Genomic DNA, 461,373 nt, shown 5'->3' with positions numbered 1-461,373 from the left:
TCTTCGTCGTGGCATTCATTGATGTATAATAACAAGTTTAACAACTCTGTTCCACGCTCAATGGTTTCATCTTCAATTTTTTCCCATTCCTTCGATTCCAGATAATCTTCTTCTAGTTTATTTACATCACTGGTAAAGAAATTAATCATCAATAAATCGAAGAATACTTCTCTCAATTCATCAAATTTTGGATGCTCATCAAAAACCTCATCAAACTCAGCAACTTTCTCCAAGAAGTTCATGTCCTTACCAAAAACCTCAACCAATCTTTGCTCAATGGCAACTGAATCTATACTATTAACTGCTGCATATTGGTCTAATGCCGCAACCAGCGCTTGTTCTACACTACTGTTCATATTTTTGAAATTGATTGTTGTTATACACTAATTCAACTTTTCCTGTTAAGGTTTTACCTAACAAAGGTGAATTTTTAGATTTTGAGGCGTTGTTAGCCACATTGTATTCCCATCTCTTAGCAGGATGATAAATCACAAAGTTTGCTACTTCTCCTTTTTTGATAGTTGGAATTGCTAAGTTTAATATCGCTCTAGGATTGATGGACAGTTTTTCTGCTATTAAATTAGCATCTAAACCAGCTTGTAAAAGTAAAGGTAAAACAGTTTGCAGAGCGATGATGCCATAAGCTGCAATTTCAAATTCTACATCTTTAAACTCTATTTCATGAGGACGATGTTGTGAAGAAATTGCATCTATTGTACCGTCTTTTAAACCGGCAATTAATGCTTTTTGGTCAGTTTTGCCACGCAATGGCGGTTTAACTTTATAATTGCTATCAAAATCGTTTAACAAATCTTCAGTAAACACCAATTGATGAGCCGCAACATCACAGGTTATTTTAACGCCATCTTTTTTCGCCTTTTTAATTAAAGCAACTGAGCCTGCAGTAGAAATATTGCTGATGTGAATAGGCGCATCATGATAAGTTGCCAAGAATATGTCTCTAGAAATCTGCATTTCTTCGGCCAGTGTCGGAACACCTTTCATTCCAAGTAATACATTGTTTTTGCTCTCGTTAACTTGCGCCTTGCCAGCGATAGATTTATTTTCTGGATAAAGCATTAACAAACCACCAAAACCTAAGCAATATTGTAATGCTCTGCTCACAAATCCATCATCGCTAATCGCTTTACTCCCGTCAGAAAAAGCAACGGCTCCAGCATTTTTCATATCAAAAAGCTCTGCTAATTCTTTTCCCTCTAAATCGTGACTAATTGCACCTATTGGAAAAACATCAACTAAGTTATTTTTTGCCCTGTTAAGGATATATTCTACTTCACCTTTTGATTGAACAACTGGTTTTGTGTTTGGTAGAACTGCCAATCCCGTAAATCCGCCTGCTTTTGCGGCAGCAGTTCCAGTCTGTATGTCTTCTTTTGTTTCCAAACCTGGGTCGCCTATCATACAGTTTAAATCGAAAAATCCTGGAGAAAGTACCCCACCCTCAATTGCAAAAACTTGTTCGCTTTTTAATGGAGATAAGCTTTTTTCAATAGCTGTAATTTTTCCGTGTTCAACTCGTACATCAGCAGTTTGATTGTTAAACTCGCTGTTAGGGTCGGCAATTGTAATTCCCTTGATTAAGAGGTTCATTGATTTGTATGGGTTTGAATATGATAAAATCGGACCAATAATATTTCAATCGCTATAAAAACTAAGGCCAAAATTAGGCAAAGTTTCCATAACTCTGTTCCATTATTTTTTGCAGAAACAGCAGAAGCAATGCTGTCAGATTTTGGGTCTAAAAACGCAACCTGCTGTTTACCAAACAACTTTTGTAAATCTGATTGAGCAGTATAATGCATATCAGATTCTGTTCTATTATCATTAAAAGCGACAACCGCTAAAGTAGAATCTCCTTTTTTAACATCGTAAAAACCAGCTCTTTTAACTTGGTCGGCAATGTATAACAAGGTTTTTCCATTGCTTTGTCGCATTTCTGGTATCACTTCAAAATTATCAGCCACCAATTTTAAAGATTGATTAGCGCCCAGTTCTATTTTTTCGCTTTCTAGCACATTATCTTTTGTCGCCGTATAATAAACTGGCTGCTCTTTTGCACTAGCAAAAGCTATTTTATACATCAAAGGCACAAATACTGGATGTTTGGCAAAGTTGCTGTCTTCGTTTTCTAAATCGGTAGCCGATAAATAAACTTGTCCATTTCCTATTGGATATCTGGCAAAAAACAATTGATTTGCTGGCAATTGAAGCAGATTTTCTTTATTGCTGTTATTATTTTCTGCAAAACTAAAATAGCGATTAACCTGAGGCAAATCTAAATTTTGTGGCAATGTTTCAAATACATCCTTAAATAATGGATGTTTTAATTCTATGCTGCTCACTTTACTAGGTGTTGTTTTTAATTCGGCAACCGCCGGAAGATTTATTGCTCCTAAAAATGCTGAATAAACTTGTTTGTCTGCATCTAAATCTGGAAAAACTACTACTGAACCGCCGTTCGATATATAAGACTTTAACTCTTGCGCTAAACCACTTGATGGATTTTTTAAACCATTTAAAACAATAAGACTGTAATTTTGCAAAGCAGAATAATTGATATTCGCCTCTGGCATTTCAGTTAATTTGAAATAAGCATCAGCTCCAAACAAAGCTTTAATGTATTTTCCACCCTGTTGCCCATTAATGCTCAATATTTTTTGGTCGGCACTTACCTTAAAACTAAAGTTGAGGTCATCATCAAAAGTTAAAGGAAAATCTTTAATGCTCATTGTTCCTTTTTGCCAGCCTAAAACTAAGCCACTATAAGAAAGTGTATCGCTTGCAGTTTTACCTGCTGGGATATTTAAACTGCTAATTGCCTTTTGTTGTTTGTTGATGTTCAGCTTTACTGATATGTTTTTTGCATCTTCATCGCCATAATTCCGCAACTGAACAACCAATTTCTCTGTAGCATTAGCTTGATGAACAGGCGACAATAACCAAACACTATCTACTGCTACGTTTGGTAAATCATTAGCATTTAACTTAACTAAGGAAACATTCGTATTTGCGTCAGTTTTGATAGGTTCTTCTCCAGCAAATCCCTTTTGGAAATCAGAAATCACATAAGCAAATCGATTACTTGCACCTGTAAACACACTTTGTTGCCGGTTAATTACCTGCTGTAATTTTCTACTGGCGGATGAAATTTTAACTTCATCAACAGCCTGCAATAATTCATCAGCATTTAACAATCGTTGATGTTTGCCTTCAAAATCGTTGGTAAGTAATTGAAATCTATCATTAATCTGGAAGGCCTTTACTACTTCTTTCGCCTTGCGTTTGGCTTCATCTAACAAACTTCCCTCTTTATTTACTGCTTCCATACTGTAAGAGTTATCAATATAAATGCTTACAATATTGCCTTTGCTTTGGTCTATTTTACTCCCAGAAGGTAAAAAAGGACGTGCAAAAGCCAAAACCAAAAATGTTATTGCTAAAATGCGACTGATTAAAATGAGAAGATTCTTAAGCTTTTCTTGAGACGATGTTTGCTCTTTAATCTCTTTTAGGAAGGCAACATTGCTGAAATAGACTTTTTTAAATTTCCGGAAATTGAATAAATGGATAATGACCGGTATAACGACCGCAAAAAGCGCAAAAAGAAAGCCCGGATAAAGGAAATTCATTAAAAATCAAAGATAGAAAAATTATACAGTTTAGCGAATTGGTAAACGAAAACTTACCAAAGTTGATTAAAGATAGGGATAATCTTATTGTACTAAGTTATCGTTGTTAAAACACTCATAAAACATACTCCTTCTAAGAATAAATATATCTTTAAAACATAATCGACTAATAATCAATAAAATATAAAAGTCACAGAACGGTAAGCAAACATCTATTATACTTTATCATCATAACAATTTAGTATATTTGATTATTAATTACACTTAAACTAAAAGCTTATAAAAAGAAACTCATACTAGATTATTGTGAACGAGATACCGAAAAACTATGAGAAAATACATTTTAGGAATAACTGGATTATTATCCATCGCATTTTGCTTAACCATTAGCAGTTTTAAATCAACAGACAAAAGCGAAAAACCAAAACAAGTAATTACAACAGACAGTATTTATATGAATTACATAAATACGTTGTATGCTGCTGTGCATTTGAAAGAAGCAGGGCTAAGTTTACCTGTATTTGAAAAAGCCATTACTGGATTTTACAATTTGAAAAAATCTGGTCAGCTGTCAAACAAGGCTATTTTAACTATTGCAGATTTTGATCAATCGAGCACTAAAAAGAGATTGTACATTATCGATTTAGATAAAAAAGAAATCTTATTAAACACTTGGGTGGCTCACGGGCAAAAAAGTGGAAACGATGAGGCTATTAATTTCTCTAATAAAAACGATTCCTTTACAAGTAGTTTAGGCTTTTATGTAACTGGAGAAGTTTACAGAGGAATTCACGGCAGGTCGCTTAAACTTGATGGAATGGATTTAGGCTTCAACGACAATGCTAGAAGCCGTTCTATCGTAGTGCATGGCGCTCCTTATGTAAGCGAAGGAACGATTAATGCTTTAGGTAGGTTAGGTCGTAGCCAAGGTTGCCCTGCGGTTGCGCCAGAAGTTGCTGATAAAGTAATTAATACCATTGGTGATAAAACTGTCTTATTCATCAACAAAAGCGTTAATAATTATTCGTCTAAATATTTAGATGAAACGTTAGCTGCAAACTTTGCTTTAGACACTACAACACATTTGATGGATTAGAGTATAGTATCAAAAAAATAACCACATAGGCACATAGATTTATTTCTATGTGCCTATGTGGTTTTAAATACTGTTTGATTTATGCTAACCTTTGCAAATAGGTGAAAAGTACTATATCCAATCCGTAAATATCTTTTCTAAATTGAAGTTTTCCGGTTTCATCTGCCCAACAAGTAAAATAAGTTAGGTAAACAGGAACTTGTTTTGGCAAACCGATATCAGTTGCGACTGGGTTTTCACTTTCCATACCAGTTTTAATTTTATCATATTTAGCTCCCTTACCAAACAAAACTTCAGCTAATTCTAGTGGTTTTTCCAATCTCACACAACCGTGACTAACCGCCCTCATCGATAAAGCAAATGCCGCTTTTGCAGGGGTATCATGCAAGTAAACGCTACTTTCATTTTGAAACAAGAATTTTATTTTCCCCAAGGAATTATCATCGCCAGGACGTTGCTTAAAAGCATATCTCTTGCCAGCATCAGCAGCAGACCAATCAATTGTTTCTGGGTCTTCTACAAGCTTTCCATCCTCAAAAACATCAATATTATTGTTAGCTAAATAATAAGGGTCCTTAGCTGCATATTTGGTAATTTCATTAGTAGCTATGCTTTCAGGAATATTCCAAACAGGATTAACCTGCACACTATGAATCATACTTTTGAGCTGTGGTGTTTCTCTATTAAATGGCCTATCTTTTTTTAAGTCATTTTCATCGTACTCCACTAATTTATCCTTACTACCTAATTCCCTTCCCTCGCCCACACAAACTTTCATATTTAGTACAGATTTTCCGTCTTCCATGACATCTAACTTAAAATCAGGAATATTTACCCAAACATACTTATCTTCAGTTGGTAAATTTTTCCACCTTAAACGTTCTAAATTAACCTTTAAAACTCTTTCGGTTTCTTCCTGACTAATGCCCGGAAAAACAATTTTATCCTGCAATGCTTTTTGCAAAGCCACATATTGTTTTTCTTTCGGTTGGATGCTATCTAAGAAGTTCTTAATATCCGAAGTCTGAAAAACTTGTAAAAAACTTACACTATCTGGTCTTTTTGTTGCTGTATAGTATTGGGCATATATTTTTCTAGGGCTAATTATTCCGAACTGCAGCGCATTGCTATAATTACTCAAAGAATTTGCTGCAGAAAGCTCTAAATCAATTAAAACTTGATAAGCTTCATCAAGCGTTTTGATCTCCTTTTTGTTGTAGGTTTTTTCCATCAGCTCATTTAAGTCGCTGGTTTTAAATATAGCTGGGTCTAAACCGTGAGCAGTGGAATTATTAAGAACTGCAATTGCTTCTTTTAATTTGTCTTTACGCAAATTCTTCATTAACAGAACTGGCTCGAAATCATTAGATTCGTAAAATGCTCTTAGAAACTTTGGGTTTCTGTACTGCTTTTCTTGTTTTTCAAATGTAGTCTTGAATTTCTCTACAAAAGTTTCAGTTTCTATGTCTTTAAAGATTTTATTTCTAGTTTCTTTAAAAACTACAGCGCCAATGTCTGAGTGGCTTTTTTTACAAGATTGCAAAAGAAATAAAAACAAAGCTCCAAGCAAAATGAATTGTGGAGCATATAATTTAGGGTAGGTTGTAAACTTCATATAGACCTAATGAAATTAAGTCCATTTTGTTTGAAAAATGAAGAATTATTTTTTCATTATGAATACTCAATAAATGATATTAAGAAAAAAAAGTCTCTCATTAAAATTCATCGACATTTATCCAGCGTTGTTATAGGCTAATTTTATCCATCCCATCACTTCTTCATTAATTTCACTTATATCCGTCAAGTTTATTTTGTGCGAGCACATTGCATTGGGTTTTTCAGCTTCTAATATCCCTGATGGTTCTTGTCCTTTTAGATTTATACCTATTTCAAAACGTGTTTTTGTTGCAGGGTTTAATGTAGCGAATTGCTTTTTTCTCCTTAAACTTACATAAGTATTTTTAGGTGCAATTTCTATGTCTTTACCAAATTCTGCTATTGTGCTCATTAACTTGTCGTAAAAAGGCTTCAGACTTTCTTTTCCCTGATATTGTTTTGTAATCAGTTCGTCTGGATTTTCAGCTGAACCTGCATCAGAACCTTTTGCTTTATGAGCAATTAAATTAGCAAAACCGTGGGTTAAACCGTGTGTCTCTTTTAAAAACTTAATAATTTCTCCGTGTTTTGCGAAATTCTCTTTGGTCACAATAGCTATCCATTGTTCCAAAGTTTTACCTGTATTCTTAGCCAGGTTATCAATCATTGTTTGTGTTGCTTTGTCCATAATCTTCAATATTAAGGTCTATTTTTTCAGTTTAGATTCGTAAAGATCTATCCATTCTTGCGCAGTCATTTTCGTCATTAATTCTCCGATGAGCTGATACGGAATTTCATCCAACTTTTTAAAGCGAACACAACTTTTTCCCATATCTAACTTTTGCTTACTATGTTTTGGATATTCGCTTACAAACCAATCAAATAATTTAGGCTCCGAATAAATTCCCATATGGTAAAAATTTATAGAGTTTTTTTGAGAAGCAATTCCTGCAAACGGAAGCGGTTCGATTGGCTTACAATGGTAACCAGCAGGATAAAGTGAATGCGGTATAATATAACCTAATCCACCGTAACTAATACCTGCCTCAAAACCTTTGGGAAGGTTTTTTACAATGATATCGTGTAGTTTATTAAATGGTTCAGCCCTGTCTTTAGGAAGGCTAGTTAGAATTTCTTCTACAGTTTTTCCAGTTGCTTGCATGGTTTTTTATTCAATTTAATACATTATTCTTAATTTATAAAAAGAGTTTACGATGTTTTATAAATTGGCTACTTAATTGATAAAATATGATGTTTTGAACTTTTTAGTTTGTTCTGTTCTTATCATCAATAAGTTTCAATAAAAAATCCATCTGCGTGTCTTTGTGATTTAAAAAATCCGTTAAGGTTTGTTCAACCTTATAGTCAGGAATTATGCCTCTGCCAAAGGGTTGGTTTTTCTTAATAGGAACATCTTGATTTAGATTTACAATAGAGAATTGATACTTAATCTTGCTATTAGGCAAAATATACCCTATAGGTATGTGACCATTATGTCCATAGTAACCACCACCACTTTCTTGTCCAATTATAATGGCATTTGTGTTCCCTGCAACCATAGCGGCAAACATACTAGCGGCAGAAGCTACTTTTGGGTTTATGAGTAAATAAATCTGTCCCTTGAATGCATTTTCATTTGGATATCTTAACTTATTATCATCATTACCTTGATAAAAAACACCATTTTTAGCTACGGGAAATGCCTTTTTTAATTTTTTCTGATATATCCATTTAGCTAAAATTCTCTTCAAGAAGAAAGCCTTATAATCTACATTATTCCAACTCGGTATTTTTATAAAATTTGAAAAAGCGATAATATTTTCACGAAAAGGTTTGTTGGCTAAATAGGAAAATGCCACCATATCGTTGGGGTCAGTTCCACCTCTGTTATTTCTAACATCAACTATTAAGTTTTTCATATCAGCATTTTTTTTAATAGCGATGAAACAACTATCCAAAAAATTCACAAACTTTAAATGTTTGGGGTCTTTTGCATTTTCACCAATTTCAAAAGAACGAATGTTAAGTTTCGCCGTGCTTTTATTTACAATTTCAAAATTGTAAGGCATTTGAGTTAAACTTTTATAAATACTATCCAAAGTAATTGAATGCTTTTTTTGAGAAATTATGGCGAATACATTACGAGTTACAGGCGTAAGTATAACTTCTCTCACTATGTTATCTCCATTTATTTTAAAGTTTACTTTAAAAGAATCTTTTTTCCCATTTGAATAAAATAAAGAACTTGAGAATACTCCATCTTGTGCAAATGTTTTAGCATCGGTGCTAAAGCCATCAGTTGTATAATAAATGGAATTTCGCTTTAGTATTTCTGTTGAATTTATTCCGTTTATTGAAAGAATTTCTGCACCAAGCGGTATTTTTGCATTATTGCTATTAACACGAATTTTCCCATCAATAACCTTTATTGGAATAGGAAAATAAACAGAATCGGTAATGATCTCATTAGCAATTTTCGCCGAAAAAGCGACATCGTTATGTACACTGCCTTCAAAGTCTGCCAATTCGTTTATGATATTAAAAAATTCTCTTAATGTTGTTTGATCAGAAAGATTTTTGTAGGCTGCTTTTTCTGCGCTATCTATCTGAGCGACAGTTCTGTATTTATATAGACCGGAATTTGCCTTTTTCCGAATGCTGCAAAAGAAATCTAAATCTGATTTTAGTCTTGTGTATCCGATTTTAGCCTCATAAGATTTTTGAGCGAACATGCTATTTGTTAATAATAAAAAGGAGATAAGCGCTATTATGTTTTTCATTAATATTGTTAAGTTGGGGTAATAGTATTATGATGCAAAAATCCATTTAAAAACAGGAAATCAATCCCTTAAAAAATGGATAGAAAAATAAATAGCTTTTATAATTCTGAATTATTGTTTGTTTAATATATATGTTAATAAATATTAAACGTTTGTAATTAAAAATCTTGGGATGATTTTATTTATTACAATTTCGCTTTTTAGCTAATTCCAATTTACATAATCTGAAAAGACTAGCAAACAATTACTGCATATATTTTTTAATGGCATCCCAAAGAATTCCATCATAATCATATACATCTGGCCTAAATTGAACTTTGCCATTTTCTGCCCAACAAGTGTAATAACTAATAACAACAGCTACGTTTTTTCTTGTAGCAAACCAAGATGGTTTTAGTTGAAAAGCCTTGGTTGTATCTGCTTTTTTAGCTAATATTTTTTGATACTGCTTATTTCTATTGGTATCAATTGGGGGCAAATTAACCTCCATTCGTAATTGGTCATATTGATATTTATCTTTAACCATCAGTTCTGCAAACTTTAATGGATCTTCTATTCGTACACACCCATGGCTAATTGCTCGATTTGCTAGCTTGAAACCATATTTGTTGTTTGTATCGTGCAGGTATATACTTGAGCTATTGTCAAAAATAAATTTAAACTTCCCTAAAGCGTTCCCTTCCCCAGAGCCTTGCTTAAATGTAAATGGCAACTTTTCTCTCGAATATTTATTCCATTGTATAGTATCAGGTTCATAAATTTGTTTGCCTTTGTAATAAACCTTGATGTTGCTGTTTGACAAATAATAAGGGTCTTTTCTTGCCATCCAATAAATTTCACTTTGTGCAATACTTACTGGAATATTCCAAATTGGATTTACTTGTATTGCGTTAAAAACACTTACCAATTGAGGTGTTTCGTGGTTTTTTGGTTTGTCGTCTAAACTTCCAGATTTCAAAAAGAGCTTCATTCTTTCTGCATAGGTCGACTCTCTTTTACCACCAACACATACATTCATGTGCGCCAAAGTATCTTGTTTATTAAACCAAGTTAAGGAGAAATCAGGAATGTTAACTGCAACTACCTCATCAGTTTTAATAGGTAATTGCCAACGCAAACGCTCCATATTCAATTTTATGGTTTTAATGGCCTGGTCATTTTCGTTTCCAATGCTATCGCGATAAAAAGCTAGCATTGCTTTTAAGTCTAAATAGCTTTTTGAGCTTGGTTGTGCATTTTTTAAGGATAAAACAATATCAGTTGTATTCAAAAGTGAATCCATTCTTAAACTATCCGGACGATGAACATTGATGTAATAACGGTTGTATATTTTGCGTGGATTTATTATCCCGTATTTAGTGAAACTAGCATATCTTAAAAAAGCATCTGCCGTTTTAATCTCTAATTCTGCTATAAGCGGATAAACTTCATCAATGCTCTTAAATTTGTTCGCATCTAATGTTGCTATAAGTTCTGTAAGTTCTTTTACTTTAAATACTTCTGGATTAAAACCATCAGCTGTACTCCTTTCAATATAGCTTTTTAAACTATCTAAACCACCATTGGTATAAAACCTAGTTATTAATACTGGATTATTTTCGTGAGCCGAATAAAATGCCTTTGTGGTTTTAGGGTTGGATAAAGAAATACTCAATTCGTCCAGTTTTTTACTGAAAATTGGATTGTAAAATGCAGTATCGAATTTATTATAGAGTTTGTCATCAAAATGTTTTGCCAATAATGTAGCTATTTCTGGCTTTTCTTTAAACCATCCACAAGAACTCAAAAACAAACATAACAAGGCAAAAAGGAGCGTTTTCTTCAATTTATTATTGGTATTTAACATGCTAATCACATTGATTAGCAATGAATATACTTCAAATTAAATGCCATATTGTTTTGATTTTAAATTTACAAAGCTATATTTGCATTATCTTCTCAACAAAATTACGGAAAGATAAGCAATATAATGATCCAAGTTTTAAACCATCACGTACATTTACACCATCGCCATTGTGGCGATAGATAGTAGTATGTTTTGTACGCAAAACGGTTTTTAGACAGATTCAATATTTCTTATTCCTAATTTTATAACAAGTGAAAACACTTAAAATCGCTATCCAAAAGTCGGGTAGGTTAAACGAAAAATCAGTAGAAATTCTTAAAAATTGTGGGCTTTCTTTCGAAAACTACAAAAGTTCGTTAATAGCAACTGTTGCTAATTTCCCTCTAGAAATTCTTTTTTTAAGAGATGATGACATTCCAGAATATGTTCAAGATGGCATTGCCGATTTAGGTATTGTTGGTGAAAATGTAATCATCGAAGCAGGTGCAGATGTATCCTATTTGCAACCTTTAGGTTTTGGAAAATGCACCCTAAAAATTGCTGTTCAAAGCACTAGTGATATCACAGAATTATCGCAATTAAATGGCAAAGCAATTGCCACTTCTTACCCTGTAATTTTACAAAAATATCTTACAGAAAACAATGTCGATGCGCAGATTAGAATGATATCTGGCTCGGTAGAAATTGGCCCAGGTTTAGGCTTAAGTGATGCGATTTTCGACATCGTTTCTACAGGCGGAACATTAAAAAATAATGGACTAAAACCTTTCGCAGATGTGATGCAATCTGAGGCTGTTTTAATCGGAAATAAATCGATAATCGATAATCCAGAAGTTGCAGAATTGATGCAAAGAATTCAATCTGTACTAAGAGCAAAAGCAACAAAATATGTGGTACTAAACGTTGCTAAAGAAAACCTACAAGCTGTTGTTGATTTATTACCTGGCGTAAAAAGTCCTACTGTTGTTCCATTGTTCGAAGAAGGTTGGGTTGCCGTACATTCTGTAATTGCCGAGGAAGATTTCTGGGAAAAAATTAATGGCCTAAAATTAGCAGGCGCCGAAGGAATTGTAGTGATGCCAATTGAGAAAATCATTACATAAATCAGCAAAAAATAGATTTAAACGCCATATTTTATATTAACTAATAGTTAAATTTAAAACATAAGACATTGAAACTCTATAGTTATAAAGAATTAACTCAACAAAAAATTGAAGAACTGTGTTCACGCACCGTTGAAGACGATAATTTAGTGATTTCTAGAGTTGAAAACATCATTGCAACAGTAAAATCTGATGGCGATGCAGCACTCCTCTCCTACGCAGAACAATTTGATAAAGTTAAATTATCTTCACTTTTTATTGGCAAAGAAGAACTAGTTGAGTTAGCTAGTCAAATCCCTTCAACGGTAAAAAGTGCCATTGACATAGCCTATCAAAACATCTATAAATTTCACGAAGCTCAGTTAAAAACCGAGGCTAAAATTGAAACAATGCCAGGTGTAAATTGCTGGAGAGAAGCCAGAGCAATTGAAAAAGTTGGGCTTTATATTCCAGGCGGAACAGCAGTTTTACCGAGTACTTTTTTGATGCTTGGCATACCTGCAAAAATTGCTGGATGCAAAGAAATAGTAGTGTGTTCTCCACCACAAAGTGATGGCAAAATTAACACCTATATCGCTTACGTTTCAACCTTGTTAAACATAGAAAAAGTTTACTTAGTTGGAGGTGCTCAAGCAGTCGGCGCTATGGCTTTTGGAACTGAAACAATTCCTAAAGTTGACAAGATTTTTGGGCCAGGAAATCGCTATGTAACCGAGGCAAAAAAGCTAGTTCAAAACACAGTTGCAATTGACATGCCAGCGGGTCCATCTGAGGTTTTAGTCGTGGCTGACGAAACTGCAAATCCTGCTTTTGTTGCAGCTGATTTATTAGCGCAAGCAGAACACGGAACTGATAGTCAAGCGATATTAGTTGCCACCTCTAAACAGCTAATTGCTGATGTACTTTTTGCCATTGAAACACAGTTAGCTGAGTTACCAAGAAAAAACATTGCTGCTAAAGCAATTGCAAATTCTTATGCAATATTTGCTGAAACAATAAATGAAGCTATGGACTTTAGTAACACTTATGCACCTGAACATTTAATTCTAGCAACTGAAAATTTTGAGCCACTTATTCCATTAATCATTAATGCAGGTTCTGTATTTCTAGGTAACCTTACACCAGAAAGTGCAGGAGATTATGCTTCAGGAACAAACCATACTTTACCAACCAGTGGTTTTGCAAGAGCCTTTTCTGGTGTTTCAGTTGATACTTTCCTCAAAAAAATCACTTTTCAGCATCTAACAGCTAAAGGTTTACAAAATATAGGCAACACAGTTGAAGTTTTGGCAGAAGCAGAAGGACTACAAGCACATAAAAATGCGATAAGTATAAGATTAAAAGAGATATGAGAAGTTAGATATGAGATTTGAGAAAATAGAACGGATCAGGTCTCATATCTCAATTCTCACATCTCAAATCCCCCCAAAAAAATGGATATTAAAGATTTACAACGAGAAAATATAAAAACCCTTAAACCCTACTCTACCGCTAGAGATGAGTTTAAAGGACAAGCAAGTGTCTTTTTAGATGCAAATGAGAATAGTTTCGGTTCTCCACTGCCAGCAAACTACAACCGTTATCCAGACCCATTACAGCTAGATTTAAAGGATGCGATTAGCAAAATTAAAGGTGTACCTATCGAAAATACCTTTTTAGGAAATGGTAGCGATGAAGCAATTGATTTATTGTACCGAGCTTTTTGCAATCCCGGAAAGGATAATGTCATCATTCTTCCGCCTACTTACGGAATGTATGAGGTTTCAGCAAACATTAACGATGTCGAAATTAGGAAAGTAGATTTATTACCAAACTTTCAACTGGACTTAGAGAAAATCGCAGAAGCTATTGATGCGAATACCAAAATGATTTTCATTTGTTCACCAAATAATCCTACTGGAAACTCTATCAACAGAACAGATATCGAGACAATTTTGGCCAATTTTAAAGGATTGGTAGTAATTGATGAAGCTTATATTAATTTCGCTAAGCAGAAAACATTTATACAGGAATTAACTGAATACTCGAATTTGGTAATCCTACAAACGTTTTCTAAAGCTTGGGGATTAGCAGCTTTACGTTTAGGAATGGCTTTTTCATCACGACCAGTTATTGATATTTTAAACAAAGTAAAACCACCATACAATATCAACCAAGCTACACAAGACTTGGCTTTGGCTGCTTTAGAAAATATTCAACAAGTAAATGATTGGATTAAAATTACCGTTTCAGAAAGAGATAGATTGAGTAATTTACTAACAAAACTTCCATTGGTTAAAAAAGTCTATCCCTCAGATGCTAATTTTATATTGGCACAAGTTGATGATGCTTTAGGAACTTATAATTTATTGGTAGATAAAGGCATAATTGTTCGCGACCGTTCAAAAGTATCGCTTTGCGAAGGTTGCTTAAGAATTACAGTGGGAACAGTTGAAGAAAATAATCAGTTAATTAGCATTTTAGAAAAGATATAATGAAAAAAGTATTGTTTATAGACCGTGATGGCACATTAAACATTGAACCAGATGATGAACAAGTAGATAGTTTTGCAAAGCTGAAGTTTTATCCAAGGTCATTGTATTATCTTTCTAAAATTGCAACAGAGTTAGATTTTGATTTGGTAATGGTAACCAATCAAGATGGTTTGGGAACTCCTTCAAACCCAGAAGAAAACTTTTGGCCAATACACAACTTTATGCTAGATACCTTCGCTGGCGAAGGTGTTGTTTTTAGTGAAATTGTAATTGATAGAACTTTTGCGAGAGATAATGCACCAACTCGCAAACCTCACACTGGTTTATTAACCCATTATTTTGGAGAAGGTTACAATTTGAAAAATTCTTTCGTAATTGGCGACCGATTAAACGATGTGATTTTAGCAAAGAACTTAGGTGCAAAAGCAATTTTCTTACGTCAAAATGATGCTTTAGGAAGTACAGAAGCATTGGACAAATACGAAACGTTAGCTGATGTAATAGCTCTAGAAACTCAAAAATGGGAAGATATTTATACTTTTTTAAGAGCTGGTGCTAGGAAAGTAAATCACGTTCGTAAAACGAATGAAACAGATATAACCATTGGTTTAGATTTAGATGGAACTGGAAAAGCAACCATTAAAACTGGTTTAAATTTCTTCGACCATATGTTAGACCAAATTGCCAGACACGGTAGTATGAATTTAGATGTAATTGCCAATGGCGATTTGCATATTGATGAACACCATACCATTGAAGATACTGGAATTGCTTTGGGTGAAGCTTTTGCACAAGCTTTAGGTAATAAATTAGGCATTGAGCGATATGGTTTTTGTTTACCAATGGATGATTGTTTAGCGCAAGTTGCGATAGATTTTGGTGGCAGAAACTGGATTGTTTGGGATGCAGAATTTAAACGTGAGAAAGTTGGTGATATGCCTACCGAGATGTTTTTCCACTTTTTTAAATCTTTCAGCGATGCTTCAAAATGTAATTTAAATATTAAAGCAGAAGGCGAAAACGAACATCACAAAATAGAAGCTATCTTTAAGGCTTTTGCAAAGGCAATTAAAATGGCGGTTAAACGTGATGCAGAAAAGATGGTTTTACCGAGCACAAAGGGAGTGTTGTAAGGTAGAGGGCTGAGAGGTGGAAGGTTGAAGGTTTTAATGCACAAACTTTAAATTCTAAACCTGATAGTAGCGAACACGGATCCCGATTTTTCATCGGGAGGAGTAAAGCGAATAGCAGGACTACAGCACCAATGAAAAACTGACATTCATTTTCCAAAAATTATTAAAATGGAAGAAAAAAAGATAAATACAATTGGCATAGTAAACTACGGAGCGGGAAATATTTTTTCCTTAACCGCAGCTTTAGAAAGGCAAAATATTACTTACGGAATGGTAAATACAGAGGCTGATTTAGAAAAATATAGTCACATTATTATTCCTGGTGTTGGTCATGCTGGTGCTGCGATGAAAAAACTAGAACAAACTGGTTTAGTGAATGCTATTAAAGCTTTAACAAAACCTGTCTTAGGCATTTGTGTAGGTATGCAACTCATCACTCAACATTCTGAAGAAGGTGATGCTAATCTTTTGAATATCATTCCGTTAAACACCAAACTTTTTAACAAAGATTTAGGCATCAAAATTCCTCATATGGGATGGAATAATGTTGATTTTAAAAACAATTCACTGTTTGAAGATGTTCCTGTGGATACACAGTTTTATTTTGTGCATTCTTATTTTATTGAATATAACCCTACATTTGATATCGCAGCTGTTAATTATGGAAACAAATTTTCGGCAGCAATACAAAAAGATAACTTTTATGGCGTTCAATTTCATCCAGAAAAATCTGGTGAAGCAGGTGAACGCTTATTGAAAAACTTTTCAAACCTTAGTATATAATAATGTACATTATACCAGCAATTGATATTTTAGACGGAAAAGTTGTCCGCTTACGTGAAGGCGATTATAGCCAGAAAACAGAATACGATGTTTCTATCGAAGAAATGATTGAGCGTTACCGTTCTAATGGCACAGATTTCATTCATATTATCGATTTAAACGGCGCCAAAGGCGATTTTAGCAATCAAAAGACCTTATTCGAGATCATTAAAAAAACTGAGATGCGGGTGCAATATGGTGGCGGAATAAGAACCATTGAACAGGTAAATAATTTATTAGATGCTGGTATTCATCGTGTTATTGTCGGCACACAGGCCATCAGTAATCCTGATTTCTTACCTGATTTAAGCAAAGCTTTTGCTAAAAAAGATGATTACGCGAATAGAATTGTAATTGCAATTGATGTTTTGGATGAAGTAATCAAATACTCGGGCTGGATGGAAAGTTCTCCAATAAAATTGATGGATTATGTTGACAAGTGCCTTGCCTTGGGCTTTTTCCGCTTTTTATGTACTGATATTAGCAAGGATGGAAAGTTGGGTGGAGCAGCGGTTGATTTGTATAAAAAATTGTTAGACCATTCGCCATTTATTAAACTTATTGCATCTGGTGGAGTTAGCTCAATGGAAGATATTTATGAATTGGCTAAATACGACATTAGAAGTGTAGTTGTTGGTAAAGCAATTTATGAGAACCGAATTTCTATTGAGGAGATTAAAGAGTGGAATTTGAAAGCTTTGAGTTCGATATAAATGGAATTAAATAAAAAACTTACAATTGGTGGTTTTTCTCTTATTATTCTTGCTGTTCTTATGGGAATATGGGGTGTTTTTATGTTTTCATTCACAGGAAACACAAGCCATCTAATGAGTATTACTGGTAAGTATTGCTTTATCCTTTGGTGCCCTACTTGCGTATTAGGCATTATTTTAACCATTATTGGATATTCGAGAAAATAAATTAAACCCCCTAATTATTTTTGTCATTCTGACGAAGGAAGAATCTCTAAATGAGATGCTTCGTAAACTCAGCATGACAAACGCAAAAATATGCTGAGTAAAAGAATTATCCCTTGTCTTGATGTAAAAGATGGCCGTACGGTTAAAGGCATCAACTTTGTTGATTTACGTGATGCTGGCGACCCAGTTGAATTAGCTGCACAATATGCCAAGCAAGGAGCAGATGAATTAGTATTTTTAGACATTACAGCTACTCACGAACGTCGTAAAACGATGATTGAGATGGTGAAATCAGTTGCTAGACAATTGAACATTCCCTTTACTATTGGAGGTGGAATAAGCGAAATTGCTGATGCAGAAGCATTATTAAATGCTGGTGCTGATAAAATTAGTATTAATTCTGCAGCGGTTAAAAACCCACAATTAATTGAAGATTTAGCCAAGACATTTGGTGTTCAGTTTGTGGTTTTAGCAGTTGATACTAAACATATTGATGGCAAAAATATAGTCCACCTAAATGGGGGAAGATTAATTACCGAACTAGAAACTGAAACTTGGATTAAAAAGGCTGAAGATTTAGGTGCTGGAGAAATTTTGCTAACTTCTATGGACCATGACGGTACTAAACAGGGTTTTGATTGCAATTTGTTAGGCAAAATAAATAAGATGATTAATATTCCAATCATCGCCTCTGGCGGAGCTGGAAAAACTGAACATTTTACAGAAGTTTTTCAAAAAGCAGGTGTTGATGCTGCGTTAGCAGCTTCGGTGTTTCATTATGGTGAAATATTAATCCCAGATTTAAAACAAGAATTGAGAAGGAACGGAATTCCTGTAAGAATATAAAAAAATAACTCGTCATTGCGACGTTTTTGTCATTCTGAGTGCAACGAAGAATCTCAATGTAGATAATACAAATTCTGAGATTCCTCCTATGGTCGGAATGACAAAAGAAGTTTGCTTCGTGCCTCGCAATGACGAAACTTGATAGAAACAATGAATATAGATTTTGAGAAAAGTGATGGCTTGGTGCCTGTAGTGATACAAGACGAACAAACTTTAGAAGTTTTAATGTTAGGTTATATGAATGCCGAAGCATTTGAAAAAACACAAGTCGAAGGTAAAGTAACTTTCTATTCTCGCTCTAAAAACCGTTTATGGACCAAGGGTGAGGAAAGTGGCAATTTCCTTTTCGTAAAATCTATTCATATCGATTGTGACAATGACACGATATTAATTAAGGCAAATCCGGTTGGCCCAACTTGCCACACGGGTAGCAGAAGTTGTTTCAAAACAGATTACAATCAAAACTTTATTTTTGAATTAGAAAATATTATTAATGATAGGTATGAAAATCCTGTAGAAGGCTCATACATTAATAAAATGCGCAATAAAGGTTTGAATAAAATAGCGCAGAAAGTTGGAGAAGAAGGTGTAGAAACTGTGATTGCAGCCTTAGCGGAAACTGAAGAAGATTTGATTGGAGAAGCCTCTGACCTTCTTTTTCACTTAATGTTTTTGTTAAAAGAAAAAGGTTTATCTATTCAAGATATTGCCAAGAAATTAGAAAGTAGACACAAATAGATATGAGTATTGAGATGTGAGATTTGAGACACATCCAATCGCAATTCGCAATTCGCAATACTCATTACGCAATACGAAAACAATGCTCAAACACTTACATACCTTTCCTGGTCACCAAAACCCAGTATATGCTCTAGCAAATGCTGGTGAGGATGGTATTTTCTATAGCGCTGGAAATGACAAAGGTATTGTAGAATGGTCACTAGAAAAGTTAGCTTTTGTGAAGGTTAAAATACCTGTACAAAGTTCTGTTTATAGTTTATTTAGCTATAATAATTTGCTGTTTATTGCCGAAAGAAGTGGAGCATTTAGTGTTTACGACTTGACAAAACAGGAAATTATCACTAGAATAAATGCACATCCAAAACCAATATTTGATATTCAAATAGCCAAAGGCAAAAATGAATTATTAACCACAGGTGAAGATGGCTCTGTTGCTGTTTGGTCTTTATCGGATTTTTCAGAAATCTATCGTTTTCAAGTAGCTTATGATACGGTTAGGTGCATTGCAATTTCTCCAGATGAAGCTGAAATCGCTTTCGGTTGCAAAGACCACTTAATTCGGATTTATAATTTAGCTGATTACAGTTTAAAACAAACATTAGAAAGTCATTCCTTACCTGTTACTTCTCTAGCTTATCATCCTACTGGCAAATACTTAATTTCTGGAAGCCGGGATGCGCAATTGAAAATATGGAGTTTGCCAAACTATGAATTGGTTCAAACTATCCCTGCACACATGTTTACCATTTACAACATTATCCTTCATCCAACCCTACCCTATTTTGCAACAAGTAGTCAGGATAAAAGCATCAAACTATGGGATGCAGAAAACTTTAAACTTTATAAAATTCTAAGTTTAGATAAAGGTGAATTTGGGCACACGCATTCCATCAATAAAATAATTTGGAGTAAGGATGGAAAGTATTTAATTTCTACAGGAGATGATAGAAAAGTAATGGTTTGGGAGATGATGCTGTAATATCATTTTTTATCCATAGCTTTAATACACAATACAAAAGCAAATGAAATTTAGATCTATATTCATTATTTTGATGCTCTGTATCACAGCTATAGCTTCAAAGGGGCAAGTTCCAGAAACCAAAGTTATATTGGAGAAGGTTAGTGAAGCAGTTAAAAACATCCAATCTGGAGAATACCTTTTCCATAGCCGCAATTCTACAATGACATCAGGTGAAGATACGAGCGTTAGCTACAGAAAATTTCAATACGGTTTTGAAGCCAACCCTCAAGATGCACTAATAGGGTACAAAATAGTTTCGAATCCCACAGAGAAGAACTCTGTCCACACCATATTTGATGGAAATCATTTATATAGCAACAGCACCTGGAATGGGAATCTCGAGGTGGCCGATGCGGTCAAAGATAGCTTGATGATCAAGAATAGAAAAGGTACTGCAGGATGGTCTCCCCTTTTTTTCTATCTAGAAAGCCAACTTCGTGCTTACCTAAAGCCAGCTTTGGCTAGCAAGCTGAAAATGCTTGGTACCGAATCGGTAGAAGGAAAAGACTGTTATAAATTCAAGTTTGAAGCAAACAATCCTTCAGGAAGCAGCACAGAACTCGTTTACTATGTTCAGACCGATTCCTTCTTACCAGTAAAGATGACCGCTAGTTTCAAAAAACCACTTGGAAAGGTTGAACAGGTACAACTATTTGAATACTGGTTAACAAATATCGTCCTCAATAACAAGATCGACCCTAAGCGTTTTGAGAAGTCATCCATGTCTTATGTTCTTGAAAAAAAGTATATAGAAGAAATAGATAACCCCGAAAGTTTATTGAAAATCGGTAGCAAGGCACCCGCTTGGCAATTGAAATCAATTGAAGGAAAGCCAGTGAATTCGACTGACTTTGCCGGGAAGATCGTCATCATGGATTTTTGGTTCAAGTCTTGCATTCCTTGCGTTGAGCAGATGATGGCGTTGCAAGAATTGCATTCCAAATTCAAGGATGATCAGGTGGTTATCATTGGTGTTAATACCCTGGACGACCCTATCAAGGATAAGCTTGCTGCATTCTTAAAAAACAGGAACATTAAGTCGTTAAATGTAATAGGTGGAAAAGCTATAGAGAAGCGATTCAATGTTGTAGCAGCCCCAACTCTGTATGTTATTGGTAAGGATGGGAAAGTGCTTTATGGTCTAGAAGGGTATTCAACTTCGCTAGTGAAAGATATTACCGACCTAATAATATCGCAAAGCAGATAAAATTCCATTATATTTATCGCATGGACACAAACAAACCTCTACCGATACTTGATGCAGCGCAGATAAGAGTTTTAGGCGCTTTGATGGAAAAAAGCAAAACCACGCCAGATTATTACCCAATGACTTTGAATGGTTTAGCTGCTGCTTGTAACCAGAAAACGTCTCGTAAACCTGTCGTTCAATATGATGAGTCTACAATTACTACAGCTTTAAATTCTTTAAAAATTGCTGGTCTAATTTCTACAGCCACAGGTGGTTCTATCAGAAACATAAAGTATAAGCATAACTTTGCCATCGTATTTCCTGTTTTACCATCAGAAGTTGCTGTAATGTGTTTGTTATTTTTACGTGGCCCACAAACGCCAGGAGAGATTAATACCAACTCTGGCAGATTATATGAATTTGAAACTTTAGAAGAAGTTCAACAAGTTTTAGAAAAGTTAGCTAGCGATGAACCAGCTTACATTAAGCAATTACCTCGCAAACCAGGACAAAAAGAGCAACGTTACATGCATCTTTTTGCTGGAGACATTGAAACTTTTGAGGAAGAATATATTGTTGAAGAAAGTCCTAAAAACAACAACGAATTAGAAGAACGTTTAACAAAAGTTGAAGAAGAATTAGCAGAACTGAAAACCAATTTTGATAAACTGATGAAGGAATTGATGGGTTAATATTGTTGTTTGTCAATTTTAAATGGAAAGCAATAACGGCATTTCATAGGAATAGATAGTCCTGCTTTTTGTTGCTGCCAATGAAAAATTGGCATTCACTCCAATCAGGTTTATAAAACTTAGCTTTTGCTACTATGAGGGGTATTACTTGCACAAGCCTAACATTATAGCCCTGATATAAGCGAACACGATACGCCGAAGGCGGAGAGTAAAGCGTTTAGCAGGACTAACTCAAATTTCAGTACTACAACTGCGCTCCAAATTTTAGAGCATCAGTTATATCATTAACAATTATACAAACCTCTTAATTATCCTCAACTTATGAGTGTACTTACCTAATTCTGCATTGTAAATCCCTTGGTCGTCTATTGGGTCTATGCGAACTTTACCAGCAGAGTGGATAATTTTGTCGTTGCTTAACATTAAACCAACGTGGGTAATTTTTCCATCTTCGTTATCAAAAAAAGCTAAATCTCCTAATAAAGCCGATGCTAAAAAGTCAACTATTTCTCCTTGTTCTGCTTGTTGTGAAGCATCTCGTTTAATTTGAATCCCATTTAATTTATAAACTATTTGTACAAATCCAGAGCAATCAATTCCAAAAAAAGTTCTTCCACCCCATAAATAAGGAGTATTCTCGAAAAACTTAGCTGATTGCTCTACATTCAATTTAAAATCGTTTTTGCTCGGAATAAAAGGCTTTGATGTAACTTCAAATCTTTCATCGCCTACATAACAAAATCCATTTTCGAAATAAGGCAACGTACTACCCGGACTTAAATAATATTTAGTTCCGTTGCTTGCAATTAAAGTATTATCTAATTGAAATGGGGTTAAATTTGAAAAAGCTTTTTCATCGTGAAACTGCAAATCAGAAATTTTTTGGAGTTGTTTGTAATCCATCCAACCCTCATAATTATCGTGATGAGTTTTAATTAGGCACCATTTCTCTGTCTTTTCTAAAACTTCGACCCTATCACCTAATAATAATTGAGAAACAATTTCACTCTTGTCTGATGGTTCTTTTCTAATTGGCGCAACTGCAAGCCTACAAACGTGGTAGTTATCCATATATAAAATGTATATCCAAAAATAGTGATTAACATCACAACATAAACATTTACGCCTTTAATTTGTTAATTTTAATATCGTAAACCTAAATGCTTATATCATGGACTTTAAAAAAATATTAATTGCTGTAGATAACAGTACGTGTTCTGAAAAAGCAGCAAAAACAGGCTACGAAATGGCATTCAAATTTGAGGCTGAAGTCGCATTATTAAATATAATTGAACCAGCACCCGCTACTGTTAATCCTGATTTTACATTAGCCCCAGTGTTTATGGAGATGTATGATAATAGTGAGGAAAATAGTCATACTTTATTGCAAGAAATTTCAAATAAATATGGAAACGGCATTCCTACAACTTATCTAACAAGTTTAGATACGGCAACTCACGGCATTATTCAACAAGCTGAGGAATGGGGAGCACAATTAATCGTAATTGGAACTCATGGCCGAGGTGGTCTTTATCATTTTTTAATGGGAAGTGTTGCTGAACATGTAGCTAGAAAATCTGCTTGTCCAGTTTTGATAGTACCTAATAAAGACTAAGGCCCCTCCCAACCTCCCCAAAGGGAAGGAGTAGCAAGACGCAAAAAAGCGAATAAATAAAATGGCTATAATTACAATTTACCGTATTCTAAAAGTTGCTCATTAAAAAATTAAACAAAAAAAGAGATGCTTAAAAGCATCTCTTATATAAATTATTCGACTCAAGACTGATTACTCAGAACTCAAGACTAATTTTCCTGGTGTAACCAAGCTTTTTTAGCCAATAATTCTTCTTCTGTTTCGCGAACATCCTCATCATCAACACAACAATCTACCGGGCATACCGCAGCACATTGTGGTTCATCATGAAACCCTTTACATTCTGTACATTTATCAGAAACAATGTAATAAACTTCATCAGAAACTGCTTCTTGAGAAGCTCCTGCATCCATTTGTTCTCCGCCAAAATCAATGATACCATCTAAATTTGTACCATCAGAAAATCTCCAGGCTGTACCTGCATCATATATTGCATTATTTGGGCATTCTGGCTCACATGCTCCACAATTAATACATTCGTCTGTTATTTTAATCGCCATGTCTTCGTGTATATCTATTGCTAAGTTTAACTTTGCACTGCAAATATAACAATAATCGATTTATAATAGTTCTAAATATGTCATCACTTACCAAAGGAAGTTTAATTATTGCATTACAAAAACTAAGTGAGTTCATGGCTAATCCTAGCGATGAGTTCAAATATGTGATGGAATCTGCAAGTCATCATAACGCTTGGTTTACTTTTGATGAAGTTCAAAAAGCTATGATTTCCTTAAGTAACATGCTTAATAGCGATGATTTAATTAAATGGTTTGATGAAATTGAGCTTAATGAAAACCCGAAAAAAGTAGGATTAATATTAGCAGGAAATATTCCTTTGGTTGGTTTTCACGATGTACTTTGTGTATTGGCAACTGGGAATATTGCATTAATTAAAATGTCCTCAGCAGATGATAAATTGCTACCTGCGCTTTTAAAACAGTTGGTTGTTTTTGAACCAGGATTAGCAAATCGAATTGAATATGTAGAGCGATTAAAGGATTTTGATGCGATTATTGCCACTGGCAGCAATAATAGCTCAAGGTACTTTGATTATTATTTTTCTAAAGTGCCTAACATTATCCGTAAAAATAGAAACAGTGTTGCCGTTTTAAGTGGAGATGAAACTGCAACAGAACTTGAAAATTTAGGTCACGATATATTTGATTATTTTGGCTTGGGATGCAGAAATGTCTCTAAAATTTATGTTCCAACCAATTATGATTTAAAGAACTTTTTTGAACCAGTTGAAAAGTACCAAGCCATTGTTAATCATTTTAAATACAACAACAATTACGATTACAACAAATCTATCTATTTGGTAAATGGCGTAAAACACTTCGATAATGGTTTTCTATTGGTTAAGGAAGATGAGAATTTTGTATCGCCGCTGGCTGTTCTTTTTTATGAAGAATATACATCCATCAACAATGTTGAAGAAAAGTTAAATGCGCAAGATGAGCAAATTCAGTGTGTGGTTTCAAAATTATCGCTGAACATTAACAAAGAAAAAATAGGTTTTGGCGACAGTCAAAACCCAAAGCTTTGGGATTATGCTGATAATGTGAATACTCTAGAATTTCTGAATAAGCTCTAGATTTTAACAACAGTTGGATATTTGGTGAATAGCAAACAACCACAACATTAACACAACATCGCTATTTTAGCAAGCCTAGCTCATAAAAAATTGCTACTTTGTTAAAAATTTACCAAATAGCTATTGAAACAAACATTACGCAGGTATATCCTTGCGCTCATTTTAATTTTTTCCATTTCAGAAATTAATGCTCAGGTATGTACTGGAACATTAGGAGATCCTGTAATTAATATAGATTTCGGTAGAGGGTCTAGTAATATTGGTCCTCAAATAGCCGAAACAAATTATTTCTATGTAGCTGGCAATCCAAATGATGGTCAATACACAGTTGTACAAAGTAGTGCTGGTTTAAATCCTGGTTGGCACCAATCCATAGTTAATCATACTCCAAACGACCCTACTGGTTTTATGATGTTGGTGAATGCAGATTATAACAAAGGGATTTTTTATCAAACAACAATAAATAATCTTTGTCCAAATACCACTTACGAATTTGCAGCTTGGGTTATAAATATATTACGTGGAAGCGGCATCAAACCCAATATTAAATTTACAATTGAAAATAATGGCACTCCAATTAAAGAATTTTCTACTGGAGATATTATTGAAGGTAGCCCTACTAGTTGGATTAAATATGGAACCATTTTTACTACTCCTTCAAACGTGGGAGTAATCACATTAAAAATGACCAATGAAAATCCAGGAGGTTCTGGAAATGACCTTGCGTTAGACGACATCACTTTTAGAGCTTGCGGACCAACAATTGCAACTTCAATTAATAGTAATAGTGTTAACGCAGATTTATGTGTTGGGCAAAGTGCTAACTATAACCTAGCGGCAAGTGTCTCTTCGGGCTACAATGATCCTGTTTATCAATGGCAAAAATTAAATGGTACAATTTGGACAGATATTAGTGGAGCAAATGCAACCCAAACCACAATAAGTTTCACAAATGCCATTGTTGGCACTTATAAATATCGTTTATCAGTAGCCGAGCGACCAAACATCAACTCTCCAAATTGCAGAACATCTTCAGCTATTTTAACCATTAATGTAAATGATAAACCAAGCCCTGTTGCCAGTAATAGTGGAGCAGCTTGTGTTGGAAAAAACATTCAGTTAAACGTAAACCAAGGAGTTTCTTTTAGCTGGACTGGACCAAATGGTTTTACTTCTACAGCACAAAACCCAATCATACCTAATGTTAGCCTAAATTCTGCCGGAATTTATACCGTTACTGTTCTTAACGCTTCTGGCTGTTCAAATACAAGTCAAACTCAGGTACAGGTTTTGCCATTGGTTATTGCCAATACAAATATTACTGCTGCTACGATTTGCGAGAACGAAACTGTTGACTTAGAAGCAAGTGGAGGCTCTTCTTATACTTGGCTACCTATTGATGGATTATCAAATCCAAATATTGCCAACCCAATCGCCTCTCCTAAACAGACTACCACCTACAAAGTATCGGTTTCAAATGGGACTTGCTCAGTTACTAAGGATATTACAATCACAGTTTTAAAAAGTGCATCAGCCAATGCTGGAGAAGATAAAAAAATGTTGTTCGGCCAATCGGTTACTTTAAATGGAAATGCAATGGGAGATAACGTGACTTATTTGTGGTCGCCAGCTACTTATTTAGATGACCCAACCAAATTAAATCCAATAGCAACGCCTCCAAATGACATCACCTACACGCTAACCGTACAATCAAACTGCAATGTAAGTACTGATGAAGTTTTTGTTAAGGTATATCCAAAAATAGAGATACCTTCTGCATTTACTCCGAACGGGGATGGCATTAACGACAGCTGGAATATACCTTCAATAGCTTCTTTCCCCAATCCAAAGCTAAAAGTGGTAAACAGAAACGGGCAACTGGTTTTCCAAAGTACAAATACACAACCGTGGGATGGAAAATCTAATGGCAAAAACTTGCCAACTGGAGTTTATTATTATACTCTCTATTTAAATGAAGATTTTAAAACCTATTCGGGATGGGTTTTATTAACTAGATAAAATCGATTTTTTCAATTCAATTATCGGCTAGAAATGCTATTTTTGAACAATGTATATCATTAAAGTAAAAGGCATTGCCAAAATACCAGATTACGTACAACTTAGAGATGAGAAGTTTACCTTACTCGCTTATTTTAGAGTTGATAGACCTGATAAATCTTTAGATAAATTAGGCTTGGGTGATAAACAAGACCAAATCATGAACATTATTAATGACTTGCCTTTTGGACAGGTTACTAAATTAGATATTTAATTATGGCAGAAAATATAGTTATCAACTTGCAAAAAGTTGATGTTTTTCAACAAAAACACTTGGTTCTATCAAACGTAAACCTAGATATTGCCAAAGGCGAATTTGTATTTTTAATCGGTCAAACTGGTTCTGGAAAAAGTAGTTTATTAAAAATTATTTACGGCGATTTACATATAGGTAATGGAGCTGGCGCTGTTGCTGGTTTCGACCTTAAAAACTTAGCTGATAAAGATGTGCCCTATTTGCGCAGAAAGCTTGGAATCGTGTTTCAAGATTTTCAATTATTAAGCGATAGAACTGTTGAACAAAATTTAGAGTTCGTTTTAAAAGCAACTGGCTGGAATGATAAAAACTTAATTAACGAACGCATTAAAGACGTTTTGGAGAAAGTAGGTTTACGTTCTAAAATTAAAAAAATGCCTCATGAAATTTCTGGTGGCGAACAACAACGAGTAGTTATTGCAAGAGCTTTATTAAATAATCCAGAAATTATTTTAGCTGATGAGCCTACTGGTAACTTAGACCCAGATACATCTGAAGAAATCGTTTTATTATTGAAACAAATCAGTCAAAGTGGAACTGCCGTTTTAATGGCAACACATGATTACCACATCATCCGTACCTTCCCTTCTCGTATCATTAAATGCGAAAGTGGTGTGGTACACGAGGATGCACAAATTGCTTAGTCAATTCTGACAAAATATTAAATTTCAGCCATTCTGTTCAGTTATTATTCATTTAAACTGACAGCATGGCTGATTTTAGTTATTGGCAAAACTTTTGAGTTTGAACACAAAAAACACGCATACAAAACATGTTTAATAAGAAGAAAAAGGAAGAAGAACCGATTATAGAAAATAATCAGGCTGAGCAAGAAGTAGAAACTGCGCAAAGCGAAACAACTACTGATACAGAAAGTGCAATTGCAGAACCTGTTATAGAACTTTCAGTTGAAGAAAAATTGCAACTTGAAAACACTGCATTAAACGATAAATACTTACGCTTATTTGCTGAATTTGATAACTACAAACGCAGAACGCAAAAAGAACGCGTAGAATTATTGCAAACAGCTGGTAAAGATGTAGTAGTTTCTATGTTACCTGTTTTAGATGATTTTGAACGTGCTTTAAAAGCAACTGAAAATGCAACTGAAGTGAGTGCAATTCGTGAAGGTGTAATGTTGGTTCAAACTAAATTGAAAAGCATCTTGAGCCAAAAAGGTTTAAAAGAAATGGAAAGCATTAACACTGTTTTCGATACTGATATTCACGAAGCAATTACGAAAATACCTGCTCCATCTGATGATTTGAAAGGTAAAGTAGTTGATGAATTAGAAAAAGGATACACATTAAATGACAAAGTAATTCGCTTTGCCAAAGTAGTGGTTGGTGCATAAATAAAATTTTGAATGAGAAAAGGTTTGAATTATTAATAATTTTAAATGAGAGAAGAATTGAATTATAGAGTGGCATCTAATATTCACTCATTCTATAATTCTTTCATTTAATAATTCAATTATTCAAAACTCAATCATTCAATCATTAATTAGAAATGAGCAAGAGAGATTTTTACGATATACTTGGCGTAACCAAAAGCGCATCGGCGGAAGAAATTAAAAAAGCTTACCGTAAACTGGCTATTAAATATCACCCAGATAAAAACCCTGACGATAAAGCTGCAGAAGATAAATTCAAAGAAGCTGCAGAAGCCTATGAGGTATTAAGTAGCCCTGAGAAGAAACAGCGTTACGACCAATATGGTCACGCTGGTGTTGGTGGTGCTGCAGGTGGCGGTGGTTATGGCGGTGGCGGTATGAATATGGATGACATTTTCAGCCAGTTTGGTGATATTTTTGGTGGTGGCGGAAGTCCTTTTGACAGTTTCTTTGGCGGTGGCCAACAATCTCGTGGTGGCGGTGGCCGTAGAGTAGCTAAAGGAAGTAATTTACGTATTAAGGTTAAATTAACTTTAGAGGAAATTGCAAACGGCGCTGAGAAAAAAATCAAAGTAAATAAACAAATCACTTGTAAAACTTGTGATGGCTCTGGCGCAAAAGATAAAGGTTCTGTAAGTACTTGTAAAACTTGTGGTGGTAGTGGTGCAGTTCGTAGAGTTACCAATACCATTTTAGGACAGATGCAAACCACAGCAACCTGCCCTACTTGTCATGGTAGCGGACAACAAATTACCGCAAAATGTGGTGCTTGTCATGGCGAAGGAACTGTACGTGGTGAAGAAACCATTACAATAAACATTCCTGCTGGTGTAAGCGAAGGTATGCAGTTAAGTATGGCTGGCAAAGGTAATGCGGCTCCAAATGGCGGCGTTCCTGGAGATTTAATCATCTTGATTGAAGAATTACCTCACGAAACCTTAAAACGCGAAGGCAATAACATCGTTTACGATTTACACGTAAGCATTGTTGATGCAGCTTTAGGTTACAGTGCAGAAGTGCCAACTATTGATGGAAAGGCAAAAATTAAAATTGAGCCAGGTACACAAAGTGGAAAATTATTACGCTTAAAAGGAAAAGGTATTCCAGAAATAAATTCTTACCACAGAGGTGATGAGATTATTCACGTAAATATCTGGACTCCAAAAGCGCTAAGTAGCGAAGAAAGAGCAATTTTAGAAAAACTAAGAGAATCTCCTAACTTCAAACCACAGCCTAATAAGAATGACAAAAGCTTCTTCGATAAAATGAAAGAGTATTTTGAATAAGATAAATTAGATTAAACAAAGAAACCGATGCCAAAAGCATCGGTTTTTCTGTTAGCAGTTAACCCGTCATTGCGAGGCACGAAGTGCTCAGCGAAACTAATCCTGAAGCGTTATTATATCTACTAAGCCTACCATAGCATTACGATTGCCAGTCGAGCTGGCAATGACGCTGAGAAAAGTTTTAATTAAGATTTGGGCTATTTGCTTTTCTTGAACTTTTCTTGGTTACCAGCTTCATTTTTTAATGCCAATAAAATACGGTCTTCAAAAGGCTTTAAATCAACATCAAATGATTTTGAAGACAACGGGATTTCATTTGCAGTTTTTATAGTTGGTGTATAACCACCAGATGCCATATAAAACCTATCTGCAAATTTTGGTGAAACTCCCTGCTCAAAATCTATACGCTGACCAACTTTACCATCTGTATTAGAAAATCTAACTTTATTAAAATTAACCCATTTCCCAGTAGTTGCTTCTTTTCCCCAAGCATTGTAATAGTAAGCTTCTCTACGCAACTGCCCATTGGTATGTCCATAGTTTTCTATAAAAGAGTAAAAGCCATCAAACATTCTGTGCTCTTTAGGCGCTCTCCAAGTTGCAACATATTTCCAATCTTGTCCTTCTAATTTGTACCAAGCAGATAACAGCACTGAATTGTTATCTTCTGCTTTTACATTCATTATAAATTTAACCGGTTCGTTAGTTTTCCAATCGGCTGTTTTCACGTATGATTGTCCACCTGTACCCTCACCACCGAAGCTATTTATAGTTGTTGCTTCATCCTTATCTACAAACGAAACGAAATCTTGCTTAGTAATAGACTTATCATTTTCAGCATCCTTACTATCCCAAACAGAAAACAATACCCTTCTTTCTGTTGGAGAATTAGTTTGTATACCCATATAACCGCGATAAAAACCCAAACTCATGTAATAAGTTGCTAAAGGGTCTGCACCTTTTGGCACTAAAATCTCTTGATAAATCCAGTTGTAGGCTTTCGTTGTTGGTGCGGTTGTACTGAAACTTAAGTGTACTGATGGCGATGACTGGTAATCAGTTTGGTTTACTTGCCCATTAGGTTGAAGTGATTTAAACACTAATGAGTTAATTTTAATAGCAGATGCTGGATTTGAAATAGGCTTTAGTTCATATTTGAAATATCCAATATTTGGAATCACGATTTTAGCAACAAATAAACTATCAACTTTACCAGTCCCTTTAAAAGTTATTTTTTTCTTTAAGTTTTTAAAACCTGCTACTGGGTATGTTGGTGTAACAGTCAACTCAAATTCTAAAGTCTTACCTTCATCTACAATGTTGTTAAAGGAAAAATCATAACTACCAGTTTTTTGGTATAGATACCAAACCACATTTTTATTTTGGTCTCGCCAATTAGAAACTATTCCTTTATTTTCAGGATAACCTACCGGGATGGAAACTCCTGGTCGACCAGTTGTAAAAGGTTCTACATACCCCTTATTTGCTGGGATTACAAATACTTGATTTTGTTGTGCTACGCTCACATTAGAGAAAATAAGCAGAGCGATAAATAAACTTAAAATAGGTTTCATTTTTGTTGATTTTGTGTTTAACAAATTAACCGATTATTAAATTTAAAAACTATGCTTTTGACCCTCACAAACAAACGTTTGCGTGAAGATAATTGCAGAAAAATATTGCCGAAGTAACCTTACAACGGTTCAAAAGAACCACTGCCTTTCAAATCTAAACCTGATTGTAGTGGAAATACTTTTTGTATTGCTTACACTTCGACTACGCTCAGCGTGACAGCAAAAAGATTGTAACGAAAAGCAGGGCTAAAAAACCCGATGAAACACTGCCATTCATTTTCAAAAAAATAAATTCATCAGCTTTCCTTTAAATAGTAACATTTTAATCAGCCTTGCATCTTATATTTACTAAACTAAAACAACATCGTAAATGCTAAGCGTAAAAAATATTGTTAAACAATATGCCACGCACCGTGCTTTAGACCAAGTTAGCTTGGAGGTAGAAAGCGGAAAAATATTTGGATTATTGGGCCCAAATGGTGCAGGCAAAACTTCTTTAATTAGAATTATTACTCAAATTACTGCACCAGATAGCGGCGAAGTGCTTTTTAACGGCGAACGTTTAAATGCAAATCACATTTCGCAGATTGGTTATTTACCTGAAGAACGTGGCTTGTACAAAAAAATGGAAATCGGCGAGCAAGTTTTATATCTGTCTAAATTAAAGGGATTAAGCACTGCTGAAGCTACTAAACGTATCAAATTTTGGTTCGAGAAGTTAGAAATGGGCAGTTGGTGGAATAAAAAAGTAGAAGATTTAAGTAAGGGAATGCAGCAGAAAGTGCAATTTGTGGCCACGGTTTTACATCAACCTGAGCTAATCATTTTAGATGAGCCTTTCTCTGGTTTCGACCCTGTAAATGCAGATATCATTAAGAATGAAATCTTAGAATTAAACAGACAAGGAGCAACTTTTATTTTCTCTACCCATAGAATGGAAAGTGTTGAAGAACTTTGCGACCATATTGCTTTAATTGACCGCTCTAAAAAGATTTTGGATGGCAGTGTTGATGAAATTAAAGGGACTTATCGTAACAATACTTACTGGATAGAGTATGAAGGAGATTACAATACAGCAAATGCAAAAGGCATTTTTGATGTATTGCAAACCGAAAACATAAAAGGCAAAACTCTACTAAAAATTCAATTACAGAAAGACAAAACGGCTAATGAGGTTTTAGCAACGTTATTGCCTTATGTAGCCATTCATCGTTTAGATGAAGTGATACCAACAATGAACGATATTTTTATTGACAAAGTTAAAAGACAAGATTATGAATAAGGTTTTACTCATTATACGTAGGGAATATTTATCGAGAGTGAAGAAAAAATCGTTCATTATTATGACGTTTTTAACGCCGCTTTTAATAGCAGGTATTTATGGTTTGATTGGTTATTTCACTTACAAAGGCATAAAAGACACACACGATAAAATAGCTGTAGTTAGCACAAATAAAACGTTAACTGAAAAACTAGCTTCTGATAAAAACACAGAATATGAGTATGTAAATCAGTCGTTAGAAGAGGTGAAAAAATCACTCAAAAATTCTGATTTCGACTATGTTTTATATTTACCCGAATTCAGTTTAGCTGAACCGAAAGGTGTTGAGTTATTTGGAGAGAAACAAGCTGGTTTATCTTTAAACAACAGGATTTCTGGAGATATCGAGGAGTTAATTCGCAATCAGAAATTGAAGGAATCTGGTATAGCACAGGCAGATTTAGACCAATTGAAAACATCGGTTGATATTGAAACCAAAAAGATTGCTGATACCGGCAAGGAAGAATCTAGCAGTGCCGGAGCCAGTACAATAATTGCCTTTATTGCCGGAATTTTGATGTTTATGTTCATCATGCTTTACGGCATACAAGTGATGCGTGGTGTAATTGAAGAAAAAACAAGCAGAATTATAGAGGTAATGATTTCTTCGGTTAAGCCTTTTCAATTGATGATGGGTAAAATCATTGGTATTGCCTTGGTAGGTTTAACTCAGTTTATTTTGTGGATTGTGTTAACATTAACCATTAGTACAATTGCAGCTACTGTACTTATAGACAAGGCAGATGTGAAAAAGATTGCTGCTTCGGCACAAAGTGGAAGTCAGGTTTCTACCGGAACTACAGTTGTACAAGCACCACAAGGCCCTATGGTTGATATTCAGAAAAGCTTGGCTGGATTGGATTTCGGTAAAATTGTATCGGTATTTATTTTCTTCTTTATTGGCGGGTATTTGTTCTATAGTGCATTATATGCTGCTATCGGTTCTGCCGTAGATAGTGAAACAGAAACTCAGCAATTCATGATGCCTGTCATGATGCCTTTGTTATTAGGCTATGCATTATCCTTAAGTGTGGTTACAAACGATCCTTATGGCAATGTAGCATTTTGGCTTTCGATGATACCATTTACCTCTCCTATTGCAATGGTGGTTCGTCTACCTTATGGCGTTCCAGGATGGGAATTGGCATTATCTATGGCAATTTTAGTTGTCGGTTTTATTGGCACCGTATGGGTTGCTAGTAGAATTTACCGTGTTGGTATTTTAATGTACGGCAAGAAAACTACTTTCAAGGAAATGTTTAAGTGGTTTACTTATAAAAATTAGCTTGTCAGTCTGAGCGTAGTCGAAGACTTTTAGGACATGCTTATACTAAGCTCAGCATTACAGCTATAAATATGAACTTGGTGTATTAGTGGTTAAAAATTTTGAAAACGATTGTAAGTGCTTATCGGCAATGAAAGCCCTGCTCTCGCTTCTGCCGTTGATCCGGATAATTATCGGGACGGCATCTCGCTAAATCAGGTTTATTTAATAAAGTTATTGGTTCTTAGGATCAGCTTTGTCAAAGTCCTTGCATACTGTTTAAGAACTTTGACAAAGTTTAACTCTAAAATATGAAAAAAGCAATCGTAATTGGTGCAACATCAGGTATTGGAAAAGCTTTGGCTTTACTACTTGCAGATAATGGCTATAAAGTTGGCATTACTGGTCGCAGGGAAAATTTATTGGCGAAATTAGACAATGAAAAACCTGATAGCTTTTACTATTTGCCTTTTGATGTTACTGCAGATAATTTAGAAGAAAACCTTAATATCATTATCGAACAATTAGGTGGTTTAGACTTATTGATTTACAGCTCTGGAGTTGGAGAATTAAACTCAGACTTAAAAATAGATATAGAACTACCAACAATTGATGTTAATGTAGTAGGATTTAATAAAGCTATGGTTTGGGCATATCAATATTTCGAAAAGCAAAAAAGCGGACAAATTGCTGTAATTAGTTCCATAGCAGGATTAAGAGGTAGCGCTTTCGCTCCGGCTTACAATGCAAGTAAAGCTTATCAGATTAATTACCTAGAAGGATTAAGACAAAAGGCAAAAAAACAAAAATTAGCCATTTCAATTACTGATATAAGAGCAGGTTTTGTAGATACCAAAATGGCTAAGGGACCAGGTAAATTTTGGGTGGCGAGTCCAAAAAAAGCAGCGTTACAAATATTTAATGCAATTAAAGTTAAAAAAAGCGTTATTTATGTAACCAAGCGTTGGCGAATCATTGCCTGGTTATTAAAACTGATGCCACGCTTTTTATACGAAAGAATGTAACATGAGATTAGCCGTTATCGATTTAGGAACAAATACTTTTCATTTAATAATTGCCGAACAAAACGTTGGCGAACTTCAAATTATTTATAAAACTAATCAGCCTGTTAAGTTAGGTGAAGACATCACCAAAAATAATTTAATTATCCCAACAGCATTTGAGCGTGGTATAACTTGCCTGCAAGAGTTTAAGGCAGAGATAGATAAATATGAGATTGATGTAGTTAAAGCAACGGCAACATCTGGTGTTCGCAGTGCGATGAATGGATTAGAATTTGTTGAAGCAGCTAAAGAAAGGGCAGGAATTGAAATTGATATAATTGATGGTGATGAAGAAGCGCAATACATTTACGAAGGTGTAAAATGGAGCGGAGCAATTATGGGGAAATCACTCATTATGGATATTGGTGGTGGAAGTACTGAATTTATACTTTGCGACGAAGAAAATTTGGTTTGGAAAAAAAGCTATAATATTGGTGCCGCAAGGCTGATGCAAGCATTTTTCAAATCAGACCCAATAAATGAGGCAGATACCAACTCAATCATCAATCATTTAGAGGAGGAATTAAAAGCTTTAAAAATTATCTGCAAGGAATATGAACCAGAAACTTTAATTGGTTCTGCTGGCGCTTTTGAAACCTTTGTTGGAATGATTAATCCTGCTATTGACATTAAAACTACAGCCACAGCTGACATTCCATTATTGGATTACAGAAACCTAGCCACCAAGCTCATCAACTCAACTCATCAAGAAAGAGCAAATATGGAAGGCTTAATTCCTTTACGTGTTGATATGATTGTGATGGCAAGTATTTTAACAAACTATATTTTAGATGAGCTCGATATCAAAACCATCAAATTATCTACGTACGATTTGAAAATGGGCGTTTTGCAGAGTTTGAAGAGTTAGAAATATTGCCACTCTTGATGAACTAAGCTCCACCTTTTACAAAGTAGTCCCCACTATTTATAGAATAAGCTCCACCCTTTATAAAGCAAACTCCACTGTTTATAAAGTAGCCTCCACCATTTATTGAGTAAGCCCCACCTTTTATAAAGTAAGCTCCACTGTTATAAATTAGCCCCCACCATTCATAGATTAAGCGCCACTATTTATAAAGTAGCCTCCACCATTCATAGACTAGGCTCCACCTTTTATAAAGCAAGCTCCACCATTATGCTTTACTAAATCCTTAAAGAAACTCCTTATTTCAAATCACTCAATGCCTGATACAATTTTTCAGTTGGCAAGCCCATTACATTGGTATAAGATCCATTAATCCTTTCAACTACAACCAATCCCCACCAATCTTGCACACCATAAGAGCCAGCTTTATCAAAAGGTTTAAAATTGTCAATGTAATATTCAATTTCTACTTCGCTAACTTCTCTACAAAATACTTCGCTTAAATCATAAAATGAAGTCAGTTGATTATCTTTGATAAGGGTAACGCCAGTATAAACTTCGTGTTTGCGACCAGATAATTTTCTCAACATTTCTTGTGCGTGAGCCTTATCAATGGGTTTCCCTAAAATTTCCCCATCTAGGGCTACAATTGTATCAGCAGTAATGGTAATTTGATTTGTAGATGAGCCAAAAGCTTTTGCTTTTTTCTCCGATATGTAAACAGCAACTGCTGAAGGTTGTAAACCATCAGGAAAACTTTCATCAACTTCTTTTAGTTCGATGGTAAAATCAAGGCCTAATGCTTTCATTAATTCTTGTCGACGAGGAGATTTAGAAGCTAAAACGATTGGGTGTTGCTGTTTGTACATGTGCTAAATTTGTGCTAAAATAACAAAAGCGACCATAAGTCGCTTTTGTTATTGAAAATATTGTTAGTGATTATTTACCACCACCGCCAGCTTGGCGTTCTTTCATTGCTTTTTCTCTAGCAGCTTTAACTTCATCTTGCCAAGTTTTGTAAGCTGTTTTTTGCTCAGCTGTAAAAATTGCATTTAATTTAGTGTCAGTTTCAGCTGTCATTTTGGTCATTTTTTCCATCATTGCAGCTCTGTCTGGAGTACCACCACCAGCCATCATTTCTTCACGCATTTTTTTCTGAGCTTCTGCTGCTTCAGCATAAACAGCTGTAACTTTAGTTTTTTGCTCGTCAGTTAATTTAACTTTTTCATCTAACTGTTTTACTCTTTCTTCTGGAGTCATTTGTGGACGACGTTGACCTCCACCACCTTGTTGCGCATTTGCTGCAAAAGCTAAGCCTACAACAAGTACTAATGATAATACTAATTTTTTCATGTTTTTGTTTTTTAAGTGTTTTTGGAACTTCTAGACGAACTAAAAATCTCTGGTTGTTTTGTTTTAACGAATCTTAGAGCATGAAATTATTAGAAAGTTTAATGGATTAATATAAATAATTGTAACATTTTTAAACGGCTGATTATTAAGGAGAATGTATTAAATTTAATTCAATAATATCAACTTGAAGGTCCAATCGCATTACGATGCCCAGTCACTTGTCCCGATTTACTTCCTCTCGTGCGGACACAAATATTGAGATTTATGCTAGCCTCTATGCCGGCGGGCATCAAACTTTTGAAGCATCAAAAGTATGCAAAAATGCTCGTCAATACCGCTATGTGCCTTTTCACAGGCTCTCGCTCATCAAAAAAACAGTGGCACTTCGTTTTGCTTGCTACTGCAAAACCAATGTCTATGCAATTAATTACGCAAAACCACTGCGTTTAAGGTTTGGAAGTGCCAATTGTTCTTTTGTGCTCCTGTTTTTTTGATTGGGCTGGCACTGGGGATTGACTGTCGTACTCGGCTAAAGACAGTAATAATAGGAATGGACCTTGCAAAAGTTCTAAAGGGCAATGAGCAAAAAGATGTGTCCACACGAAAGGATTTATTTCGGAAAGCTGAGGATGACGACTACGTTAATTATTTGCTCGCTTCACATGCAGAAGGATTAAGGTCGAACCAATTTTGTTGAACCTTCAATACTTTTTCAATCACATCTCTAACAGCAGAGTCGCCGCCTTTTTTAGGAGAAATGTAGTGAGATATTTGTTTAATTTCATCAACGGCATCAATTGGGCAAGTAGCGAGACCTACCAATTGCATGACATAATAATCGGGCATATCATCTCCCATGTATAAAACCTGTGCTGGAGAAATATTTTTTTCTTTTAAATAAGCTTCAAAAACTTCAACCTTGTCTCCTACTTTTAAAAAGACATCGGGTAATCCTAAGTTTTCGAAACGTTTTGTAGTAGCAGGGCCACCACTACCAGATATAATGCAGATGTTATAACCTTTTTTTAAGGCCAGTTGCAAAGCATAACCATCTTTAATATTAAAACTACGTAAAAGGTCCCCAGATTCTGAAGCAATAACAGTCCCATCGGTTAACACACCGTCAACGTCAAAAACAAAAGTTGTTATATTTTTTAGATTTTCTAGGAACATAGAGTTAAAGGTTTAAAGTTGAAAGTTAAGGTTTCACTTTATACTTTCCACTTTTAACTTAATCTTGGTTATCTCTCCATTCATAAACCCAAGCAGATTGGATTTGCTCTAAATGGCCTTCATTACTTTCTTCACGAGTGCCTTTAAAGTTAGGTAATGAAAGTACCCAATCTAACAATTCAGTAAATCTGATGCGATAAATTTTCGCTTCGTTAAATTCATCACCAAATTTCTCATAAAGTTCTTGAGCTATATCTTCGTGGTCGTTCCAGTAAATTGGTAATGCAAATTTATCGTTGTTCATAGTTTTTGTTGTAATGTTTTGTTATGTCTGACTCAGGACTAATGACTCCCAACTCAAAACTTAATTTAGTGTCCTAAAAATTCTGATTGGTCTGGAATTGTAACTTCAATATCTCCATCCATAACCACACACTGACAAGCCAAACGTGAAGTAATTCTCGGTCTCACCGCTCTATCAATAAAATCCTCTTCCTTGTCAGATATTTCTTGGATATTATCCATACCCTTATTTACATAGATATGGCAAGTACTGCAGCCACACACACCACCGCAGTTATGTTGCAATTCAATTCCATTATCTAAGCAGATATCTAAAACATCCTCACCGGCAGCAATTGGCAATTCAACAGGTGTTTTACCCGCTTCTTCAAAATTTATCTTTAATTTAAAAATACTCATAATTATTTGCAAAGGTATTAGCTAAAACCGCAATTTTCTAATTATTTGGTTTTTTTAATGCTATCACTTAATGTTTTATATATATCTAACAACTGTGGCTGTTGTAGCAACAATTCTTGGTGCTTAATTAATGTTAGTTCATCGTTTCTAATTGCTGGTCCAGTTTGCACATCTAGTGGAAATGCATTTTGAACCTTAACAGCCGTTTCAGCAATTAGAGGTCTTAAAATATCAAATTCCAGTTGATTAGCTTTTAAAATTTCTTCCGCCAAAGCATATAAATGATTGGTGAAATTACAAGCAAAAACAGCTGCCAAATGTAAAATCTTACGTTTTTCGCTATTTATCTCTACTATGTTTTTACTCAATTTATCAGCTAACTCTTTAAGCTTATTTAAGGAGTTTTTATTATTTGCTTCTAAACAAAGTGGAATAACTTTGAAATCTACTTCCTTACTTTTTGAAAATGTTTGTAAAGGATAAAACACCCCGTAATTTTCAAAATCACCTTCAAAAACATTCAAGTTAACAGCACCAGAAGTATGTGCAATTAAACCTTTAAATTTTTTTAATTGATTGGCAATCTCAGCAATTGCATCATCCTTGATAGCAATAAGGCAAATATCAGCATCTAAGTCTATCTCGCTTAAATTAACTATTGCCTTTGCATTAAGCTCGGCAGCTAAAGTTTCCGCATTTTCATTGTGATAAGACCATACTTGCGTTACTTGCACATTTGCAGCGGATATTGCTGTAGCAAGATGTGTAGCAACGTTTCCAGCTCCTATAACAACAACCTTCATTAGCTCGTTTTGAGTTCTTTTTTTCTTCTGAAAATAGAGATTAAGAAACCCACAACCATTATAATCGTACCAACCCAATACAAATTGATGAGTGGAAACTCGATAGATTTAAATACAACCCAATCTTTAGCTTGTTGTGGTTTTTCATATACCTGTACTTCAAATTTATTTTGGTCAGGAAGTACTTTTGTAAACCTTAATCTTAAGCCCAGTTCTTCAATATTTCTGGCAAAGTCAAATGTGTTATTTCCTTTTACCAAAAATAATGGTTCGGCTTTATAGATTTTACCACTCACATCAACCACTAATGGCAGGCCTATAGCTAAGTCGCTTGGTGCTAATTTTAAATGTTTTACTACCGGATTTCTATTTATCGGGTTAACCGTTAAAACACCACTGCTTGTATGAATTGTATCACCAACAGCTAGCGTAACTATTCTTGGTGCTTTAAAATTTTCTTCCTCCGCATGCCCTTCATGGTCGCCATGTTCTTCTTCATTAGCCTTAACACTGGTCATGTGTGTGTAGATATCAGAAGTTAAATAATGCTTAGTGTCTGGAGAAGATATTAAACCCATTTTTTCATTTTGCTGAACATTTGGATTTACCTCAAATTCTTCCTTCACCTTGCCAGCTGCATCAATAACTTTAAAATTAAGCGTATAAATTGTATTTGGAGCTATCGTAGTATCACTGATGTAAGTTACTGTATACTTGCCCATCTTTTTAGGCTCGTTTTTAAATAGCATGATATTTTCGCCAGGCTTTTGATTTTTTTCGAAATCCCTAACATCTATTTGATTTGTGGCATTAATTGAAACAACCTTACTCGTAGCCGCGGCAACCAATGCACCTAACAATAAAATGGCAAAGCCGATGTGTGCAATTGCCGAACCAGCCAACTTACTTCCTTTTGAGCTAAAAATTCCCGTTAACAATCTTGCATTAGATAATACGGCAAACAGACAGCTAAACGTCAAGAGAATAAACATTAAATTGGTATACACTTTTGTAAAGTATACGAACAATGCTGTTAAAACTAAGCTGAATACAATTGATGAGATTAAACTGCTGTAAAAACGACGAGGGTCTGTTCTTTTATATTTTAAGTATTGAGAAAACCCAGAAATTAACGTGACTAAAAATGCAAAACCAGATTGCCATTTGTTATAATATTCAATTGGATTACTTATCAGTTTGGAGGTGCCAAAAATCTTATTAAATACAGGATAAGATGTTGTGACAATTACTTGCAAACAAGCAACCGTTACAACCAAAGCACCAATAAACATCCAAAATTCACGAGAATAAGTTTCTTCATCCTTATGGGTTATTGGTAATTCATTCCACCTTGTGGCAATAAAATAGACACTAATGATAACAAATGCTAAGATGTATGCTATTAGGTGGCCAAACATTCCTAAATCTGTAAACGAGTGCACAGAAGTATCGCCCAAAATACCACTTCTTGTTAAAAAGGAAGCATAAAGCACCAAAATGAAACTCATTAACATTAAAGCCATCGCGGTAAAAAATGCGTGACCAGTGTTTTTGTAAGCTATTAAAACGTGTACACCTGCAATTAAAGTTAACCAAGGAATAATAGAAGCATTTTCTACAGGGTCCCAAGCCCAAAAACCACCAAAGTTAAGCGCCTCATAAGCCCAAAACGAGCCCATAATAATACCCGTTCCTAAAATCATTACGGCAAATAATGTCCAAGGTAATACAGGTTTAACCCAATCTTTATAACGTCTGGTCCATAAAGCCGTAATACCATAAGCAAAAGGCACTACCATACTTGCAAAACCTAAAAACAAGGTTGGTGGATGTATAACCATCCAATAGTTTTGTAACAATGGATTTAAACCTTTACCATCTACAATAAACTTCAAATAGTTTTTAAAATTTTCTGGGTCTGCAAAAACCACTGGCGCCATTGATTTTAAATCAACAGCATCTCTTAACAGGATAAATGGCGAACTACCAATTCTTTGCCCAAAAATTTCAACACCCAACAACATAGAGGTTAAAAACACTTGCGAAAAAGCGATAACAGTCATTACGCCATTCTCCCAAGTTTTCCCTTTCCAAATTAGAATTGTCCCTAAAATAGATTGCCAAAATGCCCAAAGCCAAAAACTTCCTTCTTGTCCTTCCCAAAAAGCAGAAACGATGTAATAAACTGGCAATTCTTTAGAAGAGTGAGCATAAACGTAATTGTATTCGTTATAATGATTTAAGATTAGATAAAACAGCGTTGAACCAATACCAATAATCGAAACCAAGTTTACCAAAAAACTTATGCGACCTAGTTTAGTCCAAGATTTATCTTGTTCGTCTTTATTTTTAACAGCGAAGAAATAAGCGATAGTAGATAATAGCGATGCTGCAAAAGAGAGCACTATAAAAAATTGCCCTATTTTACCAGGAAGGAGGTTTTCTCCTATAAATTGAATATCCATTAAGATTTTTTGTATTGTTTAACCTGACCGTCTTGGCTTACTTCAACCATTTCATCATTGTATTTAGAAGGGCATTTCATTAATATTTTAGAGGCACGAAAGGTTTCATTTTCCATTTTGCCAATAACAACCAATTTCTCAGAACGCTCAAAATCTTGAGGTTTTGTACCATTTAAAACTACTTTCTTTACATCGCCCTTTTCATCTTTCATATAAAAAGCAAAATGATTTGGATCCTTTATCGCATCGTAATGTGTGCCTTTGGTTTTCTCCCAATGTCCAATTACGTGTTCTTCTTTATTTGAAGATGATGCCTCGTTAAAATTAGAATAGGTATCTGTCTCTGCGTTTAAGCTTACCAAAAAGCCAATACAAATGGCAATTGTAATTAAACCGATAATAGCACTTTTTCTCATGTAGGTTTTAAATTAAAAATCTAGACCACAAAGATAAAAAATTAGGCTTAGCTAAGGCATTTTGGGGCTTCTCTAATGCGCATCTTGACAATTAATTGATAGTTCTCTATTAAAGGTTCAATGGTTCATTAGTTCATTGGGACGTATGACTACTAATGAACGAATGAACCACTGAACAAATGAACACTTTTACTTATATTCATCTTGAAGAAGTTGCGGCAATGCTGCACGAAGTTTTTGAACTTTTGGTCCGCAAACATTAGTAATATAGCCTTCATCTGGGTGTAGGCGATAATAATTTTGATGATATTCTTCTGCGGGGTAAAACTTTTCGAGAGGCTTTACTTCAGTAACCACTGCATCGCTATGCAATTTTGCCCTATTGTATTTAAGAATGGCTGCCTCAATCTGTTTCTTTTCTGATTCATTGCTGTAAAAAGCAACAGAGCGATAACTGGTGCCAAAATCTGGACCTTGCCTGTTTAATTGGGTTGGGTCATGCATGACAAAAAATGCTTCCAACAACTGACTAAAGCTAATTATACTTGGATTATAAATGATTTGAACCGACTCTGCGTGACCAGTTCTATCTGCGCTAACTTCTTCGTAAGTCGGATTATCTTTTGTTCCACCTGCATAACCGCTAGTTGCCTTCGAAACTCCTTTTAGTTCTGAAAAGCCTTCTTGAAGCCCCCAGAAACAGCCACCTGCAAAAACAGCAACTTGTTCCTTAGCATTAGGTTTTGGCAATGCTGCTTTTTTTTGCTCGCCCCCACTGCTACAAGATGAAAACGCCAATGCTGCAATTAAAATTCCAAATATATATTTCATAAAAATCCTTTTGTACAATATACGCAATGCAATGATTCTTTGTTTTTAAAGATTGTCATTACTAAATAACAATTACTTTGACAGGGTTTAAAATACCCAGTACAAGGTATATAAGTTATGCGATTGTCAAACTATTTTTGATGAACAAGCAGTTTAAATGCAAAACACAGAAAAAGACATCAGCTTAACGTTTCTTTATTTTTTAATATCAACGTTAATTACAGGTTGGTTTATTGGCCAAAAGTATGTTCTTTATGAAAATATGCAGCAAATGTTATTATCTGGCAGTATTGCTGGCGCCAAATGGGGAATTCAGATTTTAGCAGCTTTACTTTTTCTAGGCAAAAAGAAATTCGAATTTATTAGACGGATAAGTTTTGTCTGTTTTATAGGTTCTGCCCTATTGCTTTCTTATTATCTAATGGCTTACTTACCCATTTCAAATGCAAATCAGTTTTTGTTTGCGCTTGTTTTATGCGTTGTTGTAATGTTGTTTTTATATTTCAAAGCAGTTATTAAAACCCGCATTAGTTTAAAATGGTATTTCGGTTGGGTTTTATGTCTTTGCATTGCTATTACTTTGCAATTAAATGTTGTTTTTCATATCATTTAATTATTCATCTCATGAAGAAAATTTTATTAACACTCTTATTTACATCAAGTATCACTTTAGCAAAAGCACAAGTGGGGATTACCGCAGGGGGTAATATGGCCAAGTACAGTTACACTTCTAATGCCGACAGAAAATCTATGTTTGGGTTTAATGGTGGATTATTTTACAACCATAATTTTGGAGAAAACTTTGCTATCCAGCCTGAATTATCGTACACCATAAAAGGTGCAACTTTGTATACCGAAATATTTATAGGTAGTAATAATCCAGTAATGAAGTATCAGAACCGTTTAAAGTATGTTCAATTTTCATTACCAGTTATGCGCAGCTTCGAAGTTTCTGATGAATTTGATTTTGACTTGGGTTTAGGCGTATTTGTTGGTTATTTAACAAGCGCAAATTACACTGCTAAAAACTTTGATGGCACCAGTTCTAAAGGAGATTTTAAAATTGGCAATGCTGCTACAGACAGCTTTAAAGCATTAGATTATGGAGCAAGCGCAAAAATTGGATTTACCATGTCTAAAACTTTAGGTTTCCATTTTAGATATGAAGCTGGAATTGCAGATTTAAGCCCTACACCAAATGACCCAAAATTGAAAACTGGGAATACAACTTTTAACATCAGTTATATTTTTGGTTCGAAAGATTAGTTTTTGAAGCGCAATTGCAATGATACTGTTAACATAGTCCAAATTCCGCTGTATCTTTTTTGTACTTCGAAAAGCTCAGAATGAAAAAAAAGGATGTCGCTTATCCCGATAAATATCGGGATTGGGCTATTTAAATAAGCCTGTACAAAGGAAACCGGTCATAGCTGCAAGAACCTGCGTTTTCTAAACCCGATTGCAGTGTAAAGCCCGAAATTAAGGAACGAGATGAGGACTTGCAACGCAAAGCGGGACTGCTTTAACCAATGAAATACTGTATTTGCTTTTCAAACAAAAAATCCCTGCAATTAAAAACTGCAGGGATTTTATTTATTATTCCTTCGACAAGCTCAGGATGACAAAAACAATTTATGGCCAAACACCTAAATTCATATAAGAAACAGCAATTTTATCAATTGAATTTACAAAAGCTGCAGTTCTTAAAGTTTTAACCTCTGGTTTGTTAAGCCAAGTCTCCCTGATTTCACGATAAGAGTGAATCATTGTGTCCTCTAAACCAGAGTTTACCAATTCCATTTCAGATGCACCTTTAACAATCATTAAACGGTTTTCGGCAGGAATGGTTTTCCCTGTTAAGCTTTCCAGAGTGTTAATCAAATTAGCGTTAGAGTTTTCAGCATAACGACTTTCCATACGACCAAAAGCTACGTGAGAAAGGTTTTTTAACCATTCGAAATAAGAAACAGTTACCCCACCAGCGTTACAATACATATCGGGAATAATCATTCCGCCCATTTCTGTAAAAATCTCTTCAGCTTCTGGAGTTGTTGGTCCGTTTGCACCTTCAGCAATGATTTTCGCTTTAATATTACGGATGTTTTCTTTTGTAATTTGGTTCTCTAATGCCGCTGGAACTAAGATATCGCAATCTTGCTCTAAACCTTCCATAGAGTTTTTAAAGCTTGTTGCTCCTTCAAAATCTAAAATAGAACCAGTATTTTTACGATGTGCAAAAACTTCATCGATATTTAATCCATTTGCATTGTAGATAGCACCTTCGAATTCGCAGATACCAACAATGGTAGCACCGAATTCTGCCAAGAATTTAGCCGAGTGATAACCTACATTACCTAAACCTTGTACAATTACTCTTTTACCTTCTAAACCAGCTGTTAAACCAACTTTTGCCATATCTTCTGCAAATGAAACACATTCACGTACAGCGTAAGCTACACCACGACCAGTTGCTTCTTTTCTACCACGAATACCGTGTAAGGCAATTGGTTTACCAGTTACACAACCTAATGCATCTAATTGACCAGGATTCATAGTCATATAAGTATCTGCAATCCAACTCATTTCACGTTCACCAGACCCATAATCAGGAGCAGGAACATCGATACCAGGACCAATGAAGTTCTTTTTAATTAATTCTGTTGTATAACGACGAGTAATTGTTTCTAACTCGGCAACAGTATAGTTTTTTGGATTGATGCAAATTCCGCCTTTGGCACCACCAAAAGGAACATTTACGATGGCACACTTGTAAGTCATTAATGCTGCAAGTGCCATTACTTCGTCTTCGTTAACCATTTCGCTGTAGCGAATACCACCTTTTGTTGGGCTCATGTGATGCGAGTGTTCTACACGCCATGCATCAATTACTTCGAAACCGTTTCCTCTGCGGATAGGAAATTGAAAACGGTATACACTGTTACATGCTTTTATTTGAGCCAATAAACCTTCTGGATGGTTGGTAAATTGTGCGGCACTATCAAAGTTCTTACAAACATCTTGAAAGAAACTTGTTTCGTTTGCTGTATTAGCCATTATTTGTAGTTTTATAAATTGTAGTTAGTATTTACGGCTGCAAAATTGCAACTAAATAAACCATTAATGCAAGTGTAAATTTGCTTAGTGTACTAAAAACACAGTTGTAAAAACATTAAAAGAGTAGCGCTATGACGTTTAAAATTAGTTTTTGTCAGAAGATTTTTTTTCTAACATTTTTAATCTTTTGTCTAGAGTGAAGAGATAGACTAGCAAACCAACCAAAATTATGACGATAACAGCTACCACAACATATATTTTTCCGTTACTTCTAAAAGCATCGGCCATTTCTACCTCGTTATTTTGAGCGAACAAATTAAGGGTGGTCATTAACATCATTAAAGTAAAAGCAATTTTTCTCATCATTATAAATTTGATTTGTTTTCTAAAACACGGATTCTGAAACGAATGGTATAAATCCAGTAGCCAATAATTATCCAACCTAAACAAGCAGGATAAAACACCATTCGCATTCTGCTATCTAAATCGTAACTGTTAAAACCTGGATTACCCCCATTACCTGGATGCAAAGACGATTGCAAACGTGGCAATACGAATAATAAAACAACCATCATTGGAAAGGCGAAAATATTATAGATGGCAGATATTTTAGCACGTTTTTGTTCTTCGTCTATCGCATTGCGAAGGACTAAATAAGCAAAATATAGCAAGATGGAAATGGCTGCAAAGTTTTGCTTTGGGTCGAAACTCCAAAATTGTCCCCAAGTAAATTTAGCCCAAACAGCACCAGTTATCAATCCTAAAACACCAAAAATTATTCCTGCATTTACAGCTTCAACAGCTCTAATGTCATCGATTTCTTTTTTAGAACTAAGTGAGATTATACTATAAACTACCGAGATTGTGAAAAGTACAATCATGGCGAACCACATAGGCACGTGGAAGTATAAATTTCTTATGGTTTCATTTAAAATATTAAGGTGCGGAACGCCAAGTAATAAACCAGCAATTGTTGTGTAAATCACTAAAACAGCACCTAAAATTTTCCACCAATTTTTTCGCATTTTTATATTTTGATTTGGTTATTTAATCTCGCCACAAATATGGGAATAATATTAAAGAAACGCCCATTACCATTGCATTAATCAACAATAAGAGGCCAACATCGTCTAAACTTACACTTCTATCTAAACCGTCGATTGCATTTTTAGCTAGTTTAATCAACACAATTAATACAGGAATTATGATAGGAAAACTTAAAATTGCCATTAACATTCCGCCATTACCAGCCTTAGATGCTATTGCAGAAACCATTGTAAAAATGGTGGCAAAACTTAAACTACCTACAACTGCAGCGACTAAGTACATTAATAAATCTATTTCTTTTGGCGGTTCGAAAACCATACTATAAAACAGCAATGCAATGATGGTTAACACAATCATCAATAGCGAGTTGTAAACTGTTTTAGCTATGATTAATGAAATTGGACTTACTAAAGTATAGATGTATAAATGCCTGCCTTTGCTTTCTTGCAAGAAACTTTTAGCTACCGCATTGATAGAAGCAAAAAGCATAATAATCCAGAACAAAGCATTCCAGGTTAATTTCTCAACAGTAACAAAAGATAAATAGCATACAAAAACCGTGGAAACCACATAAAGCAAAACCCCATTAAGTGCGTATTTATTACGCCACTCTAATAACATTTCTTTTTTAATAAGATGTTTAATCTGGTTTGCAATTTGCATAGCGACAAAGATAGTTTTTTGAGCCTAAAGGCGAAAGGAGAAAGCTTAAAGTGACAAAAGGTTGAAAGTTGATTGTTTAATGATTTGCGATTTCTCTCAATACGCCATACTCAATTCTCAATACTATTTGTAATATTGTATAAATGGAAAAATATAGCAGTGTAGTAAAATCGCCCATTGGGGATATTATCATATTAGCTGATGATAATGCTGTGAATGTGATTACGTTCGGCGCTAGAGATGTAGAAGGTCTTCAAGAAAATTCCATCAGCCAGTTGGCGGCAAATGAATTGACACAATATTTTGAGGGCAATTTGCAAGCATTCTCCTTCCCTATGGCTCAAGAAGGAACTGAATTTCAAAAAGAGATTTGGCAAAATCTATTAAAAATCCCTTATGGCGAAACTACTTCTTATGCTAAATTCTCTGCACATAAACCTTTAGCTATTAGAGCTATTGCGGCTGCAAATGGCAGAAACAATATTGCCATCGTTGTTCCCTGCCATAGAGTTATTGGTAGCGATGGAAAATTGGTTGGCTATGCTGGCGAGTTGTGGCGCAAGAAATGGCTTTTACAACACGAAAGAGAAGTTGCTCAAAAAGGGCAAACAGAATTGAAGTTTTGAGAAGTCGGAAAGTTATTAGTCGGAAAGTCCGAAAGTTTAGCGTACTTAACTGTAATTTGATGGATAGTTAAGATGCAGTTTTCAATTCTGCCAATCGTAACTTGTAAATCTAAAATCATAAATTAAATGAACCCATACTTAGATATCGCATTGCGAAGTTTAGCTGTTTATGCATTTATGCTGATTGCTATTCGTTTAACAGGCAAAAAAGAATTTTCTCAGCTCAATACAATTGATGTGGTGTTGATTTTATTAATCAGCAATGCAGTACAAAATGCAATGGTTGGCAATAATACCAGTTTACTTGGTGGATTAGCCGCAGCGGCCGTGCTTTTTATGCTCAATTACATCCTTAAAAAAGTAGCTTTTAAAAACAAAAAGATAAGAGAGCTGATTTTTGAACATCCTGAAATTTTAATACATAACGGCAAGTTAAACTTTGATAAGCTAAGTCATCTTGGCATTAGCGACGAAGAATTAAAAGAGGCAATGAGAGAACATGGCGTTGAGCATTACAAAGATGTAAAACTAGCCATCTTTGAAGTGGATGGAAACATTAGCATAATCTCTGGAGATAAAACACTAAAGCAAACTCATTTTAAGCGTAAAAAGGCTCACAAAACTTTGGGCCTGAATAATTAACATTCAAAACCTGAAAGAAAAAGTTTTCGTAAATAAGATTAAATCGTCTTGTTATGAAAATTTTGTTTGTAATCCTTTTCTTCACTTCAAGTTTACTTCCTGTCGAAAAAAATGTACCAGTTGCTAAGGTTGATATGAAAAAGTATGCCGGTACATGGTATTCGTTATATTCAATCCCGACAATATTCGATAAAGGAAGCAGAGAAACAACAACTAAATACACCTTAAATAAAGATGGGTATTTCAATGTGCTAACTTCTTATAAAAAACCTAATGATGAAGCAATTTATTCTAGAACTTCAAAAATGTTCCCTCCAGAAGAAGGAAGTAATGGAGAGTTAAAGGCACAATTTATTTGGCCAATCAAAGTAGATTATTGGATAATAGAGTTAGCCGATGACTATTCTTATGTGGTTGTTGGCCACCCAGAACATAAATTTTTGTTTATCATGAGCCGAGTTAAAAAAATGCCAAAGAAAACCTACGATGAAATTGTAGTTAGATGTAAAGCAAAGGGTTATGAAGTAACCAAATTAACATCGCAACAGCACTAAACCGTTGGTGTTTTTAATTGCTCTTTTTTAACGCTAGTTAGCAATAATAAAACCGCTACCAATAAAACTATCCATCCCCATTGGTAATGAACAACTTTGCCAATAAATTTATTTGCAAATGCAGATTTAGTATAGTTATTAGATTGAAAATATACCGCACCAGCCATTAACACGCTCCAAATAAAAAACACAACCGAGAACAACTTGAATCCTCTTAATTGTCTAATTAACAAACAGAATGTAGCTATTGCTAGAATTGCAAAAGAAATAAAAAACAATCTGGTATCAGTTTGATATAAATTCCAATTCCCTTTAATTGGCACCCTTAACATTGGCGCAACGCTGATGGCGATGATGGCTAAAATTAAGCCGATGTATGCATTTGTTTTTCTTACGATTAACATATTGAGATATTGTTATATTGTGAGATTGTTAACCGTCCTTCGACTACGCTCAGGATGACAAACAACTGAACTGAATTATTTTCTAGGGTCTATACCCATTTTATCGGCAAAGTGAGCGCAGTAATCACGTAAATCTTCTACGATGTTTTCTTCGCCGGTTGCTTTCAAAAAGCTATCACCCATGGTTTGTAAAGTTTCATAGAAAAAACGTTTCATCTCATCAACAGGCATATCCTTGGTCCATAAATCTATGCGCATAGAGTTTTTGTAATTATGGTCCCACAAAGCTAAAATCATTGATTTTACAGGCACTTGGTCTTTAGTTTCAGCATCTGTACTTTCCCAAAGAATATTCTCTGGCATATTTTGGTCATCTAACTCTACGGTAATTTTTATTTCTGCTTGTCTCATTGTATTCAATTTTTTCGGTTGCAAATATGCTGATTTTACAAAGCATATTTAAACCAGCATCGTTTTACTTTTGTAATATTAAAAAAAGAACTATTGTTAGCGCAATAAAAAACAACTCCACAAACCAAATGCGTTTTAATTCTTTAAAGATGAATCTGAAAATCATATCAGTTATAAAAGAAACAACCACTAAAGCACCCAAAACCATTTTGTAAAGACTGCTTACATCAACGTGTCCCTTAGCAATTGGTTTAGGTTGTAGAAAAGAAACAATTAAAAATGCAAGTGCGAGTGCAGCTACAATATTCAATGGCGTTATCCTAAGCTTCTTCATTACTTCTTTTTATCAAAGCGTTTTTTGTTCTTAAATACTTTTGTTTTGTGGGCTTTATTTCTAGCCTTCTCTCTTTCACGGTCCTCAATCTGTTTTGCATTTTTCTTTTCGTGGAAAGCACCTTTAAAATCAGGGTCTTCCTTACGTTTTTGCAAATCTATTTCTTTAGCTATTTGCTGTCTTTCTTCGTAAGGCGTTTCTTCTATAAAAACTCCTTCAGGAATTGGTTCAACTGGAATAAACTGACGAGTTAATTTTTCAATTTTACGGATGTAATATTTCTCAGCTTCTGTGCAAAAAGTAATTGCATCACCTTTAGAAAACGCTCTTCCAGTTCTACCAATTCTGTGCACATAATCTTCAATAATAATTGGCACATCGAAGTTAATTACGTGACTAACCTCAGTTACATCTATTCCACGAGATGCTACATCGGTAGCCACCAAAACTCTAATATTTCCTTCTTTAAAGCTATTTATGGAGTTAATCCTAGTGTTCTGACCTTTATTAGCATGAATAACACGAACAGATTCTTCCCCAAATTTACGAACCACGTAACTGAAAATATTATCAGCCACTGCTTTCGTTTTACAGAAAATAATCAACCTATTAAAAACTTCAACATCCTTCAGCAGATGTTGCAAAAGATTAATCTTCGTTTTAAAGTTTGGAACTTCATACAAAACCTGCGTAACTGTTTGTGCAGGTGTTGCTTGTTCAGATGCCTCAATTATAGTTGGATGTTTCAAGAAATCTCCGGCAATCTTTTGAACCAAATCGCTCATCGTGGCTGAGAAAAGTAGATTCTGACGTTTACGTGGAACAACTTCCAAAATCCTATGGATTGAGCCAATAAAGCCCATATCCATCATTTTATCAGCTTCATCTAAAACTAAAAACTGTAAATATTTTGTGTTGATTTCTCCCGAAAGGTAAATATCCAAGAAACGACCAGGTGTTGCAATGATAATATCAACTCCAGCTTTTATTTGTTCCTTTTGCGCTTTCGGACCAATTCCACCGAAAATAACCACCGAACGTAAATCCGTATAAGTAGAAAAACGTTTCACTTCTTCGGCAATTTGCATGGCCAATTCGCGGGTTGGCGCTAAAATTAAAGCTCTCGCAGCATCGCCCTGCGCATATTTTAACTTCATCAACATAGGCAAAACGTAGGCGGCTGTTTTACCAGTTCCAGTTTCGGCTATGCCACAAATATCCTGACCAGATAAAACTGGTGCAATTGCTTTTTCTTGTATTGGCGTGGCAACAGTATAACCAGCATCGGCAACTGCGTTTAATATTTGCCTATTTAAATTAAATTCTTCGAACGATTTTGCCATAGCGCACAAAGATAGCTTTTTTAAGCTGAAAGCTTAAAAGACTAAAGACCAAAGCTTAAAGGCAAAATCTAAAAGAGTTAGTTCAAAATAATTTGAAAAGCAGTTTCAGTGCTCATCGGTTGCGATAGTCCTGCTATCCGTTTTACTTCTCCCGATGAAGAATCGGGATCGTGCCCACTCCTATCAGGTTTAGACAACAAAGGTTTGTGCTCAACACTTTCTTGCTTCCCTACATTCGGACCTTCTAAACTCCCAATCTCAATACGCAATACGAACATCTCAATACTAATTATTAACTTTACCATCATGAATACTTACCTCATAAAAGGCGCTACTTTAGTAAACGAAGGACAGCAATTTATAGCTGATGTTTTGGTTAAAAATGGTTTAATTGAGAAAATCGGACAATCATTAGCTGCTCCAGAAGCACAAGAAATTAATGCCGATGGACTTTATCTTTTACCTGGAATGATAGATGACCAAGTTCATTTTCGTGAGCCAGGCTTAACGCATAAAGCAGATATTTTTACAGAAAGTATGGCAGCTGTTGCAGGTGGTATTACCTCTTTTATGGAAATGCCAAATACTGTCCCTAATACCTTAACGCAAGATTTATTAGCAGATAAGTATCAAATCGCTGCAGAAACATCATTGGCAAACTACTCATTTTATATGGGTGCTAGTAATGATAACATTGAGGAGGTTTTAAAAACTGACCCGAAAAACGTTTGTGGCATTAAGGTTTTTATGGGTTCATCAACTGGTAATATGTTGGTTGATAACGAAAAAACATTAGAGAACATTTTTAGCAAAGCACCGATATTAGTGGCAACACATTGCGAAGATGAAGCAACTATTCGCGAAAACTTAGCCAAGTTTAAGGAGCAATACGGAGAAGATTTAACTATAGAAATGCATCCATTAATTCGCAGTGCAGAGGCTTGTTATAAATCATCTTCATTAGCGGTAGAATTAGCTAAACGCTACAAAACCAGATTACACATTTTACACATATCTACTGCAAGAGAAATTGCTTTATTCGATAATTCAATTGCATTAAAAGACAAAAAAATAACTGCTGAAGCTTGTGTTCATCACCTTTGGTTTAACGACCAAGATTATGCAACTAAAGGTAATTTCATTAAATGGAACCCTGCTGTTAAAACTGCTGCCGACCAAGCCGGAATTTTAGCTGGCGTTTTAGCAGACAATATAGATGTTATTGCAACAGATCACGCACCACATACTTTAGCAGAAAAGCAACAATCTTATTCGCAAGCTCCTTCTGGCGGACCATTAGTGCAACACGCTTTACCAGCTTTGTTAGAAATGCATTTGCAAGGCAAAATTTCTTTAGAAAAGATTGTCGAAAAAACTGCTCATAACTTGGCAATCTGTTTTGATATTGAGAAACGTGGCTTTATTAGAGAAGGTTATTGGGCAGACTTGGTTTTGGTAAACTTAAACGACCCTTTTAAAGTGACTCCAGTAAATATTTTTTACAAGTGCGGCTGGTCGCCATTTGATGGAGAAACTTTTCAAGCGAGCATTACCCATACTTTTGTATCTGGAAATTTAGCTTACCAGAATGGAAAATTTGTAACGAGTGAGCTAGGAAAGAGATTGAGTTTTACTAGATAATTGATTATATTTGTTTAGTTAGCAACAATTTAAGATGACAGATTTACAATTATATTCAGAAATCTCTTCACTTCCTTCTGATTTAAAACAGGAGGTTTCTGACTTTGTTGCCTTTTTAAAACAGAAATCTAAAAGGAAAGAAAAATCTTCTGATACTTTCAACAATGTTGAAGAACCTTCAGTGCTTTATAATTCTAAATTTTCAGATATTTTATTAAATGGCCCTGTTTTTTCTGAAGAGCAAGTTCAAAAGATTGAGCAAACTAGAAAATCTATAAATGAATGGCGGACCAAATAGTAATAGTTGATACCTCTGTATTGATTGATTACTTTCGAAAAAAGGATAAATCAAAAACAAGGTTGTATGCTTTATCTCAAAAATTTCAAAACTTATGCGTTTCTAGTATAACGGAGTTTGAAATTTATACAGGAGCAAATAGTGAACAATTAGAATTTTGGAAAGCAATATTATCCAATTTCATAGTTTTTCCTTTTGATAGTGATGCTGCTCTAGCTGCTGTCGAGATTAAAAACAAACTAAAAAAATTAAGGAAAACAATCGACACTGCCGACTTATTTATTGCTTCAATAGCTATAGCACATAATTTATCTTTTGATACACTGAATCAAAAACATTTCAAAAATATTGAGGGTTTAAAGCTATTAGATTCTGTTTAGCAAGATGTATTCGAAACCTATATTTAAGCGATTCATTATATTTTTTAGCATTGCAATAATTATCTTTCTATTTGGCTTATTTCCTGAATTAGTTTTAAGCATTTATGTTAAAGGGTTTTACCCAATCATATCCACTTGTTTAAGATGGGTTTCTTCTTTATTTCCTTTTGCTTTAGGCGATATTTTATATGTGATATTAATCCTATATCTTCTTCGCTTAATTGCTAAGTTCTTTTGGAGAGTTAAAAAGAAAGGCTGGCAAAAGGCTGACAAACTTGCCATCCCTATTTATATTGTTAATGCATTTCTGATTTTCTATATCTGCTTTAAATTACTGTGGGGTTTAAATTACTCTAGGCCAAGCATAACCAAGCAACTGAATATTAGCGACAAAAAATATGATGTTAAGGAGCTAGTACTTTTAGCTGATTATTTCATTGATAAGTTAAACATCCTTCAACCGCAAATCTCCCCTAAACTTAATTATGACATCAAGCAGCTTAGAGAAAAGGCAGTTGCTGATTATCAGGACTTAGCGCTAAAAAATCCGTTTTTTAAATATAATGTCCCATCAGTTAAACCCGTAATTAACGGCTGGTTAATAAGTAAAATAGGAATTGAGGGTTACTACAACCCTTTAAGTGGCGAAGCCAATGTAAACATGAAATTACCAGCTTGGGTTTTGCCATTTGTAACCTGTCACGAGATTTCGCACCAAATGGGTGTAGCAAGGGAAGATGAAGCTAACTTAGTCGCTTATTTAGTGGGTATTAATAGCAAGGATGTAAACTTCCAATATTCTGTGAATTACAATATGTTGAGATACATATTATTTGAAATCAGGTTTAAATCTCCTGAAGATTACTTGAAACTAAAAGACAAAATCAGTCCAGGTGTTTTAGCAAATTTTAAAGCTGAGAATGAATTTTGGGCTAAATACAATGGCCAAATGTCGAGTTATATGGGTGTTGCTTTTGATAAATTCTTAAAGCTAAACAACCAGAAGAAAGGGATTAAGAGTTACCAGAACATTGTGGTTTGGTTGTGGAACATTCATGGAAAGGAATTAAAAAAGTCGGAAAGTCAGAGGTCCGCAAGTCCGAAAGATTAAGTTGCCAGTCTAGTCCCCATTTTCCATCTTACATTTTACCTATTACCCGTGTATCGCTTCTTTATTACCAAAACTCATGATTAATTCGCCTTCAAATTCCAACCATTCTTTCCAACGTTTATCTACGTCAACATCGATGGTGTATTTACGGGCAAAGTTTAAAAAAGTGGTATAATGACCTGCTTCTGATACCATTAAATCGTGGTAAAATTTAGCTAGTTCTTTGTCTTGAATATTTTGCGACAATACCCTAAAACGTTCGCAACTTCTGGCTTCTATCATTGCTGCAAACAACAATCTTTCTATAAAGCTATTGTTCCTTGAACCATCTCTTTTGCAGAATTTCATTAACTGCCCAACATAATCATCTTTTCTACCACGACCTAAAGTATAGCCTCTTTTTTTAATGATATCTACCACTTGCTGAAAATGTTGCATTTCTTCTAAAGCGATAATGGTTAATTCGGATACCAAATCGATGTGTTCGCAGTTATCTGCAATCAAATTAATAGCATTTGTAGCTGCTTTTTGCTCACACCAAGCGTGATCGGTTAAAATCTCTTCTAAATTAGATTCTGCAATATTCGCCCAACGTGGGTCAGTCAATAATTTAAGTCCTAGCATAAGTCAAAATTACGAAATTAGTCGGAAAGTCGGGATTCCGAAAGACCGGAAAGTTCATTCCCAAGAACTACTGGCTTTGTTCAATAAACCTGATAGCAGCGGAAATACTTTTTTTGTCATGCTGAGCCTGTCGAAGCAGAAAAAAATATTGTAGCGAATAGCAGGATTGCAATTCCCGATAAGCACTAACAATCGTTTTCAAATTTAAACCATCTAAGAAATTCCTGACTGCGGCAGGCAGGTAATTTGCATCCTAGCATTACTGCAACATCTTCCATTTTACATCTTACCTCTTCCATCAAATTACTTTTTACATCTTTTGGACTTTAACCTTACAACATTATTGTAAATTTGCGCTGTTATGGCAAAAATATCCATCAACCTAGCAACAGGTTCGTTTCAAAAAGAAGAAATTATAGTTGGCATTGATTTAGGAACCACGAATAGTTTGGTTGCTTTTATCAATCCAGATAAAAACCCACAGGTAATTAACGACACGGGAAAAGGTCTGTTAGTTCCTTCTGTGGTGCATTTTAACGAACATGGCGATGCAGAAGTTGGTAATGAAGCCAAAGCCTATTTAACAACAGACCCTGCAAACACCATCTTTTCGGTAAAACGTTTATTGGGTCGTTCTTACAAGGATGTTGCTAGTCACCAAGATATTTTTAGCTATAAAATTATTGATGATGACAGCGATGCTTTAGTGAAAATTAAAGCTGGAAATAAATTTTACACACCGATTGAGCTTTCAGCAGAGATATTAAAAGAGTTAAAAGCAAGAGCCGAACACGCTTTGAAAACGCCGGTTAACAGAGCGGTTATCACAGTTCCTGCTTATTTTAACGATAGTCAGCGACAAGCAACTCGTGATGCTGGAAAATTAGCTGGATTGGATGTTTTGCGTATCGTTAACGAACCAACCGCAGCGAGTTTGGCTTATGGTTTAGGTTTAGACCCTACCCAGCAAAAGACAATTGCAGTTTACGATTTAGGTGGAGGAACATTTGATGTTTCTATCCTTCAAATACAAAACGGAATTTTCGAAGTTTTATCTACTAATGGGAACACATTTTTAGGTGGTGATGATTTTGATAGAGCCATTTTAAATTACTGGATTGAACAAAATAAATTAGATTTTGCAACAGTTGCTCAGGACAACATTTTGATGCAAACCTTACGCCTACAAGCGGAAGCTGCGAAAAAAGCATTGTCGACCCAAAACTTATACAACGAGAAATTGGGAGAAATCTGGTGCACTTTAGACAAGCAGACTTTCGAAAAACTGATTGCAGATAAAGTTGCTGAGACTTTAACTTGCTGTAAACAAGCATTGGCTGATGCAAATTTAACTGTTGCCGATATTGATGAAGTGGTTTTGGTAGGCGGTTCTACACGTACACCTTATGTAAAACAAGCAGTAAGCACTTTCTTTAATCGCCAACCACACGACCAAATTAACCCTGATGAAGTTGTGGCTTTAGGTGCAGCGATACAAGCTGATATTTTAGCTGGTAATCGTTCTGATATTTTATTGTTAGATGTTACACCACTTTCTTTGGGCATTGAAACGATGGGTGGATTGATGGACGTTATCATCGCTCGTAACAGCAAGGTTCCAACAAAAGCTGGTCGCCAATACACTACCTCTATTGATGGACAGGTAAATATGAAAATCTCTGTTTATCAAGGTGAACGTGATTTAGTGAAAGAAAACAGAAAATTAGCTGAGTTTGATTTAAAAGGAATTCCGGCTATGCCTGCAGGTTTACCAAAAGTTGACATTAACTTTTTGTTGAATGCCGATGGAATTTTGACTGTTCAGGCTATTGAGCTACGTTCTGGCGTAAAACAAGAAATAGATGTTGTACCAAGTTATGGTTTGAGTGATGATACCGTTGAGAAAATGTTAATCGACAGTATTGAAAATGCCAAAAGCGATGTGGAGCAACGAATGTTAATTGAAGCTAGAAGTGAAGGCGAGCAATTGGCTTACACGGCAGAGCGATTTATTACCAAAAACAGCGAAATATTAACCGAAGAAGAAATTAATTCTACAAACGCCCATATTGCAGCTCTAAAAGAAGCCTTAGCTAAGGGTGACAAGGATATTATCCTTAAAAAAGCTGATGAGTTGAATGAGTTTACTCGTCCATTTGCAGAGCGATTAATGGATATGGCAGTTGGGCAAGCGATGAAGGGGAAAAGTATTGATAAGCCTTAATCAGTTGGCAGTTTTCAGTTAACAGTTATTTTCTAAACCTACTCCTATTACCTCTTCGAGATAGATTGCCAAAAACTGTAAACATAACAACCTACACAAATGGCAAATACGCTTTCTAATATGGCAAATAAAAGCAATACAATAGTTAAGCCAAGGGCGATGTATATTTGGCTAAACAAATAAAACACTCCAATAACTAAGCAGAAAACAAAACCTAATGTTGCTGCAAATTTCTTCGGTGCTAGATCAGTTAGTTTTGTGGGCAAGGAGAATAATTTAAAAAGTTTTAAGGCTATAAACTTTAATGGGCTTAATTTCCCTGAGGTAAAAGCTCTTGTTGCAAAATCTATCATCAAGAAAATAATGGCATAAAAATTCACAAACAGGAGGCTGACGACGCCAATAATTGCCACCATCAACGCTATTAAGCGAACTACATTTTCATTAATTCTTTCTGAAGATACTGGACAAGATATTTCCATTTTATTGATTTTAAACAAAGGTATGGAATATCAGGACTAGCTGCATCCTGAAGATATGAAATTTACAAAACTCGTATTATTTTCGGTTGCACTTAACTTTGTAATTATAGGTTTTGCAAGTGCCTATTATTTCGTTATTCCACAGGTTTTTTTTTCCCTGCCCGAAGAAATAGCGATGGTTTATTATAAATGTACAAGCTGCTCAGCTGCAACTGACCATGCGGTTTCAGATTTTAAAGCGGGAAATTATAAAATTATTAATTGGGGTTTATTTAGCGGAAATTCGGAAAAACTGATAACTGTAAGTTCCATTTTAGAACGTGATTATAATATTAAAATGTTCGGTGGTGGATGTATGCCGATTTCAGAAATAGACTGTTATAATAACAGAATGCGTCAGCTTTTAATTAAAAAATATGGCAATCATTTTATTGGAGATGCATTTCGAAAAGCTGTAAAATTGAATAACGGAAACATCCCACCCTATTAAATATTATCCGCTCTTCTAATTCATTCATATATTATTAAAGCATTAGTCATCCGATGAATTGAGCAAAATGCTTATATTCATCAAATAACTAGGAAAATTTAACTGAATGGATAATAAGGACGAAAAATTAAACTTACTGTTAATAAAGCTGGAAAATCTTTCCATCAGGCAACAAGATTTTGGAACAGAAATAAATATTTTAAGGGAAGAAATAAGGCAATTACAAGGTGGCTCATCACTAGCAATTCCTCAAAGCGAATATCAACCTAAGCCTGTTGAAGAAATTAAACCTATTCCTGTAATTTCTGCACCTATAACCACTCCTCCTCCTTTTCAGGCTAAGCCACAGCCTCAATTTAAACAGCCAAGTTTTACCGATAAATTTAAAAGAGAAAACATCGGTAAATCTGATTTCGAGAAATTCATTGGTGAAAATCTAATCAGCAAAATCGGGATTTTAATATTAGTCATCGGTGTTGCCATTGGTGCAAAACTAGCTATAGATAAAGGATTGATTAGTCCGCTAACTCGAATTATTTTAGGCTATTTAGTTGGTGTTGGATTGATGGGTTTTGCGATAAAGCTAAAAGCAAAATACGAAAGTTTTAGTGCGGTTTTATTGAGCGGTTCCATAGCCATTATGTATTTCATTACCTATGCTGCTTATGGCTATTACCAGCTCATTCCGCAAACAATGGCTTTTGTATTAATGGTGATTTTCACCTCATTTACGATCGTGGCTGCCATTAAATACAACCAACAAGTTATTGCCCATATCGGGATGGTGGGCGCTTATGCCGTTCCATTTTTGCTAAGCGATGGTTCTGGCAAAGTGATTATTCTCTTTTCTTATATGGCCATCATCAACCTTGGCATTTTGGTTTTAGCCTTTAAAAAACATTGGAAGCCTTTATTTTATCTATCGTTCGGCATTACCTGGCTCATCTTTTTGGCTTGGCGAATTCCGTTGAGCGATGGTTTAAGTTATGCCAAAGTAACCCTCCTATTTTCGGGTATTTTCTTTATCACATTTTACGTAACCAACCTGGCTTACAAAGTGGTTAGAAAAGAGCAGTTTAACATTACCGATGTAATTATTCTATTATTGAACTCTTTCATTTTCTATGGCATCGGCTATTATGCCTTAAATGAATCTCCAAATGGTAGCGAGTTATTAGGCTTATTTACTTTAGGCAATGCCATCATCCACTTTGTGGTAAGTTTAATTATTTACAAGAGAAAACTTGCCGACAAAAATCTGTTCTATTTTATATTGGCAATGGTAATTACGTTTATCACGATGGCCGTTCCTGTACAATTGAGTGGTAATTGGGTAACTATTTTCTGGGTTGTTGAGGCTTCAATATTGTTCTACTTAGGCAGGATGAAAAACATCGCTATCTATGAAAAACTTTCTTTCCCCTTGATATTTTTAGCGTTTATAAGTTTACTACAAGATTGGTCGCTAACCTCAAGTGAGTTTGATTATATCTATGATTACGTACCGACTAAGCCATTTTTTAACGTTGGTTTTTTAAGTGCTTGCATATTTATAGCAGCGTTTTCGGCTATGTTCTTCGTTAACAGAAAACCAAAGGCCGAAGATGGAAAAAGCAACGGGTTAAGGGAGATACTGAGTTATATTATTCCCAGTATTTTAATTGTAGTTGTTTACTATACCTTCAGAAAAGAGATTGCCAACTATTTCGAGAATTTATATCAGTACACTAAAGTTGATTTAAAACTAAATTCAAAAGAAGACTACGACTTCGCCTATAATTACAACTATCCTTTGTTTAAAACAGCTTGTGTTTACATCTACACACTACTATTCGCCAGTATTTTAACTTACCTAAACATTAGCAAAATAAAAAGCAAAGAATTAGCGGTTACCAATGCCGTATTAAACGTATTAACCATTTTAGCTTTCCTTACCCAAGGATTATATGTTTTAAGCGAATTGAGGGAAGCATATATTTTACAAGACAATAAATACTTTGTAAGTGGTACAATGAATATTAGCATCAGGTATATTTCATTGGTATTTTTCGCATTGCTGATTACCAGTTGTTACCAATTAAGTAAATCTGAAATATTCAAGGTCAAGTTTAAAACGGCGTTCGATTATCTGTTGTACATCGCCATACTTTGGGTACTAAGCAGTGAGCTTTTACATATTTTAGAATTGAACGGTTTAAGCACTGGCTACAAGTTAGGCTTAAGTATTTTATGGGGAGTTTATGCTTTGTTCCTAATTGGGATGGGTTTATGGAAAAACAAAAAGTATTTGCGAATTGGAGCTATCGCCTTATTTGCCATTACGTTAATCAAGCTATTCTTCTACGACATTTCATCTTTAGACACCATTTCTAAAACCATTGTTTTTGTATCGCTTGGCATACTCCTACTCATCATTTCATTCCTTTATAACAAATACAAACTTAAAATTAACGATGATGTTAAAGCAGAAAATTAAACTGACGGCAATATTTATACTTGGTGCTTTAGGTTTAAAAGCGCAAACAAATCAGTACCAATACCAAAGGGATTTAAAAGGTATAACAACCAATTGGCATAGTTTGCAAGTCCCCAACCAGGTTTTCAAAAAGGCTAATGCTGGATTGGAAGATTTAAGGATTTATGGCATAAAAGGTAAAGACACCATCGAAGTGCCTTACATTTTAGAACAAAGCGCCAATCAGGTTACTGAACGAGAAACATCTTTTAATATCATCAATCAAACGCATAACCAAAATGGCTATTATTACACCTTTCAGGCATCAGCTGCTGCTACTTTAAACCAAATTAGGCTTTCGTTTAAGCAGGCAAATTTCGATTGGAAAGTGACTTTAGAAGGTAGTAACAACAATACTGAATGGTTTACAGTTTTAAAGGATTATCGTATTCTATCTATCAAAAATAACAACACCGATTACCAATTTACACAATTGAATTTCGCTGATGCAAAGTACACCTATTTTAGAATTTGCATAAAAGCCAATGAACAGCCAGAGCTAAATGCAGCTAAAATTCTAAAAACTGACACGCTAAAAGGAATTGACAAAGACATTCCGTTTTTAGGATATCAATTACAAAATGATGCCAAAAACAAGCAAACTATAGTTGATGTTAACTTGGGTGATATTGTTCCATTATCTTATTTAAAGTTAAATGTACAGAGCGATTTCGATTTTTACAGAACGTTTAAAATTGAGTTCGCCACAGATAGCTTTAAGACCGATAAAGGCATTCAATATAATTACGCTCCTTTATATGAAGGCACCTTAAGTTCTTTAGAAATTCCAGAATTTCGTTTCAAAAGCACATTGGTCTCTAGGTTAAGAATTACCATAGAAAACAACGATAATAAACCTTTACGCTTAAATTCAATTGCAGTAAAAGGCCCTGTTTATGAATTAATGGCTCGTTTCGAAAAAACAGATTATAATTATGCGCTTTATTATGACAAAAAAGATGCAGTTGCACCAAGTTATGAGTTAAAGAATTTCGAGAATAAAATCCCAATGGGGATGACTGTTATAACTGTTGGAGAAGAGAAAATCAATCCAGCATTTGCAGCTCCTAAAGTTGAAAAACCTTTATTTGAAAACAAGTTATGGCTCTGGTGTTTAATGGGGTTAATTATCAGCTTATTGGGTTTCTTTGCTTATAAAATGTTGAAGAATTAGGGTTCTTAATCTTTAAGCGAAATCTTAAAATGCGTCATTGCAAGGAACAAAGCAATCACATTTTTAATTTTTTAGAAAAACAATGTCAGTAATTCTTAGCAATAGAAGCCCTGCTTTTCGTTACAACCAAATAGAAGGATTTGGTTTTCACTGCAATCAGGTTTAATTAACTTAGGTCAAATTACAAAAGCAAATACAGTTCTGGTAAAACGCCAATAAATCAAAATTTTACCACTATACATTACAATTCAATGAGCTTCCTAAAAAAAATATTCAACACAAAAGAAGAACCAATAAACAATTACAACGATTTCTGGAACTGGTTCCAGAAAAATGAAAAAGCCTTTTTCAAAGTATTAAAAGGAAATGGAGATGTTGAAAAAGATTTTTTCAATAAGCTCTCGCCAAAATTAAATGAACTAAGAGATGGTTATTTCTTTTTAACTGGAATGATGAATGATAGCACTGCAGAATTAGTTTTAACAGCAGATGGCGCCATAAAAAACATTGTTTTTGTTGAAGAATTAGTTGGTGCTGCACCTCTTATTGAGGGTTGGAAATTTACTGCTTTAAAACCTGCTTTAGGCATTGAAGATGTAGTCATAAAAATGGCAGATTATAAATTCTCAAAGGATGAGTTAAGTTTTTATTATACTGAAGACAGCAATTTTCCAGATGAAATAGATATTACGGTTATTCATAAAGATTTGAATGAAAAAAATAAAGATGTAGTTACAAATGGAACTTATATCTTTTTAGATAATTTTCTTGGTGAATTAAATTTTGCAACCACTATCGATCACATCAATGTTATTGGTAAAGACAAAGTAGAAAAGGAACTTATCCCAATAGAAAAGTTAAAAGATTTTCTAATTTGGAGAGAAAAGGAATTTGTAGAAAAATACAATGGAACTAGGCACAACACTGAAAATGATAACTATTCCATGTTAGAAGCCCAAATTGAAGGTGGTAAACCTCTTGTAGCCGTAATTAATACCGATTTACTAAACTGGGATACCAAAGCCTCACATCCTTGGATTTTGGCAATTGAAGTTAAATTTTTAGGGGACGAAAATGGATTACCTAATGATGTTTATTTAGGAAAACTAAATGAACTAGAAGAAGATTTATTAAATCAACTTAAAGATTCGGATGGCTATTTGAATATCGGTAGAGAAACTGCTAACAGCCTTCGAATTATTTACTTTGCTTGCAAAGATTTTAGAAAGCCATCTAAAATAGCAGAAGAAATAATGTTCAATTACGAGGATAGATTTGTCATCACCTTTGATATCTACAAAGACAAATACTGGCAATCATTTAATCGATTTGTAGGTAATTAAATGAATAATCAAATTTCCACCCAAGGCTTCTCCATCATTCCAAACATCTATAATGATGATGAAATTGAACAGATTTTAAAAGCGATTAATCAAGTAGATACTTCGAAAGACACATTCAGAAAATCTGCAGATTTATTTGCCATTAGGCAATTTCTAAAAGAAGTTCCAGCTGTTCATGATTTAATCTTTAATGAAAAATTAAAAGCTATAATTCAGTCTACATTTGGCGATAACTATTTCGTGGTTAAATCTATTTATTTCGATAAACCAGAACAGTCTAACTGGTTTGTGGCTTATCATCAAGATTTAACCATTTCTGTCGACAAAAAAGTTGAGTTAGAGAATTTTGGACCGTGGACAGTTAAACAAAATCAATTTGCCGTTCAACCACCAATCGAAATTTTGCATGATAACTTTACCATCCGTATCCATTTGGATGATACTGATGAAAATAACGGTGCATTGAAAATTATTCCAAAATCTCATTTAAAAGGAATTTACAGAGCAGCAACCATTGATTGGACAATTGAAAGAGAGACCATTTGTAAAGTAGAAAAAGGTGGTATAATGATAATGAAACCCTTATTGTTACATAGCTCATCCAAAACCACAAACAACAATAAAAGAAGGGTAATTCATATTGAATTTTCTAATATAGAATTGCCTAATGAATTGCACTGGGCAGAAAGGATTTAATTTCCAACACTTATCAATTATATTTCTATCTATTACTTTCCCTTCGCTCATAAAAAATTGGGGAGACCTAGGGTAAAATTCGCAATAGAAAAGAATAATCATCAGAGAGATTTTAATCTTTTCCCTATATTCATTTTTTTAAAACAGCAATATGAATGATAATACAATTGATAGTTTAAGAGACGCCCTAAAACATTCACCTGAAAATACGCCTTTAAGACTTTTACTTGCTGAGACTTTACTAGATTTAAATAGACTTGAAGAGGCAGAAGCTGAATATACTATGCTTTTAAAAACCTCTAACAATAACAAGGTTAAGTTTGGCTTGGCTACTACCTTCTTTAGAAAAGGCAGTTATTCTGCGTGTAACGTAATCTTAGAAGAAGTAATTGAAAAAGGAACCACCGATGTAAATATCTTAACATTATATGCTAAAGCGCTGCTAAAAGAAAATGCTGTTAGTAAAGCAATTGAAACTTACAAAAAGGCTTTAGCTATTAACCCAAATCATTTTGACGAAGAATTGGATAGCCAGTTAAGGATAAAAGGTCACAACGAGGCAGAAGTAGTTGATGAAGAAATAGACAATCGGTTTTTACAAAAGCCAACCATTAATTTTAGTGATGTTGGTGGAATGGAAACTGTTAAAAAAGAAATCGAATTAAAAATAATCAAACCCCTATTACATCCAGAACTTTATAAAGCGTATGGCAAGAAAACAGGCGGAGGTATTTTATTATATGGTCCTCCAGGCTGTGGCAAAACATTTATAGCAAAGGCGACGGCTGGTCAGGTAAATGCAAAATTCATAAGCGTAGGTTTAAATGATATTTTGGATATGTGGATTGGAAACAGTGAAAAAAATCTTCATGAAGTTTTTGAATTAGCTAGGCAAAACACACCTTGTGTTTTATTTATCGATGAAATTGATGCCCTTGGTGCAAGCAGAAGTGACATGAAACAATCAAGTGGAAGACATTTGATTAATCAATTTTTACAGGAGCTAGACGGAATTGACAACAACAATGATGGCGTATTAATTCTTGGCGCCACAAATACGCCTTGGAATTTAGACCCAGCATTTAGAAGGCCTGGAAGATTTGATAGGATAGTTTTTGTTCCACCACCTGATGAGGCTTCGAGGGAATCTATATTAAGGCTAAAACTCCAAAATAAACCAACAACAAATATCGATTATGCTAGTCTTTCAAGGAAAATAGAAAATTTCTCAGGAGCTGATATTGATGCCATTATCGACATTGCAATAGAACTTAAGCTAGAGGCCTCTTTCATTGATGGCATCCCTAAGCCAATAGACACAAGCGATTTACAAAATGCAATAAAGAAACATAAAGCAAGTACACAAGAATGGTTCATGACTGCTAAGAATTTTGCCATGTTCGCAAATGATGCAGGTTTATATGATGACATTTTAACCTATCTAAAGATTAAAAAATAATGAATGATAACTTGCTACTAAAAGTAGAAATTCTAATTCAACAAAATAAATTTGCAGAAGCAGAAAAGATATTAAAGAATTTACTCTCTGAAGACTCTAATAATGTTCATTTTTTGGCATTATTGGCGGAGGTAAATTTGCAACAAGACAAATTTGATATCGCCAACAAGCTAATTGAAAACGCCATTGGCTTAGCTCCTGATCATCCTCATTTGTTCTATATCAAAGCAAGAATTGCAATTCAACAAGATGATTATGATAAGGCAGAAGAAAACATTAAACAATCCATCGAATTAGATCCCTATGATGCTGATTATTTTGCACTATTAGCCAATCTCAAGTTATCTCGCAAACAATACAAGGAAGCTTTAGACTTTGCCAATAAAGCTTTAGAAATTGATGCTGAAAACATATTAGGACTAAATACTAGAAGTTCGGCCTTATTAAAGCTAGATAAAGCTGAAGAATCTTTCGAAACGATTGAAGGTGCTTTAAGGGAAGATCCTAACAATGCGTATACTCATGCAAATTATGGTTGGGGTTTATTAGAAAAGGGGAATCACAAAAAAGCATTAGTTCATTTTAAGGAATCATTAAAAAACGACCCAAATTTTCATTATGCTCAAGCAGGCATGTTGGAGGCTCTAAAAGCCAGCAATCCAATTTACAAGCTTTTTCTCCAGTATTCATTTTGGATGAGTAACATGACGGCAAAATACCAGTGGGTTTTCATCATAGGGTTTTATGCCGGCATAAAGTTATTAAGGGCATTGGCAAACAGCAATGAAGCATTGCAACCATATCTCACCCCAATCATCATTGCACTATCATTGGTGGCATTTTCTACTTGGATAATGAACCCGATTGGCAATTTGTTCTTAAGATTTAATACTTATGGCAATTTATTACTTGATAAGAATGAAAAAGCTAGTTCAAATTTTGTAGCTGCTAGTGCGGGTATTTTTCTTGTAGGGGTTTTGCTTTATTTCCTTTTCAAAGAAGATAAATTTTTAAGCCTCACTTTTTTTGGCTTTGCAATGATGCTACCTTTTAGCTTAATGTTTTCTCCATCAAAATACAAAAACGCATTCCTCATTTACGCCATTGTAATGGCAATTTTAGGGGTTTTAGCTATAGTAGTTGCTTTCTTAACGGGTGTACTATTTAACTTATTGAGTGTGATTTTCGCAGTTGGCTTTATTGGCTTTCAATGGGTTGCTAATTTTTTAATGATTAAGGAAAATAATAAATAATTGATTTAAAAATGGTAAGGATTGGATAATGCTTCCTAATTCTTATCATTTTTCTCTATCTTCATTTTATGAAAAGATTAACAATTTTAACCTTGTTAATCATCCCTTTTCTATTGTGTACTTCTTGGGGCTTTTTTGCGCATCGGCGGATTAATCAACTCGCCATATTCACTTTGCCTGCAGAAATGATTAATTTCTACAAAACAGGCCATAAATACATTACCGAACACGCTGTAGACCCAGATAAACGTCGATACATCGATACGCTCGAAGCACCAAGGCATTATTTAGATGTAGAAAATTACGAAGAAAACATAGATAGCATTCCCGAAAAATTCAATGACGCCTTAGCTAAATACGGACAAAAGAAATTGAACGAAAGTGGCATTGTACCTTGGCAAATTCAACGCACTTATTATAGCTTAGTAAAGGCTTTTAAAACCCACGATTCACTTAAAATATTAAAGTATTCTGCAGAGCTTGGGCATTATATTGGTGATGCCCATGTTCCTTTACACACCACAAATAACCATAACGGTCAGCTAACCAATCAAGTTGGCATTCACGCTTTTTGGGAAAGCAGAATTCCAGAGCTATTTGCTGGCAATTATAATTTTTTGGTAGGTAAAGCAACTTATATTGAAAATCCTTTAAAAGCAGCCTGGGCGGTTGTTAAACATTCTCACAGTTTATTAGATAGTGTTTTGTTATTCGAGGCAGAGCTTAATAAATCTTTTCCTTCCGACCAAAAATATAGTTTCTCTGAACGAAGCAATGTGGTAATGAAACAATATTCAGTGGCTTATACCAAGGCTTATCAAGATAAAATGAATGGAATGGTAGAAAAACAAATGCGGTCTGCAATTATCACCATTGGTTCTTTTTGGTTTTCTGCTTGGGTTGATGCTGGTCAACCAGAATTAAAAAATCTGATTAAACTAGAACCCGATCCTGAAGAAAAGAAATGGTCAGAACAACAGGAGAAAAAGTATCAAGAAGGAAAGATTATTGGAAGGGAGAATTGATTTAGGGTTTCGTAGGGGCAATCCCTTGCGGTTGCCCTAATTTGGTATAAGTTTCGGTCGGTGAGACACCAACCGATAAAAAATTAAAAAGATTCGTCATTTCGAAATGAGCCTTTCGCGATTGAGAAATCTGTTAGTTAAAAACCAAAATGAGCATACAATAACAGATATCTCCCAGCGGTCGATGACGACTCTATTTCTACTTCTCTTCCGTTAACTCTTCTTCAATCTGCTTTTCAACTGGTTTTTTTGAGAATAATGATTTTAATGCACCATAAACCACGGGAACAAAGGTTCCTACTGCTATGATTAACACTAAAATCTCAAAGTTGTCCTCAACAAACGGAATTTTACCTAATAAAAAACCTGCAAATAACAAGCTAGTTATCCAAGCAACACCGCCCACAACGTTGTAATAGGTAAACTTACCAAATGACATTCTAGCAGCTCCGGCAACAAAAGGGGCAATTGTTCTTACTATTGGCAAAAAGCGACTAAATACGATTGCTTTTGCGCCATGTTTCTCAAAATATTCGTGAGATTGATGATAATATTTCAGCTTAAGAATTTTATTGTTTTCCTTAAAAACCCGAATTCCAAAATACTTGCCTAAATGATAATTTACTGAATTTCCTAAAATGGCAGCAGCGATTAAGATAACCAGCATGAACCAGATATTTAAGCCAGTTCCATTTCCAGCAACTAAGGCTCCAACTGCAAATAGCATTGAATCTCCAGGTAAAAATGGAGTAACCACAAATCCAGTTTCTGCGAAAATAATGATGAATAAGATAAGATACGTCCAGGTTTTATAGTCCTGCATTATTTGCTCTAATGTATCTTTTGTGTTAGTTATTAAATGTACTAGTAAGTCGAAGAATTCCAAGTTTTATAATTTTGCCTCAAAAATAGGAATATGGATTGACAACCACAGCAATTTTAAAAATATGATGTTAATTGTAAGTAATTTTATTGATAGTGAGGTTGGCATTAGAACTTCCACTAAACCAAAAAGTATAAATTTTGCCAGCTTCAATTTGAGCTGTCGGCACCACTTTAACTGTCCCAGTTCCTAAAACAGAAATCCTTAAATCTGCATCTGGATCTACTGAAAAGTAGCCAGAAGCCTCTGCAAATGGTAAAGAGTTAACCAATAATATGGCTCCTGTTAAATTTACATTAATAGCATTGGTAAAATATGGGCTTGTGTTTATAAATCTTATTCTCGCTTTCCCAGATTCTGTTGTTCCAAGATTATCTTCTAATGTTAATACCGAGCCTTTGTTTGTTCTATCCTCTAAATAAAATGAGGTATAAGAAATAGTTGGCACAAAAATCACTTCTGACTCCGCCTCATCCACACCATTATTTTGAACTTTTGAAGCCTTGGTACCAGATTCTACCTTAACGTATTCACTCCCTTCTCCAAAAGCCAATGCTGTTGAGTTAACTTTTGTATTGTCTAAATAAAAATCAACTGATGTAGAAGTATGTGAAGCATTTACCATTCTAACTTTCGCCTCCCCTTTCACTTCTTTCTTGCTGATGGTTTCGTCCTTTTTACAAGAAACTAGACACATCATTACTACAAAAAAAGCTAAGAATAAATAAGAATTTCTTTGATTTGAAGAAAGTAGCGCTGTTTTCATAAGAAGAGGGTTAGTAATGGCTTATAGCAAGAATGGCTTGGTCAAAAACCAAGCCATTCTTGTTAAATTAAGTTTAATTTTTTTGAGTTAATGTCAGTCTGAGCGTAGTTGAAGACTCATTGACAAAAACCAAAAAGATTCCTTCGACTAAGCTCAGGATGACATCTTTTTGATTTCCAAACTCATTAGTAGCTATTATTCAACATAACCGGCATTACCAACATTAAAACATCCTCGTTCTCATCATTGGTTTGTGGAATTAACAAACCTGCACGGTTTGGAGTTGATAATTCTAAGGTAACTTCTTCGCCACTTAAGTTGCTCAACATTTCAATTAAGAAACGAGCGTTAAATCCAATTTCTAAATCTTCACCTTCATATTGGCAACTTAAACGTTCGTGAGCTTCGTTAGCAAAATCTAAATCTTCAGAAGAGATATTTAATTCGCTTCCGTTAATTTTCAATCGCACTTGATGTGTAGTTTTATTAGCGAAAATTACAACCCTACGTAAAGTATTTAAGAATAAGGCTCTATCAATTACCAATTTATTAGGATTGTTAGCAGGAATTACTGCTTCGTAATCTGGATAACGTTCATCAATTAAACGACAAACTAAGTTGATATTTTCAAATTTAAAGAAAGCACTTGTTGCGTTATAATCAACAGAAACATTAACATCTGTACTTGGTAAAGCAGCTTTTAATAATGTTAATGCTTTTTTAGGCAAAATAAACGAAGAAGCTTTATCAGCTTTGCTGTCCATTCTGCGATAACGCACCAATTTATGAGCATCAGTAGCTACAAAAGTGATATGCTGAGGAGAAAGCTGGCAATAAACACCTGTCATTGCTGGTCTTAACTCATCGTTACTAACTGCAAAAATGGTTTTTGTAATGGCTTCTGTTAATACCGAAGCAGGTAAATTTACAGATGATGCATTTTCTACAACAGGAATTTTTGGAAAATCATCTCCATTTTCTCCGCTTAATTTATATTTTCCATCACCAGCACTAATTTCAATTGAAAAGGTACTATCATCAATATTAAATGATATTGGCTGATCTGGTAATGTTTTTAAGGTATCTAATAATATTCTAGATGGAACGGCAACTTTACCCTCTTCTTTAGACTCTACAGCCAAGGAGGTTGTCATACTAGTTTGTAAGTCGGTAGCCGAAATAGTTAAGTTCCCTTCTTTAATTTCGAACAAGAAATTTTCTAAAATTGGCAAAACTGTACTGCTGCTAGATGCACCATTAACGGTTTGTAAATGTTTTAATAACGTTGAAGTTGATACTATAAATCTCATAGTTGTATTTTAGTCTTGCTCAAAAATATAAAAATTACTTTGCATACTTATGCTTACGGTAATAATGTTGAAAAATTGCGAAACATATTAACAATAACAAAGGTGCAACTGAATTTATCAGCTGCCATTTCGTTTTTTCAGCACGTAAACGTGTCCTATCCAGTAATCTAACCTTAATTTCTTTATTACGCAGGGCGATTAAATTATCATCATCCGTAAAATAATCTGCGATATTTAATAACAACGCCTTATTTCCATAATTCTGTTGCGTATATCTGTCAAATCCCAACGGAAAAGGCGTCTTATCTGTCTTACTTACTTGATTTAAGAATACATCGCCATCACCAATCACAATCATTTTTGTGGGTTTACTTTTGGCAGGAACATTATAATTTTCAGTTATACCTTCTGGCACTGGCCGATTTAAAAACACAGATTTAAAACTTCCCTCTAATAAAACCGCAGCAGGTTTTGGCACACTTGTATATTCTGCCTGAGAAGGTTGAACTGCCAACATTTGCAACGAAAGCATTTTAGGTGTTTCGAAAATCTTGTTAAAAGGTGATGTTTGAAGAATAATTTTCTTTCTCACATTTGGCACACCAATCGTATCAACAGTACTTGCAAACTGACTTTTAATACCATCTATATTTTTAACAACATTGCTGGTTGTATCTGGCATAAAAACTGGATAATATAACCAAGGTGCTGTGTCAATTTGTGCTTGCTGACCAGCATTACCTGTTGCAAACGGAATCATGGCACAGTTTACATCAGTTATTAAATTGTAATTGATGCGAGCGCCATACTCAAAAAGCATATCATCAAGATTGAGTTGCCTGTTAAAAGCCATTTCTTGCGGTCTTTTTTCTAAGCTATCTAATTCTGCATTAACTTGGTCAATTGCCCAAACAACTTTGCCACCCTTCATGACAAAGTAGTTAATTTTATATTTCTCCACTTCAGTTAAAGCTTGTTGTGGCTTTTCGATAATGAGCACATTTAAATCGTCTAATCCTTGTTTGGTCATCAATTTTAAATCTACCCTACCCACATAATATTGTTGTGATAAAGAGGTAATGGCATCGTACAGATAAACATTTGATGGTTCACCATGGCCTTCTGTAAATCCAATTTTCGGACTAACACCAGTCATTAATCTTTTAAGGGCTGACGTAAATGCGTATTCTAAATTCTGAATAGAGCTGGTTATGTTTTCTTCATAATCTGTTGCTGCACCACCCGTTTTTTGCAATAAGTTAACTGGAATTTGAACATCTCCACTTTCTATCAAAGCCATTGGAAAGATTAATTTCTGCGTTATTCCAGCGTCATTTTTAAGATTAATGGCGATAGGTTTTATTCCAATACCTAAGTATTTATTGATGACGGTATCTTGTTCATTTGCCGGCACATCTTTCAAAGGATCTTCAAAAATAATTTTCACATTGGCGTTTGAATAGGCCTTATAATCACTTAGCAAATCTTTCGTGGCATTTTGCAATCGTTTAAAAGCTGCAGGAATTTCGCCATCTAAAAACACAGTGATGACAATGTCTTTCTGTGTCTTCCCTAAAACATCTTTGGTTTTCTGATTTAAGGTGTAGCGCTTTTCTTTGGTAAAATCGAAACGAGTATGGAAATGTTGGGCAATTACATTTATTAAAATCAATATGATTAAAAAACCCAGCAACCTCATAAAACTAACCTTCCTTGATCTTTGGTTTTTAGACTTTGGTCTTTCAGCTTTATTTACCATTTCCTACCTCCTATCACGAGCTTAGTTAATCCAAAAAACACAGAAACAAAAGTGATAAAATAGATTAAATCCCTAGTATCTAAAACACCTCTACTAATAGATTGATAGTGTTCATTAATCCCTAAATTAACTAGAATAGTTTCTAACGAACTTAACTCAAACACCTTGCTTAAAGAAGCAAATCCGCTATAAGCAAAAAAGCACAAAAAAACGGCTACGGCAAAAGCAATAACTTGATTTTTGGTAATTGACGAAGCAAAAATTCCAATTGAGATAAAAGCATTTCCTAACAGAAATAAGCCTAAATAAGAACCAATAACAGCTCCAGCATCTACATTTCCCTTCGGTAGTCCTAATTGATAGATGCTGTAATAATAAATTAATGTTGGTATTAAGGCAAAAAGCAATAGCACTACACACGCAAAGTATTTAGCTAAAATTATTTGTAAATCGCTTAATGGCCTAGTAGCTAAAAGCACATAAGTTCCTTCCCTTCTTTCTTCTGCAAAAGAGCGCATGGTAATTGCCGGAATTAGGAATATGAACAAAAATGGAACAAGATTAAAGAAACCGTTCATTTCTGCATAACCATAATCTAAAATAGAGGTGTCTGGAAAAAACCAAAGTAATAATGCGCAAGCCAACAAAAAAACACCAATGGTGATATAAGCCATTAGTGAATTTAAAAAGCTAAATAATTCTCGTTTAAATACTGCGTACATGCAAGACGGTTAATGATGCCGAAGTTATGCAATATCTCCTAAAACAAAAAAGTCTCAACAATTATGTTGAGACTTTTAATTAAAAGGTTTTATAGTTAAAAAGTAAAGCCTAAACCTACAGTAAAAACTTTATTTTTGAATTTAACATCAACTTCTTCTTGATCATCAATAACACTGCTAATTCCTAAACCGTAACCAGCGTGTACATTTAAACCTTTGTAAAATTGGAAGCCACCTAAAAAATTAACGCCAAAATCTCCACGTTTAAATCCATCCTCATCAAAATCTACATCTTCTTTAACGCCTCCAGATTTTCCGTAAGCATCAACTGCAAAAGCATAATAAGGACCTCCTCCAAAGAAAACCTTACCAGCACCTACTTTAAAATTTGCTAATAAATTAACTGGGATTTCAACATAAGAGAAATTCAAGGTCGCAGAAGTTGAACCTGTTGATATATCTCCAAAATCGAAATCATCTCCACTAAACTTGGTTCCTTTGCTTATAAAGGTTAAACCTGGCTGAACCGAAAGTGTATTAGAAATAGAAAAATCTGCTGTACCGCCTACATAAAATGATGTTCTTGAATCGAATGCTACAGAGATGCCACCTGCAGAGATAGACATGTTAGGCAATGCTAAACCTGCCTTTACTCCAAATTTTACTGGTGATTGTGCTAAAGCTGCAGCACCTAGGCCTACAACTAATGTTAATGATAATAATAATTTCTTCATGTTTTTTTGTTTGATTACCTTATTACAAAACTATCAATTTAGTTTAAATAAAAAAGTCTCGACAAATTAAATTATCGAGACTTTTTTGGTTGTTGATTTATTTCTACAATCCGAATGCATAAGCAGCACGTAAGCCAATAAAGCCAGAAGAAGCTTTTGACCAGTTCTCATAACGTACACCAAAATCTAAGCTAGATTTGTCAGCAACTGAAAAAGATGCGCCTAGTGTTGGAGCATATGCAAATGAAGTACCAATACCATCAACTGTACTTATTGCAGCACCTACTTCACCAGCTGCATAAAAGTTGCCACCAAAATAATATTTAGCACCAGCTTTTAATGGAATAAATCCGTAGCTAGTTTTGGCTCCCAATGCTTTCAAAACATCTTTTGCATCGCCAGTAATCATATCAGCAATGTATCCAGCTGATAGTGTGAAATTTAATGATTTTGCGATTGGTTGTTCAAACTGTAAAGAACCACCAACTAGTAATTCGTTAGATCCTTCAGTTGGAATACCAAACTCTGCACCGATACTTAATTTTTTAACTGCACCTTCTGTTTGTGCGTTAGCTGCAAGGCCTAAACCTGCAACAAGAGCTAATGATAATAATAATTTTTTCATCGTGTTTTTTTGTAATTTATATTTGTTAATTAATTTCAATAAGACGCAACAACTAAGCCAATAGTTACCATCGTTAGTCATGAATTTGACAACTTTTAAGAATAAAAATACAATTATTTGTTTATCAATTAGTTAATTTTCTAAAAATTTCTTCTAACGAAATTTCTTTATGCTGATGTTTAAGTCCTGATATAGTGTCATTTGCTACAATCTTTCCTTTATTAATGATTATTACTTCATCGCAGATTGCTTCTACCTCTTGCATGATGTGGGTAGAAATAATGACAGTTTTGTCTTTACCTAAATTCTTTATTAAAGCCCTTATGTCAGTTAATTGATTGGGATCTAATCCAGAAGTTGGCTCATCTAAAATTAAAACTTTTGGATCATGTATTATTGCCTGTGCTAAACCAACACGTTGTTTGTAACCTTTTGAGAGCATTCCGATTTTTTTATGCTGTTCTGGCGTTAAGCCAACTTGTTTAATCACATCTTCTACTCGATGCGACAAATTGTCGATACCATAAGTTTCTCCGACAAAACTTAAAAACTCACGAATGTACATGTCATTATAAAGTGGCGTGTTTTCTGGCAAATAGCCTATAGATCTTTTAACTTCAATTTCATCCGTTAAAATACTTTTGCCACATATTTCGGCATCACCGGATGTTGGCAACATATAAGCTGTAAGCATTTTCATGGTAGTAGACTTACCTGCTCCGTTTGGACCTAAAAACCCTAATATTTTACCTGGCTTAGCTTCAAAACTAATAGAATCAACTGCTTTTTGTAGACCGAAATGTTTGGAAAGGTTTTTTACTTTAATGCTCATTGTGTTCAAAAATAGGAAAAAGATGGAAGATGTAAGAGGTAAAATGGAAGATGGGGTTTGGATTGCTAAATTGCTGGATTGTTAAATTGTTGGCTAAGTACTTAGACCTAGCTAGTAGCAGAGGTTTCTGTTCTCTAAACCCCTGCCTGTCCGGCAGGCAGGCGACTTAGCGGAAATCCTTTTGTCATCCTGAGCGAAATCGAAGGACAAAAGATTGAAGCGAGGGCGGGACTGATTTCGGTTTCTTTCACTGGTTTTGCTTTTCAACTAAAAATCACCATATAAGGCATTTAAGAAAATATAAGCTGTTTTGCATAAGAATTAAGCTTTAGTCTTTTAGCTTTAGTCTTTCATCTTTAAATATTATCTTTGCGCCACTATGGCTAAAACAAACGACGAACAATTTAAAAATGTAATATCACACGCTAAGGAATATGGTTTTGTATTTCAAAGCAGCGAAATATATGACGGTTTAAGTGCCGTTTACGATTACGGACAACTAGGTGCCGAACTAAAAAACAACATTAAAACTTACTGGTGGAAAGCAATGGTGCAGATGCACGAAAACATTGTGGGAATTGATTCTGCAATTTTCATGCACCCGAAAGTATGGAAAGCGAGTGGTCACGTTGATGGTTTTAACGACCCAATGATTGACAATAAAGATTCTAAAAAACGTTACCGTGCTGATCAGTTGTTAGAAGACAAAATTGCTCGTTACGAGAAAGATGGCAAAACTGAAAAAGCTGCAAAATTGCAAGCTGACATGGATGCTGCGCTAACAGCCGAAGATTTGCCTCGTTTAAAGGTTTTAATTGAAGAACACGAAATTGCTTGTCCGGTTAGTGGGACAAAAAATTGGACTGATGTTCGTCAGTTTAACTTGATGTTTAGCACACAATTTGGTGCAATGGCAGAAGGAAGTGATGAAGTTTATCTTCGTCCGGAGACTGCGCAAGGCATTTTTGTTAACTTTTTAAATGTGCAAAAATCTGGAAGAATGAAAATTCCTTTCGGGATTGCACAAATTGGTAAGGCTTTTAGAAACGAAGTAATAGCTCGTCAGTTTATCATGCGTATGCGTGAGTTTGAGCAAATGGAAATGCAATTTTTCGTTCGCCCAGGTGAAGACAAAAAATGGTTTGCTTATTGGAAAGAAGCTCGTTTAAAATGGCACCAAGCTTTGGGTACTGCCCCAGAAAAATATCGTTTTCATGACCATGTTAAATTAGCGCATTACGCTAATGCAGCAACTGATATTGAATTCGAATTCCCATTCGGCTTTAAAGAAGTTGAAGGTATACACAGTAGAACTGATTTCGATTTAACGCAACATCAAGAGTTTTCTGGCAAGAAAATGCAATATTTTGATAATGACTTAAATGAAGAAGGTAAACCTTACGGTAATTACGTTCCTTATGTTATCGAAACATCAATCGGTTTAGATAGAATGTTCTTGTTAACGATGATTAATGCATTTGAAGAAGAAGATTTAAGTACACCAGAAAGACAAGACAGCAGAACGTTATTGCGTTTACATCCTGCCTTAGCACCAATAAAAGTGGCAATTTTCCCATTAACAAAAAAAGATGGCTTACCAGAAAAAGCTCGTGAAATAATGGATCATTTGAAATTTGATTTCAACTGTGTTTATGAAGAGAAAGATGCCATTGGTAAACGTTATCGCCGTATGGATGCAATTGGAACACCTTTCTGTGTAACAGTTGATCACCAAACTTTAGAAGACAATACGGTTACTATTCGTCATCGCGATACAATGGAGCAACAACGAATTGAGATTAAAGAATTACATACAATTATTGAAGGCAAAGTGAGCTGGAGAAATTTATTAGCTTAGTACAAATTTACACCCCATGAAAAACATTAAATCGCTTTTATTGCTTTTAATATTGATGACTGTTGGCTTAAATGCTTGCCAAAAAGACATTGTATTTGTTGAAGGCTCTGGTCCTGGTGGAACTAAGCCCACCTCGAACACTACTAAAATGAGTGCAAAAGTTGACGGGGTTTTGGTAGTGTGTGATTTGGTGAATGCGCAAAAATGGACTGGACAAAAAACACTACAAATTACCGGTTTTAAAAATTCTCAGGCATTTGGTTTTATATGGGAAGATATAAAAGGTGTAGGCACTTACAATGCTGCTGATATGTCATCGAGTGCTGCTTATAATGATGAATCGGATAACAGCTATTTTGCCGAATCGGGAACTATTAAAATAACAACATATAACAGTAAAGTCATCATTGGCACTTTTGCTTTCAAGGCGGTTAATATTGATGGCGCAGTTAAAAATATTACTGAAGGACAATTTGTTATTAACCTAGAGACTGATTTGGTTTTGGATCAGGATAATGACGATTCGACCATAAGTGTTAAAATGGATGGCGTTAATACAACATTTTTAGAGTGTCAGATTGTTAGTGGTGGCTTAGCAACAATTAACATTATTGGTATAACAGGAAACAAAACATTTACCTTAGGAATATCTGACTTTAAAGGGCCAGGAACTTATGATGTTACAGCTCCTCTAACCGCGGGTGCTCATATATATTACAACCCAGATGCTAATACTCCTTATGATTCAATAAGTGGAAAAATTATTGTTACTGATATCACGGCTGACGGTATAATTGGTACTTTTGAAGGCGTTGTAAAGCTCCAAAATTCTAACACAACTACCTTAATAAGATTAACAGAGGGTAAGTTTGACGTAAAATATTAAGCTAATTGAAGTTTTGAAAGTTTTTAGTACAGTATTTTAACATAAAATTTTTAAGCCATCTATTAAAAATAGATGGCTTTTTTTACATCTCATATTTTTATTTTCTATTATCAAGTTTTAGAGCATTAGGTATATCTAATTCATTATGATCTAAAAATTATTCGCAAAGGCCTATATTTGAGAATCACAACTCCTATTTATGCATAAAAAATTAACTATCCTATTGCTCATTTTGTGTAGCTCTTTTAATATAATTGCACAAACCAACTCACCAGTAAAAAAGATGGAATGGTTTGCAGATGCAAAACTTGGCATTTTTATACATTGGGGAGTTTATTCGGTAAACGGAATTTCTGAATCATGGTCGTTTTACAATAACTACCTTAACCATGATGCCTATATGAAACAATTGAAAGGTTTTAATGCCTCAAAATATAACCCCGACCAGTGGGTACAATTGATTAAAGAAAGTGGAGCCAAATATGCAGTTATCACAACAAAACACCATGATGGTATTTCATTATGGGATTCGAAAGCACCAAATGCTACTACCACATTAAATAGTAGCGCCGCTAAACGAGATTTAGTTGCACCTTTTGTTAGCTCCTTAAAAAAATATGGATTAAAAACTGGCTTGTATTATTCGTTACCAGATTGGAGTTACCGTGATTATGATGGTTTTACAAGAGATAAAAAGCGTTATAAATTAAATGAAGAACCAAAGCGTTGGGCTATTTTCCAGAATTATTTCCAAACCCAATTAGCTGAATTATCAACCAAATTTAAACCAGATTTAATGTGGTTTGATGGGGATTGGGAGCATTCATCTGCCGAGTGGCAAAGTGATAAAGTACGCCAACTACTACAAAGCCATAATCCAAATGTAATTATCAATGCCAGATTAGATGCACATGGAGATTATGAAACACCTGAGCAAGGCGTACCAATTGTAAAGCCTGCCAGTCCTTATTGGGAATTGTGTTATACAATGAATGATTCCTGGGGTTACCAACCTTACGACAAAAAATATAAATCGGCCAACATGATTATTAGAACTTTGGTAGATTGTATAAGTATGGGCGGTAATTTATTGTTAGATATTGGTCCAAAAGCCGATGGCACAATTCCGATTGAACAACAAAATATCCTAAAAGGTTTAGGTAGGTGGACAAACAAACATGCAGAAGCTATTTACAACACAAAAGCAGGTTTACCAAATGGCTTTTTTAATGGGAAAACAACTTTGTCTAAAGATGAAAAAATACTTTACCTCTATTTAGATTATAAGGACAATAATGGCATTTTATTGAAAAATATTGAAACACCAATTGAGCAGGTTTCAGTAATGGGTTATACTGGCAAAATAAGTTATATCGCAGTAAATAATACTAGTTATTTAATCCAAATTCCTGAGCTGGCTTATGATAAGGATGTTACGGTAATTCGTATTAAACTTAAAAGCCCAGTAAAACTCGCAAATCTAGATGTACCTGTTCTTAGTTTTAGTGACGCACTTACCAAAACTAATGAACCCGCTAATTTTAAGATTAAAAAAATAGCTTCAGCTGTTAACTATGGCTTAAACCCTTTTAAAGATAGCAATTTAGAAAGCGATGGCTTAAACTTTAAACCAAACGTTAACCCAATTGACCAACAAGTTAAAAACTGGGTAGTTAAAAATGCGGAAGCCTTATATCAAACAGAAAAAGGTATCCCCGAAGGTCATTTTGATGGAAGAACAGCGCTATCTAAAGATTTGCAAACTTTATATCTTTTTGTAGAAGGTAAACCAAATGGCCAAATTGCCATTAAAGGATTAAAAAATCAAATCAATAGAATTAGGATTATTGGAGAAGGTACAATGCTAGAACACGCAGTTTATAACAAATTGTATTGGAGTAAAGTACCTGGAATTATTTACATAGACATTCCAAAGGATAGATTAGATAAAGATGTAACTGTTATTGCTGTTTTACTAGATGGACCCATTGAACTATATAGAGAAAAAGTTTCGGCTATAGAAAGCAATTAGATCATGGAAAAATTACATGTTTTTCATCAGTATTAAAAACAACAATTTCTCCACCTAAATTAACATCATGAAAAAGGTTCTACTTACACTCTTATCTATAATTTTATTAAATACTTCTTATGCCCAAAATGCAAAATCATATTACGATGATGGAATGAAACAGGCGTATGCCGGAAAGTTAGAAGAAGCGATTATATTGTTGAATAAATCTTTAGACCTAGACAAGTCGGATTTTGTGGTATGGTATAATAGAGGTATCATGAAATCATTCCTTTATAACTACGAAGGCGCAATTAAGGATTACGAAGAATCCTTAATACTTAATTCGAATAACAAACAAGCTTATTTAAGCAGAGGAACCGCTAAGAAAAATTTAACCGATTATTTAGGCGCTATAGCAGATTATGATTTAGCCTTAAAGATAGACTCTAATTATGCCGAGGCTTATTACAATAGAGGATTAGTTAATGAAATGCTTGATAAGACAGATTTAGCATCGGCCGATTACAGAAAAGCTTTAATAAAAGGCGCTAAAGATGCACAACGTAAAGTTGATGACATTGGCAAACCTAAGCCTAGCAATTATTTTTCTATTCTTACCTTAAACAAAACTGCCGAAGACAAAAAATATGGGTACTCTGAAAAAGATCCAATTAAGGTTGGAAATGGGCCTAGTGGCGGTCCAGGTAACCAAAGAGCCTATTTAAATCTATTGAGAGATGCGCAAGGCAAACCTGTAACCTATAATAGAGTAGGAAGTTGTTGTGCTTATAAATCTAAGTACGGACTTATGGGCACGGCTTTATTAGATAAATATGAAATCACCTTTAGAAATGACAAAAATGTTGAAGAAAAGGTAATCGTATTTATTTCGATGTATGATTATGAAGACCTGAAAATTATCAATGGGTTTAAGACTATTGCAAAGTGAGAAAGCATTTACTAATTATAGTTTTATTCTTTTCTCTAGGTTTTGTTAAGGCTCAAATCCCTATAATTAAATCAAATGTTGCTGATGAATTTAAAAACAGCTCATTGGTTTATAAAACTTTCCATAACAAATATGATTTATTGATTGCCTTTAGGACTTTTAGTGGGTGGAGGATTGGGAACACGAATTATATCGAAATATTAGCTTACAAAAACAATTCTTGGAAGAAGATATTACTAACTTATCCTGATAATAATCCTTCAAAACAAACAATAAAAAAATCTTCTTTGAATAAAATAAAGGCAAAGAAATTAATGGGAGAATTAGAAAGCCAAAACTTTTGGACTTTGAGTAATGATTCAATTAATATGCAATATTTAAAGCCACAAACTGTTGTAGCGAATTATGCTAAAAATGATACTGTTTTTATTGTTGCAAATTTTCCACATAACAGAATCTCTGTTTTAGATGGTTCATCCTATTATTTTGAAATTTTACAGGGTAATAATTTGAGAAGTTATCATACTGCTGACCCAGAAGAAATTGCTAAACATTTCCCAGAAGTTAAATCAAGAATTAAATTTATAAAATCAAAAGCCGCGTTTGAGAATGCTCTAAAATAAATCTACATAATCTCATCAAGCGCATTTTCAGATCTACCAATTACCGCCCTATCACCTTTCACTAAAATTGGCCTTTGAATAAGGATAGGGTTTTCGTGCATCGCGTTTATCCATTCCTCATCCGTTAAGTCTTTGCCCTTGTACTTTTCTAGGTAAACCTTTTCAGTCGTTCTCACAATGTCTTTTGGTTTGCAATTAAGCTTTGCAATAATGGCTCTTAGTTCCTCAACATTTAGTACATTTTCTAAATAATTAACCACTTCAAAAGGCTCATCATTTTTTGTTACAGCAGCTAAGGCAATGCGACTTTTAGTGCAACTGTTATTATGGTAAATTGTAATCATATTTTAATTCTTTCCGTACCAATCGTGTTGTTCAACCCTGGTAATTTCTGGTTTTCCTATTTCGGTTAAAATCCTTCTAGCGCCTACTAAAGTTCCACTTTGTACGCCATCGTAATTCGGTGCAGTAGGCACAATGCTATTAATCTTTACCATACCAGCACTCTGAATAAATTCTCCATTACCCATATAAATTGCGGTATGCGAAACACGACCGCCATTTATCCCTCTACGTTTAGCGGCAGAGAAAAAAAGCAAATCGCCAGGCTGTAAGTTTTTTAAACATTTAGCAATGCTGATGCTGTCATTTTCCAATACGTCAACAAAATCACCTACCAACGCTTGTTGAGAAGCATCACGAGGAATCACAATCCCATTTAAAAAGTAAGCTGTTTTTGTAAAACCACTACAATCAACTCCTTTTATAGAAGTGCCACCCCATAAATATGGAACGCCTAATAATGTTTGCGCCGTAGCTAAAATTGCCGTTGCATTTGGATTTGGCCTTTTAATCCATTGTTTGTAAAGCTTGGCGTTAGTTTTTGGCAAATAAGCCACTCTCCCATCAGGATAAGCAACTTTATAAAAATCCTTTTCCGTTCCTAGTAATTGCAAAATATTGCCACTTACCAAATCAGAAACTCTCTGAGAATTAACATCAGCTTTGCTAAACCCGTGACCATAATCTGCTGTAAAAACTACTTTATCTGCTTTTTGCCAAGTCTCATATTGCTGTTTATCCATTAGTTTAATTGCCCCACCATCTGTCCATGACAAATAACCATCTGGGGTTTTCACTAAATAAAATCCGCCTTGTTTTTTCATCACCCTAATCGGCGTACCCAATAACATCTGTGTCATCAACTCTGCTGCATTTTGCGGATTTGCCCTATTGTTGCAAACCGAAAGGTTAGCTACACCATATTCCAAGCCATTTAACGATTTTGCAGGCAACAAAGTTGAGGTAAATTTAATGCTCGCCATAGTCGGCTTAACCTTTTCAAATTCGTTCAAAGCTTCTTGAGAAGTGCTTTCCAAATCCACAGAATCTCCTTTTATTTTCAGGTTGAAAAAGATAGCACGTTTATCTGGCGCAAATTTCTTCTGTATGGTTGCAGCCTGATATCTATATGCCGAAGTATCAGATTGTGCTTTTACAACAAAAGTACAAACCGTTAAAATAAGAGTTAAATAAAAATTTCTCATCGCAGAACTAAGTTACAAGAAATAGAAACAACCAGTCATTTTCCAACTTACATTTTACACTACCATATTTCTAGCGTATAAATATTTTAGTTGAAAGGCAATTGCAGTGCAAGGGAAAAAATTCAGTCCCGCCCTCGCTACAAACCCCGATGAAGAATCGGAGGGATTTCTGATAAGTAGGGTTTAGTTAACAGGAACAGGTGCTTCTATCTAGGTCTAGGCGTTTTACATAACAATTTAACAATCTTGCAATCAAACAATTCATCTTCCACCTTACCTCTTACATTTTACATTTTATTGTGTTCCATCTTTTTCCGTAAATTGCCAACTTTTTACACCATCAATGAACCAACCAACCAAAAGAGAACAATCAATTTATACAGTATTAGCTTATCGCTTTTTTCTTTTATTGGTGTTGTACTTATTATGTCGACTTGGTTTTTATTTCACTAACCTTTCTCTTTTTAAACACATTGCCTTTGCCGATTTACTATACATCCTTTTAGGTGGCATAAAATTCGACATAGTAGCTTTATTGTATATCAACTCATTATACATCGTTTTACAAGCCATTCCTTTTCCATTCAGGTATAGAACAGGTTATCAGCAATTTTGCAAATGGCTGTTCATCATCACCAACAGCATAGGTTTTTTTGCCAATTTTATCGATTTCGCTTACTACAAATACACGCTCAAAAGAACAACAGCAAGTGTTTTTTCTCAATTTAGTAATGAAAAAAACAAACTTAAGCTAACGTTCGATTTCCTATTAGATTATTGGTATTTAGTTATTCTATTTGCAATTTTCATATATGCCTTTATTAAACTTTACAAACTCATAAAGCTAAAAAAAGTACCCAAATTTACTTGGCAAATTTATCTGACACATACCTTAATTCTGGTTTTAATAGCTGGTTTAGCAGTTATTGGTATGCGTGGCGGTTGGCGCCATAGCACCCGACCAATTACTATGAGCAATGCTGGCGATTTCGTGAAATCTCCTGGAGACATGAGCTTAGTTTTAAATACGCCTTTTACCATCATGAAAACCTTAAAGGCATCAAATTTAAAACCAGTTAATTATTACGATGAACAAACCTTAAATAACCTTTACAACCCAATCCATCAACCAGAAAATAAAGGAGAATTTAAAAAACTGAACGTTGTATTTTTAATCATAGAGAGTTTAGGCAAGGAACACGTTGGCGCACTAAACAAAGATGTATTAAACGGAACATACAAAGGTTACACACCGTTTATAGATAGCTTAGTGGCTAACAGTTTTACTTCTTCCTACACTTATGCCAACGGGCGAAAATCGATTGATGCCTTGCCTTCTATCATTTCAGGCATTCCATCCATTCGCGAACCTTTTGTGCTATCTAAATATTCGGGCAATAGAACAACCAGTATTGCCAAATTATTAGGGGATGAAGGTTATGAAACTGCATTTTTTCACGGTGCACCAAATGGCTCAATGGGTTTTTCGGCTTATACAAATTTGGCTGGAATTAAAAACTATTTCGGAAAAAACGAGTACAATAACGATGCAGATTTCGATGGCATTTGGGGTATTTGGGACGAGCCTTTTATGCAATACATGGCAAAAACCATCAATACATTTAAGCAGCCTTTTTTCTCTGCTTTCTTCTCGGTTTCTTCGCACCATCCATTTAAAGTGCCCGAAAAATATATTGGCAAGTTTCCAAAAGGTCCGTTGCCCGTACAAGAACCAATGGGTTATACTGATATGGCGATAAGGAAATTTTTCGCTACTGCTTCAAAAATGCCTTGGTATAAAAACACCTTGTTTGTATTAGTTGCCGACCATGCTACCGTTTCTTACTTGCCAGAATATCAAACATTAGCAGGTTCATTCTCCATCCCTATTTTATTTTACTATCCTGGTGGAGATCTAAAAGGCAAAACCGATAAGCTAATTGAGCAAACCGATATTATGCCAACAGTTTTAAACTACCTAAATTACAATAAACCATATTTTGCATTCGGTTTTGATGCCTTAAGCAATAAAAAAGACAATTTTGTAGTTAATAACAACGATGGTAGCTTTAGCTTTTTCAAAGGAGATTATTTATTAATTTACGACGGTTTAAAATCTACCGCACTATTTAATTTAAAAACCGACAGATTAAACAAAAACAACTTAGTTGATAAAGAACCAGCTATACAAACCGAGATGGAAAAATACCTGAAAGCATTTATCCAGCAATACAACAATAGAATGATTAAAGACCAGTTAACAGGTGGCAGATAATCGATTGTCATCCTGAGCTTGTCGAAGGACAATTAACCAATTTTCAACAATTAACCGATTAACCAAGCAAAACATTTCAACTTTACAACATTCTAACATCAAACAATGCGCATCGCCATATTAGCCATCATAGATTTTTTCCATCCTCCCTTTAAAAAATACATCTCGCTGCACAACTTCAGGTATTTAGCAACTGGGGGTAGCACTTTTGTATTGGGCTATGTAGTTTATTACCTTTCGTTCTATCATCTTTTTACAACGGAAGAAGTAGATGTTTTCTACTTCACCTTAAAACGAGGTACAGCAGCAATGGCAGTTGATTTTGCAGTTGCAATCCCATACAGTTTTGTGATGAACCGTTATGTTGTTTTTACTCATAGCGAAGTTAGAGGAAGAGTACAATTATTCAGGTTCATGAACCTCCAGTTCATCAATATTTTACTGAACATATCTTTATACAAATTCTTGGCCGATGTACTTTTAATTTACCCAACAGTAGCTAGGTTCGCTGTACAAATTTTACTTGCAGGCTTTAGTTATATCTACCAACACTACTTTACATTCAGCGTAAAAAAACTAGGAAAGAAATAATAGATTCTCTGTCATCCGATGAATATAGGCAACTGCTAAAGTTTCATCGGATGACTAATCGAAAAAATCTTTTTTTGAAAAGCAATTACAGTAAAAATATTGAGGGATAGTCCTGCTGTTCGCTCCAATTTTTTGTTGCTTTTATCAAAAGTTATACTGTGAATATAACCGAAAATGCAATATTCATCGGATGACTATTATGGCTACACAAAAAGATTTTCGCTACCATCAAGTTTAGATAACTAAGGTTTCTGCTACTATTTATGGTTTCCTTGCAAATGCAAAAATATTGAGTAGTCGGATAATTCGTTATTAAGTAACTAACTGCTAACACAATGCTATTCCATCTTTGCAATCTAAAATTCGTACCTAAGTATTTACAATCCTTACTTTATCATCAATAATCAGTTTTAGGACTAAATCCTACAAGTAGGCAATTACAACTAGGAACCTAACACCTTCCAAAAGATAACTAGCTCCTCCCAAAAGAAACTTTTATATTCGTTTATAAATGTTTAAAAAACGAATAACTTACACATTGTAAATTATGGACAACTATAAGGAAACATTTGAAACTTGGAATAAAGTTGCTTCACTATATCAAGAAAAGTTCATGGAACTCGACTTGTATAACGATACTTATGATTTAATTTGTAGTACTCTCCATCAATCCAATCCAAAAATTCTAGAAATAGGTTGTGGACCAGGAAACATTACAAAATATCTTTTATCAAAGCGCCCAGACTTCAACATATTAGGAATAGACATTGCACCAAATATGATAGCGCTTGCAAAGAAAAATAACCCAACAGCAAATTTCGAAGTTATGGACAGCAGGAAAATTAGCACGCTTAACACAATGTATGATGGAATAGTTTGCGGGTTCATTTTGCCTTACTTGTCTCCTATTGACAGTAAAAATATGATTGCCAATTGTTCAAAATTATTAAATGAAAAAGGATTAATCTATTTAAGTTTTGTTGAAGGAGATCCTAACAAATCTGGCTATCAAGTTGGCAGTAGTGGCGACAGAACCTATTTTTATTTTCACACAGTTGATGAAATAACGGAACAACTTTATGAAAATAGCTTTACAGAAATAAAGGTTTTAAAAGTCTTGTATAAAAAAACAGAAAACAATAATGATATTCATACAATAGTTCTAGCTACAAAAAATTAAAACGATTATTATACAAGCAAACAAAACTTAAAAAGGTGATTAGCATTGATTAAAATGAAAAAAATACCTACACTTTTCGAATGGGCAGGAGATATGGAAACCTTCGAAACCCTGTTTACTAAATTTTATAACAAAGTTTTAAAAGATGATTTATTAGGCGAAGTGTTTAAAAATATGTCACCCGACCATATCAAGCAAGTATCTCACTTTGTTGCAGAAGTTTTTGGTGGAGAAAAACTATATACGACTGAAGATAAAGGCAGCCATTCCATAATGATTGGAAAACACATCGGTAAAATGCTTACCGAAGAAAAACGACAGCGTTGGGTTCATCTTTTACTTCAAACTGCAGACGAGGTAGGTTTAAAAAGTGACCCAGAATTTCGCTCAGCTTTTGTTGGATACATTGAATGGGGAACAAGACTTGCCGTCATTAACTCTCAACTTACAGAAAATCCAATAACCGAAAGCGAACCAATGCCAAAATGGGGTTGGGGAGAAACTGGTGGGCCCTACAATCCAGATTAAAAATGATTTAAAATATTAAATAGATATTTTTAAATTACATCCATCACTTTGTATTGATACCAAAAACTAAATCATATGGCTACAAAAAATAAAACAGCAGAAACAGAAGTCAGCGTAACTGAATTTATAAACTCATTTGTAGACAAAGAAGAAAAGAAACAAGACAGCTTTCGTCTCATTGAATTGATGCAAGAATGGTCGGGTTTTGAACCCAAAATGTGGGGACCTACAATTATAGGTTTTGGAACTTATCATTATAAATATGCAAGTGGCCATGAAGGAGATGCACCGCTAATTGGCTTTTCTCCTCGCAAGGCTGAGTTTTCTCTTTATGTTTCGGCCCAAAGAAATGATGAAGAAAACATCCTTGATCATTTAGGTAAATATAAAATGGCAAAAGCCTGTATTTATTTCAAAAAATTGGACGACCTTAATCTTGATGTTTTAGAGAAGCTCTGTAAATCTACTATCAAATATATCAATGAAAATCAAGAATGTCCTTGTAGAAATTAATAATATTCATTGAACCTTTAAACAGGGAAACTTATATCAACATTTAAAATAGTACATGAAAAAATTAATCGCTCTTACTTTCCTTTTTTTAAGCACCCTCGCTGCTCAAAGCCAAACCTTAAAAAATACTTCGTACCAAAATCAATCTGGCGAAAAAGTCTTACGTTTTGAATGTACGCTTCCAATTAGCGTAGCAGAAGCTTGGAAACTTTTCACAACTGATGAAAAACTAAAAAAGTGGATAGCTCCCTTGGCTCATATTGAATTAAAATCAGGGGGTTACATTTTAACTAACTACGATAAATCAAAAAGCCTTTCAGATAGTAGTTCTATCAAGTTACCCATTACCAGTTTTATCGACAATGAGCTATTGGTATTAAAAGTTATATTGAATGGTAATTTTGTAAAAGCGGTAAGAGATAACGACAAGAATCTTCAAGAGGTTATCCAATTTATAAAGATTGGTGATAAACAGACCAAGATAGTTTCGTCTATGATAGGTTGGGGAACTGGACCCGATTGGGATAAAACCTATACCTTCTTTGTAAAAGGTAACGAGTGGACTTACAAAGAACTCATCAAAAATTATAAATAAAGATTCTTGAACTTAAGATAAGCTAGCATGAAAAAAACAATATTATTAACCTTGGCACTAGCTACAACTTTTTGTCTGGGTTTCGCTTTTAAAACAATCATAACAACCAACAATCCTAATAAAATGAAAAAAGTAACAGGTATTGGGGGCATTTTTTTCAAATGCAAGGACCCAAAAGCAATGACAGAGTGGTATCAAAAACACCTTGGTTTAGAAACAAACCCTTATGGAGCAACTTTTGAGTGGTACGAAGGTCCAGATAGCACCAAAAAGGCACAAACTCAGTGGACACCATTTAAGGAAACTACAAAATACTTTGAGCCATCAACTAGGGAATTCATGATTAATTATCGAGTTGAAAACCTAGAAGCATTGGTAGAAGAATTAAAAAAGGAAGGCGTAACCATTGTAGACAAAATTGAAACTTACGATTACGGAAAGTTTGTGCACATACTTGATGCAGAAGGCAACAAAGTTGAATTGTGGGAGCCGAAAGATTAAAAATGAATATTGAAACCCATACAATAAAAGATACGATAATTGCTGAAGTGACATCAGAAGATATCATTATAAATTCTGTAGAAGACGGATTAGACTTATTGGGAAATCTTTACTATCAGGGTTTTGATAAAATAGTTATTTACGAAAAAAACATTACGCCTAACTTTTTCGATTTAAAAACAGGTATTGCAGGAGAAATTCTTCAGAAATTCTCTAATTATCGTATGCCACTTGCCATTATTGGCGATTTTGAAAAGTATGAAAGCAAGAGCATTAAAGATTTTATTTTTGAAAGCAATAAGTCAAAGCATATTAACTTTGTTGGTACATTATCAGATGCTTTAAAAAGTCTTAGAACATAGACCAAAAACAAAATATTAAATGAATATTTTACAAAAAATGGCAAGGCAAATTATTGAAAGTTCATTTAACTTTTCTGTTTATGTAATTCAACGTTTTTACGTTATGGACACGTATGCGAATAAAATCGAAAACTTAAGACAATATCCAATAGGAACTTTAGGAAATGACATTGCCAAATGTTTAGATGATAATGAACTTACCCTAGTGCCAAATTTTGAAAGCCATGATTTAAAACACGTGTTGCTTGATTATAAAATGACACCAGTACACGAAATTAGGATGCAGGCATTTATGTTAGGTAATGGTAACTATACAATTCCTTGTTTTGCAATTTTAATATTTGGTGCAATATTACTTCCAGAAGAATGGAATACTTTTTATAAAGACTTTAAAAGAGGCAGACAATCCAAACCAATTTCATCTTGGACAATTGAAGATTTTGCCAATCTCGAAACACTAAATTTAAGAATACGGATATTTACAGTAAATCATAAAACAAAACCCATTTTTAATATGGAAAAACTAACAAAATATGCAGCAGTCATTTCTATTGTTGCTGGAATTTTTGGGATGATATTTTGCTTGCCATTTTTATTCTCCCAAAATCTTGCAGATTTAGTTGGAGCTGGCTTCCCATTTATTGGTGGAGCAATTTTAACCACGGGTGGTCTTTTAGCCTTATCTAATTTAGCCATTCGAAATACAAGGAAAGCAGAATTTTAATCTTAAAAACAAATCACTATGTGTCGCTATGGAATGTTAGCTTACAAACCTCACTACGCTTGTTTTAATTGTCGAAAGACTTTTAAAAGGAAATTAATGGCTGATATACAAAGAGGCGAAGGCACAAAAAATGAAGCCAAATGCCCCGAGTGTGGTGGTTTAACAGCAAGTATGGGATTAGATTTTGAATCACCAAAAAAGAATGATGTAAAAAAATGGGAGCACATTAAAAGCCTATATTCAGTTGGCATTACCTTTCATTCTTGCGGCTGTACAGGCCCTGGTTATATCCCTAACACTACAGAAAAACTAATAGCCCACTTCGAAGAATTAAAAACCGAATATTTCAAAAATATGGAGTTCTGGAGAAACAGAATTGAACCCACTACAAAAGCCGAATTAGATAGAGATGAAAGCAAAAATGGTCAACATCGTTGGCAAATCCCTAAAAGTTATAGGGCAGATAAAAAAGATGTCAAAAATGAAGAGGCTATTAAATATTGGCTGGAAAGAGTAAAAGAGGTTGAGGAGAAATTGGTAATAATTAAATAAATTTCTCATTCATTGTGGCGTCATTGCGAGAGCCTGCTCCGATACTTCGGAGGTCGATTTTTCATCGCCCGAAGCAATCTGCTTTGCGTGTCGGGTTTTTGACACCACTTAAACGAATTGGAGGGAGATTGCTTTCCCAAAAAATCGGAACAAGCCGTGCCTAGTAATGACGTAATGGTTACTGTTGACATAAATTCAATTGCGTAAGCTATCATGATTTTTTTTTTGCAATATGCAACCTACCCCAAGAACCACTACCCTTTCTTAAATAAACCCGACATAAGTGGCAATACTTTTACCATTCCTCTTTAGGGGATTAAGGGGTAAAAGATTGAAACGTTTGGAGGGACTGAACAAGCCAAAAGTTCTGGAACATTCATTTTCAAAATATGATACTCATCATTTTAGCGTAAAAGGCTGTGCTTTTTTTGGATTACTAGTTCGAACAAGCTATTTTAGCCATAATCAATACCAGGATATACCATGAGTGATTTTAATGATTTTAATAATCAGCAAGTAGCCAAACTCCCTAAGCATTTAAGGCAGTTTATTGTTGAGCAAAATTACGAGAAATACACACCGATAGACCAAGCGGTTTGGAGGTACGTAATGCGCCAAAATTATAGCTATTTAAAACACGTGGCCTATTATCCTTACATCAAAGGCTTAAACAGGGCTGGTTTGAGTATTGAGCACATTCCAGATTTGCAAACCATGAACGATAACCTCGGCAAAATTGGCTGGGGTGCGGTTACAGTTGATGGATTTATTCCTCCTGCTGCTTTTATGGAATACCAAGCTTGTAGGGTTTTGGTCATTGCAGCAGATATTCGCCAAATTAATCATATCGAATACACACCTTCGCCAGATATTATTCACGAAAGTGCTGGTCACGCACCAATTATTGCAGATACTGATTACAATAGTTACCTAAGCTATTTTGGTTCTATTGGCACAAAAGCGATGTTCTCTAGCAAGGATTATGAATTGTATGAAGCCATTCGCAAGCTGTCTATTTTAAAGGAAGCCGTTGGTGCCGATGAAGAAGAAATTGCTGCAGCTGAGAAAAAACTGCATTACATTGCCGATAACATGGGCGAATCTTCTGAGATGGCTTTATTAGGTCGTTTACACTGGTGGACAGTTGAGTATGGCTTGATTGGAACTTTAGAAAACCCGAAAATTTATGGTGCGGCACTACTTTCATCTATTGGAGAAAGTGCAACTTGCATGAACCCAGATATTAAAAAACTGTGGTACAACTTAGATACGATTAATTACCAATACGATATTACCCAACAACAACCTCAGCTTTTTGTAACGGAAACCTTCCAAAACTTAATAGATGTTTTAGAAGCATTTGCTGATACAATGGCATTTAGAAGAGGTGGTGCAGAAAGCATTTTGAAGGCAATTGAATGTAAAAATCCAAGTACTGCAGTTTATAGTTCGGGCTTGCAATTAACTGGTATTTTTACTGATTTGGGGATGAACAAGAGTGATGAATTAACTTTCATTAAAACTACTGGTCCGTCTGCATTGGCTTTTGATGGCAAGCAATTAACTGGACATGGAAAAGATTACCATAAGGATGGATTTTCATCGCCAGTTGGCAAATTAAAAGGAATTGAAAAACCTTTTGAAGAACATAATTTAATTGAGTTAGAGTTATTAGGTATTTTAGAAGGAAACAAAGCTGAAATTACCTTTGAAAGTGGCATTTTGGTTAAAGGTTTGGTAAAAGAAATAGTGATTAAAGATGGCAAATTAATTTTAATTGCTTTTGAAGACTGTACGGTTACTGAAGAAAATGGAAACATTTTATTTAAACCAGAATGGGGAACTTATGATATGGCCATAGGCGAAAAAATAGTGTCAGTATTTAATGGCGCTGCTGATAAAGATGCTTATGAGGAACTTGTTTTTGTAAGCAAAGAGCAAACTCACAAAGTTGAATATGATGAAGCAACGCAGAAATTGCACGAGTTATACCAAAAAGTGCGTTGTATAAGGGAGACCTTATCTGGATATGAAGAACTAAAATCTATTTTTGATACGCTAAAAACTTCGCACAGAACAGATTGGTTATGTGGTTTAGAAATTCTCGAAATTGTTTATCACAAAGAATTGGATACAGAGTTTGAAAAAGAACTACGAATATACCTAGAAATGAAAGCTGCCACAGAACCAGATTACACCAAATTGATTAATGATGGTCTGCATGTAATTGCAAATCCGGTAACACAGTTGATTAACGAGGAAGACTAGAAGATTGTTGGATTGCTGTATTGTTTAATTGTTATGCAAACAATCTAGCAATGGTTCAATTGAACAATATAATTTAACATTTTAAAAGCCCCTTTAGGGGTTTGGGGTATGAACATCATAATAACAGGCGCTAGTAGCGGAATAGGTTTTGAAACTGCATTAGAATTCTCTTTAGATAGTAAAAACAAGGTTTTGTGTATTGCTCGCAGTGCGGATAAACTGAAAAAACTTTTTGATATTGCTAAACAAATTAATCCAGATTGTACATTATTGCCAGTGGCATTTGATTTGGTAAATGATGATTATGCAGCATTATCACCATTTATTGAAGAGCGTTTGGGTTCGGTTGATATTTTAATTAACAATGCTGGAAGTTTAATTAACAAACCTTTTGCAGAAACCACCGCAGCAGATTTAGCTGAGATGTTAGAGCATAATGTAATGAGTCATTTTAAGATGACCCAAGCAACTGTCCCTTTTATGCAAAGCGGAGGTCATATTGTAAATATTGGTAGCATGGGAGGTTTTCAAGGTAGTGTAAAATTCCCTGGATTGGCTGCTTATTCTAGCAGTAAGGCTGCCCTACATACTTTAAGTGAATGTTTGGCTTTCGAGTTAGCAGAAACTGGAATTAAAGTAAACTGCCTTGCATTAGGTTCTGCCCAAACAGAAATGTTAGAAGCTGCTTTTCCAGGATACGAAAGTCCGGTAATGGCTTTTGAAATGGGAAAATATGTTGCTGATTTTGCACGTACTGGGCATAAGTTTTTCAACGGAAAGGTTTTACCCGTTGCTGTAACTACTCCATAAAGCTTTTTTGAATTTGGCAGGTAGTTTGTAATGCTGTTGAATAACAAACTATATATGGAAAACAACATTACTACAACAGACAACGGCAAAACTGCCGCAATTATTAGCTATTTCGGAATTATTGGATGGTTAATAGCTTATTTCGCTTTGCATAAAGACAAAAGAACCGAACTTGGTTCTTATCAACTAAGACAAACTTTGCTTTATGCTATAATCTCAACAGTTCTTTACATTCTACTATCAATTGTCTTAACAATTGTAATAGTAGCAACTGGAATTACTGCATTGGTTTACTTGGCCTATGTACTTTATCTGATACTTTTTGTTATTTGGATATTAGGTTTATTGGGGGCAATTAATGGAGAAAAAAAACCCATGATGTTTATAGGCGAAAAAGCTCAAACCATGTTTCCTTCAATCTAGTCAATTAAAAAATAATGAAAAGCCTCGATTATTTATCGGGGTTTTTCAGTTTAAAACCCACAACCAACAAGTTTTCAACACTTTACCTCGTTAAGTTTTTTTTGTTATCTTTGAAATCCTAATATGAAGAAAACACTAACTATTTTCTGTTTAATGTTATTGTTTGCTGTTAAAGGCAAAGCGCAAGATAACACCTCTCTTCCTGCTCAATACCAGGAAATGATGACAAAGATACTTAGCAACGTTCCTAAAACTGCTTCTTCCACCGCATCTCAATTACTAGATTTTGCAAAAACAATGATTGGTGTTCCTTACAGATACGCCACAAGTAATCCTGAAAAAGGTTTTGATTGTTCTGGATTTGTAAATTATGTGTTTAGTAGTTTTGGATTTAAAGTACCTCGCTCCTCTCCAGAATTTGCAAGCGCAGGAGTACCTGTTAAATTAGCTGACGCCAAAGTTGGTGATGTTTTAATTTTTACAGGCACTAATCCTAAAGTGAGAAGAATTGGCCATGTAGGCATTATTTATTCCATTGAAGATGGAGAAATCAAATTTATCCATTCTACTTCAGGAAAAGCGCATGGTGTTACCATCACAGATTTTGATGCTTATTACAAAAGCCGATTCATGAAGGCTGTAAGTATTGTAGAATAGTTCAGTCTACAGCTGGCAATTAGCAGTTCCTAGTTTTGCCAACTGCCAATTGAAAACTGCTAACTTATTATTATCTTCATTTACAAATTCTAATCAAATGGCCGAATTAAAAACTAAGGTTACTACGCAATCCGTTGAAGAATATTTGTTGCAAATTCCTAATGAAACAACGCGTAAGGATTGTCAGACACTCTGTAAATTAATGGAGGACAAAACTCAGGCAAAAGCAAAAATGTGGGGCAGTGCCATTGTTGGTGTTGGCGATTATACCTATTCCTATTCAACAGGCAGAACTGGAGATTGGTTCATGATGGGCTTTTCACCTCGCAAAGCTAATATCAGTTTATACATCATGGGCTGCAATGCTGATGAAAGGCAAAACATTTTACCTCGATTAGGGAAACATACCACTGGTAAAGGTTGTGTTTACGTAAAAAAATTGAGTGATATTAATATGGATGTTTTGAAGGAGATGTGTGAGATTTCTTATAGAAATTTGAAGAAGTAAAACTACGCGTCATTGCGAGGTGTTGCTTTTCGCAAACCGAAGCAATCTTATTCGGCAAATAAGCTAACACAAAATTCTAAGTCTCATTTTACAGAATTATTCTTAACCGCAAAGAGTAGATTGCTTCGTCGTTCCTCCTCGCAATGACGGATTAACTTACAACAAAACCACTTTCAACGCATCCACAACATTACCTAAAGCCAATAACTGATGCGCCAATTCATGTAATTCTCTTTCTCTGTTGGTTTCATCGCCAATGGTAGCATCTAAAATATCTTTCACAGCGGTATTCCAGCGCATCGCATCAATGTCAGTTTCAGTTGGCAATTGCTCAATGTTTCCTAACATCCCTAAATCATTCCCTGTCAACACATGAGAGTTCCTAACAGAGACCGGTAAGGCACTCACTCCTACCCCCAATGTAGTTAATGGTTTGGCTACTTTGAATAAATTTTCGGGCGTAACCCTGCAATACCAATCTCCACCTAATCTGGCAACTAAATCTATTTTAGCCTGGTCAATTTTACCCTCCTCATCTAAAATATCTTCTTTAATATGAATCAACTTAATTTCTGCCAAAACTAAATTTCCCGCACCGTGTTGGTCCCCCAATGGAATAACCTCCTTAACCAAACACTCTAACTGAACTGGGGCTTCTGCAACCCTGGGTGGTTTTACTAAATGAGATTCTTGCATAGTAAAACCAGCCTTTTCAAACTCATTAACTCCTTTTGCATATTCTGTACTGGCTAAACTAGTTTGCTGTACCATCGCATAGTTAACAATGTTGATGACACATTCCTTTACCTGTAAAACATTTTCTAATGTGTGTTTAGTTGTATTATCTCTTACTCTTCTGGCAGGAGAAAAAATACACATCGGTGGATTTGTGCTAAACAAGTTAAAAAAACTGAACGGACTTAAATTTACATTTCCTTCCGTATCAATTGTAGATGCAAAACAAATTGGACGTGGTGCAATAGCATACTGCAGATAGTTTTGCAATTGCATTGGAGACAAATCTGAGGTTTTAATGGATAGCATTTTGAAGAGGATTTAGCCTAAAATTAAAGGGTCTTGCCTATTATCAAAAAAGAACAATAAGTTAACTTGTTTATTAGTCACTTGATAAAATAACGAGGTGTTTTTTGTGAAATTTGCAACCCGAATATCTTCATCGATAGCAGATGACTTATACATATAAGGTTGTTCTGATATTAGTCGAATCGTTTTTTCAGCCTTACTTAAAAATTCATTAGCGATTTTAACACTAAATTTTTCAGCAATAAGATTATATACTAAAACAAAGGTCTCCTTCGCTTTTGGTGTATAAAAAACAGCTAATGCCACCTACTTAAGCAAATCTTTTAACCCAGCATAAGGTGTTAAATTATTATCATTAGCTTGTGTTAAAGACTCTTTAACTCCTTTAATTACAAACTGAGGGTAAACTTCGCTCTGCTGTTCGAAAGCAATTTTCATAGCCTGCATAATTGCTTTTAATGCAGTTAATTGCTCTTTATTTTCTGGATAAACTATTAATGCTTCCATATAGACAAATTTAATATTTAAAATTGATTATTCAATAATTCTGTTTTACCAATTACCTTTCAATTTTAAAACATTACAACGTTAGGATTTCTTCAATCCTAAAATTGAAAAATCTGTATCAACCTTAGTAATTATATTCGTCAAACTTCCTAAACCCGTAATTTCCATTTCAACATCATCGCCAGGTTGTAACCACTGTACTTTATAGTTGGGGTCGTTTAGTAAACCAGTTCCATTTAACTCTAAAAAGCAACCGGTTCCCACTGTTCCAGAACCAATTACATCGCCTGGCAAAATATCTACACCATAAGCGCAACGTTCAATAATTTCTGCAAATGTCCAGTCCATATCTGCCATGTTACCTGCCGATAATTCAACACCGTTAACTCTACAAGTCATTTTTAAATTATAGGCATTGCCGGTGTGATTTGGTTTTGCAGCAACTTTATACTGTTCCAATTCATCTGGTGTTACCAACCAAGGACCAATTACGGTCGAAAAATCTTTTCCTTTTGCTGGGCCTAAATTCAATATCATCTCCTCCATTTGTAAGGTACGAGCACTCATGTCATTCATGATCATGAAACCAGCAATGTAATCATCAGCCTCTGCTGCCTTAATATTTCTACCTTTTTTACCAATTACAACAGCAACTTCTAATTCAAAATCCAGTTTCTGAAAATGGTCTGGCATACACTCTATTTCTCCTGGACCTTGAATGGCATTATGATTCGTAAAGTAGAATATCGGATATTGGTCAAATTCTGCAATCATATCTACTTTCCTATTCCTTCTCGCCGCTGCAACATGCTGACGGAAAGCATATCCATCTCTACAAGAAGTTGGATGAGGAACTGGAGCCAATATTTGATAAAAAACTTCTTCCTTAGGCTTAATTGCACCTGAAAGGATATCCTCATTGATTTGCTTTGCCCTTTCCATTAAAGGTTCTCCACCTTCTAAAAAAGACTTCATGTCATCAGGAATTAACTTGTGACATGAGTTTAAATTGTAAATATGTCCGTTTACATAAACACCTAAATGTTCAATATCTTCAGTTTTATAGGATACTAGTTTCATATGATATCTGGTTAAGAATATGGGTTAAATGTACTATTTTACATGAATTGTTTCAGGCTTAATATTTATAAAATAAAGGAATAGATTGATACTTATTTATTTAATCTTTTGAAAACGTATATAGCTGCCCATCTTTTGCCATAATTACTTTTGAGGTAAGGTTAACAAATAAGCCATGGGCCAATAGTCCATCAATTTGATTTAAACTTTCAGCAAGTTTTTGCGGTTCATCAATTAATCCAAAAGCTACATCAACAATATAATTATGGTTATCGGTGATGAAAATCTTTCCTTCTTTATATCTTAACTTTACAATACCATTCAGCTTTTCGAGTTGATTAACAACATATTGATAAGCTATTGGCACAACTTCAATTGGAACTTTAAAAGAACCTAATTTTTCTACTTTCTTAGAGGAATCAGTAACAATTATTCGATTGTTGCTTAAGGAGGCAACTATTTTCTCTCTAAAGAGTGCACCTCCCCCTCCTTTTATCAAATCTAAGGTTTCGGTAAATTCATCTGCTCCATCAATGCTGATATCGATGTGTGAAGTTTTACCAAGTTCTTGCATTGGTATCCCTAATGAAATAGCTAACTCTTCAGTATGTACAGAACTAGCAACACCCTTAATTTTTAATCCGCCTTTAACTAATTTGGCTAATTCTTCAATAGCAAATTTGGCTGTAGAGCCTGTACCTAAGCCAACAATATCATTATCTTTTACAAAGGAAACGGCCATTTTAGCAGCTGCTTCTTTTTCTATTTCACTTTGGTTTTGCTTTTTTTCTGACATCAATTAAAAATAGCCAAAGAAATTTGAAATTGCTATTTAAAACCATAATTTAGCCCCAAGAAAATGAGTAGTCATTCAACATATCAAAATCACAATGCTAATGAAGTTCTTTCAGCATTTAGATATGCCATGCTATCTAAAATCATTTTTGCGCAATATTCTTTTTAGACTTTCCAATACTTCGTCTACCTTAAAACGTTTCTAACTATTTAAACGTTATATATTTACATTCTAACCAAATTACCTAACGCTATGCCTATTTACCATACATTAGGAACAATTCCACCAAAAAGACATACGGTTTTTCGTAAACCAAATGGCGATTTATACGCAGAGGAATTAGTTTCTACAGAAGGTTTTTCTAGTTTATATTCATTGGTTTACCATTGTCATCCACCAACAATTGTTAAATCTTTAGGCGAACCCTATAACGTAGAACCTAAAATAGCTCGTGAGAAACATCTTCGCCACACTAGTTTAATTGGCTTTAACATTAAGCCAGAAGATGATTACCTAAAAAGCAGAAAACCTGTTTTGGTCAATAGTGACTTGCATATTTCGTTGGCTGCACCAAGAAAATCAATGATTGATTATTTTTACAAAAACAGTCAAGCAGATGAGGTGATTTTTATCCATGAAGGCTCAGGAACATTAAAAACGGGCTTTGGGAAAATCAAGTTTGAGTATGGAGATTATCTAGTTATCCCTCGTGGCACAATTTATCAATTGGACTTTAATGATGAGAATAACAGACTTTTTATTGTAGAAAGTTTTAGTCCAATTCGTACACCGAAAAGATACAGAAACCAATTTGGGCAACTAGAAGAGCATTCTCCATACTGCGAAAGAGATATTAAACGTCCGCAAGATTTAGAAACAATTGATGAAGCTGGAGATTTTAAGGTATTGATTAAAAAACAGGGAATAATGTATCCTTATACCTATGGCACACACCCTTTTGACTTTGTGGGCTGGGACGGTTTTCATTACCCTTGGGCATTTTCTATTCACGATTTTGAGCCAATAACTGGGCGCTTGCATCAACCTCCTCCAGTTCATCAAACCTTTGAAGGACATAATTTTGTGATTTGTTCTTTCGTTCCACGCAAGTACGATTATCATCCATTGTCAATTCCTGCACCTTATAACCACAGCAATGTTGATAGCGATGAAGTTTTATATTATGTAGATGGAGATTTTATGAGTCGTAAAAGTGTGGTAAAAGGTCAAATTACACTGCACCCAGGAGGGATACCTCACGGACCACATCCAGGAACGGTAGAAAAATCAATTGGACAAGAAAAAACAGAAGAACTAGCCGTTATGATAGACCCTTTTAGACCTTTAATGTTAACACAAGATGCTGTTGATATTGAGGATGAAAGTTACCACACCAGCTGGCAAATAAACGTAGAATAAAAAGTTGATAGATAATAGTCAATAGTTAATGGCTTGGGTGCAATAACATATAACATACAAAGAAATAAGAGTTTAAAACGTTAGCTGATAGTTTAAGCTAGGTTGTATGCATCACAGCAATTAACCATCAACCATAGCCCATCAGCCCTAATAAATAATAAAATGTCAACACAAACATTCGCAGAAAAAATAGCAAAAGCACAAGATTTCCTTCCAATAAACGGTACGGATTATATAGAATTTTATGTGGGCAATGCCAAACAGGCTGCCCATTATTATAAAACAGCATTCGGATTTCAATCCTTAGCTTACGCCGGCCCAGAAACTGGAGTTCGCGACAGAGCATCTTACGTTTTACAACAGGGCAAAATAAGATTGATTTTAACAACGGCTTTAAAATCTGATAGCGTAATTGCCGAGCATGTTAAAACCCATGGTGATGGCGTAAAGGTTTTAGCGCTTTGGGTTGATGATGCCTACAGTGCTTTCGAAGAAACAACCAAACGTGGAGCAAAGCCATACTTGGAGCCGCAAACTTTAAGTGATGAAAACGGAGAAGTAAGAATGTCTGGGATTTATACATACGGCGAAACCGTTCACATGTTCGTTGAACGCAAAAATTACAATGGCGTATTTATGCCAGGTTACCGTGAATGGAAAAGTGAATACAACCCAAGCGATGCAGGTTTACTTTACATAGACCATTGCGTGGGCAACGTGGGCTGGAACCGAATGAATGAAACCGTAAAGTGGTATGAAGATGTAATGGGTTTTGTAAACATCCTTTCATTTGATGATAAACAGATTAATACCGAGTATTCTGCATTGATGAGTAAGGTGATGAGCAATGGAAATGGTTTTTCGAAGTTTCCAATCAATGAACCTGCTGAAGGAAAGAAAAAATCTCAAATTGAAGAATACTTAGAATTTTATGAAGGTGAAGGCGTTCAACATATTGCGGTTGCTACCAAGAATATTGTAAGAACCGTAACCGAATTAAAGGCAAGGGGTGTTGAGTTCTTAAGTCCGCCACCTGAAGCTTATTACGAAATGATGCCAACACGTGTTGGAGAAATTGACGAGGAAATAGCATTGTTAAAAAGTCTTGGCATTTTGGTCGACTGTGATGAGGAAGGTTATTTGTTGCAGATTTTCACCAAACCAGTTGAAGACCGTCCTACACTTTTCTTTGAGATTATACAACGTAAAGGGGCGCAATCTTTTGGTGCAGGAAACTTTAAAGCTTTGTTTGAATCTTTGGAACGCGAACAGGAATTGAGAGGGAACTTGTAATTAGATGTGAGAATTGAGATATGAGAATTGAGACCAGTCTAACTCCAAATTTCAAAATCTTACCATCAGCCAGTTCCTTACTAACGAAACAAAATTAATTCATTTGATGTTAAAAGATAATGATAGCTACAAAACTTAAATTCTTATTTATTGGCTTTGTATTATTGCAAACGCAAACTTGCAAAAAAGAAGATTTCAAAGACGTTCCTATTTGCATCCTTGAGAAGATTGAAAAAATAAAAGCAGAGAATGTAGCAAATCCACCAGCAAGTGTTTGGCAATACGAATACAACGGTCAAGTTGTTTACTTCATTCCGCAAAAATGCTGTGATATTCCAAGTTCGCTTTACGATAGCAATTGTAATCTAATTTGCAGTCCGGATGGTGGCTTTACAGGAAAAGGCGATGGCAAATGCAAAGACTTTTTTGAAAAGCGAAGCAAGGAAAAGTTAATTTGGCAAGACGATAGAAAATAAGAAAAGCTGTTCAGGAAACTGAGCAGCTTTTTTAACAATGTCCCAAAGCGTAATAAATAACTACAAAAATAATGATGGTTGATAAACAGCCACCTCCTAGTTTTTTAGCACCGTAGCCAGCAATGATAGTTCTGAAGAAATTATTCATAGGTTAAGTTTTGTAGAATAACCCTTAAATGATGTAAAAAGTTTTTTGAAAAGCAATTTAGCAGTACGTGGCAAAATCAATCCCGCCATTTGCTTCAATTCCCGATGAAGAATCGGGAGATTTTCGCGTCTGTCGGGTTTAATGTTAAAGGTTGTGGTTTTTGGCAAGGTTGCAAGGTTGCCCAACCTAGTTGTACAAGCCCATGTTATCTAAACGGGTTCCGATAGCTATCGGAAGAAGCGGAAATACTTTTTGTCATGCTGAGCTTGTCGAAGCACAAAAAGATTGTAGCAAAAAGCCCGACTAACCTAAATCGGGCTTCTGCATTTGCTTTTCTAATGAATAAAATTTTCGGTCTTTCCGACTTTCGGACTAGTTTTTCTCTTTAATCACAATCAACAATCCCTTTCCCTTTGGAATAGTTATTTCAGTTGGGCTTCCGATGCTAGCTCCTATTTGGAAATTTTGCACTTCAGGAACTGTTAATACTGCCTTAGCCGGATTAATACCTAATTTATTCCAGTCAATATTTAATGTGATTGTTTCATCTTTTTCAGACCAACTTGCAATAGAAACCAATGCTGCACCTTGTTTCTTGTAAACTGTAGCTAATACTTCCGCATTGCTAGTTTTAACCGGACAATTTGGAGACCAGTAACCAATCATTTTTGTGCCTTTCATACCAAAGTTATCCCAAACTTTCCAAAGTGGTCTTGGATCGTTATTGCCCGACCAAGGTAAACGATTAGTCATTCCGTAAATCATTCCACGCCAAGGATTCCCACCATCTTGCAGCATTTCGCCCATTAAACCAAATGGAATTCCACTTACTTCGGTTAGGTAGAAATCTGGCTTGTTCTTTTCGTAATCAAAGTATTCACCAAACCACAAACGATTTAAATATGGAAAATGCTCCATGTACAAATTGGCGCTATTGTTAAAGCCATCTGCCTTATTGTATTGGTTTGCTGAGTGTAAATCTATAATTCCAGGATGCCCGTTCTGCGTTAAAACACGTTTAACACGTTTCATAGTTATCCTATCGAATGCCACATCATCTAAGTAAATACCATCAATGCCCACATTTTTCGTTAACCAGTTCATTCCCTCCACATAATAGTTATGCCACCTACTCATTCCGCTATTTACAATGGCTGCATCTTTAATTTCTGGCACAAACCACGCTGCGATATAATCATCTTTAACATGTTCTTGCAACCAAGAAAAGCCGCCACCCTTACCTGTAGAATAGATTTCATAACCTAAACTTCTCATCGGGAATGTTTCATAAGCTCTATTTGATAACTCACGAACAGTGTTGTAAATCTTAACTTTTAAACCTTTAGCATGCGCTTCGTCAATGTATTTTTTCATTTTAGCATGCTCAATAAATGGATAATTTATCCAAGGATTTATTGCATTAGCATGATGAATATTAACAACACTAGCACCAGTTGCCTTAATGCTATCAATGGTACTGTACTTATGATAAAATCTAGTTTCCCATTGAAAATCTGTATTAATGGTATGAAAAGGTGTGATTAATAAATTGAAATTATAGTAAAGTACATCGCCCTTTTTCATTTGATGTTCCCCTGTATAATTATTGGCCAACATCGAACTTCCTTTAATTCCTACACTTATTCCGCCTTTATTTTCATTACCCCAAGATTTAGGCAATAACAATGGCTTTTGTAAATAGAAGTTGGTATTTAATGGCCGTACATAGTTCTCGTCTCTTAATGAATATTGCAAGCCAGCATTAACATTTCCTAGCCAAGTACCATCCTGATTTTTTGTGGCAACCTCCCATTTCCAATCAACCTGTTCTGGTCGTAAACCGCCTTTCTGACCTAAGCCCATCATATAAGTTGCGGCAGTTTTGTTGAAAGGAATATGCATCGTAACATCTTTCAACGCCACATCTTTTAATGCGGTTACTTTTACTGTGTAAGCTAAAAAACCATCAAACTCTAAACTTCCAGTAACATCAACTTGCAAACTATCGTTACCACTTTTCGCTTTCCATTGCACTGTTCCTGCTTCTTTTTTAGTGAATTCAACTCCACCATCGGCCATTTTTATGTTCTTTCCATCAGCTTTGCGCACAAAGTGGAAGTGAATGTTTTCGTATAATAAATTATTCGGCGTTGGGGTAATCTCAGTCATTTCTGGACTAAAGAAAGTTTGAATTTGTTTTGGAAAACCATTTTTATCCAATTCTACTTTCCTACCTAAAAAACTAATGCTGTTTCCAGAAATTTGCAAAGGAATGTAAGGCGCAATAACTGTATTTTTTTGAGCTAAGGTAGAATTTAACCAGGTTAAACGAGTTTGTTTCCTAGGTTCATTTATTCCATTTTCCTTTGCTATTTGCGCATCAACAGTAATATTTAATTGAATAGTTTGCGAAGGCGCATTGGTTGCAGAAACAATTACAGTTCCGGTGTATTTTCCTGCTTTTGCTGTAGTTGGAATGGTTAATAAATTCCATAATGCTTGCACTTGATTTTGAGGAACATTAACTTCTTTGCTCAATACATTTCCATCATAAGCTGTTCCATCGGTATTTAGGCAAGAAATTAATTTAGCAGAGATTTTATTGCCAGCTTTATCTTTTAAATCACTGAACTTCAGTTTTACATTTTGTAAATCCTTTAAGGCGTAAATCCCCAATTGAAAAGAGAAATTCTCTCCTCTTAAAGCTTTATCGGTAAAAGTTTTTTGTGCGCCTTTTAATATCCACCGTTGCGGAATATCATTCCTCATGATGATTGGATAATTCCTACTTTCTGGAAAAACCAGATAGGCTGGTTCTAAATTTTTGGCTTTTAGGTTAGTTACTTCATCCGCAGTTGCGATAACTTCCATGGGATAAACGCTATTGAAAGCATTAATTGATTGGATTTCTAAAACCTCTGTAACTGGCGCTATTTTGCTAGCTTCTTTTACCGAAATCCAATCGGATGTTTGTTCTTGCTTAGGATAAATGCCTTTTGGATAATTTGACCTGCCCTCGTTGTTATATGGTTGATAATAAATATAATAATTTCCTTGCCCGCTTTCTGGCTTAAAACAAATTATTCCATATTCCTTTTTTAAGGTTACTGGCAAAATATTCTTAATTCGCTTACCAGTTTGAGCATCAAAAACTATAATTGCCTTCTGTTCTGGATTTGGGTCGCTTCTTCTCCACCTAATTAAAACCTTCGCTATATCTCCATTATGAGTAACCTTTACCAAAGCTCTTTGATTTCCTAAAGAATCAGCATTCCAAGCATTTTTACCATTTGTATATTTAATTTCTTGTGCATTGGTATAAAACGAAATAGTGCTAAAAAATAGCAAAGCCGAAAGTAGTTTTTTCATCAGAAAAAGAGTTTATTGGGTTAGAACTGGTAAATTTAATTTATTTCTTTATTGTTTAACTAGGAAGTAAAAAATTTAAGGCATAAACCTGCAAGATTACTTAACAAAATGATTTATTAGCTTATTTTTATTAATTTTGAGTAACACTAAATGCCAAGATGTACGCAATCACTGTAAAAAGGTCTAAACTATTCTTCTCAGATTTAAAAATAGCATTTAAGTTATTTAGAAAAAACGACCCTTTACGTTTAGCAGGTGCAACTGCCTTTTTTGCAAACTTTGCCTTACCACCAATCTTACTTATTCTGATTAGATTATTTGGTTTTTTTGTTGATAGAAGGACCTTAGCAACGAGAATATTCGAACGATTGTCGAGCATTTTAGACGAAAGTGGAACAGCTCAAATTAGACAAACATTAAGAAATATTAGAGGTGTTGATTACAATTGGTGGGGAACTATTTTGAGTTTTGTATTTTTCATTTTTGTAGCTACTACTTTGTTCAATGTCATTAAAAATTCAATGGAGCAAATATGGAAGATTGGTGTAAAAGAAAAATTGGGGATTTTATTTACCCTTAAAATTCGAGGTCGCTCGATGACCATTATTTTATTAGCAGGGATTTTGTTTTTTGTGGGCATAGTAACTGATGGCATACAAGCCATAATCGGAGGCTATATCAATAGCGCTGCACCTACCTTTGGAAAAGTGTTTCTCTCTATCTTAAACCAAGTTTTATTTATTTTAATTGTTACCACTTGGTTTACTGTATTATTTAGATTTTTAACTAGTGGTAGACCAAGCTGGAAAACGGCCATTAGGGGCGGATTATTAACAGGAATCCTATTTACGCTTGGAAAATTTATTTTACGTATTGCATTACCATTGAGCAACATAGGAAACATTTACGGTGCTTCTGGCTCAATAATATTAATCATGTTATTTGTATTTTACTCTTCCTTTATTTTCTATTATGGGGCCTGTTTCGTAAAGGTGCTTAGCGATAACATTGCACACGGAATCCGTCCTATTAAAGGTGCTTTCCTGTATGAATTGAAAGAAATAGTAAAAGAAAAAGATTAGTTAGTTGGTAAACCAACACGCTCAAAACCTTGCATCTCGAAAACTGCTAATTTATTCAAAAGATTGCAGTGCAATGTTCCAAAAAAATTGAAGATACCACTTTCATTTTTTCCTTCGATACAAATACTCTGCTTTAAGATTTCTCTTTGTGCTAAATTTTGGTCGGTAAGCAATACGTTTTCGTCCTGAATAATTACATCTTTAGCCTCAATTGCGAACTCTTTTAATAGTGCCAGGAAGCTTTGTCCGTTTAGTAGTAGTTCTTTGATATTCATAGCGATAGGTTTATGGTTAGGTAGAAAAACTACATCAATTTTAAAGCCAAAAAAAAATGGATAAACTAACAAAAGTTTATCCATCAATTTATAAGACAAAGGGATGATATTTAGAATAGTTTATAAGCTAAGCCTAATGTATATAGATTAAGTTTTGTTGATTGATAACCTGCCTCATTTATTTTAGATAAGCCCAACTCGTAGCGCAAATCAATACCTAATTTACCAAGGTCTACTCCCGCACCAAATTGCCATGCAAAAGATTGGTCTTTAAATTTACCACTAAAGGCGGCAGAAGCAGCTTGAGAAAAATTTTGGTCTTCATTTAACAGAAACGAAACTACCGGACCAGTATTTAAACGCAAACCAACACCAGCGGCACCTAATTTTGTTCCTACTAAAACAGGTACATCAAGACTAGTAAATTTTACCTCATTTTCTTGACCAGTGCTATTTACCAAAGTTGTATTTTTTCCTGACAAATAAAGTTCTGGCTGTAAATGTAGTCCTGCAGCACCAATACGAGCCCAAACACCACCATAATAACCTGCTTGATTATCACTGCTGAAAGTATTTGTAGTATTAAATTTAGAAAGATTCATTCCTCCCTTTAAACCAAATTGAAAAGAAGGAACCACTTGGCTAAATGCTAAATAAGCAAAGCAAGTAAGCATAAGGGTTAAACTGATTTTTTTCATAACGAGATAACAATAATTTAAACGAAAATGTTTTAACGTAAAACTAATAATATTTTTAATTGAAAGCTAAAATGTGTAGTTTTATTCACTCCTATAGAAATTCAATATTACTTATAGCCACAATTCGTTACTTATTGAATGGATTTTACATTTAACGCTTACGCAATATTTCTCATAGCCTGCGGTTGCACAACAATCCTTTTAGCGTACTATATATTTCGTAGAGGTGGAGATACGGTGAAGTGGTTTTCAATGATGATGTTGTCAAATGCCATTTGGTCAATCGCCTATGGTTTTGAGCTCGCAAGTGGAACACTTTATCAAATGAAATTTTTCATCAACATTGAATATGTTGGTATTGCCACCTTGCCTTTAAATTGGTTCATTTTTTCTTTAAATTTTTGCGGCAAGGAATGTTGGTATAAAAAGCCGGTTAATCTAATATCAATTTTAATCTTCCCAATTCTTACTATTTTAATGGTTTGGACAAATGCTTTTCATCATCTTCATTATAAACAATTATCAATATCAAAGGAAGGCCCTTTCCCTGTATTGGCTATTGATACTGGGCCTTGGTATTTGATTTTTACTATTTACTTTTATCTCTTACTTGCGGCTGGGTGTTATCTTATCTTAATAAAATTCAAATCTTCTGACCCAATATACAGAAAGCAAAACTACAGCATAATCATAGCTGCATTTATTCCTTGGGTAGCCAATGTGTCTTATTTATTGGGTTTTAGACCATTTGGACATGTTGATGTCACGCCTTTTGCATTTATCATGACAACCTTTTTAACGCTAATTGGGATTTACCGTTTTAAGCTTTTTGATATTATTCCGATTGCAAGAGAAAAGGTGCTTGAATTGATGCAAGATGGCTTTTTCATTTTAGACCAAAAAAATAGAATTATCGATTATAATAAGTCGACAAAACAATATATCAATGTAAACAAAGAATTTGATCTAATTGGCACTTCACTTGAAGATGTATTACCAGATCAACCTGAATTATTTGAAAGGATAAAGACACGGAATCCAGGTAAAGTTGAGTTAACGTTACTAAAAGACGGACACAAGCTTAATTTAGAAGCTGAAACCTTGTTTTTAAATGATTCTAAAATCAATAGTGATTTTAGTATTATTAAACTGCAAGATTTAACTAATGTTAAAAAAGAAGCTAACAGGGTAAGAGATCAAGCTAGTGAGTTAGAAAAATTAAACCAATTGAAAGATAGAATATTCTCTATCATAGCTCATGATTTAAGGGGGCCATTGGTAAACTTATCTGAAGTTTTAAAAATGATTGCTAACGATCAGATTACCATAGATGAATTTAAAGACATCTCGCCAACGCTTAGCAAGGACATTATCTACAACCACAGACTTATTAGAAAACATTCTACATTGGTCTAGAAGCCAACTAAAAGGTTTTGGAATTAAAAAGGAGTTTTTTGATTTACGCAATTTGATTATCAATGAAATTAACTATCATCTGCCTGCCGCAAGCCTCAAGGATATAGAGATTATCCACGATGTTTTTCCTGGTGAAATGGTGTATGCAGATATCTTAATGATTCAGATTGTTATGCGAAATATGATAAATAACGCGATTAAATTTTGTAACAAAAATTCTCAAATACACATTACCGCTGTTTATCAAAAGGAAGGAAATATGCTTATCTGTATAAAAGATAACGGGATTGGCATACCGAAAGATATAATGGATAAATTGTTTTCTGAAGAGAATATATCCACTAGAGGAACACTAAATGAAAAAGGAACAGGCCTAGGATTAGTAGTCTGTAAAGATTTCGTGAGCCGAAATGATGGCGAAATTACTGTTACCAGTATTGAGGGTGAAGGAGCCAAATTCTGTATTACCTTACCTACTTCAAAAAAGCAGGAGCTTAATTAAATTAAGCTCCCGTTTAAATCTAATGACCAGTAACCCCATCAATAGCTTGTTGCTCTTTTAAAGCATCAACATTGTTTTTGTTTCCAAAATTAGATGTTTTGTCAGCAAAATATTCCAAAATCCCAACAATGGCGTCTAAGTTATCCGCAACTCGCTGATGCATGTCTGGCAAATCAGTATCCAACTTTTTATCTCCAAGTTCAATATTATCGACTTCAATTTTTCCAATTTTTTGGATGATGGCTTGCTGTGAGTGTTGTAAATCTTCTAACTCTCTCACTATCTTTTCCATTAATTCAAACTTCTTTAGCGTATCCATAATTTATATTATTAACGTTAATATTCCATTTTATTCTTGTAGAACGCATTTTTCATTAAAAAGTTTGAAATTTCTTACGGAGGTATTGCAAATTCAAATAATAACTAATAAATTAGTTTAAAAATACATCGATATGAAAAAGTTCATTTATACATTCGCTTTTGCATTTGCTTTCCAATTTTCATTTGCACAATCTGTAATTTTAGACAAAGAGAAATTACTTGAATTTTATCAAACTCAACGATATGCAGATGCCGCTCTATATCTCCAAAGCATATACCCATCGGACACTAAAGATGTAAAGGCATTAAGCCAAATGGCCTATTGTAACATGATGGCAGGTAAGTTACCAGAGGCCGAAAAAAGCTATTTAACGATTAATGAAATTCAGCCAAATACGCTACCTGTTCTTTTTAATTTAGCCAATATAAATACCAGAAGAGGTAATGATTTAAAAGCAAAAGGCTATTTAGAAAGTATTGTTAAAATTGACAGCACGAATTTTAATGCTTTTAAGCAGCTAGCTGGACTAATAAAGGATAGTTTACAGCTAAAAATTGCATACTTAAAAAAGGCTAATACTTTAAATTCAGCAGACGCTGATGTAGCTACAGACTTGGCTCAAGGTTATAGAGATTTGCAAAAATGGGCATTAGGCTATCAGGTTTTAAAAGTTGCAATTGCTGCAGATACGAGTAATCTATTTTTATTACAAGCGCAGCTACCTTTTGCAAATGAATTAAAAAAATACAAGGAAGTAATTTATGTTGGCGAGAAATTGCTAAAAGATGGTACCGATGCGAATGTAGTTAAGGATGTGGGCAAGGCTTATTATTTTTTAAAAAACTATGAGAAGTGCATAAATTACTATCAAATGCTTGAAAAGGTTGATAAACAAACAGAGATGACACTTTACATGATGACTTTGAGTTATCGCGAATTAAAGAACCTAGAAATGGCAACAACTTATGCGAAGAAAACCATTGAAGAAGGAATTTCACCAAACACGAGCACATACTACAGTTTGTTGGCAGCATTACAAGAAAGCAATGGCAAGTTAACCACGGCTGCTGCATCTTATAAAAGGGGCTTAACTTTTAGCGAAAATGGAAACACTTATTACAGACTGGGTTTATTGTACGATTTAAAATTAAAGCAGTTAAAAAACGCTTCGACTTACTATAATCTTTATCTAGCAAGTAAACCTGATGCGAAAGCAGAAAAAGAGCAAATTGATTATGTAACGGGTAGATTAGCTGATTTAAAAGCCGTTACGAAATAGATTCGAAAATTGGCTTAACATCTGTCCAGAATTGGTCTAAGGCAATTATTCTTGGTTTTAAGAAGGATATTAAGGCTTGCCAATCATTTTGGTTGAAAATGCTTACGCCGTTTAAAGTGGTTGAGATTCTGGCTAAAGGTGCTCCAAAATCGTTTACAATTTCGTCTTGCCAAATCCAATCTTCGGCTAAAGCATCTTTAAATAAGGTTTTAAAAGCTAAAAATTGTTCGAAGTATAGTGTTCTAGTTTCCTTATCGGGATGGGTGATGTCTATAGAAATAATTGCAGATTTTTGTTCGGCATTCATCCTAAAAAAGATGTGTTTCACTCCCGTTTTATAGTTTACCCAATTAATTTCTAAACCTTCGGCAGATGGGATGGGTTTCATGTATTTCCCAAAAGTAATCCAGAATTGCTGGCGTAGTTTAGAAGCTTCTTCTTTACTGTACATTGTTTTTGTTATAGAACTTTGACAAAATTCTAGACAGCTTGAAAGAATTTTGCCAAAGTTTAAGTTTTTGGAATGATGGTGGTTTTTATAACCGAACCTGAGTTAATTAAACCTGATTGAACGAAAATACTTTTTTGTCACACCGCCCTTCGACTACGCTCAGGGTGACAGTGCAAAAAAGATTGTAGTGAAAGCAGGACTGAATTTTCAAAAGAACCACTGTCTTTGTTTTTCAAAAAACCTTCTCAACTCTTTTCTCTAAACTCCCAACTCATTTATTTCCCATTAACCTAGCCACATATTTACCGATAATATCAAATTCCAAATTAACAACATCTCCAACTTTAACTTCGTGCAAGTTTGTATGTTCAAACGTGTAAGGAATAATAAAAACCGAGAACTCATCTTTTTGAGAATTAACTACAGTTAGGCTAATTCCGTTAACACAAATCGAACCCTTTTCTACGGTTACATTTCCTAAAGTGGCATCATATTTAAATCGATATTCCCAACTTCCATCTAACTCATTAACCAAAATACATTTGGCAGTTTGGTCAACATGACCTTGTACAATGTGGCCATCTAAACGAGCATTCATCTGCATACAACGCTCTAAATTTACCTTGCTACCTACTTTTAAATTACCAAGACTAGTTTTATTAAGCGTTTCTTCAATTGCTGTAACGGTATGAGCGTTATCACTTAACGAAACAACGGTTAAACAAACGCCATTATGTGCAACACTTTGGTCTATTTTTAATTCTGCACAAATAGCAGAATTAACCGTAAAATGGATGTTAGTCCCTTCTTTTACAATGTTTTTTACTTCGCCAAGCGTTTCTATTATTCCTGTAAACATTACTATATTTCTATTTAAACTGTGGTTAGTTTATGTTTAATTATTTGGGCGTTTTAACACGCTTTCCGCTAAATCTTTTTGGCTATCCTTCGACTACGCTACCGATATAAAATCGGCACACGTCAGGATGACCGCCAAAAAGGATACCGCTTCAATCGTTAACGCATTCCTAGCAAGTCCTAAATATATTTCTTTCTATTTTTTTTCCAATTACTAACCGCCTCTGTATTTTGGACAACATTAGTAATTTTTGTTTTCTCTTTTTGCAACAATAAAACTGCCGTTATTGCAGCTAACATTGCTTCCTCTTCATTGTCATTTTTTAAACTATCGGCATTAAAATATTTGCCTACAAAATGAGTATCAAACTTGCCTGAAGTAAAGGCTTCATGTTGCATTACAAATTTACCAAAGCTTAATGTGGTTTGTATGCCCGTAATGTCATATTCATCAATTGCCCTAATCATTCGTTCGATTGCCTCTTCCCTATTTGCACCAAAGGTGATGAGTTTTGCAATCATCGGGTCGTAATAAATTGGAATATCCATTCCTTCTTCAAAGCCATCATCAACCCTTACGCCGTTACCTTTTGGAGTACGATAAGTTTGTAAAGTGCCTATATCTGGCAAGAAGTTATTTAATGGGTCTTCTGCATAAACCCTCAATTCCATAGCGTGACCACTGATTTTCAAATCTTCTTGTTTAAAACTTAAGGCTTCGCCCCTTGCTATTTTGATTTGTTCCTTTACTAAATCTAGTCCTGTTATCATTTCTGTAACCGGATGTTCTACTTGTAAGCGAGTGTTCATTTCTAAGAAGAAAAAATCTAGGTTTTCATCTAAAATAAACTCCACTGTACCAGCGCCAACATAATTTACTGAGCGAGCAACATCAACAGCGCATTTGCCCATTGCTTGTCTAATTTCTTCAGTTAAAACGGATGATGGAGCTTCTTCTACTACTTTTTGGTGTCTTCTTTGAATAGAACATTCACGTTCAAACAAATGCACAATGTTACCGTGAGTATCGCCTAAAACTTGTATTTCTATATGCCTTGGTGAAGTAACATATCTTTCTATAAAAACAGAACCATCGCCAAATGCTGAAGTGGCTTCGCTAACTGCCAAATGCATTTGCTCTTCAAAATCGGTTGCTTTTTCTACAATTCGCATACCCTTACCACCCCCACCTGCTGCAGCTTTTATTAAAATTGGAAAACCGACTTCTACTGCCCTTTCTTTTGCTTCATTGATATCGGTAATGGCTTCTTCAGTTCCAGGAACCATAGGGATATTATATTTTAGAGCCGCAGCTTTAGCAGATAATTTATTGCCCATTATTTCCATCGCTTCTGGCGTTGGACCAATTAAAATAAGTCCTGCCGCTGCGACCTCTCTTGCAAAACCAGCATTTTCAGATAAAAACCCATAGCCAGGGTGTATTGCTTCCGCTCCAGTTAGTTTACAAGCTTTAATAATTTTTGAACCAACTAAATAAGATTGATTTGATGGCGCTGGACCAATGCAAATTGCTTCATCCGCATAACGCACATGCAACGAGTTTCTATCAGCCTCTGAAAAAACAGCTACTGTTTTAATGCCCATTTCTTTTGCAGAACGCATGATACGCAAGGCGATTTCTCCCCGATTGGCAATTAATATTTTTGAGATTTGAGATGTGAGATTTGAGATGTGAGACATATTAGAAGGCAAGATTTTTAATTACTTGAATAGTTTGGTCAATCATTTCTTCGCTAACATCTAAATGCGTTACAAATCTTATGGTTTTATTAGAAGTGGAATTACATAAAACTCCTTTTTCTTCAAATGCTTTAACAACTTGATCGACATTTAAGCTAGGTTTGACATCAAAAAGAACAATGTTGGTTTCTACAGGCATCACATAACTTACAAATTCAGCTTTTTCTAATTCATTCGCTAAAGCTTTTGCATTTTTATGGTCATCTGCTAAGCGATTAACATGATTGTCTAAAGCATAAATTCCTGCAGCAGCCAAAAAACCTGCTTGTCTCATTCCGCCGCCTAAAACTTTTCTAATCTTGGTTGCTTTTTTTATAGTTGCTTTATCACTTAAAAATACCGAGCCAACTGGCGCACCTAATCCTTTAGAAAGGCAAACTGAAATGCCGTCAAACTGTTTTCCATAATCAAAAGCTTTATCGCCCGTGGCAACCAATGCATTAAAAATTCTTGCACCATCTAGGTGAAGTTTGATTCCTTTTGTTGCACACAATTTGGCAATGGGTTCTATTTGAGAAAGTTGATAGCATTTACCACCACCTTTGTTAACCGTGTTCTCCAAAACAACCAAGCTAGAATTCGGATAGTGGATATTATCAGCATTAATTTCTGGTTCAATCATCTCTGGCGTTAAAATCCCTCTCTCTCCATTTAACAAACGAACAGATGCCATTGAATTATAGGCAATCCCACCACCTTCATAACGGTAAACGTGGGCAGTTTGGTCGCAAATAACTTCATCCATTGGTTGCGTAAAGCACTTTATTGCTATTTGATTACTCATTGTACCAGAGGGACAAAACAAAGCAGCCTCCATATCAAACATCTTGGCAAGCTTTTCTTCCAAAGCATTTACCGTTGGGTCTTCTCCGAAAACATCGTCTCCAACTTTTGCACTCATCATTGCATCAAGCATTCCCGCTGTTGGCTTGGTAACTGTATCGCTCCTAAAATCTATTTTCATTATATGTTGTATTTCTCAATTCTATACTAAGGAAAAATAGCTAAACTATTTTTATGAGTTCTTTGTGTTTATCTTTTTCAAAGTGTTTCCTTCTGATAAAGTTTCTTTTGCGTTTAATGCTGTTACAACTTTTTTACCAGTTTTTGCTTCTAACTCTTTCATCGCGACTTTTGCCACATTACCACCTTGAGGCAACATCAGTAGTCCGCATTTTACCATCCTTAGCAACCATTTTTAACTGTCCGATTTTTTCGGACAGTTCGCTACCTTCTTTTTGCAATTTAGCTTTAAGGTCGCTCCAGTACTTTCTTGGTCTTTCACTATTTGTCAACACTTCAATAACATCTACAATAGATATAAACCATTTCTCCTCCTCAGCATTCCAAAGAGTTCTTACCTTTTTATCTTCAAATAATTGAATAGCAATTTGCTGTTTCATTTTATGTTTAGGTTGGAATATATATCTTGAATCAATCGCTATACGCAAGACTCGTTACGCTATACTAATTAGCAATAAATTTATAAAAATCTGTGAACTCTCTATTCCAAAACCATTCTTTATGTTCGCCGTCTGCTTTTTCTATCAATTTAATGTTTTTGTTTTCCCCATTGGGATTTAAGATTTGATAAACTGCATTCATATCCCTTATCATCGCCTTGCCTTCTAAAGTTCCGGCTACAAAATATATCTTACTGTCTTTTAAGTTTGGCAAAGCATTTTTCAAATCTTCCTCAATCGGCTCTGCCAACCAAAATGCTGGGGAAAACACACCCGCTTTTCCAAAAACTTTTGGATAAGTAGCTAAGGCATACATTGAAATCAATCCACCCATTGAACTCCCAGCGATTGATGTATTATTTACATCTTTTAATGTTTTGTAATTTTTATCTATAAAGGGTTTCAAATTATTCACTAAAAAATTAACATAAGCTTTGCCCTTCCCTTTCCCATATTGACTATCATAAGGATTATATTCTTTTAATCTTTCTGGACCTCCATGGTCAATTCCAACCACAATAAATTCCTTTCCACGGTCTGCGCTTATTTTATCCATTATTTCATCAATATGCCATTCTCCATATCCGCCAGTAAATTCATCAAACAAATTCTGACCGTCATGCATATATATTACTGGATATTTTTTCTTCGATTGAGCATAAGATGGAGGTAAATAAACCCATACTCTCCTGGTGGTGCCTAGTTGTGGCATTGGGAAAACGCTATCCAATAATTTTACATTAACGGATGAAGTATGATTAGGAAGTTGTTTTTTAAATTCATCAGACCAGTTTAGTACCGTTACTTTTACAGTTGTATCATTTTGGAGTTTCAGAGACCTGTTTCCAACCGCATTTCCCTTTGCTGCAGATTCTACCTTGGTCCAATTGCCTCTCGTAATCTTGTATTCATATCGCCCTGCTGGGAATTGTTTTTCAAGAAAGTAATTTCCTTCAGCTTTCTTTAAAAATTTAAAGTCTGCATCATTAGGCTTCCAATTATTAAAACTACCTGCCAAAAAATACTCTGGAATGGAATCTTTACTTTTTGGAATATTCTGCAATTCAAATTTGATTTTGACCTGAGCAACCGAGGCCACAAACGCAAACAGAAGTACTAAAAATAGGCTGAAACGTTTCATTAATTTTTAAGAATTATAGATTTTGAGGTAATTTTCAAATCATTTAACAAATAAATAGAAATATTTACTTTTTTTATCATTTATATTTACAAACGAAATCAGAAGCCAAAAACTTGCGTCTCTAGAATGGATAATGTGAACATCAAAAAATTAGCTCAAGCCTTAAACCTATCTACATCTACAGTTTCTAGAGCATTTAGAGATAACAGCGATATTAGTAAAGAAACAAAGGAAAGAATTTTGGCAATGGCTAAGGAGATGAATTATCAGCCTAATCATTATGCCAGCAATTTAAGAGAGCAGAAAAGTAAAACTATCGCTGTTATTGTACCTGAGTTAGGCAACAATTATTTTTCACTAGCCATTCAGGGAATAGAAAAAGTGGCAAGCGCAAAAGGTTATCATATTTTGGTTTACGCCACCAATGACCAGTTTGAAAAAGAGGTATCATTTATAAAACACTTACACAATGGCAGGGCCGATGGAATTATCATGTCGGTATCTGGTGAGGCTAACGACCATAATTATTTGAATGAGCTGTCAAAAAGAAGATTACCTTTGGTATTTTTTGATAGGGTTTATGAAGATATTGTAACGCCCAGAGTAATTACAAATGATTATGACAGTAGCTTTTCGGCCACCAAACATCTCATACAACAAGGATGTAAACGAATTGCCTACTTGGCAGTTAATAAAACCCTTTCTATTGGTAAAACCCGTATGCAAGGTTATATAGATGCATTAAAGAAATTTAAAATTCCTTTTAAGGATGAATTAATTATAGATTGTACCAACAATTACAAAGAAAATATAGAGTTACTGAAACAGGCATTTACCAATTTAAAACCTGATGGAGTTTTCACTTCAGTAGAACGATTGGCTTTTGCAACTTATTATGCTTGTTATGATATTAAACTCTCTATTCCAGATGATTTAAAAGTAATTGGTTTTTCTAGTTTGGCAATTGCACCTTTATTAAATCCTGCTTTAAGTACCATTACTCAACCTGCAGCAGAACTGGGAAAAACAGCTGCAGAATTGCTCTTCAAAATGCTCGAAAATCCAAATGAGGTAAGCTTAAAAAGTGAAGTGATTTTGAACTCAAAATTATACCCAAGGGAGTCTACTTCTAAGGTCTAAAATCGCCAATTATTTAACTCATTTTTTTGATCTAAAAACAGGCTCATTTTTTTCAAAAATTTTCTACATTTCTCCAAAATACGCCGAATTTCGACTCAAGTGTTTAAACAACTTTTCAATTTACCTCCGTTTTTTCGGGAACGTTCCCGAAAACGTTCCCGAAAAACACCATAAAAATAGCTTAGTGTAAAAAATACACCTTTTTATTGAAAATTTATTCATAACTATTTAATTATCAATTATTTAATTCTTAATTAATTAAAATATGGATTTTAAAAATCCGCTTAATATTTCGGATTTCAAGTGTTTTTCTGACCTAAAATATGGTGTTCAAAAAAAAATTGATATAAAATTTTGATTTTTAATATGCTATCATAAATTTACAATAGTGTATAATACACTTATTTATAACCAAATATTTCACCTTTAAAACGGGCTTTTTCTATGAAAGTATTTTACCCAATTAAGCTTTGTATGTTGATGATTTTTGCACTCTGCACATTGACAACTTATGCGCAAACCGGAAGCATTTCTGGTAAGATTATCGACGAAACAAATTTGCCAATTCCTGGTGCTTCTGTTCAAGTTGTCGGAACTCAAAAAATAACATCAACAGACAATGATGGTAACTACAGAATCACTGGCTTAACTAGTGGAACCTATACTTTAACGGTTAAGTATATTGGCTATGCAACCCAAACATTAACTGCTACAGTTGGCAATGGCAATTCAGTCTTAAACTTCAACATGAAGACCGATTCTCAAAACCTAAATGAAGTTGTAGTTATTGGTTATGGTACAGCAGAAAAGAAAAGTTTAACAGGTTCTATTACAACCGTTAATTCAAAAGATTTTCAAAAAGGAACCATTACTACTCCAGAGCAATTAATTCAAGGTAAAGTTGCTGGTGTAAACATTGTTAACAACGGTGGTAGACCAGGAGGCGGTAGTGTAATCCGTATTCGTGGTGGTGCTTCGTTAAACGCAAGCAACGATCCTTTAATTGTGGTAGATGGTATTCCTTTTAGTGGTAATAGCATTGGAAACGCTCCAAGCCCACTTTCTTTAATCAATCCTAATGACATTGAGACCTTTACAGTATTAAAAGATGCTAATGCTACAGCGATTTATGGATCTAGGGCCTCAAATGGTGTTATTTTAATTACTACTAAAAAAGGTGGTTCTGGCGCCCCAGTATTCAATTTTAGCACAAATAACTCTATAGCTACTGTTATAAAAAACGTAGAGGTACTTTCGGCACCTCAAATTAGAGCTTATGTAAATGCTAACGGAACAACTGCACAAAAAGCACTACTAGGTGGAGCAAATACAAACTGGCAAGATGAAATTTTCCAAAAAGCATTTTCTACTGATAACGCATTGAGTATGTCAGGTTCATTTAAAAATGTTCCTTATCGTGTTTCTGGTGGTTACTTAGAACAACAAGGTCTTTTAATTACGGATAAATTAGAACGTGCTACTGGAGCTTTAACTCTTGCACCAACTTTCTTCTCTAATCATTTAAAGGTTAATTTAAACTTAAAAGGCTCATTATCTGAATCGCACTTCGCAAATGATGGAGCAATAGCAAGTGCAATACAATTTGATCCAACTCAGCCTGTTTATGCAAATAATGCTTTTGGTGGATACTACGAATGGATCCAAGGTTCAGTACCAAATCCAAATGCACCAAGAAACCCAGTTGCTTTAATTAGACAGCAAGATAATAATGGTAAAGCTGCAAGAAGCTTCGGAAATCTTCAATTGGATTATTCATTCCACTTCCTACCAGAATTACACGCTAACTTAAATTTAGCTTATGATGTAAACAAGGGATACGGCTACACAAGAGTTGCTAGCATAGCGGCCCAAAGTGCTTCAACTAGTGGTTTTTATGGCAATAGACTAAACACCGAAAGAAATAAAATTTCTGAATTTTATTTAAATTATGCTCATACTGCAACTAGTATTAAAAGCAGATTCGATGCAACCGTAGGTTATGGTTATTATGATAATTCAACTACAGATTATAATTTCCAGACGTTTAAAGGAACTGGAGAGGTTTTAAATACACCAGTTTTCCCATTCTCAATTAACCAGAACAAATTACTTTCTTACTATGGAAGGTTTGTTTACACGTTAGCCGATAAATATATTTTATCTGCAACAATGAGAGCTGATGCTTCTTCTAAATTCGCAGAAGAAAATCGTTGGGGTTATTTCCCTTCTGCTGGTTTTACTTGGAGAATAATTTCTGAAGACTTTATGAAAGACAGCAAAACTTTCTCTGATTTAAAATTAAGATTAAGTTATGGTGAAACAGGTAATAAAGATGGAATTGGCAATTATGAATACTTATCTAAATACTATGCAAATAGTAATACAGGACAATATCAAATTGGTAATACGTTTTATAACTACTACAGCCCTGCCGCATATGATCCAGATTTGAAATGGGAAAGTACGACTACCTATAACGCTGGTTTAGATTATGGTTTTGCAAAAGGCAGAATATACGGAAGTATTGATGCTTACTATAAAAAAACCAAGGACCTATTAAGTACAATTAACATCCCAGTAGGAACAAACTTTAGCAACTTGTTAACTACAAACGTAGGAAACATGGAAGTTAGAGGTATTGAAGGAAGCATTAATTTTACAGCTATAAAAAGTGAAAACACGAATTGGGATTTTGGATTTAACGTTGCATACAACAAAAGAAAAGTAACGAACTTAACTTTAAACCCAGATCCAGGTTCGAAAGTTGGTGCAGGTGACATAACAGGCGGTACAGGAACTACACTTAAATATAATTCTGTAAACCAAATTCCAGGTTCATTCTTTGTTTACAAACAGGTTTACAATGCAAGTGGTGCTCCTTTAGAGGGAGTTTACGCAGACTTAAATGCTGATGGAGTGATCAATACCAGTGATCAATATTTCTACAAATCACCTGATCCAAACTTCACTTTTGGTTTTAACACTGCCTTCAGCTACAAAAAATGGACAATTAGCACTGTTTTAAGAGCTAACTTAGGAAACTACATCTACGATAACGTATCTTCTAACTTTGGTATCAAAACAAATGTTCTAAGTCCGAGTGGAATAGTTAACAATACTAACAGTGATTTCTTAAATACCAATTTCCAGTCTAATCAGTTTTTGAGCGATTATTACGTTAAAAACGCTTCTTTTTTGAAAATGGATAATCTAGGTGTTGCTTATAATGTTGGCCGACTATCTAAAACCGGTAAAACTAATATGCGTATTTCGGCAAACTGTCAGAACGTATTTGTCGTAACTAACTATGACGGCTTAGATCCAGAATTATCTTCTGGTATTGACTATAACTTATACCCAAGACCAAGAACATATACTTTAGGTTTAAATGTTGGTTTTTAATAAAAATATAAAAATGAAAAATTCATTTAAAACATTATTGGCAACTAGCATATTGCTAGTGTCATTAAATTCATGTAAAAAGGGCGATTTAAATCTAACCCCAACCAACGATGTAACGTCAGAAACGGTTTATGCTACGCCTGCTGGTTACAAACAAGGATTGGTAAAACTGTATGCTACTTATGCACTAACTAGTTCTCAAGGATCCGATGCAAGTGATATTGGAGGTATTAATTCAGGTTTTGCAGATTTTTTAAGATTATTTTGGACATCTCAAGAGTTAACTACTGATGAGGCAATTTGTGCTTGGGGCGACATAGGTATTCCTGAGTTAGATTATTCTACTTGGGCTGCAGATAACGTTTTCTTAAGAGGGCTTTACTCTAGAAGCATTCTTCAAATCACTGTTTGTAATGAGTTTTTAAGAGAAAGTACACCAGAAAAGCTAGCTGCAAGAGGCATTGCTGGTACTGATGCTACTGATATTCAAAAATATCGTGCTGAAGCTCGTTTCTTACGTGCTTATCAATATTGGGTATTATTAGATGGCTTTGGCAACCCTCCTTTCGTTACAGAGGCTGATGAAATTGGAAAAGTATCTCCAAAACAAATTACAAGAGCTGCATTATTCGCTTATGTAGAATCGGAGTTAAAAGCAATTGAAGCTTCACTACCTGCGCCTCGTACAAATGAATATGGTCGTGCTGACCAAGGTGCTGACTGGGCTCTATTAGCTAGACTATATTTAAATGCTCAAGTTTATACTGGAACAGCGAAATATACAGAAGCTATTACTTATGCTAGCAAAGTTATTGGTGCTGGTTATCAATTAAAAGCCAATTACAAAGATTTATTCTTGGCAGATAACAATGTAAACAATTTAGAAACCATCTTAAGCATCAACTACGATGGTTCAAGAGGAACAAATTATGGAGGTACAACTTTCTTAATAAACGCTGCTATCAATGGCGATATGAATCCTTCTTCTTACGGTGTGCCAAATGGTGGATGGGGAGGAAATAGAACTCGTCAGAATTTGCCTGCCTTATTCCCCGATCCAAATGGTACAGCAGATAAACGTGGTATTTTCTTCGGTACCAAAAACAATGTAGAAGATATCGGCGTATTTACTGATGGCTTACGAGTTACTAAATTCAAAAACATAACTTCAACTGGCGCAACACCGAGTTCTTTAAATGGAACTTTCAGCTCACTTGACTTTCCACTATTTCGTTTAGCTGAGCAGTATTTAATATATGGAGAAGCAGTAATGCGTGGTGGCTCTGGTGGCACAACTGCACAAGCACTTATCTATGTAAACAATTTACGCCAACGTGCTTATGGTAACGCAACCGGAAATGTTGCTTCCTTAACTACTGATTTCTTTTTAGATGAACGCGGAAGAGAGTTGTACTGGGAAGGTCATCGTCGTACAGATTTAGTTCGTTTTAACAAATTTACTGAAGCTAGTTATTTATGGCCTTTTAAAGGCGGAGTTAAAGCAGGTACAGGTTTACCAGCTTTCAGAAACCTTTACCCTATTCCAACTGCAGATTTAATTGCGAATCCGAATCTGAAACAAAACACAGGTTATTAATCTTTATTATTTAAGATATGAAATCAATAATTTTAAAATCTTTAGCATTTAGCTTTATCGCTTTATCGCTATGGTCTTGTAAAAAAGACGAAACTCAATCTGTTGCGAATGCTGGTACTGGTGGCTCACTGAAGTCATCTGCAACATCGGTTGTTTTAGATAAAACCATGTTGGCTAATACTGTTATCACTTTTAGTTTAACAAACGCAAATTTCGGCTATCAAGCTGCAGTTACTAACGTGCTACAATTAGCGGTAAAGGGCAGTAACTTTGCTAACGCTAAAGAAGCAATTTTACCTGCAAATGCGACTACAAAAGCATACAATGGTTTAGACTTTAACAACTTACTTTTGTCGCTTAATTTACCTACAACCGCTAATTCAGATGTTGAAATCAGAATTAAATCTACTATTTCAAATAACCTTGCCCCTGTTTACAGTAATGTAGTTAGTTTAAGCGCTAAACCTTTTCCTCTTACTGCTTGGATTTATGTACCAGGAAATTACCAAGGTTGGAACCCTGCAACTGCAGATAGTTTGGTTTCACTGAGTGGAAACGGTGTTTATACAGGCGTGATAGCATTTGACGGTAGCAATTTTAAAATCACTCCAGCAAAGAAATGGGACATCGCCTATGGTGTTGCTGGTGCTGGTAAAATTAGCACATCTGGTGGAGATATTAGTTCATTAACACCTGGTGCAAAACAACTTGATGTAGATTTAAATAACTTGACATATACTTTAACCCCCTTAGTTTGGGGCATAATTGGTAATGCAATACCAGGTAGCAATTGGTCTGTTGATACAGATATGAAATACATCAATGATGGCAAAGGAACTTGGAAAGTAACTGTAGCCCTTACAGCTGGTGAATTCAAATTTAGAAAAAACCATGATTGGGGAACTAACTATGGTGGTAATGCTGCAGGAGCTTTAACTGGTGATAACATCGCAGTAACTACAGCCGGAAATTATACCATTACTTTAGATATCCCTAACAATAAATACACGTTAGTTAAGAACTAAATTTCTGAAAAATTCGAAAAGCCCCTAAAAAATTTTTAGGGGCTTTCTATTTTATTGAAAATTTTACACTAATGAAAAAACCAATCAAATTTTTAGTCTAATTCTTAGGCTAATAGTGTATAAAGTACACTTTATGTTAAAACCGTTATTTCAACGCTTAATCAAAACATATACATAAACTTAACATTAAGAAAATAAAAACTATATTTTAATTTTTTATTTGAAAAAAGCCACATATATTGGTAGACTTTTTACTTATTACATAACTTAACAAACCAAAAATGATAGTTATTGCAGATGGTGGATCAACAAAAACAAACTGGTGCTTGATCAACGAAGCAGGGAGAAAAATCCATTTTAATACTGAAGGGTATAACCCCTATTTTGTAGACAGCGATTACATTGAGAGCTCATTAAAAACAGCCTTACCAGATCACCTTGAGCCGGAAAAATTAACTGAAGTTTATTATTATGGTGCTGGTTGCTCTACCGATGCCAAAAGAAAAATTGTAGAAGATGGAATGCAAAAGATTTTTGTGAATGCAGAAATCAAGATTGGCCATGACTTATTAGCTTCATGCAGAGCTTTACTGGGAGATAATGAAGGTTTTGCCGCTATTTTAGGAACAGGCACAAACTCTTGTTTGTATGACGGCAAAGACATTTCTTTAAACATCGATTCATTAGGTTATTTCCTTGGTGATGAAGGTAGCGGAAGTTATATCGGAAAAAGAATTTTAGCCGATTACATGAAGGGTTACATGCCAAAGGGATTAAGAGAGAGTTTCTATGATAATTATGCATTAACTAACGAAGATATTTTCGATCATATTTATAACAAACCCTTACCTAATCGTTTTTGTGCCAGTTTCAGTAAGTTCATTTACGATTTTAAGGAAAATTACGAAGATTATACACACTCAGTTGTAGATTATGCATTTACAGCATTTTTCGAAAACTTGGTAATTCATTATCCTAATTATAAAAACTACGAATTAAACTGTGTGGGTTCCGTTGGTTATAGCTTCAGAGACATATTAAGTTTGGTTGCCGATAGATATGAAATGGGGGTTGGTAAAATCATCCGCTCACCTATAGATGATTTAGTTGACTACCATTTGAGCAAGAGATAAATATTACAATCTTTTCGAAGCCTCAATCATCATTTGATTGGGGCTTTTGTTTATTACCTTGACGTAGCTAAGTTTTTAACACTGGTCGAACTCCAGACCTGTTTTGAAATCTGTATGCAACCCCAAATAGCAGCACTGGCTATTAATTCTAAACTGGATTGAAGTGATATCCTTTTGAGTTCTTCACGAAAAAGATTCCTGCCTGCCGGTAGGCAAGTAACGGAAAGCCAGACTAACATTGATAGATACAGTCTCATTGCTTTACCCTAAAAGATAAGATAGGTTTATTATTGAACAATAATTTTTCTGCTGTAAGTTTTATTATCAACCTGCAACAATAGAATATACATACCAGAGGTGATGTTATTTTTAGCAAGTACCCAATAAAACTCTTGCTTACCAGCAGCTTGTTCTTGTTTTACCAAAATAGCTAATTGTTTACCTGTTAAATCAATAACTTTTAGTGTAACATTCGCTTTTGCAGTTAAAGTATAAGCAATTGTAGTTTCGGTAAGAGCTGGATTTGGATAGTTAAAGAAATTAGTAGCTTGTTTAGCATTTAAACCTGCCCAATCTTTACCAGAAGAGATTAAATTAGCTTTACTAGATTTAGCAGAATTTAACAAAGAAATATCACCCCAATGTGCCTGAACAGATATGTTCATCACAATTAGCCCGACAAAAATCAATGTTAATTTGTAGAGTTTCTGCATATATAAGGTTGATAGTGTAAATATAACACTCCAAACCAAAATCCAATAAAGAATTTTAAATTATTTTTATCCTTATATATTTTTTACTAAAAAATTACGTTGCTAAAGCAATTGAATTGCTACAAGACACCACGCTTAAAAGGAAATCTCCTTACCAAATAGTTTAGCATATTTTCTTCTGTCGAACTTATATAAAGTTGCAGCCCTAAACGAAACACCTTTTTGTTTTTCATTCAGTTCTTTAAGCACACCGAAACTCAATATTTTCTTTCTGAAATTTCTTTTATCTAATTTTTTACCTAAGATAAGCTCATAAACATTTTGCACCTGAGTTAAAGTAAATTTCTCCGGTAAAAGCTCAAATGCTATTGGCAAATGCTTAATTCTACGTTTGATTTTCTCTAAGCCTTTATCAAAGATATGCTGATGATCAAAACCTAACTTAGGAAGTTCCTTCACATTGATCCATTGTGCTTTTTTAGCATATGATGTAAGTGGTTTTAAGGCTTTATCGCCACCCAACCTTAGCATCGCATAATAAGCAACAGTAATTACCCTACCTTGTGGATGTCGATTTACCTCACCAAAAGTGTAATATTGCTCCATATAAATATCACTCAAGCCAGTAAGTTCATGCAGAATCCGAGAGGCTGATTGTTCAACGCTTTCATCCTCCCCTATCAGGTTACCAGGCAAAGCCCACCAATCTTTAAAGGGTTCTTCGTTTCTTTCTATGAGTAGAATTTTGAGTTCTCCACCATCAAAACCAAATAATACGCAATCAATTGAAACCGCGGAATTAAACACAGGTAATACTTCTTTCAAGACAAAATCGTTTTTATATTTTATAATATTAGAACAAAATAAATACACTTGTTCATTTAATCCATAAAAATAATGAAAAAAAATTACTTAGTGTAAAAAATACACACTATATTCGTATAATATAAATAATGGAACCAAATATTAGAAATATTGCAGTACTAACATCTGGTGGCGATGCCCCTGGTATGAATGCCTGCATAAGAGCTGTAATTCGCACAGGCATTTATCACGGAAGGAATATGTTCGGGGTAATGCAAGGTTATCAAGGCCTAATTGACAATAACATCCAAGCCATGGATTCTCGCTCAGTGAGCAATATCTTACACATGGGTGGTACCATCTTAAAAACCGCAAGGTGTTTAGCTTTTAAAGAAGAAGCAGGTATGGAAATTGCCTATAAGAACTTAAAAGATAAAGAGATAGATGCTTTAATAGTAATTGGAGGCGACGGGACCTTTACCGGTGCAAAACGTTTTGGTGAAAAATTTGGCATTAACGTAATTGGCATACCAGGAACCATAGATAACGATCTGTATGGTTCGGATTTTACCTTAGGTTACGATACTGCCGTTAATACAATTATAGAAGCAATAGATAAAATTAGAGATACTGCCGATTCTCATGACAGGTTATTCTTCATTGAAGTAATGGGTAGAGACTCTGGTTGCTTGGCATTAAGAACAGCAATTGCAAGTGGAGCTGAAGCTGTGCTTTTGCCAGAAAAAGAAACTTCTTTAAAGGAACTGATTACAAAACTAAGATCTGGAGCAGACGGCAAAAAATCTTCGAGTATTGTAATTGTTTCTGAAGGAAATAAGTATGGTGGAGCTTACGATATTGCCAAGAGTGTAAAAAGGAAATTTACACATTACGACACCAAAGTTACGATATTAGGTCACCTGCAAAGGGGTGGTAGCCCAAGTGGATTTGACAGGATATTAGGAAGTAGATTAGGTTATGCTGCCGTAAATGAAATAATTAAAGGCGAAACCATGCAAATGGTAGGGCTTCGTGGTAACGACATTAGATCAACAAGTCTTGAAGAAGCATTGCATGCGCATAACTATAAGTTAGAAGACGATTTATTGGAAATGACACATGTTTTATCAATATAAATAAGGATGATAGCAGTTGTATATAGCGGATCAAAAAGTGCTTTCTGGAAAATTTCCAATGAAGGAAAGACGATTGCTGAATGTACAATTCCAGGAATAAATCCTCGTTTTAATGACCAAAAGCACATTCTTTATTTATTAAACAAAAATATTGTTTTAATTAACCATGCTGAAAAAATAAAGAAAATATTTGTCTTTGCGGCCGGAGCTTCTTCTAACGTTGCCCAAGCATCTTTAGCCGAAACTTTAGGCAAGTTTTTCAAAAATGCTAAAATCAAAGTTGAGGATGATATTTATGGCGCCTCAATAGCAGCATGCTATAACCAGAAAGGCATAGTAGGCATATTAGGAAGCGGAGCTAACTGTGCTTATTTTGATGGAAAAAAACCTGAAAAGAATAATTTTGGATTAGGCTACATACTAGGCGATGAAGGCTCTGCCAATTATTTGGGTAAAATCTTATTGAAAAGCTACCTCGAAGAAAAAGTTCCTCAAGATCTGAGAAAACAATTTGAAGAAAAGTATAACGTAGACAGGGCTATTATACTCGAAAAAATCTACAGGAAACCTAATGCTCAAAATTACCTTTGTTCCTTTTTAGATTTTTATATAGAAAATAGAACAAACAAATACATAGAACAACTGATAGACCTGGCTTTTGAAAAATACTTTAACACCTATCTAATACCAACAACACATGAGCATCCAAATGAAGAAGTTCATTTTGTGGGTTTAGTTGCGGGAACATTTCAAGACAGGTTGCGATTAGTTGCAAAAAAACACGACATCAACATTATTACAATAACAAAAGAACCAATATACAATTTACTTAATTATTACTCAAATTAATAAAAATGACTAAAGTAGGAATAAATGGATTTGGCCGTATCGGCAGATTAGTTTTTAGAGCTGCCTTAAAGAGAGGCTTAGACATTGTTGCAATCAATGATTTAATTGAGCCAGATTACATGGCTTATATGTTAAAATACGATACAACTCATGGTGGTTTTGACGGAACAATTGAAGTTAAAGACGGACAATTAGTTGTGAATGGGAAAACCATTCGCATTACTGCAGAGAGAGATCCTGCAAACTTAAAATGGAATGAAGTTGGTGTAGATATCGTTATCGAATCTACAGGCTTATTCTTAACTCGTGCAGATGCAGAAAAACACATCGCTGCTGGTGCTAAAAAAGTAGTATTCTCTGCTCCTGCTAAGGATGCTGATATCCCTACTTATGTAATGGGTGTTAATCATGATAAATTAACTGCCGACCAAACTATTGTATCTAACGCATCTTGTACTACAAATTGCTTGGCTCCGATTGCTAAGGTTTTAAATGACAACTTTGGTATAGTTGAAGGATTAATGAGTACTATTCACGCTGTAACTGCAACTCAAAAAACTGTTGATAGCCCATCTGCAAAAGATTGGAGAGGTGGGCGTGGTGGCTTTTCAAACATCATCCCTTCATCAACTGGCGCTGCTAAAGCTGTAGGTATGGTTTTACCTGAATTAAAAGGTAAATTAACAGGTATGTCATTCCGTGTTCCAGTGGCCGATGTTTCTGTAGTTGACTTAACTGCACGTTTAGAAAAACCTGCTACTTATCAACAAATTAAAGATGCAATGAAAGCTGCATCTGAAGGTTATTTAAAAGGTGTTCTTGGTTACACAGAAGATGAAGTTGTTTCATCTGACTTTATTGGTAATGACCATGCTTCTATTTTTGATGCAGGCGCAGGAATTTCATTAAATGATAATTTCGTTAAAGTTGTTTCTTGGTACGACAATGAGTGGGGCTATTCTTCGGCTCTTGCTAAATTTGTTGAGTACTACGGAACTTTATAAGATAAAATTCCTTTACGTAGATTAATACGAATGGTAACACCGAAAAAGGTGTTGCCATTTTTTTTTAAATAACCAATCTAAAACTGCAATTTTTTATACCTAAACATCCCAAAACACAAAGAGTTGCCTTACCTAAACCACGTATTTACAAATTTTGCATAAATAACACACAATTAACACCACTATTTTAGCTTTTCATGATAAATAATATAAAATGATTAACATTAAGTCTAATAAGACTTATAATTTCTATTTTTTATGGTTTTTTAGCACCTCTCATAAGGCCATTTTCAAGGCTACAAAACATTGATTTAACATAAATTTAACGTTCACTAATAAATAATTAAAAAAAATAAAACTACTTTTGCATTCAAAATGTTAGTAAAATGATGTTTTTAGGCACTTTTGTCATCTGAATAACACAAACAAAAAATAAATAAAATTTTTCTTAGTGTACTTTGTACACTATAATAAAATTATTTCTATATTTGTATCATCATTAGTTGTTAAAGCAAAAACACTAAAGATTTGAAAAGAAAAAAGTCCGATTATATCGGAATAAAAAATAACCCGTTCATACAGGTTTATATTTGGTTAGAAAAGGAGATTAGTCTGGATGGATAATCTCCTTTCTTTTTTATAGGCCATCTACAAGCTGTCTTTCCCTCTGATAATTATTAAAATTGATGAAGAAAAAAGAAAACAGGGAAAAGTGAACATAGATCAACAGATCATTTAGAAAACCTTAACAAATCAACTTATAGCCAAAGCCCCTTTGATTAATGATCTGAATTGATGGGTCATGCTTTAAATATCGTCTTAGTTTAGTGATAAACACATCTAAGCTTCTTGAACTAAAAAAATCATCATCTCCCCAAACTTGTAGTAGGAATTCTTTCCTTGCCAGCAATCTATTTCTATTTTGATAAAGTGTTTTTAAGACCTCGCTTTCTCTACCTGTTAATTGCTTTATTATACCATGATATACTAAAACCCCTCTCATTATGTCGTAAGTATATTTCCCAATATCAACCACACCTAAGTTTTTATCACTTTGCACGTTCTCTAACAGGCGGTTTTGGTTGAGTAATACTTTTATACGAATGATTAGCTCTTCCATATCAAAGGGCTTTTTAAGATAGTCATTACCACCCGCCATGTAACCATTTAACACATCTTGAGGCATTGTTCTTGCGGTTAAAAACAGGATAGGCGTATGCTTATTCTCCAACCTAATCTTCTCTGCAATCATTAAACCATTAATAGATGGCAGCATTACATCAAGCACCAGAAAATCTGGCTTTTCAGAGATATAAGTGGCATACGCCAAGCTCCCATCTGTAATGTATATTACCTCGAAACCCCTAAATTCCAGACCGTCCTTAATTATTAGCCCTAACGCTACTTCATCTTCTATCAATAGTATTTTGGGTGCTCGTTTCATTGTGGTAAATCAATTGAAAAGATTGAACCATTATCATCTGACTTTATAAGTTTAATTTCACCCTTATGTTTTTCTAGTATATTCCTTACATAGCTTAACCCTAGCCCATGACCTTTTACACTATGATCGTTTATACTAGGCACTCTAAAAAATTTTTCAAAAATATTTACCTGATAAATTTCAGGTATACCTTTTCCATTATCGCTAATATTAATTTTAAGACTATTTATACCTCCAACACATTCGATTTTGACCTTTACATCCTCCCTTCCATATTTAATAGCATTGTCTAATAAATTAATAAAAACGTTATAAAGATGCGTTTTATCAGCTAAAATTTCTTCTCTAGCTTGATAATTCAATTCAATATTAACTTTCTTTTTTGAGTGTAATTCCTGAATATTTATCACCTCAGTTAACATTTCTCTTAGATTAAATTTAACAACATGAAGACTAAAGTCACTTTGTTCGTAAATTGAAATATTTAAAATGTTATCAATCATCGCAGACAAACGCTGCATCTCCTTGGCGGCAGTATTTAAATACAAATCTGTTTTTTCTTTACTTTTCAGCACATCGAAATGTTGCATGCCTTGAATTGCTGCCAATGCAGTAGTAACTGGTGTCTTTAACTCGTGAGAAACATTACCTATAAAATCGTCTTTAATTTCTGAGAGTTTCTTCTGTTTTAAGATGGTGTAAAACATATAAGCTAGACATATTCCTATTAATAATAACAACAAAAAAGAACCAATTACACTAACCAACATTTGGCTAATTATATCAGATGGGCTTACTTCAACTGCAAGAATGATAAATGGTACTCCAAAATGTAATGTATTGGCAATATCATTGAGTATTGGCTTTACAACATACATCTTGTGGTTAGCTAAAGTTAATTTTTGAGCATATACGTTCAAGGAATCGAGTTGTTCGTTAAGCCGATGATAACGATTATCGCTTACCATCTCTACCACATCAGTCGCTTCTCCTTGAAGAACCTTATTAACCGTCGACTTTTTATTATAAATTTCATTAATTCCCTTTTGATAAACGAGCTGTGTAGAAATGTGATAATTCAACCTTTCAAATCTCTTTTTAACTATTTTACTTAAGACGGCGGTATCTTCATGTAAATAAAAACAACGCATCAAACTATCCTGAAGTTTATATTCCCAACTATCTGTCTCGTAATTAACTATACCAACAAAAGTCGAATAAACACCATCTAATACGTCCAAATTACCTTTATCGATCCGATCTAACAGTAGTGGATAAGGATTTCTTTGAACTTTATTCAATTCTTTTCTTGAAACCTTAAAAGTTGTCCAAGAAGCATTGGGAAATCTTTTGGTCCTATAACCTAATTGTACATACTGACTATCAGGCATCTTCCAATGAACCTGAGTTTCGATGTCATTTGGATTAATCGCCTTTATCAATAAGCCTCTCACTTGTTCAGCAACTAGTTCACGATGTTCGATTATAGCTTCATCTAATACCGTTTTTGCATCATTTGTTATTTTTTCCTTACTCAATTGATAACTATTCTTTAGCCAGATTATCTGGAAAATAATTACCGCTAAAGTTGCCAAAACACTTAGTGCAATGAGAAATCTTAATCTGAGTTTCATCTATTTATTTAATAATGCGGCAATTTCTTTAGCTTTTTGACTTACGGTACTCAAGGTTGTTTGCGACATCTTACTTATTACAACACCTTTATTATTCACCAAGAAATGAGATGGATAACTATGAAATTCAAATACATTGTTTACGATATTAACTTCGTCCTTAGACAAATTAATAAAATCGCCATTAATCTTAAATTTTTTCTTAATCGCCAACATACTCTCCTCAGTAGTGAAAGCAGAAAGGAATAAGAACTTGATCGGATTCTCTGCTAAGGCATTAATTAGATTCGGATAAATTGGCAGTTCACTCATACAAGGCCCACACCAATCACCCCAAAAATCGATGTATAAACTAACGCCTTTGTATTGCGAAAATATATTAATCAACCTTTCCTTTAAAATTGGCTTAACCTTCTGTGCTTTTAAACGAGCCACAATATCAAACTCATTAGAAGCTTTGTGCAAAGGAGCTTGCGTTGCTTTTATGTATTGCTTTAGGAATGGGTTATTTATAACCTCATTAAAACGAGCCAAATAAGGCATTGGATCTGACCCTGACCCCGCCTTATTCAAAAAAGACCCTAAATATTGCAGCTCTCTAGCAATTCCTGTTGCAAATTTGTCAATTTCATCAAGGCAAATGCTTACTGTATTCTTTCCGCTCTTGCTTTTAATTACATCATACATTGGGTTAATATTTATCATTATCTGTTGCGCCCCAACTAAGCTATTTAAAAACGCATAATAGGATGAACTATTTAGCGCATTCTCATTGTTAATTGGTATCGTACTAATCAATTTCATCAACTGCTTTTGTGTAATTTCTTTATTATACTTCCCTGCAAATGGAAAGAACAAAATACTTTGACCTGCTTCATATTGGAATCGACTACGTTGCCAATTGATAAATTTTTGATCCATAATTTGATTGTTCTTCACAAAAAGACTTAAAAATGCTAATTGTTCATCTAGCATTACAACCACGCTTGCTGCAAAAGCGCTATCCGTCTGCAACTTATTGCCCATATCAATTTTGGACTTAAAAGAATGCTTATTATATGCTGTTTGAAATTTAAAATTAAGATTATTTAGACCTGCCAATTCTCCTTTAGCTACAAAGGCATTTTCGTTATCTGTTTGTTCTTTTACTTTCGAATCATAAATTTCTAATTGTAAAATGCTGTTTGCTTTGGCATAAACATTAATAAACGCATCCTTATAATTTAATTGAACATCCCCTTCATAAGGTTGATAAAGTTTGATCCAAAAATCTCCATTATCTTCAATCTGAATGGCTTGACTAGTTGATTTGCCAAACAAATTATAAGTAGAAAAACTAAGGAAATGATCTTTCTGACCAGGGTTATAGCCAATTACTTTTCCTTTAATTTCAATACTATCCTTTTCATTAAAAAAGGGAGTTTGCGCATTTGCAGAGTGAAATGCAATAAACACAGTGACAAACCATACGATTTTCTTCATATTTTTTAGTTTTATTTCAACGAAACTAGTCATCAAAATTAAACGAGAAAAACGCATTAAGAAACGTTAACATTGCCCTCTGTATAAAAGGCCACAGAGTTGCTTGAAGCGCATATTTAAGTTAAAACATAAAAATTTTCTTGAAATAATAAATATTCCATTCATAGGAATAAATCCAAACTGCCTCAGTTTATCAAATCAGCTATTTAAAATAAATCTTAAATGTCGTTCCCTTATTTAAAGCACTTTCTACTTCTATTTTCCCGCCCATTGCCTCTACTTGGTTCTTTGAAATGAACAATCCAAAGCCTCTTGCATCAGCATTGCCATTAAAGGTTTGATAGATCCCAAATAACTTATCACCATACTTTTCTAAATCGATGCCAATTCCATTGTCTGAAACCCTTAAAACATCTTGTCCATCTTCTTTAAAACAAGCGATAGAAATAACAGGTTTTCTATCTGGGTGACTATAACGCAAGGCGTTAGATAGCAAATTGAGTAAAATACTCTCCAAGTATGCACGGTTGTAATTGACAACGATATCACCATCTACCTTGTTTAAAATGGTAGCTTTTTTTGATAAAATCTGTGTTTTTTGAACAGCTAAAGTTCCTTGTACATAGTCACTTAAATATAATGGTTCAATATCAATATCTATACTGGTTTGAATATTTACGATATTGTTTAAGTTAAAAAGGGTTTCGTTCAAATTACCCGCAACCTTTTTCAACAACTGTATCATTTCATTCCTATCATCTTCTGTTTGGGCACTTTCTATTAATGTTGAAATACCTTGTATATTACCAGCATGTGAGCGCAAATTATGAGAAACAATATAAGAGAAGTTCAACAGCCTTTTATTTTGCTCAGTTACCAAATTAAAAGACTTATTTAATGCTTCTTCAGCCTCTTTTTTATTGGTAATATCTATCATGATGCCCCTTAACTTATAAGATTGTCCTTCCTCTCTTATAACAGTAACAATATCCCTAATCCAAACTATAGAACCATCCTTGGCAAACATCCTATACTCTGCATCATGTTGACTATCGTTTGGCAACATCATTTCTAGATAGGAAACCATACCTTCTTTATCTTCTGGGTATAAATGGTCCAACCAAAAATTAGGGCTACTCATCCATTGTTTAACCGAATAACCCAGTATATCTTTTACCTTTTCGCTTACAAAAGTACATTGGTGCGTGCTAAAATTACCTTCCCAAACAATCCCATCAATCGTATTAATCAAAGACTCAATTCTTCTTTGAGAATCTATCAATATCTGTTCCTCTAACTTTCGTTTAGTTACATCCTCAATAATAACAATATGATTGGTAGGCACTTCACCTTCATCCCACAAAGGAGTAATGGTTACACTCCCCCAAATTACAGTTCCGTCTTTACCCAAATATCTACTTTCCTTATTAAACTGCCTTAATTCGCCTTTTAACAATTTCTTAAATGAAATTCGCTCTTCACCCAAGTCATCTAAATAGATCAATGATTTTATTTTTTTACTCAACAACTCATTTTCCTTATAACCCAAAAAATCACACAGATATTGGTTTACCTCCAAAATTTCACCTGTTGTAGAATTTACCCTAGCTATACCAATAGCCGCATGATCAAAAATATTCTTAAACTTACTCTCCGTATCTATTAATTGCGATGCTTGAGCATGAACTACTGTTTGCAACTGAACCTGCTTCCTTAAAAGTCGAGTTAGTAAATAACTTGACAAACCTGTTAAACTTAAGCCAAATAAGATGGCGCTAATAATTTGCCATAATGTACCATAAGGATCTATATTAATCACATAGATCTTCCAATCTCCTTCAGGAAAAACAATGGCTTTTGATTGCTGGTGTTTAAGGTCATATTTCATTGGAAGAAAAAATTCTTCCTTATTTGTTATGGGATTAACCTTTGAAAGCTGAAAACGGTAGTTCTCATATTTGTTATTATCTAACCCAGCTTGTTTCAACAGTGTATCTAACTTTACTACAATAGCAGAAAAACCCCAAAACTTATTATTTATAAACAATGGCAATCTACCAATTACACCTACACCACCTTGCGTAAGTTTAACCGGCCCTTGGTAGTACATCTTTTTGGTAATGATTGCCTTCTTGGCTTCATAAATGGTTCTTGGAGGACTTTTATACAAGTTTAAGTTTAATGCAGGTTCGTTCCCTTTTAGTGGATAAATGTATTTGATTATTCCATCGGGTACTAATTGTACCGCTTGTAAGTCTGGATTTGATTTAATTAACTGACTGGCTACTTGCTCAAAGTTATTTGGCTTACCATCATTATCTAACGTAAGTGCTAACGTTAAAGCAATATTGTAACCATTTTTTAAAGATTGTTCTATGTTACCTTCAACAGATGCCAAGATATTTGAAATCTCTCGTTCTTTGTTCTCTTGAAATATTTGGTATCGCTGACTAACAATTAAAGAAATAAGACTTAACAAAAACCAGAAGAAAATAAACCCTGTTGTTTTGGGCCTAGACAAAAACCAGACAGATAACCTATTGGACTTTTTTGCCATGGCTAATTAAACTGATTGATTAAAATGACCCCCATTGACTTAGATTGAGATTGTTATGTGATAAATATAGTAAAATTGATTAATAAGATGTCGCAACATAAATGTTTTAAAATAATAGCATCACTTATTTCAAAATAAAGCCCTAAGCACTAATCTATTTGGTTATTAGCTTATTTGTATTAATTTTGATAGCTACATCATAACTTTTGCTTTACCTATATTAAAAGTTTGACTTTTTTGCTTTTCAAATAAAATTTGTGATTGTAGCATGTTGCTAGACACCTCTCCTTCTGATACCGAATTGATTGAATTGCTAAAGAGTGATGATGCCTTAGCTTACACCATCATTTACAATAAATATTTTGATGTATTATACTTACACGCTTATCAAAAACTACGCGACAAGGAGGAAGCCCAAGATCTACTGCATGAACTTTTTGCACAACTGTGGAACAAAAGAAATTCATTAGTTATTAATTCTAGCCTATCCGGATATCTATACACTGCAGTTAGAAACAAGGTTTTAGATGTAATCTCACATCAAGAAGTAGAATCGAAATACATTAAATCTTTACAGGGTTACATAGAACAAGGTTACTGTATTACAGACCATAGCATAAGAGAGAAACAGCTTTCTGCCCTGATCGAAAGTGGTATTGCCAGTTTACCAACAAAAATGAGGGAAGTATTTGATTTAAGCCGGAAAGAAAAGTTAAGCCATAAAGAAATAGCCGCCCAATTAAATATCTCTGAGCAAACCGTAAAGAAACAAATAAACAATGCGCTTAAAATATTGCGCAGTAAGCTCGGAATGATGCTTTTTGTGAGTCTTTAAATTAATTTTAACTTTTTGTTAAATTTATATACCACCTACCTACCCCCTTTGCCGTCTATATTCTAAAGAGGAAATAACTTCTTTAAGGATATGAAAAACATAGCGGCAAAAGAACTACTCAAAAAATATAAGGAAGGCAATTGCACTGAAACAGAATTAGCGCTATTAGAGAGCTGGTACCTAACATCAGACAACGAAAAAATCGACCTTTCTATCGAACAACTAAATGCGGCAAAAAGCCAAGTTTGGACAATATTACCTATCCACCAACGCGAAAAGAAAAATGTTAAACTCTGGCCAAAACTGGCTAGCATCGCCAGTGCTGCAGTGGTATTAATTTGCCTATCTTTTAGTTTGTATTTCTACCTCAATAAGCATAACAATCCCGCCAAAACAACTCAAGCTGTTGCCAAAATTTTACCAGGAGGTAAAAAAGCAACATTAACCCTGGCAAATGGAGTATCCATTTCATTAAATGAAGCGAACATTGGAAAAATAGGCGACCAGGGTGGCTCGAGTATTTTTAAAACCGAAGATGGGCAATTGACTTATAATACTAGTAAAGCAGCAGCTACATCACAAATAAACTTATTGACCATACCTAATGGAGGTTATTATAATTTAACATTAGAAGACGGCACTAAGGTTTGGCTTAACTCGGCTTCCAGCTTAAAATACCCTACAATATTTAATGGAAATGAAAGGATAGTGGAATTAACAGGCGAAGGATACTTTGAAGTAGCCCATAACGCCAGCAAACCTTTTAAGGTGATAGCCAACAACCAAACTGTACAAGTATTGGGTACCCATTTCAACATCAATGCTTACCATGACGAAAATAGTATAGCGACCACACTAGTCGAAGGTAGTGTGAGGGTAAGCACCAAAAATGCAGCTAATGTGTTAATACCTGGCCAACAAGCCAATGTAATAGGGGATTTAATAAAGGTTAAAGCTGTTAATGTAGATGATGAAACGGCTTGGATACACAATGAATTTGTATTTAACAATGAAGACATGGGGAGTATCATGAGAAAAATATCAAGATGGTATGATGTTGAAGTACAATGCCCAAGTGATTTATCAAGAATGGTATTTACCGGTTCTGTTTCTAGATCAAAAAACATCAAACAAGTATTAAGAATAATGGAATTAACAGAGAGTGCTCACTTTAACTTTCAAGGAAGGAGGATTACTGTTATGCCGTAAATTTTACCTAAACCAACAGTAATCTGAAAATAAGTTAGAGGCGGTTGCAACGCCCCTAACTTAAACTCTAAAAGAGTTCATATTCAGGTTAGCTGTTAAATAAATCGACTCTATTAACATTTGACACTAAACCCAAACAAACAAATGTATGAATTTTTACATGACATTTAATAGCGGTAAAACAAGCCGTATTTATGCCAAAATATTATTGAAATTGAAACTGACGTTCATCATCTTATTTTCGTTTATAGTACAAGCCAGCGCAACCACTAGTTTTGCACAAATTACACTTAACGAGAAGGCCGTTCCACTAGAACAAATCATACAAAAAATCAGTAAACAAACTGGTTATGATTTCTTTTTCAACGCAAACATGTTAAGCTTAACCAAACCAGTTACGCTTAAAGTAAAAAATGCATCAATAGAAGATGTACTAAGACTTTGTTTCGCCAACCAACCACTAACTTATAAACTAGAAGAAAAAACTATTATTTTACAATACGCAGCCAACCCTCCAAAAGAAAATAGGGAGAAAGATATTGTAGTTACCGGTAAAGTAATTGATGAAAATGGAAAACCGATTGTAGGCGCTTCCATTAGAGTAAATGGCATTAAAGATAAAGTTGCCATAACAGATAGCAAGGGCGAATTTAAAATAACCGCAGCTTCAGAAGCTGATGTTTTATTCATCACCTACATTGGTTACAAAACTAAAGAGGTTAAAGCTAGTACCCAACCCCTAACTGTAAAAATGGAGGTTTCAGAAACCGAGATGAAAGACATCGTCGTTACAGGAACTGGAATTAATCGATCTAAAGATAGTTTTACAGGAACTACGGCCAAATTTACAGGTGATGAGCTAAAAGCAATTGGCAACAATAACATCATACAAAGTTTAAGGTCGCTAGACCCATCATTTCTACAATTGGAAAATAACTTGGCGGGTTCTAATCCAAACGTGATGCCAATAATTGAAGTTAGAGGTAAAAGTAGCATCCCAAGCACCACTTTACGAGATCAATTTGGTGCCGACCCTAATCAACCACTCTTCATCTTAGATGGATTTCCCACTACCCTCCAAACCATTGTAGATTTAGACATGAATAGGGTTGGATCGGTAACCATTCTAAAAGATGCAGCCTCTACAGCTTTATATGGTTCTCAAGCCTCTAACGGTGTAGTGGTAATCGAAACCGTTAAGCCAAAGCCAGGCGAACTCAGGTTTTCTTATAGTCAGGATTTTAGGTTCGAAATGCCAGACCTTTCTGCCTACAACATGATGAATGCCGCTGAGAAATTAGAATTTGAACGCTTATCTGGTCGTTACATCCCAAGTACGGGAGGACAACCTGAGCAAGAAATTTACTTAGATCAGCTCTATAACGCCCACCTTGCTAATGTGAGAAAAGGCATAAATAGCTATTGGTTAAGTGATCCCGTTCAAAATGGTTATTCTACCAACTCTTCAATTAGTGCATCTGGTGGAGATAATGCTTTTACCTATGGTGTTGGCGTCAACTATAGAATTGGTGAAGGCACGATGAAAGGTGTAGGAACAGATATTGGAGGAGGTTCGACAACAGCTTCAGGAAGAGATACCTATAGTGGTAGCATTAATTTAACCTATCGAAAAAACAATCTCAACTTAAACAACATTACTTACATCAGAGGTTATTCAAGTACAGAATCTCCTTATGGCAATTTTTCAACATGGGTAAATACTAATCCATATTATGAAAAATCAATGAATAGGTATCTTGAGGAATCGAGAACCAGTAATGGACTTACCTTACAGGTGAGTAATCCATTATTTGATGCCATGCAACCACAGTATAACAGGACAAAAAACTTAGAAGTTCAGAACAACCTCAACCTCAATTACGACATTAATAATGCGTTGAAGTTAACTGGTGGCTTACAAATTACAAAAGGAAATACAAGTACCGAAGTTTATAAATCGCCAGACATGAGCGCATTTATCAACACTCCTACGCTAAGGAAGGGAAAATACACTGATACCAGGGCTAGTAACTTTTCTTATCAGGCCAATTTAATGTTAACCTATCATACGGTATTAGCAGAAGACCATATCATCAATGCCAACTTCAGAAATACCATATCAGAAAGCGAAAACAGGAGTTATAGTAGCGTAGCTGAAGGTTTTCCAGCAGGAAATTTAGGTAACCCTAGATTTGCCTATAGCTATATGGAAGGTGGAGCCCCAACCGCCTCAAGTAATGTTTTCAGAACATTGAACAGTACGGTTTCCGTTAACTATTCTTATCGAAACAAATACTTATTTGATGCACTTTATCGCCTCGATGGCTCTACGTCTTATGGTAGCAACAAACAATTCTCTCCATATTATTCATTCGGCTTGGGATGGAACCTCCATAACGAAGAGTTTATCAAAAGCACAAGCTGGATCAATACATTAAGGTTAACAGCTAACATTGGAGTTACAGGCAATCAGAATTTTGCTAATATCAGCTCTCTTTCTGTGTATAACTACAACAGTAACACAAACTATAATGTATTTGGTCAAGGGGTAAGCTTAACTACTTTGGGCAATCCAAACTTGGAGCCACAAAAAACGCGTCAAATAAGCAGTTCATTAGAATTTACCTTATTCAAAAACAGATTTACAGGTTATGTTAATGCGTACGACAAAAGTACCAACCCACTTATTGTCCCTGTAGATTTACCATCATCTACAGGGGTGTTTAATTACCCATATAATGTTGGTAGTTTAACTTATAGAGGTATCGAAGCTAAGTTTACTTATTTCCCTGTTTACAATTTGGCCGAGCGCATTACTTGGAGCGTTGGCATATTTGGCTCTATGTTTAAGAGCAAATATGGAGATATCGGGAACTCGTTAACCTCCCTAAACAAACAACAAGAAAACAACAAAACCACTGTTAGGTATCAAGATGGTTATAGCGCCGAGGCCATTTGGGCTATCAAATCAATGGGTATTGACCCTGCTACCGGAAGAGAGGTTTTCTTAACAAAAGACGGACAGTATACTTTTGATTACGCTACAGCAAATATTGTTAACGTGGGCAATACGACGCCAGTGGTTGAAGGAGTAGTTTCTAACAATTTTAGGTATAAAAGCTTTTCATTGGGTTTTAGCTTACGTTATAAATTAGGTGGCGATGTATTCAATTCTGCATTGTTTGACAAAGTAGAAAACATCAGCTTTGTTAGCGTTACCAATAACCAAGATAAACGTGCGCTTTACGATAGATGGAAAAAACCTGGCGACTTAGCACAGTTTAAAGGTATTTCTCAAACCGCAACCACGCCAATTTCTTCACGCTTTGTGCAAAAAGAAAATGCCTTAACCATTGAGTCTGTAAATATCGGTTACCTTTTAGACAATTCTAAATGGGTAAAAAGCTTAGGACTTAGAAGCCTACAACTTAACGCATTTACAAACGACTTCTACACCCTATCCAATGTAAGAAGGGAACGTGGTATAAATTATCCTTATGCTCAAACAATTGCTTTTTCTTTAAAAGCCTCATTTTAAAAACTATCAAAATGAAAAAGAATTTTATCAAAATAGTAGCATTTGTAGCATTAACAATTACTGTGTTTACTTCATGTAAAAAGTTTTTGGATGTACAACCAGAAGACAAGGTTTTAGAAACTCAGCTGTTCAGCACTAAACTAGGCGTGCAATCTGTACTGAATGGTTTATACATCAACTTGGCTAAAAATGAATTGTATGGCGATCAAATGTCGCTTTCGACCATAGAAATTTTAGCACAGCGTTATAACATTCCAAGCACACACAGTTTAACCAAGGTGGCTACCTACGTGTATAACGAATCACCAACAAATACTAGGTTAGAGAGCATCTGGACAGCAGCGTACGCTAACATTCTAAACATTAATGCCTTTTTAGAGAACATCGAAAAATATAAGGGAGCAGTAGACCCAAGCACAGAAGCCATCTTTAAGGGAGAAGCTTTAGCCATGCGTGCCTACCTCCATTTCGATTTATTGCGTCTTTATGGCCCTAGATATAGTACTGTTGATTCTACCAAACAAAGCTTGCCATATTACGAGGGAAGTAAATCGAGCATCAATCCGCTATTGCCTGCCAATGAGTACATGGTTAAGGTATTAAAAGACCTTTCAGATGCAGAAAATTTATTACAGGCAGATCCAATTATTACTGGTGGGGTTAATACAGCTGGTGCAACGGAGACAGCCGATTTCTTAAAGAGCAACAGGAACTTTAGGTTTAACTATTATGCCGTAAAAGGCCTTCAAGCTAGGGCTTATTTGTATAGAGGCAATAAGGTTGGGGCTTCGCAAGCAGCAAAAGTGGTAATCGCTGTAGCAGATAAGTTTAAATGGACAACCACAGCTAATGCCTTAAACGAAAAAGTAAATCCGGACAGAACATTTAGTACCGAAATGATTTTTGGTGTCATGAATACGCAGCTATATACAAGGTATACAGCACTATTTGATCCGAATGTAGCCGATGCAGGCATCCTTGCACCTTTACCGGCAAGATTAGCAACTGTATATGAATCAAACGATAATGATTTCCGCTATAACCTCAATTGGCAAATTCCTTCAACAGGGGTAAAAAGCTACCGTACATTTTACAAATATGCTGATGTAGTAGATAAGACAAAAACCTTCAGGTTTACCATTCCATTGCTTAAAATTAGCGAAATGTATTACATCGCAGCAGAAACTGAACCCCTTGCGGCCGATGGAATTAATTACCTAAATGTGGTAAGATTAAACCGCAACTTAATTAACCTCCTACCTACCGCTGTATTAAACACCGAATTGCAAAAAGAATACCAAAAGGAGTTTTTTGGAGAAGGACAACTTTTCTTTTACTATAAAAGAAGAAATATTACTTCTGTAGGTAACGGATCAAGTACGGCTAATATCACCATTAACTATACGGTACCTCTTCCTCTTTCTGAAAGTCAATATCGTTAACCTTAAACTAAACGCAATGAAAAAAAATATAGCTTATATAATTGCTTTGGTAATTATATCGTTAAGCATCTCTTGTAAAAAGCCACTCGATACTTATTCGGGAGAAAATTCTATCTATTTTTACGATTCAGGCAGACTTCCTGTTTATACTGGAGAGCCTATAAAAGATTCAACAAATGTATCTTTTAGTCTTGCTAAAAGTCAAGACTCAATCATGAATATGGTGATAGCGGCGATTGGCCCCGTTTCTGACAAGGATAGGCCCTATACATTAGAACTTAATCCAAAATCTACTGCTATTGCAGGGGTTCACTATACCATCTTGAATACCTCCTTTCAGATTAAAAAGAACAAAACCTTAGACACGGTTAAAATTAAGTTTTTTAGAAAGGCAGATATGCAAGCGAATACTTTTCTATTAAGTTTTGACCTAAAGGCTAACGAGAATTTTGCAACCCCTTTAAATTACAAAATAGCGAACACTACCACAGGCAGAATACATTCCTTTGTAACTTACAGGTGGTTTGTTAATGACATCATCAAAAAACCTTCCAGATGGCTAGACGTCTACCTAGGTGTTTTTACGCGTAAAAAATTAACCTTAATGGTAACTGTTTTAGGGATAGACCCTGCTTATCTAGACACAAATGTATCTATCGCCGAAACAGCGGCTTATGGCAAGTTCATGCAACGTTACCTAAATGAACAAAGGGCATTGGGTAACAACATTTTAGAAGATGATGGAAGTGTAATGATCATGGGCGCATCTGCACAATAATTAAAACAAACGTTATGAAATTAAACACATATTATAAAGTATTCGTTGTTTTAATGGCAATGGTACTCATGGGGGCTTGTAAGAAAGACCTTGGAAATTATAACTATAATGAAATTAATCAGCTTGCTGAGGTTAATGATTTACCAAAAGAGGTAACAGCAATTTTCGGGAAAAACATCTTATTAAAACCCGATTTTAAGTTTACACAAGATGCTGGAACAGATGATTCTAAATACAGTTATGAATGGATTTATATTGGACCAAATGGTTTAGGTGGAACTAAGCAATTTACTTTAGCTACCACACGCAACCTAGATATGAAAATAAGTATTGTTGCAGGTACTTATACCGCCTATTACAATGTTACAGATAAAGCTTCTGGCGTAAAATATCCTTATAAATTCACACTAAAGGTGGTAAACGAAATTAATGAAGGCTGGATCTTGATGTGCGATGTAAATGGTAGTGCAAGGGTAGATATGCTATCGTTAAATACCACAGGAGGTTTTGATTTAGTTACGGACCTATTAGCTACCACCGGTTCGCAACTCAAATTGGAAGGGAAACCAGTAATGACATACACTTATCCTACAGGACTTTTAATCGGTCCAGATGCCATTAGCTATGGTTTGTATTTTGGTACCGATAGCTATACCACCAAGGTAGATCCCAACTCTTTTAAATGGACCGCCACCATGGGGTTATCTTATGAAATGTTTGGCATTATCCCTCCCGGCTTTTATGCCGATGTAATAAAAATGGCTAATGGAAGTTCAGCTTTCATGATTGGAAAAGAAAATGCATATTATTATGATCGTACGCAGAATATCTATTACTCAGCACCAATTAATTATATCAATGCCGAGCAAAAAGAATTTAAGGTAGCACCATTTATTGCAAGCAATCATAGCAGTTTCCAATTCGCCAACTTCTACGATAAAACCAATCAAAGGTTTGTAAAATATACCAACGGGCAAGCTACCTGTACTACTATACCAGATCCTTCATTAGCTAACAAAAAATTCAGCTTTAGTACAGGGATGGATCTAGCTTATATGCAATGGGTTCCCTTTAATGGCGGCGAGATATTCGGCATCCTAAAAGGCCCCGGAACAAAAAGGTTCCTGGCAAGATTTAATCCCGCGAACAATGTACAATCTTATTACGATGAGATAACGGGTACCGATATTGGCCTTGCCGATTTTTATGCAGTTAGTCCAAACTTAGGCTATATCTTTTATGCAGTGGGTAGCAAGGTGTACGAGTATGACATGATTCTTAAATCCTCAAAACTGATGTTAGACCTAGGAACAAAGAAAATTTCTTACTTCGGGTTTTATGACATCAAAAACACCACTAAATATCCTTTACAAAACAGCTTATTTGTGGGTAGCTATGACACTAACTTACCCGCTGGAGCAGATGGTAGCTTAAACATTTATACCGTACCAACTGTAAACGGCGACTTGGTTTTAGACAAAAGCTATTCAGGTTTCGGAAGGATAAAAAGCTTAACCTACAGAGAGAGATAATCAACCACAAAATTACGTTGCACGATGCAAAAACATCGTGCAACATTTAAACACACCACAATGAACATCAAAAAATTAGGTGCAGTACTATGCTTTGCATTTTCTGCATTAGTAGCTACAGCCCAACAAGGCGTTGAAGTAACCGGAAAACTAAAGTTTTCTAAACCACGTACCGTAAAACTATTTGCAGTTAATGAAGGTAAAACCACAGAAATTGCTACCATCATCCCTTCTAAAACTGGAGATTTTGGCTTTCACTTTTTCCCAGATTATGAGGGGCTATATGTAATTGGTACAGGTACCACTATCAATGGAGCAGATAATTACAAGTTCTATTTCAAAGGAGGCGATAAATTGGCATTAACCATTAACGATTCTACCTACGTATTAAATGGCAAATTAAATACCAAAGAAAATGTAGTTTTATCGCAATGGCATGACCTTACCTATACCATCGAACGCAAGTCAGTTAACTTTATGAAAGTGGGAAATAGTACCTTTTTAGATTTCTTCCCTGAATTTGAAGAGGTCTACGCTAAATCTAAAACTTTCTTAAACGGTAAAGCGACTGGCAACATCAAGTTTGATGCACAGGTAAAAGACATCCTTAAATTAGATTTAGCCACTTATGCCACTACTTTTTTAAATACACCACGTAGTGCACATCCTTCTGTTGAAGAATATATCGATTACTATAGCACCTTAAAAGCCGAAGATTTCAGTAAAAATGCCAGTTTAACTTATAATTATCCTTGGGGCTCACGTTTAATCTCTTCCATTATCTTGGTCAATATGCGCCAGAGGGATATTAAATTTTTACCTGGTTTACCCGGCTTAAAAAATCAATTGGACATGGTAGTAAGTGATACCTTAAAAGGAGATTTGGTTTTAGATAGAGCAGCGAGTTATAAAAATTACGATGATTACATCACGCTTAAAAATGAATACGGCAAGTATGTAATCACCAAAAGCCAAAAACAAAGGGATATGGATATCTTAACGCCATTAGCAACTTTAAAGCCCGGGGATGCAGCACTTAATTTCTCTTATGCTGATAAGGATGGCAAAACAGTAACCTTAGCCAGCTTAAAAGGCAAGGTTGTTTTGGTTGATGTTTGGGCAACATGGTGTGGTCCGTGTATTGCAGAAATCCCAAGCCTTAAAAAGTTAGAAGAAGAAATGAAAGGGAAAGATGTACAAATCATCAGCCTTTCTACAGACGACCCGAAAGACAAGGAAAAATGGCAAAAAATGATCAAGGATAAAGAATTGGGTGGTATGCAATTATGGGCTGGTGGACCAGGCAATGATTTCTCTAAATACTACAAGGTAAACACCATCCCTCGTTTCTTGGTATTTGATAAAAATGGAAAAATTGTATCTGTTGATTCGCCAAGACCATCAGATCCTCGATTAAAAACTTTACTAGAAAAAGAATTAGCGAAGTAATCATTTCGGTTTGCCGCAGATTCGCAGGTTAGGAATAGTGATTCTTAAATCTGCGAATCTGCGGCTCCTTAACCATACTCAAAATTATGTTAAAAATTAAAAAAACAATGCTTTTTTGCATTGTCATGCTATTCCTTTTGCCTAAAACTTACGGGCAAACACCCGTTGCCATTATTCCTTTCGAGCCTTATAACGAGTCTATCGTTTTACATGTTAAACTAAACAATAATCCAAGGATATTGCGCCTATTGTTTGATACTGGTGCCGATGGCATGGCAGTTACCCAGGCATTGGCCGATACCTTGGGCTTAAAGGTAAGCAGACAACAAAACACGTCTGTGGTGGGTGGCAGCATGCAAATCTCCATCTCTGCTGGCAATGAAGTACACCTCGATGGCTTCACTTTAAAAAACCAAAGCATTGCCTTGTTTAAAGATATGGGTAAGGAATTAGATGGTATCATCGGCAATACCATGACCAGGCAATATATCACCAAAATAGATTTCGACAAGAAAGAATTGAGCTTGTACAATTTCGATAATTATAATTACGAAAAAGGCGGTACTATCGTACCCATTACCATAACAGGGGTATTTATCATTCCCGGTCAAGTAGCCATTAATGTAGACAAACCTTATATTGGTAATTTTGTGTTTGATACTGGCGCAGCTTACAACCTGATCTGTTTCAGGCCTTTTGTAAAACAAAATCGTTTGTTGGTGAGTGGCTTTAAACAAGAATACCAAGCCAGCACCACCAGCATGGGCATCTCCTCACCTACCTTTAATGGCAAGGCCGCAAGCTTTTCTTTTGCAAATGCCAAACCCATTATAAACATGCCGGTAACCCTAATGGCTGGTGGCGGACAAAACGAAAACTGGAAACCAGGCTTTGATGGCTCCATAGGGATGCGTTTAATTTATCGTTATAATTTCACCATTAACCTTCAAAAAAAGGAAATCTACCTTACACCAAATAAAAACGCCACACATCCCTTAGATTTTATATTGGGCGGTTATGTTTTTGGCTTTAACCTCAAAGGAGAATTGGCCATGCAAAACTCAACTACGCATCATCCAGATCAAAAAATAAAAACAAATGCCATCATTAAAAGCATCAATGGCGTAACAGATCAAAGCATGCTTAAAAATCCAGATGGCTTAAAACGTTTATTGGCTGCTCCTGCCGGGACAAAAATGACCATCGAATATCAAGAAGACGGCAAGTTATTAAAAGAAAACATTGTCATCCGATGAGTATAAAACAACCTGCAAATCTCATCGGTTTCAAAAAACTTACTTTACCAAAAAATATTTGTTGCCATTCATCGCAACATAAAGATACTTCAACAATGGATGTTGTTGATTAGTTAGAAACAGTTAATTAACAAAAATGGGTCTGATATTTATCAGCCCATTTTTTATCATATACGTCATTGAGTGCCTCTGTTTTTCACAAAGTGTTACCTATTTTACAGGATGCATTCCCTGCAAGCAAATGGAAAAGGTTTTTTTAGTGTGGAGTTATTGAGAGACTCGTTCGTTGATCATTGTTCGGACTTCCTACCTATTTCTTATTTCCTTCACCCCCCTCTATTAACCCACAGTTAAATATCAATTCCTGATTTTGGTTTCAACCATACCCTATGCACTAATGAAGTATAGTTCAAGTATAGATGAAGTATAGCTATAGTATAGTTGATAAAATTTCAGTAGGTGTTTAATTTGGTTTAAAGCGGCATTGTATTTTAAAAAAGCAATTGAAAAACGATAAGCAAAGGCGCTAATTTGTAGCTTACAATTTTCTTTAGAGTTAATTGTTTGCGTTGTCCCTTGTTCTTCTTTCGGACTTTCTGACCTCTGCATTACTCTTCGTTCTTTCTCCTTTATCTTTCCTCGACTTTCGGACTCCCGACAACTATTTTTCTTCCCAAACTCAATGGCTTTTCTCCCACATTCCTCCCAGATTCGTTCGGAGAATCGGCCTTTAAAGCAACGTTTCTCGAACAACACTGGGAGAAGTCTCGAACAAGCCTACCCTGAGACCAGTCAATTGCCGTCAAATCCAGTCAAATCCGGTCACGCTTTCCCCAAATGCTACCAGCTATGGTTTTTCGTCTTAAATTCGTTTCAACGTTATAGTTCTTTGATTTGTTTTAGTTCCCTCTCGAGCTTCCGGACTTCTCTACTTTCAAACTTCTTTAATTGTTGAAAACAAGTTCCGAAGCCAAAAGGCAATTGCCTTAATTTAGCACCACATTTCATCTACCTATAATGACACTGGATCCCCTTCATAAATTAATCATCGACTTTATAGAAAAAACGAATAAGCCGATATTCATGACAGGTAAGGCAGGTACAGGCAAGACTACCTTTTTGCGTTACATTAGATCGAATACCAAAAAGAATTTAGTGGTAGTGGCACCTACAGCAGTAGCAGCCATTAACGCAGGAGGTGTAACTATTCACTCCTTTTTTCAGGTTCCTTTTGGCCCTATTTTACCAACGCCATTTGCAAATGCATTTAATGAATTCTCAGGCAAAAGTTTTGGTCCTGAAAAATCAAAAATCATCAAATGTTTGGATCTACTTATCATAGATGAAATCAGTATGGTAAGGGCAGATACAATAGATTATATTGATAGAGTATTGAGATTTGTAAAAGGGGACAGTAGACCTTTTGGTGGTGTACAATTGTTAATGATTGGCGACTTGTATCAGTTGCCTCCGGTTTTTCAAAAAGACTGGCATCTATTGGGCAAATTCTATAAAGGCCCCTATTTCTTCGATAGCCTGATTTTTAAGGAATTTCCATTATTAACTTTTGAACTAACGAAGGTGCATAGGCAAAGTGACCCTGTATTTATCGAGATATTAAACGAAATACGGAATGGTGCTATCAGCGAAGACTTGTTGCAAAAGCTAAACGAACATTACAACAATAACCCAGCTAACCATGATTTGGCAGACCATGTTACTTTAACTACACACAACCCCTTAGTTAAACAGCTAAACGAGCAAAGGTTAGCAGAGCTAGTGGGCACTACACACAGGTTCCAAGCTAAAATTACTGGCGATTTCCCAAAAGAAGCCTACCCAACAGAAGAGGAACTTGTGCTTAAGGAAGGCGCAATGGTCATGTTCATTAAAAATGACAGTTCTGGAAAGAAACAATTTTACAATGGCAGGACTGCTAAAGTACAAAGCATTAATGGAGAGCGAATTAATCTAACTTTTTTAGATGATGGCTCGAGCTTTGAGGCCAATCAAGAAGTTTGGGAAAACAACAAATATACCCTTTCAGAAAGTGATCAAAAAGTAAAACAAAACAGTGCGGGTTCTTTTACCCAATTCCCTTTAAGGTTGGCTTGGGCAATCACTATTCATAAAAGTCAGGGATTAACATTTGACAAAGCAGTTATTGACGTGGGTGCCGCCTTTGCTCACGGACAAACTTATGTAGCGCTTAGTCGTTGCAGAAACCTTGAAGGTTTGATCTTGAAAGAAAAAGTGCAGCTTAAAAACATCATTACCGATGCTTCGGTTAAAGCTTTCATGCAAAAGGCACAAACATCATTGCCTAGTCAACAAACACTAGATAATGCCTTATTTGTTTTAGATATTGAAACCTTACAGCAAAGTTTCGACTTCGCCCCGACAATGACCGCTTTGCATCATTTGAAGGGAGTGATCATTGAGTTAATGCCAAATGACCCATTGATAACAGAAAGACTAAGTCATATCCAGCAAATGCTAGAAAAGAAAATCTATAGTATTGCGGTTCGTTTTATCCAGAAAGAATTGAGTGTTAAACACGTTGTGCTCCTTGAAATTAAGGCTAGATTAGAAAAAGCAGCTGGTTATTTCCTGCCCAACCTAATTAGCCTACATTCAGACATCACTGATTTGCACCTAACGTTAAATGGAGTAGCATTTCATCCAGACTATTTTTCTACGTTAAACCAATTACTAGAACAATTAGAAGCAAAAAGCGAAGTGTTTGAGCTGTTGCCCACCATTACTAATTTTGTTGAAATAGATAAAGTAATGAGCAGTAAGGCCACAAAGTATAAACCCATCGACGACTGGAAACAAAGTCAGGCAAATACAGCAGCAGTAATTGAAAACCCTGCGCTTTATGCTCAACTATTGGAATGGCGAAAACAAACAGCAGAAATAAAAAAATTGATTGGTTACCACATTATTTCTGATCAGGCGATGGTCGATATCTCTGCAAAGCTACCCAAAACACTCACACAGCTTTCTAAAATTAAAAATGTAGGCGAGGGAAAAACCGCAGCCTATGGCGATCAAATCTTAAGGCTCATCCGCCAGTATTTGGGTGAGAGTGAGCTTTTGTTTTGATGTGGTTCATTGGTGTCATTGGTTCATTTGTTGAATAGTTCCCCGAAGATTCGGGATTTTGCTGCGCTCAACATTGCCGTTTGCTTTAGCTGAGGGAAGATTGGAGTAATTGGTTAATTGGTATTATGGTCATCTTCCAGACTTTCCGACTTTCGAGCTTACATCTTCCATTTTACCTCTTCCAACTACTCAACTTACATCTTACATAATTATTAACGCAAGGGATGTTTTTTAGAATGAGGCTGGAATTGGTGTGCCTTAATGGCAACCAATAAAACCAATACATCTAAAATGATGAGGACGAGGATGGCACTGTTCACGGTATTCATACATTTTCAATTAATAAGGAATTTTTTGCAGTCATTCCCAACAACAATAAGGTTCTTTTTTTTTTATATGGTTTAGCTAACGATTATCTTGCTCTTAGCATACAACTAAGTTAATGGAAAGTTAATTCACTATTAAATTATCATTACGTTAAGGATGAAGCAAGATGCAATAATTGCTTAACGTTATTTTCTTCGATATATATATATCGCTTTAATAATAAATTAGTTACTACGTAGTTCATTGGTTCAATTGGTGTCACTGGTTCATTAGTATAATTAGTCATCTTCCTAACTTTCCGACTTCTGGATCTTCTTACACTTTCCATCTCACCTCTTCCATCTTCCCGACTTTCGGAATAAGTAGTATACCTTAGCCAAATTTCTTAATTTAGTATTTGTGAACGGAGATACCAATATATAACCACCTAAAATGATGAGACTTACATCTATACTTTTTTTAACCTTTCTGGCTATCAGCAACATTAATTGTACTGCACAAATGGCGTCGTCAAAACAAAGTACAGCTAATAAGTCAAGAATTATTACGGGTGCCGACCAGACCGAAAAATACCTGCCTTACCTAAAAGGAAAACGAATTGGTATGGTTGCCAATCAGAGTTCGTTAATTGGCAAAAAAAGCAGCATAGACAGTTTAATAAGCCTTGGCGTTAAAATTGTAAAAGTCTTTGGCCCTGAGCATGGATTTAGAGGCAATGCCAGTAATGGAGCTGTAGTGAACAATGAGGTAGATGCAAAGACTGGCATTCCGATTATCTCATTATATGGCAAAAACGAGAAACCAACAAAAGAACAGTTGGCAGATATAGATTTGATGGTGTTTGACATTCAGGATGTGGGTTGCCGCTACTATACCAATATCAATACGCTTGAATATGTGATGGAAGCCTGTGCAGAAAACAGTAAAGAATTACTAATTCTTGATAGGCCAAATCCTAATGCCTATGTAGTAGATGGACCAGTAATGACAGATGATAAGTTTAAATCGGCCATAGGGATTCATTATACACCGATGACGCATGGAATGACTATTGGCGAATTTGCGCAATACCTTAACGGCGAGGGCTACTTAAAGGAAAAATGCAAAATTAAGATCATCAAAGTGGCCAATTGGGACCATGATACGCCTTATGTTTTACCAATCAATCCATCACCAAATTTAAATACGCAACAAGCAGTTGAGCTTTTCCCTAGTTTATGTATGTTTGAAGGAACAGCAATTAATGAAGGCAGGGGAACTTATATGCCGTTTACCATATTAGGTGCACCTGCACTAAAAGGCAAATATTCTTTCTCTTACAAACCAGTAAGTATCCCTGGTATGAGCGAAAGACCAAATCAAAAGGACTCAGTTTGTTACGGTCTCGATCTTCGTAATTATGATATCAACAATTTACGCAAGAGCCGTCAGCTTAATTTAACATGGGTAATTGAACTCTACAAAGCTTATCCTGATAAGACAAACTTTTTTGGCAAGGAAAGAGCGAATACAGGTGTATCTCCCTTTGATTTGCGTATAGGCACTGATCAATTAAGGAAACAAATTATAGCTGGGGTATCTGAAGCAGATATTAGAAAAAGTTGGGAACCTGGACTGCAAAAATTTAAAGCTATACGAGCGAAGTATCTGATTTATCCTTAGTTGAGTCGTTCGGCGTTGATCGTCTTTCGTTTAGCGTTGGGTCTTTGATTGTTTTCAGCCTATTCCCTATTTTATATTTCCCATCTTCCCACTTCCCTCTTCCATCTTACATCTTCCATTTTACATTTTACATCTTCCCTAACAACTCTTGCGCCTGCTCATATCTTGTAGTTTCTGCAGGGATTTTTTGCAACCAAGTTTTAGCATCAACCTTGTTATCTTCTTTTAAATAGCTTAAGGCAATACTATAGGCTGCTTCGTATTTAAATACCGATTCGCCATTAAAAATTGGTGTTAATATTTTTCTCGCATTTTCTACTGCATTGGTTTTAATTAATGACATACCATAATAGTAGGCAATCATTGCGTTAGCCGGTTGTTGGCTATAAAGTTTTTTGAGACTTGTTTTAGCTCCATCATAATCCTTTTCATTATACAAGGCTGCGGCTTTATCTAAATCGGTTAAAGTTGCGGCTCCCCTTTCTGTTACCAGCATTTGGCTATCATCGGAGTAGGTTTCATATAAATTGGCATTCCATGGTGCCCAAATAAATAAACCTATCACTAATATAGCAGCAACACCACTTAACCATTTTAAAACTGGCTTAAAGGAAACAACTTTTGGCTCTGCGGCAAAATATTGTTTATTAAAGCCTTGTAAGGTATTTTTTAATTCATCGTTGTTAGCCAATTTCATTTTTAGGCTTTGATGAATATGGTGATAATCCTTTAAATTTTGTTGTAGTTCAGCATCGCTCTTTAACTGAGTTTCAAATTCGGCAATTTCAGCTTCATCCATATCTCCCTCAACATAGCGAGCAACCCACAAGATTTTATCTTCCGTCATCATTTCTATTTATTTATTTGAACCAATTTAACTAGGCTCGCCATACATTCAGACTTCTTTTTCCTTAAGTAGCCATAGGTAACACCTAATGCTTCGGCCACTTTTTCCTGTGCATCGCCCTGCATGCTCCATTTTATAATTTCCTTGCAGCGCTCGCCCAGTTTTTCAAAGGCCTTTAAGAATATTTCAGATTGAGCCGCTTGATCTGCCAGCTGCTCTGCCTGTTCAAATGTATCCTCGCCAATTAGTAATAAATCATCTTCACTATTTGTTACCTGTAAAACTGATTTTTTCTTTAGGGCATTTAACCATTTGCGTTTACACACCAATAAAAGAAAAGGTTCGAAAGGACAAGTGAGTTGCAAATCTTTATATTTTGCTTGGTTGTAGATATCTACCAAGGCTTCCTGAAAAATATCTTCGGCATCATTTGCGGTACCGTTATTAAAAATAACAAAAGATTTTACCTTACCCGCACATTTTTTATAAATCTCATTGATAAGACCTGCATCATTATTAATTAGGGCCACTAAATAGCGTTGGTCTAGATGAACTGGTTTTGCCATTGGCGATAGTTTAGGACGATTTGGTTAGTCTAATTTACTCTTTCTTCCGCATTGCGAAAATAATTTTAAAAATAAGGGGTAACAATTTTTTGGTTTGGCTGATATATCATCAAAACCTATGAAATGGCGCACGCTGAAAAGCCTTTAAAAGAGTAAGCATCAAAAATTTAAAATTAAAGATCATGAAAAAGTTAAACCTAACCTACGCATTAGTTGCAATTATAATCTTATTTTCTGCAGCTTGTAAAAAAGACAAAAACAACGGAAACACTGCAAACTCGGCTAAAGAATTTGCTGCCATTTTTGGTCCGCAAGTTCAAAGTTTAAAAATTAACGGAAGTACGTCAAACACCTTTACCTTAAAAGGCGGAACAAAAATTATTATTCCGGCAGGTGCCATTAAACTAGGTGGCGTTGCTGTAACTGGGGAGATCACCATTGATGCCATGGAAGTTTTAAAAAGAAGCGACGTTTTATTTAGTGGCACCAACACCAATCACATTAGCGGTGCACCTTTAGCATCAGATGGTTTCATTTACTTAAATGCAAGTGTAAATGGCACAAAAGTAGACCAAGCTTTAAGTGCAGCCATTAAAATTTCTATTCCAACAAACAGAACGGGCGTTACGCAGATTTGGGAAGGCGTAGAAAAAGTGGGTGCAGATAACCAAATGGCTTGGCAAGCACCTGTACAAAACCCTGCTGGTGGTGGTTTACAAATCAAACGTGAGGCAGATGCCGCAGCCGGTTCATTTACTTTTGACATGGGCAATTTAGGTTGGATCAATTGTGATGTGTTTTACAGTTATGCCAATCCGAAAACAACTACACGTGTAACCTTGGTAAACAATCCTGGTTCGATGGCTTCTTTTAGAGCATTTAGCGGAGAGACATTTGTATTCTTCTGTGCAAAAGGAAGCAATGTAGCAGCACAGCTATATACTCCAGATGGACCAAACAAAGTGAAAAGTTATGATGATGTAATGCCAATTGGCGTTCAGGGTAAATATTTATCGTTCTCTATTAAAGATGGAAAATATTACTATGCAGAGCTAGAAACAACAATTGTGGCTAGTCAGAGTATTACATTAACCTTAGTAGAAACTACTGAAGCACAAGTACAAGCTGCCATTAACAGTTTGAATAACTACTAATATTCCCAAATATTAATAATAAAGATGGGACCATTCATTTGGTCTCATCTTTTCTTTATATCAAATAAAAATCTATAAATTTAATAATGATGAAGCTTGTATGTTTAAACATCAAAAGGCTTCATCAATAAAAAACCAAATAACAGATGAAAACGCTATTCTCAATTTTGCTTTTTGTAGGTATTAGTACTGCTTATGCGCAGGTTTTACCCAGTGATACTGTACCTGCAATTATCAATTACACGACAGAAAATGGCGTTACCAAATTTACTTCTGAGTTAAGGCCTTTAAGGCAAATTGCAGGTGCTCCCGCTCCATTTTACACTTATTTCTGGGAGTTTGGTGATGGAGGTTTTAGTTTTGAGAAAGATCCTATCCATATTTATAAAGGCAAAGACCCAATTCTAGCCAGACTATATGCCACCAACAATTACGATGATGGCAAACGTCCGCCAACCAAACCAAAACCAATCATTAAACCTAATACGACCAGCAGACCGATGATGGCTTCTAATTCTATCGAGCCATCACTATTTAAAATGGGTGGTAGCATAGAACTGAAAAGCAATTGTATGCCCAAGCCTGGTGATGACATGATGATTGTTTTTGGCTATAGAAACAAAGCAGAAAACGGTCAACAGAATTTAAACGGAACAGTTGCCATTTTATTTAATGATAAAGAGTTTGCTAATAACAATTTTGTTTTGGCAGAAACGAGAGCTTATAATGAAGAAAAGAAAGCTGATTTAAAACCATTATTGTCAACTGCCTATTTACCCATTAAAAAAAATAATTCTGCTGTTTATTATGCTTCGTTAAATGAAATGCAATTTAATGCTGATGAAAAGGTATTACTCAGCGATAAAGCAAAGGATTTTAAAAGCAGTGAAACTTGGCGTTTCGAAAACCTGAAACAAAATGAAGAACGTTTTCTGTTCATGCATTTTAAAACAACACCAGAAATGTTAAAGGATACCAATGCAGTGGTAAGAATCACAGCTGTTTTTATCCCAGATAATCCTTTAGTAGAAAAAGAGTTTTTTAACATGGAGTTACAAATTGTGGCTTCCCATGACCCTAATAAGATGGTATTGCGTAAAACCAGGATGAATTATCGTTTTACAGGAAAAAACAGAGAGTTAACTTATAAAATACGTTTCCAAAACACAGGTAAAGGTCCTGCAAAAAAAGTTGATGTTGCCGTAAATATCTCTGAGGTATTTAATCAGGAAACGATAAAAATTACCAAGACCAAACCTGAGGTAATTAATTGCGATTCTGCCTATACTAACCAAAGCTGTATCAAAACCATCAAAGGAACCGATAGTGTCCATTTTGTGTTTAGCAATATTTACCTGCCAGGTTTACAGCAAAAAGGGGTAAATGATGCCGACTCGACTATGGGTTTTGTAGAATATAAGATCAAGTTTAAGGAGAAACCTAAAAAGCTGCCCATTAAAAGTGGGGCGGCAATTGTATTTGATAAAAATGAGCCGATTTATACCAATAGAGCAGTCGGCCGATTTAAAATGGGCTTGTCACCAGGTTTAATTATTGGTTATGGTTTCCCTTTTGAAACCGACAATAAAAATTACCTAAACAGCAAAAATGTAGTTATTGGTGGAAGTTTAGCACCTTATGCACCACATCGATATTATTGGCAAGCTGAGCTATACCTTAGTTCGTTTAAAGAAAGTTCCGAATTGGTTAGCTCGAGCGGACCAGGAAAAGACACACTCATTAATCGTATCCCATATCGAATATTGAATAAGGACTATACAAAGTTTAGAAAAGTAACGACCATCAATTTAGTGCCTGCCCAAATGAGGTACAACATTAGCAAATATATTGGTGCGGGTGCAGGCGCTTTAGTTGCTTTAGACATTTATAACAAAAACACTGATGTACTTGATTATAAGTTAAGCACTCAAAGTGCCAATGGCACAAGTACAACATCTGATTTAAAGTTAATTGCCAACGAACTAAAAGAGAATTTTGCTAATGCAAGGGTTTCCTTTTTTGCCGATGTACAGTTAGGGCTGGTAAGGGTTGGCCCATCAATTGGATTTAGGTATCTATATGACCCAAAAACAAACAACAACAGAATGGCTACTTATGTTACTTGGAAGTTTTAACTCACTACATTTCTTCATATCGAACGCCGTGCCTGCCTGTCCGGCAGGCAGGCAACGAGGAGATATCTACTAATAAGTTTCAACTAATAGATCTCTCCTATCGTCGAGATGACGATCTAATTTACTAAATTAGCTGAACTGCAATCTCTCTTATGCGTTCGGTATTATTACGTTTTACATTTTTAACGTTATTCATTTGCTCAAATGTTTTCTTGTTTGCGCAGGGCGTTGCCATTCAGAAAAGGCTAGATTTATTTAAACAAAAGGATAACCTTAGCGATTGGATTTATGAACGGATTAAGTACGTAAGCGAAAATCCGCAGTTGCGATTAGCTTATTTGATGGAAACGCAAAATAAGGCTTGGCGCAAGGCAAAAACAGCTAGCGAACATTATGTTTGGCTAAATCTATTAAGCACACAAGGTTATTATCAATTGTTAGATGGAAATATTTTAGGTTCTACAAATAGCTATGAAGATGCTTATGCCTACTATCTCAAAAACAAAGTAGCTGATTATGATATTGTAGAATATACCGCCAAGCCATTAAGTAATAATTATACTAGGCTCGGCGATTATGAAAGAGCCTTGTATCTACAACTTCTCGCTGTAAAGTTCCTTAATCAGATTAAGGAAAAGCCAGCAAATATTGCCGCTGTATATAGCAACATCGCTATTTCTTACCGCTCTATGGGTAACCTCAGTGAAGCTGAAAAAAGTGTAAATGCAGGCTTGAAATTAACCCATCAGAAAGACCAAGTAAACATCATCTTAAACAACATTTTAGCAGATATTTTATTCGATAAAAGAGAATATGCAACCGCAGCAAAGCTGATAGAAAATAACATCGCCAAGCAAAAAATCATCGACCGAGATAATGCTTATTGGTTAATGGGTTCTTATACGTCTGCCGGAAATATCTTTAAAGAGCTGAATAAAATACAGCAAGCTGAAAGCTATTTTAATAACGCTTTAAACATCCTTAACAAATATTATATCGGTACTAGGCTAAGGGAAAAGGCCAATATCTTAACCCAACTAGGCACTATTAAATTATTAGAAAACGAGCCACAATTAGCGATTAATTATTTTAATCAGACAATATCTACTTTAAAAATCAGCAGCCAAAACAAAGTTGATGTTACTAAAATATATGGCGACAACATGGTTGTTGATGTTTTTAGGGAATTGGCAAATGCTAATTTAAAGTTAAACAAGCCCAAAGAAGCTTATCAATATATCAAGTGGGCATTGCTTTCTGCAGATAAAATTAGAAATGAATTTGCTGATGACAAGACAAAGGAACGTTTACAGGTTAGTCTCAAACTGATAGCCGAAAAAGGCATTGAAATCACTTTTAACCTTTATCAGCAAACCAAGGATAAATCGCTTTTAAATGAAATTTTAAACCTTGCTGAGCAGAGTAAAAGTAGAACTCTATTAGATCAGATCAATAGAAATCAATTGCTTGCGGCAGCCAACCAGAAGGATTCTCTTTTCATTAAAAAACAAGCTTATGAAAGGGCAATCATTTATAATGAAAAACAGGAAATTGAAGGCAAGAGTAATAAAAGCTCAACAGAAACCGCAAAGCTGAAATACTATTTGGCGCTGGTAAACAAACAAATCAAACAAACACATAAACAATTTAACGACGAGAGTTTTAACATCCCAATCACTACGGTTTTATCTGCATTGCCAAATCAAAAAATAATTGAATATTTTTTTGGGAAAGATGCTATTTATATCATTGATATTGAGAATCGAAAAGTCAACAATGTAATTAAGTTAGACCATTCAAGCGAAATAAAAAAAGCCATTCAAACCTATGCAAATACTTATTTTCAGCATGGTGCTGATGCAATGATTAATGATCCCAAGGCATTTTATTTAACTTCCCATCAAATTTACCAAACCATTCTCCGTGGAATTAAACTGCAAAAAAACGAATCTGTTATTATTATTCCTGATGATGTTTTGGGTTTTATTTCTTTTGATGGTTTGATAACAGACAACAATTATAAGCCTAGCATTTCAAGCTGGCCATTTCTGATTAAAAGCAATAGTTTAACTTATGCTTTTTCCTTAAAAACGTTAAGTGCTCATAAGAATGCATCAAGAGCCAAGAACTTTACAGGTCTGTTTATTGCCCATCAAAAAAATGGATTAAAACCTTTACAAGCAGTTAAGGATGAAGCTGCGGCAATAAAGAAAATAATAAACGGAGATTTTCTTTTTGATGAAAAAGTAAACAGTGCTACGCTCAATAATGCATTTGAAAATAGTCAGGTTTTACACATTGGCACCCACGCTTACTTATCTGGTAAAAATCAGGAGCCAACATTAGATCTCGATAAAGAGAAATTATTCTTGTTTGAGCTCTCCGCAAAAAAACAAGCTCCATCTTTAGTGGTACTAAGTGCTTGTAGAACCGCAGATGGTTTATTGGCCAATGGCGAAGGAATAATTAGTCTCTCAAGGGGTTTTAATGCGATTGGAACTCCAGCAACTATAGCTGGTTTATGGAATGTAAATGATGTGGCAGCTTCCGTTATAATCGGTGATTTCTATAAACATTTGGTTAACCATAAAAGTAATGGCGAAGCCTTACATCAAGCAAAAATCGATTGGCTAAATAAAGCTCAAAACAACAATGCTTTTTATTTACCTTATTATTGGGATAACCTAATCTATATGGGTACAGATCAGCACATAGAATTAGCTAGCGCTACAAATTGGATTTTAATTATAGGTAGTGGGGTTGGATTTGTTCTGGTGTTTGTGATGATATTAGTTTTAAGGAAGAGATTTGGCAGAGGAAAAAAAGCTGAAGACCATAAGCCTATGCTGGTTTAATACCTTCAAGAAAGATTGCTTCGCCCTGTGAAAAACAGAGGCTCGCAATGACGTATTCTCTAAAAACTACCTCACCTTAAAAAACAATTTCTGCGGAATGCAATCAAATACAAAACTGGTTACTTCACAAAGCCACAGTTTTAGATCTTGTTTCTCACCTTGGTAGGTTTCTAAATAATAAATCCCACCACCGCCATGATTCTGCTCTTTAATATGTAATAACGTTAAGGTTTCTGCATTTTCAAAAGATTGGTCAGACATTTCAATCTCAACGTTTTCAGCATCATCACCAACTAAATCCAACCATTGATCTGCACCTTCTATCATTTGTAAATCTTCTGGGTCGCCTTTCCATTCTGGCAAGGTTAACCACCATTCTGCTTTATCATTTTTATGAAATTTGAAGGTTCTTTTTAGCATCTTATTTAAAAAATAATCCGTCATTCCGACTTTGGAGGGATCTATACGTAAAATTCACTAAATAGATTCTTCGCTGCGCTCTGAATGACAAACAAATTGAATGAATATCAAACTCCCTTCTTAAAAATACAGACCGCTAAAGGTGGAACATTAATTGAAATGGACTGTGGATGGTTATTGTAATCAATATTTTCGGTATCGAACAATCCTTCATTTAGTTTACCGCTGCCATAAAACTCAACCGCATCGGTATTAAAAATTTCTTTCCATTTCCCTTTCATCGGCATACCTACCCTAAAGTTTTCTCGGTAAACTGGCGTGAAATTCAATACAATTACCAAAGTATCTTTTGCCTTTTCTGCCTTTCGGGCATATACATAAATAGAGCTATCGGCGTTATCAGCATCTACCCACTCAAAACCTTCATAAGAGAAATTGTACCTATATAAGGCTGGTTCTTTGCGATAAAGGAAGTTTAGCGCTTTAACCAATTGCTGCATTCCTGCGTGTGGTGGATATTGCAATAAATCCCAACTTAATGACTCGGTAAAATTCCACTCATTGGTTTGGGCAAATTCGTTACCCATGAACAGCAATTTGGTTCCTGGATGTGTAAACATATAAGCGTACAACACACGTAGGTTAGCGAACTTTTGCCACTCATCTCCAGGCATTTTATAAATCATAGACGATTTACCATGCACTACTTCATCATGTGAAAAAGGCAGCATGAAGTTTTCGGTAAACGCATAAGTCATACTAAACGTCAATTGGTGGTGTTGATGTTTTCTGGCAATTGGATCATTCTTGAAATACTTTAAAGTATCATTCATCCAACCCATCATCCATTTCATCCCGAAGCCTAAGCCACCTGCATACACTGGTCTAGTTACGCCGTCAAAGGTGCTGCTTTCTTCTGCAATGGTATGTACGCCTTTGTAATTGCCATAGATTGCTTCATTTAAATCTTTCAGAAACTGGATGGCACCCAAATTTTCACTTCCACCATATTCATTTGTTCCTGCTTCATCAGCTGTTCTCGAAAAGTCAAAATACAACATGGAAGCTACGGCATCAACTCTTAAACCATCTGCATGAAATTGATCTATCCAGAACATTGCATTGCTAATTAAGAAAGAGCGGACTTCATTTCTATCATAGTTGAAGATGTAAGATTTCCAATCGGGATGAAATCCTTTACGCATATCAGCATGTTCAAATAAATGTGTGCCATCAAAATTGAACAAGCCATTTGCATCTCCTGGAAAATGTGAAGGCACCCAATCTAAAATTACCGCAATATTGTTTTTGTGTAATTCCTCTATCAGATACATTAAATCTTGTGGAGAACCGTGTCTAGAACTAGCGGCAAAATATCCAGTGATTTGATATCCCCATGATGGGTAATATGGATACTCCATAATTGGCATTAACTCCACATGCGTAAAGCCCATTTCTAAAATATATGGAACTAAGGTATTGGCAATTTCGCCATAACTTAAAACACGCTCTGGATTGCTTGGGTCGCGTTGCCAAGAACCTAAATGCAGCTCATAAACAGATATGGGTTGATCTAAAGCATTTAGTTTAGGTCTTTTGGTAAGCCAAGCTTTATCTTTCCAAGTATAATCAGTATCCCAAACTATGGAAGCTTTTTGAGGCGGATGTTCCCATCTCAACGCATAAGGATCTCCTTTTTCTAAATCACTCCCATCAAAACCCTTGATATAATATTTATAAACTTCGCCCTTTCCTACAAAAGGGATAAAACCTTCCCAAATACCAGAAGCATCCCAGCGTTTATATAAAGAATGACTTTCCCTATTCCACCCATTAAAACCGCCCATTACGGCAACCTCTTGTGCATTTGGAGCCCAAACTGCAAAATAAGTACCCGCAGTTTTATTTACGGTGAGTAAGTGTGCACCCATCTTTTCGTATAAACGGAAATGTTTTCCAGATACGAAAAGGGCAATATCAAAGTCGCTTAACAGGCTATGAACCCAAACGCGTTTACTATAATCTATAAATGGACTCTCTTTTTTTGTTGTCTTTACCTCTTTAACTGCCACTTTTGTTTTAACTGTGGATTTCTTTTTTGTAATGGCCATATTTGGTTCTGGTTAAAGTTTTTTTGGCAACAACTAACTTAGTATTAATTTATACAGTCCTAATTTACTTTTTTAAACAGAGTAAATCAGAATTATTTTTTACATCTGGTGTTGGTGTTACCGCCAACATTTTTTAACATTTTCAATTTGGCAAATAACCATACAATCTTAAATCATCTTCATTATTTATATTATAATTACAGCCATTATTTATCAGCATTACGCGAGACGAAACTTCTAGTATTTTACTGTAATGGTGATCAGTAACAATATAGCCTTTGTCAGTTTTCAATTTTTGAATATGCATTTTAATTTGATCAGTAACTAATGGATCTAGTTGCGAAAAAGGTTCATCTAACAACACATATTTTGCATCACTATAAATAATGAGCAATGCTTCTACCAACCTTCTATTTCCACCAGATAAATTACCAATAGACTCGTTTAGGTTTAACTTAAAAACATCAATATCAAGGATTTGTTCTTTATAGTTATTAATATACAAATCAATCAAATCTTTAACCTTTAAATAATGAGGAATAAAATATCCTTGTGGCAAGTAAGAAATTTGATTGGTTAAATATCCTTTTTGAATTAGTTCGCCATCCAATTTAAGATGCTTAAAATGTGGCTTGATAGCACCAAATATAATCTTCAACAGCGTTGATTTCCCTGAACCATTACGTCCTAGAACTCCAACAACCTCTCCTATTTTGCAATTGAGATATACACTACTGAGCACATCCAGTTTTCCAAAACTATGTTTTACACTGTCTATATAAAGCTCCTGCATACAAAGACAATCAATAAAAGTGTTATAAAAATTAAAAAATCAACACAAAAAATAACGCTAAATATCTTTCTGTAACCAAAGCCTAAATTACGGTAATAGTAAATTCGCTGGGCAAACATCAATTTCTCTATACCAAATGTAATGGCATACGCGATTGCTTTAAAAACTATGGCTAGGTTATATAAAGGAATTTTATCAAATCCTTTTAAAAGAAAGAGATAAGCGAAAAACAGGCTGAGGCAGAAATTAAGAAATAGAACTAGTTTAAAATGATGACTGTAAATGAATATCAATCTCTTAAACATAGTTCTATTTCTTTAAACTTAAGCGCCTATAATTTTAATATGGATGAAGTTTTTATTCGATTTAAACCTTAAACGTTGGCGTTCATCAATGCTGAAATCTGTTTCTTTATCATCAACAAAAACCTTACTGATTTTAAATGGCACGCCAATTATATTAAAATCGTATAATTCGTAATTTGGTGTATAAAGACCTTCAATGGCTTGTTGGATAAATAAGTTTTTACCATCTCCTCTTACACTAAATTTCTTTTCTAAGTAAATATCTTGCTCGTAGGCAAAAGTATCTCCATGATCTTCAAACAAGAAAGAGTTTACCTCATAATCCGCATAGTAAACATTTAGCCAAACCTCATCAATCGGTTTTTCGCCAACATATTGCATTACTGGATATTCTGGAATAACAGAACCTGCCCTTACAAATAATGGCATATCCTCTAATGGTGCATCGATATTGTATTCTTTCCCTCCATCTAATAATTGATGCGTCCAGAAATTATACCATTGCCCTTTTGGCAAATAAACAATTCTAGAAACTGCACCTTGTTCTAGAACAGGACAAACTAGAATTTTATCACCAAAAGTAAATTCATCCTGACGGTAATGATTACCAATATTTTCTTGCTCTAACATAGCTAATGGTCTTAAGATAGGGAAACCATAACGATGATGTTCCCAGAAAACCGAATAAATGTATGGCATTAAGCGGTAACGTAATTCTATAAACTTGCGGTTAATAGCTGTAAAAGGTTCGCCAAAACTCCAAGGTTCACGTTCAGAAGTATCTCCAGCAGAGTGTGCTCTCATGAAAGGAGAAAAAGTACCTAACTGAATCCATCTGGTAAATAATTCACCATCTGGCTCTCCGCTAAATCCGCCTATATCTGTTCCACAAAAAGGAACACCTGAAATAGACATGCGCTGACACTGGATATTACCCAATTTTAAATGCTCCCAAGTAGCTACATTATCGCCAGTCCAAACACTTGCATAACGTTGCATACCTGAATAGCCAGCTCTAGTAATGGTAAAAGGACGTTTGTTACGCATTAGTTTTTTCAAACCATCATACGTAGAACGTACCATTTGCATGCCATAAACATTATGTGCTTTACGATGAGAGCCTCTGTAACCATCGTAATTATGTCTAACATCATTTGGAAAAGTTCCTGCACCAAAAACTGCAGGTTCATTCATGTCATTCCAAACTCCTGCTACTTCTAGATCTACTAACTCCTTATATAACCCCCCCCACCATTCTCTAACTGTTGGATTGGTAAAATCTGGGAATTGGCATCTTCCTGGCCAAACGTGACCTTCCATGAAATAATCATCACTACGGCGACAAAAGAAATTGTTTTCTTTTCCTTCTTTAAATACCCAATAATTATCGTCTACTTTAATTCCTGGATCAATCATCACAACGGTTTTCATACCAATGTTCAATAAATCCTTGATCATCTTTTTAGGATCTGGAAAGTATTTTTTATTCCATGTAAAACAACGGTAGCCATCCATGTAATCGATATCTAGGTATATCGCATCACAAGGAATTTGGCGTGACCTAAAACCTTCAGCCACTTCTCTCACCTTACTTTCTGGGTAATAGCTCCATCTACACTGATGATAACCTAATGCCCATTTTGGTGGTAATTGATGTGTTCCAGTTAAAGTTTGATATCGTTTAACCACATCCATCATGTGCGGCCCATGGATGTAATAATATTGAAGTTCGCCACCATCAGCCCAAAAGCTGGTTTTCTCGTTATTCTCTCTTCCAAAATCGAAATAAGAGCGGAAGGTATTATCAAAGAAAATTCCATATCCAGCACCTTCATGAATGCCAATATAAAAAGGAATGGTACGATATAATGGGTCTTGATCCCAGCCAAAAGAGTAAGCGTCAGTATTCCAATTCTGGAACTTTCTGCCACGTAAGTTCATGTTACCAGACTTATCGCCTAAACCGAAGAAATTTTCTTCTTTTAAACATTCCTTGGTCGCGTAAACGTAATAACCACCAAACTCAACGTTTTCTTCCCAGTGCATTGGAGAAGCGTCCTGGCTCATAACCATTGCAGTAGCATTATCTACAAACGAAACTAGAAAATCTTCTTTTCTAACTTTACAGGTAACTGTATTGGTTGAAATTGAATAATATTCATCGTTTTCCTCTAACCTAAAGGTTGTTACTTTCTGATCTACAACAGGAACAGCGTAAGAGAAATCATCAAGAAAAACACCATGAGGTGCTAATCTAACCCTAATAATTTCATCACTAACAACCCTAACTTCTACCTTTGCATTACCATCAGAAAAGTAGAATTTATTCCCTTCTTTTTTAACCTTTGTAACTGTAGTTAAATATTGTTTAACAATAGGTTTTAAATCGGTAACAGGATTGTTAAGGTGTTGAATTATCTCTTCTGTATTTTCTCCGCCAATTGTTTCTGCTAAAATTTGTTTCTCGTCGCTATTCGTATCTTCTGCCATAAGTATTTTATCAAAGGTATTACTCCATTATTCCAAAACTTCCGTATCCTCTGCCTGATGAGTAATTACTTTTTTGTCTGTAATCAAAAAATTCGCCAGTCCGCCAATAATTAAAGCAGAGCCAGCCAATAACATAGAATTGATTACTTCCTCGCCAAAAATAACGTGATATAAATAATTTAAACCACCTGTTGCAGCAATGATTTGCGGAATTACAATAAACATATTAAAAATCCCCATATAAATCCCCATTTTTTTTGGATTTATAGCGCTAGACAACATGGCGTATGGCATAGATAGGATACTTCCCCATGAAATTCCGACCAAAATAAAAGAATATATAAGTTGCTGTGGGTCTTGAATATAATACATTGATATAAAACCTAATCCACCAAGTATTAAACTAAACATGTGGATATATTTCCTATTGATACTTCTTTTTGCTGCATAGAAAGTTAATAACAAAGCAAAAGCCATTGATGATAAGCCATACATTCCCATATATGAACCCACCAAATCAGCAGCATCATTATATGCCTTACTAGCTGTCATAAACAATGCTTTTGAGCCTTCATCAGCCATGTTAAAAGCCGATTCTACTGGTGCTGGTGCATGGAAAACGTGTGTGGTTAATGCAGGTGTTGCCAAGCTCCACATGGCAAAAAATGCAAACCAACTAAAAAACTGAATTACACCCAGTAGCTTCATTGTTTTTGGCATCTTGCCGATGCTAGAAAAGATTTCATTAAAGCCATTCAGGAAACCCTTACTCTGCTCGTTTTCTTTTTTAAACTCTTCTAAGTCATCTGGCGGATACTCTGTTGTGGTAAAAATTGTATACAAAACGGAAATTAGAAATACTGCTCCACCTATTGCAAAAGCAATTTTAACAGAAAGAGGAACTAAACCAGGCAATGCTTCGTTAGAAACGCCCATTTTATTTACTAACCAAGGCAGGTTACTTGCAATCCAAGTTCCTACTCCAATAATCAACGTCTGCATGACAAAACCATAAGAACGTTGAGAATCAGGTAATTTATCAGCCACTAAAGCTCTAAAAGGTTCCATTGTAATGTTGATGGATGCATCTAAAACCCAAAGACAACCTGCAGCAACCCATAATACTGGCGAATTTGGCAAGAAGAACAAAACGATGGTACTTAATACTGCTCCAATCAAAAAGAATGGTTTTCTCCTTCCCCATCTTTGACTCCAAGTTCTATCGCTCAAATAACCAATTACTGGCTGTACCAATAAGCCAGTTAAAGGCGCTGCAACCCACAAAGCAGGAATACTATCTTGACTAGCACCTAAGGTTTGAAAGATACGAGACATGAAACCACCTTGCAGCGCAAAGCCGAATTGGATGCCTAAAAAGCCAAAGCTCATGTTAAAAATGCTCCAAAAAGAAAGTTTTGGCTTGCGTGAAAAATTGGTCATAGTTTATTTGGTTAGTCTTCGACTACGCTCAGACTGACATTCATCCTGAGCGTAGTCGACGGATTAAAATTCTAATAATACAGCACTTGTTGCAGGCATATCTATATTTAGCCCAATATTGATGTTTTCGGTTTTAAACTTGCTTTCGGTTAATAAATCTGTGAATGTAATAGCCTTACTTTCTAAATTAAAGGCAGCTAAAACGTCCTTCGAAAGATTTACGTTCAGATTTGTTTCTTTTCTATTAAAATTAGCTAGTATTAAAACACGTTTATTTTCTGTGTACCTTAAGTAAGCATAAACTCTATCATTGAAACCTTTTGATGATTTATTGGCTTGTAAGAGTTCGTAGAAATTTCCGCTTGATATAGCTTCATTTGTAGTAACTAGATTTAATAACTTACTATAAAACAGGCGAAGTTTTTTTTCATCTTCACTCAATTTACCACCATCAAAAGCTCCGTTATTCATCCATTTCTGGTGATTTGGTACCCCCCAATAATCGAATATCGTTGAGCGACCATCATCACCTCCAAATCCTTCTGCCCCATTTGCTGGTTCGCCAACTTCCTGTCCGTTATAAATCATAACCGGACCAGATGATAAAGTAGCCGTGACAACCATTCCTGGAATACCATACCAAGCATTACCTGCAAAATCCTTTGAAGCGATTCTAGTTTCATCATGATTTTCTAAGAAACGCAACATGTGCTGAGAAAAACCGTTGCTTTCTTTTTGCCAAACGAAGCTAATGTCTTTAACAGTCGCTTTACTATCGTTCATCATTAATCGTTTCAAACCGTCGTATAAACCAACCTTATCATACAAGTAATCGAACTTTCCGTTAACTAAAAAGTTCTTGTATTCATTTCTATCGTAAGCTTCGCCAATAAAAACCAAGTCGGGATATTTCTTTTTTAAATCGCTGATTACCCAACTCCAAAATTCAACTGGCACCATTTCCGCAACATCACACCTAAAACCATCCACACCTTTTGATGCCCAATAAGCCAGAATATCTCTCATTTTTTTCCAAACTGGAGGTTGGGGCAAAAAGTTCTTCGCATTGTTATGCTGTACATCTAAGCCATAATTTAGCTTGATGGTCTCAAACCAATCATCCAATTTCGGTGCGTGATTAAATACATTGTTTCCAGTAGCTTTTGCTGGATTTTCATCGAATTTCCCATCTTTTAATGGGCTTTGATATTCATTGCCTCCTGGATTGTAACCTGCTGGAACAATAAATTTTTGATCAGGAATATAATAGAAATCATTTTGAGGATCGAAGCTTCTTGTAGTATCATCTTGAGCACCCAAATCTATAACATGGCTAGGTTTCGAATCAGAATGATAGGTTCTGGCTACGTGATTCGGAATAAAATCCATCAACACTTTTAAACCATTATCATGTGTACGTTTAATTAAAGCTTCGTATTCTGCCATCCTATTTTTCACATCAACCGCTAAATCTGGGTCAACATCATAATAATCTTTAATAGCATAAGGCGAGCCTGCCCTTCCTTTTACAATATCAGGGTCATCAGCTTTTATTCCGTCTTTTGTATAATCAGTCATAGTGGCGTGCTCAATTACGCCAGTGAACCAAATGTAATTAGCACCTAACTTTTTTATCTCTTGAAGTGCTTTTTCATCAATGTCATTAAATTTTCCACTACCATTTTCTTCAATTGATCCGTAGAATTTATTGGTTGTATTTTTGTTTCCAAAATAACGAACAAGAGCTTGATAAATAACTAATTTCCTATTCTCAATTTTCTCTGTGGTTGTTTGATTTTGATCTAACATTTGTAAATTATTTTTTTGCACACACGCAAATAAACCGCAAGCTACGGCTATCAATAGTGCTATTTTTATGATGCTTTTCAATTCTATTGAGCGTTTAATTCTAAAGTTGCATTAGCTGGCAAATGTTCTTCTTTACCGAAAATAGTTAAGCTTAAAGCCTTTTCACTTTCATTATTTAAAGTCACTTTTTGCTTATCCACTTTAACTGTAATTATAGCTTGTCTAAATCCGATTTTAAAAGCATAAGATCGCCACTTTTCTGGTAATACAGGATGCAAATGCAATTGATTATTTTTAATACGCATACCACCAAAACCTTCAACCACACTTAACCAAGTTCCTGCCATCGACGTGATGTGCAATCCGTCTTCAGTATCATTATTGTAATCGTCTAGATCTAATCGAGAAGTGCGCAAATAAAACTCATAAGCCCTATCTAAATCGCCTAATTTAGCAGCAATAATTGCATGTACGCAGGGCGATAAAGAGCTCTCATGCACCGTACGTGGCTCGTAGAAATCATAATTTCGTTGGATGGTTTCTAAATCGTAATCTTCCTCAAAGAAATAAATTCCCTGTAATACGTCAGCCTGTTTAATAAAACACGACCTTAAAATTCTATCCCAACTCCATTTCTGATTCAATGGTCTATCAACCGCTGGTAAATCTTTAACTAAAACTTGTTCTTTATCCAAATAACCATCTTGCTGTAAGAAAATGCCTAGTTCTTTGTCTTCGGGATAAAACATTTTATTAACGATGTCTTGCCAGTGATTGGTCTCTTTCTCCAAATCGAAATTAGTTTTAGCCAAAATTTCGTTCAGCCTACTAGCGTTATCAGTTCTAACTAAATCAATAGCTTCAATGGTGTACTTTAAGCACCAAGTTGCTATAGTACTAGTGTACCAATTGTTGTTCACATTGTTTTCGTATTCATTAGGACCAGTTATACCCAACATAACATATTTTTCCTTTTCTATACTCCAGTTAACACGTTGAGCCCAGAAACGAGCAATGCCAATTAACACTTCTAAGCCATATTCTGCTAAGTATTTTTGCTCTCCAGTATAACGGATATAATTAAAAATGGCAAAAGCTATAGCTCCATTTCTATGGATTTCTTCAAAGGTAATTTCCCACTCGTTATGGCACTCTTCTCCGTTTATCGTTACCATTGGATATAGAGCCGCTCCATTTTTGAAACCTAATTTTTCGGCATTTTCAATGGCTTTTTCTAAATGGCTGTAACGATAGATTAACAAATTTTCTGCAACTTGTTGTGGTGCAGTCGCTAAGTAAAAAGGTAAACAGTAAGCTTCTGTATCCCAATAAGTAGAGCCACCATATTTCTCACCAGTAAATCCTTTCGGACCGATATTCAAACGAGCATCCTCCCCAGTATAAGTTTGATGCAACTGAAAAATATTAAACCTAATCGCTTGTTGGGCTGCCACATCTCCTTCAATGATCACATCTCCATTTTGCCATTTTGTTGCCCAAGCATTTGCCTGCTCAGCATGCATTTGATCAAATCCTTTGGCAACAATTTCCTTTAATCTTTCAACGGTAGTTTTTTCTAATTCTTCCTTTTTATAATTTTCTGAAGATAGATTTACAGCATATTTATAGATGGTGGTAGCTTGTTTTTTTTTAACTGCAACTTCAAACTGATGTGCCGCATACTTCTCTTTCTTAATAAAAGCTGGCTTTAAATCCAAGTTGTTTCCTTCTTGCTCAATTAAAGTATGAATGGCAGAACTTACCCAAAACGCAGTTTTTTTAGTCTCCAGATTAAGTAATACAAAATCTCCGTCTTCTTTTGCACTTATTTCATTCCAAAATTTCTCATCATAGTTCGAGTCTTGATTTTTAACATCTCCATCCAAGCTAGATTCGATTGAGATCTTTCCATCAAAATTTCGTGGAGTAATTGTATATTTTATTACACCGGCTTCATCATCGACTATACTGCAGAAACGAATCGCTTCAACTTCGAGAACGTTCCCGTTTGTTTGTTTGGCAACAAATTTTCTGGTTAATGTCCCCTTTTGCATATCCAATACACGACTAAACTCTTGTACTTCACAAGTATTTAAATCTAGCACCTCATCATTAACCTTAATATTTAAGCCAATCCAATTGGTGGCGTTTAATACTTTTGCAAAATATTCAGGATATCCGTTTTTCCACCAGCCTACTCTAGTTTTGTCAGGATAGTAAACTCCAGCAATATAATTCCCTTGCAAAGTTTCGCCAGTATAAACTTCTTCAAAATTGGCACGTTGTCCCATCCTTCCATTTCCAATGCTAAAGATACTTTCCGAAATTTTATTCAAATGTGGATCAAATCCTTCTTCAATAATTTGCCACTCGTTATGTATAATATAGTTCTTCATTCTCGCTTATAAATTCTCCAATTTTTCTATGGTCATTTCAAATAACCCTTTTACCACCAAATCTGCTTGGTTTAAAATATCAGCCTCACCAATGCCCACGGCTATCATATTTCCAGCCTTTGCAGCTTCAACCCCAGCAATTGCATCTTCAAACACAACGCATTCTTCTGGCTTTACGTCTAGTTCTTTTGCCCCAACCAGAAATACCTCTGGATTTGGTTTAGATTTGGTGACTTTATTCCCATCCACTAAGGCATCAAATAGATGCATTAAGCCAATCTGTTTTAATATCATTTCCGAATTTTTACTGGCAGAACCTAAGGCTGTTAAATACTTTTTGGCTCTAACTTCTTCTAAAAATTCTTTTGCACCTGGCAAGATATCGCTCGGCGTCATTTTTGTAATCATCTCCACATACCAGGTATTTTTCAAGGTGGCAAGTTCTTGCATTTCTTCTTCAGACTTACTAACAGTTCCCCAATTTAATATTATTTTAAGGGACTCTATTCTACTGATACCTTTTAGTTGCTCGTTTTGCTCTTCGGTAAAATCAAATCCCAATTGATTTGCCAACCTGCGCCAAGCTTTATAGTGATAAACCGCCGTATCAACGATAACGCCATCAAGATCGAAAATGCATGCTTTTATTTTAGACATATTATTGTAATTCAAATATATAAGTTGTTTTGGATGGTAACGTTAATTTATTGATAACAAATTTTTGGTCTGTTATTATATTTAACAAAGTTTGATGTTTACCAATTCGCTCTGCAAAACGTGAAGTTTCTAACTCCTTTGCTTCGTCATTTGTATTCATTACCACCATTACTGTTTTTTTAGCATCATACCTAAAATAAACGTAAATACCTTTTTCTGGGACAAATTGCATCATTTTCCCCGTTTGTAAAACAGGATTGTTTTTACGGTAGTTAGCTAACTTTTTAACAAAGTTGAAAGCTTCATTTTCTTTTTCATTTCTGCCTGAAGAAATAAATTTATCTACTTTATCAGTCGCCCAACCTCCAGGAAAATCATCTCTTACCTTTCCATCAGGATTTGCAAAGTTTTTCATCAGAATTTCAGTGCCATAATACATCTGTGGTATCCCACGAAGTGAAAGCAATAAAATAATACCAGATTTGAATTTATTAAAATCTTCCCCAACCTTAGACAAGAACCTGTCTGTATCGTGGTTATCCAAAAACAAAACATTTCGAGTAGGATCTTTATATTGATAATCACTAGCTAATACAGTATATAACCTGTTCACACCATCTGTCCAGCCGAATTTCCCATTTAAAGTTTCATTAATGGCAAAGTAGGTTTGAAAATCTGTTACACCTTGTAATTTAGTGTCAAAATGCTGATTGGCAGTATTCCCCTCCGTGAAGAAAACCTGATTAGCTGTCCCGTTCACCCAAGTTTCGCCAAAGTAAGTAAACTTCGGAAATTCTCTGGTGATTGCCTGCGCCCATTCTGCCATAAAATCTCTATCGTTGTAGGCATAGGTATCTAATCTAAATCCATCCAAACCTGCATATTCAATCCACCAGATGTGGCTTTGCGTAATATATTTTTTTACTAATGGATTTTGCTGATTAACATCTGGCATGTGTTTGTCAAACCAACCATCCGTCATTAATTTTTTATCAGCTGTTGCGGCATAAGGATCAAATAGAGTTTGGTCTTTATAAGTTGTACCTATATACTTTGTCCATTGATGAAACCAATTTTTTGCAGGCGGGTCTAAAAACAAAAAATGCTGATCTCCAATATGGTTATGCACCAAATCTTTAATCATTTTCATCCCACGTTTGTGGCACTCCTCTACCAGTTTTTTATAAAGAGGATTGTCACCGAAACGTCGATCTATCCTATAGTTTTCTGTATTGGCGTAACCATGGTATGAGGTAACAAATTCATCATTTTCTAATAAAGGATTTAGCCAAAGCGTTGTAACGCCTAAGTCTTGTAAATAATGCAATTTATTGATGATGCCTTGTAGGTCTCCCCCGTGTCGGTAGTACATCGAATCGCGACTGAAGTGTTTGTCCTTCATCCCTTCAATCTTGTCGTTACTTAAATCACCATTGGAAAAACGATCTGGCATAATTAAATAAATAAAATCTTTATTAGATACACCTTCTGTATGATTTGTTCTAGATTTTAACTCGTAATTATAGCTAACTGCCTTCTCGCCTTTTTTAGAAAAAATAATCGGGAACGTTCCCGACTTTGCGGTTAAAGAAATTTGCAGGTTAACAAATAGATAATTAGGGTTTTCTACTTTTTGAACACTTACAAGCTTTACACCAGGGTAATTTAGCGCAACAGTTTTATCTGCAATTTGGTTTCCTCTTACCAGTAGCTGTAGCGATTGATCTTTAAAACCAACCCACCAATTTGCTGGCTCCACCCTATCTATGGCTAGTAACTGAGCAAAGACTTGAACTTGCACAGATAGCACCAAGGTCAATAAGAATAATTTCTTTATCATTTTATATTTGGTTGATATTAAGCGAAAGTGATAATTTTTATGTTAATAGCCAAAGGTTTAAAAAAAAATCTTTAATTATAAAAAAAAATCCTCTCCACTTCCGTAGAGAGGATCTTTTAAAATATTGAGAACTATGGGTTAAATGTATATGATAAATAATACAACGCTCCAACAGATGGATTACCAAATGATGTTTGATAGTATTTATTTAAAATGTTAGAACCACCTAATTTAATGATCGATTTAACCGAAGGCACTTTCAAGTTAACCTGCGCATCAAATGTAGAATATGATGGAACTTGACCTGTTGCGAATGTAGAACTCCACATGAAAGTATCTTGCCATCTGTACTGTACATTAAAGCCAAAGTTTTTAATGATCTCTCTGCTTCCAACACCAGCATTAAATCTCCATTCTGGCGTATTAAAGTTATTATCAAAGGTTGGAGATACATCGCTTAACTTGTTGTATGATGTATTACCGTTAAAGTTAAATTTACCTACTTGGTAGTCTAAACCAAATGCAGCACCGTAAGATTTAACTTCTTCGCTGATATTAACTGGTACATTGAACTTTACAGCAGTTGTTGTAGGATTTTGATATAATTCTACACCACCAATAAAATCTTTGTAGATGTTATAATAAACATAACCATCGATTAATAATTTACTTGTTGCTAGTCCTTTATAACCTATTTCAAAAGATTTAACACTTTCAGGACGTAAGCCTTCTGCATCAAAAGTATAGGCTTGCAATAAAGCTGGGTTAGGAGCGCCAGCTGCTGCAGATGCAACAAATGCCCTATAACTTGCTGATGTTACACCTTTATTGGTATTTAAGGCATATTTGTTAATTGATTCAGGTAAACCACCAATTAAACGAGTTGAACCTCCACCCACTGCCAAATCAATATATTGATCTTGAGTTGTTGGATTACGATAACCAGTTTGGAATGATGCTCTAATGTTGTTGTTAGGCGCAACGGTCCATACACCAGTTACACGAGGAGTAATTCTACCTTCAAAGTTTTTGCTTTTATCATAGCGACCAGCAACTGTCAATTTAAATTTCTCTCCAAACTTTTTACCCATTTGAACAAATGCACCATACTCATTAATGGTTATGTCACGAGTTGCATCATCAAATATAGTTCCGTCAGAATGCAAGAAGTAATCGCGATAAGATGCACCAACTTGTAACTCTACAACATTATTTAATGCGTTAGAGAAGTTGTACATACCTTCATAATGGAACAAATTGGTTTTATCATTAAACTTAGCACCATTTGCTGGGCCAATAGTTTTTTTGGTTATGGCATCTTTCGCAGTTTCATATCCAGCAGTACCAGGAATTAAACGACCAACATCTGCTTGAGATCTTGCAAAAGTTTGCGCAGCCGCATCTGTTTGACCAGCTTGTTTAGCAGCCGAATAATTTCCAATATATTGTGCATACCAACCTGTTAAGCCTCCAGATGGTTTCCAGGCTTCATTAATAAAAGTTCCAAGAATAGTAGCATTATAAGCTTCTCCCGAACGTTCTTGAGTAGTGTAACCTCTTAAGAAGAAATCTTGGCCTTTTAATTCTAATTTATATTGTCCTATGCTGAAGTTTCTTAGAGAATAACGATCAGTACCTGTGTAAACAGATGTTCCTGTTCCCCAATTAGCTTGTGCAATCGCTTCAATAGTATTACTGAATTTATAATGTAATGAAGTTGATGTTTTTAACGATTTAGTATCATAATCTACTAGATCACTTTCAGCATAACCTGTTCTAGATACAAATTGATTAGGCAACAATCCTGGAACTCTTAAACCAACATAAAAAGGCAAATAACTTTGGATGGTTGGTCTTAAAGCTGCTGGGAAAAAACCAAGTACCGCAGCCTGTTGTGCTGCAGATGGAGCAGCACCTGCGGCAACGCCTAATGCTGTAAAAGCTCCATTTAACGAAGTTTGAATATTTGGAATTGCACCTCCACTCGCTGCATTAACGCCTGCGATAATTCCAGAATTTAGTGATTGAGTTACATTCAGCATATTTTGGCTGATTTCATCACCATATACGTTTATACCATCATAATTTGGATCGCTACTTCTATCGCCACCTTTTAACTGACGAGCTGTTCTATCAAAATTACGTGTATCAGTAGCAGCCCAATCTTTTGCTTGTAAAAAACCAAATGAAGTTTTGAAACCGAATTTGTTATTCCAAGATTTTGCTAAACGAACATCTAATTGTTTAAATTCTTGAACGCCTTGGTTAGTATTGTTATCATCAACATGATTAATACCTGCTTTGTACATAAAACTTGCACCTTGATATTGATAAGGATTTTTTGAGGTCATTAGTAATGTACCATTAATACCACCAGCACCATATAATGCTGAAGCAGCACCAGGTAATAACTCAACATTATCTACATCCAACTCTGATAAACCTACAATATTACCTACTGAGAAATTTAAGCCTGGAGCTTGGTTATCCATTCCATCGATATACTGATTAAAACGTACGTTACCATTTGCGTTGAAACCACGAGTATTAACCGACTTGAAGGTTAAACTTTGAGTACTCATCTCCACTCCTTTTAAATTGTTCAATGCATCATAAAATGATGGAGCTGGCAACTCTTTTAATTGAGAAGAACTGATACGCTCTACAGAAACAGGAGATTCCAAAATACGTTCTGGTGTTCTAGATGCAGAAACAACTACTTCTTGGCCTAAAATCGCTCCACTTTCTAACTCAAAAGTTAAATTTGCAGTATTACTTGAAACCTCTCTTTCAACAGTAGTAAAGCCTATATAAGAAACTAATAAAGTAAATGGTGGCTTTTCTGTCGTGCTAAAAGAAAACTGTCCTTTTGAATCTGTAGATGACCCGATTGTCTTTCCTTTAACAGTTACGCTTACACCTGGTATCGGCTCTTTGGTCAGTTTATCCGTAACGGTACCACTAACCACTATGCTTTGCGCATGTACCGCAAGCCCAGTTGCAAGTAACATAAAAAGCATAAAAATGACTTTTGTAAAGATTTTGTTCATACTCAAAGTAGTTTATATTTGTTTATATAGTATAAACTTAGTACAAATTTTGAAACTAACAAATACTATGCTGTATAATTTCTTTATAATTTTTTAGACAAAATCTAATTTCATTGCATTTAAAATCAATTTTATAGTAAATTGCAGTCTATGCTTCTTTTAACAAGAACAAAATTCGATAACCAAATAAACTCATCTATAACTAATGAATAGAGTAAAAGCCCTCATCTGCATCATTATACCTATTTTATTGGCCTATGCATTAAACACTAAATTTGGTGATTTACCACCCATTTTAAAATTCCTAAATCCATTTACAGGTTTTTGGCAGAATGCCGAGAGTGATATGGTAAACACAAGCAAAAAAATGAAGCTAAAAGGAGCTCATGACAAAATAGATATCCTTTTTGATGACAAAATGATACCTCACGTTTTTGCCCAAAACGACCATGATGTTTATTATGCCCAAGGTTATGTTACTGCAATGCATCGCCTATGGCAAATGGATTTTCAAACTAGATTTGCCGCTGGAAGAATTTCTGAAGTTGTTGGAAAAAAAGCCATAGAAGTTGATCGCTACCAACGCAGAATGGGAATGGTTTATGGTGCCGAAAATTCGTTAAAAGGAATGATGGAAGATCCAAAAGCTAAGGAAATGATTTTGGCTTATACGGAAGGAATAAATGCTTACATCCATTCTTTATCAAGGGCAAATTTACCAGTAGAATATAAGTTGTTGGATTTTAAACCAGAAGATTGGACACCCATTAAATGTGCTTTACTACTTAAACAAATGTCAGCCGTTTTGGCAATGGGTTCTGATGAATTCTACATGACCAACATCCTTAAAAAATTTGGTCCCGAAATCACTAAAGATCTTTTCCCAGATTATCCTTTCAAAGAAAGTCCAATTATACCAGTAGGTACAAAATGGGATTTTACACCTCTACCAATTCCGCCAACTCCTGTAGGTTATACAGAAATGATGACTGGTGATATTAAAACAAAACAGAAAATAGAAGGAATTGGAAGTAATAACTGGGCGGTTTCAGGAGCAAAAACTAAATCTGGTTATCCAATTTTAGCAAACGATCCGCATTTAGATTTAACATTACCTTCAATTTGGTATCAGATTCAATTAAACGCACCAGGCTTAAATACTTATGGTGTTTCCCTTCCTGGTGCTCCTGGTGTTATTATCGGCTTTAATAAAGACATTGCTTGGGGCGTAACTAACGTGGCGGCTGATGTACTTGATTTTTATCAAATTAAATTCAAAGACAATTCGCATAAAAGTTATTGGTACAACAACAGCTGGAAAAATACCGTTCAACGTTTAGAAACCATAAAAATTAAAGGTAGCCCTGATGAAATTGATACTGTTTATTATACACATCAAGGACCAGTTGTTTATTTTCAGAAACCTAATTATGGTAAGGCAAATAATATTCCCATGGGAAATGCTTTAAGATGGATTGCTCATGATAAATCTAATGAATTACTGACTTTCTATTTGCTTAACAGAGGAAAAAATTATGCTGATTATAGAAAAGCTTTAACCTATTATACTGCTCCTGCCCAGAATTTTATATTTGCCAGTGCAGAGAATGATATCGCCATTACACCCAACGGTAAATTCCCTTTAAAATGGAAAGAACAAGGTAAATTCATTTTAGATGGCTCAGACCCAGCTAACGATTGGCAGGGTTGGATTCCTGCAAACCAAAATCCGACGGTTAAAAACCCGCCTAGAAACTTTGTGAGCTCGGCAAATCAATCATCAACCGATCCAACATATCCTTATTACATCAATTGGGAATTTGCTCCTTACGAGCGTGGTCAACGAATTAATGACAGGTTAACGGTTATGAAAGACGCTACAGCAGATAGCATGAGGGTTTTGCAAAGTGATTCTTACAGTATTACCGCACAAGATTTATTACCTCATATCTTGCCACTTATAGATGCAAGCAAACTAAATGCCACGCAAAAAGAGGCATTAAATATCACCACAAAGTGGAATAAATTTTTCGAATCAAAAGAAGTCGCTCCGAGTATCTTCGATTTATGGACTAAAAGGTTAAGCTTCGATATTTGGGATGATGAATTTACCATTTCAGACATCCCGATGCGTTATCCTTCTAGGGATAGAACAATTGAATTAATTAGAAATGACCCTAGCTCAAAGTGGTTCGATAACATTAAAACATCTAAAAATGAAATGCTAGCCGACTTGGTAAACGAATCATTTAAATTTGCTTGCGATAGTTTAGAACGAAAATATGGTTCTATTGGTAAAAATTGGTATTGGGGAAAAGTTAAAGGCACAAACGTTCCACACTTAGCTAAAATACCTGGCTTCGGTTCCAAAAAACTATTAATTGGTGGAGCCAAAAGCACAGTTAATGCCATAAGCGAAACTAATGGTCCATCATGGAGGATGGTAGTTGAGCTTGGGAAAAACGTAAAAGGTCATGGCGTTTATCCTGGCGGTCAATCTGGTAATCCAGGTAGTCCATATTACGATAACATGGTTGATACTTGGGCACAAGGAAAGCTATACGATTTGTTCTTCATGCAATCTCCAGATGATAGTGCTGGCAAAATAATTTCTCGTTATAAAATCTCAAAAAAATAAAAATGGTATTCATCGTCATCATTATAGCTTCTTTCTTATTGCAAATGGTTTTACCATGGTGGATTGTAATTGTTATCGCATTTGCAACCTGTGGTATAATTGGCAAAACAGGTAAAATATCCTTTTGGCAACCCTTCTTGGCTATTTTCACCTTGTGGATAGCGATGGCTTTGTTTAAAAGCTTACCAAATCATAATGTTTTAGCTACTCGTGTTGCAGAAATGTTGAGTGTGAAATTGTGGCCAATAGTTTTAGTAGTTACCGGTTTATTAGGCGGATTGGCAGCTGGCATAAGTGGCTATTGTGGTTATCATTTCAGAAAAGCAATGATTAGCATGAAAACTCCTGCCTAAATCATAATTGTTTGTACTTTTGTCCAGTGCATTTAACTCCTGAACAAATTTTTTCTATCGATACTGAAACAACTTTTAATGAAGTTGCTTTAACTGTTTTTGAGCATCAAGCTAAAAATTGTCAGGTTTATCATGATTATATTTCCCATTTGAAGGTTAATCCTTCATCAATAAAAAACTACAAGGAAATCCCTTTTTTACCGATTAGCTTTTTTAAAAGTCACCAAGTTTTAAGTACGAACCAAGAACCTCAAATTGTTTTCAGCAGCTCTGGTACAACGGGTCAAATAACTAGTAAACATTTAGTTAGTGATGTAAGTATTTACGAACAAAGTTTCAATAAGGCCTTCGAGCAATTTTACGGCAATCCCAAGGATATTTGCACCTTAGCATTGCTTCCATCCTATTTAGAACGAGAAGGTTCTTCTTTAATTTACATGGTTGATGATTTACTGAAACAAAGCCTACATCCAAAAAGTGGATATTTTCTTGATGATTTAACGAAGCTCTTCAACACCCTAACAGATTTAAAAAAAGCTAATCAAAAAACCATTCTAATAGGCGTTACTTATGCTTTATTAGATTTTGTAGAACAGTTTCAAATTGATTTTCCAGCGTTAATTGTAATGGAAACAGGCGGAATGAAAGGCAAAAGAAAAGAAATGGTACGGGAAGAATTACATGGTATTTTAACTTCAGGTTTTGGTGTAAAACATATTCACAGCGAATACGGGATGACCGAATTACTTTCTCAAGGTTATTCTTATGGAGAAGGTATTTTCAATTGCCCACCTTGGATGAAAATCTTGTTAAGAGACACCTCAGACCCATTAAGTTTATTACAAAACAGGCAAAGCGGAGGAATTAATGTAATTGATTTGGCTAACATCAACTCTTGCTCTTTTATCGCTACCCAAGACTTAGGAAAAATTTATGCAGACGGCAGCTTTGAAGTACTGGGCAGGTTTGACAATGCTGATATCAGAGGATGTAATTTGTTGGTGCAATAAAAAATCCCAATCTTTTCAGAATGGGATTTGATTTATAATATTTAAAGGTTACTATTCCGCTATCAATAAGAAATAGTTTTTCTTACCTTTTTGCACAACAATAAACTGATTGTTAATCAAATCACTTGTTCCAAAAGTTGATGTAATTTCTGGAACCTTAACTTTATTCACGCTCAATCCACCACCTTGAACAGTTTTTTTAACTTCTCCTTTTGATGGAAATACAGTGGTTTTTTCTGCTAGCAATGTAGCCACATCAATTCCATCAGCTAATTCAGCTTTTGATATGGTGAATTGAGGGACACCTTCAAAAATCTCTAAAACACTTTTAGAATTTAATGTTTGCAAAAACTCAACAGCACCGTTTCCAAATAAAAACTCTGATGTTTTTATCGCAGTTTCTAACGCTTCCTTTGAGTGAGTTCTGATGGTAATATCTTCAGCCAAAGCTTTTTGTAAAATACGCAAGTGTGGAGCAGTATCATGCTCTTGTTCTAACGCCTCTATCTCTTCTTGTGTTTTTAATGTGAAAATTCTAATCCATTTTTTCACATCGTCATCAGAAGAGTTTAACCAAAACTGGTAATATTTATAAGGCGAAGTTTTTTCTGCGTTTAACCAAACAGCACCACTTTCCGTTTTACCAAATTTAGTACCGTCTGCTTTTTTAATCAATTGCGTAGTAATGGCATAAGCTGTGCCTTGGTCTTTTCTTCTAATCAACTCTGTTCCAGTAACAATGTTACCCCATTGGTCAGAACCACCCATTTGCAGCACACAGTTATGGTGTTTCCACAAGTAGTAAAAATCATAACCTTGTACCAATTGATAACTAAATTCTGTAAAAGACATTCCAGTTTCACCTTCCAAACGTTTTTTAACGCTGTCTTTTGCCATCATGTAGTTTACCGTGATGTGTTTACCAACATCACGTATAAAGTCTAAGAAGTTCATGTTTTTGAACCAATCAGCATTATTAACCATAATAGCGCCATTACCAGCATCTTCAAACTTCAAAAACTTTGCAAGTTGGGTTTTCATTCCTGCTAAGTTGTGAGCTACCATTTCTTCAGTCTGCAGGTTTCTCTCATCAGATTTACCTGAAGGGTCGCCAACCATACCTGTAGCACCACCTACCAAAGCAACTGGTTTGTGTCCAGCATTTTGAAAATGGATTAAGGTCATGATTTGAGTGAGGTGACCAATATGCAATGAATCGGCAGTTGGGTCAAAACCAATATAACCTGCACACATTGCCTCATTCAGCTTTTCTTCTGTATTTGGCATAATGTCATGCAACATCCCTCTCCAACGCAATTCATCAACAAAGTTTTTCATAAGTATAGTTTATTTTCAATGGTATTCAAGCGATCATCATCGAGCCAATAATATTGCTGAGATGATGATGGATCTCATTTCTTCCTATTTTAGGTCGCAAAGATACTTTTTTAAGGAGAAAGACCAAAGTCCAAAGCGTAAAGCAAATAACGATACTGCTTAATTTAAATAAGCCTTGGTCTTTTAGCATTATTCTTTTAGCTTCACGATATGAATTTCCTTTCGCATTTTTATTTTGAAAGAGAAAACCAAGATGCAAATATGGTTATTGGAACCGTATTGCCAGATTTGGTTAAAAATGCACACAAGGACTGGAATTTATATCCTCAAAAAACAGAAGAACTTTTTATTGATGATATGCAACTAAATTCTCTCTTAACAGGATGGAAACGACACCTGAAAGTAGATTTACTTTTCCACTCCTCCAACTTCTTCAATACAGAGACAGCAAAACTAAAACAACTCCTGCTGCCTATTCTAAATGACAGTCCAGTTCGTCCATCATTTTTAGCACATATCGGGGTGGAATTAGTTCTAGACCATCTATTAGTTATAAACAGGAAAATAGATATAGCATCATTCTATGACCATTTAAACAAAGTTGATGATATTGTGCTTAACGATTTCCTTAAAAAAAGTGGAAGCGACGATACGGAAACCTTCTTTAAATTTTTAAACAGTTTTAGGTCGAGCAGGTATTTATTGAGCTATCAAAAGTTAGAGAATATCAGCTATGCATTACAAAGAATCTGTATGCGTTTATGGGTGCATCCTTTTGATGAAACAACTGTTAACTTACTCACAGAACAAATTGCCCTTTACAAAACAATGCTTGAGAAAAACTACTTAGATATTTTTGAAGAGATTGAAAACAAACTCGAAATCTAGTTCATTAATTAACAAGACTTTAAAAAGTAGCCATTTCAAATCCATCTATATAATCTTAGGTTTTTATATATTCATCAATTAATAAATTAAACCCTCGATGAAATTTAAATTAACCTACTCGATCCTATTACTACTTTCCTCATTTTCAGCGCTAGCTCAATCCCAATTAAAAGTTTTTAAAAAGCCTGAATGGAATATCATCAGTTCAACTGATAGTCGTTACGGCTCTACTCTACAATTGTCTAATAACAATGTTGCAATGATTGTTAACGCACCTAAAGTAGATTTTGCAGTTGTTACAATAGATGGAAATTTGAATCAAAAATGGATAACATCTTTTGAAGGATTTCCGATGGCAATAGGGAAGTTTAAAGATAAAATTTTAGTTGTTGCAGCAACAGACCACTCTTATTTCAAAAGTTTTACTAACACCTTTGTTGGTTATTTATTAGATGAAACCACTGGAAAACTAGTTTCCAAAAAAATAATTTACGATGGTAGTGTAGATTTTATCGAAGAACCTAGATTCTATTTTGCAGAAGATGGTTCTTATTTCAAAATGTCAGTTAGATTAACTGCAATGAAAAAGAAGGTTCGTATTGGTTTACCAATAATCGGCGCATATACAGCATTAAAAGTAGAAAAGGATTATTCAACAACTGTTGATTTTAATTTTATTGATTTCGACAATCAATTAAATGCTTCTCAAAAGACAAATCCATTTATGCCTGATGGGCAAACTTGGAACTCCATGTGCGGAGATGACGGGAGTTTCATAATCATGACTAAAGACAGCAAGTTGGGTAAAATTAATGTAGCAACATACATTTCGGGAAAAAGAGAACCTCTTAAAACTGTAAGTGTCCCTGTAGATTTTTACAAAAATACTAATGGTGGAGAAATCAAATTTGCTGGGAGTAAAGCACCTTTGGTTAACTATTTTTCAATGATGTATAAAAATCTTGAAAAGGATATCTGTTTACTTGTTGCCAAAATAGATTTTAAAACAGGAACATATCTTATACAAAAAGAAGTCATGGATAAGGACCACATCAGGGATTTACAAAAGTCTTTTGTACCTGTTAATAAAAAATTTAACGACCTAGATTTTAGGGATGCCAACTTTTTAGATGTTACAAGTATTAAAGAATATAATAATCAATTATTAGTCAGTGTAGTACCTTTCACTCAATATACGCAAAATGGCGCCCCTGTTTTTGCTCTAGCTGAATCTGTTTTGTTGAATATGTACGATTTACAATTAAAATCGCAATATCATCAATTTTTACCACGCACCTATAAAAGCAAAACTGGAGAAGGCTCAGAAATTGCATTTAACCAAAAAAATGATGTCTTAAGAATGATTGCCAATAAAACTGGTATTGATGTTATTTATGCAGAAATGGATATGAAAACTGGTAAAATGATTCGACTTAACGAAGTTCCTAAAGATGGAATTAAAGGCAGTTATTATGCAAATACCGAAACATTATGGTGGCAAGACCTATCTTTCACTATTCCCTTTGCCGAAAGGAGAGGATTATTTAGTGATAAAATTGATGTCCAATTTTTACAATTGAGCTATTAGTAGGTTTCAATTAAAAGAAAAATAACATCCATTCATTATATTTGTCTATGTCTATTTTTGCGGTAAAAGAACAAATGGATGCCTTGGTTGCAGAGTTAAACCAGCATACTTACAATTATTATGTTTTGGCAATGCCTACCATTGCCGATTATGAGTTTGACAAAAAACTAGAAGAGCTTTCGAAATTAGAAAAAGAGCATCCAGAATTAGCCGACCCAAACTCTCCTACCCAAAAAGTTGGTGGCGATATCACTAAAAATTTCATCACGGTAAAACACAAATGGCCAATGTTATCATTGGGCAATACTTATAACGAACAAGATTTAAGAGATTTTGATGAACGTGTTAGAAAAGCCATTGGAGATGATTTTGAATATGTGTGTGAGTTAAAATTTGATGGCTTATCAATAAGTTTAACTTACGAAAATGGAGTTTTAGTTAGGGCTGTAACTCGTGGAGATGGCACACAAGGTGATGATGTAACCAATAATATTAAAACTATCCATACCATTCCTCATCGTTCAAAAGGAAATGAAATTCCTGATATTTTTGAAATTAGAGGCGAGGTATTTATGCATCGTGCTGCTTTTGAAAAACTGAATAAGGAAAGAGAAGAATTAGGTGAAGTTGCTTATGCAAACCCAAGAAATTTTGCTGCAGGAACAGTAAAGATGCAAGACTCCAAGGAAGTAAGCAAACGCCCGTTAGATTGTTTTCTATACGCTTTAAATAGTGAGAAACAATTATTTAAAACACATTGGGAAAGTTTACAAACCGTAAAAAACTGGGGCTTTCACGTTTCTGAACATAGCAAATTAGTAAACAATATTGATGCTGTTTTAGAATTTATCTCTCAATGGGAAAACCAACGATTTAAATTGAGTTATGATATTGATGGCATTGTAATTAAAGTTAATAGTTATGCGCAACAACAGGAGTTAGGCTTTACTGCAAAATCTCCCCGTTGGGCAATTTCTTATAAATATAAAGCTGCCGAAGTTCAAACTGTTTTAGAAAAAGTAACTTATCAAGTTGGAAGAACTGGGGCTGTTACGCCTGTTGCCAATCTGAAACCAGTTTTATTGGCCGGAACAACGGTAAAACGTGCTACTTTGCACAATGCAGATGAGATTATACGTTTAGACTTACACGAAAACGATACTGTTTTTGTTGAAAAAGGTGGAGAGATTATTCCTAAAATCATTAAGGTTAACTTAGATTTAAGGAGGCCAGGTTCATTACCAGTTGTTTATACTACTCATTGCCCTGAATGCGGAACCAAACTGATTAGAAAAGAAGGTGAAGTAGCTTTTTATTGCCCGAATGATGAAGGTTGCCCGCCTCAAATAGTGGGAAAAATTCAACATTTCATTGGTCGCAAAGCGATGAATATAGACGGTTTGGGAGATGAAACAATTGAGGCTTTTTACCAAAGAGGATTAGTTTCACATATCAGTGATTTATATACTTTAAAGGAAAAAGCTGATGAGCTAAAAACGATAGAACGTTTTGGCGAGAAATCGATAGAGAATATGCTAAAAGGTATTGAAGACTCTAAACAAATGCCTTTTGAAAAACTACTGTTCGGATTAGGAATTAGATATGTGGGCGAAACTGTGGCTAAGAAACTGGCAAGAGGCTTAAAAAACATAGATAACTTAGCAAAAGCGTCTATTGAAGATTTAATAGCAGTTGATGAAATTGGTGGAAGAATAGCTGAAAGCATTCAAGATTATTTCAGCAAACCAGAACATTTACAACAAATAGTGCTTTTAAAAGCTGCTGGATTACAATTTGAGGTAGTAGAAAATGAAGTATTATTGCAAAGCGATAAACTTATTGGAAAAACATTCGTAATTTCGGGAGTTTTCGAAAAGCATAGTAGAGAAGAACTTAAGGCGATAATTGAAGAAAACGGTGGGAAGATTTTAAGCGGAATTTCTGCTAAACTCGATTATTTAGTAGCTGGAGATAATATGGGACCATCCAAATTAGAAAAAGCAACAAAGCTAAACATCCCGTTAATAAGTGAAGAACAGCTTATTGAAATGATTGAATCATAGTTTGTCATTCAGAGCGATGCGAAGAATCTATTTTTGAGATTCCTTCCCGATAATCGGGACAAGCTATTCTTCGGAATGATAAGACTATAATAAATAATATATACTACTAAAAAAATGAACAAATTTCACGGAACTGGTGTAGCCTTAGTTACACCTTTTAACACAGACGGATCGGTAGATTATCAGGGATTAAAAAAACTGATCAATCACTTGGTTGATGGAGGTATAGATTACCTTGTATCATTAGGTACAACAGGCGAAACAGCCACATTGAACAAGGACGAGAAGAAGAAGGTGTGGGATTTTACCGCTGAAATTAATGATGGTCGTTTACCTTTAGTAGCAGGTATTGGCGGCAATGATACTTATGTTATTGGCGATGCCATTAAAACATTCGAGAACAACAACTACAGTGCTGTGCTTTCTGTAAGTCCATATTATAGTAAACCTACTCAAGAAGGAATTTACCAGCATTATAAATATTTAAGTGAGTTAAGTGAGTTGCCAATTATCTTGTACAATGTTCCAGGCAGAACAGGAAGTAACATGAGTGCAGAAACAACTTGTCGCTTAGCTCACGATTTTAAGAATGTAATTGCAACAAAAGAAGCTTCAGGCAGTTTTGAGCAGTTCAATCAAATCATGAGGGATAAACCAGAAGATTTTCTACTAATCTCTGGAGATGACCCTATTGCTTTGCCGATGATTTCAATTGGTGCTGTTGGTGTAATTTCTGTTGTTGGAAATGCATTGCCTCAGCAATTATCTGATATGATTAGGTTATGCTTAAAAGGCGATTTTGCAAAAGCCCTACCTGCTCATTTAAGCTTATTGGAGATAACAAGGCTGATGTTTGCAGAAGGAAATCCTGCAGGCGTTAAAGCAGTTTTAAAGCAATTAAACATTTGCGATGATATAGTTAGGTTACCGTTGGTAAAGGCTTCTTCGACATTGAATAAAAGCCTTGCTGAGCAATTAGAAAGTTTATCAGCTTTAGTTTAAAATCTTATCATCTTCGTATCTTAAATATCCTAATTAAGATTAAGAGTAATAAAAAAAAGCGCCTCGGTTAAGGGCGCTTTTCTTTTTTCAAACAAAAAATGCTAATTAAGCTTTGTTTTTAGTCTCTTGAACTTCTAAGCGGATTGCTTGAGCTAAGTTTTTTAAATCTTGCATACCTTTACGTACACGAGTTCCAGCTGCGCTGTTAGCTTTGTTGTAGAATTTGTCTGCATCAGCTTCTAAAGCTGCAACAAGTGCTTTAACTTCTTCGAATTTTTTCATTTTTTAATTACTCCTTTTAGTTTTTTTTAAGGTTTTGATTAATACTCTAATACTAAAGTAAGATGTTTATTTTAATAAAAAAATTTTTGTGAAAATAAAAAAAACCTCAAATAGCTGTTTTTTTCCACATTTAAGTGGGTTATAAACAAGTACATAACAAAAAAACCAGCTTTATAGGCTGATTTTCAATGTTTTGACTTATTCACAAAATAAAAGCGCCCTTTAATGTACATTAAGGGCGCTTTTTATATTTTTTAAGTTACTGGCACTTTAGCACTTGCATAAACACCATTTTTTAACTTTTCAGAGACTTCACTAAATGCATCAAGTGTTCTTTGTACATCTTCCATTGTGTGTACTGCAGTTGGGATAAGTCTTAACTCAATCATTCCCTTTGGTATAACCGGATAAACTACAATAGAACAGAAAATACCATAGTTTTCACGTAAATCCATTGTTAATGCCGTAGCTTCTAATAATTCTCCTTTTAAGAAAACTGGTGTAACAACAGTGTCGGTAACACCAATATCAAAACCTCTTTCTTTTAAACCGTTTTGTAAAGTTGTAGCAACCTTCCAAAGTTTCTCTCTTAATTCCGGATTGTTTTTTAACAACTCTAAACGTTTCAACAAACCAATAACCATTGGCATCGGCAATGCCTTTGCATAAGTTTGAGAACGTAAGTTATATCTAAAATAGTTAGTCAAATCTTTAGTTGAGGCTACGAAACCTCCAATACCTGCCATAGATTTAGCAAATGTTCCAAAATACACATCTATCCCTTCTATACAGTTTTGTGCTTCGTGCGTACCTGCGCCTGTCGGCCCCATTGTACCGAAACCATGTGCATCATCAATTAACAAACGGAAATTAAAATCCTTTTTAAGGTCTATAATTTCTTTTAGTTTACCTTGAGCGCCCGACATACCGAAAACTCCTTCAGTAATTACTAAAATTCCACCACCGTTAGCTGCTGCCAATTTTGTAGCTCTTTCTAACTGTTTGCGGCAATCATCAATATCATTGTGTTTGTAAACAAAACGTTTACCCATATGTAGGCGTAATCCGTCTATAATACAAGCGTGAGATTCTCCATCATAAACAACCACATCTTTTCTATCTACCAAGGCATCAATAATAGATACCATACCTTGATAACCGTAGTTCAATACAAAAGCATCTTCCTTACCAACAAAATCAGCTAATTCTTGCTCTAATTGTTCGTGATATTTAGAGTTTCCAGACATCATACGAGCACCCATCGGGTAAGCCATACCAAAATCTTCCGCTCCTTGCGCATCAGCTTTTCTAACTTCAGGGTGATTAGCTAAGCCTAGGTAGTTATTTAAACTCCAAACCAAATGCTCCTTACCTCTAAAGTTCATGTGTGGTGCAATCTCTCCCTCTAATTTCGGAAAAGAAAAATATCCATGAGACCATTCAAAATGTTCCCCAATTGGGCCCATGCGCTTCGTTAGTTTTTCGAAAATATCCAATGTAGTTATATTTAGTGTTATCTATTATTATTAGTTTGGCAAATTTAAGGTTAAAATCCCTATTTAACAAGGTGTAAAACGCTCTCCAAACCGAAAATTGGAAATGCTTGTTGAATTTGGGCATATCCCAAGCTGCGCAAGGGTCGGGCTATCCGTTACAATCTTTTGGCACCTTCGCATTCGCTCAGGTTGATGCCAAAAGGATTTTCACTTCTATCCCTTATGCAGACCGACAAACCTCAATCATAGAACAAAAAAGCCTTAACAATTTTCATCGTTAAGGCTTTAAATTATTTGTTTGATTTGTTAGTCCACATTATCATGTAAGAATGAATTGTTTGGTCTAATCTCAGTAGAGCCATCCTCATCATTACTTAAAGTAAACCTAGAAACTTGAGATTCAGAAGAATGTTGAACTTGTTGCAATTGCATTTGTTTGCGTTTGTAAGCTGGTTCGTTTTCTAGTTCTTGTAAACCATTGGTAGTACGTAATTTTAAGCTCAAATCTTTTAATCTTAAAATACGTTCTCTAGATTTTTTCAATTGGTCTTCAACTGAATCATCATTTTTATCATCATCCAAACCAACCTCTTCAACTTGCGCAACTGGCTCAGGAACTGTTTCAATTTCTTCTTCTAAATCAAATTGAGCAATTGGTGTTTCAAAAACAAAATCAGTTTCTGATACCTTAACCTCAAATTCAAAACCTGATTCTTGAACCTCTGCAGCAGGAGTTTCTTCTACTAATTGATGTACGATAGTAGCATTATTTTGAGTTTCCTCTTCAACTTTTGGAGCTCTATTTAAGTTAAATAAATCGCCAAATAAGTCAGATTGTTTTTGGTCTTCTTGTATTTTTAAAACTGGTTCAGCACTTACTGGCTCTGGTTTAGCTTCAATAAAAGAATTAACTGGTTCAACTGGTCTTACTAGAGGAGCTTCTTCAGGAGTTAGTAAAGAAATTTTCTTTACATTCTGTCTGTCTTTAGCTCTTTGTTCTGTAGTTTGGAAACCAGTAGCAATAATAGTTACTGATAACCTGTCTTCTAAAGCTTCATCGATACAGTTACCCCAAATTAAATCAGCAGAAAGACCAGCTTTATCTTGAATATAATCTGTAATGATAGTTACCTCATCCATGGTTACTTCACGTACACCAGAACTAATATTTAATAAGATGTATCTAGCACCTTCAATTTCGTTATCTTTTAATAATGGAGATGCCAACGCACCTTCCACAGCAGCTAAAGCTCTATTTTCGCCTTCTGCAGAAAAACTTCCCATGATAGAAACACCACTATCTTTCATTACAGTGCTCACATCCTTAAAATCAACGTTGATGTAACCAGGAACAGTAATAATTTCAGCAATGCCTTTAGCAGCGGTTGTTAAAATATCATCCGCTTGTGCGAAAGCTGAACCTAGTGTTAAGTTGCCAAAAATTTCACGCAACCTATCGTTAGAAATAACCAGGTAAGAATCTACATATTTCTTCAACTCTTCCATTCCATCATCAGCTTGCATTTTACGTCTTTTACCTTCAAAGGCAAATGGCGTTGTAATGATTGCTACTGTTAAAATCCCAAGTTCTTTTGCTGCTTTTGCAATAATCGGACTAGCACCTGTACCAGTACCACCACCCATACCTGCCGTAATAAAAAGCATTTTGGTTGTGCTACCTAACATCGCTTTGATGTCGTCGATATTTTCAATTGCAGAGTTTTTACCAACTTCTGGCTGAGCACCTGCACCCATACCTTCAGTTAAGCTAGCGCCTAATTGTACCTTGTTAGGAATTGGGCTAAACTCCAATGCTTGCGCATCAGTATTACAAATAATAAAGTCTACACCAGTAATTCCTTGACGGTACATATGGTTTACCGCATTACCTCCACCGCCACCAACACCAATTACTTTGATGATTGACGACTTATCTTTTAACATTTCGAACTTCATATCGTTATGAATCAGTTGTTTAAAAATTGAAATTTCTGTTCATCTCCTTTTGTAATATTAACACTTTTTTAACAGGCGTTTTCCACAAGTGTTAATAATGTGGAAAAATCCCAAATTGTGGAAAAATATTACGGCTTGATGTAATCCTCATCACTCACATTCATATCATCCTTGATGAAATCTGTGGTTTTTTTAAGTAGCTTATCAAACAAACCTGCACGTTTTACTTTTTCTTTCGCCACTGTTGGCTGCTCAACAAATACGCCTGGTTGTTTCATTTCTTCCAATAACTCTTCAGCTTTTTGAATTCCTTTAATTAACAATCCAACAGATGTTGCATACATTGGGCTCTTTAAATCATCGTAAACATTTTTGGCCATGTCTTCGTACTTAGACAAATGTTCGTTTGGATAACCAACACGACAATCTAATCCGGTTACGTACTCTACCAATTGGTTTAGATGTTTTAATAACGCTCCACCACCAGTAATTACTACACCACCAATCAATTTTTTCTCATAGCCTGAAGATTTAATTTCATAGTAAACATGCTCAACTATCTCTTCCATACGGGCTTGGATTACATAAGCTAAGTTTTTTACAGAAATTTCTTTTGGCTCTCTACCACGTAAACCAGGTACGCAAATAATTTCATTCTCTTTATTTTCTTCAGCCAATGCCGAACCGAAACGAGTTTTTAACAACTCTGCTTGGTTACGCATTACCGAACAACCTTCTCTAATATCTTCAGTTACACTGTTACCACCAAATGGGATAACCGCTGTATGGCGAATAATACCTTCGTGGAAAATGGCAATATCAGTAGTACCGCCGCCTATATCAACTAAACAAACACCTGCTTCTTTTTCTTCGTCGCTCAACACCGATTCTGAAGATGCAAGAGGTTCTAAAATTAACTCTTGAGTTTGTAAACCTGCATTGGTTACACAACGCATGATATTTTTTACTGCCGTAACTTGACCAGAGATAATGTGGAAGTTCGCTTCTAAACGAACGCCTGCCATACCAATTGGGTCTTTGATGCCTGGCTCATTATCAATAGTAAATTCTTGAGGCAATACATGAATAATTTCTTCGCCTGGAGGCATCACTAATTTAAACATGTCATCCACCAATTTATCGATGTCTTTCTTGCTAATTTCGTTCTGCAGCTCTCTACGAGTTAAAATTCCACGATGTTGTAAACTTTTGATATGCTGACCGGCAATACCAACATTTACCACACGAATTTCTACGTTAGATTGGCTACTTGCCAATTCTACTGCAGCGGCAATTCCTTGAACTGTTTTTTGGATATTTGAAACCACTCCGCGAGTTACCCCAGCAGATTCGGCCTTACCTATTCCTAAAACTTCAATTTTGTCGTGTTGTGTTCTGCGCCCCACGATAACACAAATCTTCGTTGTACCAATATCTAATCCTACTACGATTGGAGATTGAATGGTAGATTTTTCTTTGCCCATAACTTTAATTTTTGTCGAGTTTATTTATTTGTTCTTCTTGGTATCTGTTTTATCTTTTGTTTGCAACAACAGGTTTTGTCTTATCCTTAGTTGTTGTATTTGTTTTTGCAGGCGTTGTAACCGATGTTTTGCTTGGTGTTTTCTCTGCAGTTTTTTCTTTAGTAATAATCGGTTTAATATCCGTTGCAGTTGCAGTCTTTGGTTTTACAACTTCCTTTTTAACTGTCGTTGAGCTTTTAACTGCAGGCACAGTTTTAACTTCATTGGCCTCTGCTGCTGCTTTTTTTATTTCATCATTTATGGCAGATTGAACAACTGAATCAACAGAGCTTTTAACAACTGCATTGGAATCTATCAGTACTGGTGTTACTTTTTTAATTCCAGTGGTGTCATTCTTCTCACAAACAATCTGATTAATGTATTTTAAGTTGATTGTTTTATAAGCACCCCAACCTACCAATGGCATTGCCTGTTTGTAAAAGGCCAACAAATTATTCATTTTGGTTGCTATCGAATCCGCGTTACCTAAAATTATTCTTTGATTGCCCACTCTAGGAATCAACTCAATATCACTTTTATCGTTTACAAAAATTTGCTCAATTTGTGCGTTCCACAATGTATCCTTTTTAATAAACAAGGCTGTTTTATACAAATCTCCAGCCATAGGTGTAAATAATGTATCAACCTTACCACCAAAACCTTCTAAAATATTTCCCGTTGCCACTAAAACATCAGCAGTAAAATTTGGCGACATTGGCATTTTTAGGCCATCGCTATCTATGTAATAATCTTGTCCGCCAGCATTTAAAATCCTTAAAACTGGCTCACGTTGTTTAACCTCAATTTTAATTAGTCCATCCATGTCTACATACACTTTAGCAAAAGCGATGTAAGGATTAGATTTTAATGCTTTTTCAATCTGATGAATATTTATCTCTTCTAAACTCCGACCAACCAATTCACCTTGGCTTTGTTTTAAAATAGCATCAATTTCTTCTCTTTCTATAAAATTATCTGCCCCAGGAATTAGTATTTCTACTTTAGTGCATTTAACTGTTTGTTTCTTAATTTCAATGAAACTCATCAATACCACCATTCCTGCCAAGCAAGTAAGCCAAGCAAAACCTTTAAAAATCGCTTTCCAATTAATTCTTTTAAGCATGATTTAAAGCATTTTTTAGTGGTGCAATTAAAGTATCTATGTCTCCAGCTCCAACCGTCAAAAGTAGTTCAGGATTTTTGTTCTTTATGTTCTCTACAGCTAAATCTTTTCCACATAATTCTTTATGAGTTAAAGTAATTTTATCTAACAACATTTGCGAATTAACACCTTCAATAGACAATTCTCTAGCTGGATATATTTCTAACAAAACAAGCTCATCAGCCGTGCTTAAAACCTTTGCAAAATCATCAGCAAAATCACGAGTTCTTGTAAATAAGTGCGGCTGGAAAATCACTGTTAATTTCTTATCAGGATGTAATTGTCTAACCGCATCAAAACAAGCTCTTAACTCTTCAGGATGATGTGCATAATCATCTATATAAATATGTTCTGGTGTGTTAACCAAAGTTTCGAACCTGCGCTTTACACCTTTAAAAGATGCTACAGCCTTTTTTATACTTTTAGGATGAATACCTAAACTTAATGCTACACCAATGGCTGCAACTGCATTTTCTACATTATGCTTACCAGGCATTGCCAGGCTTAAATCTTTTATAGATGTATATCCATCACTAAAATCGAAAACAAAATTTCCATTTTCTACGTGGATATTACTAGCAACTAAAGCAGAATTTGAGTCGGCACTGTAAGTTATTCCCTGTAAAGGCAAACCATCTTTAACGAATAACTTCCCATCGGCTTTTAACTGGTTGGCAAACAAATGAAACGATTCATGTAAGTGACTTTCATCGCCATAAATATCTAAATGGTCTGCATCCATAGAGGTTACTACAGCAACATCTGGATGAAGGGTTAAAAACGAACGGTCGTATTCATCGGCTTCTACAACCACCACATTGTTCTTTCCGAAAAGCACATTGCTATTGTAGTTACTGGTTATTCCACCTAAAAATGCGGTGCAACCAAAACCAGTATCCGTTAAGATATGAGCAATCATAGATGAAGTTGTTGTTTTGCCATGGGTTCCGGCCACAGCGATACAAAACATACCCTCACTTATAATTCCTAAAACCTCAGAGCGTTTTTTTAGGCTAAAACCATTGTTAATAAAATGATTTAAAATCTTAGAATTTTTAGGAATAGCTGGCGTATAAACAACTAAAGTATCATCATGATTTTTCTGAAAACAAATAGATACAGCTGCTTCTTCATCTAAATAGGTAACCAAAATTCCTTCGTGTTCTAACTCGATAGTTAAATTAGTTCTGGTTTTATCATAGCCACAAACAACAACCCCACGTTTCGCAAAATAACGAGCAAGCGCACTCATACCGATGCCACCGATACCTACGAAATAAACTCTATTTATATTTGCTAACTCCATTTTTTTGAGCTGAAAGCGAAAAGACTAAAGCTAAAAACTGCCTTCCCGATGTTTACATTTATCTTATTTTTGCTTTGGTCTTTATGCTTTAGACTTTCAGCTTTTTACCAATTTTAAAACTTCTTCTGCTATAACCCTATCTGCATCTTGCAATGCCATTTTACCTATATTTTCACTTAATATTTTACAACGTTCCTTGTTCTGCAATAACTTTAAAGCTTCAAAAACCAAAGTATCTTCAGCAGAACGGTCGTTAATTAAAATAGCCGCATCGTTTTTAACCAAAGCCATTGCATTTTTAGTTTGATGGTCTTCTGCTACGTTTGGCGAAGGCACTAAAATCACAGGTTTTTTAATTAAACAAAGCTCTGCAATGGTTCCTGCTCCAGCTCTTGAAATAATTACATCTGCTGCTGCATAAGCGAGATCCATTTTATTTAAAAATTCTAAAATCACCACGTTAGGATGATAAGCACCTAACCTTTCTATGATTTCTTTATAATAGAATTTTCCAGTTTGCCATACTACCTGCACATCTTGTGAGATGATTTCTGGCAAATGTTTCTCTATACTTTTATTTAAGGTTCTTGCACCTAAACTACCCCCAGTAACTAAGATTATTTTCTTTAAGGGGTCTAGTTTTAACAACTCTGCTCCTGCGAAATGTTTATCCTTAATATCAACTATGTTTGTTCTTACTGGGTTTCCAGTTTTTAATATTCTATCTGCTGGAAAAAATTGTTCCATTCCATCAAAAGCCACACAAATTTTAGCCGCTCCCTTGCCCAACAGTTTATTTGTTACGCCAGCATAAGAATTTTGTTCTTGTATCAAATAAGGTACCTTTTTTAATGAGGCAGCATATAATAAAGGTCCAGAAGCGAAACCGCCAACACCAACTACTGCATCTGGCTTGAAATCTGAAATCAATTTCATCGCCTTGCGTACACTTACTATAACTTTAAAGGGTAAGCCTAAATTTTTTAAAATAGAACCTCTTTGTATGCCACTAATATTTAAACCCACAATCTTATATCCAGCGGCAGGAACTTTTTCCATTTCCATTCTTCCCACTGCACCCACAAAAAGAATCTCGCAATTAGGCGAAATGCTTTTTAAGGCATTGGCTATGGCAACGGCGGGAAATATATGCCCGCCTGTGCCACCTCCAGATATGATAATTTTTGGGAAATTATTCATTGTTAAATTTTTCTTAGCCTTTTCAAAGCCTCTCTAAATAGAGAAGCTTTTGAAGACTGGGTGTTTATTTGTTTGTTTCTTTAATTCTATTTTTTACCGCAAAGAGTAAAAGTTTTCGCAAAGTACGCGAAGAACTTTCCCCCTTCTGCCGTCAACCCTACATCCCTCTACCTTCACTAGGCCATCGCGGGAATTTCCCCTACAACAACCTTATCTTTTTTTGTATTGTATTCTTCAACATCTCGGCTTACACTTAAAATAATTCCAAATGCTATACTTGTAAATATCATTGATGTACCTCCCATACTAACTAGCGGCAATGGCACACCCGTTACTGGACCTAAACCAACTGCAACTGCCATGTTAGCAAATGCCTGTATAGTTAAGCTAAAACTCAAACCTGCCGCCAGCAGTGCGCCAAATGCCTTAGGACTTCGCGTTACAATCCGTACACATCGATAAAGTAAAACCAGGTATAACACCACAATCGCTAATCCGCCAACCGTACCATATTCTTCGATAATAATGGCAAAAATAAAATCAGAATAAGGGTGTGGTAAGAAGTTACGCTCGGTGCTATTCCCTGGGCCTTTACCAAATAATCCGCCAGTTGCCAAAGCTATTTTTGAATGGTCTGACTGGTATGTTTTATCAGAATGTTGCAATTCTGGGTGCATAAACGCATTGATACGAGATTTATAGGTTTCTTTTCTTGGCCCTAAAAAAACAACAAACATTAACAATACAATGCCACCAGCACAAACCATTGCAATTTGTTTAATACTGATACGACCAATGATTAATAACAGAATACTTACGCCAAATAACATCAACGCTGTTGACAAATTTGCCAATGCAATTAATATAAATACCACACAAACTGAGCCCATGATGGGAATGAATGAGTTTTTTACATCCTTAATGTTCTCTTGTTTTTTAGTTAACATCCTAGCTAAAAATGTAATCAAGGCTAGTTTTGCTAAATCGGAAGTTTGAAATGTTAATCCAATAACTGGAATTTTTACCCACCTTGATGCTTCATTGATGCTACTACCAAACATTAAAGTATAAAACAACAACGGAATAGTGATAATCATTAATATTTTAGAGATACCTGAATAGTATTTATAATCTAATAAATGCGCTATATAAATCATGGCAATACCTAAAAGCACAAAAATAATATGTTTATAAAGCAAATACTTTTCTACTGTAATCCCTTTTTTATAGGCAATTGCACCAGTTGCGCTATAAACCGCCATGATAGAAACTAGAGATAGCATGATAATAATCAGCCAAATCCATCTGTCTCCCTTGGTTCTTTCTAGAAGTGCGTTGATATTAAACATTTTATAATTCTTTTACTGCTGCTTTAAATTGATTGCCTCTATCCTCGTAATTTTTAAATAAATCGAAACTTGCACAAGCTGGAGATAACAATACCGTATTCCCTTTTTTCGCCAAATGATAAGCAACTTGCACTGCTTCATTCGCAGAAAATGTATTTACAATAATCTCTACATCATCCTCAAAAGCCTCATGGATACGTTTGTTGTCTTTGCCCATACACACAATGGCTTTAACTTTACTACGCACCAAATCCTTTAACATACTATAATCATTTCCCTTATCTACACCACCCAATATTAAAACTACTTCTGGTCCTACACTTTCTAATGCGTACCATGTAGAGTTAACATTTGTTGCCTTAGAATCGTTGATGTAAGTCACATCAGAGATTTTGGCTACAAACTCTAACCTATGCTCAATATTCTTAAAGTTACCCATGCTTTCGCGGATGGTCTCATTACGTAACTCTAATACTTTAGCTACTATGCCCGAAGCCATAGAGTTGTAAATGTTGTGCTTGCCTTGCAAGGCTAACTCTGAAATTGACATGGTTAATTGTTCTTTAGGGTGTGCGTTGATGTGTATGGTAGTATCTTCTAAATAAGCACCTTCCTCTATTTTCTTACGGATAGAAAAAGGATATTGTTTAGCGGCAATTTTCGTTTTAGCTAATAATTTGGTTGTTTCTTCATCATCTGCGCAGTAAATGAAAAAGTCATTAGCGGTTTGGTTCTGTACGATGCGCATTTTTGATGCAGCATAATTTTCTAATTTGTAATCGTAACGGTCTAAATGGTCTGGTGTAATGTTTAAAAGCACAGCTATATCTGCCTTAAAATCAAACATATCATCTAGCATAAAGCTTGATATTTCTAACACGTACCATTCAAATTCCTCGGTAGCTACTTGAGCGGCAAAACTCTGACCTATATTTCCGCCTAGACCAACATTAACACCTGCATTTTTTAAGATGTGATAAGTTAACATTGTAGTAGTCGATTTACCATTTGAACCTGTAATGCAAATAGTTTTGGCCTTAGTATATCTTTTAGCAAACTCAATTTCAGAGATTACTGGAATGTTCTTTTTTGCTAGTGCTTTAACAATTGGTGCTGTAGAAGGAATACCTGGACTTTTAATGACCTCATTAGCATTTAGTATTAACTCATCTGTATGTTGTTTTTCTTCAAAAGAGATGTTTAACTCTTGCAAAGCAGATTTATAACGGTCGGCAATGCCACCAAAATCTGATACAAAAACATCAAAACCTTGTTTTTGTGCCAGCATTGCTGCACCCACTCCGCTTTCGCCTGCTCCAAGAATTACTACTCTTTTTGCTTCCATTTAGCGTAGTTTTAAGGTTACAAATGTGATGATTGCCAGCATAATGCCTATAATCCAGAAACGAGTTACAATTTTTGCTTCGTGGTAACCTTTTTTCTGATAATGGTGGTGCAATGGCGACATTAGGAAAATTCTTCTGCCTTCGCCAAAACGTTTTTTAGTGTATTTAAAATAACTTACCTGAAGTGTTACTGATAAAACTTCAATCAAGAAAACACCGCATAAAATTGGTATCAACAACTCTTTGCGAATCATGATGGCAAACACGGCGATGATACCACCAATTGTTAAACTTCCAGTATCGCCCATAAAAATTTGAGCTGGATAGGAATTATACCAAAGAAAACCAACGCAAGCACCTACAAATGCACCCGCAAAAATGATTAACTCACCAGAATTAGGGATATACATGATATTCAGGTAATCGGCAATGACTGTGTTACCAGAAACATATGCCAAAATACCAAGTGTTATACCAATAATAGCCGATGTGCCTGTTGCCAAACCATCGATACCATCTGTTAAGTTTGCACCATTTGAAACTGCCGTAACGATAGTTATTACGAAAAACAAGAAAACAATGAATGCATATTTTTCATAGCCAGGCCCTAAAAACTTAAGTACTTTGGCATAATCAAACTCATTGTTCTTGTAAAAAGGAACATTGGTTTTAGTAGATTTTACATCTTGAGTATAGTAAAACTTACTTTCTTTCTGCCTTAATACCATTGGTGCTTTATTTGCAGAAACCACTGTATCATCAACTGTTTGTCTTACTACAATATTAGGGTGGAAATACATAGTTAAGCCAACAATAATCGCTAAACCAACTTGACCAACAACTTTAAAACGGCCAGCCAAACCTTCCTTGTTTTTTTTGAAAACCTTGATATAATCATCTAAAAAGCCTACAGCTCCCATCCACACTGTGGTAATAATCATCAGGATTACGTATACATTTGTAATGTTTGCGAATAATAAAGTTGGAATTAGAATACCTAACAAGATGATGATACCACCCATTGTAGGTGTACCCTGTTTTTGCATTTGTCCTTCTAATCCTAGATTTCTAACTGGCTCTCCAACTTGTTTGCTGTGCAAATAATCAATTAATCTACGACCATAAACCGTAGTAATTATTAGAGAAAGTACAATAGAAAGTGATGACCTAAAAGTTAAGTATTGGAACAACCTTAATCCAGGAAAATCATAGTGCTTATGCAGATATTCGAATAATAAATATAACATTAGTTGATTAGGTTTAGTTGTTCGGTTAATACTTCTTTATCATCAAAATGATGCCTAACACCATTAATTTCTTGATATTTCTCATGTCCTTTGCCAGCAACCAGGATAATATCTCCAGGTTTAGCAATATGACAAGCTGTTTTAATTGCTTCTTTTCTATCTAAAATGCTCAAGGTTTTTCTTTGGTTAGTTGGAGAAACTCCTTTTTCCATTTCGGCAATTATTTCTTGCGGATTTTCAGTTCTAGGATTATCAGAGGTAAGGATTACTTTATCGCTCCAATCGCTAGCAACTTGCGCCATTATCGGGCGTTTAGTTTTATCTCTATCACCACCGCAACCTAAAACCGTAATTACCTGCTCTGTTCCTTTTCTGATGTTGGCAATGGTGCTCAATACATTTTGAACTGCATCTGGTGTATGCGCATAATCAACTATCCCGATAATGCCTTGTTTTGAAACCGTATAATCAAATCTTCCTTCAGCTCCTGCTAAAGTGCTTAAGATGGTCAATACATTTAATTTATCTTCGCCCAATAAAATGGCAGTACCGTAAGCGGCTAATAAATTATAAGCATTAAAAGAGCCAACCATTTTAAAGAAAACATCAATATCATCAACGTTTAAGTTTAAACCGCTGAATTTATTCTCGATGATTTTTGCCTTAAAATCTGCCATTTGTTTTAAAGCATAAGTCTTTTTACTTGCCTTGGTATTTTGCAACATCACCATTCCATTTTTATCATCGGCATTTGTTAAGGCGAATGAAGATTTTGGCAGATTATCAAAAAACTCTTTTTTAGCTTTTAAATAGCTATCGAATGTTTTATGGAAATCTAAATGGTCGTGTGTAATATTAGAGAATACCCCTCCAGCAAATGTTAATCCCGCAATGCGATGTTGAACCACTGCATGAGAGCTTACCTCCATGAAACCATACTCACATTTCGCTTTTACCATATCTTGCAATAAAGAATTTAAGGCAATTGGATTTGGCGTAGTATGAGTTGCAGGAATTATTTCATCGTTTATGTGATTTTGGACCGTTGAAATTAAGCCAACATTGTAACCTAATTCACGAAACAATTGAAATAAAAGCGTAGCAATGGTAGTTTTTCCGTTAGTGCCTGTAATTCCAATTAACTTCAATTTTGAAGAAGGATTGCCATAAAAATTACTAGCTACAATTCCTAAAGCAACAGAAGAGTTTTGAACTTCTACATAAGTAACATCTTCAACTAAAGTAGCTGGCAAAGTCTCGCAAATGATTACAGTTGCACCTGCATCAATAGTTTGGTCAATATATTGATGACCATCAACCACTGTTCCCTTAACAGCAAAAAATAACGTATCTGGTTTTACCTGACGCGAATCAAAAGCCAAAACAGCAACCTCTTGATTAGGCTTGCCCGTTAAGCTTTTAATTGATACACCGTAAAGTAAATCTTGTAATTGCATTTTTATTTAATTTTGAATGAATGAATTTTGAATAATTGAATATTTGCAACATTCCTTCATTCCATAAATCCTTTATTCTATTATTAATTCAACTCTATTTCTACTAATAATCCTTTACCAATTCTACTTCCTGGCAAAATCGATTGGTTGATTACTTTGCCACTTCCTTTAACTCTCGCTTTTAAACCAGCATTACCCACTAAATACATGGCATCTTTTAAACCCATGCCTTTAATATTTGGCATTACTCCTTTGGTAGGCGTACTTTCTTCGTACGCTATGCCATTACTGGTATCGGCAGAGTTAAAATATTCTGATTTTGCTGCATAAAGTGCCTTAATGCCAAAAGCATTATACACTTGTTTGGTGGCCTTGCTTTGTCCAGCTTTAGCTTCTGGTGCAGTTGTATTGCCAACCATATTTTGTTTTACGCTGTTATACATAGTCACATCACTAGCATAAATACGGTCTGCGATTTTTCTAAACACTGGCCCAGAAACCAACGCCCCATAATACTCGCCGATAGGGTCGTTAATTACCACAATCATAGAATATTTAGGCTTCTCTGCTGGGAAATAACCTACAAAAGATGCTTGATATTGCTTTTTGGCTTTATAACCTAAATTATCATCAGCAACCTGAGCAGTACCTGTCTTGCCCGCAATGTTATACAAAGGATTATATACAATCAGTTTACCACTACCATTTAAAACTACACCCTCTAGCATGCTTTTAATTTTGCTTAAGGTTTCATCAGAGCATATTTTATCGTTAATAACACGTGCTTTAAATTGTTCTATTGGATTGCCTAGTCTTCTAATTTCCTTTACAAAAATTGGTGCTAAATATTTCCCATTGTTAGCCACTGCATTATAAAACGATAGCAATTTTAATGGCGTTAATTGCATTTCATAACCATAAGCCATTTGTGGCAGGGTCATATTTTTATTCCAACTTTTATTGGTTTTAGGATTTTTAACAACTGGTTGCGCCTCTCCACTAATCTGCAATTTCATTTTTTCATTCAGGTGCCAATCATATAAGTGATTTGTAAACCTTATTGGGTCGTTACCATAATGTTTATTAATAAGTTGAGCAACTGCTGAATTTGAAGACTGTTCAAAAGCTTTTTTTACCGTTACAGTACCAACACTTCCGTGAGAATCTTTTATCGTATGACCACCTGGCAACCTGTAATTCTCAGTTCCAATTAATGTATTGGTATCAACCATTTTATCCTCCAACAAAGCCATATAAGACGCTAACTTGAAAGTAGAACCAGGATCTTGATTACCTGCAATAGCATAGTTAAAGTTCTCTTTATAAACTCCTTCTTCAACCCTGGTATAATTAGCAACGGCTCTCACTTCGCCTGTGGCAACTTCCATTACAATTACAGCTCCGTGATGCGCTTTACTTCTAATTAAACCCTCTTTCAGCGCACTCTGGGCTAAATCTTGCATGTTGATATCAATTGTTGAGATGATATCAGCCCCATCCTTAGGTGCAACTTCAGCTTCATTATTTACCGGAATCCAAACCCCACCGCTAATTCTTTGCATGATTTGTTTACCGCTCTCTCCGTTAATGTAATTTCCGTAAGCACCTTCTAAACCAACTGGATTTTTTACATTCTCATTTAAATAACCTATCGTCCTTTGAGCTAGATCCTTAAATGGCAAAATGCGTTTATTTTGTTGAATGGCCATTAAACCACCAGTATATTTGCCGATATTAAATAGGGGGAATTTTCTAATGATTTTTAAATCCTGATAAGTAACCTTGCGTTTAATTAACACGTATCGAGAACTATCTTGTCTCGCCTTGCGTAAAAATCTTGAGTAATCCTTCGCACTTTTATCTCCAAAAAATTGAGATAATTTCATTGCTAAAGAATCTACCTTCGTATCAAAAACTTCTTTTTTCTGAATTCCACCCGCCAACATATCCATTCTCAGCTCATACTCAGGAACAGAAGTAGCCAACAAACTGCCATCAACAGAATAAATATTTCCTCTGGCTGCTTCAATGTCAAATTCTTTGGTAGAAAGGCTATCAGCCATTGCCTTCCATTTATGACCTTGGATAAACTGAACATCGCCTAAGCGTAACAAAACAGCAAAGGCGAATAGCACAATTAACCCGAAGGCTAAGTACACACGCAGTAATATATTTGCTCTAATGTTCATTGTTACTTACAATTATTTTTTTTGGTGGTTCTACTAACGCTTTTAAACCTAAAGTATCAACCTTTGCCTCTACTTCAGTTTGTTTGCTTTTGAACATCAAATCGGCTTTCAACGATTTGTATTCCCAGCTTAATTCTTTTACTTCTTTATTTAATCTATCTATATCTCGTATATTTTTAACCGCCATGTGGCTATTGGCGATGTAAATCATCCCCAACACACATAAGAAAATTAAATAAGGCAACACTCCTGTCGCCGATTCTTTGCTTACTACGCCTTCCGTAAACAACTTTCTGAAAAAAGCAGTTGCAGCTCCATCTTCTTTAGGCACTTTCGGTTCTTCAGGCGTTTCTAATTCCCTTTGAGCCTGCAATTCTTCTTCTTGCTCCTCTAATCTTTTTCTGAATTGGTTGTTCATATCCTCTCTCCAACTCTTAATTTTGCGCTTCTAGCACGGCTATTTCTAGCCAACTCCTCTTCATCAGCAATAACAGCTTTTCTTGTTATTGATTTAAAGGGTTTTTGCTCATTTCCAAAAAAGTCTTTCTCTACCTCGCCTCTAAATTTTCCTTTGGCGATAAAATTTTTAACTGGCCTATCTTCTAATGAATGATAAGACATCACCACTAAACGACCACCTGGCTTTAAAACCGCAGCTGTTTGTTCTAAAAAACTCTCTAAAACCTCTATTTCTGCATTCACCTCTATACGCAAAGCCTGAAAAACCTGCGCCATGTATTTATTCTCTTTTCCTTTCGGGATGTGAGCCGCAATCATTGCTTTAAAATCAGCCAGCGTCACTATTGGCTTATTTATACGCGAAGCCACAATAGTTGCCGCTAAAGATTTGGCATTTTTTACCTCACCATAAATACCAAAGATTTTATGTAATTTATCTTCAGCATAAGTATTTAAAACAATTGAAGCAGTCAAAGGACGATGTTTATCCATCCTCATGTCTAAATCTGCATCAAAACGAATAGAAAACCCACGACTAGGCTCGTTAAATTGATGAGAAGAAACGCCTAAATCTGCTAAAATTCCATCTACTGCTTTATAACCCAGCAAACGCAAGTTATTTTTTAGGAAGCCGAAATTTTGGTCGACAAAAACAAAACGAGGGTCATCAATTTTATTTCTTTGCGCATCAGGGTCTTGGTCGAAGGCAATTAATACGCCATCCTTACCCAAATTTTTTAATATCTCTTTTGAATGACCGCCGCCGCCAAAAGTAACATCAACATATACGCCGGAAGGATTGATATTTAGTCCATCAATACATTCTTGCAACAGGACAGGAACATGATAATTATCTTCCATCTTCTTCTCTCCTATTTTTATTCCCCATCACTTCTTCCGCTAGATTTGCGAAATTATCTGGCTCATTATCTAACAAATCATCATAAGCAGCCTTATCCCAAACTTCTATTTTATCAAATTGACAAGCTAAAACCACATCTCCATTGATGCCCGCAAACTCTAACAAAGACTTTGGCAAAAGCACCCTGCCAGAAGCATCTAAGCTCAACTCTGTTGCGCCTCGAGTAAAAAAGCGAATAAATTCCCTCGTTTTTTTCTCGTATTGATTAAGCTTACTTAACTCAGCGACAATATCTTGGTAAACTTTTTTAGGATAAATAACCAAGTGTTTTTCGAAACCACGATTCACGACTAAGCCGTCTTGCTCTACACTAGGCAATTGTTTTTTTAGATTCGAAGGCACCATCAAGCGTCCCTTCGCATCTAACTTACAATCAAATTCTCCTATTAGCTGAATCATTTTACCACCAACACTTTTTATGTAGTGTAAAAATAAATACTTCTACCACAAATCCCCACATTCTACCACAAAAAGTTTTCAACATATTATAAATCTCCATTTTGTCCCACTTTTACTCTTTTTTTGATGAAATTTTGGTGGGAGGAGAAAGCGGGACTGTCATCCGATGAATATGATAGACTGTTAAAGGTTTCATCGGATGACTACTTTGAAATCACCTTTAGTTATCTAGTTAGTCATCCGATGAGATTTGCAGGGACCTTATACTCATCGGATGACTGAGCAAATTTTGTCATCCGACGAATATGATAGACTATGAACGGTTTCATCGGATGACTACTTTGAAATCACCTTTAGTTATCTAGTTAGTCGTCCGATGAGATTTGCAGGGAGCAGATACTCATCGGACGACGGAGTAAACTATGTCATCCGATGAATATAATAGACTATGAACGGTTTCATCGGATGACTACTTTGAAATCACCTTTAGTTATCTAGTTAGTCGTCCGATGAGATTTGCAGGAAGCAGATACTCATCGGATGATATATTTTGATTTAGAGAGATTTATCCTTATCATTATTTACCTATGGAATTTATTGAAGACAGCATCTATCATATTTATAATAGAGGCAACAACAAGCAGCAAATATTTTTTACTGATGAAAATTACTTATTCTTCCTAAAAAAGGTAAGAAGTGAACTCATTCAACACTGTGAAATCTTATCTTACTGCCTAATGCCGAATCATTTCCATTTTATTGTTTTGGCTAAAAGCAAGGAAGATGGAAGAATAAGAGATTTAAATAGTGCGATTGGCATACTCCTCCGCTCTTATACAAGGGCAATGCAAAAACAAGAGAATTTTAAGGGCTCTCTTTTTCAACAAAAGACAAAAGCAAAAAAATTGGCTGGGAATGCAAATGAAACGGTAAGCTATTTATCAATTTGCGCTCATTATATACATCAAAACCCACAAAATGCAGGGCTTGTAAACAGCTTGAAAGATTGGGCATACTCTTCTTACCTTGATTATGCAGGAATAAGAAATGGGACCCTGTGTAATCAGGAATTATTTTATGCTTTCGCAGGTGTAGACAAAGAGCAATTTTTAATCGAGAGCGAGAATTTTGTATCTGAAAAACTTGAAAAGGATTTATTTTAACAGTCGTCCGATGAGATTTGCAGGGAGTATATACTCATCGGATGACAGAGCAAATTTTGTCATCCGATGAATATGACAGACTATGAACAGTTCATCGGACGACTACTTTGAAATCACCTTTAGTTATCTAGTTAGTCGTCCGATGAGATTTGCAGGGAGCATATACTCATCGGATGACTAAGTCTTTTCTAACTCATAATCGCCTTTACACCAGGCAATTCTTTACCTTCCATGTATTCTAATAATGCTCCACCACCGGTAGAAACATAGCTTACTTCATCTTCTAAACCAAATTTTGCAATAGCCGCAGCAGAATCACCACCGCCAATTAAAGAAAAAGCACCGTCTTTTGTGGCCGCAACAACAGCATCTGCAACCGCTCTTGTTCCTTGCTCAAAGTTTGCCATTTCAAAAACACCCATCGGACCGTTCCATAAAAGGGTTTTAGAGTTTTTGATGGTTTCAGCAAATAATTCAGCTGTTTTTGAACCAATATCCAAGCCCATCCAATCAGCAGGGATTTTTCCAGTATCTACTTGGTCTTTTGATGCTTCATTATCAAATTTATCAGCTATTACCGTATCTAACGGAAGGATTAAATTAACTCCTTTTGCTTTTGCTTTATCTAACAACTCTAAACAAAGCGCCATTCTATCTTCTTCTAAAAGTGATGTTCCTATTTCTCCACCTTGTGCTTTAGCAAAAGTGTAAGCCATTCCGCCTCCAATAATTAAATTATCAACCTTATCTAATAGACTTTCGATTAATAAAATTTTATCTGACACCTTTGCGCCACCCATAATTGCAGTAAAAGGTTTTGCTGCACCGTGATTTACTTTTTCTGCATTTTTCAATTCCTCAGCCATCAAATAACCGAAATATTTAGCATCAGGGAAAAATTGCGCCACGATGGTTGTAGAAGCGTGAGCACGATGAGCGGTGCCAAATGCATCATTCACATAAACATTTCCCAATTTCGATAATGCTTCAGCAAATTTCACATCGCCTTTTTCTTCTTCTGGATGAAAACGAAGATTCTCCAATAAAAGCACTTCTCCAGCTAAAAGATTGTTTGCTTTACTTTCTGCATCTTCTCCAATGCAATCTTCTGCAAATTTCACCGTTAAATCTAACATTTTAGATAAATCAGCTAAGATGTGTTTTAAAGAATATTTTTCTTCTGGACCACCTTTTGGTCTACCTAAATGCGACATTAAAACCACCGAGCCACCATCATTTAATATTTTATTAATTGTTGGCAATGCAGCACGCATTCTTTTATCATCTGTAATATTGAAATCCTTATCTAAGGGTACATTAAAATCTACCCTTATTAATGCTTTTTTATCCTTAAAATTTAATTGGTCTATTGTGTTCATATTTTAGTATAAGTTTAAAATCATTTCATAATGTGGTCCTACGCCTGCTATTTCAAATTCTTCAGAAACTAAATCAAAACCAAGTTTTTCATAAAATTTAACGGCCGAAGTCCTAGCGTTACACCATATATATTGTGCGTTTGTTTTTTTAATGTATTCTACAGCAAATTGCACCAATTGTTTACCATAACCTTTGCCTAAAAAAGGAGTATCAGTTGCCATTCCACGTAATTGATAACCCAATTCTGCCTTATCTTTATAATTCTTAGGAAAAAAAGAAGCTATCGTGGCAATCTCATCACCTACATAAAAAGCCAAATGAAATGCTCCTTCCACATTATCTGTCGGAAAAACACATTCTTCCAACGGCATCCCATTCCTTAAAATTTTACTTCGAAGGCCTAGTGTTAGTTCTGTAGGGATAAATTTAATCATTTTCGTAGTATTAAGTAGCGAGTATCAAGTATCGAGTATCGAGAGATGTTTCAAATCAAATTTTCGCATCTAATTTCTCTATTTTTTCTACTAAATCTACTAATCTATTAGAATAACCAGATTCATTATCATACCAACCCACTACTTTTACCAAATCGCCTACAATAGAGGTGAGTTGCGCATCAAATATACAAGAATGTGTGTTATTGATGATATCAACTGATACAATTGGGTCTTCTGTATATTCAATTATTGAACCATAAGCTCCATCAGCAGCTTTTTTAAAGGCTTTATTGATCTCTTCGATGGTGGTTTTACTTTTTAATAGGCAAGTAAAATCGGTCAACGAACCATTTAAAACGGGAACACGAATACCTGCACCTCCTAGTCGCCCTTCTAAATGAGGGAAAATATTGGTAATCGCCTTAGCGGCTCCTGTAGTGGTAGGAATAATTGAAGAGGATGCCGCTCTTGCCCTACGCAAATCGTTGTGTGGTGAATCATGCAGGTTTTGATCGCCCGTCATGGAGTGAATTGTGGTGATATAACCTTCTTCTACCCCCCAATTATCATCTAAAATTTTCACCATTGGCGCTACATTATTTGTAGTACAAGATGCGTTTGATAAAATTGGAGCAGTTAAATCTATTTCATTATCATTTACGCCTATTACTACCATTGGTGTTTCTTTATCAGTAGCTGGGGCAGATATTAATACTTGTTTTGCACCAGCAGATAAATGCAATGATGCTTTTTCAGAATTGGCAAATTTTCCAGTAGATTCTATGACTAAATCTATCTCCAATGCTTTCCAAGGTAGCTGACTAGGGTCTTTATGAGATACCACTTTGATTCTTTTCCCATCGACTATTAAAAAATCATCTTCGTGTGTGACTGTACCTTGGTAAACACCATGAACCGAATCATATTTAAAAAGATGAGCGAGTGTTGCTGGAGCGGTCAAATCGTTTATAGCGATTACATTTATTTGGCGGTTCATTGCTGTACGTAAGAAAGTACGACCAATTCTACCAAAACCATTTATAGCGATGTTCATTTGGCAAAACTAGCTATATTCTTTTAAAATATGTTAGGGAGTTAAATAAGTTGATAGTTAATGGACAATAGTTAATAGCCAAGTTTAGTAGAATCAGATAGAATTTTTTACTGAAAAAAAAACGATTCACGTCTAATCATTAGTAGGCCTAAAAGTATCTTTAAAAACCACATCAATTAATCTGTAGTTTGAATTATCCTTTTTTCCAATCGAATAGGTGATTACTGCATTAAACAATACACAGATGGTTATTAAGAGAGAAATTAAGGAGAAGTTACCAATATCTTGCAATGCCACTGCCAAGAAAATCATACAAATACCAAAAAATGTCAGACAAAAAACAATCTTGTTTGAACTGAAGCCTAATCGTTGTAAGCGATGGTGAACATGGTTACGGTCACCTTTAAAAGGAGGTTTTCTGTGGAGTATTCTAATAAAAAATATCCTTAGTGAATCAAAAATGGGCACCATTAAAACAGCAACGGCGATAGATGGCGCAGAGTAAAAATAAGGACTGGGTTTTGAACCGATCTTATTAAGCTCAATAAATTTGATGGCTAAAACAACAGCAACCAAACCAATAATTAAGGCTCCAGTATCACCCATGAAAATTTTAGCTGGCGAATAATTAAACATTAAAAAACCAAATACCGAACCAAACATCGCAAATGCTATAAATGCATAGGCATAGGCGCCAGCTATAGCGAAAAATACACCAAAACTTAATGTAGCCAAAGCACCGAGTGTTCCTGCTAGCCCATCTACTCCGTCTATTAGGTTAAATGCATTATTTACAAAGATGATTACAGCGATAGAAAATAGGCTTGCTCCTATAATATTTACATCCCACATAAAAAAAACGCCATAAAAGCTGGTTAATCTGAAATCTCCAGCAACAACCAATATAATGGCTACAACGATCTGCAATAGAAATTTTGTACCAGGATTAACCCCATACAAATCGTCTTTTAAGCCTAATGCAAAAAGAATTATACAAGATGTGAGCAAAAAATTAGCTTGTTTATAATCAACCATTGCAGCAAACAATAAGGTGGTTATTGTAAAGCTGCAAAAAATTGCTACCCCACCCAATCTAGAAATATGTAATCGATGGGATTTTCTATAACCATCTGCCCTATCAAATAAACGATACTTGATTGCAGTAAAAATAACAGATGGGATACCAGCTATAGATAAAAGAAAAGATAAGCCGACAATGGCGATATAATAAATTAAATGTCCTTTTAATAAATCCACGTTAATTATTAACTGTTACGAATGGGTACAATAGCTATTGGCAGTTAAATTAGTTAATTTTTATGTAAATATTGAGGTATTTTACTTAATTTTTTAAATAATAGTGTTATTAATGGATGGGGAATTGCATTTCTTCTCATTGCCCTATAATCATTCTTTAAAGCTAAGTATCTTTGCTTTGAAGAACTATTACTTACCCCGCCAGCTCGCATATTCACAAAAAGATAATCTAGGAATACAGCCTTTATCTTAAAGCGATAAAGAAATCTGATCATCAACTCATAATCTGCAGCAGTACCAAAATCAAGAGAGTAATTTCCATACTTTTCAAAAAGTTCTTTTTTGGCATAAAATGTTGGGTGAGCAGGCATCCATCCCGTTTCAATATCCCTCCTAACAAACTGTTTTGACTGCCAAATTCTACTGATTTTATCAGTGTTTTCAGCAGCTACATAATTTAGATTTCCGTAAACAGCATCCGCCTGTTGACTATCGAAACATTTCACAATCTCAGCTATTACCTCAACTGAGGCCAGCATGTCATCAGCATTTAACAACCCTACTATTTCGCCAGTGGCAATTTTAAGGCCTTTATTTAGGGCATCGTAAATACCCTTGTCTTTTTCTGAAACGAAATGCGTGATTTTACTACTGTATTTATCTATTTTCGATAAAGTACCATCCGTAGAAGCCCCATCGATAACAATATACTCTATGTCTTGGTAAGTTTGGTTGATTACCGATTCGATACAATCCTGTATATATTTTTCGGCATTATAAACTACTGTGATTATACTTACTTTCATTAACAAGGCGTAGATTTTTATTCCAGTAGAGGAATATTGCAATTGTAAAGATAAATAATGCAGGGATATAATCATCAATAGGACAATTATTATACAAATGACCATAAACCCCAGTTTTATAAATCGTTGTTGTGGTTCCACCTGCTCCATCTCCATAATAAACTGTACAAGGCGGCCCTAGGTCATCTAAACATTCAGACCCACTTTGATCGGTGTAGCCAGCCAAACCACTTACACCCAAACCAGTAAATTTAGTATGATTATTAGGGCTTATTTCTGTTAAATAAACTCTTTGAGTACTCCCTGCCAATACGTGGCAACCAAAAAAGTCAACTGCATAAACTTTAGCAGAATTTAGAACTGCAAAAAACAGTACAACAGATAGAAATGTGCGTAAAAAACTGTCAATAGGAATGATAAATAAAAACTTTTTCATGAGCTTAGATTTATCAGGATTACTGAACTTATGAAAAAAGAATTGAAGAATGCAATATTTATTTCGATTAATAATCAGGAGTTAATTTATTGTTGCTGAAGGAAAAAAAATGTTTGGAGAGTTAAAGCGTTGAGCAGTTGGCGAGCAATCGTTGAGCTTTTCGTTGCTCGTTGTTAGTTTAACGGCAGACGAAAAACGATGGATGTTTATAGTTGTGAAGAGGGTTAGGGTTTAGAGGTTAGAGTTAAAGTGTAATTCGAAAACGATGATCGAAAAACGATTAGTTGCGGAGGCGTTGTTCGTTGCTCGTTGTTCGCTTAAGGGCTGACGAAGGACGATAGACGAAAAACGTTTTGCTTTGAGCGTTGATCACTATGCGCTGCTCGTGTTATCTTCGAGAGACGGTCTGTTTTTTGCTATTTATAAGCAGAATGGACGAGTGAATGTAGAGCAAGGCACGAATGATTAAGGTAGGAACCTAAAAGCAAAGGTGCACAAAAGGTGGACTTGACGTGGACTTGAGGTGGACTTGATGTGGAGTTGATTTTTTGATTTTGGGATTTTCGGTAACTTTTATTACTTTTAAGTAATCAATCCCTTGATTACGCTAATATAATAAATTATGGCCATACAAAAAGGGATTATTCAGTTAAGTGGGAAATTAGTAGATCTGATTTTTTATCAAAGAAAAAACAAAACGGTAGTTCGGAGAGTTAAAAAAGACGGAACTTTATACAAACGCTCTGAAGGCAGCATACAAAGTGGAAAAGACTTTGGTGAAGCCAGCAAAAACGCAAGGTACATTCGTAAAGCATTTGCTCCATTAGTTGAAAAATATGCTGATGACGACATTGTTAATCGATTAAACATAAAATTGATTGATGTATTCAAAACAATTCCAATTGAAAACAGAGGCAGCAAAAAACTTGTTGACGGGAATATATCCTTACTAAAGGGTTTTGAGTTTAATAGACATACTTGTTTAGACAGACTTTATTACTCCCCTCCTATGGTTACGATAAAGCCAAACGGCAAATTAAGCTTAATATTAACCGAAGGAGAAATGGATTCTCTATTTGCTAAAAACAAGAAATTCCCAAATGTTTGTTTAAACTTAATGGTTTTTGGCTTTGACTTAAATGGAGATGACTATGAAATATTTAGGGTTAATGAATTACGATTACCTTTAGATGAAGTCTTTGCTGGCGGAAATATCACTGATCTTCAAACTAATCAAACGGGAGAAAGGGTTTTGCTCATTGCCCTTGGCGCCCATTACTCGAATGGCTCTTCCAGAAGCTACGACAGGAAAAAATATGCTTGTCAAATTATCAATGCCTATCATTTAAAAGATGGTGTAATTATTCCATTTAATACCACTCCTGCTGAGGTAAAATCTATAGATGAAGAGGAAGATACTGGGTTGGATTGGGAGATAGGATAAGCGGTGAGTTGTGAAGTTGTGGAGTTGGTGAGTTGTTCGCTAAACGGCAGACGAAAGACGATTAGTGTGGAGAGGTTTAGGGTTTAGGGGTTAGATTGAAAGACGACAGACGAAGGACGATGGACGTTTAGAGTTGTGAAGAGGGTTAGGGTTTAGAGGTTAGGTTGAAGTGTAATTCGAAACGATGAACGAAAGAAGAAAAACGAAAAACGGTAGGTTGCGGAAAGGTTTAGAGGTTAGAGTTGAGGGGTTAGATTGAAAGACAGACGATGGACGAAAAACCACAAACAATTAGGTTTTAACATATATTTTCTTTCTGGCAATGTAATAAGCTCCAGTACCAGCAGCTATTAGCGTTAATATGGGTAGGTAATCGTCTAATGGGCAAGCGACCATAGTAAAAGTTCCAGAAATTCCCCCCGTCATATAATTACCACTTAGGCAAAGACCGGTAAGTCCACTTAAAAAACCAATACATACTTGACATGGCGAACCACTAGTAGGAGTCCAACTACAATAGTTAGACGAAAGCCCAGTAGACACATTTGAAGAATATCCGCCAAGCAGACCTGTAGGTGTATAGACCCTATTATCTGGCAACAGGCACCCCGTTGCAGACCCCTGCGAAAATGTTGATGTTGTAAGCAAAGAAAAATACATCATTAGCCCAAGCTTTAGGCATTTTACAAATTTGCTGTCTAATCCTTCAATTTTAACAAAAAATGTAAGATGAAAGAATCTATAGTAGCCAAATATGAATTTTGAGAGCTTCATACAAATGGGGATTTGTATGAAGTTACTATCAACTGTTACAAGAATGGTCGTTCTTTTTGTTCAAGTATGCTTGGACTGACGGTTAGTGGGTTAGCTGGTTTATGGTTTAGGGTTTAGAATGGTTAGTTGGCGAGGCGCTTAGTTTGTAAAATAACCCTTGTTTAGGTTTATGGCTGTTAGGATTTAAGATACTAAGAGTTATAGATTATTTGATGGAAGAATATTTGTTTTTCTTTTATTGATTTGATAAAAGGCCAGACATGTCATTGCGAGAATTAGCACAGGAATATAATCATCTAAGGGTGTTAAACAGGGTTTGTAACCGCTAGTGGTGTAAGCATACGAGCCATTGCCCAAGAAGGTATTGCCATCGGCACTGTATAAATAACAAGCAGTTGAAGTTTTCACTAAGTCAGACTTTGCGATAACACCACAAGGCTGACTGTTTCCATTGTTATTTACGTAAGTAATTGGAACTCCATTATAGCCGCGAGTTTGAGGGTTGCCTTGATTATACGGGTTTTTTATCCCTAAATCATTTGGGTAGAGTTGCGTATCGTTATTAACCAAACAGCCAGTTTCTGCTTTAACTATTGAAAAGTTTAATAATAATAGAATTATAGGGTATAATTTTTTTCTCATTAGCGCTAATTGCTTTTTGCAAATAGCTTACGTAAAAAAGAATGGTGTGGTTTTGATATCGAGGCCAATATTAAGATAACTTACATCATCCGATTAGTAATAAATCGACCTGAAATTCTCATAGAACGAAAGATGCAACGATCAGTCAATCATTGAAAACTAATTTTAGGCGGGTGGCACACCATCCGATAGGCGAAATGAGATAAGCACCACTAATCCCAATGGATGACTGAGATAATGGAATTGCTTAGTTAAATCTGTCGAAAAATTACGTTTCTGCATTAAAACATCGGTCGATGGAGAAAAGGATTTAAAGCTAAGCTTTACTTAAAAGGCTAGGTTTTCTTAAACTTATATAATAAAATCCGAATAAGCTAACCACTAGACTTAAAATAGGAGTATAATCATCTAGAGGTACGTTGCAATATGTGGGATTATTATAGTTGAAGGTAGCGTATTTACCATTTCCGTTAACATTACCATTTCCAGCGGCAGCTAATGACGGTCCTAAAACACAACTATTATCAGCTCCTTGTGATGTAATTTCATTTTGAGCAGGAATAGTTACGTTCGCTCCATACGGAGGGATGCTACTATCGTAATAGGAACCTGCAGGATATACATTGACCTTTCCGCATTGATACCTATTTGAGTTATTAGTATTTAAATCAATAGAAGCGCCATTCGTTTTATATACTCTTACCATATTGTTTACGTCCCCGTAATAAGGCGCCATACCTAAATAATCAGTATAAATTGCACTACCAATATTACACCCACTTCCAGAAGTTTGTGCAAATAGAGAACTAGAGATGAAAGCTAAAAAAACTAAAAATTTAAATTTCATAGGGATTAATACTTCACTTAACTCAATTTTAACACCATTTAGCTAAGGCATCTGTCATAGAAATATCATTAGAAGTTTAAACATCTTTTATTTGCCGTAGAAGAAATAAAAAGACATTAAACAATTGAACAAAATGAACAAGCTTTTTTTACTAAAGAAATAGCAGTGAGCAATATTGAGGAATAATATTCACGCTTCTCCTATTATATTCCCCAATATTCCCCAAACTTTATATGGATTGATTATTGTTGAATTTGTTATGGTGTAGTATGAGAAAAAAGGTGGTTGATGGACGCTTGTTAAGTAGGCTAATTAGGCTAGGTTAAAAGCTGAGCAATTAAATTAGATTAAATTTATTTTTGCCCCGTAAATAGAACAGGCCTAATCCAGAAATTGAAAGGATTAATAAAGGAATGTAATCATCTAAGGGGCAAGGAACAGTTGTAAAGCTATATACTTCATAAGGGAAACCACCACCAGTACCTATCCTACATCTATCCCCTGTATTAGATAAATTGGTGGCATGATTAATGGACCCATCTTCGCTCGGGCAAGCTATAATCATCGCATCTGGATTCGTATATCTCCTATTATTTGTACCACTGTAAGTACCATAATATAACGTTCCGGTTGTAGGACTACCTACAAGGCAACCTTCTGTTTGCGCTATTAAATTTACTGAAAAGAACAAACAACACAAAAGCAATAATCCTTTTTTCATATTGGGGAGTAATACGAGCTTGTTGGCAAGATTAATGCCATATTCTAAAAAGCTCTAATATACAATATTGTGTTAAAACACTGTAGGGCTTGATCTTTTTTTGTAATAAAAAATGACAAATGGCTTATTATTGGAGAGGGTTGAGTTGGGGAGGCGGCTTGGGGGTTAGTTGTTGAGTTGTAGAGGCGGTGAGTTGGTGAGTTGTGAAGATGGTTAGGGTTGAGAGGGTTAGAGGTTAGGTGTTTTAGTCGTTGAGTTGCAAAAGTGGTTAGCGTTGACTTATTTAGCTGTTGCAGCAACACTTCCCTCCCCTGTCCTATCGAACGAGCTTTTCGCGAGGAGATATCTTCGAGTTAGAGTCAGCGTATCAAATCTAGATAATTTTTGTGGAGCTGGTAAGGTGAGTTGTGAAGTTGATGAGGGGGTTAGGTTGAGAGGGGTTAGAGCTTAGGAGATTTATTGATCGCTTAATAGTCGTCCGATGAAAATGTTAGGTAGGCCATTCATCGGATGACAATAAAACCACTCCTGTCATCCGATGAGTATAAAGCACCCTGCAAGTCTCATCGGACGACTAAATGAGGGGAATATGTGGGTGAGTTGTGGAGGTGGTGAGCTGTGAGACGGTTAGAGTTGAGAGGGTTAGGGGGTAGTTTGTTTTAGTCTTTGAGTTTCAAATGTGGTTAGCGTTGACTTATTGAGCTGTTGCAGCAACACTTCCCTACCCCGTCCTATCGAACGAGCTTTTCGCGAGGAGATATCTTCGAGCTAGATTCTGCGTAGTAAATCTAGATAGTTTTTGTGGTTTTGGTGAGTTGTGAAGATGGTTAGGGTTGAGAGGGTTAGAGGTTAGGTGTTTTAGTCGTTGAGTTGCAAAAGTGGTTAGCGTTGACTTATTGAGCTTTTGCAGCACACTTCCCTCCCCCGTCCTATCGAACGAGCTTTTCGCGAGGAGATATCTTCGAGCTAGATTCTGCGTAGTAAATTAGATAGTTTTTGTGGTTTTGGTGAGTTGATGAGGCGGTTAGGGTTGAGAGGGTTAGAGCTTAGGAGATTTTATTGATCGCTTAATAGTCGTCCGATGAAAATGTTAGGTAGGCTATATTCATCGGATGACAATAATACCTCTCCTGTCATCCGATGAGCATAAAGCACCCTGCTAGAAAGTAGCCCCTTTGGGGCAAGGTTAATCGAATGACTAAATAAGGGAATATATGGTGAGTTGTGGAGGTGGTGAGCTGTGAGGCGATTAGGGTTGAGAGGGTTAGAGGTTAGGTTGTTTTAGTCTTTATTTGCAAAGGTGTTTAGCGTTGACTTATTGAGCTGTTGCAGCAACTCTTCCCTCCCCCGTCCTATCGAACGAGCTTTTCGCGAGGAGATATCTTCGAGCTAGATTCTGCGTAGTAAATTAGATAGTTTTTGTGGAGTTAGTGAGGGGGTGAGGTGTGGAGTTGATGAGACGGTTAGGGTTGAGAGGGTTAGAGGTTAGGTTGTTTTAGTCTTTGATTTGCAAAGGTGTTCAGCGTTGACTTATTGAGCTATTGCAGCAACACTTCCCTCCCCCGTCCTATCGAACGAGCTTTTCGCGAGGAGATATCTTCGAGCTAGATTCTGCGTAGTAAATCTAGGTAGTTTTTGTAGTTTTGCTGAGCTGTGAGACGGTTAGGGTTTAGATGGTTAGGGTTAGGGCAAGATCTAGTTGACTGGGTCGTTCTATAGCATTACAATGTGATTTCTACCGAGTTTACTTCGAGAAGCTACCATTGATGCTTTTAGTTAGTATATTATAAAACAATTTAATAAAAAGCTTTGTCATTCCGAGGAACGAGGAATCTCATTTGAGAGATCCTTCACTGCGTTCTGGATGACAAATTCCGTTAAATTTAACGTCATTTATAGTACTTTTTTAAAATAAACCCTTAGGTAAGATGTAACGCAATAATCGCGTAGCCTACATTCATCGGTTCAAAGGAAATAACTTATTCTTTTTCCGCAGATAGAAAAATCCGAAGCCACCTGCAGCAAGAATTAAAAACGGAATGTAATCATCGATTGGGCAAAGCGCAATTCTATAGCTAACAATTCTACCTGTTCCACCTGCGCCGAAAGCACCAATATAGCAGATTGTATTTGTGCTGGAAATAACTTGAGCATATTGTGTGCTCGTGGTAGATCCTTGTGGGCAGTTACTTTGGATGGGGGTAAACCAAGTTACTATATTAAGTTGAAAGACTTGATTCCCTTGCTGACAACCATTTTGTTGAGCATAACTAAGTATTGGCAACAATAAAATAGAAATGATTAATGATAAACAAACTCTTCCATTGTTCAAATACCCAATTCTTCTTTCGATTGAAATAAAAGAAGATAAAATTAAATTAATACGTAACATACCTAATCTAATTAAAGAGAGCGGTTGTTTGTATTTTAATTCGTTGGTAGAACGTTAATTAAGATGCTTGCTATTATAAGGACAAATAAATGATTATAATGTTTAACTTTTTTTAAGCATTTTTAAACTGTATTTTTGATACAAGATTAGCACACCTTCACAGCTTTGCTTTAATTATGCACAGAAACTCTATCTTAAATTATTTTTTTGCCGGTCTATTTATCTTATTGCTTTCTGCTTGTGGGGCTCGCAAAGAGCGTACACTCTTTAATGCAGCTACCGATGTAGTAACAGACACCATTAAACAGGTGTATGTAGTAAATGACCAAGGTCCTGGAGAGATGTATTATAAGATCAAGGTAAATGACTTATTAGCGGTCCGTAATTTACAAGACCGAGAGTTTGGTGCTAAAAGCTCAACTGCATCAGCTACAACAGCAACAGTTGGTACAAATGTTACTTCTTATCAAGTAGATGCAGAAGGGAACGTAAATTTGCCAGCTATTGGCAAAGTGGCTGTACTTGCTTTAACGAGAAAAGAAATTGCTAACAAGTTGCAACTACTCTATGGCGAAAAATTGTTGGTTGATCCGATTATCGAAGTTACCGTGGTTAATGTTAAAGTAACTTTATTGGGCGAATTTAACAAACAAGGCAATTTTCTCTTAGAAAGAGACAATACCACCTTAATAGATATTTTAGGAGAAGCTGGAGGAATTAATACTAAAACAGCAGATCCTAAGACCTTAAAAATCATTAGGGGCGATCGCAGTAATCCTGAAATTATATATGTAAATTTAAACGACATCAATAGTTTATCTAGTAAAAAATTGATTTTGCAAAACAACGATCTTATTTTGTTACAACCAACCAAAAGCAGTGCATTGAGTGAAAAACTGCAAGGCATTAACAATATGATACAGCCCGTTCTTGTTTTACTAAATGTTGCCTTGTTAATCTTTACCATTTCTAAGTAATGAGCGCTCCAGAAAATATGCCCAGCCCAAAATCTATTAGACAGGATATAGATTTTTACAAGATATTTAAGGTTTTTTTTAGTCGCTGGTACTGGATAGTTGGCTGTGTGCTTATCGCATTGATCATTGCTAAAATTAACTTGGCTTATACCGTGCCCACCTATCAAAGTTTTGGTCAGCTAAAGTTACAAGAGAGTAACCCTACGGTTAACACTGCTGCGGCAGCTTCTTCACAAGTATACAATTATACCGACAAAATACAAGCGGAAGGTTTTGTGATCAGGAGTAATAGTGTTATTCTGAAAGCAATAGAGAGTTTAGATTATAAAATTTCCTACTACTTACAAGGCACCATTAGGAAAAGTGAATTGTATCCAAATAAGCCATTTGAAATTGAAATCCTCAAACAAGATTCTATCAATTTTGCCCGAAATGAATATTTTGTTGAACCGATCAACGCTACAAAATTCACAATAGCCAATAGCGAAAAAGGTACTAAAACCACTTACAATTACGGTAGTGAGATTCATTTGGGAGAGATGATTTTCAAAATCAACACAACGATTCCAGACGCTGGAAACTTCAGCTTTAAGTTTAATAGTAAGGAAGATTTCTTAGGCCGTGCCAATGTAAGCACCAATGAAGCAGCGAAATACACCAATGTGATGTCCTTAACTTTTACCGACAATAACCCTGGCTTTGCTACGGATATGTTAAATGCGGTGATGAAATCGTACATCGCCCATGATATTACAGAAAAAAGGCGCTCTGCTCGACAAACTGTGGCATTTATTGATCAACAGTTAGGATTTTCTAATAAAAAAGCGGATACAGCTGGTGCAAATTTTGCTGATTATAAGGTTAGGAATAAGATTGTTGATTTAAGCGCTAGCAGTCAGACGAATTTTGGCAAATTAAGTACGTTTGAAACTCAAAAAACGGAATTAAACTTAGCAATGATTGGCATTAAACAATTAGAGGAACAACTGAACGCCAATCGTGATAAAATAACCATCAACCTTAATTTAGAGGGAGAGATGAGCGGCACTTTAAATGCACTCATCGGACAACTTAATACGTTAATTGCCGAACGCCAAAAGAAGCTGATTGATTTTAAAGCAAATTCGCAACCCATACAAGATATAGATCAACAAATTTCTGGTTTAAAGAACTCTATTAGAACCAATATCAGTTCTTTAAAGGAGAGAAACCAAAAAAACATCAAATTTATTGATAGCCAAATTGCGTTGATTAATCAAAATCAGAGTACCTTACCAGGAAAGGAAAAGGACTTTGTGCGTTACCAAAGTAATTTTGAGGTGAGCAATAAGGTGTTGACCTATTTATCTGAAAGAAAATTAGAATCTGAATTAAATGAGGCTGCCATTGTTCCAGGTGCAGCTATTGTTAACCTAGCCTCTTATGCTAGTCCAATTACTTCAAACCCTAATAGTGTTTATTCTTTTGCGGCCATGATGGGGCTTTCAGTAGGCATTGGCTTGATCTTATTGGTTCGTTTCCTTAACCCATACATTTACGACAAGGAAACTGTAGAATCATTAACTAATACCCCTATTATTGGCGTGATCAGGAAGTTCCCAGATTTTATCGATAAAGATAGCAGACAAGCACTTTCTTTAACGAAACCAAAATCTGTATTTGCAGAATCGGTGCGTTCTGTGCGGACTAACTTGAGCTTTTTGGCCGCCAACAAAAAAAGCAAGACCATTTGTATAACCTCAGAAGTATCTGGAGAAGGGAAATCTTTCGTAACGGTTAATTTAGCCAGTACTTTGGCGCTCATCGACAAAAAAGTTATTTTAATAGCGGCCGATTTGCGTAAATCAAAATTACATAGGGCTTTTGGTAACGATAATAAAAAAGGTTTGAGCAATTACTTGTCAGGACAATCTACTTTAGAAGATATCATCTCTCATGACGAAATGCATGGCTTAGATTTTATTCCATCGGGTCCGGTTCCTCCAAATCCTTCAGAATTATTGCATACTGAGTCGATGAAAAAATTATTAGAGATCTTGGCACCACAATATGACTATGTGTTGGTGGATACTGCTCCGGTAGGTTTGGTTTCTGACGCTATCCCATTGATCCGTCAGTCTGATGTGAACTTATTTGTAATCAGGTCTGGTAAATCTCAATTTAGGGCCGCAGCAATTCCAGAGCGGTTATCTAGGGAATATGGACTCAGTAACCTTGCAATTGTATTAAATGCATTCGGCGATGATGCACTTCACTCTAATTATTATACAACCGATTACTCAAGAGGTGGTGGTAACAGTACCTATTATTATTCAGATTATTCTGGCTATTCTGGCGCTGGGTACTATGATAATGATCCAAAGAAGTGGTGGGAGTTTTGGAAGAAGAAGTAGTGTATTGGGTTAGAGGTTAGGGTTGAGATGGTTAGAGGGGTAAGTTGTTAATAGTTTACTTTCATTATCATCCAAAGCGTAATCTACTTGAGCGTCATATCGAACGCAGCGCAGCGAGGAGATATCTGATAATATTAAACTCATAGATCTCTCCTATCGTCGAGATGACGGCCGACTTGAGATGACGACAACTCTGAGATGACGGCCGCCTTGTGCGTCATATCGAACGCAGCACTTACTTGTGCGTCTTATCGAACGCAGCGCCTGCCTGTCCGGCAGGCAGGCAGCGAGAGCTTGTCCCGATCCGATAGCTATCGGATTTATATCGGGGAGATATCTGATAGTTAACTCATGGATCTCTTACCGATGAATCGGTACTGGCTCTATCGTCGAGATGACGGCCAAGCCGAGATGACGGCTACTCGAGATGACGACTATTCTGTTGATGAAATACTTATTTATGTACGATATTTATTATTTTTAGCTAATTTCAACTCCAAACAAAATAAAACTCCAACCCTCACTAATGATCGATAATACATACAAGTGGTACCCTATCTACACTAGATCAAGGGCGGAGAAAAAGACAGCTGAAGCTTTAGCCAAAAAGAACATCACTACTTATTTGCCTTTAAAGAAAGTTTTAAAACAATGGAGTGATCGGAAGAAGATTATTGAAGAGCCATTGTTAAAATCTTATCTATTTATCTATATCTCTTCCAAAGAGTACAACGAAGTATTAATGACTTATGGCGTTACTCGTTTTATCTATTTCTCTGGTAAAATTGCTTCAATTCCTAATAAACAACTGGAAGATTTACAGTTACTGCTCGCTAACGACACTGACCTTGAACTGATTGACTATAATATTTCTCTTGGAGAAAAAGTTTTAATTAAAGCTGGCCCTTTTAAGGGAATTATCGCAGAATTAGTATCTTTAAAGAACAAAAAGAGTATAGTTTTACGATTAGAAAACATCGGCTATTCTATTCTCATTAATACTTCTATGGCTTTCATTGAGCCGATGAAGTAACCGTCAAAAAACTAAGCAGTTACAAAAAACATAATGTGACTGAGCGGGCGAAGCTGTATTTAAGCAGTTAGATGTTAGACAACCAAGCGTGATAAAGAAAGGGTTGTATTTGATGATTAGGGTTGAGAGGTTTAGGGGTTAGTGTTAAGGATTTTGTTTAGTTTGTCATCCAGAGCGCAGCGAAGCCTGCCTGCCGGACAGGCAGGTATCTAATTTGTAAACTCATTCATTAAATCCTTGATATACCTTTCCACAAAAATCTAAGAAGATTTAAAAATCGTATATCAGCAATGACTTCTTCTATAATAGCGTTGGAGAATATCCTCAGGAAAAACTAAATGTGTAGAATAGCAGGCATTATAGATATCAAACAAGAGTTAACACTTATTAGCAAGAAGGTGCAAAAGATGTGCGCTGTAATGGCACATGGCGGGCCAGATGGCGAGGGTGTTTATGAGAGTAAAAAAAACAACCTTGCTTTTGGGCATCGCCGATTGGCATTGATAGATCTTTCTGCTACCGGCCATCAGCCTATGCTTTATAATGACGAATACGTTATTACTTTTAATGGTGAAATTTATAATTACCTCATCCTTAAAAAGGAATTACAAGATTTAGGCTTTCATTTTAATACGCAAAGTGATACAGAAGTAATTTTAATTGGTTTTGCTTGTTGGGGTATAGCAGTATTCGAAAAGCTATCAGGTATGTTTGCTTTTGCGCTTTATGACAAAAAAGCCGAGCTTACGTATTTGGTAAGGGATCAATCAGGGATTAAACCACTCTACTACTCAGCCATTAACCAACAATTGATTTTTGCCTCAGAAGTTAAAGCTTTTAAAATATTAACAATAGCCGAAGATCCAAATTGGAAGATCTACTTTTTAGCATTTGGCCACATACCAGAGCCTTATACCACGCTAAAAGATGTATTCATGCTACCTAAAGCTCACTACCTAAAGTGGGATCATCAAAACAACAGCTTGGAAACCTTTAGCTTTCATCAAGAAAATTATGAAACTGTAATTGATGAGCGTGAATATGCAGAAAAGGAGATTAAAAAAACCTTGGCCGATGCGGTGGCCCGTCACCTCATTGCCGATGAACCCATTGGAATTTTTTTAAGTGGAGGTATAGATAGTAGTTTACTTACATTATTAGCCAATCAGCTACAACAGAAAAATTCGCAAGCCTTACATACCCTTTCCATTAATTTTAAGGACGAGCAATTCTCTGAGAAAAGTTACCAAGACTTGGTTCTAAAGGAAGTGAACAGCGACCATTATGAATATACATTAGACGAAAAAACCTTCGGCAAACATTTCCCAGCCGCTTTGGCAGCAATGGACCAGCCCACCGCAGACGGAATCAACTCATGGTTTGTTAATCATTATGCTAAACAAAATGGTTTAAAAGCTTTTTTATCAGGCGTTGGTGCCGACGAATTATTTGGTGGTTATCCTTCCTTTAGCAGAATGGGTACCGTTAATTTTTTAAGTAGCTTACCTACTTCTCTTTTAAAAATGGGGATAAAGATTAAGGCAAACAGCTTAAAAAGAACATATTACCTTCATTATAAAAATACAATTGGTAAATACTTGTTTTTGAGGGGTTTTTTTACGCCCGATGAGATTAGCAAATTACTTACCATACCTATCTCCACTGTTGATTCGATTTTAAAAAACTTACCTGTTTCAAATATACCAAGTTCTTTAGGCGCCGAAGAGCAAGCGAGTTGGTTAGAAACCAATTTATACATGCAAAATCAGCTACTAAAAGATACTGATTTCATGAGCATGCAACATGGTATTGAAATAAGAGTTCCGTTTTTAGATAAGGAACTGGTGAAATTAATAAATACCCTATCTAATGCCGTTAAATATAAAACCAGCAAGAAAAAAGGCTTATTAATAGATAGTTTCATTAACCTGTTGCCTCGCAAAATTTGGGACAGGCCTAAAATGGGTTTCACTTTTCCTTTTCAGGATTGGTTAAACAGTAACAGCTATTTTCAGCAACAATTGGCTACTTGCACAAACGAAAGGGCTAAAGAGCTCATTTCTAATTTTAAAACTGGCAATCTGCATTGGTCTAAAGCAATGGCCATCTATCAGGTTTTTAAGAAGGTTGATGAATAAACCTAAAATCTTGTTGCTCACCTTGCACACTTTTAGCTTAACAGGTGGAATAGAAAAAGTGAGCAAGATTTTAGCTAAAGTATTACACGATGGCATTAAAAGCAAGGAGCTAAATACTGAAAGCATGAAAGTGTTATCGCTATGTGATCTCCATAAAGATGTAGATGTAAGGTATTGTAATAAAGGGAACTTTAGAGGTTACGGCTACAATAGAGCTAGATTTAGTTTAATGGCTATTGCAAATGGATTAAATAGCGACATCATCATCCTAAGTCATATTAATTTACTAACCATTGCCTATTTCGTCAAATTAGTCAAAAAAAAAACAAGGATCATTATCCTAGCCCATGGCATTGAGGTATGGCGTAATATTAGTCCCTGGAAAAGATTTTTTTTAAACAAACACATAGAAATTTGGGCAGTTAGTGAATTTACCTCGAATGTTTTACAAGAAAAACACCATATAAAGAAAAGTAAGATACAGGTGTTGAATAATTGTTTGGATCCTTACTTGGAAGTTCCTTCAGTTTTTAAGAAGCCTCAGTATTTAACTGATAGATACCAATTAAAAGAAAATCAACCAGCCTTACTGACCATTAGCCGTTTATCGTCTTCAGAGCTTTATAAAGGTTACGACTTGATTATTACCGCAATGCCAAAGCTTTTAGAAAAATACCCAAACTTGGTTTATGTCTTGGGTGGCAAAGCCGATGCAAGTGAAAAAATAAGATTAACAAAACTTATTGCAAAAAATAACCTTCAACAGCATGTATGTTTAGCAGATTATATTCCTGATAAAGAATTAATAGATCATTTTTTGTTGGCAGATGTTTTTGTTATGCCTAGCAAAAAAGAAGGCTTTGGTATTGTATTTATTGAGGCTGTTGCTTGCGGTTGCCCAGTAATTGCAGGTAATTTAGACGGCAGTAAAGATGCTTTGCTAAACGGTGAGTTAGGTATATTAATTAATCCAGAATCTACTGGAGAGTTGATTACCGCAATTGATAAGGTGATTACTCGAGGTAAAAGTGAGGCACATAGTTTATCGCTGCAACAAAAATGTTTATCGCATTTTAGTTATGAGCTGTATATGGAGAAAGTTATAGGGCTTTTGAATCCTAACCAACGAGCGTGACGGATTCGGCTTGTCATCCGATGAGTATAAAGCTCTCTGCAAATCTCATCGGACGACTATAAGATAAGACCACGTGTTAGTCATCCGATGAAACCGAGCATTTGCAGATAATCATCGGATGACAGAAATTACACAAGCATTAAGACGTCCTGCTGATAGCTATCAGAACAAACTGAAGATGACAAATCTAAAAATATGAGCACTGAAAGTCACGAATGGACTATTGACCTCACCCCCCGCCCTCTCCTTGAAGAGAGGGAGCTATTTAACTTTAGAAATGAGCGCTGAAAATCAAAGTTGGACTATAGAGTCTAAATCTTCCTTATTAGACCTGAAGCTTAATGAGGTTTGGGCCTATCGGGATTTACTTTTATTATTAGTTAGGCGAGATTTTGTTTCGTTCTATAAACAGACCATATTGGGACCTTTGTGGTTTTTTATTCAGCCTTTATTTACTACCATTATCTTTACCTTCATCTTTGGGAATTTAGCAGGTATATCTACAGATGGTCTACCAAAACCTTTATTTTATATGGCGGGCATTACCGCTTGGAATTATTTCGCCGATTGTTTAACTAAAACATCAACCGTATTTAAAGATAACGCCAATATATTTGGAAAGGTTTATTTCCCTCGACTAATTATGCCACTGAGCATTGTGGTTAGTAATTTGGTTCGCTTTGGGGTACAGATGATCTTATTTTTATTGATGATGGCTTATTATCATTTTGTAATTGGCGCTCCATTTAACATCACTTGGGCAATCGCTTTGTTCCCTGTTATCGTAGTTTTAATGGCCTTATTAGGCTTGGGTGCAGGAATGATCATCTCTGCCATGACCACTAAATATAGAGATTTAGCATTTCTGGTGACTTTTGGCGTGCAACTTTTGATGTATGCTACGACCGTAATTTATCCCCTATCCACTGCTCTCGAAAAATACCCAGCTTATGCTTGGATCATTGAATATAACCCCATGACCCCTATCATTGAAACTTTTAGGTACGGCTTTTTGGGCGAAGGAGCATTTAGTTGGGGCGGCTTAGGGTACGCAAGTGGGATTACTTTGGTTCTGCTTTTAGTGGGCATTGTGGTATTTAATAAGGTGGAGAGGAATTTTGTTGATACTGTTTAAAAAGCCAAGGGCTTTTTAAATTGGGTTAGAGGTTGAAGGGGTTAGAGGTTAGGGAGTAGAAGTTTAGGGGTTAGGATTTAGGGCTAGATTTTAGGAGTTACAGAATTTTTTATATATTCATATCAATCATCCTTTATTTATTTCAACACTTAAATAAAGAATATGCATACCTACTCATTTGAAAAATTAGAAGTTTGGCAACTTTCAAGGTCTTTTAGAAAAGACATCTATCGTTTGACAATTAAATTTCCAAAAGAAGAAACTTTTGGCTTAATAAGTCAAATTAAAAGATCCGTTAGCAGTATTGGCGCCTGTTTAGCTGAAGGCTCTGGCAAAATGACCTCAAAAGATAAAGCGCATTATACAAACATGGCTTACACAACCTCGCTCGAAACCTTAAATCATCTAATCGGGGCTATGGATTTGGATTATATAACAGAAGAAGAATATTTATTACATAGATTAAAAATAGAAACTATAACAACTAAATTGACGGGATTAAGAAAAGCACAATTGGGTTAAATATTGGTTAGAGGTTAGGGTGTAGAGGGTTAGAGAGTGGGTCTGAGAGTGGAGGGTTTAGAAGGTTTAGAGAGACACGTAAGTAGATCTAAATTATTAATTTAATCCTTTATCGCCACTAATATCTTAAATTTTATACCTATCTAACGCCCTTCTAACCCCTAAACCCTTCTCAACCCTAACCTTTTAATTATGCTAATCCCTAACCTCTTTCTAAACCCTAACCCCTAAATCCTTGTCAAACATCGCCATCAAAGTAGAAAACCTCTCTAAAGCTTACCAACTAGGTCAAATAGGCACTGGAACTATCAGTCGTGATTTAGAGCGCTGGTACTCAAGGATACGAGGGAAGGAAGATCCATTTTTAAGAATTGGAGAAACCAATGATCGTAGCAGCAAAGGCACTAGTGATGTAGTTTGGAGTCTAAAAGACATCAATTTCGAAATTGAACAGGGTGATGCCGTAGGTATTATTGGTAGAAATGGCGCTGGAAAAAGTACACTACTGAAAATACTAAGTAAGGTAACCGCTCCTACTACTGGTAAAATTTCTGGTAAAGGTAGAATTGCCAGTTTGTTAGAAGTAGGTACCGGCTTTCATCCAGAATTAAGTGGTAGAGAAAACATTTTCTTGAATGGAGCCATTTTAGGAATGCGCAAAAAGGAAATCCAACGTAAACTAGATGAAATTGTAGATTTTGCTGGGATAGAGCGTTATTTAGATACGCCTGTTAAACGATACAGCTCTGGGATGTATGTCCGTCTGGCTTTTGCAGTAGCAGCCCATTTAGAATCTGAAATCTTAATTGTAGATGAAGTTTTAGCGGTTGGTGATGCAGAATTTCAAAAGAAGTGTTTAGGTAAAATGGGCGAAGTGAGCAAAGGAGAAGGTAGAACAGTGCTTTTTGTGAGCCATAATATGGCTAGTGTTGAATCTCTTTGTAATCAAGGGATTGTATTGGATAATGGTTTTGTTCTATTCGAAGGTGGGATGAAACAATCAATTAGTTCTTATAACAATCTTTTAGCAAAAGAAAACGACAGCGATATTTCAACTTATTTAGACAAAAACAAAAACAATAAGCTATTAATCAAGGAGATTCTAATTAACAAACAGTCTGCCGCATTTATTGATATTGATGATAGGCATATTGAAATTGAGTTATTAGCAGAATCTTTTGTTCATGAGCTTTTTGACATCGAATTATATATAATGAATCCTGTCAAAAACATCCCAATATTTTTCTGCAGCTTGTACTATACCCATGGAGAAAAAATAATGATGTCAAAGGGGCGTATGTCAATTAAGTTCAATGTCTTACTACCAGACAATATATTTTCTGGTGTTTACAGCCTAAATATGATTGTTACTATTCCAGGGAAAGTATTTTTATATAAAATAGAAGATAGGTATCGATTAAATATTAAGGGAGCAGATTGTGAGAGTGGTAAAAACTATAATTTGGAAGATAATTTTGGATATGGCTATTTAAAAATTCAAGACATAGATTATAAAATTTAATGAAAATCTATCATTCAATAAAAAAGATTAGTAAATCTACCATCAATGAAATATCCGCTTTAACAATTAATTTCTCGTTATTTAAAGTAAAAAACTCGGTTTTATTGCCTCATCTAAATAAAAAAATAATCTCTTTTTCTTTATTTGGCAATGATAAAAAATATTTTTCCAACATTGATTCATGTATTAAAAGCTACCGAATATGGTTTCCTGAATGGATATTTAGGGTATATGTGAGTGATGATTTACCAAATGAGGTATTAAAAAAATTTGAAGACCAAAATTGTGAATTAATCATAATGACAGGTAGGCAGACTGATTTCAGATATACTTTTTGGCGATTTTTAGCTTTAGATGACAAGACAGTTTCTTGTGTACTCATTAGAGATATCGATAGCATTGCATCTGAAAGAGAAAAAATAATGGTAGATCAATGGTTAAATTCGAATCAAACACTACATATAATTAGGGATCATCCAGATCACTCTGATCTAATTATGGGTGGAATGTTTGATAGGCATTTTGATTCTTCCTTTAATATGAAAAAAGCAATGCTGAAATTCAAAAAACTAAACATATTAGGCGTTGATCAGCAATTCCTAAAGTTAATATATGAACATTATTTTCCAAACATCTTAGTCCATGATATTTTTAAGCGTTACGATCAAGAAGAACCAATCATTATCCCCCATACGGACAAAAACAGTTTTATTGGGGAAATCAATATTAATCATCAACATAAACAAAGAGACCTTATAGCATTAAAAAGGTTTTATGATGATAAGACTTAAATAGCATTTTTAGCTTTTCGCTTTTATGAATAATTGGCCAAAAATCTCAGTTGTTACAACCAACCTCAATCAAGATGCATTTCTTGAAGAAACAATCTGTTCAATTACCAACCAAAACTATCCAAATCTCGAATATATCCTTATTGACGGGCAGAGTACCGATAATAGTATGGATATTGTTAAAAGACATAAAGATAAATTTACTTACTGGTGCTCAGAAAAAGATGAAGGTCTTTATTATGCTTTAAACAAAGGTTTTGATAGGGCTACTGGAGAAATCTTTATGTGGGTAAATTCCGATGATTTACTTCATCCTGGTTCTCTCTTCATTGTGGCAGAAATATTTAATACTTTTCATTCCGTTGATTGGATTACAGGCCTAAATATATCTTTCGATGAAAAAGGAAGAGTAATTGGTGCAGATCGAGCAAAAGGCTTTACTAAATACGATTTTTATACCCATAAATACCAATGGTTGCAGCAGGAATCTACTGCATGGAGAAAAAGTCTCTGGCAAAAAGCAGGAAACTGTCTCAATCCCAATTATAAATATGCAGCTGATTTTGACCTTTGGATTCGCTTTTTCAGATTTACTAACCTTTATCCATGTGACGTGCTTATCGGTGGATTTAGGATGCGTTCAAAAGACCAGTTGTCTCTAAATTTTTTAGACAAATACGAGGCTGAAGTAAATAAAATAATCAATGCTGAGAAGAGAAATCTTGCAAAACCAACATTGAAGGTATTACATCTTTTAAGTACCATCAAAATCCTACGAACCGTATTAAAATATACTTATATTTTAGATTTAAAAATCTTTGCAAGAATACTAGACAAGATTGAAAGAAACTTATTAAAAAAACCAACTGCCAGAATTCACATTAACCGATTAACTTGCCAATTTGAAATCATTTAACGAATTTGAAGTAACTAGCAGTCATAACAAAAAAAAATGGCCGTGGGTAAACATACTTAATTCTAATTGCTATTTGACAAGAGCAGAATGGCCAAAAATTTCTATTGTAACACCAAGCTATAATCAGGCTGAGTATATAGAAGAAACCATATTATCTATCATATACCAAAATTATCCAAATTTAGAATTTATAATTATAGATGGGGGAAGTAAGGACGAAACCTTAGCAATTATAAAAAAATATGAGTCTTACATAAAATATTGGGTAAGCGAACCAGATAATGGCCAAGTAGAAGCTATCTTAAAAGGATTTAAACATTGTACAGGAGAAATATTTAATTGGATAAATAGTGATGACTTATTAGCCCAAAATGCATTATTTAATATTGCTGAAGCTTATCTCAATGATAGTAGCTGTAGCTTAAAGGTTATTACAGGTGGGTGTACTCATTTTACTAATGATAGAACTAACTGTGAAAGCACATTTGTTAGAGACTTAACATTCGATGGGTTGATTAGCGAACAATCCTATTTCCAACAACCTTCTCAATGGATTGCTCTTAAAACAATAAAAGACTTAAATATAGATAGTAATTTACATTATTCTTTCGATTGGGGAATGATTCTAAACCTGAATCTAAAATCAAAAGAGATTAAATACCTATCCATAAACATATCTTTTTTTAGAGAACACGAAGAAGCAAAGACATTTAAAGATGGCCTGCTCTTTAAATACGAAAAACTGATAATAGTAAAAGAATACTTCAAAAAAACTAAAAATTTACGCCGTAGGGTAGTTCTCTTTCATTATATTTTTAAACTGAGCCGTTATTTAAAAATAGTTACTGAAATAGAAAAAAAAGGTAAAAATAACCTAATCACTTTCCTTGTTTTTGGTCTTCAATCTCCCTCACTATTTTTAATGAGATTTTATCTTGGACGTTTAAAATCCCTATTCCTTGAAAAAAAAAATTAAAATCAAAGTCCAAAACGGATTATCATTTGAAGGATTCAAAGAAGAAGTTTTTGATAAGAATGGAATATCCACAGCTTTCAACTTGATAAAATCAGAGCATCCTGATATTATTATTTTTGGACCGTATGGAAGTGATATACCCTCTAAAGGCAATTATACTCGCATTGGATATTATTGTGAATGTATTACACCAGATTTAACCAATTGTGAATGGGCATTTGGTGTTCCAACAACACAAGAGATTAAAGATAATCGTTATAGGAGAATACAATGGCATGGTTTAGATCCTCACTCACTTATCAAGAACATTGATCCAGAGAAGGAATTTGCTAAAAAAATTAAATTCTGCAACTTTCTATATTCTAATCACATTCCGTATCGAGAAGAATTTTTTAGACAGCTTTCTAAATATAAAAAAATAGATGCGCCTGGCAGGTCAATGAATAATATGGCATCTATTGATTCTCAATATTATGGAAGCAAATGGGATATTAAAAGACAATTCTTAACCCCATATAAATTCACAATTGCTTTTGAAAGTTATTCATATCCTGGATATCAGACTGAAAAATTATATGATGCAATGCAAATGAATAGTATTCCACTATATTGTGGTGACCCATTCATAAATGAGGTATTCAACCCAAAAAGCTTAGTTGATGCATCATCTTATTTAATGAGTAAAAACCCTGCTATGGTAAATTTTTTAGAATCTAATTGTCAATATAATTTTAAAGATTACCAACCAGCAACATACAATAATCTATATTACAAGGTTAGACGCAAGCTTAAAACAATAGGTAAGACTCAGAAAATGAAATTTAAACTAAATAACCTAGATTTTAGTCCACTTATTGATCGAATAATTGAACTTGACCGCAACCCTGCTCTATATATAAATATGCTAGCTGAACCGTTTTTAAATGGAAACAGAGTTGAAGAAGATGCAAGTAAATCAAGGTGGATAGAAATTTTTAATGCAGTCTAATAAGCATTCTGATTTTAACTTAGGTGTTCAACAATTGAGAGGGCTCGCCGCATTAGCTGTGGTACTGTGTCATTATGGGTCAGACCTAAAAAACTATCCTTTACTTTCTAAAATCTTTAATAAAGGACAATTAGGTGTACATGTTTTCTTTTTAATTAGTGGATATATTATTCTCTACGCACTTCTAAAAAACAATTACTATCCACGAAATTTTTTCGCCTTTTTATTCAAAAGAATGATAAGGATAGATCCGCCCTATATTTGCGTCATTATACTTACATTATTAACTTTTTGGTTATTAACTTTTATCCCATCTTATGGAGGGAAAGAAATTCCTTTTATTCCAGGGCAATTTATTTCGCATCTTTTATATATTATTCCATTTACCAAATGGGAATTTTACAATCACATTTTTTGGACTTTATGTGTTGAATTTCAATTTTACATCTTGGTTGGAACATTATATTTTATTAGTGATTCAAAATTTTATAGATCATTTTTTTTATTATCATTTTCTTTAAGTTGTTTTCTTAATTTTCAGAATTCCTATTATTTAATCACCAACTATGCTCCTATTTTCGCTATGGGAATGGCGCAAATACACTATACAAAAACAAAGGAAAGTATCTATTTAGTTCTCATATTAACCAGCATATTAATTGTATACTGTAAATTTGATGCATTAATAACTTCTATACTTATTATTTCTGCAATCACGATTTATTACTGCAATCAATCATTAAAAATACTGTCTTTTTTAGGTAAGATTTCATATTCTCTTTATTTAATCCACCCAATAGTATTAATTTACATTCTTGGAATTGGAAAGAATTTTTTTGGCATTCCAGAAAACGAGCTATTATATTTATTGATCAAGCTAGTAATTTTAATCCCAAGTACTTATATTTTCTATTTTTTTATAGAAAAAAAATCCATCGAACTAGCCAAACGTTTTAAATATAATACTAATGAAACTACATAAAGTTTCTATAATTATACCACTTTATAATGCAGAAAAGTATTTGATGGAAGCAATTAATTCTGCACTTAATCAAACTTATCCAAACATTGAGATTATAATTATTGACGATGGTTCTAAAGATGAGTCATATTCAATTGCAAAAAAAATTCAAGCAGGTAATATAATTGTCGTTCAACAAACAAATAAGGGAGCCAGTGCTGCCAGAAATCACGGGCTAAGTTTAGCAACAGGTGATTACATACAATTTCTGGATGCAGATGACTTGTTAAGTCCAAATAAAATCGAAAATCAATTAAAAGCCATTGGGCATTTACCTAATTATATTTCCGTTTGCAGCACAATTCATTTTTGGAATGGTGACAATTTGGACAATTTAGTACCAAGTAGTTATGAGGACTCGTTCTTGAAATACAAAGGAACTCCCGCTGAATTTCTTATTAATTTATGGGGTGGAAATACTGCATATGGTTCAATGATAAGTATACATTCTTGGTTAACCCCCAAGCATATTATTGAAAAAAGTGGAATATGGAACGAAGAATTGACTTATGATGATGATGGTGATTTTTTTGCTAGAGTTGTGTTAAACTCGCAAGGAATAGTTTATAGTGAGCATGCTTACTGTTATTATAGAAAGCAAAAAACAAAATCCTTATCTGACCTTGATTCTTTAGAAAGATTTAAAAGTATGCTCCATTCAGTTTTGCTAAAAAAGGAAGCTTTATTCAGAAAAACTAATACTTACCCAGCCAAGTTGGCAATTTATAAAATGTTAACGGGGGTAGCTCTAAAATGTCTGCCTAAATATCATAACTTATATAAAATTGCAATTAGCGCCCTACCAAAAATAGACCCTAAAAACTATCAGCCGTCTATTGGGGGCCCGATTACCCAAAAATTAGTAAGTTTATTTGGATGGAAAACCATAAGGCTTGTTCAATATTATTTAAGATTAAAGGAATGATTGCTGTTGTTACGTCTTGTATTAATCCAAAAACAATGTCTTCGATTACGCGAAGTTTCTTTTCATTGGAGGAAAGAGAACTACAGACCATTCAAACGCTTAAGCGCCTTAAAGCAGTTGGGTTTAAACAGATTATCCTAGCGGATAATTCTTACGACTATGACTATTCAAAATTGAATGATGCAATAGAAAATGTAAATATTATTCACCTGAAACAATATCAGTTTGCTAATAAGAGTATTAATGAGGTTTTAATTTTATTATCTGTGCTGGATTATATACCACCAGACACCAAAATATTTAAAATTTCCGGAAGATATTTTCCAACGGATAACTTTAAACTTGAATTGAATGAAACAATAGATTTTAAGATTAAAGGATTCGACTTTAGTAGTAGAAGATCCGTAGTTTCTACAAGAGGATATTTTGTAAAAGACAAAACTGTTTATGAAGAATTTTTATTGTCCTGTTTAAATGAAATTTATAGTTACCCTTATCGAATAGTGGGCTTAAGAAGTTTATGGATTTTTATCAAAGAATTTTTCAAACCTAGCTTAAAAACAACCTCTTTTATTTCCATAGAGTTTGCTGCCGCTAGAGTGTTAAAAAAAGGCCATTTTAAATATGAATTAACTGACTATTTAAATATAGAAGGTCAAATTGCTGGATTACAATCAAAAGAATTTATACAAGAATGAACCAAATCTTAAATATCTTTTATGAAGAACCTAATCCAGATAGGTGGTTTAAATATGATCGTTATCCTAGACAAATTATTAGAAGAATAATTAGAGGGAAAGCAAGACCTGGGGGCGTAATGATGGTAGCTTTGGAATTAATGCGAGGACTAGACATTTTGAATATAGCCTACCGTTTTAATGATTATAGCTATGCCAAAAGACACCCTAATGAGTTGATTTGTGTAATTGGAAAACCACATTTGATTTTCGAAGAACGGTTTAAAAATCCGATTATCTTTGGAGCTGGTGTGTTTTCTCACCCAATTGAATGTTTAGATTTTTTTCAAAAATATACTAATGTAAAAAAAATGTTGGTCCCTGGACCTTGGATGGAAAAGATGTGTAAGCCATATTATGGCGATAAAGTAATGGCTTGGCCAGTAGGAATAGACACAAAAAAATGGTCGCCAGAAATAAAGAATGACAAACCGACTGTAGATTTCTTAATTTATAACAAAATTCGTTGGGAGAATCCATTATTCGAAGCAGTTATAAATGAGCTAACGAATCAAGGGCTTACTTATACTGTTATAAGTTATGGGCATTATAAGCATATTGATTTAATGAATGAATTAAGTTCAACTAAGGCTGTAATATTTCTTTGTGAGCATGAGACGCAAGGAATTGCCTATCAACAAATCTTAGCAACAGATACACCTATTTTAGCCTGGGATGAAGGTGGTTATTGGTCTGATCCTTCATTTTATCCTCATTTGGTAAAATTCAAGCCAGTTAGTTCAGTACCATATTGGAATGATGCTTGCGGAATAAAATTTAAAGATATTGATGATTTTACAGAACGCTTAAAAGAGTTCGTACCTAAACTACAGACCTTCTCCCCTCGTTCATATATTATGAAAAACCTTACTCTAGAATTGTGTGCGGAAAAATATTTAAGCATCGTAAAATCTGTAAATGAAGATCTTACAAATAGTTAATCCCGTTATCCCTTTTCCACCAACTACCATAGGTGGCACAGAGCGTATTGTTTATTATCTTATCAATGAATTGTTAAGAAATGGACATGAGATTACATTGATGGCACATAATGATTCTATTGTCCCAGAAGGTGTAAGGTTTATTCCAATAGGTACGTATTTAGATCAGAAAAATACTATCCAAATAATTTGGAAGCACCTACTTTTTAATAAATACGATGTGATACATAACCATGGCAGACTTATTTATTTTTTACCAAAGTTATGGAGCAAAATTAGAAAAATTCATACATTCCATATGGCAGATTTAGATACTATTTCGTTTAGACGATTTTTAGCATTAAATCCTCTTAATTTAACATTAAGCCCTTGTGGTAAATGGATACAAGACAAATCCATTAATTTAAAAGGTAACTGGAGTTATGTTAATAATGGCTTACCAAAGTATCTATATTCTTATAATCAAAACCCATTACATAGTGATGCTCCCTTAATCATCATTTGCAGAATAGGAAAAACAAAAGGTGTAATGGACGCTATTGAATTAGCTAAAGCCACAAATAAGAGTTTAATTATTGCAGGAAAGATCGGAGATTATCCACATGAAATTGCATGGTTTGAGCGCTTTGTACTTTCGGAATGTGATGGAAAGAGTATACGTTTTATTGGAGAAGTAAATGACAAACAAAAAAACATTTTATTAAATGAAGCTGCAGCATTACTGATCCCGACTAGCGATAGTGAAGCTTTTAACACAACTATGCTTGAAGCGAATGCTTGTGGATGTCCGGTAATTAGCTATAATAGATTTTGTTTTAAGGAATATATTATAAATGGTGTCAATGGCTTTACGGGTGAAGCATTTGAAGACCTTATTAATGCCATAAATAAATTGCCAGAAATCGATCGGCAAACTTGCAGAAATGTGTTCGATGAAAATTATACTGCAACGCATATGGCTAATCACTATATTAAATTATATCAGAATTCGGTATGAAAATAGCCATTATAGCAGATCCATTTATTCCAATTCCACCACAAAACTATGGTGGAATTGAGCGAATAATCGATTTTTTATCTCATGGGCTAACTGCAAAAGGCCATGATGTCCTTTTAGTTGCCAATAAGGATTCTTCAACAAGCATTGAGCTACTTAAATTTCCGGCACAAAGTGGTAGCTTAATTAGTCATTTAGAAAATGTTAAAGTAATTTCAAAACTGTACAGGTTTAAGCCAGATATAATACACAGTTTTGGTAGGTTGGCATATTTGCTGCCATTTTTCAATTCAAAAATACCAAAGTTGATGTCTTATCAACGCGAACCAACAATTAAACAAATTGTAAATGCAAAAAAAATATTCAAAAAAAACACTTTGTCATTTACTGGATGTAGTAGTTATATTAGTAATCAGATTTCACCTTATGCGCCATCCTATCCTATCTTTAATGGAGTAGATTTAGGCATATATCATTTTAACGCCATTGTATCTGATCATGCTCCTTTGGTCTTTTTAGGAAGAATAGAACCTATTAAAGGCACTCATATAGCAATAGAGGTTGCTCAAAGGACGGGCAAAAAATTGGTTATTGCAGGAAATATCCCTTCAGTTTATCAAGATTATTTTCACCAAGACATTAAACCGCATCTAAACGAACAAATTAGTTATATCGGACCTGTAGACGATGTGCAAAAAAACATTCTATTAAGGAATGCGTCTGGATTTCTAATGCCAATTGAATGGAATGAACCCTTTGGTATTGTAATGGCAGAAGCTATGGCTTGTGGAACTCCTATCATTGGCTTTAATAGAGGTTCTGTTTCAGAAGTGATTATAAATGGACTAAATGGATACAGTTGCAATACTATTGATGAAATGGTTGATTTGATAGATAAAATACCTCAATTAGATAGAAAAAAGGTAAGGCAAGACTGCGAAAAAAGGTTTTCTTCCATAGTAATTATTGATCAATACTTGGATCTATACCAAAAGATGATTAATAGTCATAAATGATCAAAATTGTAATCGTCACTTCTGGTCAACCTAGTTTAAATCCCCGATTGGTTAAGGAAGCTGATGCTTTATCTGATCAAGGCTTTATCGTAACAGTAATTTACCAATATTGGAATGATTGGGGGACAGTTATTGACTTAAAGTTATTAAAAAGCAAGAAATGGACAGCTGTCCATACTGGTGGTAACCCTGATAATAAAAAATTTCAATATTTAATAAGTAGAATTAAGCATCGTATTGGCAACTTACTTGCAAGGTATATTGGTATGAAATATGGGATTGCAGAATTTGCTATTAAAAGAAATGTTAATGGCTTATTAGATAAAGCAAAATCCATAAAAGCAGATTTATATATTGCACACAATTTGGGAGCTTTACCAGTGGCTGTATTAGCAAGCAAAAAGCATTATTCAAAATGTGGTTTCGATGCAGAAGATTTTCATCGACAAGAACAAACGGACAATGAAAACAGTTTAGCATTCAGATTAGCCCAATTTATCGAAGACAAGTATCTACCAAGCGTAGATTATCTCACTGTTGCTAGCCCTTTAATCGGCAAAGAGTACAAGAAATTCTACCCTAAATTAAATCCAATTATTATCAACAATGTCTTTCCTGCCTTCTGTATTCAAGAAAAAAAGTTAAGAGCTGAAGGAGAAAAACTCAAATTATTTTGGTTCTCTCAAACCATTGGTAAAGAAAGAGGTATAGAAGATGTAATAAAAGCAGTAGCATTACTCAAAAGAAAACATATTAGTTTAACCCTTTTAGGGAATATCGATGAGGCTAATAAAACTTACTTTTTAAGCTTAGCTGATGATTTTAGATTAGAACAAGAACAACTAAAATTTATCTCCCCCATATCTCCTGACAAAATTTTCGAATTGGCAAACAAACATGATATAGGTCTAGCGATAGAGTCAGGCTTTTGCTTAAATAACGATATAGCTTTATCTAATAAAATTTTTACCTATTTAACCAGTGGATTGGCAGTAATTGCTTCAGAAACTTCAGCCCAGAAAGAATTTCTCAATAAATATACCACAATTGGATTTTCATATAGTATTGGAAATGTGGAAGCATTAGCAACCCTAATTAATAATTTTGATATCAATAGAGAATTACTCCAACAAACCAAATTTGCATCTTATTCCCTAGCAAGGGAAAGTATGAATTGGGAATTGGAAAGTAAAAAATTTATAAGCCTTATAGAAAAAACATTAAAAGATTGAAAAGAATATTAATTATATGCCCCTACTTCCCTCCTTCCAATACTGCCGATATGCAACGTGTTAGAATGAGTTTGCCTTATTTTAAAGATCTAGACTGGAATGTAGAGGTAGTTATAGTGGATGAAAAGTATAGTGATGTTGTTAAGGATCCTTTATTGTTGGAATCAATTCCTTCTGATATAGTAATTCATAAGGTTAGTGCTTTATCAAAAAAATGGACTAGTAAATTTGGTCTTGGGAGTTTAGGTTTACGTTCTATGTGGTTTTATAAACAAAAGGTTAATCGATTGCTAAAATCAAAAAAGTTTGATTTGATTTATTTTTCAACTACTGAGTTTCCAATTTGTGTTTTAGGTAACCACTGGAGTAGAAAATTCGGCATACCTTATGTAATTGATATGCAAGATCCTTGGCACTCTGATTATTATAAAAACAAGCCAAAAGCAGAGCGCCCTAAAAAATATTGGTTTTCTTATCGTTTACATAAATACCTTGAGCCGATTGCGATGAGAAAAGTAAACGGATTGATTAGTGTTTCAACAAAATACATTCAAGTATTACATACAAGATATCCTTTATTAAAAAAGAAGCCTTCAGCAACTATCACTTTTGGTGCTTTTGATTTAGATTTTGAAATAGCAGATAAGCACAAGGAAAATCTAAAGCTGGCTTACCCTCAACAAGAAGGATATGTTAATTTAGTTTATGTTGGAAGAGGAGGATATGATATGCAAGATGCAATCAATATTTTATTCGAAAGTTTTAAAAAGGGAATTAAGGAAAGACCTGAATTATTTAATAATGTACATCTGCATTTTATTGGTACAAGTTATGCACCAAAAGGAAAAGGAAAGGAAACCATTTCAACTCTAGCGCATAACTTTGACATTTCGAATTATGTTACAGAATATACTGATAGAATTGGTTTTTATGAGAGTATTAAAAACTTAAAACAAGCAGATGGTTTAATCATAATAGGCTCTAATGATGTTGGCTATACTGCTTCCAAACTTTATCCCTATATTTTAACCAATAAACCTTTATTAGCTTTATTTCATAAGGAAAGTAGTGCCGCTAAAATTATTAAGGAATGTAATGCTGGTGATTTAATTACTTTAGATCAGTCCATTCAAATCGCATATCCTATTTTATCTCAATATATAGAGAAAGTAAATAGAAAAACTGCTCCTCTGACTAATTGGCAAGCTTTTGAACCTTATACAGCTGCCCATTTAACTAAACAACAAATAAACTTATTTAACCAGGTTATAGATGCTAGCTCAAAAGCTATATAGATTTTTATTAAGAAGACCTTTCTATAGAGGCCAAGATCGAATTTTCAATTATTTGTTTAAGAGCAACCGACTTGGCAAAAAACCGCAAATTGTAAGTCCAATAACAGGTGATTTTAAGGTTAACTGTAATCCTTTAACATGGATCGGTGCTAAAATCATTTTCACGGGTGAATATGAAAGTGAACTTAAAAAGATCTTTAAGTCCAACATTAATAAAGGAGATTATATTCTAGATGTGGGTGCCAATATTGGTTTTCATACGTTGTATTTTGCAGAACTTACTGGTAAAAATGGCAATGTCAGTGCATTTGAACCTGTTCCACATAATTTTGAAGCATTAAATTTTAATGTGAATTTAAATGACTTTAAAAATATAATAACTAAACAAATCGCATTAGGCAACAAAAATGAACAATTAAATATAGCTGCTGATGTAAACCATATTAATCCGGGATCATACAATTTATTTGACAAAAAGGGAGATACTTTAATTAACTGTGCTATTGGAGATGAAATAATTGGAGAAGATAGAGTTGACTTCATTAAAATAGATGTTGAAGGATATGAAAGTTTTGTAATAGAGGGGCTATTTCAAACAATTAAAAAGAATAGACCTAAAATCATATTTGAATATGACAAATATTATCATCATAAGACCGGCCTTCCTGAAAATCACATTCTACTGCTGCTTCATTCTTTAAATTACCATTTCTTTCACATTAATCAAAAAGGCACAAAAGTTTTAGATGACTTTCAAAATATTAAGTCAGGTAATATCTTAGCAACCCCAAATGACTAAAAGATTAGCTATAATTTGTACTCATCCCATACAATATTATGCTCCTGTATTTCAATTACTAGCTAACCAAGTTCAATTAAAAGTGTTTTACACTTCTGGGGAACAATCATCCTATAATTATGATAAAGGATTTGATAGAACTATTGAATGGGATCTTCCGCTGTTAAATGGATATGATCATATCTTCCTAAAAAACAATGCAAAATCACCTGGGACGCATCATTTTACAGGCATTGTTAACCCAGATCTAATTAAGCAGGTTAGCAATTTTGAACCTAATGGGATCTTAATTTATGGATGGGCTTGGCGTGGTCACCTAGAAGCAATGAGATTTTTTAAAGGTAAGGTTCCCATTTATTTTAGGGGCGACTCTACCCTATTGAACGAAAAAGGTCTTATTAAAACACTTTTAAGAAAAATATTTTTAAAATGGGTCTATAAAAATGTAGATACAGCATTTTATGTTGGCACAAACAATAAGGCTTATTATAAAGCTTTTGGCTTAGTAGAGGAACAACTGATTTTTGCGCCACACGCTATTGATAATTGTCGATTTGGAGCAGATGAAACTGAAGAAGCAAGAAAAATAAGAACAAATTTAAAAGTTGGGGAAAATGATATAATCATTCTTTTTGCAGGAAAGTTAGTACCAGTTAAAAATCCTTTTTTATTGTTAGAGGCTTTTATTGAACTTGATTTAACTAATGTTCATTTGTTATTTGTAGGGAATGGAGAGCTTGAAGAGAGTTTGAAGTCTAGAGTTCAAGGTTTAAAGAATACTCAAATCCTTCGACAAGCTCAGGATGACAACGTAAAAAACAGTATTCATTTCATGGATTTTCAGAATCAAACGCAAATGCCTGCAGTTTATCAGGCTTGTGATTTATTTTGTTTACCTTCTCAAAGTGAAACTTGGGGTTTATCTGTTAATGAAGCTATGGCCTGTGGAAAAGCGATTCTGACCTCTGATAAGGTTGGCTGTAGCATAGATTTAGTAGATCATCAAAATGGCTTTATTTTTAAAAGTGAAGACAAAGAAGACTTAAAGCAAAAAATTATAGCGTTGACTCTTGATAAAACTAAACTTAAAAAAATGGGAGAAAATAGCTTAGAAAAAATAAAAAAATGGAGCTTTGAAGTTCAATCTCACATAATAAGCCAATATGTCAACAGATAAGTTTCAAAATTATTCTCGTCAAAAAGTTTTAATCTTAATTTATTTACCATGGCTTGTGTCTTTAATGGTACAGATTAATCCTATTGCTTCTTATTTTGTGGCTTGGCTAGGTTCATTTTTCATATTTTATTTAACCCTGTTCTCTAGCATAAAGTTTATTCCCTTAGATATGCCATTAGTTAAGCAGGTAATGAGACCAATCGTGATTATCCAATTGATTTTTGCAGGTTTCATGTGCTGTACTTCGATTTTTTATTTCATGAACCATTTGGGTTATGAGTATTTTACTAAAGTAAACCCTTTCCCTTTTCAGGTAAATGAGCAGACCTATGCCATTGCCAAATGTCAGCGATTATCTTTATTAGCTCATGCTGCCTTAGTTACGGGTATTATTGTAAAAATCAAACAATTCCCAGTCATCAAACATAAATTGAATCTCAACTTAGATTTTTTCTTGATTTGGCTTTGCGTGATTACCTACGTTATAGGGGGTGCAACTTCTAAAATTGGCAGTATAGCTCAGTTTTCTTATGGTTTTATTAATGTTTCCATCACTTGTAGTGCTTTGGTTTTGGTGCGAGGAATGGTACAAAGAAAAAGAGGTTATATGATTTTTGGCGGTGGTTTATTTGCTTTTAACTTTTTAGCCTCTACTTTAACTGGGTATAAAGAGAGTATTATTATTAATGTGATCATCATTAGCTTTTTGATGTATCCTTATTATAAAAAAGTAATCTTGACCTTGGCCATTCCTACTATCTATATTTTGATATACATTTTACCTACTTTCGCAGGTATAGTTAGAGGGCAATCATGGTCAGGGGAGAAATCTGCTGCTGAAGCCCGTAGAAATGCATTGGATGCCGTATTGAATAGTGAGGCGCCAGTACTTGAAGAAACGAATTGGACATTTTTAACCGACCGAATCAGCGAAATTAACATGTTTACCACCTTTGTAAAACATGTGCCTGCAGAAAGAGATTTTTATGGCTTAGAAATTGTAAACAATTCTATTTTGGCAGTGATACCAAGGGCCTTTTGGCCAGGAAAATTTGTGACAGAAACCGTATCTATGGAACGGGTATATGATGCTGGCATATCTTATCAGGGATCAAATCTTTCCGCCAAAACAAGACCAGTTGTAGATGGCTACGTAAGTGCAGGTTTTATTGGAGTCTTTATTTCCATTTTCTTATATGGTCTGGCTACACAATGGATTTGTAATAAAGCCGAAGAATGGTTTGGCGGTTATGAATTGGGTTGTGTGGTTATGTTCAATGCTATTTTCCAACAGTTGTGGCGTGGTAATAACTTTGAGTTTTTATTGAATAATATTGTTTATGGGTATATTGCCATGTACGCTATTTTCTGGATATTGAAGAGATCTAATACGATTACGGAGTTGGGGGGTTATGAAGTGAGCAGTGAAGGTGGGGAGTTGGAAAGGCGGGTTTAGTTGGGGAGATGGTGAGTTGGGAAGGCGGTGAGTTGGGAAGATGGTTAGTTGGGAAGTTGGTGAGATGGTTAGAGGTTAGGGTTTAGAGGTTAGTTGGGAAGATGATTAGTTGGGAAGGCGGTGAGTTGGGAAGATGGTTAGTTGGGAAGTTGTTAAGGATGAGACAGCAAAGAACAAAGAGACAGAAGAAAGAAAGATACTTATGGGCCTGCAAACGCATTAAGATGCCCTCCCGATAGCTATCGGGACGAGCTAAGAATTTCGCACATAAAAAACAAATTGAGAATTATACACATTACTGCGGCATATAAACCTGCCTATATATACGGTGGGCCAACCATGTCTGTGGCGAAGTTGTGTGAAGCGCTTGGGGGGTTAGGGGGTAGCAGTTTAGAGGTTAGAGAGGTTGGCGATGAGCCCTTCGACTCCCTGCCTACCGGACAGGCAGGCGCTGAGGGTGACAGTTTAACTGTTGAAGTTTTTACCACCACTGCAAATGGCAAAACGGAGTTAGCTGTTGTTCCTGGGGTTAGTCAGTTGGTGGATGGCGTTGGGGTTACTTATTTTAAAAGGTTAACTAAGGATCATACTCATTTTTCTCCGGGGTTGTTGTGGGGATTGAGGAGAGAGATTCTTCGGCAACAACTTTCGTCTATCGTCCATCGTCCATCGTCTATCGACAAGTTAAAGACACCCAGTGAGCAATCAAAACCACCCCGTCAGCGAAAAGCTGCCACCCCTCCAGAGGAGGGGAATTTAATTGTACATATCCACGCTTGGTGGAATTTAGTTTCGATATTGAGTTGTTGGATAGCGAAATGGTATAATGTGCCAGTTGTTTTATCACCAAGAGGTATGCTTACTGAATATACCTTAGGCAATAGAAATGTTGGGTTTAAATCAATTATCCATTGGCTAATAGGTAAAAGATTATTAAGGTATTGCCATATCCACGCTACGAGTGAAAAGGAAAAAGAAGATATTTTAAAATTTATTAGGCCTAAGAGTATTACTGTAATTGCGAATTTGGTGGAGTTAGAATCAAGTAGCGAGTATCAAGTATCAAGTAGTGAGTATCAAGAGGCAAGTAGCGAGTATCAAGAAGCAAGTAGTGAGTATCAAGAGGCTAGTAGCGAGTATCAAGAGGAGAAAAAGCAAACAACTCAACAACTATCCAACTCAACAACTCAAGCAACTTTCAAGCTTATCTTTCTATCTCGTATTGAGGAAAAAAAAGGCTTAGAATTATTATTCGATGCTTTAGCAAAGTTTGATGCGGATTGGACTTTGACGATTGCGGGAAGTGGAGCACCGGCGTATATAGAAGGGTTAGTGGTTAGGGTTGAGAGGTTAGGGATTAGTGATCGAATCAATTGGATTGGGCAGGTTAAAAATGAGAACAAATTTAAGCTTTTGGCTGAACATGATTTAATGGTGCTAACTTCATATAATGAGAATTTTGCCAACGTGGTGATTGAAAGTTTAAGTGTAGGCACAGCAGTTTTGTTATCGAATGAAGTAGGTTTAGCAGATTATGTAATAGAAAAAGATTTAGGTTGGATTACTACTTTAGCAGCCGAAAGCATTAAAGAAAACTTGACTAAAGCTTATTTAGCTTTAGATGTTAGAAAAAAAATAAGGATGGAAGCGCCACAATTCATTAAAGAAGATTTTAATGATGGGGCTTTAGTGAAAAAGTATGTTAATCTTTATGATGACGTTATCTTAGCGTTTTGTAATCGTAACGATACCAGAGAGTATGCGACTTATGTTTCCGAATAACGCAAACTCTAGATTAAACGAAAACAACATCCCCCACACAGCCTTGCCTCGGCTCTTGACAGCCGAAGAGTCAAGTCCTTTTGTGGAAACAAAAGGACCAAAAATTTAAGGCTGCACCAAATTCCCTAAAAATCAAAGCTTTGGACCGGAAATAAAAGAACTCGCTTCGCTCAAACAGCTTTTATTTCTTTCGGTCTGCGACATTGATTTTTTACGAGAATTTGCTGAGGCCTTAGCTGGATGCATAATCCCTCAGCGGTATAAAAAGGTGTCGCTTTAATCTTACTCATTGTTATAATATATTTGTCTTCGCTAGCGATCCACCTATTTAGTTGAATGATGAAAAAAATAAATAGCTAATATTACTTTATAAATGAGAATCCTTAGACAAGATCAGAGGCTTAACTCAGGATGACAATTATGCAATGATAGATTTTAGTTTCATTATTTTAACTTATAACGAGGAGGTTCATTTACCTAGATTGTTAAATTCAATTGCTGGTTTAAATGCGCCTGTTTACATTTTAGATTCGGGTAGTGCTGATGGCACTTTAGCTATTGCTGAAAAGTTTAAGGCTGAGGTTAAGGTTAATCCTTTTATCAATCACCCTAAACAATGGGATTTTGCGTTAAAGAACTTTGATATCCAAACACCTTGGATTATTGGTCTGGATGCAGATCAGACTGTAACACCTGAGCTTTTTTTGCAATTACAAAATTTTAGGAATGCTGATTATCAAAACGTAAATGGCATTTACTTTAATCGAAAAAATTTCTTTAAGGGTAAGTGGATTAAATATGGAGGATTTTATCCCAAGTACTTATTGAAGATGTTTAGGACAGAGATAGGCTACTCTGATTTAAATGAAAACATGGATCATCGCTTTATTGTAACGGGTGAAACCATTATTTGGAAAAATGGTCATATCCTAGAAGAAAACTTAAAGGAAAATAATATCAGCTTTTGGATTGAGAAACACAATCGATATAGCGACTTAATTGCCCAGGAAGAAATAGAAAGGTTAAATAATTTACGTCAACAAAGCAACAAAGCCAATTTTTGGGGGAACCCTGATGAACGCAATGCTTGGTTAAAGCGTTTATGGTGGAAACTTCCATTGGGATTGAGACCTTTTCTTTATTTCAGCTATAGACTAATATTTAAATTGGGTATTTTAGACGGCTCTACAGGGATTTTATTCCATTTTTTACAAGGGTTTTGGTTTAGGTTAATTGTAGATGTAAAAATTAAAGAAATTTTAAAATCAAAGCAGTAGTTTTATCAGCATTAACTAACTCTCCAAATGGATCAAACTGAAGAAAATAAAAAAAAGGCAAATAAGGCAGCAATTCTTTTTGTTGTTAAACTCTTATTCTTTTACTTCTTATTTAGTCAAGGTAATATTTTTATGAATAGTGTGGTAAGTGAAGGTGGAAGGTTTTACAATGCATTTATTGCTAACAACCTAGATTACATACAAGGATTAAAAACTGCATTGATAGTTCCTGCCGTTTGGATCATTAAATTATTTGGTTTTTATGCCATACACAATGAAATGGATGTAATGGTGGTGGATGGCCCTTTCTTGAGGGTCAATTACGATTGTCTAGGTATTGGCGTGATGTCTTTTTTGGTGGCTTTTGTCATCGCTTTTCCAGCGAAATTGAGGGCTAAATATAAGTTATTGATCACGGGCATACTGATGATTTACATCCTTAACGTATTACGTATCGCTGGTTTGGGTGTGCTCTTGGGCTTCTTTAAATCTCAACGCAATAACTTCACTTACCACCATGAGGTATTTAATATCATTGTTTACATCTGTATTTTTATCATGCTTTATGTGTGGATAAAGAGGAATACTGGCGAGAAAGCGGTTAGAGGTTAGGGGTTAGTCGTTAAGATGTGGAGTTGGTTAGTTGGAGAGTTGGAGAGTTGGAGAGTTGGTTAGTTGGTTAGTTGGTAAGATGTATAGAAATTTGATAAATAAAATTGAATAAGGAAACTCAACTTCAAAAGGATTTCGATAAAAAAGGATTTAAAAGTGGTGCATCTACTTTTAAGATGATATGTTGGTATTTTACCAGCATCATTTTTTTTCGTTCTGGGTTAATTCCTTTTAGTTCGGTTTTGGTTTTCATCTTAAAACTATACGGTGCCAAAATTGGCAAGGGCGTTAGGATAAAACCTTTTATTTATATTTATTACCCTTGGAGATTGACCATAGGTGCGCACTCATGGATAGCGGAATGTAGGATTGAGAACCTAGATGATGTTATTATTGGAGAAAATGTTTGTATTTCTCAGCAAGCCATGTTGCTGACCGGTAACCATGATTATAAAAAGGTAAGTTTTGATTTGATTACTAAAGCTATCACCATACAAAACGGCGCATGGATTGGTGCTAAAGCTATTGTTTGTCCAGGAGTAACGGTTGCCTCCCATGCAGTATTAACAGTTGGTTCTGTAGCAACAAAGGATCTAGAAGCTTATGGTATTTATCAGGGGAATCCGGCGGTGAGGGTGAAGGATAGGGTTGTTGGTTAGTTGGGGAGAGTTGGTTGATGGGGTTAGTTGGTTAGGGTTTCGGAGTTACCAGTAGTCGTCCGATGAAACTTGCAGGATGGCGATATTCATCGGATGACAAGTTCTATTGCGTTAGGGTGTACTCCATATAGCTATTAATTACGCTAAAAGCTGAGCACAAATACTGTATATCGCATTACGATGCCCAGTCAAGCTGAGCATGACGATCTCTATTATATTTCATCGTTTATAGCCTTCCACAACATATCCTTCAACTCTGTTATCCCTTGTTGGGCTACTGAAGAAATAAATATAAATGGAACTTTAGGCAAGTCGGCCTTCATTTCTTCTTTCAATTCCTCATCTAACATATCAGACTTCGTAATCGCTAATAAATGAGGCTTCTGCATTAATTCTGGATTGAATTCTTGCAATTCATTTTTTAAGATTTCGTATTCTTCTTTTATCGATCTGCTTGTGTCTGCAGGCACCATGAAAAGTAGAACTGAGTTACGTTCAATGTGACGTAAAAATCTAAAACCTAACCCCTTTCCTTTTGAAGCTCCCTCTATAATTCCTGGAATATCCGCCATTACAAAAGATTTTCCGTTACGGTAAGAAACGATACCCAAGTTCGGAACTAAGGTTGTAAATGGATAATCGGCAATTTCTGGTTTGGCAGCAGATAAAACAGATAACAAAGTTGATTTACCTGCATTCGGGAAACCTACCAGGCCTACATCTGCCAATACTTTTAACTCTAAAACCATCCACTCTTCTTTACCCTGTTCGCCTGGTTGTGCAAAACGAGGGGTTTGTAAAGTTGGGGTCTTAAAATGCCAGTTTCCTAGTCCACCCCTACCGCCTGGCGTTAAGATTTTAGTTTCTCCATCTTCAGTGATTTCGAAAATGATATCTCCTGTTTCGGCATCTCGGGCAATGGTACCCAATGGAACTTCTAAAATTTCGTCTTTACCAGTTTTTCCAGTTTTCTGACTGCTGCCGCCACTTAAACCATCTTCAGCAATAATGTGCTTACGGTATTTTAAGTGAAGCAAAGTCCAGAATTGAGAATTTCCCTTCAATATAATATGTCCACCTCTACCACCATCGCCACCATCTGGTCCGCCAGTAGAAGTTAATTTGTCGCGGTGTAAATGCGCAGAACCTGCGCCACCTTTACCTGAACGGCAACATATTTTTACGTAATCTACAAAATTTGATCCCTGTGACATTTTGAAAGTTGAAATGTTTTTAACTGGTTAATTGTTTAACTGTTTAAAACGGTTAATTGTTTTTTTGTACAGGTGTAGGTAAATTCAACTAAATAGAGTGGTTCTTCGTTGAATTGGTAAGTTGTCTAGATGTTTAGTCGTTAAGTCGACTCAACAACTAAACAACTCAACTCATTAGTATTTATCTATAACAGCACATAGGTTACCGAAGATTTCTTCGATATTACCGATACCGTTTATTTTTGTTAATTTCTTTTGCTCATCGTAATAAGGCAATACCAAAATTATTTTATTGAAATACTCATCAATTCTTTTTTGAGATTTCTCTGCTTGGTCATCTAGCCTGCCTGTTTCTTTTTGGCGTAGTGCTACACGTTTAACCAACTCATCCTTATCAACATCTAAAGCAATTACACCTGCAATATTGCTTCCTTTACCTTCTAAAAACTTATCTAGTTCTATTGCTTGTGGAATTGTTCTCGGAAAACCATCAAATACAAACCCTTTTGCATCAGGATTTTTATCAATTTCTTCCTCTAACATGTCAATCGTAATCTTATCAGGAACCAACTCTCCTTCAGCGATAAGTTTGCTTACTTTTTTTCCTAAAGCAGTCTGGTTTTTAATGTGTGCTCTAAAAAGATCTCCTGTAGAAATGTGTACCAACTGATATTTACTAATCAGTTTTTCAGATTGGGTGCCTTTGCCTGCACCTGGAGGGCCAAAGAGAACTAAATTCAGCATTTGTCTTTTTTTATGGTTTAATCGTCTTCAATTATTGAAAACATTTAGTTGATAATAAAAAGCAGCAATTTATTGTGTAAAAGTCTAGTGCTTTAAAAGTTGCAAATATATAATTATTTAGCTTAATGGGCTAATTTTTGTTAAACTGCTATTGTTTTTTAGGCTCTATAGCAGATAATGCAGATTTTAACCTCAGAAAAGGCACTGAGTTTAATTTTTCTTAGAAACTTACTAGCATTTCCCAAAGGAAGACAAAACCGATAGAAATTAAAAACATAAAAAAACCAGACTTAAAACTAAGTCTGGCTTGGTGCACTTGTAGGGATTCGAACCCCAAACCTTCTCATCCGTAGTGAGATGCTCTATCCAATTGAGCTACAAATGCAAACTATCTAAAACAAATTAGATCCGTTTCGTTAACGGACTGCAAAAGTAACGTTTCAAAATTAATTCCGCAATTTTTTATTGTAATTATTTATAAAAGATAAATTAATAGTGCCTATCTATTTGAAAAGCAATAACAATGCTCCTATCAATGTTAGTACTGCCAAACACTTTACTTCTCCCGATAAATCGGGATTCGTGTTCGCTAATGTCGCCTGCCAGCAGGCAGGGGTTTAGAATGCAAGTTTTGTGCAAAAGCCAATGCTTTTAAACCAGATTACAGTGATTGCCGATTCCAATGGCAATTTTAGTAAAATAGGCACAATGGCTGTCAGTCTGAGCGTAGTCGAAGACCTTTTCACGGTTAAAACAAAAATAATCTGTCCTTCGACTACGCTCAGGATGACAAATTATTTTTGTTTTCTTATTAGCCTATGACATCGCTCAAGGTAGTGCCTTTAGCACGGGACTTATTGATAATCATAGCTTTGATTTCGCCTTCAAAATATTGCAGCAAAATCTTTACCCTGCAACAACCGCTTTGATTTTCTCAAAATCTGGCAAATCTCCAGCATTTTCTAAAACCTCTGCATAGGTAATTACACCTTCCTCATCAATAACAAAAGCCGCTCTTTTTGATACTCCTTTTAATCCGAATACAAATTCTTCGTAAATTGATTGGTAACTAACGGAAGCTTCTTTGTTAAAATCTGATAATAACGGAAATTGATAAGCTTGATCTTCTTTAAATTTTGCCAAGGTGAATGGAGAATCAACTGAAATACCAACCACTGCCGCATTCATACCTTCGTAATAGCCAAAGCTATCTCTCATGGTACATAGTTGAGTGGTACAAGTTCCTGTAAATGCCATCGGAAAAAAGTGAACCACTAATTTCTTGCCTTTGTAATCTGCTAATGAAACTTCCTTTAGTTCTGAACTGAATAATTTAAAATCTGGGGCTTTATCGCCTATTTGTAGTGACATATTTTTTGGGTTAATTGTTGAAATACCATATGTTCATTGGTTCAATTGTTCATTAGTAAACTTTGCCGAATGAACTAATGGCTAATGAACTAATTATTTTTCATTTGTCTATCCATCATCTCTAATCCTTCTTCAAAGCTATGTGGATGATAATTTAATTCGGTCATTGCTTTGTCTAAAATAAAACCAGTTTTTAAAGGGCGCTTTGCGTCTTGATTTAAAGTGGCCGCACTCACCTCTTTGATTAAGCTTTTATCTAGTTTGTAAAAATCTGCCACTTTATAAACCAGCTCAACAACACTCATCATATCCTTGCCTGAAACATGGAATATACCTTGCGCTTCCTTTCCAACTGCTAATAAACAAGCATCTGCTAAATCTTCGGCTAAAGTTGGCATTCGGTATTGGTCGTTAACTATATTTAATGGATTTCCTTTTTCTAATGCGCCTTTTGCCCAAAGCACAATATTACTTCTGCTCATGTCACTTACTATTCCGTACACCAATATTGTTCTTAAGATTGCCCATTTAGCATTAGATTTTTTTACTAATTCTTCTGCTTGTAATTTAGTTTCCCCATAATAACTTACCGGATTAGGTTTTGCCTCTTCGCTGTAAGGACCAGCAGCACCATCAAAAACAAAATCTGTAGATAAATGAATAAACTGGATGTTAAATTCTTCGCAAAGTGATACTAAAGTTTGTGTAGCCACTACATTCAGTTGGTAAGCCGCTTCTCGTTGTATATGGCAAGTGTCTACATTAGTCATAGCCGCAGTATGAATAATGACATCAGGTTGATATTGCTCGATTACTGCTCTTACTTGGTCTGGATTTAAGATATCCATCTCTGCATAAATATAACCATCCTTAAAAGGAAAACGGTCTGCTCCTTTCGAAGTGGCAATCAGATTTGCACTTTTCTCTGCTCTAATTTTCTCAGTTATTTTCTGACCTAAAAGCCCATTAGAGCCTGTAACTAATATGGTTTTCATTTTTTATATTCTCTCAGGTTGTAAATGAATTATATATATTTGTGGCAATCCTCCTTATTGTTAAACCTCAAAATTATTTAACAATACTTATGAAAACAAACCTACAGAAAAACCAATTTCATTTAAGCATAAAACGAATATTAGCTAGTTTAAGCTTTATCATATTTTGCATTAATTTATCGGTCGCCCAAGAAATTAAAAAAAATTCCATTTACGTAGAACTTGGAGGTAACACCGTACTTTATTCAGTAAATTACGATAGAATTATACCTCTTTCAACTCGATTTAAACTAGCACCCAGAGTCGGTTTTGAATATATACCAAGAAGTTTAAAGAATTTCCCTACCTACGGCAACTGGTCTTTCCCGTTAGAGTTAAATGTTTTATATGGCAAAAACAAAGAAAGCAAAAGTTTTTTAGAAGCCGGCTTTGGTTTATCCATGTTTAATATCGTTTCAAAATATAAGCAAAAAGACAATGGAGAACTTATAGACACAGAAGTAAAAGCAGCCAAAATAACCATGCTTAGATTTGGCTTTCGTCATCAAAAACCAACTGGTGGTTTCATGTACCGTGCAGGGTTATTGGTTAGATTATCTCAAGATGAGTTTTCTAAACAACGTGTTGGAGATGACCTGTTTTTTGTAATATGGCCAGGAGCTAGTTTAGGCTATAGCTTTTAATATTATAACCAAATGTAAGAGCGGCATAAAATGATGGATTTTATGCCGCTCTTATCGTTAAAAAGACGTATCAATTAAACTGTGGAAAAACTTTTAATTTATATATAAAATTTTACCGAAAAACTCTTAGCTTTGCAGACCGAAATAGAAGGGTGTAAAAACACTTATAACATTTCAACTTTACAACATTTCAACAAAATAGATATGCCTAACATTGGAAAAATAGCGCAGATTATAGGACCGGTAGTTGACGTAAGTTTTGCTAACGATGCCCATTTACCTAAAATTTTCTCTGCATTAGAGATTACTAAAGAAAACGGACAGAAGATCGTTTTAGAAGTTCAACAACACCTTGGTGAAGACCGTGTACGTGCCATTTCAATGGACTCTACAGATGGTTTGGTACGTGGTATGGATGCAGTAGATACTGGCGCACCTATCAAAATGCCTGTTGGAGATCAAATTAAAGGTCGTTTATTTAACGTAGTTGGTGATGCTATTGATGGTATTACTGCTGTTGATAAAACTGGTGGTCGCCCAATTCACAATGCTCCTCCTAAATTTGAAGATCTATCTACTGAAACTGAAGTACTTTTTACAGGTATTAAAGTAATCGATTTATTAGAGCCTTATGCAAAAGGTGGTAAAATTGGTTTGTTCGGTGGTGCTGGTGTTGGTAAAACTGTTTTGATCATGGAGTTGGTAAACAACATCGCAAAGGCTTATGCTGGTTTATCAGTATTTGCTGGTGTGGGTGAGCGTACTCGTGAGGGTAACGATTTACTACGTGAGTTTATCGAATCTGGTGTAATTAACTATGGTGATGAATTCTTACACTCAATGGAAAAAGGTGGATGGGATTTGAACGCAGTAGACACTGAAAAATTAAAAGAATCAAAAGCAACATTGGTATTCGGTCAAATGAACGAGCCTCCTGGTGCACGTGCTCGTGTAGCGTTATCAGGATTAACAGTTGCAGAATATTTCCGTGATGGTGATGGCGAAGGCGCTGGAAAAGATATCCTTTTCTTCGTTGACAACATCTTCCGTTTCACTCAAGCAGGTTCTGAGGTTTCGGCGCTATTAGGTCGTATGCCATCTGCGGTAGGTTACCAACCAACATTGGCAACTGAGATGGGTTTAATGCAAGAGCGTATTACTTCAACTAAACGTGGTTCAATTACATCTGTACAAGCGGTTTACGTACCTGCGGATGATTTAACTGACCCTGCACCGGCTACAACGTTTGCCCACTTAGATGCAACTACTGTACTTTCACGTAAGATTGCTGAGTTAGGTATTTATCCAGCGGTAGACCCATTAGATTCTACTTCTCGTATCCTTTCTCCTGCTGTTTTAGGCGATGAGCATTACAATACAGCTCAACGTGTGAAAGAAACTCTACAACGTTATAAAGAATTACAAGATATCATCGCGATTTTAGGTATGGACGAATTATCTGAGGAAGATAAATTGACAGTATCTAGAGCTCGTCGTGTTCAACGTTTCTTATCTCAACCTTTCCACGTAGCTGAGCAATTTACAGGCTTAAAAGGCGTATTGGTTGACATTAAAGATACCATCAAAGGATTTAACATGATCATGGATGGTGAAGTTGACGAATATCCTGAAGCTGCATTTAACTTAGTAGGTAGCATCGAAGAAGCTATCGAAAAAGGTAAAAAATTATTAGCAGAATCTAATTAGAATTGAGATAAGCGTATTGCGTAGTGAGAAATAATCTCTATACGCAATACTCAATACGCTATACTAAAATTATGACTTTAGAAATATTAACTCCAGATAAAAAAGTTTTCGAAGGCGATGTAACTGCGGTTACCGTTCCAGGAACTTTAGGTTCTTTTCAGATTTTGAAAGACCACGCTCCTATTATCTCTACTTTAGAAGATGGTCCGGTAATTATTAAAGGAAGCACAGGCGAAGAAATCTTTAACATTAAAGGTGGCGTTGTTGAAGTTCTGGATAATAAAATAATCGTATTAGCAGAAGCAGTAGTAGCTTAAGCTTTTATAAAACATCTCAAAGCCTTCTCGAAATATCGGGAAGGCTTTTTTGTTACTTAACTTCCTCGTCATTGCTAGGAGAGCAGCGACATGGCAATCTCACTTACAATATTATTAAACCATATAAGAAATATAAGTTCATTTAAGATTAGACCCAGACAAACATCATTCTCTTATATTTCTTAAAATACCTTATATGGTAAAGAGTTTTCAATTGAAAAGAATAACCAATATTCTTCCAACATTAAGGAATTAAGGTAATGAAGCCTTAATGTTTTTTAATTTCTTAATGTTTATTATTTTGAAAAGCAAATCCAGCATTTCATTTGAAAGTTGGTCCTGCTTTCGCCTTTAGCCCTCATAAAAATTCGGGGCTGCCGGCTTAATCAGGTTTAGTTTACGCAGGTCTTTGCAACTATGAGGGGTTTCCTTGCACAGTCTTTACCAAACTAGCCCTGACAGTAACGAACACAAAGCGAAAGACTAAAAGCAGAAAGCAGGACTAACAATAATCTTTGCAGAAATTTGCGCTTCAAAAAGAGAAAAAATTGAGCAGTTTTTTTAACCTCTTCTCTATTTTACGCCGAAAATAGTCAATTTATAATGCAAGCATAATAAACAGACCGAATACCGATTTCATATTTAGTCTACACCTTACCAATGTCTTGCCTGCTTATTCATATAATATCAGTACTATGTTCTGATTTATAGAAAAATTCGGAATTAAATTTTTTTTAATTTATTTTACAATAAGCCTTGCTAGTTTATGAACTAAAAACTAAATTGGTTTTTATAAAACAATGACAATGTACAACCCAAGAATTTTAACTTTAAGTATCACAAATAGAGCAGACTACGAGTCTACTTTATATGTCATTCTTATTATTATTATTCTGCTACTAAGTAAGCAGCCAGGGACGTTATAGCATGATTATTTAATACTCACAATATACCTAAAGCGTCCCAATCAAAAGGGACGCTTTTTTTAAATAAGGAAAAATGGAATATTACAACTCCAAAACGGTGATTTACTTGGACGGTAAGTTTGTTAAGGCACAAGATGCTAAAACAGATTTATACGGACAATCGTTACATTATGGTTACGCAGCATTTGAAGGCATTAGAGCTTACAAAACGCATAATGCAACTAGGGTTTTTAAAATCAAAGAACATTATGACAGGCTGCAACGCTCATGTGAGTTAATGCATATTCCTTTTCCTTGGGATAAAAATGAGTTAATTAAACAAACTTATAGATTGTTAGAGGTTAACAATTTTAAAGATGCTTATATCCGTCCGCTAGTTTATTGTCCACCAAGCATGTCGCTAGTTGCACCAACAGAATCATCAATAATGATTTGTGCTTGGGACTGGGCTTCTTATTTTGGGGATAAAAAATTAAAGGTTTGCATTTCTAGCTATCAAAGACCTAATCCTAAATCAACTTATGTTGAAGCAAAGGCAAGTGGACATTATGTGAATTCTATTTTGGCTACTACGGAAGCAAAAGGTAAAGGCTTTGATGAAGCTTTACTTTTAGACATGAACGAAAATGTTGCTGAAGCGCCAGGTGCAAACATCTTCTTTGAAAAAGACGGAAAGTTATATACACCAGCCTTAGGCCACATCTTAGCAGGAATTACTCGTGCAACCGTAATAGAACTTTGCAAAGTATTAGATATAGAGGTGATTGAAAAAGCAATTAGTGTAGACGAATTAAAAGCGGCAGATAGTGTTTTCTTTTGTGGTACAGCAGCAGAAATTGTAGGTGTACATACCATAGATGATGTAGTTTTCAGACAAAGATGGAATGATAGCATCGGATGCACCATCCAAAGAGCTTATAAAAACCTAGTGCTCGAGAAAGTAAATTATGAAGTAATAATATAGATGTGAGTATTGAGAAGTGAGATATGAGACAGGTTGCTTAGCAACATTACAACTTTTAAACATTACAACCTTACAACAACCAAATGAACGAAATCAACAAATACAGTAAAACATTTACACAAGACCCAACCCAACCTGCAGCTCAAGCGATGTTATACGGAATCGGATTAACCGATGCTGATATGGCGAAAGCCCAAGTTGGTATTGGAAGCATGGGTTATGACGGCAACACTTGTAACATGCACCTTAACGATTTAGCGGCAGATGTTAAAAAAGGTGTCTGGAAAAATGATTTAGTGGGTTTGGTTTTTAATACCATTGGTGTAAGTGATGGAATGAGCAATGGTACTGATGGTATGCGTTATTCATTAGTAAGCCGAGATGTAATTGCAGACAGCATTGAAACTATTTGCGGTGGTCAATATTATGATGGTATCATCACCATTCCTGGTTGCGATAAAAATATGCCGGGTGCTATTATGGCCATGTCTCGTTTAGATCGTCCATCAATTATGGTATATGGTGGCACAATTGCTCCTGGTCATTATAAAGGCGAAGAATTAAATATCGTTTCTGCTTTTGAAGCTTTAGGTCAAAAAATATGTGGTAATCTCTCTGAAGAAGATTATCAAGGAATTATTAAACATACTTGTCCAGGTGCTGGTGCTTGTGGTGGTATGTATACAGCTAATACAATGGCATCTGCAATTGAAGCTTTGGGTATGAGTTTGCCTTATTCTTCTTCGAATCCTGCAATCAGCGATGAGAAAAAACAAGAGTGTTTAGATGCTGGAAAGTACATTAAAATATTATTAGAAAAGGATATCAAACCAAGTGATATCATGACAAGAAAAGCATTTGAGAATGCGATTCGTTCTATTATCATATTGGGTGGAAGTACAAATGCAGTATTACATTTTATTGCCATGGGTAAAGCTATCGGTGTAGAAATTACACAAGATGACTTCCAAAAAATGAGCGATGTAACGCCTGTACTTGCTGATTTTAAACCAAGTGGAAAATATTTGATGCAAGATTTACATCAATATGGTGGTATTCCTGCAGTATTGAAATATTTATTAAACGAAGGTTTATTACATGGTGATTGTTTAACTGTAACTGGAAAAACTGTAGCTGAAAATTTAGCTGACGTTAAATCGATCATGGATTACGACCAAAAAATTATTCAGAAACTTGATAATCCAATTAAAGCGACTGGTCACTTACAAATTTTATACGGGAACTTAGCTGAAAAAGGTTCAGTTGCTAAAATCTCTGGTAAAGAAGGAGAGAAATTTGAAGGTCCAGCACGTGTATTTGATGGTGAGCATGATTTAATTGCAGGTATTTCTAGTGGTCGCGTTCAGCCTGGTGATGTTATCGTTATTAAGAATTCTGGTCCTGTTGGTGCTCCAGGCATGCCTGAAATGTTAAAGCCAACCTCAGCAATTATTGGTGCAGGTTTAGGGAAATCCGTTGCCTTAATTACTGACGGCCGTTTTTCTGGAGGAACACACGGCTTTGTGGTTGGTCACATTACCCCAGAATCTTATAAAGGAGGCCTAATTGGTTTGGTTGAAGATGAGGATAGAGTTTTAATCGACGCCGTAAATAACATCATCAGCTTACAAGTTAGCGAAGAAGTTATTGCAGAGCGAAGAAAAAAATATGTTCAACCTGCATTGAAAGTTACAAAAGGAGTTTTATATAAATATGCTAAAACGGTTTCAGACGCAGCCAGTGGTTGTGTAACTGATGAATACTAGCTCCTAGGCCCTTTAAAGGGGGAATATTAAATTGAAGTCATCCCGACAATAAATTAATATTTAAACGAAAACTATATGCAGATTATTAAAAGCATTGAAAGTAGAATTTACGTAATTCGGGGTGAAAGAGTAATGTTAGATTTTGATTTAGCATCACTTTATGAAGTTGAAACAAGAGTATTAAATCAAGCAGTAAAGCGTAACATACAACGTTTTCCAGAAGATTTTATGTTTCAATTAACTAAAGAAGAGTTTGAAAACAATAACCAAAACTTGTCATCACAAATTGTGACGACAAACGAGTCAAACTTGATATCACAAATTGTGACATCAAGTTATGGAGGCACCAGAAAACTGCCATACGCTTTTACTGAACAAGGTATAGCTATGTTAAGTGGGGTTTTGAAAAGTGAAAAGGCAATTAATATGAACATTGCCATTATGAGAGCTTTTGTAGTCGTTCGAAAAATTTTGCTTAAGCAAAGCAATATTAATGAACAGTTACTAGAAATTAAAGAGCGTCTTGGAGAACATGATGTTCAACTAAATGAGCTTTATGATGCAATGGACAATATGCTAGATGAAAAAATTGCTCAATTGAAGTGGAAAGACAGAGAGAGAATTGGGTTTAAAATAAAAGAATAGTACAACGAGTAAAGATATAATTATGGATACTGCACAAGAAACAATACAAAAACCAGAGGCAAAACCAGACACTAAAACGTTTGTAGAAGTTACAGGCTCTGTAGCCTTATTAGAAGGATTAATTGCAGAAGGAACTGATGTCATTTTTGGATATCCAGGTGGTGCAATTATGCCAATTTATGATGCACTTTACGATTATAAAGAAAAGCTTAACCATATTTTAGTACGTCATGAGCAAGGTGGTATTCATGCTGGTCAAGGTTATGCTCGTAGTTCGGGTAAAGTTGGTGTGGTGTTCGCAACCAGCGGCCCAGGTGCAACCAATTTAGTAACAGGTTTAGCAGATGCCCAAATAGATAGCACTCCCCTAGTTTGTATTACCGGACAAGTTTTCGCACACCTTTTAGGAACTGATGCTTTTCAAGAAACTGATGTAATTAACATTACCACTCCTGTTACCAAATGGAATTATCAAGTTACTGATGCAAAAGAAATCCCTAGTGTTTTAGCTAAAGCATTTTATATAGCACGTACTGGCAGACCAGGCCCTGTGTTAATAGACATTACCAAAAACGCCCAAATGCAATTGTTTAACTACGAAGGTTATGTTCCTTGTGACCATATTCGTAGCTATAGACCAAAACCAATCATTCGTAATGAATATATTGTAGAAGCTGCCAAATTAATTAATTCTGCCAAAAAACCATTTATCTTATTTGGTCAAGGTATTTTATTAGGCAAGGCCGAACAAGAATTTAAAGCATTTGTAGAAAAAAGTGGTATTCCGGCAGCTTGGACGATTTTGGGTGCAGGTGCAATTGCTACCGACCATGAATTAAATGTGGGTATGTTGGGTATGCATGGTAACTACGGACCAAATGTATTAACAAACGAGTGTGATGTATTAATTGCTATCGGAATGCGTTTTGATGACCGTGTAACTGGTCGTTTAGATAAATACGCCAAACAAGCAAAGTTGGTTCATTTGGATATCGACCCAGCAGAAATTGATAAAAACGTAAAATCAACCGTACCAGTTTGGGGAGATTGTAAAGACACTTTACCTCTTTTAACTGAGTTAGTTGATGAGAAAAAACATACAGATTGGTTAGCTAAATTTAGAGAATATACTAAAGCTGAAGTTGAGGCTGTTATTGAAGCTGAACTTAACCCAACTGGCGATGAATTAACCATGGGTGAAGTAATTAACCAGTTAAACATCTTAACCAAAGGTGAAGCGATAATTGTGACTGATGTTGGTCAGCACCAAATGGTGGCTTGCCGTTATGCCAAGTTTAACAATACACGTAGTAATGTTACCAGTGGTGGTTTAGGCACCATGGGCTTTGGTTTACCAGCTGCCATTGGTGCAAAATATGGCGCTCCAGATAAAACAGTTGTAGCTGTTATTGGCGATGGTGGTTTCCAAATGACCTTACAAGAATTAGGTACTATTATGCAATTTGGTGCTGATGTTAAAATCCTGATTTTAAATAACCGTTTCCTAGGAATGGTTCGCCAGTGGCAAGAATTATTTAATGAGAAACGCTACTCTTTTGTAGATATCACTAGTCCTGATTTTGTAAAACTGGCGGATTCTTATTACATCGCTGGTAAAAGAGTTTCAGAGCGTGAGAGCTTAGTAAGCTCGTTAGAAGAAATGCTTAACCATAAAGGTTCTTACTTATTAGAAGTAATGGTAACAAAAGAAAACAATGTTTTCCCGATGGTACCACAAGGATGTAGTGTAAGTGAAATTAGATTAAAATAACCCCCCCGACCCCCTAAAGGGGGAGTTTATAAAAATAAAAGTTGTTACTATGAGCACAGAAAACAATAAACAAGAATTTACAATAACCGTTTATACCGAAAATCAAATTGGCTTATTAAACAGGATTGCGATTATTTTTTCGCGTAGGAAAATAAATATAGAGAGCTTAAATGTTTCTCCTTCTGAGATTGAGCATATCCATCGTTTTAATATTGTGATACACGAAGCTGAAGACGTAGTTAGAAAACTAGGTCGCCAGATTGAAAAGCAAATTGAAGTTTTAAAAGTATACTACAATACTAATGAGGATATCATTTGGCAAGAGATGGCTCTTTACAAAGTGCCTACCGAAGAGATCGCAGAGAAAGTATTGGTAGAGCGTTTACTTCGTGAACACGGTGCTCGTGTAGTAGTAATTAGAAAAGATTATACAGTATTTGAGACCACTGGACACAGAGAAGAAACTGATAAGTTAATTGAAGTTTTGCAACCTCACGGCTTAATCGAATTTGTGCGTAGCGCCAGAGTTGCGATTATTAAAGATAGCGAAGGCTTTAATGCTAAACTGAGAGAATTTGAACGTGAAGAACCTGGTCAGGATGTGATTGAAAATGAGTATTTAGATAAGGGACAGAAGGTTTTTACGATGTAAATTCTTGAGCTGAAAGACTAAAGCAGAAAGACCAAAGTGAAAGACTGAAAGGCTAAAGCGAAATGCAAAGTTTGAAACACAGACCGCTGTTAGCTGAAAAGACTAAAGACCAAAGACTAAAGCAGAAAGACTAAAGCTAAAAGAACGAAAGACGAGTCCCTCTACAGGCTACCGATGTAAAATCGGCACACGTCAGGATGACAAACAATATTAAAACTAGAAATCAACCAAAAAATAAACAATAAAAAACAATGGCAAATTATTTTAACACACTACCTCTAAGAGAAAAATTAAACCAATTGGGCGTATGCGACTTTATGGACAGTTCTGAATTTTTGGACGGCGTAAATGCATTAAAAGGCAAAAAAATGGTAATTGTAGGTTGTGGCGCACAAGGCCTAAATCAGGGTTTAAACTTAAGAGATAGTGGTTTAGATGTTTCTTACACCTTACGTAAGGAAGCAATTGAAGGTAAAAGAGATTCGTGGAAAAATGCTACCGAGAACAACTTCAAAGTAGGCACTTACGAAGAATTAATTCCTACAGCTGATGTGGTGATTAACTTAACGCCTGATAAACAACATACTGCTGTAGTTGGTGCAATTATGCCTTTAATGAAAGAAGGTGCTACTTTGTCTTATTCTCACGGTTTTAATATTGTTGAAGAAGGAACACAAATCCGTAAAGATTTAACGGTAATTATGGTTGCACCAAAGTGCCCAGGTAGTGAAGTTAGAGCTGAATATGTAAGAGGTTTTGGTGTACCAACGCTAATTGCTGTTCACCCAGAGAATGACCCACAAGGAAAAGGATTAGCACAAGCAAAAGCTTATTGTGTTGGTACTGGTGGTCATAAAGCAGGTGTTTTAAAATCTTCTTTTGTTGCCGAAGTAAAATCTGATTTAATGGGTGAGCAAACCATTCTTTGTGGTTTATTGCAAACTGGTTCTATCTTATCTTTTGATAAAATGGTAGAAAAAGGAATTGATGCTGGTTATGCTTCTAAATTGGTTCAGTATGGTGTAGAAGTTATTACAGAAGCTTTAAAACAAGGTGGAATTACTGCTATGATGGACAGGTTAAGTAATGTTGCAAAAATTAAGGCATTCGAAATTTCTGAAGAGCTTAAAGATATCATGCGTCCGTTGTTCCAAAAACACCAAGATGATATCATGAGCGGCGAATTTAGTCGCATCATGATGGAAGATTGGGCTAATGGCGATAAAAACCTATTAGCTTGGAGAGCTGAAACTGGTGAAACTGCCTTTGAAAAAACACCTGCTGGTGATGTTAAAATCGGCGAACAAGAATATTTTGACAATTACACTTTAATGGTTGCTTTTGTAAGAGCGGGTGTTGAATTAGCATTTGAAACTATGGTTGATGCTGGTATTAAACCTGAGTCTGCTTATTACGAATCATTACATGAAACACCATTAATCGCCAATACCATTGCTCGTAAAAAATTGTTCGAAATGAACCGCGTTATTTCTGATACGGCTGAATACGGTTGTTATTTATTTGACCAAGCTTGTAAACCTTTATTAGCTGACTTCATGAAAAAAGTGGATACTGATTTAGTGGGTAAAAACTTTAATGAAGGCAAAGATGGCGCTGTTGATAACAGAGCACTAATTGAAGTTAACGAAGCTATTCGTTCTCATCAAGTAGAACAAATTGGTGCTACTTTGCGTAAAGCAATGACTGCAATGAAAGCGATAAAAACTGCCTAATAAAACACAAACCTTATAGGCTTTAAAAGCGCCTATAAGGTTTACAAAAATATAAATATGCCAGAAATAGTTTGGGATAGTAATTTATACGAGAAACAGCATCACTTTGTATCTGATTATGGTGCAGATGCCTTGCAATGGCTTGCTCCTAAACCAGGCGAAGATATTTTGGATTTAGGATGTGGGACTGGACAATTAGCTGCGCAAATTGAAGCAAGTGGTGCTGAGGTTTTTGCCATTGATGCTTCTCCAGATATGATTGCTGTAGCGAAAGCAAATTATAGTGAAATTGGTTTCGAAGTAATGGATGCTACCAAATTACCATACAACGAAATTTTTGACGCCGTTTTTAGCAATGCTACTTTCCATTGGATTGAAGACCAAGATGCATTAACAAAAGGGATTTATAACAGTTTAAGACCTAATGGTAGATTAGTTGCAGAATTTGGCGGCAAGGGAAATGTAAAAAGCATAACTGATGCCATTGCAAATGCTGCAAAAAATTTAGGATTGAGTGAAAAATTAAACAACAATTTTTGGTTTTTCCCCTCAATTTCCCAGTACGCTACTCTTTTAGAAAAACACGGCTTTGAAGTTGAGCAAGTTTGGTTATTTGATAGGCCAACAAATTTATATGGCGAAAATGGAATGTATGATTGGATTAATCAATTTGCGCCACACGCTTTTAAAAATTTAACTGCTGATGAAGCAGAAGCTATCAAGGACTTAGCTGTACAGATATTAAAACCAACACATTATAAAAACGGTCAGTGGGTAGCAGATTATAAACGTTTGAGAGTTAAAGCTTATAAAAATTAGGAACCAAATTGATGAAAAAACCCGTCGTCCATATCACCAATTTTAATTTAAAATATCAGGATAAGTCTGTTTTTACGGATTTGTGCTGGACAATTAATATTGGTGAAAACTGGTTACTTTCGGGTGAAAGCGGCAACGGAAAAACCTCATTAGTTAAAGCCATTGCTAATTTAATTCCACATTACGGCACTGTTGAGATAAACTTCAATCCAGAAAGTCAGTTAGCTGCTGTGGTTCATTATGTAGCTAATTGGTATCAATTTAAAGATTTAGAAGGACAGTCTAATTTCTATTATCAACAACGTTATAATAAACAAGTTGCTTCTACAACCAATTCGGTGGGTAGCGAATTAAGACACTTTGGACAACAACATCAACTTAACTCTGCTGCATTAAATCCAATAATGGCTGCTTTAGGCTTTGAAAACTTGTTAGCAGCTACTTTAATTGAATTATCAAGCGGAGAACATAAAAAGCTACAATTAATTAAAGCCATTTGGTTAAAACCACAATTGCTAATTTTAGACCTTCCTTATAATGGGCTTGATGTAGCTTCTCGAGCAAATTTGAATGCATTATTAGATGATTTAGTTGAGGATGGAACTCAATTAATTTTGATTTCTAATGAATCGGAAATGCCAGCAAGCATTAATCGTTTTGCAAAAATAGAAGACGGAAAATTGGTTGAAACTGCAGAAATGCAGTATTTGGTTAATACATCTGATGAAGCTCTAAAACCTTTACCCTCATTTTTTGAGGAAAAACAATGGTCTGCCTCAAAATCACATCTCATTAAAATGATTGATGTAAATGTGAGCTATGGCGATAAAAAAGTATTAAAGAACATCAATTGGGAAGTTAAGGCTGGAGAAAAATGGGCTCTACAAGGACCAAATGGCTCTGGCAAGTCTACCCTATTGAGTTTAATCTGTGCGGATCATCCTCAGGCATTTGCCAATAACTTATATTTATTTGGCAACTTACGTGGCAGTGGTGAAAGCATTTGGGAAATCAAGGAACGCATTGGATTAATTTCTCCAGAATTACATTGGTATTTCGACCCTAAAGCAACCGTTTGGGAAACCATCGTTTCTGGGTTTTACGATAGCTCTGGTTTATTCTGCGACCCTGGTTATACCAAAAAACTACAAGCCGACGAATTGATTCATTTTTTCGGTTTGGATGATTATAAAAGCACCTTAGTAAGCAAACTTCCTTTAGGAAAACAACGCCTCGCTTTATTGGGGAGAACCATTATAAAAAATCCTGAATTATTAATTCTGGATGAGCCTTGCCAAGGCTTAGACCAACAACAAACCTTTCACTTTAATAAACTGATAGATGAGTTATGTAAAAATGGAACTACATTAATTTATGTAGGCCATTTCGAATCTCAACTTCCAGCTTGTATAGAAAAAAGAATTGTATTGGAAAATGGCGAAGTACAAGTGATAGAAAATATTTTAGAAGCGGTTAGCGAAATTTAACCGCTCAGATAATTATTAACATTAAAAAATTATGTTACACGATCCGAACAAAGTTTACGTATTTGACACCACCTTGCGTGATGGAGAACAAGTACCTGGTTGTCAATTAACAACACCTGAGAAAATTGAAATTGCCAAGGAGCTTGAAGCACTGGGTGTGGATATTATCGAGGCAGGTTTTCCGATATCGAGTCCAGGTGATTTTCAAAGCGTAGTGGAACTGTCTAAAGCAGTTTCTCAACCCATCATCTGTGCCTTAACTCGTGCGAACAAGGGTGATATAGATTCGGCGGTAGCAGCACTACAATATGCAAAAAGGCCAAGAATCCATACTGGAATTGGTTCTTCGGATATGCACATTAAACATAAATTTAATAGCACTCGCGAAGAAATTTTAGCGAGAGCAGTTGATGCTGTAAAATATGCTAAACAATTTGTAGAAGATATTGAGTTTTATGCTGAAGATGCGGGTAGAGCAGACATCAACTTCTTAGCGCAAATGGTTGAAGCAGTAATTGCTGCAGGTGCTACTGTAGTGAATATACCTGATACCAATGGTTATTGTTTACCAGATCAATACGGACAAAAAATCAAATTTTTGAAAGATAACGTTCAAAACATTGATCAAGCCATTATCTCTGTGCATTGTCATAACGACCTTGGTTTGGCTACTGCTAATTCGGTTGCTGGTTTACAAAATGGCGCTCGCCAAATTGAAGGTACAATTAATGGAATAGGCGAACGTGCTGGTAATACTTCTATTGAAGAGGTAGTAATGATTTTAAAAACGCACCAAAACCTTGGATTGCACACCAACATCAATACCAAAAACTTTTACGAAATAAGCCGTATGGTAAGTTCTCAAATGCGGATGCCTGTACAGCCAAACAAAGCGATTGTAGGAAGTAATGCTTTTGCACATAGCTCAGGTATTCACCAAGATGGATTTTTGAAAAATCGTGAAAACTATGAAATCATTCGCCCAGAAGATGTTGGTTTTCCTGATGCAACCATTGTACTTACGGCTAGAAGTGGTAGACATGCCTTAAAATTCCATTTGGAAAGGTTAGGCCATAATTTAAGCAAAGATGATTTAGCCACTGCTTATCATCAATTTTTAACCATTGCCGATCGTAAATTAGATATTAATGATGAAGATCTCACCTTAATGATGAGAGAATTATTGAGTGTAGAACGTTAAGCTAAATAAAATAAACTATATAAAATGAGCAAGACATTATTTGATAAAGTGTGGGATGCACATGTGGTGCGTCAAATTGAAGGAGGACCAGATGTACTTTTTATTGATCGTCATCTTATTCACGAAGTAACCAGTCCAGTTGCGTTTCTAGGCTTAAAAAGCAGAGGGATAAAAGTATTATATCCAGAACGTACATTTGCTACAGCAGATCATAATACACCAACAATTAATCAACATTTACCTGTTGCTGATCCGCTTTCTGCAAATCAGTTAGCAGCACTTGAATCAAATTCAAACGAGTATGGCATTAGTCATTGGGGATTAGGACACCAAAAAAATGGCATTGTACACGTTGTAGGTCCAGAATATGGCATTACGCAACCAGGTTCAACCATCGTTTGCGGCGATTCGCACACCTCAACCCATGGTGCTTTTGGTGCTATTGCCTTTGGTATTGGGACTTCTGAAGTTGAAATGGTTTTGGCCACTCAATGCATTATGCAGCAAAAAGCAAAGAAGATGCGCATCAATGTGAATGGGAAATTAGGCCTTGGCGTTACACCTAAGGATGTAGCCTTGTTCATTATCTCTAAACTAACTACTTCTGGTGCTACTGGATATTTTGTAGAATATGCTGGTGATGTTTTTGAAAACATGACGATGGAAGGAAGAATGACCGTTTGTAACCTAAGTATCGAAATGGGTGCTCGTGGTGGTATGATTGCTCCAGATGAAACAACTTTCAACTATGTTAAAGGACGTGAGTTTTCTCCAAAAGGTGAAGCATGGGAAAAAGCATTGGCTTATTATAAAACCTTAAAAACAGATGAAGGTGCAGTATTCGATAAAGAATTAACCTTCGATGGTTCTTCAATTGAACCGATGATTACTTACGGAACCAATCCTGGTATGGGAATTGGCATTTCACAAGATATTCCTGATGCAGAAAATGTAGAAGGCGGTGTAGCTACTTATGCCAAATCTTTGGGATATATGGGTTTTTCTGAAGGAGAATCAATGATCGGCAAAAAGGTTGACTATGTGTTTGTTGGAAGTTGTACAAATGGCCGTATTGAAGATTTTAGGGCATTTGCATCTATTGTGAAAGGAAAGCATAAAGCTGATGATGTAACCGTATGGTTAGTTCCAGGATCACATATCGTAGAAAGTCAAATTAAAGAAGAAGGCTTATTGGATATTTTTACTGAGGCGGGCTTTACTTTACGCCAACCAGGTTGTTCTGCATGTTTAGCCATGAATGATGACAAAATCCCAGCAGGAAAATATGCGGTAAGTACTTCAAACAGAAATTTTGAAGGCAGACAAGGCCCTGGATCTAGAACATTATTGGCTAGTCCGCTTGTTGCCGCAGCAGCTGCTGTAACTGGAGTTGTTACCGATCCAAGAACACTTATAATGTAGTTATGAGTTAGGAGTTGTGAGTTGAAAGTCTGGATGCAGATTGCCAGTGACTAATATTCTCAACCATTGAACTAATGAACTATTGAACAATGAACTATTAAATCATAAAAATGGCTTACGATAAATTTAACGTCTTAAGAAGTACAGCAGTACCTCTTCCGATAGAAAACATAGATACCGATCAGTTAATTCCGGCTCGCTTTTTAAAAGCAACAGAAAGAGTTGGCTTTGGCGATAACTTATTCCGCGACTGGAGATACAATCCAGATAATACACCTAAAAAAGACTTCGTATTAAATAATCCTATTTACAGTGGGAAAATTTTAGTTGGAGGTAAAAACTTTGGTTCTGGTTCATCTAGAGAACATGCTGCTTGGGCAGTATACGATTATGGTTTTAGGTGTGTAGTATCTAGTTTTTTTGCAGATATCTTCAAAAATAACTGTTTAAACATTGGTGTTTTACCAGTACAAGTGAGTGCTGAATTTGCTGACAAAATCTTTACTGCAGTTTTAGCAAATCCTAACACAGAACTAGAAGTGGATTTAGATGCACAAACTATCTCTATTTTAGGAACTGATGAAAAAGAATCATTTGATATTAGTCCGTACAAAAAACATAACATGTTAAACGGATTTGATGACATCGATTATTTGCAAAGCATCAAAACAGAAATTGAAGACTTTGCTACTAAACTTCCATTTTAGGAAAGAGAATTGACCAATTAAACCATCCTAAACAACCTATTTCAGGAACCAGCCCTCAATGGAAAAAAGAAAAATAGAAATCATGGATACTACACTTCGAGATGGAGAACAAACATCTGGAGTATCGTTTTCCATTTCCGAAAAGTTAACGATTAGTCAACTACTCATCGAGGAATTACTTGTAGATCGCGTAGAAGTTGCCTCTGCTCGTGTATCTGATGGCGAGTTTCAAGCGGTTAAAGCAATTACAAATTGGGCAGAAGCAAATGGACATATCAATCGCATTGAAGTTCTTTCTTTTGTTGATAATGGCGTGTCTATCGATTGGATGATCAATGCTGGTGTAAAGGTTCAAAATTTACTCACTAAAGGTTCATTAAATCACCTCACCTATCAACTTAAAAAAACGCCTGAGCAACACTTTACCGAAATTAAATATGTAATTGAATTAGCAGCCGCTAACGGCATCGCAACCAATGTATATTTGGAAGATTGGAGTAATGGAATGCGTAATTCTCCTGAATATGTTATTCAGTTTCTAGATTTTTTAGTTACCCAAAAAATTGAGCGTATTCTATTACCTGATACACTGGGGATTTTAACTCCTGCAGAAACTACTCAATTTATTAGTGGCCTGTTAAAAAAATATCCAACCATTCATTTTGATTTTCATGCGCACAACGATTACGATTTAGGTACAGCAAATGTACTAGAAGCAGTGAAAGTTGGCATACATGGTTTACACCTTACCGTAAATGGGATGGGTGAAAGAGCTGGAAATGCAGCTTTAGCAAGTGTAATTGCAGTAATTAAGGATTTTGCACCAGAGGTTGATGTGAGTGTAAATGAATCATCAATTTACAAGGTAAGCAAATTGGTAGAAACATTCTCTGGTGTTAGAATTCCAACTAACAAACCTGTGGTAGGCGACAATGTATTTACCCAAACAGCAGGCATTCATGCTGATGGTGACAATAAAAACAACCTTTATTTTAACGATTTGCTTCCAGAGCGTTTTGGGAGAAAAAGGCAATATGCTTTAGGCAAAACATCGGGAAAGGCAAACATAGAAAAGAATCTTTTAGAGCTGGGCTTAAGACTGAACGATGAAGATTTGAAAAAAGTTACGCAAAGAGTAATTGAACTTGGCGATAGAAAAGAAACTGTAACCAAAGAAGATTTGCCTTATATTATTTCAGATGTACTCGATAGTAGTTTATACGAAGAAAAAGTAAAAGTTGACTCTTATGTATTGACAAATTCGATGGGTTTAAGACCTTCGGCAACAATTGCAGTAACAATTGAAGGTGAGCAATTTGAAGAAAATGCACAAGGTGATGGGCAATATGATGCTTTTATGATTGCCTTAACAAAGGTGTATGGCAAAAAACAGCTAAGTTTACCTAAATTAATTGACTATGCCGTAAGGATAGCACCAGGCAGTAATTCAGATGCTTTATGCGAAACAATTATCACATGGGAAATACCAACTAAAATATTTATTACAAGAGGATTAGACTCAGATCAAACTGTTTCAGCGATCAAGGCTACCCAGAAAATGCTGAACATCATTTAATAATCAAAAAAACTATATATGAAACTTAATATTGCGCTTTTAGCAGGAGATGGAATCGGACCAGAAGTTATAGATCAGGCCGTAAAAGTATCAAATGCAATTGCAAAGAAATTTAATCACGAAATTGTGTGGACTGCAGGTATTACTGGAGCAGCAGCTATAGATGAAGTTGGAGAACCTTATCCAGATGCTACCCACGAAATCTGTATGGCAGCGGATGCTGTACTTTTTGGAGCAATTGGCCATCCTCGTTTTGATAATGACCCAAAAGCAACCGTTCGCCCTGAACAAGGTTTGTTAAAAATGCGCCAGAAATTAGGCTTATTTGCTAATGTTCGTCCAACTTTTACTTTTCCATCCTTAATTGATAACTCTCCGTTAAAAAGAGAGCGAATTGAGGGAACAGATTTAATTATTTTAAGAGAATTGACTGGTGGAATTTACTTTGGTGAAAGAGGTAGAAAAGATAACGGAAATACCGCTTTTGATACTTGTACCTATACACGTGCAGAGATTCAGCGTTTAGCGAAGTTAGGCTTTGAAATGGCGATGACCAGAAGCAAAAAACTTTGTTGTGTAGATAAAGCTAATGTGCTTGAATCGTCACGCTTATGGAGAGAAACTGTTCAGGATATGGAAAAAGACTATCCAGAAGTTACGGTAAGCTACGAATTTGTTGATGCTGTTGCGATGCGTTTGGTACAATGGCCAAGCTCGTATGATGTATTGATTACTGAAAATCTTTTTGGTGATATTTTAACTGATGAAGCTTCTGTAATTTCAGGTTCGATGGGCCTAATGCCATCTTCATCAATTGGTGTGCATACTTCACTTTTTGAACCTATTCACGGTTCATACCCACAAGCTGCAGGAAAAGACATCGCCAATCCATTGGCTACAGTTTTATCGGCAGCAATGATGTTTGAAGATGCTTTCGGATTAAAGGAAGAAGCAGAATTGATTAGGGCTGTTGTAAACAAATCTTTAGCAGAAGGTATTGTTACAGAGGATTTATCTGGAACAAATAAAGCTTACAAAACCTCTGAAGTTGGTGATTGGTTAGCTAAAAATATATAATTTACAAGGTTCAGAATTGTAACTTTGTAATGTTAGAGGCTGTTCGTTAGGTTAATTGCTTTTTAGCAGGAAACTTATCGAACAGCCTTTTTAATTTTAAAGCAATGTCTAACAAGTATAACTTTGATTTTTTAGCAGCCGTAGAGCGCATTAAAAATGTAGTTAATCGCACACCGCTACAATATAACGCCCGACTTTCTGAAAAATACGATTGTCAGGTTTATTTGAAACGTGAAGACCTGCAGACGGTAAGGTCTTACAAACTACGTGGCGCTTATAATATGATGAGCCAAATTCCTGCTGAGCACATTCAGAATGGAGTGGTTTGTGCAAGTGCAGGAAACCATGCGCAAGGCGTGGCTTATTCTTGTAAAGAACTCAAAATCAAGGGCACTATTTTTATGCCCGAAATCACCCCGAAACAAAAGGTTAATCAGACTACGTTATTTGGCGATGGCTGGATAAACATTGTTTTAGTTGGCGATACTTTTGATGATTGTTTGGCTGAGGCTTTAAAATTTACCGAAGAAAACAAGATGACCTTCGTTCCTCCGTTTGATCATTACCACGTAATTGAAGGACAAGGGACAGTTGGTGTAGAAATCTTAGAAGATTTACCAGATACTGAAGTTGTAATTATGCCAATTGGTGGTGGTGGCTTAGCTTCTGGAACAGGAACTTATTTAAAAGAGACCAATCCTAATATTTTATTAATTGGTGTTGAACCTGAAGGTGCTCCATCTATGGAAGCCGCTTTTAAAGCTGGCAGACCAATTAAGCTAGACCAAATCAATCGTTTTATTGATGGTGCGGCCGTTAAGTCGGTAGGCTTGTTAACCTATCCTATCTGCAAAGAAATGTTAGATGAGATTTTATTAATCCCAGAGGGAAAAGTTTGTACTAGCATTTTAAGACTCTACAATGAAGATGCGATTGTTGCGGAACCAGCAGGTGCATTGGCGGTGGCTTCTTTAGATTTATGTGCTTCACAAATTAAAGGCAAAAAAGTAGTTTGCATTGTTAGTGGAGGTAATAATGACATCGAGCGAATGCAGGAAATTAAGGAAAAATCGCTACTTTTTGAAGGATTGAAACATTACTTCATTGTTCGTTTCCCACAACGACCAGGTGCTTTAAAAGTTTTTGTTAATGATGTTTTAGGTCCTCACGATGATATTACACGTTTTGAATTCATTAAAAAGACAGAACGAGAAAGCGGCCCAGCTCTAGTTGGCATTGAATTAAAAGACCGTGAGGATTACGCAGGTTTAGTTGAAAGAATGAAAGCTTTCAAATTTGAAATAATTGAGTTAAACCAAGACCAGACTTTATTTGAGTATTTGGTGTAGAACTAAGGATTAATGAGCAAGGAACAAAGACCATTACTTTAAAAATATGATGCGGAAATTTAAATGGACTGTAATCCTAAGTATTCTCACCCCTATACTTTTAATCATTACGGCTATTTTTATGGGTGGTGGCCATGGAAATTATCAACAATATAGTTTTATTCCCTACAGGATTACTTAGTATTTTAATATTTAATAGAATAGATATTGGATTTATTATAATTGCGATTATTCAATATCCATTATATGGTCTTTTGATAGACAAAGCGACTGCTAAAAAAAGAACGATTTTGATTTTATTCTTATTCCATATATCATTGGCTTTATCAATATTCCTTTTCAAAAGTGAAACGTGGAGTTGATTAGAATTAATATTCTAACCACCCCGTCAGTGAAAAACTGACACCCCTCCAGAGGAGGGGAATTAAAAAAGTAAGTAACGTTTTTCATCTGTGTTCATGCCTTTTATCCGTGGTTAAAATCCACTAAAAACTGGCAATAGTTTTGCATTATAAATTGCAAAACACACACACAACATGAAAAAGCTAACAATCCTATTCTTTTGCATCGCCACACTAGGTCTGGCGTCTTGCAAAAAAGACACTATTGTCAATCAGACTACACCAAACATTACAGTAATTAGGGATGTACCATCAAGTGCTTGGACCTTAAGCTCTGACAAATTAACGTATTACACCACGTTAAATGTCCAGCAAATCAATAAGTATTCGTTAGATAACGATGCGATTTTGGTTTACATATCGTATGATAGTGGAGCTACTTATTTACAAATGCCTTTTGTTTACAACGTAGATGCTTTCAGTACAGTTATTAGTGAAAAACAAGTAGAAATCGACATTCAAAGCTCAGACAACCAAGATGTCACCCCAATAAAACCAACAGGTACAACTAGAGTTAAAATCGTTATTGTTGCTTCAGATATTCAATAGAAAACTCAAAACTCTAAAAAACGACCAATGTTTGCTTGAACGTGGTCGTTTTTTTTATGCTCACCACTATTCAATTGTAGTGCTCTAATTTTTACGCCATTTCGTTCTAATAACAGTTCATCGTAAAAACCTTTGTAATAAACTTCTTTTACTTCAAATCGTCTACTATTCCAATTGCTTTTTAACTCTACCCATTCTGGATAAAAAACCACATTTTGTTTTTCAGTTTTAAGCCCTAATTGTGTGGCTTGTTCAGCATCTAAAATAACTGCATTACCTAATATTTTGGCAGTATATAAATGAGATGGATTTTGATAAATAGTTTCTGGGTTATCGTTTTGTAAAAGCTGCCCTTGTTTTAGGATTAATAACTGGTCGGCCAAAAATAAACCATCGGTTGGGTCGTGAGAAACCAAGATAATGGTTAGTCCGGTTTCTTTTGCCAAACGTTTAATATCTGCACGTAACTGGTTTTTTAATAACGAATCTACCTGACTAAATGGCTCATCTAACAATAAAACCTTGGTATCACTAATTAAAGCTTTTGCAATTGCAACTCGTTGTTGTTCTCCCCCACTTAATTCAGTAATCTTTTTATCTTTTAACTTGGTGATGTGCAAACGCTCCATCATCTCTAAAGTTTTAGCCTGTTTGGCAGCAACATCTGTGTTAGATAACATCGAAGCTATGTTATCATAAACCTTAGCATAAATATTTAAAGAGAAATCTTGGGTAACCATTTTCATTTCGGCATTGCCTGGAATCAATTGTTCATCTGGTCCTAAAACCCTTTTACCGTTTAATAGAATTTCGCCTTCATCTGGTTTAAGCAAACCATAAATACATTTTAACAAAGTTGATTTACCACTGCCACTTTCGCCAATAATGGCAACAATATCTCCTCTTTTGATAGAAAAACTGATGTTTGAGATACCAGACACTTGTGTTTCTTGGTATTGTTTTGTTAAATTACTAACGGTGATTATTTGCTCGTTCACGTTGTAAATATAATTAATTAGCTTGAAGGCTGAAGATTTAAAGGTAGATGAAAAGCAAAAAATAAACACGTGTAAATATTTATAAATTTGCACGTGCAAATATTATTTCTTAATTTTATTTTATGAACACGAAACTCACCTTAACAATTGATAAATCTGTAATAGAAAGGGCAAAGGCTTATGCTGGCAAACAAGGCAGAAGTTTATCATCAATGGTAGAAAATTATTTAAAGGCTGTAACTAATAAAGAAGAAAATATTGCAATAGAAGGCGAATTAAGTCCTATTGTAAAATCATTAGTTGGATCTTTTAAAATGCCAAAGGATTTTGACTACAAAAAGGAAATTACAAAAATGAGAGATGAAAAATATCAAAAATATTTAGATTCAGGCAATGAGTAATATCTTAATTGATTCAGATATCATCTTAGATTCATTATTAAATAGGCAACCTTTTTCTGCTGCTTCTTCCAAAGTCTTAGCCCTTTGTGAAAGCAAAAATATTAATGGTTTTGTAACTGGAATTATGATTTCTAACATCCATTATCTTTTAAAAAAAGAACATAGTTCACAGCTTATTTTAGAAGCCATTAAACAACTACTGGTATTTTTAGATGTGCTAGTAATTGATAAAGGTATAATCTTGAGAGCAATAGATTCCAAATTTTCAGATTTTGAAGATGCATTACAAAACTATTCGGCTGAAAGCTACGGTTCAATTACTACAGTAATAACAAGAAATATAAAGGATTACAGGAAAAGTAATTTAAGTATTCTAACTCCAGAGATGTTTCTTAAAACATTGTAAACAAAAAATCCTGCAAATTCGCATCTGCAGGATTGGGTTTTATTTGTGTGTGTGTGTGTTTGGTTCAATAGTTCATTAGTTCATCGGTTCAATTGTTCATTTGCAAGGTGTCAACTGAAAACTGTCAACTGATAACTGCTAACTAGTTAATTCCAAAAGTTAAGCCGAATGCCATATTTTTGACTCCTTTTTGTGGTGCACTATCAAACATATCGCTTGCATAGTATTTAGCAAAAATAGCTAATCCATTAGTACCCATTCTAACTGTACCTCCATAACGGAATGGAGCGAAGTTATAATCATCTTTAATTTTCACTTTTCCATGCTCATCGCTAATTTGTTTTACTTTACCATTTAACAAGAAGGCAATTTCTGGACCTACAACGAAATACCAGCGTCTACCTTTATGACTTTCTTTGGTTCTCAATTCGAAGTTCAAAGGAACGTGAACATAGCTGCTAGAGAAACGGTTTTTGCTGAATTGAATTGGCTCTGTAACGTAGGTTAGTTCAGGCATATTTTTTTGCATGGTAATGTTGTCTTTCAAACGGATATGAGTCCAGTCGAAACCACCAGCTACATAGATTTTAAAGTTGGTGTTAAATCTATATCCCATTTGGATTACATCAAATGAAAGGTGACTAGTTTTTCCAGCTTTGTAATCTAAGAAATCGTTTTGTGGTGATAAAGAAAAACTTCCGTTGTCAATTAATTTAGAGAAACCGATATCTAAACGAGTAAAGGTAATTCCTCCAACAAAACGGCCTTTACTTTGGTCTATTCTACCAGTACTGTCTTTCTTTTCTCCAATTGTAATACCAACACCATAGTTGATATCAAATTTTTTACGTTTTACACTATCTTGTTGTGCGCTTGCACCTAATGCTGCCAGAACGGTAAGTCCGCTTACCAAAACTGCTGTTAATATTGAACGTCTCATTTGTGTGTGTTTTATGCCTGCAAGCCGCAGGCTTGTTTGTTTGGTTTATTAATTATGTTAAAATGTTGTAAGGTTGTCCTTCGACAAGCTCAGGATGACACCCTTTAATTATCTCCTTAAATCCTGCTTTATCCTGCTCCTATTTATTATGTTTTTTAGAGTTCAATTTTAAAAAGCCAATGTTTATTCCAATTATCGATGAGTTATCGTCATCATCTGTATTAAACCTTACCAACTTTTTATCTCTTTTATCTACTTTTTCTACTACAAAGTTTACCAAGTCGCCAACGTTTCTAATTCCTTTTCTTTCTGTAACAACTTCTTCATTTGCTGTTGTTTCTATTCCTGTTGACTGACCATCTACTTTTGCTGTTACAACTTGGTTATCTCCATAAACAACATCTTTAACAGTTGCAACATCTAGCGGTAAAACATCTTGTTGTTTAATAGGTAGACGATTGTTAGCATACATCGGTTGCACGGGATCTTGAATATTTTTTATATTATTTTCAGGAGTATTATTTTCTTGTGCTTTTACTGCTGGAGCTTTAACATTAGAACTTGAATTGTCACTTTCTTTAGTAGCTTGTTTTGTAACTGGCAATGTAGCGCTTGCAGTTACAGTTGTAGCTATTGGGTCTTGCTCAACAACAGGTTTTACGACTACAGCCGTTGCTTCACCACCACGTAACCTAATTTTCTCTGTTTTTTGAAAAACCAACATCGCGGTTATCGCAATGGCCACACTTGCAGCCGCCATCCAATAAATTGGAATAATACGTTTACGTTTAGGCTCTAACTGTTGTTCTATGTTAGTCCATAAATTTACAGATGGTTCAATTTCCGCATCTGCGAATTTATCTTTAAATAATTTATCGAATTCTTTATCCGGCATGTGTTGCATAACCAAAGCCCTCCATTTTAATAATTTCTTGTTGCAATATTGCCCTCGCTCTACTTAATTGAGATTTGCTAGCACCTTCCGAGATGCCCAATGTTTCTGCAATTTCTTTGTGCGAGTAACCTTCTATAATGTACATGTTAAATACCATGCGATATCCATCAGCCAGTTTTTGTATCACTTTCATTAAATCCTGCATACCTAAGCTGCTGAAATCGAATCCTTGCGATGGCTGCTCGTAAGCATCTTCAATTGGCACAATACTTAAAGAGCGTAAATTCTTTCTGTAACTTTCAATTGCGGTATTTACCATTATTCTCCTAATCCAACCTTCAAAAGAGCCATCGCCACGGTATTCCTTAACTTTCTGGAAAATTTTAACGTATCCCATTTGTAATACATCTTCGGCTTCCATACGGTCTTTGGCGTAGCGCATACAAACGGCCAACATTTTTGATGCAGTTAGCTTATAAAGCATTTCTTGCATCTTCCTGTCGCCAGCTTTGCAGCCTTCCAGTAGGTCATCAATCGTATATGTTCTAGTCACCTTCATTTGTTGTTTGTATAGGGTAGATGAACCCTAGAGGTAAAAGGTTGCACGAGGTTGCAAATAAATTCAAAAATAATTTAAATTGTTCAACTGTTATATGGCTGAATTGTTTTTTAATAGGAAATGAATGTAAGCATTTCATAGGTGCTGTAGCCCTGCTATTCGTTACAAATTTGTCCTTCGACAAGCTCAGGATGACAAATTTTCCACTACTATCAGGTTTATTTAAGATAGGCCTGCTTTTCATACGATGGGTTGCTGGTCGGAAAATTTACGACGTTCTCCCTAACAAATCCCTTTGAAACTTCGTATTTTGCTTCCTCAACTTTCTGACTTTCCGACTTCCGGACTTTCTGACTTATTTCCTCTTAAAAAGTCTAAAATCTTCCTTATAAGTCAAGAATAAAGAATGGTTAAACTGAAAATCGGCATCTGGCGTCCCTAAATCCCAATGAGGTTCTACACGAACATCTAAATATAAATTAGGAATTAACTGCTTTTGATAAACATACCTAACTGCTAAAATACTTCTGCTACTTTGCTTAAAACCAGCATCATATAAAGTTTCAGAAACTGATTGATACAAAGGCATTCCCTTTATCGTTAAGAAATTATTTCCTTTCCAATAAGACGCTATCAAACTCCCCCATTTAGTCTCTACACCTGCATTTAACCATAAACCGAAACCAGCTTGATAAGCTCTTGATTTGGTTGGTGAAAAATCTTTATAAACTGCGATATAGTTATCCGTAAAAACTTCTTTTACTTTGTAGCCGACTGTTTTATGTAATTTAAACCCTGTAGCGCCATTAAATAAAGTGCTAATAGGAATGTTTTTTAATACGTCGATTTGTCCACCTTGATGGTAAGCTAAAAATTGAGTAGGGATGCTCAGTTTCCAGTTATTATTTTTCAGTAGATAGGTTTCAGTAATTAATCCCCCAACAATTTCTTCCTTAGCAGCCTCACCTTTATAAATCATCTTTTGCCAAGAAATCCAGCTATCTAATTTGAATTTTTCTCTGTCGACTAATAGTTGTGTCCCATATTCAATTGGTGAGGTAATTTTTCTCTCGAAATTATAAATGGGTTCAATGTAATTATGCTGAATATTTCCTTCTAGGCTACCAAAAACTAGCGTGAGATTTCTTTTATGATATTTTAAGCTAAACAGCGGTTTTGCATCATAAATTCCTTCATTCCCAAAATCCTTACGCAAATAAGCACCAGCCACAATGGCCAAATTCGGATTGGCATAATACACCAGTTGTGGTTCTATTTGTGTACCGTATAAAGTATAACCATCGTGAAATTTATTGGAGTATTCGTAATTTCTAACGAAATTGAAATTGTAGAAATTGAAATGTAATTCTTTGTCTAAACTATCTGTTGGGCGAATACGATTGAATAAGGATTCGTTGTTAAATTGAGCTTTTGCTGAAAGAACAAGCAAAAAGATGAAAGCTAAAAGTAGATGTTTTTTCATTTAATAAATTTTAAGACTTGTCAGTCTGAGCATCGCGAAAAATGTCAATCATTAAATTCGTCCAAAGAGGTCCTTCGACTACGCTCAGGATGACATTTTTTGACTTACTCTCCCTTTTTCTCTCTATATCTTTTGTAAATCTTTACAGCCATCATGATAATTGCAGAAAAAATAATTAGTCCTACGAGACCATAAACCCAATCCACTGCGCTTTTCAGCATCACCGTAAATACAATGGCAACCAATAAAATCGTGGCCACTTCATTCCATAAACGCAATTGATTAGAAGAATACTTAAATATTCCATTTCTCAACTGTTTCATGATATTTTGGCAAATAAAATGGTATAAAAGTAGCAAAGCAACAAAGCCAAGTTTAACATGCATCCAAGGCAACTCTAATAAGACAGGACGAGTATAAAGCATCGTTGCTCCTGCCAAAACCGTTAGGCACATTGCTGGAATGGTAATGATATTCCACAAACGACCTTCAATTTTTGTGAATTCTTTCTGAAGGATGTTCTTTTCTAATTCTGGCCTGTCGTTAGCTTCGGTATGATAAATGAATAAACGAACACCATAAAACAATCCAGCCATCCAACTTACTACAAAGATGATGTGAACCGCTAAAAAGTATTGATAGTAATCGTTCATTAAAATAAATCAGAATGAGAGCCTAGTCTAAGCAAAGTAATTTCTTTTTCTTCGGTTATTTCAAACCAAATAATTAACATATCGGGCTTTATATGTGCTTCCCAATTCCCAACGTAATTACCTTTTAGTTTATGTGGTTTATTCTTTTCAGGGATACCTTTAGCTCCATTGGCCTGAAGCAACTTTAAAAAAGACTTTATTAGTAAATCATTCTTTGCAGAACGCTTTTTCATTAAAGCAATATCTCTATCGAATTGCCTGGTGGCCTTTAGAATAAACATTACAAAGAATCGATGTATTTATCTATATCTGTAATTGGTTCACTTATACCTATACCATTTCTTGCGTCTTCAATCGCTTTAATTGTGGTTGCATTTGGTTTCTTAGTTCTTGAGTTCTTTTTATGAATAACAACACCAAGTTCTTTTAGTAAACTTTTAACCAGAGTACTCTTGTTTTCAGGAATGTCGATAATTAAAGTTTCCATATACAAATATAATAAATTTAGAACTATATAAATCAAGTCCCCTTTAGATGATTTAGGGGTCTAATATTTAAATTCTTTAACTACCTCAATCGCATATTTCACGTTATCAAAAGGAATATCGGGCATAATGCCATGACCTAAGTTAAAGATAAACCCTTCGGTACCACGCATTCTTTCAAATAATTGATGAATGTGTTTTTTGATAACTGGTTGGTCAGCGTATAAAATATGCGGGTCTAAATTACCTTGAACCGCAATTCCCGCTGGTAAAGCATTTTTAATGTTCAATAAATCTGCATTCCAATCAACCGAAATTACATCTGGTTTTGCTTCTGCCATAATTGGCGCAAAAACAGAGCTTCCTTTACAGAAAGAAATCACTGGAACATTTGTTCTGTTTAAACCAGCAATGATTTGTTGGTTATATTGGTGAGAAAATTCTTGATAATCATTCCATGATAAAGCTAAAGCCCAGCTATCAAATAACTGCACAGCATTAACACCCGCCGCAATTTGTAGGTTCAAATAATCGGTTGTTACCTTGGCTATTTTAGCTAATAAACGGTGCGCTAATTCTGGGTGATTGTGCATTAACAACTTGGTTAACTTAAAATCTTTTGAAGAACCGCCTTCAACCAAATAACTCATTACTGTAAAAGGAGCACCAGCAAAACCTATCAAAGGAATACTGTCATCCAAACGTTGTTGAATTACTTTAATCGCATCAGCAACATATTCTAATCTATCTACAACATCAACTTCTAATTTATCAATATCAGCAGCTGTACGAACTGGATTAGCGAATTTTGGACCAACACCTTGAGTAAAACTTAAATCGCCACCCATTGCTTCGCCAGTTACCAAAATATCGCAAAATAAAATCGCCGCATCAATACCCAACAAATCAACTGGCAACATGGTCACATCAGCGGCAATTTCTGGGTTTTTGCACATTTCTAAAAACGAATATTTGTTTTTAATTTCCCAATATTGTGGCATAAAACGACCAGCTTGGCGCATCATCCATACTGGTGGGCGTTCTGTAGCTTTTGAATTTGCAGCGTCTAAAAATAAGTTGTTCTTCATGTTGTATTAGGCCAAACTATTGGCTTCTTTCTCTATAATTTTTATAATTTCTTTTGCTCTTGATGTTGTTGCCAACTCCTTTGCTTTTTCTATGTATGCTTTTGCTCTTTCGCCATCTTTTTTACGCAGTGCGAGATTAGCCAAATGTATCATCACAAAAGCTTTATCGTTTTTACCTCCCAATGGAAAACGACTAGCAATTTGAAAGTGAAACTCTGCAGTTTCAAAATCTTCTCTCTGCAGGGCGATGTTTGCTTTCATGAACTCATAATATCCTCTACGATTTTTAGCTAACCTATCTGGATTTGCTACTTCATTTAATATCTGCTCAGCCTTATCATAGTTTGCATTCTTAAAATGTTTCGATGCCAATAATACTGAACTATGTTTAAAATGACTCCATAAAATAAAGGCAAAGAGAAAGCCGGCTATTGCAGCCAGCTGGTATTGATTGTAATATAAACTTACTAATGCCGAAAGGGCAAAAGTTGCCATTAAAGCATATCTACTCCAAGTATTATACATTAATGTGTGCTATCTGTAAATTTATAACCTACACCTCTAATCGAGTGAAAATAAACTGGATTTTTTTGGTCTGGCTCGAAATACTTACGGAACGTTAAAATAAAGTTATCTATAGTTCTTGTTGAAGGGTATACGTCGTAATTCCAAACTGTTTCTAAGATTTGTTCACGAGAAACAGCTTCGTTTTTACGCTCAATTAACAACTTCAATAGCATAGTTTCCTTTTTAGTTAAAGGCACAACAACACCATCATCTTGTTTTAATTCAAAAGAGTTAAAATAGATAGTTTTATCGCCGATTTTATAAGAGTTTAATTCTTTTAAATCGTCTGCTTTTAAGCTACGTTTTACTAAAATTCCAACACGTAGAATTAATTCTTCTAAGTTGAAAGGTTTTACCAAATAATCGTCAGCTCCTTTTTTAAGACCCATTACACGGTCTTCGCTAGTATTCTTAGCCGTTAAAAACAAAATAGGAACTTCAGTATTTTCTAAACGAATAGTTTCACAAACCTGGAAACCATCCATTTCAGGTAACATTACATCTAAAATGATTAAGTTAAATCTTTCTTCCTTAAAAACTTTTAATGCAGTTTTACCGTCTTTAACAGCGTGAACTTTGTAACCCTCTAGTTCGAGGTTTAATTTGATGGCATCTAATAAGTGATCCTCATCTTCTACCAATAGTATTCTTAATTTCTGTGGCATATCAGTTAAATGTTACTTCAAAAATTGCACCTTGCGGTGTGTTATCTTTAACGCTAATATCAGCGTCGTGGTTTTGTAATACCTCTTTAACAATAAACAAGCCAAGTCCAGTGCCTTTAGATTTACGCACATTTTCATCTCCTACACGATAAAATTTATCGAAAATAAGCATTTTTTCATCATCCGGAATGCCCGGACCTTTATCAGAAACCGTTAAAAACGGCTTACCGTCATTTTGACAGAGACTTACTGCTATTTCGGCACAAGGACCAGAATATTTAACAGCATTTTCTACCAAATTGGTAACTACCGATGATAAAGCAAATTTATCACCCATTACCTTTATATTATTATCAATTTTAGTATTAATCATTTGCTGGTTACCACAAGAGTGAACCTGCAATCTATCCGTAATTCTTGTTACCAATTCAGATAAATCAAACTCTTCCTTAGGGAACGAATAAGTACGACTTTCAATCTTTGTTGCCAATAACATATTTTCTACTAAATCATCTAAACGCTCAATATCTTTTAGCGAGTTTCGCAATAATTTAGATTGTTGTTCCTTGTCTAAATCTCGTTTTACGATGGTTTCTATAGAAAGTTTAATAGCAGCCAAAGGCGATTTCAATTCGTGAGTTACAGACAATAAGAAATTTTGCTGTCTTTCATGTAATTTATCTTCCTTTTTAATGGATGCATGAATAAAATAAGCGCCTACGCAAAGTAAAAACAAGAAAACAGAACCCTCTCCCATCACCATTGCCATACGGTCTGGTTGTAATTTTATCACAACTGTTCCCCACCAAAACATTTCTAGCATGGCATAGAACAAAAGGAAATAAAATATGAGCAGTGATTTCTTCATTATGATTTTCTAAACACTAAATCTAACGCATCAAAAATAGCTCTTTTTGCTTTCTCTAGTTCAATTTTTGTGTGTGCGGCTGAAACAAAACCTACCTCATAACCAGATGGCCCTAAGTAAATCCCTCTATTTAACAATTCACGGTGCATTACTTTAAATTTCTCCATACTCGTTGGGTCAATATCTTCTGCTGTTTTAATGTCTTTATCGGTAAATGCAAACCAGAAAATAGAACCAACTGTAAACACTTTGAATTTATAATTTCTTGCAGTTGCAAAACGCTGAATACTATCTACAAACTCCTTTGTTTTTTGGTTTAAATCTTTATAAAAACTTGATTTTAAAAGTTCAGTTAAAGTTGCAATTCCCGCAGCCATCGCTACTGGGTTTCCAGATAAAGTTCCTGCTTGGTAAACTCCGCCATCAGGAGAAATATGACCCATAATTTCTGCAGAAGCTCCATACATCCCAACAGGTAAACCACCACCGATAATTTTACCATAAGTTACAATATCAGGCTTGATGCCATAATAAGCAGCCGCACCTTCAAACCCAACTCTAAATCCTGTGATAACCTCATCAAAAATCAATAAAGCTTTATTGTCTGTACAAGCTTGTCTCAAAAATTCGATATAAGCTTGGTCTTGCATTAACAAACCGTTATTTGCTGGTATCCCTTCTATAATTACCGCAGCAACTTGGTCTTTAAATTGTTCGAAAGCCTTTGTAATTGCTTCCTTATCATTTAAAGGAATAACAATTGTTTCTTCTGCAAAAGATTTAGGCACACCAGCCGAAGAAGTTTCTCCAAAAGTTACCAATCCAGAACCTGCTTTCACTAAAAGCGAATCGCTATGGCCGTGGTAACAGCCTTCAAATTTGATGATTTTGTCATTTCCAGTATAACCACGAGCTAAACGAATTGCCGACATTACTGCTTCAGTGCCAGAACTCGTAAAACGGATTTTTTCCACAAAGCTGTTATTTTTTATAATCAGCTCTGCTAATTCATTTTCTAATGCAGTTGGTGCGCCAAAGCTCATTCCGCTTTGCATTACATCAATTACTTTTTCTCTGATTTTTGCATTGTTATGGCCTAAAATTAACGGGCCCCAACTTGCGCAAAAATCTATAAATTGATTACCATCTGCATCCCAAATGTAACAACCATCGCCTTTTTGAATAAATAAAGGCGTTCCGTAAACCGATTTAAAAGCCCTTACTGGAGAATTTACTCCACCCGGAAAATAGGTTTTCGATTTTGCATACAATTCTGCCGATTTCTCACGACTAATATCAGGTTTGCTCCCTGTATTTACCGGCATCTCCTCTTCGTTTCCCGAGAATATCTTTTTTAACTGTTCTAACATTTTTATTAAGGTAAAAGCCGAAAGGCCAAAGGTAAAAGCGAAAAACTATACGCCTATTTCGATGCTTTAGTCTTTCTGCTTTAAGCTTTCAGCTTAAATTACATCCAATTATTCTCTACTATATCTCTAATGTGGTAAGTGGTTATAATGCTTGCTCCTGCTCTTGCAAAGGCGTGCATCGTTTCCATTACTACTTTTTGTTCATCTATCCAACCTCTTTGTGCCGCAGCTTTAATCATCGAGTATTCTCCCGATACGTTGTAACAAGCAATTGGCAAATCGCTGTTTTGTTTTAATTTACTAATGATATCTAAATAAGCCAAAGCTGGTTTAACCATCAATACATCTGCACCTTCACTTTCATCTAACAATGCCTCTCTAACTGCTTCGGTTCCATTTCTGAAATCCATTTGATAAGCTTTCCGGTCGCCTTTATTTGGTGCGCAATCTGCAGCTTCTCTAAACGGACCATAATATGCTGATGCAAATTTGGTAGCATGACTCATGATGGCCGTGTTTACAAAACCGCTCCCGTCTAATTTATGTCTAATTGCTGCTACTCTACCATCCATCATATCAGACGGTGCTAACATATCGGCGCCTGCTTCTGCGTGATTTAAAGCCATCTTCGCAATCAAATCAACCGACAAATCATTTTGGATATAATCATCTTTCATGATGCCGCAATGACCGTGAGTGGTGTAAGAACAAACACAAACATCTGTTACTACATATAAATCATCACCAAAGTTTTTCTTTAATTCCCTAACTGAAACAGGGACCAATGAGTGTGGGTCGTAAGCAGATTTTGCATCTTCACTTTTCTCATCCCCAACACCAAAAAGCATAATTTTATTTACACCCAGTTTTAATCCTTTTTCAACGTCTTTAAGTAAAGTATCTGTAGAAAAATGGTTAACGCCTGGCATCGCATCAATTGCTTTTGTAACACCAGTTCCAGGAACTACAAAATAAGGATAGATAAACATATCCTTTGACAATCGCGTTTCGGCAATTAACTCTCTAACAACTGGATTTTTTCTTAACCTACGTGGTCTGTGCATAAATTTGGTATTGAAACTGCAAACCTATTTATTTTAAAATTTAGTATGATAACCTAAATATCATTTTTTAGAAAAGCAGTGACAGTGGTTCTTTTGTTTAGGCAGTCCTGCTTTCCCTCCAAGTCCCGATGAAAAATCGGGAGCTTTCCGTACAATCAGGTTTAACTAAGAAATTTCTGTGCTGAAAATCTAAAAAACACCCCACCTTTCAGGCACCCCTCTAAGAGAGTGGAATTCCCCTCACAGTTGGAAAACCACCCGCCTTCAACCGTCCTACCTTTTACCTTTCTTTATATTCCAAAAACAGCTTCTGCCAAACCAATTTCATCTGGAGAATATGGCAAGGTATATTTTACGCCCATTTCTTCAAACTTCTTACCTGTTGAGTTACCAATTGCAATTACCTTTTGTTCTGGGTCTAATAAATTATCTGCAAAATAGGCATCAACGTTACTTGGACTGGTAAAAATTAAAACTTCGGCAGTTGTGCCATCAATATCATCAGCTACCACAGTTTCGTAAATTGGCAAGTCAACAATTTTTGTATCTGTACCTAAAGATTTTTGAATAGTTAAAAGTGAGTCTTGAGCTCTTGGAAATAATACCGTCTGACCAGCAACTAATTTTGCAAATTCTTCTGCAACTTCTACAATGTCTCCACTTTCGCCTACAAAATCTGCCAAGTGACCGAATTTCCTCAAAGTATCTTCAGAACCACGACCAACCACACCAAACTGTACTTTTTTAGCTAAAACAGGATTCAATTTAAAGAAATATTCGACTCCATTTCTACTGCTAAAGAATATCCAGTCGATGTTTTTTAAGTAAAATGGGTCTAGGGTATTTACAATTGGGAATGTTCTAATTAACGAACGTCCATCTATTTCTATATCGTGTTTTGCTAAAGCTTTTCTGAAATAGCTATGTTCTCCAATTTCTCTAGATATGAAAACCTTAGCAGGCAATTTTCTTTCTTTATTAAACTTAGCTACAATTTTTTCTGCTAAACCTTCTGTCGTTTCAGACCTTAAGAATAAACGGTCAGGGAAATCCTCATCAGTTTCTGCTTTAGAAGTCCATACTTCAAATAAGCCATTTTCCTTTTTACAATAACACCCTAAAGGCATGTGGCAACCACCTTCAAACAAGTTTAAAACCTTACGTTCGACGGCAATTTCTTCGGCTGTTGCCGAATCATGTATTTGTTGTAAGGCAGTAAAAAGTTCAGTATCATTTTCGCGAATTTGAATCGCTAAAGCACCTTGTGCCGGTGCTGGAACTAATTCCGTTGTATCCACAACTTCTACGTGAAATTCACTTAAATCTATATTTAATCTATTTACACCAGCTTTTGCTAACATAATAGCATCATAATTTTCATCACGTAATTTTTGAATGCGTGTTGGTACGTTACCACGTAAATCTTCAATGTTTAAATCTGGGCGTAAAGCTAATAACTGAGCTTTACGGCGATTGGATGATGTACCAACCATTGCTCCTTTTTTTAAAGAAAGTTTGTTGCTAACTTCAACCGTATCCTTCAAAATCAACAATAATTCTGCTGGGTCTTCACGTTCAGTAACCGCAGCAATGATTAATCCAGCTGGGTTGGTTGTTGGTAAATCTTTATGAGAGTGAACAGCAATATCAATCATTCCGCCCAATAATTCCTCTTCTAATTCTTTGGTAAAGAAACCTTTACCTTCTAATTTGTCAAGTCTAAGGTTTAATATTTTATCGCCCTGCGTTTTAATGATTTTTAATTCTGCCTCTATTCCGATGCTCGCCAACCTATCTTTTGTATTGTTAGCTTGCCATAATGCCAAATCGCTTCCGCGTGTACCGATTATTAGTTTCTTCACCTTATGCTTAGTTTTCTGCTAAATTAATAAAATTTTGAAAGGGTTATATGCTTTGAGTTGTTTTAACCGCAAAGACGCTAAGAGCGCAAAGAAGATAAGAAAATTGATTTGATTATTGTCTCAAATCTCATATCTCAATACGCATATCTATTTAACTGTTTTTAACCAGAATTTCTTTTGCCATCACCATTGGGATAGTGATACATTTTTTCTCCATGTAATCCATTACCCGCTCTAAAACTGCCCTAGAATTATCATCCATCATATTGATCTCGTCTGCAAAAACAGCATTGATAGCTTTATGTTTGATATCCTTAATTTTTTGCGGCACATCGCTCATGGCAATTTCAATTTTACGCTGACGTAAAACGGATTCGAAATCCTTAATGTTTTCATCTATAATGTGTTCGGCGTTTACCAACTCATCATAACGTTCTTGAATATTTTTACGAGCAACTTCTTTTAGCGTTTCTACCTCGATATAGTGTAGAGGGAAATTTTTTACTACTGATGGAGCAGTATCATTTGGAATTGCTAAATCAACGATTACTTTTTTGCAAGTATCACCTTTTAACAATTTGGCATAAATTTCTTCTGTAATGATTGGTTCTGTAGCGCCTGTACAAGTAATAATCACATCAAAACCTTGATCGTAATCTGCCAAAGCAGACAATGGATAGGCAGTTCCGTTTAAATCCTTTGCCAGAACTTCTGCCTTTTCAATAGTTCTATTAAAAATAGAGAAATTAGAATATTTATGCTTTTTAAGGTATTGAGCAATGTTTTTATTGGTTTCGCCAGCACCGATAATTAGCAATCGAGAATTACCGCACATGTTTAATTCACGCAATTTGCGATAAGCCAGAGAAACGATTGAAACGGGATTTTTTGAGATATTGGTATTGGTATAAACCTCTTTTGCAGTTTTAACTACACGATTCATGATCATGCGCATGTAATCGCCAGTAAAACCAGCAACTCGGCAAGCTTCATAAGCTTTACGAATTTGGGCAAGAATTTCTTTTTCTCCAACTACTAAACTTTCTAAAGAACAAGAAATACGCAACAAATGATTAAAAGCCTCCACTTTTTCAAATACAGAAACATTTTCGATGAATTGTTCCATGTATTCTTCGGGCAAGCCCATATCTAAAACATGTAAAAAGCGATTGATGAAAGCTTTGTTAACTTCATCAGCAGAAGTAAAAATAAATTCTACGCGGTTACAGGTACCAACGTAAAATATCTCTTTGATATTTAACTCTGATTGGATATTCCTCAACCTATCATCCAGCGTTTGCTCACATATAACTAATTTACCTAAAGCTTTTAGGTCTATCTGCTGATGTGTAAATGCAATAATCTTTAAATATTCCAAAATGGGTACAGCGTATTATTTTTAGCGAAACAAAAGTAAAAACGTAAACCCGTATATCTGTCATTAGGCTGTAATTTAGCCTAATTTAGAAAGGTTTTAAATTAATATAGAATTAACAAATCAATACATTTTTAAAATTGTTATATTGCTAAATAACAATTGAGAGGCATATTATGATACATCAAGAAAACTTTTCACTGGCTGGCGCTAATCAGAAAATCATTTTAGGCGACCTAACTTATGACGATAAAAACACAAAAGCACCATTGGTAATTTTTGTACACGGCTTTAAGGGTTTTAAAGATTGGGGAGCTCATCATTTAACTGCTCGCTATTTTGCTCAAAATGGTTTTCGCTATTTAAAATTTAATTTATCACACTGTGGAGTAACGCTAGATAAACCGAATGATGTGAGCGATATGGAAACATTTGCAACCAACACTTTTTCTAAGGAAATGCTTGATATTGATTTAGTGATTAACTATGCGGTAGAAAATTTAGGCGTAAAAGAAGTGTTTTTAATTGGCCATAGTCGTGGTGGTGGATTAAGCATTTTACAAGCAGCAAACAACCCGCATGTTAAAGGATTAATTACTTGGAGCTCGATTGCAGATTTCAGCAGTCTATGGAAAAAAGAACAGGAATTAGAATGGAAAAAAGAAGGAAAAATCCACGTAGTAAATGCTAGAACTAAAGAGAAATGCCTTTAAATTTAACCTTACTCGAAGATTTTGAAGCCAACAAGGAAAAGTTAGCTATCTTAACCGCAGCCAAACAAATTACTATTCCTTGGTTAATTGTGCAGGGCGATGATGATGTAAACGTTCCTTTTGAGACTGCACAAAAATTAGCTAATGCAAACCCAAATAGTAGGCTAGCAAAAATTGAGGGAGCAAACCATGTTTATGGTGCATCTCATCCGTATGAAAAAGAAACTTTGCCCGCTCAACTTTTACAGGTTTGTGAAAAGAGCTTGATGTTTTTGAACGAGGCTTTAGTAAAATAATAACTAATTAAACTTAGGTAAGGTGATGGTAAATTTACTTCCTACTCCCAGAATCGAATCTAAAGCAATGGTTCCGCCTAGCTTGTCAACAGATTGTTTAATGATATATAGACCCAAACCTGTCCCTCTTTTACGGGAATCGAGTATATAAAACATATCAAAAACCTTTTGATGGTATTCTTCAGAGATACCGATACCATTATCTTCTATTTTTATCACTAAATTATTGTCATCGCTTTTTACCCTTACTTTAATAAATTGATATTCTTTTGTAGCGTCGCTATACTTAAATGCATTAGAGATAAGATTATTAATAATGATTTTAATAAAGACGATATCGCTATTAATTTCTTCTAAATTATTTGGCATCTGAAGTTCAGTTCTCACTTGTTTGTTGTCCGCATTATGTCTATTCAAGGAGAAGGCATCTTCAATTAATTCCTTTAAATTCATCTTTTTTGGTTGCGGAGAAAGATTTCTTCGCTGCAGGAGAGAAATAACATCTTTAATAAAAACATCCTGTTTATCTAATAACTTATCCATCAAACCCATATTCTCTTTAATGGATTTTATATCGGTTTCTAGGGATGAAAATTTAACTAAACCTTGTAATGAAGTTAAAGGTGCCCTTAAATCATGAGACAAACTATAAACAAAAGTATCCAGCTCTAAATTTAAGTCGAAAACCTTATCGTAACTTTCTTTAAGTTCTCCTTTAGATTTATACAATTTAGCTATTACTAACATTAAATAAGCTGATAAACTTCCAATCATTATGATTGTAACTAATGCATTTACCCAGTTTAGTAGTTTTTCAATTTTTCTAGCCAAGTTACTCAGGTTTTTAGAAAAATTTGTCTCTAACTCTGTGAGTTTGGTATTGGATATAGATATTTTTAAAGAAAGTTGTTCTTTAAGTTTTATGTCAATACTTTGTTTAAATCGTTCTGCATCTCTATTTATATCAATTAAAACAATCTCTGATTTTGCCCATAAATCAACCGCTTCTTTAAATTCTTTTACGTTTTTAAAATTTTTAAACATCCACATGATATTATCTATGTCTGATGGGTGAACTTTTCCATTAATAAAATGATTAAAAGCTACTGAATCTGGCTCATTATTAACCATTGCATGACGAGCTAAATTATCACTCATTGGCACTTTTAAAGATTCTTTGTACCTGTTCCAATAAGAGATATCTTGTGTATTTAAGTAATAGCTTAAATTTAGGAGTGCATCTTTTTGACCTTTAGAATAGGCCGACTCGCCATTAATATAAGACCTAACACCTGATTTAATTCTAGATGAATAAATATTAAACAATATAAGAATTAAGGAAGTTAGAGACACCAAAAATACTACTAGCCTACTTTGCGCTTTAAAAGTCATTCGTAAAATTTATTGAAACTAAACAATTTCTTATAATTTTTATCATTGCTAACTACTTTTAATTAAAAAGGTTAAGTAAAAATGATGAAGATTAATTAATCCATATCTTAATTCACTTAAATATTAATACAAACCAATTTCTTAATAAGAAATTCAAAAATGAATACCTTTGTTTTCTATTTAAAGATCATGAACGAAGAAATTTTTCGCCAATTTGCAGATATTGAAGTTAAGGAGATGAGCCCAGGCTTCTTTTCTAAGCTTATTCATACAGAAAACAACACCATCAATTTTATTGAGATTGAAGCTGGCAGCGACTCTCCAATCCACAGGCATCCTCACCATCAATGTGCTTTTGTTTTAAAGGGACAATTCGAGATGACTGTTGGGGAAGTAACCCAAATTTTAGACACTGGAAAGTTTGTTCTAATTCCTGGTAATGTGCCACATGGCGGAAGAGCGGTTACGGATTGTACTTTATTAGATATTTTTAGTCCGGGAAGAGAAGATTTTAAATATTAAAATAGCTCGTCATGCTGAATTCATTTCAGCATCTGTCTTGCAGGAAAGACCCTGAAATAAATTCAGGGTGACGTATTTCTATTATTTCACATAGCAAATGTTTCAAAAAACAATTAGTTTAAAAGCAAGAAGTAGAGGATTTCATCTGATAACTGATGAAATTCTTCAAGCTATTCCTGAAATTAAGGATTTGAAAATTGGAATGATGCAAGTTTTCATATTGCATACCTCAGCTTCATTAACCATTAATGAAAATGCCGACCCAACTGTACGCAAGGATTTTGAAATGTGGTTTAACAAGGCAGTTCCAGAAAAAGATCCAGATTATAAACATGATTACGAAGGTTCTGATGATATGCCAGCACACATCAAATCAGCGTTGCTAGATACTTCAGTTCTAATTCCTTTAAGAAATGGAAGACCTGCCTTAGGAACTTGGCAAGGGATTTACTTATGCGAACATAGAAATTATGGTGGCAATAGAAATGTGGTGATTACGGCTTGGGGGGTTTAAGGTTTGTCATTCAGAAGGCAGTGAACAGTTTTAACAAACAACTGTTAATTGGCAACCGTCTCCACCCAGTTCCCGTCTTCCCTAATAATTTCGATAAGTTCATTAATAGCATTTGCGGTTTTTACATTTTTCTTAACCACTTCTTGTCCACGATAAAGCGTAATTCGATCAACACCAGCCCCAACATAGCCATAATCAGCATCAGCCATTTCGCCTGGACCATTTACAATACAACCCATAATCCCGATCTTGATACCTTTTAAATGAGATGTTCTTGCCCGTATAGCTTGCGTGGTTTCTTGTAAATCGAACAAAGTACGGCCGCAACTTGGACAAGAAATGTACTCTGTTTTAGAAATACGAGTTCTTGTAGCTTGTAAAATGCCAAAACTTGTAGAGTTTACCAACGATAATTCGATTGCTTCGGGTGCATCTATCCAAACACCATCACCAAAACCATCAGTTAATAATGCGCCTAAATCACTTGCGGCATATAACATCAATTGGTCAGCATCAACATTGTTATAAGTTCTTTTTATAATTACTGGTACTTGAATATTTTGCTGTTGCAAAGCGACAAAAAACTCCCTTTGCTTTTGCATACCTAGATCTTGTGAAGTTTCTAAGATGACTATGGTGGAATTATTAAATTGTTGAATTGTTGAATTGTTGAATTGTTCAGCATTTACCATAACAAAACACAAACCTTCTACCTTCCATCCTTCTACCTCTAAAAATTCCTTTTCAGTTAATAACGGATAACAATTGTGTTTATCTTTTAAATTAAGCCAAGTTTGATAATTGTAAACCTGTTTTAAATTGCCAGGAAACGAAAATGAAGGTAGCTTATCGCCTAAATAAACTAAATCGCAGGCTTGGTCTGATAGGTTATATTTATCCAAGCCAGCACTGTAATTATAACCCAAAGGACTTAAAAAATAAGGATCTTTTAAATTTTGTTTCGTTACATCAATCATCACCACTGGGTGAAAGTGCCCGCCTATTTGTTGAACGGGGGTTGTAATGCGACGACTGTATTGGTAAGGAGAATATGTGGAAGAAGGAAGATGTAAAATGGAAGATGTGCTTTCTGCTTTCTGCTTTCCGCTTTCAGCTTTCCTTTCAAATCTATCTGCCAAAGCTCTTGCAACTGGCGCTTCAAATTCTGGGTCTTCGGTTAAAGAAACACGAATGGTATCTCCTAATCCGTCGGCTAGTAAAGTTCCAATACCAACTGCAGATTTAATTCTCCCATCTTCTCCATCACCTGCCTCAGTAACGCCTAAATGCAAAGGATAATTCATCCCTTCCTTAACCATGGTTTCTACCAATAAACGATAGGCTTGCACCATTACTTGCGTATTACTAGCCTTCATAGAAATACACAAATTGTAATAATTTAAGCTTTCGCACATGCGGATGAATTCCATTGCAGATTCAACCATTCCTCTTGGTGTATCGCCATAATGGCTCATTATTCTGTCTGAAAGAGAACCATGATTGGTACCAATTCTCATTGCAGTGCCGTATTCTTTACAAATTTTTACAAGCGGCGTAAATTTTTTATAAATTCTTTCAAGCTCTGCTTGATAAGCATCAGTAGTATATTCTAGATTTTCAAACTTCTTTTTATCAGCATAGTTACCAGGGTTAACACGAACTTTTTCTACAATTCGAGCGGCAGATTCAGCAGCGTTTGGCGTAAAATGGATGTCGGCAATTAACGGCACATCGTAACCACGAGCTCTTAATTCTTTTTTGATATTGGCTAAATTTTCTGCCTCTTTAATGCTTGGCGCAGTAATACGAACATATTCGCAACCAGACTCTACCATTCTGATGGTTTGCTCAACTGTACCCAAAGTATCCATTGTGTCTGTGGTTGTCATAGACTGGATACGAATTGGATTTAAACCTCCCATTGGGACATTTCCTATCTTAACTTCGCGGGTTAAAAATCTAGCATATTGGGTTAAACTGTTACAATAACCGCCTTCTAATTGATTTGGTTTAATTAGTTCTTGCATACGTTGCAAAGATAGGTTGAATTGTTGAATTGTTATATTGTTGGATTGTTAAATTGTTGCAGAGGTTGTTAGGTGACTGGACACTCTCTAGCTATTTCATTTTCAAAAAATTTAAAACTACTTCATTGAATTCTTTAGCACTTTCAAATGGGACATCATGGCTGGCATTTTTAAAGATGTATGATTTGGAATTCGAGATATTATCAGCGATAAATTTCGTCTGGGTTTCCAAAATCATATCCTTTTCTCCTGCCATTACTAAAACTTTGGCTTTTATATTTTTTAAATCAGACGATGTAATATTCGGTTCAGTTAGCAACATCGTAAATAGCTTAACTTGGTATTTGGATTTTTCATCTTTATTTGTTCTTAAAGCCTCAATCGCTTTCCTTACCTCGTTTAGTGTATTTTCTGATACTGCCGTCTTAGGATTTGTACACGCCCCTGTAACAGCTAATTTGTTAACATAACTTTGATATTTGGATGCCATAATTAATCCTGTATTTCCACCATCACTCCATCCCACAATATTTGCCTTTTTAATTTTCAGCGAATCAAGTAGCGTTTTCATATCATCAGCATATAAATTATAAGATAAATTTCCTTTCCTTAAATCTGTACTATTACCTTGTCCACGAGTATCTACTGCAACGACTTGGTAAAACTTAGCAAATTCTTTTATTTGCTTTTTGAAAGCCTTAATTGATTGGCTATTGCCATGAAGCAATAAGAGTGGTTCGCCTTCTCCATATATCTCATAATAAATTTCTGCATCCGTAACTTTAACTTTTTTCCCTGTTGATGAATTTTGTCCATAATTAACTGGTTTGACATTCGGATTATAGTTTTCCTTAACTTTAGCTAAACTGATATCCTTTCCATCGATAATTATTTTTACATTATCGATCCATAACTTACCCGAACCATAAAGAGTGGGCCAAAACCAAATATTTCTGGTTTCTGGTTGCAACGGTAATTTGATAATGTATTCCTTCCAATCGCTGCTTCCAAATATTCTCTTTTTTAAAGAATTTGTGAACTGTAGTAAATCATTATCTTCATCATTGGTTCGCATGATAAAATCGACGTGATTAACTACATCTTTAAATTTTGCATGAAACCTAATTTCTATTTCCTTGCCTTCATATTTTGAAGGGATAAAAATTCCAGATTGTAGATAGATGAGCGGTTTATCGTTAGCGTTTTCAATCAATAAAGACCGTTTTCCAGTATATCTTTGAACCGTATCTGTTTCAATAGAAATTTCATTGGTTTTGTTTTTGGTAAACCAAACCTGAGCTTTATTTGTGTTCGGTATTAAATTCTCAAAATCTAAATTGTAATCATCAATTTTTGGATTTAAAAGATTATTTGTGGATTGTGCAGAGACTACAGAAATACAAAATAGAAATGATGAAATTAGCAACAGTTGTTTCATAAAGCCAATTTATTCAATAATCAATTTACAGAAAGATATTTAACTAATTTTAACGGTTATATCAATCTTTGTTTAGTTACCAAAGTTTCTGCCATTATATCATGTAAACATTGTTGCTTTTTATTGAGGAAACAAAAAAGATAGCCAATGCCGAGCGTTGCATTAGAAATAAGCTTGCCTAAATTCCTACCAATGGAATTTCCCAAGGTCAATCGGCTACCATTTAAATCTGTAACTTTTATATCCATCATACGCTTACCAATTGTTGCTTGTTTTACGGAAGCTTCAGCTATGCTAGCATAAATAATTTTTGCTACTGGAACTAAAATCAATAAGAATAATGCCGTTCCGATTCTGAACATTTTTTGGTCGACAAATATATAAGCAATAAGAACGATGGCCACATAACAAATCAATAGCAAGAAATAATCTATAACCGAGGCCATTAAACGTTGGTCGAACGATGCAAAATATTGTGGTGCAGTTTGTTGAAAGCTAAAACCTAAAAGTTCACGTAACTCTTCAAATTCGTGAGCTTCCTTATAATCGTCCATTCCAGGTTTACGAATGAAAGTGCCTGGTTTTATATTTAGCCTTTGCAGCTCTTGTAAAGCATACGGGCCTTCGGGTTTCCCATTAATAACGACTGTGTATTCTTGCATAATCCCCTCCCAACCCTCCCCGCAGGAGAGGGCCTAGCATTTATAATTTTAAATGGCTACTAGATTTGTGATAACAAACAAATAGCGTAAAAACAAAACTACTAAACATTTTGTCTTTACGCTATTTATATAACCTTAAACCCTCTACCTTTTAACCTTCGACCTTTTAATATCTATCTACTTCGAAGCTACTCAAGCCACCATCTAGGTTGATGAATATCTTATTGGTTGAGGTTTTATAGTTAGGTGTTTCGTAAACGCCATCACTAAGCTTAGTAAAACCATTAAAATCTTTGGTTGATAAGCCAGTTTTTGTTTTAATTCTGCAACCTGAACCTTCTGGAATTTTAATTTTCACATCCGCTAAACCAGATTTAACATTCACATCTGCAATTGGCAATAAACTACCTATTTTGATATCTAATTCTGCCGCACCACCATCAAAATTTAAGGTTCTAACTTTATAGTCGGTTAAATCTAAATCCATACTACCAGCGCCCATATTTAATTGCAATTCCCAATTAGGCGCTGTGTTCATGTATAGTTTAACATCGTTTCCATTTCCAATATTCCATGATTTATGACGGCCTTTATCTTGCATTTTAAAAGCAACCGTATTTACACTGTCGGAAGTTGTTTTTGTAATACCAAAATGATGGTTTTTTCCACTAACTTGAGCGGTAAATAAACTATCTGTCTGTCCTTCTAATTTGAATGAAGTCCCACCGCCAGAAAGATTTAAAACAGTTCTTCTCGCTTCATCCCCTGCATCAAAAGCAGCAGAGTAGTTTTCTTTTACATCACTGTCGTTATCGTTATCTTCATCATCATTGTTGTCATAATGCTCGTATCTATCCACTCTATCTCTATGATTTCCCCACCAAAAACGATGTGAAGCTCTTTCTTGTCCTCTGAAGAATAAAAATCCAAGTGCTACAACCAAAATACCTAATGACATGATACTTCCAGTTTGCGATTCGCCTCTATTAAATAGGATATTAACACCCATGATGATGATAAATACTGGCCAGAAATCCCATACATTTCCCCAATAAAAATCAATTACATTAAAATTTTCTAACAATAGCACGCCACCAATAAACAATAGTAGCACACCCCATATTACTTTATCAAATTTCATATCTTAAATATTTAAACTCACTTTTAACAAAATCTGTTAATTAATTAAGGATTTGGCGTAGCCGAATCTTTATCTTCTACAATTACTGCGTCTTCAACTGGCTTTTGCTCGCCTGCTTTTTGAGCTTCTTCTGTGGTTTTCTTGAAATTATCCCACTCTGTTTTTCTTTGGTTTCTAAAGATTAAACTGATACCTACTGCTACGATTGCCAAAGGCCACAATTTGTATATCTTGAAAATGTTAAACCATTCTGGCAGAATTTCGAATTGACGAAGCAAGAAATAAAAACCTACAATTAATAAGATTAAACCACCAATTGTACGACTGGTATCGTCTTTCTTTTTAAAACTATTCGGATTAGTTGGGTCTGTAAAATCAGGGCCAGCATTTGGCGTATTCCACTTGGTTTGTTCTGTGGTGTTGGTAGCATCGCCAAAAGCGTTAGGTGAATTAAACGGATTATTATTTGGCTGATTCTTTTGAAAGTAGTCGTTAAACTTATTAAAACGTGCTACTGGGTCGTTATGAACTGGCAGTATAATCCACATGATAATATAGACCAACAGCCCTGTTCCTGCTAAAAATATGGTAGCCAACACAAAAAGTAACCTTACGATAGTCACATCAACCTGCATGTAATCTGCCAAGCCAGATGCAACACCTGCAACTTTTTTATCGTGTTCGTTTCTATATAATCTCTTTTCCATGATTCATCTCCTCCTTTTATTTATGTGTTAAAATTTTAAAGGCGTGAGAGTTATTTCATCAACGTTTACACCACTGCTTAAATTTAAAATGGAGTATAAAGAATTGGCAATGTCTTCTGGTTGTACAAACTTATCAGGATTTATTGTTGTGCCCTCCCAAGAAGCTGTTAATGTAGAACCTGGCAAAATTGCCGTTACCTTAACGTTGTAATCGGCTAACTCTTTCCGCAATACATTATTAAGACTTAGCATCGCTGTTTTTGTTACACTATAACTGCCAGCATTTTCGATTGTTTGCACACTTGCAATGGAGCAGATGTTAAAAATATGCCCATAGCGCTGAGAACGCATTATTTTACCAAAATATTTAGAAAAGTAATAGGTAGAATTTAGGTTTAATTGTTGTTGCAATTCGAATGTGTTATCATCTTCGTCTAAGATGTTTCCAGTTAAAAAAACACCAGCATTATTAACCAAAACATCAATTGTAGTAAAGGCTGCTTTTGCTTTTTCGAAGAAGTTCATTACATCCGCTTTGCGGCTACAATCTGCTACAACTGTAAGTATTTGTACACCAGTTGGTTCTAATTCTTTTTGCAGGGCGATTAAATCTTTTTCTGTCCTTGCGCAAACAGCTATGTTATATCCACTAACAGCCAATTTAATTGCGATTGCCTTTCCTATTCCTTTGGTTGCGCCAGTAATTACTGCATTCTTCATTTTTGAATTGTTTGTTTTAACACAAAAAAGGATATTAAAATTCACAATCAGTAATATTTTTTAATAAATACACAAAGCCAGAACAATTTTTGTTGTTTCTTTGTATATTATTCCGTTTACTCTGTAGCTAATATTTATTAAATGAACTTTACCAATTTTGGCAAGTATATTCTGCTATTAAAAGCAGCATTCAGAAGACCCGAAAAGACAAAAATTTATTTGAAAGCCATTTTTCAGCAGATGGATTTTATTGGGATTGGTTCGTTAGGGCTAATCAGCATCATATCCACATTTATTGGAGCGGTAATGACTTTGCAAATTGCCTTCCAATTGGTAAGCGATTTAATTCCAAAAACCATTATTGGTTCTGTAAATAGAGATTCGAGTATTTTGGAGTTAAGTCCAACCATTAGCGCTATTGTTTTGGCTGGTAAAATCGGATCTGCAATTTCATCTGAAATAGGCACGATGAGAGTAACCGAACAAATTGATGCGCTAGAAATTATGGGTATCAATGCGCCAGGTTATTTAATTCTACCTAAAATATTGGCTGGTATTACAATGGTTCCTATTTTGGTTATCATTTCTATGGTTTTAAGTATTGGTGGTGGTTATTTAGGCGGCACACTATCTGGAGCCGTTTCTGCTGCAGAATATATCCAAGGTATTACTACAGATTTTAACCCATATACCATTACAGTTGCCTTAGTTAAGGCATTTGTATTTGGTTTTATCATTACATCGGTACCTGCTTACGAAGGTTTTTATGTTAAAGGTGGCGCATTAGAAGTTGCACAGGCAAGTACAAGGGCAGTTGTTGTAAGCTGTATTAGCATTTTAGCTTGTGATTACATTGTAACCCAATTATTATTATGATCGAGATTAAAGACATTCATAAATCGTTTGGTGACAATGAAGTTCTAAAAGGTATCTCTGGAACATTTAAAGAAGGGGTAACCAATTTAATTATTGGTGGCTCTGGTTCAGGGAAAACTACGCTTTTAAAGTGTATGATAGGTTTGCATCAGCCTGAGGAAGGAAGTGTGCTATATGATGATAGAGAGTTTACCCAGCTTAACTTTGAAGAACGTATTGAGATAAGGAAAGAAATCGGAATGCTTTTCCAAGGTTCTGCCTTATTTGACTCGATGACTGTTGAAGAGAATATCATGTTCCCTTTGAATATGTTTACCGACCAAAGCAGAAGCGAAAAGCTTGACCGCGTTAACTTCTGTTTGAACCGTGTTAACCTAGAAGGTAAGAACAAGCTATATCCAGCTGAACTTTCTGGAGGGATGAAAAAACGTGTGGGTATTGCTCGTGCTATCGCGATGAACCCAAAATACCTTTTCTGTGATGAGCCAAACTCTGGCCTAGACCCAAAAACTTCAATCGTAATTGATGAGTTGATTAAAGAATTAACGGAAGAATATAATACAACAACCATTGTGGTAACACACGATATGAACTCGGTAATGGGCATTGGAGATTATATCATCTTTTTACACGAAGGAAAAAAATTCTGGGAAGGTTCTAACAAGGAAATTTCTAAAACAGATATTGAAGAATTGAATGATTTTGTTTTTGCCAGTCGCTTTATGAAAGCTGCTAAAGGCAAACTTTAATATAATACCACACCATTTATGATAAGCCTCTTAACACCAACACACTGGAAAGATTACGAATTAATAGATTGTGGAGATTTCGAAAAACTAGAACGTTTTGGCAATTTGGTGCTTTCTCGTCCGGAGCCACAGGCTGTTTGGAAAAAGATACTATCTCCACAAGAGTGGAAGAAAAAAACACATATTAATTTTAAAGGTCGCTCTGCAACGAGTGGAGAATGGACTAAAGCTGATAAAAATGTTCCAGACCGCTGGAATGTCAATTATAAAAATGATGACATCAGCATTAATTTACGTTTAGGCTTAACTTCATTTAAACACGTTGGAGTTTTTCCTGAGCAAGCCGTAAACTGGGATTATATTTCTTCATCAATTAAAAAATTTAAAACGCCTAGCCCCAAAGTACTTAACCTTTTTGCCTACACTGGTGCAGCTTCTTTAGTTGCAAAAGCTGCAGGTGCTGATACCACACACGTTGATTCGATTAAACAAGTGGTAAACTGGGCAAACGAAAACCAAGAGTTATCTAACTTAAAAGATGTACGTTGGGTAGTTGAAGATGCCTTGAAATTTGTTAAAAGAGAATTGAAACGAGGCAAAAAATACAATGGCATTATCTTAGATCCACCTGCTTTTGGTCACGGGCCAAATGGTGAGAAGTGGAAACTGGAAGACCATATTCAGGAAATGATGCAAGACGTTGTTCAGTTGTTGGATGAAGAAGAGCATTTCTTGATTCTGAATACTTACTCATTAGGTTTCTCTTCTGTAATTGTAGAAAATCTGATTAAAACTTCTTTTCCGCAAGTTAAAAACCTAGAAACTGGAGAACTTTATTTACAAGCAACATCTGGCATTAAATTGCCTCTGGGTGTTTTTGGTAAGTTTAATAAATTTAAGTAGGGATCAGGATTTATAAGATTTAAGGATTAACAGGATTTAAGAAAACGAGATATTAGCCGGCGATGTATTCGTTGGCTTTTTTTATGCGTATGGCAACTTGAGATAGCAGCACTAGCTTTTTTTAATTAAACCTGATGGAAATGGAAATCCTTTTGTCATCCTGAGCCTGTAGAAGGACAAAAGATTGGAATGAACAGCAGGACTGATTTTGCCATGAAATACTGACACTGTTTTTCTATTAATTATAAGTTTACAATCTTGTTTAAATAGGAAAGGCTTCCGAATCCTCGAAAGCCTAGCTCCTAAACAAAACATAACCAAATGTATTATCCTTTTTTAACCAGTTTATATTCGATAACTGGTTTGCCACGAGTACCAGCATCACTTCCAACACCCATACTAACAAATTTTAACTTGTAAACATTACCGCTTCCGTCTTTTACTAAGTAAAAAATATCGGTTCTTACTCCAGTAGCTGGCTGTGTAATTCTCCAATTTGAGCCAATTATATCTCTAGTAGTTAAAAATGTTGTTGTAGCAATATCTGCTTCTGCAAAGGTTGCATAAGTTTTTGTAGCAGTTACTGTAACTTGAGCAGCAGTAACACCATTTAAAACATTTAAGAAAACTAAATCAGAGAAGTTATATGGAACCAATGCACCGCCAAAAGCTGTTTGATAAACAGAGTAACCCCAAACGATATCCCAATCTGCTTTAACTGGCTCTACATTTACTGAAGCTCCAGTTGTTAAAGAAATAAAGTTGAAATTGAAGTTCGCATCTTTAGCAATTTCTACAGTTTTAAAGTTTGTAGTTTCTTTAAGTTCAGCATATTGTAAAGTATAACCACCAGTTGCATTTCTAGTAACTCTTAATTTTATCCAAGGTCTTGCAGCAATGCCACCACCTGTACCACGGTTTAAAATAATTACCTTATTTTCTGTAGCAACGCTAGATACAGCAGGAATAACAGTTCCAGCAACACTTCCATTTAAATTATCAAAATAGGCAAAATCTGATGGCGCAGGAGTAGCTTGACTAACTGCCAATGTTAATCCGGTAGCATCTGCCTCTGTTATAGCAGCCAAACTTGTTGCTGTTGTAACTTTTGCTCCAGCACTTGTAGTATTGTTTAATACAACTCTAAAATCTGCTCCCGAATAAAATCCAAGATCCCAGCTATCTCTAGCAACAGCTGTACTTTTATCTTTACTAAAATCCACATAAACGCTGTTTCCTGCAGCAGACCCTGCCTCAGCTCCGATTAAACCATTTAATGTTAATGTGCTACCATCAGATGGTGGAACAACTAGAATAGGTTCTTCCTTACTTTTTTTACAAGCTGTAAATGTTATTGCCAATAATGCAATTGCGACGAATGAGTTAAGTTTATTCATTATTTCTGTTTTTAATTTTTATGATTGAGATTAGTTTTTATTCCAGTTAAAAGTTAGGCCTAACACATACGAACGACCATAGCTGTAAGGCACGCTTGCGCCACCTGTGCTATGTGCGCCACCACTTGCGGTAGATGTATTGGTGAGTTGCATTACATCAAACAAATTTTTAACACCAGCATTTAGTGTGATGTATTTATAAATGATTTTATTGAGCATTAAATCTGCCCAACTAAAATCTCCAATTTTAACAACTCTTGCAGTTTGTACACCAGCAACTGTTGTTAATTGATAGCCTGGTCTTTTTCCTGTGTATTTGTGGAATAAACTTACGCTACCGTTAATTTTCGGAAAATTATAAATTACGTTTCCGTTTAATTCCGGTGCCCACATGAACTCTGGCACATCTAACGCTACCTCATTTACCAATAGATTATTATATCTACCGATGTAAGAAACACCAAGATTTACTTGTAAATTTTTAAGAATAAAAGTATTGTCTAGTGTACCACCGATGGTTTTATATCTTGAAACATTGATTAATGTGGTAATAGATGAATTTGATGGATCCATACCATAATCAATTCTATTGGTAAATAGGTTATAAAAGCCTGTTGCTGTACTTCTAAACTGCATATCGTCTTTTTGTATGCCTGCCCAAACTAACGATGCATTAAAACTATGAGATTGTTCTGCTTTTAGATTTTCGTTACCCCTAATCGAGTGACTGGCATCAAAGAAATCATAATATAATTCTCTTAAAGCTGGTGCTCTAAAACCACTAGCATAAGATAAACGCAAGTCGAAATTTTTTGTTAACCCGAACTTAGTATTTAGGGAAGGAATTACAGCTGGAGCATCGTAAACAGAGTTTTTAATCAACCTAACTCCTGGGCGAATATTAATTCTTTCAGTAGGTCTAACTTCCGCCGATGCGAAAAATGCATAATCGTTAATAACTGGCGTGCCTTTAATTCTTTGTCCACTTGCAGCATCTCTATTATACTCAAAACCAGGCTGAATAGAAATCATTTTATTAGCAAAGTATTGTGCAGTTATCCTAACACTTGTACCATTAAATTTTGCCACGTCTTGTTCGCCAACATCTGTAGAAAGTTGTTCGGTATTATTGGTGTAATCGTGGATAACAGAACGTGTTGCTCTCTGTAAATCTGTGTAACCAACAATTGCGTTTAATTCTAATTCTTTAGAGAACCTATATTCTGATTGGATCTGTTGGGTATATCTGTTTGTAGTGTAGGTTTGTAATTTGCCCTTAAAGTTATTTGGGTTAATGCCCATTCTAGTATCTATCGTTTCTTTTAAACCATCTACGCGATACCAAATATTAAAGCTATCGTTTCTGTAACCGATTTTGGTATTTCCTAAAAACTGTTCTTTCGGTTTCCACCTGTTAGTTACCGCATTTACCTCTGCAGTTGTGGCCGTTTTTGGAGCTAAATTCCAACCACCAAATTCATTGTGACTAACCCCTGCCAGAGCACTCCAGCCTTTATTTTGCCAACTTGCGCTTAAATTTTGATTATGAACTCCTTTACCGCTTAATGCTTCGTATTCATTACCAGCAGTTTCCTCCTGCACCCTTGCCGACATATTTAATAATGATTTACCAGCATTTTTTGTGATGATGTTAATTACACCTGCCAATGCATCAGTTCCATAAACTACAGAAACAGGACCCTCAACAATTTCTATTCTTTCAACAGTGTTGACATCTATCTGATTTAAACTTTCTCTGCTATCGGAACGGTCAACCATTGGAACACCATCTAAAAGAATTTTGATATTCCTACCACTCATTCCCATTAGCTCAACATCAGTTGTACCTAATGTTAAATCGTTATTGAAACGGAAACCTAGCTCAGTATTTAAAACTTGCTGAACGTTTGTTGCTGCCCTTAATCTAATTTTTTCTGCGCTTATGGTTTTAACATTGTAAACAGAGTTTTTCATAGATTGTGGCCCATACTGAGCCGTTACCACCACTTCTCTTAATTCGTAAGCCTTTTCTTTTAAAGTAATAGTTGGGATAGCTGATTGATTATCGTTAACCTCAATATTTTGTTCTAATGAAGAAATACCAGATTTTACAATTAATAATTTTTTGCCAACAGGCGATGTTATTTTAAATGAACCATCATTTTGCGTAAAAGCAATGCTCTTCGATTCTTTAATCGATATCTGTAAACCAGCAGCTGGCAAACCGTCAGCAGTTAATACCTTACCGGTAATAATTAAGCTTTTATTCTGTTGTGCAATGGCACAGTTAATAGAAATTAGAAATAGAATAGAGAGTAAATATATTTTCACGTTTTATTATTTAGAATGATTTCAAATAATGATGCAATGATAAATCTTATTTAGACTAATTACAAATAATATTTAAAAATAATCTCCAAATACCTAAAAACGAGGATTTTTAATATTGATAACTATATGTATTATTGCAAAAGATTTTAAAACTTACGTTGTTTTTAACAGAATGTTAATGTGTTGATAATTATCGCCCAAGCCTCAAATGAAATGATGTATTTTTGAAATTGGACAAGAAAAACTATAAAACAAACCATTTATCTATGAAAATTACTAAAATTGCTGGTGCAGTGCTAATAGGAATAGCTACAATTAGCACATTTGCTTATTGCACTTCTGATGCTAAAAAAGCTGGGGATAAAAAAGCAGGAAACGACACTACAAAGGTTGAAGAAGAAAATCTACGTGCACCTGTTGATACTGCAAAGTACGACCAAATCCTTAAAAAATTAGCCAATGGCGATACAACAGGTAAATGGCCAGTGAAAAATCAGCCTTATCCGTTAGATGGAGCAATTTTACCATTTAAACGTATTGTTGTTTATTACGGAAACTTACACTCTAAAAAAATGGGTGCTTTAGGAGAGTATGCACCTAAAGAAATGTGGTCTCGTTTAAATAAAGAAATTAAGCATTGGGAAAAGGTAGACCCTTCTACCCCAGTACAAGCCGGTTTGCATTACATTGCAGCAGTTGCTAGTGGAACGCCAGGAAAAGATGGAAAATACATTAACAGAATGGGTAACAAGCAAATCGACTCTGTATTAAAAATTGCTAAAATGCGTCCAAATACCATTGTGTTTTTAGATTTGCAAGTTGCATTAAGCAATATCAAAGCAGAACTTCCTCACATCCAAAAATACCTAGAAATGCCTAATGTACATTTGGGCATCGACCCAGAATTTTCCATGAAGGATGGTTCTTTACCAGGCAAAAAAATAGGAACTTATGATGCTGCTGATTTAAACTATGTTACTGGTTATTTAGCAGACCTAGTTAAAAAACATAACTTAACTCCAAAGGTTTTTGTTGTTCACCGTTTTACTAAAAAAATGGTTACAAATTACAAAAGCATTAAATTAAGACCAGAAGTACAAATTGTTATGCACATGGATGGTTGGGGCGAGCCAGACTTGAAATTAGGCACTTATCGTCACTTTATTTATGGAGAGCCTGTTCAGTTTACTGGATTTAAATTGTTTTATAAAAATGATTTGAAAAAAGCACCAAACCGCTTAATGACACCAGAAGAATTGATGAAACTAAAACCAATTCCTAGTTATATACAGTATCAGTAACTGACAATGATATATTAAAAAGGCTTCGAGAATTTTCGAAGCCTTTTTTTATTATAAACTAATCCTCAAAAGTTAAAAGCGAATGCTGACTAGCCGTATGTATATCCCTCCAAACCCTATTAATTTCTGATTCTTTTTTTGCAGCTTCCAATCCGCAATAGGGATAAAGTGTATCCGTAATTCTTCTACTGGTATGAGCTAGTTTTCTACTTGCTAGGCTCACATTTTTTAGCAAATTTTCGTCAATAGATTTTTTATTCATCAAGCTTATCCAAGATAAATCGAAAGCTTCATAAAATTCATTTCGAGTTTGCTCAAATTCAGTTTTGCAGCGTTTAAATTCTGAATCAAAATAAAGGAGTTGACTTTCCTTGTAACGCTTTATACCAGTTCTGCCATAAAATAATTCTTCCGTTAGTTGCAAAAAATGTTTAGCCATACCTGCGCTATTTACAGTTAAAGTTGTTTCTGCCAATTGCAAAAATGGATAATCGAACCCAGGGATATCAACCTTTATATCCTTGTTAATTTGAAAGGTTCTGTTTAATGGCACTTGTAAATCCTTAGCTTCAAATGCGTGACTGCCTGTAGCGATTAAACCAAAATAAGACCAGCCTGGTAAAATGGTTATTTCATCCTTAAATAAAATGAAAGATTTTATGACTTGTTCTCCCTCCTCTGATAAAATAGGAGAACCATCTTCATTTTGCAAATTACAGTTTGCCGTAAATATAGTGGCATGTAATGCTCCACTAGCATAGTTCCAATGACCATTTACTACATAACCATTTTCAGTTTTAAATGCTGTTCCTCCTACTGCTCCACTGCCAGCAAAACAAACTTCCCTGTTTGCAAAAACTTCTTTGGCCAATGCTGGATCTAAAAAACCTGCAAACCAACCAGCACCGCTACAAAGTGTTACTGTCCATCCTAAACTGCCATCTAGATAGGCTAGTTCTTCTAATAACCTTAATATTTCTGGGAGTATTCTTGCTGGTCCGCCATAAACTTTTGGCACATATAATTTGAACCATTCTTGTTGATAAGCCAATTCTAATATTTCTGGATGTAATTTTCCATATTGTTCTGAAATCGGTGCAAATTCAGACACGATTTTATGCCAAGCATTTTCTTTATTGATTTCCATAATTAGATGGTTTGCATAGTTTGTTGTTGACGATAAATCTTTCTCCAATCCAAGAAACCGAAAATGGCAACAATGAATAAAAACAAGGTTAATAAAGAAAAGAGTTCTAATCCTTTATGCCATAAGAGTGGAATAGCCACTATATTTGATACGTTGAAAAAAATCCAATTTTCTATTTTTCGCCTAGCTAATAACCACATCCCTGCCCAAGCTGTTGACGATACAAATGCATCCAAAATAGGCACATCAGAATTGGTAAAGTTGATAAGTACAAAATACAGCACAAAATAACCACCTATGGCAATGGCAAAAGCTATTTTAAACTCCTGTTTATTCATCCAACTTACAGGTAAAATTTCGTTTTTGTCTTTGCGTTTGGTCCAAATCATCCAACCGTAAAAACTCATCACTAAATAGTACATACTTAATAAACTTTCGGCATACAAGCGTGCTTCTATTTTTAAATAAAGAGATAATAAGATGCCAATAATACCAGCTGGATAAAGTAATATATTATTACGTTTAGCTAATAACACTTCCGTTACACCAAAACCTACTGCAAACCACTCTAAAAAAGAGGTGGCTAAAATTTGGTCGTACAATAGTTCAAACCATTCTTTAAAATTCATCATTTACAATGTTTTTTGCCTGCAAAGACAGTTTAAAAAATAAAATATTAAAAACTGTTGCAGGGGCGAAACAGCATTGTAAAACAACCTCCTTCCTACGCTGGCATTATCCAGATCAGGTACATTTAAGGCAGAGGGCTGGAGGGCTTTTAGGCTAAGGGGTTTAACCTTCTACCTATTTACCTTCTACCTTTTGCCTCAAAATGGGTATAATCTCAGCTAGCTTTTACAATTTGAGTTTGTGCAAAGCCAGCACCCCTTTGAGTGATGCAAATATAGATTTAAAAAGATTAAAACAAAGGGTTATGGTAATTGATAAAATTTTCCCCGCTGATTTTGGGGATTTCGCAGATGAGAAAAATTAATCACATAGACACATAGCTATATTTTCTATGTAACTATATATGGTTTAATTATCTTTTGGATTGGTGAGGACACCAACTAAGGAGCTGAAACTAATTTGCCATTTTAGGTGGATCACCTGTTCCGCCTATCCTATCAAATTTTAGATAACCTAACTGATAATCTTTACTAACTACTATGGATACATCGCCTTCGATGTGGTTAGTTTTTGCATAAAAGACATACTTATACACATAGTCTTTATAAGAGATAAACCTGATAGACTTTAACTTTCCCATCATACCGTAAGCCCTTTTCATTTGCTCCGTAACATCTTCTAAGGTAACCCGTTGTTTATATCCCAAAGTATATAAATCATATGCAGATTTATAGTCTTGCTTATTGAAGCTGTCTTTCCACTTATTTAGTACTTCATCAACTTTTTTATCTTGTCCAAAAGATAGAAAACTGACGAAAGACATTAACCATATAATAAATACTTTTTTCATTTCAACTTAAAAAAATCCTAACTGCCCTTTATCATCAATTTTAATATCATCAGGATTGGTGATTTCAAAATCTACTTTTTTAACTGGTTTTGCTTCTTCAGTTGGTTTCTCAACTTTTGGTTCAGTTTTAGTTTCAGGTTTTACTTCCTCCTTAACAGCTGGTTTTGCTTCAACCTTTGGTGACTCTTGCCTTGGTGTTTCCTTAACAACTGGAGTTATTGGCTCAGCTTTGAAAACAGGCTTCCCGATTTTCGGGATTTTGGAAGGCTCAATCTTTTTTGGAGTTTCTTCAACTGGTTTCTCGTGTACAATTTCCGGCAGTTCTACATCCTCAACAATCTCTGGTACAACTTCATCAACAGTAATTTCATTTACCATTTCTACTGCTTCATCTGAAACATCAGTTTGAGTAGAAGTTTCTATAGTATCATCATCTCCTTCAACTGCAATTGGTTCCACATCATCTACAACCATCGGTTCTACCAATTCCATTCCAATTTCTGGTGTGGCATCAACCAAAGTAACTTGTTTAACATCGTGTTGCGAAAGTCTGTTACCATTTGCTTTTAGACCTTTCACATCAATTAAGCCTGCTAAATCCACCACTAAAGTTTCTGGTGTTTTCGATTTACCTTTTTCTACATCAATTTGAACTTTTGCATCTGGTTTACCTGTAATGAAAATCATTTTAGAACCAGGTTCCTCGCTTATAATGCTTACCTCTTTCCCAGCAGGCTGCATTTCAAATACAAATCGTTTTACGAAATAGTTTTTAGCCTTGGTATCAAAATGCACCAATCCGTAAACCTTTTCAGGGTCGTATTTTTGCATCAATACAATTCCTGGGTCAAAGTGATTGCTCAACTCAAATCCAGTTAACTCATACCAACCCGCAGCATTTACTTGCAAAATCTTATCATCGCCATCAAACTCACCAAGGTATTTTCCTCTACCATCAACATTTAAGCGTTTCAGTAATTCATCATACCAAATCTTTAATCCTGATAAGGTAGAAACTCCTTTGCTCTTTAACAGCACTTTTTTAACAGGATATTTCGAAACAATATTACCTTGAGAAGCACGACCTTTTATCGCAGTTTCCGCAAAGTCTAAATCGAATTGTAGCTTCTTTAACTTAGAATGAGGTTTTAATTGTATTGTAATGATCTCTGCTTCACCATTCGGATTAGCCGTAAAATATAAAATCTTAGAACCCTTAGTACCTTTGGTTAAATCGTATTCTTTATCTCGGGTAACCCCTAAAACAGAAAAACGTTTAATGTAATTCGTTCCACTTGCACCATCTCTATAAATCAGGTTATAAACGGTACGCTCATCTCCTTTTTTAAATACCTGAGCGTGGATAATTCCCTTGCCTACAAAAGTTTTATCTGCAACCTTTGTTACAATACATTTTCCATCTTCACGGAAAACAATGATTTCATCAATATCAGAACAATCGGCAACAAATTCATCCTTACGTAAGCCCGTTCCAATAAAACCATCCTCACGATTTACATATAACTTAACATTTGCCAATGCCACTTTACTTGCCTCCACTTTATCAAAAAAGCGGATTTCCGTTTTACGTTCCCTACCCTTGCCGTATTTATCTTTCAGTTTCTGATACCAAGCAATAGCGTAATCAGTTAAGTGACGCAAATGACCTTTAACCACCTTAATTTCATCTTCTAAAGCTTTCATTTGCTCATCAGCCTTTTTCACATCAAAACGGGTGATGCTACTCATCGGCTTATCGATCAGCTTCTTGAAATCTTCTGGTAAAATCTCTCTGTACAAAGACGGTTTAAATGGGTCGAACAATAAATTCAACACCGTTACCACACCTTCAAAATCAGCTGAATTTTCATATTCAGGGTTTTTGTACATCCCTTCCTGAATAAAAATCTTTAACAACGAACTAAAGAAAATCTTCTCCTGTAACTCGTGCAAACGGATTTCCAATTCTCGCTTTAAGAGAAACTTAGTGTGTTTTGTATTTTGCTCAAGAATATCATTAACCGTTAAAAAATGCGGTTTATCATCCTTAATGATACAAGTATTCGGCGAAATTGAAACCTCGCAAGAAGTAAAGGCATATAAGGCATCGATCGTAACATCTGGAGAAATTCCAGGTGCCAATTGAATAACAATCTCCACATTAGCAGCGGTATTATCTTCAATCTTCTTGATTTTGATTTTACCCTTATCATTCGCCGCTAGAATACTATCGATAACCGAACCCGTTGTCGTGCTATATGGAACTTCGGTTATTACCAAAGTCTTTTTATCTTTCTCTGTAATTTTTGCCCTTACCCTAATTCTACCACCACGCATTCCCTCGTTGTAGTTAGAAAAATCGGCCATTCCTCCTGTAAAGAAATCTGGCAAAATATTACTTCTATTTCCTCTTAAAATTTCTATAGAAGCATCTAAAAGCTCCACAAAATTGTGAGGCATTACTTTAGTTGCTAAACCTACTGCAATTCCCTCCGCTCCCTGCGCCAATAACAATGGAAACTTAACAGGCAAAGTTACTGGTTCGCTATTTCTACCATCGTAACTTAACTGCCAAATGGTTGTATCTGCGTTAAAAACAACATCATTGGCAAATTTCGATAAACGAGCTTCAATGTAACGAGGTGCCGCAGCGCTATCTCCAGTAATCGGGTCGCCCCAGTTACCCTGACAATCGATTAGTAAATCTTTCTGACCAATTTGAACCATCGCATCGCCAATGGAGGCATCGCCATGCGGATGGTATTTCATCGTATTCCCAATTACGTTCGCCGCTTTGTTAAAACGTCCATCGTCCATTTCCTTAAGCGAGTGCATGATACGGCGCTGCACGGGTTTTAAACCATCGTGAATGTGCGGTACTGCCCTATCCAGAATTACATAAGAAGCATAATCGAGAAACCAGTTTTCATAAAGTCCGTTAATGGGTATAACTGAATGTTTAATCTCCGGATTATCCGGCAAGGCATCTTCGTTTAAATTTTGGTCTAATTCTTCACTCATTCGCTATAAAAGTATTTGGGATGCGTAAATATAACGCTTGCAATTATAATTTTCGAGAGAAGTTTTTAACAGACTGTGAAGAGCGTATTGAGTAGAGCGTATTGCGTATTGAGAATAACAACAAAGAACAATAATCATCTTAAAAACTTAGGTCTCCTTAGGTTTCTTAGGTGGTAAAAAACAAGGCTTATATTGTCTTATATTCCTTAAATGGTTAAAAATTAGAAAAGCGAAAACAGTAGTGCTTAGCAATGTTAGTCCCGCTATTCGTTTCAATTTTTGTGTTTCGACTACGCTCAACATGACAAAAATTTACACTGCTATCGGGTTTATTTAACAAAAGATGGTGCAACTATTTGAGGTTGCAAAGTTTTCCAGTAAATTGCTTGCTTTGTAGGAAAACCAAGAAGACAATGTCTGTTAAAAGAACTAAATACCTAAAAAAATATAAGGAAATTGATGCGCCAGGTTTAGATGCCATTAACGAACGTGAGTTAGAAATTTATGGCAATCAGGAAGCTACACACATTGCTACAGCCATACCTTATGAGATGGGTGGAAAAGACCCACTTTGGGCAGTTGAATATTTCAAAAGCGAAGAGCAAGCTACTCACTTACATTATGTTACCTTAGGTTATACCAATTTATTTTACGATGCAGAATGTGCAGATGATAAGGTAAATGGTTTTGGTTTTGAAATTACTTTTAGACATTTACCAATTGCAGGCGACCCAGAAAAACCGCTTTGGGCTGCTGCTTTTTTACAAAATATTGCAAAGTATGTTTGGAAATACCAAAACGGTTTTGATGAATACCATTACATGTCGGCTGGCGGTCCGTTTAGACCAAAGACAGCATCAACTATTACCGCTTTTGTGTTCTCCATCGACTCAGAATTTGAAGAATTAGACACACCACATGGTCATTTAAAATTCTTGCAATTATTCGGTATCACCACTCAAGAATATCAAGACATCGAAGACAAAAAATACACCGCAAAAGTATTGGTAGAGAAACATAAAAAAACTAATCCGCTGTTGATTACAGATTTGTTTAGGAAGGGGTAAAGTGAAGAACGTTTTTGTAAACGTTTTTACACGATATTGGCGTAATTGCAAATATCCCTTACAACTATCAAATAGCATCTTTATTAAAATAAGTTGCATCCTACAAGGAGTTGGGAGTAATTTATAAGTGCAATATTGGTTCAAATTTTAGAAAACAAATGGTATTAAATTCAAATTCTTATTTAGGCACAATATTATTTTCATTTTTTGGATGTATTTTAGCCATCTCTTGGATAATAATCTTTACTATTTTTGTAATCATTGGAAATAATTTTAATATTTTAAGCCTTGGTTTACTTCCAATTCTAATTATACCTTTTTGGATATTCTTTATTATTCAAAATTCTTTAAACAAACTAAAATTCACAAAGAATGGAGTTACAGTCTACAAAATACTAATATTTAAATACAAAAATATTGATTGGACAGGATTAGATTATTGTTTTAATACAATTGAAAGTGGAAAAAATGGGAGTTGTAAAGTAATATATTTAGTAAAAAATAAAATCCTAGTTTTAAGAATATCCGAAAGTAATTATAAAAATTTTAATGACATCAATGATTATATTTCCTCTAATATTGAAAACAGGGGTTTTACAGAACTTAATTTTTTTGAATCTTTTAAATATTTTACAAAAGGAAAAATTTACAAACTGCCTTAAAAAAATAAGTTTAAAAGCGGCGCTATTCAGATTTGCGCTCTGAAATTCTCATAGGATTTTTAATCCTTCGCTATTCCAGATTTGCAATCTGGAATCCCTATCAACGGATTTATAATCCGTATTAATACATTTGATAAATCAGTTTACTCTTTCTCAATTTCAAATTACATTTCACTTAAAGCTATTCCAGATTACTACCTAGGATTTGCAATCCCTATTAAATATATTTGATAATGGGATTTGCCTACAACATAAAAGACCAAAGCGCTGTTCACTTTGTGACCTTTACTGTGCATCAATGGGCAGATGTATTCACTCGTGCAACCTATGTTAACATTTTAATAGAGAGCCTACAATTTTGTCAGCAAGAAAAAGGATTAGAAATATACGCCTGGGTAATTATGAATAATCATTGCCACTTAATTATTAGCGCAAAAAATAATAACCTAAGTGATATAATAAGAGATTTTAAAAAATTTACTTCGAAATCAATATATAGGGCAATTGAAGAAAACCCTAAGGAAAGCCGAAAACAATGGTTGTTAAAAGTATTAAAATACGATGATAAGATTTGGTTTTGGGAAGAGGGTTATCATGGTGAAGAAATATTTACTCAAGAATTTTTCGATTCCAAGTTGTCCTATATTCACTTGAACCCTGTTAGAGCAGAAATCATTGAAAAAGAAGAAGAATACCTAAACAGTAGTGCTGGAGATTTTTACGGAATAAGAAAAGGGAAGTTGATTTTAAGTGAGTTTTAAGAACGGATTAAAAATCCTATGATACGGCTTCGTGATTGCAAATCACGAAGAGCTTTAAAACTAAGAGGTATAAGAGTTTAAACTTTTATTTAGGAATTGCAATATATCTGCAACCTTAATTGATACACAGAGAGATGAATAATAGTTTTTATAAAAAAATACTACTAATTGTGTTTTGGACTGCTGTCTTGATGGTTTCGTTTTATTTTTATTTCTATAGTGTATTGCCATACTTTAAAGGAACGCTCGGTCCTAGGCAAGAAGGTGAAAAATGGTGGCTTATTGTACATTTTTCTGGAGCCATTTGTACGCTGGTTTTAGGACCCCTTCAATTTTGGTCATATTTTAGAAACCATTTCAAGCATTGGCACCGATTAGCTGGAAAATTCTATATTGGAGGTTCCTTTGTCTCAGCTTTGATGGTTTTTTATTTGCTTTCAAATTATCCTTTACCTGGTTCAGTACCTTCCCTTGGTCTACTTGCTATTATTTGGCTTTTTACTACCATTATAGCATTTTGATTTGCCGTGAAGAAAAATTTTAAGCTTCATAAGCAGTTTATGATACGTTCTTATGTTTGTGGACTAGCCTTTGTATTTATTAGACTTCTTCCTATTATCAATGATTATACAGGCTTGTTCAATTTTATTAAAAATGAAGAAGTTCAATTTACCGTGTATGAGTGGATATGTTGGGTTTATCCGCTTATGCTAACAGAATTCATTTTAATATGGTGGCCCTCAGTTTTAAAGATTAAGGCTTTAAAGTAAATTTGTTTTAATCTCGCTATACCAAATTTGCTCGCTATTCCAGATTTGCAATCTGGAATTCCTATCCTAGGATTTGCAATCCCTATTAAATATATTTGATAAAGGGATTTAAATTCTAAACCTATGAAAATTCAATGCACCGACAAAAAGACCTTTGAGCTTACTGATGGCTCAGAAAAACTAGGCCATATCACTTACGATGGTTTGTTTTCTTACAGCGCTAATGCTGTAATAGGTAAGGATAATTATAAAATCACTCCGAAAGGAATTTTTAGCTCCACAATTTCTGTAACGAAAGATGAGATAGAGGTTGCCAATTTGCAAATGAATTGGAAAGGGCACATCATCATCACATTTCCAAATGGAAAAAATTTCATATTAAAAACAACCGGTACATTCCAAAGCAAATACGTTCTTGAAGACGAAAATCAACAGAAATTAATGCTACTAAACCCAGATTTTAATTGGTCGAAATTCAGTTATAACTACGACATTTCTTTCGACCATAAGCCAAAAGACATATTATTGATTTTACTCACAACTTATGCTGCTAATTACTTTATAGCTGCAATGTCAGGAGAAATGTAGTTGGTGCTATTCCAGATTTGCAATCTGGAATTCCTATCAAAGGATTTATAATCCTTCTTCGTTACTACTCGTGCTATTCCAGATTTGCAATCTGGAATTACTATCAAAGGATTTATAATCCTTCTTCGTTACTACTTTTACGAACACAAATCACTAATGACATCATAGGATTTGCAATCTCTATTAAATATATTTGATAATGGGTTTTGCCTACAATATTAAAGACCAAAGCACTGTTTTAAGAACGGTTTAAAAATCCTATGATATGGCTTCGTGATTACAAATCACGAAGAGCGCATCTGGAGAAATATAGTTCTTGGAAAGATTAATAAAGAAGCATACTATCAAGACATCATAACTAGACTATGAATACAGAACTTTGGGATAAAATTGTACAGTTTGACTTTGATAATCCGCCAAGTGAATATGGCTTTTCTACTAGACTCGCTAATGAAAACTACTGGACAAAAGACTTTACCGAAAAAGCCATTTTAGAATATAAGAAGTTCATGTATTTAGCTGCTACTTCTGAATTTATGGTTTCTCCTTCAGAGACAATTGACATCGTTTGGCATCAGCATTTAATTTTCACTCAATCTTATCAAGAATTTTGTGATTTAATAGGCAAGCAAATTCAACATATCCCCTCTACTCACAACAAAGAAGATTTTTCAAAATTTAAACAAGCAAAAGAAAGAACAATCAAGTTTTATGAAAATACTTTCGGAACTCAACCCAGTGACATTTGGGAGTTTGAAGGGATGTATGAAAGTTTAAATCTCAATAAAGCCAAACTTAAACTAAGAACATTTATTATAATTGGTATTTTATCTGTTATCATTTTGATAGCGCCCTTCTATCTTTTACTAAAACCAATTTATATCACAATAGACAATCCTGATTTTCTTCTATATTTCATTGGCTTGGTGGTTATATCTGTGATAATTCTTGAAATATACAATAAAGATAAACTTAAAATTATTACAAGGTCGTTTGATAAAAATTCATTTATCTATTCCCTTCAACCTTTTGAATTGGTTTATCTTCAAACTCAACAACTTTCTAAAGTTATCAATGGAGCGGTAAATGAATTGATTGATGACGAAACCATAAAAGTAAATACAGACAACACAGTTAAACTTGTTATTAGAGGCGAAACTAAATCTTCAGAACAACTTCAAGTAGCCACAACTTTAAGTGAAATTGGAAAAACTGCTTACCCAATACTTTTAACACATTTACTTAGAAAACCAATTTTTTGGAACATTGTTAATGCTATGGAAGCATTCAAGAAATACTTTATTAAATCTAAAAAGTTTAGTCAGCTATTTTATTTAAACTTTGGCATACTTTCCACTCTTTTAATGTTAGGTTCTATAAGACTGATAACTGGAATTTTAAGAGAAAAACCTATAATCCATATTGGAATCGTTGTTATCATCTTAACAATTATTATCATTTACTATCTCAATAGACTAACAAACATGATTTGCATGCATACAATTCCTAACTTGTATAAAACCCATATTTTACCAGCAAAAGATATTGAAAATGATTGGCAGTGGAATTACTTCCTATTTGGGTCGGCTGTTTTAACAACCACTTTTATCCCTCTTGTTAATTATGCAGATCGAAACAATAATGATGGAGGAAGTAGTTGTGGAAGCTCATCTAGTTCATCTTGTGGAAGTTCATGCAGTAGTTGTGGTGGCTGTGGGGGCGATTAAAAAATTTAATCATTTCTTATCATACATCAAATCTTTGTTAATCTTTGAAAGCTACTTTTGTAATGTAAACAAGGGAATCATCGTTGTTTGCTAAAATAAAAAACATCAATCATCACTTAAACTTAAAACCATGAGCTCATTAAAATTAAAAGACGGAACAGAAATTTATTACAAAGATTGGGGAACAGGACAACCAATAGTTTTTCATCATGGTTGGCCATTAAGTGGCGATGATTGGGATGCCCAAATGATGTTTTTCTTAAAGGAAGGTTACAGGGTAATAGCTCACGACCGCAGAGGACACGGCAGGTCTACACAAACTGCAACAGGAAATGATATGGATACTTATGCAGCAGACGTTGCCGAATTAGTAGCATTTCTAGATTTAAAAGATGCCATTCATATTGGTCACTCTACTGGCGGTGGCGAAGTAATTCGTTATGTTGCTAAACACGGAAAAGGCAGAGTTGCTAAAGCAGTATTGGTAAGTGCTGTTACACCAATTATGGTACAAAATGATGAAAATCCTGATGGTGTGCCGATGTCTGTCTTTGATGAAATTCGTGAAGGTACAGCAACCAAGCGCCCACAGTTTTTTGCAGATTTTACAGATGCATTTTATGGCTTCAATCGCGAAGGTGCAAAAACTTCTCAAGGCATAAAAGACAACTGGTGGAGACAAGGAATGATGGGCGGAATAAAAGCACATTACGACTGTATTAAAGCTTTCTCTGAAACAGATTTCACTGAAGATTTAAAAAGTGTAGATATTCCAGTTTTAGTATTGCATGGCGAAGACGACCAAATCGTTCCTTTCGAATTAACTGGTGTAAAAGCAGCAAAACTATTGCAAAATGGAAAATTGATTTCTTACCCAGGTTTCCCTCACGGAATGCCAACCACAGAAGCTGAGACTATTAACAAAGACCTTTTAGCTTTTATTAAAGGATAATAGCGTATTGCGTAGAGCGTATTGCGTTAAGCGTATTGAGATCATATAACAAATAAGGAATTAAGAAGAATGAAGTCTTAATTCCTTAATGTTTTTTTATTGGGGTTTTGTCATTCTGAGCCTGCAAAGAATCTATTTAGTTTAATTATTAGATTCCTCCGAAGCCGGCATGACAAAACTATTTTTTTTAGTGTTTTCATCCAGAGCGCAGCGAACCCTTCCTGCTGGACAGGCAGGGTTCTATTTTTGAAGTGATACCCTGACTATCACATTCCTCCAAAGTCGGAAATGATAAATTATTTTTAGTGTTTTGTCCAGAGCGCAGCGAAGGATCTATTTTTAGACTGTTATTCTGACTATTAGATTCCTCCGAAGTCGGAATGACAATATTGATTAATTTCTTATCATACATCAAATATTATAAACCTGCTACACCATAACTTTGTTAAAAATATTTACAGTTATGGAATTAGGTATCGGAATGTTTGGGGATTTGCAAGTAAATGCAAAAGGCGAAGTACAGCCTGCCCAACAAAGATTGCAAGAAATTATCGAAGAAATTAAACTGATGGATGAAGTTGGTTTAGATTTTTATGGCATCGGCGAACACCATCGTCCGGATTATGCAGTTTCTACTCCGGAAATAATTTTAGCAGCAGCTTCTACAGTAACCAAAAATATAAAATTAGGCAGCGCTGTTTCTGTTTTGAGCTCTTCAGACCCTGTTAAGCTATATCAAAGTTTTGCGACCATAGATTTAATTTCAAATGGCAGAGCCGAATTAATGGCTGGTCGTGGTAGTTTTATTGAGTCATTCCCCTTATTTGGTTACAATTTGCAAGATTATGATGAACTCTACGAGGAAAAACTAGAGCTACTTTTAAAAATAAACAAAGAACAAAAGATAAGCTGGAAAGGCAAATTCAGACCAGAGTTAGCCAATCAAGAAATATTGCCTCGTGCGGTAGACAATAACTTAAAGATTTGGGTGGCTATTGGTGGCACGCCAGAATCTGTAGAAAGAGCAGGCAGATTAGGTTTACCTGTAATTTTCGCCATTATTGGTGGTAATCCAGCTAGTTTTAAGCCTTTGTTTGATTATTATAAAAAAGTTTATCAAGCTTATGGTCACGATATGGCTAAGTTTGAAGTAGGCGTTCACATGCATTCTTTCTTTGGAGAAAACAGTGCAGAAACTGCTGAATATTATTACCCATTATACTCTTCACAAATGGATAGGGTTGGTCGCTCTCGTGGATGGCCTCCATATCAAAAAAATCAATTCGATTTTGGGAGAAGTAAAGATGGTGCATTAATCATCGGCGATGCAAACGAAGCAATTGATAAAATCTTAGCAATGGAAGCTATGTTTGGCTTAACTCGTTTCTCTGCACATATGGATGTCGGCGGACCATCACACTCAGCAATGATGAAATCTATTGAGCTATTCGGAACTAAAATTGCACCGAAAGTAAGGGAAGCGTTGAACCCCTAAATCCCCTGAAGGAGACTTTCCTAAACAGTTTAAACATTAAGGAATTAAGAAGATTTAAGGCTTAATTTCTTAATGTTTTTGCGTTTTGTCATCCTGAGCTTGTCGAAGGACTAATATACATTTGTTGATTATCAAGGTCTTCGACAGGCTCAGACTGACAACAAAATTTTACCATCCCAACCTATCCTCCACAAAAGCAAAAGGCAATAAATTTTTAACGCTTTTTACTTTTAAAATCTGTCCATCTATGCAATAGAATAGAACTTCAATAGGCGATTTTTGTCTTTTCTCTACTTCAATCATCACTTGCAAACAGCCACCACAAGAAGTAACTGGATTTACAATTTTAAAAACATCGGTCTGTGCAGTTATGGCCATTGTTTTGATAACAGCATTTGGATAGTTAGACCCAATATTAAATAAAGCAACTCGTTCCGCACAAAGTCCTGATGGATAAGCTACATTTTCTTGATTACTTCCTAAAACAACCTGCTCATCGGCTAACAAAATTGCTGTTCCTACTTTAAATTTAGAATATGGAGAAAACGATGAAGCTAATGCATCTTTCGCTTTTAAACATAGTATTTTATCGGTTGCTGAAAGGTCTTCTATACCGTCGAAAGTTTCGTAGCTAATTGTAAAATTCTGTGCGCTCATAGATTATGTTCCACAAATTATTTGCGGGATATAAACCTAAGCTATTTTTTCTTTAAATTCTAAAGAACTTTTCTATTCGCAATTTGTTTAAAATACATAGTGTTAATGGCACAGTATTAGTATTAAACATTTTATCATCTCAAATTTATCTCGCTTGAAGAAGTATTTACGCAAAGGCTTAAAAATTTTCCTATGGGTTATTGCTAGCATTATTTTGCTTGTGGTGCTTATTGCGCTTTCTTTAAATATTCCTGCGGTACAGAATTTTGTAAAGGATAAAGCCATCACCTACATCAAAAACAAGACTAAAACCGAAGTTAGGTTAGAAAGTATAAAAATTGCCTTACCAAAAGATGTAGTGCTTAACAAGTTTTATATAGAAGACCGCAAAGGCGATACGTTATTATATGCTGAGAAATTGCAGGTCGATATTAGCTTATTCAAGCTTCTAAAAAACACTGTTGAAATTAACAACATTGAACTAAAAAACATACGGGCTAACGTAAAACGAATAAATCCAGATACTACCTTTAATTTTTCTTTTTTGGTTGATGCTTTTATGATCGAGGAGAAAAAAGACCCCGCAAAAGACACTACCTCTGCCCCACTTAAATTTAGAATTGATAAAGTTTTATTTACAGACATAGGCATTACCTATCGAGATGATGTAGCAGGAAATGATGTAAAATTATATCTGGGCGAGTTTAAAACCAAGATTAAAGACTTCGACTTAGCGAAACAGAATTACGTTATAAAATCGTTAAGCCTAAAAAATACCACGCTAAATTATTTACAGCAAAAGCCTTTAACACAATTGGTGCAACATTTAACCAACAGTGTTGATAGCGCCCAAAAAGAAACAGGAAAATTACCGACCATAACTGTCGAAGATTTTGCTTTTAATAATGTGAACATCAATTACGATGACCAATTATCTACCACTAAAGCCATAGCCAACATTAACGATTTGGGGTTGGTAAATTTGAAGGTAGATTTAACAAATGGGAAATATAATGCTGATGAAGCAAGGCTAAACAAATCTAAAATCTTATTCGCTTTTAAACCTGCACCAAGTAATAATTTAAACAAGGTAAAAGATACAGTTTTAGTAGAACAATCGCCATTGGCTTTATTTTTAAAAAAGGTAGATTTTAACGATAACAGTTTACAGTTTGATAATTTAGGTGCAAAACCAACCAAGGGTTTAGACTTTAACCACCTAAATATTACCAATTTAAACTTAGGGGCCGGCGATTTAAACTTCGCCAATGGAGGCATTACTGTTAAAGTAAATAATGGTTCGTTAAAAGATAAAAGTGGATTTGTTTTAAATGAACTACGAGGTGATGCAACTTATACAGACAAGCAAATCAAACTAGCTAATTTCATTTTAAGAACACCAAATACAAGCATTAATAATGCAACAGAGTTGAATTTTACTTCGTTGGAGGATTTGACCAAACATCCCGAAAGAGTTCAAATGATCTTGAACTTTAAAAACACCATCATCGGTTTAAAAGATGCTGCCTTTTTTAGCAATGCGATACCTGCAAATTACAGGAATGAAAAAATTAAGGTAAACGCTAATGTAAATGGCTATTTAAACAATTTAAATATTACTCAATTACAGATTTCTGGATTGAAGAATACACAAATTGATATTAGCGGAAGAGCAAAAGGATTGCCTGATATCAACAAAACCTATCTAGATTTAAACATCAAAAAACTACATCTTAGCAAAGCTGATATATTGGTAGTTGTACCTAAAAAATCACTTCCTCCCACTATTGAGTTACCAAATATGGTAGATGCGAGAGGAAATTTTAAAGGTTCGATGACTGATTTCAATACCAATCTAAATATTCAGACAGATATGGGTGGCGCTGTAATTGTTGCGAATATGAAAGGTCCGAAAGGGAAGGAACGTTACCAAGCTAATATCATTTTAAACAATTTCAATGTTGGCAGATTATTAAAGCAACAAGCTACTTTAGGTAGAATTACCGCAAAAGCTAATGTTTCGGGAACAGGTTTAGACCCAAAAACAATCAATGCGAAATTTAATGCTACCGTTTTAAGCGCAACTTATAACAAATACAATTACCGCAATTTGAAGCTAAACGGAACTTATGCTAACCAGTTGGTAAATGTTAAGGGAAGTATGCCAGATAGTAATGCGAACTTCAATTTAGATGCACAAATTAACTTAGCAGGAAAATACCCATCCATTAAGGGTGATGTTAACCTAAAACAAGTTGACTTACAAAAATTAAACTTTAGTACAACAGAATTTAAGGTTGCAGGTAATATCAAAGCAAATATCAGCACTGCTGATGTAGATTATTTAAACGGTGATGTTTTTGCAACTGGTTTACAAATTGTAAAAGAAGGAAGAAGATTTAATGTTGATACAGTTGAAATCAATGCAGTTTCTACAGCAACGTCCAATAGCTTGATTTTAAAATCTGAATTATTAAGTGCAAAAATTGATGGAAAATATCAGTTAAGTAAAATTGGAAATGCAGTCATTAACCAAATCAATAAATACTATCAGTTTGGTGAAGTGGTTGCTATCCCAGACCAGCGTTTCAGATTCGATATCAATATTTATAATCCTAAGTTCTTAAAAGATTTTGTGCCTGAGTTAACCACTTTTGTCCCATCAAGAATTAATGGATTAATTGATACACAGAAAGATAGTCTGTTAATGAATGCCTCTTTCCCGAAAGTAGTTTATGGAGATTATAATGTGGATAGTCTCCGCCTTGCGGTAAATAATAGCAACCAAAAGTTAAACTATAATTTAACTATCAAAAGTATTCTAAGTCCATCGATTGTATTATTCAACTCCGAAATTTCTGGAAATGCAGCGAATAATCAGTTAGACTTAAACATCTTCCTTCGAGATAGGCAAAGAAAAGATAAGTACGTAATTGGAGGGATTTTCAAATCGTTCAACAAGGATTTCAGGTTTAACCTCGACCCAAATAAGCTATTGTTAGATTATCAAAAATGGACCATCTCTCCAGAAAACTATATTCAGTTTGGTCAATCAGGTATATTGGCCAATCAGTTTAATTTAAGTCAAGGCTCACAATTATTGAGCATTAATAGCATTAGCAATGTTCCAAATTCTCCACTACGTGCAGAGTTTAAAAATTTTGAAATAGAAACGATTACCAAGTTTGCAGAAACTGACACAGCTATGGTTGGTGGAACAATTAACGGTATGGTTGATGTGAAAGACTTGGTTTCTAATCCTAAGTTCGAGGCTAATTTGAACGTAAGCAAATTACGCTATCAAAAGGATGAACTTGGTGATTTAAGCTTACTGGTAAATAACAATACCGCCAATGCTTTTCAAGTAGATGCCAAATTAAAAGGAGTACACGAATTACGAGCAAGTGGTTTCTATTATACAGCCCCTCAAAGTGCATTAGATTTAGCCGTTAACATTGATAAGATAGATTTAAAAGAAATAGAAAGTGTAAGTCTTGGACAAATTAGGCAAGGAAAAGGAACCGTAACTGGTCAGTTCTCTGTAAAAGGAGAGTTAACAGCTCCTAAAATCTTAGGTTCGTTGAAATTTAACGATGCTGGATTTAATGTTGCCTACATTAATTCATATTTCACAATGCCTACACAAGAAATAGCATTTACGAATGAAGGTATTAGATTTGATGATTTTACACTGGTTGATTCATTAGGCAAAAAAGCAATTATAGATGGCAATATCTACACTACAGATTTTAAAAATGTAAGGTTTGGTCTAGATATTAGAACGGATAATTTTAGGGCAATTAATTCTACTGCAGCGGATAACGACATGATTTACGGCACGGTTTATTTAACCAGTACCATTAAAGTTCGTGGAGATTTAAATCAGCCTGATGTAAACATGAACATCAGGGTAAATAAGGGCACTAAATTCTTTTATGCTTTGCCAATCAACGACCCATCTGTTATAGAACAGGAAGGAATTGTAGAGTTTATTGATGCTGATGCACCACCGTTTAATGGACAGAAACCTCTAAAAGCCGACAGCATTAGTAAATCGCCATTAAAAGGGATGAATTTAGTTGCCACCATAACAATTGACCCAGAAGCAGAACTAAATGTAGTTGTAGACCCACAAAATGGCGATAATTTAAGTATAAAAGGTAATGCCAACTTAAATGCAACAATTGACCCGAGCGGAAAAATAAGCTTAACAGGAAGGTATGAAGTTGAAGAAGGCTCTTATAGTTTAACGGTTGCACCTTTGGGCAAAAGACCATTTAAAATCGTTAAAGGAAGTACTATAATCTGGACAGGAGAACCTACCGCAGCTACCGTTGATTTAACTGCTTTATATGAAGTTAATGCCGCCCCAATTGATTTAATTAATGAACCAGATAATATTCAGGCCAAAACGAAATTACCGTTTCAAGTTTATTTATATATGAAAGAGGAATTATTGAAACCAAAAATTTCTTTTAAAATAGATTTGCCTGAAAATGAGCGAGGTGCTTTATCTGGAACTGTTTATACCAAGTTGCAAAACGTAAATAGAGATGAAAGCGAGTTGAACAAACAAGTTTTCGCCTTGCTGGCCTTAAATAGATTTATAGCGAATAACCCTTTCCAAAGTCTAGCTGGCGGTGGTGGTGGCGCTTCTACATGGGCACGTTCTAGCGTGAGTAAATTATTAACTGAGCAATTGAACAACCTAGCATCTGATTTAATACAAGGTGTAGATTTAAACTTTAATGTAAACTCTTCAGAAGATTATTCTACCGGTTCGTTAGAACAAAAAACTGATTTAGAAGTTGGTCTTTCTAAAAAATTATTAAATGAACGTTTAACAATTACCGTTGGAAGCTCATTCGGTTTAGAAGGCCCTAAAGTTCCTGGACAAAGCTCTTCTAACATAGCGGGAAATTTGAATGTAGAATATGCTTTATCAGCTGATGGAAAATATAGGTTACGTTTTTACAGAAGAAACCAGAATGAAGCTGTAATTGATGGTCAGATAATTGAAACTGGCCTCGGTTTTACCTTGGTAGTAGATTACAATAAGTTTAGAGAAGTTTTCCAATCACGTAAGAAGAAATTAAGAAACCAAATAGAACAGAAACCTAAAGATGAAACAACTAATTAAACCCATAGTATTTTTATTGGCTTGTTTGGTTGTAGCTAGCTGTAGTACAACAAGGCGATTAAAACCTGGACAGTACTTGTACACAGGTGCTGAGATAAACATTAACCCAGATTCAAGTAAAAGAATCGATGACCAAAAAGAGGTTAAAAAGACTCTAGAAAACAAAACCAGACCTCGACCTAACAAATCGCTTTTAGGGATAAAATATAAATTGCTCATTCATAATTTAGCCCCAGACACTGTAAAACCTAAAGGAATTGGCAACTGGCTAAAAAATAAAATTGGCGAACCTCCAGTTTTATTAAGTGAAGTAAAGATTAAATACAATAACGATGTGTTAAAAAGCTATTTAATTAGTCAGGGTTATTTACAAGCCGAGGTTACTGGTGATACCGTAATAAAAGGCAAAAAAGGAAAAGCGATTTATACTACAAATACTGGAATTAGGTATAAAATAAATAGCATTACTTTCCCAAAAGACACTGGGGTTTTAACACATATCATTGACCAAAACAAGGGTAATACATTATTGAAAGTTGGCAATTTTTATGACTTAGATACTTATAAAAATGAGCGAATTAGAATAGATAATGACTTAAAGGAAAATGGATATTTCTATTTCAGTCCTGATTATTTGATTTTACAAGTTGACAGTACAATAGGTAAAAACTTAGTCAACATTAATGTTAATGTTAAAAGAAGTGCACCAGATGCAGGGATAAAACCATATACCATTAACTCAATAAACATTTATCCAAATTACAGCCTTAGAAGAGATAGTCTGTTAAAAACTTTAACTCCTTTAAAGTATAACGATTTTAACATTTACGATAACAGAAATACATTTAAGCCTAAACTATTCGACAGGTTGGTTTTCTTTAAAAAGGGTGAAAATTACAACCGAAAAGACCATAACCAATCTTTAAACAGGATGGTTAATATTGGGGCGTTTAGAGATGTTAGGGCAGAATTTTTACCTATTGATAGTTTTAAAAACAATCAGCTTGATCTAAATATTTACCTCACTCCGCTAAAGAAAAATTCCTTAACATTCTCGGTTAATGGAACAAACAAGTCGAACAATTTTGTAGGTTCTGAAGTAAAACTAACACAAACAACTAGGAATTTATTTAGAGGTGCAGAACAGTTAGATGTAAGTGTGAGTGGCGGATTCGAAACACAGGTAAGCGGGCCTGCAAGAGGACTTGATTCCTACTCATTTACAGCGGAAGGGAAATTAACTTTTCCTCAATTTATCGTTCCTTTCTACAAGCCAAGAGTTACCAATTCTTTCATTCCTAGAACCGTAGCTTCTTTATCTTATCAACTATTAAACAGAGGTTCATTATACAAATTGAATTCTTTTAAAGGAGAATTTGGTTACAACTGGAAAGAGAACTTACATAAAGAGCACAGCTTTAATCCAATATCCATCACTTTAGTTAAACCAACAGAGGGTGATTCCTTAAAATTAGATAGTTTATATAAGGCAACTCCAGGCCTAGAAAATACCTTGCAAGAGCAGTTTATTATAGGAAGCAACTATAGTTTTACGTTCACCAATCAAATGGAAAACCAACGTAGAAACACAACCTATTTTAGAGGAAGTATTGAGACTGGTGGTAATTTATGGGGTCTATTTGTTTCTAAAAATGGAGTTGGCGAAAGAACTTTATTCGGCATTCCGTTAACTCAATTTATTAGGTTTGAAGCTGATTTGCGTAACTATCATAAAGTAAATAGAAACGTAACTTGGGCAAATAGGTTTAATGCAGGTTATGGCTATGCTTATGGAAATAGCACCTCTTTACCATTTGTTAAACAATTTTTTGCTGGCGGAAGTAATGACATTAGGGCTTTTAGAGCAAGATCTTTAGGTCCTGGAACTTATCAAGTAAATTTAAATGACCAATTTGCAGACCAAGGTGGTGATATTAAATTAATGCTGAATACTGAATTGAGGTTTAAAATTGCAGGACCTTTACAAGGTGCACTATTTGTTGATGCAGGAAACATCTGGTTAAGAAAAGAAGATTTAGGTAAACCAACCATTCCAAATAGCGGCAGACCAGGTTCTGGCTTTAAATTAAGTAATGCGTTAAATGAATTAGCCGTAGGTACCGGTGCAGGGTTAAGAATAGATGCCCAGATTTTTGTAATTAGGTTAGACGGTGCATTTCCAATCAGAAAACCTTATCTTCCTAGTGGTCAACGTTGGGTATTAAACGATGTAGATTTTGGCAGCAAGACTTGGCGTAAAGAGAATTTTATTTTAAACATCGGCATCGGTTATCCGTTTTAACAGTATGATTGGTTTATTAAAAAAAGCGAAAAACTTAGTAGTTATTACTTATCACTTATTTATAGCTGCAGGTAAAGGTTTCATGGAAGATAGGGTGATGAAGTTAAGCGCATCATTGGCTTATTATACCATATTTTCACTTACTCCCTTAATCATCATCATTATTTCTGCAGCTAGTCTCTTTTTAGGTGACAATATGGACCCAAACACCAAGTTGTTTGGAGAAATTAGCAAAATGATTGGAACTGAAGCAGCCAATCAATTAAGGGGATTTGTAGAAAACGCTAATCTTTCTGGCAAAAGCACAATGGGTTTAATTGTAGGTATCATAACTTTAATTATTGGTTCTACCGCAATTTTTATAGAAATTCAAGATAGCATCAACATCATTTGGAAAGTAAAAGCGGTTCCTAAAAAGGGTTGGAAAAAATTAATTACCAATAGGCTTTTATCTTTTTCTCTAATTGCATCATTAGGATTTTTATTATTGGTTTCCCTGGTGCTTAACAGTGTAGTAGTTGGAATAGGTAATAAACTTGGGATTTATGCAGCTAAAATTGGCATAGAAGGCATTTCTGGTTTCGTAATGCTAATTATCACTAATATGTTGACACTCGCGGTTGTAACTTCAATTTTCGCCATCATTTTTAAGGTACTACCAGATGTTGATTTAAAATGGAAACCAGCTTTGATAGGTGCGCTATTTACCGCATTGATGTTTAGCTTAGGTAAATATGTTATTGGCATTTATATCGAAAAGGGTAACCCAGGTTCTGCATTTGGTGCTGCAAGCTCCATTATTGTAATCTTGGTTTGGATATATTACACCTCTATTATATTATACTTTGGTGCTGAATTTACACAAGCTTATGCCGAAAAATATACTGAAGGTATATCTCCAAGCAAATATGCAGTACATTTAAAAACCATAATTGTAGAAAAGAAAGTAGCTGTGTTACCACCACAACACCCAGAAGATACAGTTGATTTACCCGAAAAAGCTTAGCCTTTTTTCAAATATTTAGCCATCTTATCAATCAATTCTCTTTCGGAGAAAGGTTTGAGTACTAAGTCGTCAATTCCAGATTCGATATATTTTTTACGGTCTTCTTCTAACACATTTGCTGTTACCCCTAAAATTGGGATGTTGGCTTTTGATGGGTTAGGGTATGACCTTATGACCCTTGTTAACTCTATCCCACCCATTTCTGGCATCTGTATATCGGTTAAAATCAAATCATAATCGTTCTTTTTAAATAATTCAAATGCTTCCTTCCCATCATAAGCCACGTTAGTTATCATTTTATATTTTTTAATAACCGTTTCAGCCAAAAGGATGTTCATTTTATTATCGTCCGCTAATAAAATATGCTTTCCCGCTAAGCCATTAGTATCTATACTCGTATCAACTACATTTTTTAACGCGTCACCAGCAGCACAAATCTCGTAAGGAATTTCAAAACTAAATATCGAGCCCTTCCCTAACTCACTTGTTACTCCAATTTGCCCACCTTGAAACTCTACTATCCGCTTACAAATTGCTAAGCCTAAACCTGTTCCCTTTTGTTTAATCTTGGTGGATGAATAATAGACTTGAGCAAACTCATCAAAAATCATGTCAATATCTTCAGCTCCAATACCAATTCCCGTATCTATAATTTGAACTGTTAATATTCCTTTTTTAGCATTTAAAACAACATCGGCTTTTAACGTAACCGAGCCTTTTTCGGTAAACTTAATCGCATTGCTTAACAGATTCATCACTACTTGTTTTAAACGCAATGAATCTCCAGAAAAACAAAAATTCCTTTTAAATGAAACTTCATTTCTTAATTCTACTCCCTTGTTTGTAGCTTGTATGGCTATGCTATTAAACACCTCCGTTATCGCATCAAGTGGGATGAAAGAGATTTTATCGAAGTTTACTTTTCCAGTTTCATATTTAGAAAAATCAAGAATATCATTCACAACGTCTAACAACATTACCGAAGAACTTCTAATGGCACTAACTTGCTCCATCTGCTGTGAATCGAGTTTTCCCTGACTTAATTGCTCAGAAAAACCAATTACAGAATTTAGTGGCGTTCTTATCTCATGGCTCATGTTTGCCAAAAACCTACTCTTAGAATTAGCATACTGAGAAGCTTTTTGACTATAATTAATGAGCTCACTTTCATTTTTATAAATTTTCCAAAGGTTATATAAAATAGCACTCACCAACAAAACGAGTAAAACAATACTAAAGATAAAAATTTTGTCTATGCTCTTAAAAGTACCATCTATATGACCTTTAATCTCTTCTCTATTTTGCTTGGCAAAGACAATTTCCTTTCTTTTATAATTTTGTAATAGCGAAACTATTTCTGTGATGATCTTAGTGTTGAGCTTTAAGATTACGACCTCATTACTCTTTAACATATTATTTGCCGCATATAAATTGCGGAAATAATTATTCATATTCTTTAGTTGCAGCTTATTAAAAGCCATCGCTCTTTTAGAAGTATCTAATTTGGTTTCTATTCTAACTACTCTACTTACGGCATCCTCTTGTTTAGTTGGTGCCTTACGCTTAATCGCATCTCCCAAACGGCCAATTAAGTTTTTTTCTTTTTGAGCTTTTGGCGATATTTTAATGGTGTCGATAGTTACCATTGTCTTAAACTGCTTATATGTTAGCTCATTACCATCAGAATCTACCTGTATCTTATTACCAGAAGTATCTACTCCAGTTGATAAATTAATTAAGCTATCGGTTAATTGTCTTAATCTTAGGTAAAGCTGTGTTCTTACTCGCTTTTGGTCTACCAAACCTTTTAAATCTTGAGGTCCTTTTTTATCATTAAGGTCAGTAGATAGCCTAATGTTATCCAAAATATGAGAAACAAAGTTGATATCACTTGCGAATTTATTGATATAAGCTTTTTGACCAGTAACTGCATATAACCTACAATTGTTATCTGCATTATAAAGCACAACAACACAAGAATCTATTAAAGCATAATCTTCTTTTAGTTCAGAAAGATGATTGATATCACGAGCTAGGTCGTTTCCTTTACTATTACGAACATAAAAGAAAGTGGCGCATAAAAAGAGCGATAAGATTAAAAACACAACAAGTCCGTATCGAGTTGAAGAGTTTTTAGCAGATGAAAAAGGCATAAGGGCTTCGTTAATTAAAATTAATTATTCCCGTAATTATCCATTACAGGTATTTTTTAATAACAAATAGGGATGTGCAATATTACGTAAAAAAATATTGTTTTAGTTAAGTAGAAAATTATGCAACTTCTAAATTCGTATTAGCTGCATTTCTTTCCTCTTCGCCCTCTTTTACCTCGTCTTTTTCAATACGTAAATTTTTAATGATGTGCTGTTGTCTTTCTGGCGTATTTTTACCCATATAGTATTCCAAGAGCTTTTTAATGGTTTGCTCCTTTAAAATAACTGGGTCTAGGCGAATATCCTTTCCAATAAATAAACCAAATTCGTCAGGAGAAATCTCTCCCAATCCTTTAAATCGAGTAATTTCTGGCTTACCTCCCAGTTTTTCAATCGCATCTCTTCGCTCATCTTCACTGTAGCAGTAAATGGTTTCTTTTTTATTACGAACCCTAAACAATGGGGTTTGCAAAATGTAAACGTGCCCAGCTTTTACTAAGTCTGGGAAAAACTGCAAAAAGAAAGTCATCATTAACAAACGAATGTGCATTCCATCAACATCTGCATCAGTAGCAATTACAATGTTGTTGTAATGCAAACCTTCTAAACCATCTTCAATATTTAAGGCGTGTTGCAGAAGGTTAAACTCTTCATTTTCATAAACCACCTTTTTGGTTAATTCGTAGCAGTTTAATGGTTTTCCCTTTAAGCTAAAAACAGCTTGACAATCAACATCACGAGATTTAGTTATAGAACCAGACGCAGAATCTCCCTCGGTAATAAACAAGGTCGTTTCATACCTTTTCTCATGTGTACTGTTAAAATGAACTTTGCAATCTCTTAGTTTTTTATTGTGTAAGGATGCTTTTTTCGCTCTATCATTAGCTAGTTTTTTAATGCCAGCAATGTCTTTTCGCTCCCTTTCAGATTGGATAATTCTTTTTAAAAGTGCATCAGCAACATCTGAATGTTTATGTAAATAATCATCTAGTTCCTTCTTTACAAAATCATTTACAAAACCTCTAACCGATTGCCCCTCTGGCGCTATTTTCTCTGAACCTAGCTTCGTTTTAGTTTGTGATTCAAAAACTGGTTCTTGCACACGTATGGCTACTGCCGCAATGATAGATGCCCTAACATCATTGGCATCGAATTCCTTTTTATAAAACTCACGAATTGTTTTTACTACTGCTTCTCTAAATGCGGCTTGGTGGGTTCCACCTTGTGTAGTGTATTGACCATTTACAAACGAGTGGTAATCTTCTCCGTACTGTTGTCCATGTGTCATTGCCACCTCAATATCATGGCCTTTTAAATGGATAATCGGATAACGGATTTCTTCTGGTTTATTTTGTTTTGATAATAAATCGTATAAACCACGCTCCGAGAAATATTTTTGGTTATTGAAATTGATAACCAAACCTGTATTTAAGAACACGTAGTTCCAGATCATGCTTTCTACAAAGTCTGGTATGTAATGGTAATTTCTAAAAATAGTTTCATCAGGATAAAAAGTTATCGCTGTACCATTACGCTGTGTTGTCTCAATTTCTGGATGTTCTAAAGTGATGAGACCTTTACTAAACTCTACCTTTTTAGTTTTACCATCTCTATAACTTTGCACTACAAACGAAGTTGATAGGGCATTAACTGCTTTTGTACCTACACCATTCATCCCTACAGATTTTTGGAAGGCATTGCTATCATATTTACCACCGGTATTCATTTTAGAAACACAATCAATTACTTTACCCAAAGGGATACCGCGGCCATAATCACGAATGTTTACTTTTTGGTCGCTCAAAGTAATGTCGATAGTTTTTCCTGCACCCATCATGAACTCATCAATAGAGTTATCCATGATTTCTTTCAGCAGTACATAAATACCATCATCTTGCGCAGAACCATCTCCAAGCTTACCAATATACATCCCTGGTCGGCGACGAATGTGTTCCTGCCAATCAAGTGACTTAATACTATCTTCGTTATAAATCGGTTCTGCCATAATAAAGGTTTTGTCATTAAGCGTGTAACTTGTCATTCAGAGCGAAGCGAAGAATCTATTTGAGAACTCTTTTAAGGAGATCCTTCGTTCCTCAGGATGACAAAATTAAATTTAAAGATTGCTATAGTTCCTCCATCGAAAAGACGTGGAAATAACTCAGCATTACAAATTTAATCTAATCTCTCTGCAAATCAATTACAAAGTTTCCACAAATGAACATTTTTGGTAAAGAGTTAGGTGCATCATGAAAAAGAAGTACACATTTTAATAACTTACTCCAAAAACTGAAAAACTTGCCCAATACATTGGGTTGGGATATTTCTTTTTAGTATCTAAAATTGCTAAGCGAAGTTGCTCAGAAGGAAGATAAAAATTTGGTGCTTGTAAATGAATGATAAATCTCTCCATTAAAAAAGCGGTGGCTTCATCATCTACATTCCATAAACTCATGATTACTTGTTTTGTTCCACCTAAAATAAACGACCTAGCTAATCCAGTTACACCAACATCAACAGATTTGCCCAAACCAGTTTGGCAAGCAGAAAGTATAACCATCTCTGGAAAAGATTTACCTTTAACGGCAAGATTCATTACATCCCTCGCTGTTAATTTGGCATCATCACCACTCAACACCAAGTAACTATTCTCTATCGGATTAGTCTCGTCAGCTATACCGTGTGTTGCAAAATAAATTAAATCTGCCTCTTCCCAATATTTAAAGACACTATCTTTTGTAGCATTTTTTCCTGAAAGCAAATAATAGTTTTTGGCATAGCTTATAGCGCCAGCTATTTCTTTCGCGGCACCTGGTAAATTTGGAAATTCATATTCTAAATTTTTAGGGTAAGCTGGGTTACTAATAAATAATGGATTATCTAATGTAAATCGCCTCTTTTCTGGCAAATGCCTATTCCGATCCGTGTAGCCGTCTTGATCTAAATATTTTCCATTTTGCCATTCCCCACCTATGGTTTCTCTCAAAGTTACGGTTTTAGAGACTATTAAATCAACTATCCCTGGACTAATTGTAAAACTACATTTATCGATCAGATAAGAATTGTCATTGTAGGGTTTCAAAATATGAAAAGGGAAAGTGCCAATATTTAGTGCTGGAATAACTATTAACTGTTTTACAGTTTCATCAAAACCAGTAGGCAATAAAATATTACCAATTTCTTTTGTTAATACTTCGAGATTAACTTTCTTGACATTTGAACCTATATTCTTAACAACTACTCCTCTTTTAATTGGAGACCTATTGGCAGATTTGGCTTGTATTTTAAATGCCATTAATAAATCGCTATGCAGTTCTGCTAGTTTTTGTGGACTAATTTTAATTTTCTTTTCTTCTAAAACTTTTCCAGGTTTAAAAAAGGTACGATGTAAAATCCCTTCATTATAAAAAAAGAATACAACACCTATTTTCTCCTTGTCGCCATACAGGTTCTTTAACACATTGGCAAAATCTTTATTTGATTTTAATCCAGCTGTGTTAAAACCCCCTATAACCTGTGTAAACCCAAATGAATCTGGCATGCCCCTACTCTTTATCATTCCATTGTATTGCCGCTCATAAATTTCAAAAACATCCTTTTCTGCTGTTTGCGCAAAAACTAAATGGCTTGAAATTAAAATCAGGAACAACAAAATGTATTTCATAGTACTATAATACAAAAAAAGCCTGTCGTTTAAGAATTTTCGAGAGGCTTAAAAACCCCAAATTTTTAACTCCAAACTAAAATTCATATCTTCCAAACTTAAACTTATGCTCATGCAAGCTAAAAAGCAACTCTCTCTTTTCGACCTTTCTATGATTGTGGTTAGTCTAGTAATTGGAATGGGAATCTTTCGAAATCCAGCATCAGTTGCGGCTACATCTGGAGACGACACCATCTTTTTTGCAGTATGGATTGTAGGTGGAATCATCGCACTTTGTGGCGCTTTAACTTATGCGGAAATTGGTTTGAGGTTACCAGCAATGGGTGGTTATTATAAGGTTTTTGCACATTGTTATCATCCCGCTATCGGTTTTTCAGTTAACGCCATCATTTTAATTAGTAATGCGGCATCGCTAGCAGTTGTTGCCTTAATTGGTTCAGATTATGTGAGTGATTTGCTATTTGGCAAACCCAGCGGTACATTTTTTAATACCACAATGGCAATTGTGGCCGTTGCTATATTTTTCTGCGTTAATTTATTTGGATTAAAAACCAGCAGTAAAACTCAGAATGTACTCATCGTTATTAAAGTTGGATTGGTTTTATTACTTATTGCTAGTGTTTTTAAAGGTGTTGTTGTAGAGCCACATGGTTACGAGCAAGGTTCTCCATTGTACTCACTTTCTAATCGCAGTGCACTATCACTCTTTTTAGTATCGATGATTCCGGTTTGTTTCGCCTATGGCGGGTATCAGCAGACCATAAATTTTGGTGCCGAAGTTAAAAAACCAAATATCATACCCAAGGGGATTTTCATAGGTATTATCATCGTTGTTTCGCTTTACCTACTGATAAACGTTGCTTATATCGATGTAATAGGATTTGACAAAATGAAAAATGCATCGGCAATTGGCGCATTACTTTGTGAAGCTTGGTTTGGTCCATTTGGTGCAAAAGTGTTTGATGCCTTGATGTTTCTTTCTGTTTTAGCTTATGTAAACATCCTTTTAATGAGTAACCCAAGGGTGATGTATGCAATGAGCATAGACAAGGTTTTTCCGAAAATATTTTCTTATACAAGTCCCAAAACGGGTGCTTTGGTAACGGGATTAGCTACTTTTTCATTAATCACTGTTATCATTACATTTTTTGGAAAAGGAGTTGATAACATTTTAAACTTTACCATGTTTTTAGATAGCATTGGAATGAGCACCTCAGCTGCGACCTTATTTATCTTGCGCAAAAGAATGCAAGGTGCTGACGTAACAAAAAACACCTGGAATAAATTCACTCCAATATTGGCTACATTTTTTGTGTTTAGTTACTTTATGATTGCCATTGGAGTAGTGATAAAAGATGTAAATGCCGCCTTCATTGGAACAGGACTTTTATTATTATTCTTAATGTTATACTACATTTTCTACGCTAAAAAAGCTACAAATTAAAAATGGACTTATCTTATATATTAAATGAACTAGGCGAAGAACGTGAAAGCTATTTCAATTCAATTGCTCCTCCTATTATGCAAACGAGCAATTTTAAGTTTAACACTGTTGAAGATTTTAGAGCCGCATTGGCTGATGAATACCAAGGCAATTTATACTCAAGAGGGTTTAACCCAACGATAGATATTTTAAGAAAAAAGTTAGCGGCGCTTGATGGAGCTGAAGATGCTTTAGTTTTTAGTAGCGGCATTGCTGCAATTACAGTCCCTGTTTTGGCATTATTACAAAGTGGCGATGAAGTGGTTTGCGTAGAAAACCCGTACAGTTGGACTATAAAATTATTCAAGGAGTTTTTACCAAGATATGGTGTAAGTACAACCTTTATAGACGGGACAGATTTAAGTCAATATGAAAGTGCTATTACGGCTAAAACAAAGTTGATTTATCTTGAATCGCCAAATACATTTAGCTTCGATGTTCAAAATTTAGAAGCCGTGGCTAAAATTGCCAAAGAAAAAGGCATTTTAACAATGATTGATAATAGTTATTGCTCTCCACTATATCAACAGCCAATCGCTCACGGAATAGATTTAGTGGCGCAATCGGCTACCAAATATTTAGCAGGGCATAGCGATGTTGTGGCAGGAGTTTTAACTGGGAAAAAAGAATTATTGGAAAAGATTTTCAACAAAGAATATTTAAATATTGGTGCTGCACTTGCCCCACAAAATGCTTGGCTTTTACTACGTGGTTTAAGAACTTTGCCAATTAGGCTAGACAAGATTAGCGAAACTGCAGATAAGGTGATTGCATATTTAAATGCACACCCTAAAGTTGAAAAAGTATTACATCCTTTTAGTCAAGATAACAAGGACTTAGCTCTTGCTAAAAAGCAAATGAAAAAATGCGGCGGTTTGTTTAGCATTATTTTAAAAGATGCTGATTTAACTAAAATAGAAACTTTTTGCGATGGCTTAAAGCACATTTTAATGGCTGTTTCTTGGGGTGGATACGAAAGCTTAATTATTCCGGCTTGTGCTGGGATAAGTAAAACAGATTTCGATGCAACCAATAATAGACACGTGTTGATAAGAATTTATGTAGGATTGGAAGAAGCTGAGTATATTATCGCTGATTTAGAACAAGCCTTCTCGAAAATTTAAATGCCAATACAAACACTACCTTTTAAAAAACAAATTGCCTACTGTGCCGGAATGATGGGTTGGAGTATCATGACCAATCTAATCATTGTGATGCTTCCTTACTTTTATCTGCCACCAAACAATTCTGGTCTGGTTCCGCTGGTTCCGCAATTATTGGTTTTTGGGGCATTTAACATTCTTTCTTTAATTGCAGCTTCGGGTAGGTTATTCGATGCCGCTTACGACCCATTTATTGCTTCAGTTAGTGATAGCAGTACCAACCCAAAAGGAAGGCGTTTCCCAATTATGAGATGGGCCATTTTACCAGCTGTTGTTTTTTGCAGCTTGGTTTTTTATCCTTTGGTAAAAGGCGAAAGTTTAAGTAATGCTTGGTGGTTAACAATCGTCTTAGCAGGATTTTTCGTTTCCGTAACTACTTATATTATTCCTTACAATGCTTTGCTTGCGGAGCTAACGCATACCGCTGAAGAAAAAGTAAAGCTCTCTACTTTTCAACAAGTTGGTTTTGTTTTAGGGATGATTTTAGGGGCATTGTGCAATAACTTTGCTGATTTAATTCAGACTGTTTTTCACGTTACCGAACGTTTTCACGCCTTGCAATACACCATTTGGGGTTTAGCTGTTTTTTCTGGCTTGGTAATGATTTTGCCGATTGTTTTTATTAAGGAAAAAGATTATGTAGAAAGTAAACCAACACATATTCCACTTTTACCAGCAATTAAAAATACGTTTAGAAATTCCAATTTTAAATATTACCTCATTTCTGATTTTACTTATTATACCGCTTTAAGCTTGATGAGTAGTGGTTTGTTATATTTTGTAACGGTTTTGCTTGGCCTACCAGATTCTGATGGTGGTAAGTTTATGGGATTGATGGTCGTTTTATCTTTGGTATTCTATCCATTTATCAATTATGGTTCTCAAAAATTCGGAAAGAAAACCTTGGTGCTTTTGGCATTTGGTGTTTTGAGCTTAATATTCGTTACTATTTTCTTTTTAGGAAAACTCCCTTTTGAGCCTGCCAATCAAATGTATTTATTGGTGGTTTTTGCTTCTTTTCCCTTAGCGGCTTTAGGAATTTTACCCAATGCAATTTTAGCTGACATCGCTCAAAAAGACACCTTAGAAACTGGCGAAAACCACGAGGGGATGTTCTTCGCTGTTAAATATCTTTTTGTAAAACTTGGCCAGACATTAGGGATAGCCATTTTTGCAATGCTTACTGTTTATGGTAAAGACCCAGGTAATGACTATGGTTTGCGTTTAAATGGCGTTGTTGGCTTTGCCCTTTGTGTTTTGGCGTTGCTGTTTTTTACGAGGTTTAAGGAAAATAGTAACAAGATTTGAGTATCAAGTAGCAAGATTGGAAACTTAACCTATTCCATTTTACATCTTACACTTTCCATACCCTTCTTCCTTCGTTCTATAAATCTGTCCCGATAGCTATCGGGATAGCGGAAATACTTTTTGTTTTTTTGCCAACCGTTAAAATGTTAGTTAAGTGCTACTATCTTACAGATTTCTCCTAACGTCGAAATGACGCAAAAACAAAAAGATTATAGCGAGGGCAGGGCTGCTCCCGATAGCTATCGGGATGCCGAAGAGCTTCTGACAAACATTTTCAAAAAAGCAAATAGTTGATAGTTAATAGACCTAGCCATTGACCATTAACTATTGACCATTTGACCTAATTCTTAAACTCGGATAAATTTACTTATCTTTGTGCCGAAGCAGAATTTCTTTATCATTTAAAGCAAACTCGCAAGTTAGTCCTTCCAGCAATGATTGTTCTAGCTTCTTCGACATTTTACATTTAAAAATTATACTTTGTTATTTTCAGAATTAAACCTCATAGCTCCTATTTTAAAGGCGCTTGAAACCGAAGGTTATACACAACCTACACCAATACAGGAGCAATCTATACCTTCTATTTTACAAAAACGCGATTTATTGGGTTGCGCTCAAACTGGTACTGGTAAAACCGCAGCATTCGCTATACCGATGTTGCAATTGTTAGACAAACCACACAGCAACGTTAAAGGTCCGAAGCCAATTAGAGCTTTAATTTTAACGCCAACAAGAGAATTAGCCATCCAAATTGAAGAAAGTTTTAAGGCTTATGGCCGTAATTTATCTTTAAAACACTTGGTGATTTTTGGCGGTGTTGGACAAAAAGCACAAACTGATGCATTACATAGAGGCGTTGATATTTTAGTGGCAACTCCTGGTCGTTTATTAGATTTAATGAACCAAGGTTTCGTGAACTTACGTGATATCGAGATTTTCGTATTGGATGAGGCCGACCGTATGTTAGATATGGGTTTTATCCACGATGTGAAAAAAGTTATCGCAAAATTACCTGCAAAAAGGCAGACTTTGTTTTTCTCGGCTACGATGCCAACTGAAATCCAGAAATTGTCTAGCACGATATTAACCAATCCTGTTAAAGTTGAAGTTACTCCAGTTTCTTCTACGGCAGAAAAAATTCAACAAGCCGTTTATTTCGTTGAGAAAAATGACAAAAGAAGTCTATTGGCTCACTTGTTAAAAGACAAGGCGATTGAAACTGTTTTGGTATTTACACGTACCAAACACGGTGCAGATAAAGTGGTAAAAGATTTGATAAAAATCAATATCAAGGCTGAAGCTATTCACGGAAATAAATCTCAAAATGCTCGTCAGAGAGCTTTAACAAACTTTAAAGCTCGTACAACTCGTGTTTTAGTGGCTACTGATATTGCTGCTCGTGGTATTGATGTAGATGAATTGGCACATGTAATTAACTACGAATTACCAAACATTCCTGAAACTTATGTACACAGAATTGGCAGAACCGGAAGAGCTGGTTTAAGCGGTATCGCTTACTCTTTTTGCGATGGCGAAGAGAAAGAATTTTTAGATGATATTGAGAAATTGATTGGTTTGAAAGTTCCAGTAAATGAAGACCATCCTTATGCAATGAGCTGGCAAAGCTTAATGTCGGCTGCTGCAGATGCAAAAGGCAAAGGCAAAAAGAAAGGCAACCAACGCGAACCTCGTGAGCGTGAGCCTAACTTAAGCGGAGCAAAAAAGAAACCTCAAGGTGGTGGTGCTAGAAAACCAAACCATACAGGTAGCACTGCAAGTGCAAACGCCGGTGGTGGAAACAGAAGGTTTAGCGGCGGTGGCAATAGAAGAAGGGATTAGTTTTAACATCTTGCCGTCTTTGCGAGGAGGCACGACGAAGCAATCTATCTAGCAGGAAAGATTGCTTCTCCCGATAAAAAATCGGTATCGCAATGACGCTCAAATATTATAAAAAATGGTTCGTAACGATACGAACCATTTTTGTTTAATCTCATTTAGCCGAGATTGTAATCTCGGCTTTAATTCCTAAGGATTTGAAATCCTTAGTTAAATAGTACCGGATTGCAAATCCGGACTAACGAAAAATTAACTGAAAACTGGCAACTGAAAACTGATTATCGTTCCGTATTATTCGGCCTAGTGTAAACCATTTGCATTACATTGATATTTCTCATTTCAAATGCAGCTTCGCAATAGTTCAAATAGTAATTCCACTTGCGGATGAAACGCTCATCGAAACCTAAAGCTTTTACTTCGTTTAGCTTGTGGTTAAATTCGATAAACCATAGTTTTAAAGTACGAGCATAATCCAAACCTAAATCTTTCAAGTCGACTAGTGTTAGGTCACTGGTATTGTTAATAGCTTTATTAATTACCGCCACAGAAGGCAATAAAGAACCTGGAAAAATATGTTTCTGGATCCAATCTACACCTCTGCGTAAATTTTCATATCTACTATCTGGACTAGTGATTACCTGAAAGGCAAAAATCCCGTTAGGTTTTAATACTTCGGCACATTTGGTGAAATAAGTTTCTAAATAATTGTGCCCAACAGCTTCTAACATTTCTACAGAAACAATTTTATCGAACTGTCCTTCGATGTTTCTATAATCTTTTATGATAATTTCTATTTTATCCGCTAATCCAGCAGCTGCCACACGTTCTTGTCCGAGTTTTTGTTGTTCTTTGGAAATGGTAACTGTGGTTACTTTACAGCCATAATTTTTAGCCATAAAAATAGCATTCGCACCCCAACCGCTTCCAATTTCTAAAACATGATCACTGGCTTTTAAATGTAGCTGTTCACAAAGTCGACGGTATTTTTCATCTTGGGCTTGTGCCAATGTTAATTCTGGTGTTTTAAAATAAGCAGCAGAATAAGTCATTGATGGATCTAAGAAAGTCGCGAAGAAATCATTGTTTAAGTCATAGTGCTCTGCTATATTTTTTTGTGAGCCAGTAATACTATTTGAACGGTTATTATGATAAATACGATTGAACCATTTAAAGATATTCAATCCCAAAGATTTCACTTTACTCCCCGAAACTGAAGGTGCATTTTCGATGTTTAGGATAATCCATTTGATAAGATTGGTAATATTGTCCGTTTCCCAAAGCCCATTTACATAAGCTTCACCAAAACCAATATCACCATACAAAACCACACACTTAAAAAATCTGGCATCTTTAACTTCTAAGTCAGCTCTATAACTAGAGTTTGAATCTCCAATTTGCAAATTCTCTCCATTAGGTAAAGTAAGGTTTAAAAAACCTTTATCCATTTTACAAAGTGCATTTACAACTGCGTTTTCGTAAAATCCTGATTTCGATTTGGTTAAATAGAGCGTTGACATTGAGTTATTTTAATTTTGTTTATAAGGCTTATATACGTCTTTTTGTAAATCTTGGTTTGCAGCTTTCGGATGATATTGTATTTTCTTTATCCACAACTTAAAAGCTTGCCAGTGAATTAACCACATTATTCTAAGAGGTATCATCGGGATGGCAAAAAAATAGCGCAACATATTTGCATTTGTTAATGGCTTTTGCTCTCCTTTTAAGGTGCTGATAAAAAATCGATTCCCCTCTTTACCATAATCATCAATCTTAATATCCAATTTTTCGGTCGGAATAACAAGATTAAAATCGAAAAAATCATCCAAATCTATAAATGGAGATACGTAGAAGTGTTTTTGAATTCTTTGTTTGAATGTATTTCCTTCAAGCTCATCTTTACCTAAAAAGAACATTTTCATTTCGTGGTAAGTATTACTAATTTCTGCTACTGCGCAAAGCGGATGGCTATTTTCATCAAAACAGAAGTAAAAAGAAACAGGGTTGAAGTTATAACCGAGAACTGATAGATTGGTTAACAACATAATTTTGCCATTCCCTATTTCCACATTGTGGGATTTTAGGTAAGTTGTAATTTGCTGTTTTGTTGAGATGTGAGATGCCCCTCCATCCTTCCTGCCCTTAACCTTCTTCAGCTCTAAGTGGTCCTTATCCCTAAAACTGAACAAATTAAACCTGTTATAACTGAACCAACGCAATTTTTTATCTAAAGTTTCAACCTCATCTAAATCGATATAAAACATATATACATTGTACCAGAAACTGTGCTTCTTAGGCGCTAACCTATGATGCATTACTTTGGCGGAATATATGGATGACGTAAACAATTAGATGGAAGATGTAAAATGGAAGATGGAAGATGGACTTTGCATAATCTTTATGGAAGATGGTAAATGGAAGATGGGTTTTTCATAAACTATTTACTAGAGCTGATTTTAATAGATGCGAAAATTTTCTTGAGTTCGTGAGCTTCATTTTTGTATTCTTCAAATTCAGGAAAAAATCTTTCGTCGCTGTATAATTCTTTTAATACCCTCAGCCAATAAACACTTTCTCTAGCCTCTCTATAAGAAATTCCAATTTTGTAACTGAAGTCTCTTTTGCTTGTTGCACCTTGAGCTTCCTCATAATTTGCTCCAACAGAAGTTGAAGAACGACTTAGTTGCAAAATGGGTACTTTATAAACTGGACTGTATGGAAGTTTATCCAAAAATTTCAGGATATTAACTCCAAACCAAAAAGTTCTGTCTAGAAGTTGTGTTGTTTTTTCGTTCATAGTAAGATGTTTAGGTATTTATAAACTTAACACTTTTCGACACATTTCACCTCTTACATTTTCCATTTTACATCATTTACATTCCCTTTTCCATCTTACCTCTTACATTTTACATCATCCTACACAATTCCACCGCACTTTTATAAGCATCTTCGTGGAAACCATATTTAAAATAACTACCACAATAATAAACAGGACCCGTTTCATTTAGTTTGTGTAATTCCTTTTGCGCTTGCATGGCTGGCACATCAAATAACGGATGTTCATAATCAATTTCCTTAATTATTTTGCTTCTATCGAGCGTAGCTGATGGATTGATAGAAACGAAATAATCAACCTTGTCTGAAACGCCTTGCAATTGATTCATCCAATAAATGGTACTTGGCACTAATGAATCTCCTTGTTTTTCTACCCTATAATTCCAACTGCTCCAAGCTAACTTTTTCTTAGGCATTTGGGTTTTATCGGTATGTAAAACTGCAGTGTTTGGTTGGTATTTAAATTTAGAAAGCAGCCTTTCCTCATCTTCAGTTTTGTGTTTTACAATTTGGTAAGTTTGATTGGCGTGACTTGCCACAATCACTTTATCAAATTCTATTTCCTCACCTTTTGAAGTTGTAACCAACACTTTCCCATTTTCTAATCGTAACACACTGGTAATTTTAGTGTTAATTCTGATTTGATTTCTAAATGGCTCGATTAATTTTTCACGGTAAGCCTGGCTCCCATTATGTAAGGTAAACCATTGGTGTTGTGTATCTAAACCCAAAAACCCGTGATTTTTAAAAAAGCGAATAAGCGATACTGCTGGAAAATCTAGAATCTGCTCCATCGGGGTTGACCAGACGGCAGAACTCATTGGAATGAGGTATTTCCAAACCATATCTTCACCATATCCAAACTTCTTTACATATTGCCCGAGAGAATAATCAGCGTATTTTGGGTCGTCTAAAATGGCTATGCTTTCTTTGTTGAAACGATTAATCTGCATCAACATTTTTAAAAAAGAAGGACTAAAAACATTTCGCTTTTGCGCAAAAAGATGTTTCATACTTGAGCCCGAATATTCTAATCCGCTAGGCAAATATTGCACACTAAAAGACATATCCGTTTTTTTTACTGGCGCCTCAATTTCCTTAAAAAGTGCACACAAATTCGGATAAGTTTCATAGTTAAAAACCATAAATCCAGTATCTATAAAAACGTCCTTTTCAACTTCTTTTACTGTCACAGTATTTGTGTGACCACCAATATAATTCAGTTCTTCAAAAAGCGTAATATCATATTTTTTGTGAAGCAAATGCCCACAACCCATTCCTGCTATTCCTGTTCCTATAATTGCTAACTTCAACATATAATTTATGTAAGATGGAAAATGTAAAACGGAAGATGGATTTTATAGTTCAAGAAAAACCTTTGTGCTCCAGGTACATTTGCCATCTTACCTCTTACATTTTCCATTATTTCTTCTCAAACAAATAATGACAAACCATCCATTCGTTACCTTTATTGTAATTAAACAATTCGGCACAAGCCATATAAAACAAACGCCAGTAAACCCACCATTTTACAGCTTGGTTTTTGCCATAAGTATTCTCTAAAATTGGCATAATTTCCTTTTTATGTTTATCCATGTTGCTTAACCAAGCTTCAGAAGTTTTGCCGTAATTGGTTCCATTTACTACCCAATGTTTGCTAATTTTTAAATCGTCATTAAAGTAGAAAAACAAATGGTTGGATGGCATTATGCCGCCAGTAAAAAAGTACTTACTCATCCAATCGCTTTCATCAACTACCTCATATTTGTAAGCTAAGGTTTTATGCGTAAAAATATGTACGAACAGTTTCCCATCGGGTTTTAAGAACGATGAAACTTTTGCCAAAAGCAATTTGTAATTGCGCATGTGCTCAAACATTTCTACAGAAACTACCCTGTCAAAACTATCGGCAATGGTAAAAGTATTCATATCTGCAGTTAGAACAGTTAGGTTTTGGATGCCTTGTTGTTTTGCAGTTTCATCAATAAAAATTTTCTGTGTTGCAGAATTTGAAACTACCGTAAACTTACTTTCTGGAAATTTCGCCGACATATATAACGACAATGAACCCCAGCCACAACCTAATTCCAAAACATTTTGTCCACTTTGTAAATCTGCTCTTTTACAAGTTAAAGCCAACATGTCATCTTCAGAAGTATCAATATCTTTTACACCTGGGTTCCAATAGCCACTACTATATTTCAGATTTTTGCCTAAACAATATTGAAAAAATTTCGTCGGCAATTCGTAATGTTGCTCATTGGCATCAGCGGTATTAACAGCTATTGGCGAAGCTTTCAATTCATCAACCAAATTAATGAATTTACGTTGCTGCAATTCTTCGTCGCCTAAAGTTTCATCCGCCAAGCGCTGTTTTAGCAATTTTCTCATGCCAGCTCGCAAAACCGAGTCTGGTAATTTATCGTTTTCTATTAGTTTATCGTACCACATTTTGATGTTAGATGTAAGATGGTAAATGTAAGATGGATGATTGAAATGGAATGTAATGCGAATTGCCCATATTCCATTTTACATCTTCCATTTTACCTGTTTTTTTTTCCCCAAGGAAAAAAAGCACTAGTTGTTTCTTGGTATTTTTTATAAGCCACAGGTTTACTGCGTAAATTCTGTTCTTCGTTATTGGGTACACCTGTTACTTTTAGCAATAGATATAAAATTATCGCAGGGCTGATGATTGCCAAAATTCCCCACGGAGTGGCTAAGGCAAAAATGAAATAGGCCATCCATGTTAACCATTCAAAAAAATAATTGGGATGCCTACTATAATGCCATAAACCTGTATCGCAAACCTTGCCTTTATTTTTAGGGTCATTTTTAAATTTCGCCAATTGGTTGTCGGCTATCATTTCTCCAATAAAAGCAATTACCCAAATACCTAATCCGATGTATTCTAATATTGATATTTCTGGAGTTGTATTGGCAGTAATGATAAAAAATGGAATAGCTAAAATTACATTTGATATGGCTTGGAACTGAAAGAAAAAGAAGAAATTCCTATCTGCTTTTTCACCCCATTCTTTACGCAGTTGCTCGTAACGACCTTCCTCCTCGTTTAAATGACCAATTACACGTTGCCAAAGATGTAGCCCTAATCTTAGTTCAGCTATTAAAAAGATACCGCAGATTAAAAGTTTACGAGCTTCAAATCCTTCTGACAGAAAAAAAGTAATGATGGTAATTACTGGAAAATTAAGCGCCCAAAATACATCAACAACACCAGCATTTTTAATTTTTTTAGCCCAAAGCCAAACCAAAAACATAATGGTGCAACAGGCAATTAGAGAGATGAGTGCGATAAAAAGTAGATGTTTGTAATCCATATTATTTGTTGATGGTTAATAGTTGATGGTCAATGGATATGATCTATTAACCCTTTTTCCCAATTAATTGTTCTACGCCTTCACCTGGTTTAAGTCTGAATAATTTAATCAGCACATAAGCACAAGTTGCAATGCTACCTAAACATACGAATAAAATTAGCCAAGAGATTTTAGGAATAATATTTTTCTCCTTATAAAACATCCACAGAGTGATGATGAAAATATTCGCATAAAAATCCCAAAGTGTTGCCCTCATCCAAGGGATTGAGCCCAAAAAATCCCATTCTTTAAATAGCGAACTTTCTAAACTGGTACTAATAACAATGTAAGTTACCCAAACTAATAAAACTGAAAAAATAACTTTTAAGGCTGTAATCATATCTATTTTTTTGTAGTCATCCGATGAATATGCCCAAATTGCAAATATTCATTGGATAACTATTGAATAAACGAAAAAAGAGTAAGCGTGGTTTTGTTTTTTTGTAACCTAACTAATGCATCATACAACCTTAAATAGTAGCAATGCTGATGTTTTTAAACCTTATTGCAGCGGCATACTTTTACGAAGCGCAGCGAGTAAAAGATATAGCGAAAAGAAGGACTGGTTTTGATAGCTGTAGAGATTTGCTTTTCAATAAAAAGACCTACTGAATTTTTTATTACAACAAAAAAGGTTGGCGAAAACACCAACCTTTTAATATATTATTTAGAAGAAACCTCAATTTATACCTTCCTAATTCGAATAATCCTCATCCAGTGTAAAACCTTCATTACTGGATATGTTGGGTCAAACTCCCACCACTTAGACGAGAACTTTGGACTGTTTGGCTTTTTATGGTGATTGTTTTGGAATAATTCGCCCATCAACAAGAAATCCCAAGGTAAAGAGTTTTTACTGTGGTCGTCGTTGTCATGGTTCGAGTAACCATATTTATGTCCGCACCAATTAACAATAGCACCGTGTAATGGGCCCATTAAAAAGTGGATTGGCAGTAATAGATACATCCACCAATATTCTGCAAAAGCAATATAAAAACCTATGTAAAATAAACCACAAGCAACTCTCCAAATCCAAGAATCGCCAATTCTATCTACCAAAGGCCATTCAGGATAATTACCTCTAAAAGCTGGTTCTGGTTCTATTTTATGCTTTAAATAGTTCATGTACATATTTTTCGTAGCAATCATCATCCCGAAAACATCTTTAAAAAAATGTGGCGAGTGTGGGTCTTTTTCCGTGTCGCTGTAGGCGTGATGCATTCTATGCAAAATGGCGTAAGCTCTTGGATTTAAAAAAGATGAACCTTGAGAAATCAGTAAGATTAAGTAAAAGAATTTTTCCCAGAAAGGCTCCATCTTAAACATTTTATGCGAAGAGTAACGATGCAGGAAAAATGTTTGACTAAATAGCGATAAAAACCAGTGGGCAATAAAGAAGATTAAAATTATCATTTTTGGTGTGTGTTCATTAACTAACGAATTTAAGAGTGGTTAAGTTTCAATTCGTTACAAAAAAGGGATATGTATAAAGAAATCTGTTTATCAAATGACAAACAGATTTCTTGTAAAGTCTTAAGTTTTGTTATCTACCGAAATCGTCTTGAACACGAACAATGTCGCTCTCATCAGAAGGGTTTTCTGCATCGGTATGTTGCCAAATCTCTGCTACAACACCCCAATCATTTAAGCCAATTAAACGATGACGTTCGCCTTGTTGTAATTTGATTTGGTCTGTTGGATGATATTCTTTTACTTCGCCTTCTTCATCAGTCTGGCTAGTTTTAATACCAACTGTACCTGTTACCACTTGCCAAATTTCGGCTCTGCGGTGATGATATTGCCAAGAAAGGCGAGTGTTTGGTGCTACTATTAAAATTTTTGGACTTAATTTTCCTCCAATTTTTAGGCTATCTACGTCTAAACCATCAAAATAAGTATCTGCAAATTGTTGTGCTTGTGCTTCATCAATTACAAAAAAACCACCCCAAGGACGAGTTTCATCACGGTTTACGATATTAAAACCTTCAATTTGCAAACGTTGAGCAACGGTATCGAATATTTCTGTCTTTTTAGTTTCCATATTTTTTATTGATTAAGAAAACCAACAATGTTTGATTGGTTATTGTTTGTTGATATTCTTAATATTGTGCCGTAAAAATACGGGTTACAAATTAAAAAAGCCCTCTCGGGCTTTGAATTTTTTAAGAAAATATGTTTTTTATTTAACTTCTGCCACAACAATATCAGTTGGTAAACCAGCCGATTGTAAGATAAGAGGAAAACTAGCATTGTTTAATATCCAAAGTTCAATTTTACCATCTTCGCTAACAATGTGTGTAGCATCAACCTCTTTACCCCCAATTTTCATCGCTGTAGCTGGCGATTTGATTTTAAAGTTTAGACCACTATACGTTAATGCTTTTTTATCTGCTAATGTTTTGTAAGCAGCTTTAGATATTATTCCAAATGTTTCATCGTCACCTAATTTTGTTGCACCTAATGCTGGCTGACTAACAGCTGCTAATTTGGTGGCACTTTCAAACGCCTTGGTGGTCATTTCAAAAGTTCCATCTCCATAGCCATCAACAGCCCAGCCAATGGAAACTGGCCCTGAGATACTTTTTAATGTTAGCAATAACGGAAACTCTTGTCCTTGAACATAGGCACTACAATGTAACGCTGTACCTACTTTAAGCTCTGGTAATGTTTTTTGAGCATAAGTTGCTAAAGAAAGTACAATGGCAACTAACGAAAGAATGATTTTTTTCATTTAGGATCTATTTATTTAGATTGAAGATAAAATTTATTTCTTTAATTTGAAACAAATACACCAGCAATAAGAAATATGTTGAATAAATTAATTGCAACTAGCTTTATCATTTTATGCTCCCTTAATTTAACTTTTGCTCAAAAGCAAGCTAAACCAAATATAGTTTTCATTCTAGCTGACGATTTAGGTTATGGGGATTTGAGTTGTTATGGTCAAAAAAAGTTCTCTACACCAAACATTGATAAATTGGCAGCTAAAGGAATAAAGTTTACTCAATTTTATGCTGGCACCAGTGTTTGTGCACCATCAAGGTCGTCTCTCCTATCAGGTCAGCATACTGGTCATACTTATGTTCGCGGTAACAAAGAAGTACAACCAGAAGGCCAACAACCCATACCAGATTCTGTAAGTACCATTGCCGAGCAATTTAAAAAAGCAGGTTATGCTACCGCGATATTTGGCAAATGGGGTTTGGGTTTTGTGGGCACATCAGGCGACCCTAACAAACAAGGCTTTGATACCTTTTATGGTTATAATTGCCAAAGAGAATCTCATCGGTTTTATCCAAGCCACCTTTGGGAGAATGACAAAAAAGTCATCCTAAAAGGAAATGATGAATTACAAAACCTCATAACTTATGCACCTGATTTAATTCAAGGCCAAGCCTTAAGCTTTCTTGACAAGAATAAGGATAAACCTTTTTTCTTATACCTTACTTATACCTTGCCTCATGCGGAGCTAATTGTACCAAACGATGATATCTTCGCAAAATTTGATGGGAAATTTCCAGAAAAAGCTTTTAAAGGTCAGGATTATGGCATAGGCGCAACACCAGCTGGATATGTTTCTCAAGCTAAACCTCACGCAACATTTGCAGCTATGGTAACCAGGTTAGATAAATATGTTGGCCAAGTAATGGACAAATTGAAGGCACTTGGAATTGATGATAACACATTAATTGTTTTTACAAGTGACAATGGCCCACATACTGAAGGTGGTGCCGATCCTGCATTTTTTAATAGTTCTGGTGGATTTAGAGGCGTTAAAAGAGATTTATATGAAGGTGGCATTCGTGTTCCTTTTATTGCGAATTGGCCTCAAAAAATAAAAAGCCCATCTGTAAACAACCACATTGGCGCTTTTTGGGATTTATATCCAACTTTTTCTGAGTTGTTAGGCTTAAAACAAAACAGTTATACTGATGGTGTGTCTATTTTGCCAAGTATTTTAGGTGAGAAAAGCCAAAAACAGCACGATTATTTATATTGGGAGTTTCATGAGAATAATGGTAGGCAAGCAGTTAGAAAAAATAATTGGAAAGGTGTTTACTTAAATTTGAAAACAAAAAACGCAAAGTTTGAGCTTTATGATTTAGATAAAGATCCTCAAGAAAAAAACGATGTTGCATTAATTTATCCAGAAGTTGTTAAAGAACTTAAAGATATCATGAAAAAGGCTCATGATGAAAGTACTGTTTATCCGCTTTTTAGCGCTACTAAATAAAAAACCCCATTGTTTTCAAAATAGGATTTTAATACGCAAGTATTACTGCTGAAGTTAGCCACCAAGCTCTTTAATTAAACTTTCTGTCATTGTTTTCTGTGCTTCATTATTTGAATATTGTAATGCAGATTTGGCAAGTTTGATAGCTTTTTCCTTCTGATTGGTTGCTACATACATTTTTGCTAAGCTATAATTAGTCACAAAGACAGTCGGATATTTTGTATAGTTTAATAAATAAATTGTGGCAGCCTCCTTTTCCTTTTTCTGAGCCATTAGCGAATTAGCATAGGCATTAAGCTGTGGAGCAGTTCCGTAAGTAATGGCTTCTTTCATCAATACATCGGCATCTGCAATCTTATTTTCTTTAATCAGGTAATTGGCTTTTGCACTTAACGTAAGAAAATTACGCTCTCCTGGAAAAGACGAACCCATCGCTTTATCAGCCCAAATTGAGCCTTGTGCTAGTTCGTAGTTGTTGCGTAAACAGAAATTAGCAGCCTGAAGCAAGGCGCTGGAAGAAAAGCCTTTCGGGGTTTCGAGTTCACGTTTAAAGCTTGCAAACTGAGTTTTCAATAAATCAACTTGTACTTTGAATGGAATTCGGCGCTTTTCCCAAAGCAATGCAATCGCAGCACTATTGTCGGTCTGGTTCTCAAACTCGAACTTCATCCATTCTACACCTTTGTCTAAAGTTTCGTTTTTAACAGTTACCTGCAATACATCATCAGCTGGATCATAACTAAAACTGCCCCAGGCAGTGGTATTCTTATTAAAAATAACGATAGTTTCTTTTTCGCTGCAATTCATAAAAAGGCCATATTTTCCTGCTGGGAGCACCTTGCCTTCTACCATTACATCTGTAGAAAAACTGATTGTCGTACTTTCATTTGCACCAACCCGCCATGGAGCTGCTTTACTAGCACCAAATTGTTGGTCCGTTAAACCGTAAAAAGCTAAGTTAGTCCCCCAAATCTTACCTTCTCTACCTTTAACTCCTGGACGATTATAATCTATTTTTACCTCACAAAGCCCGATGTTTTCAGAAACAGATGCCTTTTTATTACCGCCAGCATTAGGAGTAGTTAAAGGTTGTAATTGTGCAAATACCTGATGAGCGCCCAACAACAATGCAATTAGTAGCAATTTTTTCATAATATTTTTTTTAGTGATTGATTATTTATCGACTTAGCCTTACTAAGGTAGCAACATATAGAAATTAAAATACTAAACTTATGTAATTTGGTTAATCTTTATGCGAATATTTAGCGAGTTATTCTGATTTATTATAACTAATAGAAAGCATATGAAAGATATAAGCCAGCTGACGACTGTTGGAATAATTGCTTCATCATTTTAACAAGCAAGCGGATATAAAAAAAGGACATCCCATATTGGAATGTCCTAGGTGGAGAATATCGGATTCGAACCGATCACCTCTTCACTGCCAGCGAAGCGCTCTAGCCAAATGAGCTAATCCCCCCTTTTTTAATATTTTACCTCCCAACCAATCATCCTTTCAAGCCTAGCGAAGCGATCTAGCCAAATGTGCTAATCCCCCCTTTTTTAATATTTTACCTCCCAACCAATCATCCCTTTCAAGCCTAGCGAAGCGCTCTAGCCAAATGAGCTAATCCCCCAGTTGGGCAACAAAAGTAATTAAAAGTTAAACTTTGGCAAACTTTTATAATTAATATATTCCTAGAGCTTTTAAGAATAATCGTATTGATTTTTAACTAGTTAATTAATAGACTATTGCAAATGACTAATAATTGCTATTTTAGAGGTCCTATATGCGCTCAAAATCATCAATTATAATAAGACTTGCTGTTTTATTACTGCTTTTTTTGGCAGGTAATTTCGCTAGTGCGCAAACTATAGGACCAGCTCCTGCACCAAGAGACATCTCCGAAATTAAACAAATGCCAGCATCGGCTGATAAAATTATACAGTTGATCCGATATGCCCGTAACCCAAGGGTTATTTATAACGATGAGATTAAGCAATTATTAGAAGAGGCATTACAAATGGCACAGGAATTAAAAAAAGACGACCTCATAGTTGGTTTAATTTCCACAAAGGCAATTATAGAACTGGGCTTAGGCAATCAAGAAACTGCAATTACTTTCATCAAACAAGCCGAAACATACTTACCTAAACTAAATGATACTCAAGCGGCCAGCTTATATGGCGATTTAGCAAGAATTTATAATAGGACTGGAAATACAGAAAAAGCATCTTTTTATTTTGATAAAATTGAATCATTAACAAAAGATAAGCCGTTGCTTATTTTTCAGCGGGTAATTAATTTAAGGAATAGAACAAATTTAGACGTAAGAACCGGAAACTATGAGAAAGTAAAGTCTAATTATGAATTAGCTATTAAATTATCTAAAGAAAGTAATAATCCTGCTTTATTAAAAGACACACGTTTTGCTTATGCAAACACTCTTTTAAATTTCCGTAAAGATGATGAAGCATTTTCGATATTAAAAGACCTAATCCCTGAATTGGAAAATTCAATTAATGATAAGACAGGGACGTTTTTAGAAATACTATCTAGAAACTACGAGAAAACAGGTGATTACAAAAATGCTTTTATCTACTCAGAAAAAGCATTTAACTTACCAAATGCAACTGTTCAACAAAGGGGGAATAATATAAACAGAATGATTTTATTATCCTTTTTATTGAAGAATTATAGCAATTTCGACAGCTATTACCTAGAGCATAAGAAATATGGAATGGACCAAAATAGCTTACATTCTAAAAAGCAATATCAACTAGCCAAAAGTAGGTATTTTGATGCCAAGGAGAACATAAAATTTGCCAAAAACAATTACTTGAAGGCCTTAAAATTTGAAATGGGCGAACAACTGACACCAAGCCTTGATGTTGAGATTTTAACTGGCTTAGCAAATATTTATGCTCGTGAAGGCAACACAGATTCTGCCTCATTTTATTTAAGAAAGGCAGAAAATGCATTAAAAAAATATAATTTACCCCCTGCAGCAAGATTAATCTATGCCAATGCCCTTAAAAACTTTAGTCAATATAAGCCTGTTAGTCAAGATACCTTGCTTAAAAACCTTGAGCAAGAAATGCATTTAAAAGATACCTTATACCAAATGCGTTTATCTAAAATTACTGATGAGCTTGGAACAAAATATAGCGTAACAGAAAAGCAACGTGAACTAGAATTAGCTAAAAAACAACAACAACTCCAGACCTTAGAAATTAAACAACAAAAACAAAAAAATTGGATAACCATAATAGGTTCTATTATTGGTGTTTTAATTTTTGCTGGGATAGCTTATTTTATACATCAGAAAAAAGAACGAGCATTGATTATTTATAATGCAGAATTAAACGATTTAAAGAATCAGCACAGAATTGACATCATGAATACCTTAACGGATGCACAAGAGCAAGAAAAGAAAAGAATTGCCGAACGCTTACATGATGAGGTTGGTGCCATGCTTTCTATAGCTAAGCTTAACATTAACACTTTAAAAGAAGATGTTTTTGCAGTAGATAGTGATGCCGATAAAAAATTACAGGTTACTAAAAATTTAATGAATGACATTAGTGATACTGTAAGGAATATTAGCCATAATTTAATGCCGATTGCTTTAGAAAAATATGGATTTAAAACTGCTATATTAGACTTACTTAAGTCTATAAAGGCAGCAAATAGCTTAAATGTAGAATATTTGATTGAAGGTTTGGAAAAAACTGAAAACTGGCCGCAAAACTTCATATTGAGCACGTACAGAATTATTCAAGAAATATTAAATAACGCAATTAAACACGCAGAAGCAACCCATCTATTGGTACAAATAATAGAATTGGAGAACGCCATTACCATTTACATTGAAGATAATGGAAAAGGCATTGAACCTGAAAACCTTGATAAAGATGGGGCTGGAATGAAGCTTTTAAAAACAAACGTTGATTATTTATCAGGAAAATTGGAAATAAATGGAAAGCCAAATGAGGGAACTTTTGCACTGATAGAATTACCGATACCAAAACCAACGGAAGCATGACGATACAGATAATATTAGCCGATGACCATCCTGTTGTTTTAAAGGGTATAAGTGCTCATTTTAGTCAAGATGATCGCTTTAAAGTCACTGCTATGGTTAATAACGGCTTGGAACTGCTTAATTCATTGGTTTTAGAGAAAGCTGACGTTATTTTGCTAGACTTAAACATGCCTGGTCTTGATGGCTTAAAAGCAATAACTGCACTTAAGGAAAAAGGAATAAAGGCAAAAATCATAGTTTTAACTAATTATCATTCTTTTGAACTGGTTAAAGATTGTAAACTCCGTGGCGCTAGTGCTTATATTGTGAAATCTGATGAATTACAAAACTTAGCCAGCACTATTTTAAATGTAATGGCTGGTAAGGAAGTTTTCCCTAATTTCGATGAAAAAGAAATTCAAGATGTTAGTTTTTCTTATTTCGATGATTTTCTTAAAAAATACCGTCTTACCAAAAGAGAGGTAGAAATCATAAGATTGGTTTGCCAAAATTTAAGAACTAAAGACATTGCAGAGCGATTATATTTATCTGAATTTACAGTACATACGCATAGAAAAAACATCATGCGTAAACTAGAGTTATCAGACTCCACTGTTGCCCTTTATGAATTTGCCATAAAGGCAAATCTGATAAGTTAGCTTTATACTGATTCATATTTATCACTTCTTCTCATCCTATTATTCTCCCCAATAATAATGTTCAAATTCATAAATAAAAAACTAGACTCTATTTTCGAGTATGACACAGATCCTCTCAATAAAGTAAGGGCTCAATTTTTAGTAAACGCCTTATTAATTAGCCTAATAGTTATTTTTATAACCCTGCCTACATTCTACAATAGTTTATCACGAACCATACTTTTTACAAGATCTATCCTAATTGCCCTTGTTCAAATTGCTCTTATATGGGTGCTATTAAACACCTCTAAATGGAAATTAGTAGCTCATGCCTCTTGTTTAATTTTGGCCATGTTGATATGGTCAAATGTAGTTATACATGTTCAAGGCGTAAAAATAATCTCACTACAATGGATGTTGTTATTGATTATAATGGGTTATTATTTATTGGGTACTAAATGGGGAATTTTTTATTCCTTGATTAGCTTACTATTTATGCTCTCTTACTTTGCCCTTTTCGGCAGAAATGCAATGACAACTGTAAGTGCAGTCGATGCAAATAGTTTTGGTTTCATTACGGTCTTTTCCTTTAATTTTTTGCTAATCATGTATGTTCAATATCATTTCTTTAGTGCGTTTAACCTCACTATTAAAAGATTAAATGAAAAACAAGCAGAAGAAAAATCACTAAATGAAAAATTAACAGCAGCTATCATCATCGCAGAACAATCTACAAAGGCAAAGTCTTATTTTTTATCTACAATTTCTCATGAGCTAAGAACTCCACTAAATGGAGTTATTGGCATGACTGATGTGCTATTATTAGACAATCCCAGAGAAGACCAAATGGAAAATCTTGGTATGTTGAAATTTTCAGCTAATAACTTATTATCATTAATTAACGATGTTTTAGATATTAATAAAATTGAATCAGGGAAAATTACAATGGAAAAAACTCCATTTTTAATTTATCAATTAGTTAATAGTATTTATGCTGGATTTAAGCTTAAAGCAAATGAAAAAAACTTGAGTTTTACGTTAAAAATAGATGAAAACCTAAAAGATATCGCTGTTATTGGAGATCCAACGAGGCTCACTCAAATACTCGTAAACTTAATAGACAATGCTTTAAAATTCACTTCAGTTGGAAATGTGTATATAATTGTTTCGTTTAAAGAAAATGAAGAAGATAAAATAAAACTGTACTTTCGTATTAGTGATACTGGTATTGGCATCCCCCAAGATAAGCAAGAATTAATTTTCGAATCTTTTTCTCAAGCTTCTAGCAGCACAACACGCAAATATGGCGGCACCGGACTTGGCCTTGCTATTGTTAAGAACTTATTAGAATTACATCAAAGTAAAATCACCACTAGAAGCAAGGTAGGAGAAGGAACATCATTTGAATTTGAAATTAACTATAAGTTACATAATTTAGAGATAAACACAAACGAAACAACAGACTATAAAAACAACAATGAAATGGATATTAGCAATTTAAATATATTGGTAGCCGAAGACAATCAAATGAATATTCTTTTGATGAGAAAACTTCTGGCTAAATGGGATATTAAACCAGACTTTGCTGCAAATGGTTCTGAAGCAGTGGAGGCTTTTAAAGCAAAAAACTATGACCTCATTTTAATGGACATCCATATGCCTTTAATGGATGGATATGAAGCCACTGCCATCATTAGAGCTGATGAAAACAAGAATAAAGCTGAGGTTCCAATTATTGCTTTAACTGCTTCTGTAGCATTAGATGTTAGAAATAAAATAGCCGAGGCTGGAATTAATGATTTTGTTTCTAAACCATTTAACCCTGAGGAACTGAGAGGAAAACTAGAAGAGATTGCATCTAGGAAGTAAACAAAAAAAGGCTGAATTAAATTCAGCCTTTTTTGTTTAAACGATGTTCGTTATTTCTTCTCAGTAGAGAATGAATAAGGAAAAGCTGTTTCACTTACTCCTCTAGTTTTGTTTGGAGTTGCTGACATACCAAATTCTAAAACACCACCTTTTTGTAAGGCCGAATGGCTTAACCAATTTTTATCATAACTAGCTCCATTAACTTTCAAAGTTTGAATGTACTTGTTGCTTTCGCTATTTGCTGGTGCATTGATCACAACAGTTTTCCCATTTTCAAGTGTTAAAGTTACCTTTTTAAACAAAGGCGCCCCAATTACGTATTGATCTGTTGCTGGGGTAACTGGATAAAATCCCATTGCCGAGAACACATACCAAGCAGAAGTTTGACCATTGTCTTCATCTCCGCAATAACCGTCTGGTGTAGCTGCGTACATTCTGTTCATGGTTTCTCTTACCCAATATTGTGTTTTCCAAGGTGCCCCACCATAATTATATAAATAAATCATGTGTTGTATTGGTTGGTTACCGTGTGCATACTGACCCATATTTGCAATTTGCATTTCACGAATCTCATGAATAACACCCCCATAGGCACTCTCATCAAAAATTGGAGGCATTGAGAAAACAGAGTCTAGCTTATTTACAAACTTAGCATTACCACCCATCAGCTTTGCTAAACCTGCTACATCTTGGAACACCGACCATGTATAATGCCAACTGTTTCCTTCAGTAAAATCGCCTCCCCATTTAAATGGACTAAATGGAACAGAAAATGTACCATCTGTTTTTTTACCTCTCATTAAACCAGTTGCTGGATCAAACAAGTTTTTATAGTTCATGCTTCTCTTAGCATAAATATCTATTTCACTTGCAGGTTTACCCAAAGCCTTACCAAACTGGTAAATAGCAAAATCATCGTATGCGTATTCTAAAGTTCTAGCAGCACTTTCATTCAATTTTGTATCATTCGGTACATAACCTAGCTCATTATAATATTTAACGCCTGCACGTCCAACAGCTGTCATTGGGCCTTCATTATTAGCGCCATGTTTTAATGCTTCCCACAAAGTTTCTGTATCATAACCACGCATACCTTTTATATAAGCATCTGCAACTACAGATGCAGAGTTGTTACCAATCATGATATTGGCATAACCAGGGCTACTCCATTCTGGCAACCATCCACCTTCTTTATAATCGTTAATTAATCCTTCTTGCATTTCTTTGTTTATTGAAGGATAAACCAAATTTAAGAATGGATAAAGCGCTCTAAATGTATCCCAGAAACCTGTACCTGCAAACATGTAACCTGGCAAAACTTTTCCGTTATACGGACTCCAGTGAACAATTTTATTATTTGCATCAATTTCATACAATTTGTTAGGAAAGAAAAGAGTCCTATAGAATGATGAATAAAAAGTACGGGTTTGATCAACTGTACCACCTTCTACAGCAATTCTGCTTAAAGTTTTGTTCCAAATCGCCTTTGCTTTTGCTTTAGTTACATCGAAACTATCATTTGCCAATTCTCTTTTTAAACTGATTTCAGCTTGTTCAAAACTAATGAATGAGGACGCAACCTTTACGTTTACCTTTTCGCCATTGGTAGTTTTAAAGCCTATAACTGCACCGGTATGATCGCTAGTTAATTCTAAATCTTTATTATTTAACTTATTACCAGACCAAGTTTTTGCAACTGTAAAAGCTTTATCAAAATAAATTACAAAGTAGTTTTTGAAATTAGCAGGCAAGGGTCCACGGGCGTATTTAGCCGTATAACCAATTATTTTACGCTCTTCTGGAATGATTTTAATGTATGAACCTTTGTTCAATGCATCAACTACCACAAAAGAACTGTCGCTTTTAGGATAAGTAAAACGAAATTGCGCCGCTCTTTCTGTTGGCGTAATCTCTGTTGTTACATTTGCATCTGCAAGATAAACACTATAATAATAAGGTTTGGCAATTTCTGCTTTGTGCGAAAACCAACTTGCTCTGTCGTCTTCATTAAACTTCAACTTGCCAGTTACCGGCATAATAGCAAACTGCCCGTAATCATTCATCCATGGAGATGGTTGGTGAGTTTGTTTAAAACCACGAATTTTGTCTTGGTCGTATTGGTACGCCCAACCATTACCCATTTTTCCTGTTTGCGGTGTCCAAAAATTCATTCCCCAAGGCACAGCAATAGCTGGATAAGTATTTCCATTAGAAAGGTCTGGTTTAGACTGAGTGCCCATCAGAGGATTAATCCACTCCACAGGATCTGTAATTTTACCTACAGTTTGCGCCGAAAGACCAAGTCCAGCGAACATTAAAGCGGTAGTTAATAATTTCTTAATCATTATTTATTGAGGTTAAAGATTGTTGGTTCAGTTCTATTGTTAAATTGTTAGGTTTACTAAACACCTGGATTTGCAGCGTAAGTTGCCCAAAGTTCATCCACAGTTTTACCTGTTAAATCTTTCCAAATTGTATCCTTATAAGTATGACTTCGCATTGCGTTATCTAATTTAACTACAATTCCTCTATTACCATTTGTTTCTAACCAGTTTAAAAAACGAGCAGTAACACGGTAAGCATTCTTATAACTATGCTCTGGTTTAAAAGCTGGCAAAGCCCATTTCGCTCCAGCATTATCTACGCCATATTTAAAACGGACATAATCTGCAATGCCTTCTGTTAACCAACCTGGCCCGCTTCCTCCGCCGTAGCTCTGCACCACATGCATTACCTCGTGTGTTACCACATCAATATCCCCTGGATTTTTCACAAACCATTGTGGATTGTAAACAATCCTGCCACCACCAGTTGCAGCAACTGCAGTATAGGCAGTATCTACATGAAAGACAACTTCTTTTGCCGTGTTTTTATTAAAATCATTAGCAAGTTCTGGATAAACCTTAAAGAAGGTTTTTACCATTCTCGCTTTAAAAGCTGGGTCGAAGTTTTTATAATTGTTTTTAAAGATTAACGTATAACCTTTTTCTTTAAAAGTTTCGGTTTCTTGAGCTTTAGCAAAGCTGAGACCAAAAGCAAACGCTAGAATAATTGGAAGAATTTTGTTCATTGGTTGTTTAGTTTTATTTATACTTTTTCGGTTTTGTTGACTGTTAAATCCCAAGAACTTGCTGCGCCAATTAAAGCAGCATGTTCATTTAGTTCAGTAATTTTAATTTCGGTATGAAGATGAAGGGCTTTCAAATTTTCTATTAAATGAGGAGCAAATAAATTGAAGGCTTGAGAAATATTACCACCCAAAATAACAACTTCGGATTTTGTTTCTTTAATAATATCAGCTAAGAAATGTCCCAATCCACGGCCAAACTCATTAAATACTTGCATGGCATGTAAATCAGTTTTTACAACATCGGCCAATTCTTTAACACCAGCTAACTCTATACCTGTTAAACTTTTATACTTGTTTACAAACCACCTTGTAGAAAAATAATCTTCGGCTATACCATTTAAAAATTTCGAATTCCATAGTTCTGCATCTGTTGATTGTCCATTAACAACTACTGCCGAACCAAGCCCAGTTCCTAATGTTAAACCTAATGCCTTGTCATATCCTTGAGCCGCACCACAAAAAACTTCACCTTGCATAAAAGCAGCAGCGTCATTCATAAACTTAATATCAGATGCCTGGATATTTAAACGTTGAGCCAATTCATGCTTGATATTTAACTGGTATAAAGACTTGAATTTATCTTGATCTTTTATCAGTGAAATTCCATTTTCATAATCAAATGGGCCAGGCATTGCAATTCCAATTCTTTTTATTTCGCCTTCGCAACACTCAAAAGATTCATTAATTATTTCTGTCCAACCTTTTAAAATGTTTTCTGCTGATCCACTTGAGTCTATGTGCTTTCTTTTGATTGATTTAGGAATCAACCCTTTTTTTTCTATATCTACTATTCCTGTAGTGATATGAGACCCTCCTATGTCTACACCTAATATTAATGGTGTAAACTTCATTGTACTATTATCTTCTTTCATTAAATCCCGAGCAGCACTCATTCTAAATGGTATATTTTTTAATAAAGGTATTGTTAAATCGATTTACCTCATAAAAAAAGGAACTTTATTTATTGATTCCATTATCATTTTTACAATCTCTTCAACTTTATATGTAATCATTTAGATATTTCCTTACCACTATATGTTAAATCAACAGTTGGATTTTTTGCATAGGCGGCCCAAAGTTCAGGCAATGTTTTACCAGTTAATGTTAGCCAAGATTGCTCATTATACTGATGTGCTCTTAATTGGGTATCTAATGTAGATATAAGGCCTGGTTTAATGTTTTTTTCTAACCAAACAAAAAAACGAGCAGTTATGCGATAACTATTTGTATAATTTTGCTTTTCGTTATAATTAGGCAAACTCCATTTAGAACCAATATTGTCAACCCCATACTTATACCTCACATAATCAGCTATGCCTTCTGTTAACCAAACAGGCCCAGCGCTATAGCCATAGCCTTGTGCAATGTGCATGGTTTCATGGGTTACTACATCAATGTCTGTTGGGTGTGCTTTCATGTAACCAGCACTAAACAATATACGGCCTCCACTGGCTTCCGCTACAGCTTTATAAGCTGTGTCTACTACAAAGAGTACTTCTTTAGTAGAGTTCTTATTGAACGTTTTCACCAATTTTGGATATACTTTAAAATAAGTATCAATTAAATTCTTCTTAACATTTTGATCTAAATTTGGGTCTTTGCTGATAAAAACCAATTGATAGCCTTTCTTTTTTATAGTATCTGAAGAGACCCAATTTTTTGCAAACTTAACTCTTAATTCTTTTTCAAATTTTGAACTGTTTTTCAAGAACCAATTGCTATTTACGACGATTTTACCAGCTTGTGCTGTTAAGCTTTCTACCAGAACATCAGAAATTTCTAATGTTACATCTCTTTTAGTTCTGTAACCATCTGCTCTGGCAAACTCAGGATAAACAACATTGAATGCCTCTGTTATTTTTGTCTTTTGTTGATCATCAACTTTGTTATTGGGATCTAGTATGGTTAACTTAAAACCTTGGTTTCTTTGTGCAAATGAGAATTGTGCAAATACCGAAAGCAAAATGATGGTGCTAATTTTTTTAAACATTTGTGTGTGTGTGTTTTGTGTTAAAGATGTTAACCTTACATCTTTTAATTATTCTTAATATGTGATACTAGAAAAGGTAGATTTTGCAGTTGTTAACTGAACTGTCCAATCATTTCCTTTTTCATCTTTATTGCCGAAAGCGTTTAATGCAAGTGTCTTTAAATCTGTGCCCGCTGCACCGCTCCAGAAATGAACAAACTCTCCAAAATTCATTTTCCTGCTGTATTCTGGATAGGTTGTTACCCCATTGTTAAAAGTTGTTTTTGGAAAGTGTTCTGCCAATAGTGTGAAAAATTTATTCAGCACTGCTGATTTTCCATAACCATTATAAATTGGGTAAAACCAATCTTTAAACCAATGTGTATTTGCTCTTGGATAAGAATCTGTTCCAGCATTCATCATAGCAAACCAACGTGTTGCATCATCAGTACGATTTAAACCTAAATACACATCATATTGGTAAATTTCCATCCATTTGCTATCATGCCAAATATCAAAAGCAGGAGAACCGTGAACACCCTTTGCAGCACCTTCTACAATGTGGCCAATTTCATGTGTTGATAAATCGATGTCATTTCCAGTGCCGGTAGACCATGCATTACTTTCGTTTTTGCCACAGTCGGTAACATTACGAAAATCGTGACCTGCATCCATATAAGTAGATGGGTGACCACCACCATATTTACCAGTGTGGTAGATTACATATAACTTAGGGTCTGAACCAAATTGGCCGTACGTTTTTTTAGTATACTCCCATGCCTCTGCCATGTAAGTACTTGGCCAGGTAATAGATCTACTTACTGCATCATCATAATATACAACTACACTACCGTTGTATAAAACTCGGTTTAGTAACTGAACATGTTCAAACCAATGTTCCTTCCACTGTTTTGGCGGCGCCCCAGGAGGATCAACTATTTCTACTACAGGCGGAATAGGTTTAACAACATTCAAGTTTTGCTTTTTGGCATTACAAGAAATCATTAAAATAGCAATAGCCAACCCTGATGATAAAAGATTATTTTTCATAAAGTTTAAATTAAAAAATAAGGGTAAGCACCGTGTATAAATATTACACGGTGCTATATTATTTATTTACCAACCTGTATTTTGTACAAGCAAAGGCACTTTTTGTACTTCTTCATTAGGGATAGGCCACAAATAATGTTTCTTTTGGAATACTCTATTTTCTATCACTACTGGAGTAAAGAAACCTGATCCATTTTGAGTAATATTTAACCCTCTTATTTGCGTATCGGTAGTTTCTGCAATTTTCCATTCTCTTGTATAGAAATAACGATCCATTTCGAAAGCCAACTCCACTCTTCTTTCTTTGCGAATAGCTTCTCTCATATCTGAAGGAATAGGAATTGTGCCCACGCCACTACCATAAGTTGGTATACCTGCTCTTGTACGAATTCTATTCAAGTAGATTAAAATATCAGGATCTGAAGGATTACTTTCTTGCAAGGCTTCAATATAATCTAGGTAGATCTCAGCTAATCTAATTACTGTAAAAATTGGTCTTCCAGTATTTCTACCTGCAACAATTTGATGCTTTCTAGCTGTATAACCAGTTTTGGTGTAATCATTATTAGAAATATTTCCTTTACCTGCATTACCGTTAAATTCAAAGCTAGTAATGATGGTTGATTGAGGATTGATCCATCTACGTCCACTGTAAGTAATGCTTGCATAAAAACGAGGTTCACGATTAACATACATATTACTAATTACCCTAGGTGAACCTTGATCGTTTCCATCTGGCGCTTGATAACTTGATGTTCCTGAAGAAGAATATGTAGGATCTTCTTGAATAGGCAAACCGTTTACAGTAAAAAAAGCATCTACCATTTGTTGGGAAACTGATAAGAAAGAACCTCCCTTATCAGTATCTGGCGCACCAAGGTGATTAGGTGTTACAGAATACTGATAACTTCCAGCACCACCACCTCTACCAAAAATAATTTCAGAATTCCAACCGTTTAAGAAAACGTCTCTTGTAGCTACAAAAGCCCTATTGAAAGTAGTATTTGGTGTTGCTGGAGTGGTTGTTGGCACAGAAGATACGGTATATAAAGCATAGCCAGAATAATTAGGATTATTTAAGAAAGATTTAGCAGCAGTAGCCAATTTCGTCCATTTCGCCGCACTAAATGTTTGGCTAATCAATTGTTTCCCATCTTTATTTTTCAGCAATGCATAGTCCGTATTGCCATTGAATAATGGACGTGCAGCCGTTAGCAAAGCTTTAATTTTATAAGCTTCAGCCACAGACCCTGTAATGTGTCCGTAATCCTCGGTTGCTTGTGGAATTGCTGGTAAGCCAGCAACAGTTGCATCTAATTCACTTACAATGTAATCAATACACTCATCCATAGAATTACGTGGTTTGCTGATTGCTTCTAGTGGAGCGTCTGATGCAATTGGGTCATTACCCAATAATACAACCGGACCAAACATCCTTACTAAATGGTAGTAATAAATTGCTCTTACTGCCCTAGCTTCGTTTAAGTAACGATTAGTAATATCTACACCACTAATGTTACAATCTGTACATCTAGACACATTCGCCATAAAGGTACTTGCAGCCTGAATACCACGATAGTAATTTTGCCAATGGTAATTTACTTCTCCTCTAGTTGCATCCCAAGCACCTGAATTTACATTTTCACTGAAATTAGGTAGTGTATAATCTGCCTCATCAGATGCGGCAGTCCATGGGCCAACATTACCTTGTTGACTTGGAAACCTATCGTTGTTCTGATCAGGTAAATTAGCATATACGTTTGACAATGCCCTTTCTACAGTGGCTTTTCTTTCGTAAACTTGTTCAAAAGTAAGCCTATCATCAGGCACTTGATCCAAATATTTCTTACAGCTGTAATTGCTAATTGTCAGCAATGCTGCAACTGTATATATTAATGTTTTTTTCATCTTTTTAAAATTTTAAAAATTAGCAGTTAAACCTAAAGAGTAATTTGAGGTTAATGGATATCTGGTACCATTATTTGTTCCCAATTCAGGATCCCAAAGTTTGAATTTACTGAACGTGAGTAAATTGTAACCCATTGCATAAATCCTCAAACGTTTTACGCCAATAGATTTTATGCCTTCCTTAAGTGTAAAACCAATGTCTGCATTTTTTAACCTTAAAAAACTAATGTCACGAAGCCACCAAGTACTTGATCTGTAGTTATTATTATTTGTTCCACCATAAGATAAACGTGGATAAACTGCATCTTGACTAGGATTAGCAACCGTCCAACGATCTGTAGCTACGGCCAACATGTTACCTAGGCCTCCAGAAGCTGCAAAAGATGGGATGTTCAACATAACATCTGCATTATCTTGACCTTGGAAAAACATACCAAAATCGAAATTTTTATAAGTCAATGAAAAACCTGCACCATAAGTAGTACTTGCAATATCTCCTCTTCCAATGTTTGTCTCATCAAAAGCGTCGATTTTACCATCACCATTCAAATCTTTATATTTTATATCCCCTGGCATTAAAGTGCCAAACTGTGTCGGACTTGCATTAATCTCTGCTTGGCTTTCAAATAGCTTTTCTGCAATTAGGCCAAAACGTGTAGAAGCTAAGACGTTTAATCCTCTTTGCTCCATCCAAGGAAATGCTTTAGGCGCTTGGTCATTTTCGATAACTTTATCCTTATTAAAAGTAACATTAGCACGTAAATTTAAAGACCAATCTGTACTCAATTTTGCATCATATTGGATTGTACCATCAATACCTTTATTTTCAACGATACCTAAGTTTCCGATTGGAGTGTTAGCTAAACCAATATAATTTGGCACTACACCTCTACTAATGAATTGATTTTTTCTTCTCTCTTTAAATAAATCTACAATTAAAGAAAGGTTGCTGTTCAAAGCTTTTAACTCAAAGCCTAAATCCTGTTTACGAGTTTCAGCCCATGTTACATCTACTCCGTAAGCAGTAACTCCCAATCCGGCAGGCGAGATATTTCCGTTCTGTCCAAAGGTATAACCACTTGCATCACCAACTTTAGTAAGGTAATAAAAACGATCTCCTTCTGCACCTGCATATCCACCTCCGCTGCCTCCACTACCAACAATACCATCAGAATAACGGAATTTAACCATTTGGAAAGTATTTTTAAATTTCTCGAAGAATTTCTCATTCGATAATAACCACCCAATACCTATAGCTGGAAAAAAACCATAACGTTTATCTGGTGCAAAGTTCTCTGAACCATTATAACCTACGTTAAATTCGAAAAAGTATTTATTGTCGTAGGCATAGGTTGCTCTACTTGCAACACCTTGCAACCTGTAAGGAATAGAAAGTGTTAAATTACCAGCAAATGGCGTGGTGTTGTCATTCTGATTATAAAGTAACAATCCACTAACTGCATGTTTCCCAAAAACACGGTTATAGTTAACGGCAGCTTCTAAATACATTTTTTTGTCGCCACCATTGCCGATACTATAATTTAAAAAGTCTTGACCTTGTAAAACTAAAGCATATTTATAGCCAGATGCTGGATTTCCAGCCGTGATGTATGGATCAGTAGGATTAATCCTGAATAAGCTCTCTCTTTTTGTTCTAGATATTGAATTTGAGTTGTTAACATCAAAAGAGAACATTGAAGTAATAGATAAGCCAGGAGTTACTGCTTTTAAATCTTGCGTTAATCGAAGGTTAGAATATAGGGTATTACTATAACCAATTCTGTACCCATTTCTAGTGATATCTCCATAAGGATTTCTTTGATCTGCCTGTGGACTAATGCCTGGCAGACTACCATTTGGATATAAAATCGGGAAAGAAGTTGGATTGATTTGAAATGCTTGAGAAAAAATATCTTGCGCATTATATTGACTTGGATAATTGGTTTGGCCTAATATACCCTTAATGCCCAAATCCATCTTAGTGGTTCCTGTGATGTCCCAATTTAAATTCGCACTCACATTGTAACGGCTAAAGTTTTGTTTGACAGCAGAGTTTACTGCTTCGTCTGTTTTAAACAAGCCATCTTCGCCATAATAACCCAATGAAACATAGTATTTTGCATTACTAACACCACCTGATAGATTAGCGGTTGCTGATCTATTTCTACCGATCTCATTGTAAATTGCATCAAACCAATTTATGTTTGGATACAAGACAGGATCTGTACCTGCAGCAGTTTTTTGAACCGCATCTATTGGATACGCTGGATTAAAAGCACCTGCTGCCCCACCTCTGATATAGTCGTTATATTTCGCTTCATTGGCCAAGTTCATGTAATCAACTCCATCAATTAGCGTTGGCCTTTTAGTAAATCTAGTAACACCTTCATAATAGTCAACATTGATTTTTGGCGTTCCTATTTTACCCTGCTTGGTGTTAATTAAAATTACACCATTTGCACCACGGATACCGTAAACTGCAGTAGCAGCAGCATCTTTAAGAACAGTAAAGTTTTCTACATCATAAACGCTAATCTCATTTAAGTTACGATTAGGTACACCATCGATAATAACCAACGGACCTCTATCTCCACCAGTTAAAGAAGATATACCACGGATAAAGATATCAGAACCTGTAGCACCTGGTTCGCCATTTCTGGTAACATTTACTACTCCAGGTATACGACCAGCCAATAACTGGCTCATGCTCGAAACTGGCTGTTTAAGTTCGGCAGCGTTTATCGACGATTGCGCACCCACTAAACTTTCCTTTTTCTGAGTACCAAATCCAACTATCGCTACTTCCTGTAATTTAGACCCAACTGTTTCTTTCAATACAATTTCTAAAGCTGTTTTACTACCAACCTGTACCTCTTGTGTATCATACCCAACATAAGTTACTATTAGTATCGAATTCTGGTTAGGAACAGTGATAGTAAAAGCACCATTTACATCTGTAGCTGCACTTACAGAAAGGCCTTTAACTTTAATACCCGCACCAGGCAGAGGAGCACCTGTAGAGTCTTTAACAATGCCTCGGATCACAATATCTACTTGTGATTTTTTAATTGAATTAACCTTGTTCAAGTTAATAGAACTAGCCATAGCTGAAGAATAAAAACCGGCACATGCCACAAGCGTTAAAGCCATAGCAATAAGTCCACAATTTTTAAACCTGAGCATAGGCTTGGTTAAATATGTATCTTTTTTTGTCATAATTAGTTTTTGTTAAATAATTAGGTTTTGGTTTGTTTTTAAGATTGATTAAATGTCAATCACATATTGCCATCAATGAAAAACATTTATATTATTGTAATTCTGCAGGCACTTCTATCAATCTCCATTCTGTTAATTGAAATAATGAATCACCAGCATTAGCGGTAATGCTGAGGCGATAGAACTTATATGCCACTAAGTTTTTGAAACTAAATGTCCTTGTCAATCTTCTTCCTGAGAAAACCTCACCTGTTTTAGTGTCTAAATCGACCCAGGTAGTTCCATCGGTAGAACCGCTTAATTTCCAATTTTTTGGATCCCTTCCCGGAGCATCATCCCCAGATGTTAATGTATATGAGGCAACTTGCTGAGCTTGAGGAAAAGCCAACTGCATGTACATAGTGCTTTGATAAGGATTAATTAGATATTTAGTAGTATAATTATTATCTATTAACTTAGTAGAGCCTTCTGCACCAGAAGCACCACCTGAATATTCAAAGTTGACCGTTAGTGCGGCTTTGTCTGTCACATCTACCTTGGCTTTCCAGGTAAATAATTCTGTGCTTGGATAATCTTCCTTGAGACATCCAGTAAGTAAAACTATTGAGGCACACAGCCCAACAGCTCCTTTAGCAATTTTTAAAAAAGTCATAATTTTAATAGTTTATATAGATTAGGTTGTTTAAACTTTGTTGCTTAACATTGTCGGATACGCCTATTGCGAAACCCATAGCTTTTAGCAGGGCACTAATTCTAATTGCGCTCTTTCCTATCATTAGCTTTAACTTAATGAGCCTAGTAAATTTTTTAGTCATAGTCGTTTTAGTTTTTGGTTTACGTTTTTTTTATTTGAGTTATTATATTTTTTATTGATATAAAGGTTAGTTCTTACTCAAAAAATTCTTCAAACACCATTGAATATTGATATCCTATACCCATATTATTAGCGGCATTTTCATACAAGTATTTTGGTTATTCTTTATTAAAACTAAAACGATTTAGTAAAAATGACCAGTGAATTTGTTTTCATTATGCACTGATAAAATTTAAATTGATAGGGATTAATAATTGCTATTGCTTATAACAATTATAAAACAGCTCCAAAAAACTAAAACGTTTTAGTAACTCAATATTAATTAAAATATTTTATGTCGTTATCAAACGTTTGTGTAATTTTGGTGTTACAATTAAAAGATTGTGCTTTTACAATAGTGTGACAGGCATTTTTCTTCCTAAAAATTAATCTGAACTCACGCATCTAAAACCAGTATGTTCTAAACTGGTATCTGTAGAGGTTTTCATACGCGAGGTAACACGATATCCCTTGCAATAGGAAGCATTGCACATAAAAGAGCCACCTCTAACCACTCTTTTTGGAATTGTTGGCTCCATTGGGTCGTAGCTATCTGCTGGTCCTTGTGGGTTTGTTTGTTTTTCAGTTGTATAATAATCTGGTCTGTACCAATCGCTACACCACTCCCAAACATTACCTGCCATATCATGTAAACCATAACCATTTGGTGCAAATTTTTTAATTGGCGCAAGTCCATTAAATTTATCCCAATTTGTATTTTTTATAGGAAAATTCCCTTGCCAAGTATTAGCCTTAATTTTACCTTTTTCAATATCTTCATTCCCCCATGGGTATAACGAATTTTTTAAACCACCCCTACTTGCATATTCCCACTCTGCTTCGGTTGGCAGTCTCTTTCCGGCCCATTGGCAATAAGCGATTGCATCATCCCATGAGATATGGACAACTGGGTAGCTATCTTTTCCAATAATATTGCTATTTGGTCCGTGAGGATGTTTCCAATCTGCTCCTTTCTTCCAAACCCACCATTGCGAAGCATCATTTAAATTCGTTATTTGTTTTGGCGCAGAAAAAACCAAGGATGCAGCAACAAACACGCTATCTGGCGGTTTAGGCGTACCAGCTGGCAATTGTTTTTTCATTTCTTCCCAATCTGGTTTACGTTCTGCAGTTGTAACATAGCCTGTTGCTTTTACAAATTTGGCAAAACTGGCGTTTGTAACTTCAGTTACATCCATCCAAAACGAATTTAACTTAACTGGGTGTTGTGGATATTCATCTTCTCTGCCTTCTTTATCATTTGCCCCCATTAAAAATTCTCCTGCTGGGATAAATACCATATTATCATGGTTAACTTTTCCTTTTGCAATTTTAGTAGTATCTAAACCAACACCAAAGCGATTGGGCAAATTGCTTTCGCAAGAAGCCGAGTCTTTTTTAGCTACTTTCTTCTCTTCGCTAATGCAGGAAGAAAAAAATAGGAATGTAATTAAAGTGAGTAGTATTCGATTATCCACTGGCATTTGCAAATATTATTATGCTAACGTTAATTACGCAAAATTAATTTTGCAGGAATAATAATTTGTTGGTCCGGAAGTTTTGTTTTTGACGAAAGTTGGTTCAAAATTAACTTGATAATCGTTTCTGCAATTTCTTCCAACGGTTGTTGAATGGTTGAAATACTTGGTGTATGTAATTCAAAAGCTTCATGGTCATCATAACCTATTACGGCAAAATCCTCATCTAGCTTTTTACCAGTCTGCTTTAAAACCCTTAGTCCACTTAAGGCCAAATAATTTGTAGCAAAAAGTATGGCGTCTATTTCTTTATTTTTTAGCAACTGCTTGATTGATGCAATCGTATCTACCTCAGGTTGGTTAAAAGGAATTCTTAATACCAACTCTTCATCAAAAGGCAAAGCGTAATCTATTAATGCCTTTTTATAACCTTCAAAACGTTCAATAATCTGTTGAACATCTATGTTTGTTGTAACTAAGGCAATCTTCTTCTTACCTTGTTTAATAAAACTTTCTATGGCTTGGTATGATGCCACAAAGTGATTAGCGCCTACATAATTTGTATTAAGCTCTGGCAAATTTCTATCGAAAAAAATTACTGGCTTATTTTCGTTTAAAAGGATTTGAATATCTTCCTCAATTCCTTTCATTGGAGAGATGATATAAGCATCAACCTTTCGAGATTTGAAAAGATTAATTAGCTCTTGTGCTTTCTCAACACTGTTTTCGGTACTAGAATAAATAATCTTATAACCTTTTTTATAAGCTTTATCTTCAATTAATCTAGCTATTCGAGAGAAAAAAGAATTGGAAATATCTTCTATAATTAACCCAATAATATTAGAATTGCCCGTACGCAAACTACGAGCAATCTGATTTGGCTTATAGCCACTATCTATTATTATTTGCTGTACTTTCTTAATAACAGCTTCGCTAATAGATTTCTCCTTAGCCTTGCCGTTAATGATAAAAGAAACTGTTGTTATAGATACGTTTGCTTTTAATGCAATGTCTTTTATGGAAAGCGCTTTCATATTTTGGTTAATTCGTTAATGGTAAAGTTAAAAAATTAACTATAAGTTTTGCTGTTCTCTCAGATGCTCCTGCTGTCCCCATTTTATCGCCTAATTCATTATAATCCGCCAGCATTTTAGTTCTAACATTTCCTTCCAAAATCGGGCTTAATATTGAAATAATTTTGTTTGTATTACAGTCTTCCTGTATCAATTCATCAACTACTTTTCTATCCATAATTAAGTTTACCAATGAGATAAACCTAATCTTAACAACTAATCTGGCAATGCTAACAGAAATTGCACCACCACGGTATAATACAACTTGAGGAATTTTAAAAAGGGCTGTTTCAAGCGTAGCCGTTCCAGATGCAACTAATGCAGCGTGAGCATGATGCAGCAAATTATAGGTTTGTGAAAACACCAATTTCACTTTTTTATTCCCTATAAACTGGTTGTAGTAATCTTCTTTAAAAGTTGGTGCCGCAGCAATAACAAATTGATAATCTGGGAAATTTTCAGTTACGCTCAACATATCTGGCAGTAGTCTTTCAATTTCTTGTTTTCTACTCCCTGGCAATAAAGCAATAATTTTTTGATCAGTTAAACCTTGGTCTTCCCTAAATCTCGAATCTGGAGTAAATTGGGCTTTTTCATCTAATAATGGATTACCTACATAGTGAACGTCCATTCCCCATTTTTTGTAGAAATCTACTTCAAATGGCAAGATGCAAAACATCTGGTCAATATCTCTCTTAATTTTTAACACGCGTTTCTGGTTCCAAGCCCAAATTTTTGGAGAGATATAATAGCAAACTTTAATATTGTTTTGTTTGGTGAATTCAGCAATTTTTAGGTTAAATCCAGGGAAATCGATTAGAATTAAAACATCTGGTTGATGAGCTAAAATATCGGCTTTGCAAGCTTTTAGATTTTTAAAGATGGTTCTTAGATTTAAAATCACTTCTGTAAAGCCCATAAAAGCCATCTCGGCATAATGTTTTACCAACTCGCCACCTTCTGCTTGCATTTTATCGCCACCAAAATACCTGAAATTTGCATTCACGTCTTCAGCTTTTAATGCTTTCATTAAATTGGCACCGTGCAAATCTCCTGATGCTTCTCCTGCAACTAAATAGTACTTCATATTTATAAATGTAAAAGGGAAAAGGTAAAATTGAAAATGGACAAATATGAAACGTTGTGCATCCAACCATCTGCCATTTTACATCTTACATTTTCCATAATCTAAAGGACTTTGTAAAAGAAAAAGGCAAATGCCCATAAAAACGTAACGCTGATGATGCCTCTAGCAATGTTATCTTTATTCTGCTTAAAAAAGTAATTCATTAATAATGCGTTTAAGGCAATGCAGCCAATTAACAATAAATCTGCTTTTTTTAACGCAACAAATTGATGCATTAAAAGCCAAACCAAAGCACCAGGAATCAGTGGGACAATAAATCCTATGCCTACACCGCTCCACACTGTGTTTTTTATTGCTTTAACTCTCTCTATCATCTTAGCCTAAACCGTTACCATCAGGACCAGCAGTTTTATGGATTGTAGTTTTTGAACTTTCCTCCTTACCAAAATCCCATCCATTTAAAATCGGAATGGCGTGGTGAGCAGTTAAATCAAACTGAACTGGAACGACAGAAACATACCCATGATCTAAAGCCCAAACATCGGTATCTTCACCCTTATCATAGTTCTCAAAAACTCCAGTTAGCCAATAATAGGGACGTTTATAAGGGTCAATTCTTTCATCAAATTCTTCTGCCCATTTAGCATTCGCTTGTCGACAAATTTTTATTCCTTTTAAATCAGCACCTTTTGGGAAGTTTACGTTCAATAATGTCGCCTCTGGCAAACCATTAGCAAGAACTTGCAAGGCGATGATTTTTATGAACTCTTTGCAATGGCTAAAGTCCGCATCTTGCGCAAAATCATCCAAAGAAAAACCTATTGACGGGATTTTCTCTATGGCGCCTTCTACCGCAGCAGACATGGTTCCAGAATAAATAACATTGATGGAATTGTTTAAACCGTGATTAATTCCAGACACACATAAATCTGGTTTTTTGCCTTTAAAAACTTTGTTAACGGCTAGTTTAACGCAATCTACTGGCGTACCAGAGCATTTGTACATCTCTACACCTGGGTATAAATCAACTTTATCAAAACGCAAAGGTTTACCAATGGTGATGGCGTGTCCCATTCCAGATTGCGGCCCATCTGGAGCAACAACCACTACCCTTCCAATTTCCTGCATCACTTCAATTAAATTCTTAATTCCTAGTGCAGTTATTCCATCATCATTAACAACTAAAATTGTTGGTTTTTTGGCATCCTTGTTCATAAGCGTAAAAATACGAGATAGATATTATAATTTTCGCTCATTTTTTAGGAAACTGCTTTGTATCCACTTATATTTGAGATAACTTATTATTAAAGAAACTATCTCAAGCATATTTATCGCTAGATAGCCTCGTCAATCTAAAACTTATAGAATGAAATTAAAACTTTTATTATTTGTCTGCTTATTAATGGCAGGTACAAATTTAATGGCGCAATCTGCTTTTCAGTGGAAAACCGCAACTGCTGGTGGTTACACTTATAAATATGTAACTAACGACCCATCAAAAACGCGTTTTTACACTTTAAAAAACGGATTAACGGTTATTCTTTCGCCTAATACAAAAGAGCCAAACATCCAGTTCCGCATGAGTGTAAGAGCAGGTAGCAACACCGACCCAAAAAACGCAACAGGTTTAGCTCACTATTTAGAGCACCTTTTATTTAAGGGAACTGATAAATTCGGAACCGCTAATTGGGCGAAAGAGAAACCGCTTTTAGATAAAATTGATGCACTTTACGAAAAGTACAACAAAACTACAGACCCAGCACAGCGTAAAGAAATCTACAAAGAAATAGATAAAACATCTGGGGAAGCATCAAATTTCTCAATTGCTAATGAGTATGATAAAATGATTGCTGGAATTGGTGGTAATTCATCAAATGCCCACACTTGGTATGAAGAAACTGTTTATAACGAAGATTTTCCATCTAACTCAGTTGATAAATTTTTGGCATTACAAGGTGAGCGTTTCCGCAAACCTATTTTCCGTATATTCCATACAGAGTTAGAAGCCGTTTACGAAGAGAAAAATCGTGGTTTAGATAGCGACCCAAATAAATTGGATGAGGCAATGATGGAATTATTGTTCCCTACACACAATTATGGTCAGCAAACCACTATTGGAACAATTGAACATTTAAAAAACCCATCATTGGTTGAAATAAGAAATTATTACAACAAATACTACGTTCCAAATAACATGGCGGCAATTTTCACTGGCGATTTTAATCCAGATGAGATGATTAAAAAGATTGAAAAAGCTTTTAGTTACATGGTTGCAAAACCAGTTGCACTTTATAACCCTGCTCCAGAAAAACCATTAACTAAAATACAACAAGTTGATGTTTATGGACCAGCTGCAGAAATGGTAGAAATTTACTACCGTGGCTATCCAGAAAATACTTCGCAAAGTGCCATGTTGAATATCATCGAAAAGATTTTATTAAACGGAAAAGCGGGTTTAATCGACATTAACCTTAACAAACAACAAAAAACTTTAAGAGCTGGAGCCAATTATCAGCAAATGAAAGATTATGGTGTATTTAGTTTAAGTACACAACCAAGAGCTGGACAAACCTTAGAAGAAGCATCGAAATTATTGTTAGAACAAATTGATTTATTGAAAAAAGGTCAGTTTGATGAAGGGCTTTTAAAAGCAATTGTTGCGAATAGAAAACTAAGTTTCTTACAAGCTTTTGATAGCAATAACAACAGAGCAGAAAATCTTTCTACCAGTTTCGTATTAAATAGAGGAACAAAATGGGATAAAGACTTAAGCGAAGTTGATGCTTCTTCAAAAATTACGAAAGCGCAATTAGTGGCCTTTGCAAATACATTTTTTAAAGACAATTATGTTATTGGTTTTAAACATAAAGGCGTAGATAAAAACACCATTAAAGTAGAAAAGCCTGCTATTACACCAATCAATGCTAACGGAAATTTAACTTCTCCATTTGTAAAAAGCATTATCGATGCTCCAGTAAAACCTATCGCACCTAAATTTTTAGACTACAAAAAAGACATCGTTTTTGGTAAAGTTGGCTTAGCTGAAGTATTAACAACCAAAAATAGCGAGAACTCTATTTTTAGAATGAGTTACAGGGTAAATATTGGCGCAAACAACTACAAATTATTGCCTTATGCATCAACCTACTTAACATTTTTAGGGACAGATAAATACAGTGCAGAAGAATTAAGTAAAGCATTTTATGACATTGCTTGTAGTTATAGCGTAAATGTTGGCACTGAAGTTACTACAATCAGCATTAGCGGTTTACAAGAAAACTTTGATAAAGCTGTTAACTTAGTTGAGCATATTTTAGCTAACGCAAAAGCTGATGAAAAAGCCTTAGAAAACTTAAAAGGAACCATCTTAAAAAGCCGTGAGAATAATAAGTTAAACAAAGGCCAAATTATGAATGGCTTAACTTCATATGCGCAGTACGGAAGCGTTAACCCTTTTAACAATGTATTAACCAATGATGAGGTTAAAAACATCAAGTCTGCGGATTTAATATCTCTAATCCACAACTTAACTAATTACGAGCATGTGGTTACTTATTACGGACCTAAAGATTTAGCTAGCTTTAGTGCAGACCTTAAAAAGGTTCATTTAATGCCAAAAGAGTTTACTCCAGCAGCACCAGCTAAAGTTTATACTTACACTACTCAAACTGCTAACCAAGTGTATTTTGCAAATTACGAAATGGTTCAGTCTGAAATTAGATGGTTGCGTAACACTGGTTTATACAACAAAACAGATGCTGCTAATATCGAAGTATTTAACAGTTATTTTGGCGGTGGTATGGGTTCAATTGTATTCCAAACCATTAGAGAATCTAAAGCTTTGGCTTACTCTACTTTTGCGCAATATGTTTCTCCTGACAAATCAGACAAACAATACAGCATGATTGCTTATGTTGGTAGCCAAGCCGATAAAATGACTGATGCAGTTAATGGAATGAACGAACTATTGAATGTTTTACCACAAAGTGATAAATCATTTGATAACGCAAAATCTAATGTAATTAACAACATTGAAACCACCAGAATAACTAAAGACGGTGTTTTCTTCCAGTATTTTGCAGATAAAAAATTAGGTTACGATTACGATTCTAGAATGGATTTATACAAAGAATTAAAACCAATTACCTTTGCAAACATCAAAGATTTCCATACTCAAAAAGTAGCTAACAAACCTTATACTTATCTAGTTGTAGCTTCAGATAAAAAAGTAAAAATGGAAGATATGCAGAAATTTGGTGCAGTAACAACGTTAACTTTAGAGCAATTATTCGGATACTAACCCCACCTAAATCCTAACCAAAAGGGAGGACTTTAATACAATTTAAGCGGTTTCAGAAATGGAGCCGCTTTTTTTGTAAAGCAAAACCTGTGATTAATGGGATAAATCAGTCCCACTGTTCGCTTTACTTCGAGGTTTGCCGGAGGGGCCAACCCCTACGTGTTCGCTACCATTGGGTTTATTTTACTAAAGCTTGTGCATTCAACGACCATATACATAGCGCAATACTCATTTAGTAAAACTAAAGTTCTGATTTGATAATTCAACTTCAACAATTAACTTTATGAAATGCGCTTCATCCTCATTCTATCTCTTCTTTGCTTTGCCCTACGGCCTGCTTTAGCGCAAGATACCATTGCCGAAAAGATGAGCTGGTTAGCGAAGGCAAAATCAACCAGCAATTTTTTTGTTCATTTCGATAAAAACGTTTATACCAATAACGAAATAGCTTACTTCACAGGGTATCTCATAAAAGAAGGTGCGACGAAAGTTAGCAATCACCAGATAATGTCGGTTTGTTTAGTTAGAGATTTAGATAGCGCTATCATCATTCAAGATAAGTTTGTAATGGGCAAGGGTTTATCTTTTGGCAGCATTACTTTACCCGACTCTATTCTTACAGGCAATTATCATTTTATTGCCTACACCGACCAACTCATAAATGGCTTACCTAGTGCTATTTTCTACCAATCAATTACCATTAAAACTAATATAGATCCAGCCTTCAAAGCTTCATTAAAGGTATTAGATGCAACAAAAGAAAATAGCAAGAATCATCAAGTTTTACTAGCTGTAACTACTAAAGACAATCGGTTTTTACCAAAGCCAACTCAAATTAATTATCGATATGGTAATCTCTCAAAAAAGACAAAAACAGACCCATCTGGTCAATTACTGATCAGTTTACCCGAACAATCTAATTTAACTGACCCTAATTTATACGTTAAACTAAAAAATGATAAAGATAGTAGCTACCTAAATTTGGCGCTACCATTAAAAAAGAATAAAGCTTCGATAGGATTTTATCCAGAAGGTGGCAGTTTAGTGTTAGGCTTATCATCAAATATAGGTTGGGAAGTTAAGGACCAGCAAAAAATGCCTGTAGCGGTTAAAGCTTTTTTATATGAAAATAACGAGGTAATAGATACCGTGGAAACCAGTAGTTATGGCATTGGTAAATTCCTATTACTACCAAAAAGGGAATCTACATATAGCATCAAGCTAATTCATTCTGGTCTTGCAGATAGCATTTATTATTTACCTAAGGCGATAGAAAAAGGGTTTGTACTCAATTTAAAAAGTGCAATTGTTAGAGACACCTTATCATTATCTATTAAAACCACTGGAACAAAAAATCTGAATTTCCTTCTACATAACTTTCGACAAATGTTTTCAAGCATCCCTTTTGATATGGAAACAAATAGAAGGATGATAAAAATACCCCTTGATGAGGTGCCAAAAGGATTGGTAACACTAACTGTTTTAGATAGCCTAAACAGGCCGCTTGCCGAACGCATATTTTTTGCTCACTACGATAATGAGGAAAAAATAACCACAAGTACAGACAAGCAAATCTACAATCAACGAGAAAAAGTAACCTTAAATCTTAAATTAAATTTAGACACAATTAGTTTAGTTTCTATTGCTTGCATTCAGGATAATAGATTAGAAATAAAAAAGATTAACGACATAGAAAGTTATACTTATTTAACAAGCGAATTAAATGCTCTACCAGTTGTTTTAAAAGGTACACCTTTTAAGGATAAAAACTATTTAGAGCAAGTTTTATTGGTAAAAGGTTGGAGGAAATATACTTGGCAGGATCTACAAACCACAACAGCAAGTGATATTATCGCTAAGAAAGATAGTTTACAAATGCTGGGTTCCATAACAAAATCTAAAAAAGACCTAGTAAAACCAGTTACCATTGGTGCATTTGGCGACAATAAAATACGTTTAATAAATACTTCTGAAAAAGGCAGTTTTAATTTCAATGTTGATGAACTTATTTTAGAACAAGGCAAAAAAAGTGTTCTTTTTATCAATGACAAAAATAAGTTCGACTACAAAATTCAAATCTATGACCAATTTTTAGCAGTGGATGAAAAACTAAGTAAGTCGCTGGTTTTTGAAAACCCCGTTCTTCCATCTACTATTGTTAACAATGCCGAGCTAGTATTAAAAGGTAATGAAAAAGCGATTAGATTAAAAGAAGTAGTCATAAAAAGCAGAAAAGATAATGGCATAAGTTACAGAGGCGCATCAGGCAGTAATGCCTGTGGAGATTATGTATGTCGGTATAATATTTTAAACTGTAGAAATCATCCAGGTGATGCAGATAATACACAACCAGTAGCTGGTAGATCATATATGACAAATGGCATTTCAATGATTTATCAGGAATGTAGAGCTGGTTTAGGCGTAGATGAAAATTTCTTGAAATTTAACGGGATTCATCAGCCAAAAGAATTCTATCATAATGATTACAAAGATCCTCAGGAGCCAGCTTTTTTCTCTACCATCTATTGGAATTATGGAATGATGTTAACCAATAAAAAAGAGACAGAGCTTAACTTTTATACTAGCGATATCACCGGTAAATTTAAAATTATAGTTCAAGGTGTTACAAATAAAGGTGTTGTGTATAGCGAAAATTTTTTCGAGGTAAAACCCAGTAAATAAGAAATTTAAGCTAAAAATAAATACCTTTAATGATGCGTTTCTTACTTCTTTTTTTTCTTTTTGGGATTAAGGTTACAACAGGTATTTCACAAGAAAATTTCGCCAATAAAATGGACTGGCTAGCTAAGGCAAAACCAACAAGCAACCTATTTGTACACTTCGATAAAAACGTATACTCGAATAACGAAACGGTCTATTTTACAGGTTACCTAATCAAAGAAGCAAAAGTTCCCATTTCTTATCATAGTGTTATGGCAGTTGCACTGATAAGAAACATAGACAGTACCATCGTGCTAGAAGATAAGTTTTTAATGGAAAATGGTTTCTCTTTTGGAAACATCAATATACCAGATTCTATTTTAACTGGTAGTTACCATTTTCTAGTTTATACCGATAAACTGATCAATGGCTTGCCTGAAGCCGTATTTCATCAATCCATTACCATAAAAACAAATATAGATCCTGCCTTTAAAGCAAGTATGAAAATTGCTGCCGAGAAACCGTACGAAAGTAAAAGTCATAAAGTTCTGATTTCGGTTACCTCTAAAGACAATCGTTTTTTACCCAAGCCCACCAATATTATTTATCGCTATGGCAACGTAACAAAAAAAGCCAAAACAGATGCATCGGGCCAATTTTTAATGACTTTACCTTTGGTGGGGGATCTGATCGATCCAAATGTTTATGTGAAACTTAAATATGAGAAGGATAGCAGTTTCTTAAGCTTGGCCATACCTCAGTTGAAAAGCAAAGCTGATGTGAAATTTTATCCCGAGGGCGGAAATTTAATAAGTGGTTTGCCATGCATAATTGGCTGGGAGGTAAAAGATCAACAAAAAATGCCCCTCGCTCTAAATGCTTACTTATATAAAAATAGCCAAGTTATAGATACCATAGAAACCTCTACATATGGTATGGGCAAGTTTATGCTGGTACCAGAAGCTGGTGTAAATTATTCGGTTAAATTAGTACATTCAAACCTTATGGACAGCACTTATGCATTGAAAAAGGCGATAGACAAAGGTTTGACAATTAATATCCAAAACGCTGTGGTTAACGATACCTTGAATGTTTACGTTAGAAGCATTGGAATTAGCAAATTAAATATACTTGTGCATAATTTTAAAGAAGAATTTTTAAACATCCCATTTGATATGGATGGAAGACTTAAGCTCTTAAAAATTCCCCTTACAGATATACCAAAAGGCTTAACCACTTTAACCATTTTAGATAGTTTGTATAGACCTTTAGCCGAAAGGATGTTTTTTGCTCATCATAACACCAAAGAAAAACTTGAAATAGAATCTGATAAAAAAATTTACAGCCAAAGAGAAAAGGTGTCCATAAAATTAAAGCTTAACACTATTAATGAAAATGCCGTGGTTTCTATAGCTTGCGTACAGGCAAATAGGTTGGAGTTAAAAAAAACCAATGACATTGAAAGTTATGTTTACCTAAAGAATGAGTTGCTAGATTTGCCTGTAAACGGAACTGGTTCTCTCTATAAAGACAAGATTTACTTAGAGCAAATATTATTAATAAAAGGCTGGAGGAGATATACTTGGCAAGACTTATTATCGGTAAAGTTAACTGATACTACTCTTACTATGGATAGCTTAAAAATTAGTGGATTTATCGCAAGAAACGACAGGAAAAAACTCACAAAACCACTTACTGTTGGGCTCTATGGTAGCGGGATAACAACTTCAGTAGTTACAAATGAAGAAGGCTTATTTAAGCTCAACAATGCTGATGTAATTGTAGAAGAAGGTGAAAAGATGTATGCGTTTTTAACTGCTGAAGAGATGTTATTACATACGATTAAAATAAATAATCCATATACAACATTGAGTAAAAAACTGGTTAAGATTTTACCAAACATTGAAGCCATTTTGCCCTCAACTTTAATAAACAATAGCGAAATGGTACTTAATGCTAAAGAAAAGCCTATTCGACTTAAAGAAGTAATAATTACAAGGCAGAATGACAAACCAAATGCCTGGAATGCAAATAAATGTGGTGATTACGTTTGTTTCAACAAAATTTTAAATTGTAGAAATCATAGTGGTGATGGAAGAAACACTGCACCAATTGTAGGCAAACAATATTTAACAGTTAAAGGTCTTAGAACATATAGAGATTGTAATGATAAAAATTTGAATGGTTTTTATACTATTAACGGCATCCACACTGAAAAAGAATTTTATATAAGTGACTATAAAGACCCAATAGAGCCTGCATTTTTCTCTACCATTTACTGGAATTATGGTCTTGTAGTTAATGGAGAAAAAGAAGCGGAAATTAGTTTTTACACCAGCGATATTACCGGAAAATTTAGGATTGTTATACAGGGAATTACTAACAAAGATGTAATTTATGGCGAAAACTTTTTTGAAGTAAAAGCGAACTTACAGTGATGATTTATAGATTAATGCTGATAGAATTTCATTGATAGAAAATGTAGCACCACACACGTATTCATCGGCAGCGCCATAATAGATTGTCAACTCATCGCTCCTAACAATATGGCCATTTGTAAAAACAACCTGCCCAAAGAAACCTTCCAATTCATATAGTTGTAGGGGCTGCATGATAGGGTCGTCGGTTTGGGCTATAACTTGCGTAGGGTTGTTTAAATCTAACAAAAATGCACCTAAACAATATTGATGTTCGGCATTTGCGCCGTGGTAAATTGCTAACCAACCTTTTTGTGTTCTAATTGGCGCTGCACCTGCTCCAACTCTTTTACTATCCCACTTTTGTTGGCGTGTTTTAATAATACATTTGTGGCTACCCCAATGTATGCCGTCTGGCGATTGAGCTATCCATATATAATTGCCACCTAAATCTACACTACTCGGTCTATGAAAAGCATAAAATTTGCCATTAATTTTCTCTTCAAAAATGGCGCAATCTTTATTATGAGGAGGAAAAATCATCCCATACTTGTCAAAATTTTTCCAATCTTTTGTTGTTCGCAAACCAACACCAACACCGTGGGCAGAAACAGAAGTAAATGTCAAATAGTAAATGTCATTTATTAATGAAACTCTACAATCCTCCACACCAAAAGCTTCATCTTCTCCTTCTCCTTGCAACAAAGGATATCCTTCTGGCTCATAAAAATTAATACCATCATCACTACAAACTAATCTCAAATGAGAAAGTGTTGTTAGATAATCAACGCCTTTATAAGTAATAATCCGAGGGTCTTTTGCAATTAAATAAGGGTCATCTATTTCAATCTCCATGATCTCTATTCCGCCTTTCATTAATATCGGAAAAGAGATAATACCAGGTTTTTGTATAGGCCTTTCCGCAACTCTAATTAAAAGCCATATTTTATTTTGAAAAGTAAAAACACCTGGATTAAGCAGACAAGCAATTTCCAGACCTTCTCTACTTGGTTTTAAATCTATAGGAGAAAGCAATGGGTTTTGCGCAAAGCGATGAGCGATATCGGTTTTCATAATTATATTCAATAAAAAAGCGACTACTAATTAGCAGTCGCTCCAATTTATTATTCTTTTTTAAAGTGAATTAATCCATTTCACTAATTCATCTCTCCCTTTTCCAGTTTTCTGCTGAAGTTTCCCCAACAATTCATCGTCCTGCCCTTCTTCATGCTTTAAATCATCGTCAGTTAATTCTGCATAAGCTTGTTTAACTTTTCCTTTGATTTCATTCCACTTTCCTTTTAATTCTAACTTATCCATGATAGCTGTTTTTTGTTTTTACAATGATTGATTATAAAAATAACAGCTATCAAAAGGTATTGTTTTATATTTTTTATTAGTGATTTTTAGTACTATCAATAATTTGCTGAACAACGGTTGGGTCTAATAATGTACTGATATCTCCCAAATTTGTGGTCTCACCTTCTGCAATTTTACGCAGTATCCTACGCATAATTTTTCCCGACCTTGTTTTTGGCAATCCTGATACGAATAAAACTTTATCTGGCTTTGCAATGGCTCCAATTACACGAGTTACCGTTTGTAAAATATCTTTTTTGGTTAGCTCTACATCGCCATGCATATCAGGATAAATTACAAAAGCATAAATCCCCTGTCCTTTTACATCATGTGGGTAACCAACAACTGCACTTTCAATTACCCCCGCATGCATATTAATTGCATTTTCTACTTCGGCTGTGCCAATTCTATGCCCAGAAACATTTAATACATCATCTACACGACCAGTAATTCTATAATAACCATCTTCATCACGCAAACACCCATCTCCCGTAAAATACAGGTTCTCATAAGTAGAAAAATAAGTTTGTTTACAACGCTCATGGTCGCCATAAGTGGTACGCAACATACCTGGCCAAGGAAACTTGATGCATAGATTTCCATTTACACCATTTCCTTCAATCTCCTTTCCATTTTCATCAACCAAAATCGGTTGAATTCCTGGTAATGGCAAAGTAGCAAAACTCGGTTTAGTTGGCGTTACCGTTGCAATTGGAGAAATCATGATACCTCCGGTTTCTGTTTGCCACCATGTATCAACAATCGGCGCTTTTTGATGCCCAATTTTTTCATCAAACCAGTGCCAAGCCTCTTCATTTATAGGCTCACCTACAGAACCTAAAACACGAATAGAACTTAAATCTTTTCCAACTAAGGGCTCGTCTCCAAAACCCATCAACGAACGAATAGCAGTTGGAGCTGTATATAATGTATTTACTTTATGTTTTTCAACAATATCCCAAAATCTAGATGGAGTTGGAAATGTAGGAATACCTTCAAATATTAGAGAGGTTGCTCCTTGAGAAAGCGGTCCATAAACAATGTACGAATGACCAGTTATCCAACCAATATCAGCTGTACAAAAATATACTTCATTAGGTTGGTAGTTAAATACGTTAGAAAAAGTATATCCAGCATAAACCATATAACCACCACAAGTATGTACTACACCTTTTGGTTTTCCGGTAGAACCAGAAGTATATAGAATGAATAATAAATCTTCGGCATCCATCTCCTCAGCTTCACAAACATTATTTACATGCTTTACTTCGTCTTCCCACCATACATCTCTTCCTTTTAACATTGAAACAGGTGTACGCACGTGGGTTAATACAATACATTTTTCAACTGTCGGACAACCAATTAACGCATCATCGATTACATCTTTTAAAGGAATCTGTTTGTTACCACGATAAGCGCCGTCTGCAGTAATTACCAATTTACATTGAGCATCATTAATTCTGTCTGCAATAGATTTTGCTGAAAAACCTCCAAATACTACAGAATGAACTGCACCAATTCTTGCACAAGCTAAAACAGCAATAGCTAATTCAGGTACCATTGGCATATATATACAGATGCGATCGCCTTTTTGAGCTCCATTTCTTTTTAAAACATTAGCAAAGCGACAAACCTGCTCATGCAACATTTTGTAGGTAAGTGTTACGCTATCATCCTCAGGATTATTTGGTTCCCAAATTATGGCTGGTTTATCGCCATCGGTTAATAAATGCCTGTCTAAACAATTCTCTGTTATATTTAACTTGGCACCTTCATACCATTTAATATTTGGCTCAGTAAAGTTCCAAGAAAGAACTTTGTCCCATTTCTTTTTCCATACAAAATTTTCAGCTATGCTGCCCCAAAATTGTTCTGGTTCATTTACACTCTGTTGGTATACTTCTTGATATTGTTCAAAGGATGTTATTTGCATTTTTGGCTAGAATATATTTTATTATTTAGGAGTTGGCTAATTTAAAAAATTATAATTGATTAAGGGTTTCAAATCATATCAAATATCTTTTGTCAATAAAAAAATAGAATGAGATATTTTTAAGCATTATATTTGATGTATAAAAAAATATATGAGAAGTCTCCTCTTTTTAGCGATATCGCTCCTCACTTTTTCATTAAAGTCAAATGCAAATCATGTCAATGATTTTAACTCTCATCAATCTGACACATTAAAAAAAGGAACAAATTATATTCTTTTTTCCAAAAGTGAAAACATAGAATCTGTTAGTTTCAGCAAAAGCAAAAAAAGCAAAGAAAACATTGTTTATATCAAATTTGGCTTTCCTACACCAATACCAAGTTCTAATGGGATACAAGGAAACATATTGCAAAGTAATAGAAAATATACCGAAGATGGTTCAGTACCAGTTTTTGATAAAATTGATATTTTGAATGGAAAATATGCAGATATCAAAATGAGTAAAGATACAAATGTAAGAAACTTGTTTAAGCTAACAGATGCAGAATTTCCATTGCGTCTAAAACTTCATAGCGGAAAAGAAAGCATTGATTTAGAGTTTACAGAAGCTGGCGAATGGAATATTTCAATAGAATTAAAAAATAATTAACCTCGCCTCTTGATGTTTACAAAAATAATTCTGATATTTGCACACTCTTAAAAAAATTAAGTAGCGAAATAATCAACATAATAATAAAGTCATGTCAAGAGTTTGTGATTTAACCGGAAAAATGGCGATGTCGGGATTTAATGTTTCTCACTCGAACGTTAAAACGAAACGTAAATTTTACCCTAACCTTCAACTTCAGAAATTTTATATTCCTGAGGATAATACTTGGATTACACTAAAAGTGTCAACTTCAGCTATTAAAACCATCAATAAAATTGGTATTTCTGAGGCTCTTAACCGCTTCATGAAAAAAGGATATTTGTAAATAACATTTTGTCGGTTCTATCGGCATAAAAAAATAATAAAATGGCAAAAAAAGGTAACAGAGTACAAGTTATTCTAGAATGTACAGAACATAAAACTAGCGGTATGCCAGGTATGTCTAGATACATTTCTACAAAAAACCGTAAAAACACTACTGAGCGTTTGGAATTGAAAAAATTCAATCCGGTATTGAAAAAAGTAACCGTACATAAAGAGATAAAATAATTGAAGGTTAGATTGATTGAAGGATTGAATATTGCATTCACTCATTCGAACATCCACTCACTCAATCATTAAATTTAAAAAGACATGGCTAAGAAAGTAGTTGCAACCCTAAAAACGGGTACAGGTAAAGAATATTCAAAAGTTATCACAATGAATAAATCACCAAAAACTGGTGCTTATTCTTTCAAAGAAATCATTGTACATAACGATCACGTTAAAGATGCGATTGCTGGTATCAGCAAATAATAGCTAATTAACGTATAGCATAAGAGCCGTTCCGTATTTAACGGAAGGGCTTTTTTATTTTATTATCATTCTATGGGTTTATTCGATTTTTTTAAGAAAAAAGAAACTGCTCCTGAAGCTCAAGAAGCTTTAGATAAAGGTTTAGAAAAAACTAAAGAAGGTTTTTTAAGTAAAATCACAAAAGCTGTTGCAGGTAAGTCTACAGTTGATGATGATGTATTAGATAACCTGGAAGAAGTATTAGTGACTTCTGATGTTGGTGTGACCACTACATTAAAAATCATAGATCGCATACAAGCTCGTGTTGCTAAAGATAAATACTTATCTACATCTGAGTTAAATCATTTACTGCGTGATGAGATTCAGCTTTTATTGGCCGAAAATAACAGTAACGATTTCAGGAATTTCGAATACGGCGACCATAAACCTTATGTTATCATGGTAGTTGGGGTTAATGGAGTTGGTAAAACAACCACCATTGGCAAACTTGCGCATAAACTTAAGGCAGAAGGTTTAAATGTTGTACTTGGCGCAGCAGATACTTTTAGAGCGGCAGCCGTAGAGCAAATTAAACTTTGGGGCGAACGTGTTGGCGTAAGGGTTGTTGCACAAGCAATGGGCTCAGACCCAGCTTCGGTAGCTTTTGACACTCTTCAATCGGCAGTTGCCAATAAAGAAGATGTAGTAATTATTGATACTGCCGGTCGTTTACACAACAAAATCGGTTTGATGAATGAGCTGGGCAAAATTAAAAGTGTGATGCAAAAGGTAATCCCAAATGCTCCACATGAGATTTTGCTAGTTTTAGATGGTTCAACTGGCCAAAATGCATTTGAGCAGTGTAAACAATTTACCGAAGCTACTGATGTAAATGCACTTGCCATAACAAAATTAGATGGCACTGCAAAAGGTGGTGTGGTGATTGGTATTTCCGATCAATTTAAAATTCCTGTAAAATATATTGGTGTTGGCGAAAAAATGGGCGACTTGCAGTTGTTCGATAAAAAAGAGTTCGTCAATTCTTTATTCAATTAATATGATTACTAAAAACAAACTTGTTAAGCCAGTTGCTAAACCTAAAATCAATGTAATAACTTTAGGTTGCTCAAAAAACACTTACGATTCTGAAGTGTTAATGGGTCAGTTACGTGGCAATAATTTATTGGTTGAACATGAGTCCAATAAAATGGGCAAAGATGATATCGTTGTAATCAATACATGTGGATTTATAGATAACGCCAAACAAGAATCTATTGATACCATTTTACAGTATAGCCAATTAAAAGACGATGGTAAAATTGGAAAAGTAATTGTTACAGGCTGCTTATCTGAGCGTTACAAGCCAGAATTAGAATCTGAAATCACTAACGTTGATGCTTTTTTTGGCACTAACGATTTAGAAAATATATTGCACAGTTTAGGTGCAAACTATAAACATGAATTAATTGGAGAACGTTTATTAACTACTCCATCTCACTTTGCTTATTTTAAAATTGCAGAAGGTTGTAACCGTCCTTGTTCGTTTTGTGCTATCCCGCTAATGCGTGGTAAACACGTTTCAAGAGACATGAATGAGTTGGTTAATGAAGCGAAAATTTTAGCCGCTAACGGCACAAAAGAATTAATTCTAATTGCTCAAGATCTTACTTATTATGGTTTAGATATTTATGGTAAACGTAACTTAGATGAATTATTACGCCGTCTATCTGATGTAAAAGGAATTGAATGGATTAGGCTACAATATGCTTATCCTTCTGGTTTCCCTATGGAAATTTTAGATGCAATGAACGAACGTGAAAACATTTGCAAGTATCTAGATATGCCTTTGCAGCACATTACGGATAACATGTTGAAGTCTATGCGTCGTGGTATTACTAAGCAAAAAACCATAGATATAGTAAATGAAATCAGAGCGAAAGTTCCAAATATCGCTATGCGTACTACTTTAATTTGTGGTTACCCAGGTGAAACAGAGCAAGATTTTGAAGAAATGTACAATTGGGTTGAGGCAACTCGCTTTGACCGTTTAGGTTGTTTTACTTACTCTCATGAAGAAAAAACCCACGCTCATCAGTTAGTTGATGATGTACCAGAAGAAGTTAAACAAGCTCGTGTAGATGCTATCATGGAATTACAGCAAGGTATTTCTTTCGACATCAATCAAGAAAAAGTGGGCAAGACTTACAAAGTTTTAATTGATAGAAAAGAAGGTGATTTCTTTATTGGACGTACCGAATTTGATTCTCCAGAGGTAGATAACGAGGTTTTAATTGATGCAAATTCTGGTTATGCAGCTAACGGAAGTTTTGTGAATGTAAAGATAGACCGTGCAGAAGATTTCGACCTGTATGGACAAATTGTAAAATAATTGAACTACTGTAGGTTTGACAACTTTATTTTGCAATTTGCCTTAAAGTTGTCAATAGCTTAGAACTACATGAAGGCAAAATACATCGCTTACCAAGACACGCATTCGTTCTCTAAACTTGTTTTAGATTATGTAAATGATGAGGAATTCCTAAAATCTTTTTACAGCTTTCGTCCTGATATGGATGGCTTAAAAAAAGCCGTTGATGCTCGTAATTTTAATGGTAATAGAGCCGAACTAGTTGAGGTATTAAATCAGCAGTATCAAAATGTCAAAACTAATAAATCAGTAAATTATAATATTAATTTACTGGCGGATGAAAACACGTTTACCATTACAACTGGACACCAGCTTAATTTATTTACAGGTCCTCTATACTTCATCTACAAAATTGTAACCACCATAAATTTAGCCCTTGAGCTAAAAATAGCCTATCCTGAAAAGAATTTTGTTCCTATTTACTGGATGGCAACCGAAGACCATGATTTTGAGGAAATCAACCATGTTAGCGTTGATGAAAAAAATATCAGTTGGATACAACAAACTAACGGTGCAACTGGTAGGTTAAACACTAAAACTGTCGAAGCAGCTGTTATGGCTTATAAAGCTTATCTAGGCATAAGCAAAAATGGCAAAAAACTGGCTAAACTAGTTGAGCAGGCCTATTTGCAAAACGACAATCTAGCAGATGCCACTAGGGTTTTAGTAAACAGCTTATTTGAAAGATATGGCTTGGTTATTATCAATGCGGATGATGCCAAATTAAAAAGCCAATTCAGTGCTATCATTAAACAAGATATTACTGAGCAAAACAGCGCACAGCTAACTGAAAAAACCAGCGAAACTTTAGAGCAAAAAGGTTATAAAACTCAAGTAAATGGAAGGGATATCAATTTCTTTTATTTGATAGATAATCTTCGGGAAAGAATAATTGAAAAGGGTGATTTATTTACCGTAAATCATACAGACATCAGTTTTTCAAAAGAAGAATTGCTAAAGGAAATCGATTATCATCCAGAGAGATTTAGTCCGAATGTAATCATGCGACCTTTATACCAAGAAGTTATCTTGCCTAATATCGCTTACATTGGTGGTGGTGCGGAGGTCTCTTATTGGATGCAGTTAAAGGCAAATTTCGATTTTTACGAAGTGGACTTCCCTGTGCTTTTACTTCGTAATTCAGCATTGCTGATTGATAAAAGAAGTGCACAAAACTTAAATAAATTAGGCTTTAAACTGGAAGATGCTTTTTTACCAGTTGAGGAATTAAAACATCGTTGGATTAAAGAAAATACGGATTCTAATCTGAGTTTAGCCGATGAAATGAGAGCCGTGCAAGGGATTTTCGAGCAAATTAAATTGAATGCCTTTAAAATAGATAAGACCTTAGAAAAGTCGACAGATTCGGCAAAAACCAAAACCAGTCATTTACTTGTTAACCTTGAGAAAAAACTTTTCAGGGCAGAAAAAAGAAAGCACAAGGTTTCTTTAGAACAAATTGAAAACGTAAAAGCCAGGCTTTTCCCGAGTGGAACATTACAAGAAAGAGTAGTAAACCTTGCTCCTATGTATGTAAATTATGGAGAAGATTTTCTTTCCACGTTAATTGAAAATTTCCAACCCTTGGGTGGTGATTTTACTTTGTTGTTGCCTTAAAGTCGGAAAGTCCGAGAGACCGAAAGTCGGAAAGATAGATAGCCCACTAGCAATATGCACCCAATCTCACTTCTCATATCTCAATACTCACATCTAACAAAATGATCTTTATAAATTTTACCGAACAAAAACTTAGAGCTTTTACTTATTCTGTTTTTAAAAAGATGGGCTGTTCCGATGAACATGCTGAATTAGCAACTGATGTTTTAATAAAATCTGATTTAAGAGGCATTGATTCTCATGGCGTGGCTCGTTTAAGCGGCTATGTTCGTTTGTGGGAAAAGAAAAGAATCAATGCAACGCCGAACATCAGAATAGTTCATGAAACACCAACGACCGCAACAATAGATGGGGATGCTGGTTTAGGATTAGTTGTTGCTCCTTTTGCTATGAAAGTCGCTATTGAAAAAGCAGAGAAGTACGGCAGTGGTTGGGTGTCGGTAAAAAATTCAAATCACTTCGGTATTGCTGGCTATCATGCTTTAATGGCGGTAGAAAAAGACATGATAGGCATTAGCATGACTAATGCTAGTCCATTGGTTGCCCCTACTTATGCCAATGAACGTTTATTAGGTACCAACCCAATGTGTTATGCTTTTCCAGCTGGGAAATATCCGCCAGTTATTGTAGATATGGCAACCGCGGCTGCTGCAAATGGCAAATTAGAAATTGCACAAAGAGCTAACAAGGAAATTCCAGATGGCTGGGTACAAGATAAAGACGGAAAAAACTCTATCAATCCAAATGAGTTGAAAAGTGGTGGTTCTTTGTTGCCATTAGGTAGCGATAAAGATCATGGCAGTCACAAAGGTTATGGATTAAGCGCAACTGTAGACATATTATCAGCTGTGCTTTCTGGCGCTAATTATGGGCCTTGGGTTCCGCCTTTCGTGGCATTTTTGGAACCGTCAGCAAACCCTGTAGGCGAAGGTTTAGGTCATTTTTTAGGTGCTATGCGTGTTGATGGTTTTCGCCCTGCGGAAGATTTTAAAAATCATTTAGACAATTGGATTGAGCGTTTCAAAAGCGCTAAGACAATTGACCCTAATAAAAAAGTAATTATTCCAGGAGAACCTGAGCATGATTTTGAACTAGAAAGAAAAGTAGCTGGAATCCCTATTATTGATATTGTAGTTAACGACTTGAATGAATTGGCTGAAAAGCTTGGGATTGAGGGATTGTAGCAAGTAGTCATCCGATGAATATAGCCGTTCTGCCTATATTCATCGGATGACTAAGGAATTCTACTCCAAATTAATTGGTTTATTCTTAGGATATTTTACTTGATATTTTAAAGCCAGCTTCTTCTGCTCATTAGGTTGTAAAAGCATTTGCCAAGTTAATTTTCCATTGGTTTCATCATATCTAGACTTAGATATTTCTTGTCTCTCAACTGTAATATCGCCATTTGTAGAGATTGGCAACTGGTCTTCAATAATTAAATTGATGGCTTGAGATTTTCTATTCTTAATATCAATTATAAAACTCCTGCTATCTTTCTGAGAAGAACCTATAAACTGTCTTTCATTAAAATCCTTTTGCTTCTCCCTTTTGATGATTACATTTTTATCCGTGCCTAGCGATAAAGTCAAAGTATCGGAAGAATTCTGAACATCTAATAAAGTCTTGCCTAAATAAGTACCTTCAAAGAAAATGTTAGCTTCTCCGCTGATTAAATTAGCTTCACTAAAGCCATTAATTTTAGCTGTTAAAAAAGCTTCTTCGCTTAATTTAGGGGCTGAATAATACTCGTAATCCGCTTTAAAATCATAATCACCTATCTCGACAGCGAATTGTTTTCCATCGCTTAAAATGGTGTAAGGGTTTTTAATATCGAATACAACATTTGTTTGTTTTTCAACTGCATTAACTTCTACAGCCTGAGTTTCTTTTTTTGCTTTTGATACCGTACCCGCTATCGATCCCACTAAATATGATTTATCCTGACTGCCATAACCCACAACTACAACCTCACTTAATGATTTACTATCTTGCTCTAGACTAATGTTTACATAATTTGAATGAGCTTGTGCTTCTTTAGTAACATACCCAATATAAGTAGCCACTAAAGTAGTTGCGCCAACTGGAAGTTGAATGGTATAATTTCCGTTTACATCTGTAGAAGTTCCAACAGATGTATTTTTAACACGTATTGAAGCTCCCGGAACAGTCAATCCATCATCACCAAAAACTTTCCCTTTAATTATCCTCACACTTGAAGTAGAGATATTATTTGTTGAATATCCATCTCTAATATAGCCTAGGTTATATGTACCTAAACTAGGTTTTGTACTATTTGTTGTCGGGTTACCTGATGATAATGCTAGCCTTACATTCTTCCAATCTTCACCAGAACTCTGTGAAACGTTTGCTTTGTAAACTAATTCAATCGGACTAGAAACATCTTTTGCTCTTATGTCATAAGATGGATACCAACCAGCATTGTTAACCATATAGGTTAAGGAAAATTTTCCCTTTGTAGCTAACTTAGCCGATACCTTTACAATTACATCATTAGAGTTTTTTAATGATTTTCCATTTAATTCATTTAACTGATTGTTGTATTTATTTAAATCAGTTTGAAGCTTGGCAATTGATTTTGTAATTTCTATTTGTTTATTTTTTGCCTCAGACAATCTTTGTTTTTGAAAGTCCAGCGCCTGTTTTAACTTCACCAAATCGTAATTTACATTTGGCCCCATCACCATCTGGTTCTTAACTAACATTTCTTCCTCAGCTTTGTAAACATCGCTCTCATTTCTTAAGAGTGCTATTTTTTCATTTAATTCTGCAATAGTATTGATATAATTTGTCTTCTCTTCTGAGTTTTTTTTCTCTAGTAAAAAATTCTTCTGTTGAGTTACAGACAGGATTGTAAAATTACCTTCGCCCTTGGCTTGTATGCTTTGTACATCTATGGCAGAAGAAAGTCCAGCAAAAACAAATTGACTTACACCTTGTGGTACATCCAACATTTCTGTTTGTCTGTGTACTTGCGCACCGCTAATAAATACAGTTACATTAGTAATTTTAGAAATAGCTGGGATTTGGTTTTCTTGAGCTATAGCTAGAAAGTTAGATAAAATTAAGTGGGTAAAAAGGAATAGGTTTCTCATAAGCGTCATTTATGTTATGGTTTATAATAAGTAGATGACAATTGATAAGAAATTGCATAAAATTATTTTCACAAAAAAACCTCGTAGCTTTGACTACGAGGTTTTATGTTGTTTGCAAGCCCTTTTAGGGGTTGGGTTTAGTTTATTCCTTTAAATATTCTACTCCATCTAATCTTACTGAACCAAGAACCATTGCTGTCAAAGCTCATCCAAATAAATAAGGCTTTTCCTACAATATGGTCTTCTGGTACAAATCCCCAAATTCTCGAGTCGGCTGAATTATGGCGATTATCACCCATCATCCAATAGTAATTCATTTTAAAAGTGTAAGATGTAGCAATTTTATCGTTGATATACCAATCATTCCCTTTTTTCTCCACCTTGTTGCCTTCGTAAGTTCTTATCGACCTGTAATATAAAGGCATCGTATTGCTATCTAGTTGAACAGTCCATCCTTTTTTAGGAACCACAATTGGCCCGAAATTATCAATATTCCATTTCCTGTTTTTATCATAAGGAAATACGCTACTCGGTTCTTGAGCTTCAGGAGCCGCAAGCATAGTTGCAGATTTAACAATACCCAACTTCTTAAGTTCGGTAATCATTTCGAATGATGCATTAGCTAAATAAGTATCTGCGGACTCTTGCTGCATATCGTTTGTAACAAACCCTATTTCTTCTAAAGGTTTTGTTTGAATTTCTGTATTGGTAAACTGAATACGATAAGGCATCATACCAGTATTTTTTAATGGCTCGTTTTTACCATTAACATTTGCAATACCATTTTTCATGCTAATTGTATCACCAGATATGGCAATACAACGTTTAATAAAGTTTTCACGTTTGTCAACTGGCCTGCTGGTAATTGGATGCGTAGTATTCACTTCTTGCCAACTACTTCTCGCAACCATCCTGTAGTAATTATCATCTTGCGCATCTAAAGCAACCGTATCTCCCTCTGGGAAGTTGAAAACCACAACATCATTACGTTTAATATCTTGTAAACCCGGTAATCTTCTGTATTTCCATTGTACGCCATCCCAATATGCTTTTGTGGTAGCTGTAAAAGGTAAAGTGTGATGCGAAAAAGGAAAGGCAACCGGTGTCATTGGGATACGAGCACCATAATTTACTTTACTTACAAATAAGAAGTCGCCGACTAATAGTGACTTTTCCATTGAACCAGAAGGAATGGTATAAGCTTCGATAAAGAAAACCCTTATAATTGTTGCCGCAACAACGGCGAAGATAATGGCGTCAGTCCATTCTCTGGTTTTACTCTTTTTCTTTTTTGGTTCGGCATTTTTATTTTTCTGCCAGAATTTCCAATTCATATCTTATTTATTAAAATTAAAAACATCAGCAATGTTATAAAAGCCTTGTTTATTTTGTAACCATTCGGCAGCTATAACAGCTCCCAAAGCAAATCCTGCCCTATTATGTGCAGTATGTTTTATTTCTATATCATCAACTTCAGAACTATAAACCACAGTGTGAGTACCTGGTACATTTTCAATTCTATGAGATTCAATTAATAGTTGTTCATTTTTAATTACATCTGGAATTGGAGTTCCTACTACCTCATTTAACCATTCTGATTTCCTATCCAACTCTTCAATAATTTCTTCGGCAATTGTCATGGCTGTTCCACTTGGAGCATCCAACTTTTGTGTATGATGTATCTCCTCCACCTGCACTTCGTAAGCTGGATAGTTATTCATCAGCTTTGCTAATACTTTATTTAAATGGAAAAACAAATTAACGCCAACGCTAAAGTTAGAACCATAAAGTAAAGTATTGTTACTGCTTAAACAATCATTTTTAATTTCTTGCAATTTGCCATACCAACCAGTTGTACCAACAACAACAGGTAAATTAGCTTCAAAACACTTGTAAATATTATCTACCGCAGCATCAGGTGCACTAAAATCAATAGCAACATCCGCCTTTTTTAAGTTTTCTAAAGTAAAATCTTCTACGTTATCAATATTTATTTTAAGTACAACTTCATGACCTCTTTCTAAAGCAAAACGCTCTATAATTTGACCCATTTTGCCGTAACCTAATAATGCTATTTTCATAATTTTATGGTGAGTTTTAATGCTGGCGCTGGAGAATAGCCATACATTGTATTGTTATTAATTGTAGATGGTGAGATTTTGAAAGACAATGTGTCATCGACATTAAAATATTTTAAGCGGGCAGTTACATAAGCGTCAAGCACGTTTAAGCCATATAAACCTACTAAAGATATTAAAACAACTTGACTGTTACGCTTATAAATATTTTTGGCAATTGTTAATGCTTCGGTGTTTGTGTATTGAGATAGATTCCCATCGGGATTAGGTTGGTTGTTATTTAACTGGCGATATTGTAATTCGCTTAAGAACCTTTTGTATTCATGTCTGTTATCTATGTAAGACATAACCAACAAAGTTCCGCCCGCATAAATGGCTCCCATTTTACCTATTAGGTATATTTTTTGACCAATTCTTTTTCCTGGAACTGCTCCGCTTTTTACATCCTCAACTACCAAACCGTAGTTATACATTTGCCCTAGTCCAGGAAAAATTAGAGAGCGGCGAACTGCCTTTTTACCAGCAATTTTGCCAAGGTTTACATATTCTGGAGATCTTAAGGTATCTATTCTATCCTTGGTTGTATCTGCTGGTTTCTTAACTACAGGATTTTGCGCCTTTACCGTAGCAAAAGTTAAAAGAGATGTAATTAAAAGCAATAGGAATCGCATTACCAATCTAAAAGTTCAAGGATTCTATTGAGGTCATCGTTAGAGACAAAAGGAATTTCTATAGCTCCTTTTCCATTGTCGTTTACCTTTAATTTTACTTTGGTAGCAAATTTAGAAGCCAAATCTTTTTGTAATTTTTGGTACTCAAATGAAACGCCAACAGGATTAGCCTTGGGTTTTACTTGCACATGGTGGATGCTACGAACTAATTCCTCTACCTTACGAACAGATAAACCTTTGTCTAAGATTTCTTGATGAATAAACAATTGTTTTGCTTCTTCTTCTACACTGATTAAAGCACGAGCGTGACCCATAGAAATTTTTCCATCTCTAATAGATGCCTGAATAACTGGAGGCAATTTCAATAAACGAAGGTAATTACTTACCGTAGTACGGTTTTTACCTACACGCTCACCCAATTGCTCAGGTTTAAGATTACATTCTTCAATCATCATCTGAAAACTTAATGCAACCTCGATGGCATTTAAATTTTCACGTTGAATATTTTCAATCAATGCCATTTCTAGCATTTGCTGATTATCCGCTGTGCGAATGTAAGCTGGAATTTGAGTTAAACCAGCAAGTTTAGAGGCTCTTAATCTACGTTCACCAGAAATTAACTGATATTTATTTCCGTTTTTCCTAACGGTGATAGGCTGAATTAAACCTTGAACCTTAATAGATTCCGAAAGTTCATTTAAAGCAACTTGGTCAAATTCCGTACGAGGCTGATAAGGATTGGTTTCTATATCATTGATATTAACTTCACTTATGCTACCTATTTGGGCGGTTTGCTCTAAAGAATCATTACCATTTTTCGGAGGATGAACTGAATCATTATCATCCAAAAGCGCACTTAATCCTTTTCCTAAACCTGTTTTTCGCTGAAAAGATGTCATCTAAAAAAATTATATAGTTGCAGTAGTTACATCTTGTTCTTCGGTTACTAAACCATTTTTACGAACAATTTCCCTAGCTAAGTTTAAATAGTTAATAGCACCTTTACAGTTTGCATCATGCATAATTACAGACACGCCGTAACTCGGTGCTTCGCTTAAACGTGTATTACGTTGAATAATGGTATCGAAAACTAAATCTTGAAAATGTGTTTTAACCTCTTCTACCACTTGATTAGATAAACGCAATCTCACATCATACATTGTCAACAAAATACCTTCAATCTCTAACTCAGGATTTAAACGACTCTGAACAATTTTAATTGTGTTTAACAATTTACCTAAACCCTCTAAAGCGAAATATTCGCATTGAACCGGGATAATTACAGAATCTGCAGCTGTTAATGAGTTAATGGTAATTAAACCTAAGGATGGAGAACAATCAATAATGATAAAATCATATTGGTCTTTAACCTTCTCCAAAACAGCCTTCATTTTATATTCACGACTGGTTAAGTTAATCATTTCAATTTCAGCACCAACTAAATCAATATGAGCTGGTAATAAATCTAAATTTGGCGTTTCAGTTTTAACAATCGCATCTAGCGGGTCAACATCATTGATGATACACTCGTAAATACTATTCTTGATATTTCTTGGGTCGAAACCAATACCCGATGTAGAGTTTGCTTGTGGATCTGCATCCACTAAAAGTGTTTTATATTCTAAAACCGCTAAGCTGGCTGCTAAATTTATCGACGAAGTTGTTTTACCTACACCGCCTTTTTGGTTTGCTAAAGCAATAATTTTACTCATCTATTTTTTTAAAAAAGTATCAGACCGTAGTATGAATTATTTTACAATATTAATGTTCAGAAAATGCTATTTTTGCATCAAAACAAGCACATTTAACAATTAGCTAAGATACAAACTAAAACCTAATTTAAGTATTAAAGGCATAAGTGTTTTGCACATCTTATCAACATTTTTTAGCATGATTACTATAATAGCAGGCACTAATAGACCGAATAGCAACACCTTAAAAGTTGCCCAATTTTATCAGAACCAACTGGCAGAAAAGGGATTGAAAACTGAATTATTAGACTTACAAGATTTACCAGAAACTATAATTGGCAGCGACTTATACGGAAAAAGAAGTGAAGCTTTTTCAAAGATTCAAGATTTAGTTACCAAAACCAATAAATTCCTCTTTGTGATTCCCGAATACAATGGTAGTTTTCCTGGTGTGCTTAAAACATTTATTGACGCCTGCTCTTTCCCAGAAAGTTTTTACGATAAAAAAGCTTGTTTAGTTGGCATTTCTTCTGGCAAATATGGCAACATTCGTGGTATTGAGCACTTCAATGGCGTGTGCGCTTACCTGCATTTAAATGTAATGCCATTACGCTTGCACATTGCTGATATTAAAACAGAGTTGGATGAAAATGCTCAATTAACCAAAGAAGATACTTTGAAATTTGTGAACCAACAGATGGATAAGTTTGCAGCCTATTAGAATTGAGAAGTGAGTATTACGAATTGAGACAAGATGCAAATCACATTTTCCATCTTACATTTTACCTTTTACATTTAAGAACTGAAATTTATCCAATTCTTTCCTTCGTTTCCAAAAACGAAAAAGCCTGGATGTAGCATTTCTGCAATATCTTCTAAATCGGTTACTTGGTCTGCAGCAAGTTTTGCTATAACGTGACTGTCATCTAAAATATAAACGTGGTTATAAGTAACAGCTGGCCATTGAGGTGAAATTGCATCAGCTACTTTTCCTAATAAATCTCCAATTCCTGCTTGGTATTCTGCGTAAATAACAACTTTTGCATCCAATGCAACAGGCACTAATTCGCCACCAGCTAATTCTATTAAATGGTTTAAACCCGAGTGGATTTCATTGCCTGCATTTAGACAAATTACAGGCACTTTCTCCATAAACTTAATTTTATGCGTAACGATATCTACACGCTCGTGTAATTCTTCTCGTAAAATTTCATCATTTTCACTATTTATAAGCTCATTTAAAAAAGACATCTGAATTTATTTATTAATTTGTACAAAAATAGTATTCCTAAACTGATGCGTAGAATTATAAGCGATATATTTTGGATTTTTTGCCTGTTGATAATTGTTTCCTGCAAAGGTAAAGACGATAATGATGGCAAAAAAGTTTTCAATATTAACCTAGACCAAAATGTAACTTCGTTAGACCCCGCTTTTGCTCGTAACCAAAATGCCATTTGGATGATTAATCAGATTTTTAATGGTTTGGTTCAGGTAGACAGTGCCTTAAATCCTATTCCTTGTATTGCTAAAACTTGGCAAATGTCTAAAGATGGTTTAACTTATACCTTCAATTTAAGAGATGATGTCTTCTTTCAAGACGACCCTTTATTTAAAGGCGGCAAAGGACGAAAAGTTGTCGCAGCAGATTTTGCATACAGTTTTTATCGTTTAATTGACCCAAAAGTAGCCTCATCTGGAGGATGGATTTTTAGCGACAAAGTAAAAGATGCCAATGGATTTAAAGCATTAAACGACAGCACCTTTCAAATTACTTTATTAAAACCATTTCCTGCTTTTATGCAATTATTAACTGCTCAATATTGTTCAGTTGTACCAAAGGAAGTGGTTGAACATTATGGCAAAGATTTTCGTAATCATCCGGTTGGGACTGGCCCATTTAAGTTTAAATACTGGAAAGAAGATGAGATTCTAGTATTGCTCAAAAACGAAAACTATTGGGAAAAAGACGGCAATGTTCGTTTGCCATATTTAGATGCCGTTAAAGTAACTTTCATAACCGACAAACAAAGTGCCTTTATGAATTTCATTAAAAAGGAATTAGACTTTTTTAACAGTGTTGATGGAAGTTATCGAGACGATATTTTAACCAAAAGCGGCAAAATGACCAGCAAATACAAAGGCAAGTTTCAGTTAATAAAAGGTCCTTATTTGTGTACAGAATATGTTGGCATTTTGGTCGACAGTTCTAAAACCATTGTTCAAAACTCGCCTTTAAGATTTAGAAAAGTTAGACAAGCTATAAATTACGGTATCGACAAACCCAAATTAATCAAATACTTGAGAAACAGTGTTGGCGTTCCTGCAACATCGGGCTTTATACCTAAAGGGATGCCAGGTTTTGACAGTACAAGGGTTAAAGGCTACGATTACAATCCTGCTTTAGCAGCAAAACTATTAGCTGAAGCAGGTTTTCCAAATGGAAAAGGAATGCCAGAAGTTACTTTAAGCACTTCTACAACTTATAAAGATTTGATTGAATTTATTCAGGGAGAGTTAAGCAATTTAGGCATAAAGGCTAAAGTGGATGTAAGTCCGAGTGCAAGCCTGCGTGACATGATGGCCAAAAATGAAGTTAACTTTTTTCGGGGTTCATGGATTGCCGATTATCCTGATGGAGAGAATTATTTGTCGGTTTTTTATTCTAAAAACAGAGTTCCTTTCGGCCCTAACTATACTGGTTATTTTAACGATGAATTTGACAAGCTTTTCGAGCAAAGTTATTTTGAAAGCGATGCCAAAAAACGCTATGAGCTTTATTACAAAATGGATAACATGGTAATGGAAAATGCCTCTGTTGTGCCTATTCTATACGACCAATCTGTAGTGATGTTACAGAATAACATTAGTGGTTATCCAATTAATCCGCTAAGTTTAATGATTTTGAAAAGGGTGAAGAAGAAGTAGATAGATTGTTAGATTGCTTTATTGTCTAATTGTTGAATAGCTACTTGCAAACATACCGTTCAAAAAAGCTTATACCCACTGTTAGCTAAACCTGACATTAGCGAAAATCCTTTTTTTCATCTTGAGCGTACCTGTCCCGACTTCTTCGGGAGTCGAAGGACAAAAAAGATTGAGTGTTGGCAGGACTACAATCTCCTATGAAATACTGCCATTGTTTTTCTAGAAATTAGATAATGCGCAAAAGAAACTGATCACTACAAATTCCTCGCTTTTATCTCTTTTTTCATTTCTTTTAAAGAATTAAAATTGATAATTACAATTGGCAATAATGCTATAGGAACAGCACTTAAAGCGCTAAACCCCTTTTTAAAAGCTAGGAATATATTTACAATGAACAGCAAAAGTATTGCTCCGGCCAACATTGATGTTATTGTTTTTAATGTTTTTTCATTTTTAAGCAACTCCTCATTACTTAATTCCGACAGGCTTTTCTTACTCATTTTTAAACATTCTGTTATTGGTTAATTCGATATTTTTTATCGCTCCAATTGGTGCAATTTTAATGGTTTTACTTCCTTTAGCAACATAAAAATAATACACGGTATTTGAATTGATTAGGCTAATTTGTTCACTTCCACCATTACAATAATTTAGCGTGTGATTATATTTTAACTTCCCTTCTTTTATGCTTTTAGCAGTCATAAATCCTTCGGCAGCACCATAACCCAAATAAATAGACAGCAACAAAACAGCAAGGAATTTAATTGAAATAAGGGCGTAATATCTTTTAATCTCCATATCTGGCAAATCAAGTTTGGTCTGCTTTAACTCGAACATCTTTTTTATCCATTTTCTATGGTCATTTTTGTATAAAATAGATGGCAAATAATAGCATAAAACAAAAAGAGACATGGTCGCTAAAAAGGTGATGGGGTGAGTTGTGAGTGTAGCAATGGGACTAATTAAAATATCCATTAGCGTAGAATATTTTAAAATATTAATGCCCAACTGATAAAAAATTACGCTTTCTTTTAATATACCCATCACCACTAAAAAAAGATAGCCAAAGGGTATTAATTTTTGTAAGTCTTCTGAAACTTTCATTTGCTATAACAGGATTTAGGCTTCGCTCGCAAATTTTACGACAGCCCAATATAACACAAATGCTCAAAAGTCTAAAACCTTTGAGCATTTAATGTATGGCAGGCTTTACAATATTTATTACCAAGGACTAACTTGAGTTTCGTCTTCAATATCATTGCTATAAAACTGACCAGTTGGCGCCTCATCACTTGTTAAGGTATGTTTAATGATAAAACTTGCAGCACTTTCTACTGTTCCTGGTCCGCTGTGGTGATTAAAATCTGTTGCCGTGTAACCTGGGTCAATGGCATTTACCTTAAACTTCAAATCTTTTAATTCAAAAGCTAATATGATGGTGAAGGCATTAAGTGCCGCTTTTGAGGTCATGTAACTTGTAGCCTTGAAGTTGTAATATTTCCAACTCGGGTCGCTATGTAAAGTTAAAGAAGCAAGGCCAGAAGTAATGTTGCTTATTCTCGGGTTTTCTGATTTTTTAAGCAATTCTAGAAATGCTTGGGTTACGCTGATTACGCCGAAGAAATTGGTGTCAAATACTTCTTGTATACCTTCAATAGTTGCTTCTGGAATTGCTTGAGGGAAAGGCCCGCTTATACCTGCATTGTTGATTAAGATATCTAATTTTCCTTGTTCACTTTCGATTATGTTTTTAGCTGATAAGATAGTATCTGGCTTTGTAGAGTCAATTTCTATCGCTTTGATGTTTTGAAAACCGTTTTCACTTAATTCTTTTACAACTGCAATTCCTTTTTGCAGATCGCGACTACCCAAATAAACGAATAATCCTTTTTGTGATAGTTGTTTTGCTATTTCTAAACCAATGCTTCTATTGGCTCCTGTAATTAATACTGATTTCATTTTACTTGTTTTAAATTATAAACAAAGGTGCTTCGTTTAAATTTGAAATCATTTGCCATTTGGCAAAAAGCAATTTGATTAAATATTTTTTCGTATCCTACTCAGTGATGATTGTGTGAGGCCTAAGTAAGAAGCAACGTAAGAAAGTGGAATACGATTAACTACATTCGGATAGATATCTAAGAACATCAAGTATCTTGTTTTGCCATCTTCTGAAACAAGCGGGCTTCTTCTTTCTACTTTTTGCCGTAATGCTTTAGAAATAATTTTATGCACAATGGTGTCCCATCCTACAATGGTGTCTAACAATTCTTGCCAATCCTTTTTTTCGAAAACAATTAATTTGCAATCTGTAATGGCCTGCACATAAGCACTCGAGCAAATTCCATTGTCAAAACTCTCCAAATCGACAACCAAATTATTTTCTTCGATAAAATATTTCGTAATTTCTTCTCCTCGATTATTGTAGTAACAAACTCTTACAATTCCCTCTATAACAAAGCCAACTTGTTTGGCAATTTTTCCTGCTTCAGAAAAGTACTCATCCTTTTTAAGTGTTAACTCATTTGCCTTGCCAGTAATTAGTTCGATTTGGTGTGGATTTAGGTTGCCAAACTGCAATAGGTAAGCGATTAATTCTTTCATGCAGACAAGTTAGCAAAAGTTATTTCCATAAGATTTGCCAAATGGCAAAAAGTACAGCAAGATTTTGAAACGCTTACATTGTTATATAAACCTGACATTAGCGGAAATCTTTTTTTGTCATCCTGAGCTTGTCGAAGGGCAAAAAAGATTGTAGCGTTGGCAGGACTACAATTTCCAATGAAATCCTGACCTTGTTTTTATAATCATAAAAAATTTTTAATGTGTCAGTCTGAGTTTAGTCGACGACTTTTAAAATGCGCTTCGACTATGCTCAGCGTGACCATCTTTTTAGGATACCCAACAACAAAAAAGGCCCTCCAGATATTCGGGAAGGCCTAATGTTTATTTGTGTTGTGTGATTATTTTCCTTGGCCACCCATACCACCACCTTGACCACCTTGTTGGTTTTGGTCTTGTTTGATATCGTCGTTTTTGATTTTCTTTTTCTCAGTAAATTTCAACTTACCGAATTTGTAGCTAAAGTTTAATCCAAATGAACGTAATGGATAGTAAATGTTTTGGCTTTGGAAGTTGTTATCACCCTGAGTTACAGTTTCTATATGCAAATCGCGTTTGAACGGATTTAAAACATTTAAACCAATACTACCTTGTTTTTTGAAGATGTCTTTTTTAACAGCTCCACCATAAAAGAACATAGGTTCTGTTTTACTTTGATAAGTATAACGAGGTGAGTTAACCACACCAAAAAACTCTAAATTCCAACCACCTTTAAATGAATTTGCAGAACGCATAAAGAAGTTATAGTTTAAAAACGTTCCCTCATTCATACCCTTAAAGTCTGGCCTACTGTTAATTTCATAAGTATTTAAGGCGATGTTACTCATCAATGTCCATTTTGGAACAGGATTGTAAGAAGCAAATAAGTTAAAACCAAAACTTTGTGTTGTACCAACATTTTCAAAAGTTGATAGAATTTTACCAGACACATCGTTTTTATTAACCGTTTCGATGATATTTTTGGTATTGCGATAGAATAAAGAGGCATTAATGATTGAACCTTTAATGTATGTTGAATAACCAAACTCCATGTTATCACTCAACTCTGGTCTTAAACTAGGGTTACCTTGGAATACACTGAACTGATTAGCTTCGTTACGGAACGGATTTAAATATGCCAAACTCGGACGTTGCACTCTACGATTATATGCCAATTTTAATGTTGTTTTACCTTTAATAGTTTGAGATAAAATAGCGCTAGGGAACACGTTGAAATAATCGTTTTTGCTGTTAGAGAAATTGATAGCTGTATATTCTGCCCTAACACCGCCTTTAAACTGAATTTTTTTAGTCAAATTAAAAGCGATTGTACTGTAAGCAGCGCCTACATTTTGGTCGTAATCAAAATCTTGGTTAGTTCCAGCGCCATACTGACTTTGGATATTTCTAAAAATAGCTTTACCACCTGCCTCAAAAGTTACCGTTTTACTAAAGGGATAAATATAATCTGTTTGAGCAGTGTATTCTTTATTTTCGCCAACGTTATTGCTCGCCAAATAGCTAATTGGCACACCAGCAGAAGTTTGGTAGTCGTTAGAAAACTCGTTAGTATTCTTGCCAGAAGTTAATTGACCAGAAACAGAAAACTCTTCGCCTTGTTTTTTGGTAGTTAACTTATAATCCATATTCCAATCTAGGTTGCCATTACTCATATCGGTGCTACTTACAATTTTACCAGATTGCACGTTATTCGTAAAAATGCCCGACCTACCTGGGCCACCATTATAAAAACGAGTGTACTTAGCGTTTGTGCTGATGTTATTGTAAGCATTAAAATCGTAGTCTAAACCTAAACTACCATTGTATGCTTCCCTTGTCCAATCTGAAGTACCATCTTGCAAAATATCTGTGGTAACGTTATTTGTAGTAGTTTGATTACGGAATACCACTCTTGATTCTTGTGGATAGGCCAATTGAGTACCTAAAGCTGTATTTACGCTTAAACGACCAGTTTTAGCTGTTAAATTAAATGCACCGCTGTTTTGACGAGTACCTGCAGTTGCGTTAACACTACCACTTACACCTTCAGCATTACTTTTTTTAGTGATGATATTGATAATACCACCAGAACCCTCAGCATCATATTTAGCCGATGGATTGGTAATCACCTCTACACTTTTAATTTGGTCTGCAGGAATCATTTTTAATGCATCTGCAACGCTGTTTGCCATTGTACCAGATGGTTTTCCATTAATTAAAACCCTTACCGAGCTTCCACGCAATTGTACATTACCATTAATATCTACAGATAACATTGGCACTTTACGCATAACATCTGTCGCATCGCCACCAGCATTGGTAGCATCGGCCTCTGCATTATAAACTAAACGGTCTATTTTATTTTCAACCACAGCTTTTGCGCCAACTACGCTTACCTCATTTAGAGTATTGGAGGTTGGACTTAAAAAAATATTCCCTACAGCAAAATCTGGTTTTTGAAGCGTTGTTTTAACACTTACTGTTTTCGATTTATAACCAATAAAACCAATGGTCAATTTATATTCATCAGCAGCAACATTTTGTAAAGAGATTTTTCCTTTATCATCCGTTACGCCACCATTAACCGTTTTGTTATCTTTTACTTTTACTAAAGATATAGTAGCGTAATCTACTGGTTGTTTGGTTAATGAATCTATAATAGTTGCTGTGATACGACCAGTTACTTTTGGCGCTGTGCTACCTCCCATTCCAGGGAATTGTGCCTTAGCGTTAAACATGATCAGTAAACCGGTACATAGAAGTAGAATTTTTTTCATTTTAATATATTGTTTTTTAAAGGTTTTCAAGCTTGCATAAGCTTTTTAGCATATTTTTCTTCCTTGTAGTCAGATAGATTGTAAGCTTATGCAGGTTTTCATTGTATTATTTGTTTTGTTTGTATTTAGTCTTGCAAATGTAGGTTTTGTTACAAAATACCTATATAGATTTTAGACAGCCTGAATTAAAATGGCGGTGAACGGTAGAAATTTATCGACGAATTATTTAATGTAAAATGGAAAAGGTAAGATGGAAGATGTTATTTGAAAAGCACTTGTCTTCAGAAATTAAAGTCACTCTGGCTTCCTGCCCACCGGCAGGCAGGTTCACTGCAATCTTTTTGTACTGTCACACTGAGCGTAGTCGAAGCGCTACCATAACAACAAAAAGGATTTTCGTTTCTCCCGATAACTATCGGGACCAGTTTATTAAACAAAAATTCTGCTACTATTTGAGGTTGCAATTTTCAAAAACATAATCTGCGAATCTGCGGCTAACTTAAAGCAACAACTAGTTTTTCTCAAAAGTCTCTATCTCTTTTAAAAATTTACCCGATTTAATGATTGAACTCCACTCTACACCATAGAACATAATTTTGAACCATTTTTTGTCCATGTTTTTAATGTCCACGTTTCTAAATAGCCAAATGCCTGCGAAAGTAAATAGGGCAACAATTGGCATTTGAATGAGCCAAAAATTTAATGGTGTTTCATTAATCATCCTGAAAGTGATATTCCAAGTGCTAAAAACTGGAAACTGTAAAAAACAAACTGCAATTGCATTAACGGTCGACACTCTTAAACAAGCCAATTTCTGTTGCATTTGAATAACATTCTGACTATTATCAATCTCGCTTATTAACACTATTTGCCTAATATACATCGCAATAGCTATTACGATAACCAATAAATGTATACCTACTGAAACCTTAAAAAAGATAGAGGCATATGGCTTTAGATAGAACATAAAGTATACAATCATTGCTGCATAAAGAACCCCAAAAAACACGGCAAAGATTTTATAATTTCTCGCTGGCCTTAGTGCATTTTTTGCTTTTTGCTGTTGTAATTCGGTTATAATTTTTTGATTAAGAGAAAGTGATTTTTCTAATTTTTCATCATACTGTTTCCAAAGATTGATGATTTCTATATTTTCCATGAGATTAATTTTAGTCCCGATAGCTATCGGGAAGAGAATTTTTGTTTAAGTTGTTCTTTAATTCTTCCAATTTTTGTGGCCACATTGGTGGAAGTGATACCTATAATTTCTGCTATTTCTTTATGGGATTTTTCTTCGAGATACAATAACATTAATGCTTTATCTAAAGGCTTTAACTCGTTGATGAATTGCTGTAGAGCATTTAAGTTCTCCTCTAAACCTTCTTCCAAATTTTCATCAACAATTTCTATTAGATGCTCTCCCATTGAAATTGTACTTGTTGTTTTTCTCTCTTTTCTATAAAATGAAATAGCGACGTTTAAAGCAATGCGATACATCCAAGTAGACAACTTGTAATCGTTATTGAAATTTCCCCACGATTTCCATAGCTGAAATATGATTTCTTGCGCCAAGTCTTCACGGTCGTCTGCGTTTTGGCAATAAGAATTACATATTTTAAATATGAGTCGCTTATTGGTTTCAATAATTTTTAAGAATTCTTGTTGGGCGTGCTGCATTAATTTAAATCATCTTTCCTTATTAATCGCAGCAAGGTCAGAAATATCACAAGGAATGTGAAAATTATTTTTTCGGTGAGTTTACCACAGAGAAAAAGAGAAAGGCACAGAGAACGCAAAGAGCATTGAATTTAAATGAAAAAGCCACAGATTAACAGATTTTAAATCTGCGAATCTGTGGCTCAAATTTTCTTTTAGTCAGCTGCTCCCTATCTCAATACGCATATCGCTATACGCAATACTAAACAACTATATTCACAATCTTCCCTTTAACAAAGATGATTTTTTTAGGGGTTTTACCTTCCAAATATCCTTTAACTTGTTGGTTAGCTAAAACAGTTTCAGTTGCTTGTGCCTCATCTAAACTTAAGCTTAAACTTAAATTCATCTTCATTTTACCGTTAATAGATATTGGATAAGCAAACTCTGCTTCCTCTAAATAAGCTGGATTAAAGGTTGGATAAGCGGCATTTGATAAATCCGTATTGCCTAGCAACGACCATAATTCCTCACAAATGTGTGGCGCATAAGGAGAAAGCACAATTACTAAATCTTCTAAAACCTGACGGTTTTTACACTTCAAATCAGTTAACTCGTTAACCGCAATCATAAAGCTAGAAACTGATGTATTGAATGAAAAACGTTCAACATCATCTTGTACTTTTTTAATGATTTTATGCAAAGCTTTTAACTCTGCTTTTGCAGGAATTGAATCTTCAACGTGAAATACCCATTCTTCATTATGGAACAAACGCCAAAACTTACGTAAGAACTTAAATACACCTTCAATACCATTGGTATTCCAAGGTTTGCTTTGCTCTAATGGACCTAAGAACATTTCGTACATACGTAAAGTATCAGCACCGTATTGTTGGGCCAATACTTCTGGATTCACCACATTATAATAGCGCTTAGACATTTTCTCTATCTCTACACCACAATGATATATCCCCTTTGTATGTTTTGAATTAGTGCCATCTTCATAGATAAATTTTGCATCAATAAACTCTGGCCTCCATTGTCTAAATTTATCCTGGTCTAATATATCATTATGAACAATATTAACGTCAACATGGATTTCAGAGATTGACACTTCATCTTCTGATTCGAAATCAATCATCCAAGCGGCTAATAAACCATTATCTTGACTTTTCTTATACTGCTGGTAAAGTGTATGTGATATAAAATATGAATCTTTAATGTTTCCTGATTTACTTAAAACACTTAATCGATAAACCATACTCGACCTACCCTGTATCATCCCTTGGTTAATCAACTTTTTGAAAGGCTCCTCTTCGTTAACATAGCCTAAATCTTTCAAAAACTTGTTCCAGAAACGGCTATATAACAAGTGACCAGTCGCGTGTTCAGAACCACCGATGTATAAATCAACATCTTTCCAATAGGCAATTGCTTCTTTGGAAGCAAAATCACAATCGTTTTGTGCATCCATGTAACGGTACCAATACCAGCTACTGCCCGCCCAACCTGGCATCGTAGAAAGTTCGTATTCGTATTGTTTTTCGTAGCTCCAATCAGTTGCTCTTCCCAAAGGTGGCTCACCACTTTCAGTTGGTAAATACTTATCAATTTCTGGCAACATTAAAGGCAATTCTTCTTCCTTAATAAGGTACGGCAAGCCATCTTTAAAGTAAACTGGAATGGGTTCTCCCCAATAACGCTGGCGACCAAAAATTGCATCACGCATACGGTAATTCAACTTAGCTTTCCCTACTCCTTCTCTTTCTAACCAATGATTTAAATAAGAAACCGCTTCTTTATAACCTAAGTTGTTAATGAAATCAGAGTTGATGTATTTTCCTTCCTTAGTTGGATCTGCTTCTACTTCAATGTCTTTTTGTCCGTCTAATATTTGGATAATAGGCAAATCAAAATGTTTAGCAAACAACCAATCGCGTTGATCACCACTTGGCACACCCATAACTGCACCAGTTCCATAACCAGCTAAAACGTAATCAGCAATCCAAATAGGCACCAATTCGTTATTAACAGGGTTGATGACATAACTGCCCGTAAATGCTCCAGAAACTGTTTTAGTATCCGCCATGCGGTCTAATTCAGATTTCTTTTTAGTTTGAGCAATGTAATTAGTTATCGATTCTTTTTGAGCATCAGTTGTTAAAGCTTGAACCAATTCGTGCTCTGGCGCTAAAACGATGAATGAAACACCAAAGATGGTATCTACACGGGTAGTGAAAACTTCGATAAAATCGGTATTGCGTATAGCGTCTTGCGTATTGAGATTGGTTGTATCGATTTTAAAGCGCACACTAGCTCCTACGCTTTTACCAATCCAGTTGCGTTGCATTTCTTTAACGGGTTCTGGCCAGTCGATGGTGTTTAAGCCTTGCAACAAACGTTCTGCATAAGCAGAAATACGCATGCTCCATTGCATCATTTTTTTCTGTTCAACAGGATATCCTCCACGCTCAGAAAAACCATCCTTCACTTCATCATTCGCTAAAACAGTTCCTAAAGCAGGGCACCAATTAACAGTGCTTTCCTTTAAATAAGTAAGGCGATATTTTAATAGTTCTTCTTGTTTTTGCTCGTCAGTAAATGTTGCCCAATCGCTTGGCATAAAACTTTGCACATCTTCATCGCAAACCGCTTTTACATCGGCACTACCACTAGCATTAAATTTTTCAATTAAGGTGGTAATGTCTTCCGCTTTGTCAGTTTCCAAGTTATACCAAGAATTAAACAATTGCATGAAAATCCATTGGGTCCATTTGTAATAACCTGGCTCACTGGTACGAACTTCCCTACTCCAATCGAAAGAAAAACCAATTTGGTCTAACTGGCGGCGATAAGTTGCAATGTTTGCTTCAGTTGTAATTGCTGGATGCTGACCCGTTTGAATGGCATATTGTTCTGCTGGCAAACCAAAAGAATCATATCCCATTGGATGCAAAACATTAAAACCTTTTAGTCTTTTGTATCTAGAGAAAATATCTGAAGCTATGTAACCAAGTGGGTGCCCAACGTGTAAACCCGCTCCAGAAGGATAGGGAAACATATCTAACACATAATATTTTGGTTTTGTAGAATTTGAATCGGCCTTGAATGTTTGATTTTCTGCCCAAAACTTTTGCCACTTTTGCTCTATGGCTGCAAATTGATAATCCATTAATTTCCTCGTTCTTAAATAGTTTGCAAAAATAAGGAAATTAAGCCTGTTTTTTAAGTGATGAACTAAATAAAAAACGCCATCTCATATTTAGAAGATAGCGTTTATATAAATATTTAACAGAATTTCTTAACGACTCAAATAATAAGTCTCTGTAATTTTAGGATTTGAACCTACTACAGTTCCCGTAAAAGTGAACTTGTTTTCTGTAATTGTAGTCGCTATGCATTCTAAATCCTTTGAAGAAAAATCAATATAAAATGAATTATCTATGCTAGAACTAAATCTTCCTACAGATCTATTTGTACCTAAACCAAGTTCAACATCATCGTCATTATTATCTCTAAAGTCAATATAATCAGAAGCGGCATAGGTTGTAGAAACCGTTTCACCAGATCCAGAGGTCACATCGATTTTATTTACTTGCCACTTACCAATCATTTTAGATCTAAGTGGCTTTTCTTCAAAACTTTCTTTTTTACAAGCTGTAAAACTTGCTACAAACAGCAAAATAAGGCTAGATAGTAATAATTGTTTTTTCATAATAGGGGTTTTTGTTCTTAATCTAATATTCAAAACGCATCAAATGACATGCCAGTATAATTAATTAACGAAAAGTTAAATTATGTTAATATTGAAATTGCTAAGATTTGCTTTTGTTAAATTGCAGGTTATTAAGGTAATTGTTCAAAACAAAAGCCCTAAAATTTACGTTTTTGCTTATCTTTCTTTATTTTCGCAGAAACAAAAACACAGATACATGGAAGAATTTGAAGTAAGTGAGGCTTCTAAGAAGACCAAAACCATATACATCTCTACTATTTTTAGTATTGCATTAGTTTTATTGATGTTAGGTATGTTAGGCTTAATTTTAGTTCATGCCAAAAACTTATCCAATTACGTAAAAGAGAATATTGTTTTAAACATTATTCTTGACGAAGGCGCAAAGGAAACTGATATTCTTGCATTTAGAAAGGATGTAGAAAGTAATGTCTCTGTTAAACAAACTCAATATGTTAACAAAGAAGTTGCACAACACAATTTAACCAAAGATTTAGGTGAAGATTTTGTCAACTTTTTAGGTTACAATCCTTTACTATCTACCATTGATGTTTACATGAAGGCCGATTATGCCAACAATGCAAATATTGATGCTTTAAAAAAGAAAATCGAAAAAAACCCTATTGTTAAAGAGGTAGTTTATCAAAGTTCTTTAATAGATATGGTGAATAAAAATATCAGCACAATTAGTTTAATTGTTTTGGGTTTTGCCATTATTCTATTAGTAATCGCAATTGCATTAATCAATAACACCATTCGTTTAGCTATCTTCTCGCAACGCTTTTTAATTAAAAGCATGCAGTTGGTTGGTGCTACTAAAAACTTTATCAGAAAGCCTTTTATTTTGGTTGCAGCTTTACATGGCTTAATTGCTTCATTTATTGCAATCATCATTTTATTAGGCCTTTTGTATTATGCCCAGAAAGAATTACCAGAGATATTGATCCTAAGAAACTATGCAGAATTTGGTTTTGTATTAGTAGGAATGGTAGCAGTTGGCATTTTCATTACTTCAATAAGCACACTGTTTGCAGTGAGCAGATATTTACGTTTAAAACTTTACGATCTTTATAGATAATGGCAGAAAAAAAATCAGCTCCTGTAAAACAGGAAGAAAAAACAGACATGGTTTTCACCAAAAAGAATTACCAATTGTACTTAATTGCAATTGCTATAGTATTAGTTGGCTTTATCTTAATGATTGGTACCACAGGTGATATTTACGATACCAGAAGAACACTAATTTCACCCATGATTGTGTTATTTGGTTTCGGTTTCGGCATTTATGCCATCTTAAAAGACTAAGCTTTGAATTATATACAAGCTTTAATCCTTGCTATTATAGAAGGATTAACTGAATTTTTGCCGGTTTCTTCTACGGGCCACATGATTATTGGTTCTTCCGTAATGGGAATTGCTTCAGATCCTTTTGTTAAATTATTCACTATCTGCATTCAATTAGGAGCAATACTTTCTGTTGTAGTTTTATACTTCAAAAAGTTCTTTAGAAGTATCCATTTCTATATTAAATTAGTAATTGCATTTATTCCTGCAGCTATCTTTGGCATTTTATTGAGTGATAAAATCGATGCAATGCTAGAAAGCCCATTAACAGTTGGCATTTCTTTATTAGTTGGGGGGATTATATTATTATTTGTTGATAAATGGTTCAATAGTCCTACGGTAAATGATGAAGAGGAAATCAATTATTTTACTGCTTTAAAAATTGGCTTCTTACAATGTTTAGCCATGATACCTGGAGTTTCTCGTTCCGGAGCAACCATTGTAGGTGGTATGAGCCAAAAATTAAGTAGAAAAGCTGCAGCAGAATTTTCCTTCTTTTTAGCAGTACCAACCATGTTTGCCGCAACAGGTAAAAAATTACTCGATTTTTATCAAGAGGGTCATAAAATTTCTAATGATCAATTTCAAGTGTTAATATTTGGAAACGTTATTGCATTTATTGTAGCCTTACTCGCTATTAAAAGCTTTATTGGTTATCTAAATAAAAATGGCTTTAAGATTTTTGGATGGTATCGAATTGTAGTTGGCTTGGTTATTATTGCGTTGATTTTATCAGGGCATCAGCTGTCTATCATTTAATCCGTAGCTTTGCTCGGTAAATTAAATTACCATTTTGGATAACAATACAACTCAATTTCCTGATTTTAACTTTGCCGAAGGCGAATTACTGCTCATCAACAAACCCTATAAATGGACTTCTTTTGATGTGGTTGGTAAAATTAGAAATTCACTTAAACCGCTAAAACTAAAAGTTGGTCACGCAGGAACTTTAGATCCTTTAGCAACTGGTTTATTAATCATTTGCACAGGCAAACTGACTAAAAAAATCGATACTTTTCAAGCAGAGGAGAAAGAATATACTGGCACCATGATTCTGGGCGCTAGTACCCCTTCTTTCGACATGGAAACCGAAGTTGATGCTGAATTTCCTATTGACAAAATCACTGAGGAAGAAATCTATAAAGCAGTTGAACCTTTTAAAGGAGATATAGAACAATATCCACCAGCTCATTCTGCAGTAAAAGTAAATGGAGAACGCCTATATGTAAAAGCTCGTTTAGGCGAAGAAGTAGAATTACGTAAACGGAATGTAACTGTTAGTGAATTTGAAATTACTAGGATTGCTCTACCAGAGGTAGATTTTAGAATAGTTTGCAGCAAAGGCACATACATTCGTTCCCTAGTTTCAGATTTCGGTAAACAATTGAACAATGCTGCCTATCTTTCTAAATTAACCAGAACCCGTAGTGGTAATTTTTTACTTTCTAATGCATTTGAAGTAGCAGATTTGGTTCAGTATCTTCGCAATAAGCGAGAAGAGAAAAAATTAGAAACAGATACCGATTAAGACGAAATCTATGGAACGCATAAAGAATAAAAATACTCGATTTTTAAAAGAGGGAACTTTAATTATTTGCGGTGTAGTTTCTGCTTGTTTTGGACTAAAAAGCTTTTTGCTACCTAGTCATTTTATTGATGGCGGTGTTACCGGTATATCACTATTGGTAAAAGCCTTAACAGGCTGGAATTTATCTTACCTAATTGTCATCATTAATATTCCGTTTATTTTAATGGGATATAAACAGATAGGCAAAAGCTTTGCTATCAAAACCACTGTTGCAATAGGCCTTCTTTCATTGGCATTAGTTTTTTTGCCATTTAATCCAATTACACATGACAAGCTTTTAATCGCCTTTTTTGGCGGTTTCTTTTTAGGAGGAGGAATTGGCTTAGCCATGCGTGGTGGTTGCGTAATTGACGGAACGGAGGTTTTAGCTTTGTATATCAGTAGAAATAGCATGTTGACGGTTGGAAACATCATCCTCATCTTAAACATTATCATTTTTGCTTTTGCAGCTTATTTCTTGAATATTGAAACTGCCCTTTATGCAATTTTAACTTATTTATCGGCTTCGAATACTGTAGATTTTATTGTAAATGGTTTAGAGGCTTATACGGGCGTAACCATTATTTCAGATAAGAATGATGAAATCAAACACTTCATTATTACAGAAATGAGAAGAGGCGTTACCATTTATAAAGGCGAAGGTGGGTATTTAGAGAAAAAAGATATTGATATAATTTATACTGTGGTAACAAAGCTAGAAATGAGCAAGTTACAATCACAAATTAGACAAATAGACCCTGATGCTTTTGTTGTACAACAACAAATTGCAGATTTAAAAGGTGGTGTTGTAAAACGCCAAGCTTTACATTAAAAGATACGTTTTGAAGATATATAATCAACTTTCTGAGTTTAAAAAGCTAAATAATGCTGTAGTTACTATCGGCACTTTTGATGGTGTTCACTATGGTCACCAAAAAATTATAAAACGCCTTTGCGAATTGGCAAAATCTACCGGCGGCGAAAGTGTAATTCTAACTTTTTTCCCGCACCCGCGGATGATTATCGATCCAGAAAACCAAGATTTGAAAATGATAAACACCATTAAAGAGAAGGCAGAAATTTTAGCGAATCTAGGTGTAGACCATTTGATCATTACGCCATTTACACGAGATTTTTCTAATCTTGATGCTACAGATTATATCAAAAACATATTGATAGATACCATTGGGACCAAACAAATAATTGTTGGTTACGACCACCGTTTTGGGAAAGACAGAAAAGGTGGGATGAATGAGCTACAGCAGTTTTCAAAAGTGTATGGATATGAGATTGAAGAAATTCCAGAACAAGATATTAATGATGTAGCTGTAAGCTCTACCAAAATTCGTAAAGCATTGTTAGATGGAGATGTTTCTTTAGCTGCGAAATATTTAGGATATCATTTTTCTATTAGTGGACCAGTTATAAAGGGTGACAAAATTGGAAGAACAATTGGTTTCCCTACAGCAAACATTTTTGTAGAAGAAACTTACAAAATCATCCCAAGTGATGGCATTTATGCGGTAACAGTTGAGATGAGCTCGGAGATTGGAGATGAGAGTTTGGAACTAGAACTCAAAACCCCAAACTCTCAACTCCAAACTTACACAGGAATGGCCTACATCGGGCAACGCCCAACCATTAACGGAATGACAAGGAATATTGAAGTGAATATTTTTGATTTTAATCGAGAGATTTACGGTCAAACCATTAAAATGAATTTTTTAAAGTTTTTACGTCACGATGTGAAATTTACTGGATTGGAGGCCTTAACCGAACAATTACATCAAGATAAACAAGATACCTTAACCTTTTTCGCATCAAATCCTACATAAGAAAAGCACCTCAAGCCTACTGACCAGATTATTTTCACTATATTTAAAGCAATGAGGTTTTTAATTGCTTTTATATTGCTATTTGGTTTAAATTCTTCCTTCGCTAATGCGATTGAAAATAAAACTAATGCTGTAATTAAAAAATCGACTATTAAACCCAGTTTTACATCAAAAAAAGAAGCTAATTCTTTAAACGAGCCTTTATTTGAACTGGTTGATAGAATACATCAAAATATCAACCACCATGTTTTAGCTATTGCAACATTTGCTGATAGCTCGATCACATTTAAATCTATATCTACTCAAGCTACAAAGGTTTTTAAAAGAACCGTTAATTATAGTTATCAGTTTATTTTTAACTGCCTATTTCCAAAGCATACTTTTTGGTAAGAATTTTTGCTAAACACATTAATTTTTACTCAACAAAAAATATACTTTATGATTCACTTACCTGTATTAATAGCCGATTTAGGCCTTATTCTTGCCGCAGCTGGAGTTATTACACTCCTATTTAAAAAAATAAAACAACCTTTAGTCTTAGGCTATATCATTGCTGGATTGTTGGTTGGCCCACACATTAAAATTATCCCTACTGTTAGCGACTATAAAAGCATCACCATTTGGGGCGAGATAGGTGTTATCTTCCTTTTATTTAGCCTCGGACTAGAATTCAGTTTCAAAAAACTGGTTAAAGTTGGGGGCTCCTCATCCATAACCGCAATTGTTAAAGTGTTATTTATCATTTTATGTGGTTACCTAATTGGTATTGCAATGGGATGGAATAACATGGATAGTATTTTCCTCGGAGGAATCATTTCCATATCATCTACAATGATAACCATTAAGGCATTTGAAGAACTTGGTATTAAACATAAAAAGTTTGCTGGTTTAGTATTTGGTGTACTTATCGTAGAGGATTTGGTTGCCATTTTACTATTGGTGCTATTTTCTACAATGGCTGTTAGTCAGCAATCTGCCGGACCTGAAATGATTAAATCTATACTTAAGCTAAGTTTCTTTTTAGTGCTATGGTTCTTAGGTGGTATATTCTTAATACCTACGTTTTTAAAGGCTACCAAAAAACTAATGAATGATGAAACCATGTTGGTGGTATCTCTTGCTCTATGTTTAGTGATGGTATTACTAGCAGACAAAGCTGGTTTTTCTCCTGCATTAGGTGCATTTATCATGGGTTCAATTTTAGCAGAAACAACCCAAGCAGAACGCATAGAACATTTAACAAAATCTGTTAAAGATTTATTTGCAGCCGTGTTTTTTGTTTCGGTTGGTATGTTAATCAATCCAACTGTTTTAATAGAATACGCATTACCCATATTATTCATCACACTAGTTATCATTTTCGGGAAAATCCTATTTACAACTTTAGGTGCTTTATTGGCTGGTCAACCTCTTAAAACCGCTGTACAAGCTGGTATGAGCTTGGCACAAATTGGTGAGTTTTCATTTATCATTGCAACCTTAGGCGTGAGCTTAAAAGTAACTAGCGAATTCCTTTATCCCATTGCTGTTGCCGCAGCTGCAATTACCACTTTTACTACGCCATATTTAATCAAATTATCAGAGCCATTTTATAAGTTCCTAAACAACAGGCTTCCTGAGAAATGGCTAGACGCGATTGACAGATATAGTTCAGGTACGGCTGGAATTACCACTTTGAGCGACTGGAGAATTTTGTTAAGGTCTTATATGTTTAATACAATTATTCACGCTGTAATTATTATTTCCATCATTTTGTTGGCAGCTCGGTTTTTAAATCCATTTATAGCAAATCAATTAGATTTTGGTTCAAATTCAACTATCATTAGTGTAATTGTATCCTTTATTTTGATGTCTCCATTTTTATGGGCATTATCCATCAGAAGAATACAAAAAACAGCTTACTCTCACTTATGGCTAAACAAAAGATATACCCGTGGCCCTTTAATTGCCATTGAAGTTTTCAGGATACTTTTAGGAATTTTCTTCGTAGGTTTTTTGATGTATGAATTTTTTGAAACCTGGATAGCTGCTATGATTGCCTTAACATTGGTGGTTTTGGTAATGATTATTTTTTCAAGAAAGCTGCAATCATTTTATAATAAATTGGAGACAAGATTCATTTTGAACTTAAATGCTCGAGAAAACAGAACACCAAACATTTTACCTTGGGATACTCACTTAACTGAAATCACTGTTGCCCCAGAATCTGAGCTCGTTGGCAAAACACTAGTCGATCTAAAAATCAGGGAACAATATGGTGTTAATATTGCCATGATAGAAAGAGGAAAAATCAACATCTCTACACCTAATAGAGATGAGAGGTTATACCCCTACGATAAGCTATTGATTATTGGAACAGACGACCAGTTGGCAAACATCAAACCCTTGTTTGAAGGCATAGTTGATGAAACGTTAATATCAATACCAATGGAAGATATGTCATTGCAGAAAGTTATTATCAACAGTAAATCACCTGTTTTTGGACAAACCATTAGGGATTCTGGCATTAGAGAACAAACTCAAGGTCTAGTCGTAGGAATTGAAAGAAATGGAGAACGAATTTTAAATCCCGATTCAAATTTGATATTTGAAAATGGAGATATTGTTTGGATTGTGGGTAACAATAAGAAAATACCAGAGCTGTTGAAATAACTATAGTGTTGTCATTCTGAGGAACAAAAAATCTTTGTATATGGTTCTTCGTCTTAGATTTTTCCGAAGTAGGAATGACAATTATTGTGCGTCATACCCAGCTCGACTTGGTTGCTTAATGGCACAGAAAAGCTAATCAATAAATAATTAGTATAAAGTTGCTTATAGAATTTATCAAAATCGTATCATTGGAATAACTAACAATACTGCAATGACTTTAATTTATTATCTTATAGAAACTGGCGCTTACATATTAGGCTTTGCTGTATTTCCATTTTTTGGTCTTTTTATACAGAAGAAGCTATCAAAAACAAAAATTATAATCATTCTTTCAACAGCTCTGATTCTTTTCTTCCCTGTATTGCTAGGATATAGTTATGTTTTTCCTCTAGTGAATGAATTACTATTTCTCATCATTGTGTCTTGTGTGTATGGCCTATTCATTGTTAATTTAAAATTGACATTAGCTTTTACAGGAATAACCTTTGCTTGCCTTATGTTTCTTACTTTTTTAGGTATGATGGCAGGAAAAGTGGAAATAAGAAATGAATGGAACGTAGATAAATATCGAATACAATATTTTGAGGAAAGAGGATTTTCTGGAGGTCCATTATTAGGATATAAATTAAGCAAATACACCCAGCCTTCAATATTTATAAAAGAATTAGAAATCAAAGTTGATAATGACACTTTACATAACTGCTTAGTGAACTTCGAGAAAAGTAAATTTACATTCGACAAATGTGCTTATAATGAAAAAAATAGTTTATTTTTCTTAAAAATCTCAAAATAAAATAGTTCCATTTCTTTATCAATGGTCTGTTAGCCACAACCATTAAAAATCGAAGAATTCTTGAGTGGGTTTTATGATGTTAGATCCTTCCAGACAAATAATAACAAGCTAATCTTCGGAATGACAGTGTTAAAAAATGTTTATTTTTAATTTCAAACAATTGGTTATGGCACAATATGATGAACGGGTAGACAATTACATTAACAAAGCAGAGCCCTTTGCTCAACCCATTCTAAACCACATTAGAAATTTGGTGCATCAAGTGTCGCCATTGATTAATGAAACTATAAAATGGGGCTTTCCTCATTTTGAATACAAAGCTGCAATTTGTCACATGGCATCATTTAAAGCGCATTGCACTTTAGGCTTCTGGAAAGCTTCGTTAATGAAAGACCCTTATCAAATATTTAATGAAAAAGACACAGCCATGGGTAGTATTGGAAGAATTGAAAAATTAGAAGATTTACCTTCTGATAAAATTTTAACTGAATACATTTTAGAAGCATTAAGGATTGATGAATCTGGTGTAAAACTCAAAAAAGTTACTACACCAAAAGCAGAGATACCTATACCTACAGATTTCACTGAAGCATTGAATCAAAATCCAAGAGCGAAACAAACTTTTGAGAACTTTAGTCCTTCTCATAAAAGAGAATACCTTGAGTGGATTACCACAGCTAAAACGGAAGCAACCAAGTTAAAAAGAATGGTGACTACCATTGAATGGTTGACCGAAGGGAAATCGTTGAATTGGAAGTATCAGAGATGAGTTGTCATTCAGAGCGCAGCGAAGAATCTATCTTAGAAAACCTAACTCATAGCTCCCTCGGAACGGAATGACAAATTTTATTATTTTCCTAAAGCTTCTTTAACTATCTCCCTATTTGGCTTTGACACAGGGATCTTATCATTATTATTTAACTGCAACATTCCTCCATCTTCTTTAAGCCAGCTTTTCACATAAACTGGGTTTACCAAATGGCTTTGATGCGTTCGTAGAAATCCTTTTGGCTTTAACTGGTCGGCATATTCTTTTAAAGATCTTGAAACCAAAATGTTTTCTCCTGCTAAAACAAACTTCGTGTAGTTATCATCAGCTTCACACCTTATGATTTCAGCAATTTCCACATATCTTATCTCACTCTGTTGAGGTAAAGCTATTTTGGAACTCCCTTTTTCTTTAAACACTACGTCTGTTGCCAGCGTAGCGTTCTGTGTCTTGCCAGGCTCATTAGGACCATTTACATTAACCGTATAATGATTTATTGGGAAATTATAATTTGAATTATCTTTTTTAAGAAGGCGACGAACCACAAGTATGACTATTGTTAAAGGTACCCCGAAAAAGAATAGTGGAATGACAATATTAATTAAAAATCCACCCCAGTTCATACTTAATAATTCTAAAAGCATAATAGATTTAATTTACCAAGTTCGACATTGAAAATGGTTTGACCAAAACTATACCGAACTAAAGACATTAAAAAAGCAAAATGAGTATTTACAGTAAGTGGATGAGTATTTTGATCAGTAAAAATGTAACGAGACTTAATTTATACGCTATATATTAAAACTTACCCATTTACCACCAAACTTGATTTCTAAACCCGACAACAACGGAAATACTTTTTGTCAAGCTGGCCTTTCGACTTCGCTACCGATGTAAAATCGGCACAAGTCAGGGTGACAGCGCAAAAAGATTGTAGTGCCCGCCTGCCGGACGGGCAGGAATGGCGGGGCTGCATTAACAAAACAGCTAGTGACTAACATTTTCAAACCAAAGAGATTTTTCAATCTCACTAACTTCACAAATAAGCATTAGCTTAAACCCATTACCCCCACCAGTGCAAATAAATACCTATTTGTTTAATAACCAAGTACAGTGCTAAAACATATAAGAATATAGCGATTGACCGATTAATCAAGTGGCTGCTTAACGCGAATTTTTCTTGTATATATTTTGCAAAGTGTGCATAACCATATAAAGCTAGTGCAGAACCTAATCCAGAACCAAGACTGAAAATTACGAGCGATAAGTAATCGGTTTTAATCCACTCATGAAGAATAACATAGTTACCAAAGAATAACCAGAAAGGAATTTGTACAGGGTTTAAAACACCTAACAACATTCCGTAAAATACACTCCCTTTTTTACTTCTATTATCTTCAGCTTTTGTTTTTGGAACTTTTTTACGATTTACCCAAGTGATAGTACCCATCACAATAAAGAGCATGATCATGAACAAATCTACATAAGTGCCCAGCCTTACTTCGCTTACATTTTCGTTCAGGTTTACATCACTGGATACCCAACGAGCAAAACGCATCATCCCAAAAGTGAAAAAAACCTCTACAATAGAAAATGAAAGTATAAAGTACAATGCTTGGCGCATGCCTTTATTAATGGTAAGCTGTGCCACAGTAAGGTTTATATTGCCTGGCGGAATATAACCCATGGCATTTAAAAGGATGCCTATAATTAAGGTTAAAAAGAGCATAGTTTGCTAAGATACTATTTCAAATGTGCTTTTAAAAATTGACCGGTATAAGAGTCTTTTGCTTTTAACAAGTCTTCGGGTTTGCCTTCAAAAACAACATGGCCACCTTTGTCTCCTCCCTCTGGACCTATATCAATTACCCAATCTGCACATTTAATCATATCCATGTTATGCTCAATAACCAAAATGGTATTGCCTTGTTCTATCAACGTATTTAATGCTTTTAAGAGCTTTTTAATATCGTGGAAGTGTAATCCTGTAGTAGGCTCATCAAAAATGAACATGGTTTTATGCGCATTGTTTCCCTTGATCAGGAAAGATGCTAACTTGATACGTTGCGCCTCACCTCCCGATAAAGTATTAGATGACTGACCTAAATGAACATAGCCTAAACCAACATCTAAAAGTGGATTTAACTTCTGCAATATTTTAGGTTCTTTGGCAAAAAATTCAACGGCTTCTTCAATCGTTAAATCTAAAATATCGGCAACGTTTTTATCCTGGTAAGTAACATCTAAAACTTGTTGTTTAAATCTTCTTCCTGCACATGTTTCGCAAGGCAAATAAATATCAGCCATGAACTGCATTTCAATTTTCACTTCACCTTCACCTTGGCAAGTATCACACCTGCCTCCTTCTACGTTGAATGAAAATGCTGCAGGTTTTAATCCAGCTGCTTTTGCTGCTGGCAGCGCCGAAAACAAGGCTCTAATGTCATCCCAAGCTTTTACATAAGTAACAGGGTTTGAACGAGAAGAACGACCAATCGGATTTTGGTCGACCATTTCTACTTGGCTAACTAAATCTATATTGCCATAAATCCCATCATAACTTCCTGTTTGTTCACCTGCGTAATTTCCAATGGCTTTCTGCAAGGCAGGATATAAGATTTTTTTAACCAAACTTGTTTTTCCAGAACCTGAAACACCACTTACACAAGTAAAAATGCCCAATGGGAATTTAACATCTATGTTTTTTAAGTTGTTCTCTCTCGCCCCCTTAATTAAAATATGATCTTTCCAGTTTCTACGTTTCTCTGGAATAGCTATTTTTTCCTTGCCAGCTAAATATCTACCCGTTAATGATTGATCGTCTTTAATAATTTCTTCATAAGTACCACTGAAAACTAAATTTCCGCCGTGTATACCAGCTTCAGGACCAATATCAATAATATGGTCGGCAGCTCTCATCATCTCTTCTTCGTGTTCCACCACCAAAACAGTATTACCCACATTTCTAAGCGATGTTAAAACTTCAATCAGTTTATGCGTATCTCTTGGGTGCAAACCAATACTCGGTTCATCTAAAACATATACCGAACCAACTAAACTACTTCCTAAGGATGTTGCCAAATTAATACGTTGACTTTCACCTCCAGACAAAGTATTTGATAAACGATTTAAAGTCAAGTAACCTAAACCAACGTTATTTAAATACAAAACGCGGCTAGTTACTTCTGCCAATAAACGTTTAGAGATTTTAACTTCAGTTTCTGATAACTCTAATTTTTCAAAAAATGGAAGAATAGTAGACAATGGCATTAAAACCATGTCTAAAATAGATTTTCCATTAATTTTTACATAAGAAGCGTCTTTACGTAAACGTGTTCCCTTACAATCTGGACAAACCGTTTTTCCGCGGTAACGAGAAAGCATGACACGATACTGAATTTTATAAGTTTGCTCTTCTAACTCCTTAAAGAAATCATCTAAGCCAGCGAAGTATTTATTACCGGTCCAAATTAAACGTTGTTGTTTTTCTGTTAATTCGCTATACGAACGATGAATTGGAAAATCGAATTTATCCGCATTTTTGATAAACCTCTTTAACCATTCGCCCATTTTTTCACCACGCCAAGGCGCAATAGCATTATCATATAAACTTTTGCTCTTATCAGGAATAACCAAATCCTCATCAATGCCAATTACATTTCCATAGCCTTCACAACGCTTACAAGCGCCATAAGGATTATTAAAACTGAAAAAGTTTGGGGTAGGTTCCTCGAATTTTACGCCATCTAATTCAAAACGGTCGCAGAAAAATGTTTGTTTGCCTTCGTGTTCTACAAAACAATCTCCTTTGCCTTCAAAAAATGCAGTTTGCACAGAATCTGCAATGCGACTTAAAGTTTCTTCTTCCTCATTAACAACAATACGGTCAATTAAAATTCTAATGGTTTCCGTATCCGTTAACTCAATATCCTTTATAGATTCATCTTCTAATAAATCTTCAATCTTGGCTATTTTATTTTTAAAATAAACCCTTAAAAATCCCTTTTGCAATAATACAGCTAGTTCTTCTTTTACAGAACGGTTGTTATGAGGATGTAATGGACAGAAAATAGTAACCACCGCATCCTTCCCTAGCGCCATTATAAAATCCACCACTGTGGTAACGGTATCTTTTTTAACTACTGCACCAGAAATGGGCGAATAGGTAACTCCAATTCTAGAGAAAAGCAATTTTAGGTAATCGTAAATCTCGGTACTAGTACCTACTGTAGAACGCGGATTTGAGGTAATTACTTTTTGCTCAATCGCGATAGCTGGTGCAATACCTTTAATATAATCTACATCAGGCTTGTTCATTCTGCCCATGAACTGACGGGCATAAGAAGACAGACTTTCTACGTAACGACGCTGACCTTCAGCATATAAAGTATCAAATGCTAAAGACGACTTACCAGAGCCAGACATCCCAGTAATTACGACCAATTTGTTCTTTGGAATGGCTACATCAATGTTTTTAAGATTGTGTACCCTTGCTCCTTTTATAATGATATGCTTGTGTGGATCTTTCTCTATTTCTTTACTCATTTACCGCCTCTTAGCTATGCTTTTTTGATAACCCAAAATTACGAAATTGGTTTTAACCAAGCCTCATATAAGATGCGTTTTGCAAAATTTTACAAAATTTAACATATTTATTGTTGTATTATTAAAAAAAAATACGTCTTTTGTATTCATAACTCACACAAGTTAGAAACCAACATCTTAAAAACAAGGAGAAAAGCTATCGATTAAAACAGCTACTTATTTATTATTTAATAAAAAAAGAGAATAGTTTTTATACGCACTCCTATGAAATTACAGCAGAATAGTGATCAGGATTTAGTGAAGTTATATCTGAGCGGAGAAGAATCTGTATTAGAAGAATTACTAAGAAGACATAAATCCAAAATATACACCTCAATTTATTTATTGGTTAAAGACCAATACCTAGCCGAAGACATTTTTCAAGATGCCTTCATCAAAGTTATTAATACGCTCCGCAGTGGTCGCTACAACGAAGAAGGTAAATTTTTACCTTGGGTAATGCGTATTGCGCACAATTTGGTTATCGATTATTTCCGTAAGGAAAAACGTACCCCAGTTATTACCAGCGCAGATGGCACCGACGTACTTAACCTTTTGCAAATTTTAGAAGAAAGTGCAGAAGAAAGAATGTTGCGTGAACAAACCCACATAGACTTAAGAGCAATGATACATCTCTTGCCAGATGAGCAAAAAGAAGTTTTAATCATGCGCCATTATGCAGATTTAAGCTTTAAGGAGATTGCAGATTTAACAGACGTGAGCATTAATACAGCTTTAGGCCGGATGCGTTATGCATTAAGCAATTTGCGTAAAATGATGAAGGTTAAAGAAGTAACGACGAAGAATTCTTAGCCTCACCCCAACCCTCTCCAAGTGGAGAGGGAGTAATTTAACTCCTCTGTCACTCTGAGCGTAGTCGAAGAGCTGAAAACGATTGTAAGTACCGTTTGGCTAAAGCAACCCCGCCATTCGATTCAATCTTTTTGCTGGCACCCTGACTTGTGCCGATTTTACATCGGTAGCGAAGTCGAAGGGCCCAGCTTGCAAAAGTATTTCCACTGCTGTCGGGTTTAAAGAACATCGGCCGCTGCTACTATTTGCGTAACCTTTGCAAATCGCATAAATAATTTGCCATAAAAACGTTGTTTAGATGGACTCATTAAGGTTTTTGAAAATTAATCTTAAAAAAGTGAAATAATTATTTAGTTAATGAAATAAAATATATGTTATTACGTTTATTTTTAAAAAAACTAAATATTTTGATTGCGTATGACAAAAACCTCTACTCCAACTAACATTGTAAACTTCCCCAACCCACTAAAAGTAGAAAAAACTACTGATGTGGCCGAACAGCAGGACCAAATGTTTTACAACAGCATTAAACCTCAGCTAGATGAGCTAGTAAAAAATCCCTCGGATGAAACCATCGAAAAGATTTTAGCTTACTCAAAAAAGAAGTAAGATTACAAAACCAAAAATCCCGTTAACCCTTGGCTAGCGGGATTTTTATTATTTGAGCATCCATTGTTTTTGCTTATTTTTGATATGAAGAAATAATTTTCAAACAACATGAAAGTAATATTGGACATTAAAGACAACAAAGTCGATTTTGTGATGGAGTTGCTAAATAGCCTATCATTTGTTAAAGCTGAGCCAATTAGCGCTAAGAAAGCTAAGTTTCTTAAGGAATTAAAAGCATCTGTTCAAGAAGTTACATTAGCTAAACAAGGAAAAATTAAATTGCAAACTGCAGAGCAATTGTTAAATGAGTTATAGTATTGAGGCTACCGCTTATTTTGCTAAACAATTAAAAAGATTAGCTAAAAAGTTTCCCTCTTTAAAAAAAGAATATGCTGACCTCATTAATTCCTTAAAAGAAAATCCTGAACAAGGAAATAACATTGGCAATAATTGTTTCAAAATCAGACTTGCCATCGCTTCCAAACAAAAGGGAAAAAGCGGTGGTGCAAGATTAATTACTCATATTCAAATAATTGAAACAAAAGTCTATCTTTTATCTATTTATGATAAATCTGAGCAATCTGACATTAGTGATAAAGACCTTGATAATTGGCTAAAAGATATTGAATAAATCAACTTAAAAATTACAAAACCAAAATCCCGTTAACCCTTGGCTAGCGGGATTTTTTTATTACCACATTCTGACTTTCTCTTTCTTTAAATCTCCTACCTTTGCTTAGTGTAATTTTAACACTAAGTGACATGAAAAAGAGTTTGCTTCCATTAACATTAGGCGGTTTAGGCATTGGTATTACAGAATTTGTAATGATGGGTCTGCTACCAGACATTGCAAAGGATTTAAACGTAACCATTCCTCAAGCTGGTTACTTAATTTCTGCTTATGCGCTTGGCGTAGTCATTGGAGCTCCTCTATTGGTAATGGCAGCTGGTAAATTTCCACCTAAAAAAATATTAATTGCGCTGATGATTATGTTCACAGCTTTTAATGCTTTATCGGCATTTGCTCCAAACTTTAGCTTATTATTTATTTCAAGATTATTATCTGGCTTACCACACGGTGCTTTTTTCGGCGTGGGTTCTGTTGTGGCTAGCCGTATTGCAGAAAAGGGCAAGGCAGCTCAAGCAGTCTCTATGATGTTTGCTGGTTTAACTATTGCGAATGTTTTGGGCGTTCCACTTGGTACTTTTATCGGTCATAATTTTTCTTGGCGCTTTTCATTTGCAGTTGTAGCCATAGTTGGAATCATAACCCTAATCAGTCTTAAACAATGGCTCCCAGCTTTGCCAGCAAATAAAAACAGAGATCTAAAAGCAGAACTTGGTTTCTTTAAAAAACAAGAAGCTTGGTTAATCATCATTATGATTTCTATTGGTACAGGCGGTCTGTTTACATGGTATAGCTACATTGCTCCACTGATGACAGATGTTGCTGGTTTTTCTGCAAACAGCGTTACTTATATAATTATGTTAGCTGGACTGGGCATGCTTTGTGGCAATTTCATTGGTGGTTATTTAGCTGATAAATTTTCTCCAGCCAAGGCATCAGTTGCTTTATTGTTAACGATGGTGATTACACTCATAATTGTTCACTATACTTCATTCAATCCTGTACTTGCATTAATAATGACATTTATAACAGGCGCTGTTTCCTTCGCCCTTGCCGCACCTATTCAAATGTTAATGATTACTTCTGCAAAAGGCTCAGAAATGTTGGCGGCATCTGCTAGTCAGGCTAGTTTTAATATTGGTAATGCCTTAGGTGCCTTCTTCGGTGGACTACCTTTAGTTTATGGTTTCGATTATACTTGGCCAGCACTAGTTGGCGCATTAATGGCAATGATTGGCGCTATGTTTGCATTTTGGCTGATTAGAAGTCATCATCCTGCTAAGGTTAAATTAAAGGCGGAATTAAGCGTTTAATAATAGCTAGTCTACATATTTTGCTTTAATCCTAATATCGGCATCGCTAAATGGCCCTTCCGCAAAAGCATAAAAAACAATTTGGATTTGGTTAACAGAAGACAGCATTTTTCTAGCTTCCCTAAAATCTTGATTGATGTTGGCAAGGTTATTAAAGAATGCCTGCTGCAGTTCCGGAACATTAGCATCCAAAGCTCCCTTTCGCTCATTAGTTTCCAGAGCTATCACTAAACCTTTGTCACCTTGCTCATCTTCTAGCGTTTGTATATGAAAAGAATGAACAGTTTCTACCAGTTTTGGCAAACTATAAATAACTTCTTGAATATCAACAGGACTGATATTAGCCCCATAAAAAGAAACAGTCATATCTGCCCTACCATAATGAAAAAGAATAGGCAAATCGGTTTTTGATTTTATCAATTGACCTTCGTCAATATTCAGTTCTTTGCAAATAGCTAATAGTTCTTGATACTGCAAAACATGCCCCTTGTCATATATATTGTAGTTAATTTTAGGCGAAATGTACCCTGACCTACAAATTGTAAAAACAAGCTCTCCATTCTCTCGCACATCAATTAAAAAATCCGCTGGGTTATATTGAAAGACCATAGGCATTGCTCCATCGTAATTTAAAATCCTTTTTCGCAATAACTCGTTTGAACGCAATAACCTTCTCAATGAAATTGTGAAATCATTTTCTGCGGCTAAATTTAACTCCAAGTCTGATGCGCCAAGTGAACTGTAAATCTTCTTGATGCCTTTTTTTATCAAATAATCTCTCATTTCCTCTGCCATAGACTCTCCGCCCAATATAAAGGAAACATCTAATTCCCGCCAATCTATATTTACCTCATCCACTAATGATTTTAAAAAAGGTGGATAACCCATTATAATATATTGGTGATTTTTCCCGAAGTCGTTAATGGTATGCGCTATCTTAATTTTATCTGGCCCCGTCGATTTTATTTTGGCAAACTTCACACAGCTCATCGTTATGTTAACACCCGTGGCCCAAGCGCCTAATGCAAAAGCATTAATGATAAATACAGGGGAATCTCCAAATAAACTGCGCATCCCAAACGCAATCATTTTGGCATTAACTTGACGCTCATATCTCCCTCTTGCCCAATTAGTTGCTGTACCACTGCTACCGGAAGATTCATCAATAACTACATTTTTATTAGGAATTTTACCATTCAGGCATCGTTCTTCCAATTTATATTTTTTAATATAATTGACCTTATCCATGAGCGGTATTTCAGAAAGATTTGGAACGAGCCCGTTAAATGATGGGTAAGAAAATTCTTGTGAATCTAAAAAATCAGCATATGCTGGAACACGTTTTTTTGCATTGATAAATTCTGCGTAACCTTTGGCCTTTCCATTAAAAAGCCTGAGCTTATTGAAGCCAGACAGATACAACAACTTCATCGTAAAATCTGAGTGCATAAGCAAAGTTCTACTACAATTTAGCAACTTAACATAGCACAAAATGAACACGTGTCTCATCATTCTATTTAATAATTATTTCCTCAGTACTTAGTCTAAAACTTCTAGTGGGCTCTTTGCTGCAACCTATCCTAAATACCATCCAAATTTTCTTATCATCATCAGCTAGGCTCAATTTTTCATTGATTTTTTTATAAGCAGAAACATTTGTAATTAGCGACCCAAATGGTTGGATGTAGGTGTTTTCTTTCGTGATGAGCAACCAATTTCTCCCCAGCATTTTTCCTGCATTTAGCCAATCGGCCGTATCGGAAAAATTGCCAGAAAACCAACCGATTGTTGCAGTTCCATTAAATGATGCTTTATAATAATTAGCTAGTACTTTTTTCTTAATGCCCTCTGCCCATCTTTCTGGCTGACGAAAAACTGACTTCATTAGAATTCCAGGAAAGCCCATACATCTGGACCAAAGTCCATCCTTTTTATCCTGTGCCTCTTCTTTACTATATCTGAATAAGTGGTCAAGCTCTTTTCGGTTCGCACTTGAATTTATATCCTCAAATAACGTTTCTTGATTAAGGCCTACAATGAAATCTATTAAATTTTCATCATTAGAATAAAAGAAATTATGGTTAAGCTCGTTAGCTTGAATTTTAATCTTTTCTAATACGGTTTTGTCAACTGGCAAGCCGTTATAGTGTGACCTTGAAGTCTTCCTCTTTAAAATTAACTCCCTATCAATTACTTCATTATTATTGGCGGGAACCAGTTTTAGCTTTGCGAACTTTGTATATCCGTCCGCATTGAGGTTTATCGGGTCAAATACCTGAGCTATTTCAACTTTCGCATTATGGTTACTGGCAGCAATTGAAAGATATTCAATAAAAATACCCATAACTACGGTTACAAAAATGCAATTGGGGTCGCCAATTGGAAGCAACCTAGCTGGGTCGTAATAGAGTAGTGCTTCGGTATCGGATACAACTTTTATTTTGTGCGGCTGCAGATTATGGACATTGGGGCACCAACGAGCATAATCGACTAGTTCCTCCCAAGCAGGAAATATTTGTTTCGAAGCGCCAAACAACTCCTTAACAGGATTTAATAAGACAGCGACTGATGTTATTTTAAATCCTGTTTTTAAAAAATATCTTCTACTAATTACATTCATAAACTTGAATATTTGATTAATTGAAGCACTAGAACATACCTAGTGAAGCGCCAAAAGAAAAGTTTCCATAGCTTTTAACTCCGTTTGCATTTCCTCTCCAAGATGCATTTATGCCAACCCCTTTTTTAATCTGAAAACTATATCTCAATTCAGCTGGTAAGCCAATGGCGATTTCTTCATCAAAACGAGGTAAATAATAAGGCTGTTTAGTTCGATTGAATTCCTCGTCTGGCACCGTTCTGGCAACGACCGAAACACCAGTTCCAAATTGAAATTGGTGACGTTTTAATAGCGTATAAGTTTTACCGTAAATTAAACCAAAGTCTGCCAAGCCTGGTGTGGTAATATGGCTTTCGTCATCTTCACCTTTCAACAATTTTTGTTCTTCACTTCTATTATCTCGAGCATCGCTTATAGCAATTTTAAGATAATTATGGTCGTATTGGGCCCAAATTCCAACATTCACATAGTTATCATAGGTTTTAGATTTACCTACTTCAAAACCTAGGTAAAGATTATTGAATCCAGTAAAATCTCGAATTTGGCAAAATGAATTAGTTTCAATTAACAGTAATACGATTACGCTAATGGTTAATATTTTCGTTTTCATAACTCCTGATTTAAAATGTTAACCAAAAGTATAACACGAAAAACTGAAGAATAAACCTTAAAAAATACCAGACACTAAATACTTAACTTTAAAAGATAATTTTATGAAAAAGAACTGGATATCTTATCGTTAAAAATTGTATCTTGGCTTATATTAACTTAAAGAGATGTTAATTTCCCTACATTTCACTTCAAGAGAGATTATTTATGCTAAATTTTCAGATTAATTACTTCCAACAAATTAAATCGGCCATTCCACCTTACCAAAATCTTGCACAAAGCGTTGCTGAAGTACTTTCAATTAGCGTAAACGAAGCTTATAAAAAGATAAAAGGGAATAGTTTGTTAAACATTTACCAAATCATAAAGCTTTCAGACCATTTTGGCATTCCTTTTCTTTACAAACCTAACCAGCTACCAACTGTAACATTTGATTATTTAAGTGTAGACCAAGAAACGCCTAACATGTTGCTGTACTTGCAAGACCTATTAAAAAACTTAAAACAAATTCAGGGCGGATCTAAAAAGCACATCACCATTACAACAGACGACATTCCTTTATTTCACTTTTTCAAATATCCAGAACTCACTTGTTTCAAGTTGTTTTTTTGGTCAGACAGCGCCATGAATTCTGAAACCAAGTTTGACCCAAGCGCATTCGACGAGCAAATCATATCGCTTTCAAAAGAACTAAATCAAATCTATTTAGAAATTCCTTGCACAGAAATATGGGCAAAAGACACAGTTCATGGCACAATTGAACAAATTAGATATGCATTTGAAGCAGGTTATATCGATAAAACTTTGGCCATTCAAATTATAGAACAGGTTAGGTATTGTTTAACAGACATGAACATGTATGCCATTAGCAGCAAAAAAACCATCGATCCAGATCACAGCTTTAATTGGTATAACTGTGATGTATTGGGAAGTATATCTTATTTAGTAGACTATAAAGGGAGTATGTCTTGTTATAACAGGTTCAATACTTTCAATTATTTGAAAACAGACGACCAACTATACTGCGAACAAACGAAACACTGGATGCAAGGCTTAATTAAAAAATCCGTTTCCTTTAGCGGGCAAGGTGAAAAGCATCGAAACAAGTTTTTATATAATTCATTTGCTGAATGCGATAACTTGATCAAGGAGATTAATAATTGACAGCAAACTACGGTTTTGAGATTTGCTAATGCGTTAACGATGGAAGCGGCATCCTTTTTGGCTGTCATCCTGAGCGCCTGCCTGCGGTAGGCAGGTAGTCGAAGGACAGCCAAAAAGATACAGCGGACAGCGTGTTAAAACGCCCAAATAATTCTAATGGACATATATTATTTCCAGTTAGAGTTACCTTATATTTGTCTATGCTAAAAAAAGAACGTTATCAACTTTTTGTAAAGCACTTTGCTGCCAAACAACCTAATGCCGAAACAGAATTACACTATAACAATCCCTATCAATTATTGGTTGCGGTTATTCTTTCTGCACAATGCACTGATAAAAGAATCAATCAAGTAACTCCAGGTCTTTTTCAGCGTTTTCCAAATGCAAATGCATTGGCAGAAGTTACACCTGATATAGTTTTCGATTACATCAGAAGTGTAAGTTACCCTAATAACAAGGCCAAACATTTAGTCGGAATGGCAAATATGTTGGTTAATGAATTTAACAATCAGGTACCATCAGACATTGACCAATTACAAAAAATGCCAGGGGTTGGTCGTAAAACTGCAAATGTAATTGCATCTGTAATTTACGATGCGCCAGCTATGGCAGTAGACACTCACGTTTTTAGAGTTGCCAATAGAATTGGATTAACCACAGGAAAAACACCATTAGCTGTAGAAAAAGATTTAGTGAAAAATTTACCTGAACATACCATTGCAATGGCTCATCATTGGTTAATTCTACATGGCAGATATGTTTGCGTGGCGAGAAGCCCAAAATGCAACATTTGCGAAATTACCTATATGTGTAAGTACTTTGAAAAGCTTCATAAAACTAAAGAAATTAGCGATGTTGATAATTTTATTAAAATAGTTTAAATATTATTTGCATAAATCAAATTAAAATTAATATGTTTGCTAAAGTTATTAGCATTGTAAAATTAGATTATTAGCCGCTACATATATTTATTATTTAGAGATGAAAGACATGAATCCAAACGCAGAAAAATTAAAAGCACTACAATTAACATTAGATAAATTAGAAAAATCATACGGTAAGGGATCCGTGATGAAATTAGGCGATGCAGCTGTTGAAGCCATTGACTCAATTTCTACTGGTTCAATCAGTTTAGATATCGCCTTAGGTATTGGCGGTGTTCCAAAAGGACGTGTGATAGAAATATACGGACCAGAATCTTCTGGTAAAACGACGTTGGCTACACATATTATTGCAGAAGCACAGAAAAAAGGCGGCATTGCTGCTTTTATCGATGCAGAGCATGCATTCGATAAAGGTTATGCAAAAAAATTAGGGGTTGATGTAGATAATCTTTTAATTTCTCAACCAGATAATGGGGAACAAGCTTTAGAAATCGCTGATAATTTAATTCGCTCTGGCGCAATTGATGTTATTGTTATCGACTCGGTTGCTGCATTAGTACCAAAAGCAGAGATTGAAGGTGAAATGGGTGACAGCAGAATGGGCTTACAAGCTCGTTTAATGAGTCAGGCATTACGTAAATTAACAGGTACGATTTCAAAAACTGGCTGCTGCTGTATTTTCATCAACCAATTACGTGAAAAAATTGGCGTGATGTTCGGCAATCCAGAAACTACCACCGGTGGTAATGCATTGAAGTTTTATGCTTCTGTACGTTTAGACATCCGCAGAACTTCTCAAATTAAAGATTCTGATGAAGTTTCAGGAAATAGGGTTAAAGTTAAAATCGTTAAAAATAAAGTGGCACCGCCTTTTAGAATTGCTGAATTTGATATCATGTTTGGAGAAGGTATTTCTAAAACTGGAGAAATTATCGATTTAGGTGTTGATTTTAACATCATTAAAAAAGCTGGTTCTTGGTTCTCTTATGGAGAAACTAAACTTGGACAAGGAAGAGATGCTGTTAAAACTTTATTATTAGACAACCCAGAATTATCTGAAGAAATAGAAGCTAAAATTAGAGCTGAAGTAACAGGCGATAAATTAGAGGAGAAGATATAGAAAACTCATCTATTTCATAAAAGATCATTGCAGAGAAATCTATCGCTAAAATATAATGGTGATAGATTTCTCATTTTTTTTATCTAAAACTTGAAGATTTTGGTGCTGCATCAGCATTATTCTTCAAGAATTTTTTATCTAATGTGATGATGGTATAAGTTGCAATAATAATCCCCACCACTAAAAGAACTAATCCTAAATAATTTCTTTTTTTATCCTGTTTAATCATCCATACTAAAAAGATGATTAACGGAATTAATAACAACCCGAAAAATATAAAACTATTTGCTCCCATAATACTATAATTTAAAAATTCATTCTCGCCATTGGCGAAACATCTTGCCCTACAAATTCTCCTGCTAAAAACTTCTGATAACCTGCAATGGCAATCATACCCGCATTATCAGTACAATATTGAAAAGCTGGAATATACACCTTCCAACCTAAACTTTCTTCCATTGCCAGTAACGAATTTCTTAACCCAGAGTTAGCAGAAACTCCACCAGCAATTGCAATTTCTTTAATATCATATTGCTTGGCTGCTTTTTTGAGCTTGTTTAATAAAATATTAACGATGCTATATTGAACAGACGCACAAATATCATTTAAATTTTGCTCAATAAATTGCGGGTTTTCTTTTTGCTTGTCTCTTATAAAGTACAAAATTGCAGTTTTAAAACCACTAAAACTATAATTCAATCCTTGTATTTGTGGTTCAGGAAATTTAAATGCAAAAGGGTTTCCCTGTTGTGCATATTTATCAATTAGAGGTCCCCCAGGATAAGGAAGATGTAAGATTTTAGCTGTCTTATCGAATGCCTCTCCTGCCGCATCATCTAATGTTTCACCAACTATCTCCATATCAAAGTAATCTTTAACCAATACAATTTGGGTGTGACCACCAGAAACTGTAAGGCATAAAAATGGAAAATTAGGTGTTGGCTCATCAATAAAATGCGCCAGAATATGAGCCTGCATGTGGTTAACAGCAATTAATGGCAAATCTAGTGCAAGTGCAAAAGATTTAGCAAAAGACACGCCTACCAATAATGCACCCAATAACCCAGGACCACGAGTAAATGCAACTGCGTTTAGCTCATTTTTGCTAACTTTAGCAATTGCCAAAGCTTGCTGAACAGCAGGCACTATATTTTGTTGATGAACCCTTGATGCTAATTCTGGTATTACACCCCCATAATTTTCATGAATTGTTTGGTTTGCAATAACATTGGCAGTAATTTTGCCGTTGTTACAAATAGCAACAGAAGTTTCATCACATGATGATTCGATAGCAAGTATGACAGGCACGTTTATAATTATTAAGCTACAAAACTATTAAAAAACTATTAAAAATACTGCTTTGGGTTGTTGCATCAATTATATTGTTGCTTGCTATAATCACATTTTCACTCCAGTTTAAGCCAGTGCAGACTTATGTGGCAAAAAAAGCAGCTGCTTATTTATCTAAAGAATTAAAAACGACCATAACTATTGGTGGTTTATATGTTAAACCATTTAAATCTGTAGTGCTAGAAAATCTAGTTGTTTTAGACCAACAGAAAGATACACTCGCCAATTTCCCTAAATTTTTGGTTGATTTGAACAAGCTATCCTTAAAAGAGAGAATACTTGATGTAAATACGGTACAAATTAACAATGGTTCCTTTTTTTTAAAAGACCATAAAGATGGTTCTTCAAATTTAGATTTCATTATAGATTATTTTGACAGCCCGGCCCCAAGAAATAGACCTAAAAGAAAAAAATTTCAGTTTCTGTTTGATAGAATCATATTAAACAACATTGCCTTTAAATACAAAAACTTAAAGAAAGACACCATTATCAATGGGATAAATTTTGACGATATCAGCTTAACGAAGTTGAATGGGATTTTTGAGGGTTTAAATACTAGGGAACACGTAATTCAAGCCAACATTAAAAACCTAACATTTAAGGAAAAAAGCGGTTTCAACTTAAAAAACCTTAGCACGCTAGCATCAATAGACACCAATGCTATTGAGCTACAAAACTTAATGTTGGTTACCAACAAAACCAAGCTAACAAACTATTTTCAAATGAAGTTTGAGCGATTTAGGGATTTCAACAACTTCGTAGACAAAGTTAGAATGAACGCGAACTTTAAGGATAGTCACATTGCTTCATCAGATATTGCCTATTTCACGCCTGAATTAAAAAAGATGAAATTAGACATTGATATTGATGGTAAAATCACAGGCTACGTTAGGGATTTAAAAGCGAAAAAACTATCTATCAAGGCTGGAAAAGCAACTTACATTAAAGGTGACTTTACCTTGAAAGGGCTGCCAGATTTCGAACAAACCTTTATGGACATGAAGATTGAGATGGCTGGCACCAATAAAAAGGATTTAGATGAAATTTTAACGGACATAGCAGGAAAGAAAATAAAATCGATTCCAATAATTGTAAACAAATTTGGGAACGTAAACTTTAATGGAACTTTCTCTGGTTTCCAGAATGATTTTATCGCCTATGGCGAATTTAAAACTAAGCTTGGCAGGTTTAAGTCTGATGTGAACATGAAGATTGATAAGAATGGAATTCCTTCTTATACTGGAAATGTTAAAACTTACGACTTTAACCTGGGCGAACTATTGAATGAAAAAACCTTAGGAAGAATAACTTCTGAACTATACGTTAAAGGAAAGGGAATTGAAGTTAAATCATTGACAGAGGAGTTAAAAGGAAATGTATCTTACATAGATTTTAATGGTTATAGGTATCAAAATGTTAAAATCAATGGGACATTCGACAAAAAATATTTTGATGGAAACCTAAGCATTAATGATAAAAATGTACAACTGGCTTTTGATGGTGGCGTTAACTTAAATCCAACACTCCCTGTATTTAACTTTAAGGCAAGCATTAAAAAAGCAAAGCTGAAAAAACTAAAACTTTACAAAGATTCCTTAATGGTTGATGCTGAATTTAGCACCAACTTCTCTGGAGATAACTTAGATAATATCCAAGGAAATCTTTCCATCCAAAAAATAACACTCAATAATAAAAAAGGGATTTACAACATCGATTCGGTTCAACTTACCGCCAATGGACTAGGTATCGACCGAAGTTTAACCATAAAATCGGATATTTTCGATGCGAGTATAAAAGGGCAATACGACTTAAACACCATCGTATCTTACTACAAAGCGATTGCTAAAACCTATATTCCTTCCCTAAAAGCAGATATCGTAAATTACAAGACGCAAATATTTGATTTCAACTTAAAAATAAAACGGTTCGAACCTATTGCAGAACTTTTGGTGCCTGGTTTAGAACTAGATGACCAAGCAATTTTGGTGGGCTCTTTTGACTCGAGAAATAATAAGGCAACTTTGAATGGTTTTATAAACAAGTTAACTTATAAAGGAATCATCGCCAACAACATCATTATAGACGAGAATACAACTGACAAGCAATTGCAAGCCATTATTACAGCAGACAGGGTAGACCTTAATGACAGCTTGTTTATAAAGAACGTCAACTTAACCAATGTATTAAGAAATGATAGTCTTTCTTTAAACGTTAAACTATCAAATGCTGATGATGCCAACCAGCTGGACTTAAACGGCCTTGTGGAATTTGCATCTGATACTACGGCAAAAATCAGTATACTTCCTTCCAACTTAAAAATAAACAGCGAAGATTGGAGCATACAAGAGAAGGTTCGTATCAACTTTAACAATGGCAAAACCGAAATCAATAACTTCTCCTTGAGCAACAACAAACAGTTGGTAAAAGTTGATGGGATTTTATCAAATGACCCTAAGGATTTATTGGTTGTTGGATTTGAAAACTTTAGCCTCAAAACATTAAACCCATTCGTTAAGACGCTAGGTGTAACACTTTCTGGAAATATAAATGGTAAAACCAGGTTGTACGATGTAATGCAATCTCCAAAAATATCAGACAGCTTAAGGATTGACTCTTTAACGCTAAACAACATTTATATTGGCAGTTTAACAGATACATCATCTTATGACCAAACTAGGAATGTTGCTAATATTTATACCCAAATATTGGCCGATGGTAAAGAAACCTTCAAAATAACTGGTGGTTTAGATTTAAAGGAAAAATCTATTGATCTTAACGTTAAAATGGATGACACTAAATTGACCATTTTAGAACCATTTGTTAAGAAACTAGTTTCCAACTTGAAGGGTAATATATCTGCAGATTTAACTGTTAAGGGTAAATTTGAAAAGCCTGGAATTAATGGTGAAGTTTCCTTTAACAAGGGAGAGTTAACTGTTAATTACTTAAAGACTGCTTACACACTAAATGATCGAGTAACTGTTGAGAATAGCGTAATAGCCATTGATGACCTAGTGTTGGAAGATGTGGATGGGAATAAGGCAACGGCTAATGGAACTGTAGATTTAAATAACATAGATGATCCTACTATAAATGTTAAGCTAACCGCCACTAACTTTATGGCGTTAAACACGACATCTAAAGACAATTCTATCTATTATGGTAAGGCTTACGCAACTGGTAATTTCTCTTTTCAAGGCCCTACCAACAATATGCTAATTGAAATAGATGCTAAAACAGAAAAGGGTACTGTATTTAATTTGCCTTTAAATAGTTCTGAAACAGTATCTGATAGAGATTTTATCAATTTTGTAAGTAAGGATACCGCCCAAGTTGTTAAAAAGAAGACTAGTTTTGATGGCCTAAAAATGAACTTCAAGCTAAGGGTTGACCCTAATAGCACCGCAAACATCTATACCATTTTAGGAAAACTAAGTGGAAAAGGAAATGCAGAACTAGAGTTAAACATTAACAGTGGTGGCGATTTTGAGATGAAAGGTGATTATATCATCGAAACAGGTATTTTCGATTTCACGGCTCAAGAGGTAATTAATAAACGTTTGGAGATTAGACAAGGCGGAACGATTAGATGGACAGGAAATCCAACGACTGCGCAAATAAACCTGAAAGCTATCTATGCGCTAAGAGCTAGCACTGCCGACTTATATACGGCAGCCAATAGAGACCAATCATCAGCATCTGATGAAAGGGTACAAACCGAAGTTGAAATGGGTTTAACAGGTTTGCTTTTACAACCAGATATTAAATTGGACATTTTCTTTCCTGCCAATCCAGCTAAAAAAGAAGAGTTTCAATCTTATTTTAACGATGGTAATAACTTAAATACTCAAGCTTTAAGTCTAATTATCCAAAGAAGGTTTGCCCCTGGCACCGGTAAAGAGAATTTAGGTCAGCAATTGGGTTCTGTAGGGACAAGCACTGCAACAGAGCTGATTTTTAACCAAATTAACAATGTACTTTCTTCACTAAACCTCAACTTTGTCGACATCAATATTCAATCTACTAATGAAGCAAGTGCGACATTCAAACTGCTTAACGATAGAATTGTAATCAATGCAGGTATAGTAGACAGAAATAAAAGCTCTACAGATTATTCGTTAGGTTTTTCTAACAATGTAGGTAGAGAAGTAGAGATTTTAGCGCTGATTAAAAAGGATGGAACCTTAGTAGGCAAATTAGCTAACAAACCCCCTACACAACAAAGTATTTTCCAAAATCCAGGCGTTAGCGCCAACGCAAATGTAACTTCATTGGGATTAATCTATACCCAACAATTTGACACTTTTGGTGAGTTCATTCAGAAAATAACTGGAAAATATAGAAGAGAGCAGAAGAAAAAAGAAGCTGAAAAAAAGGAAAAAGTGAATAAGGAAGCTATCTTGAATGAGAGTAAAAAGAATAATCCAAGGAGGTAGTCTGGATCAGGATTTACAGGATTAAAGGATGACAAGATCATTTGCCAATCCCAAATAAATTAATGGAATAATCTAAAATAGTCTGGATTAGGATTTTTAGGATTATGGATGGAAGGATTCAAATCCTAAAATCTTATCATCCTAAAAATCCTAATCCAGACAAAATATTACTTCATAATTTGATGTCCCATTTTATCACGCTTGGTAATTAAATAAGACTCATTATGTTTATTGCTTTCTATTTCAATGGGAATATTCTCTACAATCTCTAAACCATAGCCGATTAAACCAGCTCTCTTTGTTGGATTGTTAGACATTAACCTCATTTTAGTAACGCCTTGTGCTCTTAAAATCTGCGCACCAACACCGTAATCACGTTCGTCGCCTTTGAAGCCCAATTCTATATTTGCCTCTACAGTATCGTAACCAGCATCCTGCAAGTTATATGAGCGAAGCTTATTTACTAAACCAATACCTCTACCCTCTTGGTTCATGTAAACCACAATACCTTTTCCTTCTTGCTCTAACATTTGAAGTGCCTTGTGTAATTGCGGTCCACAATCGCAACGGCAAGAGCCAAAAATATCTCCAGTAACACATGAACTATGTATCCTAGCTAAAATTGGCTCACCTTCTTTCCATTCGCCTTTGGTGATGGCCAAATGAGTAGCACCGTTGCTCAATTGAGTATAGGCTGTCATTTTAAAATCGCCCCATTGTGTTGGCAAGTTAACTGCAACTTCCTGTCTAATTAAACTCTCTGCCGCTAAACGGTAAGCAATTAAATCTTTAATTGAAATTATTTTAAGCTGGTGTTGTTCTGCAATAACCATTAACTCTGGCAAACGAGCCATAGTTCCATCATCATTCATGATCTCTACCAATACACCTGCTGGCTCAAAACCTGCCAAACGAGCAATATCTATAGTTGCTTCAGTATGTCCAGTTCTGCGCAACACGCCTTCTCGTTTTGCCTTTAACGGGAAAATATGCCCTGGCCTTCCTAAATCTTCTGGTTTAGTATCTGGATTAATTAATGCTTGTACAGTTTTCGCTCTATCATGTGTAGATATTCCTGTTGTGCAACCCTGTCCAATTAAATCTACTGAAACGGTAAAAGGAGTTTGGTGGAGAACGGTATTATTTTGCACCATTAAATCGAGCTTTAAATCGATGCATAAATCTTCTATCAGCGGTGCGCAGATTAAACCTCTGCCATACTTAGACATGAAATTAATTACTTCTGGCGTTACGTTTCTTGCAGCGGTAATAAAATCACCCTCATTTTCGCGATCTTCATCATCTACTACAATAATTATTTTACCAGCTTTTATCTCTTCTAAAGCTTCCTCTATTGTATTTAATTTAATTTCCATTTTGTATTTGGTAAATAAGGCTAAGATTACCTTATTATTAGTCGGTACAAAGTTACAACCTTTGCCGACAATAATTTGGCATAAAATATCATTGATAAGTAAGGAATAAAGAGCAAAAATTTATTTAGAAAATGAAAGGGCGTAAACAATCGGTTGCTTCAGCCCCGCTTTTCTTCCTTGCCATGAAAAATGGCATCCATTCAATCAGGTTTATTTAACAATAGCTTGTTTTTTATAGGAAAGTTAGCTTGCCCACAGATCTACGAAGTTCGCCAGCGCATTCCCATTAACCGCTTAGTTGTCCGATGAATATGGCCCAAGAACTACTGCCTTTGTTAAATAAACCCGATTGCCGTGGAAATACTTTTACCCTCCCCTTTAGGGGATTTTGGGTAAAAGATTGGAACGAAAAGCGGGACTACAAGTGCAATGGAATGCAGACCCTTCTTTTTCTAATCCTTCTTTTTACGCTTAAACAAACCAACTATTAGTTGTTTGTAGTAATCTACATCAAACAAGGCAGAATCTACGGTTGCTTTATAGGTTAAGAATACTCCCAATGGGGTGAGGATAACAATGGCTGTCCACATACCAAAGGTTGGGTCTAACGAACCTTCCTTGGCAGATTTTTCTGCTACGGTAGAGATAATGTGATAAATTAAGAAGAACACAATTGCAATTACCACAGGCAAGCCTAAACCACCTTTTCTAATGATAGCTCCTAGTGGTGCCCCAATAAAGAAAAGCAGCAAACAAGATATGGCTAGCGTATATTTTCTTTGGTATTCTATTTTGGCTTTAATTATTTCCTTCACCTTAAAATCGTAATCTAACAACCTATTATTAAGTGTTTGTTTAATGGTTTCAGATTGATCGAAGGCATTTTGTAAAGCTTGTACACGATTTGTTTTTTGTAGTACATTTAAAACAGATCCATTAATAACTACAGGTTTGGCTTTAACTTTTGTATAGCCTTTTAAGTAGTTATTCTGTTTATAATAAGAACTAGTATTAATTTTGGTTACTTTATTTAAGGTATCTAAACTTTTTGTTAGCGAGTCTCTTCTTTTTGTAAGCCCTTTTCGATTTAGCATCTGAGCGTTGTTCATGAAACTATTTTCGTCTGTACGATCTAAGCCATTGCCAAAGCTGGAAAAATCTAGCTTAACTTCTGTTTGCTTAAATCGCATTCGGGTAAAAGCCTGCCTTGGATTAAATGAATTACTACCGCTTCCGTTAGACTCCTCATATCTAACTCCATTGAAGAGTTGTAAGATTAAAAACTTGCCATCTTTAGTTTTAGACATCTTGCCTTTTTCGGCCATCACGATTTTTGATATGCCGTTACCACCAGAGTGGTCGTAAATTAAAATACCATATAAGGAATCTACAGCACCTTCGCCTTTTCGCTCTATCCTCATTCCGTAATTTGTGATACTATTATTAAAAACCCCTGGTTTAATTAAAAACGAAAGCTTTTTATTACGCATGTCAAAAAGTAGGGAACCATATTTCAAATTGGCCTTGGGCAACATGTAATCTGAAAACAAAAAAGAGGCAATGGAAATACAAATAATGAGCGCAAAGAGCGGCTGCATTGCCTTTTGCAAAGAAACTCCGGCAGATTTAATGGCTACCAGCTCGTAATTTTCGCCCAAACTACCAAAGGTCATGATAGAGGAAAGAAGTATGGCCAAGGGCAGTGCCATTGATACGTTTGATGCTGAGGCATACATCATGACCTCGGCAATGGTGTACCATTCAAATCCTTTTCCTATTAAATCGTCTATGTATTTAAACAAGAAAAACATCAATAGAATAAACATCACAATAAAAAATGTGACGAAAAATGGTCTAATGAATGCCTTTATCAGTAATAGATGTATCTTTTTCAATATACAAAGATAGACAAAGCCGACGAAAATTTAGGCACCAATTACGCTAAGGAGGTAAGTGATTTGATTATCCCAAATTTGTGTTTTTTCTGAGCGTGTCTCATCTGTGGCAAAATCGGTAATGGCCAAGGCTACATCGTTGGTTAATTCGTCTTGTACGATCTCCATTTCGAAATAACAATGCGGCTCATCGTCTAACCACTTGAATTTAACCAATTTGTTTTCTTTGATGCTTAGCATTTTTGCTTTTTGCACTTCGTCATCCCACGTGAAGGTGTAAACCTGATCTCTAAAAATCACATCGTCTGCAAACCATTGAGATAAGCCGTTTGGTTCGCTGATAAAACTGAATAATATACGGGGAGATGACCTCAACTCATATTCTAATGTAAATTTTTTCTTTTCTGACATCCTATAACACCTATATTCTTAAAAATAATGGACTTTTTTTTACTTATTATTTCTAAAGAAAAGTAATTTATTCTATATTTGCAACTCTTTAAAAAAAACTAATAATTATTGTAATATATAATAATTATTGCAAAGTATAATAATAAAGAATGGCGGGGTAGCTCAGTTGGTTAGAGCGCAGGATTCATAACCCTGAGGTCACGAGTTCAACTCTCGTTCCCGCTACTGGATTAAAGCCTTGAGATTAAGTTCTTGAGGCTTTTTTTGTTGGATTGCTATTGAGTTAATCAGCGTTGAAAATTTATTAAATTTAACAACTTATATCCCATCCAAACCAAAACATTCCCACTCCTATTTGGAATAAACTTTGTTCATTTTCTTCGTTTCTAGATTGCAATCACATATATTTCTATATTTGTGAAACATCAACCCTGTTTTGAATTCATTTAAAGAAACCTTTTCATCCTTCTGGAAAAAACTTATTGGTAGCGAAGTTGCCTATTCTTTAGAGTGTAGAATTTTTAATGCCGTAACCATATTTGCTGTTTTTACCGCTTCGGTTAATGCAATAGTGAACTTTTCTTTGGGTTTAGTTGAGTTTGGGTTTTTGATGTTGCCTCTAATTGGCGTATTGTTCCTTTGTTATTATTTATCGAGGTATAAAAACAAATTAACTCTTGCTGTTGGTATTTGTGCGCTTTCTTTTAATTTACTTTGTGGGGGTACTTATTTTGAAGCTGCTGGTTCTAGTGGGGTAAACTTGTTTACTTTTATCCTGATTATTTTTTTGTTAACGATTGTTTGTACCAAGAAACAGTTTTGGATATGGATTCCGCTAAATATTTTATTCTTAGTGGTGCTTTTAACGATAGAATATCTTCATCCTGAATTGGTAAAGCCTTTATATGAGAATGAAAGGCATAAACTTTTAGATTTGGCGCAAACGTTTTTCGAGATTATTTTCATGATGACGGTGATTACTGTTTTCATGAAGAATAGTTACAACAAGGAGAAAGACCTCGCCGAAAATAGATTGGTTGCTTTACAGGAAAGTAATGCCACCAAGAACAAGCTTTTTTCTATTGTGGCCCATGATTTAAAAGCACCATTGGCTTCTATTGAGAATTACCTGACTTTGCTTAATGAACTGGGGCTTAGTAATGATGAAAAGGCGAAGATTGAAAAAAACCTATTAAGTTCTACTCGGCAGACTTCTGAAATGCTACAAAACATTTTGCTTTGGTCTAAAGATCAAATGGATGGCGTGCCTATTAATTTGTCTAACATCAACTTGCATGATACGCTAAATCATACTATTGATCTGCAGAATAATTTGGCTGCTGAAAAGGGTATTAGTCTTAATTATGAGGTTAACAAGGAGCTGGCTGTAATGGCTGATCCTGATATGCTGCAACTGATTGTACGGAATTTATTAAATAACGCGATTAAGTTTTCGCCCGAGGGTGGGTCGATAAAGATTTTTTTTGAGGAAAGGCCAGAACAGTGTTTGATTATTGTTAGTGATAATGGTATTGGTGTTAAGGAGAGTGAGAAACCGTTTATCTTTTCGCTAAAGAGTAAGGGGACTTATGGCACTAATCAGGAAAAGGGTGTTGGCTTAGGTTTAAGGTTGGCACAGACTTATGTTGAGTTGCAACATGGGGAGATTTGGTTTGAAAGTGAGGTTGGTAAAGGGACGGTTTTTTATGTGGGGTTGCTGAAGGGGTAAAGTTTGGGTTGTATGCAGTCAATCTCCTTATTAAGCGTCATATAGACAGAGCGCAGCAACGAGATATCTGTTAGTTATCATTGTCCCATTTCATAATTTTGCCCTCGCTATAGGCTTGCCTCGGCTAGCCGCCGAATGGCTTCCTGTTTTTCACGGTTGTATATTTTAGGGGTGTTCAAGATTGCTACGCAATATTCCTTGATGAAAAAGGACCAAAAACCGAGCCCTTCAGCGAGCTCATTAATTCCATTAAAAACAATAACAACTCATTAATAAATCGAGGCTGCAACAGCTTCGCTAAAAATCAAAGATCAGAACCTAACCCTTCGACTACACTCAGGGTGACAAATTCGGTACAGCTTTTATTTTCACGGTTCCTCTCATTGATTTTCTTGATCCCGAACATGCGGGACTGAGGCCGTATTCGTGCTTAGGGAAGGGTTGTGAGTTTTGAGAGGTTGCGTAGTTTCTTAACACACTCATTTTGTCATTCTGACTTTGAAGGTGGCGCTTTGCAAATTTTATATTTCGCACTGTCTTTTGTTTGCTAAACCCGACAGCAGCGAAAATACTTTTACCACTCCCCTTTAGGGGATTTAGGGGTAAAAGATTGAAGCGAATGGCGGGGCTGGCTTAAAAAAAAGCTTTTGTATTTGCTTTTCAAAAAATATTGATAATTGATATTTATTAGAAAGGATGTATTCCGAAAAACTGAAATACATCCTTCTTGGGAAAAATCGATTCTTGTGATGGTGTTATGCTAGTTTTGCATGAAGCTTCCGTCGCCTCTTCTCATCATTTGGTTGCCGTTACGTGGTCTAGCGCCGCTCCATTTTTGTAAACGAACACTTGCCCTGATCATGAAATAGCGACTCAATGCGTTTGTTTTGGTATCTGTATAACCACCATCGTCTGAGAGGTTTCTTGCTACGAAGTTGTTTTGGTTAAAGACATCGAAGGCTTGGAAAGTTAAGGTTGCTCTACGTTTCCAAAGTTCTTTTTGCAAATAGCTATTTACAACAAATGGGTTTGAAGTTACGTTGGCAGAAATACCGCTCACAAAATTCTTGCTTGCGCTATACCCAATGATCCAGCTTTGCCAAGCGATAAATTTACCATCGATATTGAAAGATAAGGTTTTGGTTAAATTTCCTTGTGCACCAACTTGGGTAGTGCTAGATTTAATGAAACTGTAACCTACATTTGGATTAACCTCTATCCACTCGGTTGGATTTATCCTTGGTCCGAAACGATTGTTCATGTTCCACGATGAGGTGGTATAAGAAATGTTTCTTGCCATTGCCACATTATGATTATGGTTTACACTACCATTAAAGGAAAGGTTGTATTTTCTATCGGCCAATTGTTTACTTATTGAATAATTACCACCCACTCTGTATACGCCAGATGCATTGATAAACCTAGTTTCGTAAGCTGTTACACCATCTTGAATAATTGGCACAGAGTTTCTAATTACCGAATTATCTATAAACGTGGCGTTCATGTTAACTGAATAATTAAGCTTTAAGTTCGCGATATAATTATTGTATGAGGTATTAATAGAGTGGTTAAAAGTAGCTTTTAGGTTAGGGTTACCAACTACTGGGCTTTGTGGGTTAGACAAATCTCTTACTGGCTGAATTTGATCGAACGTTGGTTCGCTGGCATTACCTGAATAATTGATTTGGATGCTGTGCTGGCGTGACCATAAATACTGGAACCTTGCAATAGGAATTAGGTTAAAGCTGTTTCTGTGTGTGGTTGTGCCTAAGCTTACTTTTGTACCACTTAACAATGCCGGAACAGCTGTAACACCTACTGAAAACCGAACTTTTGATGCATTGTTAATTCCATAACGATAGTTTAAAGCGATTCTGCTCTGTGTAAATGAATAGTCGTAGATGTTACTTAATGAATCTACTGGTGCAAAGTTTCCATTAGCTAAAATATCGCTGGTGATGGCTTCATTATCGTAACTGTTACGATTGATCTGGCCATTAAACTCTAACTGCGATTTTGCATTGATAGGCTCTACATAAGTTAAACTTGCTCTATAAGTGCTTTGTAGGTTATCGCGTTCTACCAATCGGTGGGTAATTAGGTCTTTCTTAACTGTAGTCATGGTAGAATCAAGAAATTCGGTTGTATTTTGATTACGATCTGATTCTGATTCTTGCTTAGCAGAGTTTAAATTTACTTGTAGAGAAAGGTTTCTTCTTCTATTGGTAAAAGTATGCTGATAGAAAAAGATAGCTTCTAAATTTGGGCGTTTATTAAGCCCTGTATTGGAATTTATAGAATTTTGGTATACAGCACCTCTCTGATTTGAGCCAGATTGTGAACTCGTTATGGCAGATGTATAATTGATGGTTGGATTAAACCTGATGTAATTATTACTATCTAAATCTGCTTCCAGTTCGAAATTAAAATTATGTGTTTTACTGTCGTTGTTTCCATCGCTATTGCTATTAACCAGCAATGGTTTGGTTATATAGGTACGGGGATTTGTTGAAGGTAGAACTTCTACAGGCACAAAACGCAATGACTCACTATTATTTATCGAATTTACATTATTGAAATTATAACGATAATTGGCATTTACCTTTATTTTTTTGTTTAACTGATCACGGAAAGAAAAGCCGCCATTGCCACTAGTGGTTGTACCACCACTGCCGCCACCGCCTCCTGTATTTCCTCCTCCGCCGCCTCCACCACGGCCACCACCGCCACCACCGTTACTTCCATTTCCACCACTATTAGCGACACCATTAATAGTATTATTTAACCTCGCATTTATACCAATGGTTTGATTTGCGTTGAGTCGAGTACCAAATACAGAACCTTCGTAACGTTCGTTGTTACCTGCACCGCCTTGTATATTTGCGGTATTGCCTACAGATTTATCTGCACGAGTTACAATATTTAAAATCTTTTCTGGGTCGCCATCTTTTACCCCAGTTCTTGCTGCTTGATCGCCATAATCGTCAACTACTTGTATTTTTTCAACTATTTCTGCAGGTAAATTTTGTATGGCAGTGGCAACATCGCCACCTAAATAGGTTTTACCATTAATTTTGGCTTTAGTAACCGATGTACCTTGATGAACTAATGTACCGTCTGTTCCTACTTCCATTCCCTCCATCTTTTTTAATAGCTCGTCAACTGTTGCGTTCTCTCTAACAATGTAATCGCTAGCTTTATATTCTACAGTATCTGTTTTGTAGGTGATTGATGGTGTTCCGTTAATTACAACTTCGCCTAAAGTATTGGCTGCGTCTTTTAAAATTACGGGGTCCATTACAATCCTTGCAATGGCGTCATTTTGCTTAAACTTTCCTACAAAAGGTTTATAGCTCATCATGCTTACAGAAAGTGTATAGGATGCTGATTTTACATTTTTGAATACAAATATTCCGTCTGTGTTTGTGCTGATGACTAAGGTGTCCTTCTCAGAAGCTAATCTCACAGTTACACCAGGTAAGCCTACATCTGTAGTATCTTTTACAATTCCACTGATTTCGCGTTGTGGAAGCGGAGGTGGTGGTGTTTTTGCATTTTGTGGCGTTTGAGCATAAAGCTCAATGTTTAACCCAACAAAAATTAGGAGAAAAAATAATCCTTTAAATAAGAATGAGGAAGAGTGATGAGAGTAAAGATTGGTCATAAGGATTATTAAATCTTAAATAGAAAGTATTTTTATGTTATTTTTTTTGAAATGAATATTTAGCCCAAAAATCTGTTGGGCTCATTAGGTCTTGGCCTCCACCTCCTCCGCCGAAGTTCCCACCACCGCCATTGCCACCACGATTTCCGCCTCCAAAGTTTCCACCTCCTCCACCGAAGTTGCCGCCTCCGCCACCGCCGAAGTTCATGCTACTTAGTCCGTTCAATTTTATCTGATATACAAATTCTTTTGTGCTACTAGTTGATAATTCTAAGATGTTTAGTGGAATTGCTAATTCGTAAACAAATGCCCCTTTTTGATCAAATGAAGCTACAGCCTTAACGCCGTATTCATTGTATATAGAGATTAACGAATCTGTGATTGCTTTAAATCCAGAAACTTTTATTTCCTTTACGGTTGCCAGTTGCGTTTTTCTTTGTACTAATGCTATAGAATCTCTTTGCTGAGTGCTCATTTGAGCTCTATTCTGAAATCCGCCTTGACCACCTCCTTGTTGTCTGGCTTGACCTTGGCCACCACCTGTTCTTTGTTGTCTATTAGCCCTATTAATTACCGGATAAGTTAATGATGAGGCATCTTTCTCTCTCTTTTTGCCTTGGGCATTTACTGTAAAGGTGATTCCGCCAAGCATAATTTTATTAACTACAGCAGAGTTTGCAGATTTGATAATCACATATATGTTTTTATCATCATTTGCAATGTTGTAAAAAAGTTCTGTTCTTTTATTTTCTGCGGCGAAAGTATCGTTCCACTCTGTGGCTTTTCCGTCTATCTTAATACTTGCAGGGGCAGGCATATTTACTTCTTGAACATCAGGCAATTTTTGAGCAAATGAATTAAAGGCAAACAATCCTAAGGTTAATATCAAGTATATTTTTTTCATGTTTATATAAGGCTTATTAATACAACTACAGCGTAATTAAGGGAATAGACTTCAAAAAAACAAAATGGCTTAAAAGTAAAAACTAATAGTTTAATAGTTTTTTTTATGAAGAAATATAAAACAACGTCAAATTGTAATTAAAGCAGGTTTTGAATAGGTGATTTAGAAAAATATCGCCAAATTGTTACTTAAAATGGGTTCCATAAAAACAAAAAATCCTTGATTAGAAATAACCAAGGATTTTATAATAATTTAAATTAAAATTACTTAGAAAGCTGATAAGATTCGGCTAGTTTTAAAGCATTGTATGCATTAACAATACCTCCACTAACACAAATCTCAGAAAACAACACTTTTACATTTTCATTTTTGTTGTCTTTATACTTTATTTTATGGTTAACCTTAGCTACAGACTGAACAATGATGTCTTTCAGTTGTGCAGGTTTTAAATCTGGATAATAGCTTAAAATGAGTGCTGCTAAACCAGAAACTACTGGTGCGGCCATGCTAGTCCCATCAAATTCTTCATATTTAGAACCAGGAGTAGTAGAGTTAATCATAAATCCTGGTGCAAAAACATCTACATTATTTTTTCCATAGTTTGAGAATGAAGCTTTCAATTCGTCATCATCTTTATATGCAATGGCTCCAACTTCAATCCAATTATTAGCGTGAGGTAAGTCAAACTTAGCAGGATCTGGCGCAATTGGTTTTGCAAAGGGATCTGTTTTTCTTGGCATCCCTGGTCCCATAGGGTTACCCACATTATCATTAGGTTTTTGAGGGATAAGATCTTTTAATTCTTTCTTTTTATGTGTTTTAGCATAGGCCTCTGCCTCAGGGCTATCAAAATATTTATTAGGATAATTCTCTTCAGTGTCGTTATTTTTATTATCATTCCCGGCTGCATGCACTAATAATACACCTTTAGCTTCTGCATATTTTACAGCTTCATCTACAGCTTTTTTATCCCACTTATAGCCCTTTCCAAAACTCATATTAATTATTCTTGCACCGTTATCAACTGCGTATCTAATGCCATTAGCAACATCTTTATCTCTTTCATCACCTTCTGGAACAACCCTAATCGTCATTATACTTACGTTACTTGCAACTCCAAAAATGCCTAAATTATTGTTTCTATTAGCACCAATTATACCCGATACGTGAGTTCCATGATCTGCATTCGGACCCGTAACGTCATTATTACCGTAATTACGTTCAGTAGAGTTTGAGTAATCATCACCTACTAACTCAGATCTTTGGTCGAACTTATCATTTAGGTTGTACTTCAACATTACATCTAATTCATAATAACCTTTTTTAATAGTATTATAAAATTTCTCGATGCTACCTTCATCCTTCGCACCTTTACTGATGATTTTTTTTACCTGCTCTTCTATTTCATCGTCAGCCCTATATCTATCGATGTCTTCAAGAGATGGGATTTCCTTCTTGTTAATGAAAGCAACTGAATCTAAAATTTTTTTAATGGCAATATAAATTGGAAATGCGTCGCTGGCTTCTTGTACTTTTTGTCCAAATTCCGCTTGAACTCTTCTATATAACGCATATTCTTTTTTCTCTGTGCTATCTAAAGGAGTGCTCGGCAAGGTAGAACGATATTTCGCTTCATATTTTCGTTTTATTCTAACTAACTCCAAGTTATCATAAGCTAGATTCCCCTTTTTCGATCCCAGAAAATTCCAACCGTGTATATCATCAATATATCCATTTCCATCATCGTCAATTCCATTTCCTGGTATCTCTTTCGCATTAGTCCATAGAACATCCTTAAGATCTTCGTGTTTTATGTCTGTGCCGCCATCAATTACAGCGACCACGACTTTTTGTTTAGCGGTTTTATCTTTTAAAAGTTCTTTATATGCCTTTTCCGTACTAATACCAAAATATCCATCAGTGGATAAATCTAGATTAAACCAATTAGGAGGTAATTTTACCTTTTTATCTTGTGCGAAAACATGAACACTTAGCCCTAAAACAACTGCAAAAAATAAACTAATCTTCAATTTCATAATTAAAATCCCCTTTTAAGATTAACGTAATTTACAATAATACGGTTTTAATATAGTTTGCGCTACGAATTGAGCCCTATTTAACAAAATTTTAACAAGACTATTGTCTAATGTTTATTTTTGGAAAAGATTCTGAAGTGGTAATATTAACGCCAGTCCCGCTCTCCGCTTTACTTCGTGCTCGCTACGATCGGGTTTAGGTGGCAAGTTCGTTATTCCATAGGAGGGGTGCCAGTATTCTGTCCATTGCCTTTACC

401 protein-coding genes, 3 tRNA genes and 1 pseudogene (1 of these 405 only partly in view) are annotated in these 461,373 nt (G+C 35.0%); 206 read left to right on the top strand and 199 right to left on the bottom strand.

What is annotated here, in order from left to right:
• The 3 genes in view from R2Q59_RS02020 to R2Q59_RS02010 are tightly spaced (each overlapping or abutting the next) and all read right to left on the bottom strand, a layout consistent with a single transcriptional unit that may run on beyond the window.
• A protein-coding gene (locus R2Q59_RS02020; RefSeq protein WP_316783263.1) for a hypothetical protein crosses the window boundary here: on the bottom strand, positions 1–356 show its 5' portion. It extends 319 nt beyond the left edge of the window; 356 of the gene's 675 nt are visible here — the first part of the coding sequence; the start codon lies at positions 354–356; its stop codon lies off the left edge, out of view.
• Positions 346–1,611 (bottom strand): dihydroorotase, encoded by a 1,266-nt coding sequence (locus R2Q59_RS02015; protein WP_316783261.1) that lies wholly within the window; start codon positions 1,609–1,611, stop codon positions 346–348. Before R2Q59_RS02015 ends, R2Q59_RS02020 begins: the two co-directional genes overlap by 11 nt.
• Positions 1,608–3,650 (bottom strand): BatA and WFA domain-containing protein, encoded by a 2,043-nt coding sequence (locus tag R2Q59_RS02010; protein WP_316783259.1) that lies wholly within the window; start codon positions 3,648–3,650, stop codon positions 1,608–1,610. The genes R2Q59_RS02015 and R2Q59_RS02010 overlap by 4 nt, the downstream gene beginning before the upstream one ends.
• Before the next feature lie 328 nt (positions 3,651–3,978).
• On the opposite strand from R2Q59_RS02010, the gene R2Q59_RS02005 reads away from it, so the two are divergent.
• On the top strand, positions 3,979–4,746 hold the full coding sequence (locus tag R2Q59_RS02005; protein ID WP_316783257.1) for a murein L,D-transpeptidase catalytic domain family protein: 768 nt from the start codon (positions 3,979–3,981) through the stop codon (positions 4,744–4,746).
• A 79-nt stretch (positions 4,747–4,825) separates the two neighbouring features.
• Here the strand turns inward: R2Q59_RS02005 and R2Q59_RS02000 are convergent, their stop codons facing one another.
• The 5 genes from R2Q59_RS02000 to R2Q59_RS01980 all read right to left on the bottom strand — a co-directional run bounded on the left by R2Q59_RS02000 (position 4,826) and on the right by R2Q59_RS01980 (position 10,947).
• Positions 4,826–6,361 (bottom strand): L,D-transpeptidase family protein, encoded by a 1,536-nt coding sequence (locus R2Q59_RS02000; RefSeq protein ID WP_316783255.1) that lies wholly within the window; start codon positions 6,359–6,361, stop codon positions 4,826–4,828.
• Positions 6,362–6,478: 117 nt separating this feature from the next.
• On the bottom strand, positions 6,479–7,030 hold the full coding sequence (locus tag R2Q59_RS01995) for a DUF4287 domain-containing protein (protein ID WP_316783253.1): 552 nt from the start codon (positions 7,028–7,030) through the stop codon (positions 6,479–6,481).
• Between the two features lie 18 nt (positions 7,031–7,048).
• Complete coding sequence (locus R2Q59_RS01990; RefSeq protein ID WP_316783251.1) at positions 7,049–7,504, bottom strand: DUF1801 domain-containing protein; 456 nt, start codon at positions 7,502–7,504, stop codon at positions 7,049–7,051.
• A 103-nt stretch (positions 7,505–7,607) separates the two neighbouring features.
• Positions 7,608–9,122, bottom strand: a complete 1,515-nt coding sequence (locus R2Q59_RS01985) for a S41 family peptidase (protein WP_316783249.1) — start codon at positions 9,120–9,122, stop codon at positions 7,608–7,610.
• 244 nt (positions 9,123–9,366) lie between these two features.
• Positions 9,367–10,947 carry a L,D-transpeptidase family protein gene (locus R2Q59_RS01980; protein ID WP_316783248.1) on the bottom strand — a complete coding sequence of 527 codons (1,581 nt, stop codon included), beginning with the start codon at positions 10,945–10,947 and terminating at the stop codon, positions 9,367–9,369.
• 272 nt (positions 10,948–11,219) lie between these two features.
• Here R2Q59_RS01980 and hisG point away from each other — a divergent pair, with 272 nt between their 5' ends.
• From hisG to R2Q59_RS01925, 11 genes are all read left to right on the top strand, one after another.
• Entirely contained in the window at positions 11,220–12,071 is an 852-nt protein-coding gene (gene hisG, locus R2Q59_RS01975; protein WP_316765347.1) for an ATP phosphoribosyltransferase, read from the top strand.
• Positions 12,072–12,139: 68 nt separating this feature from the next.
• Complete coding sequence (hisD, locus tag R2Q59_RS01970; protein ID WP_316765346.1) at positions 12,140–13,423, top strand: histidinol dehydrogenase; 1,284 nt, start codon at positions 12,140–12,142, stop codon at positions 13,421–13,423.
• A gap of 81 nt (positions 13,424–13,504) precedes the next feature.
• Entirely contained in the window at positions 13,505–14,545 is a 1,041-nt protein-coding gene (hisC, locus tag R2Q59_RS01965) for a histidinol-phosphate transaminase (protein ID WP_316765345.1), read from the top strand.
• Entirely contained in the window at positions 14,545–15,678 is a 1,134-nt protein-coding gene (hisB, locus tag R2Q59_RS01960) for a bifunctional histidinol-phosphatase/imidazoleglycerol-phosphate dehydratase HisB (protein ID WP_316765344.1), read from the top strand. The genes hisC and hisB overlap by 1 nt, the downstream gene beginning before the upstream one ends.
• A gap of 168 nt (positions 15,679–15,846) precedes the next feature.
• Positions 15,847–16,461: an imidazole glycerol phosphate synthase subunit HisH gene (hisH, locus tag R2Q59_RS01955; protein ID WP_316783246.1), complete on the top strand. Its 615-nt coding sequence runs from the start codon at positions 15,847–15,849 to the stop codon at positions 16,459–16,461.
• Between the two features lie 2 nt (positions 16,462–16,463).
• Entirely contained in the window at positions 16,464–17,213 is a 750-nt protein-coding gene (gene hisA, locus R2Q59_RS01950) for a 1-(5-phosphoribosyl)-5-[(5-phosphoribosylamino)methylideneamino]imidazole-4-carboxamide isomerase (protein WP_316783243.1), read from the top strand.
• A gap of 297 nt (positions 17,214–17,510) precedes the next feature.
• The gene (gene hisF, locus R2Q59_RS01945; protein WP_316765341.1) at positions 17,511–18,266 is read left to right on the top strand and encodes an imidazole glycerol phosphate synthase subunit HisF; all 756 of its coding nucleotides are present in this window, start codon (positions 17,511–17,513) and stop codon (positions 18,264–18,266) included.
• A 150-nt stretch (positions 18,267–18,416) separates the two neighbouring features.
• A complete protein-coding gene (gene hisIE, locus R2Q59_RS01940; protein ID WP_316783241.1) occupies positions 18,417–19,004 on the top strand; it encodes a bifunctional phosphoribosyl-AMP cyclohydrolase/phosphoribosyl-ATP diphosphatase HisIE in 588 nt (195 codons plus the stop codon).
• Positions 19,005–19,086: 82 nt separating this feature from the next.
• Positions 19,087–19,986 carry a WD40 repeat domain-containing protein gene (locus R2Q59_RS01935; RefSeq protein WP_316783238.1) on the top strand — a complete coding sequence of 300 codons (900 nt, stop codon included), beginning with the start codon at positions 19,087–19,089 and terminating at the stop codon, positions 19,984–19,986.
• 43 nt (positions 19,987–20,029) lie between these two features.
• The gene (locus R2Q59_RS01930) at positions 20,030–21,235 is read left to right on the top strand and encodes a redoxin domain-containing protein (protein WP_316783236.1); all 1,206 of its coding nucleotides are present in this window, start codon (positions 20,030–20,032) and stop codon (positions 21,233–21,235) included.
• A gap of 20 nt (positions 21,236–21,255) precedes the next feature.
• Positions 21,256–21,909, top strand: a complete 654-nt coding sequence (locus R2Q59_RS01925) for a YceH family protein (RefSeq protein ID WP_316783234.1) — start codon at positions 21,256–21,258, stop codon at positions 21,907–21,909.
• Positions 21,910–22,200: 291 nt separating this feature from the next.
• Here R2Q59_RS01925 and R2Q59_RS01920 read toward each other — a convergent pair whose 3' ends face one another.
• On the bottom strand, positions 22,201–22,980 hold the full coding sequence (locus tag R2Q59_RS01920; protein ID WP_316783232.1) for a C40 family peptidase: 780 nt from the start codon (positions 22,978–22,980) through the stop codon (positions 22,201–22,203).
• 100 nt (positions 22,981–23,080) lie between these two features.
• Between R2Q59_RS01920 and R2Q59_RS01915 the strand changes: the two genes are divergently transcribed.
• A complete protein-coding gene (locus tag R2Q59_RS01915) occupies positions 23,081–23,524 on the top strand; it encodes a universal stress protein (RefSeq protein ID WP_316765334.1) in 444 nt (147 codons plus the stop codon).
• A gap of 188 nt (positions 23,525–23,712) precedes the next feature.
• On the opposite strand, the gene R2Q59_RS01910 is transcribed toward R2Q59_RS01915, so the two are convergent.
• The gene (locus R2Q59_RS01910; protein ID WP_316765333.1) at positions 23,713–24,063 is read right to left on the bottom strand and encodes a 4Fe-4S dicluster domain-containing protein; all 351 of its coding nucleotides are present in this window, start codon (positions 24,061–24,063) and stop codon (positions 23,713–23,715) included.
• 77 nt (positions 24,064–24,140) lie between these two features.
• Between R2Q59_RS01910 and R2Q59_RS01905 the strand changes: the two genes are divergently transcribed.
• The 6 genes from R2Q59_RS01905 to dnaJ all read left to right on the top strand — a co-directional run bounded on the left by R2Q59_RS01905 (position 24,141) and on the right by dnaJ (position 30,153).
• The gene (locus tag R2Q59_RS01905) at positions 24,141–25,160 is read left to right on the top strand and encodes an acyl-CoA reductase (RefSeq protein WP_316783230.1); all 1,020 of its coding nucleotides are present in this window, start codon (positions 24,141–24,143) and stop codon (positions 25,158–25,160) included.
• A gap of 123 nt (positions 25,161–25,283) precedes the next feature.
• On the top strand, positions 25,284–27,179 hold the full coding sequence (locus R2Q59_RS01900) for a gliding motility-associated C-terminal domain-containing protein (protein ID WP_316783228.1): 1,896 nt from the start codon (positions 25,284–25,286) through the stop codon (positions 27,177–27,179).
• Between the two features lie 49 nt (positions 27,180–27,228).
• Complete coding sequence (locus R2Q59_RS01895; RefSeq protein WP_131553022.1) at positions 27,229–27,432, top strand: fructose-6-phosphate aldolase; 204 nt, start codon at positions 27,229–27,231, stop codon at positions 27,430–27,432.
• Between the two features lie 2 nt (positions 27,433–27,434).
• Positions 27,435–28,118, top strand: a complete 684-nt coding sequence (locus R2Q59_RS01890; protein ID WP_316783223.1) for a cell division ATP-binding protein FtsE — start codon at positions 27,435–27,437, stop codon at positions 28,116–28,118.
• Positions 28,119–28,246: 128 nt separating this feature from the next.
• Positions 28,247–28,828, top strand: a complete 582-nt coding sequence (locus R2Q59_RS01885; protein WP_316783221.1) for a nucleotide exchange factor GrpE — start codon at positions 28,247–28,249, stop codon at positions 28,826–28,828.
• A 155-nt stretch (positions 28,829–28,983) separates the two neighbouring features.
• Entirely contained in the window at positions 28,984–30,153 is a 1,170-nt protein-coding gene (gene dnaJ / locus R2Q59_RS01880; protein WP_316783220.1) for a molecular chaperone DnaJ, read from the top strand.
• Between the two features lie 197 nt (positions 30,154–30,350).
• Here dnaJ and R2Q59_RS01875 read toward each other — a convergent pair whose 3' ends face one another.
• Complete coding sequence (locus tag R2Q59_RS01875; RefSeq protein ID WP_316783217.1) at positions 30,351–31,727, bottom strand: DUF3472 domain-containing protein; 1,377 nt, start codon at positions 31,725–31,727, stop codon at positions 30,351–30,353.
• Between the two features lie 370 nt (positions 31,728–32,097).
• Between R2Q59_RS01875 and R2Q59_RS01870 the strand changes: the two genes are divergently transcribed.
• The 4 genes from R2Q59_RS01870 (at position 32,098) to R2Q59_RS01855 (ending at position 36,244) form a co-directional block, all read left to right on the top strand.
• A complete protein-coding gene (locus R2Q59_RS01870) occupies positions 32,098–33,009 on the top strand; it encodes an ATP-binding cassette domain-containing protein (RefSeq protein ID WP_316765326.1) in 912 nt (303 codons plus the stop codon).
• Positions 33,002–34,333: an ABC transporter permease gene (locus tag R2Q59_RS01865; protein WP_316783214.1), complete on the top strand. Its 1,332-nt coding sequence runs from the start codon at positions 33,002–33,004 to the stop codon at positions 34,331–34,333. Before R2Q59_RS01870 ends, R2Q59_RS01865 begins: the two co-directional genes overlap by 8 nt.
• 290 nt (positions 34,334–34,623) lie before the next feature.
• Positions 34,624–35,337, top strand: coding sequence for an SDR family NAD(P)-dependent oxidoreductase (locus R2Q59_RS01860; RefSeq protein WP_316783211.1), 714 nt, complete (start codon positions 34,624–34,626; stop codon positions 35,335–35,337).
• A gap of 1 nt (position 35,338) precedes the next feature.
• Positions 35,339–36,244, top strand: coding sequence for an exopolyphosphatase (locus R2Q59_RS01855; RefSeq protein WP_316783208.1), 906 nt, complete (start codon positions 35,339–35,341; stop codon positions 36,242–36,244).
• Positions 36,245–36,540: 296 nt separating this feature from the next.
• On the opposite strand, the gene R2Q59_RS01850 is transcribed toward R2Q59_RS01855, so the two are convergent.
• The 9 genes from R2Q59_RS01850 to msrA form a co-directional block, all read right to left on the bottom strand.
• A complete protein-coding gene (locus tag R2Q59_RS01850; protein ID WP_316783206.1) occupies positions 36,541–37,110 on the bottom strand; it encodes a Maf family nucleotide pyrophosphatase in 570 nt (189 codons plus the stop codon).
• Positions 37,111–37,180: 70 nt separating this feature from the next.
• On the bottom strand, positions 37,181–37,594 hold the full coding sequence (locus R2Q59_RS01845; protein WP_316783203.1) for a Spy/CpxP family protein refolding chaperone: 414 nt from the start codon (positions 37,592–37,594) through the stop codon (positions 37,181–37,183).
• 645 nt (positions 37,595–38,239) lie between these two features.
• Entirely contained in the window at positions 38,240–38,767 is a 528-nt protein-coding gene (locus R2Q59_RS01840; RefSeq protein WP_316783200.1) for an HAD-IIIA family hydrolase, read from the bottom strand.
• Between the two features lie 58 nt (positions 38,768–38,825).
• Positions 38,826–39,071 carry a Fe-S cluster assembly protein IscX gene (gene iscX, locus R2Q59_RS01835; protein WP_131553036.1) on the bottom strand — a complete coding sequence of 82 codons (246 nt, stop codon included), beginning with the start codon at positions 39,069–39,071 and terminating at the stop codon, positions 38,826–38,828.
• A 65-nt stretch (positions 39,072–39,136) separates the two neighbouring features.
• Positions 39,137–39,469: a 2Fe-2S iron-sulfur cluster-binding protein gene (locus tag R2Q59_RS01830; RefSeq protein ID WP_316765317.1), complete on the bottom strand. Its 333-nt coding sequence runs from the start codon at positions 39,467–39,469 to the stop codon at positions 39,137–39,139.
• Between the two features lie 41 nt (positions 39,470–39,510).
• Positions 39,511–40,272, bottom strand: a complete 762-nt coding sequence (locus R2Q59_RS01825) for a Rossmann-like and DUF2520 domain-containing protein (RefSeq protein WP_316783196.1) — start codon at positions 40,270–40,272, stop codon at positions 39,511–39,513.
• Positions 40,272–42,737 carry a heme lyase CcmF/NrfE family subunit gene (locus R2Q59_RS01820; protein WP_316783194.1) on the bottom strand — a complete coding sequence of 822 codons (2,466 nt, stop codon included), beginning with the start codon at positions 42,735–42,737 and terminating at the stop codon, positions 40,272–40,274. Before R2Q59_RS01820 ends, R2Q59_RS01825 begins: the two co-directional genes overlap by 1 nt.
• Complete coding sequence (locus tag R2Q59_RS01815) at positions 42,737–43,153, bottom strand: cytochrome c maturation protein CcmE (RefSeq protein WP_316765314.1); 417 nt, start codon at positions 43,151–43,153, stop codon at positions 42,737–42,739. Before R2Q59_RS01815 ends, R2Q59_RS01820 begins: the two co-directional genes overlap by 1 nt.
• A gap of 189 nt (positions 43,154–43,342) precedes the next feature.
• Positions 43,343–43,984: a peptide-methionine (S)-S-oxide reductase MsrA gene (gene msrA / locus R2Q59_RS01810; RefSeq protein WP_316765313.1), complete on the bottom strand. Its 642-nt coding sequence runs from the start codon at positions 43,982–43,984 to the stop codon at positions 43,343–43,345.
• Between the two features lie 157 nt (positions 43,985–44,141).
• On the opposite strand from msrA, the gene R2Q59_RS01805 reads away from it, so the two are divergent.
• Together R2Q59_RS01805 and R2Q59_RS01800 are read left to right on the top strand one after the other, a co-directional pair.
• The gene (locus R2Q59_RS01805) at positions 44,142–44,597 is read left to right on the top strand and encodes a hypothetical protein (RefSeq protein ID WP_316783191.1); all 456 of its coding nucleotides are present in this window, start codon (positions 44,142–44,144) and stop codon (positions 44,595–44,597) included.
• 11 nt (positions 44,598–44,608) lie between these two features.
• A complete protein-coding gene (locus R2Q59_RS01800; RefSeq protein WP_316783188.1) occupies positions 44,609–45,250 on the top strand; it encodes a porin family protein in 642 nt (213 codons plus the stop codon).
• A 366-nt stretch (positions 45,251–45,616) separates the two neighbouring features.
• Here the strand turns inward: R2Q59_RS01800 and R2Q59_RS01795 are convergent, their stop codons facing one another.
• The 4 genes from R2Q59_RS01795 to R2Q59_RS01780 all read right to left on the bottom strand — a co-directional run bounded on the left by R2Q59_RS01795 (position 45,617) and on the right by R2Q59_RS01780 (position 48,748).
• A complete protein-coding gene (locus R2Q59_RS01795; RefSeq protein WP_316783183.1) occupies positions 45,617–47,038 on the bottom strand; it encodes a Glu/Leu/Phe/Val dehydrogenase in 1,422 nt (473 codons plus the stop codon).
• Between the two features lie 144 nt (positions 47,039–47,182).
• Positions 47,183–47,404 carry a CcmD family protein gene (locus tag R2Q59_RS01790; protein WP_316783180.1) on the bottom strand — a complete coding sequence of 74 codons (222 nt, stop codon included), beginning with the start codon at positions 47,402–47,404 and terminating at the stop codon, positions 47,183–47,185.
• A complete protein-coding gene (locus R2Q59_RS01785) occupies positions 47,404–48,063 on the bottom strand; it encodes a cytochrome c biogenesis protein (protein ID WP_316783177.1) in 660 nt (219 codons plus the stop codon). Before R2Q59_RS01785 ends, R2Q59_RS01790 begins: the two co-directional genes overlap by 1 nt.
• Before the next feature lie 22 nt (positions 48,064–48,085).
• Positions 48,086–48,748 (bottom strand): heme exporter protein CcmB, encoded by a 663-nt coding sequence (locus R2Q59_RS01780; protein ID WP_316783174.1) that lies wholly within the window; start codon positions 48,746–48,748, stop codon positions 48,086–48,088.
• 143 nt (positions 48,749–48,891) lie between these two features.
• Here R2Q59_RS01780 and R2Q59_RS01775 point away from each other — a divergent pair, with 143 nt between their 5' ends.
• The 3 genes from R2Q59_RS01775 to R2Q59_RS01765 all read left to right on the top strand — a co-directional run bounded on the left by R2Q59_RS01775 (position 48,892) and on the right by R2Q59_RS01765 (position 50,570).
• Positions 48,892–49,374: a methylated-DNA--[protein]-cysteine S-methyltransferase gene (locus R2Q59_RS01775; RefSeq protein ID WP_316783172.1), complete on the top strand. Its 483-nt coding sequence runs from the start codon at positions 48,892–48,894 to the stop codon at positions 49,372–49,374.
• 126 nt (positions 49,375–49,500) lie between these two features.
• Entirely contained in the window at positions 49,501–50,016 is a 516-nt protein-coding gene (locus R2Q59_RS01770) for a DUF421 domain-containing protein (RefSeq protein WP_316783170.1), read from the top strand.
• Positions 50,017–50,069: 53 nt separating this feature from the next.
• The gene (locus R2Q59_RS01765) at positions 50,070–50,570 is read left to right on the top strand and encodes a lipocalin family protein (RefSeq protein WP_316783168.1); all 501 of its coding nucleotides are present in this window, start codon (positions 50,070–50,072) and stop codon (positions 50,568–50,570) included.
• On the opposite strand, the gene R2Q59_RS01760 is transcribed toward R2Q59_RS01765, so the two are convergent.
• The 5 genes from R2Q59_RS01760 to R2Q59_RS01740 form a co-directional block, all read right to left on the bottom strand.
• Positions 50,567–50,974, bottom strand: coding sequence for a hypothetical protein (locus R2Q59_RS01760; protein ID WP_316783166.1), 408 nt, complete (start codon positions 50,972–50,974; stop codon positions 50,567–50,569). The genes R2Q59_RS01765 and R2Q59_RS01760 overlap by 4 nt on opposite strands.
• Positions 50,975–51,049: 75 nt before the next feature.
• Positions 51,050–51,385 (bottom strand): gliding motility protein GldC, encoded by a 336-nt coding sequence (gldC, locus tag R2Q59_RS01755; protein ID WP_131553050.1) that lies wholly within the window; start codon positions 51,383–51,385, stop codon positions 51,050–51,052.
• 64 nt (positions 51,386–51,449) lie between these two features.
• Positions 51,450–51,719, bottom strand: a complete 270-nt coding sequence (locus R2Q59_RS01750) for a hypothetical protein (protein ID WP_316783164.1) — start codon at positions 51,717–51,719, stop codon at positions 51,450–51,452.
• A complete protein-coding gene (locus R2Q59_RS01745; protein WP_316765303.1) occupies positions 51,719–53,062 on the bottom strand; it encodes a DEAD/DEAH box helicase in 1,344 nt (447 codons plus the stop codon). Before R2Q59_RS01745 ends, R2Q59_RS01750 begins: the two co-directional genes overlap by 1 nt.
• Positions 53,063–53,139: 77 nt before the next feature.
• Entirely contained in the window at positions 53,140–53,370 is a 231-nt protein-coding gene (locus R2Q59_RS01740; RefSeq protein WP_316783162.1) for a hypothetical protein, read from the bottom strand.
• Between R2Q59_RS01740 and R2Q59_RS01735 the strand changes: the two genes are divergently transcribed.
• Genes R2Q59_RS01735 through R2Q59_RS01720 form a run of 4 tightly spaced genes read left to right on the top strand, consistent with a single transcriptional unit; the run spans position 53,369 to position 56,492 of the window.
• The gene (locus R2Q59_RS01735) at positions 53,369–54,703 is read left to right on the top strand and encodes a dihydroorotase (RefSeq protein ID WP_316783159.1); all 1,335 of its coding nucleotides are present in this window, start codon (positions 53,369–53,371) and stop codon (positions 54,701–54,703) included. The two genes, R2Q59_RS01740 and R2Q59_RS01735, sit on opposite strands and share 2 nt — an antisense overlap.
• A gap of 34 nt (positions 54,704–54,737) precedes the next feature.
• On the top strand, positions 54,738–55,001 hold the full coding sequence (locus R2Q59_RS01730; RefSeq protein WP_316765300.1) for a DUF2281 domain-containing protein: 264 nt from the start codon (positions 54,738–54,740) through the stop codon (positions 54,999–55,001).
• Positions 54,986–55,381, top strand: a complete 396-nt coding sequence (locus R2Q59_RS01725; RefSeq protein ID WP_316765299.1) for a type II toxin-antitoxin system VapC family toxin — start codon at positions 54,986–54,988, stop codon at positions 55,379–55,381. The genes R2Q59_RS01730 and R2Q59_RS01725 overlap by 16 nt, the downstream gene beginning before the upstream one ends.
• A gap of 4 nt (positions 55,382–55,385) precedes the next feature.
• Entirely contained in the window at positions 55,386–56,492 is a 1,107-nt protein-coding gene (locus R2Q59_RS01720; RefSeq protein WP_316783157.1) for a DUF3810 domain-containing protein, read from the top strand.
• A 42-nt stretch (positions 56,493–56,534) separates the two neighbouring features.
• On the opposite strand, the gene R2Q59_RS01715 is transcribed toward R2Q59_RS01720, so the two are convergent.
• Complete coding sequence (locus R2Q59_RS01715) at positions 56,535–57,116, bottom strand: tRNA-(ms[2]io[6]A)-hydroxylase (protein WP_316783155.1); 582 nt, start codon at positions 57,114–57,116, stop codon at positions 56,535–56,537.
• 361 nt (positions 57,117–57,477) lie between these two features.
• On the opposite strand from R2Q59_RS01715, the gene hscA reads away from it, so the two are divergent.
• On the top strand, positions 57,478–59,340 hold the full coding sequence (gene hscA / locus R2Q59_RS01710) for a Fe-S protein assembly chaperone HscA (protein WP_316783152.1): 1,863 nt from the start codon (positions 57,478–57,480) through the stop codon (positions 59,338–59,340).
• Positions 59,341–59,387: 47 nt separating this feature from the next.
• Here the strand turns inward: hscA and R2Q59_RS01705 are convergent, their stop codons facing one another.
• Positions 59,388–59,822 (bottom strand): DUF4395 domain-containing protein, encoded by a 435-nt coding sequence (locus R2Q59_RS01705; RefSeq protein ID WP_316783150.1) that lies wholly within the window; start codon positions 59,820–59,822, stop codon positions 59,388–59,390.
• Between the two features lie 55 nt (positions 59,823–59,877).
• On the opposite strand from R2Q59_RS01705, the gene R2Q59_RS01700 reads away from it, so the two are divergent.
• From R2Q59_RS01700 to R2Q59_RS01665, 8 genes are all read left to right on the top strand, one after another.
• The gene (locus R2Q59_RS01700; protein WP_316783148.1) at positions 59,878–60,312 is read left to right on the top strand and encodes a hypothetical protein; all 435 of its coding nucleotides are present in this window, start codon (positions 59,878–59,880) and stop codon (positions 60,310–60,312) included.
• Positions 60,313–60,418: 106 nt separating this feature from the next.
• Complete coding sequence (locus R2Q59_RS01695) at positions 60,419–62,788, top strand: DUF2339 domain-containing protein (RefSeq protein WP_316783145.1); 2,370 nt, start codon at positions 60,419–60,421, stop codon at positions 62,786–62,788.
• Positions 62,769–64,001 carry a hypothetical protein gene (locus R2Q59_RS01690; protein ID WP_316783142.1) on the top strand — a complete coding sequence of 411 codons (1,233 nt, stop codon included), beginning with the start codon at positions 62,769–62,771 and terminating at the stop codon, positions 63,999–64,001. The genes R2Q59_RS01695 and R2Q59_RS01690 overlap by 20 nt, the downstream gene beginning before the upstream one ends.
• A 251-nt stretch (positions 64,002–64,252) precedes the next feature.
• On the top strand, positions 64,253–65,344 hold the full coding sequence (locus R2Q59_RS01685; protein WP_316783139.1) for a DUF695 domain-containing protein: 1,092 nt from the start codon (positions 64,253–64,255) through the stop codon (positions 65,342–65,344).
• A complete protein-coding gene (locus R2Q59_RS01680; RefSeq protein WP_316783136.1) occupies positions 65,345–66,040 on the top strand; it encodes a phytanoyl-CoA dioxygenase family protein in 696 nt (231 codons plus the stop codon).
• 151 nt (positions 66,041–66,191) lie between these two features.
• Positions 66,192–67,499 carry an AAA family ATPase gene (locus R2Q59_RS01675; RefSeq protein WP_316765289.1) on the top strand — a complete coding sequence of 436 codons (1,308 nt, stop codon included), beginning with the start codon at positions 66,192–66,194 and terminating at the stop codon, positions 67,497–67,499.
• Positions 67,499–68,752 (top strand): tetratricopeptide repeat protein, encoded by a 1,254-nt coding sequence (locus tag R2Q59_RS01670; protein ID WP_316765288.1) that lies wholly within the window; start codon positions 67,499–67,501, stop codon positions 68,750–68,752. The genes R2Q59_RS01675 and R2Q59_RS01670 overlap by 1 nt, the downstream gene beginning before the upstream one ends.
• A 68-nt stretch (positions 68,753–68,820) precedes the next feature.
• Positions 68,821–69,777: a zinc dependent phospholipase C family protein gene (locus tag R2Q59_RS01665; protein WP_316783134.1), complete on the top strand. Its 957-nt coding sequence runs from the start codon at positions 68,821–68,823 to the stop codon at positions 69,775–69,777.
• A 199-nt stretch (positions 69,778–69,976) separates the two neighbouring features.
• Here R2Q59_RS01665 and R2Q59_RS01660 read toward each other — a convergent pair whose 3' ends face one another.
• The 8 genes from R2Q59_RS01660 to R2Q59_RS01625 all read right to left on the bottom strand — a co-directional run bounded on the left by R2Q59_RS01660 (position 69,977) and on the right by R2Q59_RS01625 (position 77,408).
• Entirely contained in the window at positions 69,977–70,600 is a 624-nt protein-coding gene (locus R2Q59_RS01660) for a VTT domain-containing protein (protein WP_316783131.1), read from the bottom strand.
• Between the two features lie 130 nt (positions 70,601–70,730).
• Positions 70,731–71,426, bottom strand: a complete 696-nt coding sequence (locus R2Q59_RS01655; RefSeq protein ID WP_316783128.1) for a DUF4397 domain-containing protein — start codon at positions 71,424–71,426, stop codon at positions 70,731–70,733.
• 185 nt (positions 71,427–71,611) lie between these two features.
• Positions 71,612–72,736 carry a DNA polymerase III subunit beta gene (gene dnaN / locus R2Q59_RS01650; protein ID WP_316765284.1) on the bottom strand — a complete coding sequence of 375 codons (1,125 nt, stop codon included), beginning with the start codon at positions 72,734–72,736 and terminating at the stop codon, positions 71,612–71,614.
• A 34-nt stretch (positions 72,737–72,770) separates the two neighbouring features.
• A complete protein-coding gene (gene gldG / locus R2Q59_RS01645; protein WP_316783126.1) occupies positions 72,771–74,435 on the bottom strand; it encodes a gliding motility-associated ABC transporter substrate-binding protein GldG in 1,665 nt (554 codons plus the stop codon).
• Positions 74,436–74,488: 53 nt separating this feature from the next.
• The gene (gldF, locus tag R2Q59_RS01640) at positions 74,489–75,217 is read right to left on the bottom strand and encodes a gliding motility-associated ABC transporter permease subunit GldF (protein WP_316765282.1); all 729 of its coding nucleotides are present in this window, start codon (positions 75,215–75,217) and stop codon (positions 74,489–74,491) included.
• A 95-nt stretch (positions 75,218–75,312) separates the two neighbouring features.
• Complete coding sequence (locus R2Q59_RS01635; RefSeq protein ID WP_316783124.1) at positions 75,313–75,951, bottom strand: porin family protein; 639 nt, start codon at positions 75,949–75,951, stop codon at positions 75,313–75,315.
• A 103-nt stretch (positions 75,952–76,054) separates the two neighbouring features.
• On the bottom strand, positions 76,055–76,576 hold the full coding sequence (locus R2Q59_RS01630; protein WP_316783122.1) for a hypothetical protein: 522 nt from the start codon (positions 76,574–76,576) through the stop codon (positions 76,055–76,057).
• A 124-nt stretch (positions 76,577–76,700) separates the two neighbouring features.
• Positions 76,701–77,408, bottom strand: a complete 708-nt coding sequence (locus R2Q59_RS01625) for an ATP-binding cassette domain-containing protein (RefSeq protein ID WP_316783119.1) — start codon at positions 77,406–77,408, stop codon at positions 76,701–76,703.
• A gap of 379 nt (positions 77,409–77,787) precedes the next feature.
• Here R2Q59_RS01625 and R2Q59_RS01620 point away from each other — a divergent pair, with 379 nt between their 5' ends.
• The 5 genes from R2Q59_RS01620 to R2Q59_RS01600 all read left to right on the top strand — a co-directional run bounded on the left by R2Q59_RS01620 (position 77,788) and on the right by R2Q59_RS01600 (position 83,738).
• Positions 77,788–79,266 (top strand): glycine--tRNA ligase, encoded by a 1,479-nt coding sequence (locus R2Q59_RS01620; RefSeq protein WP_316765277.1) that lies wholly within the window; start codon positions 77,788–77,790, stop codon positions 79,264–79,266.
• Positions 79,267–79,282: 16 nt separating this feature from the next.
• Positions 79,283–80,152 carry a hypothetical protein gene (locus tag R2Q59_RS01615; protein WP_316765276.1) on the top strand — a complete coding sequence of 290 codons (870 nt, stop codon included), beginning with the start codon at positions 79,283–79,285 and terminating at the stop codon, positions 80,150–80,152.
• A gap of 199 nt (positions 80,153–80,351) precedes the next feature.
• Complete coding sequence (locus R2Q59_RS01610) at positions 80,352–82,184, top strand: alpha-L-fucosidase (RefSeq protein WP_316783117.1); 1,833 nt, start codon at positions 80,352–80,354, stop codon at positions 82,182–82,184.
• 67 nt (positions 82,185–82,251) lie between these two features.
• Positions 82,252–83,115 carry a tetratricopeptide repeat protein gene (locus tag R2Q59_RS01605; RefSeq protein WP_316783114.1) on the top strand — a complete coding sequence of 288 codons (864 nt, stop codon included), beginning with the start codon at positions 82,252–82,254 and terminating at the stop codon, positions 83,113–83,115.
• A complete protein-coding gene (locus R2Q59_RS01600) occupies positions 83,112–83,738 on the top strand; it encodes a hypothetical protein (protein ID WP_316783111.1) in 627 nt (208 codons plus the stop codon). The genes R2Q59_RS01605 and R2Q59_RS01600 overlap by 4 nt, the downstream gene beginning before the upstream one ends.
• Before the next feature lie 2 nt (positions 83,739–83,740).
• Here the strand turns inward: R2Q59_RS01600 and R2Q59_RS01595 are convergent, their stop codons facing one another.
• Positions 83,741–84,082, bottom strand: a complete 342-nt coding sequence (locus R2Q59_RS01595) for an arsenate reductase family protein (protein WP_316783108.1) — start codon at positions 84,080–84,082, stop codon at positions 83,741–83,743.
• A 3-nt stretch (positions 84,083–84,085) separates the two neighbouring features.
• Positions 84,086–85,285 carry a C40 family peptidase gene (locus tag R2Q59_RS01590; protein WP_316783105.1) on the bottom strand — a complete coding sequence of 400 codons (1,200 nt, stop codon included), beginning with the start codon at positions 85,283–85,285 and terminating at the stop codon, positions 84,086–84,088.
• A 343-nt stretch (positions 85,286–85,628) separates the two neighbouring features.
• Between R2Q59_RS01590 and R2Q59_RS01585 the strand changes: the two genes are divergently transcribed.
• From R2Q59_RS01585 to R2Q59_RS01515, 15 genes are all read left to right on the top strand, one after another.
• A complete protein-coding gene (locus R2Q59_RS01585) occupies positions 85,629–87,560 on the top strand; it encodes an LTA synthase family protein (protein WP_316783101.1) in 1,932 nt (643 codons plus the stop codon).
• Between the two features lie 105 nt (positions 87,561–87,665).
• Complete coding sequence (locus tag R2Q59_RS01580) at positions 87,666–88,151, top strand: GtrA family protein (protein WP_316783098.1); 486 nt, start codon at positions 87,666–87,668, stop codon at positions 88,149–88,151.
• Positions 88,152–88,698: 547 nt separating this feature from the next.
• On the top strand, positions 88,699–89,331 hold the full coding sequence (locus tag R2Q59_RS01575) for a class I SAM-dependent methyltransferase (RefSeq protein WP_316783095.1): 633 nt from the start codon (positions 88,699–88,701) through the stop codon (positions 89,329–89,331).
• A 54-nt stretch (positions 89,332–89,385) separates the two neighbouring features.
• Entirely contained in the window at positions 89,386–89,859 is a 474-nt protein-coding gene (locus R2Q59_RS01570; RefSeq protein WP_316765267.1) for a group II truncated hemoglobin, read from the top strand.
• A gap of 75 nt (positions 89,860–89,934) precedes the next feature.
• Positions 89,935–90,372, top strand: coding sequence for a DUF1801 domain-containing protein (locus tag R2Q59_RS01565; protein WP_316765266.1), 438 nt, complete (start codon positions 89,935–89,937; stop codon positions 90,370–90,372).
• A gap of 55 nt (positions 90,373–90,427) precedes the next feature.
• Positions 90,428–90,967: a hypothetical protein gene (locus R2Q59_RS01560; RefSeq protein ID WP_316783093.1), complete on the top strand. Its 540-nt coding sequence runs from the start codon at positions 90,428–90,430 to the stop codon at positions 90,965–90,967.
• A gap of 27 nt (positions 90,968–90,994) precedes the next feature.
• Entirely contained in the window at positions 90,995–91,468 is a 474-nt protein-coding gene (locus tag R2Q59_RS01555; RefSeq protein ID WP_316783090.1) for a VOC family protein, read from the top strand.
• 2 nt (positions 91,469–91,470) lie between these two features.
• Positions 91,471–91,830 carry a DUF4180 domain-containing protein gene (locus R2Q59_RS01550; RefSeq protein WP_316783086.1) on the top strand — a complete coding sequence of 120 codons (360 nt, stop codon included), beginning with the start codon at positions 91,471–91,473 and terminating at the stop codon, positions 91,828–91,830.
• Between the two features lie 19 nt (positions 91,831–91,849).
• A complete protein-coding gene (locus tag R2Q59_RS01545; protein WP_316783084.1) occupies positions 91,850–92,554 on the top strand; it encodes a hypothetical protein in 705 nt (234 codons plus the stop codon).
• Positions 92,555–92,650: 96 nt separating this feature from the next.
• Positions 92,651–93,106: a hypothetical protein gene (locus R2Q59_RS01540; protein ID WP_316783081.1), complete on the top strand. Its 456-nt coding sequence runs from the start codon at positions 92,651–92,653 to the stop codon at positions 93,104–93,106.
• Positions 93,107–93,589: 483 nt separating this feature from the next.
• The gene (locus R2Q59_RS01535) at positions 93,590–95,374 is read left to right on the top strand and encodes an aromatic amino acid hydroxylase (RefSeq protein ID WP_316783079.1); all 1,785 of its coding nucleotides are present in this window, start codon (positions 93,590–93,592) and stop codon (positions 95,372–95,374) included.
• 108 nt (positions 95,375–95,482) lie between these two features.
• The gene (locus R2Q59_RS01530; protein WP_316783076.1) at positions 95,483–96,184 is read left to right on the top strand and encodes an SDR family oxidoreductase; all 702 of its coding nucleotides are present in this window, start codon (positions 95,483–95,485) and stop codon (positions 96,182–96,184) included.
• A 54-nt stretch (positions 96,185–96,238) separates the two neighbouring features.
• On the top strand, positions 96,239–96,607 hold the full coding sequence (locus R2Q59_RS01525) for a DUF4870 domain-containing protein (RefSeq protein ID WP_316765258.1): 369 nt from the start codon (positions 96,239–96,241) through the stop codon (positions 96,605–96,607).
• 123 nt (positions 96,608–96,730) lie between these two features.
• Positions 96,731–97,264 (top strand): C40 family peptidase, encoded by a 534-nt coding sequence (locus R2Q59_RS01520; protein ID WP_316783073.1) that lies wholly within the window; start codon positions 96,731–96,733, stop codon positions 97,262–97,264.
• 97 nt (positions 97,265–97,361) lie between these two features.
• On the top strand, positions 97,362–97,772 hold the full coding sequence (locus tag R2Q59_RS01515) for a DUF1801 domain-containing protein (protein WP_316783070.1): 411 nt from the start codon (positions 97,362–97,364) through the stop codon (positions 97,770–97,772).
• A 156-nt stretch (positions 97,773–97,928) separates the two neighbouring features.
• Here R2Q59_RS01515 and R2Q59_RS01510 read toward each other — a convergent pair whose 3' ends face one another.
• The 5 genes from R2Q59_RS01510 to rpiA form a co-directional block, all read right to left on the bottom strand.
• Positions 97,929–98,816, bottom strand: a complete 888-nt coding sequence (locus tag R2Q59_RS01510; protein ID WP_316783067.1) for a flavin reductase family protein — start codon at positions 98,814–98,816, stop codon at positions 97,929–97,931.
• A gap of 12 nt (positions 98,817–98,828) precedes the next feature.
• The gene (locus tag R2Q59_RS01505) at positions 98,829–99,122 is read right to left on the bottom strand and encodes a type II toxin-antitoxin system RelE/ParE family toxin (protein ID WP_316765254.1); all 294 of its coding nucleotides are present in this window, start codon (positions 99,120–99,122) and stop codon (positions 98,829–98,831) included.
• On the bottom strand, positions 99,123–99,323 hold the full coding sequence (locus tag R2Q59_RS01500; protein WP_316765253.1) for a DUF2683 family protein: 201 nt from the start codon (positions 99,321–99,323) through the stop codon (positions 99,123–99,125).
• 81 nt (positions 99,324–99,404) lie between these two features.
• The gene (locus R2Q59_RS01495) at positions 99,405–100,403 is read right to left on the bottom strand and encodes a fumarylacetoacetate hydrolase family protein (protein ID WP_316765252.1); all 999 of its coding nucleotides are present in this window, start codon (positions 100,401–100,403) and stop codon (positions 99,405–99,407) included.
• Positions 100,404–100,503: 100 nt separating this feature from the next.
• Positions 100,504–101,199 carry a ribose-5-phosphate isomerase RpiA gene (gene rpiA / locus R2Q59_RS01490; protein WP_316765251.1) on the bottom strand — a complete coding sequence of 232 codons (696 nt, stop codon included), beginning with the start codon at positions 101,197–101,199 and terminating at the stop codon, positions 100,504–100,506.
• A 252-nt stretch (positions 101,200–101,451) separates the two neighbouring features.
• Here rpiA and R2Q59_RS01485 point away from each other — a divergent pair, with 252 nt between their 5' ends.
• The 3 genes from R2Q59_RS01485 (at position 101,452) to R2Q59_RS01475 (ending at position 104,387) form a co-directional block, all read left to right on the top strand.
• Positions 101,452–102,618, top strand: a complete 1,167-nt coding sequence (locus tag R2Q59_RS01485; RefSeq protein WP_316783064.1) for a homogentisate 1,2-dioxygenase — start codon at positions 101,452–101,454, stop codon at positions 102,616–102,618.
• Positions 102,619–102,780: 162 nt separating this feature from the next.
• Positions 102,781–103,911: a 4-hydroxyphenylpyruvate dioxygenase gene (hppD, locus tag R2Q59_RS01480; protein ID WP_316783061.1), complete on the top strand. Its 1,131-nt coding sequence runs from the start codon at positions 102,781–102,783 to the stop codon at positions 103,909–103,911.
• 119 nt (positions 103,912–104,030) lie between these two features.
• Complete coding sequence (locus tag R2Q59_RS01475) at positions 104,031–104,387, top strand: DUF6970 domain-containing protein (protein ID WP_316765248.1); 357 nt, start codon at positions 104,031–104,033, stop codon at positions 104,385–104,387.
• A 520-nt stretch (positions 104,388–104,907) separates the two neighbouring features.
• Here R2Q59_RS01475 and R2Q59_RS01470 read toward each other — a convergent pair.
• Entirely contained in the window at positions 104,908–107,904 is a 2,997-nt protein-coding gene (locus R2Q59_RS01470; RefSeq protein ID WP_316783058.1) for a glycoside hydrolase domain-containing protein, read from the bottom strand.
• Positions 107,905–108,062: 158 nt separating this feature from the next.
• On the opposite strand from R2Q59_RS01470, the gene R2Q59_RS01465 reads away from it, so the two are divergent.
• Entirely contained in the window at positions 108,063–108,986 is a 924-nt protein-coding gene (locus R2Q59_RS01465; RefSeq protein WP_316783055.1) for a YihY/virulence factor BrkB family protein, read from the top strand.
• Here the strand turns inward: R2Q59_RS01465 and R2Q59_RS01460 are convergent.
• Both R2Q59_RS01460 and R2Q59_RS01455 read right to left on the bottom strand, forming a co-directional pair.
• Positions 108,983–109,345 carry a hypothetical protein gene (locus tag R2Q59_RS01460; protein ID WP_316783052.1) on the bottom strand — a complete coding sequence of 121 codons (363 nt, stop codon included), beginning with the start codon at positions 109,343–109,345 and terminating at the stop codon, positions 108,983–108,985. The two genes, R2Q59_RS01465 and R2Q59_RS01460, sit on opposite strands and share 4 nt — an antisense overlap.
• Before the next feature lie 26 nt (positions 109,346–109,371).
• The gene (locus tag R2Q59_RS01455; protein ID WP_316765244.1) at positions 109,372–109,959 is read right to left on the bottom strand and encodes a porin family protein; all 588 of its coding nucleotides are present in this window, start codon (positions 109,957–109,959) and stop codon (positions 109,372–109,374) included.
• A 138-nt stretch (positions 109,960–110,097) separates the two neighbouring features.
• Here R2Q59_RS01455 and R2Q59_RS01450 point away from each other — a divergent pair, with 138 nt between their 5' ends.
• Together R2Q59_RS01450 and R2Q59_RS01445 are read left to right on the top strand one after the other, a co-directional pair.
• Complete coding sequence (locus tag R2Q59_RS01450) at positions 110,098–111,375, top strand: histidine kinase N-terminal 7TM domain-containing protein (RefSeq protein WP_316783049.1); 1,278 nt, start codon at positions 110,098–110,100, stop codon at positions 111,373–111,375.
• Positions 111,290–111,877 (top strand): HAMP domain-containing sensor histidine kinase, encoded by a 588-nt coding sequence (locus tag R2Q59_RS01445; RefSeq protein ID WP_316783046.1) that lies wholly within the window; start codon positions 111,290–111,292, stop codon positions 111,875–111,877. Before R2Q59_RS01450 ends, R2Q59_RS01445 begins: the two co-directional genes overlap by 86 nt.
• A 19-nt stretch (positions 111,878–111,896) precedes the next feature.
• Here the strand turns inward: R2Q59_RS01445 and R2Q59_RS01440 are convergent, their stop codons facing one another.
• Positions 111,897–112,196 carry a hypothetical protein gene (locus R2Q59_RS01440; protein ID WP_316783043.1) on the bottom strand — a complete coding sequence of 100 codons (300 nt, stop codon included), beginning with the start codon at positions 112,194–112,196 and terminating at the stop codon, positions 111,897–111,899.
• 133 nt (positions 112,197–112,329) lie between these two features.
• On the opposite strand from R2Q59_RS01440, the gene R2Q59_RS01435 reads away from it, so the two are divergent.
• Positions 112,330–113,478 (top strand): hypothetical protein, encoded by a 1,149-nt coding sequence (locus R2Q59_RS01435; RefSeq protein ID WP_316783040.1) that lies wholly within the window; start codon positions 112,330–112,332, stop codon positions 113,476–113,478.
• Here R2Q59_RS01435 and R2Q59_RS01430 read toward each other — a convergent pair.
• From R2Q59_RS01430 to R2Q59_RS01400, 7 genes are all read right to left on the bottom strand, one after another.
• Positions 113,468–113,929 (bottom strand): DUF4268 domain-containing protein, encoded by a 462-nt coding sequence (locus tag R2Q59_RS01430; protein ID WP_316783037.1) that lies wholly within the window; start codon positions 113,927–113,929, stop codon positions 113,468–113,470. The two genes, R2Q59_RS01435 and R2Q59_RS01430, sit on opposite strands and share 11 nt — an antisense overlap.
• A 271-nt stretch (positions 113,930–114,200) precedes the next feature.
• The gene (locus tag R2Q59_RS01425) at positions 114,201–114,788 is read right to left on the bottom strand and encodes a riboflavin synthase (protein WP_316783033.1); all 588 of its coding nucleotides are present in this window, start codon (positions 114,786–114,788) and stop codon (positions 114,201–114,203) included.
• A 179-nt stretch (positions 114,789–114,967) separates the two neighbouring features.
• Positions 114,968–116,488, bottom strand: coding sequence for an acetyl-CoA carboxylase biotin carboxylase subunit (gene accC, locus R2Q59_RS01420; RefSeq protein ID WP_316783031.1), 1,521 nt, complete (start codon positions 116,486–116,488; stop codon positions 114,968–114,970).
• 1 nt (position 116,489) lies between these two features.
• Positions 116,490–117,512, bottom strand: a complete 1,023-nt coding sequence (locus tag R2Q59_RS01415) for a GntG family PLP-dependent aldolase (protein WP_316783028.1) — start codon at positions 117,510–117,512, stop codon at positions 116,490–116,492.
• A gap of 51 nt (positions 117,513–117,563) precedes the next feature.
• Positions 117,564–117,710 carry a hypothetical protein gene (locus R2Q59_RS01410; protein WP_316765236.1) on the bottom strand — a complete coding sequence of 49 codons (147 nt, stop codon included), beginning with the start codon at positions 117,708–117,710 and terminating at the stop codon, positions 117,564–117,566.
• Positions 117,691–117,951, bottom strand: a complete 261-nt coding sequence (locus R2Q59_RS01405) for a hypothetical protein (RefSeq protein WP_316783025.1) — start codon at positions 117,949–117,951, stop codon at positions 117,691–117,693. Before R2Q59_RS01405 ends, R2Q59_RS01410 begins: the two co-directional genes overlap by 20 nt.
• Before the next feature lie 64 nt (positions 117,952–118,015).
• Positions 118,016–119,152: an alpha/beta hydrolase-fold protein gene (locus R2Q59_RS01400; protein ID WP_316783022.1), complete on the bottom strand. Its 1,137-nt coding sequence runs from the start codon at positions 119,150–119,152 to the stop codon at positions 118,016–118,018.
• Between the two features lie 126 nt (positions 119,153–119,278).
• On the opposite strand from R2Q59_RS01400, the gene R2Q59_RS01395 reads away from it, so the two are divergent.
• The 5 genes from R2Q59_RS01395 (at position 119,279) to R2Q59_RS01375 (ending at position 127,449) form a co-directional block, all read left to right on the top strand.
• Positions 119,279–120,292, top strand: coding sequence for a LacI family DNA-binding transcriptional regulator (locus R2Q59_RS01395; RefSeq protein WP_316765233.1), 1,014 nt, complete (start codon positions 119,279–119,281; stop codon positions 120,290–120,292).
• A gap of 444 nt (positions 120,293–120,736) precedes the next feature.
• Positions 120,737–123,694, top strand: a complete 2,958-nt coding sequence (locus R2Q59_RS01390; protein ID WP_316783018.1) for a SusC/RagA family TonB-linked outer membrane protein — start codon at positions 120,737–120,739, stop codon at positions 123,692–123,694.
• Positions 123,695–123,707: 13 nt separating this feature from the next.
• Complete coding sequence (locus R2Q59_RS01385; protein ID WP_316765231.1) at positions 123,708–125,291, top strand: RagB/SusD family nutrient uptake outer membrane protein; 1,584 nt, start codon at positions 123,708–123,710, stop codon at positions 125,289–125,291.
• A 17-nt stretch (positions 125,292–125,308) separates the two neighbouring features.
• Complete coding sequence (locus R2Q59_RS01380; RefSeq protein ID WP_316765230.1) at positions 125,309–126,316, top strand: SusE domain-containing protein; 1,008 nt, start codon at positions 125,309–125,311, stop codon at positions 126,314–126,316.
• A gap of 281 nt (positions 126,317–126,597) precedes the next feature.
• Positions 126,598–127,449 (top strand): N-acetylglucosamine kinase, encoded by an 852-nt coding sequence (locus R2Q59_RS01375; protein WP_316765229.1) that lies wholly within the window; start codon positions 126,598–126,600, stop codon positions 127,447–127,449.
• A 287-nt stretch (positions 127,450–127,736) separates the two neighbouring features.
• Here R2Q59_RS01375 and R2Q59_RS01370 read toward each other — a convergent pair whose 3' ends face one another.
• The gene (locus R2Q59_RS01370) at positions 127,737–128,162 is read right to left on the bottom strand and encodes a T9SS type A sorting domain-containing protein (protein WP_316765228.1); all 426 of its coding nucleotides are present in this window, start codon (positions 128,160–128,162) and stop codon (positions 127,737–127,739) included.
• A 135-nt stretch (positions 128,163–128,297) separates the two neighbouring features.
• Positions 128,298–128,987 carry an NUDIX hydrolase gene (locus tag R2Q59_RS01365; protein WP_131553114.1) on the bottom strand — a complete coding sequence of 230 codons (690 nt, stop codon included), beginning with the start codon at positions 128,985–128,987 and terminating at the stop codon, positions 128,298–128,300.
• A gap of 128 nt (positions 128,988–129,115) precedes the next feature.
• Between R2Q59_RS01365 and pfkA the strand changes: the two genes are divergently transcribed.
• From pfkA to gap (R2Q59_RS01350), 3 genes are read left to right on the top strand one after another with little or no spacing between them, the layout of a single operon-like run.
• Entirely contained in the window at positions 129,116–130,102 is a 987-nt protein-coding gene (pfkA, locus tag R2Q59_RS01360) for a 6-phosphofructokinase (RefSeq protein WP_316783015.1), read from the top strand.
• A gap of 6 nt (positions 130,103–130,108) precedes the next feature.
• Positions 130,109–130,951, top strand: coding sequence for a hypothetical protein (locus R2Q59_RS01355; RefSeq protein ID WP_316783012.1), 843 nt, complete (start codon positions 130,109–130,111; stop codon positions 130,949–130,951).
• A 5-nt stretch (positions 130,952–130,956) separates the two neighbouring features.
• Positions 130,957–131,955 (top strand): type I glyceraldehyde-3-phosphate dehydrogenase, encoded by a 999-nt coding sequence (gene gap / locus R2Q59_RS01350; protein WP_316783008.1) that lies wholly within the window; start codon positions 130,957–130,959, stop codon positions 131,953–131,955.
• A gap of 745 nt (positions 131,956–132,700) precedes the next feature.
• Here the strand turns inward: gap (R2Q59_RS01350) and R2Q59_RS01345 are convergent.
• The 4 genes from R2Q59_RS01345 to R2Q59_RS01330 form a co-directional block, all read right to left on the bottom strand.
• Positions 132,701–133,399: a response regulator transcription factor gene (locus R2Q59_RS01345; protein WP_316783005.1), complete on the bottom strand. Its 699-nt coding sequence runs from the start codon at positions 133,397–133,399 to the stop codon at positions 132,701–132,703.
• On the bottom strand, positions 133,396–135,033 hold the full coding sequence (locus tag R2Q59_RS01340) for a HAMP domain-containing sensor histidine kinase (protein ID WP_316783003.1): 1,638 nt from the start codon (positions 135,031–135,033) through the stop codon (positions 133,396–133,398). The genes R2Q59_RS01345 and R2Q59_RS01340 overlap by 4 nt, the downstream gene beginning before the upstream one ends.
• Positions 135,034–136,515 carry a TlpA family protein disulfide reductase gene (locus tag R2Q59_RS01335; protein ID WP_316783000.1) on the bottom strand — a complete coding sequence of 494 codons (1,482 nt, stop codon included), beginning with the start codon at positions 136,513–136,515 and terminating at the stop codon, positions 135,034–135,036. It lies immediately after the preceding gene.
• Between the two features lie 202 nt (positions 136,516–136,717).
• Positions 136,718–139,072, bottom strand: a complete 2,355-nt coding sequence (locus R2Q59_RS01330) for a PAS domain S-box protein (RefSeq protein ID WP_316782998.1) — start codon at positions 139,070–139,072, stop codon at positions 136,718–136,720.
• Positions 139,073–139,340: 268 nt separating this feature from the next.
• On the opposite strand from R2Q59_RS01330, the gene R2Q59_RS01325 reads away from it, so the two are divergent.
• The 8 genes from R2Q59_RS01325 (at position 139,341) to R2Q59_RS01290 (ending at position 151,111) form a co-directional block, all read left to right on the top strand.
• Complete coding sequence (locus tag R2Q59_RS01325) at positions 139,341–139,907, top strand: RNA polymerase sigma-70 factor (RefSeq protein WP_316765223.1); 567 nt, start codon at positions 139,341–139,343, stop codon at positions 139,905–139,907.
• A 90-nt stretch (positions 139,908–139,997) separates the two neighbouring features.
• Positions 139,998–141,116 (top strand): FecR family protein, encoded by a 1,119-nt coding sequence (locus tag R2Q59_RS01320; RefSeq protein ID WP_316782995.1) that lies wholly within the window; start codon positions 139,998–140,000, stop codon positions 141,114–141,116.
• A 148-nt stretch (positions 141,117–141,264) separates the two neighbouring features.
• Complete coding sequence (locus R2Q59_RS01315; protein WP_316782993.1) at positions 141,265–144,654, top strand: SusC/RagA family TonB-linked outer membrane protein; 3,390 nt, start codon at positions 141,265–141,267, stop codon at positions 144,652–144,654.
• Positions 144,655–144,665: 11 nt separating this feature from the next.
• A complete protein-coding gene (locus R2Q59_RS01310; protein WP_316782991.1) occupies positions 144,666–146,096 on the top strand; it encodes a RagB/SusD family nutrient uptake outer membrane protein in 1,431 nt (476 codons plus the stop codon).
• A 16-nt stretch (positions 146,097–146,112) separates the two neighbouring features.
• Positions 146,113–146,874, top strand: a complete 762-nt coding sequence (locus R2Q59_RS01305; RefSeq protein WP_316782987.1) for a DUF4843 domain-containing protein — start codon at positions 146,113–146,115, stop codon at positions 146,872–146,874.
• Positions 146,875–146,888: 14 nt separating this feature from the next.
• Entirely contained in the window at positions 146,889–148,406 is a 1,518-nt protein-coding gene (locus tag R2Q59_RS01300) for a PKD-like family lipoprotein (RefSeq protein WP_316782985.1), read from the top strand.
• 60 nt (positions 148,407–148,466) lie between these two features.
• A complete protein-coding gene (locus R2Q59_RS01295) occupies positions 148,467–149,855 on the top strand; it encodes a TlpA disulfide reductase family protein (protein WP_316782982.1) in 1,389 nt (462 codons plus the stop codon).
• An 86-nt stretch (positions 149,856–149,941) separates the two neighbouring features.
• Entirely contained in the window at positions 149,942–151,111 is a 1,170-nt protein-coding gene (locus tag R2Q59_RS01290; protein ID WP_316765216.1) for a retropepsin-like aspartic protease, read from the top strand.
• A 387-nt stretch (positions 151,112–151,498) separates the two neighbouring features.
• Here R2Q59_RS01290 and R2Q59_RS01285 read toward each other — a convergent pair whose 3' ends face one another.
• On the bottom strand, positions 151,499–151,720 hold the full coding sequence (locus tag R2Q59_RS01285) for a hypothetical protein (RefSeq protein WP_316782979.1): 222 nt from the start codon (positions 151,718–151,720) through the stop codon (positions 151,499–151,501).
• A 408-nt stretch (positions 151,721–152,128) separates the two neighbouring features.
• Between R2Q59_RS01285 and R2Q59_RS01280 the strand changes: the two genes are divergently transcribed.
• Together R2Q59_RS01280 and R2Q59_RS01275 are read left to right on the top strand one after the other, a co-directional pair.
• Positions 152,129–154,219, top strand: a complete 2,091-nt coding sequence (locus R2Q59_RS01280) for an HRDC domain-containing protein (protein WP_316782977.1) — start codon at positions 152,129–152,131, stop codon at positions 154,217–154,219.
• 759 nt (positions 154,220–154,978) lie between these two features.
• Positions 154,979–156,208 (top strand): DUF1343 domain-containing protein, encoded by a 1,230-nt coding sequence (locus tag R2Q59_RS01275; protein ID WP_316782975.1) that lies wholly within the window; start codon positions 154,979–154,981, stop codon positions 156,206–156,208.
• 127 nt (positions 156,209–156,335) lie between these two features.
• Here the strand turns inward: R2Q59_RS01275 and R2Q59_RS01270 are convergent, their stop codons facing one another.
• Complete coding sequence (locus R2Q59_RS01270; protein WP_316765211.1) at positions 156,336–157,058, bottom strand: hypothetical protein; 723 nt, start codon at positions 157,056–157,058, stop codon at positions 156,336–156,338.
• A 2-nt stretch (positions 157,059–157,060) separates the two neighbouring features.
• Positions 157,061–157,621, bottom strand: a complete 561-nt coding sequence (locus R2Q59_RS01265) for a sigma-70 family RNA polymerase sigma factor (RefSeq protein ID WP_316765210.1) — start codon at positions 157,619–157,621, stop codon at positions 157,061–157,063.
• A 182-nt stretch (positions 157,622–157,803) separates the two neighbouring features.
• Here R2Q59_RS01265 and R2Q59_RS01260 point away from each other — a divergent pair, with 182 nt between their 5' ends.
• The 3 genes from R2Q59_RS01260 to R2Q59_RS01250 all read left to right on the top strand — a co-directional run bounded on the left by R2Q59_RS01260 (position 157,804) and on the right by R2Q59_RS01250 (position 163,765).
• The gene (locus R2Q59_RS01260) at positions 157,804–158,775 is read left to right on the top strand and encodes a hypothetical protein (protein ID WP_316765209.1); all 972 of its coding nucleotides are present in this window, start codon (positions 157,804–157,806) and stop codon (positions 158,773–158,775) included.
• Positions 158,776–158,921: 146 nt separating this feature from the next.
• A complete protein-coding gene (locus R2Q59_RS01255) occupies positions 158,922–160,910 on the top strand; it encodes a hypothetical protein (RefSeq protein ID WP_316782972.1) in 1,989 nt (662 codons plus the stop codon).
• Positions 160,911–161,062: 152 nt separating this feature from the next.
• Complete coding sequence (locus R2Q59_RS01250; RefSeq protein ID WP_316782969.1) at positions 161,063–163,765, top strand: CHAT domain-containing protein; 2,703 nt, start codon at positions 161,063–161,065, stop codon at positions 163,763–163,765.
• Positions 163,766–163,831: 66 nt separating this feature from the next.
• Here R2Q59_RS01250 and R2Q59_RS01245 read toward each other — a convergent pair whose 3' ends face one another.
• From R2Q59_RS01245 to R2Q59_RS01200, 10 genes are all read right to left on the bottom strand, one after another.
• A complete protein-coding gene (locus tag R2Q59_RS01245; protein ID WP_316765206.1) occupies positions 163,832–164,185 on the bottom strand; it encodes a DUF6717 family protein in 354 nt (117 codons plus the stop codon).
• 107 nt (positions 164,186–164,292) lie between these two features.
• On the bottom strand, positions 164,293–166,296 hold the full coding sequence (gene glgB / locus R2Q59_RS01240) for a 1,4-alpha-glucan branching protein GlgB (protein WP_316782966.1): 2,004 nt from the start codon (positions 166,294–166,296) through the stop codon (positions 164,293–164,295).
• Positions 166,297–166,438: 142 nt separating this feature from the next.
• On the bottom strand, positions 166,439–167,089 hold the full coding sequence (locus R2Q59_RS01235) for an ATP-binding cassette domain-containing protein (RefSeq protein ID WP_316765204.1): 651 nt from the start codon (positions 167,087–167,089) through the stop codon (positions 166,439–166,441).
• Positions 167,090–167,412: 323 nt separating this feature from the next.
• Entirely contained in the window at positions 167,413–169,884 is a 2,472-nt protein-coding gene (locus tag R2Q59_RS01230; protein WP_316782962.1) for a glycoside hydrolase family 31 protein, read from the bottom strand.
• A gap of 27 nt (positions 169,885–169,911) precedes the next feature.
• Positions 169,912–171,324 carry an MFS transporter gene (locus tag R2Q59_RS01225; protein ID WP_316765202.1) on the bottom strand — a complete coding sequence of 471 codons (1,413 nt, stop codon included), beginning with the start codon at positions 171,322–171,324 and terminating at the stop codon, positions 169,912–169,914.
• Positions 171,325–171,387: 63 nt separating this feature from the next.
• Positions 171,388–173,133, bottom strand: a complete 1,746-nt coding sequence (locus R2Q59_RS01220; RefSeq protein ID WP_316782959.1) for an alpha-amylase family glycosyl hydrolase — start codon at positions 173,131–173,133, stop codon at positions 171,388–171,390.
• A gap of 83 nt (positions 173,134–173,216) precedes the next feature.
• Positions 173,217–175,529 carry a glycoside hydrolase family 65 protein gene (locus tag R2Q59_RS01215; RefSeq protein ID WP_316782956.1) on the bottom strand — a complete coding sequence of 771 codons (2,313 nt, stop codon included), beginning with the start codon at positions 175,527–175,529 and terminating at the stop codon, positions 173,217–173,219.
• Positions 175,530–175,535: 6 nt separating this feature from the next.
• Complete coding sequence (gene pgmB / locus R2Q59_RS01210; RefSeq protein ID WP_316782953.1) at positions 175,536–176,186, bottom strand: beta-phosphoglucomutase; 651 nt, start codon at positions 176,184–176,186, stop codon at positions 175,536–175,538.
• A gap of 1 nt (position 176,187) precedes the next feature.
• A complete protein-coding gene (locus R2Q59_RS01205; protein WP_316782948.1) occupies positions 176,188–178,026 on the bottom strand; it encodes a glycoside hydrolase family 13 protein in 1,839 nt (612 codons plus the stop codon).
• A 131-nt stretch (positions 178,027–178,157) separates the two neighbouring features.
• The gene (locus tag R2Q59_RS01200) at positions 178,158–181,076 is read right to left on the bottom strand and encodes a TonB-dependent receptor (RefSeq protein WP_316765197.1); all 2,919 of its coding nucleotides are present in this window, start codon (positions 181,074–181,076) and stop codon (positions 178,158–178,160) included.
• 205 nt (positions 181,077–181,281) lie between these two features.
• On the opposite strand from R2Q59_RS01200, the gene R2Q59_RS01195 reads away from it, so the two are divergent.
• Genes R2Q59_RS01195 through R2Q59_RS01185 form a run of 3 tightly spaced genes read left to right on the top strand, consistent with a single transcriptional unit; the run spans position 181,282 to position 185,077 of the window.
• Complete coding sequence (locus R2Q59_RS01195) at positions 181,282–183,714, top strand: penicillin acylase family protein (RefSeq protein ID WP_316782945.1); 2,433 nt, start codon at positions 181,282–181,284, stop codon at positions 183,712–183,714.
• Between the two features lie 2 nt (positions 183,715–183,716).
• Positions 183,717–184,067 carry a hypothetical protein gene (locus R2Q59_RS01190; RefSeq protein WP_316765195.1) on the top strand — a complete coding sequence of 117 codons (351 nt, stop codon included), beginning with the start codon at positions 183,717–183,719 and terminating at the stop codon, positions 184,065–184,067.
• A gap of 11 nt (positions 184,068–184,078) precedes the next feature.
• Positions 184,079–185,077 carry an acyl transferase gene (locus R2Q59_RS01185; protein WP_316782942.1) on the top strand — a complete coding sequence of 333 codons (999 nt, stop codon included), beginning with the start codon at positions 184,079–184,081 and terminating at the stop codon, positions 185,075–185,077.
• Between the two features lie 51 nt (positions 185,078–185,128).
• Here R2Q59_RS01185 and tyrS read toward each other — a convergent pair whose 3' ends face one another.
• On the bottom strand, positions 185,129–186,415 hold the full coding sequence (gene tyrS / locus R2Q59_RS01180) for a tyrosine--tRNA ligase (protein WP_316782938.1): 1,287 nt from the start codon (positions 186,413–186,415) through the stop codon (positions 185,129–185,131).
• Positions 186,416–186,625: 210 nt separating this feature from the next.
• On the opposite strand from tyrS, the gene R2Q59_RS01175 reads away from it, so the two are divergent.
• The 4 genes from R2Q59_RS01175 to dapA all read left to right on the top strand — a co-directional run bounded on the left by R2Q59_RS01175 (position 186,626) and on the right by dapA (position 191,956).
• Positions 186,626–187,303: a hypothetical protein gene (locus tag R2Q59_RS01175; protein ID WP_316782935.1), complete on the top strand. Its 678-nt coding sequence runs from the start codon at positions 186,626–186,628 to the stop codon at positions 187,301–187,303.
• A 97-nt stretch (positions 187,304–187,400) separates the two neighbouring features.
• Positions 187,401–188,891, top strand: coding sequence for a hypothetical protein (locus R2Q59_RS01170; protein WP_316782932.1), 1,491 nt, complete (start codon positions 187,401–187,403; stop codon positions 188,889–188,891).
• Positions 188,892–188,938: 47 nt separating this feature from the next.
• Complete coding sequence (ligA, locus tag R2Q59_RS01165) at positions 188,939–190,954, top strand: NAD-dependent DNA ligase LigA (protein WP_316782929.1); 2,016 nt, start codon at positions 188,939–188,941, stop codon at positions 190,952–190,954.
• Between the two features lie 114 nt (positions 190,955–191,068).
• Positions 191,069–191,956 (top strand): 4-hydroxy-tetrahydrodipicolinate synthase, encoded by an 888-nt coding sequence (dapA, locus tag R2Q59_RS01160; RefSeq protein ID WP_316782926.1) that lies wholly within the window; start codon positions 191,069–191,071, stop codon positions 191,954–191,956.
• A 105-nt stretch (positions 191,957–192,061) separates the two neighbouring features.
• Here the strand turns inward: dapA and R2Q59_RS01155 are convergent, their stop codons facing one another.
• From R2Q59_RS01155 to mraZ, 15 genes are all read right to left on the bottom strand, one after another.
• The gene (locus R2Q59_RS01155) at positions 192,062–192,238 is read right to left on the bottom strand and encodes a histone H1 (protein ID WP_131553158.1); all 177 of its coding nucleotides are present in this window, start codon (positions 192,236–192,238) and stop codon (positions 192,062–192,064) included.
• Between the two features lie 254 nt (positions 192,239–192,492).
• The gene (locus R2Q59_RS01150; protein WP_316782925.1) at positions 192,493–193,734 is read right to left on the bottom strand and encodes an aminotransferase class I/II-fold pyridoxal phosphate-dependent enzyme; all 1,242 of its coding nucleotides are present in this window, start codon (positions 193,732–193,734) and stop codon (positions 192,493–192,495) included.
• Positions 193,735–194,040: 306 nt separating this feature from the next.
• On the bottom strand, positions 194,041–195,690 hold the full coding sequence (ftsZ, locus tag R2Q59_RS01145; RefSeq protein WP_316782921.1) for a cell division protein FtsZ: 1,650 nt from the start codon (positions 195,688–195,690) through the stop codon (positions 194,041–194,043).
• A gap of 128 nt (positions 195,691–195,818) precedes the next feature.
• On the bottom strand, positions 195,819–197,174 hold the full coding sequence (gene ftsA, locus R2Q59_RS01140) for a cell division protein FtsA (RefSeq protein ID WP_131553161.1): 1,356 nt from the start codon (positions 197,172–197,174) through the stop codon (positions 195,819–195,821).
• A gap of 49 nt (positions 197,175–197,223) precedes the next feature.
• Positions 197,224–198,336 carry a cell division protein FtsQ gene (locus R2Q59_RS01135; RefSeq protein WP_316782916.1) on the bottom strand — a complete coding sequence of 371 codons (1,113 nt, stop codon included), beginning with the start codon at positions 198,334–198,336 and terminating at the stop codon, positions 197,224–197,226.
• Positions 198,329–199,681 carry a UDP-N-acetylmuramate--L-alanine ligase gene (gene murC, locus R2Q59_RS01130; protein ID WP_316782913.1) on the bottom strand — a complete coding sequence of 451 codons (1,353 nt, stop codon included), beginning with the start codon at positions 199,679–199,681 and terminating at the stop codon, positions 198,329–198,331. The genes R2Q59_RS01135 and murC overlap by 8 nt, the downstream gene beginning before the upstream one ends.
• Before the next feature lie 96 nt (positions 199,682–199,777).
• Positions 199,778–200,881, bottom strand: a complete 1,104-nt coding sequence (gene murG, locus R2Q59_RS01125) for an undecaprenyldiphospho-muramoylpentapeptide beta-N-acetylglucosaminyltransferase (protein ID WP_316782910.1) — start codon at positions 200,879–200,881, stop codon at positions 199,778–199,780.
• Between the two features lie 176 nt (positions 200,882–201,057).
• Positions 201,058–202,230: a putative peptidoglycan glycosyltransferase FtsW gene (locus R2Q59_RS01120; RefSeq protein ID WP_316782907.1), complete on the bottom strand. Its 1,173-nt coding sequence runs from the start codon at positions 202,228–202,230 to the stop codon at positions 201,058–201,060.
• A 1-nt stretch (position 202,231) separates the two neighbouring features.
• Positions 202,232–203,575, bottom strand: a complete 1,344-nt coding sequence (gene murD / locus R2Q59_RS01115) for a UDP-N-acetylmuramoyl-L-alanine--D-glutamate ligase (protein WP_316782904.1) — start codon at positions 203,573–203,575, stop codon at positions 202,232–202,234.
• Positions 203,576–204,823, bottom strand: a complete 1,248-nt coding sequence (mraY, locus tag R2Q59_RS01110) for a phospho-N-acetylmuramoyl-pentapeptide-transferase (RefSeq protein ID WP_316765180.1) — start codon at positions 204,821–204,823, stop codon at positions 203,576–203,578.
• On the bottom strand, positions 204,823–206,280 hold the full coding sequence (locus R2Q59_RS01105; protein ID WP_316782901.1) for a UDP-N-acetylmuramoyl-L-alanyl-D-glutamate--2,6-diaminopimelate ligase: 1,458 nt from the start codon (positions 206,278–206,280) through the stop codon (positions 204,823–204,825). The genes mraY and R2Q59_RS01105 overlap by 1 nt, the downstream gene beginning before the upstream one ends.
• Before the next feature lie 83 nt (positions 206,281–206,363).
• Positions 206,364–208,469, bottom strand: coding sequence for a penicillin-binding protein (locus tag R2Q59_RS01100; RefSeq protein ID WP_316782898.1), 2,106 nt, complete (start codon positions 208,467–208,469; stop codon positions 206,364–206,366).
• Positions 208,459–208,887, bottom strand: a complete 429-nt coding sequence (locus tag R2Q59_RS01095) for an FtsL-like putative cell division protein (protein WP_316765177.1) — start codon at positions 208,885–208,887, stop codon at positions 208,459–208,461. The genes R2Q59_RS01100 and R2Q59_RS01095 overlap by 11 nt, the downstream gene beginning before the upstream one ends.
• Positions 208,884–209,789, bottom strand: coding sequence for a 16S rRNA (cytosine(1402)-N(4))-methyltransferase RsmH (rsmH, locus tag R2Q59_RS01090; protein WP_316782895.1), 906 nt, complete (start codon positions 209,787–209,789; stop codon positions 208,884–208,886). The genes R2Q59_RS01095 and rsmH overlap by 4 nt, the downstream gene beginning before the upstream one ends.
• The gene (gene mraZ / locus R2Q59_RS01085; RefSeq protein WP_316765175.1) at positions 209,779–210,249 is read right to left on the bottom strand and encodes a division/cell wall cluster transcriptional repressor MraZ; all 471 of its coding nucleotides are present in this window, start codon (positions 210,247–210,249) and stop codon (positions 209,779–209,781) included. The genes rsmH and mraZ overlap by 11 nt, the downstream gene beginning before the upstream one ends.
• Before the next feature lie 587 nt (positions 210,250–210,836).
• Between mraZ and R2Q59_RS01080 the strand changes: the two genes are divergently transcribed.
• The gene (locus R2Q59_RS01080) at positions 210,837–211,412 is read left to right on the top strand and encodes a transposase (RefSeq protein ID WP_316782892.1); all 576 of its coding nucleotides are present in this window, start codon (positions 210,837–210,839) and stop codon (positions 211,410–211,412) included.
• A gap of 188 nt (positions 211,413–211,600) precedes the next feature.
• On the opposite strand, the gene R2Q59_RS01075 is transcribed toward R2Q59_RS01080, so the two are convergent.
• The 6 genes from R2Q59_RS01075 to R2Q59_RS01050 form a co-directional block, all read right to left on the bottom strand.
• On the bottom strand, positions 211,601–212,791 hold the full coding sequence (locus tag R2Q59_RS01075; protein WP_316765173.1) for a phosphoglycerate kinase: 1,191 nt from the start codon (positions 212,789–212,791) through the stop codon (positions 211,601–211,603).
• Positions 212,792–212,794: 3 nt separating this feature from the next.
• Positions 212,795–213,226 (bottom strand): GNAT family N-acetyltransferase, encoded by a 432-nt coding sequence (locus R2Q59_RS01070; protein ID WP_316765172.1) that lies wholly within the window; start codon positions 213,224–213,226, stop codon positions 212,795–212,797.
• Positions 213,227–213,281: 55 nt separating this feature from the next.
• On the bottom strand, positions 213,282–214,283 hold the full coding sequence (gene gap, locus R2Q59_RS01065; protein ID WP_316782890.1) for a type I glyceraldehyde-3-phosphate dehydrogenase: 1,002 nt from the start codon (positions 214,281–214,283) through the stop codon (positions 213,282–213,284).
• A 132-nt stretch (positions 214,284–214,415) separates the two neighbouring features.
• Entirely contained in the window at positions 214,416–215,540 is a 1,125-nt protein-coding gene (locus R2Q59_RS01060; protein ID WP_316782887.1) for an MraY family glycosyltransferase, read from the bottom strand.
• Between the two features lie 53 nt (positions 215,541–215,593).
• A complete protein-coding gene (locus R2Q59_RS01055) occupies positions 215,594–216,346 on the bottom strand; it encodes a glycosyltransferase family 2 protein (protein WP_316782884.1) in 753 nt (250 codons plus the stop codon).
• Positions 216,315–216,782, bottom strand: a complete 468-nt coding sequence (locus R2Q59_RS01050) for a hypothetical protein (protein WP_316782881.1) — start codon at positions 216,780–216,782, stop codon at positions 216,315–216,317. Before R2Q59_RS01050 ends, R2Q59_RS01055 begins: the two co-directional genes overlap by 32 nt.
• A 622-nt stretch (positions 216,783–217,404) precedes the next feature.
• Between R2Q59_RS01050 and R2Q59_RS01045 the strand changes: the two genes are divergently transcribed.
• Positions 217,405–218,226 (top strand): hypothetical protein, encoded by an 822-nt coding sequence (locus tag R2Q59_RS01045; protein WP_316782878.1) that lies wholly within the window; start codon positions 217,405–217,407, stop codon positions 218,224–218,226.
• Positions 218,227–218,517: 291 nt separating this feature from the next.
• Here R2Q59_RS01045 and R2Q59_RS01040 read toward each other — a convergent pair whose 3' ends face one another.
• The 5 genes from R2Q59_RS01040 to R2Q59_RS01020 form a co-directional block, all read right to left on the bottom strand.
• Positions 218,518–218,889: a hypothetical protein gene (locus tag R2Q59_RS01040; RefSeq protein WP_316782875.1), complete on the bottom strand. Its 372-nt coding sequence runs from the start codon at positions 218,887–218,889 to the stop codon at positions 218,518–218,520.
• 309 nt (positions 218,890–219,198) lie between these two features.
• Positions 219,199–219,642, bottom strand: coding sequence for a hypothetical protein (locus R2Q59_RS01035; protein ID WP_316782871.1), 444 nt, complete (start codon positions 219,640–219,642; stop codon positions 219,199–219,201).
• A 316-nt stretch (positions 219,643–219,958) separates the two neighbouring features.
• Complete coding sequence (locus R2Q59_RS01030; RefSeq protein WP_316782868.1) at positions 219,959–220,489, bottom strand: hypothetical protein; 531 nt, start codon at positions 220,487–220,489, stop codon at positions 219,959–219,961.
• Positions 220,490–220,826: 337 nt separating this feature from the next.
• Complete coding sequence (locus tag R2Q59_RS01025; protein ID WP_316782866.1) at positions 220,827–221,210, bottom strand: hypothetical protein; 384 nt, start codon at positions 221,208–221,210, stop codon at positions 220,827–220,829.
• Between the two features lie 1,957 nt (positions 221,211–223,167).
• Positions 223,168–223,602 (bottom strand): hypothetical protein, encoded by a 435-nt coding sequence (locus R2Q59_RS01020; protein ID WP_316782863.1) that lies wholly within the window; start codon positions 223,600–223,602, stop codon positions 223,168–223,170.
• A 176-nt stretch (positions 223,603–223,778) separates the two neighbouring features.
• On the opposite strand from R2Q59_RS01020, the gene R2Q59_RS01015 reads away from it, so the two are divergent.
• The 27 genes from R2Q59_RS01015 (at position 223,779) to R2Q59_RS00885 (ending at position 254,054) form a co-directional block, all read left to right on the top strand.
• Positions 223,779–224,579 carry a polysaccharide biosynthesis/export family protein gene (locus R2Q59_RS01015; RefSeq protein ID WP_316782860.1) on the top strand — a complete coding sequence of 267 codons (801 nt, stop codon included), beginning with the start codon at positions 223,779–223,781 and terminating at the stop codon, positions 224,577–224,579.
• Positions 224,579–226,972 carry a polysaccharide biosynthesis tyrosine autokinase gene (locus tag R2Q59_RS01010; protein ID WP_316782856.1) on the top strand — a complete coding sequence of 798 codons (2,394 nt, stop codon included), beginning with the start codon at positions 224,579–224,581 and terminating at the stop codon, positions 226,970–226,972. Before R2Q59_RS01015 ends, R2Q59_RS01010 begins: the two co-directional genes overlap by 1 nt.
• 526 nt (positions 226,973–227,498) lie before the next feature.
• Complete coding sequence (locus tag R2Q59_RS01005) at positions 227,499–228,005, top strand: UpxY family transcription antiterminator (protein WP_316782853.1); 507 nt, start codon at positions 227,499–227,501, stop codon at positions 228,003–228,005.
• A gap of 338 nt (positions 228,006–228,343) precedes the next feature.
• Positions 228,344–230,143 (top strand): asparagine synthase (glutamine-hydrolyzing), encoded by a 1,800-nt coding sequence (gene asnB, locus R2Q59_RS01000; protein WP_316782848.1) that lies wholly within the window; start codon positions 228,344–228,346, stop codon positions 230,141–230,143.
• A 229-nt stretch (positions 230,144–230,372) separates the two neighbouring features.
• Entirely contained in the window at positions 230,373–231,278 is a 906-nt protein-coding gene (locus tag R2Q59_RS00995) for a glycosyltransferase family 4 protein (protein ID WP_316782845.1), read from the top strand.
• A 277-nt stretch (positions 231,279–231,555) separates the two neighbouring features.
• Positions 231,556–232,413, top strand: coding sequence for an ABC transporter permease (locus R2Q59_RS00990; RefSeq protein ID WP_316782841.1), 858 nt, complete (start codon positions 231,556–231,558; stop codon positions 232,411–232,413).
• A 162-nt stretch (positions 232,414–232,575) separates the two neighbouring features.
• Entirely contained in the window at positions 232,576–232,935 is a 360-nt protein-coding gene (locus R2Q59_RS00985; protein WP_316782838.1) for a four helix bundle protein, read from the top strand.
• Between the two features lie 235 nt (positions 232,936–233,170).
• Complete coding sequence (locus tag R2Q59_RS00980) at positions 233,171–234,457, top strand: ABC transporter ATP-binding protein (protein ID WP_316782835.1); 1,287 nt, start codon at positions 233,171–233,173, stop codon at positions 234,455–234,457.
• Positions 234,457–235,248: a hypothetical protein gene (locus R2Q59_RS00975; RefSeq protein WP_316782832.1), complete on the top strand. Its 792-nt coding sequence runs from the start codon at positions 234,457–234,459 to the stop codon at positions 235,246–235,248. Before R2Q59_RS00980 ends, R2Q59_RS00975 begins: the two co-directional genes overlap by 1 nt.
• A 25-nt stretch (positions 235,249–235,273) precedes the next feature.
• Positions 235,274–236,164 carry a glycosyltransferase family 2 protein gene (locus R2Q59_RS00970; protein ID WP_316782829.1) on the top strand — a complete coding sequence of 297 codons (891 nt, stop codon included), beginning with the start codon at positions 235,274–235,276 and terminating at the stop codon, positions 236,162–236,164.
• Positions 236,151–237,140 carry a glycosyltransferase family 2 protein gene (locus tag R2Q59_RS00965; protein ID WP_316782826.1) on the top strand — a complete coding sequence of 330 codons (990 nt, stop codon included), beginning with the start codon at positions 236,151–236,153 and terminating at the stop codon, positions 237,138–237,140. Before R2Q59_RS00970 ends, R2Q59_RS00965 begins: the two co-directional genes overlap by 14 nt.
• Entirely contained in the window at positions 237,124–238,128 is a 1,005-nt protein-coding gene (locus R2Q59_RS00960; RefSeq protein WP_316782823.1) for a glycosyltransferase family 10 domain-containing protein, read from the top strand. The genes R2Q59_RS00965 and R2Q59_RS00960 overlap by 17 nt, the downstream gene beginning before the upstream one ends.
• Positions 238,118–239,110 carry an acyltransferase gene (locus R2Q59_RS00955; protein ID WP_316782819.1) on the top strand — a complete coding sequence of 331 codons (993 nt, stop codon included), beginning with the start codon at positions 238,118–238,120 and terminating at the stop codon, positions 239,108–239,110. The genes R2Q59_RS00960 and R2Q59_RS00955 overlap by 11 nt, the downstream gene beginning before the upstream one ends.
• On the top strand, positions 239,097–240,074 hold the full coding sequence (locus tag R2Q59_RS00950; protein WP_316782816.1) for a glycosyltransferase family 2 protein: 978 nt from the start codon (positions 239,097–239,099) through the stop codon (positions 240,072–240,074). The genes R2Q59_RS00955 and R2Q59_RS00950 overlap by 14 nt, the downstream gene beginning before the upstream one ends.
• The gene (locus R2Q59_RS00945; protein WP_316782813.1) at positions 240,026–240,772 is read left to right on the top strand and encodes a hypothetical protein; all 747 of its coding nucleotides are present in this window, start codon (positions 240,026–240,028) and stop codon (positions 240,770–240,772) included. Before R2Q59_RS00950 ends, R2Q59_RS00945 begins: the two co-directional genes overlap by 49 nt.
• Positions 240,769–241,752 (top strand): hypothetical protein, encoded by a 984-nt coding sequence (locus R2Q59_RS00940; RefSeq protein WP_316782810.1) that lies wholly within the window; start codon positions 240,769–240,771, stop codon positions 241,750–241,752. The genes R2Q59_RS00945 and R2Q59_RS00940 overlap by 4 nt, the downstream gene beginning before the upstream one ends.
• On the top strand, positions 241,730–242,749 hold the full coding sequence (locus tag R2Q59_RS00935; protein WP_316782807.1) for a glycosyltransferase: 1,020 nt from the start codon (positions 241,730–241,732) through the stop codon (positions 242,747–242,749). The genes R2Q59_RS00940 and R2Q59_RS00935 overlap by 23 nt, the downstream gene beginning before the upstream one ends.
• A complete protein-coding gene (locus R2Q59_RS00930; RefSeq protein ID WP_316782804.1) occupies positions 242,746–243,765 on the top strand; it encodes a glycosyltransferase family 4 protein in 1,020 nt (339 codons plus the stop codon). The genes R2Q59_RS00935 and R2Q59_RS00930 overlap by 4 nt, the downstream gene beginning before the upstream one ends.
• On the top strand, positions 243,762–244,997 hold the full coding sequence (locus R2Q59_RS00925) for a glycosyltransferase (RefSeq protein WP_316782801.1): 1,236 nt from the start codon (positions 243,762–243,764) through the stop codon (positions 244,995–244,997). Before R2Q59_RS00930 ends, R2Q59_RS00925 begins: the two co-directional genes overlap by 4 nt.
• The gene (locus tag R2Q59_RS00920) at positions 244,994–246,292 is read left to right on the top strand and encodes a hypothetical protein (RefSeq protein WP_316782799.1); all 1,299 of its coding nucleotides are present in this window, start codon (positions 244,994–244,996) and stop codon (positions 246,290–246,292) included. Before R2Q59_RS00925 ends, R2Q59_RS00920 begins: the two co-directional genes overlap by 4 nt.
• A complete protein-coding gene (locus R2Q59_RS00915; protein ID WP_316782795.1) occupies positions 246,270–247,091 on the top strand; it encodes an FkbM family methyltransferase in 822 nt (273 codons plus the stop codon). The genes R2Q59_RS00920 and R2Q59_RS00915 overlap by 23 nt, the downstream gene beginning before the upstream one ends.
• The gene (locus R2Q59_RS00910) at positions 247,084–248,268 is read left to right on the top strand and encodes a glycosyltransferase family 4 protein (RefSeq protein ID WP_316782792.1); all 1,185 of its coding nucleotides are present in this window, start codon (positions 247,084–247,086) and stop codon (positions 248,266–248,268) included. Before R2Q59_RS00915 ends, R2Q59_RS00910 begins: the two co-directional genes overlap by 8 nt.
• A complete protein-coding gene (locus R2Q59_RS00905; RefSeq protein WP_316782789.1) occupies positions 248,255–249,724 on the top strand; it encodes an exosortase Y-associated Wzy-like protein in 1,470 nt (489 codons plus the stop codon). The genes R2Q59_RS00910 and R2Q59_RS00905 overlap by 14 nt, the downstream gene beginning before the upstream one ends.
• 279 nt (positions 249,725–250,003) lie before the next feature.
• The gene (locus R2Q59_RS00900) at positions 250,004–251,506 is read left to right on the top strand and encodes an XrtY-associated glycosyltransferase XYAG1 (protein ID WP_316782785.1); all 1,503 of its coding nucleotides are present in this window, start codon (positions 250,004–250,006) and stop codon (positions 251,504–251,506) included.
• 425 nt (positions 251,507–251,931) lie between these two features.
• Positions 251,932–252,783: a glycosyltransferase family 2 protein gene (locus tag R2Q59_RS00895; RefSeq protein WP_316782782.1), complete on the top strand. Its 852-nt coding sequence runs from the start codon at positions 251,932–251,934 to the stop codon at positions 252,781–252,783.
• A 27-nt stretch (positions 252,784–252,810) separates the two neighbouring features.
• Positions 252,811–253,395 (top strand): exosortase Y, encoded by a 585-nt coding sequence (xrtY, locus tag R2Q59_RS00890; protein ID WP_316782779.1) that lies wholly within the window; start codon positions 252,811–252,813, stop codon positions 253,393–253,395.
• Between the two features lie 104 nt (positions 253,396–253,499).
• A complete protein-coding gene (locus tag R2Q59_RS00885; RefSeq protein WP_316782776.1) occupies positions 253,500–254,054 on the top strand; it encodes a WcaF family extracellular polysaccharide biosynthesis acetyltransferase in 555 nt (184 codons plus the stop codon).
• A 212-nt stretch (positions 254,055–254,266) separates the two neighbouring features.
• On the opposite strand, the gene obgE is transcribed toward R2Q59_RS00885, so the two are convergent.
• The 5 genes from obgE to R2Q59_RS00860 form a co-directional block, all read right to left on the bottom strand.
• Positions 254,267–255,268: a GTPase ObgE gene (obgE, locus tag R2Q59_RS00880; RefSeq protein ID WP_316782773.1), complete on the bottom strand. Its 1,002-nt coding sequence runs from the start codon at positions 255,266–255,268 to the stop codon at positions 254,267–254,269.
• 174 nt (positions 255,269–255,442) lie between these two features.
• Positions 255,443–256,012, bottom strand: a complete 570-nt coding sequence (locus tag R2Q59_RS00875) for an adenylate kinase (RefSeq protein WP_316782771.1) — start codon at positions 256,010–256,012, stop codon at positions 255,443–255,445.
• 308 nt (positions 256,013–256,320) lie between these two features.
• Positions 256,321–256,397 (bottom strand) — tRNA-Arg (locus tag R2Q59_RS00870).
• 521 nt (positions 256,398–256,918) lie between these two features.
• Positions 256,919–257,383 carry a redoxin domain-containing protein gene (locus R2Q59_RS00865; protein ID WP_316773142.1) on the bottom strand — a complete coding sequence of 155 codons (465 nt, stop codon included), beginning with the start codon at positions 257,381–257,383 and terminating at the stop codon, positions 256,919–256,921.
• Between the two features lie 89 nt (positions 257,384–257,472).
• A complete protein-coding gene (locus R2Q59_RS00860) occupies positions 257,473–258,378 on the bottom strand; it encodes an SDR family oxidoreductase (protein ID WP_316782768.1) in 906 nt (301 codons plus the stop codon).
• 89 nt (positions 258,379–258,467) lie between these two features.
• Between R2Q59_RS00860 and R2Q59_RS00855 the strand changes: the two genes are divergently transcribed.
• From R2Q59_RS00855 to R2Q59_RS00770, 18 genes are all read left to right on the top strand, one after another.
• Positions 258,468–259,061: a hypothetical protein gene (locus R2Q59_RS00855; RefSeq protein WP_316782765.1), complete on the top strand. Its 594-nt coding sequence runs from the start codon at positions 258,468–258,470 to the stop codon at positions 259,059–259,061.
• Positions 259,062–259,265: 204 nt separating this feature from the next.
• Positions 259,266–260,768, top strand: a complete 1,503-nt coding sequence (gene atpD, locus R2Q59_RS00850) for a F0F1 ATP synthase subunit beta (protein ID WP_316785463.1) — start codon at positions 259,266–259,268, stop codon at positions 260,766–260,768.
• Positions 260,769–260,839: 71 nt separating this feature from the next.
• Positions 260,840–261,085, top strand: a complete 246-nt coding sequence (gene atpC, locus R2Q59_RS00845; protein ID WP_131553212.1) for an ATP synthase F1 subunit epsilon — start codon at positions 260,840–260,842, stop codon at positions 261,083–261,085.
• 999 nt (positions 261,086–262,084) lie between these two features.
• Positions 262,085–262,975: a branched-chain amino acid transaminase gene (locus tag R2Q59_RS00840; protein ID WP_316773133.1), complete on the top strand. Its 891-nt coding sequence runs from the start codon at positions 262,085–262,087 to the stop codon at positions 262,973–262,975.
• 83 nt (positions 262,976–263,058) lie between these two features.
• Positions 263,059–264,741 (top strand): dihydroxy-acid dehydratase, encoded by a 1,683-nt coding sequence (ilvD, locus tag R2Q59_RS00835; RefSeq protein ID WP_316782762.1) that lies wholly within the window; start codon positions 263,059–263,061, stop codon positions 264,739–264,741.
• A 75-nt stretch (positions 264,742–264,816) separates the two neighbouring features.
• Positions 264,817–265,386 (top strand): ORF6N domain-containing protein, encoded by a 570-nt coding sequence (locus tag R2Q59_RS00830; RefSeq protein ID WP_316782759.1) that lies wholly within the window; start codon positions 264,817–264,819, stop codon positions 265,384–265,386.
• 22 nt (positions 265,387–265,408) lie between these two features.
• Positions 265,409–267,157 (top strand): biosynthetic-type acetolactate synthase large subunit, encoded by a 1,749-nt coding sequence (gene ilvB, locus R2Q59_RS00825; RefSeq protein WP_316782757.1) that lies wholly within the window; start codon positions 265,409–265,411, stop codon positions 267,155–267,157.
• Positions 267,158–267,206: 49 nt separating this feature from the next.
• Positions 267,207–267,809 carry an acetolactate synthase small subunit gene (ilvN, locus tag R2Q59_RS00820; RefSeq protein WP_316773125.1) on the top strand — a complete coding sequence of 201 codons (603 nt, stop codon included), beginning with the start codon at positions 267,207–267,209 and terminating at the stop codon, positions 267,807–267,809.
• 251 nt (positions 267,810–268,060) lie between these two features.
• The gene (ilvC, locus tag R2Q59_RS00815) at positions 268,061–269,542 is read left to right on the top strand and encodes a ketol-acid reductoisomerase (protein ID WP_316782754.1); all 1,482 of its coding nucleotides are present in this window, start codon (positions 268,061–268,063) and stop codon (positions 269,540–269,542) included.
• A 57-nt stretch (positions 269,543–269,599) separates the two neighbouring features.
• The gene (locus R2Q59_RS00810) at positions 269,600–270,361 is read left to right on the top strand and encodes a methyltransferase domain-containing protein (RefSeq protein ID WP_316782752.1); all 762 of its coding nucleotides are present in this window, start codon (positions 269,600–269,602) and stop codon (positions 270,359–270,361) included.
• An 11-nt stretch (positions 270,362–270,372) separates the two neighbouring features.
• On the top strand, positions 270,373–271,848 hold the full coding sequence (locus R2Q59_RS00805; protein ID WP_316782749.1) for an ATP-binding cassette domain-containing protein: 1,476 nt from the start codon (positions 270,373–270,375) through the stop codon (positions 271,846–271,848).
• A 31-nt stretch (positions 271,849–271,879) separates the two neighbouring features.
• On the top strand, positions 271,880–273,049 hold the full coding sequence (locus R2Q59_RS00800; protein WP_316773118.1) for a 2-isopropylmalate synthase: 1,170 nt from the start codon (positions 271,880–271,882) through the stop codon (positions 273,047–273,049).
• Positions 273,050–273,073: 24 nt separating this feature from the next.
• Positions 273,074–274,471, top strand: coding sequence for a 3-isopropylmalate dehydratase large subunit (gene leuC, locus R2Q59_RS00795; protein ID WP_316773116.1), 1,398 nt, complete (start codon positions 273,074–273,076; stop codon positions 274,469–274,471).
• A 110-nt stretch (positions 274,472–274,581) separates the two neighbouring features.
• Entirely contained in the window at positions 274,582–275,178 is a 597-nt protein-coding gene (leuD, locus tag R2Q59_RS00790) for a 3-isopropylmalate dehydratase small subunit (protein ID WP_316782745.1), read from the top strand.
• Between the two features lie 58 nt (positions 275,179–275,236).
• Positions 275,237–276,754, top strand: a complete 1,518-nt coding sequence (locus tag R2Q59_RS00785; RefSeq protein WP_316773112.1) for an alpha-isopropylmalate synthase regulatory domain-containing protein — start codon at positions 275,237–275,239, stop codon at positions 276,752–276,754.
• Between the two features lie 18 nt (positions 276,755–276,772).
• On the top strand, positions 276,773–277,831 hold the full coding sequence (gene leuB / locus R2Q59_RS00780; protein WP_316773110.1) for a 3-isopropylmalate dehydrogenase: 1,059 nt from the start codon (positions 276,773–276,775) through the stop codon (positions 277,829–277,831).
• Between the two features lie 104 nt (positions 277,832–277,935).
• Positions 277,936–279,180, top strand: coding sequence for a threonine ammonia-lyase IlvA (gene ilvA / locus R2Q59_RS00775; protein ID WP_316782743.1), 1,245 nt, complete (start codon positions 277,936–277,938; stop codon positions 279,178–279,180).
• 536 nt (positions 279,181–279,716) lie between these two features.
• Positions 279,717–280,130 carry a hypothetical protein gene (locus R2Q59_RS00770; RefSeq protein ID WP_316782740.1) on the top strand — a complete coding sequence of 138 codons (414 nt, stop codon included), beginning with the start codon at positions 279,717–279,719 and terminating at the stop codon, positions 280,128–280,130.
• A 5-nt stretch (positions 280,131–280,135) separates the two neighbouring features.
• Here R2Q59_RS00770 and R2Q59_RS00765 read toward each other — a convergent pair whose 3' ends face one another.
• The gene (locus R2Q59_RS00765) at positions 280,136–281,128 is read right to left on the bottom strand and encodes an ABC transporter ATP-binding protein (protein ID WP_316782737.1); all 993 of its coding nucleotides are present in this window, start codon (positions 281,126–281,128) and stop codon (positions 280,136–280,138) included.
• A 122-nt stretch (positions 281,129–281,250) separates the two neighbouring features.
• On the opposite strand from R2Q59_RS00765, the gene R2Q59_RS00760 reads away from it, so the two are divergent.
• Positions 281,251–281,529 carry a DUF6364 family protein gene (locus R2Q59_RS00760; RefSeq protein WP_316782735.1) on the top strand — a complete coding sequence of 93 codons (279 nt, stop codon included), beginning with the start codon at positions 281,251–281,253 and terminating at the stop codon, positions 281,527–281,529.
• The gene (locus R2Q59_RS00755) at positions 281,522–281,935 is read left to right on the top strand and encodes a PIN domain-containing protein (protein ID WP_316782732.1); all 414 of its coding nucleotides are present in this window, start codon (positions 281,522–281,524) and stop codon (positions 281,933–281,935) included. Before R2Q59_RS00760 ends, R2Q59_RS00755 begins: the two co-directional genes overlap by 8 nt.
• A gap of 142 nt (positions 281,936–282,077) precedes the next feature.
• Here the strand turns inward: R2Q59_RS00755 and R2Q59_RS00750 are convergent, their stop codons facing one another.
• The 15 genes from R2Q59_RS00750 to hemA all read right to left on the bottom strand — a co-directional run bounded on the left by R2Q59_RS00750 (position 282,078) and on the right by hemA (position 295,812).
• Positions 282,078–282,875 (bottom strand): outer membrane beta-barrel protein, encoded by a 798-nt coding sequence (locus tag R2Q59_RS00750; protein ID WP_316782728.1) that lies wholly within the window; start codon positions 282,873–282,875, stop codon positions 282,078–282,080.
• A 139-nt stretch (positions 282,876–283,014) separates the two neighbouring features.
• Complete coding sequence (locus R2Q59_RS00745) at positions 283,015–283,779, bottom strand: hypothetical protein (protein ID WP_316782726.1); 765 nt, start codon at positions 283,777–283,779, stop codon at positions 283,015–283,017.
• Entirely contained in the window at positions 283,760–284,329 is a 570-nt protein-coding gene (locus tag R2Q59_RS00740; protein WP_316782722.1) for a sigma-70 family RNA polymerase sigma factor, read from the bottom strand. The genes R2Q59_RS00745 and R2Q59_RS00740 overlap by 20 nt, the downstream gene beginning before the upstream one ends.
• A 355-nt stretch (positions 284,330–284,684) precedes the next feature.
• Positions 284,685–285,812, bottom strand: coding sequence for a hypothetical protein (locus R2Q59_RS00735; RefSeq protein ID WP_316773093.1), 1,128 nt, complete (start codon positions 285,810–285,812; stop codon positions 284,685–284,687).
• 104 nt (positions 285,813–285,916) lie between these two features.
• Entirely contained in the window at positions 285,917–286,465 is a 549-nt protein-coding gene (locus R2Q59_RS00730) for a CopD family protein (RefSeq protein WP_316773091.1), read from the bottom strand.
• Entirely contained in the window at positions 286,465–286,746 is a 282-nt protein-coding gene (locus tag R2Q59_RS00725; protein WP_316773090.1) for a type II toxin-antitoxin system YafQ family toxin, read from the bottom strand. Before R2Q59_RS00725 ends, R2Q59_RS00730 begins: the two co-directional genes overlap by 1 nt.
• Positions 286,746–286,952, bottom strand: a complete 207-nt coding sequence (locus tag R2Q59_RS00720; RefSeq protein ID WP_316773088.1) for a hypothetical protein — start codon at positions 286,950–286,952, stop codon at positions 286,746–286,748. The genes R2Q59_RS00725 and R2Q59_RS00720 overlap by 1 nt, the downstream gene beginning before the upstream one ends.
• 60 nt (positions 286,953–287,012) lie before the next feature.
• Complete coding sequence (gene hemE, locus R2Q59_RS00715) at positions 287,013–288,038, bottom strand: uroporphyrinogen decarboxylase (protein ID WP_316782719.1); 1,026 nt, start codon at positions 288,036–288,038, stop codon at positions 287,013–287,015.
• Between the two features lie 6 nt (positions 288,039–288,044).
• A complete protein-coding gene (locus tag R2Q59_RS00710; protein WP_316782716.1) occupies positions 288,045–288,563 on the bottom strand; it encodes a hypothetical protein in 519 nt (172 codons plus the stop codon).
• On the bottom strand, positions 288,563–289,270 hold the full coding sequence (locus R2Q59_RS00705) for a response regulator transcription factor (protein ID WP_131553236.1): 708 nt from the start codon (positions 289,268–289,270) through the stop codon (positions 288,563–288,565). The genes R2Q59_RS00710 and R2Q59_RS00705 overlap by 1 nt, the downstream gene beginning before the upstream one ends.
• Position 289,271: 1 nt before the next feature.
• Entirely contained in the window at positions 289,272–290,138 is an 867-nt protein-coding gene (locus R2Q59_RS00700; RefSeq protein ID WP_316782713.1) for a HAMP domain-containing sensor histidine kinase, read from the bottom strand.
• Positions 290,138–291,508, bottom strand: a complete 1,371-nt coding sequence (hemL, locus tag R2Q59_RS00695) for a glutamate-1-semialdehyde 2,1-aminomutase (protein WP_316773084.1) — start codon at positions 291,506–291,508, stop codon at positions 290,138–290,140. Before hemL ends, R2Q59_RS00700 begins: the two co-directional genes overlap by 1 nt.
• Positions 291,509–291,606: 98 nt before the next feature.
• Entirely contained in the window at positions 291,607–292,572 is a 966-nt protein-coding gene (gene hemB / locus R2Q59_RS00690) for a porphobilinogen synthase (RefSeq protein WP_316773083.1), read from the bottom strand.
• A gap of 290 nt (positions 292,573–292,862) precedes the next feature.
• Positions 292,863–294,434 (bottom strand): hydroxymethylbilane synthase, encoded by a 1,572-nt coding sequence (hemC, locus tag R2Q59_RS00685; RefSeq protein ID WP_316782710.1) that lies wholly within the window; start codon positions 294,432–294,434, stop codon positions 292,863–292,865.
• A 151-nt stretch (positions 294,435–294,585) separates the two neighbouring features.
• Positions 294,586–295,812, bottom strand: coding sequence for a glutamyl-tRNA reductase (hemA, locus tag R2Q59_RS00680; protein WP_316782707.1), 1,227 nt, complete (start codon positions 295,810–295,812; stop codon positions 294,586–294,588).
• Between the two features lie 173 nt (positions 295,813–295,985).
• Between hemA and R2Q59_RS00675 the strand changes: the two genes are divergently transcribed.
• Together R2Q59_RS00675 and R2Q59_RS00670 are read left to right on the top strand one after the other, a co-directional pair.
• Positions 295,986–296,522: an alpha/beta hydrolase family protein gene (locus R2Q59_RS00675; RefSeq protein WP_316782704.1), complete on the top strand. Its 537-nt coding sequence runs from the start codon at positions 295,986–295,988 to the stop codon at positions 296,520–296,522.
• The gene (locus R2Q59_RS00670; RefSeq protein WP_316782701.1) at positions 296,513–296,818 is read left to right on the top strand and encodes a hypothetical protein; all 306 of its coding nucleotides are present in this window, start codon (positions 296,513–296,515) and stop codon (positions 296,816–296,818) included. The genes R2Q59_RS00675 and R2Q59_RS00670 overlap by 10 nt, the downstream gene beginning before the upstream one ends.
• Before the next feature lie 3 nt (positions 296,819–296,821).
• Here R2Q59_RS00670 and R2Q59_RS00665 read toward each other — a convergent pair whose 3' ends face one another.
• A complete protein-coding gene (locus R2Q59_RS00665; RefSeq protein WP_316782698.1) occupies positions 296,822–298,210 on the bottom strand; it encodes a HAMP domain-containing sensor histidine kinase in 1,389 nt (462 codons plus the stop codon).
• A 159-nt stretch (positions 298,211–298,369) separates the two neighbouring features.
• On the opposite strand from R2Q59_RS00665, the gene R2Q59_RS00660 reads away from it, so the two are divergent.
• Positions 298,370–298,732, top strand: a complete 363-nt coding sequence (locus R2Q59_RS00660; protein ID WP_316782695.1) for a cupin domain-containing protein — start codon at positions 298,370–298,372, stop codon at positions 298,730–298,732.
• 97 nt (positions 298,733–298,829) lie between these two features.
• Positions 298,830–299,246, top strand: coding sequence for a secondary thiamine-phosphate synthase enzyme YjbQ (locus R2Q59_RS00655; protein ID WP_316773064.1), 417 nt, complete (start codon positions 298,830–298,832; stop codon positions 299,244–299,246).
• A gap of 44 nt (positions 299,247–299,290) precedes the next feature.
• Here the strand turns inward: R2Q59_RS00655 and ispG are convergent, their stop codons facing one another.
• The 6 genes from ispG to R2Q59_RS00625 all read right to left on the bottom strand — a co-directional run bounded on the left by ispG (position 299,291) and on the right by R2Q59_RS00625 (position 305,941).
• Positions 299,291–301,273: a (E)-4-hydroxy-3-methylbut-2-enyl-diphosphate synthase gene (gene ispG / locus R2Q59_RS00650; RefSeq protein WP_316782692.1), complete on the bottom strand. Its 1,983-nt coding sequence runs from the start codon at positions 301,271–301,273 to the stop codon at positions 299,291–299,293.
• Positions 301,274–301,364: 91 nt separating this feature from the next.
• Positions 301,365–302,711, bottom strand: a complete 1,347-nt coding sequence (locus tag R2Q59_RS00645; RefSeq protein WP_316773055.1) for an alpha/beta hydrolase — start codon at positions 302,709–302,711, stop codon at positions 301,365–301,367.
• Positions 302,712–302,767: 56 nt separating this feature from the next.
• Positions 302,768–303,373, bottom strand: a complete 606-nt coding sequence (locus R2Q59_RS00640; RefSeq protein WP_316782689.1) for an RDD family protein — start codon at positions 303,371–303,373, stop codon at positions 302,768–302,770.
• A gap of 166 nt (positions 303,374–303,539) precedes the next feature.
• Positions 303,540–304,514 carry a LiaF transmembrane domain-containing protein gene (locus R2Q59_RS00635; RefSeq protein ID WP_316773049.1) on the bottom strand — a complete coding sequence of 325 codons (975 nt, stop codon included), beginning with the start codon at positions 304,512–304,514 and terminating at the stop codon, positions 303,540–303,542.
• 44 nt (positions 304,515–304,558) lie between these two features.
• Positions 304,559–305,221: a PspC domain-containing protein gene (locus tag R2Q59_RS00630; protein ID WP_316782686.1), complete on the bottom strand. Its 663-nt coding sequence runs from the start codon at positions 305,219–305,221 to the stop codon at positions 304,559–304,561.
• Positions 305,222–305,248: 27 nt separating this feature from the next.
• The gene (locus R2Q59_RS00625) at positions 305,249–305,941 is read right to left on the bottom strand and encodes an SDR family oxidoreductase (protein WP_316782683.1); all 693 of its coding nucleotides are present in this window, start codon (positions 305,939–305,941) and stop codon (positions 305,249–305,251) included.
• Between the two features lie 141 nt (positions 305,942–306,082).
• On the opposite strand from R2Q59_RS00625, the gene R2Q59_RS00620 reads away from it, so the two are divergent.
• From R2Q59_RS00620 to R2Q59_RS00610, 3 genes are read left to right on the top strand one after another with little or no spacing between them, the layout of a single operon-like run.
• Positions 306,083–306,817, top strand: coding sequence for an ABC transporter permease (locus tag R2Q59_RS00620; RefSeq protein ID WP_316773041.1), 735 nt, complete (start codon positions 306,083–306,085; stop codon positions 306,815–306,817).
• Positions 306,814–307,566: an ABC transporter ATP-binding protein gene (locus R2Q59_RS00615; protein ID WP_316782680.1), complete on the top strand. Its 753-nt coding sequence runs from the start codon at positions 306,814–306,816 to the stop codon at positions 307,564–307,566. Before R2Q59_RS00620 ends, R2Q59_RS00615 begins: the two co-directional genes overlap by 4 nt.
• An 18-nt stretch (positions 307,567–307,584) precedes the next feature.
• Entirely contained in the window at positions 307,585–308,469 is an 885-nt protein-coding gene (locus tag R2Q59_RS00610) for a class I SAM-dependent methyltransferase (RefSeq protein ID WP_316782678.1), read from the top strand.
• Positions 308,470–308,795: 326 nt separating this feature from the next.
• On the opposite strand, the gene R2Q59_RS00605 is transcribed toward R2Q59_RS00610, so the two are convergent.
• Both R2Q59_RS00605 and R2Q59_RS00600 read right to left on the bottom strand, forming a co-directional pair.
• Positions 308,796–309,866 (bottom strand): HmuY family protein, encoded by a 1,071-nt coding sequence (locus R2Q59_RS00605; protein ID WP_316773034.1) that lies wholly within the window; start codon positions 309,864–309,866, stop codon positions 308,796–308,798.
• Positions 309,867–309,896: 30 nt separating this feature from the next.
• Positions 309,897–312,197 carry a TonB-dependent receptor gene (locus R2Q59_RS00600; protein ID WP_316782676.1) on the bottom strand — a complete coding sequence of 767 codons (2,301 nt, stop codon included), beginning with the start codon at positions 312,195–312,197 and terminating at the stop codon, positions 309,897–309,899.
• 266 nt (positions 312,198–312,463) lie between these two features.
• Here R2Q59_RS00600 and R2Q59_RS00595 point away from each other — a divergent pair, with 266 nt between their 5' ends.
• The gene (locus R2Q59_RS00595; RefSeq protein ID WP_316773027.1) at positions 312,464–313,498 is read left to right on the top strand and encodes a hypothetical protein; all 1,035 of its coding nucleotides are present in this window, start codon (positions 312,464–312,466) and stop codon (positions 313,496–313,498) included.
• A gap of 58 nt (positions 313,499–313,556) precedes the next feature.
• On the opposite strand, the gene R2Q59_RS00590 is transcribed toward R2Q59_RS00595, so the two are convergent.
• From R2Q59_RS00590 to R2Q59_RS00575, 4 genes are all read right to left on the bottom strand, one after another.
• On the bottom strand, positions 313,557–314,645 hold the full coding sequence (locus R2Q59_RS00590) for an acyl-CoA dehydrogenase (RefSeq protein WP_316782673.1): 1,089 nt from the start codon (positions 314,643–314,645) through the stop codon (positions 313,557–313,559).
• Between the two features lie 2 nt (positions 314,646–314,647).
• Positions 314,648–315,277, bottom strand: coding sequence for a nicotinamide riboside transporter PnuC (gene pnuC, locus R2Q59_RS00585; protein WP_316782670.1), 630 nt, complete (start codon positions 315,275–315,277; stop codon positions 314,648–314,650).
• A 452-nt stretch (positions 315,278–315,729) separates the two neighbouring features.
• Positions 315,730–316,098 carry a hypothetical protein gene (locus R2Q59_RS00580; RefSeq protein ID WP_316782667.1) on the bottom strand — a complete coding sequence of 123 codons (369 nt, stop codon included), beginning with the start codon at positions 316,096–316,098 and terminating at the stop codon, positions 315,730–315,732.
• A 33-nt stretch (positions 316,099–316,131) separates the two neighbouring features.
• Positions 316,132–319,146: a DNA gyrase/topoisomerase IV subunit A gene (locus tag R2Q59_RS00575; protein WP_316782664.1), complete on the bottom strand. Its 3,015-nt coding sequence runs from the start codon at positions 319,144–319,146 to the stop codon at positions 316,132–316,134.
• A 413-nt stretch (positions 319,147–319,559) separates the two neighbouring features.
• On the opposite strand from R2Q59_RS00575, the gene R2Q59_RS00570 reads away from it, so the two are divergent.
• The 8 genes and pseudogenes from R2Q59_RS00570 (at position 319,560) to R2Q59_RS00540 (ending at position 327,168) form a co-directional block, all read left to right on the top strand.
• Positions 319,560–320,213 carry a suppressor of fused domain protein gene (locus R2Q59_RS00570; protein WP_316782661.1) on the top strand — a complete coding sequence of 218 codons (654 nt, stop codon included), beginning with the start codon at positions 319,560–319,562 and terminating at the stop codon, positions 320,211–320,213.
• Positions 320,214–320,371: 158 nt separating this feature from the next.
• Positions 320,372–320,875 carry a hypothetical protein gene (locus R2Q59_RS00565; protein ID WP_316782659.1) on the top strand — a complete coding sequence of 168 codons (504 nt, stop codon included), beginning with the start codon at positions 320,372–320,374 and terminating at the stop codon, positions 320,873–320,875.
• Positions 320,876–321,108: 233 nt separating this feature from the next.
• Positions 321,109–321,636 (top strand): REP-associated tyrosine transposase, encoded by a 528-nt coding sequence (locus R2Q59_RS00560; RefSeq protein ID WP_316782656.1) that lies wholly within the window; start codon positions 321,109–321,111, stop codon positions 321,634–321,636.
• A gap of 134 nt (positions 321,637–321,770) precedes the next feature.
• A pseudogene (locus tag R2Q59_RS20575) lies at positions 321,771–322,406 on the top strand (DUF2306 domain-containing protein).
• 123 nt (positions 322,407–322,529) lie between these two features.
• Positions 322,530–322,994 carry a hypothetical protein gene (locus R2Q59_RS00555; protein WP_316772997.1) on the top strand — a complete coding sequence of 155 codons (465 nt, stop codon included), beginning with the start codon at positions 322,530–322,532 and terminating at the stop codon, positions 322,992–322,994.
• Positions 322,995–323,359: 365 nt separating this feature from the next.
• The gene (locus R2Q59_RS00550; RefSeq protein WP_316782653.1) at positions 323,360–324,721 is read left to right on the top strand and encodes a hypothetical protein; all 1,362 of its coding nucleotides are present in this window, start codon (positions 323,360–323,362) and stop codon (positions 324,719–324,721) included.
• Between the two features lie 130 nt (positions 324,722–324,851).
• On the top strand, positions 324,852–325,673 hold the full coding sequence (locus tag R2Q59_RS00545; protein ID WP_316772992.1) for an alpha/beta hydrolase: 822 nt from the start codon (positions 324,852–324,854) through the stop codon (positions 325,671–325,673).
• Positions 325,674–326,136: 463 nt separating this feature from the next.
• Positions 326,137–327,168 (top strand): LLM class flavin-dependent oxidoreductase, encoded by a 1,032-nt coding sequence (locus R2Q59_RS00540; RefSeq protein WP_316782649.1) that lies wholly within the window; start codon positions 326,137–326,139, stop codon positions 327,166–327,168.
• Positions 327,169–327,336: 168 nt separating this feature from the next.
• Here the strand turns inward: R2Q59_RS00540 and R2Q59_RS00535 are convergent, their stop codons facing one another.
• Positions 327,337–327,825, bottom strand: coding sequence for a cytidine deaminase (locus R2Q59_RS00535; protein WP_316782646.1), 489 nt, complete (start codon positions 327,823–327,825; stop codon positions 327,337–327,339).
• Between the two features lie 154 nt (positions 327,826–327,979).
• Here R2Q59_RS00535 and R2Q59_RS00530 point away from each other — a divergent pair, with 154 nt between their 5' ends.
• Genes R2Q59_RS00530 through R2Q59_RS00520 form a run of 3 tightly spaced genes read left to right on the top strand, consistent with a single transcriptional unit; the run spans position 327,980 to position 336,273 of the window.
• Complete coding sequence (locus R2Q59_RS00530; RefSeq protein ID WP_316782643.1) at positions 327,980–332,965, top strand: translocation/assembly module TamB domain-containing protein; 4,986 nt, start codon at positions 327,980–327,982, stop codon at positions 332,963–332,965.
• Positions 332,949–335,267, top strand: coding sequence for a BamA/TamA family outer membrane protein (locus tag R2Q59_RS00525; protein ID WP_316782641.1), 2,319 nt, complete (start codon positions 332,949–332,951; stop codon positions 335,265–335,267). Before R2Q59_RS00530 ends, R2Q59_RS00525 begins: the two co-directional genes overlap by 17 nt.
• A gap of 4 nt (positions 335,268–335,271) precedes the next feature.
• Positions 335,272–336,273 (top strand): YihY/virulence factor BrkB family protein, encoded by a 1,002-nt coding sequence (locus R2Q59_RS00520; RefSeq protein ID WP_316782640.1) that lies wholly within the window; start codon positions 335,272–335,274, stop codon positions 336,271–336,273.
• Here R2Q59_RS00520 and R2Q59_RS00515 read toward each other — a convergent pair.
• From R2Q59_RS00515 to R2Q59_RS00505, 3 genes are all read right to left on the bottom strand, one after another.
• On the bottom strand, positions 336,270–338,426 hold the full coding sequence (locus R2Q59_RS00515; RefSeq protein ID WP_316782638.1) for an ATP-binding protein: 2,157 nt from the start codon (positions 338,424–338,426) through the stop codon (positions 336,270–336,272). The genes R2Q59_RS00520 and R2Q59_RS00515 overlap by 4 nt on opposite strands.
• Before the next feature lie 118 nt (positions 338,427–338,544).
• Positions 338,545–340,431: a DNA topoisomerase IV subunit B gene (locus R2Q59_RS00510; protein ID WP_316772978.1), complete on the bottom strand. Its 1,887-nt coding sequence runs from the start codon at positions 340,429–340,431 to the stop codon at positions 338,545–338,547.
• Positions 340,432–340,695: 264 nt separating this feature from the next.
• Positions 340,696–342,090, bottom strand: a complete 1,395-nt coding sequence (locus tag R2Q59_RS00505; RefSeq protein WP_316782636.1) for a CHAT domain-containing protein — start codon at positions 342,088–342,090, stop codon at positions 340,696–340,698.
• A 112-nt stretch (positions 342,091–342,202) separates the two neighbouring features.
• Here R2Q59_RS00505 and R2Q59_RS00500 point away from each other — a divergent pair, with 112 nt between their 5' ends.
• The 4 genes from R2Q59_RS00500 (at position 342,203) to R2Q59_RS00485 (ending at position 347,883) form a co-directional block, all read left to right on the top strand.
• On the top strand, positions 342,203–343,534 hold the full coding sequence (locus tag R2Q59_RS00500; RefSeq protein WP_316772970.1) for an APC family permease: 1,332 nt from the start codon (positions 342,203–342,205) through the stop codon (positions 343,532–343,534).
• A 2-nt stretch (positions 343,535–343,536) separates the two neighbouring features.
• Positions 343,537–344,697, top strand: coding sequence for an aminotransferase class I/II-fold pyridoxal phosphate-dependent enzyme (locus tag R2Q59_RS00495; protein ID WP_316782634.1), 1,161 nt, complete (start codon positions 343,537–343,539; stop codon positions 344,695–344,697).
• Positions 344,698–346,044, top strand: a complete 1,347-nt coding sequence (locus R2Q59_RS00490; RefSeq protein WP_316772966.1) for an MFS transporter — start codon at positions 344,698–344,700, stop codon at positions 346,042–346,044.
• Between the two features lie 480 nt (positions 346,045–346,524).
• The gene (locus R2Q59_RS00485; RefSeq protein WP_316772963.1) at positions 346,525–347,883 is read left to right on the top strand and encodes a DEAD/DEAH box helicase; all 1,359 of its coding nucleotides are present in this window, start codon (positions 346,525–346,527) and stop codon (positions 347,881–347,883) included.
• A gap of 275 nt (positions 347,884–348,158) precedes the next feature.
• On the opposite strand, the gene R2Q59_RS00480 is transcribed toward R2Q59_RS00485, so the two are convergent.
• The 10 genes from R2Q59_RS00480 to R2Q59_RS00435 all read right to left on the bottom strand — a co-directional run bounded on the left by R2Q59_RS00480 (position 348,159) and on the right by R2Q59_RS00435 (position 356,823).
• A complete protein-coding gene (locus tag R2Q59_RS00480) occupies positions 348,159–349,397 on the bottom strand; it encodes a cyclopropane-fatty-acyl-phospholipid synthase family protein (RefSeq protein WP_316782631.1) in 1,239 nt (412 codons plus the stop codon).
• Between the two features lie 9 nt (positions 349,398–349,406).
• A complete protein-coding gene (locus R2Q59_RS00475) occupies positions 349,407–350,225 on the bottom strand; it encodes a DUF1365 domain-containing protein (RefSeq protein ID WP_316782629.1) in 819 nt (272 codons plus the stop codon).
• An 89-nt stretch (positions 350,226–350,314) separates the two neighbouring features.
• Positions 350,315–350,674, bottom strand: coding sequence for a four helix bundle protein (locus R2Q59_RS00470; protein ID WP_316782626.1), 360 nt, complete (start codon positions 350,672–350,674; stop codon positions 350,315–350,317).
• Between the two features lie 109 nt (positions 350,675–350,783).
• Complete coding sequence (locus tag R2Q59_RS00465; protein WP_316782623.1) at positions 350,784–352,028, bottom strand: NAD(P)/FAD-dependent oxidoreductase; 1,245 nt, start codon at positions 352,026–352,028, stop codon at positions 350,784–350,786.
• A 106-nt stretch (positions 352,029–352,134) separates the two neighbouring features.
• Complete coding sequence (locus tag R2Q59_RS00460; protein ID WP_316782620.1) at positions 352,135–353,163, bottom strand: class I SAM-dependent methyltransferase; 1,029 nt, start codon at positions 353,161–353,163, stop codon at positions 352,135–352,137.
• 92 nt (positions 353,164–353,255) lie between these two features.
• A complete protein-coding gene (locus R2Q59_RS00455; protein WP_316782618.1) occupies positions 353,256–354,053 on the bottom strand; it encodes a DUF1295 domain-containing protein in 798 nt (265 codons plus the stop codon).
• Positions 354,054–354,099: 46 nt separating this feature from the next.
• The gene (locus R2Q59_RS00450; protein ID WP_316782614.1) at positions 354,100–354,432 is read right to left on the bottom strand and encodes a DUF1475 family protein; all 333 of its coding nucleotides are present in this window, start codon (positions 354,430–354,432) and stop codon (positions 354,100–354,102) included.
• Positions 354,433–354,776: 344 nt separating this feature from the next.
• Positions 354,777–355,505 carry an acyl-CoA desaturase gene (locus R2Q59_RS00445; protein WP_316782613.1) on the bottom strand — a complete coding sequence of 243 codons (729 nt, stop codon included), beginning with the start codon at positions 355,503–355,505 and terminating at the stop codon, positions 354,777–354,779.
• 130 nt (positions 355,506–355,635) lie between these two features.
• Positions 355,636–356,133 (bottom strand): phosphoheptose isomerase, encoded by a 498-nt coding sequence (locus R2Q59_RS00440; RefSeq protein ID WP_316782610.1) that lies wholly within the window; start codon positions 356,131–356,133, stop codon positions 355,636–355,638.
• Positions 356,134–356,271: 138 nt separating this feature from the next.
• Positions 356,272–356,823 (bottom strand): hypothetical protein, encoded by a 552-nt coding sequence (locus R2Q59_RS00435; protein ID WP_316772935.1) that lies wholly within the window; start codon positions 356,821–356,823, stop codon positions 356,272–356,274.
• Between the two features lie 75 nt (positions 356,824–356,898).
• On the opposite strand from R2Q59_RS00435, the gene R2Q59_RS00430 reads away from it, so the two are divergent.
• Positions 356,899–358,326, top strand: a complete 1,428-nt coding sequence (locus tag R2Q59_RS00430; RefSeq protein WP_316772932.1) for an arylsulfatase — start codon at positions 356,899–356,901, stop codon at positions 358,324–358,326.
• A gap of 54 nt (positions 358,327–358,380) precedes the next feature.
• Here the strand turns inward: R2Q59_RS00430 and R2Q59_RS00425 are convergent, their stop codons facing one another.
• Positions 358,381–359,478, bottom strand: coding sequence for a DUF2911 domain-containing protein (locus R2Q59_RS00425; RefSeq protein ID WP_316772929.1), 1,098 nt, complete (start codon positions 359,476–359,478; stop codon positions 358,381–358,383).
• Positions 359,479–359,732: 254 nt separating this feature from the next.
• Positions 359,733–359,806, bottom strand: a tRNA-Ala gene (locus R2Q59_RS00420).
• Between the two features lie 310 nt (positions 359,807–360,116).
• Here R2Q59_RS00420 and R2Q59_RS00415 point away from each other — a divergent pair.
• The 3 genes from R2Q59_RS00415 to R2Q59_RS00405 all read left to right on the top strand — a co-directional run bounded on the left by R2Q59_RS00415 (position 360,117) and on the right by R2Q59_RS00405 (position 364,858).
• Positions 360,117–362,372 (top strand): ATP-binding protein, encoded by a 2,256-nt coding sequence (locus tag R2Q59_RS00415; protein ID WP_316782606.1) that lies wholly within the window; start codon positions 360,117–360,119, stop codon positions 362,370–362,372.
• Complete coding sequence (locus tag R2Q59_RS00410; protein WP_316772875.1) at positions 362,369–363,010, top strand: response regulator transcription factor; 642 nt, start codon at positions 362,369–362,371, stop codon at positions 363,008–363,010. The genes R2Q59_RS00415 and R2Q59_RS00410 overlap by 4 nt, the downstream gene beginning before the upstream one ends.
• A 330-nt stretch (positions 363,011–363,340) precedes the next feature.
• Positions 363,341–364,858: an ATP-binding protein gene (locus R2Q59_RS00405; protein ID WP_316782604.1), complete on the top strand. Its 1,518-nt coding sequence runs from the start codon at positions 363,341–363,343 to the stop codon at positions 364,856–364,858.
• A 50-nt stretch (positions 364,859–364,908) separates the two neighbouring features.
• Here the strand turns inward: R2Q59_RS00405 and R2Q59_RS00400 are convergent, their stop codons facing one another.
• The 13 genes from R2Q59_RS00400 to surE form a co-directional block, all read right to left on the bottom strand.
• Positions 364,909–367,203, bottom strand: a complete 2,295-nt coding sequence (locus tag R2Q59_RS00400) for a GH92 family glycosyl hydrolase (protein ID WP_316782602.1) — start codon at positions 367,201–367,203, stop codon at positions 364,909–364,911.
• Between the two features lie 56 nt (positions 367,204–367,259).
• Entirely contained in the window at positions 367,260–367,928 is a 669-nt protein-coding gene (locus tag R2Q59_RS00395) for a basic secretory protein-like protein (RefSeq protein WP_316782599.1), read from the bottom strand.
• Between the two features lie 17 nt (positions 367,929–367,945).
• Positions 367,946–368,881, bottom strand: a complete 936-nt coding sequence (locus tag R2Q59_RS00390; RefSeq protein ID WP_316782596.1) for an ROK family protein — start codon at positions 368,879–368,881, stop codon at positions 367,946–367,948.
• 116 nt (positions 368,882–368,997) lie between these two features.
• Positions 368,998–369,978, bottom strand: coding sequence for a basic secretory protein-like protein (locus R2Q59_RS00385; RefSeq protein WP_316772860.1), 981 nt, complete (start codon positions 369,976–369,978; stop codon positions 368,998–369,000).
• 54 nt (positions 369,979–370,032) lie between these two features.
• On the bottom strand, positions 370,033–371,007 hold the full coding sequence (locus R2Q59_RS00380) for a hypothetical protein (RefSeq protein ID WP_316782593.1): 975 nt from the start codon (positions 371,005–371,007) through the stop codon (positions 370,033–370,035).
• 66 nt (positions 371,008–371,073) lie between these two features.
• Positions 371,074–372,915 (bottom strand): RagB/SusD family nutrient uptake outer membrane protein, encoded by a 1,842-nt coding sequence (locus R2Q59_RS00375; protein WP_316782588.1) that lies wholly within the window; start codon positions 372,913–372,915, stop codon positions 371,074–371,076.
• A 12-nt stretch (positions 372,916–372,927) separates the two neighbouring features.
• Positions 372,928–376,131, bottom strand: coding sequence for a TonB-dependent receptor (locus R2Q59_RS00370; RefSeq protein WP_316782584.1), 3,204 nt, complete (start codon positions 376,129–376,131; stop codon positions 372,928–372,930).
• A gap of 91 nt (positions 376,132–376,222) precedes the next feature.
• Positions 376,223–376,783, bottom strand: coding sequence for a discoidin domain-containing protein (locus R2Q59_RS00365; RefSeq protein WP_316782581.1), 561 nt, complete (start codon positions 376,781–376,783; stop codon positions 376,223–376,225).
• A 587-nt stretch (positions 376,784–377,370) separates the two neighbouring features.
• Positions 377,371–378,468 carry a formylglycine-generating enzyme family protein gene (locus R2Q59_RS00360; protein WP_316772845.1) on the bottom strand — a complete coding sequence of 366 codons (1,098 nt, stop codon included), beginning with the start codon at positions 378,466–378,468 and terminating at the stop codon, positions 377,371–377,373.
• A 23-nt stretch (positions 378,469–378,491) separates the two neighbouring features.
• Complete coding sequence (locus R2Q59_RS00355; RefSeq protein WP_316772841.1) at positions 378,492–379,496, bottom strand: LacI family DNA-binding transcriptional regulator; 1,005 nt, start codon at positions 379,494–379,496, stop codon at positions 378,492–378,494.
• A gap of 7 nt (positions 379,497–379,503) precedes the next feature.
• Positions 379,504–380,622 carry a lipid-A-disaccharide synthase gene (gene lpxB, locus R2Q59_RS00350; RefSeq protein ID WP_316782577.1) on the bottom strand — a complete coding sequence of 373 codons (1,119 nt, stop codon included), beginning with the start codon at positions 380,620–380,622 and terminating at the stop codon, positions 379,504–379,506.
• Positions 380,623–380,723: 101 nt separating this feature from the next.
• Positions 380,724–380,996 (bottom strand): stationary phase survival protein SurE, encoded by a 273-nt coding sequence (locus tag R2Q59_RS00345; protein WP_316782574.1) that lies wholly within the window; start codon positions 380,994–380,996, stop codon positions 380,724–380,726.
• Between the two features lies 1 nt (position 380,997).
• Entirely contained in the window at positions 380,998–381,837 is an 840-nt protein-coding gene (gene surE / locus R2Q59_RS00340) for a 5'/3'-nucleotidase SurE (protein WP_316782571.1), read from the bottom strand.
• A gap of 151 nt (positions 381,838–381,988) precedes the next feature.
• Between surE and R2Q59_RS00335 the strand changes: the two genes are divergently transcribed.
• From R2Q59_RS00335 to R2Q59_RS00325, 3 genes are all read left to right on the top strand, one after another.
• Positions 381,989–384,922 carry a M16 family metallopeptidase gene (locus R2Q59_RS00335; protein WP_316782568.1) on the top strand — a complete coding sequence of 978 codons (2,934 nt, stop codon included), beginning with the start codon at positions 381,989–381,991 and terminating at the stop codon, positions 384,920–384,922.
• A 288-nt stretch (positions 384,923–385,210) separates the two neighbouring features.
• Complete coding sequence (locus R2Q59_RS00330) at positions 385,211–387,604, top strand: hypothetical protein (RefSeq protein WP_316782565.1); 2,394 nt, start codon at positions 385,211–385,213, stop codon at positions 387,602–387,604.
• 29 nt (positions 387,605–387,633) lie between these two features.
• Positions 387,634–390,021: a hypothetical protein gene (locus tag R2Q59_RS00325; RefSeq protein ID WP_316782564.1), complete on the top strand. Its 2,388-nt coding sequence runs from the start codon at positions 387,634–387,636 to the stop codon at positions 390,019–390,021.
• Here R2Q59_RS00325 and R2Q59_RS00320 read toward each other — a convergent pair.
• From R2Q59_RS00320 to acs, 3 genes are all read right to left on the bottom strand, one after another.
• Positions 390,013–391,074 (bottom strand): glycoside hydrolase family 130 protein, encoded by a 1,062-nt coding sequence (locus R2Q59_RS00320; protein WP_316772819.1) that lies wholly within the window; start codon positions 391,072–391,074, stop codon positions 390,013–390,015. The two genes, R2Q59_RS00325 and R2Q59_RS00320, sit on opposite strands and share 9 nt — an antisense overlap.
• A 60-nt stretch (positions 391,075–391,134) precedes the next feature.
• Complete coding sequence (locus R2Q59_RS00315) at positions 391,135–391,320, bottom strand: CsbD family protein (protein WP_109926271.1); 186 nt, start codon at positions 391,318–391,320, stop codon at positions 391,135–391,137.
• A gap of 76 nt (positions 391,321–391,396) precedes the next feature.
• Entirely contained in the window at positions 391,397–393,292 is a 1,896-nt protein-coding gene (gene acs, locus R2Q59_RS00310) for an acetate--CoA ligase (protein ID WP_316772814.1), read from the bottom strand.
• A gap of 151 nt (positions 393,293–393,443) precedes the next feature.
• Between acs and R2Q59_RS00305 the strand changes: the two genes are divergently transcribed.
• The 8 genes from R2Q59_RS00305 to R2Q59_RS00270 all read left to right on the top strand — a co-directional run bounded on the left by R2Q59_RS00305 (position 393,444) and on the right by R2Q59_RS00270 (position 399,944).
• Positions 393,444–393,941, top strand: a complete 498-nt coding sequence (locus R2Q59_RS00305; protein ID WP_316782561.1) for a hypothetical protein — start codon at positions 393,444–393,446, stop codon at positions 393,939–393,941.
• A 91-nt stretch (positions 393,942–394,032) separates the two neighbouring features.
• A complete protein-coding gene (rpmB, locus tag R2Q59_RS00300; RefSeq protein ID WP_131555759.1) occupies positions 394,033–394,266 on the top strand; it encodes a 50S ribosomal protein L28 in 234 nt (77 codons plus the stop codon).
• Positions 394,267–394,307: 41 nt separating this feature from the next.
• Entirely contained in the window at positions 394,308–394,490 is a 183-nt protein-coding gene (gene rpmG, locus R2Q59_RS00295; protein ID WP_008242799.1) for a 50S ribosomal protein L33, read from the top strand.
• Positions 394,491–394,574: 84 nt separating this feature from the next.
• Positions 394,575–394,736 carry a DUF4295 domain-containing protein gene (locus R2Q59_RS00290; RefSeq protein ID WP_131555758.1) on the top strand — a complete coding sequence of 54 codons (162 nt, stop codon included), beginning with the start codon at positions 394,575–394,577 and terminating at the stop codon, positions 394,734–394,736.
• 72 nt (positions 394,737–394,808) lie between these two features.
• On the top strand, positions 394,809–395,771 hold the full coding sequence (gene ftsY, locus R2Q59_RS00285; RefSeq protein ID WP_316772804.1) for a signal recognition particle-docking protein FtsY: 963 nt from the start codon (positions 394,809–394,811) through the stop codon (positions 395,769–395,771).
• 1 nt (position 395,772) lies between these two features.
• Entirely contained in the window at positions 395,773–397,104 is a 1,332-nt protein-coding gene (gene rimO, locus R2Q59_RS00280) for a 30S ribosomal protein S12 methylthiotransferase RimO (protein WP_316772802.1), read from the top strand.
• Positions 397,105–397,173: 69 nt separating this feature from the next.
• Positions 397,174–398,760: a bacillithiol biosynthesis cysteine-adding enzyme BshC gene (gene bshC, locus R2Q59_RS00275; protein ID WP_316782558.1), complete on the top strand. Its 1,587-nt coding sequence runs from the start codon at positions 397,174–397,176 to the stop codon at positions 398,758–398,760.
• A 101-nt stretch (positions 398,761–398,861) separates the two neighbouring features.
• Complete coding sequence (locus R2Q59_RS00270) at positions 398,862–399,944, top strand: Ldh family oxidoreductase (RefSeq protein WP_316782556.1); 1,083 nt, start codon at positions 398,862–398,864, stop codon at positions 399,942–399,944.
• A gap of 60 nt (positions 399,945–400,004) precedes the next feature.
• Here R2Q59_RS00270 and R2Q59_RS00265 read toward each other — a convergent pair whose 3' ends face one another.
• The 6 genes from R2Q59_RS00265 to R2Q59_RS00240 all read right to left on the bottom strand — a co-directional run bounded on the left by R2Q59_RS00265 (position 400,005) and on the right by R2Q59_RS00240 (position 406,337).
• Entirely contained in the window at positions 400,005–401,876 is a 1,872-nt protein-coding gene (locus tag R2Q59_RS00265; protein WP_316782553.1) for a mucoidy inhibitor MuiA family protein, read from the bottom strand.
• A gap of 137 nt (positions 401,877–402,013) precedes the next feature.
• The gene (lepB, locus tag R2Q59_RS00260; protein WP_316782550.1) at positions 402,014–403,210 is read right to left on the bottom strand and encodes a signal peptidase I; all 1,197 of its coding nucleotides are present in this window, start codon (positions 403,208–403,210) and stop codon (positions 402,014–402,016) included.
• A gap of 3 nt (positions 403,211–403,213) precedes the next feature.
• Entirely contained in the window at positions 403,214–403,957 is a 744-nt protein-coding gene (gene dapB / locus R2Q59_RS00255) for a 4-hydroxy-tetrahydrodipicolinate reductase (RefSeq protein WP_316782548.1), read from the bottom strand.
• Positions 403,954–404,625: a DUF5683 domain-containing protein gene (locus R2Q59_RS00250; RefSeq protein ID WP_316772782.1), complete on the bottom strand. Its 672-nt coding sequence runs from the start codon at positions 404,623–404,625 to the stop codon at positions 403,954–403,956. The genes dapB and R2Q59_RS00250 overlap by 4 nt, the downstream gene beginning before the upstream one ends.
• Positions 404,625–405,524 (bottom strand): ParB/RepB/Spo0J family partition protein, encoded by a 900-nt coding sequence (locus R2Q59_RS00245; protein ID WP_316772779.1) that lies wholly within the window; start codon positions 405,522–405,524, stop codon positions 404,625–404,627. Before R2Q59_RS00245 ends, R2Q59_RS00250 begins: the two co-directional genes overlap by 1 nt.
• A gap of 9 nt (positions 405,525–405,533) precedes the next feature.
• Positions 405,534–406,337 carry a ParA family protein gene (locus R2Q59_RS00240; RefSeq protein ID WP_131555749.1) on the bottom strand — a complete coding sequence of 268 codons (804 nt, stop codon included), beginning with the start codon at positions 406,335–406,337 and terminating at the stop codon, positions 405,534–405,536.
• 178 nt (positions 406,338–406,515) lie between these two features.
• On the opposite strand from R2Q59_RS00240, the gene R2Q59_RS00235 reads away from it, so the two are divergent.
• Positions 406,516–407,037: an NAD(P)H-dependent oxidoreductase gene (locus R2Q59_RS00235; RefSeq protein ID WP_316782546.1), complete on the top strand. Its 522-nt coding sequence runs from the start codon at positions 406,516–406,518 to the stop codon at positions 407,035–407,037.
• A gap of 74 nt (positions 407,038–407,111) precedes the next feature.
• Here the strand turns inward: R2Q59_RS00235 and R2Q59_RS00230 are convergent, their stop codons facing one another.
• Positions 407,112–407,567 (bottom strand): hypothetical protein, encoded by a 456-nt coding sequence (locus tag R2Q59_RS00230; protein WP_316772769.1) that lies wholly within the window; start codon positions 407,565–407,567, stop codon positions 407,112–407,114.
• A 45-nt stretch (positions 407,568–407,612) separates the two neighbouring features.
• On the opposite strand from R2Q59_RS00230, the gene R2Q59_RS00225 reads away from it, so the two are divergent.
• On the top strand, positions 407,613–409,244 hold the full coding sequence (locus tag R2Q59_RS00225) for an ABC transporter substrate-binding protein (RefSeq protein WP_316782543.1): 1,632 nt from the start codon (positions 407,613–407,615) through the stop codon (positions 409,242–409,244).
• 254 nt (positions 409,245–409,498) lie between these two features.
• Here R2Q59_RS00225 and R2Q59_RS00220 read toward each other — a convergent pair whose 3' ends face one another.
• The 9 genes from R2Q59_RS00220 to R2Q59_RS00180 all read right to left on the bottom strand — a co-directional run bounded on the left by R2Q59_RS00220 (position 409,499) and on the right by R2Q59_RS00180 (position 419,993).
• Entirely contained in the window at positions 409,499–409,744 is a 246-nt protein-coding gene (locus R2Q59_RS00220; RefSeq protein ID WP_316782541.1) for a redox-active disulfide protein 2, read from the bottom strand.
• Positions 409,737–410,348, bottom strand: a complete 612-nt coding sequence (locus R2Q59_RS00215) for a hypothetical protein (protein WP_316782539.1) — start codon at positions 410,346–410,348, stop codon at positions 409,737–409,739. The genes R2Q59_RS00220 and R2Q59_RS00215 overlap by 8 nt, the downstream gene beginning before the upstream one ends.
• 117 nt (positions 410,349–410,465) lie before the next feature.
• The gene (locus R2Q59_RS00210) at positions 410,466–411,203 is read right to left on the bottom strand and encodes an SDR family NAD(P)-dependent oxidoreductase (protein WP_316782536.1); all 738 of its coding nucleotides are present in this window, start codon (positions 411,201–411,203) and stop codon (positions 410,466–410,468) included.
• Between the two features lie 78 nt (positions 411,204–411,281).
• Positions 411,282–411,848 (bottom strand): Crp/Fnr family transcriptional regulator, encoded by a 567-nt coding sequence (locus R2Q59_RS00205; RefSeq protein ID WP_316782534.1) that lies wholly within the window; start codon positions 411,846–411,848, stop codon positions 411,282–411,284.
• A 359-nt stretch (positions 411,849–412,207) separates the two neighbouring features.
• On the bottom strand, positions 412,208–414,622 hold the full coding sequence (locus R2Q59_RS00200) for an outer membrane beta-barrel family protein (protein ID WP_316782531.1): 2,415 nt from the start codon (positions 414,620–414,622) through the stop codon (positions 412,208–412,210).
• 511 nt (positions 414,623–415,133) lie between these two features.
• Positions 415,134–415,781 carry a hypothetical protein gene (locus R2Q59_RS00195; protein WP_316782528.1) on the bottom strand — a complete coding sequence of 216 codons (648 nt, stop codon included), beginning with the start codon at positions 415,779–415,781 and terminating at the stop codon, positions 415,134–415,136.
• 23 nt (positions 415,782–415,804) lie between these two features.
• Entirely contained in the window at positions 415,805–416,299 is a 495-nt protein-coding gene (locus R2Q59_RS00190; protein ID WP_316782526.1) for a sigma-70 family RNA polymerase sigma factor, read from the bottom strand.
• Between the two features lie 241 nt (positions 416,300–416,540).
• Positions 416,541–419,450 carry a leucine--tRNA ligase gene (locus R2Q59_RS00185; protein ID WP_316782523.1) on the bottom strand — a complete coding sequence of 970 codons (2,910 nt, stop codon included), beginning with the start codon at positions 419,448–419,450 and terminating at the stop codon, positions 416,541–416,543.
• A 129-nt stretch (positions 419,451–419,579) separates the two neighbouring features.
• Positions 419,580–419,993 (bottom strand): hypothetical protein, encoded by a 414-nt coding sequence (locus R2Q59_RS00180; protein ID WP_316772749.1) that lies wholly within the window; start codon positions 419,991–419,993, stop codon positions 419,580–419,582.
• Positions 419,994–420,210: 217 nt separating this feature from the next.
• Between R2Q59_RS00180 and R2Q59_RS00175 the strand changes: the two genes are divergently transcribed.
• The 10 genes from R2Q59_RS00175 (at position 420,211) to R2Q59_RS00130 (ending at position 428,971) form a co-directional block, all read left to right on the top strand.
• A complete protein-coding gene (locus R2Q59_RS00175; RefSeq protein ID WP_131555789.1) occupies positions 420,211–421,089 on the top strand; it encodes a cell division protein FtsX in 879 nt (292 codons plus the stop codon).
• A complete protein-coding gene (locus R2Q59_RS00170; RefSeq protein WP_316772746.1) occupies positions 421,089–421,316 on the top strand; it encodes a DUF3098 domain-containing protein in 228 nt (75 codons plus the stop codon). Before R2Q59_RS00175 ends, R2Q59_RS00170 begins: the two co-directional genes overlap by 1 nt.
• A 3-nt stretch (positions 421,317–421,319) precedes the next feature.
• On the top strand, positions 421,320–422,114 hold the full coding sequence (locus R2Q59_RS00165) for an undecaprenyl-diphosphate phosphatase (RefSeq protein WP_316782520.1): 795 nt from the start codon (positions 421,320–421,322) through the stop codon (positions 422,112–422,114).
• Positions 422,115–422,148: 34 nt separating this feature from the next.
• Positions 422,149–422,883, top strand: a complete 735-nt coding sequence (truB, locus tag R2Q59_RS00160; RefSeq protein WP_316782517.1) for a tRNA pseudouridine(55) synthase TruB — start codon at positions 422,149–422,151, stop codon at positions 422,881–422,883.
• 10 nt (positions 422,884–422,893) lie between these two features.
• Positions 422,894–423,754, top strand: coding sequence for a YitT family protein (locus tag R2Q59_RS00155; RefSeq protein WP_316772740.1), 861 nt, complete (start codon positions 422,894–422,896; stop codon positions 423,752–423,754).
• A 10-nt stretch (positions 423,755–423,764) separates the two neighbouring features.
• On the top strand, positions 423,765–424,757 hold the full coding sequence (locus tag R2Q59_RS00150; RefSeq protein WP_316772738.1) for a bifunctional riboflavin kinase/FAD synthetase: 993 nt from the start codon (positions 423,765–423,767) through the stop codon (positions 424,755–424,757).
• 51 nt (positions 424,758–424,808) lie between these two features.
• Positions 424,809–425,147, top strand: a complete 339-nt coding sequence (locus R2Q59_RS00145; RefSeq protein ID WP_316772736.1) for a hypothetical protein — start codon at positions 424,809–424,811, stop codon at positions 425,145–425,147.
• 48 nt (positions 425,148–425,195) lie between these two features.
• The gene (locus R2Q59_RS00140) at positions 425,196–427,409 is read left to right on the top strand and encodes a cation:proton antiporter (RefSeq protein ID WP_316782514.1); all 2,214 of its coding nucleotides are present in this window, start codon (positions 425,196–425,198) and stop codon (positions 427,407–427,409) included.
• 211 nt (positions 427,410–427,620) lie between these two features.
• The gene (locus R2Q59_RS00135) at positions 427,621–428,202 is read left to right on the top strand and encodes a hypothetical protein (protein ID WP_316782511.1); all 582 of its coding nucleotides are present in this window, start codon (positions 427,621–427,623) and stop codon (positions 428,200–428,202) included.
• 166 nt (positions 428,203–428,368) lie between these two features.
• A complete protein-coding gene (locus tag R2Q59_RS00130) occupies positions 428,369–428,971 on the top strand; it encodes a YdeI/OmpD-associated family protein (RefSeq protein WP_316782507.1) in 603 nt (200 codons plus the stop codon).
• 80 nt (positions 428,972–429,051) lie between these two features.
• On the opposite strand, the gene R2Q59_RS00125 is transcribed toward R2Q59_RS00130, so the two are convergent.
• The 3 genes from R2Q59_RS00125 to uvrA all read right to left on the bottom strand — a co-directional run bounded on the left by R2Q59_RS00125 (position 429,052) and on the right by uvrA (position 433,516).
• Positions 429,052–429,615 carry a LytTR family DNA-binding domain-containing protein gene (locus R2Q59_RS00125; protein ID WP_316782504.1) on the bottom strand — a complete coding sequence of 188 codons (564 nt, stop codon included), beginning with the start codon at positions 429,613–429,615 and terminating at the stop codon, positions 429,052–429,054.
• A gap of 419 nt (positions 429,616–430,034) precedes the next feature.
• Positions 430,035–430,700, bottom strand: coding sequence for a LysE family transporter (locus R2Q59_RS00120; RefSeq protein ID WP_316782502.1), 666 nt, complete (start codon positions 430,698–430,700; stop codon positions 430,035–430,037).
• 14 nt (positions 430,701–430,714) lie between these two features.
• Positions 430,715–433,516: an excinuclease ABC subunit UvrA gene (gene uvrA, locus R2Q59_RS00115; protein WP_316782500.1), complete on the bottom strand. Its 2,802-nt coding sequence runs from the start codon at positions 433,514–433,516 to the stop codon at positions 430,715–430,717.
• 264 nt (positions 433,517–433,780) lie between these two features.
• Between uvrA and R2Q59_RS00110 the strand changes: the two genes are divergently transcribed.
• From R2Q59_RS00110 to R2Q59_RS00090, 5 genes are all read left to right on the top strand, one after another.
• The gene (locus R2Q59_RS00110) at positions 433,781–434,368 is read left to right on the top strand and encodes an RNA polymerase sigma factor (protein ID WP_316772715.1); all 588 of its coding nucleotides are present in this window, start codon (positions 433,781–433,783) and stop codon (positions 434,366–434,368) included.
• Between the two features lie 417 nt (positions 434,369–434,785).
• Positions 434,786–434,977 carry a hypothetical protein gene (locus tag R2Q59_RS00105; protein WP_316772713.1) on the top strand — a complete coding sequence of 64 codons (192 nt, stop codon included), beginning with the start codon at positions 434,786–434,788 and terminating at the stop codon, positions 434,975–434,977.
• A 108-nt stretch (positions 434,978–435,085) separates the two neighbouring features.
• Positions 435,086–435,292 carry a hypothetical protein gene (locus R2Q59_RS00100; protein ID WP_316772711.1) on the top strand — a complete coding sequence of 69 codons (207 nt, stop codon included), beginning with the start codon at positions 435,086–435,088 and terminating at the stop codon, positions 435,290–435,292.
• Positions 435,282–435,608: a type II toxin-antitoxin system RelE/ParE family toxin gene (locus tag R2Q59_RS00095; RefSeq protein WP_316772709.1), complete on the top strand. Its 327-nt coding sequence runs from the start codon at positions 435,282–435,284 to the stop codon at positions 435,606–435,608. The genes R2Q59_RS00100 and R2Q59_RS00095 overlap by 11 nt, the downstream gene beginning before the upstream one ends.
• A 131-nt stretch (positions 435,609–435,739) precedes the next feature.
• Positions 435,740–436,918 (top strand): MFS transporter, encoded by a 1,179-nt coding sequence (locus tag R2Q59_RS00090; protein WP_316772706.1) that lies wholly within the window; start codon positions 435,740–435,742, stop codon positions 436,916–436,918.
• A gap of 6 nt (positions 436,919–436,924) precedes the next feature.
• Here the strand turns inward: R2Q59_RS00090 and R2Q59_RS00085 are convergent, their stop codons facing one another.
• The 3 genes from R2Q59_RS00085 to R2Q59_RS00075 form a co-directional block, all read right to left on the bottom strand.
• Positions 436,925–438,367, bottom strand: coding sequence for a hypothetical protein (locus tag R2Q59_RS00085; protein ID WP_316782497.1), 1,443 nt, complete (start codon positions 438,365–438,367; stop codon positions 436,925–436,927).
• Between the two features lie 64 nt (positions 438,368–438,431).
• Positions 438,432–439,538 carry a hypothetical protein gene (locus tag R2Q59_RS00080; RefSeq protein ID WP_316782494.1) on the bottom strand — a complete coding sequence of 369 codons (1,107 nt, stop codon included), beginning with the start codon at positions 439,536–439,538 and terminating at the stop codon, positions 438,432–438,434.
• Between the two features lie 28 nt (positions 439,539–439,566).
• Positions 439,567–440,148, bottom strand: a complete 582-nt coding sequence (locus tag R2Q59_RS00075; RefSeq protein ID WP_316782492.1) for a hypothetical protein — start codon at positions 440,146–440,148, stop codon at positions 439,567–439,569.
• Positions 440,149–440,354: 206 nt separating this feature from the next.
• Between R2Q59_RS00075 and R2Q59_RS00070 the strand changes: the two genes are divergently transcribed.
• The 3 genes from R2Q59_RS00070 to recA all read left to right on the top strand — a co-directional run bounded on the left by R2Q59_RS00070 (position 440,355) and on the right by recA (position 443,315).
• Complete coding sequence (locus R2Q59_RS00070) at positions 440,355–441,311, top strand: hypothetical protein (protein ID WP_316782491.1); 957 nt, start codon at positions 440,355–440,357, stop codon at positions 441,309–441,311.
• Positions 441,312–441,511: 200 nt separating this feature from the next.
• Positions 441,512–442,192 (top strand): endonuclease III, encoded by a 681-nt coding sequence (nth, locus tag R2Q59_RS00065; protein ID WP_316782488.1) that lies wholly within the window; start codon positions 441,512–441,514, stop codon positions 442,190–442,192.
• 109 nt (positions 442,193–442,301) lie between these two features.
• On the top strand, positions 442,302–443,315 hold the full coding sequence (gene recA / locus R2Q59_RS00060; protein WP_316773202.1) for a recombinase RecA: 1,014 nt from the start codon (positions 442,302–442,304) through the stop codon (positions 443,313–443,315).
• Positions 443,316–443,394: 79 nt separating this feature from the next.
• Here recA and R2Q59_RS00055 read toward each other — a convergent pair whose 3' ends face one another.
• Positions 443,395–443,610, bottom strand: coding sequence for a hypothetical protein (locus tag R2Q59_RS00055; RefSeq protein WP_316772690.1), 216 nt, complete (start codon positions 443,608–443,610; stop codon positions 443,395–443,397).
• 11 nt (positions 443,611–443,621) lie between these two features.
• Positions 443,622–444,623, bottom strand: a complete 1,002-nt coding sequence (gene tsaD, locus R2Q59_RS00050) for a tRNA (adenosine(37)-N6)-threonylcarbamoyltransferase complex transferase subunit TsaD (RefSeq protein WP_316782486.1) — start codon at positions 444,621–444,623, stop codon at positions 443,622–443,624.
• Positions 444,624–444,700: 77 nt separating this feature from the next.
• Between tsaD and R2Q59_RS00045 the strand changes: the two genes are divergently transcribed.
• Positions 444,701–449,101, top strand: coding sequence for a translocation/assembly module TamB domain-containing protein (locus tag R2Q59_RS00045; RefSeq protein WP_316782483.1), 4,401 nt, complete (start codon positions 444,701–444,703; stop codon positions 449,099–449,101).
• A gap of 167 nt (positions 449,102–449,268) precedes the next feature.
• Here the strand turns inward: R2Q59_RS00045 and R2Q59_RS00040 are convergent, their stop codons facing one another.
• The 3 genes from R2Q59_RS00040 to R2Q59_RS00030 form a co-directional block, all read right to left on the bottom strand.
• Positions 449,269–450,477 carry a bifunctional 3,4-dihydroxy-2-butanone-4-phosphate synthase/GTP cyclohydrolase II gene (locus tag R2Q59_RS00040; RefSeq protein WP_316772682.1) on the bottom strand — a complete coding sequence of 403 codons (1,209 nt, stop codon included), beginning with the start codon at positions 450,475–450,477 and terminating at the stop codon, positions 449,269–449,271.
• A 452-nt stretch (positions 450,478–450,929) separates the two neighbouring features.
• A complete protein-coding gene (locus R2Q59_RS00035; protein WP_316782480.1) occupies positions 450,930–452,372 on the bottom strand; it encodes an LptF/LptG family permease in 1,443 nt (480 codons plus the stop codon).
• A 30-nt stretch (positions 452,373–452,402) separates the two neighbouring features.
• Positions 452,403–452,783 carry an START-like domain-containing protein gene (locus R2Q59_RS00030; RefSeq protein WP_316772676.1) on the bottom strand — a complete coding sequence of 127 codons (381 nt, stop codon included), beginning with the start codon at positions 452,781–452,783 and terminating at the stop codon, positions 452,403–452,405.
• A 151-nt stretch (positions 452,784–452,934) separates the two neighbouring features.
• On the opposite strand from R2Q59_RS00030, the gene R2Q59_RS00025 reads away from it, so the two are divergent.
• Positions 452,935–453,008: transfer RNA gene (locus tag R2Q59_RS00025), tRNA-Met, on the top strand.
• Between the two features lie 211 nt (positions 453,009–453,219).
• On the top strand, positions 453,220–454,512 hold the full coding sequence (locus R2Q59_RS00020) for a HAMP domain-containing sensor histidine kinase (protein WP_316772672.1): 1,293 nt from the start codon (positions 453,220–453,222) through the stop codon (positions 454,510–454,512).
• Between the two features lie 760 nt (positions 454,513–455,272).
• On the opposite strand, the gene R2Q59_RS00015 is transcribed toward R2Q59_RS00020, so the two are convergent.
• From R2Q59_RS00015 to R2Q59_RS00005, 3 genes are all read right to left on the bottom strand, one after another.
• Positions 455,273–458,176, bottom strand: coding sequence for an outer membrane beta-barrel family protein (locus R2Q59_RS00015; RefSeq protein ID WP_316782477.1), 2,904 nt, complete (start codon positions 458,174–458,176; stop codon positions 455,273–455,275).
• A gap of 37 nt (positions 458,177–458,213) precedes the next feature.
• Complete coding sequence (locus R2Q59_RS00010; RefSeq protein ID WP_316772667.1) at positions 458,214–459,080, bottom strand: hypothetical protein; 867 nt, start codon at positions 459,078–459,080, stop codon at positions 458,214–458,216.
• 263 nt (positions 459,081–459,343) lie between these two features.
• Positions 459,344–461,116: a S8 family peptidase gene (locus R2Q59_RS00005; protein ID WP_316782474.1), complete on the bottom strand. Its 1,773-nt coding sequence runs from the start codon at positions 461,114–461,116 to the stop codon at positions 459,344–459,346.
• Positions 461,117–461,373: the final 257 nt, after the last annotated feature.

It is taken from the genome of Pedobacter frigiditerrae (assembly GCF_032678705.1).
Lineage (GTDB): Bacteria > Bacteroidota > Bacteroidia > Sphingobacteriales > Sphingobacteriaceae > Pedobacter > Pedobacter frigiditerrae_A.
Note: the sequence above shows the minus strand (reverse complement) of the source record. Positions and strands in the feature narration are given on the sequence as shown.

Bases quoted from the DNA above. Each gene is read 5' to 3' on its own strand.
- R2Q59_RS00990 (WP_316782841.1), top strand. From the start codon at position 231,556: ATGAGCGCTGAAAATCAAAGTTGGACTATAGAGTCTAAATCTTCCTTA.
- R2Q59_RS01295 (WP_316782982.1), top strand. From the start codon at position 148,467: ATGAACATCAAAAAATTAGGTGCAGTACTATGCTTTGCATTTTCTGCA.
- R2Q59_RS01795 (WP_316783183.1), bottom strand. From the start codon at position 47,038: ATGGCTAATACAGCAAACGAAACAAGTTTCTTTCAAGATGTTTGTAAG.
- hemB (WP_316773083.1), bottom strand. From the start codon at position 292,572: ATGCACAGACCACGTAGGTTAAGAAAAAATCCAGTTGTTAGAGAGTTA.
- hisIE (WP_316783241.1), top strand. From the start codon at position 18,417: ATGAATATAGATTTTGAGAAAAGTGATGGCTTGGTGCCTGTAGTGATA.
- R2Q59_RS00950 (WP_316782816.1), top strand. From the start codon at position 239,097: ATGAAACTACATAAAGTTTCTATAATTATACCACTTTATAATGCAGAA.
- R2Q59_RS01925 (WP_316783234.1), top strand. From the start codon at position 21,256: ATGGACACAAACAAACCTCTACCGATACTTGATGCAGCGCAGATAAGA.
- R2Q59_RS00075 (WP_316782492.1), bottom strand. From the start codon at position 440,148: ATGAAAACGAAAATATTAACCATTAGCGTAATCGTATTACTGTTAATT.
- R2Q59_RS01735 (WP_316783159.1), top strand. From the start codon at position 53,369: ATGAATACTTACCTCATAAAAGGCGCTACTTTAGTAAACGAAGGACAG.
- R2Q59_RS00610 (WP_316782678.1), top strand. From the start codon at position 307,585: ATGATAAGCCTCTTAACACCAACACACTGGAAAGATTACGAATTAATA.
- R2Q59_RS00615 (WP_316782680.1), top strand. From the start codon at position 306,814: ATGATCGAGATTAAAGACATTCATAAATCGTTTGGTGACAATGAAGTT.
- hisH (WP_316783246.1), top strand. From the start codon at position 15,847: ATGGAAGAAAAAAAGATAAATACAATTGGCATAGTAAACTACGGAGCG.
- R2Q59_RS01475 (WP_316765248.1), top strand. From the start codon at position 104,031: ATGATAGCTACAAAACTTAAATTCTTATTTATTGGCTTTGTATTATTG.
- R2Q59_RS00385 (WP_316772860.1), bottom strand. From the start codon at position 369,978: ATGTTTAAAAAAATTAGCACCATCATTTTGCTTTCGGTATTTGCACAA.
- R2Q59_RS01685 (WP_316783139.1), top strand. From the start codon at position 64,253: ATGAGCTTCCTAAAAAAAATATTCAACACAAAAGAAGAACCAATAAAC.
- R2Q59_RS01285 (WP_316782979.1), bottom strand. From the start codon at position 151,720: ATGCAGAGGTCAGAAAGTCCGAAAGAAGAACAAGGGACAACGCAAACA.
- R2Q59_RS01415 (WP_316783028.1), bottom strand. From the start codon at position 117,512: ATGAAAATAGATTTTAGGAGCGATACAGTTACCAAGCCAACAGCGGGA.
- R2Q59_RS00425 (WP_316772929.1), bottom strand. From the start codon at position 359,478: ATGAAAAAATTGCTACTAATTGCATTGTTGTTGGGCGCTCATCAGGTA.
- R2Q59_RS01215 (WP_316782956.1), bottom strand. From the start codon at position 175,529: ATGAAGAACTATATTATACATAACGAGTGGCAAATTATTGAAGAAGGA.
- R2Q59_RS01010 (WP_316782856.1), top strand. From the start codon at position 224,579: ATGAGCGCTCCAGAAAATATGCCCAGCCCAAAATCTATTAGACAGGAT.
- R2Q59_RS01465 (WP_316783055.1), top strand. From the start codon at position 108,063: ATGTACGCAATCACTGTAAAAAGGTCTAAACTATTCTTCTCAGATTTA.
- hisB (WP_316765344.1), top strand. From the start codon at position 14,545: ATGAAAAAAGTATTGTTTATAGACCGTGATGGCACATTAAACATTGAA.
- R2Q59_RS01595 (WP_316783108.1), bottom strand. From the start codon at position 84,082: ATGATTACAATTTACCATAATAACAGTTGCACTAAAAGTCGCATTGCC.
- R2Q59_RS01865 (WP_316783214.1), top strand. From the start codon at position 33,002: ATGAATAAGGTTTTACTCATTATACGTAGGGAATATTTATCGAGAGTG.
- R2Q59_RS01580 (WP_316783098.1), top strand. From the start codon at position 87,666: ATGCGCATCGCCATATTAGCCATCATAGATTTTTTCCATCCTCCCTTT.
- R2Q59_RS01425 (WP_316783033.1), bottom strand. From the start codon at position 114,788: ATGTTTACAGGAATAATAGAAACGCTTGGCGAAGTAAAAAACATTGTA.
- R2Q59_RS00375 (WP_316782588.1), bottom strand. From the start codon at position 372,915: ATGAAAAAAACATTAATATATACAGTTGCAGCATTGCTGACAATTAGC.
- R2Q59_RS01530 (WP_316783076.1), top strand. From the start codon at position 95,483: ATGAACATCATAATAACAGGCGCTAGTAGCGGAATAGGTTTTGAAACT.
- R2Q59_RS00240 (WP_131555749.1), bottom strand. From the start codon at position 406,337: ATGAGTAAAATTATTGCTTTAGCAAACCAAAAAGGCGGTGTAGGTAAA.
- R2Q59_RS00515 (WP_316782638.1), bottom strand. From the start codon at position 338,426: ATGCCTTTTTCATCTGCTAAAAACTCTTCAACTCGATACGGACTTGTT.
- dnaJ (WP_316783220.1), top strand. From the start codon at position 28,984: ATGAGCAAGAGAGATTTTTACGATATACTTGGCGTAACCAAAAGCGCA.
- bshC (WP_316782558.1), top strand. From the start codon at position 397,174: ATGAAGGCAAAATACATCGCTTACCAAGACACGCATTCGTTCTCTAAA.
- R2Q59_RS01355 (WP_316783012.1), top strand. From the start codon at position 130,109: ATGATAGCAGTTGTATATAGCGGATCAAAAAGTGCTTTCTGGAAAATT.
- R2Q59_RS01175 (WP_316782935.1), top strand. From the start codon at position 186,626: ATGAATTTCCTTTCGCATTTTTATTTTGAAAGAGAAAACCAAGATGCA.
- R2Q59_RS01460 (WP_316783052.1), bottom strand. From the start codon at position 109,345: ATGGATAAACTTTTGTTAGTTTATCCATTTTTTTTTGGCTTTAAAATT.
- R2Q59_RS00320 (WP_316772819.1), bottom strand. From the start codon at position 391,074: ATGAAAACCGATATCGCTCATCGCTTTGCGCAAAACCCATTGCTTTCT.
- R2Q59_RS00755 (WP_316782732.1), top strand. From the start codon at position 281,522: ATGAGTAATATCTTAATTGATTCAGATATCATCTTAGATTCATTATTA.
- rsmH (WP_316782895.1), bottom strand. From the start codon at position 209,789: ATGGAAGATAATTATCATGTTCCTGTCCTGTTGCAAGAATGTATTGAT.
- R2Q59_RS00345 (WP_316782574.1), bottom strand. From the start codon at position 380,996: ATGATAGAGAGAGTTAAAGCAATAAAAAACACAGTGTGGAGCGGTGTA.
- R2Q59_RS00725 (WP_316773090.1), bottom strand. From the start codon at position 286,746: ATGTTTATTCTAAAGGCCACCAGGCAATTCGATAGAGATATTGCTTTA.
- R2Q59_RS01790 (WP_316783180.1), bottom strand. From the start codon at position 47,404: ATGATGAGAAAAATTGCTTTTACTTTAATGATGTTAATGACCACCCTT.
- R2Q59_RS00095 (WP_316772709.1), top strand. From the start codon at position 435,282: ATGAGTTATAGTATTGAGGCTACCGCTTATTTTGCTAAACAATTAAAA.
- rimO (WP_316772802.1), top strand. From the start codon at position 395,773: ATGATTACTAAAAACAAACTTGTTAAGCCAGTTGCTAAACCTAAAATC.
- hemE (WP_316782719.1), bottom strand. From the start codon at position 288,038: ATGAAGAACAACTTATTTTTAGACGCTGCAAATTCAAAAGCTACAGAA.
- R2Q59_RS00470 (WP_316782626.1), bottom strand. From the start codon at position 350,674: ATGAACGAAAAAACAACACAACTTCTAGACAGAACTTTTTGGTTTGGA.
- R2Q59_RS01310 (WP_316782991.1), top strand. From the start codon at position 144,666: ATGAAAAAGAATTTTATCAAAATAGTAGCATTTGTAGCATTAACAATT.
- R2Q59_RS01515 (WP_316783070.1), top strand. From the start codon at position 97,362: ATGGCCGAATTAAAAACTAAGGTTACTACGCAATCCGTTGAAGAATAT.
- R2Q59_RS01815 (WP_316765314.1), bottom strand. From the start codon at position 43,153: ATGAGAAAAAGTGCTATTATCGGTTTAATTACAATTGCCATTTGTATT.
- R2Q59_RS00440 (WP_316782610.1), bottom strand. From the start codon at position 356,133: ATGGAAACTAAAAAGACAGAAATATTCGATACCGTTGCTCAACGTTTG.
- R2Q59_RS00675 (WP_316782704.1), top strand. From the start codon at position 295,986: ATGATACATCAAGAAAACTTTTCACTGGCTGGCGCTAATCAGAAAATC.
- R2Q59_RS01770 (WP_316783170.1), top strand. From the start codon at position 49,501: ATGAACCCATACTTAGATATCGCATTGCGAAGTTTAGCTGTTTATGCA.
- lepB (WP_316782550.1), bottom strand. From the start codon at position 403,210: ATGAATTGGAAATTCTGGCAGAAAAATAAAAATGCCGAACCAAAAAAG.
- R2Q59_RS01225 (WP_316765202.1), bottom strand. From the start codon at position 171,324: ATGACCAATTTTTCACGCAAGCCAAAACTTTCTTTTTGGAGCATTTTT.
- obgE (WP_316782773.1), bottom strand. From the start codon at position 255,268: ATGTCACAGGGATCAAATTTTGTAGATTACGTAAAAATATGTTGCCGT.
- R2Q59_RS00730 (WP_316773091.1), bottom strand. From the start codon at position 286,465: ATGAACGATTACTATCAATACTTTTTAGCGGTTCACATCATCTTTGTA.
- R2Q59_RS00010 (WP_316772667.1), bottom strand. From the start codon at position 459,080: ATGAAAAAAATATACTTGATATTAACCTTAGGATTGTTTGCCTTTAAT.
- R2Q59_RS01255 (WP_316782972.1), top strand. From the start codon at position 158,922: ATGAAAACGCTATTCTCAATTTTGCTTTTTGTAGGTATTAGTACTGCT.
- leuD (WP_316782745.1), top strand. From the start codon at position 274,582: ATGGCTTACGATAAATTTAACGTCTTAAGAAGTACAGCAGTACCTCTT.
- R2Q59_RS00290 (WP_131555758.1), top strand. From the start codon at position 394,575: ATGGCTAAGAAAGTAGTTGCAACCCTAAAAACGGGTACAGGTAAAGAA.
- gldC (WP_131553050.1), bottom strand. From the start codon at position 51,385: ATGAGACAAGCAGAAATAAAAATTACCGTAGAGTTAGATGACCAAAAT.
- pgmB (WP_316782953.1), bottom strand. From the start codon at position 176,186: ATGTCTAAAATAAAAGCATGCATTTTCGATCTTGATGGCGTTATCGTT.
- R2Q59_RS00450 (WP_316782614.1), bottom strand. From the start codon at position 354,432: ATGATTACAGCCTTAAAAGTTATTTTTTCAGTTTTATTAGTTTGGGTA.
- leuC (WP_316773116.1), top strand. From the start codon at position 273,074: ATGAGCAAGACATTATTTGATAAAGTGTGGGATGCACATGTGGTGCGT.
- R2Q59_RS01300 (WP_316782985.1), top strand. From the start codon at position 146,889: ATGAAATTAAACACATATTATAAAGTATTCGTTGTTTTAATGGCAATG.
- R2Q59_RS01430 (WP_316783037.1), bottom strand. From the start codon at position 113,929: ATGTACAGTAAAGAAGAAGCTTCTAAACTACGCCAGCAATTCTGGATT.
- R2Q59_RS00085 (WP_316782497.1), bottom strand. From the start codon at position 438,367: ATGCACTCAGATTTTACGATGAAGTTGTTGTATCTGTCTGGCTTCAAT.
- R2Q59_RS01535 (WP_316783079.1), top strand. From the start codon at position 93,590: ATGAGTGATTTTAATGATTTTAATAATCAGCAAGTAGCCAAACTCCCT.
- R2Q59_RS01435 (WP_316783040.1), top strand. From the start codon at position 112,330: ATGAAAAAGTTCATTTATACATTCGCTTTTGCATTTGCTTTCCAATTT.
- R2Q59_RS01730 (WP_316765300.1), top strand. From the start codon at position 54,738: ATGACAGATTTACAATTATATTCAGAAATCTCTTCACTTCCTTCTGAT.
- R2Q59_RS00930 (WP_316782804.1), top strand. From the start codon at position 242,746: ATGAAAATAGCCATTATAGCAGATCCATTTATTCCAATTCCACCACAA.
- R2Q59_RS01705 (WP_316783150.1), bottom strand. From the start codon at position 59,822: ATGGAAATATCTTGTCCAGTATCTTCAGAAAGAATTAATGAAAATGTA.
- R2Q59_RS00720 (WP_316773088.1), bottom strand. From the start codon at position 286,952: ATGGAAACTTTAATTATCGACATTCCTGAAAACAAGAGTACTCTGGTT.
- hppD (WP_316783061.1), top strand. From the start codon at position 102,781: ATGTCAACACAAACATTCGCAGAAAAAATAGCAAAAGCACAAGATTTC.
- R2Q59_RS00905 (WP_316782789.1), top strand. From the start codon at position 248,255: ATGTCAACAGATAAGTTTCAAAATTATTCTCGTCAAAAAGTTTTAATC.
- R2Q59_RS00575 (WP_316782664.1), bottom strand. From the start codon at position 319,146: ATGAGTGAAGAATTAGACCAAAATTTAAACGAAGATGCCTTGCCGGAT.
- R2Q59_RS00995 (WP_316782845.1), top strand. From the start codon at position 230,373: ATGGCTATTGCAAATGGATTAAATAGCGACATCATCATCCTAAGTCAT.
- R2Q59_RS00865 (WP_316773142.1), bottom strand. From the start codon at position 257,383: ATGTCACTACAAATAGGCGATAAAGCCCCAGATTTTAAATTATTCAGT.
- R2Q59_RS00100 (WP_316772711.1), top strand. From the start codon at position 435,086: ATGAAAGTAATATTGGACATTAAAGACAACAAAGTCGATTTTGTGATG.
- R2Q59_RS01890 (WP_316783223.1), top strand. From the start codon at position 27,435: ATGGCAGAAAATATAGTTATCAACTTGCAAAAAGTTGATGTTTTTCAA.
- R2Q59_RS00305 (WP_316782561.1), top strand. From the start codon at position 393,444: ATGAGAAGTCTCCTCTTTTTAGCGATATCGCTCCTCACTTTTTCATTA.
- R2Q59_RS00245 (WP_316772779.1), bottom strand. From the start codon at position 405,524: ATGACATCTTTTCAGCGAAAAACAGGTTTAGGAAAAGGATTAAGTGCG.
- lpxB (WP_316782577.1), bottom strand. From the start codon at position 380,622: ATGAAGTACTATTTAGTTGCAGGAGAAGCATCAGGAGATTTGCACGGT.
- R2Q59_RS01265 (WP_316765210.1), bottom strand. From the start codon at position 157,621: ATGGCAAAACCAGTTCATCTAGACCAACGCTATTTAGTGGCCCTAATT.
- R2Q59_RS00560 (WP_316782656.1), top strand. From the start codon at position 321,109: ATGGGATTTGCCTACAACATAAAAGACCAAAGCGCTGTTCACTTTGTG.
- R2Q59_RS01585 (WP_316783101.1), top strand. From the start codon at position 85,629: ATGAACCAACCAACCAAAAGAGAACAATCAATTTATACAGTATTAGCT.
- R2Q59_RS00555 (WP_316772997.1), top strand. From the start codon at position 322,530: ATGAAAATTCAATGCACCGACAAAAAGACCTTTGAGCTTACTGATGGC.
- R2Q59_RS00935 (WP_316782807.1), top strand. From the start codon at position 241,730: ATGAAGATCTTACAAATAGTTAATCCCGTTATCCCTTTTCCACCAACT.
- R2Q59_RS00645 (WP_316773055.1), bottom strand. From the start codon at position 302,711: ATGAAACAACTGTTGCTAATTTCATCATTTCTATTTTGTATTTCTGTA.
- leuB (WP_316773110.1), top strand. From the start codon at position 276,773: ATGAAACTTAATATTGCGCTTTTAGCAGGAGATGGAATCGGACCAGAA.
- R2Q59_RS01680 (WP_316783136.1), top strand. From the start codon at position 65,345: ATGAATAATCAAATTTCCACCCAAGGCTTCTCCATCATTCCAAACATC.
- ftsA (WP_131553161.1), bottom strand. From the start codon at position 197,174: ATGGGCAAAGAAAAATCTACCATTCAATCTCCAATCGTAGTAGGATTA.
- R2Q59_RS00505 (WP_316782636.1), bottom strand. From the start codon at position 342,090: ATGAAATACATTTTGTTGTTCCTGATTTTAATTTCAAGCCATTTAGTT.
- R2Q59_RS01525 (WP_316765258.1), top strand. From the start codon at position 96,239: ATGGAAAACAACATTACTACAACAGACAACGGCAAAACTGCCGCAATT.
- R2Q59_RS01040 (WP_316782875.1), bottom strand. From the start codon at position 218,889: ATGATGTATTTTTCTTTGCTTACAACATCAACATTTTCGCAGGGGTCT.
- R2Q59_RS00565 (WP_316782659.1), top strand. From the start codon at position 320,372: ATGGTATTAAATTCAAATTCTTATTTAGGCACAATATTATTTTCATTT.
- R2Q59_RS01325 (WP_316765223.1), top strand. From the start codon at position 139,341: ATGTTGCTAGACACCTCTCCTTCTGATACCGAATTGATTGAATTGCTA.
- R2Q59_RS01025 (WP_316782866.1), bottom strand. From the start codon at position 221,210: ATGAAAAAAGGATTATTGCTTTTGTGTTGTTTGTTCTTTTCAGTAAAT.
- R2Q59_RS00800 (WP_316773118.1), top strand. From the start codon at position 271,880: ATGTTACACGATCCGAACAAAGTTTACGTATTTGACACCACCTTGCGT.
- R2Q59_RS01375 (WP_316765229.1), top strand. From the start codon at position 126,598: ATGATAGTTATTGCAGATGGTGGATCAACAAAAACAAACTGGTGCTTG.
- R2Q59_RS01690 (WP_316783142.1), top strand. From the start codon at position 62,769: ATGTTAAAGCAGAAAATTAAACTGACGGCAATATTTATACTTGGTGCT.
- pfkA (WP_316783015.1), top strand. From the start codon at position 129,116: ATGGAACCAAATATTAGAAATATTGCAGTACTAACATCTGGTGGCGAT.
- R2Q59_RS01670 (WP_316765288.1), top strand. From the start codon at position 67,499: ATGAATGATAACTTGCTACTAAAAGTAGAAATTCTAATTCAACAAAAT.
- msrA (WP_316765313.1), bottom strand. From the start codon at position 43,984: ATGAAATATATATTTGGAATTTTAATTGCAGCATTGGCGTTTTCATCT.
- R2Q59_RS01205 (WP_316782948.1), bottom strand. From the start codon at position 178,026: ATGATAAAGAAATTATTCTTATTGACCTTGGTGCTATCTGTGCAAGTT.
- R2Q59_RS01830 (WP_316765317.1), bottom strand. From the start codon at position 39,469: ATGAGTATTTTTAAATTAAAGATAAATTTTGAAGAAGCGGGTAAAACA.
- R2Q59_RS00405 (WP_316782604.1), top strand. From the start codon at position 363,341: ATGTTGATATGGTCAAATGTAGTTATACATGTTCAAGGCGTAAAAATA.
- R2Q59_RS01565 (WP_316765266.1), top strand. From the start codon at position 89,935: ATGGCTACAAAAAATAAAACAGCAGAAACAGAAGTCAGCGTAACTGAA.
- ilvA (WP_316782743.1), top strand. From the start codon at position 277,936: ATGTCTAACAAGTATAACTTTGATTTTTTAGCAGCCGTAGAGCGCATT.
- R2Q59_RS01625 (WP_316783119.1), bottom strand. From the start codon at position 77,408: ATGAGCATTAAAGTAAAAAACCTTTCCAAACATTTCGGTCTACAAAAA.
- R2Q59_RS00205 (WP_316782534.1), bottom strand. From the start codon at position 411,848: ATGAAAGAATTAATCGCTTACCTATTGCAGTTTGGCAACCTAAATCCA.
- R2Q59_RS01825 (WP_316783196.1), bottom strand. From the start codon at position 40,272: ATGAAGGTTGTTGTTATAGGAGCTGGAAACGTTGCTACACATCTTGCT.
- R2Q59_RS01845 (WP_316783203.1), bottom strand. From the start codon at position 37,594: ATGAAAAAATTAGTATTATCATTAGTACTTGTTGTAGGCTTAGCTTTT.
- R2Q59_RS00365 (WP_316782581.1), bottom strand. From the start codon at position 376,783: ATGACTTTTTTAAAAATTGCTAAAGGAGCTGTTGGGCTGTGTGCCTCA.
- R2Q59_RS01385 (WP_316765231.1), top strand. From the start codon at position 123,708: ATGAAAAATTCATTTAAAACATTATTGGCAACTAGCATATTGCTAGTG.
- R2Q59_RS00640 (WP_316782689.1), bottom strand. From the start codon at position 303,373: ATGCAAGAATACACAGTCGTTATTAATGGGAAACCCGAAGGCCCGTAT.
- R2Q59_RS00040 (WP_316772682.1), bottom strand. From the start codon at position 450,477: ATGGAAATTAAATTAAATACAATAGAGGAAGCTTTAGAAGAGATAAAA.
- R2Q59_RS00030 (WP_316772676.1), bottom strand. From the start codon at position 452,783: ATGTCAGAAAAGAAAAAATTTACATTAGAATATGAGTTGAGGTCATCT.
- R2Q59_RS00270 (WP_316782556.1), top strand. From the start codon at position 398,862: ATGATCTTTATAAATTTTACCGAACAAAAACTTAGAGCTTTTACTTAT.
- R2Q59_RS00510 (WP_316772978.1), bottom strand. From the start codon at position 340,431: ATGGCAGAACCGATTTATAACGAAGATAGTATTAAGTCACTTGATTGG.
- R2Q59_RS00360 (WP_316772845.1), bottom strand. From the start codon at position 378,468: ATGCCAGTGGATAATCGAATACTACTCACTTTAATTACATTCCTATTT.
- R2Q59_RS01660 (WP_316783131.1), bottom strand. From the start codon at position 70,600: ATGCAGGACTATAAAACCTGGACGTATCTTATCTTATTCATCATTATT.
- R2Q59_RS00225 (WP_316782543.1), top strand. From the start codon at position 407,613: ATGCGTAGAATTATAAGCGATATATTTTGGATTTTTTGCCTGTTGATA.
- R2Q59_RS00745 (WP_316782726.1), bottom strand. From the start codon at position 283,779: ATGCAACACATGCCGGATAAAGAATTCGATAAATTATTTAAAGATAAA.
- mraZ (WP_316765175.1), bottom strand. From the start codon at position 210,249: ATGATTCAGCTAATAGGAGAATTTGATTGTAAGTTAGATGCGAAGGGA.
- R2Q59_RS01985 (WP_316783249.1), bottom strand. From the start codon at position 9,122: ATGAAAAACATAATAGCGCTTATCTCCTTTTTATTATTAACAAATAGC.
- R2Q59_RS01850 (WP_316783206.1), bottom strand. From the start codon at position 37,110: ATGTACAAACAGCAACACCCAATCGTTTTAGCTTCTAAATCTCCTCGT.
- R2Q59_RS01035 (WP_316782871.1), bottom strand. From the start codon at position 219,642: ATGAGAAAAAAATTATACCCTATAATTCTATTATTATTAAACTTTTCA.
- R2Q59_RS01330 (WP_316782998.1), bottom strand. From the start codon at position 139,072: ATGGCAAAAAAGTCCAATAGGTTATCTGTCTGGTTTTTGTCTAGGCCC.
- hisF (WP_316765341.1), top strand. From the start codon at position 17,511: ATGCTGAGTAAAAGAATTATCCCTTGTCTTGATGTAAAAGATGGCCGT.
- R2Q59_RS01270 (WP_316765211.1), bottom strand. From the start codon at position 157,058: ATGATGACGGAAGATAAAATCTTGTGGGTTGCTCGCTATGTTGAGGGA.
- R2Q59_RS00705 (WP_131553236.1), bottom strand. From the start codon at position 289,270: ATGCCACAGAAATTAAGAATACTATTGGTAGAAGATGAGGATCACTTA.
- R2Q59_RS01100 (WP_316782898.1), bottom strand. From the start codon at position 208,469: ATGAACATTAGAGCAAATATATTACTGCGTGTGTACTTAGCCTTCGGG.
- R2Q59_RS01560 (WP_316783093.1), top strand. From the start codon at position 90,428: ATGAAAAAATTAATCGCTCTTACTTTCCTTTTTTTAAGCACCCTCGCT.
- R2Q59_RS01550 (WP_316783086.1), top strand. From the start codon at position 91,471: ATGAATATTGAAACCCATACAATAAAAGATACGATAATTGCTGAAGTG.
- R2Q59_RS01610 (WP_316783117.1), top strand. From the start codon at position 80,352: ATGCATAAAAAATTAACTATCCTATTGCTCATTTTGTGTAGCTCTTTT.
- R2Q59_RS01470 (WP_316783058.1), bottom strand. From the start codon at position 107,904: ATGAAAAAACTACTTTCGGCTTTGCTATTTTTTAGCACTATTTCGTTT.
- R2Q59_RS01540 (WP_316783081.1), top strand. From the start codon at position 92,651: ATGGCTGATATACAAAGAGGCGAAGGCACAAAAAATGAAGCCAAATGC.
- ftsZ (WP_316782921.1), bottom strand. From the start codon at position 195,690: ATGAAGTTCGAAATGTTAAAAGATAAGTCGTCAATCATCAAAGTAATT.
- R2Q59_RS02010 (WP_316783259.1), bottom strand. From the start codon at position 3,650: ATGAATTTCCTTTATCCGGGCTTTCTTTTTGCGCTTTTTGCGGTCGTT.
- glgB (WP_316782966.1), bottom strand. From the start codon at position 166,296: ATGGCCATTACAAAAAAGAAATCCACAGTTAAAACAAAAGTGGCAGTT.
- R2Q59_RS01390 (WP_316783018.1), top strand. From the start codon at position 120,737: ATGAAAGTATTTTACCCAATTAAGCTTTGTATGTTGATGATTTTTGCA.
- R2Q59_RS01870 (WP_316765326.1), top strand. From the start codon at position 32,098: ATGCTAAGCGTAAAAAATATTGTTAAACAATATGCCACGCACCGTGCT.
- R2Q59_RS01800 (WP_316783188.1), top strand. From the start codon at position 44,609: ATGAAGAAAATTTTATTAACACTCTTATTTACATCAAGTATCACTTTA.
- R2Q59_RS00630 (WP_316782686.1), bottom strand. From the start codon at position 305,221: ATGGAAAAGAGATTATATAGAAACGAACACGATAAAAAAGTTGCAGGT.
- R2Q59_RS01230 (WP_316782962.1), bottom strand. From the start codon at position 169,884: ATGGCAGAAGATACGAATAGCGACGAGAAACAAATTTTAGCAGAAACA.
- acs (WP_316772814.1), bottom strand. From the start codon at position 393,292: ATGCAAATAACATCCTTTGAACAATATCAAGAAGTATACCAACAGAGT.
- hisC (WP_316765345.1), top strand. From the start codon at position 13,505: ATGGATATTAAAGATTTACAACGAGAAAATATAAAAACCCTTAAACCC.
- R2Q59_RS00465 (WP_316782623.1), bottom strand. From the start codon at position 352,028: ATGTTGAAGTTAGCAATTATAGGAACAGGAATAGCAGGAATGGGTTGT.
- R2Q59_RS00415 (WP_316782606.1), top strand. From the start codon at position 360,117: ATGCGCTCAAAATCATCAATTATAATAAGACTTGCTGTTTTATTACTG.
- R2Q59_RS01655 (WP_316783128.1), bottom strand. From the start codon at position 71,426: ATGAAAACAGCGCTACTTTCTTCAAATCAAAGAAATTCTTATTTATTC.
- R2Q59_RS01545 (WP_316783084.1), top strand. From the start codon at position 91,850: ATGAATATTTTACAAAAAATGGCAAGGCAAATTATTGAAAGTTCATTT.
- R2Q59_RS01080 (WP_316782892.1), top strand. From the start codon at position 210,837: ATGGAATTTATTGAAGACAGCATCTATCATATTTATAATAGAGGCAAC.
- R2Q59_RS01820 (WP_316783194.1), bottom strand. From the start codon at position 42,737: ATGGATATTCAATTTATAGGAGAAAACCTCCTTCCTGGTAAAATAGGG.
- R2Q59_RS01170 (WP_316782932.1), top strand. From the start codon at position 187,401: ATGAAATTTAAATTAACCTACTCGATCCTATTACTACTTTCCTCATTT.
- R2Q59_RS01395 (WP_316765233.1), top strand. From the start codon at position 119,279: ATGGATAATGTGAACATCAAAAAATTAGCTCAAGCCTTAAACCTATCT.
- hemL (WP_316773084.1), bottom strand. From the start codon at position 291,508: ATGTTAGAACAGTTAAAAAAGATATTCTCGGGAAACGAAGAGGAGATG.
- R2Q59_RS00455 (WP_316782618.1), bottom strand. From the start codon at position 354,053: ATGGATTACAAACATCTACTTTTTATCGCACTCATCTCTCTAATTGCC.
- R2Q59_RS01450 (WP_316783049.1), top strand. From the start codon at position 110,098: ATGGATTTTACATTTAACGCTTACGCAATATTTCTCATAGCCTGCGGT.
- ligA (WP_316782929.1), top strand. From the start codon at position 188,939: ATGTCTATTTTTGCGGTAAAAGAACAAATGGATGCCTTGGTTGCAGAG.
- R2Q59_RS01635 (WP_316783124.1), bottom strand. From the start codon at position 75,951: ATGAAGAAATTATTATTATCATTAACATTAGTTGTAGGCCTAGGTGCT.
- R2Q59_RS01520 (WP_316783073.1), top strand. From the start codon at position 96,731: ATGAAGAAAACACTAACTATTTTCTGTTTAATGTTATTGTTTGCTGTT.
- R2Q59_RS00190 (WP_316782526.1), bottom strand. From the start codon at position 416,299: ATGCAGCACGCCCAACAAGAATTCTTAAAAATTATTGAAACCAATAAG.
- R2Q59_RS01020 (WP_316782863.1), bottom strand. From the start codon at position 223,602: ATGTTACGTATTAATTTAATTTTATCTTCTTTTATTTCAATCGAAAGA.
- R2Q59_RS00940 (WP_316782810.1), top strand. From the start codon at position 240,769: ATGAACCAAATCTTAAATATCTTTTATGAAGAACCTAATCCAGATAGG.
- R2Q59_RS01320 (WP_316782995.1), top strand. From the start codon at position 139,998: ATGAAAAACATAGCGGCAAAAGAACTACTCAAAAAATATAAGGAAGGC.
- R2Q59_RS01775 (WP_316783172.1), top strand. From the start codon at position 48,892: ATGGAAAAATATAGCAGTGTAGTAAAATCGCCCATTGGGGATATTATC.
- rpmB (WP_131555759.1), top strand. From the start codon at position 394,033: ATGTCAAGAGTTTGTGATTTAACCGGAAAAATGGCGATGTCGGGATTT.
- R2Q59_RS00480 (WP_316782631.1), bottom strand. From the start codon at position 349,397: ATGTCAACGCTCTATTTAACCAAATCGAAATCAGGATTTTACGAAAAC.
- R2Q59_RS01245 (WP_316765206.1), bottom strand. From the start codon at position 164,185: ATGCTAAAAAGAACCTTCAAATTTCATAAAAATGATAAAGCAGAATGG.
- R2Q59_RS01590 (WP_316783105.1), bottom strand. From the start codon at position 85,285: ATGAGAAATTTTTATTTAACTCTTATTTTAACGGTTTGTACTTTTGTT.
- R2Q59_RS00080 (WP_316782494.1), bottom strand. From the start codon at position 439,538: ATGAATGTAATTAGTAGAAGATATTTTTTAAAAACAGGATTTAAAATA.
- iscX (WP_131553036.1), bottom strand. From the start codon at position 39,071: ATGAACAACGATAAATTTGCATTACCAATTTACTGGAACGACCACGAA.
- R2Q59_RS00130 (WP_316782507.1), top strand. From the start codon at position 428,369: ATGGCACAATATGATGAACGGGTAGACAATTACATTAACAAAGCAGAG.
- R2Q59_RS01485 (WP_316783064.1), top strand. From the start codon at position 101,452: ATGCCTATTTACCATACATTAGGAACAATTCCACCAAAAAGACATACG.
- ilvC (WP_316782754.1), top strand. From the start codon at position 268,061: ATGGCAAATTATTTTAACACACTACCTCTAAGAGAAAAATTAAACCAA.
- atpC (WP_131553212.1), top strand. From the start codon at position 260,840: ATGACTTTAGAAATATTAACTCCAGATAAAAAAGTTTTCGAAGGCGAT.
- R2Q59_RS01910 (WP_316765333.1), bottom strand. From the start codon at position 24,063: ATGGCGATTAAAATAACAGACGAATGTATTAATTGTGGAGCATGTGAG.
- R2Q59_RS00840 (WP_316773133.1), top strand. From the start codon at position 262,085: ATGGAATATTACAACTCCAAAACGGTGATTTACTTGGACGGTAAGTTT.
- R2Q59_RS00535 (WP_316782646.1), bottom strand. From the start codon at position 327,825: ATGAGCGCACAGAATTTTACAATTAGCTACGAAACTTTCGACGGTATA.
- R2Q59_RS01905 (WP_316783230.1), top strand. From the start codon at position 24,141: ATGTCATCACTTACCAAAGGAAGTTTAATTATTGCATTACAAAAACTA.
- R2Q59_RS01715 (WP_316783155.1), bottom strand. From the start codon at position 57,116: ATGCTAGGACTTAAATTATTGACTGACCCACGTTGGGCGAATATTGCA.
- R2Q59_RS01740 (WP_316783162.1), bottom strand. From the start codon at position 53,370: ATGATGGTAAAGTTAATAATTAGTATTGAGATGTTCGTATTGCGTATT.
- R2Q59_RS00670 (WP_316782701.1), top strand. From the start codon at position 296,513: ATGCCTTTAAATTTAACCTTACTCGAAGATTTTGAAGCCAACAAGGAA.
- rpiA (WP_316765251.1), bottom strand. From the start codon at position 101,199: ATGTCAGAAAAAAAGCAAAACCAAAGTGAAATAGAAAAAGAAGCAGCT.
- rpmG (WP_008242799.1), top strand. From the start codon at position 394,308: ATGGCAAAAAAAGGTAACAGAGTACAAGTTATTCTAGAATGTACAGAA.
- R2Q59_RS01250 (WP_316782969.1), top strand. From the start codon at position 161,063: ATGCGTTCGGTATTATTACGTTTTACATTTTTAACGTTATTCATTTGC.
- R2Q59_RS01400 (WP_316783022.1), bottom strand. From the start codon at position 119,152: ATGAAACGTTTCAGCCTATTTTTAGTACTTCTGTTTGCGTTTGTGGCC.
- R2Q59_RS01220 (WP_316782959.1), bottom strand. From the start codon at position 173,133: ATGTTAGATCAAAATCAAACAACCACAGAGAAAATTGAGAATAGGAAA.
- R2Q59_RS01190 (WP_316765195.1), top strand. From the start codon at position 183,717: ATGGTATTCATCGTCATCATTATAGCTTCTTTCTTATTGCAAATGGTT.
- R2Q59_RS01885 (WP_316783221.1), top strand. From the start codon at position 28,247: ATGTTTAATAAGAAGAAAAAGGAAGAAGAACCGATTATAGAAAATAAT.
- ispG (WP_316782692.1), bottom strand. From the start codon at position 301,273: ATGCAAGAACTAATTAAACCAAATCAATTAGAAGGCGGTTATTGTAAC.
- R2Q59_RS00230 (WP_316772769.1), bottom strand. From the start codon at position 407,567: ATGTCTTTTTTAAATGAGCTTATAAATAGTGAAAATGATGAAATTTTA.
- R2Q59_RS01615 (WP_316765276.1), top strand. From the start codon at position 79,283: ATGAAAAACATTAAATCGCTTTTATTGCTTTTAATATTGATGACTGTT.
- R2Q59_RS00805 (WP_316782749.1), top strand. From the start codon at position 270,373: ATGAAAAAACCCGTCGTCCATATCACCAATTTTAATTTAAAATATCAG.
- R2Q59_RS01930 (WP_316783236.1), top strand. From the start codon at position 20,030: ATGAAATTTAGATCTATATTCATTATTTTGATGCTCTGTATCACAGCT.
- R2Q59_RS01780 (WP_316783174.1), bottom strand. From the start codon at position 48,748: ATGCAAATTGCAAACCAGATTAAACATCTTATTAAAAAAGAAATGTTA.
- R2Q59_RS01050 (WP_316782881.1), bottom strand. From the start codon at position 216,782: ATGAAAAAGTTTTTATTTATCATTCCTATTGACAGTTTTTTACGCACA.
- R2Q59_RS00915 (WP_316782795.1), top strand. From the start codon at position 246,270: ATGCTAGCTCAAAAGCTATATAGATTTTTATTAAGAAGACCTTTCTAT.
- R2Q59_RS01455 (WP_316765244.1), bottom strand. From the start codon at position 109,959: ATGAAAAAAATCAGTTTAACCCTTATGCTTACTTGCTTTGCTTATTTA.
- R2Q59_RS00180 (WP_316772749.1), bottom strand. From the start codon at position 419,993: ATGAAAAAACAATTATTACTATCTAGCCTTATTTTGCTGTTTGTAGCA.
- hisA (WP_316783243.1), top strand. From the start codon at position 16,464: ATGTACATTATACCAGCAATTGATATTTTAGACGGAAAAGTTGTCCGC.
- R2Q59_RS00395 (WP_316782599.1), bottom strand. From the start codon at position 367,928: ATGAACAAAATTCTTCCAATTATTCTAGCGTTTGCTTTTGGTCTCAGC.
- R2Q59_RS01070 (WP_316765172.1), bottom strand. From the start codon at position 213,226: ATGATTAAATTTATCCCTACAGAACTAACACTAGGCCTTCGAAGTAAA.
- surE (WP_316782571.1), bottom strand. From the start codon at position 381,837: ATGAACAAGGATGCCAAAAAACCAACAATTTTAGTTGTTAATGATGAT.
- R2Q59_RS01055 (WP_316782884.1), bottom strand. From the start codon at position 216,346: ATGAAAGTAAGTATAATCACAGTAGTTTATAATGCCGAAAAATATATA.
- R2Q59_RS01510 (WP_316783067.1), bottom strand. From the start codon at position 98,816: ATGCTATCCATTAAAACCTCAGATTTGTCTCCAATGCAATTGCAAAAC.
- R2Q59_RS00175 (WP_131555789.1), top strand. From the start codon at position 420,211: ATGGAAGAATTTGAAGTAAGTGAGGCTTCTAAGAAGACCAAAACCATA.
- R2Q59_RS00330 (WP_316782565.1), top strand. From the start codon at position 385,211: ATGCGCTTCATCCTCATTCTATCTCTTCTTTGCTTTGCCCTACGGCCT.
- R2Q59_RS00005 (WP_316782474.1), bottom strand. From the start codon at position 461,116: ATGAAATTGAAGATTAGTTTATTTTTTGCAGTTGTTTTAGGGCTAAGT.
- hscA (WP_316783152.1), top strand. From the start codon at position 57,478: ATGGCAAAAATATCCATCAACCTAGCAACAGGTTCGTTTCAAAAAGAA.
- murD (WP_316782904.1), bottom strand. From the start codon at position 203,575: ATGGAAGCAAAAAGAGTAGTAATTCTTGGAGCAGGCGAAAGCGGAGTG.
- R2Q59_RS00590 (WP_316782673.1), bottom strand. From the start codon at position 314,645: ATGGAAATCAATAAAGAAAATGCTTGGCATAAAATCGTGTCTGAATTT.
- R2Q59_RS01630 (WP_316783122.1), bottom strand. From the start codon at position 76,576: ATGAAAAAATTATTATTATCATTAGCTCTTGTTGCAGGTTTAGGCCTT.
- R2Q59_RS01675 (WP_316765289.1), top strand. From the start codon at position 66,192: ATGAATGATAATACAATTGATAGTTTAAGAGACGCCCTAAAACATTCA.
- R2Q59_RS01030 (WP_316782868.1), bottom strand. From the start codon at position 220,489: ATGAAATTTAAATTTTTAGTTTTTTTAGCTTTCATCTCTAGTTCTCTA.
- R2Q59_RS00785 (WP_316773112.1), top strand. From the start codon at position 275,237: ATGGAAAAAAGAAAAATAGAAATCATGGATACTACACTTCGAGATGGA.
- R2Q59_RS00460 (WP_316782620.1), bottom strand. From the start codon at position 353,163: ATGTGGTACGATAAACTAATAGAAAACGATAAATTACCAGACTCGGTT.
- R2Q59_RS00925 (WP_316782801.1), top strand. From the start codon at position 243,762: ATGATCAAAATTGTAATCGTCACTTCTGGTCAACCTAGTTTAAATCCC.
- R2Q59_RS00770 (WP_316782740.1), top strand. From the start codon at position 279,717: ATGAAAAAGCTAACAATCCTATTCTTTTGCATCGCCACACTAGGTCTG.
- R2Q59_RS01075 (WP_316765173.1), bottom strand. From the start codon at position 212,791: ATGAACACAATAGACCAATTAAATTTTAAGGATAAAAAAGCATTAATA.
- R2Q59_RS00210 (WP_316782536.1), bottom strand. From the start codon at position 411,203: ATGAAATCAGTATTAATTACAGGAGCCAATAGAAGCATTGGTTTAGAA.
- R2Q59_RS00185 (WP_316782523.1), bottom strand. From the start codon at position 419,450: ATGGATTATCAATTTGCAGCCATAGAGCAAAAGTGGCAAAAGTTTTGG.
- R2Q59_RS00325 (WP_316782564.1), top strand. From the start codon at position 387,634: ATGATGCGTTTCTTACTTCTTTTTTTTCTTTTTGGGATTAAGGTTACA.
- pnuC (WP_316782670.1), bottom strand. From the start codon at position 315,277: ATGATGAATTTTAAAGAATGGTTTGAACTATTGTACGACCAAATTTTA.
- R2Q59_RS01695 (WP_316783145.1), top strand. From the start codon at position 60,419: ATGGATAATAAGGACGAAAAATTAAACTTACTGTTAATAAAGCTGGAA.
- R2Q59_RS00090 (WP_316772706.1), top strand. From the start codon at position 435,740: ATGAAAAAGAGTTTGCTTCCATTAACATTAGGCGGTTTAGGCATTGGT.
- gap (WP_316783008.1), top strand. From the start codon at position 130,957: ATGACTAAAGTAGGAATAAATGGATTTGGCCGTATCGGCAGATTAGTT.
- R2Q59_RS01290 (WP_316765216.1), top strand. From the start codon at position 149,942: ATGTTAAAAATTAAAAAAACAATGCTTTTTTGCATTGTCATGCTATTC.
- ilvB (WP_316782757.1), top strand. From the start codon at position 265,409: ATGGATACTGCACAAGAAACAATACAAAAACCAGAGGCAAAACCAGAC.
- R2Q59_RS01440 (WP_316783043.1), bottom strand. From the start codon at position 112,196: ATGGATACGCTAAAGAAGTTTGAATTAATGGAAAAGATAGTGAGAGAG.
- R2Q59_RS00580 (WP_316782667.1), bottom strand. From the start codon at position 316,098: ATGTCTTTCGTCAGTTTTCTATCTTTTGGACAAGATAAAAAAGTTGAT.
- gldF (WP_316765282.1), bottom strand. From the start codon at position 75,217: ATGTACGCAGTATTTAAACGAGAATTATTTAGCTTTTTAAATTCACTA.
- R2Q59_RS00400 (WP_316782602.1), bottom strand. From the start codon at position 367,203: ATGATTAAGAAATTATTAACTACCGCTTTAATGTTCGCTGGACTTGGT.
- R2Q59_RS00355 (WP_316772841.1), bottom strand. From the start codon at position 379,496: ATGAAAGCGCTTTCCATAAAAGACATTGCATTAAAAGCAAACGTATCT.
- R2Q59_RS00410 (WP_316772875.1), top strand. From the start codon at position 362,369: ATGACGATACAGATAATATTAGCCGATGACCATCCTGTTGTTTTAAAG.
- R2Q59_RS01120 (WP_316782907.1), bottom strand. From the start codon at position 202,230: ATGTTTAATATCAACGCACTTCTAGAAAGAACCAAGGGAGACAGATGG.
- R2Q59_RS01275 (WP_316782975.1), top strand. From the start codon at position 154,979: ATGATGAGACTTACATCTATACTTTTTTTAACCTTTCTGGCTATCAGC.
- R2Q59_RS01725 (WP_316765299.1), top strand. From the start codon at position 54,986: ATGGCGGACCAAATAGTAATAGTTGATACCTCTGTATTGATTGATTAC.
- R2Q59_RS00215 (WP_316782539.1), bottom strand. From the start codon at position 410,348: ATGAAAGTTTCAGAAGACTTACAAAAATTAATACCCTTTGGCTATCTT.
- R2Q59_RS00635 (WP_316773049.1), bottom strand. From the start codon at position 304,514: ATGAAATTTGATAAAGTAATATGGGGTGTGCTACTATTGTTTATTGGT.
- R2Q59_RS01935 (WP_316783238.1), top strand. From the start codon at position 19,087: ATGCTCAAACACTTACATACCTTTCCTGGTCACCAAAACCCAGTATAT.
- R2Q59_RS01895 (WP_131553022.1), top strand. From the start codon at position 27,229: ATGTATATCATTAAAGTAAAAGGCATTGCCAAAATACCAGATTACGTA.
- xrtY (WP_316782779.1), top strand. From the start codon at position 252,811: ATGGATCAAACTGAAGAAAATAAAAAAAAGGCAAATAAGGCAGCAATT.
- R2Q59_RS01575 (WP_316783095.1), top strand. From the start codon at position 88,699: ATGGACAACTATAAGGAAACATTTGAAACTTGGAATAAAGTTGCTTCA.
- R2Q59_RS00125 (WP_316782504.1), bottom strand. From the start codon at position 429,615: ATGCTTTTAGAATTATTAAGTATGAACTGGGGTGGATTTTTAATTAAT.
- R2Q59_RS01915 (WP_316765334.1), top strand. From the start codon at position 23,081: ATGGACTTTAAAAAAATATTAATTGCTGTAGATAACAGTACGTGTTCT.
- R2Q59_RS00495 (WP_316782634.1), top strand. From the start codon at position 343,537: ATGGACTTATCTTATATATTAAATGAACTAGGCGAAGAACGTGAAAGC.
- mraY (WP_316765180.1), bottom strand. From the start codon at position 204,823: ATGTTATATTTATTATTCGAATATCTGCATAAGCACTATGATTTTCCT.
- dapA (WP_316782926.1), top strand. From the start codon at position 191,069: ATGAACAAATTTCACGGAACTGGTGTAGCCTTAGTTACACCTTTTAAC.
- R2Q59_RS00975 (WP_316782832.1), top strand. From the start codon at position 234,457: ATGAAAATCTATCATTCAATAAAAAAGATTAGTAAATCTACCATCAAT.
- accC (WP_316783031.1), bottom strand. From the start codon at position 116,488: ATGTCTCACATCTCAAATCTCACATCTCAAATCTCAAAAATATTAATT.
- nth (WP_316782488.1), top strand. From the start codon at position 441,512: ATGCTAAAAAAAGAACGTTATCAACTTTTTGTAAAGCACTTTGCTGCC.
- R2Q59_RS01260 (WP_316765209.1), top strand. From the start codon at position 157,804: ATGAAAAAGTTAAACCTAACCTACGCATTAGTTGCAATTATAATCTTA.
- uvrA (WP_316782500.1), bottom strand. From the start codon at position 433,516: ATGAGTAAAGAAATAGAGAAAGATCCACACAAGCATATCATTATAAAA.
- R2Q59_RS00760 (WP_316782735.1), top strand. From the start codon at position 281,251: ATGAACACGAAACTCACCTTAACAATTGATAAATCTGTAATAGAAAGG.
- R2Q59_RS00370 (WP_316782584.1), bottom strand. From the start codon at position 376,131: ATGACAAAAAAAGATACATATTTAACCAAGCCTATGCTCAGGTTTAAA.
- R2Q59_RS00605 (WP_316773034.1), bottom strand. From the start codon at position 309,866: ATGAATAAACTTAACTCATTCGTCGCAATTGCATTATTGGCAATAACA.
- atpD (WP_316785463.1), top strand. From the start codon at position 259,266: ATGCCTAACATTGGAAAAATAGCGCAGATTATAGGACCGGTAGTTGAC.
- R2Q59_RS00595 (WP_316773027.1), top strand. From the start codon at position 312,464: ATGAAAATTACTAAAATTGCTGGTGCAGTGCTAATAGGAATAGCTACA.
- R2Q59_RS01410 (WP_316765236.1), bottom strand. From the start codon at position 117,710: ATGTTGCCTCAAGGTGGTAATGTGGCAAAAGTCGCGATGAAAGAGTTA.
- R2Q59_RS01995 (WP_316783253.1), bottom strand. From the start codon at position 7,030: ATGGACAAAGCAACACAAACAATGATTGATAACCTGGCTAAGAATACA.
- R2Q59_RS00435 (WP_316772935.1), bottom strand. From the start codon at position 356,823: ATGAAAAAAATCATTCTTTCGTTAGTTGCCATTGTACTTTCTTTAGCA.
- R2Q59_RS00860 (WP_316782768.1), bottom strand. From the start codon at position 258,378: ATGAAAACCATATTAGTTACAGGCTCTAATGGGCTTTTAGGTCAGAAA.
- R2Q59_RS01340 (WP_316783003.1), bottom strand. From the start codon at position 135,033: ATGAAACTCAGATTAAGATTTCTCATTGCACTAAGTGTTTTGGCAACT.
- R2Q59_RS00625 (WP_316782683.1), bottom strand. From the start codon at position 305,941: ATGAAGAATGCAGTAATTACTGGCGCAACCAAAGGAATAGGAAAGGCA.
- R2Q59_RS01745 (WP_316765303.1), bottom strand. From the start codon at position 53,062: ATGGCAAAATCGTTCGAAGAATTTAATTTAAATAGGCAAATATTAAAC.
- R2Q59_RS00135 (WP_316782511.1), top strand. From the start codon at position 427,621: ATGACTTTAATTTATTATCTTATAGAAACTGGCGCTTACATATTAGGC.
- R2Q59_RS01380 (WP_316765230.1), top strand. From the start codon at position 125,309: ATGAAATCAATAATTTTAAAATCTTTAGCATTTAGCTTTATCGCTTTA.
- tyrS (WP_316782938.1), bottom strand. From the start codon at position 186,415: ATGAAAAACTTTGTTGATGAATTGCGTTGGAGAGGGATGTTGCATGAC.
- R2Q59_RS00875 (WP_316782771.1), bottom strand. From the start codon at position 256,012: ATGCTGAATTTAGTTCTCTTTGGCCCTCCAGGTGCAGGCAAAGGCACC.
- R2Q59_RS00620 (WP_316773041.1), top strand. From the start codon at position 306,083: ATGAACTTTACCAATTTTGGCAAGTATATTCTGCTATTAAAAGCAGCA.
- R2Q59_RS01665 (WP_316783134.1), top strand. From the start codon at position 68,821: ATGAAAAGATTAACAATTTTAACCTTGTTAATCATCCCTTTTCTATTG.
- R2Q59_RS00525 (WP_316782641.1), top strand. From the start codon at position 332,949: ATGAAACAACTAATTAAACCCATAGTATTTTTATTGGCTTGTTTGGTT.
- R2Q59_RS00520 (WP_316782640.1), top strand. From the start codon at position 335,272: ATGATTGGTTTATTAAAAAAAGCGAAAAACTTAGTAGTTATTACTTAT.
- ftsY (WP_316772804.1), top strand. From the start codon at position 394,809: ATGGGTTTATTCGATTTTTTTAAGAAAAAAGAAACTGCTCCTGAAGCT.
- gap (WP_316782890.1), bottom strand. From the start codon at position 214,283: ATGAACATCGCTATAAATGGTTTTGGTAGAATTGGTCGTACTTTCTTA.
- R2Q59_RS01855 (WP_316783208.1), top strand. From the start codon at position 35,339: ATGAGATTAGCCGTTATCGATTTAGGAACAAATACTTTTCATTTAATA.
- R2Q59_RS00105 (WP_316772713.1), top strand. From the start codon at position 434,786: ATGACAAAAACCTCTACTCCAACTAACATTGTAAACTTCCCCAACCCA.
- R2Q59_RS01570 (WP_316765267.1), top strand. From the start codon at position 89,386: ATGAAAAAAATACCTACACTTTTCGAATGGGCAGGAGATATGGAAACC.
- R2Q59_RS01405 (WP_316783025.1), bottom strand. From the start codon at position 117,951: ATGAAACAGCAAATTGCTATTCAATTATTTGAAGATAAAAAGGTAAGA.
- R2Q59_RS01555 (WP_316783090.1), top strand. From the start codon at position 90,995: ATGAAAAAAACAATATTATTAACCTTGGCACTAGCTACAACTTTTTGT.
- R2Q59_RS01445 (WP_316783046.1), top strand. From the start codon at position 111,290: ATGAATTTAAAGACATCTCGCCAACGCTTAGCAAGGACATTATCTACA.
- R2Q59_RS01860 (WP_316783211.1), top strand. From the start codon at position 34,624: ATGAAAAAAGCAATCGTAATTGGTGCAACATCAGGTATTGGAAAAGCT.
- R2Q59_RS00665 (WP_316782698.1), bottom strand. From the start codon at position 298,210: ATGACTTTTAAAGCGCAAAGTAGGCTAGTAGTATTTTTGGTGTCTCTA.
- R2Q59_RS01135 (WP_316782916.1), bottom strand. From the start codon at position 198,336: ATGCTTAAAAGAATTAATTGGAAAGCGATTTTTAAAGGTTTTGCTTGG.
- R2Q59_RS00735 (WP_316773093.1), bottom strand. From the start codon at position 285,812: ATGAAAAAACATCTACTTTTAGCTTTCATCTTTTTGCTTGTTCTTTCA.
- murC (WP_316782913.1), bottom strand. From the start codon at position 199,681: ATGGAGTTAGCAAATATAAATAGAGTTTATTTCGTAGGTATCGGTGGC.
- R2Q59_RS01280 (WP_316782977.1), top strand. From the start codon at position 152,129: ATGACACTGGATCCCCTTCATAAATTAATCATCGACTTTATAGAAAAA.
- R2Q59_RS00655 (WP_316773064.1), top strand. From the start codon at position 298,830: ATGTTTCAAAAAACAATTAGTTTAAAAGCAAGAAGTAGAGGATTTCAT.
- R2Q59_RS01370 (WP_316765228.1), bottom strand. From the start codon at position 128,162: ATGCAGAAACTCTACAAATTAACATTGATTTTTGTCGGGCTAATTGTG.
- R2Q59_RS01840 (WP_316783200.1), bottom strand. From the start codon at position 38,767: ATGTTCCTAGAAAATCTAAAAAATATAACAACTTTTGTTTTTGACGTT.
- ilvN (WP_316773125.1), top strand. From the start codon at position 267,207: ATGAGCACAGAAAACAATAAACAAGAATTTACAATAACCGTTTATACC.
- R2Q59_RS00550 (WP_316782653.1), top strand. From the start codon at position 323,360: ATGAATACAGAACTTTGGGATAAAATTGTACAGTTTGACTTTGATAAT.
- R2Q59_RS01045 (WP_316782878.1), top strand. From the start codon at position 217,405: ATGGCCATACAAAAAGGGATTATTCAGTTAAGTGGGAAATTAGTAGAT.
- R2Q59_RS02005 (WP_316783257.1), top strand. From the start codon at position 3,979: ATGAGAAAATACATTTTAGGAATAACTGGATTATTATCCATCGCATTT.
- R2Q59_RS00250 (WP_316772782.1), bottom strand. From the start codon at position 404,625: ATGCGATTCCTATTGCTTTTAATTACATCTCTTTTAACTTTTGCTACG.
- R2Q59_RS01805 (WP_316783191.1), top strand. From the start codon at position 44,142: ATGCAAAACACAGAAAAAGACATCAGCTTAACGTTTCTTTATTTTTTA.
- R2Q59_RS01155 (WP_131553158.1), bottom strand. From the start codon at position 192,238: ATGAAAAAATTCGAAGAAGTTAAAGCACTTGTTGCAGCTTTAGAAGCT.
- dnaN (WP_316765284.1), bottom strand. From the start codon at position 72,736: ATGAGATTTATAGTATCAACTTCAACGTTATTAAAACATTTACAAACC.
- R2Q59_RS00265 (WP_316782553.1), bottom strand. From the start codon at position 401,876: ATGAGAAACCTATTCCTTTTTACCCACTTAATTTTATCTAACTTTCTA.
- R2Q59_RS00545 (WP_316772992.1), top strand. From the start codon at position 324,852: ATGAGCTCATTAAAATTAAAAGACGGAACAGAAATTTATTACAAAGAT.
- R2Q59_RS00120 (WP_316782502.1), bottom strand. From the start codon at position 430,700: ATGCTCTTTTTAACCTTAATTATAGGCATCCTTTTAAATGCCATGGGT.
- murG (WP_316782910.1), bottom strand. From the start codon at position 200,881: ATGAATAATTTCCCAAAAATTATCATATCTGGAGGTGGCACAGGCGGG.
- R2Q59_RS01015 (WP_316782860.1), top strand. From the start codon at position 223,779: ATGCACAGAAACTCTATCTTAAATTATTTTTTTGCCGGTCTATTTATC.
- R2Q59_RS00895 (WP_316782782.1), top strand. From the start codon at position 251,932: ATGATAGATTTTAGTTTCATTATTTTAACTTATAACGAGGAGGTTCAT.
- R2Q59_RS01920 (WP_316783232.1), bottom strand. From the start codon at position 22,980: ATGGATAACTACCACGTTTGTAGGCTTGCAGTTGCGCCAATTAGAAAA.
- R2Q59_RS00195 (WP_316782528.1), bottom strand. From the start codon at position 415,781: ATGGAAAATATAGAAATCATCAATCTTTGGAAACAGTATGATGAAAAA.
- R2Q59_RS01760 (WP_316783166.1), bottom strand. From the start codon at position 50,974: ATGTTAATCGTAAGAAAAACAAATGCATACATCGGCTTAATTTTAGCC.
- R2Q59_RS00540 (WP_316782649.1), top strand. From the start codon at position 326,137: ATGGAATTAGGTATCGGAATGTTTGGGGATTTGCAAGTAAATGCAAAA.
- R2Q59_RS01990 (WP_316783251.1), bottom strand. From the start codon at position 7,504: ATGCAAGCAACTGGAAAAACTGTAGAAGAAATTCTAACTAGCCTTCCT.
- R2Q59_RS00700 (WP_316782713.1), bottom strand. From the start codon at position 290,138: ATGAAGAAATCACTGCTCATATTTTATTTCCTTTTGTTCTATGCCATG.
- R2Q59_RS01095 (WP_316765177.1), bottom strand. From the start codon at position 208,887: ATGAACAACCAATTCAGAAAAAGATTAGAGGAGCAAGAAGAAGAATTG.
- R2Q59_RS00910 (WP_316782792.1), top strand. From the start codon at position 247,084: ATGACTAAAAGATTAGCTATAATTTGTACTCATCCCATACAATATTAT.
- gldG (WP_316783126.1), bottom strand. From the start codon at position 74,435: ATGAGGTTGCTGGGTTTTTTAATCATATTGATTTTAATAAATGTAATT.
- R2Q59_RS01235 (WP_316765204.1), bottom strand. From the start codon at position 167,089: ATGCAGGAGCTTTATATAGACAGTGTAAAACATAGTTTTGGAAAACTG.
- R2Q59_RS00660 (WP_316782695.1), top strand. From the start codon at position 298,370: ATGAATACCTTTGTTTTCTATTTAAAGATCATGAACGAAGAAATTTTT.
- R2Q59_RS00055 (WP_316772690.1), bottom strand. From the start codon at position 443,610: ATGGGAGCAAATAGTTTTATATTTTTCGGGTTGTTATTAATTCCGTTA.
- R2Q59_RS00810 (WP_316782752.1), top strand. From the start codon at position 269,600: ATGCCAGAAATAGTTTGGGATAGTAATTTATACGAGAAACAGCATCAC.
- R2Q59_RS00570 (WP_316782661.1), top strand. From the start codon at position 319,560: ATGTCTGTTAAAAGAACTAAATACCTAAAAAAATATAAGGAAATTGAT.
- R2Q59_RS02000 (WP_316783255.1), bottom strand. From the start codon at position 6,361: ATGAAGTTTACAACCTACCCTAAATTATATGCTCCACAATTCATTTTG.
- R2Q59_RS00155 (WP_316772740.1), top strand. From the start codon at position 422,894: ATGGAACGCATAAAGAATAAAAATACTCGATTTTTAAAAGAGGGAACT.
- R2Q59_RS01200 (WP_316765197.1), bottom strand. From the start codon at position 181,076: ATGAACAAAATCTTTACAAAAGTCATTTTTATGCTTTTTATGTTACTT.
- R2Q59_RS01105 (WP_316782901.1), bottom strand. From the start codon at position 206,280: ATGCAATTACAAGATTTACTTTACGGTGTATCAATTAAAAGCTTAACG.
- R2Q59_RS01605 (WP_316783114.1), top strand. From the start codon at position 82,252: ATGAAAAAGGTTCTACTTACACTCTTATCTATAATTTTATTAAATACT.
- R2Q59_RS00140 (WP_316782514.1), top strand. From the start codon at position 425,196: ATGATTCACTTACCTGTATTAATAGCCGATTTAGGCCTTATTCTTGCC.
- R2Q59_RS00955 (WP_316782819.1), top strand. From the start codon at position 238,118: ATGCAGTCTAATAAGCATTCTGATTTTAACTTAGGTGTTCAACAATTG.
- R2Q59_RS01765 (WP_316783168.1), top strand. From the start codon at position 50,070: ATGAAAATTTTGTTTGTAATCCTTTTCTTCACTTCAAGTTTACTTCCT.
- R2Q59_RS01345 (WP_316783005.1), bottom strand. From the start codon at position 133,399: ATGAAACGAGCACCCAAAATACTATTGATAGAAGATGAAGTAGCGTTA.
- R2Q59_RS01750 (WP_316783164.1), bottom strand. From the start codon at position 51,719: ATGAAGAAGCTTAGGATAACGCCATTGAATATTGTAGCTGCACTCGCA.
- R2Q59_RS00380 (WP_316782593.1), bottom strand. From the start codon at position 371,007: ATGAAAAATAATCTTTTATCATCAGGGTTGGCTATTGCTATTTTAATG.
- R2Q59_RS01875 (WP_316783217.1), bottom strand. From the start codon at position 31,727: ATGAAACCTATTTTAAGTTTATTTATCGCTCTGCTTATTTTCTCTAAT.
- R2Q59_RS00490 (WP_316772966.1), top strand. From the start codon at position 344,698: ATGCCAATACAAACACTACCTTTTAAAAAACAAATTGCCTACTGTGCC.
- R2Q59_RS00445 (WP_316782613.1), bottom strand. From the start codon at position 355,505: ATGATAATTTTAATCTTCTTTATTGCCCACTGGTTTTTATCGCTATTT.
- R2Q59_RS01305 (WP_316782987.1), top strand. From the start codon at position 146,113: ATGAAAAAAAATATAGCTTATATAATTGCTTTGGTAATTATATCGTTA.
- R2Q59_RS00970 (WP_316782829.1), top strand. From the start codon at position 235,274: ATGAATAATTGGCCAAAAATCTCAGTTGTTACAACCAACCTCAATCAA.
- R2Q59_RS02015 (WP_316783261.1), bottom strand. From the start codon at position 1,611: ATGAACCTCTTAATCAAGGGAATTACAATTGCCGACCCTAACAGCGAG.
- R2Q59_RS00945 (WP_316782813.1), top strand. From the start codon at position 240,026: ATGGAAAACCATAAGGCTTGTTCAATATTATTTAAGATTAAAGGAATG.
- R2Q59_RS00710 (WP_316782716.1), bottom strand. From the start codon at position 288,563: ATGTATAATACTTGGAGTAGATATGCTTTAATGGCAACTTTTGCCCTT.
- R2Q59_RS00110 (WP_316772715.1), top strand. From the start codon at position 433,781: ATGAAATTACAGCAGAATAGTGATCAGGATTTAGTGAAGTTATATCTG.
- R2Q59_RS00070 (WP_316782491.1), top strand. From the start codon at position 440,355: ATGCTAAATTTTCAGATTAATTACTTCCAACAAATTAAATCGGCCATT.
- R2Q59_RS01005 (WP_316782853.1), top strand. From the start codon at position 227,499: ATGATCGATAATACATACAAGTGGTACCCTATCTACACTAGATCAAGG.
- R2Q59_RS01720 (WP_316783157.1), top strand. From the start codon at position 55,386: ATGTATTCGAAACCTATATTTAAGCGATTCATTATATTTTTTAGCATT.
- R2Q59_RS00015 (WP_316782477.1), bottom strand. From the start codon at position 458,176: ATGACCAATCTTTACTCTCATCACTCTTCCTCATTCTTATTTAAAGGA.
- R2Q59_RS01495 (WP_316765252.1), bottom strand. From the start codon at position 100,403: ATGAAACTAGTATCCTATAAAACTGAAGATATTGAACATTTAGGTGTT.
- R2Q59_RS00200 (WP_316782531.1), bottom strand. From the start codon at position 414,622: ATGAAAAAAATTCTACTTCTATGTACCGGTTTACTGATCATGTTTAAC.
- R2Q59_RS01785 (WP_316783177.1), bottom strand. From the start codon at position 48,063: ATGCGAAAAAATTGGTGGAAAATTTTAGGTGCTGTTTTAGTGATTTAC.
- R2Q59_RS01500 (WP_316765253.1), bottom strand. From the start codon at position 99,323: ATGGAAGCATTAATAGTTTATCCAGAAAATAAAGAGCAATTAACTGCA.
- R2Q59_RS00170 (WP_316772746.1), top strand. From the start codon at position 421,089: ATGGCAGAAAAAAAATCAGCTCCTGTAAAACAGGAAGAAAAAACAGAC.
- ilvD (WP_316782762.1), top strand. From the start codon at position 263,059: ATGAACGAAATCAACAAATACAGTAAAACATTTACACAAGACCCAACC.
- R2Q59_RS00500 (WP_316772970.1), top strand. From the start codon at position 342,203: ATGCAAGCTAAAAAGCAACTCTCTCTTTTCGACCTTTCTATGATTGTG.
- R2Q59_RS01335 (WP_316783000.1), bottom strand. From the start codon at position 136,515: ATGAAGAAAATCGTATGGTTTGTCACTGTGTTTATTGCATTTCACTCT.
- R2Q59_RS00145 (WP_316772736.1), top strand. From the start codon at position 424,809: ATGAGGTTTTTAATTGCTTTTATATTGCTATTTGGTTTAAATTCTTCC.
- R2Q59_RS00235 (WP_316782546.1), top strand. From the start codon at position 406,516: ATGATTACTATAATAGCAGGCACTAATAGACCGAATAGCAACACCTTA.
- R2Q59_RS01315 (WP_316782993.1), top strand. From the start codon at position 141,265: ATGAATTTTTACATGACATTTAATAGCGGTAAAACAAGCCGTATTTAT.
- asnB (WP_316782848.1), top strand. From the start codon at position 228,344: ATGTGTAGAATAGCAGGCATTATAGATATCAAACAAGAGTTAACACTT.
- R2Q59_RS00740 (WP_316782722.1), bottom strand. From the start codon at position 284,329: ATGAAGGTGACTAGAACATATACGATTGATGACCTACTGGAAGGCTGC.
- dapB (WP_316782548.1), bottom strand. From the start codon at position 403,957: ATGAAAATAGCATTATTAGGTTACGGCAAAATGGGTCAAATTATAGAG.
- R2Q59_RS01700 (WP_316783148.1), top strand. From the start codon at position 59,878: ATGAAATTTACAAAACTCGTATTATTTTCGGTTGCACTTAACTTTGTA.
- R2Q59_RS00315 (WP_109926271.1), bottom strand. From the start codon at position 391,320: ATGGATAAGTTAGAATTAAAAGGAAAGTGGAATGAAATCAAAGGAAAA.
- R2Q59_RS00390 (WP_316782596.1), bottom strand. From the start codon at position 368,881: ATGAGTGCTGCTCGGGATTTAATGAAAGAAGATAATAGTACAATGAAG.
- R2Q59_RS01195 (WP_316782945.1), top strand. From the start codon at position 181,282: ATGAATAGAGTAAAAGCCCTCATCTGCATCATTATACCTATTTTATTG.
- R2Q59_RS00430 (WP_316772932.1), top strand. From the start codon at position 356,899: ATGTTGAATAAATTAATTGCAACTAGCTTTATCATTTTATGCTCCCTT.
- R2Q59_RS00220 (WP_316782541.1), bottom strand. From the start codon at position 409,744: ATGAGTAAGAAAAGCCTGTCGGAATTAAGTAATGAGGAGTTGCTTAAA.
- R2Q59_RS00855 (WP_316782765.1), top strand. From the start codon at position 258,468: ATGAAAACAAACCTACAGAAAAACCAATTTCATTTAAGCATAAAACGA.
- R2Q59_RS00335 (WP_316782568.1), top strand. From the start codon at position 381,989: ATGAAATTAAAACTTTTATTATTTGTCTGCTTATTAATGGCAGGTACA.
- R2Q59_RS00750 (WP_316782728.1), bottom strand. From the start codon at position 282,875: ATGAGACGTTCAATATTAACAGCAGTTTTGGTAAGCGGACTTACCGTT.
- R2Q59_RS00830 (WP_316782759.1), top strand. From the start codon at position 264,817: ATGCAGATTATTAAAAGCATTGAAAGTAGAATTTACGTAATTCGGGGT.
- recA (WP_316773202.1), top strand. From the start codon at position 442,302: ATGAATCCAAACGCAGAAAAATTAAAAGCACTACAATTAACATTAGAT.
- R2Q59_RS01620 (WP_316765277.1), top strand. From the start codon at position 77,788: ATGGCTAAAACAAACGACGAACAATTTAAAAATGTAATATCACACGCT.
- R2Q59_RS00985 (WP_316782838.1), top strand. From the start codon at position 232,576: ATGCATACCTACTCATTTGAAAAATTAGAAGTTTGGCAACTTTCAAGG.